The 330,330-nt window shown below is 69.5% G+C and carries 315 protein-coding genes, 4 tRNA genes, 3 pseudogenes and 1 riboswitch; of the genes and pseudogenes, 155 read left to right on the forward strand and 167 right to left on the reverse strand.

All coding sequences use genetic code 11. The annotated features are described in order from the left end of the window. The first annotated feature begins 531 nt into the window (after nt 1-531). From IF64_RS28200 to IF64_RS0108485, 3 genes are all read left to right on the forward strand, one after another. Nucleotides 532-1,278 (forward strand): HNH endonuclease, encoded by a 747-nt coding sequence (locus IF64_RS28200; protein WP_084705736.1) that lies wholly within the window; start codon nt 532-534, stop codon nt 1,276-1,278. A gap of 437 nt (nt 1,279-1,715) precedes the next feature. Beyond that, nucleotides 1,716-1,982 carry a hypothetical protein gene (locus IF64_RS27080; RefSeq protein ID WP_145600473.1) on the forward strand — a complete coding sequence of 89 codons (267 nt, stop codon included), beginning with the start codon at nt 1,716-1,718 and terminating at the stop codon, nt 1,980-1,982. 1,518 nt (nt 1,983-3,500) lie between these two features. Then, the gene (locus IF64_RS0108485) at nt 3,501-4,235 is read left to right on the forward strand and encodes a hypothetical protein (RefSeq protein ID WP_030531483.1); all 735 of its coding nucleotides are present in this window, start codon (nt 3,501-3,503) and stop codon (nt 4,233-4,235) included. Between the two features lie 39 nt (nt 4,236-4,274). On the opposite strand, the gene IF64_RS26500 is transcribed toward IF64_RS0108485, so the two are convergent. The 3 genes from IF64_RS26500 to IF64_RS26505 are packed head-to-tail and all read right to left on the reverse strand — an operon-like array spanning nt 4,275 to nt 6,850. Beyond that, nucleotides 4,275-4,823 carry a DUF3558 family protein gene (locus IF64_RS26500; RefSeq protein ID WP_084705737.1) on the reverse strand — a complete coding sequence of 183 codons (549 nt, stop codon included), beginning with the start codon at nt 4,821-4,823 and terminating at the stop codon, nt 4,275-4,277. 11 nt (nt 4,824-4,834) lie between these two features. Further along, nucleotides 4,835-5,296, reverse strand: a complete 462-nt coding sequence (locus IF64_RS0108495) for a hypothetical protein (RefSeq protein WP_051757581.1) — start codon at nt 5,294-5,296, stop codon at nt 4,835-4,837. Nucleotides 5,297-5,338: 42 nt separating this feature from the next. After that, on the reverse strand, nt 5,339-6,850 hold the full coding sequence (locus IF64_RS26505; protein ID WP_084705738.1) for a recombinase family protein: 1,512 nt from the start codon (nt 6,848-6,850) through the stop codon (nt 5,339-5,341). Between the two features lie 35 nt (nt 6,851-6,885). Here IF64_RS26505 and IF64_RS0108505 point away from each other — a divergent pair. From IF64_RS0108505 to IF64_RS0108515, 3 genes and pseudogenes are all read left to right on the forward strand, one after another. Then, nucleotides 6,886-8,037 (forward strand): annotated as a pseudogene (locus tag IF64_RS0108505) (APC family permease); the annotation flags it as partial. A gap of 153 nt (nt 8,038-8,190) precedes the next feature. After that, nucleotides 8,191-9,108: an aldose 1-epimerase family protein gene (locus IF64_RS0108510; protein ID WP_030531488.1), complete on the forward strand. Its 918-nt coding sequence runs from the start codon at nt 8,191-8,193 to the stop codon at nt 9,106-9,108. 6 nt (nt 9,109-9,114) lie between these two features. Then, nucleotides 9,115-10,320, forward strand: a complete 1,206-nt coding sequence (locus IF64_RS0108515) for an amidohydrolase (RefSeq protein WP_030531489.1) — start codon at nt 9,115-9,117, stop codon at nt 10,318-10,320. 343 nt (nt 10,321-10,663) lie between these two features. On the opposite strand, the gene IF64_RS0108520 is transcribed toward IF64_RS0108515, so the two are convergent. Next, nucleotides 10,664-11,818 carry an acyl-CoA dehydrogenase family protein gene (locus IF64_RS0108520; protein ID WP_030531490.1) on the reverse strand — a complete coding sequence of 385 codons (1,155 nt, stop codon included), beginning with the start codon at nt 11,816-11,818 and terminating at the stop codon, nt 10,664-10,666. Nucleotides 11,819-11,951: 133 nt separating this feature from the next. On the opposite strand from IF64_RS0108520, the pseudogene IF64_RS0108525 reads away from it, so the two are divergent. From IF64_RS0108525 to IF64_RS0108535, 3 genes and pseudogenes are all read left to right on the forward strand, one after another. Next, a pseudogene (locus tag IF64_RS0108525) lies at nt 11,952-12,536 on the forward strand (TetR family transcriptional regulator); the annotation flags it as partial. A 119-nt stretch (nt 12,537-12,655) separates the two neighbouring features. Further along, nucleotides 12,656-13,588: a carbohydrate kinase family protein gene (locus tag IF64_RS0108530; RefSeq protein WP_030531492.1), complete on the forward strand. Its 933-nt coding sequence runs from the start codon at nt 12,656-12,658 to the stop codon at nt 13,586-13,588. 191 nt (nt 13,589-13,779) lie between these two features. Then, a complete protein-coding gene (locus IF64_RS0108535) occupies nt 13,780-15,093 on the forward strand; it encodes a citrate synthase (RefSeq protein ID WP_051757658.1) in 1,314 nt (437 codons plus the stop codon). 126 nt (nt 15,094-15,219) lie between these two features. On the opposite strand, the gene IF64_RS0108540 is transcribed toward IF64_RS0108535, so the two are convergent. Together IF64_RS0108540 and IF64_RS0108545 are read right to left on the reverse strand one after the other, a co-directional pair. Further along, the gene (locus IF64_RS0108540) at nt 15,220-16,761 is read right to left on the reverse strand and encodes a glycerol-3-phosphate dehydrogenase/oxidase (RefSeq protein ID WP_030531494.1); all 1,542 of its coding nucleotides are present in this window, start codon (nt 16,759-16,761) and stop codon (nt 15,220-15,222) included. Continuing rightward, nucleotides 16,758-17,375, reverse strand: a complete 618-nt coding sequence (locus IF64_RS0108545) for a TetR/AcrR family transcriptional regulator (RefSeq protein WP_030531495.1) — start codon at nt 17,373-17,375, stop codon at nt 16,758-16,760. The genes IF64_RS0108540 and IF64_RS0108545 overlap by 4 nt, the downstream gene beginning before the upstream one ends. 16 nt (nt 17,376-17,391) lie before the next feature. Between IF64_RS0108545 and IF64_RS0108550 the strand changes: the two genes are divergently transcribed. Continuing rightward, a complete protein-coding gene (locus IF64_RS0108550; protein ID WP_030531496.1) occupies nt 17,392-19,011 on the forward strand; it encodes an FAD-binding oxidoreductase in 1,620 nt (539 codons plus the stop codon). Here the strand turns inward: IF64_RS0108550 and IF64_RS0108555 are convergent. The 3 genes from IF64_RS0108555 to IF64_RS0108565 form a co-directional block, all read right to left on the reverse strand. Next, entirely contained in the window at nt 19,001-19,645 is a 645-nt protein-coding gene (locus tag IF64_RS0108555) for a hypothetical protein (protein ID WP_030531497.1), read from the reverse strand. The genes IF64_RS0108550 and IF64_RS0108555 overlap by 11 nt on opposite strands. Further along, nucleotides 19,646-20,905 carry a peptidase C39 family protein gene (locus IF64_RS0108560; protein ID WP_030531498.1) on the reverse strand — a complete coding sequence of 420 codons (1,260 nt, stop codon included), beginning with the start codon at nt 20,903-20,905 and terminating at the stop codon, nt 19,646-19,648. Between the two features lie 191 nt (nt 20,906-21,096). Further along, entirely contained in the window at nt 21,097-22,719 is a 1,623-nt protein-coding gene (locus tag IF64_RS0108565) for a long-chain fatty acid--CoA ligase (protein WP_030531499.1), read from the reverse strand. A 391-nt stretch (nt 22,720-23,110) separates the two neighbouring features. Here IF64_RS0108565 and mihF point away from each other — a divergent pair, with 391 nt between their 5' ends. Beyond that, on the forward strand, nt 23,111-23,422 hold the full coding sequence (mihF, locus tag IF64_RS0108570; protein ID WP_030531500.1) for an integration host factor, actinobacterial type: 312 nt from the start codon (nt 23,111-23,113) through the stop codon (nt 23,420-23,422). Between the two features lie 124 nt (nt 23,423-23,546). Here the strand turns inward: mihF and IF64_RS0108575 are convergent, their stop codons facing one another. From IF64_RS0108575 to IF64_RS0108585, 3 genes are all read right to left on the reverse strand, one after another. Beyond that, on the reverse strand, nt 23,547-24,716 hold the full coding sequence (locus tag IF64_RS0108575; RefSeq protein WP_030531501.1) for an isochorismate synthase: 1,170 nt from the start codon (nt 24,714-24,716) through the stop codon (nt 23,547-23,549). A 4-nt stretch (nt 24,717-24,720) separates the two neighbouring features. After that, nucleotides 24,721-25,425: a 4'-phosphopantetheinyl transferase family protein gene (locus IF64_RS0108580; protein WP_030531502.1), complete on the reverse strand. Its 705-nt coding sequence runs from the start codon at nt 25,423-25,425 to the stop codon at nt 24,721-24,723. A gap of 148 nt (nt 25,426-25,573) precedes the next feature. Further along, nucleotides 25,574-26,164, reverse strand: coding sequence for a helix-turn-helix domain-containing protein (locus tag IF64_RS0108585; RefSeq protein WP_030531503.1), 591 nt, complete (start codon nt 26,162-26,164; stop codon nt 25,574-25,576). Nucleotides 26,165-26,282: 118 nt separating this feature from the next. Here IF64_RS0108585 and IF64_RS0108590 point away from each other — a divergent pair, with 118 nt between their 5' ends. Further along, nucleotides 26,283-27,311, forward strand: coding sequence for an NAD(P)/FAD-dependent oxidoreductase (locus tag IF64_RS0108590; protein ID WP_030531504.1), 1,029 nt, complete (start codon nt 26,283-26,285; stop codon nt 27,309-27,311). Nucleotides 27,312-27,522: 211 nt separating this feature from the next. Here the strand turns inward: IF64_RS0108590 and IF64_RS0108595 are convergent, their stop codons facing one another. From IF64_RS0108595 to IF64_RS0108610, 4 genes are read right to left on the reverse strand one after another with little or no spacing between them, the layout of a single operon-like run. Continuing rightward, entirely contained in the window at nt 27,523-27,849 is a 327-nt protein-coding gene (locus tag IF64_RS0108595; RefSeq protein ID WP_030531505.1) for a hypothetical protein, read from the reverse strand. A 58-nt stretch (nt 27,850-27,907) separates the two neighbouring features. After that, nucleotides 27,908-28,513: a TetR/AcrR family transcriptional regulator gene (locus IF64_RS0108600; RefSeq protein ID WP_246134784.1), complete on the reverse strand. Its 606-nt coding sequence runs from the start codon at nt 28,511-28,513 to the stop codon at nt 27,908-27,910. Further along, nucleotides 28,504-30,027 carry an AMP-binding protein gene (locus IF64_RS0108605; protein WP_030531507.1) on the reverse strand — a complete coding sequence of 508 codons (1,524 nt, stop codon included), beginning with the start codon at nt 30,025-30,027 and terminating at the stop codon, nt 28,504-28,506. The genes IF64_RS0108600 and IF64_RS0108605 overlap by 10 nt, the downstream gene beginning before the upstream one ends. After that, complete coding sequence (locus tag IF64_RS0108610; protein ID WP_030531508.1) at nt 30,024-30,782, reverse strand: enoyl-CoA hydratase/isomerase family protein; 759 nt, start codon at nt 30,780-30,782, stop codon at nt 30,024-30,026. The genes IF64_RS0108605 and IF64_RS0108610 overlap by 4 nt, the downstream gene beginning before the upstream one ends. Nucleotides 30,783-30,867: 85 nt before the next feature. Between IF64_RS0108610 and IF64_RS0108615 the strand changes: the two genes are divergently transcribed. Continuing rightward, the gene (locus IF64_RS0108615; protein ID WP_030531509.1) at nt 30,868-31,308 is read left to right on the forward strand and encodes a GNAT family N-acetyltransferase; all 441 of its coding nucleotides are present in this window, start codon (nt 30,868-30,870) and stop codon (nt 31,306-31,308) included. A 113-nt stretch (nt 31,309-31,421) separates the two neighbouring features. Further along, nucleotides 31,422-32,105: a metal-dependent transcriptional regulator gene (locus tag IF64_RS0108620; protein WP_030531510.1), complete on the forward strand. Its 684-nt coding sequence runs from the start codon at nt 31,422-31,424 to the stop codon at nt 32,103-32,105. Here the strand turns inward: IF64_RS0108620 and IF64_RS0108625 are convergent. From IF64_RS0108625 to IF64_RS0108645, 5 genes are all read right to left on the reverse strand, one after another. Beyond that, nucleotides 32,102-32,470: a DoxX family protein gene (locus IF64_RS0108625; protein ID WP_030531511.1), complete on the reverse strand. Its 369-nt coding sequence runs from the start codon at nt 32,468-32,470 to the stop codon at nt 32,102-32,104. The two genes, IF64_RS0108620 and IF64_RS0108625, sit on opposite strands and share 4 nt — an antisense overlap. A gap of 133 nt (nt 32,471-32,603) precedes the next feature. Further along, the gene (locus tag IF64_RS0108630) at nt 32,604-33,737 is read right to left on the reverse strand and encodes a sulfotransferase family protein (RefSeq protein ID WP_030531512.1); all 1,134 of its coding nucleotides are present in this window, start codon (nt 33,735-33,737) and stop codon (nt 32,604-32,606) included. Between the two features lie 12 nt (nt 33,738-33,749). Continuing rightward, a complete protein-coding gene (locus IF64_RS0108635; protein ID WP_030531513.1) occupies nt 33,750-34,526 on the reverse strand; it encodes an SDR family oxidoreductase in 777 nt (258 codons plus the stop codon). Continuing rightward, the gene (locus tag IF64_RS0108640; RefSeq protein WP_030531514.1) at nt 34,526-35,692 is read right to left on the reverse strand and encodes a hypothetical protein; all 1,167 of its coding nucleotides are present in this window, start codon (nt 35,690-35,692) and stop codon (nt 34,526-34,528) included. Before IF64_RS0108640 ends, IF64_RS0108635 begins: the two co-directional genes overlap by 1 nt. A gap of 25 nt (nt 35,693-35,717) precedes the next feature. Then, entirely contained in the window at nt 35,718-36,212 is a 495-nt protein-coding gene (locus IF64_RS0108645) for a nuclear transport factor 2 family protein (protein WP_030531515.1), read from the reverse strand. A gap of 97 nt (nt 36,213-36,309) precedes the next feature. On the opposite strand from IF64_RS0108645, the gene IF64_RS0108650 reads away from it, so the two are divergent. Beyond that, nucleotides 36,310-37,047, forward strand: a complete 738-nt coding sequence (locus IF64_RS0108650; RefSeq protein WP_030531516.1) for a 3'(2'),5'-bisphosphate nucleotidase CysQ — start codon at nt 36,310-36,312, stop codon at nt 37,045-37,047. Between the two features lie 118 nt (nt 37,048-37,165). Here IF64_RS0108650 and IF64_RS27085 read toward each other — a convergent pair whose 3' ends face one another. Together IF64_RS27085 and recQ are read right to left on the reverse strand one after the other, a co-directional pair. After that, entirely contained in the window at nt 37,166-37,333 is a 168-nt protein-coding gene (locus tag IF64_RS27085) for a hypothetical protein (protein ID WP_157575507.1), read from the reverse strand. A 78-nt stretch (nt 37,334-37,411) separates the two neighbouring features. Then, nucleotides 37,412-39,226, reverse strand: a complete 1,815-nt coding sequence (recQ, locus tag IF64_RS0108660) for a DNA helicase RecQ (RefSeq protein ID WP_030531517.1) — start codon at nt 39,224-39,226, stop codon at nt 37,412-37,414. A 327-nt stretch (nt 39,227-39,553) separates the two neighbouring features. Between recQ and IF64_RS27900 the strand changes: the two genes are divergently transcribed. Beyond that, nucleotides 39,554-39,778, forward strand: coding sequence for a hypothetical protein (locus IF64_RS27900; protein ID WP_051757585.1), 225 nt, complete (start codon nt 39,554-39,556; stop codon nt 39,776-39,778). A gap of 158 nt (nt 39,779-39,936) precedes the next feature. Here the strand turns inward: IF64_RS27900 and IF64_RS0108670 are convergent, their stop codons facing one another. Then, the gene (locus IF64_RS0108670; RefSeq protein ID WP_030531518.1) at nt 39,937-40,797 is read right to left on the reverse strand and encodes a Vgb family protein; all 861 of its coding nucleotides are present in this window, start codon (nt 40,795-40,797) and stop codon (nt 39,937-39,939) included. Between the two features lie 156 nt (nt 40,798-40,953). Between IF64_RS0108670 and IF64_RS25975 the strand changes: the two genes are divergently transcribed. Next, entirely contained in the window at nt 40,954-41,865 is a 912-nt protein-coding gene (locus tag IF64_RS25975; protein WP_051757586.1) for a lipase family alpha/beta hydrolase, read from the forward strand. Here IF64_RS25975 and IF64_RS0108680 read toward each other — a convergent pair. Together IF64_RS0108680 and IF64_RS0108685 are read right to left on the reverse strand one after the other, a co-directional pair. After that, the gene (locus tag IF64_RS0108680; RefSeq protein ID WP_030531520.1) at nt 41,862-42,617 is read right to left on the reverse strand and encodes a hypothetical protein; all 756 of its coding nucleotides are present in this window, start codon (nt 42,615-42,617) and stop codon (nt 41,862-41,864) included. The genes IF64_RS25975 and IF64_RS0108680 overlap by 4 nt on opposite strands. A gap of 118 nt (nt 42,618-42,735) precedes the next feature. Then, the gene (locus tag IF64_RS0108685) at nt 42,736-43,284 is read right to left on the reverse strand and encodes an NADPH-dependent FMN reductase (RefSeq protein WP_030531521.1); all 549 of its coding nucleotides are present in this window, start codon (nt 43,282-43,284) and stop codon (nt 42,736-42,738) included. 181 nt (nt 43,285-43,465) lie between these two features. On the opposite strand from IF64_RS0108685, the gene IF64_RS0108690 reads away from it, so the two are divergent. Together IF64_RS0108690 and IF64_RS0108695 are read left to right on the forward strand one after the other, a co-directional pair. Continuing rightward, nucleotides 43,466-44,071, forward strand: coding sequence for a TetR/AcrR family transcriptional regulator (locus IF64_RS0108690; RefSeq protein ID WP_030531522.1), 606 nt, complete (start codon nt 43,466-43,468; stop codon nt 44,069-44,071). A 206-nt stretch (nt 44,072-44,277) separates the two neighbouring features. Further along, on the forward strand, nt 44,278-45,879 hold the full coding sequence (locus tag IF64_RS0108695) for an alkaline phosphatase D family protein (RefSeq protein ID WP_030531523.1): 1,602 nt from the start codon (nt 44,278-44,280) through the stop codon (nt 45,877-45,879). Between the two features lie 105 nt (nt 45,880-45,984). On the opposite strand, the gene IF64_RS0108700 is transcribed toward IF64_RS0108695, so the two are convergent. Beyond that, entirely contained in the window at nt 45,985-46,668 is a 684-nt protein-coding gene (locus IF64_RS0108700) for an ArsR/SmtB family transcription factor (protein WP_051757587.1), read from the reverse strand. Nucleotides 46,669-46,967: 299 nt separating this feature from the next. On the opposite strand from IF64_RS0108700, the gene IF64_RS0108705 reads away from it, so the two are divergent. Both IF64_RS0108705 and IF64_RS0108710 read left to right on the forward strand, forming a co-directional pair. After that, the gene (locus tag IF64_RS0108705) at nt 46,968-47,543 is read left to right on the forward strand and encodes a CGNR zinc finger domain-containing protein (RefSeq protein ID WP_030531525.1); all 576 of its coding nucleotides are present in this window, start codon (nt 46,968-46,970) and stop codon (nt 47,541-47,543) included. Between the two features lie 85 nt (nt 47,544-47,628). Continuing rightward, nucleotides 47,629-48,504, forward strand: a complete 876-nt coding sequence (locus IF64_RS0108710) for an LLM class F420-dependent oxidoreductase (protein WP_030531526.1) — start codon at nt 47,629-47,631, stop codon at nt 48,502-48,504. Between the two features lie 3 nt (nt 48,505-48,507). On the opposite strand, the gene IF64_RS25980 is transcribed toward IF64_RS0108710, so the two are convergent. The 5 genes from IF64_RS25980 to IF64_RS0108735 form a co-directional block, all read right to left on the reverse strand. Then, nucleotides 48,508-49,557 carry a helix-turn-helix domain-containing protein gene (locus IF64_RS25980; RefSeq protein WP_145600471.1) on the reverse strand — a complete coding sequence of 350 codons (1,050 nt, stop codon included), beginning with the start codon at nt 49,555-49,557 and terminating at the stop codon, nt 48,508-48,510. An 88-nt stretch (nt 49,558-49,645) separates the two neighbouring features. Continuing rightward, nucleotides 49,646-50,293 (reverse strand): response regulator, encoded by a 648-nt coding sequence (locus tag IF64_RS0108720; protein ID WP_030531528.1) that lies wholly within the window; start codon nt 50,291-50,293, stop codon nt 49,646-49,648. Continuing rightward, the gene (locus tag IF64_RS0108725; RefSeq protein ID WP_145600469.1) at nt 50,278-51,384 is read right to left on the reverse strand and encodes a hypothetical protein; all 1,107 of its coding nucleotides are present in this window, start codon (nt 51,382-51,384) and stop codon (nt 50,278-50,280) included. Before IF64_RS0108725 ends, IF64_RS0108720 begins: the two co-directional genes overlap by 16 nt. Continuing rightward, nucleotides 51,377-52,513: a sensor histidine kinase gene (locus IF64_RS25985; protein WP_051757593.1), complete on the reverse strand. Its 1,137-nt coding sequence runs from the start codon at nt 52,511-52,513 to the stop codon at nt 51,377-51,379. Before IF64_RS25985 ends, IF64_RS0108725 begins: the two co-directional genes overlap by 8 nt. A 70-nt stretch (nt 52,514-52,583) precedes the next feature. Next, complete coding sequence (locus IF64_RS0108735) at nt 52,584-53,690, reverse strand: NAD-dependent epimerase/dehydratase family protein (RefSeq protein ID WP_036876090.1); 1,107 nt, start codon at nt 53,688-53,690, stop codon at nt 52,584-52,586. A gap of 234 nt (nt 53,691-53,924) precedes the next feature. On the opposite strand from IF64_RS0108735, the gene IF64_RS0108740 reads away from it, so the two are divergent. After that, complete coding sequence (locus tag IF64_RS0108740; RefSeq protein ID WP_030531532.1) at nt 53,925-54,806, forward strand: manganese catalase; 882 nt, start codon at nt 53,925-53,927, stop codon at nt 54,804-54,806. A gap of 120 nt (nt 54,807-54,926) precedes the next feature. On the opposite strand, the gene IF64_RS0108745 is transcribed toward IF64_RS0108740, so the two are convergent. Continuing rightward, on the reverse strand, nt 54,927-55,949 hold the full coding sequence (locus IF64_RS0108745) for an iron-containing redox enzyme family protein (RefSeq protein WP_051757595.1): 1,023 nt from the start codon (nt 55,947-55,949) through the stop codon (nt 54,927-54,929). A gap of 179 nt (nt 55,950-56,128) precedes the next feature. Here IF64_RS0108745 and IF64_RS0108750 point away from each other — a divergent pair, with 179 nt between their 5' ends. Both IF64_RS0108750 and IF64_RS0108755 read left to right on the forward strand, forming a co-directional pair. After that, nucleotides 56,129-56,785 carry a HemK2/MTQ2 family protein methyltransferase gene (locus IF64_RS0108750; protein WP_030531534.1) on the forward strand — a complete coding sequence of 219 codons (657 nt, stop codon included), beginning with the start codon at nt 56,129-56,131 and terminating at the stop codon, nt 56,783-56,785. Next, nucleotides 56,766-56,981 carry a CDGSH iron-sulfur domain-containing protein gene (locus tag IF64_RS0108755; protein ID WP_030531535.1) on the forward strand — a complete coding sequence of 72 codons (216 nt, stop codon included), beginning with the start codon at nt 56,766-56,768 and terminating at the stop codon, nt 56,979-56,981. Before IF64_RS0108750 ends, IF64_RS0108755 begins: the two co-directional genes overlap by 20 nt. 15 nt (nt 56,982-56,996) lie before the next feature. On the opposite strand, the gene lexA is transcribed toward IF64_RS0108755, so the two are convergent. Then, the gene (gene lexA, locus IF64_RS0108760; RefSeq protein ID WP_428829417.1) at nt 56,997-57,602 is read right to left on the reverse strand and encodes a transcriptional repressor LexA; all 606 of its coding nucleotides are present in this window, start codon (nt 57,600-57,602) and stop codon (nt 56,997-56,999) included. A 596-nt stretch (nt 57,603-58,198) separates the two neighbouring features. Between lexA and IF64_RS25990 the strand changes: the two genes are divergently transcribed. After that, nucleotides 58,199-59,122 (forward strand): DUF6292 family protein, encoded by a 924-nt coding sequence (locus tag IF64_RS25990; RefSeq protein ID WP_084705742.1) that lies wholly within the window; start codon nt 58,199-58,201, stop codon nt 59,120-59,122. A gap of 84 nt (nt 59,123-59,206) precedes the next feature. Here IF64_RS25990 and IF64_RS0108770 read toward each other — a convergent pair whose 3' ends face one another. The 3 genes from IF64_RS0108770 to IF64_RS0108780 form a co-directional block, all read right to left on the reverse strand. Then, on the reverse strand, nt 59,207-60,169 hold the full coding sequence (locus IF64_RS0108770) for a 3-hydroxyacyl-CoA dehydrogenase family protein (protein ID WP_211252548.1): 963 nt from the start codon (nt 60,167-60,169) through the stop codon (nt 59,207-59,209). Nucleotides 60,170-60,252: 83 nt separating this feature from the next. After that, a complete protein-coding gene (gene fgd, locus IF64_RS0108775) occupies nt 60,253-61,257 on the reverse strand; it encodes a glucose-6-phosphate dehydrogenase (coenzyme-F420) (protein ID WP_030531539.1) in 1,005 nt (334 codons plus the stop codon). A 103-nt stretch (nt 61,258-61,360) separates the two neighbouring features. Next, a complete protein-coding gene (locus tag IF64_RS0108780; protein ID WP_030531540.1) occupies nt 61,361-62,218 on the reverse strand; it encodes a helix-turn-helix transcriptional regulator in 858 nt (285 codons plus the stop codon). 146 nt (nt 62,219-62,364) lie between these two features. Here IF64_RS0108780 and IF64_RS0108785 point away from each other — a divergent pair, with 146 nt between their 5' ends. After that, nucleotides 62,365-64,017: an AMP-binding protein gene (locus IF64_RS0108785; protein ID WP_051757665.1), complete on the forward strand. Its 1,653-nt coding sequence runs from the start codon at nt 62,365-62,367 to the stop codon at nt 64,015-64,017. Nucleotides 64,018-64,125: 108 nt separating this feature from the next. Further along, entirely contained in the window at nt 64,126-64,785 is a 660-nt protein-coding gene (locus IF64_RS0108790; protein WP_030531542.1) for a DedA family protein, read from the forward strand. A 9-nt stretch (nt 64,786-64,794) separates the two neighbouring features. Here IF64_RS0108790 and IF64_RS0108795 read toward each other — a convergent pair whose 3' ends face one another. The 3 genes from IF64_RS0108795 to IF64_RS0108805 form a co-directional block, all read right to left on the reverse strand. Further along, nucleotides 64,795-66,276, reverse strand: a complete 1,482-nt coding sequence (locus IF64_RS0108795) for an amidase (protein ID WP_030531543.1) — start codon at nt 66,274-66,276, stop codon at nt 64,795-64,797. Between the two features lie 134 nt (nt 66,277-66,410). Then, nucleotides 66,411-66,950 carry a hemerythrin domain-containing protein gene (locus IF64_RS0108800; RefSeq protein WP_246134907.1) on the reverse strand — a complete coding sequence of 180 codons (540 nt, stop codon included), beginning with the start codon at nt 66,948-66,950 and terminating at the stop codon, nt 66,411-66,413. 163 nt (nt 66,951-67,113) lie between these two features. Continuing rightward, complete coding sequence (locus IF64_RS0108805; RefSeq protein WP_211252549.1) at nt 67,114-67,728, reverse strand: MerR family transcriptional regulator; 615 nt, start codon at nt 67,726-67,728, stop codon at nt 67,114-67,116. Nucleotides 67,729-67,814: 86 nt separating this feature from the next. On the opposite strand from IF64_RS0108805, the gene IF64_RS0108810 reads away from it, so the two are divergent. Continuing rightward, on the forward strand, nt 67,815-68,324 hold the full coding sequence (locus IF64_RS0108810) for a DUF4188 domain-containing protein (RefSeq protein WP_030531546.1): 510 nt from the start codon (nt 67,815-67,817) through the stop codon (nt 68,322-68,324). Between the two features lie 16 nt (nt 68,325-68,340). Here IF64_RS0108810 and IF64_RS0108815 read toward each other — a convergent pair whose 3' ends face one another. From IF64_RS0108815 to IF64_RS0108825, 3 genes are all read right to left on the reverse strand, one after another. After that, complete coding sequence (locus IF64_RS0108815; RefSeq protein WP_051757667.1) at nt 68,341-69,036, reverse strand: YdcF family protein; 696 nt, start codon at nt 69,034-69,036, stop codon at nt 68,341-68,343. Between the two features lie 65 nt (nt 69,037-69,101). Further along, nucleotides 69,102-70,388, reverse strand: coding sequence for an MFS transporter (locus tag IF64_RS0108820; protein ID WP_030531548.1), 1,287 nt, complete (start codon nt 70,386-70,388; stop codon nt 69,102-69,104). A gap of 25 nt (nt 70,389-70,413) precedes the next feature. Beyond that, nucleotides 70,414-72,729 (reverse strand): beta-xylosidase/alpha-l-arabinosidase, encoded by a 2,316-nt coding sequence (locus tag IF64_RS0108825; protein ID WP_030531549.1) that lies wholly within the window; start codon nt 72,727-72,729, stop codon nt 70,414-70,416. 254 nt (nt 72,730-72,983) lie between these two features. Between IF64_RS0108825 and IF64_RS0108830 the strand changes: the two genes are divergently transcribed. Further along, nucleotides 72,984-74,267, forward strand: a complete 1,284-nt coding sequence (locus IF64_RS0108830) for an ROK family transcriptional regulator (RefSeq protein WP_051757600.1) — start codon at nt 72,984-72,986, stop codon at nt 74,265-74,267. Between the two features lie 81 nt (nt 74,268-74,348). Here the strand turns inward: IF64_RS0108830 and IF64_RS0108835 are convergent. After that, nucleotides 74,349-74,421, reverse strand: a tRNA-Arg gene (locus IF64_RS0108835). 159 nt (nt 74,422-74,580) lie between these two features. Here IF64_RS0108835 and IF64_RS0108840 point away from each other — a divergent pair. From IF64_RS0108840 to IF64_RS25340, 8 genes are all read left to right on the forward strand, one after another. Then, on the forward strand, nt 74,581-75,231 hold the full coding sequence (locus IF64_RS0108840; RefSeq protein WP_030531551.1) for a response regulator: 651 nt from the start codon (nt 74,581-74,583) through the stop codon (nt 75,229-75,231). A gap of 104 nt (nt 75,232-75,335) precedes the next feature. Beyond that, nucleotides 75,336-76,025 (forward strand): response regulator transcription factor, encoded by a 690-nt coding sequence (locus tag IF64_RS0108845; protein ID WP_030531552.1) that lies wholly within the window; start codon nt 75,336-75,338, stop codon nt 76,023-76,025. Next, complete coding sequence (locus IF64_RS0108850) at nt 76,022-77,437, forward strand: sensor histidine kinase (RefSeq protein WP_030531553.1); 1,416 nt, start codon at nt 76,022-76,024, stop codon at nt 77,435-77,437. Before IF64_RS0108845 ends, IF64_RS0108850 begins: the two co-directional genes overlap by 4 nt. 125 nt (nt 77,438-77,562) lie before the next feature. Next, nucleotides 77,563-78,360 carry a DeoR/GlpR family DNA-binding transcription regulator gene (locus tag IF64_RS0108855; RefSeq protein WP_030531554.1) on the forward strand — a complete coding sequence of 266 codons (798 nt, stop codon included), beginning with the start codon at nt 77,563-77,565 and terminating at the stop codon, nt 78,358-78,360. Further along, the gene (galT, locus tag IF64_RS0108860) at nt 78,357-79,469 is read left to right on the forward strand and encodes a galactose-1-phosphate uridylyltransferase (protein WP_425468440.1); all 1,113 of its coding nucleotides are present in this window, start codon (nt 78,357-78,359) and stop codon (nt 79,467-79,469) included. Before IF64_RS0108855 ends, galT begins: the two co-directional genes overlap by 4 nt. A 117-nt stretch (nt 79,470-79,586) precedes the next feature. After that, the gene (locus IF64_RS0108865) at nt 79,587-81,191 is read left to right on the forward strand and encodes a S1C family serine protease (protein ID WP_084705745.1); all 1,605 of its coding nucleotides are present in this window, start codon (nt 79,587-79,589) and stop codon (nt 81,189-81,191) included. Between the two features lie 202 nt (nt 81,192-81,393). Continuing rightward, entirely contained in the window at nt 81,394-81,894 is a 501-nt protein-coding gene (locus IF64_RS0108870) for a MogA/MoaB family molybdenum cofactor biosynthesis protein (protein ID WP_030531557.1), read from the forward strand. Between the two features lie 19 nt (nt 81,895-81,913). Continuing rightward, a complete protein-coding gene (locus tag IF64_RS25340; protein WP_036876097.1) occupies nt 81,914-82,129 on the forward strand; it encodes a hypothetical protein in 216 nt (71 codons plus the stop codon). A 9-nt stretch (nt 82,130-82,138) separates the two neighbouring features. Here IF64_RS25340 and mscL read toward each other — a convergent pair whose 3' ends face one another. Beyond that, nucleotides 82,139-82,543 carry a large-conductance mechanosensitive channel protein MscL gene (gene mscL / locus IF64_RS0108880; protein WP_030531558.1) on the reverse strand — a complete coding sequence of 135 codons (405 nt, stop codon included), beginning with the start codon at nt 82,541-82,543 and terminating at the stop codon, nt 82,139-82,141. A 32-nt stretch (nt 82,544-82,575) separates the two neighbouring features. Further along, nucleotides 82,576-83,232, reverse strand: a complete 657-nt coding sequence (locus tag IF64_RS0108885; protein WP_051757604.1) for an SAF domain-containing protein — start codon at nt 83,230-83,232, stop codon at nt 82,576-82,578. 118 nt (nt 83,233-83,350) lie between these two features. Here IF64_RS0108885 and IF64_RS28125 point away from each other — a divergent pair, with 118 nt between their 5' ends. Beyond that, nucleotides 83,351-83,581: a hypothetical protein gene (locus IF64_RS28125; protein ID WP_342779971.1), complete on the forward strand. Its 231-nt coding sequence runs from the start codon at nt 83,351-83,353 to the stop codon at nt 83,579-83,581. 14 nt (nt 83,582-83,595) lie between these two features. Here the strand turns inward: IF64_RS28125 and IF64_RS28130 are convergent. Together IF64_RS28130 and IF64_RS0108895 are read right to left on the reverse strand one after the other, a co-directional pair. Beyond that, nucleotides 83,596-83,796: pseudogene (locus tag IF64_RS28130) on the reverse strand (FmdB family zinc ribbon protein); the annotation flags it as partial. 76 nt (nt 83,797-83,872) lie between these two features. Further along, nucleotides 83,873-84,502 carry a 5-formyltetrahydrofolate cyclo-ligase gene (locus IF64_RS0108895; protein WP_051757605.1) on the reverse strand — a complete coding sequence of 210 codons (630 nt, stop codon included), beginning with the start codon at nt 84,500-84,502 and terminating at the stop codon, nt 83,873-83,875. A 165-nt stretch (nt 84,503-84,667) separates the two neighbouring features. On the opposite strand from IF64_RS0108895, the gene IF64_RS0108900 reads away from it, so the two are divergent. From IF64_RS0108900 to IF64_RS0108930, 7 genes are all read left to right on the forward strand, one after another. Then, nucleotides 84,668-85,570 carry a UTP--glucose-1-phosphate uridylyltransferase gene (locus IF64_RS0108900; RefSeq protein ID WP_030531562.1) on the forward strand — a complete coding sequence of 301 codons (903 nt, stop codon included), beginning with the start codon at nt 84,668-84,670 and terminating at the stop codon, nt 85,568-85,570. Then, complete coding sequence (gene glp, locus IF64_RS0108905) at nt 85,570-86,853, forward strand: molybdotransferase-like divisome protein Glp (RefSeq protein ID WP_030531563.1); 1,284 nt, start codon at nt 85,570-85,572, stop codon at nt 86,851-86,853. Before IF64_RS0108900 ends, glp begins: the two co-directional genes overlap by 1 nt. Before the next feature lie 16 nt (nt 86,854-86,869). Beyond that, nucleotides 86,870-87,547, forward strand: coding sequence for a GNAT family N-acetyltransferase (locus tag IF64_RS0108910; RefSeq protein WP_051757608.1), 678 nt, complete (start codon nt 86,870-86,872; stop codon nt 87,545-87,547). A 202-nt stretch (nt 87,548-87,749) separates the two neighbouring features. Next, a complete protein-coding gene (sepX, locus tag IF64_RS0108915; RefSeq protein WP_030531565.1) occupies nt 87,750-88,739 on the forward strand; it encodes a divisome protein SepX/GlpR in 990 nt (329 codons plus the stop codon). A gap of 72 nt (nt 88,740-88,811) precedes the next feature. Continuing rightward, nucleotides 88,812-88,884 (forward strand) — tRNA-Ala (locus IF64_RS0108920). Between the two features lie 368 nt (nt 88,885-89,252). Next, the gene (locus tag IF64_RS0108925) at nt 89,253-89,579 is read left to right on the forward strand and encodes a hypothetical protein (RefSeq protein WP_030531566.1); all 327 of its coding nucleotides are present in this window, start codon (nt 89,253-89,255) and stop codon (nt 89,577-89,579) included. Between the two features lie 35 nt (nt 89,580-89,614). Beyond that, a complete protein-coding gene (locus tag IF64_RS0108930) occupies nt 89,615-90,853 on the forward strand; it encodes a peptidoglycan-binding protein (protein ID WP_051757611.1) in 1,239 nt (412 codons plus the stop codon). Nucleotides 90,854-90,957: 104 nt separating this feature from the next. On the opposite strand, the gene IF64_RS0108935 is transcribed toward IF64_RS0108930, so the two are convergent. Then, nucleotides 90,958-91,362 (reverse strand): hypothetical protein, encoded by a 405-nt coding sequence (locus IF64_RS0108935; RefSeq protein ID WP_030531568.1) that lies wholly within the window; start codon nt 91,360-91,362, stop codon nt 90,958-90,960. A gap of 165 nt (nt 91,363-91,527) precedes the next feature. Here IF64_RS0108935 and IF64_RS25995 point away from each other — a divergent pair, with 165 nt between their 5' ends. Further along, nucleotides 91,528-92,097: a GNAT family N-acetyltransferase gene (locus IF64_RS25995; RefSeq protein ID WP_084705747.1), complete on the forward strand. Its 570-nt coding sequence runs from the start codon at nt 91,528-91,530 to the stop codon at nt 92,095-92,097. Nucleotides 92,098-92,293: 196 nt separating this feature from the next. On the opposite strand, the gene IF64_RS0108945 is transcribed toward IF64_RS25995, so the two are convergent. Beyond that, nucleotides 92,294-93,037 (reverse strand): TetR/AcrR family transcriptional regulator, encoded by a 744-nt coding sequence (locus IF64_RS0108945; protein ID WP_084705748.1) that lies wholly within the window; start codon nt 93,035-93,037, stop codon nt 92,294-92,296. 81 nt (nt 93,038-93,118) lie between these two features. Between IF64_RS0108945 and IF64_RS27660 the strand changes: the two genes are divergently transcribed. Further along, a complete protein-coding gene (locus IF64_RS27660) occupies nt 93,119-95,365 on the forward strand; it encodes an alpha/beta fold hydrolase (protein WP_211252550.1) in 2,247 nt (748 codons plus the stop codon). Between the two features lie 99 nt (nt 95,366-95,464). Here the strand turns inward: IF64_RS27660 and IF64_RS0108960 are convergent, their stop codons facing one another. The 8 genes from IF64_RS0108960 to IF64_RS0108995 form a co-directional block, all read right to left on the reverse strand. Further along, nucleotides 95,465-96,973, reverse strand: a complete 1,509-nt coding sequence (locus IF64_RS0108960; protein WP_030531571.1) for an SLC13 family permease — start codon at nt 96,971-96,973, stop codon at nt 95,465-95,467. 395 nt (nt 96,974-97,368) lie between these two features. Further along, nucleotides 97,369-98,097, reverse strand: a complete 729-nt coding sequence (locus IF64_RS0108965; RefSeq protein ID WP_030531572.1) for an MIP/aquaporin family protein — start codon at nt 98,095-98,097, stop codon at nt 97,369-97,371. Between the two features lie 121 nt (nt 98,098-98,218). Continuing rightward, nucleotides 98,219-98,971, reverse strand: coding sequence for an SDR family NAD(P)-dependent oxidoreductase (locus IF64_RS0108970; RefSeq protein ID WP_030531573.1), 753 nt, complete (start codon nt 98,969-98,971; stop codon nt 98,219-98,221). After that, nucleotides 98,968-99,729, reverse strand: coding sequence for a ribose-5-phosphate isomerase RpiA (gene rpiA, locus IF64_RS0108975; RefSeq protein WP_030531574.1), 762 nt, complete (start codon nt 99,727-99,729; stop codon nt 98,968-98,970). The genes IF64_RS0108970 and rpiA overlap by 4 nt, the downstream gene beginning before the upstream one ends. A gap of 24 nt (nt 99,730-99,753) precedes the next feature. Beyond that, entirely contained in the window at nt 99,754-100,389 is a 636-nt protein-coding gene (locus IF64_RS0108980) for an HAD family hydrolase (RefSeq protein WP_030531575.1), read from the reverse strand. Then, on the reverse strand, nt 100,389-101,891 hold the full coding sequence (gene xylB / locus IF64_RS0108985) for a xylulokinase (protein WP_030531576.1): 1,503 nt from the start codon (nt 101,889-101,891) through the stop codon (nt 100,389-100,391). The genes IF64_RS0108980 and xylB overlap by 1 nt, the downstream gene beginning before the upstream one ends. Before the next feature lie 22 nt (nt 101,892-101,913). Then, the gene (locus tag IF64_RS0108990; protein ID WP_030531577.1) at nt 101,914-103,365 is read right to left on the reverse strand and encodes an aldehyde dehydrogenase family protein; all 1,452 of its coding nucleotides are present in this window, start codon (nt 103,363-103,365) and stop codon (nt 101,914-101,916) included. 151 nt (nt 103,366-103,516) lie between these two features. Next, nucleotides 103,517-104,242, reverse strand: a complete 726-nt coding sequence (locus IF64_RS0108995) for a FadR/GntR family transcriptional regulator (RefSeq protein ID WP_246134783.1) — start codon at nt 104,240-104,242, stop codon at nt 103,517-103,519. A gap of 191 nt (nt 104,243-104,433) precedes the next feature. Between IF64_RS0108995 and IF64_RS0109000 the strand changes: the two genes are divergently transcribed. The 5 genes from IF64_RS0109000 (at nt 104,434) to IF64_RS0109020 (ending at nt 111,268) form a co-directional block, all read left to right on the forward strand. Beyond that, entirely contained in the window at nt 104,434-105,633 is a 1,200-nt protein-coding gene (locus IF64_RS0109000; RefSeq protein WP_030531579.1) for a fumarylacetoacetate hydrolase family protein, read from the forward strand. Next, a complete protein-coding gene (locus tag IF64_RS0109005) occupies nt 105,630-106,583 on the forward strand; it encodes a C-terminal binding protein (RefSeq protein ID WP_030531580.1) in 954 nt (317 codons plus the stop codon). Before IF64_RS0109000 ends, IF64_RS0109005 begins: the two co-directional genes overlap by 4 nt. 70 nt (nt 106,584-106,653) lie before the next feature. Next, the gene (locus IF64_RS0109010; protein WP_030531581.1) at nt 106,654-108,162 is read left to right on the forward strand and encodes an aldehyde dehydrogenase (NADP(+)); all 1,509 of its coding nucleotides are present in this window, start codon (nt 106,654-106,656) and stop codon (nt 108,160-108,162) included. Nucleotides 108,163-108,242: 80 nt separating this feature from the next. Next, nucleotides 108,243-109,238, forward strand: coding sequence for a BTB/POZ domain-containing protein (locus IF64_RS0109015; RefSeq protein WP_145600464.1), 996 nt, complete (start codon nt 108,243-108,245; stop codon nt 109,236-109,238). A gap of 170 nt (nt 109,239-109,408) precedes the next feature. Continuing rightward, nucleotides 109,409-111,268: a calcineurin-like phosphoesterase C-terminal domain-containing protein gene (locus IF64_RS0109020; protein ID WP_084705749.1), complete on the forward strand. Its 1,860-nt coding sequence runs from the start codon at nt 109,409-109,411 to the stop codon at nt 111,266-111,268. Between the two features lie 7 nt (nt 111,269-111,275). Here the strand turns inward: IF64_RS0109020 and IF64_RS0109025 are convergent, their stop codons facing one another. Continuing rightward, nucleotides 111,276-112,271 carry a GHMP family kinase ATP-binding protein gene (locus IF64_RS0109025; RefSeq protein WP_084705750.1) on the reverse strand — a complete coding sequence of 332 codons (996 nt, stop codon included), beginning with the start codon at nt 112,269-112,271 and terminating at the stop codon, nt 111,276-111,278. 83 nt (nt 112,272-112,354) lie between these two features. On the opposite strand from IF64_RS0109025, the gene ykgO reads away from it, so the two are divergent. Further along, entirely contained in the window at nt 112,355-112,477 is a 123-nt protein-coding gene (ykgO, locus tag IF64_RS0109030) for a type B 50S ribosomal protein L36 (RefSeq protein WP_030531585.1), read from the forward strand. Between the two features lie 78 nt (nt 112,478-112,555). Here the strand turns inward: ykgO and rpmF are convergent, their stop codons facing one another. Both rpmF and mrf read right to left on the reverse strand, forming a co-directional pair. After that, nucleotides 112,556-112,717, reverse strand: coding sequence for a 50S ribosomal protein L32 (gene rpmF / locus IF64_RS0109035; RefSeq protein WP_030531586.1), 162 nt, complete (start codon nt 112,715-112,717; stop codon nt 112,556-112,558). A gap of 19 nt (nt 112,718-112,736) precedes the next feature. Further along, entirely contained in the window at nt 112,737-113,984 is a 1,248-nt protein-coding gene (gene mrf / locus IF64_RS0109040; RefSeq protein WP_030531587.1) for a ribosome hibernation factor-recruiting GTPase MRF, read from the reverse strand. 369 nt (nt 113,985-114,353) lie between these two features. Between mrf and IF64_RS0109045 the strand changes: the two genes are divergently transcribed. Further along, complete coding sequence (locus tag IF64_RS0109045) at nt 114,354-114,779, forward strand: nitroreductase family deazaflavin-dependent oxidoreductase (protein ID WP_030531588.1); 426 nt, start codon at nt 114,354-114,356, stop codon at nt 114,777-114,779. 25 nt (nt 114,780-114,804) lie between these two features. Here IF64_RS0109045 and IF64_RS25350 read toward each other — a convergent pair whose 3' ends face one another. Then, complete coding sequence (locus tag IF64_RS25350) at nt 114,805-115,296, reverse strand: MFS transporter (RefSeq protein ID WP_051757613.1); 492 nt, start codon at nt 115,294-115,296, stop codon at nt 114,805-114,807. A gap of 699 nt (nt 115,297-115,995) precedes the next feature. Between IF64_RS25350 and IF64_RS0109055 the strand changes: the two genes are divergently transcribed. Then, nucleotides 115,996-117,027: a fatty acid desaturase family protein gene (locus tag IF64_RS0109055; RefSeq protein WP_030531589.1), complete on the forward strand. Its 1,032-nt coding sequence runs from the start codon at nt 115,996-115,998 to the stop codon at nt 117,025-117,027. A gap of 39 nt (nt 117,028-117,066) precedes the next feature. On the opposite strand, the gene IF64_RS0109060 is transcribed toward IF64_RS0109055, so the two are convergent. Continuing rightward, nucleotides 117,067-117,480 (reverse strand): DUF6292 family protein, encoded by a 414-nt coding sequence (locus IF64_RS0109060; RefSeq protein WP_030531590.1) that lies wholly within the window; start codon nt 117,478-117,480, stop codon nt 117,067-117,069. Between the two features lie 352 nt (nt 117,481-117,832). Here IF64_RS0109060 and IF64_RS0109065 point away from each other — a divergent pair, with 352 nt between their 5' ends. Then, complete coding sequence (locus IF64_RS0109065) at nt 117,833-118,288, forward strand: DUF5994 family protein (protein WP_246134782.1); 456 nt, start codon at nt 117,833-117,835, stop codon at nt 118,286-118,288. A gap of 36 nt (nt 118,289-118,324) precedes the next feature. Then, nucleotides 118,325-118,864 carry a hypothetical protein gene (locus tag IF64_RS0109070; RefSeq protein WP_030531592.1) on the forward strand — a complete coding sequence of 180 codons (540 nt, stop codon included), beginning with the start codon at nt 118,325-118,327 and terminating at the stop codon, nt 118,862-118,864. On the opposite strand, the gene IF64_RS0109075 is transcribed toward IF64_RS0109070, so the two are convergent. Genes IF64_RS0109075 through paaI form a run of 3 tightly spaced genes read right to left on the reverse strand, consistent with a single transcriptional unit; the run spans nt 118,854 to nt 121,285 of the window. Beyond that, entirely contained in the window at nt 118,854-119,477 is a 624-nt protein-coding gene (locus tag IF64_RS0109075; protein WP_030531593.1) for a TetR/AcrR family transcriptional regulator, read from the reverse strand. The two genes, IF64_RS0109070 and IF64_RS0109075, sit on opposite strands and share 11 nt — an antisense overlap. 22 nt (nt 119,478-119,499) lie before the next feature. Beyond that, complete coding sequence (gene paaK / locus IF64_RS0109080; protein ID WP_030531594.1) at nt 119,500-120,870, reverse strand: phenylacetate--CoA ligase PaaK; 1,371 nt, start codon at nt 120,868-120,870, stop codon at nt 119,500-119,502. A gap of 25 nt (nt 120,871-120,895) precedes the next feature. After that, on the reverse strand, nt 120,896-121,285 hold the full coding sequence (gene paaI, locus IF64_RS0109085; protein ID WP_030531595.1) for a hydroxyphenylacetyl-CoA thioesterase PaaI: 390 nt from the start codon (nt 121,283-121,285) through the stop codon (nt 120,896-120,898). Nucleotides 121,286-121,644: 359 nt separating this feature from the next. Between paaI and paaZ the strand changes: the two genes are divergently transcribed. From paaZ to IF64_RS0109125, 8 genes are all read left to right on the forward strand, one after another. Next, nucleotides 121,645-123,669 carry a phenylacetic acid degradation bifunctional protein PaaZ gene (gene paaZ, locus IF64_RS0109090; RefSeq protein WP_030531596.1) on the forward strand — a complete coding sequence of 675 codons (2,025 nt, stop codon included), beginning with the start codon at nt 121,645-121,647 and terminating at the stop codon, nt 123,667-123,669. 5 nt (nt 123,670-123,674) lie between these two features. Continuing rightward, on the forward strand, nt 123,675-124,649 hold the full coding sequence (paaA, locus tag IF64_RS0109095; RefSeq protein ID WP_030531597.1) for a 1,2-phenylacetyl-CoA epoxidase subunit PaaA: 975 nt from the start codon (nt 123,675-123,677) through the stop codon (nt 124,647-124,649). Further along, nucleotides 124,646-124,930 (forward strand): 1,2-phenylacetyl-CoA epoxidase subunit PaaB, encoded by a 285-nt coding sequence (gene paaB, locus IF64_RS0109100; RefSeq protein ID WP_030531598.1) that lies wholly within the window; start codon nt 124,646-124,648, stop codon nt 124,928-124,930. Before paaA ends, paaB begins: the two co-directional genes overlap by 4 nt. Before the next feature lie 30 nt (nt 124,931-124,960). Further along, nucleotides 124,961-125,836, forward strand: coding sequence for a 1,2-phenylacetyl-CoA epoxidase subunit PaaC (gene paaC / locus IF64_RS0109105; protein WP_030531599.1), 876 nt, complete (start codon nt 124,961-124,963; stop codon nt 125,834-125,836). Continuing rightward, entirely contained in the window at nt 125,830-126,348 is a 519-nt protein-coding gene (paaD, locus tag IF64_RS0109110; RefSeq protein WP_030531600.1) for a 1,2-phenylacetyl-CoA epoxidase subunit PaaD, read from the forward strand. Before paaC ends, paaD begins: the two co-directional genes overlap by 7 nt. Beyond that, a complete protein-coding gene (gene paaE / locus IF64_RS0109115; protein ID WP_084705751.1) occupies nt 126,349-127,470 on the forward strand; it encodes a 1,2-phenylacetyl-CoA epoxidase subunit PaaE in 1,122 nt (373 codons plus the stop codon). A gap of 117 nt (nt 127,471-127,587) precedes the next feature. Continuing rightward, a complete protein-coding gene (locus tag IF64_RS0109120) occupies nt 127,588-128,271 on the forward strand; it encodes a sulfotransferase family protein (protein WP_246134781.1) in 684 nt (227 codons plus the stop codon). A gap of 122 nt (nt 128,272-128,393) precedes the next feature. Beyond that, the gene (locus tag IF64_RS0109125; RefSeq protein WP_036876155.1) at nt 128,394-129,827 is read left to right on the forward strand and encodes an arylsulfotransferase family protein; all 1,434 of its coding nucleotides are present in this window, start codon (nt 128,394-128,396) and stop codon (nt 129,825-129,827) included. 60 nt (nt 129,828-129,887) lie between these two features. Here the strand turns inward: IF64_RS0109125 and IF64_RS0109130 are convergent, their stop codons facing one another. The 10 genes from IF64_RS0109130 to IF64_RS0109180 form a co-directional block, all read right to left on the reverse strand. Next, the gene (locus IF64_RS0109130; protein WP_030531604.1) at nt 129,888-131,759 is read right to left on the reverse strand and encodes a serine/threonine-protein kinase; all 1,872 of its coding nucleotides are present in this window, start codon (nt 131,757-131,759) and stop codon (nt 129,888-129,890) included. Further along, a complete protein-coding gene (locus IF64_RS0109135; RefSeq protein ID WP_030531605.1) occupies nt 131,756-133,618 on the reverse strand; it encodes a serine/threonine-protein kinase in 1,863 nt (620 codons plus the stop codon). Before IF64_RS0109135 ends, IF64_RS0109130 begins: the two co-directional genes overlap by 4 nt. Then, nucleotides 133,618-134,664: a tryptophan--tRNA ligase gene (locus IF64_RS0109140; protein ID WP_030531606.1), complete on the reverse strand. Its 1,047-nt coding sequence runs from the start codon at nt 134,662-134,664 to the stop codon at nt 133,618-133,620. Before IF64_RS0109140 ends, IF64_RS0109135 begins: the two co-directional genes overlap by 1 nt. 101 nt (nt 134,665-134,765) lie before the next feature. After that, nucleotides 134,766-135,578: an SGNH/GDSL hydrolase family protein gene (locus IF64_RS0109145; RefSeq protein WP_030531607.1), complete on the reverse strand. Its 813-nt coding sequence runs from the start codon at nt 135,576-135,578 to the stop codon at nt 134,766-134,768. Between the two features lie 160 nt (nt 135,579-135,738). Beyond that, nucleotides 135,739-136,341, reverse strand: a complete 603-nt coding sequence (locus IF64_RS0109150; RefSeq protein ID WP_145600462.1) for a hypothetical protein — start codon at nt 136,339-136,341, stop codon at nt 135,739-135,741. Nucleotides 136,342-136,507: 166 nt separating this feature from the next. Beyond that, nucleotides 136,508-136,879 carry a hypothetical protein gene (locus tag IF64_RS0109155; RefSeq protein ID WP_030531609.1) on the reverse strand — a complete coding sequence of 124 codons (372 nt, stop codon included), beginning with the start codon at nt 136,877-136,879 and terminating at the stop codon, nt 136,508-136,510. Between the two features lie 182 nt (nt 136,880-137,061). Beyond that, nucleotides 137,062-137,640 (reverse strand): hypothetical protein, encoded by a 579-nt coding sequence (locus IF64_RS0109165; protein WP_030531610.1) that lies wholly within the window; start codon nt 137,638-137,640, stop codon nt 137,062-137,064. After that, on the reverse strand, nt 137,640-142,085 hold the full coding sequence (locus IF64_RS0109170; protein WP_051757618.1) for a polymorphic toxin type 28 domain-containing protein: 4,446 nt from the start codon (nt 142,083-142,085) through the stop codon (nt 137,640-137,642). The genes IF64_RS0109165 and IF64_RS0109170 overlap by 1 nt, the downstream gene beginning before the upstream one ends. Further along, complete coding sequence (locus tag IF64_RS0109175) at nt 142,085-142,441, reverse strand: hypothetical protein (protein ID WP_030531612.1); 357 nt, start codon at nt 142,439-142,441, stop codon at nt 142,085-142,087. The genes IF64_RS0109170 and IF64_RS0109175 overlap by 1 nt, the downstream gene beginning before the upstream one ends. Before the next feature lie 254 nt (nt 142,442-142,695). Beyond that, entirely contained in the window at nt 142,696-144,633 is a 1,938-nt protein-coding gene (locus IF64_RS0109180; RefSeq protein ID WP_084705752.1) for a propionyl-CoA synthetase, read from the reverse strand. Between the two features lie 128 nt (nt 144,634-144,761). Between IF64_RS0109180 and IF64_RS0109185 the strand changes: the two genes are divergently transcribed. Next, on the forward strand, nt 144,762-146,438 hold the full coding sequence (locus tag IF64_RS0109185) for a serine/threonine-protein kinase (protein WP_030531614.1): 1,677 nt from the start codon (nt 144,762-144,764) through the stop codon (nt 146,436-146,438). Continuing rightward, nucleotides 146,435-147,109 (forward strand): lysoplasmalogenase family protein, encoded by a 675-nt coding sequence (locus tag IF64_RS0109190; protein ID WP_030531615.1) that lies wholly within the window; start codon nt 146,435-146,437, stop codon nt 147,107-147,109. Before IF64_RS0109185 ends, IF64_RS0109190 begins: the two co-directional genes overlap by 4 nt. Nucleotides 147,110-147,146: 37 nt before the next feature. On the opposite strand, the gene IF64_RS0109195 is transcribed toward IF64_RS0109190, so the two are convergent. Beyond that, on the reverse strand, nt 147,147-148,712 hold the full coding sequence (locus IF64_RS0109195; protein WP_030531616.1) for a dolichyl-phosphate-mannose--protein mannosyltransferase: 1,566 nt from the start codon (nt 148,710-148,712) through the stop codon (nt 147,147-147,149). 104 nt (nt 148,713-148,816) lie between these two features. Here IF64_RS0109195 and rsmI point away from each other — a divergent pair, with 104 nt between their 5' ends. Continuing rightward, the gene (rsmI, locus tag IF64_RS0109200; protein ID WP_030531617.1) at nt 148,817-149,644 is read left to right on the forward strand and encodes a 16S rRNA (cytidine(1402)-2'-O)-methyltransferase; all 828 of its coding nucleotides are present in this window, start codon (nt 148,817-148,819) and stop codon (nt 149,642-149,644) included. Here the strand turns inward: rsmI and IF64_RS0109205 are convergent. The 5 genes from IF64_RS0109205 to IF64_RS0109225 form a co-directional block, all read right to left on the reverse strand. Beyond that, nucleotides 149,611-151,005, reverse strand: coding sequence for a chorismate-binding protein (locus IF64_RS0109205; protein WP_036876163.1), 1,395 nt, complete (start codon nt 151,003-151,005; stop codon nt 149,611-149,613). The two genes, rsmI and IF64_RS0109205, sit on opposite strands and share 34 nt — an antisense overlap. 69 nt (nt 151,006-151,074) lie before the next feature. Beyond that, nucleotides 151,075-151,881, reverse strand: coding sequence for an ABC transporter permease (locus IF64_RS0109210; protein ID WP_048808555.1), 807 nt, complete (start codon nt 151,879-151,881; stop codon nt 151,075-151,077). Continuing rightward, nucleotides 151,874-152,710, reverse strand: coding sequence for an ABC transporter ATP-binding protein (locus IF64_RS0109215; RefSeq protein WP_048808556.1), 837 nt, complete (start codon nt 152,708-152,710; stop codon nt 151,874-151,876). Before IF64_RS0109215 ends, IF64_RS0109210 begins: the two co-directional genes overlap by 8 nt. 20 nt (nt 152,711-152,730) lie before the next feature. Beyond that, nucleotides 152,731-153,762 carry an ABC transporter substrate-binding protein gene (locus IF64_RS0109220; protein ID WP_036876101.1) on the reverse strand — a complete coding sequence of 344 codons (1,032 nt, stop codon included), beginning with the start codon at nt 153,760-153,762 and terminating at the stop codon, nt 152,731-152,733. 112 nt (nt 153,763-153,874) lie between these two features. Continuing rightward, a complete protein-coding gene (locus IF64_RS0109225) occupies nt 153,875-154,789 on the reverse strand; it encodes a TauD/TfdA dioxygenase family protein (RefSeq protein WP_030531622.1) in 915 nt (304 codons plus the stop codon). 363 nt (nt 154,790-155,152) lie between these two features. Between IF64_RS0109225 and IF64_RS0109230 the strand changes: the two genes are divergently transcribed. Beyond that, a complete protein-coding gene (locus IF64_RS0109230; protein ID WP_030531623.1) occupies nt 155,153-156,139 on the forward strand; it encodes a glycoside hydrolase family 183 protein in 987 nt (328 codons plus the stop codon). 114 nt (nt 156,140-156,253) lie between these two features. Next, entirely contained in the window at nt 156,254-157,315 is a 1,062-nt protein-coding gene (locus IF64_RS0109235; protein ID WP_051757621.1) for a DUF2855 family protein, read from the forward strand. Nucleotides 157,316-157,339: 24 nt separating this feature from the next. Here the strand turns inward: IF64_RS0109235 and IF64_RS0109240 are convergent, their stop codons facing one another. From IF64_RS0109240 to IF64_RS0109260, 5 genes are all read right to left on the reverse strand, one after another. After that, nucleotides 157,340-157,957 carry a TetR/AcrR family transcriptional regulator gene (locus IF64_RS0109240; protein ID WP_030531625.1) on the reverse strand — a complete coding sequence of 206 codons (618 nt, stop codon included), beginning with the start codon at nt 157,955-157,957 and terminating at the stop codon, nt 157,340-157,342. A 26-nt stretch (nt 157,958-157,983) separates the two neighbouring features. Beyond that, complete coding sequence (locus IF64_RS0109245; RefSeq protein ID WP_030531626.1) at nt 157,984-158,577, reverse strand: GH25 family lysozyme; 594 nt, start codon at nt 158,575-158,577, stop codon at nt 157,984-157,986. A 105-nt stretch (nt 158,578-158,682) separates the two neighbouring features. Then, nucleotides 158,683-159,450, reverse strand: a complete 768-nt coding sequence (locus tag IF64_RS0109250) for an ABC transporter permease (protein ID WP_030531627.1) — start codon at nt 159,448-159,450, stop codon at nt 158,683-158,685. Beyond that, nucleotides 159,440-160,438, reverse strand: a complete 999-nt coding sequence (locus IF64_RS0109255) for an ATP-binding cassette domain-containing protein (RefSeq protein ID WP_030531628.1) — start codon at nt 160,436-160,438, stop codon at nt 159,440-159,442. Before IF64_RS0109255 ends, IF64_RS0109250 begins: the two co-directional genes overlap by 11 nt. A 196-nt stretch (nt 160,439-160,634) precedes the next feature. Beyond that, nucleotides 160,635-161,231 (reverse strand): PadR family transcriptional regulator, encoded by a 597-nt coding sequence (locus IF64_RS0109260; protein WP_030531629.1) that lies wholly within the window; start codon nt 161,229-161,231, stop codon nt 160,635-160,637. Nucleotides 161,232-161,378: 147 nt separating this feature from the next. Here IF64_RS0109260 and metG point away from each other — a divergent pair, with 147 nt between their 5' ends. The 9 genes from metG to IF64_RS0109305 all read left to right on the forward strand — a co-directional run bounded on the left by metG (nt 161,379) and on the right by IF64_RS0109305 (nt 173,233). After that, the gene (metG, locus tag IF64_RS0109265; RefSeq protein ID WP_030531630.1) at nt 161,379-163,172 is read left to right on the forward strand and encodes a methionine--tRNA ligase; all 1,794 of its coding nucleotides are present in this window, start codon (nt 161,379-161,381) and stop codon (nt 163,170-163,172) included. A 103-nt stretch (nt 163,173-163,275) separates the two neighbouring features. Continuing rightward, the gene (locus IF64_RS0109270; RefSeq protein ID WP_030531631.1) at nt 163,276-164,127 is read left to right on the forward strand and encodes a TatD family hydrolase; all 852 of its coding nucleotides are present in this window, start codon (nt 163,276-163,278) and stop codon (nt 164,125-164,127) included. Nucleotides 164,128-164,459: 332 nt separating this feature from the next. After that, nucleotides 164,460-165,836: a resuscitation-promoting factor gene (locus IF64_RS0109275; protein WP_030531632.1), complete on the forward strand. Its 1,377-nt coding sequence runs from the start codon at nt 164,460-164,462 to the stop codon at nt 165,834-165,836. Nucleotides 165,837-165,914: 78 nt separating this feature from the next. After that, nucleotides 165,915-166,787, forward strand: a complete 873-nt coding sequence (rsmA, locus tag IF64_RS0109280; protein WP_030531633.1) for a 16S rRNA (adenine(1518)-N(6)/adenine(1519)-N(6))-dimethyltransferase RsmA — start codon at nt 165,915-165,917, stop codon at nt 166,785-166,787. Nucleotides 166,788-166,863: 76 nt separating this feature from the next. After that, a riboswitch (SAM riboswitch) is annotated at nt 166,864-166,951 on the forward strand. A 195-nt stretch (nt 166,952-167,146) separates the two neighbouring features. Continuing rightward, nucleotides 167,147-168,169 (forward strand): methionine ABC transporter ATP-binding protein, encoded by a 1,023-nt coding sequence (locus IF64_RS0109285; RefSeq protein WP_030531634.1) that lies wholly within the window; start codon nt 167,147-167,149, stop codon nt 168,167-168,169. Nucleotides 168,170-168,301: 132 nt separating this feature from the next. Beyond that, nucleotides 168,302-169,285: a 4-(cytidine 5'-diphospho)-2-C-methyl-D-erythritol kinase gene (locus IF64_RS0109290; RefSeq protein WP_030531635.1), complete on the forward strand. Its 984-nt coding sequence runs from the start codon at nt 168,302-168,304 to the stop codon at nt 169,283-169,285. Beyond that, nucleotides 169,282-169,686 (forward strand): ASCH domain-containing protein, encoded by a 405-nt coding sequence (locus IF64_RS0109295; RefSeq protein WP_030531636.1) that lies wholly within the window; start codon nt 169,282-169,284, stop codon nt 169,684-169,686. The genes IF64_RS0109290 and IF64_RS0109295 overlap by 4 nt, the downstream gene beginning before the upstream one ends. A 3-nt stretch (nt 169,687-169,689) precedes the next feature. Beyond that, nucleotides 169,690-171,498 carry an ABC-F family ATP-binding cassette domain-containing protein gene (locus IF64_RS0109300; RefSeq protein WP_030531637.1) on the forward strand — a complete coding sequence of 603 codons (1,809 nt, stop codon included), beginning with the start codon at nt 169,690-169,692 and terminating at the stop codon, nt 171,496-171,498. Between the two features lie 52 nt (nt 171,499-171,550). Beyond that, the gene (locus tag IF64_RS0109305) at nt 171,551-173,233 is read left to right on the forward strand and encodes a fatty acyl-AMP ligase (RefSeq protein ID WP_030531638.1); all 1,683 of its coding nucleotides are present in this window, start codon (nt 171,551-171,553) and stop codon (nt 173,231-173,233) included. Between the two features lie 6 nt (nt 173,234-173,239). Here IF64_RS0109305 and IF64_RS0109310 read toward each other — a convergent pair whose 3' ends face one another. From IF64_RS0109310 to IF64_RS0109340, 7 genes are all read right to left on the reverse strand, one after another. After that, a complete protein-coding gene (locus IF64_RS0109310) occupies nt 173,240-173,629 on the reverse strand; it encodes a DivIVA domain-containing protein (protein ID WP_030531639.1) in 390 nt (129 codons plus the stop codon). A gap of 194 nt (nt 173,630-173,823) precedes the next feature. Further along, nucleotides 173,824-174,417, reverse strand: a complete 594-nt coding sequence (pth, locus tag IF64_RS0109315) for an aminoacyl-tRNA hydrolase (protein WP_030531640.1) — start codon at nt 174,415-174,417, stop codon at nt 173,824-173,826. Nucleotides 174,418-174,441: 24 nt separating this feature from the next. Then, nucleotides 174,442-175,086: a 50S ribosomal protein L25/general stress protein Ctc gene (locus tag IF64_RS0109320; protein ID WP_030531641.1), complete on the reverse strand. Its 645-nt coding sequence runs from the start codon at nt 175,084-175,086 to the stop codon at nt 174,442-174,444. 342 nt (nt 175,087-175,428) lie between these two features. After that, complete coding sequence (locus IF64_RS0109325; RefSeq protein WP_030531642.1) at nt 175,429-176,409, reverse strand: ribose-phosphate diphosphokinase; 981 nt, start codon at nt 176,407-176,409, stop codon at nt 175,429-175,431. Next, nucleotides 176,406-177,878, reverse strand: coding sequence for a bifunctional UDP-N-acetylglucosamine diphosphorylase/glucosamine-1-phosphate N-acetyltransferase GlmU (gene glmU / locus IF64_RS0109330; RefSeq protein ID WP_030531643.1), 1,473 nt, complete (start codon nt 177,876-177,878; stop codon nt 176,406-176,408). The genes IF64_RS0109325 and glmU overlap by 4 nt, the downstream gene beginning before the upstream one ends. Before the next feature lie 47 nt (nt 177,879-177,925). Further along, on the reverse strand, nt 177,926-179,641 hold the full coding sequence (locus IF64_RS0109335; protein WP_030531644.1) for a GGDEF domain-containing protein: 1,716 nt from the start codon (nt 179,639-179,641) through the stop codon (nt 177,926-177,928). A 68-nt stretch (nt 179,642-179,709) separates the two neighbouring features. Next, nucleotides 179,710-179,781 (reverse strand) — tRNA-Gln (locus tag IF64_RS0109340). 192 nt (nt 179,782-179,973) lie between these two features. On the opposite strand from IF64_RS0109340, the gene IF64_RS0109345 reads away from it, so the two are divergent. From IF64_RS0109345 to mfd, 3 genes are all read left to right on the forward strand, one after another. After that, entirely contained in the window at nt 179,974-180,918 is a 945-nt protein-coding gene (locus tag IF64_RS0109345) for an acyl-CoA desaturase (RefSeq protein ID WP_030531645.1), read from the forward strand. 111 nt (nt 180,919-181,029) lie between these two features. Further along, nucleotides 181,030-181,626, forward strand: coding sequence for a TetR/AcrR family transcriptional regulator (locus tag IF64_RS0109350; RefSeq protein ID WP_030531646.1), 597 nt, complete (start codon nt 181,030-181,032; stop codon nt 181,624-181,626). 204 nt (nt 181,627-181,830) lie between these two features. Continuing rightward, nucleotides 181,831-185,397 carry a transcription-repair coupling factor gene (mfd, locus tag IF64_RS0109355; protein WP_030531647.1) on the forward strand — a complete coding sequence of 1,189 codons (3,567 nt, stop codon included), beginning with the start codon at nt 181,831-181,833 and terminating at the stop codon, nt 185,395-185,397. 286 nt (nt 185,398-185,683) lie between these two features. Here the strand turns inward: mfd and IF64_RS0109360 are convergent, their stop codons facing one another. Next, entirely contained in the window at nt 185,684-185,917 is a 234-nt protein-coding gene (locus tag IF64_RS0109360) for a hypothetical protein (RefSeq protein WP_048808564.1), read from the reverse strand. Nucleotides 185,918-186,026: 109 nt separating this feature from the next. Between IF64_RS0109360 and IF64_RS0109365 the strand changes: the two genes are divergently transcribed. The 4 genes from IF64_RS0109365 to IF64_RS25355 are packed head-to-tail and all read left to right on the forward strand — an operon-like array spanning nt 186,027 to nt 189,534. Then, entirely contained in the window at nt 186,027-186,629 is a 603-nt protein-coding gene (locus tag IF64_RS0109365; protein WP_051757625.1) for a TetR/AcrR family transcriptional regulator, read from the forward strand. A gap of 53 nt (nt 186,630-186,682) precedes the next feature. Next, nucleotides 186,683-187,630, forward strand: coding sequence for a hypothetical protein (locus IF64_RS0109370; RefSeq protein WP_030531650.1), 948 nt, complete (start codon nt 186,683-186,685; stop codon nt 187,628-187,630). Next, a complete protein-coding gene (locus tag IF64_RS0109375; RefSeq protein ID WP_030531651.1) occupies nt 187,627-188,592 on the forward strand; it encodes a nucleoside triphosphate pyrophosphohydrolase in 966 nt (321 codons plus the stop codon). Before IF64_RS0109370 ends, IF64_RS0109375 begins: the two co-directional genes overlap by 4 nt. 9 nt (nt 188,593-188,601) lie before the next feature. Next, the gene (locus IF64_RS25355) at nt 188,602-189,534 is read left to right on the forward strand and encodes a lysozyme family protein (protein WP_063493041.1); all 933 of its coding nucleotides are present in this window, start codon (nt 188,602-188,604) and stop codon (nt 189,532-189,534) included. A gap of 6 nt (nt 189,535-189,540) precedes the next feature. On the opposite strand, the gene IF64_RS0109385 is transcribed toward IF64_RS25355, so the two are convergent. Beyond that, on the reverse strand, nt 189,541-189,987 hold the full coding sequence (locus IF64_RS0109385) for a tetratricopeptide repeat protein (protein WP_048808568.1): 447 nt from the start codon (nt 189,985-189,987) through the stop codon (nt 189,541-189,543). Nucleotides 189,988-190,133: 146 nt separating this feature from the next. On the opposite strand from IF64_RS0109385, the gene IF64_RS0109390 reads away from it, so the two are divergent. From IF64_RS0109390 to IF64_RS0109415, 6 genes are all read left to right on the forward strand, one after another. Further along, nucleotides 190,134-190,715, forward strand: coding sequence for a VOC family protein (locus IF64_RS0109390; protein WP_084705766.1), 582 nt, complete (start codon nt 190,134-190,136; stop codon nt 190,713-190,715). A gap of 159 nt (nt 190,716-190,874) precedes the next feature. Further along, nucleotides 190,875-192,161, forward strand: a complete 1,287-nt coding sequence (gene eno / locus IF64_RS0109395; protein WP_030531655.1) for a phosphopyruvate hydratase — start codon at nt 190,875-190,877, stop codon at nt 192,159-192,161. Between the two features lie 7 nt (nt 192,162-192,168). Continuing rightward, a complete protein-coding gene (locus IF64_RS0109400) occupies nt 192,169-192,708 on the forward strand; it encodes an FtsB family cell division protein (protein ID WP_030531656.1) in 540 nt (179 codons plus the stop codon). Further along, nucleotides 192,701-193,249: a DUF501 domain-containing protein gene (locus IF64_RS0109405; protein WP_051757627.1), complete on the forward strand. Its 549-nt coding sequence runs from the start codon at nt 192,701-192,703 to the stop codon at nt 193,247-193,249. Before IF64_RS0109400 ends, IF64_RS0109405 begins: the two co-directional genes overlap by 8 nt. A gap of 106 nt (nt 193,250-193,355) precedes the next feature. Continuing rightward, a complete protein-coding gene (locus tag IF64_RS27905; protein WP_051757629.1) occupies nt 193,356-194,906 on the forward strand; it encodes a lytic transglycosylase domain-containing protein in 1,551 nt (516 codons plus the stop codon). Between the two features lie 21 nt (nt 194,907-194,927). Then, complete coding sequence (locus tag IF64_RS0109415; protein ID WP_030531659.1) at nt 194,928-195,881, forward strand: Ppx/GppA phosphatase family protein; 954 nt, start codon at nt 194,928-194,930, stop codon at nt 195,879-195,881. A gap of 58 nt (nt 195,882-195,939) precedes the next feature. Here the strand turns inward: IF64_RS0109415 and IF64_RS0109420 are convergent, their stop codons facing one another. Both IF64_RS0109420 and IF64_RS0109425 read right to left on the reverse strand, forming a co-directional pair. Further along, on the reverse strand, nt 195,940-196,302 hold the full coding sequence (locus tag IF64_RS0109420; protein ID WP_030531660.1) for a hypothetical protein: 363 nt from the start codon (nt 196,300-196,302) through the stop codon (nt 195,940-195,942). A gap of 68 nt (nt 196,303-196,370) precedes the next feature. Continuing rightward, nucleotides 196,371-196,724, reverse strand: a complete 354-nt coding sequence (locus tag IF64_RS0109425) for a hypothetical protein (protein WP_030531661.1) — start codon at nt 196,722-196,724, stop codon at nt 196,371-196,373. Nucleotides 196,725-196,990: 266 nt separating this feature from the next. Between IF64_RS0109425 and IF64_RS0109430 the strand changes: the two genes are divergently transcribed. Continuing rightward, nucleotides 196,991-197,752, forward strand: coding sequence for an ArsR/SmtB family transcription factor (locus IF64_RS0109430; protein ID WP_030531662.1), 762 nt, complete (start codon nt 196,991-196,993; stop codon nt 197,750-197,752). Nucleotides 197,753-197,863: 111 nt separating this feature from the next. Here the strand turns inward: IF64_RS0109430 and IF64_RS0109435 are convergent, their stop codons facing one another. Further along, nucleotides 197,864-199,345: a S10 family peptidase gene (locus IF64_RS0109435; RefSeq protein ID WP_030531663.1), complete on the reverse strand. Its 1,482-nt coding sequence runs from the start codon at nt 199,343-199,345 to the stop codon at nt 197,864-197,866. Between the two features lie 58 nt (nt 199,346-199,403). Here IF64_RS0109435 and IF64_RS0109440 point away from each other — a divergent pair, with 58 nt between their 5' ends. The 11 genes from IF64_RS0109440 (at nt 199,404) to IF64_RS0109490 (ending at nt 207,174) form a co-directional block, all read left to right on the forward strand. Continuing rightward, nucleotides 199,404-200,618, forward strand: a complete 1,215-nt coding sequence (locus IF64_RS0109440) for a macrolide family glycosyltransferase (RefSeq protein WP_342779930.1) — start codon at nt 199,404-199,406, stop codon at nt 200,616-200,618. After that, complete coding sequence (locus tag IF64_RS0109445; protein ID WP_030531665.1) at nt 200,590-201,300, forward strand: uracil-DNA glycosylase; 711 nt, start codon at nt 200,590-200,592, stop codon at nt 201,298-201,300. The genes IF64_RS0109440 and IF64_RS0109445 overlap by 29 nt, the downstream gene beginning before the upstream one ends. Further along, a complete protein-coding gene (locus IF64_RS27095) occupies nt 201,297-201,467 on the forward strand; it encodes a hypothetical protein (protein ID WP_157575508.1) in 171 nt (56 codons plus the stop codon). The genes IF64_RS0109445 and IF64_RS27095 overlap by 4 nt, the downstream gene beginning before the upstream one ends. After that, nucleotides 201,464-201,616 (forward strand): hypothetical protein, encoded by a 153-nt coding sequence (locus tag IF64_RS27470; protein ID WP_169741932.1) that lies wholly within the window; start codon nt 201,464-201,466, stop codon nt 201,614-201,616. Before IF64_RS27095 ends, IF64_RS27470 begins: the two co-directional genes overlap by 4 nt. Before the next feature lie 81 nt (nt 201,617-201,697). Continuing rightward, a complete protein-coding gene (locus tag IF64_RS0109460) occupies nt 201,698-202,054 on the forward strand; it encodes a hypothetical protein (RefSeq protein WP_048808576.1) in 357 nt (118 codons plus the stop codon). Between the two features lie 204 nt (nt 202,055-202,258). Next, nucleotides 202,259-203,581, forward strand: a complete 1,323-nt coding sequence (locus IF64_RS0109465; protein WP_030531667.1) for an NAD(P)/FAD-dependent oxidoreductase — start codon at nt 202,259-202,261, stop codon at nt 203,579-203,581. Nucleotides 203,582-203,722: 141 nt separating this feature from the next. Beyond that, nucleotides 203,723-203,796: transfer RNA gene (locus IF64_RS0109470), tRNA-Leu, on the forward strand. A 223-nt stretch (nt 203,797-204,019) separates the two neighbouring features. Beyond that, nucleotides 204,020-204,376 carry a WXG100 family type VII secretion target gene (locus IF64_RS0109475; RefSeq protein ID WP_248700053.1) on the forward strand — a complete coding sequence of 119 codons (357 nt, stop codon included), beginning with the start codon at nt 204,020-204,022 and terminating at the stop codon, nt 204,374-204,376. A gap of 83 nt (nt 204,377-204,459) precedes the next feature. Beyond that, on the forward strand, nt 204,460-205,266 hold the full coding sequence (locus IF64_RS26000) for a putative T7SS-secreted protein (RefSeq protein WP_030531669.1): 807 nt from the start codon (nt 204,460-204,462) through the stop codon (nt 205,264-205,266). A gap of 236 nt (nt 205,267-205,502) precedes the next feature. Beyond that, the gene (locus IF64_RS27100) at nt 205,503-205,928 is read left to right on the forward strand and encodes a hypothetical protein (RefSeq protein ID WP_145600458.1); all 426 of its coding nucleotides are present in this window, start codon (nt 205,503-205,505) and stop codon (nt 205,926-205,928) included. Nucleotides 205,929-206,334: 406 nt separating this feature from the next. Further along, entirely contained in the window at nt 206,335-207,174 is an 840-nt protein-coding gene (locus IF64_RS0109490) for an aldo/keto reductase (protein ID WP_030531671.1), read from the forward strand. 49 nt (nt 207,175-207,223) lie between these two features. On the opposite strand, the gene IF64_RS0109495 is transcribed toward IF64_RS0109490, so the two are convergent. Next, the gene (locus IF64_RS0109495; protein ID WP_030531672.1) at nt 207,224-207,865 is read right to left on the reverse strand and encodes a TetR/AcrR family transcriptional regulator; all 642 of its coding nucleotides are present in this window, start codon (nt 207,863-207,865) and stop codon (nt 207,224-207,226) included. A gap of 106 nt (nt 207,866-207,971) precedes the next feature. On the opposite strand from IF64_RS0109495, the gene IF64_RS0109500 reads away from it, so the two are divergent. From IF64_RS0109500 to IF64_RS0109510, 3 genes are read left to right on the forward strand one after another with little or no spacing between them, the layout of a single operon-like run. Next, a complete protein-coding gene (locus IF64_RS0109500) occupies nt 207,972-208,460 on the forward strand; it encodes a 2Fe-2S iron-sulfur cluster-binding protein (RefSeq protein ID WP_030531673.1) in 489 nt (162 codons plus the stop codon). Next, complete coding sequence (locus IF64_RS0109505; RefSeq protein WP_030531674.1) at nt 208,457-209,461, forward strand: FAD binding domain-containing protein; 1,005 nt, start codon at nt 208,457-208,459, stop codon at nt 209,459-209,461. The genes IF64_RS0109500 and IF64_RS0109505 overlap by 4 nt, the downstream gene beginning before the upstream one ends. Next, nucleotides 209,458-211,671, forward strand: coding sequence for a xanthine dehydrogenase family protein molybdopterin-binding subunit (locus IF64_RS0109510; RefSeq protein ID WP_030531675.1), 2,214 nt, complete (start codon nt 209,458-209,460; stop codon nt 211,669-211,671). The genes IF64_RS0109505 and IF64_RS0109510 overlap by 4 nt, the downstream gene beginning before the upstream one ends. Nucleotides 211,672-211,684: 13 nt before the next feature. Here the strand turns inward: IF64_RS0109510 and IF64_RS0109515 are convergent, their stop codons facing one another. After that, the gene (locus tag IF64_RS0109515; RefSeq protein WP_030531676.1) at nt 211,685-212,518 is read right to left on the reverse strand and encodes a helix-turn-helix transcriptional regulator; all 834 of its coding nucleotides are present in this window, start codon (nt 212,516-212,518) and stop codon (nt 211,685-211,687) included. Nucleotides 212,519-212,666: 148 nt separating this feature from the next. Between IF64_RS0109515 and IF64_RS0109520 the strand changes: the two genes are divergently transcribed. Further along, nucleotides 212,667-213,407 (forward strand): SDR family oxidoreductase, encoded by a 741-nt coding sequence (locus tag IF64_RS0109520; protein WP_030531677.1) that lies wholly within the window; start codon nt 212,667-212,669, stop codon nt 213,405-213,407. Between the two features lie 15 nt (nt 213,408-213,422). On the opposite strand, the gene IF64_RS0109525 is transcribed toward IF64_RS0109520, so the two are convergent. The 3 genes from IF64_RS0109525 to IF64_RS0109535 all read right to left on the reverse strand — a co-directional run bounded on the left by IF64_RS0109525 (nt 213,423) and on the right by IF64_RS0109535 (nt 216,484). Continuing rightward, a complete protein-coding gene (locus IF64_RS0109525) occupies nt 213,423-214,247 on the reverse strand; it encodes a DUF72 domain-containing protein (RefSeq protein WP_030531678.1) in 825 nt (274 codons plus the stop codon). A 67-nt stretch (nt 214,248-214,314) separates the two neighbouring features. Beyond that, complete coding sequence (locus IF64_RS0109530; RefSeq protein WP_030531679.1) at nt 214,315-215,337, reverse strand: LLM class flavin-dependent oxidoreductase; 1,023 nt, start codon at nt 215,335-215,337, stop codon at nt 214,315-214,317. Nucleotides 215,338-215,383: 46 nt separating this feature from the next. After that, entirely contained in the window at nt 215,384-216,484 is a 1,101-nt protein-coding gene (locus IF64_RS0109535; RefSeq protein ID WP_051757677.1) for a saccharopine dehydrogenase family protein, read from the reverse strand. Nucleotides 216,485-216,569: 85 nt separating this feature from the next. Here IF64_RS0109535 and IF64_RS0109540 point away from each other — a divergent pair, with 85 nt between their 5' ends. After that, on the forward strand, nt 216,570-217,160 hold the full coding sequence (locus tag IF64_RS0109540) for a TetR family transcriptional regulator (protein WP_030531681.1): 591 nt from the start codon (nt 216,570-216,572) through the stop codon (nt 217,158-217,160). Here the strand turns inward: IF64_RS0109540 and IF64_RS27105 are convergent. From IF64_RS27105 to IF64_RS0109560, 4 genes are all read right to left on the reverse strand, one after another. Next, nucleotides 217,157-217,315, reverse strand: coding sequence for a hypothetical protein (locus tag IF64_RS27105; RefSeq protein WP_211252551.1), 159 nt, complete (start codon nt 217,313-217,315; stop codon nt 217,157-217,159). The genes IF64_RS0109540 and IF64_RS27105 overlap by 4 nt on opposite strands. Before the next feature lie 56 nt (nt 217,316-217,371). Continuing rightward, the gene (pip, locus tag IF64_RS0109550; protein WP_030531682.1) at nt 217,372-218,340 is read right to left on the reverse strand and encodes a prolyl aminopeptidase; all 969 of its coding nucleotides are present in this window, start codon (nt 218,338-218,340) and stop codon (nt 217,372-217,374) included. Between the two features lie 93 nt (nt 218,341-218,433). After that, nucleotides 218,434-219,189, reverse strand: coding sequence for a multidrug ABC transporter permease (locus IF64_RS0109555; protein ID WP_246134779.1), 756 nt, complete (start codon nt 219,187-219,189; stop codon nt 218,434-218,436). 29 nt (nt 219,190-219,218) lie between these two features. Next, on the reverse strand, nt 219,219-220,142 hold the full coding sequence (locus IF64_RS0109560; protein WP_030531684.1) for an ABC transporter ATP-binding protein: 924 nt from the start codon (nt 220,140-220,142) through the stop codon (nt 219,219-219,221). Nucleotides 220,143-220,300: 158 nt separating this feature from the next. Between IF64_RS0109560 and IF64_RS0109565 the strand changes: the two genes are divergently transcribed. From IF64_RS0109565 to IF64_RS0109580, 4 genes are all read left to right on the forward strand, one after another. Next, nucleotides 220,301-221,515: a sensor histidine kinase gene (locus IF64_RS0109565; protein ID WP_030531685.1), complete on the forward strand. Its 1,215-nt coding sequence runs from the start codon at nt 220,301-220,303 to the stop codon at nt 221,513-221,515. Beyond that, on the forward strand, nt 221,512-222,114 hold the full coding sequence (locus tag IF64_RS0109570; protein WP_030531686.1) for a response regulator transcription factor: 603 nt from the start codon (nt 221,512-221,514) through the stop codon (nt 222,112-222,114). Before IF64_RS0109565 ends, IF64_RS0109570 begins: the two co-directional genes overlap by 4 nt. Before the next feature lie 93 nt (nt 222,115-222,207). After that, a complete protein-coding gene (locus IF64_RS0109575) occupies nt 222,208-222,651 on the forward strand; it encodes a sugar 3,4-ketoisomerase (protein WP_030531687.1) in 444 nt (147 codons plus the stop codon). Continuing rightward, entirely contained in the window at nt 222,648-223,757 is a 1,110-nt protein-coding gene (locus IF64_RS0109580) for a DegT/DnrJ/EryC1/StrS family aminotransferase (protein WP_030531688.1), read from the forward strand. Before IF64_RS0109575 ends, IF64_RS0109580 begins: the two co-directional genes overlap by 4 nt. Here IF64_RS0109580 and IF64_RS0109585 read toward each other — a convergent pair. Genes IF64_RS0109585 through IF64_RS0109620 form a run of 8 tightly spaced genes read right to left on the reverse strand, consistent with a single transcriptional unit; the run spans nt 223,738 to nt 231,243 of the window. Beyond that, nucleotides 223,738-224,457, reverse strand: a complete 720-nt coding sequence (locus IF64_RS0109585; protein ID WP_030531689.1) for a class I SAM-dependent methyltransferase — start codon at nt 224,455-224,457, stop codon at nt 223,738-223,740. The genes IF64_RS0109580 and IF64_RS0109585 overlap by 20 nt on opposite strands. After that, nucleotides 224,454-225,740: an activator-dependent family glycosyltransferase gene (locus IF64_RS0109590; protein ID WP_281292243.1), complete on the reverse strand. Its 1,287-nt coding sequence runs from the start codon at nt 225,738-225,740 to the stop codon at nt 224,454-224,456. The genes IF64_RS0109585 and IF64_RS0109590 overlap by 4 nt, the downstream gene beginning before the upstream one ends. Then, a complete protein-coding gene (locus tag IF64_RS0109595) occupies nt 225,737-226,780 on the reverse strand; it encodes a cytochrome P450 family protein (RefSeq protein ID WP_030531691.1) in 1,044 nt (347 codons plus the stop codon). Before IF64_RS0109595 ends, IF64_RS0109590 begins: the two co-directional genes overlap by 4 nt. Beyond that, the gene (locus IF64_RS0109600; RefSeq protein ID WP_030531692.1) at nt 226,768-228,054 is read right to left on the reverse strand and encodes a glycosyltransferase; all 1,287 of its coding nucleotides are present in this window, start codon (nt 228,052-228,054) and stop codon (nt 226,768-226,770) included. Before IF64_RS0109600 ends, IF64_RS0109595 begins: the two co-directional genes overlap by 13 nt. A 3-nt stretch (nt 228,055-228,057) precedes the next feature. Beyond that, the gene (locus IF64_RS0109605) at nt 228,058-228,798 is read right to left on the reverse strand and encodes a class I SAM-dependent methyltransferase (protein WP_051757635.1); all 741 of its coding nucleotides are present in this window, start codon (nt 228,796-228,798) and stop codon (nt 228,058-228,060) included. Beyond that, nucleotides 228,783-229,394 (reverse strand): hypothetical protein, encoded by a 612-nt coding sequence (locus tag IF64_RS0109610; RefSeq protein WP_246134778.1) that lies wholly within the window; start codon nt 229,392-229,394, stop codon nt 228,783-228,785. Before IF64_RS0109610 ends, IF64_RS0109605 begins: the two co-directional genes overlap by 16 nt. Then, nucleotides 229,391-230,380, reverse strand: coding sequence for an alpha/beta fold hydrolase (locus tag IF64_RS0109615; protein ID WP_084705756.1), 990 nt, complete (start codon nt 230,378-230,380; stop codon nt 229,391-229,393). Before IF64_RS0109615 ends, IF64_RS0109610 begins: the two co-directional genes overlap by 4 nt. Next, nucleotides 230,377-231,243, reverse strand: a complete 867-nt coding sequence (locus IF64_RS0109620; protein ID WP_030531696.1) for a hypothetical protein — start codon at nt 231,241-231,243, stop codon at nt 230,377-230,379. Before IF64_RS0109620 ends, IF64_RS0109615 begins: the two co-directional genes overlap by 4 nt. Nucleotides 231,244-231,651: 408 nt before the next feature. On the opposite strand from IF64_RS0109620, the gene IF64_RS26005 reads away from it, so the two are divergent. Together IF64_RS26005 and IF64_RS0109630 are read left to right on the forward strand one after the other, a co-directional pair. Next, complete coding sequence (locus IF64_RS26005) at nt 231,652-232,350, forward strand: response regulator transcription factor (protein ID WP_145600453.1); 699 nt, start codon at nt 231,652-231,654, stop codon at nt 232,348-232,350. Next, nucleotides 232,340-232,723, forward strand: a complete 384-nt coding sequence (locus tag IF64_RS0109630) for a thiol-disulfide oxidoreductase DCC family protein (RefSeq protein ID WP_030531698.1) — start codon at nt 232,340-232,342, stop codon at nt 232,721-232,723. Before IF64_RS26005 ends, IF64_RS0109630 begins: the two co-directional genes overlap by 11 nt. A gap of 52 nt (nt 232,724-232,775) precedes the next feature. Here IF64_RS0109630 and IF64_RS0109635 read toward each other — a convergent pair whose 3' ends face one another. Continuing rightward, on the reverse strand, nt 232,776-233,423 hold the full coding sequence (locus IF64_RS0109635) for a GOLPH3/VPS74 family protein (RefSeq protein WP_030531699.1): 648 nt from the start codon (nt 233,421-233,423) through the stop codon (nt 232,776-232,778). 187 nt (nt 233,424-233,610) lie between these two features. On the opposite strand from IF64_RS0109635, the gene IF64_RS0109640 reads away from it, so the two are divergent. Continuing rightward, nucleotides 233,611-233,868, forward strand: coding sequence for a hypothetical protein (locus IF64_RS0109640; RefSeq protein WP_030531700.1), 258 nt, complete (start codon nt 233,611-233,613; stop codon nt 233,866-233,868). Between the two features lie 55 nt (nt 233,869-233,923). Here the strand turns inward: IF64_RS0109640 and IF64_RS0109645 are convergent, their stop codons facing one another. The 10 genes from IF64_RS0109645 to IF64_RS0109690 all read right to left on the reverse strand — a co-directional run bounded on the left by IF64_RS0109645 (nt 233,924) and on the right by IF64_RS0109690 (nt 243,879). Then, nucleotides 233,924-235,057 (reverse strand): FAD-dependent oxidoreductase, encoded by a 1,134-nt coding sequence (locus IF64_RS0109645; protein WP_030531701.1) that lies wholly within the window; start codon nt 235,055-235,057, stop codon nt 233,924-233,926. Beyond that, nucleotides 235,050-235,643: a DUF5819 family protein gene (locus tag IF64_RS0109650; RefSeq protein WP_246134777.1), complete on the reverse strand. Its 594-nt coding sequence runs from the start codon at nt 235,641-235,643 to the stop codon at nt 235,050-235,052. The genes IF64_RS0109645 and IF64_RS0109650 overlap by 8 nt, the downstream gene beginning before the upstream one ends. Further along, complete coding sequence (locus tag IF64_RS0109655) at nt 235,633-236,610, reverse strand: alpha/beta fold hydrolase (RefSeq protein WP_084705758.1); 978 nt, start codon at nt 236,608-236,610, stop codon at nt 235,633-235,635. The genes IF64_RS0109650 and IF64_RS0109655 overlap by 11 nt, the downstream gene beginning before the upstream one ends. Further along, nucleotides 236,607-238,424, reverse strand: a complete 1,818-nt coding sequence (locus tag IF64_RS0109660; RefSeq protein ID WP_051757684.1) for an ABC transporter ATP-binding protein — start codon at nt 238,422-238,424, stop codon at nt 236,607-236,609. Before IF64_RS0109660 ends, IF64_RS0109655 begins: the two co-directional genes overlap by 4 nt. 4 nt (nt 238,425-238,428) lie before the next feature. Further along, nucleotides 238,429-239,301 carry a hypothetical protein gene (locus tag IF64_RS0109665; RefSeq protein ID WP_030531705.1) on the reverse strand — a complete coding sequence of 291 codons (873 nt, stop codon included), beginning with the start codon at nt 239,299-239,301 and terminating at the stop codon, nt 238,429-238,431. 80 nt (nt 239,302-239,381) lie between these two features. After that, a complete protein-coding gene (locus IF64_RS0109670) occupies nt 239,382-239,642 on the reverse strand; it encodes a hypothetical protein (RefSeq protein WP_030531706.1) in 261 nt (86 codons plus the stop codon). A gap of 120 nt (nt 239,643-239,762) precedes the next feature. Further along, on the reverse strand, nt 239,763-240,746 hold the full coding sequence (locus IF64_RS0109675) for an acyl-CoA dehydrogenase family protein (protein WP_030531707.1): 984 nt from the start codon (nt 240,744-240,746) through the stop codon (nt 239,763-239,765). Next, nucleotides 240,743-242,257: an acyl-CoA dehydrogenase family protein gene (locus IF64_RS26010; RefSeq protein WP_145600451.1), complete on the reverse strand. Its 1,515-nt coding sequence runs from the start codon at nt 242,255-242,257 to the stop codon at nt 240,743-240,745. The genes IF64_RS0109675 and IF64_RS26010 overlap by 4 nt, the downstream gene beginning before the upstream one ends. 40 nt (nt 242,258-242,297) lie before the next feature. Then, nucleotides 242,298-243,536 (reverse strand): cytochrome P450, encoded by a 1,239-nt coding sequence (locus tag IF64_RS0109685; protein ID WP_145600449.1) that lies wholly within the window; start codon nt 243,534-243,536, stop codon nt 242,298-242,300. Between the two features lie 70 nt (nt 243,537-243,606). Then, nucleotides 243,607-243,879, reverse strand: a complete 273-nt coding sequence (locus tag IF64_RS0109690) for a hypothetical protein (RefSeq protein ID WP_030531710.1) — start codon at nt 243,877-243,879, stop codon at nt 243,607-243,609. A 193-nt stretch (nt 243,880-244,072) separates the two neighbouring features. Between IF64_RS0109690 and IF64_RS0109700 the strand changes: the two genes are divergently transcribed. Beyond that, nucleotides 244,073-246,964, forward strand: coding sequence for a glycosyl hydrolase (locus tag IF64_RS0109700; RefSeq protein WP_145600447.1), 2,892 nt, complete (start codon nt 244,073-244,075; stop codon nt 246,962-246,964). Between the two features lie 27 nt (nt 246,965-246,991). Here the strand turns inward: IF64_RS0109700 and IF64_RS0109705 are convergent, their stop codons facing one another. Together IF64_RS0109705 and IF64_RS0109710 are read right to left on the reverse strand one after the other, a co-directional pair. Beyond that, a complete protein-coding gene (locus IF64_RS0109705; protein ID WP_145600445.1) occupies nt 246,992-247,318 on the reverse strand; it encodes a hypothetical protein in 327 nt (108 codons plus the stop codon). Between the two features lie 156 nt (nt 247,319-247,474). Continuing rightward, nucleotides 247,475-247,906 (reverse strand): ATP-binding protein, encoded by a 432-nt coding sequence (locus IF64_RS0109710; protein ID WP_051757640.1) that lies wholly within the window; start codon nt 247,904-247,906, stop codon nt 247,475-247,477. 207 nt (nt 247,907-248,113) lie between these two features. Between IF64_RS0109710 and IF64_RS0109715 the strand changes: the two genes are divergently transcribed. Further along, entirely contained in the window at nt 248,114-249,568 is a 1,455-nt protein-coding gene (locus IF64_RS0109715; protein WP_246134776.1) for a PP2C family protein-serine/threonine phosphatase, read from the forward strand. A gap of 83 nt (nt 249,569-249,651) precedes the next feature. Beyond that, nucleotides 249,652-250,656 carry an ABC transporter substrate-binding protein gene (locus IF64_RS0109720; RefSeq protein ID WP_030531715.1) on the forward strand — a complete coding sequence of 335 codons (1,005 nt, stop codon included), beginning with the start codon at nt 249,652-249,654 and terminating at the stop codon, nt 250,654-250,656. A gap of 72 nt (nt 250,657-250,728) precedes the next feature. Here the strand turns inward: IF64_RS0109720 and IF64_RS0109725 are convergent, their stop codons facing one another. From IF64_RS0109725 to IF64_RS0109735, 3 genes are all read right to left on the reverse strand, one after another. Further along, nucleotides 250,729-251,994, reverse strand: a complete 1,266-nt coding sequence (locus tag IF64_RS0109725; RefSeq protein ID WP_342779929.1) for a cell division protein DivIVA — start codon at nt 251,992-251,994, stop codon at nt 250,729-250,731. 149 nt (nt 251,995-252,143) lie between these two features. Then, nucleotides 252,144-252,857 (reverse strand): class F sortase, encoded by a 714-nt coding sequence (locus tag IF64_RS0109730; RefSeq protein WP_030531717.1) that lies wholly within the window; start codon nt 252,855-252,857, stop codon nt 252,144-252,146. Nucleotide 252,858: 1 nt separating this feature from the next. Next, nucleotides 252,859-254,238 carry an MSCRAMM family protein gene (locus tag IF64_RS0109735; protein WP_030531718.1) on the reverse strand — a complete coding sequence of 460 codons (1,380 nt, stop codon included), beginning with the start codon at nt 254,236-254,238 and terminating at the stop codon, nt 252,859-252,861. Between the two features lie 460 nt (nt 254,239-254,698). Between IF64_RS0109735 and IF64_RS0109740 the strand changes: the two genes are divergently transcribed. Next, nucleotides 254,699-255,517: a Bax inhibitor-1/YccA family protein gene (locus IF64_RS0109740; protein ID WP_030531719.1), complete on the forward strand. Its 819-nt coding sequence runs from the start codon at nt 254,699-254,701 to the stop codon at nt 255,515-255,517. Nucleotides 255,518-255,659: 142 nt separating this feature from the next. Here IF64_RS0109740 and IF64_RS0109745 read toward each other — a convergent pair whose 3' ends face one another. From IF64_RS0109745 to IF64_RS0109770, 6 genes are all read right to left on the reverse strand, one after another. Beyond that, entirely contained in the window at nt 255,660-256,673 is a 1,014-nt protein-coding gene (locus IF64_RS0109745) for a C40 family peptidase (RefSeq protein WP_030531720.1), read from the reverse strand. Next, nucleotides 256,670-257,770 carry a dipeptide epimerase gene (locus IF64_RS0109750; protein WP_211252552.1) on the reverse strand — a complete coding sequence of 367 codons (1,101 nt, stop codon included), beginning with the start codon at nt 257,768-257,770 and terminating at the stop codon, nt 256,670-256,672. Before IF64_RS0109750 ends, IF64_RS0109745 begins: the two co-directional genes overlap by 4 nt. A gap of 1 nt (nt 257,771) precedes the next feature. After that, nucleotides 257,772-258,917, reverse strand: coding sequence for a DUF819 family protein (locus tag IF64_RS0109755; RefSeq protein WP_030531722.1), 1,146 nt, complete (start codon nt 258,915-258,917; stop codon nt 257,772-257,774). Between the two features lie 136 nt (nt 258,918-259,053). Beyond that, nucleotides 259,054-259,374 carry a DUF3870 domain-containing protein gene (locus IF64_RS0109760; protein ID WP_030531723.1) on the reverse strand — a complete coding sequence of 107 codons (321 nt, stop codon included), beginning with the start codon at nt 259,372-259,374 and terminating at the stop codon, nt 259,054-259,056. Nucleotides 259,375-259,573: 199 nt separating this feature from the next. Beyond that, nucleotides 259,574-260,794: an acetyl-CoA C-acetyltransferase gene (locus IF64_RS0109765; RefSeq protein ID WP_030531724.1), complete on the reverse strand. Its 1,221-nt coding sequence runs from the start codon at nt 260,792-260,794 to the stop codon at nt 259,574-259,576. Nucleotides 260,795-261,013: 219 nt separating this feature from the next. Further along, complete coding sequence (locus IF64_RS0109770; protein WP_246134775.1) at nt 261,014-262,894, reverse strand: bifunctional metallophosphatase/5'-nucleotidase; 1,881 nt, start codon at nt 262,892-262,894, stop codon at nt 261,014-261,016. A gap of 125 nt (nt 262,895-263,019) precedes the next feature. On the opposite strand from IF64_RS0109770, the gene IF64_RS0109775 reads away from it, so the two are divergent. From IF64_RS0109775 to IF64_RS0109785, 3 genes are all read left to right on the forward strand, one after another. After that, the gene (locus tag IF64_RS0109775; protein ID WP_030531726.1) at nt 263,020-264,393 is read left to right on the forward strand and encodes a cystathionine beta-synthase; all 1,374 of its coding nucleotides are present in this window, start codon (nt 263,020-263,022) and stop codon (nt 264,391-264,393) included. 118 nt (nt 264,394-264,511) lie between these two features. Further along, complete coding sequence (locus tag IF64_RS0109780; RefSeq protein ID WP_030531727.1) at nt 264,512-266,026, forward strand: DUF4064 domain-containing protein; 1,515 nt, start codon at nt 264,512-264,514, stop codon at nt 266,024-266,026. Between the two features lie 146 nt (nt 266,027-266,172). Next, a complete protein-coding gene (locus tag IF64_RS0109785) occupies nt 266,173-267,330 on the forward strand; it encodes a cystathionine gamma-synthase (protein WP_030531728.1) in 1,158 nt (385 codons plus the stop codon). Between the two features lie 19 nt (nt 267,331-267,349). On the opposite strand, the gene IF64_RS0109790 is transcribed toward IF64_RS0109785, so the two are convergent. Further along, a complete protein-coding gene (locus IF64_RS0109790) occupies nt 267,350-267,622 on the reverse strand; it encodes a hypothetical protein (protein WP_030531729.1) in 273 nt (90 codons plus the stop codon). Nucleotides 267,623-267,732: 110 nt separating this feature from the next. Here IF64_RS0109790 and ilvA point away from each other — a divergent pair, with 110 nt between their 5' ends. Then, nucleotides 267,733-268,956, forward strand: a complete 1,224-nt coding sequence (gene ilvA, locus IF64_RS0109795; RefSeq protein ID WP_030531730.1) for a threonine ammonia-lyase — start codon at nt 267,733-267,735, stop codon at nt 268,954-268,956. An 87-nt stretch (nt 268,957-269,043) separates the two neighbouring features. On the opposite strand, the gene hppD is transcribed toward ilvA, so the two are convergent. Next, a complete protein-coding gene (gene hppD / locus IF64_RS0109800) occupies nt 269,044-270,228 on the reverse strand; it encodes a 4-hydroxyphenylpyruvate dioxygenase (protein ID WP_030531731.1) in 1,185 nt (394 codons plus the stop codon). A 121-nt stretch (nt 270,229-270,349) separates the two neighbouring features. Between hppD and IF64_RS0109805 the strand changes: the two genes are divergently transcribed. Next, nucleotides 270,350-270,823, forward strand: a complete 474-nt coding sequence (locus tag IF64_RS0109805) for an Lrp/AsnC family transcriptional regulator (protein WP_030531732.1) — start codon at nt 270,350-270,352, stop codon at nt 270,821-270,823. Nucleotides 270,824-270,827: 4 nt separating this feature from the next. Here the strand turns inward: IF64_RS0109805 and IF64_RS0109810 are convergent, their stop codons facing one another. The 3 genes from IF64_RS0109810 to IF64_RS27910 form a co-directional block, all read right to left on the reverse strand. After that, nucleotides 270,828-271,634 (reverse strand): MBL fold metallo-hydrolase, encoded by an 807-nt coding sequence (locus tag IF64_RS0109810; protein WP_030531733.1) that lies wholly within the window; start codon nt 271,632-271,634, stop codon nt 270,828-270,830. 118 nt (nt 271,635-271,752) lie between these two features. Then, nucleotides 271,753-272,250 (reverse strand): transcription elongation factor GreA, encoded by a 498-nt coding sequence (gene greA, locus IF64_RS0109815; RefSeq protein ID WP_030531734.1) that lies wholly within the window; start codon nt 272,248-272,250, stop codon nt 271,753-271,755. A 190-nt stretch (nt 272,251-272,440) separates the two neighbouring features. Continuing rightward, nucleotides 272,441-272,902: a DUF4307 domain-containing protein gene (locus IF64_RS27910; RefSeq protein ID WP_030531735.1), complete on the reverse strand. Its 462-nt coding sequence runs from the start codon at nt 272,900-272,902 to the stop codon at nt 272,441-272,443. A 255-nt stretch (nt 272,903-273,157) separates the two neighbouring features. On the opposite strand from IF64_RS27910, the gene mca reads away from it, so the two are divergent. Both mca and IF64_RS0109830 read left to right on the forward strand, forming a co-directional pair. Then, on the forward strand, nt 273,158-274,075 hold the full coding sequence (gene mca / locus IF64_RS0109825) for a mycothiol conjugate amidase Mca (protein ID WP_030531736.1): 918 nt from the start codon (nt 273,158-273,160) through the stop codon (nt 274,073-274,075). Continuing rightward, nucleotides 274,072-274,443: a hypothetical protein gene (locus IF64_RS0109830; RefSeq protein ID WP_030531737.1), complete on the forward strand. Its 372-nt coding sequence runs from the start codon at nt 274,072-274,074 to the stop codon at nt 274,441-274,443. The genes mca and IF64_RS0109830 overlap by 4 nt, the downstream gene beginning before the upstream one ends. Nucleotides 274,444-274,450: 7 nt before the next feature. On the opposite strand, the gene IF64_RS0109835 is transcribed toward IF64_RS0109830, so the two are convergent. Continuing rightward, entirely contained in the window at nt 274,451-275,083 is a 633-nt protein-coding gene (locus IF64_RS0109835) for a VOC family protein (protein WP_145600443.1), read from the reverse strand. 172 nt (nt 275,084-275,255) lie between these two features. On the opposite strand from IF64_RS0109835, the gene IF64_RS0109845 reads away from it, so the two are divergent. Then, complete coding sequence (locus tag IF64_RS0109845; RefSeq protein ID WP_030531739.1) at nt 275,256-277,262, forward strand: thioredoxin domain-containing protein; 2,007 nt, start codon at nt 275,256-275,258, stop codon at nt 277,260-277,262. 112 nt (nt 277,263-277,374) lie between these two features. Beyond that, nucleotides 277,375-279,261 carry an acyl-CoA dehydrogenase family protein gene (locus tag IF64_RS0109850; protein ID WP_030531740.1) on the forward strand — a complete coding sequence of 629 codons (1,887 nt, stop codon included), beginning with the start codon at nt 277,375-277,377 and terminating at the stop codon, nt 279,259-279,261. Nucleotides 279,262-279,283: 22 nt separating this feature from the next. Here the strand turns inward: IF64_RS0109850 and IF64_RS0109855 are convergent, their stop codons facing one another. After that, a complete protein-coding gene (locus tag IF64_RS0109855) occupies nt 279,284-280,219 on the reverse strand; it encodes an AraC family transcriptional regulator (RefSeq protein ID WP_030531741.1) in 936 nt (311 codons plus the stop codon). Nucleotides 280,220-280,359: 140 nt separating this feature from the next. Here IF64_RS0109855 and IF64_RS0109860 point away from each other — a divergent pair, with 140 nt between their 5' ends. The 3 genes from IF64_RS0109860 (at nt 280,360) to IF64_RS0109875 (ending at nt 283,456) form a co-directional block, all read left to right on the forward strand. Next, on the forward strand, nt 280,360-281,583 hold the full coding sequence (locus IF64_RS0109860) for a cytochrome P450 (RefSeq protein ID WP_030531742.1): 1,224 nt from the start codon (nt 280,360-280,362) through the stop codon (nt 281,581-281,583). A gap of 1 nt (nt 281,584) precedes the next feature. Beyond that, nucleotides 281,585-282,595: a 2Fe-2S iron-sulfur cluster-binding protein gene (locus tag IF64_RS0109865; protein WP_030531743.1), complete on the forward strand. Its 1,011-nt coding sequence runs from the start codon at nt 281,585-281,587 to the stop codon at nt 282,593-282,595. Between the two features lie 345 nt (nt 282,596-282,940). Beyond that, nucleotides 282,941-283,456, forward strand: coding sequence for a hypothetical protein (locus tag IF64_RS0109875; RefSeq protein ID WP_030531744.1), 516 nt, complete (start codon nt 282,941-282,943; stop codon nt 283,454-283,456). Here the strand turns inward: IF64_RS0109875 and IF64_RS0109880 are convergent. After that, nucleotides 283,453-283,905, reverse strand: coding sequence for an anthrone oxygenase family protein (locus IF64_RS0109880; protein ID WP_030531745.1), 453 nt, complete (start codon nt 283,903-283,905; stop codon nt 283,453-283,455). The genes IF64_RS0109875 and IF64_RS0109880 overlap by 4 nt on opposite strands. A 127-nt stretch (nt 283,906-284,032) precedes the next feature. Between IF64_RS0109880 and IF64_RS0109885 the strand changes: the two genes are divergently transcribed. Beyond that, nucleotides 284,033-284,593: a TetR/AcrR family transcriptional regulator gene (locus tag IF64_RS0109885; RefSeq protein ID WP_030531746.1), complete on the forward strand. Its 561-nt coding sequence runs from the start codon at nt 284,033-284,035 to the stop codon at nt 284,591-284,593. Between the two features lie 43 nt (nt 284,594-284,636). On the opposite strand, the gene IF64_RS0109890 is transcribed toward IF64_RS0109885, so the two are convergent. Beyond that, a complete protein-coding gene (locus IF64_RS0109890; RefSeq protein WP_048808614.1) occupies nt 284,637-285,092 on the reverse strand; it encodes an NUDIX domain-containing protein in 456 nt (151 codons plus the stop codon). A gap of 53 nt (nt 285,093-285,145) precedes the next feature. Further along, on the reverse strand, nt 285,146-285,820 hold the full coding sequence (gene trhA, locus IF64_RS0109895; RefSeq protein ID WP_036876110.1) for a PAQR family membrane homeostasis protein TrhA: 675 nt from the start codon (nt 285,818-285,820) through the stop codon (nt 285,146-285,148). Between the two features lie 119 nt (nt 285,821-285,939). On the opposite strand from trhA, the gene IF64_RS0109900 reads away from it, so the two are divergent. Both IF64_RS0109900 and phoH2 read left to right on the forward strand, forming a co-directional pair. Continuing rightward, a complete protein-coding gene (locus IF64_RS0109900) occupies nt 285,940-286,719 on the forward strand; it encodes an isoprenyl transferase (RefSeq protein WP_030531749.1) in 780 nt (259 codons plus the stop codon). A gap of 547 nt (nt 286,720-287,266) precedes the next feature. Further along, nucleotides 287,267-288,661 (forward strand): RNA 5'-3' helicase PhoH2, encoded by a 1,395-nt coding sequence (phoH2, locus tag IF64_RS0109905; RefSeq protein WP_030531750.1) that lies wholly within the window; start codon nt 287,267-287,269, stop codon nt 288,659-288,661. Nucleotides 288,662-288,787: 126 nt separating this feature from the next. On the opposite strand, the gene guaB1 is transcribed toward phoH2, so the two are convergent. After that, nucleotides 288,788-290,236, reverse strand: a complete 1,449-nt coding sequence (guaB1, locus tag IF64_RS0109910; protein ID WP_030531751.1) for a GMP reductase — start codon at nt 290,234-290,236, stop codon at nt 288,788-288,790. 49 nt (nt 290,237-290,285) lie between these two features. Further along, nucleotides 290,286-291,248 (reverse strand): helix-turn-helix transcriptional regulator, encoded by a 963-nt coding sequence (locus tag IF64_RS0109915; RefSeq protein WP_030531752.1) that lies wholly within the window; start codon nt 291,246-291,248, stop codon nt 290,286-290,288. A gap of 62 nt (nt 291,249-291,310) precedes the next feature. On the opposite strand from IF64_RS0109915, the gene IF64_RS0109920 reads away from it, so the two are divergent. The 4 genes from IF64_RS0109920 to IF64_RS0109935 all read left to right on the forward strand — a co-directional run bounded on the left by IF64_RS0109920 (nt 291,311) and on the right by IF64_RS0109935 (nt 294,346). Continuing rightward, a complete protein-coding gene (locus IF64_RS0109920) occupies nt 291,311-291,865 on the forward strand; it encodes a DinB family protein (protein ID WP_030531753.1) in 555 nt (184 codons plus the stop codon). Then, nucleotides 291,862-292,302 carry a VOC family protein gene (locus IF64_RS0109925; protein WP_030531754.1) on the forward strand — a complete coding sequence of 147 codons (441 nt, stop codon included), beginning with the start codon at nt 291,862-291,864 and terminating at the stop codon, nt 292,300-292,302. Before IF64_RS0109920 ends, IF64_RS0109925 begins: the two co-directional genes overlap by 4 nt. A 214-nt stretch (nt 292,303-292,516) precedes the next feature. Next, nucleotides 292,517-293,515, forward strand: a complete 999-nt coding sequence (locus tag IF64_RS0109930) for an acetamidase/formamidase family protein (protein WP_030531755.1) — start codon at nt 292,517-292,519, stop codon at nt 293,513-293,515. A gap of 69 nt (nt 293,516-293,584) precedes the next feature. Further along, a complete protein-coding gene (locus tag IF64_RS0109935) occupies nt 293,585-294,346 on the forward strand; it encodes an SDR family NAD(P)-dependent oxidoreductase (protein ID WP_030531756.1) in 762 nt (253 codons plus the stop codon). Between the two features lie 34 nt (nt 294,347-294,380). Here IF64_RS0109935 and IF64_RS0109940 read toward each other — a convergent pair whose 3' ends face one another. Both IF64_RS0109940 and IF64_RS26525 read right to left on the reverse strand, forming a co-directional pair. After that, on the reverse strand, nt 294,381-295,856 hold the full coding sequence (locus IF64_RS0109940; protein ID WP_246134905.1) for an ATP-dependent DNA ligase: 1,476 nt from the start codon (nt 295,854-295,856) through the stop codon (nt 294,381-294,383). Beyond that, nucleotides 295,757-296,866: a DMT family transporter gene (locus IF64_RS26525; RefSeq protein WP_246134774.1), complete on the reverse strand. Its 1,110-nt coding sequence runs from the start codon at nt 296,864-296,866 to the stop codon at nt 295,757-295,759. The genes IF64_RS0109940 and IF64_RS26525 overlap by 100 nt, the downstream gene beginning before the upstream one ends. A 102-nt stretch (nt 296,867-296,968) precedes the next feature. On the opposite strand from IF64_RS26525, the gene IF64_RS0109950 reads away from it, so the two are divergent. Continuing rightward, nucleotides 296,969-297,547 (forward strand): TetR/AcrR family transcriptional regulator, encoded by a 579-nt coding sequence (locus IF64_RS0109950; protein ID WP_030531759.1) that lies wholly within the window; start codon nt 296,969-296,971, stop codon nt 297,545-297,547. Nucleotides 297,548-297,612: 65 nt separating this feature from the next. Here the strand turns inward: IF64_RS0109950 and IF64_RS0109955 are convergent, their stop codons facing one another. Continuing rightward, nucleotides 297,613-298,359 carry a TetR/AcrR family transcriptional regulator gene (locus IF64_RS0109955; protein WP_030531760.1) on the reverse strand — a complete coding sequence of 249 codons (747 nt, stop codon included), beginning with the start codon at nt 298,357-298,359 and terminating at the stop codon, nt 297,613-297,615. Nucleotides 298,360-298,454: 95 nt separating this feature from the next. Here IF64_RS0109955 and IF64_RS0109960 point away from each other — a divergent pair, with 95 nt between their 5' ends. Both IF64_RS0109960 and IF64_RS0109965 read left to right on the forward strand, forming a co-directional pair. Next, nucleotides 298,455-299,486, forward strand: coding sequence for a daunorubicin resistance protein DrrA family ABC transporter ATP-binding protein (locus IF64_RS0109960; RefSeq protein WP_030531761.1), 1,032 nt, complete (start codon nt 298,455-298,457; stop codon nt 299,484-299,486). Continuing rightward, on the forward strand, nt 299,483-300,343 hold the full coding sequence (locus tag IF64_RS0109965; protein WP_246134773.1) for an ABC transporter permease: 861 nt from the start codon (nt 299,483-299,485) through the stop codon (nt 300,341-300,343). Before IF64_RS0109960 ends, IF64_RS0109965 begins: the two co-directional genes overlap by 4 nt. 204 nt (nt 300,344-300,547) lie before the next feature. Here the strand turns inward: IF64_RS0109965 and IF64_RS0109970 are convergent, their stop codons facing one another. Together IF64_RS0109970 and tcuA are read right to left on the reverse strand one after the other, a co-directional pair. Then, on the reverse strand, nt 300,548-301,165 hold the full coding sequence (locus IF64_RS0109970) for a GntR family transcriptional regulator (protein WP_030531763.1): 618 nt from the start codon (nt 301,163-301,165) through the stop codon (nt 300,548-300,550). After that, nucleotides 301,162-302,634 carry an FAD-dependent tricarballylate dehydrogenase TcuA gene (tcuA, locus tag IF64_RS0109975; protein WP_030531764.1) on the reverse strand — a complete coding sequence of 491 codons (1,473 nt, stop codon included), beginning with the start codon at nt 302,632-302,634 and terminating at the stop codon, nt 301,162-301,164. Before tcuA ends, IF64_RS0109970 begins: the two co-directional genes overlap by 4 nt. 35 nt (nt 302,635-302,669) lie before the next feature. On the opposite strand from tcuA, the gene IF64_RS0109980 reads away from it, so the two are divergent. Together IF64_RS0109980 and IF64_RS0109985 are read left to right on the forward strand one after the other, a co-directional pair. Then, entirely contained in the window at nt 302,670-303,272 is a 603-nt protein-coding gene (locus tag IF64_RS0109980; protein WP_084705759.1) for an AbrB family transcriptional regulator, read from the forward strand. Then, nucleotides 303,272-303,811: an AbrB family transcriptional regulator gene (locus IF64_RS0109985; RefSeq protein ID WP_030531766.1), complete on the forward strand. Its 540-nt coding sequence runs from the start codon at nt 303,272-303,274 to the stop codon at nt 303,809-303,811. The genes IF64_RS0109980 and IF64_RS0109985 overlap by 1 nt, the downstream gene beginning before the upstream one ends. Here the strand turns inward: IF64_RS0109985 and IF64_RS0109990 are convergent. Next, on the reverse strand, nt 303,799-304,764 hold the full coding sequence (locus tag IF64_RS0109990; protein WP_084705760.1) for a LysR family transcriptional regulator: 966 nt from the start codon (nt 304,762-304,764) through the stop codon (nt 303,799-303,801). The two genes, IF64_RS0109985 and IF64_RS0109990, sit on opposite strands and share 13 nt — an antisense overlap. 224 nt (nt 304,765-304,988) lie before the next feature. Here IF64_RS0109990 and IF64_RS0109995 point away from each other — a divergent pair, with 224 nt between their 5' ends. The 3 genes from IF64_RS0109995 (at nt 304,989) to IF64_RS0110005 (ending at nt 309,298) form a co-directional block, all read left to right on the forward strand. Beyond that, nucleotides 304,989-306,083: a PrpF domain-containing protein gene (locus IF64_RS0109995; protein WP_030531768.1), complete on the forward strand. Its 1,095-nt coding sequence runs from the start codon at nt 304,989-304,991 to the stop codon at nt 306,081-306,083. A 37-nt stretch (nt 306,084-306,120) separates the two neighbouring features. Continuing rightward, nucleotides 306,121-307,221, forward strand: coding sequence for a twin-arginine translocation signal domain-containing protein (locus tag IF64_RS0110000; protein ID WP_051757648.1), 1,101 nt, complete (start codon nt 306,121-306,123; stop codon nt 307,219-307,221). 94 nt (nt 307,222-307,315) lie between these two features. Beyond that, entirely contained in the window at nt 307,316-309,298 is a 1,983-nt protein-coding gene (locus IF64_RS0110005; protein ID WP_030531770.1) for a tripartite tricarboxylate transporter permease, read from the forward strand. Nucleotides 309,299-309,368: 70 nt separating this feature from the next. On the opposite strand, the gene IF64_RS0110010 is transcribed toward IF64_RS0110005, so the two are convergent. Continuing rightward, nucleotides 309,369-310,766, reverse strand: a complete 1,398-nt coding sequence (locus tag IF64_RS0110010) for a class II fumarate hydratase (protein WP_030531771.1) — start codon at nt 310,764-310,766, stop codon at nt 309,369-309,371. A 156-nt stretch (nt 310,767-310,922) separates the two neighbouring features. On the opposite strand from IF64_RS0110010, the gene IF64_RS0110015 reads away from it, so the two are divergent. Next, complete coding sequence (locus tag IF64_RS0110015; protein ID WP_030531772.1) at nt 310,923-311,930, forward strand: NAD(P)/FAD-dependent oxidoreductase; 1,008 nt, start codon at nt 310,923-310,925, stop codon at nt 311,928-311,930. 21 nt (nt 311,931-311,951) lie between these two features. Here the strand turns inward: IF64_RS0110015 and IF64_RS0110020 are convergent, their stop codons facing one another. The 6 genes from IF64_RS0110020 to IF64_RS0110045 form a co-directional block, all read right to left on the reverse strand. Beyond that, nucleotides 311,952-312,794, reverse strand: coding sequence for an aminoglycoside phosphotransferase family protein (locus IF64_RS0110020; RefSeq protein ID WP_084705761.1), 843 nt, complete (start codon nt 312,792-312,794; stop codon nt 311,952-311,954). A gap of 26 nt (nt 312,795-312,820) precedes the next feature. Continuing rightward, entirely contained in the window at nt 312,821-313,591 is a 771-nt protein-coding gene (locus tag IF64_RS0110025; RefSeq protein WP_084705762.1) for a S1 family peptidase, read from the reverse strand. Further along, nucleotides 313,591-314,637 carry a class II fructose-bisphosphatase gene (gene glpX / locus IF64_RS0110030; protein ID WP_030531775.1) on the reverse strand — a complete coding sequence of 349 codons (1,047 nt, stop codon included), beginning with the start codon at nt 314,635-314,637 and terminating at the stop codon, nt 313,591-313,593. The genes IF64_RS0110025 and glpX overlap by 1 nt, the downstream gene beginning before the upstream one ends. A gap of 108 nt (nt 314,638-314,745) precedes the next feature. Further along, on the reverse strand, nt 314,746-315,057 hold the full coding sequence (locus IF64_RS0110035) for an exodeoxyribonuclease VII small subunit (protein WP_030531776.1): 312 nt from the start codon (nt 315,055-315,057) through the stop codon (nt 314,746-314,748). Between the two features lie 45 nt (nt 315,058-315,102). Next, nucleotides 315,103-316,359, reverse strand: a complete 1,257-nt coding sequence (gene xseA, locus IF64_RS0110040) for an exodeoxyribonuclease VII large subunit (protein WP_030531777.1) — start codon at nt 316,357-316,359, stop codon at nt 315,103-315,105. Further along, nucleotides 316,356-317,144 (reverse strand): lipid droplet-associated protein, encoded by a 789-nt coding sequence (locus IF64_RS0110045; RefSeq protein WP_051757651.1) that lies wholly within the window; start codon nt 317,142-317,144, stop codon nt 316,356-316,358. The genes xseA and IF64_RS0110045 overlap by 4 nt, the downstream gene beginning before the upstream one ends. A 123-nt stretch (nt 317,145-317,267) precedes the next feature. On the opposite strand from IF64_RS0110045, the gene IF64_RS0110050 reads away from it, so the two are divergent. Further along, nucleotides 317,268-318,260 (forward strand): 4-hydroxy-3-methylbut-2-enyl diphosphate reductase, encoded by a 993-nt coding sequence (locus IF64_RS0110050; protein WP_030531779.1) that lies wholly within the window; start codon nt 317,268-317,270, stop codon nt 318,258-318,260. Between the two features lie 91 nt (nt 318,261-318,351). Here the strand turns inward: IF64_RS0110050 and IF64_RS0110055 are convergent, their stop codons facing one another. After that, nucleotides 318,352-319,470: an FUSC family protein gene (locus tag IF64_RS0110055; RefSeq protein WP_030531780.1), complete on the reverse strand. Its 1,119-nt coding sequence runs from the start codon at nt 319,468-319,470 to the stop codon at nt 318,352-318,354. 135 nt (nt 319,471-319,605) lie between these two features. Next, the gene (gene rmuC / locus IF64_RS0110060; protein WP_030531781.1) at nt 319,606-320,523 is read right to left on the reverse strand and encodes a DNA recombination protein RmuC; all 918 of its coding nucleotides are present in this window, start codon (nt 320,521-320,523) and stop codon (nt 319,606-319,608) included. A gap of 165 nt (nt 320,524-320,688) precedes the next feature. Between rmuC and IF64_RS0110065 the strand changes: the two genes are divergently transcribed. The 3 genes from IF64_RS0110065 to IF64_RS0110075 all read left to right on the forward strand — a co-directional run bounded on the left by IF64_RS0110065 (nt 320,689) and on the right by IF64_RS0110075 (nt 325,561). Then, entirely contained in the window at nt 320,689-321,858 is a 1,170-nt protein-coding gene (locus IF64_RS0110065; RefSeq protein WP_030531782.1) for an exonuclease SbcCD subunit D, read from the forward strand. Then, entirely contained in the window at nt 321,855-324,860 is a 3,006-nt protein-coding gene (locus IF64_RS0110070; RefSeq protein WP_030531783.1) for an AAA family ATPase, read from the forward strand. Before IF64_RS0110065 ends, IF64_RS0110070 begins: the two co-directional genes overlap by 4 nt. A 62-nt stretch (nt 324,861-324,922) precedes the next feature. Further along, the gene (locus IF64_RS0110075) at nt 324,923-325,561 is read left to right on the forward strand and encodes a hypothetical protein (protein ID WP_036876115.1); all 639 of its coding nucleotides are present in this window, start codon (nt 324,923-324,925) and stop codon (nt 325,559-325,561) included. A gap of 12 nt (nt 325,562-325,573) precedes the next feature. Here the strand turns inward: IF64_RS0110075 and IF64_RS0110080 are convergent, their stop codons facing one another. Together IF64_RS0110080 and IF64_RS0110085 are read right to left on the reverse strand one after the other, a co-directional pair. After that, nucleotides 325,574-326,077 (reverse strand): methylated-DNA--[protein]-cysteine S-methyltransferase, encoded by a 504-nt coding sequence (locus IF64_RS0110080; protein ID WP_030531785.1) that lies wholly within the window; start codon nt 326,075-326,077, stop codon nt 325,574-325,576. Further along, on the reverse strand, nt 326,074-327,618 hold the full coding sequence (locus IF64_RS0110085) for a DNA-3-methyladenine glycosylase 2 family protein (protein ID WP_051757653.1): 1,545 nt from the start codon (nt 327,616-327,618) through the stop codon (nt 326,074-326,076). The genes IF64_RS0110080 and IF64_RS0110085 overlap by 4 nt, the downstream gene beginning before the upstream one ends. 114 nt (nt 327,619-327,732) lie before the next feature. On the opposite strand from IF64_RS0110085, the gene ychF reads away from it, so the two are divergent. The 3 genes from ychF to IF64_RS0110100 all read left to right on the forward strand — a co-directional run bounded on the left by ychF (nt 327,733) and on the right by IF64_RS0110100 (nt 330,010). Continuing rightward, entirely contained in the window at nt 327,733-328,815 is a 1,083-nt protein-coding gene (gene ychF / locus IF64_RS0110090) for a redox-regulated ATPase YchF (RefSeq protein ID WP_030531787.1), read from the forward strand. 242 nt (nt 328,816-329,057) lie between these two features. Beyond that, nucleotides 329,058-329,375 (forward strand): hypothetical protein, encoded by a 318-nt coding sequence (locus IF64_RS0110095; protein ID WP_051757655.1) that lies wholly within the window; start codon nt 329,058-329,060, stop codon nt 329,373-329,375. Further along, entirely contained in the window at nt 329,375-330,010 is a 636-nt protein-coding gene (locus IF64_RS0110100) for a DUF3558 domain-containing protein (RefSeq protein ID WP_030531789.1), read from the forward strand. The genes IF64_RS0110095 and IF64_RS0110100 overlap by 1 nt, the downstream gene beginning before the upstream one ends. Nucleotides 330,011-330,330: the final 320 nt, after the last annotated feature.

Raw genomic sequence — 330,330 nt, forward strand, 5'->3', positions numbered from 1 at the left:
GCCTGGCGCAGACAGCATCAATACCGAGCCCGGCAGGCCCACTACCAGCAACAATCCACCAGAGAACCATGACCATCACGATCTACGGCTGGAGTACTAGGCGACAACCTTGGTTGTCATACGCGCCGCCCAGTTTCGACGGTATTGTGTCCTTTCAAGGTGGCTCTTGTTTTCGTGAGACCCCACCCTCCCCTGGGGGGTGACCCCCGTTTGCCCTGGTCAGGACCGGTGTTCATAGCATCCGTGGTTGGCCACGATAGCGTTCCGGGTTTTTCAGAAACTATGGGCGACTAAACGGCAGCGATTTGCAGTTCGCCCAGCGTACGAGGGCGGTACTTCGGGCTACCCTTGGGCCTTTACAGATACCCCGGTCGTGTAAAGGCCCCTAATGTGGCACCGGGTGCCGCTAAGTGAGGACTAAAGGCGCCCTGAATTGCGGGGATGAAGAAGGAGATCTCGGACCTTCGAGAAGGAGATCACGGACCTTCGTCTGGCGTCTAGGAGGGCACTATAGCCCACTAGTCGAAGGGGATGACGAAAACCGTGGACAAGCCATTGAGAACCTGTCGGGATTGTGCGCTCAAAGCGCACACGGATGCCGACCTGGAGCGTTTCACGGCCGCCAAAGCTGCCCGTTACGGCCGTGAAAACCGGTGCAAACCTTGTACCGCCGCACGAACCCGTAGATACGCCGAGAAGAACCGGGAAGCCATCCGTGAGCGGCAACGAGCGGCTACCGCCGCTCGGGCCGCAGAGCGCCGGGCAGCAGCCCCTCCGAAGCCTCTTCGCGCCTGTTCCCGGTGCGGGCTCGAAGCATGGGAGTCGGATGGGCTGTCGCAGTTTGCGAAGGATAAGAACAACTCGACCGGTTACCGGAACCTCTGCCGAGAGTGCAACAGCGCAAACACCACGAAGTGGTGCGCTGAAAACAAAGACCACCGGAAGAATTACCGCGAGGCAAGCCCTGCCCGCCAGTCCGTCAATCGTGCCAACCAAAAGGCGCGAGAGTACGGCCTGACGGACCGCCTGGACCTGGACGAGGTGATAACGGCGTTCGGTCCGACGCCGTGGACGTGCACTTATTGCCTAGCGCCGTGTACCGGGCTTGATCACTTCGAGGCGTTCGCCAGGGGCGGCCGAAACACGCTGCGGAACGTCACCCCGTGCTGCCCAAGCTGTAACTATCGCAAGCGGGAGTTCGTCCGTAACGGCCTGCTTCGGTATCCCAACGGGTTCGCCGAGATGGTGAACGTGTTGAAGCCCGACGTCGACACTTAAGCCCCGGCTCCGGAGGGGGTCCTCCCGGACATTCTGGGCGTCCGCTCGGCCCCCTCGAAGTTTCAACGAGATCACGAACGAGGTGTTACCCAGTAGATACACCTTCTCGGGTGAACTTTAGGCGCTTTATGCCGCCGGGTACCCCGTGGCGGCACATACACGAAGGTGTAGGGGAAAACGAGAGCGCCCTTTGCGGCTTCGAAGACAACAGCCTATGCCCATAGGGGCCGCATGGGTGAACTTCAGCCGACCATGCCCCAAAGAAGACTCATTTCGCGGCCAGTTAAAGACGTAGGGGTAAAAGCCACCGGCGTTCGAGCGCGCCCCCTTTCCGCGCTCCGCCGGTTTAGGCGACCTAGCGCTGACTATCGGACGGCTCCCACGTCGGCGCTAGGTCGCCCCCGTTATGTGAAAGGGAACCAGAAAGGGAAACATACATGCCACGAGACAACCGCCTGCGCAGCTTGGTTCACCACGCGGTCGCTACAGGGAACCCGCCGTCCGCCGAGGAAATCGGGGATCTGGGTCTTCGCCCGGAAGACCGGCACCGCCTAAAGAAGGCCTTCAGCTCGCTAGCCCCCAGCGGCCACGAGCGAGCCGAGGGCGGACAGGCGATCCTCGCAACCTTCGAGGACCGCGTGCCGCCAATCGACGATCCGGATGAGCCGGTAGCGGATATTCTCGACCGGATCCCCCGAGTTTGACGGTGGTTAGGGGCGGCCTTGAGCCGGGCCGGTCTCCAAGGCTCTAGCCACCGTCATCTATTTGTCTTCCTGATTCAGCGCCCAGGAAGACCGGGCAGCATGTCAGCTACGCCCACGACGCCCCCGCTTCGCGGCGGGGGTGTCTCTTTTTGGCCACTCCCCGTATCGAGATGGAAAGGAGGTGCCGTTATGTACTGTCGCAACAAGCGTCACGACACCACGATAACCGGCCGAGATGCCGACGGGTCTTGCTCGGAATGCAGGCGCGATCGGGTACGACGTGGCCGCGATAAGACGGCTAATGCCGTTAAGGCCGCGAAGGGCCGTTGGGTCGACTTTGACGTTCCAACATCCGTATGGGTCGACAACAGTTTCCCTAATGTCCAGCAGCGAGAACACCGGATTGCTAAAGCCCTGCGGCTTGGCCGTAAGGCCGAAGCCGCGGGAGATCAACGGCTCGCGTGGAACTACTTTGTGTTTGCCGAAGCCGTCGGTCGCGGCGTGTTTATCCCAGACGAAGACCGCGTCTTAGCGGTTTTTGGGCACGCTATTTGAGCGTCTCCGTATCGCCCAGTACGCGTCCTGGTGTGATGAGCCGGACCCCCATTTCCGTATCACTCGGCCTGTTCTAGGCCGTCGGAAAAGGCGTGGTCAGACGCTCGACCTAACCGTCCTGTCCAATCTGACGGCCGGATTTTCTGAGTTGGCCCGTGATGGCCCACGTCGAACCCATCGGCCCAAGAAAGAGACTGAATGATTACCCTACCGCTGCTAGAGCTTCCCTCCGAAACGACGGCACGTCTACAGCGCGTCGCTAACGCCCACGGGATGACCGTGGAGGCCCTGCTCGCCGAGATCATCAAGGAATACGTCGAGGCGGGGTGGACACGCTGAAACTCGTCGTCTGCGAGGCCTGCCGTTTAACCCGTGCCGTTGATCCCCCAGACGGCTGGACCCGGCTTGAGGCCGGGTCCATCCACGACGCTACCGATCACACCGTCTACCCACACCTGGCGGCCTACCTAGCCGCCCTTGGACGCCCGGTTGACCATCTACGGCGGCCAGGATGGCCCTCGGAGGGTTAATGCCGTACATCCACCGAAACTGCCCTAGAGAACACCCGCACCCTTTTATTCTACGGTGTTCTGGGGCGACGTACAACGGTCAACGCATCACGGCGCCGCATGACATCAACGCCAACGCCTTTAGGCACCACGGCCGCGAATGCCGCCGTGGGCGGCCTCGGTGCCTACGGCGGGTGTGTGAGCACTGCCGCCTTTGGCACCGCGCCGCTCGTGAGCGGCACTACGAGGCGATTAACGCCACCCGGTCGGCCGCTGAAATCCGAAGGGCCACCCCTCGGAAGCAGTGCACCCAATGCTTTCAACGGCGGCCGTCCGCCGCTTTTCCGATTAACCCCCACACCAGTAGCGGCCTTAGCAGCCGTTGTTACTTCTGTCTACGAAGAAAGGGAAACTCATGACGAACTGCCGCCCCGCAGCCGACCCGGAACAGGCCGTGAGGCTGATCGTGAACACCTGGAGTCGCACCCCGGGTATTACTACGCCAGACGTGGTGACCCAGGCCGCCCAGGACTACCACGCTGCTGTCGAAACGGCGAGGAACATCCCCACGCCTGTCCCGACTGGCACAAGCGTTCTTGAGCGTGCCGAGCACGCGCTTAACGCCGAAGGCCTCCGCCAGGAAGCTAGGAAAATCGCCGAGGCCGACCTTAAAGCTACCTGCCGGGAGATTCGTGATCGCCTACAAGCCGCCGGGCTTGAGATCGAGCGGTACTTGGTCGATTTGATCAACGAACTGTTCGCCCAGGCCGACAAGGTTGAGCTGCCTACGCCGCTACCGGACGACACGCTGTCCAACGGGTGGAACCGGGCGGTACAGGTATACCTTCGCGGGGTGTCCCGCAAGACCCTAGGCGAACTGCACGACCTAAACGCCAGGATCACCGCCGCCCACCAGCTTCGCGGCCGCCTCGCGGCCGCCGGGGCGCACCCGTGCAACAGCGACCCTGGCGGCATCGGCGGGGGTTACCAAGGTTGGCCGCTTATCGCCGCACCAGGCGTGCCGCCCATGCCGTCTGGAGACGGCCGGAGGATGCCCGAAGCGCTTGGTCTTGTAGGACACCGCATCACCTACGGACCTGAGGCAATTCGAGCCGTCACGACGGCGGAGGCGGCCCAGGAACGGCCGGGTGAGCTGGTCCCGCCGTTCTACCCCAGGTGGGGCGGGTAACACGGCTAAGACGCCGGGCCTAACGGCCCGGCGTCGCGCTCAACCCTGCGGGATGCGCGGCTCGGCCACCTCGACCAACGCGTTCGCCATATCGCATGCCTTCAGGTCGTCGATACCGCTCACCTGGATGTCAACGCGGGATGACTTGGTAACGCTAATGGCGATCGTGCAGCCACCGTTGCCCGCTGATTGGGCGTACTCTCGGCCGTTCTCGCTGGAGCGCTGGACGCCGCGACCAAAGTCGGTCATTTGGTCCACACCGCCGTTTTCACGAACAGCCACCGCCGTACTGGGAACGTCCTTGGTGCTGTGCCCAGGGTCACCGTCCCATGAGCACACCTGCGCCGTTCCAATGGTTTCGCGTGTGGGGCCACCTTTGACGGCGCCATGCTTGGCCACCTCTTCGGTAGTGAGGGCCGAACAGGGGTCGAACCCAGACAACGGACTCTCATCGGCGGCGGGTTGCGATACCGCCGAAGTCGGTCCGCCCTCGGCCTCTGGGGTGCCGTTTTCACCCTGAGAACAGGCGCCAAGAACGAACGCGGACGCGGTGGCAAGTACGACCAGGGGCGCGCGTGAGGACCGCACCGTGTTAACTCCTAGTTCCCGTTGAAGGTGCTTTGCTGCTCTGCCTCGGTCTCGCGGTAGTTGTCCATCGCGATCTTGAGGGCTTGCTCTGACTTCTGAAGGATGCCCTTTAACTGTTCCAAGACCGGCAAGATGCCCTGCGGGCCGTCGGCGCTTTGTCGGACGTGGTTAGCTACCTGCTGCGCGTAAGGCCCCGTACCGAGCTGCGGCTCCGCCGCGAGGACGCGGGCTTCTTTGAGAATCCCAAGGACGTCGTCGTAAGCCTCGATGAGGGCGTCTCTGATCGGCTTCGCTGCGTTCTCGCTCACACGGAACCCACCGCCTTTGGCGGATTCCAGCAACTGGCTGCTCTGGTTCTCAGCGTGAGCCATCTGCTTCGAGTCGAGAGGGTTTAGGTTGCCTAGCATCTTGCCGACCTGCGCCGTCTCGGCTGAACCGCCTCCGACGGGCTTTGGTGCGTCGAACTCGGGCATATGGTCCTCCCCCTGGTGACGTTGCGTCAGTGGGCCGTAACTCTAACGTGAGACGCGCTCGTCGCGGTCGCGGTTCCAACGCTGCTCGGAGGTCCGGAGGGCGGCCTGTGTATCCATGCTCACCATCGAGGCATACAGAACGTTGGATCGGGGCTCGCTGCCCACGCGTAGACGTAGCCCAGCATCGCTTACTAGCTGCGCCCGCTGCGCCCAGTCGGACCGCTGCCACGCCTCGGCGTACGTCTCCCCAGCCGGTTCCAACACCCACCCGGAGGGTCGCTGAGGCAGCTCTGACAGGCGCTCTCGTTCCGCTAGCAAGGCCTCCATCATACGGTCGTACTCGGCGACATCGTCGGCCGTGGTGAACTCAGCCCGTTGGTAACGGGCCGTTCGGAGATCGGTAATGCTGGCCTTCACCCGTTCCAGTTCGGCGGTGTGGTCCTCCCCGGGTATGAACCGGCGAATTTTGCGTTCAAGGCCCCCCGCGACATCAAGAAACTGCCACTCCAGTAGGGATTTCACGGTGTCTTCGTCGACCGAACCCCCACAGTTGGGCGGCCCGTCGGTTCGGGGTTTGCACCGATAGGTGACGTAGGTCTTCGGTCCGCTGGCAAGTCGGCGGGTCGCGGCATGGCGGTACGCCGGGCGGCCACAGTGCCAACACTCGACAACACCTACCAGCGGGTCGCCCTCGTGTGTTCGGCGCCGAGAGCCCGCCCGTGCCGCGATGGCGGCTTTTAGCTGTTGGTGCGTGTCGTGGTCAATCAGCGGCGGGGCGACCACCAATGGCAACCCATCGTCACCACGGACGGGGCGCCCCTTGTGGATCTTCTGCCCGAGTATTGCGGGAGATCTCAGAATGCCCGCAACAACCTCTCGACCCCAGTACCGAGGTGTTCCGTCTTTGGCGGTCGCACCCCGTGGGGGTGCGACCCCCTGGGCGTTCAGCTCACGGGCTATGGCGCCCATTGACGCACCCTCGATAGCTCTAGCAACCATCTGACGGACGATCGCCGAGGTATCCGGGTCGACCGCCAATACACGTCCTCGGCCGTCGGGGTTGTCTACGGTGCGGTACCCGTACGGGGCATATCCACTAGCCCGCCGGTTGGTCGACCGTAAGTAGCTCTGCGCCGACGTAACCCGCTCGGAGATACGCACCGATTCTAGGTGGGCGAACACGGCCGAGATGTAGGCCATAGCTTCACCGGTTGGGGTGTCGAGGTCTAAGGCATCCTCAGCGAACACCAGGCCTTTGCGATTGTCCTTTGCCCACCGGATTAGCTCGGATAGGTCGCTAGCAGACCGGACGGCCCGGTCGAGCTTCCAAAAGACCACCGCGTCGAACTCATCGGATCGACGTTGTAACCAGTCGCCTAGTTCCGGGCGCGCCATCGGCCCGTACGTCGTCGCGGAAACGTCCAGGTCCTCCGCCCAGCCGATGATCTCGTCCTGGCGGAACGCCGCCCAGCGCGTAATGATCTCCCGTTGCCGTTCCGGGGAGGTGGTCGCCTCGGTCATGCTAGATAGCCGTATTGCGCCAAGTAGTCGCATGGGGTTAGCCTAATGCAGACAACGTCAGGCTTTGCTATCTGGAACTCGTCGGGAAGTACCCGAGGGCTGCCGGTGCGGCGCTGTACACGCACAAGGCGTTCAACGTTCGCATCCTGACGTTCCTGGTCGCCTTCGCCGTGATGTGCTCGGGAATCACGTCGGCCTCGTCGGCCGCGGTGGCCTTCGGCGACACCTATCTCGCCGAGTTCATCACCTCACCGATGCCGCTCATGGCGATTCTGTTCATCGCGCTGCTCGGCGTCATCAATTTCCGTGGCGTCCGCGAGTCGGTGACCACCAACGTCGTGTTGACGTGCATCGAGATCGGCGGTCTGCTGATCATCATCGGCGTCGGCGCCTGGGCGGTCCTGAACGGCGCGGGTGAGCCGAGTCGCCTGGTCGAGTTCAACACCCAGGACCAGACCATGCTCGTGGCGATCACGTCCGCCACCTCGCTGGCATTCTTCTCGATGGTCGGCTTCGAGGACTCGGTCAACATGGCCGAGGAGACCAAGGACCCGGCACGCGTGTTCCCCAAGGCGATGCTCTGGGGCATGGTCATCGCCGCGACCATCTACATCTTCGTGTCGGTCACCTCGTCGCTGCTCGTGCCCGCAGGTGATCTCGAAGCCGCCGAGAGCGGAGCCCTGCTGAAGGTCATCGACATCGGCGCACCCGGCATGCCGCGGGAGATCTTCTCGGCCATCGGGCTGTTCGCCGTCATCAACTCCGCGCTGATCAACATGCTCATGGCCAGCAGGCTCGTCTACGGCATGGCGAACGAGCGCATCATCCCGAAGGTGTTCGGCACGGTGCACCCGTTCCGGCGCAGCCCGTGGGTCGCGATCGTGTTCACCAGCGTCATCGCGATGGTCCTGGTGTCCACGGTCGACATCGACGTGCTCGGCGGCACGACCGCGTTGCTGCTGCTGGTCGTGTTCGCGGTGGTCAACGTCGCGGTGCTGGCGCTGCGCCGCGACCCCGTGCCGCACAAGCACTTCCGCGCGCCGACGATCATCCCGGTGTTCGCCGCGATCTTCTGCCTGTACCTGGCCAGTCCGCTGTCGGGACGCCCCGCACGCGACTACGTCGTCGCGGCGATCCTGCTCGTCGTCGGCCTGGTCCTGTGGGGCGTCAACCACCTCGCCATGCGCAGGTCCAGCGAGGCCGCCACCGCCGACGAGTAGTGCCCGGGCGGCCCACGGAAGGTCGCCGAAAGCGGTGGCGACACCGCCTGCGGCGTCACCGCCGTCGGATCGAGTACGTCGCGGCATCGCAGCCGTCCACACCGACGGCCTGCACTGTCATGCCTGTCACCGTAGGCGACTACGGTGACAGGCATGGCCAATCCGACCGGGGAACAGTTCGAACTCGTCCGAGGAAACGCCCGCGCCGTCGTCACCGAGATCGGTGCCGGGTTGCGCTCGCTGACCATCGGCGGCAAACCGTTGGTCGAGACCTTCGCCGAGGACGAGAAACCGCCGAAGGGCGCCGGCCAGATCCTGGTGCCGTGGCCCAACCGCACCGCCGGCGCGCGGTGGACGTTCGACGGACAGGAACAGGAACTCGAGGTCACCGAACCCGCACGCGGCAACGCCATCCACGGCCTGGCCCGCCGCAAGGAGTGGGAACTCGTCGAGCACGCCGAATCGTCGATCACCTTCGGCTGCGACATCGGCGCCGACAAGGGCTGGCCCGTGCCGCTGCGCACCGGCGTCGTCTACGACCTCGCACCCCGCGGCCTCACGGTCACCCACACGATCAGCAACGAGGGCGACAAGGCCATCGGCGTCGGTGTCGGCACACACCCCTACTTCCGCATCGGCGACGTGCCCACCGACGAACTCACGCTCACCCTGCCCGCGAGCCGCGTGTGGCCGTTCGACGATGAGCGGCAGCTGCCGTTCGCCGACGAACAGGACGTCGACGGCACCGAGTACGACCTGCGCGGCGGCCGGATCGTCGGTGGACTGGACCTCGACACGGCGTTCACCGGTCTTGAGGCAGGCGACGACGGCAGGCACCACGTGTGGCTGAGCCACCACGACACACACCTGGACATCTGGTCCGACCCCGACTTCCGCTGGGCCCAGGTGTTCACCCCGTCCGACTTCCCCGGACGCGGCCGGGCCATCGCGATCGAACCGATGACGTGCCCGGCCGACGCGCTGAACTCGGGCATCGACCTCATCGCGCTCGAACCTCGCGAGTCGTGGAGCGGTTCGTGGGGCGTGCGGGTCGAAGGTTCGTTAGCGTAGCGAACTATGACTATCGCGATCACGAACGGATATGTGGTTCCCGTCGACGGCGACCCGATCGACGGTGGCACGGTGCTGCTGGACGGCGCCACGATCGCCGCCGTGGGCGCCGACGTCGACGTTCCGGCCGACGCCGAGATCGTCGACGCCGCCGGCGGGTGGGTGCTGCCCGGCTTCATCGACGCGCACGCCCACCTCGGCGTGCACGAGGACGGCGAGGGCTGGTCCGGCAACGACACCAACGAGATGACCGATCCGAACGGCGCACGTTTCCGCGCACTCGACGGCATCGACCCGTACGAGGTCGGCTTCGACGACGCGCTGTCCGGTGGAGTGACGAGCGTCGTGGTCAAGCCCGGCTCGGGCAACCCGATTGGCGGGCGCACCGTCGGCGTCAAGACGTGGGGCCGCACCGTCGTCGACATGACGTTCGCCGAGGACGTCAGCGTCAAGAGCGCACTCGGCGAGAACCCCAAGCGCGTCTACGGCGAGAAGGACAAGACGCCCTCGACCCGTCTCGGCGTCGCGGCGACGCTGCGCGAGGCGTTCACCAAGGCGCGCAACTACGCCGCACAGCGCGAGCACGCACGCAGCGAGGGCATGCCGTTCGACGTCGACCTGACGATGGAGACGCTCGTCGACGTCCTCGACGGCAAGCTGTACTGGGACCAGCACACGCACCGCGCCGACGACATCGTCACCGCCGTGCGGCTGGCCGAGGAGTTCGGGTACAAGCTCGTGGTCAACCACGGCACCGAGGGCCACCTGATCGCGGACTTCCTTGCCGAGCGCGACGTTCCGGTGATCCTCGGTCCGCTGTTCACCTCGCGGTCCAAAGTGGAGTTGCGCAACCGGTCGATGCGCACGGCGGGCGTTCTCGCGCGGGCGGGCGTCAAGCTCGCGCTGACCACCGACCACCCCGTGGTGCCGATCCACTTCCTCATCTATCAGGCGGCACTGGCGGTCAAGGACGGATTGGACCGGGACACCGCGCTGCGCGCCCTGACGGTGAACCCCGCCGAGATGCTCGGACTCGGTGATCGCATCGGTGCACTGAAGCCGGGTATGGACGCCGACGTCGCGGTGTGGTCGGGCGACCCGCTCGACGTCATGAACCGCGCGCGGCGGGTGTTCGTCCGCGGCCGCGACGTGTACCGCTTCGACGACACCACGGGCGAAGGCGTGGTGGCCGACCGCCGCTACCGCGAGTAGCCCCGCGGCCCGGCAGGCCGCGTGTTGCGTCCCCAGGGGCGCGTGTTGCGTCCTGGAGTGGCCGTGTTGCGGATTCGGGAGCCCGTGTTGTGGATTCGTGGGAGAGTGTTGCGGTTTCGGCGATCGTGTTTCCGATTCGCGTCATCGCCCGCGCCGACCGTCTCGCGTTGCATGGATGACGACGGTCTGCGCGGAGCACGGAGGTCGGTGGGCCATCCCCGGGCTGCAACACGGCGCCCGGAGTCCGCAACACGCGCCCCTGAAGGCGCAACACGGCGCCCCGAATTCGCAACACGCGCCCCGGAAGGCGCAACACGCGCCCCCGAAGGCGCAACACGGCTGGTTACGCCTGTTTCAGGGCACGGGCGATGACCATACGCTGGATCTGGTTCGTGCCCTCGAAGATCTGGGGGACCTTCGCCTCGCGCATGTATCGCTCCACGGGGAAGTCGCGCGTATAACCCGCGCCGCCCAGCACCTGCACCGCGTCCGTGGTCACCTTCATGGCGGCGTCCGTCGCGACGAGTTTCGCCACCGACGCCTGGCGCTGGAACGGCATCCCGCGGTCACGCCTGCGCGCCGCGTCGAGATACGTCGCCCGCGACGACTCGACGGCCGCCGCCATGTCGGCCAGCAGGAACTCCAGCCCCTGGTGCTCGATGATCGGCTTGCCGAACTGGGTGCGGGTCTTGGCGTAGGCGACCGCCTCGTCGAGTGCGGCCTGCGCCAACCCGACCGAACACGCCGCGATCCCGAGCCGACCGGACGCCAACGAGTCGAGCGCGATCCTCAGGCCCGCACCCTCCTCGCCGATCAGCCGTTCGGCGGGTACGGGCGCGTCCGCGAAGGTCATCTGCGCGGTCGTCGACCCGGTCAGTCCCATCTTGCGTTCCGGGGCGCCTGCGCTCAGTCCCGGCGTCGAGGCGTCCACCAGCAGGCAGCTGACGCCCTTGCCGCCGGAGGTCGGGTCGTCGGACGTGCGCACCATCGTCGTGTAGAAGTCGGCCTGCCCACCCGCGGTGATCCACGCCTTCGTGCCGTTGACGACGTACCGGTCGCCGTCGAGTCGTGCCCGCGTGGACAGCGCAGCGGCGTCGGAGCCGGCGTGCGACTCCGACAGCGCGTACGCGCCGAGCAGTTCGCCGCCGAGCATCGCGGGCAGCCACCGGTCCCGCTGCTCGTCGGTGCCGTAGTGGGCGAGCGCGAAGCACGACATCGTGTGCACCGACAGCCCCACGCCCACCGACATCCAGGCCGATGCGATCTCCTCGAGCGCCTGAAGATATGTCTCGTACGGCACCTCGCCGCCGCCCCAGCGCTCCGCATACGGCAGGCCCAGCAGGCCGGACTTGCCGAGCAGGCGGAACTGCTCGCGAGGGAACCGCTCGGCCTCCTCGTACTCGGCCGCGACCGGCGCGAGTTCCTCACGGGCGATCTCGCGGGCGAGTGCGACCAGGTCCTCGGACTCGGTGTCCGGCAGCAGGCGTTCGGCTGGCATGACGACTCCATCGACGAGCTCCCAAGGGCCCGATGGTTGCGTTCAACGCAACTATGGGGCCCTCGGGAGCCCTTGAACCAGTACCAGAAACAGTACTGTGGTGGCTTTGGCAGTACCATCATAGGCTCTGAGGATGGCCCCGAACCAGACCCGGCGACGAAACCGGCAACCGACCGCTCGTCAGCAGGCGTTGCTCGGCGAACTTGAGGAGCTGTTCCTCGCGAAGGGGTTTCTCGACTACACCCTCGACGACCTCGCCACGCACCTTCGCTGCTCCAAGTCCACGCTGTACGCGCTGGCCTCGAGCAAGGAGCAGCTCGCGGTCAGGGTGGTCACGCACTTCTTCCGCGGCGCCGCCGATCGCATCGAGGAGCGGGTCGCCGCGGCCGCCGACGCGCCGGCGATGATCAGGGAGTACCTCGCCGGGGTCGCCGAGGAGCTGGGCCGAGCCTCCGAGCGGTTCATCGCCGACGTCGACGCCTTCGAGCCCACGCGCGAGACCTACGAGTTCAACTCACGGGCGGCGGCGGGCCGGATCCGCGGGTTCATCGACACCGGGGCACGGGACGGTGTCTTCCGCGACGTCCACGGACCCTTGGTCGCCGAGTTCGCGGAGCTGCTCATCGAGCAGATTCAGAACGGAACGGTCCGCGAACGCAGTGGGTACTCCGATGCCGACGCCTTCGCGGCGCTGTCGGACCTGCTGCTGCGAGGATTGCGCGCGAGCTCGGACGTCGGCGACCCACCGGCAAAGAGCGGCCAACCGGGGAAGAGCGACCAACCGGCAAAGAGCGATCAAGTGGCGAAGATTGACGAACCGGGGAAGGGAGTCCGGCGATGATCGTGTCCGGTGGCGAGGCGCTGGTCGACCTCGTGCCCGCCGACGTGGACAAGGCGCTGCTCGCGCCGCGGCTCGGCGGTGGTCCGTACAACGTGGCACTCGCCGCGGGCAGGCTCGACGTGCCGACGGCGTTTCTGTCCCGAATGTCCAACGACCGCTTCGGGGACGCGCTGCTGCAGCGGCTGGAGGATTCCGGTGTGGACACCTCGCTGGTGCAGCGCGGCGACGAGCCGACGACTCTGGCCGTGGTGGCCCTCGACGACTCGGGTGCGGCGCGGTACAGCTTCTACACCGAGGGAACGGCCGACCGGCTCGTCGCCGACCCAGGGCTGCTGCCCGGGTCCACGACGATCCTCTCGCTCGGCACGCTGGGCATGGTGCTCGAACCGGGGGCGAGCGTCTACGAGGCGATGCTGCACCGCGAGGCGGCGAGGGGCGTGCTCACCGCACTCGACCCGAACATTCGCGCCGACATGATCGCCGACCCGGACGCGTATCGGGAGCGGTTCGCGTCGTGGTTGCCGAGCGTGCGGCTGCTGAAGGTCTCCGACGACGACGCCGAGTGGCTCGCCGGCGGGGTGGACGCCGAGCAGGCCGCCGCGAGTTGGCTCGACGCCGGGGTGGACGCCGTCGTGCTGACGCGCGGTGGCGACGGCCTGTCGGTGTTCACGGCCGACGGGGAGGTGGCGACCGCGCCTGCCGTGGACGTGCCGGTCGCCGACACCATCGGCGCGGGCGACACCGTGCACGGTGCGTTGTTGGCCTGGCTGGCGCGCAGGAACGTGGCGCAGCTGCCGGATCTGACCCCGGACGACTGGACGCAAGCGCTTGCGTTCGCGGCGCGCGCGGCGGGGGTGACGGTGTCGCGCAGCGGCGCCGAGCCGCCTACCTCGAACGAGTTAACGCCACGTCAAAACGCCAGCGTGTGAACCTTGTCGCAACGGGTCGCTGTGGGTAACGCCACGGCTGCGTAAATGCCCTTATCTGGACTAGCGTAAGGGAGCATTCGTACCCCAGCGGGGCGGTGCGACGAGGCTGAAGTGCCTGTCGCGTACACGCGGTGACCAGCAGAACCTGCGGTCGCCACCGACCGGCCCGTGTGACCGTGAGAGGCATGTGCATGTCCGACGCGACTGCGGCGCAGTCCGAGGGCGAGAAGGCCGTGCTCCGCCTTCCTGATGGCGAGCACGACTTCAAGGTTGTCCGCCCTGTCGAAGGCGCCCCCGGCATCCAGCTCGGGAAACTGCTGGCCCAGACCGGCTACATCACCTATGACCCGGGTTTCGTGAACACCGGGGCCGCGTCTTCCGCCATCACCTACATCGACGGTGACGCGGGGATCCTGCGCTATCGGGGATATCCGATCGAGCAGCTCGCCGAGCGCTCGACGTTCGTCGAGGTGTCCTACCTGCTGATCCACGGCGAGCTGCCGAACAAGCAGCAGCTGGAGGAATTCACCTCGAAGATCAACCGGCACACGCTGCTGCACGAGGACCTGAAGCGCTTCTTCGACGGTTTCCCGCGGGACGCCCACCCGATGCCGGTGCTGTCCAGCGCCGTCTCGGCTCTGTCCACGTTCTACCAGGACGCGCTCGACCCGTTCGACAAGTCGAACGTCGAGCTCTCGACCGTCCGTCTGCTGGCGAAGGTCCCCACGATCGCGGCCTACGCCTACAAGAAGTCCATCGGCCAGCCGTTCCTGTACCCGGACAACTCGCTGGGCCTGGTGGAGAACTTCCTCCGCATGACGTTCGGCCTGCCCGCCGAGCCGTACGAGATCGACCCGGTCATGGCCAAGGCCCTCGACCAGCTGTTCATCCTGCACGCCGACCACGAGCAGAACTGCTCCACGTCGACCGTGCGGCTCGTCGGCTCCTCCGAGGCGAACCTGTTCGCCAGCATCTCGGCCGGCATCATGGCCCTGTTCGGCCCGCTGCACGGCGGCGCCAACAGCGCGGTGCTCGACATGCTCGAGGCGATCAAGGCCGACGGCGGCAACGTCGACAAGTTCGTCGAGCGCGTCAAGAACAAGGAGCCCGGCGTTCGCCTGATGGGCTTCGGCCACCGGGTCTACAAGAACTACGACCCGCGCGCGAAGATCATCAAGAAGACCGCCGACGAGATCCTGTCGAAGATCGGCGGCAACGACGAGCTGCTCGACATCGCCAAGCGGCTCGAGGAGCGCGCGCTCTCGGACGACTACTTCATCGAGCGCAAGCTCTACCCGAACGTCGACTTCTACACGGGTCTGATCTACCGGGCCATGGGCTTCCCGACCCAGTTCTTCACGGTGCTGTTCGCGCTGGGCCGGCTGCCGGGCTGGATCGCGCACTGGCGCGAGATGATCGAGGACCCGGAGACGAAGATCGGCCGCCCGCGCCAGATCTACACGGGCGAGAAGGAGCGCGACTACAAGCCGCTCTCGGAGCGCTGAACCGCCTCGTCCAGTGCCCCCAAGGGCCCCTTAGTTGCTCCCACCCGTCGCCCACCGCCACCCGAACGGACACGCTCCGCGTGGCAGTGCTCGACAAAGCAACCAAGGGGCCCTCGGGGGCACTTTTCATGTCAGGCCGGCGGTTGTTCTGCTCACCAGGTCGGCGACCCGCTCACGGGCGGCGTCGGCGTCGGCGGTGACGAGGCCGAGCCGGGTGCGCCGGTGCAGGACGTCGTCGGCGTCGATCGCGCCCTCGTGTCGCACGGCCCATACGACCTCGGCGGCGGTGACGTCGGTGCCGTCGAACAGGGGCCTGCCGAGTTCGGGGTCGACCTCGCCCAGCGCGGCGACGCGGGGTGCCTCGGTGCCGTACTTGGCGACCAGTCGTGGCGGTGCGTCCACGGCGCCCAGCTGCGGTCTGCTCGCGGCGCCGAGCAGCGGAAGTCGCGCGGTGCGCGAGCGACCGGCCGGCAGGCCCGCCGTCCGGATCGCCGCGGTGACGGCGTCCTCGGCCATGCGCCGGTAGGTGGTGAGTTTGCCGCCCACCACCGTCAGCACGCCGCGGTCGGGATCCGTGAGGACGGCGTGTTTGCGGGACAGGTCCGCGGTGCTGCCGTCGGCCTCCAGCAGCGGTCGCAATCCCGCGAACGCGCCCAGTACGTCGTCGCGGGTCAGCGATCGTTCGAGCACCGAGGAGGCGACCGTCAACAGGAAGTCCACATCGGAGTCCGGAACGGCGGGGACGTCGTCGGGTGTTCCGTCGAGCGGCTCATCGGTCAGGCCCAGGTACACTCGCCCTCCGGGTTGGGGCAGCATCAGTACGAAGCGGTTGAGCTCGCCGGGAACGGGGACCATCACGGACGTCTCGCCGAGGCCGGTGCGTCGTGCGTCGAGTACGAGGTGCGTGCCGCGGGACGGCCGCAACCGCACCGACGGCAGCAGGGAACCCGCCCACACCCCCGTGGCGTTCACGACCTGCCGGGCGCGCAGTTCCACTGTGGACCCGCTGAGCCGGTCACGGGCGACGACGCGGTCGCCGTGCAGTTCGGTCGCCTGCAGCTTGGTCAGGATGCGCCCGCCGTGGGCCGCCGCCGTGCGCGCGATCGCGACGACGAGACGCGCGTCGTCGGTGAGGGCGCCGTCGAAGGCGAGCAGCCCGCCGCGCAGGCCCTGTCTGCGCAGCCCCGGCGCGAGCGCCAGTGCCTCGGCCGGCGGCACCGCGCGGGGTCGCGGCAGCAGGGACGACGGTGTGCGGGCGATCCTGCGCAGCGCGTCGCCCGCGTGCAGTCCGCCGCGCGTGAGCAGGCTCGACGCGCGGGAGTTCGCGCCGTAGGCCGGGAAGACCTGCGCCGTGGATCTGGTCAGGTGCGGCGCGGTGCGGGTCATGAGGATGTCGCGCTCGACCGCGCTCTCGTGGGCGAGGCCGAACTCGCCGTGTGCCAGATAGCGCAGGCCGCCGTGCACGAGCTTGCTCGACCACCGCGAGGTGCCGAACGCCAGGTCGTGTGCTTCGACGAGGGCCACCGACAATCCGCGGGACGCGGCGTCGAGCGCACATCCGACGCCGGTGACGCCGCCGCCCACGACGAGGACGTCGACCCGTTCGCCGGATGCGAGCTCGTCGAGTTCGCGCGTGCGTCTGCGGGCGGTGAGCGAAGCCGTGATCATGGTTTCAGAGCTCCTTCGAGCAGCTGGGCCAGTTCGCCGAGGAGCGCGGCAGCGTCCACGGCGGAGGCGCGTGGGGAGTCGGACACGGCGGGCCTGCGGGAGAGCACGAACGACTGCAGCACCAGCAGCAGCGCCCGCGCCTGCGCCGCGGGCTCGCCCGCACGGATCGAACCGTCGGCGTGGCCCTGTTCGACGAACGCGCGCAGGCCGTCCTCGGCGACACGCTGTGTCGCGCCGAGCCGTTCGGTGATGTAGGGCAGCAGGAGGTCGGCGTCGAGGTCGAGCACGGTGCGCAGCAACGGGTCGGTGCCGAGGCGCTGCACCGCGGTGACCGCGTGCTCGACGAGCCGGGAACGCGCGCTGCCGCCGGGGCCCGCATCGTCGGCGACGCCCTGGAGCAGTGCGCTGAACTCCCTCGTCATCAGGGCGGCGAGCACGCTGCGGACGTCGGGGAAGCGCCGGTAGACGGTCATGCGCGACACGCCCGCGGCCTTGGCGATGCCGGTCAGGGTGGTGCGCCGGACACCGTCGGTGAGGACGCACGCCCTGGCGGCGTCGAGGAGTGTGTCGTCGGAGACACGACTTCCGCCACGGGTGTGACGTTCTGGATCCATGTGTCACACTCTAGCGGTGACCGACAGCCTTGACCACCGACTCCGCGGGGCGTGGACGCCCGAAGGGGCCGACGCCGCACACCTCACCGACCGCGAGCTGCGCTGGCTCAGCCGCAGGATCGGTGACCTGACGCCGAGTGATCCCGTCGCGCCCGACTCGGCCATCGCCGTGCCGCCGTCCGGACTTCCCGGCGAGGCGCGTGCGCGGCTGGCCGAGGTCGTCGGACCGCGGCACGTCCTCGACGAGCCGCGCGACCGTCTCGAACGCAGCGGCGGGCTGTCCTATCTGGACCTACTGCGCAGGCGGAATCCGGCGTCCGGGATGCCGGTGCCGGACGCGGTCGTGCTGCCGGCCGATCCCGACCAGGTCCAGCGCGTGCTCGAGGTGTGCGTCGCCCACGACGTCGGCGTCGTGCCGTTCGGTGGGGGAACCTCGGTCGTCGGCGGTGTGACGGCGTTGAAGGGCGACAAGGACTCCGTCGTCGTGCTCGACCTCGAACGGCTCAACCGGCTCGTGTCCGTCGACCCGGTGTCGCACATCGCCGTCCTGCAGGCAGGAGTGCGCGCACCGGACGCCGAACGCATGCTGTCGGCCCACGGCTTCACGCTCGGCCACGTCCCGCAGTCGTACGAGCGCGCGACCATCGGCGGATTCGCGGCGACCCGCTCGGCCGGGCAGGCCTCGTCCGGGTACGGGCGGTTCGAGGACATGGTGTCGGGGGTGCGGCTGGCCACGCCGCGCGGCGAGTGGCGACTCGGCGTGGCGCCGGCCTCGGCCGCGGGGCCGGATCTGCGGCACCTGGCCATCGGCAGCGAGGGTGCGCTCGGGGTGATCACCGAGGTGGCCGTCCGTGTGCGCCCCGTCCCGGAGACCGAACACTACGAGGCCTTCGCGGTCGACGGTTGGGAACGCGGATGCGGCCTCGTGCGGCAGTTGGCGCAGCGCGGCCTCCTCGCCGACATCACCAGGCTGTCCGATGTGGATGAAACGCGGGTGTCCCTGCACCTGGCCGGCAGCTGGAAGACCGGCGTGCTGCGGCGCTACCTCGGTGTCCGCGGGGTCGGTGAGCCGTGCCTGCTCGTGCTGGGCTGGCACGGCGAATCGGCGAAACGCCGCAAGGACGCGATGCGGCTGCTGCGCTCGGGCGGCGCGGTCTGGCTCTCACCGGCACCCGCGCACGCGTGGCTGAGGGGGCGGTTCGGCGGGCCGCGTCAGCGGGACGCGCTGCTGGACGCCGGGGTGTGTGTCGAGACGCTCGAGACCGCGACACACTGGTCGAAGATCGGAACGCTCTACGACCGGGTGCGTACCGCGTTGCGCGGCGAACTTGGGGACCCGCTGATCATGTGCCACGTCTCCCATGCCTACGAGACCGGCGCGTCGCTGTACTTCACGGTGTTGACGCCACGTTCGACGCGCGACCCGGTCGGCCAGTGGCAGCGGGCGAAAACCGCCGCGTGCGAGGCCATTTCGGACGATCGCGTCGGCACGATCTCGCATCACCACGCGGTGGGTGTCGATCACGCGCCGTATCTCGAGGCCGAGATCGGACAGCTCGGCGGCGAGGTGCTCGCGGCAGCCAAACGTGCGGTCGACCCGACCGGGATCCTCAACCCCGGCAAGCTCATCCGCTGAAGGACGACGCGGGAAGCACCGTGACGTCGAGTCCGTGGCCCGGAGCAGGCGTCCCGGTCAGTGCGAGGGCCTTACGCTGTGGAAGTTCGCTCATCCGCACCGGTTCGCCGCCGACGAGCAGCGGCATCCGCCCCTCGGAACGACCGACGTAGGCGTACACCTCGTCGAGCACAGAGCCGTCCTCGAGGTGGATGCCTCCGCCGTGCAGCCGAGCCAGGTCGTAGGCCGATCCGCGTGCCTCGCACACGTCGAGCACGGCGACCTGCTCGGGCGTCGCGAACCACACGGCGTGCCATTCGGTGACGCCGGGGGCCGCCGCGAGCGTCGCGGGGCGTTGGCCGTCCCGCCCGCGCAGGCCGGCCGACCCTACCGCGGCCACGTCGCGGCACTCGGCCCTGGCGACGACGGCGGGCCCGGTCAGCCCGAGCGTGTCCCGCAGCCACGTGATCTTCGAAGGGCAGACGTTGGAACCGTAGGCGAGCACGGGAATCCGCGTCCCGCGTACGGCGGCGAGGGTCTCGGCAGTGAGTGCGTATCCGGTGCCGTCGTGGTGGACGTACGAGGTGGACGGCCGAGCACCCGGATACGGGTCCTCGGGATACTCGGCGTCGGTGAACAGCGGGTCGCGGGGCAATCAGCGCTCGCCCTCGATGATGTAGGCGACACCTCCGGATCCGCCCGCGACGTCGCCGTTCTCGTCGTGGCGCAGGGTGCGCTGCCAGATCGTCTCGAACTGGGCGCGGTCGTAGACGCGGCGTACCTGGTCGTTCGACGAGGACGCCGGGTCGTTGGCGATCACGTCGCCCTCGTCGGTGAAGCCGACGACCACCATGAGATGTCCCGCTGTTCCGTAGCCCGCTCCGTCCAGTTCGGACTCCAGGAACGACTGCGACGTGATGACCGGAATGCCGCGCGCGATGTAGCTCTCCAGCTCGGCCAGCGAGTGCAGCCGCGTGATGTGGCCCTTGAGGCCGTACTCGGACGCGTACGCGGTGTTGAACGGCCAGTTGCCCGTGCCCTCGTAGGCGTAGTCGTAGGTGTGCCTGGCGGCGTGGGCGACGCTCTTGTCCGGGTAGTCCGCCGGCAGCCACGACAGCTGTTCGTCGGTCGGCTTCGCACCCCAGTACTCGGCGACCATCGTCGTCGCCGTCGGGCTGCACCACGCCTCACCGCCACCGCCGTACTCCGGGTAGTTGCCCGCGTGGACGTTCTGCGCGTAGGCGGGCACGTCGAGTTCGACACCCCTGGCCTCGCCGGGCTCGGTGAGGGCCGGTTCGAACCGGTCGGGTACGTCCGAGGTCATCGCGCCGACCCGGTCGACGACCGGAGTGGCGTCGCTGCCCTCGGCGCGCAGCAGCGTGACCCGCAGTTGGTACGAGCGGAACGCGACCCCGTCCTTGGCGATCAGCGTGTCGGTGGAGACGGAGGCGTGCTCGTCGGCCTGGTTCTCGACACTGGTGCGCTCGATGTCCTCGTCGCCGTAGGCCCACTTGCCGAGCGTGAACCACTGGGTGTCCGCTCCGGAGTCGGTCGTGGCCTTGGCCTCCACCTCGATCCACGTGCCGCGCGGTGTGTGGGCGTTCCACGAGGCGATGAGCTCGGAGGCGTCGAACCCGGGTTCGTACGCCGGCGAGGTCCAGCTGCCGACCTCGTGGCCGTCGCGGCCGCTCTGCGGGTCGGCGAGGCGGAGGCCGTTCGCGTCGGCCCGCACACCGCTGCGGGTGCCGGTGGCGAACTCGTCGGCGGTCTCCCACGCGTGGTAGTCGATGGCTTCGTCCTCCGCGGACTTCCCTGGGCCGGCGGACGCGGCGGGGGAGCCTGCGGTGGCCGCCGGTTGCAGGATGGTCGATGCCGTGACGGCCGCCAGGAGCACCGTGAAGAGTCGTCCGCGCATGTCGGGGGATTGTTATGCCTCCACAGCGACCTGTAAACCGCGTTGCGCCATTCAGATCACACCGGACGATCCCGCCCCTCACCCGCAGTGACGCCCCCCGCACGTAAAAGCTCCCGAGGGCCCCATGGTTGCGTTCAACGCAACCATGGGGCCCTCGGGGGCTTGAAACCGTTGGGCTGGTCGGGGGTCGCCTAGAAGTGGCTGATGTCGAGCTTGCCCTCGGCGTGTGCGGCGCGAATGCGCTTCTTGTCGAACTTGCCGACGCTCGTCTTCGGCACCTCAGGCACGAACGTCCAGTGCTCGGGAAGCTGCCACTTGGCGACCTTGCCGCGCAGGAACTCGCGCAGCTCCTCGGCCGTGACCGACTGGCCCTCCTTGACGACGACCGCGACGAGGGGACGCTCGTCCCACTTCTCGTCCGGCACACCCACCACCGCGGCCTCCGTGACCGCCTCGTGCGCCATCACCTGGTTCTCCAGGTCGACCGACGAGATCCACTCGCCACCGGACTTGATGACGTCCTTCGACCGGTCGGTCAGCGTCAGGTAACCGTTCGGCGTGATCTTGCCGACGTCGCCCGTGCGCAGCCAGCCGTCGCGGAACTTCTCCGGGTCGGAGTCCTTGTGGTAGGCACCCGCGATCCACGGGCCCGACACCTCGAGCTCGCCCACGCTCTCGCCGTCCCACGGGACCTCGTTGCCGTCGTCGTCGATGAGCCTGGCCCGCACCGCGGCGGGGAACCGACCCTGGGTGTAGCGGTAACCCCACGCCTCCTCGCCGGTCGTGCCGCGCGGCGGACGGGCCACGCTGCCCAGCGGCGACGTCTCCGTCATGCCCCAGGCGTGCAGCACCGGAACGTCGTGGCGCTCCTCGAAGGCGTGCATCATCGACGGCGGGGCCGCCGAGCCGCCCACCACGACCTCGCGCAGGTGCGAGATGTCCTGCGGGTTGTCCTCCAGGTGCAGCAGCAGGCCCTGCCAGATGGCGGGCACCGCGGCCGCGTGGGTCGGCTTCTCGGCGGCGAGGATCTCGGCGATCGGCCCGGGCTGCAGGAACCGGTCCGGCATCACCAGCGAGGCGCCCACCATGAACGCGGCGTACGGCACGCCCCACGACATCGCGTGGAACTGCGGGACGATGACCAGCGTCGTGTCGGTGTCGGACAGGCGCATGCTGTCGGACATGCACACCTGCATGGAGTGCAGCCAGATCGACCGGTGCGAGTACGCGACGCCCTTCGGATCACCCGTCGTGCCCGAGGTGTAACACATCGCGGCCGCCGACCGTTCGTCGATCTCGGGCCAGTCGAACTCCGTGGGCTGCCCGGCGAGCAGCTCCTCGTAGGAGTGCACCTGGACGCCCTCGGGCGCCTCGACGGCGGCCGGATCGCCACCGGAGACCACCACGTGCCGGACCGTCTTCAACTCCGCCAGCGGCTTGTTCAGCAGCGGCACCAGCGAACCGTCGACGATGATGACGTGGTCCTCGCCGTGGTTGGCCACGTACACCAGCTGCTCGGGGAACAGCCGGATGTTCAGCGTGTGGAGCACCGCGCCCATGGACGGGATTGCCAGGTAGGCCTCGAGATGCTCGGCGTTGTTCCACATGAACGTGCCGACGCGTTGGTCGCCGGTCACTCCCAGGCCGCGCAGGGCGTGCGCCAGCTGCGCCGCACGTTTGCCCACCTCGCCGTAGCTGCGCCGGCGGGGTTCCGAACCGGTCCACGTGACGACCTCCCTGTCGGCATGGAGCCTCGATCCATGCTTGAGGAGGTCGGCGATGGAAAGGGGGGCGTCCTGCATCGTGCTCAACATTGAGACTCCCGGGGTCCGTCCTGAACTGGGCTTGGCGCGAGCCTAGCCGCCGATCTCGGCTCGGAGCAGTACCCGCGGGCGATATTCGTCGGTGCCTGCCGTGCGCGAGACCCGACCCAGCGGCACGCGAGCACATTCGGCAGGAACGTCCGAAACCGGGAAAAACGGCCATGCATAGCGGTCACGCCCAGTGGTCACCCTGGGGTGTGGGCTTTGACCTGCATGCCTCGGACGGGGGGTCATCGCGTGTCGATTTCGCGGACGCGGGGGTCTTGGCGTTTACTGGGCCCGTGGTAAGAGACGGCCTGGCCAGCGCTTGCTCGGGCAAGCACCTGGGGACCCGGGTTGTCGCCGCTGCACAAGCGGCACCCGAGAAGAAAGGAAAGGTACGTTGGCTCTGCCTACGTTGACTCCGGAACAGCGGCAGGAAGCCCTGGCCAAGGCGGCCGAGGCTCGCAAGGCGCGCTCGGAGCTGCTTGCGTCGATCAAGGACGGTTCGGAGAGCATCGAGAAGGTGCTGAACCGCGCGAAGGACGACAAGACGGTTGGGAAGACGAAGGTCACCCAGCTGCTCAAGGCCGTCCCCGGGCTCGGCGCCGTGAAGGTGGCCGCGCTTCTGGAGCAGGCGGGCATCGACCCTGACCGTCGGGCCGCCGGCCTCGGCGACCGTCAGCGCGAAGCCCTCATCAACGCTCTCAAGTGATGCGTGCGTCCGTGGGCGGCGCGCGCTGACGCGCCGTCCACGGACGGTCCTTCGACATCTGCACGCGCGCGTGCGACCGATCTCCGGAAGTTCTCCCGGAGCTGATCGGTGATTCGGCGCGTGCTCATTCGCTCGTGTCGAGTCCCATGGCACGGGCCAGCGTCGCGAATTTCGCCGACGTCTCGTCCAGTTCGGCGCGGGGATCCGAGTCCGGCACGATGCCGCCGCCCGCGTACATCCGCAGGTGCTTCGCGCCCGTGTCGGCGCAGCGGATCGACACCGCCCATTCGCCGTCGCCGTCGGCGTTCACCCAGCCCACCGTGCCCGCGTAGTAGCCGCGGTCGAACGGTTCGAGTTCGCGCACCAGTTCCCTCGCCGACGACGTCGGTGTCCCGCAGATCGCGGGCGTGGGATGCAGGGCCGCGGCCAGTCGCAGTGCCGTGACGTCGGGGTCGGCGAGTTCGCCGGTGATCCGCGTGCCCAGGTGCCACATGGTGGGCGTGCGTTCGAGTCGCGGTTCGTCGGGCACGTCGAGCCTGCTGCAGAACGGTCGCAGCGTCTCGGCGACCGCTTCGGTCAGCACCGCATGCTCCACGCGGTCCTTCTTCGAGCTCAGCAGCCGGCGGGCGTTCGCGGCGTCCACCTCGGGGTCGGCCGAACGCGGCATCGACCCGGCGTGCGGGTGCGAGACCACCTGCCTTCCATGACGGGAGACGAGCAGTTCGGGGCTCGCGCCGACCAGCACCCGCTCGCCGGGCAGGCCTGCCGCGAACACGTAGCCGTGCCGGTTGTCGCGCACGAGGTTGCCCGCGATCGCCTCGGTGGGCACCGGTTCGGTGAACTCGACGTCGAGCGCCCTGGCCAGCACCACCTTCCGCAGGTCACGCACGGCGAGCTCGGTGACGGCCGTGGCCACGGCGCTCATGTGGGCGTCCTCGGACGGCACGGCGCGGATGGCGGAGGGGGTGGGCACGTCGAGACGTTCGAGGCGGCCTGCGCCGGGGTGCGGCGGCCCTGCGCTGCGGAGCGTGGCCGGAACGACCATGCGGGCCGGCGTGCTCGATGCGGCGTCGAACGGCAGGACGCCGACCGCGGTGCGGATATCGGCCTCGTCGTCGGTGCTCGGGCCGCGGTGGTCGCGGTCGCGGAGGATGCGGGTCACGCGGTCGGTGAGGGCGTCCTCGTCGGTGTCGACGATCTCGGCCCCGATTCCCGAGGCGAGGAGGGTGCTCGTGTCGGTGGCGAGGAGAAAGTCCCCGTGCCGGAAGTCCTCGACCAGCCGCGCGGCGTCCATTTCGCTAGTGTCCCAGCGCCGCGGGGCTCCACCAGTTCTCTGTGACGTCCAGCTCCTCGCCGGTCAGCACGGCCACCGAGGCGTCGTAGCCCTCGCCGGGGGACAACGCGGCGAGCCGGGCGGTGTCCGGTGCGAGGGCGGGGTCCTCGGAGGACACGAGCCGGGGCGGCATGCCCGGCGCGGACAGCGTCAGGCTGGTGAGCGGGATGCGCAGGCCCTTGCCCGTGGCCTTCATGAGCGCTTCCTTGCCGGTCCAGTAACGGAAGAACTCCCGGGCACGGTCGGCGCCAGCCAGGCCGGAGACGGCGGAGCGTTCGGCGGGGCTGAGGGCGTATTCGAGGAGGCCGTCGTCGGCGCGGCGGGTCGTGGCCTCCACGTCGAGGCCCACCTTCGCGCCGGGCGTGAGGGCCAGGCCGATGCGTTCGCCGGAGTGGGAGATCGACAGTTCGAGGTCACTGCCCGGAACGCGGGGCGGGCCGTGCTGCTTGTCGCAGTCGTCGCAACTCGCGTCGAACACGACGTCGCGGGCGGGCCGGCCCAGGTGCCGCGCGACGACGGTCTTGGCCAGTACGCGCCCGGTGAGGAAACGCCTGCGGTCCGCGGGTTTGACGTACGCACCGAACCGGTCGAGCTCGACGTCGGTCAGCAGCTCGCGGTGTGCGGCGGTGTCGTCCACCGGGGTTGCCCACCACACGGAGCAGGTGATCATGCCCAAGAGAATAGCGGCGCGGAGCGCCTCGTTGGGGGGTTGGTGGCCGGGCGACGGGTGGGCATAGCGGCGCGGAGCGCCTCGGTGGGGGTTGGTGGCCGGGTGACGGGTGGGCTTAGCGGCGCGGAGCGCCTCGTTGGGGCCGTCCTCAGATGTCCTTGCCTTTCGGGGCTGCGCGGAGGTGGGCGCGTTCGCCCTGCTTGCCGAACAGGCTGAGGAATTCGACGGGTTCGCAGTCCGCCGAACCGAACCAGTGGGGCACGCGGGTGTCGAATTCCGCGGCCTCGCCGGGGGTGAGGGCCAGATCGTGTTCGCCGAGCACGAGCCGCAGTCTGCCGTTGAGGACGTAGAGCCACTCGTAGCCCTCGTGGGTCTGCGGGTCGGGTTCGGGTGGGGTGTCGCAGCCGGGCAGGACCATCTTGTACGCCTGGATCCCTCCCGGACGCCGCGTGAGCGGCAACAGCGTCATCCCGTGTCTGGTCACCGGGCGCAGGTGGACGCGTGGATCGCCGGTGGGTGGCGCGTCGACCAGCTCGTCGAGTGCGACGCCGTGCGCCTTGGCCAGCGGGAAGAGCAGTTCGAGGGTCGGCCGGCGGGTGCCGGATTCCAGGCGCGAGAGTGTGCTGACCGAGATGCCCGTCCGCTCGGACAGTTCCGAGAGCGTCAGCTGTTGCTGTGTTCGCAACGCCCGCAACCGCGGTCCGACGGCGTCGAGGGCCTGGCCCAGTTCCTCGTCCATACGCGCGAGTTTGCCACCTCGGCAAAGAACTTTGCCACCTTCTGTGGGGTTGGTGCACAGTCGCCGGTGGGAGCGATCCGCAGGCGAATGCGCCGGAAGGGACACGGAGGAGAGGGCAATGACAGCGCGAGGGGAAGACCGGAACGGGCTCTACGACGTCGTGGTGATCGGGGGCGGGGCGGCCGGGCTCAACGCAGCCCTGATGTTGGCCCGCGCGCGTCGCAGCGTGGTCGTGCTCGACGCGGGGCAGCCCCGCAACGCACCCGCCCACGCCGTGCACGGACTGCTCGGCAGGGAGGGCATGTCGCCGGCCGCGTTGCTCGAGCGCGGCCGCGAGGAGGTGCGTTCCTACGGCGGCGAGGTGGTGACGGCCGAGGTCACCGACGTGTCGGCGGGTGAGGACGGCCGGTTCACGGTGTCGGCCTCGGACGGGCTCGTCCACCGGGCGCGACGGGTGCTCGTGACGACCGGCCTCGTCGACGAGCTGCCGGACGTCGAAGGGCTGCGCGAGCGCTGGGGGCGGGACGTCGTGCACTGCCCGTACTGCCACGGCTGGGAGGTCCGCGACCGGGCCATCGGCGTTCTGGCCAACGGCCCGATGGCGTTGCACCAGGCGTCGTTGTTCCGCCAGTGGAGCGACGACGTCGTGTTCTTCACGCGCGGCACTGCGGTCCCGGACGAGCAGCGTGAGCAGCTGCTCGCCAGGGGTGTGCGGCTCGTGGAGGGCGAGGTCGAGGCGATCACGGTGGACGACGATCGCATCACAGGGGTGCGCATGGCCGGCGGCTCGACGGTCGCGCGGGACGTCGTCGCGGTGGGCACGCGGATGCTGGCGCGGGCGGGATTCCTCGCGGGGCTCGGCCTGCGCGCGCGGGAACACCCGTCGGGCGCGGGTGACCACCTGCCGGTCGACGCACGAGGACAGACGGACGTGCCAGGAGTGTGGGCGGCAGGCAACGTGACGGACCCGTCGGCGCAGGTCGGTGGTGCCGCGGCGGCCGGCGCGTTCACGGCCGCGCAGATCAATGGGGACCTCGTGCAGGAGGACACGCGGATCGCGGTGGCCGCCTACCGCGACCCGTTCTCGGCGGACGCCGAATCGCAGGTCGCCGAACTGGTCGCGGGCGACGCCCGGCACGGCCTCTGAGGACGGGCCCGGCCCCTCGGCACGGCTCGGCGTCTCGGCACGGCCCGGCCGCTGAGCAGGCCTGCTGGGCACACGAAGCCCCCAGGGCCCCGGTCTCCGGAGGTTCCGGTGTCGTCAGGACGCCGGAACACGGCCGGGTGTGACCGGGGTGCCCTGGGGGCACTGTGAAACCGGGCCGCGCGAGGCGGCGATGTACTGCTGGGCCGTGCGGTCAGGCCTTGGTGCTTTCCCTGATGGCTAGGGGCACACCTGCCAGGTCCTCCTCGTTGCAGAGGATCTTCAGGTTGTAGTACGGGTAGCCGTCCCGATCGTCGTAGTCGAGGTGGACCGCGATGACGTCCGCGGGTTCACCGAGCCACTGCTGTGCCTGCCGAAGCCATGCCGCGCCGCGCTCCAGAGCGGCGGGGAGATCGTCGTCTCGGAACTCGACGGGCCGGTAGGGCACATCGTGGATGTGATCCCGCGGATCGGCGGGCGTGGGAAGCCCGGGAGCGACTCCCGCGTCGTTGAGTTCCAGGTGGATTGTCTGTTCACTCACCCCACGAGCGTCCCTTAGCATCGCCTCCGGGGCAAGCGCCACCCCCGTCACGCTGCTGTTACCGCTGTCGCGGAGGCCCACCGAGCATGCCCCGTGCCAGGTCCGCGTAGTGCTCGGCCAACGCGGCGGCCGGCAGCGGACCGCGTGGCGAGAACCACCTGGCGACGCCGTTGCACATGTCCAGCAGCGCGAGCCTGGTCGCCGTGGGCTCACCGGTGGTGAACGTCCCGTTCCGCAGGCCGTCGTCGATCGCGTCGGCCCACAGCTTCTCGTACGCATCGCGGATACCGACGACGCCTCGTCTCGAGGCCGCCGAGAGCGCGTCGACCTCGTTGTCGACCACGCGTGTGCGTTGCGGTTCGCGGGCGTGCCTGGTGACGTGCAGCACCACGAGGCGGTCGAGTCGTTCGGCCGGATCGTCCACCCCGTCGAGCGTGGCGTGGGCGGCATCGAGCAGGCTCTGCAGCGAGTCCCGCATGATCTCGGCGAGCAGCTGCTCCTTCGTCGGCATGTAGTGGTACAGACTCGCCGACGACAGTTGCGCGGCCTCGGCCAGATCGCGGATGCCGGTGCCGTGGAATCCCTTGGTGGCGAACAGTTTGACCGCCGCGCGGTGCACGCGTTCCCTGCTGGTTCGCCCGGACGTCGCCTTGGTCACAGCCACGCCCCCTCCCTGCGGTCGTAGGCACCCGCGCGTTGGTCTCCCTCGCGCAGCCTGCCCTTCGCGACGCGTTCCGACGGAGTGCGCGGAAGACTATCCACAATGGACCAGTACCGGGGAACCTTGAATCGCGCGAGTTTCGTCTCGCAGAACGTGGCCAGTTCCTCGGGGGAACGGGACGCGGCGAGGACGACGTAGGCCTTGACCTCCTCACCCCTGAGTTCGTCCGGAACCGCGACGACCGCGGCCGATTCGACGTCGGGGTGCAGCAGCAGGGCCCGTTCCACCTCGTCGGCCGCGATGTTCTCGCCGCTGCGGCGGATCATGTCCTTGGTGCGGCCGACGTAGAACACGCGGCCCTGCTCGTCCATGCGCGCGATGTCGCCGGTGTGGAACCAGCCGCCGCGGAACGCCTCGGCAGTCGCGTCCGGGTCGTCGTGGTAGCGGTGCATCAGGCCGGTGCCGCGGATGAGCAGTTCGCCGTCGGTGCCGCGCGGGACGGGTACTCCGTGCTCGTCGGCGATCACGACCTCGCGATGGGCGGCCGGTCGTCCGATGCAGCCGCTGCCCACGAGTTCGTCGTGGTCGCCGGGATACATGCGGATGTCGCCGCCGGTCTCGGTCATGCCGAACGCCTCGTACCACGGCACTCCCCAGCGCTGTTCGAGTTCGGCGTGCAGCTCGGGGGGAATGGCCGAGGCCGTGATCGCCCGGACCCGGTGCTCGCGGTCCTCGGGGCAGGCCGGCATGCGCAACAACAGCGTCGGCATGAGGCCGAGACAGTAGAACCACGTCACTCCGTGGTCGCGCACCTTCTGCCAGAACGTCGAAGGGTGGAACCGGTCGAGCACGACGAGGGTCGCGCCAGAGCGCAGGCCCAACGCGACGTTCCACTGTGGATCGATGTAGTGGAACGGCTGCGCGGTGAGCAGCACGTCGTCGGACGTGATCGCGGGGAACGCCGTCGCCAGGTCGTCGGCGAGCGTCGTCCAGTAGCGGTGCGGAAGGACGCAGCCCTTGGGAGCGCCTGTGGTGCCCGACGTGTACTGGATGTTGGTCGGCGTCTCCGGGGTCGGGGTGAACGGATCCGGCGGCGGAGCCGGCGCGACCGCCGCGAGCTCGTCGGTGGTCACCACTGCACGCAGGGACGTGGCGGGTGCCACCGACCGCAGGACGTCGGCGAACTCCGGCGAGGCCACCGCGAGCGTCGCGCCGGAGTGGGCCACGACGTGCCCGCCGTCCAGCTCGCGGTATCCGGTGTTGACGGGGACGAGCGCCGCACCGAGCCGGGCGAGTGCCAGCCACAGCAACGGAAATTCCGGACGGTTGGCGACCATGACGGCCACCCGGTCGCCCGGCCGCACCCCGTGGGCGGCCAACGCGGCGGCGACCTCGTGGGTGCGGCGCTCGACGTCGGCGAACGTCAGCCGCTCGCCCGTGTGGTCGAAGATCCACGCGTCCTTGCCGGGCCAGCGCGCGGCGGCCGTGTCGACGAGTTCGACGAGGTGCTGACTCATCGCGACCGGAACTCCTCCTCGCTGCGGGTGACCTCGGGGGTGTGCTCGGTGAGCAGAGCGTGGGTGACCTCCAGCTCCAGCACGGTGTCGAGCGCCGAGTCGATGCCGTGGTCGAGTGCCCGCTTCGCCAGCGCCACCGAGCGGGGCGGTTTGGCGGCGAGCGTGGTCGCCAGTTCGATGGCCCGGTGGTGCAGCTCCGCGCGCGGTACGACCTCGTTGACCAGTCCGAGGCTCGCGGCCCTCGCGGCGTCGACGCGCTCGCCCAGCAGCATCAACTCCTTGGCCCTGAGCGGTCCGACCAGCAGTGGAAGCAGGCGCGAGGCCGCGCCGGTGACGCTCAGCCCCAGGCCTGCCTCGGGGAAGGCGAAGACCGCGTCGTCGGCCGCCACGACCAGATCGCAGCCGAGGGCGAACTCGGCGCCCGCGCCGATCGCGTAACCGTGGACCGCGGCGATCACCGGCTGGCGCAGGCCGCGCAGCCGCCTGGTCACGTCCTGGAGACGCTCCAGCCGGGCGCGGGAATCGCCCTCCGGGGCAGGCTCCTTGAGGTCGTGCCCCGCGCAGAACGCCCTGCCCGCGCCCGTGAGCACGACCGCGTGCGTGTCCTGCGAGGCGGCGATCTCGTCCAGCGCGGCGAGCAGGTCGTCGACGAGCTGCGGTGCGACCGCGTTGAGGCGGTCGGGGCGATTGAGACGGACGACGGCGACACCGGCGACGCCGTCGTCGGTGTCGAGTTCCACGGCTGGGGTCGGCATGGCCTCAACGGTAGCTCAGCCGATCAATCGATCGATAGACCCGAAGGGTGGCGGATGCCGGCTGACCTGTGCTGAACTGCATGTCATGCCGGTACGCGATGCAACGGTCGACGACGTCGAGGACATCTGCCTGCTCATCGAGGAACACGCCCGCTACGAGGGCAAGGACGATCTCGAGCTCGACCGCGGGGACATGGCCCAGTACCTGTTCGGCCCCGAGCCCAAGGCCTGGGTGGTGATCGCCGAGGTCGACGGGGTCACCGCGGGCATGGCCCTGTGCACCTGGACGTTCCCGAGCTGGGACGCCAGGCCCGGGGTGTTTCTCGACGACCTGTTCGTCAAGCCCGAGTTCCGCAGGCACGGTCTCGGCAGGGAGCTGATGGCAGAGCTCGGCAAGCGCACCAGCGGCCGCGTCGAATGGGACATGCAGGAGGGCAACGACAAGGCCGAGGCCTTCTACGCCTCGCTCGGCGGCAGGCCCGTCGAAGGCTGGATCAAGTACCGGTGGTGGCCCGAGGGTCGGTGAGCCCCGGACCGACGCGCGGGCCGGCCCTGCGTGCGGGGCCGGGTCCGCTGGGTGGGACGGGTGGCCGGAGGCGAATGGTCCTCGACCTGAGGATGCGCCGTATCTTGGTATGCATGGGTGACGATTCGAGTCGGCATTCGTCCTCGATCGAGGACTACATGCGCGCGATCTACGGCCTCGTCGAGCGCGGCGAGCCGGTGACGAACGCGTCCCTGGCCGGTCGGCTCGAGGTGAGCCCGTCGTCGGCGTCCGGCATGGTGACCAAGCTCGCGCAGCAGGGCCTCGTCGAGCACGTGCCGTACCGCGGTATCGACCTCACGTCCGACGGGATGCAGCTGGCCAGGTCGGTGCTGCGCAGGCACCGGCTCATCGAGACCTACCTGGTCTCCGAGCTCGGCTACACCTGGGACGAGGTCCACGAGGAGGCCGACCGTCTCGAACACGTGCTCTCGGACCGACTGGTGGAGCGCATCGCGGGCAAGCTCGGCAACCCCGTGCGCGATCCGCACGGTGACCCGATCCCCGGCGCCGACGGAAGCATCGAGGAGGAGCCGACCCGGCTGCTCGACGAGCTGCCCGCGGGCGCGGTCGGCCAGATCGCGCGGGTGTGGGACACCGATCCCGAACTGTTGCGGTTCCTCGCGGAGCGGTCGATCACCATCGGCGACCGGGTCGAGGTGCTGGAACGGCAGCCCTTCGGCGGTCCCGTCGTGGTGAAGATCGGGCCGCCCGCCGAGGCGGCGACCCATGCGCTGGGCACGACGATCGCCCAGGCCCTGTCGGTGACGGTCCACTAGCTTCCCCCGAAGTGGAAGGCCGAGGCCACGGCCAACGCCAGGAAGAGCACCGGGAACGCGATGTTGTGCAGTACGCGCATCTGGACGTGTACCGCGGTCGCGACCACGAAGAAGCCGATCAGTCCGAGGGATGCGAGCAGGCCGATGGGCGGTGCTCCGGCCAGGCCGACGATCAGCCCCACGACACCGGCACCCTCGACGGCCGCGAGGTGCGGCAACCACTTCCGGTCGATACCCACGGCGGCGCAGTTCTGCTGGACGAACCGCGCCCGCAGCAGCTTGGCGATCACCTCGACCGCGTTCGCGACGATGCAGACGATCGTCGCCACGAGCAGGCCGACGTCGAACGCGGCGGACAAGCCCATCGTGTTCCTCCCGGGGTGTGGTGCACTGGATCTGCCGTGCACGGTCGACTATCACCCCTCTTGACGTCACACCCGGGTGAAAGGTGACGCCGCTGGTGGAACTCGCCGAGCGCCGGAGCGTCCGGCAGCGCCGTCACCGCGCGGCGAGAGCGCCGAACCGCCTGCGCACGTCGGCCGTGGTGAGGCCGAAGTCGGCCAGCGAGTAGCGGTGCGACGGTTTCGCGGCTCCGGTCGTGGTGTCGGTGTGGAGCGCACGCATCGCCCCGCGCGCCTCGTCGGACAGCGGCAGCCCGAAGTGCCGGTAGGCGTCCTCGACGACGGCCAGCGGATCGGTGACGAAGTCGTCGTACCGCACGTCGAAGAAGCGTGCCTGATCGTGCCGCGAACGTTCGGTGGTGAACCGTTCGAGCGCGCGGGCCCACAGCTCGAGCTGGTCCCTGCCGATCGTCTCGCCGGTGAACGTCTCGGACCAGCCCGCGCTCGCCTGCGCGTTGAGGCTGCACACCGAGGCGATGGCGGTCTCCGGCTCACGATGGGTCTGGATCACCAGCGCGTCCGGGTACACGCGCAGCAACGCGTCGAGTGCCACGAGGTGGCTCGGGTTCTTCAGCACCCAGCGTCTGCCGGTGTCGGCCAGTCCGATGAGTTGCAGGTTCGCCCGGTGTCGCCGATACGCACCGGTCCAGTCCTGTTCGGACAGCCACTGCGAGTAGGACGGCACGTGTGCCAGACATTCGTACGACACCGAGCGCATCGACTGGCGCAACAGCTGCCAGCATTCCTCGACCTGATCGGCGGACATCGCGTGCACGCCCAGGAACTCCGGGTTGTCCACGTGGTACTGCTCGTAACCCGCCTGGATGCGCTGGAAGACCGGGTCGTCGGCCCACGTCGAACGCGGCGGACGCGGCTGCGGCACCTCGGTCAGCCAGACCTCGAGGCCCTGGTTCGCGGGATCGGCGGTCAGCAACCGGTGCAGTGCCGTCGTGCCGGTGCGGGGCAGCCCGGTGACGAAGATCGGCCGCTCGACGGGGACGTCGGCGTGTTCGGGGTGCCGCTTCCACGCCGCCTCGCTCAGCAGTCGTGCCATGAGTGCGCCGCGGAGGAACGCCCGTTTCACCTTGCGCCCCACCGCGGTCAGCGACGCCTCGCGGTCGTAGGCGTCGAGCAGCACGGCGAGTCCGTCGGTGTAGTCGTCGGTGCCGAAGTCGTCGAGCCCGGTGATGCGGCTCGCGGACTCGTGCAGCTCGTCGATGGTCGCGACCATGACAGCGCCTCCTCAGTGGTGGAACTCGCCCGCGTTGACGTCGAGACACTGACCGGTGATCGCGCGTGCCAGTGGCGACGCGAGGAACACCGCCGCATCGGCGATCTCCTCGGGTTCGGGAAGCCTGCGCAGGTCGGTGGCGGCGGCTGTCTCGTCGTAGATCTGCTGCGGGTCGACGCCGCGTTCACCTGCGAGGTGGGCGAAATAGGCGCGCAGCAGATCGGCCCAGATGTACCCGGGGGCCACCGAGTTGACGCGGACGCCCGAAGGGCCGAGCTCGCTCGCCAGGCTCTGCGACACCGACAACAGTGCGGATTTGGCCATCTTGTACGGACCGTAGAGGCTGCGCGCATGCCGCAGCACCGCGGAGTTGATCATCACCACGGCGCCGGAGCGCTCGGCGAGGCGCGGGGCGCACAGCCGGGTCAGGCGCAGTGCCGCGATCACGTTCACGTCCAGTGCGCGGCCGAGCGCGGAGACGTCGACGTCGCACAGATCCGCCATCGGCGGCATCGAGAAGGCGTTGTTCACCAACGCGTCGATCCTGCCGAACTCGTCCACAGCGGACTGGACGGCACCGGTGCAGGCGTCGTCGTCGGTGATGTCGGCCGCCGCGACGAGTGCACGCCTGCCGAGTGCGCGCACCTGCTCGGCGACCGCCTCCAGTCGCTGCTTGTCGCGCGCGAGGAGCACGACGTCGGCTCCGGCGTGTGCGCTCTGCACCGCGATCGCCCTGCCGAGCCCGGGGCCGACCCCCGAGACCAGCACGACCTTGCCGCTCAGGATCATCAGCCGAGCATCCTCGTCGCGAACTCGGTCTGCCTCCGCGCGATTCGCTCCGACCACTCGTCCGCGGTCACGCGAGCGCTGTCGTGGAAGGGAAGCCGAGCGGGCAGTTCGTCCACATCGACCACCTCGACGTCCGGTCCGTCGGCCGAGGTGAGGTCACGGTCGAGTCGCTGCCAGCGGATCTGGACGTAACCGCGCTCGTGTCCCAGCCGTTCCAGCCAGTTGGCGACGCCGGGGTCGCGCTCGCTGACGACGAACCGGATCCTGCCGTCGGGGTCCACGCGGGCCTGGTCGGCGGTCAGGCTCGTCTGGTGGTTGACGTAGTCCAGCGAGACGTACCACATGCTGCCCAGCTGGATGCCCTGGTACGGCGCTTCGGACCGGGGGACGGTGACGATCAACGCCTGGTCGTCGGAGAGCTCGTAGTGGCCTGCCGAGGAGAACTGGGTGGCGAGTCCGCCGGGCGTGCGCCGGGGCTCGGTCATCGTGTTCACGGGCAGGTTCAGGTAGAACCACTCGGGGAAGGCCAGGAAGGTCCGGAGCCTGCCGAGCAGCAGTTTTCCTGCCACCCCGTACCGCTTGGCGACCGTGTCGCGATCCAGTGGGGCAGGGGCCGTACCGAGGGTGTCGGCGCGGTGGATCCGCAACGTGCCGCGCTGCTCGCGCCAGTCGCCGTAGACCTCGCGCACGACGAGCATGGCCGCGTTCTCGGGGAGCACGACGTAACCGCGGCCGGCCTTGGCGGCGTCGGGGCCGAATCGGACCTCGAACGAGCCGTCGGCGGCGACGTCGAGCGCTCGATCGTCGAAGGCCGTGAGGCTGTCGGGCACCTCGACCGGCGTGTAGTCACCGGCCAGGACCTGGAAGCTCAGGTCACGCGTGGTGCCGCGGGTGCCGGTGACGACGTACTCGGCGTCGGGCCGGATGTAGGCGTGGAAGTACAGCGCGTCCGGGTTGTCGAGGCCCATCTTGGTGTAGGGCCCCGTCGACTGGACGAAGAACGGATGATCCCGCTGGTAGGCGCGCGCCAGGTGCAGACACGCCTGAATACTCCCGGCGAGGTAGTCGTACCCCTCGACGAGGTCGGCCTCGCCGCGCACGTGCGGCGCATCGGTGATGATCTTCTCGGCTTCGGCGATGGCATCGGCGAACGGCTGGGTGATCACCGCCACACTGTAGAACGTGTTCTACCTACTGGTCAATGTGTGTCCCGGAGGGATCGGCCCAGCGATTCGCCGTGAGTGTCAGGCTGGGCACGTCCTCGGTGGACACGCTCATCTCGTACAGCCGCAGGTATCCGGTGTGGCAGATTCGCCAGGTGCCGTCCGCGTCGCGCCGGTAGCGATCCCGGTAGAACGCGGACCCCTTGATGATCGTCGAGTACTCGGGTGCGATGACCGTGTCCTCGAACGACCACGTTCCGGTGGCCGCGTCGCCGTCGATGTCGATCTCGGGCTGACCGGCGGAGTGTGTCGTGATGATGGTGCCGCCGAGGTGGGTGCGGAGGAAGTCCAGGATCTCCGTGCGGCCGGTGAAGCTGAGCGAGGTGCCGAGTGCCGGCGTTCCGTACTCGGCGGTCGCGTCGGCGGTGAGCGCGTCGGCCAGTTCGTCCCACAGCTTCAGGTCGACGCAGCGGAGGTAGCGGTACTTGGCGCGCTTGACGTGTTCGAGTGCGACGAGGTCCATGGGGGCAGCTTCGCCTCTCGGCCCTTGTCCTGGCAAGAACATGTTCTCGGGTGGACCCCGTTGGCGGCTACCGGACCGGGCTTGCTTTGCTGGAACGATGACGACAGACGCACGATTCGCCGCGCAGCTCGCGGAGGCCGCGGGAAAACTGCTGCTCGAGGTGCGCGAGACGGGCGCCGACCTGGACCCGAAGGAGCTCGGCAAACGCGGTGACCAGCGGTCCAACGCGCTGCTGCTCGAGCGGTTGGCAGCCGAGCGCCCCGGCGATGCTGTGCTGTCGGAGGAATCCGCCGACGACGGCGCCCGGCTCGAGGCCGACCGCGTGTGGATCATCGACCCGTTGGACGGTACGCGCGAGTTCTCCAAGCCCGGCCGCACCGACTGGGCGGTGCACGTCGCGCTGTGGCAACGCGGTCGCGGCATCACCGACGCCGCGGTGGCGCAGCCGGAGTTGGATCTCGTGTACGCGACCGACGAGGCCCGCCTCGCCGACCGTGCGGGTGCGGGCAAGCTGCTGGTCAGTGAGAGCAGGCCGCCGTCGTTCGCCGCGGGCGTCGCCGCCGACGTGGGAGGCGTGTTGACCCCCATGGGTTCGGCGGGTGCGAAGGCCATGGCCGTGCTGCGTGGCGAGGCGGACGCCTATCTGCATGCGGGTGGCCAGTGGGAGTGGGATTCGGCGGCGCCCGCCGGCGTCGTCGAGGCGGCAGGCCTGCATGCGTCGCGTGTGGACGGTTCCCCGCTCGAGTACAACGCGGCCCACCCGTATCTGCCGGATCTGGTCATCTGCCGGCCCGAGCTGGCCGACGAGATCCTGGAGTCGATCGCCAGGCACTAGAACGGCGGCGGTGGCCCGTCCGGATCAGGCGTGTTGCGGCTTCGGGGGCCCGTGTTGCGGCCACCGGGGCCCGTGTTGCGGATTCCGGGGGCTCGCACTCAGCGGGCGGCGGCCCGGTTCAGTGTGCGTCCTTCGCGCCGATGATCTCGAGCGCGGCACGTTCCAGGGCGTAGTCGGGGTCGGCGGCCGCGCCCTTGACCTTCGCCACCTTAAACGCCAACACAACGCCGCCTGCTGCCAACACGGCGACGCGAAGTGCCAACACGGCGACGCGAAGCGCTAACACGCGCGCGCAGGATGCCAACACGGCGACGCAGGACGCCAACACGGCGACGCGGCGCCGGCCAACACGGTGTGCGGCCGGCTAGCTCAGGGCTCCCAGCTGCTCGAGGATCTGCTCGCCGTACTTGCCGAGCTTGTTCTCCCCGACGCCGTTGACGCTGCCCAGTTCGTCCATTGTGGACGGTCGGTCCATCGCGATCTGGCGCAGCGTCGCGTCGTGGAAGATGACATAGGCCGGTACGCCCTGTTCCTTGGCCTCGGTGGCACGCCAGGCGCGGAGGCGTTCGAACAACGGCTTGGCCTCGTCGGACAGATCCGCGTCGCGCGCGGTGGCCTTGCTCTTCTCGCGTGTCGTCGCTCGTTTCGGCTCGGTGCGCAGGCGCACCGTTCGCCCCTGGTACAGCACCTCGTCGCTGGCGGGCGTGGTGACCAGCGTGCCGTACTCGCCTTCCGCGGTGAGCAGTCCGCTCGCCAGCAACTGGCGGATCACGCCGCGCCACTCGGCGTCACCGAGGTCCGCGCCGACGCCGAACACGCTCAGCTCGTCGTGCCGGTGCTGGGTGACCTTCGGCGTCGTCTTGCCCCGCAGGATGTCGATGATCTGGCCCGCGCCGAACTTCTGGTTCCGTTCCCGCTTCAATCGCACCACAGTGGACAGCAGCTTCTGGGCGGCGACCGTGCCGTCCCACGACTCCGGCGGCGTCAGGCACGTGTCGCAGTTGCCGCAGGGCGTCGAGTCCTGGCCGAAGTAGGCCAGCAGCTGGACGCGCCGGCATTCGACGGTTTCGCACAGCGCCAGCATCGCGTCGAGATGGGTGGCCAGCTTGCGCCGGTGTGCCTGATCGCCCTCGGAGGAGTCGATCATCTTGCGTTGCTGCATGACGTCCTGCAGCCCGTAGGCCAGCCACGCCGTCGACGGCAGTCCGTCGCGGCCTGCTCGCCCGGTCTCCTGGTAGTAGCCCTCGACGGACTTGGGCAGGTCCAGATGCGCAACGAACCGGACGTCGGGTTTGTCGATGCCCATGCCGAACGCGATCGTGGCGACCACGACGAGGCCGTCCTCCCGGAGGAAACGGGCCTGGTGGCGTTCGCGGGTCGCCGCGTCGAGACCCGCGTGGTACGGCACCGCGTCGATCCCGTTGCGGACCAGGAATTCCGCGGTCTCCTCGACCGACTTGCGGGACAGGCAGTACACGATGCCCGCGTCGCCCCGGTGCTCGTCGCGAAGCAGTTGCAGCAGCTGTTTGCGCGGTTCGTTCTTCGGTGCGATGCGGTACTGGATGTTCGGCCGGTCGAAACTGGCGACGTGGTGCAGCGCGCCGTCCAGGCCCAGCCGCGACGAGATCTCCGCGTGCGTGGCCTTCGTCGCCGTCGCGGTGAGCGCGATGCGCGGGACGTCGGGCCAGCGTTCGTGCAGCTCGGACAGCGCGAGGTAGTCGGGCCGGAAGTCGTGGCCCCACTGGGACACGCAGTGTGCCTCGTCGATCGCGAACAGCGCGACCGAACCGCGGTCCAGCAGGTGTCGCGTGGAGTCCAGGTTGAGGCGTTCCGGGGCGAGGTAGAGCAGATCGAGCTCGCCGCCGAGGAACTCGGCCTCGGTGAGTCTGCGTTCGTCGGGGTCCTGGGTCGAGTTCAGGAAGCCCGCCCTCACCCCGAGTGCACGCAGGGCGTCGACCTGATCCTGCATGAGCGCGATGAGCGGGGAGATCACCACACCTGTTCCCGGACGCGCGAGCGCGGGGATCTGGTAGCACAGCGACTTGCCGCCACCGGTCGGCATCAGCACGAGTGCGTCGCCGCCCGCGGTGACGTGGTCGACGATCTTTTGCTGTCCGGGGCGGAACTCTGCGTAGCCGAACACGCGGTTCAGCACGTCGAGCGGGTCGCGGGAGGTCACCCGCGCGATCCTACGGAATCGTCCCGACAGGGCCCGACGACCCGACGTGGTCCTGATGCGTTCCCTTGAGGTGGTCTGCCGTTCCGATGTCGGTGGCAGCTATATCGCGTGCTCGGCAGATGATCCGCGAACTCACGCTTCCAGGTCAGCGACGCGTTCACTTCGCCAAGGAAAGCGACGCTCGTCGCAAACAGGTGCTTGACGTGGTCGACCTGGTGGCGCCGGAGGTCGTGATCTACGACAGCTCTCTCTGTGCGCGACGCCGGCAGCGTGAGGCGTGCCTGGAACACGTGGTCCGGGACTTGGCGAAGTACGGGTGCGAGCCTGTTGGTGATCGAATCCGACGAGTCGGTCGTGGCGCTTGACCGGAAGCTGCTGTTCCGATATGTGCGGCAGCTCGACTGCGACACGCTGGAGTATCGGCACTTGCGGGCGCGTGAGGAGCCACTGCTCGCCGTTCCGGATGCGCTGGCCTGGTGTTGGCACCGAGGCGGGCACTGGAGGAAGAGGGTGGCGTCGCTGGTGTCGGACGTGCAGCGGATCACCGAATAACGCGGCTCCGGCCATGGAAACGCGAAACCCGGCCCACCCACCGTCCGGAAGGCTGCCGGGTTCACTTCCCGAGCCTAGTGGCTCGCGCACCACGAATACTACGCAAGCAGGGCTCGATCGTCCAGCTGCCGCCGTTCCTCCGACGACCCGACGTGGGCTCACCCGAGCCGTACGAGTGCCCCGGTCTGCATGGCCGTCCACACCGCGCCGTCGGCGCCGATCGTGATCCCGTGCGGTTCGCCGCCGGGCAGCTCGTGGTGGGTGAACCGGCCGTCGCCGTCGACGTGCCCGAGGCGGCAGGCGGCCCATTCGGTGAACCAGCAGCCGCCTGCCGGGTCGGCGGCCACCGCGTGCGGGCGGGCATCCCGGTCGGGCAGGACGAACTCGGTGACGGCACCGTCGCCGGTCATCCGCCCCACCGCGCCCGCGCCGATCTCGGCGAACCACAGCTGCCCCGCACCTGCGTCGATGCCCACCGGCGCGGCACCGCCGGTCGGCAGGGGGTGGACGGTGACGTCACCGTCCACCGTCACCCGTGCGACGGCGTCGGCCTGGTTCAGAGGGCACCACAGTGCGCCGTCCGGGCCGGTAGTGACGTATGCGGGCATCGCGCCGGACGTGCCCAGCGGGAACGTGGTCAGGCTGCCGTCGGTGGCGATGCGCATCAGCGCGTCGGCACGCATGGCGGCGAACCACAGCGCTCCGTCCGGGCCGGTCGTGATTCCGTACGGCATGACGTCGCCGACCGGGAATCGCGTGACCGCGCCGTCGACGGTGACCCGTGCGATCGCGTTCGCCTGCCCGAGCGTGCACCAGAGTGCGCCGTCCGGGCCCGTCGTGATGCTCGTCGGCTGCGCGGACGTCTCGCCGACCGAGAACGTGACCTGCTGCCCCGAGGCCGACATCCTGCCCACCGCGCCGGCGCCTGCCATGGTGAACCACACCGCGCCGTCCGGGCCGGTCGTCACGCCGTACGGTCCGGAATCCGGGTCGGGCACGGGGAACTCGGTGATCTCCACGGTGTCGACGTTAGAGAAGGCGGCAACTCGTTTTCTCCTTCGGCGCGCCGTTCATCCAGGAGTGGGGCGATGTTTGCGCTGCGCCGAAAACTCCTGGGATCGTGCTCGGGGCCGGCGCAGGGGTCGGCCGCGATGTCCACGACGGGGGAGTGCCAGATGAGACGGTCGACTCGTACGATCCTCGCCGCCGCGGCGGCGGCCATGCTGCTCGGCGGGCTCGCGCCTGCCGCGCACGCCGCACCCACACCCCAGGACGAGCCCCAGCTGCTGCTGGTCCACGGACACGGCCGGCCCGACGAGGGCACGAACTGCAACGGCACGGGCGGCACCTGGGCGGATGCGCTGAACTACTTCGAGGGTGCGGGCGGTCTCGACCGCGACCGGATGACGACCGTCGCCTATTACGAGGGCAACGCCGCGGGCGGTCCCAACGAGGGCAACTGCGACGTCACGGTGTCCGAGGCGACCGCCGACACCAAGATCCAGGACATCGCGAAGGACCTCGCCAACTACGTCCACGACACCTACACGAGCAAGGGACGCTCGGTGAACATCGCAGCGCACTCGATGGGCGGCCTGGTCACCAGGGTGGCGCTGCTGGGCACGGCGGAGGGCTGGGACGGCTTTCCGTCGTCGATGAAGGTGGACAACGTCGCGACCGCGGGCACGCCGCACCAGGGTGTGGTGGAGGAGCGCGACGACGACACCGCGCAGTGGGACCAGATGGAACCGGGATCGGACTTCCTGAAGGCACTGCACGGCGAGGGACGGGAGCTCGGCGACGAGTGGACCGACGGCACCGACTGGACCGTCATCGGCTCGGACGCCGACGACGTGGTGAGCTACGACTCGGCCATCGACAAGGGCAACGCCACCGACCAGAAGTTCGGCTACGTCGACAACGGCAGCGCCATCGGCCACTCGGGCCTGCGCACGATCTCCGGCCCGCCGCACGACTACAACCTGAACTACTGGAACTCCTCCGGCCAGCACCACACCACGAACGGCTGGGCGCCGTTGAAGACGCTGTTCAAGGCCGCCACCGAGGACGGCGACGGACTGCCCTAGAGACCGCTGGCTCGCAGGTGCGGGGTCTGCGCGGCGAGGGTGTCGAGCTGCGCGCGGACGGCTTCGAATCCGGTGTCCTTGCGCAGGTCGAGTGCGATCGCGGCGGCGCGGTCGGCCGTCTGCGCGAACGACCGCTCCGCCGAGGTGAGCAGATCGGCGATGCGGCGCGGCGTTCCGGCGATCGCGTGGCCGTCCGGAGCGAGCCCGTCCCCGAGCTTGGCCAGGCGCAACGCCTCGCGTAGCTCGTCGTCGAGTGTGCTGCCGACGTCGGTGAGCCAGTTCCTGCCCGGTCCGTCCGGCAGGGTCGTGACGACGGTGTGGAACGACCGCAACGACGCGGCGCAACGTTCGTAGGACTGGGCCCAGCGCCCGCCCGCGAGTAGTCCGTCGTCGGTGTAGGGAGACGCGGGGCGTTGCGCGGCCCTGGCGGTGTCACGTTCGGCCGCGGTCGGCGTACGCAGCCACGATCGCGCGGCGTACTGGACGGCCACGCCGATCAGCCCGAAGACGACGGCACCGAACGGGACGCCGAGGATGAAAGCGCCCATGAAGTTCGCCGCGGGGCCGTTGTCGGTGGCCTCTTCGCTGGGGTTGATGGCCCACACCATGGCCACGACGGTCATCACCACCACGCCGACCACCGCGAGGACCGCCCAGCCCGCGCGTGCGACGGCATGGGTCAGCGGCCCGCCGCGCACGGCCATGCGGGCACGCCAGTCGTCGAAGCGTCCTGCCTGGTGTCTCGTCATCATCCGCCCCCGGTGTCCTGTCCTTGGACTGTAGAACTCCGGCTGCGGTTCCGGCACCGCGACGACGAACGCTCGTGCGGGACACGCGTGTCCTCGGACCCGCGTGTCCCGCCGGTGGTCGTCAGGCGGCGGCGTTCTTCAGCATGTCGAGGACCTTGGTCAGGCGCTCGGTGACCTCGGCGTCGGTGTAGGGGTGCGCCTCGGCGAAGCGGTTCGCCGAGCCCGGGATGTCGAGCGTGACGTCGTCGACCACCGTGCCGCCTGCGATCTTGGCCGACTTGCGCGCCTCGTCGTGGGCCCACACGCCGCCGTACTGACCGAGTGCCGTGCCGACGACCGCCACCGGCTTGCCCAGCATCGCCCCCGCCTGCCACGGGCGGGAGAGCCAGTCGATGGCGTTCTTCAGCACCGCGGGCATGGTGCCGTTGTACTCGGGCGTGACCAGCAGGAACGCGTTGGCGCGTTCCGCGGCGGCGCGCAGCTGGGCAGCGGATTCGGGCAGCGTCTCGTCGGTGTCGATGTCCTCGTTGTAGAACGGCACCTCGCCGAGGCCCTCGAACAGGGTCAGCGTGACGTCCGCGGGCGCGAGCTTGAGTGCGGCTTCCGCGAGCTGCCGGTTGTGCGAACCGGCGCGCAGGCTGCCGACGAGGGTGAGGATCTCAGCGGACATGGTGGGGCCTCCCGACGATGCGTTCCGTACGGAGTCGTACTGACGAGTCGGGATCATGTCATTCGGCGCGCACGCTAAACGGACCAGGGTCCACGTAGAGTGGTCCACGCAACCGTGCGTCGTGGGCCGAGGCGGGGAACGCCTGCGCAGAGCCGTCGACGGGACGTTATCGTCAACGGCTGTGCCCGAGCGACGAGTGCTGCCGCTGACGCCGATCGGCGAGGAACCGCGACTGCGCGCGGACGCCGTTCGCAACCGCGCCAGACTGCTCGCCGCGGCGGCGCGACTGGCCGAGGAACACGGCATCGAGCAGCTGACCATGGACGCCGTCGCCAACGCCGCCGCGGTCGGCAAGGGCACCGTCTTCCGCCGGTTCGGCGACCGCGTCGGACTGCTGCAGGCACTGCTCGATCACGTGGAAGTGCGGTTCCAGTCCGGATTCCTCCAGGGTGATCCGCCGTTGGGTCCGGGGGCTGCCCCGAGGGACCGCCTCGTCGCCTTCGGTGCCGAGGCGCTGCGGCACGACCAGGCCCACCTCGAGCTGTACCTCGCGGCGGAGGGGAAACCGGAACGTCGCTACCTCACGCCGTCGATCCGGGTGCGGCACACGCACCTCACGATGCTGTTGCGTGAGTCGGGCACGTCCGGTGACCCCGAGCTGCTGGGGCACACGTTGCTCGGCTATCTCGACAGCGCACTCGTGCGGCATCTCGTCGCCCAGCGCGGCATGTCGCTCGAGCGACTCGAGTCCGGGTGGGTGGACCTCGTCGACCGCGTCCTGAACTGACGACGGCCGCCGGCCCGCAGTCCGCGCCATCTCGGCCACGGATCCCGCGCCACAGGGCGGGATTCCGACCTCTATGTGTCGTTTGTCCGGTGTGGAGGGCGCCTGCGCCGCAGCGTTCACCCGGTACTTCCGCACGGCCACATTCCGTTCACGGCGCGCTGCTTGCCTGGCCGACGCACCCGACCACCCTGTTCCCAGGAGGTTCGATGTTCCCGCCACACGATGCCAACCCCACGTCCGGATCGGTGTCCCGCCGCGGTTTCCTCGGCGGTCTCGCCGGTGTCGGCGCGGGCGCGGTGCTGCTCGGCGCGTCCGGTTCGGTGTCGCCCGCGCTCGCGGCGCCGTCGCGGAAGCTGTCCGACCCCTTCACCCTCGGTGTCGCATCCGGCGACCCGCTGCCCGACGCCGTCGTGCTGTGGACGCGGCTGGCCCCGAAGCCGCTCGACCACGACGGCGGCATGCCCGGCCGGGTCGTCCCGGTGGAATGGGAGATCGCGCTCGACGAGAAGTTCTCGAAGGTCGTCAAGCGCGGCACCGAGCGGGCGATTCCGGAGGAGGCGCACACGGTGCACGCCGACGTGCGCGGCCTCGAACCGCACCGGGAGTACTACTACCGGTTCCGCGCCGGCGGTGAGCTCTCCCCGGCCGCCCGCACCCGCACCGCGCCCGCCCCGGGAAGCTCGCCGGAGGTGCACTTCGCCTTCGCCTCGTGCTCCAACTGGGAACAGGGCTACTTCACGGCCTACCGGCACATGGCGGCCGAGCGTCCGGACGTGGTCTTCCATCTCGGCGACTACCTGTACGAGTACGCCGCGGGCGAGAACGGCGACGTGCGCACCCACGCGGGCGACGAGATGAACGAGCTCGGCGAGTACCGCCAGCGCCACGCCCAGTACAAGACCGACGCCGACCTGCAGCTCGTGCACGCGGTGTCGCCGTTCATCGTCACGTGGGACGACCACGAGACCGACAACAACTACGCGAACCTGACGCCGGAGAACACCGACCCCGGCCAGGGCAACGGCAGCGAGGAGGAGTTCGCCAAGCGCAGGGCGGCGGCCTACCAGGCGTACTGGGAGCACATGCCGCTGCGCCGGTTCCGCAAGCCGGTCGACACGCACCTGCCGCTGTACCGCCGGTTCACCTACGGTTCCACGGCCACGTTCAGCGTGCTCGACTCGCGTCAGTACCGCGACGACCAGCCGTACGACGACGAGTCGCAGGTGTCCGGTCCGGACCAATGGAAGACGAACATGCTCGGCGACGAGCAGCACGAATGGCTCGAGAAGGGCCTGTCGGAATCGCGGTCGACGTGGAACGTCGTGCCGCAGCAGATCTACTTCGCCAGCATGGACGAGGTCGAGGGTGCGGACCCGGGCGGCTACAACGACGGCTGGGACGGCTACCGCGCCTCGCGTGACCGCATCCTCGGATACGTCGAGGAGAAGGGCATCGACAACGTCGTGGTGCTCACCGGCGACGTGCACAAGCACTGGGTCAACGACCTGCGCCGCGACTTCGAGAAGCCCGAAACCCCCGTGTTGGCAACGGAATTCGTGACGACGTCGATCACGTCGAACGGCGACGGCACGGGCACCAACGACCCGGGCGATGTCATCACCGCCGAGAACCCGCACACGAAGTACCACTGCGACCGCCGTGGTTACGTGTCCTGCCGGGTCGGCAAGGACACCTTCGCCGCCGACTACCAGGTGGTGGACTGGGTCGAGAAGGACGACAAGGCGCCGCTGCGCACCGACGCCTCGTTCGTCGTCGAGTCCGGAAAGCCCGGTGTGCAGAAGCGCTGAACGGTAAGCACGCAAACGCAGGACGGCTCGCCGCCGTGGTCCGGCCTTCCGGTCGGGCCACGGCGGCTGCCGTCGTCCCGGGTAGAGGTCCGTGCCGGGTGGTGGTTACTGCTCCGGCGCGAGTCGGCCGGCGACGACCGCCTCGCCGAGAGCGCTGATGCGGTGCAGCACGGTGTTGCCTTGGCGTTCGCTGACGACCAGGCCGGATTCCCGAAGCGTCGCCGTCTGCTTGCTGGCGCTGCCCACCGAGATGCCGACGCGTTCGGCCAGTCCGCTCGTGGAGTACTGCCTGCGAAGGGCGAGTAGACACGCCGCACGGTTCGGGCCGAGCAGCGACTCGAGCCGCCGCGGGTCGACCTCCACCGTCTGGCCCGTGGCCGGCGTCGCCGACGATTCCGCCGGATACACGAGTGTCGGCGGAAGTTCCGGGTCGATGAAGCTGATCGGATTCGGCCAGCAGAAGTGGCTCGGTACGAACGTGATGCCGCGTCCACCGAGGTGCAGGGTCTTGTCCACCGCGTAGCGCACCCGCAGCACCTCGCCGTCCCAGCCGACAACACCGGGAAGGGACGTCAGTGCCTCGCCGACGCCACCCCAGGCGAGCATGCGCTGTCTGCGGGCGCGCTCGGCCACGACATCCTCCCGCACGTGTGGCCACTGTGGACGGACGAGGAGTTCGTAGGCGCCGTGCAGTGCCGCCGCCAGATCGGCCAGTGCGCGCCGGTCGCCTCTTGCGAGTTCGCGGACCCACGGCGGAGCGGGGCGCCGGGCGAACACTCTCTGTGCCATGTCGCATAGTGCGGCGCCGGAACGCGTTCCTGGACCTGGTGGAGACTCTGCACGAGTTCCCACATGAGGTCGGGTTGGTCGGCGATGCGCACGCGCTGCAGATCCTCGCGCGTGAACACGACGCGTAACGTCATGCCAGTCTACCCCTTGAGTGCGGCATGCACGAGATGACGCCCGGCGCGCCACTCCGATGCGCGGCCGCTGTCTGCCTCCCCCTGCACGGCAGACAGCGGCGGGCGACGGATTCACGTTAGCGTTGCGGCATTAATGGGTCAATGTTTGGATTTACCATTAACCACATGGCCGAGCTGGGACCGCTGGTGGGGGAGCCTCTCGCGCTCGATCTGGTGAACACTCGAGCGCGACTCCCCGGGCAGGACCTCGACTTCTTGTCCGATCTGGCCGGTTTGCGTCGTTGGCTGGACTGCGAACGGGATCGGTTGCCCACGTTGCCGCCCTCGCTGATCGACGCGCCGACGAAGAAGGATCTGGCCGCGGTGCGTGAGCTCAGGGACCACGCGTCCGCGCTCATCGCCCGGGCTCGCGAGGGCAGGCGCCCCGCCGGGGCCGACCTGGCCGCGCTCAACGAGGCGATGCGGGCCGCGCCGGTCCGCCACGAGCTCTCCGCGGACCGGACGCTGCGGTCGGTCAGGGACGGCGGTCCCGGTACGAGGATCGTCGCCGAACTCGCGGAAGCGGTCGCCGGCATGGTGGCCGATCCGGCCGTGACCAGGATCCGCAACTGTGCCGCCGACTTCTGCATCCTGATCTTCCTGCCCTCGCATCCGAATCGGCGCTGGTGCAATCCGGCGGTCTGCGGGAACCGGATGCGGGTGGCCCGGTTCCACGAGCGCAGGAAGGCGGCGCTCGGCTGAGTCGTTCGTGCCAGGTGCGCACGGGGATTTCGGCGTAGGGTGGACCCGGCCGTACACCTCGGATCCGCGACGACAGAGGGCATTCATGGAGCTGGGTTTTCATCTTCCGATCTTCGACATCGACGGCGGTACGGAGGCCATCGCGGGCGAACTCGCCAGGGTGGGTCCGGCAGCCGAGGAAGCCGGGGCCACCTGGCTGTCCTTTATGGACCACTTCTTCCAGATCGAGCCGACCGGACTGCCCGCCGAGGCCAACATGCTCGAGGGATACACCAGTCTCGGTTTCATGGCGGCGAACACGACGACCATCAACCTCGGGCTGCTCGTGACCGGCGTGACCTACCGGCACCCCGGCCTGCTGGCGAAGACCGTCTCGACCCTCGACGTGCTCTCCGGAGGACGCGCGGTGCTCGGGATCGGTGCGGCCTGGTACGAACGCGAACACCACGGCCTCGGCGTGCCGTACCCGCCGGTGGCCGAACGGTTCGAGCGCCTGGAGGAGACCCTCCGGATCTGCAAGCAGATGTGGGACGCCGAGAACAACGGCGCGTTCGAGGGCAAGCACTTCCAGCTCGCCGAGACGCTGTGCATGCCGCAGCCGATCCGCACGCCCCCGGTCCTGATCGGTGGTGGCGGCGAGCGCAAGACGTTGCGGCTCGTCGCGCAGTACGCGGACGCCTGCAACCTGTTCGCCTCCTCGCCGGACGACGTGGCGCACAAGCTCGGCGTGCTGCGCAGGCACTGCGACGACGTCGGCAGGGACTACGACGAGATCCGCAAGACCGTGCTCGCCGGTTCGCCCGAGGCCACGCAGACCGGCCGGGACGAGTTCGTGCGCAGCATGTACCCGTACGTCGAGCTGGGCGTGCACGCGACGTACATCATGCCGCCCGCGGGCAAGCCCGCTCAGTGGATCGACGACATCGCGCCCGTCGTCCCGCAATTGGCCGACCTCGGGTGATCCTCACCCGGTGAGGGTCCGGGGCCGCCGAATCTCCGGGCGCCGGTGCGCTCGGGTGCGCAGCGTGGGGGATTCGGCGGCCCGGCCGGCGAGCAACGCGGCCAGGTAGCCCGTGATGGTTCGGGACGGCTCGTCGCGCAGCCTGGCCACGGCGGTGCGGATCGCGAGTGGCGCACCGTCCAGCGCGGCGATGAGCGCGCTCGTCGCCGCGGGCTCGGCCGCGACGCGTGCCGTGCCGAGTCCTGCGCACAGTGCGTCGCGGGTTGCGGTGTCGGGGACCGGGCCGATCCGCATCTCGGCAGCTCCGTCGCGGACCACCAGGTCGGGCATGCGGTGCCGGCTCGTCACCAGCACCGCGCACGTGCCCCCACCCGGCAGCAGGGGACGCACCTGGTCGGCGTCGGCCGCGTCGTCGAGCACCACGAGCAGCCGGCGTCCCGCCGTCAGCGAGCGGTACATCGCGAGTGCCTCGTCCGGGTCCTCGGGGATCGACCCGGTCCCGACGCCGACCCCACGCAACAGGCGGACGTGCGCGGCCTGCACCGACAGCGGGCCTGCGGTGCTGCCCCGCAGATCGAGATACAGCTGCCCGTCGGGGAACACATCCGCACTCGAATGTCCGAAGTAGACGGCGAGGGCGGTCTTGCCCGCGTCGGGGTCGCCGGTGAGGACGCGGCATCGCAGCTCCGGACCACGCGGCTCGGCGCGGGCCCACTCCGTCAGCGCGGAGAGCTCGGTGTCCCGGCCGAAGAAACCGGACGGGGCGTGTGGCAGCTGTGCAGGCACCACCGTGTCCGGGTGGGCGACCGGCCTTCGCCTGCGGGGAAGGCGCTTGGCCAGGTCCGCGATGGGCGGGGAGATGCCCAGCACGCGGTCGCAGGCGACGGCGAGTTCCACGGACGGGATCTTGGCGCCGTTCTCCACCTTGGACAGATAACCGGGGGAGAAATGCACCGCACGTGCGAGTTGACGCAACGACATGCCCTGCGCCGATCTCGCCTGTCGCAGCGCACTGCCGATGACGTTGTCCATCTCGTCCCCTGCTCTCCCCATGATCCGCAGCACGGAGAGTAGGCGAACATCGGACGAATCGGTGACGTGCGAACAACCCTCACCACTCACGGTGAGCAGCAGGTGACGATCAGAGTTCTCCGAGGTCGACGATGCCGTCCTGCACCGCGCGGGCGAGCAACGCGGCCTTCGTGGGTGCGGGTCTGCCCACGTTGGCGTATTTGAGCCGCACCCGGTCCAGATACGTGCCCACGGTCCGCGGCGTGATGTTCATGCGGTCGGCCACGAGCTGTTTCGACTCCGACTGGAACCACAGTTCGAGCACCTCGCGCTCGCGTTCCGACAGCTGAGGGCGCAGCGGCTCCCGGTTGGCCGCGATGGCGCCGGCGAGCGCGGGCGGCAGGTACGGGCGGTTCTCGGCCGCCGCGACGGTGGCCGCGACGAGGTGCTCGTGGCCCTCGGCCTTGGTCACGAACGCCGCGACACCGAGGTCCAGACACGACATCGCCACGTCCTGGCCGTCGCGCATCGTGTAGACGATCACGCGCCTGCCCGCGTCGACGAGCCGTCGCACGGTGTGCTGGTACGACGAGGCGGTGCCGTCGAGGTTGAGGTCGAGCACCACGACGTCGGCGGTGTCGCCGGGCGGGGACCACGCGACGTCGGGGGTGGTGCCTTCGGCGACGACCTCGATCGCGGGCGTGGCCTGGGCGTACCAGGCGCGGATGCCTGCCGTGATCGCCGGATGGTCGTCGATCACCACTACCGAGATTGCCATGACGTCTCCAACCAGAGTTGTCCGCCGCTCGTCGATTCGACGACCTCGACCTCGCCGGACCCGTCGCGGGGCAGCTGCAGGCCGGGTGCGTCGCAGCGCACGGCGACCCGCACGTGGTCCGGGGCGTGCAGGACGGTCACCTTGGCGTCCCCGTCCGCGGTGACGAGCGCCTCGGAGATCGGTCCCAGCAGGCCCGCTCGCACGTTGTCGGGCAGCGCTGTCGGGGCTCCACGCACGGTGAGATGCACCGAGACGCCGTGCCGTTCCGCGACGTCGATGATCCCTCCGAGTTCGTGGACGAGCCGGTCGCCGCTATCGGCGTGCTCGGCGAACAGCCTGCGCATTCGGGCCGCTTCGACCGCGCACCGTTGCCGGACGACGGGATCACGCGGGTCGAGCTCACCGTCGGCGAGCCCGCGCAGCAGCGGGATGGTCGCCTCGCGCAGGTCGGCGTAGCGGCGTTCGTGGTTGGCGGCCACGGCCGCGGCGGTCTCCTCCTCGATCCGCACCTGTTGTTCCTCGTCGGCGGTGGCCTGAGCCCGGCGCGCGATGCCGGCGAGCAGGTGCGACCCCAGCGCCACCGCGAACTGCAGGCCCAGTACCGATCCGAGGCCGACCCCGAGGTTCGCCAGTCCCGTCGTCGTGGGGTTCTCGGCAACGACCGGCACCGTGTAGAGCACCCCGACGGCGCCGAGCAGCAGGCCCGCCCACCGGGGCGGCAGGCCGAACAGCAGCACCAGTCCGTACCAGCCGATCAGTCCGAGCGACCAGTGCCCGGCACGCAATGCTCCCTCTGGCGGCAGATCGGCCGAGAGCGCACCCGCGCACGCGAGCAGCACGACGCACCCTCCGGCCGCGTACCAACGGGGTATCGACCGGCGCAGGGTGAGCGCGGCGGCCGCGCCGGCCCCCACGATCCCGAGCGCGACGTAGCCGCCGAGTTCGACCGGCGACATCGGGGTGGTGCCGACCAGCAGCGCGGCGTTGCTGCCGAACTGCACGACGAGCGCCACCGCCAGCAGCATCCAGCGAGCCGCGGCGACGAGCCTGCGCCGGACGTACACGGCGCTGCGCATTCCGAGGTCAGTCACGTGACCACGTCCATGTCACGCTGGTGCCCGCACCGATCGCGGAACGCACCTCGGCCCGCAGTCCGGCGTCCGCCGCGCGAGCACGGATCGACGAGGACAGACCCTGCCGGTGTGCGGGCACCGTCGCCGGGTCGAATCCACACCCGCGGTCGACGAGCTCCACCAGCACCGTGCCGTCCTGTTCGCGTGCCGACAGCCGGGGCCGGGTGTCACCGGAGTGGCGTCGCACGTTGGTCAGTCCCTCGCGCGCCCCGTGGAGGATGGCCAACGCCGGGCGGGCGGGCAGCACCAGCCGGTCGGGGGCCACGACGTCGACCTGGAGGCCGTGCTGTCCGCGGAGCGAGCGCAGCAGCGTGGCGAGGTCGACGTCGTGATCGGACGCCGCGGTCTGCGGCGCCAGCAGGTCCAGATCGCGTGCGGCCTGGGCGCGGAGCCAGGGGAACTCGTCGCCGGATTCGGTCGACACCATGAGGAACGTGGTGCTGGCGGTGTCGTGCAGCATCGCCAGGTGGGCGCGGTCGGCGGCGTGCCGTGCCTTGGCCGCCGCGGCCGTCGCCCGCCGCTGCGCGACGTGGTCGATGAGTGCGTCGCACAACCGGGCGGCACGCCGCAGCAACGACATCGCCACCCACGCCAGGACGGTCTGCGCCATCAGGTGCACTGTCTCGGGCATCGGCGCCGAGCCCTCGGCGATGACCGCCGCGGCCAGATACGACGTGATCGCGGCCGCGGCGATACCGACACTCGCGAGTGGCCGGTCCGGCCGTTCGAACCGGCACGCCGCGGCGGTGATCGACACCGCGGCCAGCACCCAGCCGCCTGCGACCTGCTCGTACGGCTGCGTCAGCTCGGCCAGGCCGAGTCCCACGGCCACGAGCACGTCGGCCGCGACGAACGTGCGGGGTGCGCGGTCGCGGTGCCAGGCCTGCACGAGAGGTACCGCGGTGGCCGCGGCGATCAGCGGCACGAGCACCTCACCGGCGTGACCGTGGGTGGCGATCAGGCCGAACGTTCCGCACACGCCGATGATCGCCGCCCGCAGCAGCGAGGCACCGCGGCGGAAGGCCGCCAGCAGATGGCGCTCACACGGACCGGGCTGATGCGCCTGCCCGAGCCCGTCTCCTCGCACGGAAAGAAGCTACCAAGGCGGCGTTTCCCAGGCGTCCTTTCCGCACGGGGCGGAGGTGAGCGTCACGGCGTCACGGGGTGCCGCCCACTCCGGTGGCGAACTCGCGGAGGCGGCCACCGGGGATGCGGGAGCGCAGCCGTGGCGTGTTGCGCCGGTGCTCGTCGGATCCGTCCCGCAGCCCCTCGAAGAACTCCGACAGCGCTTCGGACGCGCTGAACCGTGGTTGCCAGCCGAGTTCGCGCTCGGCGCGGGTGACGTCCATGAGCGGCAGGCGGATCACCGTGTCGAACAGCTCGGGCGAGGCCGGAACCGCGTGCAGGCGCCACGCCGCCGCGACCGCACCCCGTACGACCGACGCGGGAATCCGCACGGTGGAGGCGCCCAGCAGCTCGGCGAGCACGGTCGCATCGACCGGAGGTTGTGCGGCGACGTTGAACGCACCCGACACCGGGTTGTGGAGGGCGAGCCGGAACGCCTCGGCGACGTCGTCGGCGTGCACGGCCTGCACCCGAAGGCCCGGGATGTCGGGGACCACCGGAATCAACTCGGGCCGCACCAGACGTCCCGGCAGCAGCGGCCCCGCGAAGATCCGCCGCTGTTCGGCCGACGCGGCGCGCTGGAAGACGAACGCGGGCCTGATCCGCACCACGCGCAGTTCGGGACGGCGACATTCGAGGTCGTCGAGTACCCGTTCCAGGTAGGCCTTCTCCCGCGGATAGGCCGCCGACGGCCAGCCGTGGGTCGGCCAGGACTCGTCGACCGGTTCGTCCTTCGGCCCCGGCGAATAGGCACCCACCGAGGACGCGTGGACGAGCACCGGCACTTCGCACCGCGCGACCGACTCGAACACCCGCATCGCCCCGAGCACGTTGATGCGCCACGTGGTGGCCGGGTCGCGGGTCGGCTGGAAGGACCACGCCAGATGGACCACGGCGTCGGCCTCGGCGAGCACCGAGTCGAGCTGCGCGTCGTCTGCCGTCGCCAGGTCGAGTGGCACGAGGTCGAACTTCGGCACCGCGTAATCGGTCTCCCTGCGTGCGATACCCGTGATTGACGTGATGTCGGGATCGGCAGCCAGTTTTTCTACGACGCTCGTGCCGAGATTGCCCGTCGCGCCGGTTACGACGACGCGCCTCGGCGGGTTCTTCGCGGGTTGGTTCTTCGCGGGTTGGTTCATTGCGGCGAGCCTTCCGCGTAGACGTCGTGTTCGCGTGGGCGGAGGGTTCCCGATCGAGCGCTCCTCAATCGGTTACCGCAGAAACGGATTACGGCGAACCTCCCGCGGTCACCGCGGTCGTTTCGCGGCGTGCACGGACGGGCATACCGGCGTCACCGGTCCGTCACGAGTGGACAGCACGACCGGACGGCACGAGCGGGCGCAGTCCCCAACATCAGACGAGTGGGCAGAAGTATGTTCTTTCACAAGCAGGAATTGCATTTCCATGCCACACCCGACCAACCGGACGCGGTGTACGCCCGGAAACTGCAGGAGGTGCTCGGCGGGCAGTACGGCGAGATCACGGTGGCGATGCAGTACATGTTCCAGGGGTGGAACATGCACACGCCCGGCAAGTACCGGGATCTCGTCTTCGGCATCGGGTCCGAGGAGTTCGGCCACGTCGAGATGCTCGCGACGATGATTGCCCAGCTGCTGGAGAAGGCTCCCGTCGGCGTGACCGAGGAGGCCGTGCAGTCCGATCCGACGGTTGCGGCCGTGATCGGGGGAACCGACCTGCAACACGCGATCGTCGCCGGCGCCGGCGCACGTCCCGTGGACAGCATGGGCAATCCGTGGCAGGGCACCTACATCACCGCGAGCGGAAACCTGCTCGCCGATTTCACCGCGAACGCGAATGCGGAAATGCAGGGGCGAACCCAGGTGGCCCGGCTTTATCACATGACCGACGACGCGGGAGTGCGGGACATGATCTCGTTCCTTCTCGCCCGCGACACCATGCATCAAAACCAGTGGTTGGCCGCGGCCGCGGAGTTGCGTGACGAGGGCACCGAGAAGCTGCCCGTGCCCAGCAATTTCCCGCAGTCGAAGGAACACACACCGGTCTCGTACCAGTACCAGAACTTCAGCGACGGCCAGCGTGCGTCCGAAGGGTCGTGGGCATCGGGCGCGACTCCGGACGGCAACGGCGAGTTCAGCTATCACGACGGCCCGACGACCAGCGCCGAGATGCCGCCGCCGACGCATCCGGACGCACGGTTCTACGGCACCACCGAACTGCCCAACAGCGTCGAGAAGATGGCGGGCACCGCGCAGGACGCGATGAAGCGCGAGTGAGCGTGCCGTCCCGGTGTCCGTGGGGCGCAGTGGCCGGGCGCCCCACGGACACCGGGCCCCGGAAACTGGGTGACCGTCAGTACTCCACGGGCCAGTACTCCCGGGTGAGTGCTTCCGCGGTCAGTACTCCACGGGCACCAGGGAGGTGCGGCCGTCGCGCCAGGCGCCGAGCAGCCGGTCGGCGAGTCTGCCCTCCAGCAGGCCGGTGGCCTCGATCCCGAAGGCCACATCGGCCGCGAGGTCCGGTTCGTCCCGCAACAGCCCACCGACGACGTCCCTGCGCATGATCTGCTCGTGTACCGCGTCGGCCTCCACGTGCTCGGCGAAGAAGTGCACGCACGGTTCGGGTGCCTCGTGCCGTCGCAGAGCCGTGACCAGCCGCGCCGCGCTCGGAGCCGTGGTGATCTCCGCGGCCGCGAAGTGGCCGACGAGCGCTCCGCGCAGCCGCCGGTGCAGGCCGAACATCGACATCAGGTTGACGATCGCGAGCTGCTCCGCGGCGGCGACGTCGAGATAGTGCAGGTACTCCGACGACAGGCCCGCCGCGTCGAGCAGGTCGGCGAACAGGCGGGAGTGCACCCGGTCGCCGTGGCCACCGCCGTACTCGTCGAACTCGACCGCCACGAACGCGGCCTTCGCGTGGCCACGGAGCCTCGGCACCGCCCAGACGTGCGGATCGGCCTCCTTGAGGTGGTAGATCGAGCGGTGCACGAAGTACTCACGCAGCTGCTCCCACGTTCCCTCCCTGGACAGGTGGTGGGAAACACCGTCGCCCGGGACCTCCTCGACGAGCAGCTCCTCCAGCAACCCGTAGACGTCGTCGGTGCCGGACGTCGCCTCGCGTAGTGCGTCCAGGAAGACCGCTTCGAGCTCGGCGCGGAAGGCCAGCAACTCCGGATTCCACTCCCAGTCGGGCGAGACTCCGCGGAACCCCCGGTAGTGCAGCTCGTAGCACGTGTGCAGCGCCATGGCGAGATCGTCGCCGAACGGGTCGGCCTTCCGGGCCGACCCGGACGCCAGCGCGCGCGTGCCCGCGCCCGACAGCGTGTCGACGACGGCGGCCGACAGCGGGCCACGCGGACGCGGCAGGGTCGCGGACAGGGCGTCGGGCTCGGTGGCGGGCTCGGTGGCGGTCGGCTGCATACGGCTCCCGTTCGTCGGCTGCACGGCAGGACTGGTTTCTCGTGGCAGATCCTTCGGGGCTGCCACGGTGCACCTCGAGACTGTTGCCGTTTCCGCACCGGCCGAAACGCGATGTGGGCGAAACTCACGTGGGCGAGGTGATCCGTTTCGCGGCGCGGCGTCGGGAAATCCCTGGTGTCATGCGGATTCTGCGAGTTCCGGGCGTCTACCGCCCGCAAGGTGACACGTGGCTGCTCAGACGTGCGTTGCGCGACGCCCGCCTTTCGGAGTCCCGGCGCGTACTCGACATCGGCACCGGAACGGGTGCGCTCGCCGTGGCCGCCGCGGCGGAGCGAGCGCGCCACGTGACGGCCGTCGACGTCTCCCGGCAGGCCCGGTTGAACGCCCGGATCAACGCGCGGCTGCGCGGACTTCCCGTGCGCGTGGTCGGTGGTGACGCACTGGAGTGCGCCTACGAGCAGCCGTTCGACCTGGTGCTGGCCAACCCGCCCTACGTGCCGTCGTCCTCGGAGCGGGTTCCCGAGCGCGGCCTCGCCCGTGCGTGGGATGCCGGTGGGGACGGGCGCGCGATCATCGACCGGCTGTGCGACCGGTGTCCACATCTGCTGACGCCACGTGGGTCGTTGCTGATGGTGCAGTCCGAACTGTCCGATGTGGATGCCACGTTGCTGCGGCTCCGCGGCCTCGGCATGAAGGCCGCGGTGGTCGACAGGGAGACGTTGCCGTTCGGTCCGGTGTTGCGCGCGCGTGCCGACATGCTGCAACGTAAGGGTTTTCTCGCGCCGGGACAGCGGGACGAGGAGTTGGTGGTGATCCGTGCCGACCGAACCGAATGAACACCGGGCTCAGGACCGCAGAGCGGTGACGGCCGTCCGGGACGGTCCGCTGCTCGTGGAGGGGCCGGTCCGGATGACTCTCGAGGACGGCACCGTCGTCGACTCCGACCGGTTCGTGGTGGCGATCTGCGCGTGCCGCCGCAGCCGCAGGTATCCGTTCTGCGACACCAGTCACCGCCGCCGCGTGCGGCGCTGACCCGCGGCGTGGTCGTCACACGTTGCGCAGCACCGAGACGACCACGCCGAGGATGACGGCCTCGTCGCCGTCGATGACGTCGTAGTCGGGATTGCGGGGCTCGAGCAGCACGTGCCCACCCCGTTTGCGGTAGACCTTCACCGTCGCCTCGTCGTCGATCATGGCGGCGACGATCTGGCCGGAGTGTGCCTCGGGCTGGCGGCGGACCACGACGATGTCGCCGTCGCAGATCGCCGCGTCGATCATCGACTCTCCGCGCACCCGCAGCCCGAACACGGTGCCGCGGCCCGTGAGTTCGCGCGGCAGGGAGAGGGTGTCGTCGGCGTGCTCCTCGGCGGTGATCGGCGTACCCGCGGCGATGTCCCCGACGACGGGCACCGGCACCGATTCGTCCTGGGATTCCTGGTCGGCGGTGCCGCGCAGGAAGGTGCGGACGTCGACCGCGCGGGAGACCGAAGGGCTCCGCCGCAGGAATCCCTTCTCCTCCAACGCCGCGAGGTGCCGGGACACCGAGGACGCGGACCGCAGTCCGACTGCGTCGCCGATCTCGCGCGTGCTCGGTGCATAGCCGTAGCGGACCACCCAGTCGCGGATCGTCGCCAGGATGCGCTGTTGCCGCATGGGCAACGCGTTCGCGTCGAGGTCGCCGAAGAGGTCGTGATCGTCGTGGATGGTCACGCGCCGCATCGTAACCGCCGCTGATCACGAAGCGTGGCCTGCCCGGAGGAGGCCGGTTCGTCCGTGCCGCCCGGACGTTCCCTGTCCGGCCCTCCGCACCCACACGCGGGTGGCGCTCGTATGAGCGATGAAACGCCTTCCTGGTTCGAGGTTCGACGCCTGGCGAGATGTGTGTTCAACCGACTCCGTAGAGTTACCGATCGTTTATCAACTATGCGTATCGCTGAAAAACCAAACGCCGGCATTTGCATTCTTGCGTGCGGTTCCTGGTGGGTTCGACGCGCGGGGCGGTGGCATTAACGCCGCGGTCATGTTGGTGAATTTTCGACGTCCACGAGCGATCAAGGAATGCTGCTCACCTGCGAAAACTACTCGTGAGGTACGTCCGAAAGAGTGATGCGAAGTCCGGTCTGTCGGGCTACCTTGATGGAGGCGCGGTCAAGAAGGTGCCGCCGTTCTGTAGTGATCGATCCGTTCGGGGTTCCGGATCCGGGTGAGGTATCCAGGGCACCTTTGTCCACGGGGGAGAAAATCAATCTATGAGTCATGAGATCGTTGTCGGCTCCGGCGGTTCGGAGAGTGAATCTTCCGCACAGTACGCGCGTTTCCGCCGTATTCGTCATGGGCGCAACATCGAGATCTGCGAGGTGAGTGGAGAACTCGATCTGCTCACCGCCCCGCTGTTGAGCCGGGAACTGGCCGCGGCGGCCGAACGCCGGGTTCCGCATCTCGTGATCGACATGTCGGGTGTCGAGTTCTGCGCTGTCGCTGGAGTCGAGGCGGTGCTGCACGCGTGCAGGAGGGCGCAGGCCGAGGAGCGTCGTGTGCTGGTCGTCGGGAACCGGCAGGTGCGGCGGATCATGGGCCTGGTGGCGCCGGTCAACGCGGTGTCCTGGTACGACTCCGTGTGTGACGCGGTGCAGGCCGCCAACGGTGCGGGACGGGAGGTCGCGGCCGGAGGGCTCGCGTCGATGGACCTGGACAGCGCGCAGCGGGGACTGCGCCGCTACGTCGAGGCGGTTGCCGCGGGTTTGGGCGTCGAAGCGGCGTCCACCTGGTCGGACGTGGACGACGTGACCGCGACCGCCTACATCGCGCTCGACGGCCGGTTACCGGGTCTGCCCGAGCGAGAGGTGGCGCTCGTCTGGGACGGGCGCACCGGCTGGGCGCTCGGCGCGGAGACGCATTCCGGCGAGGACCTGCTCATTCGTGCCTGGTTCGGTACCGAGCCGCTGCCGGACCCGTCCGCGGTGGTGCGGTTCGTCGAGGCGTTGCGAGCAGGGAAGTCGGTGGGGCTCGACCGCCCCGCCGAGCCGAGCGCGAACCCGCACGCGGCCCGCATCATCCGCGCCCGGTTGCAGGCGGGCGCGTGGGCGCGCAGCGAACCGCGGCTCCACGACGTCGAGGTGCCGGAACAGCCGGACGTGCGGACCTCGGCGCTCAGGCCTGAGGGAGTCGGCTGAGCCGGCCCATCCGGGAAGGGGACGACGTCGGCTCGCAGGGTTCTTCGGCCCTGCGGGCCGGCGCCGCGTCGGCAGACGGCGGCCTCATGCCTCGCCGAGCTTGTTGCCCTCCGAGTCGTAGCGGTACCAGCCCTGTCCGGTCTTGCGGCCGAGATGGCCTGCCTCGACGCGTTCGGCCAGGCTGCGTTGTGGCTGGTCGGCCGGGTCGCCGGACTCGGCGTACCGGCCCTGTTTGACGGCGTGGCCGATGTCCAGGCCGGTCATGTCCTGCAGCTCGAACGGGCCCATGGGATGGCCGAGTGCCGTGCGGCAGGCCTTGTCGATGTCGCTGACGGAGGCGTATCCGCCTTCCAGGAGTGCGACCGCCTCGTCGCGCAGCGCGCCGAGGATGCGGTTGGCGACGAAGCCGTTGATCTCCTTGTTGAGCACCACGGCTTCCTTGCCGAGCCGTTCGACGAGTGCGACGGCCGCATCCATCGTCGCGTCGGACGTGTCCGGCGAACGCACCACCTCGACGCACTTCATCACCAGCGCAGGGTTGAAGAAGTGGAGGTTGCACACGCGGTCGGGCCGTTCGGTGCGTGCGCCGATCGCGGAGGGCACGAAGCTCGACGAGTTGGACGCGAGGATCGTGTGCGAGGGGCACAACGTGTCCAGCCGGGCGAACAGGTCCTGCTTGACCTCGAGCTTCTCGACCGCGGCCTCGATGACGACGTCGGCGTCGACGGCGGCGCCGTCCAGGTCGGTGGTCGATTCGAGTCGGGCGAACGCCGCATCGGACTCGGCCTGCGAGAGCCGACCCTTGGCGACCCTGCGTTCCATGACGCCGGTCAGGTTCGCGCGCGCCTTCTCCAGGCTCTCCTCGGCGATGTCGTGCAGGCGCACCCGGTATCCGGCCAGGGCGCACGCCATCGCGATCTGTGACCCCATCGCTCCCGCGCCCACCACCAGGATCCTGCCGTCGGTGGGCGTGTCGGCCGCGTTGTTCTCCACGTCAGTCAGCTCCTCGTCCGGGCGTGCCGCGCCCGCGGCGTCGTCGCCATCCAAGATCGACGCTAACACAACCCGGGGAGTCCATTATGGACAAACCGGGTGGCTCCCACCCGCCGTGGGAGCCACCCGGGGGAGCGTCAGGCGAGACCGCGCAGCCGGGGCAGCACGTCCTCGGTGAACTGGCCGAGGTAACGGCGCTGGTCGTGCCCGGGTCCGTGGAACACCAGGTGGTTGAAGCCGGCGTCGAGGTAGGGCTGGATCTGCTCCATCGCCTCGTCGGCGCTGGAGGCCACGATCCACCGCTTGGCCACCTGCTCGATGGGCAGCTCGTCGGCCAGCCGTTCCATCTCCTCCGAGGAGGTCACCGAGTGCTTCTGCTCGGGGGTGAGCGACAGCGGCGCCCAGAACCGGCAGTTCTCCAGTGCGCGTTCGGGGTCGCGGTCGTAGGACATCTTGATCTCGATCATCCGGTCGATGCCCGCGGCGTCCCGCTCGGCCGCGGCGGCGCCCTCGGCGACGGCGGGCTGCAGCTTGTCGGTGTAGAGCTCCATGCCCTTGCCGGAGGTGCAGATGAATCCGTCACCCGCGCGGCCCGCGTACTTGGCCACCACCGGCCCGCCCGCGGCGATGTACACCGGGACCGGGGTGTCGGGACGGTCGTAGATCTTCGCGTCGACCAGCGTGTAGTAGTCGCCCTCGAACGAGACGTTGTCACTCGTCCACAGCTCACGCATGAGCCGGACCGACTCGCGCAACCGGGCGAAGCGTTCCTTGAACTCCGGCCATTCGCGGCCCGAGACCGCGATCTCGTTGAGCGCCTCGCCGGTGCCCACGCCCAGGATCACCCGGCCGCCCGACAGCAACGACATGGTGGCGAACGCCTGCGCGATCACCGCGGGGTTGTAGCGGAACGTCGGGGTCAGCACGCTGGTGCCGATCTGCACCCGGTGCGTCCGTTCGGCGACCGCCGACATCCACGACAGTGCGAACGGCGCGTGGCCGCCCTCGTGCCGCCAGGGCAGGAAGTGGTCCGACACCATGACCGAGTCGAGTCCCTGCTCTTCAGCGTGCACCGCGAACTCGACCAGGTCGCGCGGCCCGAACTGCTCCGCCGACGCCTTGTAACCGACCTTCAGATCCATCGAGAGCCTTTCCCACCTAGACAACCGGCTGGCACAGCCCAACCTAATCGCCTCGCGGAGATCATGCGGGCCGTGCTCGTCGCCGGAGTTGCCGCGGCGTTGCTCACAGCAGCCCCGCGTCGCGGGCGAGGCGGACGGCGTGCGTGCGGTTGGCGGCTCCGAGCTTGCGGGACACGCTGCGCAGGTAGGCCTTGACGGTGTTCGGGGTCAGCCCGAGGTCTCGGGCGATGTCGTTGTTCGCGGCGCCGGTCGCGACGAGCCGCAGCACGTCGAGCTCCCGCGCGGACAGCACGCCGGCGCCCACTCCCGCCGGTTCGGCATGTCCGTGGGCGAGCCGGCGCAGACGGTCGGACAGCTGCTGCAGGCGTTGCCGTGCGGCCGGGTCGTCGACGCGGCCGATGGTGTCGTCCAGCTCCCTGCGCACGTCGGCCAGTACCCGCCCGTCACGTGCCACGGCGTCGTCGTAGGCGGCCATCCGCCTGCGGACCTCGATGCCCACGGCGAGATCCTGTTCGAGGCGGCGGACGTGTTCCACGGCGCGGTGCACGATCCGGTCGCCGAGGGCGACGTCGGCGCGCTGGGCGAGATACAGCAGGCCCGCAACGGCCCCGCCCGCCCTGATCGGCACGGCGAACGCGGTCTCGATGCGTTCGGGGGCGACGGCACCGTCGTAGGTGTGCACGATGTGCGCGGCGTTGAAGTAGTCGCGCACGACGACCGGCCTGCCGAGGGCCAGCGCCTTCCCTCCGACCCCGCAGCCGGTGCGGACCCGCAGGTCACGCAGGCTGTGGCCGAGGTGGCCGTCGAGATGCCGGATGGTGATCGCGTCGGCCGAGCCGGCCTCGGTACGCCCGCCGAACGTCAGGTCCACCCCGCACGAGGCGCGGAGCGTGCGCATGCTCGGGGCCAGTAGCCGGTCGAGCTCGTCGAGTGCGTCGGCCGGCGCGGCTGCGGAGGACACGGCCACCACCACCTCTCGTCGTCGAGATCGTCCCGTGCCCGTCGCCGGAGCCCGGGAACCGCGTTACCCACGGAAGAACGTAGCCGGAGCGTGGTGGGGTGGAGAAGCTCGGCGGGGAGCAGACATGCGACGAAGGAGTCGAGAACATGGTCAATCCGGGTCAGGCGGTGCAGGACGGCGGACAGGCTGAGTACGGGCAGGTCGAGTACGGGCGAGCGGAGTATCGCGCCGAGGACGCGTGCGCGGCCGAACTGCTGTGTGATCGGCATCCGGGCGAGGCCGTGGCGTTCCGGATCGTCGGCGACGACCTCAGCACACGGGAGTTGACGTTCGGCGAGCTGACGACCCGGTCCACGCGGATCGCGGCCGTGTTGGCCGAGCGCGGGGTCCGGCGAGGCGACGCCGTGGGCGTGCTGATGGGCAAGTCGGCGGAGCTGCCCGCGGTGCTGCTCGGCATCTGGCGACTCGGTGCCGTGCACATCCCGCTGTTCACGGCGTTCGCCAGGCCCGCGATCGAGATGCGGCTCGACGGCGGCGACGCCCGCGTGGTGGTCGCCGACGCCGACCAGGTCGACAAGCTCGACGCCGACGCGGGCAGGCGGGTGCTCCAGGTCGGCGGAGCGGTGCCGACGACCCCGGGACGGGAGCGCCTTGACGACGCGCTCGCGGCCGCGGACGACGCCCCGGCGGCGGAACCGGTTCGCGTCGGCGGGGACGGAACGCTCGTGCTGCTGTTCACCAGCGGCACGACCGGCACGCCCAAGGGCGTGCCCGTGCCCGTGCGGGCACTCGCCTCGATGGAGCGTTACCTGCTGGACGCCTTGGATGTGCGGCCCGACGACGTGTTCTGGAACGCCGCCGACCCGGGCTGGGCGTACGGGCTGTACTACGGCATCCTCGCGCCGCTGGCCCTCGGCAGGACGAGCATCCTGCTGCACGCCGGGTTCTCCCCGGCGTTGACGTGGCGGGTGCTGGAGACCTTCGGGGTCACCAACTTCGCCGCCGCTCCGACGATCTACCGCGCCCTTCGCGGTGAGCAGTCGGAGGCGGGCACGTCGGTGCGGCTGCGGTGCGCGTCGTCGGCGGGCGAGCCGCTGACGCCCGAGGTGGTCGGCTGGTCGTCGGACGCGCTCGGGGCCGAGGTGCGCGATCACTACGGCCAGACCGAGCACGGCATGGTCGTCGGCAACCTGTGGAAGCCGGAGCTCAAGGCCGATGTGGTGCCCGGGTCGATGGGGTTCGCCCTGCCGGGATGGTCGTGTGCGGTCCTCGCCGACGACGCCGACGAACCCGTTCGGCCGGGCACGGTCGGTCGCCTGGCGATCGATGTCGAGGGCAGCCCGATGATGTGGTTCGGCGGTTACGCGGGTGCCCCGGAGCGCACCGCGGAGCGGTTCACCGCCGACGGCCGCTGGTATCTCACGGGCGACACGGCCTACCAGGACGAGGACGGAAGGCTGTACTTCTCCTCGCGGGACGACGACGTGATCATCATGGCCGGTTACCGCATCGGCCCGTTCGACGTCGAGAGCGTGCTCGTCGGGCACGAGGCCGTGCTGGAGGCCGCGGTGATCGGCGCACCGGACGAGCTGCGGGGCGAGGTCCTCGAGGCCTACGTCGTGTTGCGCCAGGACGCGGAGCCGACGCCCGAGCTCGAGTCCGAGCTGCAACAGCAGGTCAAGCGGGAGTTCGCCGCGCACGCCTACCCACGGCGCGTGCACGTCGTGGAGACCCTGCCGAAGACACCCAGCGGCAAGATCCAGCGGTTCAAACTGCGCGAGCAGCACGCGGCGGAATGAGGGCGGGCCCCGCGGCGCGCTGTCGTCGCGGGGCGTCACCCGGCGCCGTGTGATCTCGGTCTCGGGAGGAGACTCGGGGTGATCACCGACCGATGCTGAGGGGCGCGTATGCACATCGACGACTGGCTGCAGGTCATCCCGCCGCTGGCGGTGTACGTGATGGTGGGTCTGGTCGTCGGTGTGGAGAGTCTCGGCGTGCCGATTCCCGGCGAGATCGTGCTCGTCAGCGCGGCGCTGTTGTCCTCGCGGTCCGAACTGGACGTGTCGTGGGAGATGATCGCGCTGTTCGGCGTGGTCGGCGCGGTCGTCGGCGACTCGATCGGGTACGCACTCGGCAGGCGGTTCGGCAACCGGTTGTTCGGCTGGATGGGCCGCCGGTTCCCGCGGCATTTCGGCCCGGATCACGTGGCCTACGCCGAACACGTCTTCGGGAAGTGGGGGCCGCTGGCGGTCTACTTCGGCAGGTGGGTGGCGATCCTGCGGATCTTCGCGGGGCCGATCGCGGGAGCGCTGCGGATGCGGTACCCGGTGTTCCTCACGGCGAACGTGCTGGGCGGGATCACGTGGGCCGCCGGAACGACCGCGGCGATCTACTACCTCGGCCAGGCCGCGGAGACGTTCCTCAAGCAGTTCTCGTACGTCGCGCTCGGTGTGGCCGTCCTGTTCGGACTGACCGTCGGCCTGGTGCTGAAACGCCGGATGAACACGCTCGTCGAACGCCACGCGGCCACGCGGCGCGCGGAGCAGGCGGGCGAGGAACCCGCCTGACCGTGGTCGTCACCGCATGCGTGGCAGGTGCTGCTCCCACGGTGCGGCCGTCTCGAGCTGCCTGCCCAACCGCAGCAGCAGGCCCTCGCTCGACAACCTGCCCACGAACTGGACGCCCATCGGCAGGCCGTCCGGCGTGCGGTGCAGCGGCAGGCTGATCGCGGGCCGCCCCGTGACGTTGGCCAGCTGCGTGTACGGGACCCAGCCGAGGTTGCGCTGGACCATCTGCTCGACGATGCCGGTGCGGCGCAGCAGGCTGATGCCCTTGACCCGCAGCAGGCCCTCGGCCGCCCACTGCATCGGCGCGGGCATGTTCAGCGAGCCGATGCGGATCGGTGGTTCCCCGAGCGTCGGGGTGAGCAGCAGATCGTGGTCGGCGTGGAAGCGGGCCAGCGCGGCGACGTAGTTCTTGCGGCGTTCCTGCGCGCCCTCCAGGTCGACGGCGGAGAACGACCGGCCGAGCTCGGCCATCACGCGCGTGTCCTGTTCGAACTTGTCGTCGCTCGCCCCGGTCTCGCGTTTGATGCGCGCGATCTCGGAGGCCTGGTGGACGAACCACACGGTGAGGAAGTCCTGGCCGAGCTGCCGGTCGTCGTGCGGCGGGTCGACCTCCTCGACGTGGTGTCCGAGCTCGGTGAGCAGTTCCGCGGCGTGTTCCACCGCCCGGACGGCCTCCGGATGCGGCTGCTCCCGCAGCGCGCATCGGGTCGTGTAGCCGATGCGCAGGGGCCCCGGCGCCTCGTCGAGTTGCTGCGCGAGCGGCCGGTCGGGCAGTGCGGGGGCGTAGGGGCTCATCTCGTCGGTCCCGGCCAGCAGGTCCAGCATGGCGGCGCTGTCACGCACCGTCCTGGAGATCACGCCCTGGGTGGCCAGACCGCCGAGCGGTTCGCTCTCGTCGGGGCCGGACGGCACGAGCCCGCGACCCGGTTTCAACCCCACCAGGCCGGTGCATGCGGCCGGGATGCGGATCGAGCCGCCGCCGTCGCTGGCACCCGCGACCGGCACGATGCCTGCGGCAACGGCCGCCGCCGACCCACCGGAGGAGCCGCCCGGGGTGCGGTCGAGTGCCCACGGATTACGGGTCGGACCGAACAGCGCCGGTTCGGTGACGCCCTTCGACCCGAACTCGGGGGTGTTGGTCTTGCCGAAGACGACGAGGCCCGCGTCCAGCCACCGCTGCACGACCGTGCCGGTGCGGTCGGCTTTCATGCCTGCGAGCGCGCGCGACCCGTCGGACGTGGGCTGACCCGCCAACTGCTGGTGCAGGTCCTTCAGTAGGAAGGGGACACCGGCGAACGGGCCGGTGAGCCGTTCGGTGACGCGCTGGTCGGCGTAGTCGTCGAGCCACGTGCAGATCGCGCCGATGCGCGGGTTCACCGCGCGGGCGCGGGCCCTGGCCGCGGCGAGCAGTTCGTCGGCCCTGACCTCACCGGAGTCGACGAGCTCGGCGAGGCCCAGTCCGTCGTATGCGAGGTAGTCCTGCTCGTCCACGTCTCACTCCGTTCGCATCGCCGGCCACCGTGCGCCCGGCAGCGTCGTCACAGTAGCGCTGCGGCAGGACACAGTAGCGCTGCGGCAGGACACGGCCGCACGGCAGTGTCCCGGCGGCCGTGTCGATGCGCGGCCTACTCGTCGTCGAGGTGCCCGTCGCGTTTGGCCTGGTCGACCAGCCGGCGCACGTTGTCGACGTCGCCGCAGTCCTGGTCGAGCAGCTCGGTGCGACGCGCCGCCCACTTCGCGCCGAGCTCCCTGCGGGTGCGCTCGGCGACCTCGGTGCGGGCCGGGCCGAGGATGCTCAGTTCTTCCTCGGCGAGGTGGTGCGCGACGAGGTTGCTGAGCTTCTCCACGGCTTCGACGAAGGTGGGCGTGTCGGTGCCCTTCAGCTCCAGTACGCGCAGCAGCGCCTGGTTGCCTTCGGCGTGTTCCTCCTCGCCGTGCTCTACCTCGTGCTGGCCGACGTCGTCGGCCTTGCGGCGCAGCACGGGGTAGACGAGTTCCTCCTCGGCGACGCTGTGCGCCACGTGGACCGCGGCGAACGCCCGCCGCGCCTCGTCCCGGTCGACGTCGCCCATGCGCAGCGCGCGCAGGATCTCTTCGAAGCGCCGATGGTCGTCGATGATGAGGTCGACGACGTCGCCGTGGGTCGGCCTGCCCAGATCGATCATGCTCACGGCGTCCTTCATACCGCGCGAGCGGCCGCCATGCACGCAGGTTCGCACCGACGTCGCTGTGAACCGACGGCGCCGTGCGGTCGACGGCTCGTGCGGTCGACGGGATTGTGCCAATGACGCTGTGCGGCCGCGTGGCGGCCCGCGGGTCCGTTCGGCTTCAGCCGCCGGTCGAGAACCGTTCGGCCGTCGCCGCCTGTTGTGCGACTCGGCGAAGTGCCAGCAACAGGGGCTCGGCCAACGCGGTTCCGAGCACGACGTAGCGGACCGCTTCCTCCGAACCCTCGGCGGGAACGTCGGCCACTTCGGCGGTCGCGATGTCCTTGATGCTCCTGAGATACGTCGACATCACGGCAGGCGGTACCTCGAAGCCCGCGTCGCGCAGGATCTCCAGTGCACGTGACACGTCGGCCAGGCGTTCCTGATCGCACGTCGCCACCGGAAGTCCGAGCCGTTCCACGAGTTCTTCGGCCTCAGCGCTGACCGGACTGCTGACCGGACTGTCGTAGGACGGCGTCACCGCCGCGTGGGCGGCGCCCAGCAGCGTGGGGGCATCCGGCGGCGGGTCGTCCAGCGTGTCGAGCACCTTGCGCGCACCGGTGATGCCGACGCCCGCGTCGATCAGCGCGCGGATCACCCGCAACCGCCGCACGTGGTCGCGGCCGTAGGACGCCTGCGTCCGCGACGTCCGTTCTCCCTGCGGGAGCAGTCCTTCCCGCAGGTAGTACTTGATCGTCGGGACGGGAACGCCGCTCTCTGCGGACAACTCGGCCATGCGCATCTCGTCACCCCTTGCTCTGGATAGTAGCACTGTCTAGTATTGGATACTGCTGCTATCCAATAGGCTGAGGGGAGTGGGTCATGGGAAAGGTTGCCAAGGGAAAGATCTCGCCGGGCCGGGTGACGCACGCGTACAGCGAGGAACTCGTGGTGTTCCACATCGGAATGACCCTCAATCGCTGGTGGCGACCGGACGTGTGGATGCCGGTCTTCCGGGCGTTCCGGCCCATGCTGCAAGAACTGTCCGCGGACGCGGATTCGGGGCTGCTGAGCTACGAGCTCCTCGTCGGGAGAAGGGGACCCTACGCGGTGCAGTACTGGTCTTCGATCGACAAGCTCTACGACTACGCGTCCGCGACCGACATGCGGCATCGTCCAGCCTGGTCACGGTTCAACGCGATGGCGAGGAAGGTTCCCGGAGCCGTCGGCATCTGGCACGAGACCTTCCTGGTGGAACGAGCCGAGAGCATGTACGTCGACACGCCGGTTTTCGGTCTGCCGGGGGCGACGGAGGTGGTGCCCGTGCAGACGCGGCACCGCCGGGCGCGCACGCGACTCGACGATGGCGCCACCGGGGTGAAGGACGGCTGACAGAATCCCCGGGGCGTCAGCGCTGAGCGTCGGTGCGCGGTGTGATGAGGCGCCCGGTGTAGCCGGCGTCGATGAGGCGTTGGTAGGCGGCGTGGACGTCGGCGGGGATCTGTTGGGGTGCGATTTCGCCGGAACGGCCCTGCAGGTCGAGGCGTTGGGTGTCGCCGACGAGCATGGTGGCCACACGGTCGGGTTCGCCGATGTGTTGGACGTAGGTGGCCAGGTCTTGTGGGGCGCCGGTGCAGAGGATGTCGACGCCAGGCCAGCGGTGGGCGGCGATGGCCTGGGCGCGGCGCTGTTGGTAGGGCCGGGAGACGATCAGCACGCTGCGGGGAGTGATGCCCTCTGCGGCCAGGAGTGTCCGGGTGTGGTCGATGTTCTGCACGGTGTTGGTGGCGCGGGTTTCGATGCGGATGGCCTCGTCGGGCACGCCGTGTTCGAGGGCGATCTCCCGGAAGTGCACGGCTTCGCCGCGGGGGAACCGTTCGACGGTGGTGGGCGCGTTGGCGCCGGTGAACACGACGAGTGGGAACAGGCCGCGGTGGTACAGCTCGGCGGTGTGGACGGCCACCCCGCCGTCGTGGCTGCCGAGCCCGACGGCGACGTCGACCGGACGCAGCTCGTCGTCGATGCGGTGGAAGCGCCAGAGCGTCTCCACGTCCGCTCGCACCGCGGAGGACCATTCGGTGGCACCGGAGAAGGCCACGGCCACCTCGCACTGATCGGGAACGGCTTCGAGGCACGCACCGGTGACCGTGCGTGCCTCGAAGCCTGTGGTCACCGGACCTGTCTGACGGGCAGGATAGCCAGGGCGCCGATCACGCACAGTACGGCCGCACCGCCGAGTAACAGCGGATAGTTGTTGCCCCCACCGGTGTTGACCAGTACTGCCCCGATCGCGGGAGCGATCACCTGAGGACCGGACATGGCGATGTTGAACACGCCCAAGTCCTTCGAGGAGTCCTCCGGATTGGGCAGCACGTCGATCACCAGCGCCAGGTCCACTCCCATGTAGACGCCGAAGCCCAGGCCGAGCACCGCCTCGGCGAAGTAGAAGTCCCCGACCGAGCTACTCCAGATCAGCAGCAGCATCCCCACTCCGAAGACCAAAGTGGACACCGCGATGAACACCTTGCGACGGCGCAGTTTGTCGGACAACCACCCGGCGCTCTGGGCTCCGAACATCACGGCGATGGTGTAGATGAGCACACCCGTGGCCATCACTTCGGTCGCTTCGGCGGCCGACAACGACAGTTCGTGTTGCAGGTACAGCAGCCGGAATGTCGTGAACATGTAGGAGGCGAGGGTCAGCAGGAACCGCGAGATCCACGCCCAGGCGAAATCCGGGTGTCGACGCGGGCTGACCCAGAACGTCATCAGGAACATCTTCCAGCCGGCCTCGCGGGCGGGCCGTTTCGGCAGCGGCCGGTCCGGCAACACGATCACCAGTACCGTCACCAGTGCGAACCCGACGACACCGGGGATCATGAACAGCATCAGCATGTCGTCGGTGAACATCCGGGCGACGTAGGTGCCCAGCATCGGCGCGACGTTCTGCATGATGCCGATCAGGCCGCTGACCCTGCCCCGCTGGAACATGGGCACGTGATCGGCGACCGTCGCCACGAATGCGGCCAGCGCGGCGTTGGCGAAGATCGACGCCAGGAAGAAGCCGACGGTCACCGTGGCGACGTTCTGGCCGAGGGCGATGATCAGCAGACTCGCCACGAGTCCGAGCATCCCCACCACCAGCCACGGACGGCGCCTGCCGAAGCGGCTGGTGGTGCGGTCGCTGATCCGGCCGAAGATCGGATTGGCCAGCATCGCGGCCACGGAACCGATGCTGGTGACGATGCCGAGCGCGGTGACCTGACGGTCGGCAGGAACGATGGTCTGGACCTTGATGGCCAGACTCACCATGATCGGCGTCATCAACGCCAGGAACAGGCCGAGCTGGGCGATGGCCATGGCACCGACCAGCAACGGGCGGGCCTTCTGGGTGGGTGGCTCGACCAGGACTTCACCCGGTTCGGCCCGAGGCAGCTTTCTCGCAGTGAGTGGCATGAGGTCTCCCTGTGCTGCCGAGTGGTTACGCCACTCGGGCCGGTGTGCTGAGCCGGCGGTCGATGCCGACGCGCCTGGTGTCTCCGGTGAGCTGGATGCTGCAACGCAGCCGGACGTCGGCGCTCGAGGCCCCGACCATCAGGCGGATCTCGCCCGGTTCGACGATGCGGTCGCCGGAGCGGCCGGTGTAGGAGGTGCGGTCGGCGTGCAGGCGGAACGTCACACGTTTCGTCTGTCCCGGTTCCAGCCGCACGGGGGTGAATCCGACGAGCTGGGTGACGGGCCTGGCGACCTGGGCCACCGGATCGTCGAGATACAGCTGGACGATCTCGGTTCCGGTGCGGTCACCGGCGTTGCGCACGGAGCACGCGATCTCGACCTCACCGTCCGTCGGAACGGTCTCGGCGCTGACGGTCAGCTCGTCGTAGGCGAACTCCGTGTACGACAGGCCGTGTCCGAACGGGAACAGCGGAGTGGTGTCCAGGTTGCTGATGCCCTCGCTGGAACCGCCGAGCGGCGGGTGCAGATAGGTGTTCGGTTGCGCGCCGGCGTCCGCGGGAATCTGGACGGGCAGTTTGCCCGCGGGCGTGATCCGTCCGGAAAGGACACCGGCGATCGCGGCGCCGCCCTCCTCGCCTGGCATGAACGCCTGCACGACCGCCGCCGATCGCGACGCAGCCCCGCCGAGTGCGTACGGGCGACCCGAGACCACGACGAGCACGACCGGAGTACCCACGGCCTGCACGGCCTCGGCCAATTCCGCCTGTACCCCGGGAAGTTCGAGATCGGGTGCGTCGCAGCCCTCTCCCGACGTCCCGCCGCCGAACATGCCCGCCCGGTCACCGACCACGAGCACGGCCAGGTCGGCCTCCTGCGCCGCAGCGGTCGCGGCCGCGAAGCCACTTCGGTCCTGCCCGGTGATCGCGCAGCCCTGCTCGTGTCCGATCGACACATCGGGAAGTTCCCTGCGCATCGACTCGACCAGCGACGGCACCTCGATGCCGAGCCCGAGGTCGGGATAGCGCGGAAGGACGTGATTCGGATAGGAGTAGCAGCCCAGAAAGGTCCGCGGGTCGTCGGCACACGGCCCGATGACCGCGATCGACCCGACGTCGGAGGCCAGCGGCAACGCGCCGGAGTCGTTGGCCAGCAACACCACCGAACGCTCCGCAACGCGCCGTGCGAGGGACCGGTTGGTGTCGGAGTCCAACGCGATCTCGTCGGTTCGGTGTTGCTCGGCGTCCGGTGGCTCGGGCGACCATCCGTCGTCGAGCAGTCCGAGCTCGAGCTTCTGCCGCAGTACCCGCCGGACGGATCGGTCGACGAGCTCCTCGGCGACGCGGCCGTCGCGGACCAACTCGTGCAGGGCGTCGCCGTAGCAGCGGGTGTCGGGCAGTTCGACGTCGATGCCCGCGGCCAGCGCCAGGGATCCGGCCTGCGGGGGGTTCTCGGCGACGCGGTGCATCGTCTCGAGGAAGCTCACCGACCAGTAGTCCGAGACCACGACGCCGTCGAATCCCCATTCGTCGCGGAGCACACCGGTCAGCAACGTCTCGTCGGAGCCGACCGGCACCCCGTCGACGTCGGTGTAGGAGTTCATCACCGAGCCGGCACCGCCCTCGCGTAGCGCCATCTCGAACGGCGGCAGGATCACGTCGGCCAGCTCGCGCGGGCCGATGGAGACCGGCGCGTGATTGCGGGCCCCGCGCGAGGCGGAGTATCCGGCGAAGTGCTTCAACGTGGCGACCACGCCCGCCGACTGCAGGCCGCGGACGTACGCGGTGCCGACGGCACCCACCAGGTACGGGTCTTCGCCCATCGTCTCCTCGACGCGGCCCCACCGGTAGTCCCGCACGACGTCGAGCACCGGGGACAGTCCCTGGTGGACGCCGACGGCGGCCATGTCCCTCCCGATCGCGGCCGCCATCTCCTCGATCAGCTCCGGGTCGAAGGTGGCGGCCCAGGCCAGCGACGTCGGATAAACACTCGCCCCGAACGTGGTGAACCCGGTCAGGCACTCCTCGTGTGCGATCGCCGGGACGCCCAGCCGGGTGTTCTCGATCAGGTGCCGCTGGCGTTCGGCGAGGATCCTGCGGCCCTCGGCAGCCGTGACCGGTTCGGTTCCGAAAACCCGGGTCAGATGGCCGATGCCGTGTTGGAGGGAGGCCTGCTCGTCGGTGCCACCCGCGAACACGTCCTGCATCGGCGCGACGTCGCCGCCGGTGTCCGCGCCGATCCACGCCGCGCCCAGCTGCGCGATCTTCTCCCGTAGCGTCATTGCGGCCATGAGTTCCTTGACCCGCTCGTCCGCGCTGCGGGTCGGGTCACGCCAGGGATGCATGCGACTTCTTTGTCGAAGAGGCCTGGGTGGGTTCCGATCGGACGGAACCACGCTTATTAGTTCAGTGGATGTACTAATTAAGTGAGAGGAGAGTCACAGAGCGAGGTTCGGCTGTCAATACATCGGGTGAGAAATCCCAGCTAAATCTGGCCCTGCGGGTAGGTCGTGGAGCAACTCCGGTGTCTGGGTCGCTCACGGTCTCCGATGGTCGATCGAGTTAGTTTGATATTCATCCTTATTCGAGAGGGGAAGCGGTGGGCGAGGCCAACGGGGCTCCGAAGGAGCGCGGGCCCAGTGCTGTCGGCGGCGATCAGGCTGCCGTGCGACGTGGCAACCTGGCCCGGGTGCTCGGGGAGATCCGGCAGCCGGGCACGCACTCCCGCGCGGCCGTCGCGGCACGGACCGGGCTGACGAAGGCGACGGTCTCCAGCCTGGTCACCGAGCTCATCGAGCGACGCCTCGTGCGGGAGAGCGGCAGGCAACAGGCGGGCAACGTCGGGCGGCCGGGACGGCTCCTGGAACTGGACGGCGGGTCGGTGGCGGCCCTCGGCCTGGAGGTCAACGCGAACTACCTCGCCGTCCGCGGGGTCGACCTGGCCGAACGTGTGCTGGTGGAGCGTCGGGTCGCCTTCGACGGGGCGGCGACGGATGCCTCGGAGCCCGTGGGGGAGTTGGCCCGGCTCGCCGAGGACGCGATCGCGCAGGTGCGGGGAGCAGGCGCGCTGCTCGCCGGTGTCGGGGTTGCCGTGCCGGGCCTGGTCGACGTGCCGACCGGCACGGTGCGCTACGCGCCGAACCTGTTGTGGCAGGACGTGCCGATCGCCGAGTGGCTTCGCCGTCGTCTCGACCTCGGCGCCGACGTCACGGTCGCCGTCGACAACGAGGCCAACCTTGCGGCGGTGGCCGAGTTCGGCAGCGAGGCCAACACCGCGTCCAACCTCGTCTACCTCACCGGCGAGACCGGCGTCGGTGCCGGTCTGATCAGCGACGGCCGTCTCCTGCGTGGATCGGACGGATTCAGCGGGGAGATCGGGCACATCCCGGTCGACCCGTCGGGGGCACGGTGCGGATGCGGGCAGGTCGGCTGCCTGGAGACCAGGATCGGCCTGGTCGCCGCCGTGCGGACGGCGGCGCCGGACCTGGCGGGGACCGCTCTCGACCCGGAGGAACTCGCGCAGGCGCTGCTGGAGCGGGCGGAGGCTGGTGAGCCGCGGGCGCTGGCCGGACTCGACGAGATCGGCCGTTGGCTCGGGGTCGGGATCTCCATCGCGGTCAACCTGCTCAACCCGGAGAAGGTCGTGCTCGGCGGCTACTTCGCGACGGTCTCGCCCTACGTCGTACCGACCGCGATGCGGGAGCTCCGCAGCCGTGCCGTGGCGGGACAGGCCGCGATCTGCCCCATCACCGCGTCCGCATTCGGGTTCACCGCGGCCGCACGTGGGGGTACCGGCGTGATCGCCGAGGAGGTGTTCCGCGACCCCTGGCGGGCTCCCCTCGGGGCCGAGGTCTCTCCGGCGCGTTCCGAGGACACCGCCTGATCGAACTCCCGGCGGGTGGCGACTCGTGCGGCCCGAGCTTTCCGGCAATCACCGGAATACTGTCGTGGCCTGGAAAAACTGCGCCCCCGGCAGGATTCGAACCTGCGACACCGGCTTTAGGAGAGCCGTGCTCTATCCCCTGAGCTACGAGGGCCTTCGCGACGGAGTCTAACCGTAGCCGGGTGAATGTTCGTAAGTGGACCATACACACGCGAACGATCACTTACTCTTGTCCGAACTACCCCCCGGTAGCACCTGTCTCCGACGGCGTAGAACCTTGTCCATCCCGTTCCCCCCTCCGGGAGGCAAACCGTTGATCACAGTCATGCTGGCCGACGACGAGGAGCTCGTGCGCCAAGGCCTGCGCGCGATGCTGTCCGCGGCGCCCGACATCGAGGTCGTCGGCGAGGCCGCCGACGGAAGATCGGCGGTCGAGACGGCGAGACGTCTGCGGCCCCAGGTCGCCCTGCTCGACATCAAGATGCGCCAGCCGGACGACGGCATCCGTGCGCTCCGCGCGATGCAGGGGCTGCCCGAACCTCCCCGCATGGCCATGCTCACCACCTTCGACGTCGACGAGTACGTGAGCCTCGCCCTGCGCTTCGGCGCCAACGGATTCCTGCTCAAGGACATCGAACCCGGCGTGCTCGTCCGTGCCGTGCGTGACCTCTCCCGTGGCGGTGCGGTCCTCGACCCCAGCGTGGCCGCCCGCATGGTCAACGCCCAGCGCGACGAGGCTCGCGCCGCCGCGCCGGCCCGCCGGCTGCTCGCCTCCCTGTCGGAACGCGAACGCGAGGTCGTCACGCTGATCGGCCAGGGCATGTCGAACGCCGAGATCGGCAGCAAACTGCACCTGTCCGAGGCCACCGTGAAGGGCTACGTGTCCGCCGTGCTCTCGAAGATCGGTGCCGCCAACCGCGTGCAGGCCGCACTCCTGGCCTACCGCGGCGGGCTCGTGGACTGAGGAGAGCCGCGCCTGCGTGACCGGCCCGCGACGTGACCGGGCCGACACCCGCGTGGGCACGGTCGTTCAGGTGTGTCTCAGGCATACCCGACACACTGGTTGCCATGCGCATACTCGTTGTCGACGACGACCGGGCCGTGCGGGAGTCGCTCCGGCGTTCCCTCGAGTTCAACGGCTATCAGGTCGACGTGGCCGGCGACGGTGCTCAGGCGCTCGACATGGTCGCCGCCGACCGCCCGGACGCGATGGTCCTCGACGTCATGATGCCCAGACTCGACGGACTCGAGGTCGCGCGCCGACTGCGCAGCACCGGCGACGACCTGCCCATCCTCGTGCTCACCGCGCGGGACGCCGTGTCCGACCGGGTCTCCGGGCTCGACGCGGGCGCCGACGACTACCTGCCCAAGCCCTTCGCGCTGGAGGAGCTGCTCGCCAGGCTGCGGGCGCTCCTCCGGCGAGCGGCCGCCGAGGCCGACCCCCAGGGCGCCGGTGCGCTCGTCTTCGCCGATCTCACCCTCGACCCCGACACGCGCGAGGTGCGGCGAGGTGAGCGCGACATCAGCCTGACGCGCACCGAGTTCACCCTCCTCGAACTGTTCATGACGTACCCGAAGCACGTGCTGACCCGCACTCGCATCCTCGAGGAGGTGTGGGGCTTCGACTTCCCCACCTCGGGCAACGCGCTCGAGGTGTACGTCGGTTACCTGCGCCGCAAGACCGAGGCCGAGGGCGAGCCGCGCCTGATCCACACGGTCCGCGGGGTGGGTTACGTCCTCAGGGAGACTCCGCCGTGACCGGACCCGTCCTCACCGGCGGATCCACCGACACCGGCACCGACCGTCCACCCCGGCGGATCTCGCTGCGCACCCGCGTCGTGCTGCTGGCCGCACTGTGCGTCGGCGGCACCGTCGCGCTCGTCTCGCTCGTCACCTACCTGACCGTGCGCGACAACATCTACGAGCAGTTCGACACCTCGCTCACCCAACGCGCCCACGCGGCCGCCGAGAGCGTGCCCGTCGTCTCCCGGTTCCAGAACCTCCCTTCGGCCATGCTCGCCAGCGGCGACATCCAGATCGGCCTGCTCGAATCCGGCGGTGGCATGGTCCTGCCGCAAGGCGGTCAGGAGCCGCCGTCGGGCAGGCCCGAAGCCGCGGTCGCGCAGGGCCAGGCCGAATGGTCGTTGCGCACCGACGAGGCGACCCACATGCGCGTCATCGCCGTCAGCTCGGGAGCAGGGCAGGCGCTCGTGCTGGCGCAATCGCTTGCCCAGACCGACCGAACCCTGCACGACCTCTCCCTGGTGCTGCTGTTCTTCGGCGGTATCGGGGTCGTCGTCGCGGTCGGTGCGGCCACCGCGGTCGCCCGCACCGCGCTCCGGCCCGTGCAACGGCTGACGTCCGCGACCGAACGGGTCGCGAGCACGATGGACCTGCGCCCGATTCCCGTCACCGGCGACGACGAACTGTCGCGGATGACCCAGAGCTTCAACACCATGCTCGCCGCGGTCGCCGAGTCGCAGGCGCAACAGAGCCAGCTGGTCGCCGACGCCGGGCACGAGCTGCGTACCCCGTTGACGTCGCTGCGGACCAACCTCGAGCTGCTGCTGTCGGCCAACAAGCGCGACGCACCGCCGCTCGACGAGCACGTACGCGCCGAGATCGAAAGCGACATCCGCGGCCAGCTCGACGAGCTCACCCAGCTCATCGGGGACCTGGTCGAACTGGCCAGGGATAGCGGTCCGCAGGAGATCGAGCGCGTCGAGCTCGTCGACGTGGTCGAACGCGCCCTCGACCGTGCCCGCCGCCGAGCGGGGGAGACCGAGTTCGCCGTGCACCTGGAGCCCTGGGAACTCACCGGCGACCCCGGCGTCCTGGAACGAGCCGTGCTCAATCTGCTCGACAACGCCGTGAAGTTCTCGCCACCCGGGTCGATCGTCGACGTGGCCCTTCGTCCGCTGGGAGACGGCACCGCCGTCGTCGAGGTCGCCGACCGTGGGCCCGGCATCGACCAGGAGGACCTGCCCAAGGTCTTCGATCGGTTCTACCGTTCGGCGGAGGCGAGGACCCTGCCCGGGTCCGGACTCGGCCTGGCGATCGTGCGGCAAGCGGCGCAACGGCACGGAGGCATCGCCTTCGCAGCGGCCCGAGAGGGTGGCGGCACCGTGATCACGATGCGCCTTCCCGGGACGGCGCCCGAACCGGGCTGACGTGGCGCTGACGTGGTGGTCCACGCGCGGGACGACCCCCGGGTTGTTCGATAATGTAGAATTTTGTGCAGTTAGGTTGATTTCCTGGGTATCGGCTCGCCCGGTGCCGGACGGCGGGAGACGAAGTGCTGGCGCGGCAGCGACAAGCGATCATCCTCGAGGAGGCGCGGCGTACCGGCGCGGTCCGAGTCAGTGACCTGGTCGAGCGACTCGGCGTCTCCGACATGACGATCCGCCGTGACCTCGACGTCCTCGCGGGCCGTGGCCTCGTCGAGAAGGTGTACGGCGGTGCGACGACGATCGGCGACCGCAGCACCGACGAACCGGGTTTCGAGGCGAAGTCCGTCCAGCAGCAGGAACACAAGGAAGCCATCGCCGCCCGAGCCGCCGAGCTCGTCAAACCCGGCAGCGCGATCGGCCTGTCGGCGGGCACGACCACCTGGACGTTCGCCCGCGCGCTCGCAGGGGTCGCCGACCTGACGGTGGTGACGAACTCGGTGCGCGTCGCCGACGTCCTGCACGAATCGCCGCAGCCCAATCGGACGGTGATCCTCACCGGTGGCGTGCGGACGCCCTCGGACGCGCTCGTCGGGCCGGTGGCCGTGCAGAGCCTGCGGAGTCTGCACCTGGACATGGTGTTCATGGGCGTGCACGGCATGGCCGACGGCCCCGGGTTCACGACGCCGAACCTCACCGAGGGGGAAACGGACCGCGCGCTCGTCGACGCCGCACGCAAGCTCGTCGTGTTGGCCGACCACACGAAGTGGGGCACGGTCGGGATCTCCACGATCGCCGATCTCGCCGACGCCAGCGTCGTCGTCTCCGACGACGAGCTTCCTGCCGATGCCCGCAGGACGCTGTCCGAGCACGTGGGCGGCCTGATGATCGCGGAGGTCCCGGCCCGCCGGGAGGAAGGCGAGTGAACAGTACGGTGCGCAAGACCTCGAATCGACTCGCGGACGGCCGGGAGATCGTCTACTTCGACGAGAACCCCGACGCTCCGGAACGCACGGCGCAGGACACGCGGGATCTTCCGCAGGTCTCGGCCGCCTCGGAGATCCGCCGCGACCCGCTCACCGGGGAATGGGTGGCGATGGCCGCCCACCGGCAGACCCGCACCTACAAACCGCCGGCAGACCTCTGCCCGCTGTGCCCGAGCGCACCCGGCAAACCCAGCGAGGTTCCGGAGAGCGACTACGACGTGGTCGTGTTCGAGAACCGCTTCCCCTCGTTCGCGCAGGGCGTTCCGGACGCGCCACCCGCGACGATCGACGAGGCGGGGATCGTGCCCGTCGCGCCGGGCAAGGGCCGCTGCGAGGTCGTCTGCTTCACCAGCGACCACGGCGGTTCGTTCGGGCAGCTCAGCCCCACGCGCGTGCGCACGGTCGTCGACGCGTGGGCCGACCGGACCGCGGCGCTGTCGGCTACCGACGGCGTGCGCCAGGTGTTCCCGTTCGAGAACCGCGGCGAGGAGATCGGGGTGACCCTGTCGCACCCGCACGGTCAGATCTACGGCTACCCGTTCGTCACGCCGCGCACCGAGCGCATGCTGCAGACCGCAGCCGCCTACCGGGAGCAGCACGGCAGGCACGTACTGGGTGACGTCCTCGCCGCCGAACGCGCTTCGGGCGAGCGGGTCGTCGCCGAGGGCGAGCACTGGACGGCGTTCGTGCCGCCCGCAGCCCGGTGGCCCGTGCAGGTGCAGGTCGTGCCGCACCGGCAGGTCGCGGACCTGACCGAGCTCACCGACGCCGAACGGGACGACTTCGCACGCGTCTACCTGACGGTGCTCGGCCAGTGCGACGCGCTCTACGACCGGCCGCTGCCCTACGTCGCCGGCTGGTACCAGGCGCCGTCGGACACCGACCGCGAGCTGTCCTGGTTGCACCTGGAGCTGCTGTCGGTGCTGCGCTCGGCCGACAAGCTGAAGTACCTGGCCGGCTCGGAATCGGGCATGGCGGTGTGGATCAACGACTCCACCCCCGAGCAGATCGCCGAGCGTCTGCGCACATCCGGTCGACAGGCGGTGTGAGCTGCGACGATCCCGGCTTTCGGCCGGCCGCGCACGCTGGGAACTCTGCGGGGAATCACATGTCTTCCCACAGGTGCGTTTCAGCGAGTTCTCAGGCCCATGGCTCATCATGAGGACATGAGCGAGAACGACCCCACCTTCGCGGACAACTCCCAGACTCCGTCGTCGGGCTTTCCCGCCCAGAACAGACCGGAGCAGGAGCAGGGCGCGTCCGGTGCGGCGCCCAGCCCGTGGTCGGCGGAGGGCGCCGCGCAAGCGCAGCAGCCCGCGCAGACCTTCGAGGGCGGGCACGCTCAGGACCCGGCGCAGGCCCATGACGCTGCGCAAGCGCATGATCCTGCGCAGCAGGGCGGCGCGCAGTCGCAGGCGAGTGGACAGGTCCCGCAGGATGATCAGCAACAACCCGCGCAGGCCTACGCGGCGCAGTCCCACGCCGGTCATTCCGGGGCTCCATCGCACTCGGAGCAAGCGCAGTACGGCAGTGGGTATGCGGGGCAAACGGGCCATCCTCAGCACGGCGAGCAGGGAACCAACCCGTACGCCGCACCCGGTCAGCAGACCTACCCCGGTGGTTACGGGACCCTCGGCGGACAACCGGGCGGTCAGATGGCCCCGGTCCAGGAGGGCCCGGCCCCGCGGAACGGGCGCGGTGGCGCCTCCAAGCTCATGGTGGGAGTGGCGGTACTGGCCCTGCTCGTGGGCGGCGGTGCCGGCGCGGTCGGGGGTTACCTCGCCGCGGACAGTTCGACCGGGACCACCGTCAACTCGCTCGACCAGGAACGGCCCGCCAGGCAGACCGGCAACGCCGAGGACGGCACCGCCGAGGCGGTCGCACAGAAGGTCAGCCCGAGCGTGGTCCAGCTCAAGACCGTCAGCAGCCAGGGGGCCGGCGAGGGATCCGGCTTCATCATCAGCGATGACGGCTACGTGCTGACCAACAACCACGTGATCGCGGGCGCCGCCGAGGGCGGTCAGATCCAGGTGGTGTTCAACGACGGTCAGACGGCCAATGCGTCGGTCGTCGGCCGCGACCCGACGACCGACATCGCGGTCGTGAAGGCCGAAGGCGCGAGCAATCTGCCCGCCGTCGAACTCGGCCGGTCCGACGACCTCCGGGTCGGACAGCAGGTCGTGGCGATCGGCTCGCCGTACGAGCTGGCCGGCACGGTGACCTCCGGCATCGTCAGCTCGCTGCACCGGCCGGTGTCGGCAGGCGGCGGTGGCGACCAGACCACCGTGATGGACGCGATCCAGACCGACGCCGCCATCAACCCGGGTAACTCGGGTGGTCCGCTCGTGAACATGAAGGGCCAGATCATCGGGATCAACTCGGCGATCTACAGCCCGTCCTCGGGGATGAGCCAGCAGGAGGCCGGCAACGTCGGTATCGGCTTCGCGATCCCGATCGACCAGGCGCGGCGCACGGCCGACGACATCATCGAGGACGGCCATGCGACACAGACCTTCATCGGTGCCACGGTCGGCAACGCCAGGCAGGGCGGCGCGGCCATCGCCGACGTCGAGGCCGACAGCCCGGCCGACAAGGCGGGTCTCAAGGGGGGCGACGTCGTGGTCAAGATCGGCGACCGCAACGTCGACGACTCGGACACGCTGGTCGCGGCGATCCGCACCAGGGCTCCGGGGGAGAAGGTCACGTTGACGCTCGAAGGCGGGCGCACCGTCGATGTGACGCTCGGCGGCCAGCCGGTCGATCCGAACTGATGACGCTCGGCCGCGGATCGCGGCCGAGACCAACCACCGCTCGAGGCGGCACGTGCCGTGCCGCGGAGGGTGTGGGACCACGCGCGAGCCGGTTTCCTCTTCCGTCCGGCTCGCGCGTGGTCGTGTGACGGCCCGCAGACGCAGCCGGAACGCGGAGTGAGGCTTACGCGGATCCGGCGAACCGACCACTACGGTAGGAGTCATGGAACGGAGTGCACAGCGGCTGGGCCGCGCTCTCGTGGTCGTGGTCGACGACCGCACCGCCCAAGGCGAGACCGACGACTCGATCGGCCCGCTCGTCACCGAACTGCTCGAGGAGGCCGGATTCATCGTCGACGGCTCGGTCGTCGTCCGTGCCGACATCGTCGAGATCCGCAATGCGCTCAACACCGCCGTGATCGGTGGTGTGGACCTCGTGCTGACGGTCGGGGGAACGGGCGTGTCGCCACGCGACGTGACGCCCGACGCCACCTCCGGCGTGCTCGATCGGCCGGTGCCGGGCATCGCCGAGGCGCTCCGGTCCTCGGGGCTGGCGGCGGGGGCCGTCGACGCAGGCGTGTCCCGTGGCCTCGTGGGCCTGTCCGGCAGCACGCTCGTGGTGAACCTCGCGGGCTCGCGGCCCGCGGTGCGCGACGGCATGGCGACGTTGTCGACCCTGCTGCCGTACGTGATCGGTGAGCTGTCCGGCCTGGACGGCGACTGAGACCGGTGGGCCGGCTGCGATGACCGAACCGGACGGGCGCGAAGGTGCCGACCAGGAATCAGGCGGTGCAGAACACCGGCGCGCTGCGCCGTCGCCTGCGCTTCGGCGCAAACTCGCCGAGGTGTTCGGTGACGTGCTTCCCGAGACCACGTCGGACGAGTGGGACCCGCGTCGCGGTTCCGGCTCGTCCGACGACTGGTACCGGGAGAACCGGCCGCCGCATCACGACCGGTGAAGCGCAGGATCAGCTGCGGTCGCCGACCTGACGCTCCCGAAGCAGGTCGCGGATCTCCGTGAGCAGCTCGGTGTCGGTGGGAGCCACTTCCTCCTCCTGACCGCGCTTGCGACGTTCCTGGAGCTTCTGGAACGGCAGCACCACCAGGAAGTAGACGACAGCCGCGATGATCACGAAATTGACCGCGGCGTTGATGACACTTCCGAAGTCGAGGAACGTGCTTCCGTTCTCCGACAGAACCCGGAAGCCCAGTCCCTGAGCCGCGTCGCTCCCGCCGATCGCGTTGATCAACGGCTGGATCAGACTTTCGGTGAACGCCGTGACAATCGCGGTGAAGGCGGTACCGATGACGACTGCGACGGCAAGCTCGACGATGTTGCCGCGCATCAGGAATTCCTTGAAACCCTTCAGCACGCTCCGCTCCCTTCCACATTGGACTTGAATGGCTACCGGAGCGTAACCGTCACGGGGCGGGACAACGACATCGCGGCGAGGTGTGCCGCGGGGCCCGGTTTCGCGGCGACGAGCACGAGTGGGCCCGCGCCGTTCGCCGTCCTCGCGGCGCCTTCTCCGGAGTCGGACGCGATGACCGACAACACGGGAACGTCGCTGGCCAGGACCTGTTCACCGCCGTGATCGGACGCATCCGGGCCGAGAGCGACGATGTCCACTCGGGACCCCGAATGCAACAGGGGAGCGATGTCCGCATCGCCCAGTCGGACCGGGACCGTGACCGTTCCCGCAGGCGTCGGCGCGAGGTCGGCGAGGCGGGAATCCGTGACAGGTTCACCCTGCCGAGCGACACCCACAAGGCGCTGGCCAGCGATTTTGTCCGGTTCCGCGATGGCGCCGTGCGGGCGGGCGGACGCGGGGAGTTCGACCGTGCGCACGTCGGCCGCCTTGAGCGTCGTGCCGAGTGCGACGTCTCGCGCGAATACCAGAGTCGGGCGGGTGGCGCCGTCCCCTGCGGTGGCGGGGTGGGCGGCCAGGACGGCCGCGAGGAGAAGAAGTGCGACGGCGACCAGTCTGCGCAGCGCCGGAAGTGGCCGCGCTCGAAGGGCCGCCGCCCATCGCGTCCCTATGCGCGTGACGTTCGTGGTCATCCACGCCCCCAGGTTCGTATCGGGCCGGGGCGGGTTCGCCTCGGCCCGATCGAAGCTAGGAGGTCGTCAACGCGGTCGGAAAGACCCGATTCGCGAGCCTGTGGACAACCGGGTCGTTGTGGACAACTCGGCTCAGCTGGCCGCCGGCGTCGACGCGGACGTGGAGGATGAGGAGGACGAACTCGACGAGTTCGACGACGACGTCGACGCGCTCGAGGAAGAGCTGGACGAATCCGAGCTGGAGGAGGTGCCCGATGACGAGTCGGAGCCGGACGAACCGCTGGACGACGCCGACGTGGTCGACGAGCTGCTCGAGCCGTTGCTCCCGGAACGGGAGTCGGTGCGGTAGAAGCCGCTCCCCTTGAAGATCACACCCACGGCTCCGTACAGCTTGCGCAGAACGCCCTGGCATTCGGGGCATTCGGTCAAGCTGTCGTCGGAGAACGACTGGACCACCTCGAACTGGTGGCTGCACTGCTTGCAGGCGTACTGATAGGTCGGCACAGGTGCTCCTTCAGGCGTTGGCACTCGACTCCTAAGAGTGCTAACGAGATTGTGCGGCATGACATTCCGCGGAGGCAATCAGGCCCAGGTCACACCGGAGACAGCCGACCGCGAAGCCCTCAAGTCACAGGCGTCGTCAGGCTGTGCCTGCGAGGGGAACCACGCCGTTTCCGGGGGTCAGCGCCGCCGACATGCGCACGTCGTGCGGCTCGGCGGGCAGGCGCTCCACGAGTTCGTCGTCCCGTACCACGGCGATCAGCCTGGCGTCATCACGGGCGAACACCAGCGATCGGTCGTAGTACCCGGCGCCTCTGCCGAGGCGGGCGCCGTGCCGGTCGACGGCGAGCGCGGGCACGAAGACGATCGCCGCGTCGCCGATCGCCTCGGCGCCGAGTCGCGGGCCACCGGGTTCGAGCACGCCGCGGTACGGCCCGGGAACGAGGCTCGACGTCCCGGTGTACTCGGACCAGTCCAGTGGTGCGCGTTCGTCCGGGATGACCGGCAGGAGCACGCGGGCGCCGGCCTCGCGCAGCACGTCGAGCACGCCGATCGAGCCGGGTTCGGTGCCGAACGGTACGTAGCAGCAGACCGTCGGCGCGTTCAGGTCGCCGACGAGCTCCCGGACGCTCGTGGTCAGCGCGTTCGCCTCGCTGACCTGCTGCTGGGCCGACACCGCCGCGCGTCCGGCCCCGATCCGCCGTCGCCACGCGGCCTTGTTGAGGTCGTCGGTCGAGCCGGAGCCGGTGTGCGGGTGCGATGCGTTCACGGCCGTCCTTTCCCAGGGCAGGTCCGGTATCGGTGCGGATGCCGGACTCGGCGGCGGTCGAGCGTCACGCGTACGGGAGTCTCACGCGAACGTCCGGTTGCCACCCGTCGTTATCAGCCTGTCATTGTCGGCCTGAATCGCTCGTTCAGGCTAGAGTTTGCGGCCATGACGGGTCCCATGAGTAACACCGCGTTCCGCACGGCCATCGTTCCCGCCGCGGGCCTCGGGACCAGATTCCTGCCGGCGACCAAGGCCGTCCCGAAGGAACTGCTGCCCGTGGTGGACACGCCGGGTATCGAGTTGGTCGCAGGTGAAGCGGCCGAATCCGGTGCCCAGCGCATGATCGTCGTGACCTCGCCGGACAAGCAGGCGGTGGTCGACTACTTCCGTTCCCGCCCCGAGCTCGAGCAGACCCTCGAGGCCAAGGGCAAGACCGCGTTGCTGGAGAAGGTGCGTAGGGCGCCGGGGCTGCTCGACGTCGAGGTCGCGATCCAGGAGGAGGCCCTCGGCCTCGGCCACGCGGTCGCGCAGGCGGCTCCGGCGCTGACCGATGACGACGACGCCGTGGCAGTGTTGTTGCCCGACGACCTCGTGTTGCCTTCGGGCGTGCTCAGCAAGATGGCAGAGGTGCGCGCCCGGTTCGGTGGAAGCGTGCTCTGTGCCTTCGACATCCCGAAGGAGCAGATCTCGCCGTACGGCGTGTTCGACGTGACCGACACCGACGACGGCGACGTCAAGCGGGTGCACGGCATGGTCGAGAAGCCGGCGCCGGAGGACGCGCCCTCGACCTACGCGGCGGCCGGTCGCTACCTGCTCGACCGAGCCATCTTCGACGCGCTCGACCGCATCGGCCCGGGCAGCGGGGGTGAGTTGCAGCTCACCGACGCGGTCGCCCTGCTGATCGAGGAAGGGCACCCTGTGCACATCGTGGTGCACCGCGGTGGCAGGCACGACCTGGGCAATCCGGGTGGCTTCCTGCGTGCCGCGGTGGACTTCGCCCTGCAGGACGCCGACTATGGCCCTGCGCTGCGTGACTGGCTGAAGGAACGAATCGAGACCGTCGACTGATGAGCGAACCCGAGCCGACCACCACGGTGACCGCCGTGCCGGACGTCCCTGCCGAGGAGTTCGTGCCGGTCGCCGAGCAGCTGAACCGGGTTCTGCACGCCGCAGTGCGGCCGAACCCGGTGCGTGTCGCGATCTCCGAGGCGCAGGGCCTGCCGTGTGCCGAGGAAGTGGTGGCCGAACAGGCCCTGCCCGGCTTCGACCAGGCCGCCGTCGACGGCTACGCCGTGCGGAGCGTCGACGTGCGTACCGCGGGCGAGGAACCCGTGCAGCTGCCGGTGGTCGGCGAGATCCAGGCCGGGTCCCGGCAGCCGCGGAGGCTGCAACCGGGCCAGGCCGTGCGGGTGGCCACGGGCGCCCCGCTGCCGACGCTGGCCGATGCGGTCGTGCCGACCGCGTTCACCGACGGCCACCAGGCGAAGGTGACGGTCCAGCGGTCCGTGCCGTCGGCCGGGTACGTGCGGCGGACGGGTGAGGACGTCCAGATCGGGGACGTCGCCGTGCGTGAGGGCGACACGATCGGCTCCGCTCAGGTTGGTCTGCTCGCGGCCGTGGGCAGGTCGAAGGTGCTCGTGTACCCGCGGCCGAGGGTGTCGATCATCTCGGTGGGTGACGAGCTGGTGGACGTCGACCGCACGCCGTCGGTCGGTCAGGTCTACGACGTCAACTCCTACGCGCTGGCCGCTGCGGCCAGGGACGCGGGAGCCGAGGTCAGCAGGGTCGGCATCGTCCCGCTCGACCCGCGGCGCCTGCGCGAGACGGTCGAGGGCAGGCTGCTGATGTCCGAGGTGGTCGTCGTCGCGGGCGGTGCCGGCGGTTCCACGGGTGCCGAGGTGCAGGCGGCGCTGTCGGACCTCGGTGAGCTCGACGTGCGCCGCATCGCCATGCATCCCGGATCGGTGCAGGGTTTCGGCAGGCTGGGCCCCGACGCCGTGCCGACCTTCCTGCTGCCAGCGAATCCGATGAGCGCGCTGGTCGTGTTCGAGGTGATGATCCGGCCCCTGATCCGCGCGGCGCGGGGCACGAAGAACCCGCACCGCAGGGCGGTCGACGCGCGCCTGCTGTCCCCGTTGGCCTCGACGTCGGGACGGGTCGGCTATCTGCGTGGCCGGCTGCTGCGCGACGAGACCAACGGCGAGTACCTGGTGCAGCCGCTCGGGACGTCGGGCGCTCACCTGCTCGCATCGTTGGCCGAGGCGAACTGCCTGATCAACGTCGACGAGCACGTCACCGAACTGCCGGCAGGTGAGCAGGTGAAGGTCACCTTCCTGGCCCAGCGCGCCTGACCGGATCGTCGGGTCGATGTCGCAGCGGCGCTGGGAATCGGACGGCGGCGGTGCGCAGCACCCGGGTTGGCCCGCGCGGCCCGATCCGCTGCGGGTCGACGGTTCCGTCGTGGCGCTGCGTCCGGTGCGGTGGCGCGACGCGGGCGCGTGGAGCCGCATCCGGCTACGGGACCGTGACTACCTCGAACGGTGGGAACCGACGTCGTCGGGCACCTGGGAGGAGCGCAACTCCGCGTGGGCATGGCCGTCGCAATGCCTGTCCCTGCGGTCGCTGGCCAGGCGTGGGCAGTGTCTGCCGTTCGTGATCACCGTCGACGGTGCGTTGGCGGGGCAGATCACCGTCGGCAACATCGTTCGGGCGGCGTTGCGTTCGGCCTGGGTCGGGTACTGGGTCGCCTCCGACCTCACGGGCCGCGGTGTCGCGACGGCGGCACTCGCGATGATCACCGACCACGCTTTCGGGCCGGGACAGTTGCATCGGCTCGAGGCGACCGTACGGCCGGAGAACACGGCCAGCATCCGCGTGCTCACGAAGGCCGGTTTCCGCCGGGAGGGCCTGTTCGAGCGATATCTCAACGTCGCAGGTTCCTGGCGGGATCACGTGGCGTTCGCCGTGACCGCCGAGGAAACCGGCCCCGGCCTCGTGGAACGACTCGTTTCCGCAGGTGCCGCGGCATACCTCCATTCGAGTTAGCCGAGCGCACTGCTGCTACCTGATCCGGTGACAGCAATCAAAGTTCGGTACGGCGCGTCTCCAGGTTTTCTGTTACTCGTGTGACTAACGTGGTGATTTGTCAGCGTGGAGACATAGAGCTTCGCGGGCGCCGGGAGTGGGGCGGCTCGAGGGCCGCTGCGGGGCAACGCGGACGACCAGCAGGTCGGGGAGGTGACGGGAGATGCCAAGCTCGTTGATCATTATCGGGCTCGCCGCGGCGTGGCTTGTCGTTCTCGTTCCCATGGTGGCGCGCAAGCGTCAGGAGGTCACACAGACCAGCGATTCCGCGTTGGCGGGTCGAATCGTGCGGAGCGGTACGCGAGGCAACGGGCGGAGGGATGTCGCCGTGTCCGGAGATGCGAACACACGTGAGGGCCGCGTCGAGGACGCCGACGCTCGCGACGACTACGACTACGACTACGACATGGACGACATGGACCCGGACATGGACGCCGACTACGAGGCCGACTACGCCGACGACCGTGTCGACCACCGTGTCGACCAGGCCGAGGCCGATTACGACGACGCCGGTGACGTGGCCGACGGTGCTCCTGTCGACGACCGCGACGTCCGCGACGACCGAGACGTCGACGACGCCGAACCGGTCCAGCGTCGCTACCGACCCGGCCGCGGTGGTTTCGACCCGGAGGCCGCGGAGATCACCGCGCGGGCCAAGTACGCCTACCGCCAGCGTGTCGTGTTGATCCTGCTCATCGCGGCCGTGGCGAGCGCGATCGTCGCCGCCGTCGTGGCGCCGATGCTGTGGTGGCTGCACGGTGCCGTCGACGTGGCGCTCGTCGGGTACCTCGGCTACCTGCGTCGTCAGGTGCGCATCGAGGAGGAGATTCGTCAGCGCAGGATGGCGCGGTACGCCGGGGGCGGGCGTCGGCCACGGCGTGCTCCCGAGCCCGAGCGGTACGCCGACTCCGAGTACGACCTCGACGACGAGTACGCCTACGACGAGCGCTTCCATGACGAGGACTCCGCGGTGGACCCTCGACCGGCGCGCAGGCCCGGACAGTCCGGCCCGCAGCTGGTGAGCGTCGAGCACCGCCGCGCACCGCGGCCGCCGCGCAACACGGTCGTCGTCGACATCGACGACGAGGACCCCGCGTTCCACGAACTCGGCGATCCTGGCGAACTGCCGTACCGCCGAGCCGTCGGCGAGTAGGGACCCCCCTGCTCCATGGGCTCAGCGGCCTTGCTAAGCTCATGGAGCTTCCTTAAAGGGGAGGCACCCTCCGGGGCTGTAGCGCAGTTGGTAGCGCGTCTCGTTCGCATCGAGAAGGTCAGGGGTTCGATTCCCCTCAGCTCCACGTACAGACGGCGAGTGCTCGTTAAGGGCACTCGCCGTTTTGCGTTCCGCAGGGATGTCGCAACACCCGGCGAATCCACGGCGGTCCTCTTTCGGCCGGGAGTGGTCTCGTCGACCCTGCAAGCCCTGGGCCCGCCGCCCTGCTCCAAAGGACCGGACCTCTCGCCGATCGGCGGTCGGGGACCAGGTCGCTGTCCCTCATCACCCGGACGGTGCGGGAACCGGCCAGGTCCCGGGCGCGTCCGAGTGGTGTTCCGGAGCCATTTTCGCGGAAACGGGCATGCGGACGTCCGCGAGAACGGAAACTGGAGCGCGGGAACCGCTAATCTGCAACAGCAGGGCGCCTGGATCGACGCTGAGGGGAAACAGATGAGCCGCCAATTCGACCCGGATCACATCGACGAACTGGCCAAGAAGGTCACGCAGCTCAAAGACGTCTGCATCGGCGCGCGTGGCGAACTGGGCGAGGGCGACTCCGACTCCGACTCCGGCGGCGCGTTCGGCTCCCTCAAGAACGCCGCCAGCGCAGGCGAGACGATCAACGGGTTCTACGGCAAAGTCAACGCCGAGCTGAAGGCCGCCGAGAACCTCGTCGACTCGGCCTCGCTCGCGCTGACCGAGGCGGCGCTGCGCATGCGCAACGACGAGGCCGAGGGCGTGCGCACCTTCGGTGGCGGCAGCCCCGAGCAGGCTTGATCGGAATTCGTGACGGAAGCCCAGGGGAACAACCGATGCCAACCGTAGAGAACCCGTCGACACTCGACGACCCTTCGCTCGACCGGCCGAAGGCCATGGACGACATCGACCGGCACGCGGAGCAGGCGAAACAGCTCAAATCCGGTGCCGTGAACCAACAGGCCAAGAAGATCGGCGGTGCGGGCGCCACCGCAGGCAACGTCGGCGACGATCTCAAGGCCTTCCGCGAGGACGTCCTGCGCGGCTGGGACGGCAAGGACGCCGAAGCCGTCGCCGAACACCTCAGCCAGCTCAGCAAGGCCAGTTACAAGGTCAGCGACAAGGCCGAGGCCGCGAGGAAGGCGCTCGCCGGCGTGTCCGAGATCCTCGCGGACGTCAAGCGCAAGGTCGCCCAGCTCGCTCAGGAGGCGGGGGAGAAGGACGCGGAGAACCGCAAGCTCATCTCCGCCGCCCGCGACCGCAAGAACAGCTCCGACGACGAGAACGACATCTCGTCGGCCGCCGAGGAGATCGAACGGCTCCGGAACCTCAACGAGCGGGACGCCAACGGCAAGAAGGAAGACATCAAACGGCTGCTCGACAACGCCGAGTCCGAGATCGACGAGCTCCTCAAACCGCTGGGCCTCGAGATCGAGGGCGGGTTCGTCGAACTCCTGCCCGCCGACTCCGGCGCGGCGTCCACGTCGGCCTCGAACGCCTCACCCGCACCGATCAACATGGCCGGCGGCGACGCACCCGCGGTGAGCAGCGGCGGAGGCGGCGGCAGTGCCGGTGGCGGCGGTGGAGCCGACTACGCCGCGTCCGGTGTCGCGCCGGGTGGGGGAACGCCGGGCAAGGTCAACGTCACCGGCGACAACCCGGCCGCGATCGCCGAGAGCGTCATGGGCAAGTCGGCCGCGCAGCTCATCGCCAGCGGCGAGCTGCCGATGAACAACGTGCCGACCAACGTGTGCTGCGCCAACTTCGTCACGGCCTGTCTGGAGAAGGCAGGCTGGATCGACTGGCACAGCGACAGCGTGTCCGACATGGCCGCCAAGCTGAAGGCGGACGGCTGGCAGTCGGTGCCGGTGTCCGAGGCGCCACCGGGCAGTGTCGTCATCTCCAACGACGGTGGACACACCGTGATGGTCGGCGACGGCGACCCGCCGTTCATCGGCTCCAACAACATCAACCCGGACGGTTCGCAGAGCATCAGCGCGGGCGGCGAGAGCGGCATGGTCGAGGTGCTCGCGCCGCCACCGGGACTGGTGGAACAGACGATGGGTAAGAACTAACCCGGTTCGCGACGCCCGGGTGCGGCCCACGCCGCGCCCGGGCACTGTCGTGTCGGCGGGCAGGTCGTGTCGGCGGACAGGTCGCGTCGGTGGGCAGGCGCGAGTCAGCCGGCTGAGGAGCCGAACAGCTCAGGCGGCACGGAGTGCTCCGCGGCCCAGTTCGCCCAGGCGACGTCGGTGGGCCCGATCGCACACTCGCGCAGCTCCCAGCCAGAGTTCTGCCCGTCCGGCGCCTTGACCAGCGCCACGTAGAGGTCGGACAGCTGGCCGTTCGCCGCCTGCCGCTCGAAGGCGGTGCCCGCGAAGTCCGGGCGGCCACCGTCGGGGTCGCGCATCGTGCCGAACAGCACGATCCACTGGCCGAGGCGGTCGAGCCGATCGACCGCCACCTCGACGCGATCGCCGACAGCCTGCTCCAGCGGAGCGACCGCGGTCCGGAGCGCCGGGACGCGGGCCGGGCTGTCGAGGCCGAGCGGGCGCGGGCCGGATTCTGTGGGCGGTGTGGTCATCGAACTGCCTTCCGACTGCCGGCCGCCGTTTCGGCCGACTTCTGACGCCGATCATGCTACCGCGGCGGCCCCGCCGCGTCCTGACTTCGCGCAACCCGCCGGACACGCCCCTGGCGTGAGGTGCCGGTCGCCGGTGCCGCGGAGGGCGGCGCATAGGGTCGAGCCATGGCTATGTCGGTGCGTGTCGCGGCCACGGAGGACCGGCCTGCGATCCTGTCGCTGTTGCGGTCCTCGCACGAGGACGCCGTTGCCGAGCAGGACCGCGGTGAACAGGGTTTCGTCGAAGGCGACTGGGACGAGTCGGCACTCGCCGAGTTGTCCGGCGGGCCGGGGATCTTCCTGGCCGAGGACGACGACACCGTCGTGGCGGCCGTGCTCACCGTCGACGGCGGCGACCCGGAGCGCTTCACGGGCCCAGCCCGTCGCGCCCTGGCCATGACCAAGAGCCTCGAGGGGCCCGTGCTGCTCTACGGACCCGTCGTCGTCGACCCGGGTTTCCGCGGTCGCGGCATCATCCGGACCCTGCTGTCGGGCATGGCGTTGATGCTCGGTGACCGCTACCCGACCGCGGCACTCTTCGTCGACAACACCAACGAACGCGCACTGCAGGTCCACCGTGGACTCGGCATGCGTAAGCACGGACGCTTCACACTCGACGACCGCTCCTACACGGTGTTCACCTTCGCACCGTCGGACTTCCACCCGAGACCGGCGAAGAAGCCGAAGAAGAAGTGATCCGGCGGTTGCGGATCTCCGGGGTGCTGGGCGAGTAGTCGCCACACGGGCCCCGAATCCGCAACACGAGCCCCTGGGGCCGCAACACGCGCACCTGGGGCCGCAACACGCGCACCTGAGCGCGCAACACGGGCTCCCGGGGGCGCAACACGCGCACCTGAGCGCGCAACACGGGCTCCCGGGGGCGCAACACGGGTCACGTCCGGGGACGTGGTCTGCGTCCGCGGCGGACGTCGATGGGCCGGTGGGTGTCCGCTGCGAGGGCGGGCATGGGTGCGGCGTCGGCGCGACTCGCGGCCCACTCGAGGATTCTCCGCGTCGCCTCCCGGGCCTTCTCCGGATCGTCGCCGAGTCCGATCAGGAGGTTCTCCGCGTGCGGGGCGAGGACCGTGGTGACCCCGTGGCCTTCCGTGCCGAAGAAGCCCGACATCTCCAACAGCACGAAACCGTGGATCGTGCTCCAGAACTGTCCGGCGATGGCGGTGGCGTCGTCCCCGTGGATGCGTCCGGCGTCGAGGGCGCGCTGCACGGCCTCCCGCAGCTGATCGAACGTCGCCGTCGCCTCGGCGAGGCCGCTGGGCGCGCCACCCGCGGTGAGGTCCTGTGCCACCAGGGCGCCGCTACCGAGGCCGGTCACGCCGAACATCAGGCGGTACCGCTGCGGGCTCGCCAGCGCGAACTCCCGGTAGGCGACGCCGAGCGCGAGCAGGTCGACCACGGGGTCGTCGGTGCGTTCCACCGCCGTCAGTGCCTCGCCGAACCGGATGAACGTCTGCCGCACGAGCGCCTCGTACAGACCGGCCATCCCGCCGAAATGCGTGTAGACGGTCGTCGTCGAGGCGCCGATCTCGGCCGCGAGCTTGCGCGCGTTGAGCGCCTCGGCCCCCTCCGTCTCGATCACCCGGAGTCCGGCTTCGATCAACCGTTCTTTCGTGCTCATGGTGGCCAAGTCTGTCGTAACTATGTTACACCTAGCAATGTAACAATGTTACGCACGTCGTGACCAGCAAGGAGGCTTGTCATGCGGACCCACGGTGAACACGCGGTCGTCCTCGGCGCCGGAATGGGCGGACTGCTCGTGGCCCGGGTGCTGTCGGAGCACTACGCGGCGGTGACGGTGCTCGATCGGGACGAGCTACCCGGCGAAGTGCACCCGCGACGCGGCGTCCCCCAGGGCGCGCACGGGCACACGCTGCTGCCCAGGGGTGGACAACTGATCGACCGGTTCTTCCCGGGGCTGCTCGCCGACCTCACCCGGCGCGGCGTACCCGTGGTCCGGGACTACCCCGACGAGATCCGGTTCGAGGTGGTGGGACATCACCTCCGCGGTGTCGCGCCGGGGCCAGGGGCGGAGATCCACGTTCCCAGCCGTCCGATGCTGGAGCAGCGCGTGCGCGAACACCTGACGCGACTGTCCAACGTGGAGGTCGTCGACCGTTGTGCCGTGGACGGACTCCGGTTCGACCGGGGACGCGTGACGGGGGTGCGGGCGACGTCGGCCGACGGCCAGTTGCACCTCGACGCCGACCTCGTCGTGGACGCACTGGGCCGTGGGGCGCGCACCCCGGCGTGGCTGGCGGAACTCGGCTATGCGCGGCCGGATGAGGACACGATCAAGGTCCGGGGCGCCTACACGAGCCTGCAGATGCGGATCGATCCCGGCGCGCTGACCGAGAAGATGGTGCTCATCAGCGCCACGCCGGCGCGGCCGAAGGGCATGGCGTTGTTCCGGCACGAGGACGCGATGTGGGACGTCTCGGTGTTCGGTGTGGGCGGGCGGAAACCGCCGTCGGAGCTCGCGGGAATGCTCGAGTTCGTCGCCGACGTCGCTCCGCCGCACGTGCTCGATGCGCTCACCGCGGGGGAGCCGTTGAGCGAGCCGGAATCGCGGACGTTTCCGACCAGCCGCTGGCGTCGCTACGACCGCATGCGCACCTTCCCCGAAGGACTGCTCGTGCTGGGCGATGCGGTGTGCAGCCTCAATCCGACGTACGGACAGGGCATGACGGTGGCCGCGATGCAGGCCGATGCGCTCGCCGCCACGCTGCGCGAGGGGACACACGACCTGCCGCGCCGATACTTCCGTGCGGCCGCCGGGCCGATCCGGGACACCTGGAACCTTGCCGCCGTGGCCGATCGCGCGATCCTCGGGAAGCAGACCGGGCCGCTCCCGTTGGCGATCCGTACGCTGGCCCCGTTCGGCGACACGTTCTTCGGTGCGGTCTCGCGCGACATCGCACTGCAAGCCAGGTTCCTGGAGGTATTCACGCTGTCCGCGCCACCGACGTCGTTGCTCACTCCGGGCACGGCGTTGCGGATGGTGCGTCCGCTGGTCCGGAACGGCAGAAGCCGCACCGAGGTGCCGTCCGACGAGGGGATCGCACCGCCCGACATCCCCGGTGTGCGGCGGCGGTTCGTCACAGCACGTGGGGTGCGGTTCCACGTCACCGAATCCGGTTCCGGAGTACCGGTGCTCGCCCTGCACGGGTGGCCGCAGCACCACTACGCCTACCGCGACCTGCTGGCGCACCCACCGCCCGGAATGCGCATCATCGCGCCTGATCTTCCGGGCTACGGCTGGTCGGGTCCCGCGCCGCACCGCTGGGCCAAGGAGGATGTCGCACGCGATGTGCTCGCGTTGCTCGACGAGCTCGGCATCGACCGGGTACTGCTGGCCGGGCATGACTGGGGTGGCTGGATCGGCCACCTGCTGACACTGCTTGCTCCCGAACGGGTGGCCGGGTTCCTGGCGTTGAACATCGCGCATCCCTGGCAGTCGCCGTCCGGCATGCGCAGGCACCTGTGGCGGTTCGCGTACCAGCCGGTGGTCGCCTTCGGTGGGGTACTTCTCCACCGTCGCACGGCGTTCGTCCGTACGTTGCTGCGGCGCGCCGGGGTGCCCGCGGCGGCGGCACGGGTCTACGCCGACGGACTTCGCGGTTTGGACAACGCCCGTGCCGCGGTCGACACGTACCGCACGTTCCTGCTACGCGAGGTGCCCGCCATGGCGCGGCGTCCGGAGCGGCGGAGGGCCACGGTGCCGATCCGTGCGCTGTTCGGCATCGACGATCCGGCGATCCACCCGTCGTTGGCCTCCGCCGCGACGGCCCGTGCCGACGACTACACCCTCGAACGCGTTGCCCACTGTGGTCACTTCATCACCGACGAACGTCCGGACCTGGTTCGCGCACGACTGCTCGACCTGGCGGCCGTAGTTCGAGGCCACCGCGGAGGCCGGGTGACGACTCCCGGTCCACCGGCGTGGTGATGTCCGCAGTCGTCTCCGTGGGGCCGTGCGGCCGGGGCCCATCGCACGGGGCCATCGCACAGGCCACCGTACGGGGCCGCACGGCCCCACGGAGCGCGATCAGAGGCTGATGCCGAGGACCCAGCCGCCGAGGGTGTAGACCCCCAGCGTCACGAGCACGATGGCGACGACGTTCAGCCAGAACCCGCCCCTGATCATCTGCCCCATGGTGACGTGGCCGGAGCCGAAGACGATGGCGTTCGGGGGAGTCGCCACCGGCAGCATGAACGCACACGTCGCGGCAAGCGCTGCCGGTACGACCAGCAGCATGATGTCCATGCCGAGGCCTGCGGCCACCGCCCCGAAGATGGGGACGAAGATGCTGGCCATCGCGGTGTTGCTCGCCAGCTCCGTCAGCAACAGCACGATCAGCACGGCGACGGCGACGAACAGGATCGTCGGGAGTACGTCGAGGTTCGTGACCTGTTCACCGAGCCACCCGGCGAATCCCGTTTCCTCGAACTGCTTCGACAACGCGAGACCGCCGCCGAACAACAGCAGGATGCCCCACGGCAGTTGCTTGGCGGTGTCCCAATCCATCGTTCGCACGCCCTTGCGGGCGGGGAGGATGAACAGCAGCACCGAGATCAGCATCGCGATCACGCTGTCCTGGGCGTAGGCGAGCCAGCCGATGGCGGCGTCGCCCATGATCTCCTCGTCGGCGAGCAACGGCGGGACGATCCACGCCACCGCGGCGCCGATGAACACGCCGAGGGCGTTCTTCTCACCGCGGGACATCGGGCCGAGTTCGTCCAGCTGCTGGCGGATGAGTTCGCGGCCACCCGGCAGCTCGGTGAGCTTCGGCCGGAAGATCACCTTGGCCAGCAACACCCAGGCGATCACCAGGAACACGATCGCGATGGGCAGGCCGAACAACATCCACTCGCCGAACCCGATGTTGATGCCCTGTTCGCTGAGGTAGCCGACGAGCACGGCGTTCGGCGGGGTGCCGATGATCGTGCTCAGCGAACCGATCGAGGCGGAGTAGGCGATACCCAGCATCAGCGCTGTTGCGAAGTTCGGGTCCCCTTTGCCGTTGCCCAGTTGCAGCACCAGGCCCAGCACCGACACTCCGACCGGCAGCATCATCACCGCGGTCGCGGTGTTGCTGACCCACATGCTCAGGAACGCGGTGGCGATCATGAAGCCCGCGATCAGCCGCACCGGGCTGGTGCCCACCAACAACACCGTGCGCAACGCGAACCGCTTGTGCAGGCCCCACCGCTGCATGGCCAGTCCGAGAATGAACCCGCCCATGAACAGGAAGATGATGTCGCTCGCGTACGGCGCGGTCACGTCGCCGATCTCCGCGACCCCGAACAACGGGAACAGCACCAGCGGCAACAGTGCGGTCGCCGCGAGCGGGATCGCCTCGGTGACCCACCAGGTCGCCATCACGATCGCGATTGCCGCTGCCGCTTTGCCGTCCGCAGACAACGTGTTCGGCAGCAGGACGTACAGCAGCGCGGCGAGTACCGGGCCGAGTCCCAGTCCGATCCAGCGCCTTCTGCTGGTGCCGGCGTCCGTTTCGCCGGTAGCGGCCGTGGCTTCACTGCCAACCTGTGACATCACACACCTCCTGAGTCGGTGCGCGAATCTACCGTGGAGTGCAACCTTTATGTCCCATTGCTGCCACTTTGATGTGGACGACCCGGTGTGCACCAGTCACATGCCCGCCGACGACGCACTCTGTTCTCGAGGCGTCACTCATGGTTGTGGTCGCATCGGCCGGTGCGCAGACCGTCGACGTCACCCCGGGCGCGTACCGCAGAACCTTCCGTCCGTGTCCGTGTCCGTGTCCGTGTCCGTGTCCGTGTCCGTGACCGTGACCGTACGGCCGGCGCTACCGCGGTGGTGCCACGCCGTTGTGCCGGAAGCGGCGCGCCCGGACGCGGCAGGCCGGGCACGCGAACGAGCCCGCCGTCGGCGGGCTCGGGACAGCGGAGCCGCAGGGCGTCTGGGTCCTAGGTGACGACGGGCGTGACGTGGAACAGGAGGCCCGCCATGGCACCGCCGATCAGCGGTCCGACGACCGGAATCCAGCTGTACGACCAGTCCGCGCCCTGACGGCGTCCCATCGGCAGCAACGCATAGACGATGCGCGGCCCGAGGTCACGTGCCGGATTGATGGCGTAACCGGTCGGGCCGCCGAGCGATGCGCCGATTCCGACGACCAGCAACGCGACCGCCAGCGGGCCGAGACCCGTCGGGGTGTTGCCGAACACCAGCACCACGTACACGAGGACGAACGTGCCGATGGCCTCGGTCACCACGTTCCAGTTCGGCGTGCGCAGCGCGGGACCGGTGGCGAACACGCCCAAAGTGCCCGAGTGGTCCTCCTCCGCGTCGAAGTGCTTCTTGTACGCCAGATACACCAGCACGGCTCCGAGCATGGCGCCCAGCAGCTGCCCGGCGACGTACACCAGCGCGTGCCACGGCGTTGCTGCGATGCCCGGCGCGAACTCGTTGCCCGCGATCCAGATGCCGGCCGTCACCGCGGGGTTGAGGTGTCCACCGGAGTACGCCGCGGCGTACACACCGGCGAACACCGCCAGACCCCAACCGAAGTTGATCAGCAGCCATCCGCCGCCGTAGCCCTTCGTCGTGGCGAGGCCGACATTCGCACCGACACCGCAACCCAGGAGGACGAGCAGTGCCGTCCCCATGGTCTCGGAAAAGAGGACACTCCCCATTGAGACTCCTTCAAGCCGGAAAAGAGCGCGCGACACCGCCGCGCATCGGGTGCCGATGCGCGTGCCGGGCGCTGTGGAAAGGAAAGTCAGGCGGCAGGAACGCGCGCCAGGGAAAGCGGGATCACCAGACGGTGTAGCCGCCGTCGACGACGAGATCGGTTCCGGTGCAGAAACTGCTGGCGTCCGAGGCCAGGAACGTCACGGCCGGGGCGATCTCCCGCGGTTCCGCCACGCGGCCCATCGGCGTGCCCTCGATCCACGCCGTACGCCATTCCTCGTTGTTCATACCGCGTTTGGTCAGTTCGGTGCCGACATATCCCGGTGAGACCGAGTTGACCCGGACGCCGCGATGCGACCATTCGCCGGCAAGCGATTTGGTCAGATGAACCACGGCAGCCTTCGCCGCGTTGTACGCCGACTGCGGCTGCGGGCGGTTGGCGATGTGCCCGCTCATGCTTCCGGTGTTGATGATGCTGCCGGATCCCTGCGCCAACATGCGCCTGCCTTCGGCGCGGCACGAGTAGAACACGCCGTCGAGGTTCACCGACATGACGCGGCGCCAGTCCTCGTCGCTCAGGTCCTCGCTCGGGTGGTTGTGCACGATGCCCGCGTTGTTGACCGCGACGTCGAGCGAACCGGCGGTGGCGACGACGTGCTCGACGGCGGCGTCGATGCTGGCCGAATCGGTCACGTCGGCCGCGACGAACTCCGCGCCCAGGTCCTTGGCGGTGGCCTCACCGATCTCGGCGTTGCGGTCACACACGAACACGCGGGCCCCGGCCTCGACGAGCCCCTGCGCGATCGCGGCGCCGATTCCCTGCGCGCCACCGGTCACCAGTGCGGTCCTGCCCTCGAGCGTGTACGGGTTCGTCATTTCGCCTCCCTGTTGATCGTCGACGGGCGCGCCGACGGTGCGGTGCTGACATCGCGGATCTCGTGCTCGCCGGACGAGAAGCCGATCACCATCTCGTCGGCGATTCCGGTGAACAGGCCGTTCTCCACGACTCCCGGGATCCAGTTGAGCTGCCCGTCCAACGCGACGGGGTCGAGGATCTTCTGCAGGTGCGCGTCGATGATGTAGTTGCCGCTGTCGGTCACCACCGGCTCGTCGCCGCGGGTGCGCAGCGGAAGCTCCGGATCCCGGTAACCGAGCTTGTCGAGCAGCCGGGCGACCGACCGCCGCGTCGATTCCCACGAGAACGGCACGACCTCGATGGGGAGTGGGAACGCGCCCAGCGTGTCGACCACTTTGGACTCATCGACGACGGCGACCATCCGGTCCGAGGCATCCGCGACGATCCGCTCCCACAGCAGGCACGCGCCGCCGCCCTTGATCATCGCTCCGTCGTGGTCGATCTCGTCCGCGCCGTCGATGGTCAGGTCGAGTCGTTCGACGTCGGCCAACGTCGTCAACGGCACACCCACCTCGAGGGCCAGATCCTTGGTCGACGTCGACGTCGGCACGCCGACGACGTCCAGCCCGTCGGAGACGGCCTCACCCAGCTTGCGGACGAACCAATGCGACGTCGTGCCCGAACCGAGGCCGAGCCTCATGCCGTCGGAGACGTAGGCGTCGATGGCGGCCGTGCCCGAGACCACCTTGGCAACGTCCTGGGAAGTACGTGGTTCCATGGAATTCCTGTCTACTCCGGACTGTCAGATTCGTGGGACCAGTTCGGCGAACCGTTCGATGACCGACTCGCCGACGCCGTGATGGCCCCATGCGACGTGTACGTAGTCCACGCCCGTGCGCCGAGCTGCCTCCGCGTCGATCGCCGTGTCGCCGACGTACAGCGCGTCGGCGGGGGACACCGAGAGCCGGTCGAGTGCGGCCTGCAGATGCTGCGGATCGGGCTTGCCCGCCGCCACCTCGTCGATGCCTACGACGGTGTCGACGTGCGTGCCGAGACCGGTGGACTCGAGGACCCGATGCGCGAGCCGGGACCGTTTGTTGGTGCACACGCCGATCGCAACGCCCTCGGCACGCAGCGCTGCCACCGCGTCGAGCGCATCGCGGTACACCGTGGTCTCGGCGACCGGGTCGACCGTGTAGGCAGCGGTGTAGTCGGCGAGGACATCATCCACAGCGGACTCCGGGCCCCTGACGAGTCCGACTGCCCTGGCGACCAGGCTTCGCGCGCCCTCACCGAGGATCCCGCGCACCTCGTCGGCCGTCACCGGTGGCAGGGACCGCCGGGACAGCGCGACGTTCAGTGCCCTGGCGATGTCCGGTGCACTGTCGACGAGAGTGCCGTCGAGGTCGAACACCGCCGCCTTGTACGTCCGCGTCATCACGCGTCCGCGGTGGCGTAGAGCGGACGGAGCCCGTCGTACAGCGCGCGGTGCCGCGCGAAGACGGCGTCGTAGGTGCGGGTGGCGTCGTCGTCCGGGACGAAGGTGCGCTCCACGCGGACGCCGGACACGGCCTCGTCCAAGCTGCTCCAGTATCCGACGCCGACCCCGGTCGCGAGTGCCGCGCCGTACGCGCCGCCCTCGGCCGCACCGGTGACGGTGACGGTCTCCCTGCCGAGGATGTCGGCGAGCATCTGGAGCCACAGGGTCTCGCTCGTCGCGCCGCCGGAGGCGACGATACGGTCGCACTCCAGGCCCGCCTGCCTGCAGACCTCGAGGATCTCCCTCATGTTCAGCAGCACGCCTTCCAGCACGCTGCGCGAGAAATGCCCGAGGTGGTGCATGGGCGTGAGGCCGATCCAGCTCGCCGACGCGTCGGGCGCCAGATTGGGCGAACGCTCGCCGAGCAGGTACGGCAGGAACAACAGCCCCTCGGCACCCGGTTCGATGTCCTTGGCGAGGGCGACGAGTTTCTCGAACGACACGGGGTCGGCGGTCGTGACCGGGGCAAGCGCGTCGCGCAGCCACTGGAACGCGCCTCCCGCGCTGAGGGACACACCCATGACGTGCCACCTGCCCGGTCCGTTGCCGCAGGAGACCTGAACCCGGCCGCTCGGGATGTTCGGGCAGTTCGCAGCCCCGCCCGCGACGATGCCCGCGGTGCCGATGGTGAAACCCACCGGGCCCGGATCGATCAGCCCCATCGCGGTGGTCTGGATGACCGCGTCACCGCCGCCGCCGTACACCTGCACGCCCTCTGGGATGTTCCAGCGCCGCGCCAACTCGGGACGCAACGCTCCCGTGGCGTCGATGGACTCGACCGCGTCCGGCAGCAACCCACGATCGATGTCGAGCAGTGCGAGCAGCTCGTCCGACCAGACCCGCTCGGCGACGTCGAACAGTCCCGTTCCGGAGGCGTCCGACACGTCCGTGACGTAGTTGCCCGTCATCTTCAGGCGCAGGTAGTCCTTCGGATTGAGCACGTGCGCGGTCCGCGCGAAGAGCTCGGGTTCGTTGTCCCGGAACCAGACGATCTTCGGCGCGGTGAAGCCGGGCAGCATCCGGTTGCGCGTCATGCGGATGAGCTCGTCGAGCCCGCCGGCACGGTCGGTGATCCAGTCGCACTGCGCGGCCGCTCGCTGGTCGTTCCACAGAATGGCGTGCCGCAGGGGCTCCCCGTCGGAGTCGAGCGCGGTCAGGCCGTGCATCTGCCCGCACAGGCCGATGCCGGCCACCTCCTGTCCCTGCCGGGGCAACGAGGCGGTCACCGCGGCGATCGCCTCGTCGGTCGCGCGCCACCAGTTGGCTGGATCCTGTTCCGCCCACCCCGGGCGGAGGTTGTGCACCGGGTAGTTCCGCGAGTGCTTGGCGACCACCTCACCCGATTCGGATACGGCGATGACCTTGCACGACGACGTGCCCAGATCGATGCCTATCAGCATGGTTCGACCGTCCTTTCGCGCCTCACTGCGCGTTGTGGCGAAGCCGGATGTGCTTGAGTTGCAGGTAGTTCTCGAGTCCTTCGGGACCGTGTTCGGAGCCGAAGCCGCTTTCGCGCCTGCCCCCGTAGGGCGCGTTGATGATTCCGGCGTCGACGTTGTTCACCGCGACGTTGCCGAAATCGAGGTCGCCGGCGAGCGTGAACGTCTCCGTCGTGTCGGTGGTGTAGGCGTAGGCGGCCAGGCCGCCGGGCGCGCCGTTGGCGCGGGTGATGGCGTCGCCGAGCTCGGTGAACCGCGCGACCCCCACCAGCGGGCCGAACGTCTCCTCGTGCATGACCAGTGCCTCGTCCGGGGCGTCGGCCACGACGGTCGGACGGAGGAACAGTCCGGGGGAGTCCGACTGTGGCGGCTCACCGCCCGCGACGACTCGCGCCCCCTGCGCGCGGGCGTCAGCGATGTGGTCGAGGGTGCGCCGGTAGGTCTCGGACATCGTCATCGCGCCGACGTCGGCGTCCGGCTCCGCGAGCCCGTCGGCGACGGTCAGGGCGTCGGCGGCTTTCGCCAGTCCCGCGACGAACTCGTCGTACACCCCGTCCTGCACGTAGATCCGGTTGATCGCGATGCAGATCTGCCCCGCGTTGCGGAAGGATCGCCGGGTGGCGCCCGTGATCGCGGCGTCGACGTCGGCCCGGTCGGTGACGATCATCGGGCAGCTTCCGCCCAGTTCGAGCGACAGCCCGGTGATGCCGCTGACGGAACGGTAGATCGCCTGCCCCGTGCGCATCGACCCGGTGAACGCGATCTTCGCGATGTCCGGGTGTTCGGCCAGTGCCTGTCCGGTCTCGCCGTCGCCGTACACGATGTTGACGACACCCGGCGGCATCGCCTCGGCGACACACTCCGACAACAGCTGGGCCGATCCTGGCGTGTACTCCGACGGCTTCAGCACGATCGTGCAGCCCGCGGCGGTTGCGCCGGCGAGTTTCCAGCCGGTGAGCTCGATCGGGTAGTTCCACGGCACGATGCCCGCGACCGGCCCGACCGGTTCTTTCTGCACGATGCTGAGGAAACCGGCCGTGTCGTTGGGGATCGTGCGGCCGGAGACGCGCTCGGCCTCCTCCGCGTAGTAGTGCAGCGCCGACACGAACTTGGTGACCTCGCCGCGCGCCTCGTTGCGTGGTTTGCCCTGCTCGCGCGTGATCGAGACGGCGAGCTCGTCGACGCGGGTCGCGCAGACCTCGGCCAGTCGGTGCAGGTGGCGGGCACGTTCGGCGGGAAGCGTCTTGCGCCACGTCGCGAACGCCCGGACCGCGGACCGTACGGCTGCGTCCACGTCGCGGGAGGGGGACCGCGGAGCCACGGCGGCCAGGTCTCCGGTCGCGGGATTGTGGCGATCGATCGGGTCGCCGCCGGCGTCCCGCCAGTCTCCGTCGACGAAGTTCCGGCAGGTGATCACGTCGGTGTGATGGTGCATGGTGCTGTGCCCGCTCTCATGGACGGCGGATCCGGGTGCGCTCACGGTGTCGGCTGACGTCGTGCGGAGCGCGGGGGATCCGTCGATTTGTATGATGATCGGACTTTAGCTGTGGCCACGCATCGGCCGCAACCCATTCGGGGGTAGTGGCTCAGGCGGGCTCGTCGCCTGTTCGGCCGGGCGCGAGGCGGTCGGCGTGGCGCATGATCCGCCGGAGGTGGTTCTCCGTCGCGAACCGCGCGCGGGACGGGTCACCTGCGGCGATGGCCTCGGCGATCTCGGCGTGCTCGCGCACGGTGTCGGTAGCCTCGGACGGATACGCGGGCCCCGAGGAGTACGTCTCGCGCAGGAAGCCGTTGATCGGCTTGATCATTAGCGAGAAGAACGGGTTTCCGCTGGCCTTGGCCAGGATCTCGTGGAACGACAGGTCGGCGTCGAGGAACTTCTCGCGCACGTCGACGTTGGCGGCGAGGCGGTCGTTCTCCGCGTGCATCGCTTCGAGGTCGGCCTCGTTCCGGCGCGCAGCCGCCAGTACCGCCATCTCGACCTCGAGCACGAGTCGCAGCTCCAGCAGTTGCTCGAAACTGCCTTCACTGAGTCGCAGCAGGAGTGAGTACTGGTCGGCGATCAAGCGGCCGTCGAACTCGGAGACGACCATGCCGCGGCCCGGCTTCACCGTGACGAGTCCTCGCTGGACCAGCAGTCGGGCCGTCTCGCGCACCACCGTGCGGCTCACGTCGAACCGTTCGGCGAGTTCGGCCTCCGTGGGCAGCCGCTCGCCGACGGGCAACCGCAGGATCTCGTCCTGGAGTGTGTCGGCGAGGGTTTCCGGAAGTCGCCGCCGGACGCCGTGATCGAAGCTCATAGCACGGTTCATAGCACAATTGTATGGCGAGCGTGTCATCGGTCGTCGTCTGTATGACGCCGTGTGTGCCCAGGTCGCCGTGCGAAAGGGGGACGCCCCTGGCGCGTCGGCCGGAATCCGTGAGCGGTCGGCGTCTGGTGTGGACGAGCATTTGTATGACAAACTGACCTTTGCTGGATCGACACGGCAGGGAAGGCACGCCTGTGAAGCTCACCGACTACGCCAGTACCGTCCTCCCGGACGACGCCGACAGTGCAACCCTCGTGGCGCGGGTGCACGATCCCGGAAGCGGGGGACCGTGCGTCGCCGCGGTGCGTGGCGACACGCTCGTCGACCTGACCGAGGTCACCCCGACCGTCGCGGACCTGTTGGATCGGCCGGACGCCGTCGACGTGGTGCGCACCGCGCAGGGTGCGCGCACCTGGTCGCTCGCCGACGTACTGGATGCGACCTTCGACGGTGACCGCACCCGCGCGCACCTGCTGGCGCCCGTGGATCTGCAGGTGCTCAAGGCCGCGGGCGTGACGTTCGCCCGCAGCATGATCGAGCGGGTCATCGAGGAGCGGGCGGCAGGGGACCTGCACCGCGCCGAGGAGATCCGCGGCAAGCTCGGCCAGTTGGTGGCAGGCCACATCTCGCAGGTCGTGCCCGGCTCCGCCGAGGCGGCGCGGGCGAAGGAACTGCTGGTCGCCGAAGGACTGTGGTCCCAGTACCTCGAGGTCGGCATCGGCCCTGACCCGGAGATCTTCACCAAGGCGCCGGTGCTGTCCGCGGTCGGTACCGGCGCGCAGATCGGCGTCCTGGAACGCTCGACGTGGAACAACCCCGAGCCCGAGCTGGCCGTCGTGGCGGATTCGCGCGGCGCGCCGATCGCCGCCACGTTGGGCAACGACGTCAATCTGCGCGATTTCGAGGGGCGCAGCGCACTGTTGCTGACCGAGGCCAAGGACAACAACGCCTCCTGCGCACTGGGCCCGTTCCTGCGGTTGTTCGACGACGGCTTCGGTCTCGACGACGCGAGCACGATCGACGTCGAACTGGAGATCACCGGCCGCGACGGGTTCACGCTCGGCGGCGTCAACCCGGTCAGGGAGATGAGCAGGGACATCCGCACCCTGCTCGAACACGCGCACGGCCGGCACCACCGGTACCCGGACGGTTTCGTGCTGCTGACCGGCACGATGTTCGCCCCGACCGAGGATCGCGACGTCCCGGGGCAGGGCTTCACGCACAAGATCGGTGACATCGTCCGGATCTCGTCCCCGCGGCTGGGCGCCCTGGTCAACGAAGTCAACACCGCCGAGGACGCACCGGACTGGACGTTCGGAATCCGGGCCCTGTACGGCAATCTCGCCGCACGCGGCCTGCTGTCCGGCGCGAGGGAACAGGAGGTTCCGGCATGACACGTGTCGTCGTCACCGATCACGCCTTCGGCGATGTGAGCGACGAGGCTGCGGTCGCCGAGCGGCACGGCGCCGAGTTCGCGGTGCACCAGTGCCGGACCGAGGAGGAGACCGTCGAGGCGGTGCGGGGCGCGGACGTCGCGTTCGTCAACTTCGCGCCGGCGACCAGGGCCGTCCTGTCCGCGATGGCCGACGGTGCGGCAGTGATCCGGTACGGCATCGGCTACGACAACGTCGACGTCGCCGCAGCGGCCGAACTCGGGATCACCGTGGCGAACGTGCCGGACTACGGCGTCGACACGGTCGCCGACCACACCGTCGCGTGCCTGCTGACGCTGTTGCGCAGGCTGCCCCGGTTCGACCGGGCCGTGCATCGGGACGGCTGGTGTGCTCCTCGCGACCTCGGGTCGGTGCCCGGGTTCGCCAGCACCACGATCGGCCTCGTCGGACTCGGGCAGATCGGGTTGGCGGTCGCCAAGCGGCTGGCGCCGTTCGGGTTCACCGTGCTGGCCCACGACCCCTACGCCGACCTCGATGCGGCCGCCGCCCACGGCGTACGACTGTCCGAGTTGGACGAGCTGCTCGGTGGGGCGGACGCGGTGTCGTTGCATGCGCCGTTGACCGCCGAGACCAGCAAGCTCCTCGACGCGGCGGCCTTCGAGCGGATGCGCGAGGGTGCGTTCCTCGTGAACACCTCCCGCGGCGGTCTCGTCGACCAGGAAGCGCTCGCCGACGCCGTCGAGTCCGGGAGGATCGCCGGTGCCGCGCTCGACGTGTTCGATCCCGAACCGCTCGCGACGGACTCGCGGTTGCGGGAATTTCCCGAGGTGTTGCTGACCCCGCATGCGGCGTTCTTCTCGGACAGTTCCCTCGCCGCGCTGCAGCGACTGGCGGCCGAGGAGGCCGACCGTGCGCTGTCGGGTAAACCGCTGCGGTGTCCGGTGCGGTGACCGACACTGTCCCGGCGGCCCCGGCCGCACAGTCGAACTGTTCCCATCGGCACGTCCCGACGGAAAGGTGATGTCGTTGAACCAGGGAGTCGATCCACGCACCGGACAGCCGGTCGGTGATCCGATCCCGGACACCGGTCCCGAGCAGGTGCGCAGCGCGGTGCGGCGCGCGGCCGACTGCGCCCCGCGGCTGGCCGGTATGCCCTACGCCGATCGGGGCCGGTTGTTGAACGCACTGGCCACGGCGTTGCGGCAGCATGACGACGAGCTGATCGAGCTCGCCGATCGCGAGACTGCTCTCGGCAGGCCGCGGCTTCCCGGGGAACTGGCCCGCACCGCGGCGCAGCTCGACATGTTCGCCGACGTGCTGAGGGACGGCGCCTTCTGCGAAGCGGTCATCGACCGGCCTGACGCGAACGCGGTGCCTCCGCACGGGGATCTGCGCCGCATGCTCGTGCCGCTCGGCCCGGTCGCGGTGTTCGCGGCGAGCAACTTCCCGTTCGCGTTCTCGGTGCTCGGTGGCGACACCGCGAGTGCACTGGCCGCCGGATGTCCCGTCGTGGTGAAGGCTCATCCCGGACACCCCGGTCTGTCCCAGCGGGTCGCGGACCTCGCGACGGAGGCCCTGGCGGAGGCGGGCGCTCCCGACGGAACGTTGAGCGTCGTGCACGGCTACGAGGCGGGGCCTGCGTTGGTGACCGATCCGTCGATCAGGGCGGTCGGCTTCACCGGGTCGACCGGTGGCGGTCGGGCGCTGTACGACCTGGCCGTCGGACGGGATGACCCGATCCCGTTCTACGGGGAGCTCGGAAGTGTCAACCCGGTTGTCGTCACCGAGGCCGCGGTCGAGGCGCGGGGCCGTGAGATCGCCGAGGGCCTGGCGGGTTCGTTCCGGTTGGGGACCGGCCAGTTCTGCACGAAACCCGGTGTGGTTCTCGTGCCGGCCGATTCCGGTTTCGATGCGCAGGTCGCCGACGTCGTGCGGCCGTCGGAACCCACCCCGATGCTCACCGCGCGGATGCGGGACGCCTACCAGGCCGGTCTCGCCGCCTTCACGGATGTGCCCGGCGTGCGTGCGGTGGTGGCCGCAGAGCCGCTGGACGCCGACGGCCACGACGTTCTCCCTGCGGTGCTGGCCGTGGACGCCGAGACCTTCGCCGCTCACGCCGACGTGTTGGCCGGCGAATGCTTCGGCCCGGTCACGGTGCTCGTGGAGTACCGCGACCGCGATTCGCTGCACCGGGCCCTCCGCGCCGTACCGGGCAGTCTCACGGGAAGCCTGCACGCCGAACCCGGTGACCCGGCGGCGGCCGACGTCGTCGCGACCCTGCGGGACGGCGTCGGGCGGATCATCGTCAACGGCTGGCCGACCGGCGTGGCCGTGACGTGGTCGCAGCACCACGGCGGCCCGTGGCCTGCGACCACCGATCCGCTCCACACCTCCGTGGGGGCCACGGCGATCCGGAGGTTCCTGCGCCCGGTGTCCTATCAGGACGTTCCGGACGAGCTGCTTCCCGCGGAGTTGCAGGACGCCAACCCGCTCGGTCTTCCGCGACGTGTCGACGGTGCCCTGACCTGACGAGGGCGGCCGCCTCCCCGTGCGCGTCTTGACACGTCGGCGAAGATGTGACGACGCCGGGACACGCGGAGGTGGCTGCGGTGTGGCGACGACGACGCGCGATCAGGGCCGCCGCGGCTGCTGCCGGGTTCGGTCGCGTGCTGCGCATCCACCGTGAGCGCAACGACAGCGGCGCCGCGCTCGGGCTGTGGATTGTCGCCTGCCTCGCCGTCGTGCCTGCCGCGATCGCCTCGATCGTCATGGCCACCGAGGAATCGGCGCTCTGGCAGTGGCCGCTGTTGGCCGCGTTCCTGGGGCTGCTGGCCGCATTCGGATGGTCGCATCTCGGTCCCGTGCACGGCGGAAGACGCTGGGTGGCGGTGGCAGAGGGCGGCGTCGTCGTGTGGGAACCGGAGGGGGTGACGACCCTCGAATGGCACCGGGTCGGCGACGTGCCCACCGCCACGTTCTCGGGCTCGATGGACCTGGCGACCGCGGTCGATCTCCGTGCCCCGGTCCCGGCGTGGACGTGGCGGAGGGTCGCCGGGCTCGGCGCGGCGTGCCTCGTGGCGGTCGCCGCCGTCGGGTTCACCGCGGTGCCCGTGCTGCGGTACGTCCTCGGGGTCCAGGCGCCGAGCGAGATCCACCACCTCGCGCGGATCTGCGACGGCGGGCCCGGATTCGACGTTCCCGCGTACGCGGGCCCTGGGCCGCATCCGGTGGTGGTGTTCGAGGGCGGTGCCGCCGAGTACACCTCGAGCGACGACCGGCCCGAGGCGGTGCAGCTCGTCGCGTGCGCCCGGCGTATTTCCGCGGAACCCGCCGCCACGGTGGAGCGTTGCGAGTACTACGGCGGGTTCGTACGCGAGCTGCGGGAGGCGCGCTATCGCGTGGAGGTCTACACCGCCCGGGACGGCGAGCGGGTGACCTCGAGGGTGCTCCGCGGTGATTCGCCGCGCGGGTGCGCCGACATGATCCACACCGGGCCGGACGAGAAGCCGGGCAGCCGGCCCGAGTACCGGGAACCGAGCCCGGAACGGTACCGCGAGCAGCTCGCCGGACTCGTCGGCAACCGGGCTGATATGTCCGGAAAGTGAACATCGGGCGTACCGGTCCGCGAGCGTGGTCCAGACCTCCTCGCTCCCGGTTCCGACTTTCTTTCGTGTTCGCCGTTTATGTGGGGTCTGTTCAGCTCTGTCCGGAAAGGTGGCACGTCGCCGGCCGACCGGCCGGCCACGTGGTCCCCGAGTCATCGGAGAGCAAACCCATGCGAGAGCGCAGAACCGTGCAGGCGGTGGTCGCGGCGTGTTCGGCCGTGGCGATCGCCGCGACGTCGGCGGCGATCCTCACCCCCGCCGCAGGCGCGCAGCAGGAGCAGGCCGACGACGGCGTCTACCGCGGCGAGGTCGAGGTCGTGCGCACCCCGTCCGGTGCCGCCGACGACAACGTCCTCACCGGCAAGGTGTTCCTCGACGAGAACCAGGACTCCAGCACCGACGGCAGCGAGCGCGGTGTCGAGGGTGTCGTGGTGTCCAACGGACGCGACGTCGTCACCACCGACAGCGAGGGCCGGTACCGGCTGCCGGCGTTCGACAACATGACCGTGTTCATCACCCAGCCCGACGGCTACCAGGTGCCGGTCGACGAGTACAACGTCCCGCAGTTCCACTACAACCACCTGCCCGAGGGGTCGCCGGACCTCGAGTACGGCGGCATCGCGCCCACCGGGCCGCTGCCGTCCGCGGTCAACTTCCCCCTCGTCGAGAGCGACGAGACCGCGGCCAAGGACCAGAGCTGCATCATCGCGGGCGACCTGCAGACCTACGACCGCACCGAGGTCGAGTACGCGCGCAAGGGCGCGATCAACGACATGGCGCAGCGCGACGACTACGCCAGCTGCGGTTCGCTGTTCATCGGCGACGTCGTCGGTGACGACCTGTCGCTGTACCCGGAGGTCAAGGAGCTCACGAAGCTCACCAACGGCCCGGCGCGGTTCCTGCCCGGCAACCACGACCTCGACTTCGACGCCGCGACGCCGGAGCATTCGTTCGACACCTACCGGTCCGAGCTGGCGCCGACGTACTACTCCTACGACGTCGGCGACATGCACTTCGTCGCGCTCAACACCGTCGAGTACCCGTGCAGCCCCAACGAGGACAACCTCGACGGGCTCGAGCCGCACTGCGACGACCCCGAAGGCGACCCGAGCTACAACGGCTCCATCGACGAGCAGCAGCTCGCGTGGCTGGAGCGCGACCTGGACCAGGTCGACCGGGACAAGCTGATCGTCGTCGCCTCGCACATCGGCCTGATCAACTACAACGACCAGGACAGCCCCGTGCACCAGGTCGACCAGGCCGACGAGGTGTACGAGCTGCTCAAGGGCCGCAAGGCCGTCGCCGTGTCCGGCCACAGCCACACGACGGAGAACATGAAGGCCGGTGACGCCGCCCAGGGTTGGAGCGACGTCCAGGGTCTCGACAAGCTGCCGTTCCCGCACATCACGGCGGGTGCCATCTCGGGTGACTGGTACTCCGGTGAGGTCACCGACGACGGCTATCCGACCGCCATCGGCAAGGACGGCGGCCGTCCCGGGCTGCTCACGCTCGACGTGAACGGCAACAAGTTCCAGGAGCGCTACACCGTCACCGGTGGTGACGAGCAGGTGCAGACGCAGCTCGGCATCAACAGCCCGACGTTCCGCGACTGGGCCGAGGAGCGCGAGGAGTGGAACGAGAACCCCGAGGGTGAGGCTCCCGAGCTGGACGAGCCGCTCGTGGTCGACTCCGACGACCTGGCGGGCACCTCGTGGCTGACCACCAACTTCTGGATGGGCGCCACCGGTTCGAAGGTCGACGTCAGCATCGACGGCGGGCCGGCGAAGAAGGCCACGCGCACGCAGGAGATGAAGGGCGAGGCGAAGAACGCGGGCCCCGAGTGGGCGGACCCGTACGCCGTCGCGCAGCAGCTCGTGCACGGCGGCAGTGTCGCCGACTCGTCGATGCACCTGTGGCGCTACGAGCTGCCCGCCGACCTCGAGGCGGGCGAGCACACCGCGGAGATCACGGCCACCGACTCGTACGGCCGTGAGTTCACCGACTCGCTGACCTTCGAGGTCGTCGAGTAAGCGGGCATCACACCGAACGCGAGCGGTCCCCGGCGGGAAGTGGATCCCGGCCGGGGACCGCTTGTGTGCACGGGTCGAGCACCGTGGACGACGCGCCGACGTGCCGGGTGGGCCGGAAGGTGCCGGTGACCGGGATGCCCTCGTCGTGCAGCAGCCGGGTCGCGCGGCGGATCCGTGCGTCGGTGTCGCCGCCGGTGTCGGCGAACACGAGGCCCGCGACGTTGCCGCTGTGGGCGATCTGCACGCCGGCGGCACCGCTTCGACGGGCGATGCGTTCCAGCGCCGGCAGTTCCGGCTTCGGCAGGATCCGCTGATTGTGGCGGGCGCTGGCGGTGCAGACCCTGCCCAGTCGCTCGACGTCGGATTCGGCCAGTGCGACGCGCAGCTCGGCGCGGAGCCGCTCGAACTCGTCGACATCTGCCGGGAGCGGCCCGCTGCCCAGTGCGAGCGTGTCGACGGGTGCTCCGGACCCGGTCACGCATCCGAGCACGGCCAGTGGCGGCAGCGCCGCCGCGAGTTCCTCCAGGGTCTCCGCCTCGCGCTGGGCGAACAGCCGCGGGCGCTGGTCGAACATCACGGGATCGCATGCGCCTTCGGCCAGCACCGCGAGCTCACCGATCCGCTTCGCGGGGAGCCGCAGCCCCAGGCAGGCCGACACCGCCCGGATCGCCGCCACGACGTCACTCGTCGACGAACCCATGCCGATGCCGATCGGGACGTCGCTCTCGATCCGCAGCCGCCCTCCGACGAGTGCCGACTCGCCTGCGTGTATCGCGACGGTCATCCGCGCCGCACGCAGCGCTTTGGTCCGGTCGGCGGGGTTGACCGTGAATCCGCCCCCGCGTTCGAGCCGGAACTCCGCGTGGACCCTGCGGTGCGGCACGGGCAACGTCACGAGGGCGCTGCGGGCGCGGCCGCGGTCGTCGAGGAAGACGCCCTGCAGCAGCTCACCGTGGTGGCAGCGAGCACTCGCCCGTGCGGCGGGCCGGTGGAGGTCGGACACGACGGGATCCTAATCGACGGGTCCAGTTAAAATGAAAACCATTTTCGACTAGGATGTGGGTCGACCCGGCAAGAGGAGTGACGATGAAGGTTCGCAAGTCCCTGCGCTCGCTGAAGCAGAAGCCTGGTGCCCAGGTCGTGCGCAGGCACGGCAAGGTGTTCGTGATCAACAAGAAGAACCCGCGGTACAAGGCCCGTCAGGGTTGAGTGCCGCAGCACAAGGGGCGGGGGTGCGGTCGCCGCGACCGCACCCCCGCCCCTTGTCACCGGGTCTGTTTGTTCGTCCTATTCGTCGCCGTAGCGGTGGTAGTAGGCCACCAGCCTGCGGGGGACGAGCTTGCGCTCGCCGCGCACCACGATCGGCACCAGGTCCGGGGCCTTCGCCTTCCACTGCGAACGGCGCGCCCTCGTGTTGGCACGCGACTTCTTGCGCTTGGGTACTGCCATTGCTCGGATCCTCTCGACTTCAGGTCTCGTTGCGTCCGTTGTAGACGGAGTCGGTATCGGACAGTTCGAGTTCGGTCTCGTCGCAGGGCTCTTCGTGCCACGTGCCGAACGGGTCGGGATACCGCGCCCACTCCTCGCGGCCCGCGGCGAGTTCGGCGTCGGTGAGCAGGGCGGCGCGCAGGGTGGCCTCGACGGTCTGCGGGTCGGCCTCGTGGGAGATGACGACGATCTCCTGGTCCCGGTCTCCGAAGAGCGGATCCCACCGCAGTGACGCGAGGGTGCGGCGCTCGGCGGACACGTCGTTCCAGTCGGGACCCTCCGGGGAATCCAGCCACGGCCCGAGGTGTCCGACGCCGAGGCCTCCGCCCGCGGACTCCAGCCACAGCGCGATGTCGGGCTGGCTCGCGATCCACACGCGCCCTCGTGCCCGCAGTACTCCGTCGAGCAGGACGTCGACGGCCTCGTGCAGGCGTTCCGGGTGGAAGGGCCTGCGTGCGGAGAACACCGTGACGGTCATGCCGCAGTCACTGTGCAACGGAGGCTGGCCCCGCAGGAGCGATCCGTGCGGGTCGTCGCCGGTGCCACGGCGGGCATGGGCGGGCACGGTCGCCAGCAGCGTGTCGAGGTCGGTCACGGCGAGGTCGAGGACGGGAGCCGAAGGGGCCACGCGTTCGAGGATCGCGTTCGTCCTGGCCGCCGACCACGCGTCGGCAGGCCTGCCCGCACACACGAGCACGTCGGCGAACTCGGCCTGGGCCAGCGCCACGTGGGCGACCGTGCGTTCGTCGTCCGGCGATCCGTGCAGGCCACGCTCGGCCATGGTGTCGTCGCCGGTGACGTCGTCGACGAACGTGGAAGCGTCGATGGCGGCGGTCACGGCCGTGATCTCGACGTCGTCGCCCACGGTGCGGTCGCCGACCACGACGTGCTCGATGGCCAGGCACACCTGCTCCGGGTCCATCGCCTCGTCCAGTTGCAGCACGACGCGTTCGACGCCGGTATCCGCGGCGAGGCGGCGCAACAGGGGCAGGAGATCCTCCCGCACGGTGCAGGCGACGCAGCCGTGGGCCAGTTCGAGCGTCGTGGTCGTTTCCTCGATGCCGCGTCGCACGGTGCGCAGCACGACGCCGGACGACACCTGGCGCAGGTCGTGATGGACAAGGGCGGTCGCCGGTTCGCCGCCGGCCAGGCGCAGCGCGACGTCGCGGTCGGCGCCGGGCGAGACGCCGCTGACGACGATCACGGGGGTTCGGTGCTGGGCGGTCACGACACCACACCCTAAACGATAGTGAAAACCGTTTCCAATAAGGGTAGGGTGGCTCTCGACATCACCGGATCCCGCTTCGGCTCGGTCGGGGGCCGCACCCAGGTGCCAGGTCGCACGCCGATTCGAGATCTGCACCCAGAAGCTCGAGGTCGCAGGCGGACTCGAAGTCCGCCTTCACGTGTGCGAGGTCGCGCCCCAGGTGTCCGGGCTGCACGCGGGCCCGAGGCCTGCACCGGAGGGTCTCATCAAGGGCCACGCACCTCGAGGAGGTTCTTCCGCCGTCTGCCGTGCGACGCGTCGGGCGAGCGGAATCGGCCGCTCTGCGTGAGGGTGGAGCTACGCACTCCCGTCAGCGGAAGGACACTGAGCATGACCAGCCCCTCGGATTTCAACCAGCGCACGATCGAGGAGTTCCGCGAGAACCACGGTAAGGTGGGCGGCCCGTTCGAGGGAGCGCCACTCCTGCTGCTGCACACGCTCGGAGCGCGCAGTGGTCAGCACCGCGTCCACCCGGTGATGTACCTGGCCGACGGCGACCGATACCTGGTGTTCGCGTCGAAAGCAGGCGCCGACACGCACCCCGCCTGGTACTGGAACCTGCGCGCGAACCCGCACGTGAAGATCGAGGTCGGCGACCTGACATTGGACGTCGAGGCGAGCGAGCTGGCCGAGCCGGAGCGCACCGAGAAGTATCGCGTTCAGGCGGAGCGGTATTCGGGGTTCGCCGACTACGAGCGCAAGACCGACCGGGTCATTCCGGTGGTCGCACTCGACCCCATCGAGCAGACCCCGTAGGACCTCGATCCGCGGGGTGCGGGGGTCAGGTGCGGTGCGGGGCACGGATCGCGACGAGCGCCGCCGCGGCCAGGGCGAGGCTGTAGGTGAGGTAGGTGGCCACGAGGCCGCCGGTGGTGGCCGTCGAGGTGAGCACGCCGCCGGCTGCACGGCCGAGCAGTCCGCCGATGGCCTCCGCCGTGATGACCGCGGTGGCCAGTTCGGTGGCGGTGAAACCGCTCGACCCGGCCGTGCTGGCCATGAGATACAGACTGGGATACGCCAGTCCGACGCCGATTCCGGCCACCGCCCACGCCACGACAGCGATCGGTACCGAGGGACCCGTCACCAGCACACTCGTCAACACGATCGTGCCCGCGGCCGCCAAGGTCAGACCCACCACGGGGAACCGTTGGCCGCTCCAGCGCCTGCGCAACGCGGTCGCGCACAGGCTCGTCACGCCCCAGGCCAGCGGTGCCGCGCTGAGCACGATCGTGGCGTGCCCGAGCCCTGCGGCGTATCCGTCGGTGAGCAGCACGGTGATGAGGCGGCCGGGCCGACAAGTGCGGGCAGAATCCACATGGCCGCGGACGCCGCGACCACGCGCTCGCGAACACGACTCGTGACGGCTGCGCCGAACTCCAGCGCGACGATACCGACGGCCAGCGCGACAGTCCGGCGAAGCGCCATGGAGGGCAAACTAACAGCGTCGCGCGGCCCTGTGGGGGAGTCGGCTGCCCGCGAGGCTCGCCCACAGGGCCGCGAGGCTCAGCCGCTGCCCGCGAGGCTCAACCACGGCCGTGAGACTCAGCCACCGATGTGCCGGACACTATCCAGCGGCTGGCATGGACGTGTAGGCTCGGAAACGGCGGGCCCTCCGCGCGCAGCCACATGCTGCGATCCACGTCGCATCTGACCGACGCCGCCGATCTCGTGGCCCGCTTCGGGCCTACTGATCCGAACCGACCTTGCGCTGCGGCGCGAATGGGCGAGTTCGCACATCTCGTACGCATGCGCGTACATCCATCGATCCGGTTGTCGTCAGACGCACCGGAGCTGAGGAGTTTCCATGTTCACTGACCACATTTCCGTTCGCATCTCAGGATCCGTAGTGACGCCGGTGAAATTCAGCCATCCGCCGGTTCCGGTGACGACGACAACGGGTACCCGAACCGACCGGGTACGCCCGGTTGTGTTCTCTTCAGGGACCCCCGCGCGAAAGAGGTGAACCGGTCCGATGACCGAACAGGCCGAAGCTTCGACCAGATCCGGAGAGTACGCCGCTCTGCTGAACGAGGTGAGGGACGCGGGTTTGCTCCGCCGTCGTTACCGGTACTACGCCTGGCGGATTGCGGCCAATCTGGCGGTGTTCGCGGGTGCGTGGGTGGCGTTCGCATTCCTCGGTGACAGCTGGTGGCAGCTCGGTATCGCCGCGGTGCTGGCTGTCGTCTTCGCGCAACTGGCCTTCATCGGCCATGACGCGGGACACAAGCAGATTTTCCGGACACGTAAACCCAACGACGTTGTCGGCACCGCCCACGGCGGACTGGTCGGCATGAGTTATCGCTGGTGGGTGAGCGGGCACAACCGCCACCACGCGAATCCGAACCACGAGGAACACGACCCGGACCTCGACATTCCCGCACTCGCGTTCACGAGCAAGCAGGCCCGCCTGAAACAGGGTTTCCTGCGGTGGATGGCCAAACATCAGGCCGTACTGTTCTTTCCGCTCCTTGCGCTGGAGGGGCTGAACCTGCACATCAACGGCATGAAGGCCGTGTGGCAGGGAAAGACCAAGGGCCGAAAGATCGAGGGAGCGCTGCTGACGGCCCACGTCGTCGCCTATCTGACCGCCGTGTTCCTGGTGCTCTCCCCGGGGATCGCCGTCCTGTTCATCGTCGTGCACCAGGTGCTGTGGGGAATCTACATGGGATGTTCCTTCGCGCCCAACCACAAGGGAATGCCGACCATGACGGGACAATCGGTCGACTTCCTGCGCAAGCAGGTGTTGACATCCCGGAACATCCGCGGCGGGTGGTTCACCGATTTCCTGCTCGGTGGCTTGAACTACCAGATCGAACATCATCTGTTCCCGAACATGCCGCGCCCGAACCTGCGGCTGGCCCAGCCGATCGTGCGGCGGTTCTGCGCCGAGCACGGAATCTCCTACAGCCAGACGGGTCTGCTGCGCTCCTACGGGTACGTACTGCAACACCTGCACGAGATGGGTGCACCGTTGCGCGCCGCCGACCGCGCCCGCGCGGCGTGACGTGGCTGTGTGGCGGGGCGGCGTGACCGGGTGGTTCGGTCAGCCGGACGTGTAGACGGCGAGGCGGTCGGCGAGCGCGTGCCGGTCGACCGCTGTCGCCGACCTCTGGCGCGGCACGGTTTCGTCGTGTCCGGACAGTGTTTCGGCGACCCACCGCGACACCACACTCGGAGCCGGGACGACATCGCGGGGCAGCTCGGCGATGACGATTCCGCGTTCGGCAGGTGTGGTTTCGACGGCGAGCGACCACCCGGTGCGCTCGTCCCAGATCAGCATCAGGTCGTTGCCAGGCAGGGACGGCCAGCGTGTGGACAGTCCGATGTATGCCGTGGCGGTGTCGCTGATCTCGAAACTCGTGCTCTCGGCCGGAATGTCCAGCTCGCGGGCCACAGCGCGCACATAGCCGTCCAAACCGCGGCGTAGAGCCGGGGTGCTGTCGGTATCGGTTTCCATAGCCGCTGCCTCGATCCTTCGGGGGTCGGCACACGAATGCGGCCGAGCCGCGCCTTTCCGGCCCCGAATGTCCCACGTTACGCCCCGCGATGGCGGATCGCATCGATGCGTTCAGGCGGTCGCGATGCGGTGACCCGGTGGATTCGCCGGGCCTAACGGCGGTACTGCTTTCCTGTGTACCGTTGAGGGTGTCGACGGCATTTCGCACGTGAGTGTCCAAGCCCGCGTCGTCCTCGACAGAGCTGTATGCGGCTGCGGCCGCGAGACTAGGAGCGTCGACATGATGTCGAGCCCGCGCACACCGACCATCTACCAACCGGCACGGGATGTCGCGTGGGTACCGAGTCGGGACGTGCGTTTGCGGATGAAGCAGGAGGCGCGCCCGACCGGGCACGTCGACGGTGCGTGGTGGCCTCGTTCCCGGGACCTCTCGGCCGAGCTTCCGGCGTTGTTGGCCGCGGTGAGCCGGCAGTGGGGCGTGTGCGAGCGATTCACCTACAACATGACGATGTGGGAAAAGGCCGCTCGCAATCTGATCGTCGACGGTGTTCGCGTCCGGTTGGACGCGTTCCGGGTCCAGCCGGCCGACATCGTCACGGTGGTCAGCGGCAGGAACAGATCTCGTTTGACCTTGCTCGTCGTTCCGCCCGAGTCCACACCGGCGGCGGCGCATGCGGCTCTGACGGCCGCTTCGCAACCGGGAAACACCGACAGCGTCGACGTTCTGCTGGGCCGATCGGAACTGTCCGACACGACATCGTCGACCGAGCGCTGGGAACAGGAAGGCGGACGAGTCCCCACCGACTAGGCTCCGCTCCGGATCCGCATGGTGAAGGAGGGACCGGTGCCGGGCGCCCGCGAGCGAATCACGCTGCCGGCTGATGTCGTGGGTCGAGCGGGGAATCTGCCTCCGCACTGCACGCGACACGGCCGGCCCGCCTCGCGCCGGAAAGACTTCGCGCTGCAGTCCACCGTGCGGCTGCGGGGCAACCGGTTGCTGTCCGGGAACGTGTTGTCCCAGGCCGACCGGTTGGCACAGCACGGCAGCAAGGTCAAGGTCACCGACGTCAAGGGGTGGCCACTGTGTCCGCTATGCGTGCGCACCCGGGCGGTTTGGATGACGCTGGCGTCGGCGCTGCTGTTCGGCGGCCTACTCGCGTTTCTCGGGGCGCTCGTCGTCGGTGCGTTCACCGAGGGTGCCTCGTGGTTGGCTGCGGTGGCGGCGATCGGGTTCGTCCTGTTGCCGGTGTCGGCGCTGCCGCTGTCCCGAGGTGCCATGAGCCGGGTCATCGGTGCGCGGACCTCACCCGACGGCCAGTCGGTGATCGTCGACAAGCCCAGCGCGGCGTTCGTTGCAGATCTGCCGCAGCCGCCTACCGGGTGACCGCGCTCCGGCGGACGCGCAGCCCGTCGAACGCGACGGTGGCCACGGTGTCGGCGAGGGTCTCGGCATCCACACCGCCACGAGGCCGGTACCACTCGACGAGCGAGTTGACCATGCCGAACAGCAGGCGCGCCGAGGTGGCCGGGTCGACGTCCGGGCGCAGGTCCCCGTCGGCGGCGGCCTTGCTGACCAGGTCGGTCACGATGTGGTCGAACTCCCGGCGGCGCGCCAACGCCGCCTTCTCCACCTTCGTGTTCCCTCGGATCCGCAGCAGCAGGGTCACGAACGGCAACCGCTCCACCAGCACGACCACACTCGCGCGCACGAGACGTTCGAGCTTGTCGATCGCCGGTCCGTCGACGTTGTCGAGCCGATCGGCCTCGGCGAACAACCCGTCCAGTGCGCGGTTGACCGCCAGCTGCAGCAGGTCGTCCTTGCTGCGCACGTGGTGGTAGATCGCCGACTTGGTGATGCCGAGCTTGCGCGACAGGTCCTCCATGCTGGTGCCGTCGTAGCCGCGCTCGTTGAACAGCTTGACCGCGACCGACAGCAGGGATTCGAGGTCGTAACCCGGTCTCCCGCGTCGAGGACGGCTCCGCTGTGCTTCGGTCATGATCGCATTGTCGCAGGTGAGATCACTGCGCCGGCCGCTGGTCGAGCACCCGGCGCAGTTTGCCGACCGACCGCTCCAACGACTCCGGATCGACCACGTCCACCCCCACGCTCACCCCGACGACGTCCTTGACGCGCGCGGCGACCTCCGCGGCCGCCGCGCTCCTGCGGTCCCGCGGAGTGTCGGGGTGCGACTCGACCAGCACCGTCAGATGGTCCATCCGGTCCTCGCGCGTGAGCCGCAACTGGAAATGCGGTGCGAGGCCGTCGGTGGCCAGCACGACCTCCTCGATCTGCGTGGGGAAGACGTTCACGCCACGCAGGATGATCATGTCGTCGCTGCGCCCGGTCACCTTGTCCATCCGCCGATACGCGGGACGTGCCGTTCCCGGCCGCAGTGCCGTCAGATCGCGCGTGCGGTAGCGAATGATCGGCAAGGCCTGCTTCGTCAGCGAGGTGAACACGAGTTCGCCGGTGACGCCGTCGTCGCAGACGTCGTCCTCGAGCGGGTCGACCACCTCGGGGTAGAAGTGGTCCTCCCAGATGTGCAGGCCGTCCTTCGTCTCGACACATTCCTGGGCCACGCCGGGACCCATCACTTCGGACAGCCCGTAGATGTCGACCGCGTGCAGATCGAGGCGTTCCTCGATCTCTTGCCGCATCTGTTCGGTCCACGGTTCCGCGCCGAAGATGCCCACCTGCAGCGAACTCGTGCGGGGATCGATGCCCTGCCGCTCGAACTCGTCGAGCAACGTGAGCATGTACGACGGCGTCACCATGATGACCTCGGGTCGGAAGTCGGTGATGAGCTGCACCTGGCGTGCGGTCATCCCACCCGATGCGGGGACGACCGTGCAGCCGAGCTTCTCGGCGCCGTAGTGCGCGCCGAGCCCGCCGGTGAACAGGCCGTACCCGTACGAGACGTGCACCTTGTGCCCCGGCCGTCCACCCGCGGCGAAGATCGAGCGCGCCATCACCGTCGACCAGTTGTCCACATCGGAGGCCGTGTAACCGACGACGGTGGGCTTTCCCGTCGTTCCGCTGGAGGCGTGGATGCGGCTCACCTGTTGTTCGGGAACCGCGAACATGCCGAACGGGTAGTTCTCGCGCAGGTCCTGTTTGGTGGTGAACGGGAACTTGGCGAGGTCGGCCGGCTCGCGGCAGTCGTCGGGGTGCACGCCGGCCGCGTCGAACTTCGCGCGGTAGAAGGGAACGTTGTCGTAGGCGTGCCGGAGGGTCCAGCGCAGGCGTTCGAGTTGAAGGGAGCGCAACTCGTCGATGCTCAGCCGTTCGGCCGCCGACAGGTCGTCGACCGCGGGGGCGGCACCACGTCGGCCGGCGGAGGCCGCGTGAACGTCGGGCACGTCGGGCACGTCGCTGTGCATGGCAGTCATGGGCGGGGTCTCCTCGGTGTGACGCTCAGTCTCGGATGCGGCCGACCGTCCGGCTTCGCCCGCGGAACTCGGCGACGACCTCGAGGCCGCCGGGGGTTTCGCGGTGCACGGTGACGTCGTAGATGCCGTTGCGGCCGTAGCGAGTGCGTTCCTCGGCCGTGGCGACGAGTTCGTCGCCCAGTCGCGCACTGGTGACGAAGGAGATCTCGGCGCCGGAGGCCACGGTGACGGGGCCGTGGCTGTTGCAGGCTGCGGCGAACGTGGTGTCGGCGAACAGAAACAGATAGCCACCGTGTGCGATGTCGTGCCCGTTCACCATCGGCGCGGTCACGGTCATCCGCGCCGTCGCGTGCCCGTGCTCGGCGCGGGTGACCTCGATGCCCAGCGCCGTCGACGCGGCGTCCGACTCGAGCATCGTGCGCGCCGATTCGGCGAGTTGCGCGGGCTGGGACACGAGGCTTCACCGCCTGTCGTACGCCCGGCGTCGTCGCCGGGAGCGCTGTCACGAGAGCCGGCCGCGGACGGCCGGAAGGGCACACGTCGTTACCGACCGAATGGACGGTAATGCCGGTGGCCTCCGAGTAAAGACGCGGGGCGATGCGGTGTCAAGAGCCGGTTCCGACGTGCGATCCGGAGTGGTCGGCGGGTTTCGCTCCCGCCGGGTAGCCGCTACGATCGGTTTTCCGACCGTTCGGTCGGTAAAGGTCGTTCGGTGGACCTGCTCGCACGGGACGGCTCGACGCATCGCTCAAGGACGAGGGAGCTGAGGTCCGCATGAGGATCCTGCGCAGTTACGTCGGCGGCCGCTGGCAGCAGGGCGACGGCGAAGGGACACCCGTGCACGACGCGGTGACCGGAGCCGAGATCGCCCGGGTGTCCTCGGCCGGGATCGACATGGCCGCCGCGCTGGAGTACGGCCGGCGCACCGGTGGTCCCTCCCTTCGCGAACTCACCTTCCACCAGCGCGCCGCGTTGCTGAAGGCGCTCGGTTCGTATCTGCGTGAACATCGGGACGAGCTCTACGCACTCTCGGCCCGCGCCGGCGCGACGCGCGGCGACGCGAAGTTCGACGTCGACGGCGGCATCGGCGTGCTGTTGGCCTACGCGAGCAAGGGCAAGCGGGAACTGCCCAACGACACCGTGTACGTCGAGGGCGACGTCGAACCGCTGAGCAAGGGTGGCGGCTTCGTCGCCCGGCACGTCGCGACGCCGCTGCGGGGCGTCGCGGTGCAGATCAACGCGTTCAACTTCCCGGTCTGGGGGCCGCTCGAGAAGTTGGCCCCCGCGTTCCTCGCCGGAATGCCGAGTCTGATCAAACCTGCCGGGCAGACGGCCTACCTCACCGAGAAGCTCGTCGAGCTCGTCGTCGGGTCCGGGATGCTGCCCGAGGGCTCGGTCCAGCTGGTGTGCGGAGATGCGGGCGACCTGCTCGACCACGTCACGGAGCAGGACGTCGTGTCGTTCACCGGCTCGGCCGACACGGCGCGAAAACTGCGTGCGCACCCGGCGATCGTCCGGGGCGCGGTGCGGTTCAACGCCGAGGCCGACTCGCTCAACTGCTCGATCCTCGGACCGGACGCGAAGCCGGGCACGGCCGAGTTCGACCTGTACGTCACACAGCTGGTCACGGAGATGACCGTGAAGGCGGGGCAGAAGTGCACCGCGATCCGGAGGGCGTTCGTACCGGCGGACCTGCTCGACGACGTCGCCGCGGCGGCGGCCGAGAAGCTGTCGTCGATCACCGTGGGCGATCCGGCCACCGCGGACATGGGAGCACTCGCCAGCCTCGAACAGCGTGAGGAGGTGCGGCGGTCGCTCAAGGCGTTGTGTGCCGCGGCGACCGTCGTGTTCGGCGATCCCGACCACGTGGACGTCACCGGAGCGGACGCCGAGCGCGGCGCGTTCCTCTCGCCGATCCTGCTCTCCGGCGATCCGGAACGCAGCGAACCGCACGAGGTGGAGGCGTTCGGGCCGGTGGCGACGTTGCTGCCCTACACCTCCACCGAACAGGTCGTCGACTTCGCCGCCCGTGGCCGCGGCAGCCTCGCGGGGTCGGTCGTGACCGGCGACGCCGCCTTCGCGCGCGAGGTCGTGCTCGGGGCAGCTGCGTGGCACGGCAGGCTGCTCGTGCTCGACACCGACGATGCGAGGGAGTCGACCGGCCACGGTTCGCCCATGCCGCAGCTCGTCCACGGCGGCCCCGGCAGGGCAGGTGGTGGCGAGGAGATGGGCGGCATCCGCGGCGTGCTGCACCACATGCAGCGCACCGCGGTCCAGGCGAGCCCCGCCGTGCTCACCGCGATCACCGGCCGGTGGACGCCCGGTGCGCCCCGCGTGGTGGACGAGGTGCACCCCTTCCGGAAATCGCTGGCCGAACTGCGGGTCGGCGACGCGGTCGTGGCGGGTCCGCGCACCGTGACGAGGGAGGACGTCGACCACTTCGCCGAGTTCACCGGCGACACGTTCTACGCCCACACCGACGAGGCCGCCGCACGCGAGAACCCGTTGTTCGGCGGCATCGTGGCGCACGGCTACCTCGTCGTGTCGCTCGCGGCCGGACTGTTCGTCTCGCCGGAACCGGGGCCCGTACTGGCCAACTACGGGCTCGAGAACCTGCGGTTCCTCACCCCCGTCAAGCCGGGTGACGCGTTGACGGTGACCTTGACCTGCAAGCAGATCACCCCGCGCGAGGGCGCCGACTACGGCGAGGTGCGCTGGGACGCCGACGTGACCAACGCCGACGGCGATTCGGTCGCCAAGTACGACGTCCTCACGCTGGTGGCGAAGGAGACGCGATGACCGTCATGGAATCGGCACCGTCCGAATCGGACCTCGAACGGCACTTCGAGGAGACGATCGGCAGGGACCAGCGGATCGAACCGCGGGACTGGCTGCCGGAGGGCTACCGGAAGACGATGATCCGGCAGATCGCCCAGCACGCCCACTCCGAGATCATCGGTATGCAGCCGGAGGGGAACTGGATCACCCGGGCGCCCTCGTTGCGCCGCAAGGCGATCCTGCTCGCGAAGGTGCAGGACGAGGCGGGACACGGGTTGTACCTGTACTCCGCGGCCGAGACCTTGGGCGCGGACCGGGACGAACTCACCGAGAAGCTGATCAGCGGACGGCAGAAGTACTCGTCGATCTTCAACTATCCGACGTTGACCTTCGCCGACGTCGGGGTGATCGGCTGGCTCGTGGACGGTGCGGCGATCTGCAACCAGGTTCCGTTGTGCCGCAGCAGTTACGGGCCGTACGCGCGCGCGATGATCCGCATCTGCAAGGAGGAGTCGTTCCATCAACGGCAGGGTTACGAACTGCTGATGACGATGATGAACGGCACCCAGCAGCAGCGGGACATGGTGCAGGACGCGACGAACCGGTTCTGGTGGCCGTCGCTGATGATGTTCGGTCCGCCCGACGACGATTCGCCCAACACGGCGCAGTCGATGGCGTGGAAGATCAAGCGGCACACCAACGACGAACTGCGGCAGCGCTTCGTCGACATGACGGTGCCGCAGGCCGAGGCGCTCGGGGTGACGTTGCCGGATCCGGATCTGGCGTGGAACGCCGAACGCGGGCACTACGACTTCGGCCGCATCGACTGGGCCGAGCTGAAACAGGTCATCTCCGGCGGCGGTCCGTGCAACGCCGAGCGGATGGCCAGGCGCAGGCAGGCCCACGAGGACGGCGCGTGGGTGCGTGAGGCGGCCGCCGAACACGCACGGAAGCAGCGCGAACGAGCGGTGGCGGCGGCAACGGAGGAGGTCGGCGCATGAGTGGGGACTGGCCGCTGTATGAGGTGTTCGTGCGGGGCAAGCGCGGGCTCAACCACGTCCACGTCGGCTCGCTGCGCGCCGCCGACGACGACATGGCGCTGCATCACGCTCGCGATCTCTACACCCGCCGCAACGAGGGCGTCAGCATCTGGGTCGTCAAGGCCGGCGACATCGCCGCGTCCAGCCCGGACGAGAAGGACCCGTTCTTCGCTCCGTCCGCGGACAAGGTCTACCGGCATCCGACGTTCTACGACATCCCCTCCGACGTCCCGCACATGTAGGACGGGCGAGCAGACAGGAGAGGCACGCTCATGGCCTTCGACAACGCCTACGAGGCGCTGGCCGACGCCCACGACGACTCCCGCTGGGCGTTCGGCACCGGGTTCGAGGACCCGCTCTCCGGTGTGGACACCGGTCTTCCCTCCGGAGTGGACGGTCCCGATCTGGCGCAGTACTGCCTGATGCTGGGGGACGACGCGCTCGTGCTGTCGCACCGGCTGCAGGAATGGTGTACCCGCGCGCCCGAGCTGGAGGACGAGGTCGCGATCGCCAACATCGGCCTGGACCTGCTCGGGCAGGCGCGGCTGCTCCTGGCGCGGGCAGGCAGGGCCGAGAACGGACCGGGGGAGGACGGCTACGCCTTCTTCCGCGCCGAGCACGAGTTCCGCAACGTCCGGCTCGTCGAGGCAGGCCGCGGTGACTTCGCCAGGCTCGTCGCCGTCCTGTTCGTCATGTCGACATGGCGACTCGCGGTGTTCCAGCGGTTGCGGACCTCTGCTGATCCGGTGCTCGCCGCGATCGCGGGCAAGGGCGTCAACGAGCTGGCCTACCACCGCGACTACGCCGCGGGGTGGCTGGTGCGGCTCGGCGACGGGACGGACGTCTCCCGCGAGCGCATGCAGACCGCGCTGGAGGAGGTGTGGCCGTTCGTCCCCGAACTGTTCGACACGCACGAGGTCGAACGGCGACTGGCCGGGGTGGCGATCGATCCCGCGGACACGCGCGCCGAGTTCGACGACGTCGTCTCCCACGTGTTCGGTGCCGCCACCGTGGCGGTGCCGGACGTGCCGCCCAAGGCGGGCGTGGCGGGCGGAAAGGGGCGCGACGGCAGGCACACCGAGGCGATGGGCTACCTGCTCGCCGAGTTGCAGAGCGTCGCCAGGGCTCATCCGGAGGCGACATGGTGACCTCGGACGCCGCGAAGGCGGCACCCACCGCACGGGCGGTCGCGGAGACGGTGACCGACCCGGAACTGCCCATGCTCACGTTGGCCGACCTGGGCGTGCTGCGCGAGGTCACCGAGTCCGCGGACGGGGTCACGGTGTCGATCACGCCGACGTACACCGGCTGCCCCGCCATGGACACCATGCGCGACGACCTGGTGCACGCGCTCCGGCGAGCCGGGTACGAGCGAGTGGATGTGCGCACCGTCCTGCATCCACCCTGGACCACCGACTGGATCACCGAGCGCGGCCGCGCCAAGCTCGCCGAGGCGGGCATCGCTCCGCCCGGCCCGGCTCCCCGGAGGCAGGCGGGTCCGGTGCCGATCCGTCTGCACCCGCCCGAGCGCAGGGTGGCCTGTCCGCGATGCGGCGCGGCCGACACGGACGCGGTGTCGGAGTTCGGGCCCACGGCCTGCAAGGCCGTCCGCCGCTGCCGCACGTGCGGCGAACCGTTCGAGCACGTCAAGGAGATCTGAGTGACCGCTTCACCGACTCCACCGGCCGCACCGCCGCAGCTCTCGGCGACGCCGGTTCGCTCCCGGTTGCGTGGCGAGTTCCACACGTTGACCGTGGCCGACGTCGACCGGCTGTGCTCCGACGCCGTCGCGGTGACCTTCGCCGTTCCGCCCGAGCTGGCCGCGGCGTACGAGTTCCGCGCCGGTCAGTCGCTGACCCTGCGCCGCACCGTCGACGGCAGGGAGGAGCGCCGGTCGTACTCGATCTGCGCCGCCGAGGGCGACGCGCTGCGCATCGGTGTCCGCGAGGTACCGGGCGGGCTGTTCTCGACGTGGCTGGTGCGCGAGGTGCGGCCGGGTGACGAGATCGAGGTCTCCGCGCCGACCGGCACGTTCAGTCCCGGCACCCGCGCGGGCAGGCACGTGCTGATCGGTGCCGGGTCTGGCATCACGCCGCTGCTGTCCATCGCCGCGACCGTCCTCGAAGATCCAGCTGCCACGGTGACCCTGCTGTACGGCAATCGCCGCAGTGACACCGTCATGTTCACCGACGAGCTCGCCGATCTGAAGGACCGCTACCCGCAACGTCTCGAGCTCGTCCACGTGCTCTCCCGTGAGCCGAGGGAGGCCGAGCTGTTCACCGGCAGGCTCGAACCGGACAAGCTGCGCGCGTTGCTGGCACTCGTACCCGAACCCGGCGAGGTCGACCACTGGTGGCTGTGCGGGCCCTACGGCCTGGTCACCGGCGCGGGCACGTTGCTCGGCGAGCACGGCGTGGCAGGCGAGCGCATCCACCGCGAACTGTTCTATGTGGACGACGTTCCGCCCACACCGGTGCGGCATCCCGACGAGGCGGCCACGGAGGACGGCTGCGAGGTCACGGTGGTGCTCGACGGACGGCGCACCACGACCACGCTGGCCCGTGACGTCCCCGTGCTCGACGGTGCCCAGCGCGCACGCCCGGACCTGCCGTTCGCCTGCAAGGGCGGCGTGTGCGGGACGTGCCGTGCTCGGGTGACCGACGGTGAGGTGACGATGCGGCGCAACTTCGCACTCGAGGACTCCGAGGTCGAAGCGGGGTTCGTGCTGACGTGTCAGTCGCTGCCGGTCTCGGCCGAGGTGACTGTCGACTTCGACGTCTGATACGCCCTTTTCTCCACTCGTTCGGTCTACGTCGGACGGCCCGTGTCGCTGAATCGCGCCGTCGACCCTCGTGCGTGAGCGGTTATCGGCGTTAGTTTCTGGTCGAAACGATGTCGAATGGGTGAGGGGTTGACCCGGATGCAGATCATCGGAGCCGGATTCGGACGAACCGGTACCGCGTCCATGAAAGCGGCATTGGAGCACCTCGGCTTCGGCCCGTGCTACCACATGTTCGACGTACTCCCGAGTCCGCAGCGCACCGAGGACTGGCGTCGGGTGGTCGACGGCGAGGACCGGGACTGGGAACGCATCTTCGCCGGCTTCGGCTCCACAGTGGACTGGCCGGGGTGCACGTACTGGCGGGAACTCGCCGACACCTTCCCCGACGCCAAGATTCTGCTGACCACCCGCGACCCGCAGCGGTGGTACGACAGCGTGTACAAGACGATCTACGGCTACTACACGGCCGACGTCGACCCCGCGATGCCCGAGGAACTGTCGGCGAAGTTCAAACCGGTCGTGGGCAAGCTGATCTGGGAGGGCACGTTCGGCGGCCGGTTCGAGGACCGCGATCACGCGATCGAGGTGTTCGAGCGGCACAACGCCGAGGTTCGGCGTAGCGTGCCCGCCGACCGGCTGCTCGAGTACGAGGTCGGTTCCGGATGGCGACCGCTGTGCGAGTTCCTGGGCGTCGACGTGCCGGACGAGGAGTTTCCGCACGTCAACGACACCGGGTCGATGCCCGACCTGGTCGGGCGGATCACCCGCGATGGCGCGATGCCCTCGCCGTTCGGCGGCTGACGAGGCGGAGGTTCGTGGTGACGGTGACCCCGACGACCCAGACGATCCCGACGACCCATACGACCCGGACGACCCGCACGGTGGCGAGGCGGCGGACGGCAGCACCGGCCGCACTGGCGGCCATGCTGATCACAGCGGCCGGTCTGGTCGCACCACCGGCGTACGCGCAGGACGAGGCGGACTCGCGGCAGAGCGCGTGGCGGTTCCACACCGAGCCGGACCTGACCCCGCCGCGCATCAACACTGTCACGCAGGCGAACGGCACCGCGCCGGGCGAGATCTTCCTGGCACCGTTGCCCAAACAGGACGCGGCGGGTCAACCGGGCAAGCTCATCGTCGACGACCGGGGCGATCCCGTCTGGTTCGCACCCAACGAACCGGGCGTGGCGACCCAGGACTTCAAGATGCAGACCTACCGCGGCGATCCCGTGCTGACCTACTGGGAGGGCAACGTCGTCGCGCCGCCCGGGTACGGCGAGGGCGAAGCCGTGATCATGGACAGCTCGTACCGTGAGATCGCGCGGCTGCAACTCGGTGGCGGGCTCCAGGCCGATCTGCACGACGTCGTGCTCACCGAGCGGGGCACGGCGCTGCTGCTCGGCTACGAGAAGGTGGCGAGGGACCTCACGCCGGTCGGTGGCCCCGCCGACGGGTCGGTGTTCGAGGGCGTCGTCCAGGAGGTCGACATCGACAGTGGTGAGGTGCTGTTCGAGTGGCGCAGTCTCGCCGACGTCGGTCTCGACGAGTCCTTCCTGCCCCTGCCAGAGGATCCCTCGTCCACATGGGACTACTTCCACGTCAATTCCGTGCAGGAGGACGGAAACGACGGTCTGCTGATCTCCGCCCGCAACACGCACGCCGTGTACCGCCTGGACAAGAACACCGGGAAGGTCGACTGGCGGCTCGGTGGCAAGCGCAGCGACTTCCGGATGGGCGAGGGCACCACGTTCGAGTGGGCGCACGACGCGCGCAGGCGGCCGAACGGCACGATCACGCTGTTCGACAACGGTGCGCCGCCGAAGGATCGTTCCCGGGCGATCACGCTCGACGTCGACGAGAACGCCGGAACCGCCTCGCTTGCGGGATCGCTCGAGCGGCCGAAGGCCGCGCTGAGCCCGAACATGGGCAACTACCAGGCGATGCCGGGTGGGAAGGCGTTCGTCGGCTGGGGCGGATCGTCGGGTTACACCGAGTACCACGCCGACGGCTCGGTGGCGTTGGACGCCGAGATCGCCGACGGGATGAACTCCTACCGTTCGTTCCGCAAGGAGTGGACGGGCACGCCCACCGACGACCCGGAGGTCGCGGGCGTGGTCGGCCAGGACGGCCCCACCGGCGTCTACGCCAGCTGGAACGGTGCGACCGAGGTCGCGTCGTGGCGTTTCCTCGCCGGGGACGACCGCGGCAGCCTCGAGCCCGCGGGCGAGGTACCGCGAACGGGTTTCGAGACGAAACTCGACCTGCCCGCCGACGCCGATCCGGCGTACGTCGCCGTCGAGGCACTCGACAGTGACGGCCGCGTGCTCGGCAGGTCGCCCGCCGAACCCGTGGAGTGATCGCCCGCCGGGCGGGAGTGCGGCCTCGTCCCGCTGCGCTCCCGCTCGGCGGTGGATCGCTCACTTGCCCGGGGGCGGGAAATCCTGGATCGTCGCTCCGGCCGCCTGCTGGAGCTGTTTGCAGGCGTTGCCGTTGGTGTTGAGGCTGTAGGTCATGCGGATCGTCTCGACGGTCGCGAGCATGTCGGACTCGTCGCCCTGGAAGTCGCGGTGCTTCCACTCGATGCTGCACATGCTGCCGCCCGAATCACGGGTGTAGGCGGTGACGTCGCCGATCCGCACCGGCTTGAGGTCGTTGTAGCTGTTCTCGCCGAACGCGCTCGCCGGTGAGAGTCCCACGGTGATGGTGCCGCTGCCCTTCACGGCTTCCCAGCTGCACGAGTCCAGCCCGTCGGCGGCCGTGGACTGCACGACGCCCGCCGTCTTGGCCAGCGTGTCGCCGTCGACGAGCGAACACACGTCGACGAGGGCCGCGCTCTCGTCGGGCAGATCCCGTACCGGCGGATCGAGTCGCAGCTTGTCGACCGCGATGTCGAGGCCCGTGCTCAGCTGGTCGCACCAGCCGTTGTCGTCGCTGCCGTAGAGCTGCAGCTGGATGCCCTGCTGGGGCGCCGACGGCAGGGCGACGTACTCGGTGCAGCCGCCGCTGCTGTGTTCCTTCAGCACGTCGAGGCCGCCGACCTTCTCGCCGGTCCCGGACGCGCGGGACCGGTCGATCGTCGCGCCGAGATTGAGCGTGAGTGATCCACCGCCGATTCCGCCCTCGCCGTAGCGGCACTGGTGCAGATTCGTCGAGTAGGGCGACGGCTGGAGTGTCGAATCACCGAGCTGTGCGCCCTCGAGGACCTTGCAGGGATCGATGGTCCGCAGCCGGTCGACGCTGAGTGCCTGCGCCGCGGGTTCGCGCTGTTCGGGCTCGATCGCGATGCCCTCCACCGGTGCGAGCCCCTGCACCAGTGACAGCGCGATGACGCCGGCGAGGGCGACGAGCATGCCGGTCACCGCGGGCCAACGGCGTTTCGCGGGCGGGGGCGGCGGTTCGGGTGGCGGCAGGGCCAGGACGTGGCGGACCTCCGCCTCCTGCGCGTCGATGAGCTGCTGGACCGGCATCGGCCACGTCGGGCCGTCGTGGTCGATGGGACCGACCATGTCCAGCAGCTGCTCGGGCGTCGGGCGGGCGTCCGGGTCGCGGGCCAGACATGCCTCGATCACCGGCAGGATCTCGGGAGGAACCCCGTCGACCTGTGGCGGCTCGTGGACGACGTTGTACAGCGTCTGCGCGGCGGTGGAGCCGGTGAACGGGCCCTGCCCGGTGGCCGCCATGACCAGGAGTGCACCGAGGGAGAACATGTCGCTGGCTGCGGTGAGGTCCTTGCCCTCCGCCTGCTCGGGCGACATGTAGGCGGGCGATCCGACCACTGTGCCGGTGCTGGTGAACTCCGCACCCTCCGCGGCCCGCGCGATGCCGAAGTCGATCACCCGGGGCCCGTCGGAGGTCAGCAGCACGTTGCCCGGCTTGAGGTCCCGGTGGATCAGCCCCGCCCTGTGCACGTCGGACAGCGCGACGGCCAGGCCTGCGATGAGCCTGCGCATCGAGGGCACGGGCAGGGGACCCGCGGCGTCGATGGCGTCGCGCAGCGAGGGGCCCGCCACGTAGACCGACGCGAGCCACGGCGCCTCGGCCTCCGCGTCGGCATCCATGACCGCCGCCGTGTAGGCACCCGACACCCGGCGCGACGCCTCCACCTCGTGGGTGAAGCGCGTCCGGAACCCCTCGTCGCGCGAGAAACTCGGGTGGATCCGCTTGACCGCCGCGACCCTGCCGTCCTGGCCGAGGCACAGGAACACCTGGCCCATCGCGCCCTCGCCGAGCAGTGCCAGCGGGCGGTAGTGGCCGATGGGGTGTGCCTGTTCGGGCTTCAGTGGCTTCATGGTGTCGGCAGTCCTTCACGGACGCGTTCCGCGAGCGTGCGGGTCCGTTCGCAGGCCTGCTCGCTCGTGGTCTCCTCGTCGCCGGACGGCGGGCTGTACTCGACCGTGACGACCTGGGCGTAGTGCTCGGCGGACTCGCCGTGTGCGGGCGCCTGCGCCCACTCGATGGTGCAGTTGTTCAGGCCGGAGGAGCCGGGCCGTTCGTAGGCGTCCTTGCCGCCCACGGTGATCTTGCGCTCGTCGTTGTCGGCGGGGTCGCCCTGCACGCGCAGGCCGACCGAAGCCCTGCCACCCGCGTTGTACTGGCACTCGTGGAGGTTGTAGGTCTCCGTGGAGGGAACCTGCCCGAAGACCTCCTGCGCCTGTTCCGGCGCGAGCACGGTGCACGGGTCGACCTCGGCGAGCTCGGCGTACCCGGCCTCCCACGTGTCCTTGCCGTCGCGAGCCTTGCCGATGACCGTGCCCATGTGCTTCTTGGCCACCTGGCACGGTTTGAATCCGCCGGGCTTGTCGGTGAGCTTGCTGGCACGGATCTCGATGCCGTTGGTCGGCTGGTCCGGCAGCAGCGCCGTGACGGTGCACGTCGTCGGGTCGCTCTTGCGGCTGAGCGCCGTGAGCCCGGCGATCTCCTCGGTGGCGGAGTCGCCGCTCGACATCGCCTTGTTGCCGAGGTCGAGGCTGATCAACGTCTCGTCCCCGGCGCGGAAGGTGCATCCGGAGTAGTACGAGTCGCTGGAGATCTCGAGACCGGGCAGCAGCTTGCACGGGTCGAGTTTGCGCAGGGAGACCGGCGCCAGCGGGCCCGTCGGCTGTTCGGAGGTGGGCGTCGTTGCCGAGGCGGTGGCCGCGACCGTGGTCGCCGTGCCTGCCTCGGGTTTCGTCACGCCGATCAGCGCCGTCGCACCCAGTGCGGCGATCATGACGAGCGCGGCGACGGCGACCACGAGACCGCCTCGAGAGCGGGACAGGTCGGCGCCGGACATGACGGCGTCCACGTCGGCCTCGCACCGGGCGATCTCCTGCTGCACCCGTGGCGGCCACGGGTTGTTCGTGGGCGGCAGGCTGCCGATGAGCCCGCGCAGCTGGTCCGGCGTCGGCCGCTGCGCCGGGTCGCGGGCCAGGCACGGCGCGATGATCGGCATCAGCTCCGGTGGCACCTTGCTGAGGTCTGGCTCGCCGTGCACGACGTTGTAGAGCGTCTGCGGGGTCGTCTTGCCCGCGTAGGGACTCTCCCCGGTCGCGGCCATCACCAGCAGCGTGCCCAGGGAGAACACGTCGCTGGCCGTCGTCAGCGTGCGGCCTTCGGCCTGTTCGGGCGAGGTGAACCCGGCCGAGCCGACCACCGATCCGGTGCTGGTGAGCTCGGAGCTGCCCTCCACGGCGCGGGCGATGCCGAAGTCGATGACCCTCGGCCCGTCTGCGGCCAGCAGTACGTTGCTCGGCTTGAGGTCGCGGTGCACGAGGCCGGCGCGGTGGATGTCGGCGAGTGCGGACACCAGTCCGGCGGCGAGGTGGCGCACCGCGGTCGGATCCATCGGGCCCGCCTTGTCGACCGCGTCCTGCAGCGACGGCCCCGGGACGTACACCGACGCGAGCCACTGCTGCTCGGCGTCGGTGTCGGCGTCCATCACGGCCGCGGTGAACGCGCCCGACACCCTGCGGGAGGTGTCGACCTCCCTGCGGAACCGTTCGCGGAAGCCCTGGTCGTGGGAGAACGCGGGGTGGATGCGTTTGAGAGCGGCAGGCCTGCCGTCGGGTGCGACGGCGAGGTACACGCGGCCCATGCCGCCTTCGCCGAGCATGGCCAGTAGGCGATAGCGGCCCGCGTACTCCTGTTCGCCTTCCCCCAGGACCTTCATTACCGCGCCACGCCCGTCAGGCCGATCGCCTCACGCACCGACGACAGCACCCGTTGCGCGCGCTCGCGGGCCTGGTGCGCGCCCTCGGTGAGGACGGTGTCGAGTTCGCTGCCCGGTTCCATCAGTGCCTCGTACCGCTCGCGCAGCGGTGCCAGCTCGGCGTTGAGGACCTCGAACAGCACGTTCTTCAGCTCGCCCCAGCCCATACCGCCTGCCTCGAGGCGTTTGCGCGTGTCGGCGACGACGTCGGCGTGGGCCTCGGAGGCGAACTGTTCGAGGATCTGGAACGGAGCCGAGCTGTTCGGGTCCTTCGGTTCCTCGACGGGGGTGCTGTCGGTGGGGATCCGCCGCACCAGCTTGAGAAGCTTCTTCTCCGGCAGGAAGAGCGGGATCGTGTTGTCGTACGACTTGCTCATCTTGCGGCCGTCGAGCCCCGGCAGCGTCTGGCTGTTGCCGTCGTCGGGGATGATCGCCTCGGGGATCTTGAACGAGTAGCGCTTGCCGTACACGTGGTTGAAGCTGCCCGCGATGTCGGCGGCGTACTCGACGTGCTGCAGCTGGTCCCTGCCGACCGGCACGACGTCCGACTCCATGATCAGGATGTCGACGGCCATGAGGATCGGGTAGTTGTACAGGCCCATGTTCACGCCCGCGTCCGGGTCCTCGCCCGCTTCGACGTTGCGGTCGCGCGCGGCCTTGTAGGCGTGGGCCCTGTTCATGAGGCCTTTGCCGGTCATGCAGGACAGCACCCAGTTGAGCTCGAAGATCTCGGGCACGTCGGACTGCACGTAGAACGTCGTGCGTTTCGGGTCGAGGCCCGCGGCCAGCCACGTCGCGGCGACCGAGCGGGTGTACTGCCGAAGTTCCTCGGGGTCCCGCACGCTCGTCAGGGCGTGGTAGTCGGCGATGAAGTACACCGAGTCGTAGTCCTCGGCCAGTCTCAGCGCAGGCCGGATGGCGCCGATCAGGTTGCCGAGGTGGGGTTCACCGGTCGGCTTGATACCGGTCAAGGAGACCTTGGCTCCGCTGGTTACGGCCTGTGACATGGCTGCCATCCTACTGACCGGGGCGGTCGTGATCGTCGGAAGGCGTCAACTCGTGTGACGCTTCACCGACGGTCGTGGGTCGTGCGCGGCTGGTGGCGGCGTCAGGCCGGTTTCGGCGTGTCGCGGTCGCCGGTCAACAGATCGCCGAGGACGGGCAGAAGCTGCGGCCGTTTGGGCGTGAAGCCGTCGCCGGAGCAGCGTCCGGTGAGGTAGTTGACGACGCGGGTGCGTGCCGAGGGCAGGACCGATTCCCACACCCACCGGGCGTGGGCGAGCATGCCGGGGGAGTCGGGTTCGCCGGGGAGCGGTTCGAGCCAGCTCTTGTCGTACGGCAGCCCGAGCGCGTCGAGCGTGTGGCCTGCGACGCGGCGGTGTCCGTGTTCGCTGAGGTGCAGCCGGTCGCGGCCGAAGTAGCGCAGGTCGTGCACGGATTCGTCGGGCCACAGGTCGACCAGGCGTGCGCCGTAGGTGTCGGCGGCTTCGCGCATGACGTCGTTGAACGCCTCGATGCGGGAGCCCATCCAGCGCACGGCGGGGATGCGGTGGGAGACGTCGCTGAGGGTGAAGACGACGACGTCGGGTGCGATGTCGGTGAGCAGGCGCACCGCGGCGCGGACGCGTTTCGTCACGACCTCGGCCCGGTAGCCACGGGTGGTCATGAGGTCGTTGGCGCCGCCGAACAGGGCGACGAGGTCGGGTTCCAGGTCGGCGGCCGCGGGGAACTGTTCGACGACGATCTGGTCGAGGCGCCTGCCCCGGACGCCCAGGTTGGCGTAGCGCAGGGTGGGTTCGTCGGCGGCCAGTCGTTCGGCGACCAGGTCGGCCCACCCGCGGTAGACGGGGCGGCCGGGATACAGGTCGTCGAGACCTTCGGTCAGGCTGTCGCCGAGCGCGACGAAACGCTGGTACGTCATCTTCCGCTCACACCCCGTTTCTCTTCTCGACACCGTGGCAACCCAGTGTTCCAGTGTGGTTCGCGTTCTGCCGGGGTGTCGGCTGCGAGGGCGCGGGCGTTAGCGAGGTGTGACCTGAGCGGCCCCTGATCTGCGCGGGTCCCTGTGCGGTCGGCGCGGGTCAGCGGAAGACGGAACCTCCGAAGTAGTCGTCGTCGTCCGGTTCGTCGGTGTCGGCGGATGTGCGCGGTGGACGCCTGGTGTCGCGTTCGGGGCCGCGGTCTTCCGGGGTGGAGCCGGTGCCCGTGTTGGTGCCGGTCGAGGTGTTGGTGGCGGGGTCGTCGCGCGTGTCGTCGGTGTCGTCGGCGTCTTCGCGGGGTGTCGACGCGGAGCCGGGGACGGCCGGTCCGCCCGCTTCGATGATCTCGTCGAAGTCCTGGCCTTCCTGGATCATCGTGTAGGCGGCGCGCATGCCGTCGACGCCGTGTTCGAGTGCGGCGCGGACCTGTGGGTCGTCGAGGAATCGGCCTGCGGAGATGTCGTTCCAGGACAGGTCGCCGCGGTCGATGCGCTGCTGGAGTTCGCGGAGTTCGCGCGGGGCGGCGGAGCTGCGGGCGTGCTGTTCGATCTGCTGGATGTCCTCGGCGGACAGGCCGCCCTGGGAGGTGTTGCGGGACAGTTCCTTGGCGCCTGCGATTCTCTGGTCGAGGCCGACCTCGGCTTCTTCGAGCTGGGCCAGTGCTTCGCGGATCTGCGGGGTCTGCCAGGCGTTCGGGTCGGTCATGCGCTGCTCCCTTCCGGTTCGGGCGATTATGTCGGGGTTCGCGGTGACACGACAAAGGAGGCGGGCCGCGCGTGGCCGCGGTGTACGCAGTTGGGAGTCGGCTGGGCTCAGAACAGTGGCGGTTCGCCGGGTGGGCGCGGGGTGGGGACCGGCTGTCGTCGGCCGATCACCTGGCGCTATCCGTGTCGTCGGCCGACAGTCGTCGATGCTCGGCGTCCTCAGCGGTCCGATACAGCTCGCCCCAGGCGACGACCCGGACATCGTCGGTGTTGATCTGGGAAACGTCGGTGACGTCGATCAGTGGGCGGGCGATGAAAACGAAACAGGGGAAGGCGTCGATGGGGTCGACGGTGGCGCCTTCGAAGCGGGCGGCGAGGATCAGTTGGTCGACGTCATCGTGGGCGGCTGAGCGGAGTGTGGCGTCGACGAGAAGGCATTGTTTTCCCGTCGGGAAATGCAGGGTGCGGCGATAACGGCATTCGCGGACGGGTTGAAAGGTCCGGCTCTCGAGCGAGCTGAGATAGAGGGTCGCGGTCATGGTGGAGCTCCTGGGCTGTCCGTGTCAGAGATTCGGCATGGTGTGGTCGAGTCGGCCGGCGTTGTCGACGATCGCTCGGCCGCGCTGGCCGGTCGGGTTCAGTGAGAGTCCGGCGCGGGTGGTCATGACGATCGAGGGCTCCGGGCCCGGCTCCCCACGGCGATCGCATTGGCGGCGAGTGTTCAGTGTTCGCCCTCGCCGAGGTACTCCCAGGAGGCGAGGATGACGCGGTCGAACTCGGATGTTCCGGGCATCGGCCGTCCGTTCTCGTCGGGCGACGGGGGCATGACGTTCCGCAGGCACACCGCGGCGTGCATGCGCTGTGTGGGCAGGCGCAGCTCGTCGAGGGCCACATCGATGATCGCGGTGAAGATCTGCCGGTCGGTCGCGTCCCATTCGGGGGTGCCGTGCAAATAGCGGGCGGCGGAGTTGAGTGCTTGCGTGGTCGCATGGCCGGCTTCGTCCCCGGGGATGCCGCGGAGCAGGCGGAGCATGGCGTCGCGGTGGTCGCGCGCGCGGCCCCACACGTCGCTCAGTACGTGGAGCGCCTGAGCGGCCACCGTGGGGTCACGGTCGTCGAGATACCGCGCCACGACGTCGGTGTTCCGCGCCGGCGCCGCGACCATGCCGACGATCATCAACGCCCGGTACGCGTCGCTGCCCGAGAGCCCCTCTGCGAGCGACTCCTCGACGAGACCGATCTCGCGAGGAGTCAGCTCGCCGGCCTTCGCCTGCTGCAGTAACTGCTCGAGGTCCAGCATCAGGAGATTCTCGCCTTGCGTTCCTCGTGCGGCACCCACTGTTCCGTGTAATCGAGGAACCGGCTGTACCGGCTCAACCGGTCGGTGGTGTCGACACGGGTTTGTTCCTCGAGCCCCGGGTGCCCCAGTTTCCGCTCCATCGCCTGGATCTCGTTGACCACACCCTGCTGCGAGTTCGCCACTTCGGTGATGTGGTCGTACGGGGTGCCATCGGCCTTGCGTGCGACCACCTCGCCGCCGATCTCCCTACGTGCGGCGTCCAGATGACGGTCATCGAGCGCTTCGCCCAGGTTCCCGAGTTCGCTGCGCGTGGATTCGTGGCACTGCGGTGCCAACCCCAGTGGGTCGAGCAGCCGGTACGGGTTCGCCACGTAGCGGTGCTGATTCGGCCCGCCTTCCAGTCCCAACGGGTCGGCGGCGGTGTAATGACCCGCTGCCGGGTCGTAGTAGCGGAAGAAGTTGTAGTTGTCGCCGGTTTCCTCGTCGTGGTACTGGCCGGGGAAGCGGAGCGGGCAGGACGGTCCGGTCGTGAGCCGGGAGACGGCCTGACCCCACACGGTCGTCTGGTTGCGCCACGCGAGGTCGCCGTCCGGGGCGACCATCTCCATCGGGGTGCCGACGAGGTCGGTGACCAGGGCGTAGAACTGGCGATCCACCCACTCCTGCGACGCCGTCGCGGCCATCTCGGGCCGGCCCCGTTCGCGCTGCGTGATCGGACGGAACGAACCGGGGGCGAAGTCCCACGTCGTCACACCGTCCGCGGCGCCGCTGCCACGCACGGCCTGCTCGGCCACCGTGACACCGTCCCATGCGAACTCGACCGACTCGACCACATCGTCCGCATCGGACAGCCGGTGTTTGGCGATGCGCCTGCCGATCGGGTCGTAGACGTACCTCCACCTCGAACCGTCCGGAGTGGACACTGCGACGAGGTGGTCCTCGGCGTTCCACGTGAACGTCCACGTCTGCTGACGTCCGGACAGCGTGCGGCGGCTGCGCTGCACGACCCGGCCCTGCGCGTCGTGCCGGTAGACGGTGCCGCCCGCCCTGCGCACGATCGTCCCGGTGTACTCCCGCGGACCCTGCGACTCCGGGTTGCCCGCACCGTCCGGCGTCGCGGGCCACGTGCCGTGCGTGACGTTGCCCGCCGCGTCGTAGGCGTACTGCTCGGTCCAACCCTGGCCACGCACCGCCGTGATCCGGCCCGCGGCGTCCAGCTCGAATCGCCGCGAACCGCCGAGGTGGTCGTCGATCACCGCCAGGTAGCCGTCCTGGTGGTAGCGGTAGGCCCGCTGCTGCACCACGCGGGCGGCCCCGGTCGCGCGGTGCGGATCCACCGCCGTGATGGTCTGCGAGGCCAGCCGGTGGTTGGCGTCCCAGCCCTGTGCGATCGCCGCGCCGGCGTCGAGCTGCCGCCGGACCTCCCTGCCCGCGGCGTCGTAGGCGAAACTCATGGTGTTGCCGCCGCTGGTCAACGTGCGCGGTCGGCCGTCGGCGTCGTAGGCCCACGTCGACTCGGCGCCGCTCGGCGTGGTGCGGGAGATGCGGCGCCCCAGCACGTCGTAGACCGACCGCACCGCGGAGCCGTTGACCGTCTCGGTGAGCACCCGGCCGACCGCGTCACGTTCGTACCGCAGCTCGGCATCCGGCGACGCGGCCGACAGCAGCCGACCGGCCGCGTCGAACTCGTACGTCGTCACGGTGTCGCCGGCACGCTTCTCGACGACGTTGCCGAGCGCGTCCCTGGTGAACTCCACGCGCTCGCCCGCACCGTTGACCCTGGCGATCAGCTGTCCCGCCTCGTCGTGCTCGTAGCGCAGTTCGCGGCCGTTGAAGTCGACCTCCGACGTCAGCCTGCCCGCGGCGTCGTAGGTGTAGCGCCACACGAGGCCCTGCGGGTTGCGCACCGCGACCAGCCGCAGCGCGGCGTCGTGCGTGAACTCGAGTCGCGCGCCGTCCGGTGCGGTCTGCGCGACGGGCAGGTCGAAATGCCCGTACTGGGTGCGCGTCCGCTTCCCCACGGGGTCGACGTGTTCGACGACGTTGCCCTCGCCGTCGTAACGCCACCGCTCCGTCGAACCGTCGGGCAGCGTGCGGGACAGCAATCGGCCCTCGATCGTCCACGACATCCGTGTCGTGGCGCCGGACGGGTCGACAATGGACGACACCCGCCCGAAGACGTCCCGGACGTACCGGGTAGTCCCGCCCGCTGCGTCGACGACGTTCACCGGAAGGCCCGCCGCGTCGGTCTCCACCCTCCGCGTGTTGCCGAGGGCATCGGTGACGGACGTCAGAGCGCCCTTGCCGTCGTAGGTGTATCGCGTGATCGCGCCGGTGGGGTCGGCGAACGAGACGAGGTTGCCCGCGTCGTCGTAGAACCGCTGCCAGGTCGCCCCGTCCGGTTCGACGATCCGGGTCGGCAGGCCGAACGCGTTGTACTCGGCCGTCACCTCCGACCCGTCGGCCTGCGTCACCCGCGTGACGTTGCCGCGCTCGTCGATCTCGCGCCGGACCGTGCGTCCCAGCGGGTCGGTCACGGACAGCAGGTCGTTGTAGCTCGTCCACTGCCTCGTCGTGGTGGCACCGAGCGGATCGGTCTCGGTGACGAGCTGCCAGCGCTCGTTGAAGCCGTACGTCGTGGTCGCGCCCACCGCGTCGGTGTATCGGCGGATGCGGTGGGTGTCGTCGTATTCCCAGCTGCCCGTGAGCGCATCACCCGAACCGGAACTGGACGTGACGCGGCCCTCCGCGTCGTAGTGGTAGCGGTACCACTCGCCGTTACGGTCCGTCCACTGCGTGATCCGGCCTTCTGCGTCGTAGTCGAACCGCATGGCCTGCGACGACGAGTTGTACACCGCGACGAGCTGTCTGCGGTCGTTGTAGTCGTAACTGGCGACGGTGATCGGCGGGCCGGAAGGATTGGCCAGCCACAGGCGCGTGACGAGACCGTCGCTCGAGTCGAGACCGAGCCGGTAGCCGGCCGAATGCACGAGCTCGGCCGGAACGTCGCCGTCGTACCGGACGTCGATCCGGTTGCCGTTGCGGTCCTGAACGGACGCCAGCTGCTGGACGCGAGTGCCGGGCAGGAAGGTGAGTGTGCGCCCCGTCTTCGGCTGCTCGATGCGGTACAGGCCTTCCGCGGTGCACGACAGCGGCCACATCGAGCCCGCCGACGGCAGCACCGACGCCCCGCCCGGTTCGGGCCGCGGGTACTTCAGCCGCGCACCGTCCGGAGCGGCGAAGTACACCGCGTCGGGCTCCACCTCGATGCGCTGATCCACAGTGGACGCCCAGCTCCTGCCGAAGAACCGGCCGACGCGGTAACCCGAGAAGTGGGTGCGCTCGAAGACCAGGGTCAGCAGGCCGGGAAGTTCCAGATCCCGCTGGGTCATGAACATCTGGCCGGTCGCGAGGTCGACCGGGTCGCCGGAACCGGGAACGCAGTCGCCGGGCCGGGACTCGCTGTTCTCGTCGCCCGCATTGGCGGCCATGGAGTCCTGGGTTCCGGAATCGGAGGGCCTGCTTCCCGCCGGCGCACCGCCGGAGTCGGGTGCGCCCGTGGTGCCGCTGCCGGAGGTGCCGTCCTGCCTGGCGTTCGACCGCTCCTCGGCGAGACCGCGTGCGTTGTCCCGTGCACTGTCCCTGGCGTCCGCGTAATCGCCCGCGGCGCTGGACACCGACGTCGCACCGCTGCGGACATCGTCGACCCCGCCCTTGATGTCGAACGCACCCTGCACACCGGTGTTGCCTGCGTTGATGACGTCGTTGAGGTTGTTCGCCTCGCCCAGCTGTCCCAGTGCCGAACCGACGGACTGCACACCCTCGAGGACCGCCTTCGCGCCCTCGATGATCTTCTGGATCCCGTCGATGAGATCCATGATCGCGTTGTAGATCTGGATGCCGTCGTAGACGATCTTGACGGCTCGGGCCCAGCCGACCACCGGGATCGGCAGCATCGCCGCCGCCTCGATCAGCTTGTTGACGAGTTTCTCGATCAGTTCCAGCGCCTGATCGCACGCCCGCTTCGAGCCATCGGCCACTTTGGACAGTGCGATGCCGATGGTCTTGGCGACCTGGGCGTCCGCCTCGATGCCCGTGGTCCACAGGATGCCGATCTCGCGGTGGAAGCTGGTGGCGGCCGGTCCCTGCCACGCGGGCTGGAGCTCGGTGAGTCCGTTGTTGAGGTTGTTCCGGACGGCCTGCAGCGCGTCGCGAACGTTGTTCCACTGCGCGGCGCCCTGCGCGATCTTCTCGAAGTCGCCGGTGATGGGCGTGATGATCGACGAGACGAGGTCCTCGCCGACGACCTTCTCCCACACCCAGTTGACGGCCTGCACCTGGAACCCGGCGTCGGCGATGGCGTCCTCGACGGAGGAGCCGCCCTCGAGGCCGGGGTCGCGCTGCAGGAGGTCGCCGGGGGACTCGATGTCGGCGTAATCGCCCATCAGGCACCACCCGGGGTCGGCGGCGGTGTCGCGGAGTCGACCTTGTTGCCGATCGTGAGGATCTCCGACTGCGACTCCTGCTCATTGGTCTCGTACCGCTTGGCGGTGTCCTCGAGCTTGGCGCCGACCTCGTCCATCTTCTTCGAGGCGAACTTCAGCGTCTCGCCGTACAGCTCGACCACGCCCGTCACCGCGGGAGCGAGCAGCGCGAGCAGGCCGGTGTAACCGCTCGTGTCGCCGCCCTTCTCCCTCGCGTGTGCGGCGATGGTCTTGAAGTGCTGTGCCTGTCGCTCGGCGAGGTCGCGGTATCCCCGGATCTCACCGGGTTCGACCTCGTGGCCTCCCCCTGCCGTCATTGGCTCCCCACCCCAGTCGTGTGCCGAGTAGTTCGTCCGCTTCGACGGCCCATCCTCTCGCACGGTTCCTCGGGTGGGAAGCCGGATCCGCGGGTGGAACGCCGGCGTGCGCAGGTGGAGTGAACCTCCGCCCACCCGAACAGGTAGGGACCACGCGCGAGCGCCGGGCGAGACGCGAGCGTCGTGACCGGCTACTGAGGACGGTCACCGACGGCCAACGCCCGCCCGGCCTCGACCGCCGGGCAGGCCCCGGCCTACCGGGGACGCAGCACCTCGGTCAGCGCCGTCAGCACGTTCGGATCCTCGATGGTCGAGGGCACCGGTTCGTCCCGGCCGTCGGCGATGCCGCGCATGGTCTTGCGCAGGACCTTGCCGGAGCGTGTCTTGGGCAGTGCCTCGACGACCGACACGTCGCGGAACGCAGCAACGGGACCGATGTCGCGGCGCACCGCGGCGACCAGTTCGTCCCGCAGCTGCTGCTCCGGGATGTCGACGCCCGCCTTCAACACCACGAACCCGCGCGGCAGCTGTCCCTTGAGCTGATCGGCCACGCCGATCACCGCGCACTCGGCGACGGCGGGATGCGCGGCGAGCACCGCCTCCATCGAACCGGTCGACAGGCGGTGGCCCGCGACGTTGATGACGTCGTCGGTGCGGCCCATGACGAACAGATAGCCGTCGGAGTCGACGTACCCCGAGTCGCCGGTGAGGTAGTAACCCTCGTAGCGCGAGAGGTACGCGTCCTTGAACCGCTCGTCGTCGCCCCACAGCGTCGGCAGCGCACCGGGAGGAAGGGGCAGCTCGATGGCGATCGCGCCCTCCTGGCCCGCGGGCAGCCGCTCGCCCGACTGGTCGAGGATCTGCACGTTCCAGCCGGGCACGGGCATCGTCGCCGATCCCGGTTTCACCGGCATGGGCTCGAGTCCGCGCAGGTTGGCCGCGATGGGCCAGCCGGTCTCGGTCTGCCACCAGTGGTCCACGACGGGGACGCCGAGCTTGTCGTGCGCCCAGTGGTAGGTCTCCGGGTCGAGGCGCTCACCCGCCATGAACAGCGTCGTGAACCCGCTCAGGTCGTACTTGGCCAGCTCGGCGGCGTCCGGGTCGACACGTTTCACGGCTCGCAGCGCGGTCGGCGCGGTGAACAGCGCCGTGACCCCGTGCTGCGAGATCACCCTCCAGAACGCACCGGCATCCGGCGTGCCGACCGGTTTGCCCTCGTACAGCACCGTCGTCGCCCCGATGAGCAGCGGTGCGTAGACGATGTAGGAGTGGCCGACCACCCAGCCGACGTCCGAGGCCGTCCACCACACGTCACCGGGGTGGATGTCGTAGACGGCACCCATGGACCAGGTCAGCGCGACGGCATGGCCACCGCAGTCGCGGACGACGCCCTTGGGCTTGCCGGTCGTGCCGGAGGTGTAGAGCACGTACAGCGGGTCGGTCGCCGCCACCGGCACCGGGTCGGCGGGCGTCGCGGTCGCCATCAGGTCGTTCCAGTCCACGTCCCGGCCGGTGAGCTCGCACCGGCTCGCCTCCCGCTGCAGGACGACCACCCGATCGGGCTGGTGTTCGGTGGTGGCCAGCGCCTCCTCGATGATGGGTTTGTACTCGACCACCCTGCCCGGTTCGATGCCGCAGGAGGCCGCGACGATCGCCGTCGGCCGGGCGTCCTCGATGCGCGCGGCCAGCTCCTTCGGCGCGAACCCGCCGAACACCACCGAGTGCACTGCGCCGATGCGTGCGCACGCCAGCATCGCCACGACCGCCTCGGGCACCATCGGCATGTAGATGATCACCCGGTCGCCCTTGCCCACACCGAGCGAGGCGAGGCCACCGGCGAACCGGGCGACCTCCTCGGTCAGCGCCGCATAGGTGTACGTGCGCTGCGACGACGTCACCGGCGAATCCCAGATCAACGCGGGCTGGTCGCCGCGGCCGGCCTCGACGTGCCGGTCGAGCGCGTTGTAGGCGGTGTTCAGCTCGCCGTCGGGAAACCACCGGTACAGCGGTGCCCTGGAGTCGTCCAGTGCCTTCGAGGGCGCCTTCGTCCAGCTCACGCCGCGGGCGGCTTCGAGCCAGAAACCCTCCGGGTCATTGATGCTGCGCTCGTAGGTGTCGGCGTACGCGCCCATCGCGGCTCTCCTTAGTGCTCTGCGCTGAGTCCGGTGATTGTCGACCGTAGGACGTTGCATGTGCGCTGCACCAGAGCAACGCCGGGCGAGGTGCATGCGTCTATGTCTGGGGCGGCCGACATACTGTGTGCACCGGCACGGCCCGAACGCCGGGGACGTCATCAGCGACACGCACGAAGGAGCGAGAGGTGGAATCGATCGCTAGCTCGTTGCTGTCGCTGGCGTACCGGATCTTCCAGCCCGGGTTCTGCCCCGGCGACTGGGTGTGGGCCACGAGCATGGCGGGTCTGCTGATCGGGCTGTGGCCCGTGGCGGGCGCGTTCGTCATCGCCGTCGTGCGCAAGTTCACCGGCAACCGCTACGGCGGTGCGCCGCTGATCGCCATCGGCGCCATCGCCGTGGTCAGCGTCTTCGTGATGCCGTGGCTGCTCGCCAGCGGCGTCTCGAGCAGCTACCGGGACATCTTCGGCGGCGGCACCGGCGGGCTGACCCAGACCGACGTGGCCAACATGTCCAGGGAGTTCTGCTTCGTCGGGACGCAGACCGAGTACCTCGGCGGAGGGCAGAACGTCTACGAGACGCTGTTCTACCCGTCCGACAGCGCCCTGGCCTACGGCTACTACCTGGCCGGACTGGTCGGCCTGCCGATCCTCACGCTGCTGGCGATCATGCTGCTCGGCCGCGTGGCGCTGCGCCGGGGGCCGAAGTGGCCCGGCCGGTTCATCTGGGGCTCCTACGTCGCGTTCGTCCTGCTCTCGGCGGGTGTCGAGGCCAACACGGCCATCCACTTGTGGATCGGGTTCCTGCCCGCGGTCATCCTCGGCGTCATCCCGGTGGCGATCATCGGCCCGCCGAGCTGGTCGACCATCCAGAACTCCGACCGGCCACCGGAGCCGCGTCCGCAGCCGAGGCCCGAACCACGGCCCGAACCGGAGCCGGCCCCGCCGCAGCGGCAGTACGCGCCGACCGCGGTCGCGCCCTCGCCGCCCCCGGTCGCGGCGGCCGCGGTCCCGCCGGCCGCATCCACGGCGGGTGACGGCCGGTTCGAACGGATCCGGCGTCTCGGCCAGGGCGGTTTCGGCACCGTGTGGCAGGCCAGGGACACCCAGCTCGGCCGCATCGTCGCGCTGAAGATCGCCCACGTCACCGATCCGGACACCGAGGAGCGGATGCGCCGCGAGGCGCGGGCACTGGCGATGCTGTCGCACCCGAACTGCGTGCGCGTCTACGACCTGGTCGAGGAACACGACGGCCTGGCGCTCGTGATGGAGTACCTGGAGGGCAGGTCGCTTGCCGACATGGTCGACACCGGCGGTGCGCTGGACGACCAGGCGGCGGGCAGGCTGTGGGCCACGCTCGCGGGTGCCCTCTCGGCCGCCCACGAGAAGGGCGTGCTGCACCGCGACATGAAGCCGTCGAACGTGATCGTCGACCCGCAGGGTCTGCCGCACCTCATCGACTTCGGCATCGCCCGCAGCAAGAACGACGCCAAGCTGACGGCCACCGGCATGATGATCGGCACGCCCGACTACACCGCGCCGGAGACCGCCGAGGGCAAGGAGGCCACCCCGGCCTCGGACGCCTGGCAGCTCGCCGCGACCGTCAGTTTCGCCCTGTCCGGCCATCCGCCGCGGGGCACACGGGAGACCCCCATGGCCGCGTTGATGGCCGCCGCGCGCGCCGAACCGGCCAGCCATCTGCCCGCCCAGAGCGTGCACGCACGCCTGCTGCGCGCGTCGCTGGACCCGCAGCCGCGCAACCGCCCCACGCTGGCCGCGGTGGAGCGGGAGGTCCAGGGCTGGCTCTCGCGCATCGGCTCGTCCGCGGACGGCCCGGTGACGCGGATCGTGCCGCGCTCGCAGTGACCGCCCATCCGGCGAGGGTCCTGCTGGGCGCCTACACGGTCGTGTCGGCAGGACACCTGGTCGTGCAGCTCGCCGGGCCTGCGTGGTTGTCGCGGCCCACCCAGATGCTGCTCATGCCGTTGCTCGCCGCGTGGCTGTGGTGGGCCGCCCCGGCGCGTACCCGGCTCGTACGGCTCGCGACGGCGGCACTGGCGTTGTCGTGGCTCGGGGACTCGCTGCCCGCAGCCTTCACCGGTGATACGGCGTTCCTGGCGATGGTCGGCGGCTTCCTGCTGGCCCAGCTGGCGTACGCGGCCGCGTTCTGGCCGTATCGCCGGGAGTCGGCGGCAGGCACCCCGTTGGCCGCGGGCTACGTCGTCGCATTCGGGGTGTTGTTCGTGCTGTGCGCCCCGGGTGCGGGCGCGTTGGTGGTGCCCGTCGCCGTCTACGGCGGCTGTCTGACGCTGATGGCCGTGCTCGCCACGGGTGCCGACCGGCTGGCGGGAATCGGCGGGGCGGTGTTCTTCTGCTCCGACGCGCTCATCGCACTGGGTGCCTTCGCCGACTGGTACGACCCGCCGGTCGAGGGGTTCTGGGTGATGCTCACCTACCTGACCGGCCAGGCCCTGCTGGCCGCAGGCGTGCTGCGTCGCGTGCGGTCGGAGGCCGCCACCGGGTGCGCTGTCGGGTGACCCGAGTGGGCTGTCGGGCCACGCGGCCGCGACGCGGTCAGCGCCAGGACGGCAGCCAGAGCTCAGCGTTCCACCGGTCCGGCGTGATGGAGTCGCCGACGAGGATCGGCCAGAGCCACACGAAGTTCGCCACGACCAGTCCGGTGTAGAGCGCGACCACGAGCAGCCCCGTGCCGCGTCTCTCGAACCCGGCCTTCGCCCTGCCCAGCAGATGGCCCAGCACCAGCGTGAGGCCCAGTACCAGGAACGGTGCCATGGGCGTGGCGTAGAAGAAGTACATCTGCCGGTCGAGGTTGACGAACCACGGCAGCAGGCCCGCGCCGTAGCCGACCAGCACCGCGGCGTACCGCCAGTCGGCGCGGAAGATCATCCGCCACAGTCCCCAGCCGAGCACCGGAAGGGCGAGCCACCACATGGCGGGCGTGCCGATGAGCATCGTCGCCTGGACGCAGTCGCTCTGCCCGCAGCCGCCGACGTCGCCGCCCGCGTCGTGGTAGTAGAGCATCGGCCGCAGCCCCATCGGCCACGTCCACGGCTTCGACTCCCACGGATGCGGATCGCCCTGCGGCGTCGACAGGCTGCTGTGAAAGTCCAGCACGTTGAACGTGTAGAGCAGCAGGTTCTGCAGCGGCGCGGGCAGGAAACCGAACGAGTCGTCGCCGTTGATCTCGGCGTAGTGCCGGTCGGTGGCCGTCTCGCTCGCCAGCCAGGCCCACCACGTGCTCAGGTACACCAGCACCGAGATGATGCCGATGCTCCACACGGCCGGCGCCAGGTCGCGGCGCAGCATGCCCATCCACGGGCGGGCCACGCCTGCCGCGCGCCGGGCAGCGACGTCGAACGCGATCGTCAGCAGCCCGAAGGCGAGCACCCAGTACATGCCCGACCACTTGATGGCGGTCGCCAGACCCAGCAGGACGCCCGCCCCGAACCGCCACCAGCGAAAGCCCAGCCGGGGGCCGAAGGGCGTCTCGGCGACCCACCCTTCCCGGACGGCCACGGCCAGCCGTTCGCGCACCTGGTCGCGGTCGACGAGCACGCAGCCGAACGCCGCGACGACGAATGCCGCCTGGAAGATGTCCAGCATCCCCATCCGCGACTGCAGGTGCAGCACCCCGTCGCAGATGACCAGGATCCCGGCGACGGCGCCGAGCAGGGTCGAGCGCGTCAGCCGCCGTGCGATGCGGATGACCAGCAGGATGATGATCGTGCCCGCGATCGCGGCGGTGAACCGCCAGCCCCAGCCGTTGTAACCGAACAGCCACTCGCCGATGGCGGTCAGTTGTTTCGCCAGTGGTGGATGCACCACCAGCTCGTAGCCGTAGTTGTCCTCGTAACCACCGTTGCGCAGCATCTGCCACGCCTGCGGGACGTAGTGCTTCTCGTCGAAGACCGGCGACCCGCCGTCGGTCGGGTGGCCGAGGTTCCACAGGCGCAGGACGCCGCCGATGGTGGTGATGACGAGCGTGACCCAGAGCGCGCGCATCCGGTCGGCAGGCATGGGCGTGCCGAGCAGTGCGGCCTCACGGTCCGACGGCGGCGCCGCGTCCGCACCGCTGCCGTCGCCCATACCAGGGCGGGGACGGGTCAGAAGGGCGGTCACGATGGCCGATCCTACGGGCGGCGATGTGAAACGCCGTGTAGGCCGTGGCACGGGTGCGCTCGACGCGACGATCGTCGCCCTCGCCGGCCCGATAGCCTCGGTTCATGCCCCTGATCCTCGCCGGAACCCCACTCGGTGACCGTGCAGACGCCAGTCCCCGGCTCGCCGAGGCGTTGCGGGAGGCCGATGTCATCGCCGCCGAGGACACGCGCAGGCTGCGCGCGTTGGCCACGGCCCTCGAGGTGGCGACGACGGCCAGGATCGTCAGCTTCTACGAGGACGTCGAAGCGGAAAGGCTGCCGAAGCTGCTCGAGTCGGTCCGGGCAGGCGAGTCCGTGGTGCTCGTGACCGACGCCGGAATGCCGAGCGTGTCCGATCCGGGTTTCCGGCTCGTGGCCGCGTGTGCCGACGAGGACCTGCCCGTCACGTGTGTGCCCGGCCCTTCGGCCGTCACGACCGCCCTCGCGCTGTCCGGTATCGCGCCGGACCGGTTCTGCTTCGACGGCTTCGCCCCACGCAAACCGGGTGAACGGGCGAAATGGCTCGCCGAACTGGCCGAGGAGAAACGCACCACGGTGTTCTTCGAATCGCCCCACCGCCTCGCCTCGACGTTGGCCGACGCGGCGGAGGCACTCGGCTCGGACCGCAGGGCCGCGGTGTGCCGCGAGCTGACCAAGACCTACGAGCAGGTGCGGCGCGGCGGTCTCGGCGAGCTCGCCGAGTGGGCGGCCGACGGCGTGCGGGGCGAGATCACGGTCGTCCTCGCCGGGGCGGCGCCCCGCGAGGTGCGGGTCGAGGACCTGGTCGCCGACGTCGCCAGGCGGGTCGAGGCGGGCGAACGGCTCAAGGCCGTGGCCGCGGAGGTAGCCAAGGAGACCGGGGTGTCGAAGAAGGAGCTCTACGACGCCGTGGTGGCCGCGCGCGCGGACTGAGCGTCCGGCGTCGCCAGGAGCCGTTCGAGCGGGGCGGCCTTGTCGAGGCATTCGCGCCATTCGGCCTCGGGGTCCGAATCGGCCGTGATGCCGCCGCCCACGCCCAGTTCGACGGTGTCGCCGTGGATCTCGAACGTGCGGATCGCCACGTTCAGCTCCAGGCCCGCGACGGGGGAGACGAGTCCCATCGCGCCCGTGTACAGCCCGCGCGGGTGCTGTTCGAGGTCGGCGATGAGGTCGAGGGCGCGGATCTTCGGCGCCCCGGTGACGGAGCCGGGCGGGAACGTGGCGTGCAGCAGTGCCGCATCGCCGGTGCCACCGCTGCCATCGTCGGCGCTGGTGTCGCTGTTGCCGCTGCTGCCGTCGTTGGCGCCGTCGACGCCGCCGCGCCCGGCCGCGCCTCGGGCCAGGGTGCCGACGACGGTCGAGTCGAGGTGCCACACCCCGGGCGCAGGCCGCACGGCCAGCAGCTCCGGGACCCGCACGCTGCCGACCTCGCAGACGCGGCCGAGGTCGTTGCGTACGAGATCGGTGATCATCACGTTCTCGGCGACGTCCTTGACCGAGGCGCGCAGCTCGGCGGCGCCCGTGTCGTCCTGGGGCCCGCGGCGTGGGCGGGTGCCCTTGATCGGGGTCGAGCGCACCTCGGTGCCGTGCCGGGAGACGAACAACTCCGGCGACATGGACACCGCGCACCCCCACGGGCCGGACAGATACGCACCCCGCGCGGGGCTCAGCCTGCGCACGCCCTCGGCGAACAACGCCGCGGGGTCGCCGTCGAACCGGCCCGCGAACCGGGTGCACACGTTCGCCTGGAACAGCTCGCCCGCCTCGATGGCGTGGACGCACTCCTTCACCGCACCGCGGTGGATGTCGGCCTCTGGCCGGTGCAGCGTCGTGGCGCGCCATGTGCCGGGCGTGGCGGGGCGGGTAAGCAGGTCCTCGAACTCGGCGACCTCGGCTTCGCCGTGCGGGCGCAGCGATTCGAACCACCACCGGCCCGTCGCGTCGAGCCGCAGGACGTGATCGGCCCAGCCCCACACCGCGCGGGGCAGGGCGCCGCGACGGCCGGACGGGTCGGTCAGGTCGTAGGACAGGTACCCGAACCATCCGCCGCCGACGGCGCCCGCTGGCGTGCCGTCGGGCAGGTCCGCGTGGCCCGCCGACACGGCGAGCGCCTCGGCGGTGTCGTCGACCGGCTCCAGGCGGACCGACGGGGCGAGCACGGCGAGGGAACCGAACCAGTCGCCGGTGAGCGCGGCCGGTGGGGCGAGCCCGAGCGCGGCGGCGCGGCGATCCAGCGACGTCAGCACCTGGTCGGGCCGCAGTCGCGAGGTGAGTGCCGTTCGCTCGAGCCGCATGGCGGGCATTGTCACCCGGCCGGGTGCGGCCGTGCCCGGCAAAGGTGGCCAACGCGACCCACGTGGTCCCTACGCCCGCCACCGGGACAGCCGGCGCTCGGTGAGCACCAGGACCTGGTTGAGGGCCACGCCGAGCAGCGAGATCGTCACGATGCCCGCGTACATCTCGGGGACGAGGAAGCTGTACTGCGAGGCGTTGATCAGATAGCCGAGTCCGGCCTCCGCCCCGACCATCTCCGCGGCGATCAGCACCAGGATCGAACTTGCGCCCGCCAGCCGGATTCCGGTGAAGATCGTCGGCACCGACGCGGGAAGCACCACCTTGACGAACAGGGCCAGCGGGGAGAACCCCAGCGACCGCGCCGACTTGATCAGCAGGGGGTCGACGGTGCGCACCGCGCTCACCGTGTTGAGCAGGATCGGCCACGTGCAGGCGAACACCACGAGCGAGACCTTCGACAGTTCGCCGAGGCCCAGCAGAAGGACGAACACCGGCAGCAAGGCCAGCGCCGCCGTGTTCCGGAACAACTCGAGCAGCGGGTTGAGTGCCGCGTGGACGGGTCGGTACCAGCCGATGAGGATGCCCAGCGGAACCGCGATGACCGCGGCGACGACGAACCCGGTCAGCGAACGAGCCAGGCTGGCGCCGAAGTGCTCCCACAACTCGCCGGTTCCCGCGAGCTCGACGAGCGCCTGTCCGACCCGGGTGACCGGCGGCAGGAAGATGCTGTCGACGAGACCGAGCCGCGGTGCCAACTCCCACAGGAGCAGGAACGCCACGATCCCGGCCGAGCCGACGAGCGTCTGCCGAACGCGGCCGGTCGGGGCCTGCCGAGCCGAACCCGCATGCTTCGGACGCGTGATGACCTCAGCCAACGGGGACGACCTCCCCGGAGTTCTTCGCGTGCGCGGTGGCCGACTGTGTATCGCCGTGGGCGTTCTCCCCGCCACGCAGCAGGCTCCAGATCTCGTGCCGGTGGTGGGCGAACTGCGGTGTCGACCGGACGTCCGTGCCCGACGAACGGTCCGGCAGGTCGACGTCGACGACGGCCCGCACGGTGCCGGGGCGCGCGCTGAGCACCGCCACGCGGCTGCCCAGGAACACCGCCTCCTCGATGCTGTGGGTGATGAACACGATCGTCTTGCGCGTGCGCTCCCAGATGCGCAGCAGCTCCTCCTGCAGCACGTCCCTGGTCTGGGCATCGAGCGCGGCGAACGGTTCGTCCATCAGCAACACGTCCGGGTCGTAGGCGAGGCTGCGGGCGATGGCGACCCGCTGTTTCATCCCACCGGAGAGTTGGTCGGGATAGTGCTGTTCGAACCCGCCGAGTCCCACCAGGTCGAGGTAGTGCCGCGCGCGTTCGGCGCGTTCGCGGGCGGGCACCCGCTTGGCCTCGAGTCCGAACTCGACGTTGCCCTGCGCGCTGCGCCACGGCAACAGCGCGTACTGCTGGAACACCACACCGCGGTCGAGGCCGGGACCGGTGACGGGCCTGCCGCCGATGCGGATCTCCCCCGACGTCGGACGGTCGAGCCCGGCAAGCAGGTCCAGCATCGTCGACTTCCCCGAACCGCTCGGGCCGGCGACCACCGTGAGCTGTTCGGCCTCGATCCGCAGGTCGATCCCGCTCAGTGCGGTGACCTCCTCGCCGCTGCCTCGGGGATGGAAGGTCTTCGTCACGTCGTCGAACTCGATGGCGTTCATCGGTTCCTCCAGACCCCGGTTCAGGTCCGTGTGGACCGGTACGGGTTGAGTTCGTTGGTGTAGAGGCGGGTTGTCGGGATGTCGCGCAGGGTGGGCCGGGTCTCGGCGGCGCGTTCCTTCCAGAGGTCGAATTCGCGGTCGGCGATCACGCCTCCCGGTCCGGCGACGCCGGTCGACCGCCAGTACCGGATGGCCGTGGCGTCCTCGTTGCGATCGCGCCGGGCGATGATGCGGGCGAACCGGGCGACGACCTCGTCGCGGGGCCGGGTCTGCGCCCACCGCACCGCCCTCGCCGTGCCCGCGACGACGGCGCGCGCGGTGTCGGGCCGGGTCCGCAGGTAGTCGTCGCGCATCACGTAACAACCCGCACTGAACGAGCCGAGCAGGTCGTAATCGCTGAACACGGCCCGGATTCCGCCGCGGGCGAGTGCCTTCTCCCGGTGGATGTCGGTCAGCACGGCCACGTCCAGCTGCCCCGAGCGCAGGGCCTGTTCGGCGCTGACCGGTGGCACCACGACCAGTTGCACCGAGTCGATCTCCTCGGCGGTCAGGCCGGCGCGTTCGAGGTAGACGGCCAGCACGTCCTCGTGGTGCGCGCCGAGCGTGTTGACCCCGACCTTCTTGCCGATGAAGTCCCGTGGCCCTCGAACGGGACTGCCGGTGGGCACGAAGTATCCCGCCTCGGTGCGCGCATCGGCGCCGTAGTATCCGATCACCGACGTAATGGGGGCCCCGGCGGCGACGAGCCGGAGGATCGCGCCGTTGAAGGCCCCGCCGATGTCGATGTCACCGGTCACGACGGATTGGATGTCCTGGGGGCCGCTGGTGGTGTTGCCGATCCACTGAAGCCGGGTGTCGCCGAGGAAGCCGAGGTCCTCGGCGAGTTCGAAGTAGAGGACCTTGCCCGCCCATCCCTGGTAACGCACGGTGTTGGCACCCGCGGTCTCGGCACCGGCGGCGCAGCCGCCCACCGCGGCCGCGGCCGCCGCCGATGCGGCACCCGCGGCGTAGCGGAGTGCGGCGCGTCTGCTGAAGGGCCGGTGGCTGCTCACGATCGTCGCTTTCTCCGGTGCCGCGAGCGTGCAGTGTCCGGTATGGACGCTCTGCCCACTCGCGGCACGCGGGGTCGGTGGCTGGGTCGCCGGAAGGCGATCCGGGAGGGATTCAGGCCGGGGTGTAGGCCGATGCGTCGCCCTGGAGGGGCACGCTCGACCTGCCGTCGACGCTGACCGGGACGTCCCCGGCGACGGTCACCCGGTGCAGCCTTCGCGGGGTGTCGCCGAAGTCGGACACCGCGTAGTGCTGGGTGAGTCGGTTGTCCCAGATCGCGATGTCCCCGGGCGCCCAGCGCCACCGCACCGTGTTCTCCAGGCGCGACACGTGGTTCTGCAGGATCTCGAACAGGTGCCGCGAGTCGCTTCCGTTGTAGCCGGCGAACTTCTGGGCGAAGTGCCCGAGCAGCAACGTCTTCTCCCCGGTCTCGGGGTGGATGCGCACCACGGGGTGTTCGGTCCGGTAGACGGTCGAGGTGAACTGCTCGCGGTACCGCTTGGCCTGCTCGGTGACCGCCGCGACGGCGTGGGAGGCGCTGTAGTCGTAGTCGTTCGTGTGCACCGCCCACAGCTGCTCGGCCAGCTGTTTGAGCGAGTCGGGAAGGCTCTCGTAAGCCGACACGGTGTTGGCCCACGCCGTGTCTCCGCCGTACGGCGGCAACACGATGGCGCGCAGCAGCGAGAACGACGGTGGCGCCTGGACGAACGTGACGTCGTGGTGCCAGCTGTTGGCGCGGTTGCCGCGTTCGGCGTCGACGGGCAGCACGTTGGTGTTGGATTCGGCACCGGGCACGGTCGGATGCGCCGTGGTCAGCTCTCCGAGCCTGCGGGCGAATCCGGCCTGGAGGTCGTCGTCGAGGTGGTCCTGCCCGCGCACGAACACCACCTTGTGTTCCAGGATCGCCTGGCGTACCAGCGCGACGACGTCGTCGCTCGAATCCGGACGCAGTTCGACGCCCGTGATCTCGGCACCGAGTGATCCGGCCACCGGCTGAATGTCGATCACGTTGGTCTGGCTCGCGGTCATCGCTACTCCTTCTGGGGTTTCGGTGCGGGATTTCTCGTCCGTGCCGTGACGCGTGGTTCACCCGGCTGATCCACGATGTCGGAGGTGCCGGCTTTTCGATACACGTCGACCCGGAAAACGGGAAAATGGTTCGGCGAATACGGTTCGGTGAACGGGAAACCCTGTCGTCGTCGACAGGTGTGAAGGCGCCTGAACTCAGGGTGGCGACATCGAGAGTGCGGCGTCAACCGTTTCTCCCGGTTCCCATCAATTGGACGAGGAATCCTGGTTTCGCACAAATAAATGCGCCGAATTAATAACCGGCTGAAATTCCGTCGCCGGTGTCGGTGGGCGCGTGTCCGGCGGTGCGGTTACGTTCGGGGAATGGAGATCAGGGCGGTCGAGACCGAACGCATCGAGCAGGTGACCGGCGCGGGCACGGCGAATCGGACCGACGAGCGGTTCGCCGTCACCGCCACCGACCTCGGCATCCTGTGGGACGCTGGTGGTGGTCGCGTGTTCGCGCTCTTCGGCGACACCTTCGGAGCCGGCTGGGGCGGCCGGGGAGCAGGTCCCGGCAGCGCCGACTGGCGCAGCAACGTGCTCGCCTGGTCGACCGCGCGGGACCTGTCCGGCGGTCTGCCGTTCGACGGCGTCGTCGAACGGCCGGAGGGTGGCGCCGCCCAGGTCCTCCCGTCCGGCCGCAGGGAGGTCACGGTGATTCCCAACAGTGCGATCACCGTGGACGGCACGCACTACGTGCACTACATGTCGGTGCGGGAATGGGGACGGCCCGGCCATTGGCGGACGAACCACGCGGGGATCGCCGTCTCGACCGACGACGGGCGGACGTGGGACAAACCCCGATCGGCGCGCTGGAAGAACCGGGACGGGCGGAGTCGGTTCCAGATCGGCGCGTTCGCCCGCGACGCCGGCGCGGTCCATCTGTTCGGCACCACGAACGGCAGGCACGACGTGCCCTACCTGGCCCGCGTCGAACCGGCACGGCTTCTGCACGCCGATGCGTGGGAGTACTGGGACGGCCGCGACTGGCGGGACGACGAGCGGCACGCCGCGCCGGTGTTCGACGGCTCGGTGGGGGAGATGTCGGTCGGGTACCACTCGGGCTTCGGGTTGTGGCTGATGATGCACCTCGACGAACCGCGCAAGGGCATCGTGCTGCGCAGTGCTCCCTCGCTCACGGGACCGTGGAGCGAGGGAGAGGTCGTCGTGTCGGGCGAGGAGTACCCCGCGATCTACGGCGGCTTCCTGCACCCCTGGTCGCTCGAAGGACCGGAGCTGTACTACCTCGTCTCCCAGTGGGAGCCCTACAACGTCTTCCTCACCAGGACCCGGCTCGACGTCGGCTGACCGGGAGACGAGTACATCCGCCGGCAATGGTGGCGCAGGTGTACGATACTTGCTATGCAACCAACAAGTAAGATAGAGGACTGGGACTTGCTCGTTCGGCGGAGTGAGGGTGGGATGGCACCGCGGGCGCCGGAGCTGTCGGTGGCCTCTCGGCCGCGAGCCGAGCTCGCGGTGGGCGAGGTGCGGCTGACCGTCGAGCGCTTCCTGTTGACCGCGAACAACCGCACCTACGTCACGCTCGGCGACAGCGCTGGGTACTGGACGCCGTTCCCCGCGCCCGAGGGGTACGGGCGGGTGCCGGCGTGGGGATTCGCCGTGGTCTCGGAGTCGGCCCATCCCGACATCGCCGTCGGTAGCCGGTACTTCGGCCTCCTGCCGATGTCGACCGACCTCGTCGTGTCGCCCGAGGTGGTTCCTGGCGGATTCCGTGACGCGTCCCCGCATCGCGACCGTCTCGACGAGTACTACCGGCAGTACCGCTCGGCCGATACCAACGGCGGCGAAGGTGGTGAGCCGAACGTCGAGGCCTCCCTGCGCGTCCTGGCGTGGACGGTCTACCCGTCGAGTCTCGTGCTCGCCCACGAACTGCGCACCTTCGGTGCGGCTGCCGTCGTACTGTCCAGCGCGTCGAGCAAAACCGCCCTCGGAATCGCGGAACGGTTGCGGCGCTTCGGAATCCGTACCCACGGCATGACCTCGCTCGCGAACGTGGACTTCGTGCGCGGGTTCGGCGTTTACGACTCCGTTTCCACCTACGACGATCCGGCGGGCGTCGGTGATCCCGACGGGCCCGTCGACACCGTTTTCGTGGACATCACCCGGAACGTCGATGTGATCGCCGCCGTCCATCACCGGCTGGGAGGCCGCCTGCTGCGGTCGGTTCTGTTCGGCGGCACTCACGGGGGCGGTTCGGCTGCGCCCGGCACGTTGCCGGGTCCGACCCCGGAGCCGCTGTTCGTCCCCGAACGCCGGGCCGTGCTCAGGCAGCGGATCGGGGAAGAGGCCTACACACGGGAACTCGCCGAGGGGCAAGAACTGTTCCTCGCTCTCGCGGCGCGGAGCATGCGGGTCGACGACCGGGTCGGACCGGACGCCGCACGGGACGCGTTGAGCGAGGTGTTGGCAGGGCCGCAGGCTCCGGACGTCGTCACCGTGGTGCGTCCACAGCCGTCCTGAAACCGGTGTGTCGGCCCGAGTCGATCAGGACGTGATGCCGAGTGCACGGCGCCAGTAACCGCTGACGGACTCGCGCAGGTGGTCCGGGTCGACGGCGTCGGGATCGAGGAAGTACTGCAATGCAATGCCTCTGAGCTGTCCGGCCACGCCCACCGCGACGTCGGTCGGGTCGAGGTCGGCGCGTACCGCGCCCTCGGCGATGGCTGCCTCGACGTCGGCCCGCAGATCGGCGCGGAAGGCCGCGTCGCGCTCCCGGAAGATCGGCGTGAGCTCCGGCGTCGTCGCGGATTCCGCCCACAGTACGAGGAAAGCGCGGTTCATCACCGCGATGTCCGCCAACTGGCCGAGGTAGCCGTCGATGATGCGCAGCAGGCGGTCAGCTCCGGGAGGAACGTCTGTCAGTCCGGGGACGAAACCCGCCTGGGACGCGTGTGCGAGCGCCCTCAGCATGGCGCCCTTGGTACCGAACTGGTGGGTGACGATGCCGCGGCTGTAGCCGGCACGCTCGGCGACGTTCGCCAGCGTGACGGCCAGGACTCCCCGTTCCACGACGAGTTCGGCAGCGGCGGTCAGCAGCGCCGATTCGGTGTGCTCGCGTCGTTCTCGCTGGGTTCGCCGCGTCGGCGGAGAAGCGGGGCCCATGTCGGTAGACCATAGCCGCACGGGGTTCAGAGCAGCACGTCGGCCAACGTGAAGGGGTAGACGAGCGCCGACTCCGGTGCGAGCGTGCGGCTGCTGTGCTGATGGAGCCCGAGCCTGCTGTGGAACCAGCCGGGACGGCCGGGGATGCCGTTGCGGCGCACCAGCCACAGCACCACGTCGGAGTCGGCCCACTTGTCGGGATGGAACCGGTGCTGCCAGTCCTCGAACTCGGCCTGCACCAGCACGCGGCGGATGCCCGCCTCCCCGCGAAGTGTCTTGATCCACGTCTTGACGAACCGGTCGTCGATACCCGCCGCGCGCGCGTCCAGCGTGGGCGCGAGGACCCCGGGAGCGAAGGCGCCCAGGGGCGCGCCCGCGCGCACGACGTGCCTGGCCTGGTCGACGGCCCCACCCTGGCGCGCCAGATGCCGGATTCCCGCGTGCACTCCGGCATCCAGCGCGTGGGCGAGTTGCTCGGCACAGCCGTCGTCGACCCAGTTGAGGCTCTCGGTCACGGTGATCGACGCGAACGTGATCGCCCTGCCGCGCAGCGCCGCCCAGTCGGGCACCGACTCGCGCAGCGACAGGCTCACGCCCGTCGGTCCTGCCGGCTCCGTCACGGGGCACCCCATCCGCCTGCTGCACTGACGACGGCCCACTCTACGTGCGCAGATGCACGCCGGTCGGCCTTCGCGGGTGGCGTGTCGAGGCGCCCCGCAGCGGGGTCAGGCGTTCTCGCGGCGGAACGTCCGGGCGCCCCAGAACACGCACAGCGACATCAGCACGACGAGCACCACCGAACCGGTCAGCAGCGCATCGACCGAGAAGTCACCGCGGAATCCGGCACGGCCCGCGTCGACGATGTGCGTGAACGGGTTGATGCGCGAGATCGTGTACAGCCACTGAGGGGCCAGGCCGGTCGTGATGGGCACGAGAATTCCCGACAGCAACAGCACCGGCATCATCACCGCGTTGACGAGTGCGGGGAACGACTGCTCGTTCCGCAGGGTCAGTGCCACCGCGTAGGAGGCCGAGGCCAGCGTCACCGACAGCATCGCCACGATCAGCAGCGTCAACAGAATGCCGCCGAACGGTGCGGACAGGTCGAACACCAGGAACGCCAGCCCCGTGATGATGAGCGCCTGCACGACGGTGGTCAGCCCGTTGGTGAGGACCTTGCCCAGTAGCAGCGCCATCCGGCTGGCCGGCGTCACCCTGAGCCGTTCGACCACGCCGTTCCGCAGGTCGGCCAACAGCCCGAAGCCCGCGGTGGTGGCGCTGAACAGGGCGAGCTGGATGATCAGCGCCGGGGTGAGGATCGTCCAGCTGCTGCCGGGAGGGAACCCGGGTGTGTTGGTGACGATCCGTTCCATCAGCGGTCCGAACAGCACCAGATAGAGCACCGGCTGCATGACGCCGATCGCCAGCCACGCCGGATTGCGCAGCAGCAGCGTCGCGTCCCGCCGGAAGATCAGCCAGGTGTCACGCAGCATGGGTCTGCGCCTCCTTGTCGGTGTCGGCGGGCTGCGGCGTCTCGGCGTCGCGGAGGCTGCGGCCGGTGAGGGTCAGGAAGACGTCGTCCAGCGTCGGACGCTGCACCTGCATCGACTGCGTCGTGATGCCGGCGGCGTCGAACGCCCTGAGTAGTGCAGGCAGTGCGGTGTCGCCGCGTGGAACCCGGAACCGCACCTCACCGTGGGCGGCCGTCAGGTCGTGGGCGCCCTCGATGTCGCCGACGATCTCCGCGGCGCGGCCCATGTCGTCCTCGTCGACCCCGAGCACGACGCTGTCGCCGGAGACCCGTGCCTTCAGCGCGTCCGGCGTGCCCTCGGCGACGATCTCGCCGCCGTCGATGACCAGGATCCGATCGCACAACGCGTCGGCCTCTTCGAGGTAGTGCGTCGTGAGGAACAGCGTCACACCCTGGTCCGAACGCAGAGTGCGGATGTGTTCCCACAGGTTCGCCCTGCTCTGCGGATCGAGACCGGTGGTCGGTTCGTCGAAGAACACGAGTCCGGGCCGGTGGATGAGTCCGAGCGCGATGTCGAGCCTGCGCCGCTGGCCACCGGAGAGCGTCTTCGTCATCCGTTGGTCCAACCCGGACAGATCGAGCTGCTCGGTCAGCTCCGCGCCACGCGCGATCGCCTCGGCCTTGCTCAGCCCGTAGAGCCTGCCCTGCAGTTCGATCTCCTCGGCGACCTTGCACTCCGGTCCGGTGCCGCCGCCCTGGGCGACGTATCCGATGCGCTTGCGCACGCCGAGCGGATCGCTCAGCAGGTCGCATCCGGCGACCTGCGCCTCACCCGCGGTCGGCGTCAGCAGCGTCGTCAACATGCGCAGCGTCGTCGTCTTGCCCGCGCCGTTCGGGCCGAGGAAGCCGACGAGTTCGCCCTCGTCGACGTCGATGTCCACACCTTTCACCGCGTCCACCGTGCGGCCGCGGGACGTGAAGCGGCGTTGCAGGCCGCGTGCCTTGATCACAGAAACCCCTTGTTCACAAATGACCCCCATTGAAGAGATGCGCCGGCCAGTACGTGGCGCGCACGGCGTCGACTCTCCTCCTTCGGCCACGACTCGTCAAATTTGATTAGTTGGGTCGAAGTCGGTATAATGAGGAGTGTGAGCGCGGGTGCGTTCTGCTCGACAGCGAATTTCGCCGTCCGGGTGGCAGCCGCGGTCAGGACGGGTGCGCGGCGCCGAACTCGTGCGCCGGGTCGTCGGCCATCACGTACTCGCCCGCGCCGAGCCTTCCGATGAGCTCCCGGGTCCACTCCAGATCGGCGTCGCAGTGCGCGAGCCACAACCGGTAGAGCTCATTGACGTGCGCGGGCTGGCCCCACTCGCTGCCCTTGTCGAGCACGGCCGCCACGTTCGCGCGTTGTCCCTCCAACTGGGTGAGGCGGTACTCGAGCAACTCGACCGCCAGCCCGCGGGGCAGCGCCGTGATGAAGACCAGGGCCGCGGAGAATCCGAACGCGTTGCTCGAGGAGCCCTCGACGTTCGTGATCCGCTGCCGTAGGTCCCGCTGGAACTCCTGTTCGCCCTCGCCGGTCAGCGTGTAGGCGAGCCGGTCGGGGCCCTTGCCCTGCTCGATCTCGACCTGCTCCAGCAGGCCCTCGGCAGCCAACCGCTTCAGTGCGTGATAGATCGAGCCCGGCTGCACGTTGGCCCACTGGTCGGCCGACCAGGACAACAGCTCCCTGCGTACCTGGTAGCCGTGGGCACGGCCGTACATCCGCACCACCCCGAGCACGAGCAACCGCGTCGCCGACACCGCTACCGGCCTCCCCTTCTTTCAGCCCCGACTGTCGCGGCGGGCCGCCCGCCCCAGGGGCGCTCCGCGCCACGGTGTTCGCCCACCCGTCGCCCGACCAACCGCCCCCCAACGTGGCGCTACGCGCCGCAGTGTTCAATTTCTAGTATGAGCACCTCTGTGTTGACCGCGGTGGCCTGGCCTTACGCCAACGGTCCCCGCCACATCGGTCATGTGTCCGGCTTCGGCGTCCCCTCCGACGTCTTCTCGCGCTACCAGCGAATGGCCGGCAACCGGGTGCTCATGGTGTCCGGGACCGACGAACACGGCACCCCCATCCTCGTGCAGGCCGACAAGGAAGGCCTCACCCCGCAGGAGACCGCCGACAAGTACACCCGGCAGATCAGCCAGGACCTGCGTGGCCTCGGCCTGTCCTACGACCTGTTCACCCGAACCACCACCGGCAACCACGCCGAGGTGGTGCAGCAGATCTTCCTCGCGCTGCACCGCAACGGCTACGTCGTGCCGAAGACCACCACCGGTGCGGTCAGCCCGTCCACCGGGCGCACCCTGCCCGACCGCTACATCGAGGGCACCTGCCCGATCTGCGGCTACGACGGCGCGCGCGGCGACCAGTGCGACAACTGCGGCAACCAGCTCGACGCCGCCGAGCTGAAGAACCCGCGCTCGCGCATCAACGGTGAGACGCCGAAATTCGTCGAGACCGAGCACCTGTTCCTCGACCTGCCCGCCTTCACCGAGTCGCTCGGCGCGTGGCTGTCGACGAAGACCGACTGGCGGTCCAACGTCCTCAACTTCACGAAGAACCTCGTCGACGACATGCGCCCGCGGCCGATCACGCGCGACCTCGACTGGGGCGTGAAGGTGCCGCTCGACGGCTGGCGCGACCAGCCGCTCAAGCGGTTCTACGTGTGGTTCGACGCCGTCATCGGATACTTCTCGGCCAGCGTCGAATGGGCACGCCGCAGTGGTGACCCGGATGCGTGGATGCCGTTCTGGACCGACCCGGATGCGCAGTCCTTCTACTTCATGGGCAAGGACAACATCACCTTCCACGCCCAGCTGTGGCCCGCGTTCCTGCTCGGCCACAACGGTCGCGGCGACAAGGGCGGCGAGGTCGGTCCGTACGGGGCGCTGAACCTGCCCGGCGAGATCGTCTCGAGCGAGTTCCTCACCATGAGCGGCTCGAAGTTCTCGACCTCGCGCGGCACCGTCATCTACGTGGAGGACTTCCTCCGCGAGTTCGGTCCCGACACGCTGCGCTACTTCATCAGTGTCGCTGGCCCCGAGACGCAGGACACCGACTTCACGTGGGACGAGTTCGTGCGCCGCACCAACTTCGAACTCGCCAACGAATGGGGCAACCTCGTCAACCGCGCCATCTCGATGGCGCACAAGAACAACGGCGGCGTGCCCGCGCCGACCGCACCCGCGCAGGCCGACGAGGAACTCAAGGCACTGGCGCGCGGCGCGTTCGACACCGTGGGAGAGCACCTGCGCCGGTCGCGGTTCAAGCAGGCGGCGGGCGAGGCCATGCGCGTCGTGTCGGCGGCCAACAAGTACCTGTCCGACCAGGAGCCGTGGAAGCTCAAGGAGGACCCGGACCGCAGGGACGCGGTGCTGCACACGGCCCTGCAGGTCGTCTCCGACGCCAACGCGCTCCTGACGCCGTTCCTGCCGCACGCGGCGCAGAAGGTCCACGAGGCGCTCGGCGGCACGGGTGTGTGGGCGGCGCAGCCGGAACTGCACGACGTCGAGGACCTGGACATCCCCGGCCGGACCAATCCCATCCTCACCGGTGACTACTCGGCCGAGCAGGCCGTGTGGGAGTCGAAGCCGATCGAGGTGGGCCGTCCGCTGTCGAAGCCGTCGCCGCTGTTCGCCAAGCTCGACGCGAAGCTGGGCGAGACGGGTCCGGAGTGGGCACCGGTACAGAGCTGACGTCGACGCCACCACGTTGAATGCAACCGAGGGCCCCATGGCTGCGCTCAACGCGACCATGGGGCCCTCGGGAGCATGCACCCGGGTGCATTCAGGAGGGGTTATGAGCCGGAAGAAGGACCGTGACACCCCGCCGCCGGTGCCGGAGCGATTGCCGGCGTCCGTGGTGGACGCGCACACCCATCTCGATGCTTGCGGGGCGGACACCGCGGCCGACGTCGCCGCGATCCTCGACCGTGCGGCGGCGGCCGGTGTCGAACGGGTCGTGACGGTCGCCGACGACCTCACAGCGGCGCGCTGGGCCGCCGACGCGGCCACGTGGGACGAACGCGTGTACGCCGCGGTGGCGATCCACCCGACGCGGACCGCCGACTTCGGCGACCAGGAGAAGGCCGAGATCGAACGGCTCGCCGCAGGCGACCGCGTCGTCGCCGTCGGCGAGACCGGCCTCGACTACTACTGGGACTACTCACCGCCGGCAGCACAGCAGGACGCGTTCCGGTGGCACATCGACCTCGCCAAGCGCGTGGGCAAACCGCTGATGATCCACGACCGCGAGGCGCACGAGGACATCCTGCGCATCCTCGAGGAGGAAGGGGCGCCCGAGACGGTCGTCTTCCACTGCTTCTCGGGAGACGCCGACATGGCGCGCCGATGCGTCGACGCGGGCTACGTGCTCTCGTTCGCGGGCACGGTGACCTTCCGCAACGCGGCGGATCTTCAGGCCGCGGCCAAGCTCGTGCCGCCGGAGCAGTATCTGGTCGAGACCGACGCGCCGTTCCTGACGCCCCACCCGCACCGGGGACGCCCGAACGAGCCGTTCTGCGCCGCTTACACCGTCCACGGACTCGCCGAGCTGCGTGGTGAGCCGGTCGCCGTCGTCGCCGACGCCGTTCGGAGCAATGCCGAGCGTGTCTTCGGTCTCCCGTCGTCGCCGACAGTCACATCGGCGTGAACGGACTGCGACAAAGGTGCGCCCCCGAACGTCGTTCGAACCAGTGAGGCAGGTCACAAGATTGCGTGGCGTGTTTGCGCAACCCCCCGGCACCCGTTACGGTCCCGTGACCGTGCCGGTTGAGATCGACTGTCTCCGATCGGCATGCCCACAGTCACGTCGGTGTTCGTCGGGGACGACGCGACTCGCGCGGCAGCAGTCGTGCGGGATGCGTCAGGGGACGACGCTGACTGCGGGTGTCCTGGCCATGCGTGAAAGGGATAGACCCTGTGACTGGTAGCTACGGGCGCGCGGACGCGAGCTCGTCGTCGGCTTCGGCCGGCTCGACGGCTCTGCTCGACCGACCGAGCGATCCGGAGTTCTCGTCCGACCCCCGGATCACCCGGGAGGACATCCTCGCCGTTCTCGGCCCCGACGCCGACGCGATGATGGCCGAGGCCAATGTCGGTGTGGACGAACTCATCCAGCTGATCAACGCCGAGACCACGATGCTCCCGCCGATCGTGGACACCGGTGCCGCCACCGCGGCCACCGCTTCCGCGGACGCGGGCAGCGACGACACGGACGACAGCCTCGGCAGCGCCGTCAGGACCTGGAAGAAGCGCTTCCTCAAGGGGTCCGTTCTCGCCATGCTGATCACGCTCACCGGTGGCGGTGCGGCGGCGCTGGCGATGAACAAGAGCGTCACCCTCGACGTCGACGGCGAACAGCAGACCATCCGCAGCTACGGCGACACCGTCGGCGAGATCCTCGACGACGCGGACATCAACGTCGGCAAGCACGACGCGCTGTCCCCGTCGCCGCAGGCGGCCGTGGGTGACGGCGGCGTCATCAAGCTCGAGCGCGGACGCCACCTGACCGTGAAGGTCGACGGCGAGGAGCGGCAGCACTGGGTGCGTGCCACCAACGTCGGCGAGGCGCTCAACCAGCTCGGACTGGCCGACCTGCAGGAGAAGGGCGCCAAGCTCTCGGCTCCGCTCGGCAGTGACGTGCCGCTCAAGGGCATGACCCTCGAGGTCAAGACCCAGAAGAACGTCACCGTCTACGACGGCGGCAAGAAGCCGCAGAAGGTCACGACCAACGCGGTCACGGCCGAGGAACTGCTCGACGAGCTCGGCCTGCAGCTCGGGCCGAAGGACAAGGTCGAGAGCGGCCTGCAGATGAAGCTGACGGACGACGCCGAGGTCTACGTGGCCCGCACCGGCGTGTCCGTGGTGAACGAGAAGGAGCCCATCGAGCCCGAGGTCCGCACCATCGAGGACCCGGAGCTCGAGCAGGGCAAGGAGATCGTCGAGGACGAGGGCAAGGCCGGCGAGAAGCTCGTCACCTACCGCGTCACCAAGGAGAACGGCGAGGAGATCTCCCGCAAGGAGATCGACTCCAAGATCCTCAAGAAGGCCAAGGACAAGGTCGTTCGCGTCGGCACCAAGGAGCCGCCGCAGCCGCAGATCGCCGACGGCGCCGTGTGGGACCAGCTCGCCGAGTGCGAGTCCGGCGGCGACTGGTCGATCGACACGGGCAACGGCTACTACGGCGGCCTGCAGTTCGACAAGAGCACCTGGGACGCCTACGGCGGCGACCAGTACGCGGCCTACCCGAACGAGGCGAGCCGCGAGCAGCAGATCGCCATCGCCACGAAGGTGCGCGACGCCCGCGGTGGCAGCTACAGCGCCTGGCCTGCCTGCTCGTCGAAGCTCGGCCTGCCGTAACGAGGCACCGAAAGCACTCCTGCGCCGCCCGGTACCCCTCGCGGGGTGCCGGGCGGCGCTTGTGCTGAACTCGTCATCGTGACCGCTGAACCACCGGGCCTGCTCGGGCCCGCCGAGATCCGGGAGCTCGCGGGCGAGCTCGACGTCCGCCCGACCAAGAAGCTCGGGCAGAACTTCGTGCACGATGCCAACACGGTGCGCCGGATCGTCGAGCTGGCCGGTGTCGACTCCGGGGACGCCGTGTTGGAGGTCGGCCCCGGCCTCGGTTCGCTCACCCTGGGACTGCTCGGCACGGGTGCCGACGTGGTCGCCGTGGAGATCGACCCCGTCCTCGCCGGGAGGCTCGAACGCACCGCGCGGGCGCACGCGCCGGATGTGGTCTCCCGGCTCACCGTCATCACCGCCGACGCCCTGCGCATCGGCCCCGATCAGGTCGGTGCACCCGACTCGCTCGTGGCCAACCTGCCGTACAACGTCGCGGTGCCTGTGGTGTTGCACCTGCTGGCGCAGCTGCCCTCGCTGCGGAGGGTGCTCGTGATGGTTCAGACCGAGGTGGCCGACCGGATGGCGGCGGGCCCCGGCAGCCGGGTCTACGGGGTGCCCAGTGTCAAGCTCGCCTGGTACGGGACGGCGAAGAAGGTCGCTGCCGTGCCCCGCGCGGTGTTCTGGCCGGTGCCCAACGTCGACTCGTCCCTCATCGCCTTCGACCGGGGCCCCGAGCGGACAGGGGTGGACCGGGACGCGGTGTTCGCCGCCGTCGACGCCGCGTTCGCCCAGCGCCGCAAGACACTGCGCTCGGCGCTCGCCTCGTGGGCGGGATCGGCCGAGCGGGCGGGCGAGATCCTCACCGCCGCCGGCATCGATCCGCGCACCCGTGGCGAGCAGCTGGGCATCGACGCCTACGTCGCCATCGCCGCCGCGAGCGCAGGGAGCACTGGGACAGACCGGTGACGTCGGTGCGGCCGGCGGTGTGATCTACGCCCAGCAGCTTGCTATCACGTCGCCACATCATGTCTACTATGTGGGAATTCCATCCCGAGCGACCGAGAGACCTGGCTCGTCGACGTCGCAGCAACCTCCCTCGAGGACGGTGCTAACGCCAGGAGCGATGGAGGATCCACGATGTTCATCTCCGAGCTGCTCACTCAGCGCCGGGTAGTCGATCAGGGCCGCCGCACGGTATCCGCGTGTCGTCGCTGCCACTTCATGGCCTGACGGCCACCGCCTGACCGACCTTCCCCTTCCTCCCGACACACGGCGAGCCCGATCGCCGCGTGTGCCGGTGAGCCCTGAGCTGCTTTGGAGCTGTCTTGATCACCGTCGAGAACGTCAGCAAGTCGTTCCCCGCCTCCGCGTCCGACGCCGCATCCGCCGCGCCCGTGCAGGCCCTGCGGGAGGTGAACCTGGACGTCGACGCGGGTGCGCTGTTCGGCGTCGTCGGTGCCTCCGGTTCGGGCAAGTCGACGCTCGCCAGGTGCGTCGCGCTGCGGGAGCGGCCCGACCGCGGCGCCGTGCGCTACGACGGGCTCAACACCACGACGCTGGACGGCCGGAAGCTGCGCGAGGCGCAGAGTCAGGTCGCGGTCGTCGACTCGCGGCTGCGCCCCGAGCGGACTGTGGCCGGCAACATCGCCGCACCGCTCGAGCGGGTCGGCGTGGACGGCGCGCGGCGTCGGCAGCGCGTCGGCACGCTGCTGGACGTCATCGGACTGACCCGCGCGGCCGCGCAGGTGCCCGCGGACCTCACGCCGGGTCAGCAGCGGCGCGTCGCGGTGGCGCGTGCATTGGCCGGTGGTCCCGCCGTGTTGCTGGCCGACGACCCGACCGCCGGTATCGACGTCGAGGAGACCGGCGCCGTGCTGTCGGTGCTCGACCGCGCGCGCTCCGAACTGGGCGCGACCGTGCTGCTGATGACGCCGGACACGTCGGTGGTGCGCAGGGTGTGCGACGACGTCGCCCTGCTCGACCACGGATCGGTCGTCGAGAGCGGCAACCTGCTCGGCCTCGCGGGCAAGCGGGGCAGCCGGATCGCCGACGAGCTGCTGCCCGCGGTCGAGACGTCTCCTGGCGAGGCGGCCCGGTTCGACGTGGTGGTCGACGTCGTGCTGGTCGGCTTCGCGTCGGTGGGCGCGTTGCTGCCGGAGGCGGCGAGTCGGTTCGACGTCGAGATCGGCACGATCGGTGGCGGGCTGACCCGCTTCGGCGACACGCCCGTCGCGCGGTTCCGGATCGGCGTCCGTGGCCAGCGTGCCGACGCGGCGCTGGCGTGGATCGCCGAGCGCGGCGCCCACGTCACCCACACCCTGTACGGCCTGCGGGGCGTCGCGGCCTGACCCAGGGGTCGCACAGGGCCCGGCGCCGGGCCCTGTCACGTGGGGTAGCGGTCAGGTCGCGTACGGCGCGGGTGCGGAGCGATTCGCCGCGCGCCTGACAGCGTCGGCGCGGGGCGCAAGTACCCTGGGCACGTGCTTGCCGTCGTACCGACTCCCGTGACCGTCACGGTGCCGTCCAAGATCAACGTGCACCTGTCGGTGGGCCCCGTGCGCGACGACGGTTACCACGAGCTGACGACGATCTTCCAGGCGTTGTCCCTGACCGACAGCGTCACCGTGTCGGCCGCGGAAACGCCGTCCCTGCACGTCACGGGCGAGGGCTCGAAGATCGTGCCGCGCGACGAACGCAACCTCGCGTGGCGCGCCGTGGACGTGTTGGCCGAACACACCGGCCGCTCCGCGGAGGAGCTGGGCAGCGTCAGTATCACCCTGGACAAGGGCATTCCCGTCGCGGGCGGCATGGCCGGTGGCAGTGCCGACGCGGCGGGCGCGCTGCTCGCGCTGGCGACGCTGTGGAAGCTGGATCTGTCCCGCGAGGAGCTCACGAGCCTGGCCGCACAGCTGGGCAGCGACGTTCCGTTCGCGCTGCACGGCGGGACGGCGCTCGGCACGGGACGCGGCGAGGAGCTCGTGCCGGTGCTGTCCCGGCACACGTTCCACTGGGTGCTGGCGTTCGCGCAGCGGGGACTGTCGACGCCGCGGGTGTATCGCGAACTGGACCGGCTCCGCGAGGTCGGCGATCCGCCGCCGGTGGGCGACCACGCGCCGCTGGTCGAGGCGATGGCGTGGGGTGATCCGCACCGTCTCGCGGAGCTGCTCGGCAACGACCTGCAGGCCGCCGCGGTGTCGCTGCGCCCGAACCTGCGGCGGACGCTGCGTGCCGGCGTCGAGGCCGGTGCTCTGGCCGGGATCGTCTCCGGTTCGGGACCGACGTGCGCGTTCCTGTGCGCGGACGGCGACGCGGCGGTGCAGGTCTCGGCGCGGCTGTCGGGTGCGGGCGTGTGCCGCACGGTGCGCGTCGCCAGCGGGCCGGTGCCGGGCGCGCGGGTCGTCGACCCGGACGACGGGGGCGACGACTCCCCGTGGCATCCGAGTCCCCCGCAGGCACACGCATGAGGATCGCCGAGTTCGCGTTCCCGGGGCCGCTGAGGGACGCGCTCGTGGCAGCCGTGCTCAGTGGCAGGAAGACGACCACCACGGCACTGCTCGAGGAATACCGCGTCGAGGGTGAGGCGTTGCCCCGACGCGGTGAGCGGCAGCGGGTCGTCGACTCGGACGGTGCGGTGGTCGCGGTGATCGAGACGACCGACGTGCGGGTCCTTCCGCTGTCGGAGGTCGATGATCGGCACGCCGTCGACGAGGGCGAGGGGCACGCGGACGTCGCCGAGTGGCGCGCCGCCCACGAGCAGTTCTGGAACAGCGACGAGCTGCGTGCCGCGCTGGGGCGTCCTGTCACCATCGACGACGCGACCCCCGTGGTCGCCGAACGGTTCCACGTCGTGGAGAGGTTTGTCTGACGCATGGCCAATCTGGTCAATCTCGAATCGGTGAGCAAGTCCTACGGCGTCCGGCCGCTCCTGGACGAGGTGTCCCTGGGCGTCGGTGAAGGCCAGCGCATCGGCGTGGTCGGCCTCAACGGCGGAGGCAAGACGACGCTGCTCGAGGTGCTCGCCGGGATCACCGAGCCCGACTCGGGGCGCGTGAGCCGCGTGCGCGACCTGCGCATGGGCGTGGTCACGCAGCGAACCGACCTGCCGGAGGGAAGCACGGTCGGGGACGTCGTGCTCGCCGGGTTCGAGGCCGAGCACGAATGGGCCTCCGACGCCCGCGTGCGTTCCATTGTGGACGGACTGGGGATCGCCGCCATCGGACTCGACACGGCCACGGCCAACCTGTCCGGCGGGGAACGCAGGCGGGTCGCGCTCGCCGCGACGCTCGTCGGCGAACTGGACCTGCTGGTGCTCGACGAGCCCACGAACCACCTCGACGTCGAAGGTGTGCGGTGGTTGGCCGACCACCTGCTGGCGCGCAGGTCGGCGCTCGTGGTCGTCACGCACGACCGGTGGTTCCTCGACACCGTGTGCGGGCGCACCTGGGAGGTCACCGGCGGCCGGGTCGAACAGTACGAGGGTGGCTACGCCGACTGGGTGTACGCCCGTGCGGAACGGGCCCGGCTGGCGCAGGCGGCCGAGGAGAAGCGGCAGAACCTCGCGCGCAAGGAGCTGGCGTGGTTGCAGCGTGGCGCCAAGGCGCGCACGTCCAAGCCGCGCTACCGCATCGAGGCCGCCGAGGCGCTGATCGCCGACGTGCCGCCCCCGCGCGACACCGTCGAGCTGATGAGTTTCGCCAAACGCCGCCTCGGCAAGACCGTGCTCGAACTCGAGGACGTCTCGCTCAGCGTGGGCGACCGGGTGCTGCTCGACCACGTCACCTGGCGCATCGGACCCGGTGATCGCATCGGCCTCGTCGGTGTCAACGGTTCGGGCAAGACGACGTTGCTGAAGCTGCTCGCCGGCGAACGCGAACCCGAGACGGGCAGGCGGATCGAGGGCAAGACCGTCCACTTGGCACACCTGAAGCAGGAACTGGACGACCTTCCTGCCGACCTGCGGGTGCTGCAGGCCGTCGAACGGGTGGCCGCGCGGGTGCAGCTCGGCAAGCACGAACTGTCGGCCTCGCAGCTGGCGGAGAAGCTCGGGTTCCCTCCGAAACGCCAGTGGACGCCGGTCGGTGATCTGTCCGGCGGGGAGCGCCGCAGGCTGCAGCTGGTGCGGTTGCTGATGGCCGAGCCGAACGTGCTGCTGCTCGACGAGCCGACCAACGACCTGGACATCGACACCCTCCAACAGCTCGAGGACCTCCTCGACGGCTGGCCGGGCACGCTGATCGTCGTCTCCCACGACCGGTATCTCACCGAGCGGGTGTGCGACACGGTCGTGGCCCTGTTCGGTGACGTCGGCATCACCGACCTGCCCGGCGGCATCGACGAGTACCTCCAGCGCAGGCAGAGCATCGCGTCGGCGCGTCCCGCAGCCGAGCCCGCCGGTCGCCCCGCCACGGGGGAGCGAGCCGAGGCCGCGTCGTCGGGAACGGCGGAGGCTCCGAAGCTGTCCAACGCCGAGTGGCGGGCCATCACGAAGGAGCTGGGCAAACTCGAACGCAAACTCGACACCCTCGCCGAGAAGGAGTCGACGTTGCACGCCGAGCTCGCCGAGGCCGCGACCGAACCGGACCGCCTGGTGGAGCTCACGGCCAGGTTGAAGGAGCTGCAGGCCGAGAAGGACGAACTCGAGCAGAAGTGGCTCGAGGCCTCCGAGGCGGTCGAGTGAACCGCGACGGCCGGTTCCCCCTCGGGTGTGACCCGCGGTTACAGTCACTGGCATGAGCCGGTTCGTGGACACGATGGTCGCCACCGCCGAAGCCGGTGGGCGGCAGCGGGGCATGGTCACGGGTGAGCCTTCGGAGCCCGTGCGCAGGACGTGGGCGGAGGTGCACGAGCGTGCGCGGTGCCTCGCGGGAGGACTCGCCGGAGGCGGGTTCCGTGCCGGCGGGGCGGTGGCCGTGCTCGCCGCGGCGCCGGAGCTGATCGCACCGACCGTGCAGGGCGTGTGGCTGGCTGGTGGCAGCGTGACGATGCTGCACCAGCCGACGCCGCGAACGGACCTGGCTCGGTGGGCCGAGGACACGTTGCAGGTGCTGCGGATGATCGGTTCCGACCTGGTACTGCTCGGCGAGCCGTTCGGCCAGTTGGCGCCCGTGCTCGAGCAGAACGGCATCCAGTACCGGACGATCGAGGACCTTCTGGATTCGGAGCCGATCGCCGAACCGGTCGCCGTCGACGAGGACGCGATGGCGTTGCTGCAGCTCACCAGTGGTTCCACGGCCGAGCCGAAGGCCGTTCGCATCACGCACGGCAACCTGTACACCAACATCAGCGCCATGGCGCGGCGGTCGAACCTCGACCCCGACAGCGACGTGATGGTGTCGTGGCTGCCGACCTTCCACGACATGGGCATGGTCGGGTTCCTCACCGTGCCCATGACCTTCGGGGTGGAACTGGTGAAGGTCACGCCGGTCGAGTTCCTGAGCTCGCCGCTGCTGTGGCCGGACCTGATCACGCGCTACCGCGGCACGATCACCGCCGCGCCGAACTTCGCCTACGCCATCGTGGGCCGCAGGCTGGCCAGAGTGGACGACGACGAGGCCTACGACCTGTCGACGATGCGGATCGCGCTGAACGGCGCCGAGCCGATCGACGAGACGGCGGTGCGGACGTTCACCGACGCGGGCGCACGGTTCGGCATGCCCGCCGAGTGCGTGTTCCCCGCCTACGGTCTCGCGGAGGCGACGCTGGCGGTGTCGTTCGCGCCGTTGTTCTCGGGGTTGACGGTCGACGTCGTCGAGGCCGACCCGCTGGAGAGCGAGAACCGGGCGGTGCCGGTGCCCGAGGGCGACGAGCGCCGCGGTACCGAGCAGGTGCGCGGATTCGCCGTGTTGGGCAGGCCGCTCGACGGTATCGAGGCGCGCATCGTCGGCGAGGGCGGTGCGGTGCTGGCCGAGCGCGAGGTCGGCGAGATCCAGCTGCGCGGTGAGGCGATCACGCCGGGGTACCTGACGGTCGATGGGCCGCTCGACACCCAGGACGCCGAGGGCTGGTTCGCCACGGGCGACATCGGCTACCTGGTCGACGGGCAGATCATCATCTGCGGCCGGAGCAAGGACGTCATCATCCTCGGTGGGCGCAACGTCTACCCGACCGATGTCGAGCGGGCCGCGGGAGCGGTCGAGGGCGTGCGCGCAGGCAACGCCGTGGCCGTGCGGATCGACGCGGGCACGCGCAGGGAGCGGTTCGCCGTCGTGCTGGAATCCAAGTCGGCGGGCGACGAGGCCGAGGAGGCCCGCATCGTCAAGGAGGTGACGGCCCGCGTGCGCGACGCGGTCGACGCGCGTCCCTACGCCGTCGTCGTCCTGCCGACGGGAAGTCTGCCGAAGACGCCCTCCGGCAAGGTCCAGCGCGCCGCCACGGCCGAGCAGTACCGCGACCGCATGGACGCACAGGCGTAGGCGACGTCAGCTGCGCTCGGCCCGCTGCGGCATCTCCGTGTCGGCTGGCCGGGTGTCGGCTGCCTCCGCGACGGCTGCGTCGGTGACTGCAGGGGACGTCTCGCGGGCCGCCGGTACCTCGTGCGCACCCCTGGTGACGCCGGTGCGGGTCAGCAGTGTGTCCTCGACCTTGTCGAGGAAGTCGTCGACATGCTTCTCGTCGTACCCGCGCTTGCCGATCGGCGGCCGTCCGAACTGGACGTGATGCACCTCCGCGGCCGTCAGGTCGTCCTCGTCGGACAGTGTGCGGACCACTCGGTCGAGCAGCGCGTCGACCTCGTGCTTGGCGTAGCCGCGCCTGCCGAATCCCGAGTCCGGGAACTCGGCGCCTCGCACGTCGTCTGCCGTGATCGCCATGACCTGCACCTCCACGTCGGTGTCCCTCGCGGCTATCCGTGATAGCCGGGGCGGCGACGTGGGGGAAGCGTCCCGACCGGATGCGACTCGATCAGGCGTATCCATCCGACCCCGTCGGGGGAGTGTCGGTGGTCGTAGTGACGCTGTGTGTGCAGCGAAGGCGGGGTGCGCGCAGGGGGTGCCGCTTGCGCGCGTCAGGATGCGTGAAACGTGTTCTGCGCGGCGGTCAGACCGCTTGCCAGCAGCTCCTCGACCGCGTCGGCGCAACGGTCGACGTTCAGTGCCAGCTCGCGGCGCTCGGTCGTGGCGAAATCCTTGAGGACGAAGTCGGCCGCGTCCATTCGGCCGGGCGGTCTGCCGACACCGAACCGCACGCGGTAGTAGTCCTTGGTGCCGAACGACTTCGTGATGGATCGCAGTCCATTGTGGCCGTTGTCGCCACCGCCGAGTTTCAACCGCAACGACCCGTACGGCACGTCCAACTCGTCGTGGACGACCACCAGGCCGCTCGCGTCGATCTTGTAGAACCGCGCCGCCGCGACGAGCGGACCGCCGGAGAGATTCATGTACGAGCGGGGTTTCGCGAGCACGACCTTGCGCCCGCCGATCCGTCCTTCCAGGACTTCCGCACCGCTCTTGTGGGCCTTGAACTTGCCGCCCACGCGGGACGCCAGTTCGTCGAGGACCATGAAGCCCACGTTGTGCCGGTTGCCCGCGTACCGGGGCCCGGGATTGCCGAGGCCGGCGAGCAGCACCTGCTCGCCGGCCCCGGGAAACTCGTTCGCCATGTCGTATCCGGACGACTCAGCGGGTCAGCTCTCGTCGCCACCCTCGGCGGAGTCCGACTCCTCCTCGACCACACCGGCGCCCTCGGCGTCGACCTCGGCCTCCATGGCCTCCTCGGTCGGCGCCTCGTTCACGGCGACGACCAGGGCCTCCGGGTCGGTGGTCAGCTCGGCGCCACGCGGCAGCGTGATCTGCGAGGCCTGAACCGAGTGGCCGGCCTCGGCGCCGTCGATGTCCACCTCGACCTGCTCCGGGATGTGGGTGGCCTCGACCTCGACCTGCACGGTGTCGAGGTCCTGGGTGACCAGCGTGCCGGGCGCGGCCGTACCGGTGACGACGACCGGGATGTCGACCGTGACCTTCTCGCCGCGACGCACGACCAGCAGGTCGACGTGCTCGATGTAGTTCTTCAGCGGGTGGACCGTGATGGTCTTCGTCAGCGCCAGGTCGGTCGACTTGGTGGTCGTGCCGGCGATGTCCAGCGTGATGACGGCGTTCTGGCCGTTGTCGCGCACGACGCGGGCGAAGTCCACGGCCGGCAGCGCCAGGTGCTTCGGGTCCTCGCCGTGGCCGTACAGCACCGCGGGGATCTTGCCGGCGCGGCGGGTGCGGCGAGCCGCTCCCTTGCCGAACTCGGTACGGGGTTCGACGGTCAGGCGTACCTCGGACACGGTGATGCACTCCTCGCGGTGGGGCCCTGGTGGAATGGGGCGTTCTTCTGGTCGAGCATTGCTGGCGGACCAGCGTTGGTCTCTTGTGGCTGTCCGGCGGCGAGTACCACGACGTGCGCACACGGGTGGCCTTCTCAAGCCGCCGCGTCGATCACGTCGGGCGCCGAAGAGTCCCTTCGGCCCCGCCTCGCCGAGACAACTCGCCCAGTGTAATGCAGCCGGATAGCGAGCTCTTGACCCCCTGCCCGGTCTGTGCAAGATGCCGGCCGCGAACGCGGAAGGGCCCCGCGAACAGCGGTCGTCGCCGTCGCGGGGCCCTCCTGTCGTCGGGTCAGGCAGGCGTCACGCGCTGCCGTCGAACAGGCTCGTCACCGAGCCGTCCTCGAAGACCTCCTGGATCGCCCGTGCCAGCAGCGGAGCGATCGACAGCACGGTCATCGTCGGGAAGCGCTTCTCCTCCGGGATCGGCAGCGTGTTGGTGACGATCACCTCGCGCGCCTTGGAGTTGGACAGCCGCTCGGTCGCCGGGTCCGAAAGGATGCCGTGGGTCGTGGCGATCACGACGTCCGACGCGCCCTGGTCGAGCAGCGCGTCGACGGCCTTGGTGATCGTGCCGCCCGTGTCGATCATGTCGTCGATCAGCACGCACAGCCTGCCCTTGACGTCACCCACGACGCGGTTGGCGACCGCCTGGTTCGGCTTGTCCGGGTCCCGCGTCTTGTGGATGAACGCGATCGGACGGTCACCGAGCTGCTGGGCCCACTTCTCCGCGAGCCGCACCCGGCCGGAATCCGGCGAGACGACCGTGATGTTGTGGTCGCTGTAGTGCTCGTTGATGTAGTCGGCGAGCACGTTCTGCCCGTGCAGGTGGTCGACGGGGCCGTCGAAGAAGCCCTGGATCTGCGCCGTGTGCAGGTCGACGGTCAGGATGCGGTCGGCACCGGCCGTCTTGAGCAGGTCCGCCACCAGGCGCGCGGAGATCGGCTCGCGTCCCTTGTGCTTCTTGTCCTGCCGCGAGTACGGGTAGAACGGGACGATGGCGGTGATCCGCTTCGCGCTGCCCCGCTTGAGTGCGTCGATCATGATCAGCTGTTCCATCAGCCATTCGTTGATCGGCGGCGAGAAGCTCTGGATGACGAAGGCGTCGGTCCCGCGAACGGACTCCTCGTACCGGACGTAGATCTCACCGTTCGCGAACGTGTGCACCGTCTGCGGGGTGATCGTCACGTTGAGGCTCTTCGCGACCTCTTCGGCGAGCTCGACGTGTGAACGCCCCGAGAAGAGCATCAGATTCTTCTTGGGTGTTCCGGACTTCGGACTCATGCTGGCGACTCCCCGTCGGTGTCGGTTTTCTCCTGGTCGGCGAGGGCCTGCTCGGCGGCCTTCGCCGCTGGGGTACCCGGCCTACGCCGTGGCACCCAGCCTTCGATGTTGCGCTGCGGAGCCCCCGACACCGCCAGCGCACCCGGGGGCACGTCCTCCCTGATCACCGTGCCCGCACCGCTGTACGCACCGTCCCCCACGTTCACCGGCGCGACGAACATCGTGTCCGACCCCGTGCGCACGTGCGAACCGATCGTGGTGTGGTGCTTGGCGATGCCGTCGTAGTTGACGAACACGCTCGACGCGCCGATGTTGCTCTGCTCGCCGATCGTCGCGTCACCGACGTAGGTCAGGTGCGGCACCTTCGTCCCGCGGCCGATGTCGGCCTTCTTCGTCTCGACGAACGTGCCGATCTTGCCCGCCTCGCCGAGTTTCGTCCCCGGCCGCAGATAGGCGAACGGCCCGACCGACGCGTCGTCTCCGACGACCGACTCGCTCCCGTGGGTGCGCACGACGCTCGCCCGCTCGCCGACCCGGACGTCGGTCAACGTCGTGTCCGGCCCGATCCGCGCCCCGGCGCCGACGACCGTCGCGCCGTAGAGCTGCACGCCCGGCTCGATGACCACGTCGCGGGAGAGCGTGACGTCGAGGTCGATCCGCGTGGAGGCCGGGTCCACGACCGTGACGCCCTCGCGCTGCCACCCGGTCACGATCCGCCGGTTCAGCTCCGTGCCCAACGTCGACAACTGCACCCGGTCGTTGACGCCCTCGGTCAGCCACGGGTCCGACACCGGCAGGCCGCCGACCGCACGTCCGTCGCCACGGGCGATGCCGAGAATGTCGGTCAGGTACAGCTCGCCCTGGGAGTTGTCGGTGGACAGGCGGGAGAGACCGTTGGCGAGCACCGCGGCGTCGAAGGCGTAGACACCCGAGTTGATCTCGGTGATGGCCCGCTGGGTCTCGTCGGCGTCCTTGTGCTCGACGATGCCGGTGACGGCGCCCCCGGCGTCGCGCACGATGCGGCCGTAACCGGTCGGGTCGTCGACCACCGAGGTGAGCACCGTGACGGCGTTGCCCTCGCGCTCGTGCTCGGCGAGGAACTCCGCGAGCGTCGCGGTGTCGAGGAGCGGCACGTCGCCGTAGGTGACCAGGACCGTGCCGGAGTCGCCTGCGGGCAGTGCCTCGAGCGCGCACTGCACCGCGTGGCCGGTGCCGCGGCGTTCGGACTGGACGGCCGTCTTCACGGTGCGCCCGATGGCGTCGGCCACGCCGTCGAGATGCGCGCCGACCGCCTCCCTGCCGTGTCCGACGACGACCACGAGTTCGTCCGGATCCAGGCCCGCCGCGGCGCGGACCGCGTGCTCGACGAGCGGCCGTCCCGCCAGGGTGTGCAGCACCTTGGGAAGGTCCGAACGCATACGGGTGCCCTCGCCGGCGGCGAGTATCACTGTGCTCAGCGGCCCGGTCACGGCACTCCTTGGATTCACCGGGGATTAATCTCGACCGGTCAACGATCCTACGTCGGTTCGTCGGCGTCCGACGTGGGGTCGTTCTTGGGTTCGGTTTGTGCCTCGTCACCGATTTGGGCGGATGTGGCGATCTGGTTTCCGCCACGGCGTTTCGCCTGGTACATCGAGGCGTCGGCGCGGGAGAGGACCTCCTCGGCACGCTCTCCGGCCCGCAGCGCGACGAGTCCGACGGACAGGGTGACCCCGTGTGACAGATGTCGCGGTAGTTCGTCGACCGCCGTTACCGCACGGTTCATCGCCTGGGTCGCGGCGTGCAGCGGAGCGCCGGGCAGGAGTGCGACGAACTCGTCGCCTCCGTAGCGGGCCACGATGTCGTCGCCGCGGAGCGAATCGCGCAGCGTGCTCGCCACGATCCGTAGCACGTCGTCCCCGTCCGCGTGGGAGCGCTGGTCGTTGACGCCCTTGAAGCCGTCCAGGTCGATGAGTGCCACCGCGAGTGGCTCGCTCGCCGAGGACGTGGCGTACCCGCGCAGTCGCTCGTCGAGTGCGCGGCGGTTCGGCAACCCAGTGAGCGGGTCCTGCAAGGCCTGCTGGGTGATCGCACCGTGCATCGCCGACAGGCGTTCGTGCTCGCGGCGGGTGTCGAGTGCGGCACTCTGCGACTCCCGCATGGACCACAGCTCCGCCTCGAGGGCTCCGGCGTAGTCGGCGAGCTGGGCCCGCGGGTCTCCGAGGTCGTAGCGGTCGGCGAAGCGGGCCAGCTCGTGGATGATGCCGATGCGCATCGACGGCTGGGGGTACTCCTCGGGAAAGTGCTCACGGTCCTCGAGGAGCAGCTCGAACGCTTCCTCCTGTTTGCCCACCGACTCCAGACACCGCGCCAGCGCGATGGACAGCAGCGGATTGTCGAAGGGGAACAACGGTGTCGCGCGCAACCGGCGCAGCCGATCGATGTGCGCCTCGCTGGGCGCGGCGAGGGCGAGCGCCGCGGCCAGCGACGCGACCTGTTCCACGGCCGCGACACCCGCCTTGCGGGGAAAGAGCGACTCGGCGAACGGTGCCTCGACCGCGATGGCCATCGATGCCGCGGTGCGGAACTTCTCGCTCGCCTCGTCGCTGCGTCCGATGCGCTCGAGCCGCAGACCCCAGCCGAGCAGCATCTTGACGCGGTTCATGAGCTGCATCGTGATCTCGTGGGGACCCGCGCTGTCGCGGACGGCCTGGTGAGCGCGAGTGATGACCTCTTCGGCGGCCTCGTAGACGCCGATCTGGTTCAACACGATCCAGCAGTCGTTGAGTGCGGTGGACAGCAGACGGTCCCATGCACGCCTGCCCAGTCCGAGTTCCTGCGACGGCGGGTCGTCGAGGAGCGCCAGGGCGCGGGCGATCTCGGTGAGTGCGGCGTCCTCGTGGCCTGCGAGGACGAGCCTGCGGCCGCGCAGGGCGTGGGCATCGGCCCTGAGCAGCGTGGCGCCGTGCCTGCGGGTGTGCGCCAGCATCTCGTCGAGCTGCTGCTCGGCCTCGTCGGTCTTGCTTGCCGTGATGAGCCGGGACAGGGCGGACGCACGCAGCATCTGCGCCACCAGAATCGGTTCCCCGCGCCGCTGTGTCTCCTCGAGCAGACTGTCGAGCGTCCGGATGATCTCGACCTGTTCGGGCTTACCGCTCCGTTGGACGCTGGCGATCAGTTCGCGAGCGCGTCCGAGCAGCCAGGCGTCGGACTTGTCGCCGAGTGCCGGGTCGGATATCTCGTGCTCCGTCACCCTCCCGGCGTGGAGCTCTTCGCCGTGCAGCGGACACACACCCCCTGGGCTGCTGGAATCCCGCTCTGCTCCGCCGCCAGGGCTCGAACCTGGACTGTCAGAACCAAAATCTGAAGTGCTGCCAATTACACTACGGCGGATCGCGCCTGGTCAGGATATCCACTGCAGGTTGCAGTTCGCGGGCAGGTCCGTCACGGGGGTTTTCGACTCTCCCCAGAGGGGAAACCTTCCTGTACCGTAACTTACGGTCTCGTAGGTGAGGTGACCCTTTGGGCGCGTTCGCCGTCCATGGCGTGCGGCGCCGGGGGTCCTCGTGGAAAGAAGTGACGTGCATGACGGCAACCCTGGATACGGACGAGACGCCAAGATCCGGTCGTAAACCCGTGCTCGACGGGCAGCGGACAGCCGGCGTCCAGTTCGCGGTCTACCTCGGTGTCCTGGCCCCGTTGGTGGCCTTGATCGCCGCGGTCCCCTTCGCGTGGGGCTGGGGCCTGTCCTGGGTCGACGTGGGCCTGTTCGTGGTGTTCTACGCCTTCTCCGGGCTCGGCATCACCGTCGGTTTCCACCGCTACTTCACGCACGGTTCGTTCAAGGCGAAGCCGTGGCTGCGCGTGCTGCTGGCCATCGCGGGCAGCTCGGCGGTCCAAGGTCCGGTGATCACCTGGGTCGCCGACCACCGCAGGCACCACGCCTTCTCCGACCGTGAGGGAGACCCGCACTCGCCGTGGCTGTTCGGCACCACACCGCTCGCGGTGGCGAAGGGCTTCTGGCACGCCCACATGGGCTGGCTGTTCGAACGGGACAAGAGCAATCACGAACGGTTCGCTCCCGACCTGCTCAAGGACAAGGCCATCAGCAAGGTCGACCAGCTGTTCTGGTTGTGGACGCTGTTGAGCCTGGTGGTGCCGGGCATCGTCGGTGGGCTGCTGACCTGGTCCCTGTGGGGCTTCGTCACCGCCTTCTTCTGGGCGGGTCTGGTGCGTGTCTGCGTGCTGCACCACGTGACGTGGTCGGTCAACTCGATCTGTCACATGCTCGGTGAGCGTCCGTTCAGTGCCCGCGACAAGTCGGCCAACTTCTGGCCGCTGGCGATCGCCTCGTTCGGCGAGTCCTGGCACAACCTGCACCATGCGGACCCGACGTCGGCCCGGCACGGCGTGAAGCGCGGTCAGATCGACATCTCGGCCCGGGTGATCTGGGCTTTCGAGAAGCTCGGATGGGCGCACAAGGTCCGGTGGCCAACGGCCAAGCGGCTGGAGAAGCTCTCGGCCGCGTGAGCGTGGACGGGTGCCTGTACGGTTCGGCGAATGGCAGGTCGACGGCGCGCTAAGCGGGAAGCGGCTGCCGCGGGGGCCCAGGCTGACGCCTCCGCGGTGCCGCGCGTGAGGATGACGGGAACGGAACGCAGGCAGCAGCTGCTGAACGTGGCCCGCACCCTCTTCGCGGAGAAGGGCTACGACGGCACGTCGGTGGAGGAGATCGCCCGGCGGGCGAACGTGTCGAAGCCGGTCGTGTACGAGCACTTCGGCGGCAAAGAAGGCGTGTACGCCGTCGTGGTCGACCGTGAGGCCCAGACGATCCTCGACCGGATGGTCTCCAGCCTCCACGGCGGCCATCCGCGGGTGATGCTCGAACAGGCCGCGATCGCGTTGCTCAGTTACGTCGACGAATCGCACGAGGGTTTTCGCATCCTTGTGCGCGATTCGCCGGTGGCGAGCTCGACGGGCACCTTCTCCACCCTGCTCAACGACATCGCCAGTCAGGTGGAGCACATCTTCGGCGAGGAGTTCTCCGCGCGCGGCTACGACGGGAAGCTGGCTCCGCTGTACGCCCAGGCGCTCGTCGGCATGGTGGCGCTGACCGGGCAGTGGTGGCTCGACGCCCACAAACCCAAGCGCGACGAGGTCGCCGCGCATCTGGTCAATCTGGCGTGGAACGGCCTGTCCCACCTCGAGCACAAGCCGAAACTGCGCGTCGCCGAATGACGCCGCGCGGCCCGTGCCGTCGCCGCCGAGGTGGCGGCGGATGCGGGCAACCGCGCTGACGCTCCCGGCGCCGACGACACCGCGTCTCCGAGCACGACGTAGGCTGGTCGGGAGAACCCAAGAGCCTGAGAACCCAACACCCTGTGCTCCACTTTTCGTGGGCACAGGTGTGTCCGCGTGTTCGCGTACAGGGGGAGTCTTTCCGTGTCCCAGCCGACGTTGGCCGGTCTCCTGTCGGCCGTCCTGCCCGATCCTGCGCTGCGTTCGGTCGTGGAGCGTGCGGGAGCACCGTTCGTCGACCTCGACGGCGCCCCGGCGACCCGGCAACTCGTACTCGCCGCGTTGGCCTCCGACCAGGGTGCGGGAAGACCGGTCCTCGCGGTCACCGCAACGGGGCGTGAGGCCGAGGAGCTGACGGCCGCGCTCGGCAGCCTCATCGGTGACGACGCAGTGGCGGATTTCCCTTCGTGGGAGACCCTGCCGCACGAACGGTTGTCCCCGCGCGCCGACACCGTCGGCAAACGGCTCGCGGTGTTGCACCGGCTCTCGCAGCCCGGTCAGGGCGGCCTGCGGGTCGTCGTGTCGACGGTGCGGAGCCTGATCCAGCCGATGGCTCCCGGGCTCGGCGACCTCGCGCCGATCGATCTGCGGGTCGGCGAGGAGCTGGACTTCGAGGGAGTGCTCGAGCGGCTTGTCGAACTCGCGTACACGCGCGTGGACATGGTCGAGAAGCGTGGCGAGTTCGCCGTGCGCGGCGGCATCCTCGACGTCTTCGCCCCGACGGACGAACATCCCCACCGCGTCGAGTTCTGGGGCGACGAGGTCAGCGAGATCCGCGCGTTCTCGGTCTCGGACCAGCGTTCGCTTCCCGGCGAGATCCCCGAGATCGTCGCACCGCCGTGCCGCGAGCTGCTGTTGACCGACGACGTCAAGGCCTGCGCCGCCGAACTCGCCGAAGAACACGCCGCGGACGCACAGCTGGCCGAGATCCTCACCAAGCTCTCCGACGGCATTCCCTCCGAGGGAATGGAAGCGCTGATCCCGGTGCTGTGCGACGGCGAGTTGGAACTGCTCACCGACGCAATGCCCGAGGGCACGCACGTCGTACTCAGCGATCCGGAGAAGATCCGTGCGCGGGCCGCCGACCTCGTGCGCACCGGTCAGGAGTTCCTGGAGGCGTCGTGGACCTCGGCCGCGGACGGCGGGCGCGCCCCGATCGATCTCGGTGCCTCGGCGTATCGCGCACTCGGTGAGGTGCGCACGCACGCGACCGACTCCGGCCGCTGCTGGTGGACCCTGTCCCAGCTGACGAGCGAAGACGACGTGGTGCACATCGGGATCGACAGTGCGCCCGGCTACCACGGGGAGATTGAACGGGTCGTCACCGATCTGCGCGCGCACACCGCGTCGGGTGGCGCCGCGGTCGTCGTCGTCGCGGGAAGCGGTACGGCCCAGCGTGCCGTCGAGCAGTTGTCGTCGGGCGACGTGCCCGCGACCCACGCGGAGACCCTCGACGAGCAGCCGAAGCCCGGTGTCGTCACGGTCACCTGCGGCGCGGTCACCGACGGCTTCGTCGCTCCCGACAGCGCCCTCGTGGTCCTCAGCGAGTCGGACATCACGGGGCGCGGCGCGACCGTCGCGCGATCGGGACGCGACCTGAACACCAAGATGCCCTCGCGGCGCAGGAATGCCGTCGACCCGCTGGCGCTGAAGGCCGGCGACTACGTGGTGCACGACCAGCACGGCATCGGCAAGTTCGTCGAGATGGTGCAGCGCACCATCGGCGGCGCCACCCGCGAGTACCTCGTTCTCGAGTACGCCGCGTCGAAGCGTGGCCACCCGGGCGACCGGCTTTTCGTGCCGACCGACCAGCTCGACGAGGTCTCCCGGTACGTCGGCGGTGAGCTGCCCACGCTGAACAAGCTCGGCGGATCCGACTGGAAGAACACGAAGGCCAAGGCGCGCAAGGCCGTCAAGGAGATCGCCGCCGAGCTGGTTCAGCTCTACGCCGCCCGCCAGGCCGCGCCCGGACACGCCTTCGGCCCGGACACCCCGTGGCAGCGAGAGCTGGAGGACGCCTTCCCGTTCGTGGAGACGAACGATCAGCTCGCCGCGATCGACGAGGTCAAGGCCGACATGGAGCGCAGCGTTCCCATGGACCGCGTGATCTGCGGCGACGTCGGTTACGGCAAGACGGAGATCGCCGTGCGCGCCGCGTTCAAGGCCGTCCAGGACGGCAAACAGGTCGTGGTGCTCGTTCCCACCACGCTGTTGGCGCAGCAGCACCTGAACACCTTCACCGAGCGGATGAGCACCTTCCCGGTGACGATCCGCGGCATGTCGCGGTTCACCGAGCAGGCCGACGCGGACAAGACCTTGGAGGAGCTGGCCGCGGGCGAGGTCGACATCGTGATCGGCACCCACCGCCTGCTGCAGACCGGTGTTCGGTACAAGGACCTGGGCCTGGTGATCGTCGACGAGGAGCAACGGTTCGGCGTCGAGCACAAGGAGCACATCAAGGCGCTCCGCACCCACGTCGACGTGTTGACGATGTCCGCTACGCCGATTCCGCGCACGCTCGAGATGAGCATGGCGGGAATCCGCGAGATGTCGACGATCCTGACCCCGCCCGAGGACCGGCATCCCATCCTCACCTACGTCGGCGCCTACGAGGACAAGCAGGTCGCCGCTGCGATTCGCCGTGAGTTGCTGCGGGACGGGCAGGTCTTCTTCGTCCACAACCGGGTGTCGTCGATCGAGAAGGCGGCCAAGCGGTTGCGGGAGCTCGTGCCGGAGGCGCGGGTCGTCACGGCACACGGGCAGATGCCCGAGCACCGGCTCGAGCAGATCATCGAGGGCTTCTGGCGGCGGGACTTCGACGTCCTGGTGTGCACGACGATCGTCGAGACCGGTCTGGACATCTCGAACGCCAACACCCTGATCGTGGAACGCGGCGACATGCTCGGCCTGGCACAGCTGCACCAGCTGCGCGGGCGTGTCGGACGTGGTCGGGAACGCGGCTATGCCTACTTCCTCTATCCGCCGGAGAAACCGCTGACGGAGACGGCTCACGACCGCCTCGCCACCATTGCCCAGAACACCGAACTCGGTGCCGGTATGGCGGTGGCGATGAAGGACCTGGAGATCCGCGGAGCAGGCAACATCCTCGGTGCGGAACAGTCCGGGCACATCGCGGGCGTCGGTTTCGACCTGTACGTCCGACTGGTGGGCGAGGCCGTCGACGTCTTCCGCCGGAGCGCAGGGGCCGAGCCCGTCGAGGACGAGGCGCCGACAGAGGTGCGGGTGGACCTTCCCGTCGATGCGCACCTCCCGCACGACTACGTGCCGGGGGAGCGGCTGCGACTGGAGGCGTATCGCAAGATCGCGGCGGCGACGGACCAGTCCGAACTGGACGGCGTGCTGGACGAGCTCGTGGACCGCTACGGCCAACCGCCGGAACCGGTTCGACGGTTGCTCGCCGTCGCCGCGTTCCGGCAGACGTGCCGCAAGGCGGGCGTGACGGAGGTGACCGTGCAGGGCAACACGATCCGGTTCACGCCGCTTCCGCTGTCGGATTCGCAGATGGTCCGCCTCAAGCGGCTTTACCCCAAGGCGACGTACAAGGCGGTCACGCACACGGTCTCGGTGCCGAAGCCGACCGAAGGACCCGCCGGTGGCCGTATCGGCGCGCCGCCGCTGCGGGACGAGGCACTGATCGACTGGTGCGCAAACCTCCTGACGTCGATGACCCAGCAGCCCGCAGCGGTCTGAGGCTGCGCGCGGCCCTCGTGCACCCGCACGGGGGCCGCGTGTCGTTCGAGGTGGCAACGTTTCGAACGTGTGCGCAGGGCGTGTGCTCGATTCGGTTCCGGCCATGAATCGACCCTAGCTGGCAATAGGTCAGGAAAAATCGCTACATGTGGGGACCCGATCGCGTTGCGAATGGACCGTTCGCACCGGGTTCGCTCACCACTCCCCAAGGTCTCAATGGCCCGGAAACCGTTGTGTACCAACAGGTTCCGCATGAACGTCGATTGTCAACACAGGGTCTCGGGTGTCATTTCAACCCTTTCTTCGCGACTTCCAGGGCTGCGATGATGAGGACTGCGCCCGCTATCACCGCGATCGGAGCCACGTAGGCGGCAGGAGTCTGCAGGTCTCCGAAAATGAGCCGGAACGGCCCGTTGTGGCGCCCGGCGATGATCCAGCCGGCCAGTGGAACCACCCCGAGGAGGATTCCCATGAACGCGACAAGTCCCTGTGCTCCGTCGAGCATCCGCGAGCGTGTCAACGCGGCCTCCTCGAGTCGGTACTGAAGTACAATGCAGACGCATTGTAAGGGGAGTGCGCGAGCCGTGGCAATGCGCTTGCATTGCTACGGTGGAGGCGTGCCGAGGAGAGTGGACGCCGAGTCCCAGAGAGCCGACATCGCCGCGGCGGTGCTCAGGCTGGTTGCGCGATCCGGCGTGGAGGCCGTAAGCCTGCGCGAGGTGGCGTCCGAGGCCGGCGTGTCGATGGGCCGTGTGCAGCACTACTTCCGTTCCAAGCAGGAGATGCTGTTGCACGGCATCCGCCTCGCGATGGGACGGATGGAGGAGCGGATCGCCGAGCGGCTCCGAGGCGTGCCCACGGGGGTGCCTGCGGAGCAGGCTCTTCGGGCTGCGATAGCGGAGGTGCTCGGCGACGACCCCGAGACGCGGCAGGTGATCAGGGCTTCGGTGGCGTACTACGCGCGGGCCCAGGAGGACGCGGAGGTAGCGGAGGTCATCTTCGGCGACGACCCCGAGTTGCGCCGCTTCGCCGAGCTCGCCATCGGGCAGGCGCAACAGGAGGGGCGGGCCGCGGCCGAGGTCGATCCGGCTCTTGAAGCAGAGATCCTCTGGTCGCTGGCCGACTCGCTCGGAACCAAAGTCGCTTTCGGGCAACTAGACGCGGAACAGGCCCGCGCCACGATGGATTACCACCTGCACCGTTTGTTCGGCCGAGCTCCGGACGAGGCGTGATACGCGTGTTCATGCTTGCGGAAGGTGCCAGGGTGTGTGCGAAGGTACGGCCTGTGATCCGGATCATGCGCCGTCCTGCCGCGTTGTTCACCGCCGCTGCTGCCCTCCTCGTTCTCGCCGGCTGCGGCTCGGGGCCCAGTCAAGTCACCTCCGCTGCGATCGTCGGACAGCGCTCGGTGCCGCTCGACGGGGTTCAGCAGGAGGTCCACTGGCTGCTCGACAACGTGCCGCAGATGAGGGAGGCGCAGAAGCAGCGCAAGCTCGACCTGTACGCGCGTGAGGTGGTTCGTGGGCGGGTCGTGCACGAGCTCGCCGAGATGGCGGCCGAGCGGGAGAACGTCCGGCCGGAGCAGGGTGAGGTCGACAGGCTCGTCCGCGGGAGTGGAGGCTCGGCCGAGGTCGCGCGTTCCGCGGGAGTCGCGCCCGATCGGGTTCGCGATCTGGCCTACGACCAGGTCGTGCTCCAGAAGTTGGCGGAGAAGTACATCGGCAGGCTCTCGGTCGAGATCACCGGCACCGTGATCACGCAGAGCGAGCCGGGCAACAGCGCCAAGGAACAGGCCACGGCGCTGGGGGAGCGCATCGCACAACAGCCGCAGCGCGCACAGGCGGTCGTCCGTCAGGGCGGTCATCAGCTGGTGAGCGAGAAGCTGGACTTCGCCGAAGCCCTCCAGAACGATCCGGAGCTCGCCACGACCGCGGTGTTCGGGGCGAAGGAGGGGACGGTCGTCGTCATCCAGCCGAGCAGGCAGCAAGCCGGTTGGCTCGTCGGTCTGGTGTCGGAGCGGCGTACCGACGGCACGGCACAACCGCTTCAGGGTCAGGTGAATCCCGAGTATCTGTACTTCGCCGGACTCCGAATGCTGCAGCCGATTGCGGAGGACGTCGGAGTGCGCATCAACCCGCGCTACGGGGTGTGGGACGAGGCAGCGCTGTCGCCGGCTCCGAACGAGGACGAGCTGACGGGAAGGCTGTTGCGGTCACGTACCGTGCAGTCATGACCTGGCGATCCGCAACGGTGGTGCTGTGCAGTCCGGCACTGCCGGACTTCCTTCCGGCCGCAGCGTTGGGCGTCGTGCGTGCTGCCGAGACCGTCTACGCGGCGGCAGGTCTGCCGGACTCCCTCCGCGTGGCGCTGGATGCCAAGCCCGCACCACACCCGGAGGAGCTGACGAAACAGAGCGGCGTGGTTCTCGTTGCGCCGGCCGCGCATGAGCCGGGCGCCACCGCACTGATCGAGGCGGGGGCCACGGTGATCGAGGCTCCGGCGCCTCCGCTCGTCAGGGCCGTCGAGGTGATGGATCGTCTCCGCTCACCCGGCGGGTGCCCCTGGGACGGGGCACAGACGCACGACTCGCTCCGTCGTTACCTCATCGAGGAGACCTACGAGCTTCTCGAAGCCATCGAGGAGCAGGACCGCTCCGCCATGCGCGAGGAACTCGGTGACGTGCTGCTGCAGGTCCTGTTCCACGCGAGGGTGGCCGCCGAGCACGAGAGCGACGCCTTCGACATCGACGACGTCGCCAAACACCTTGTCGACAAGATGGTGGGACGGCACCAGTACCTGTTCGCGGGTGTCGACCGCGTCGACTCCGCCGACCAGCAACAGGTCCGCTGGGAGGAGCTGAAACAACGCGAGAAACAGCGCGAGTCGCTTGTGGACGGAGTCGCGCTGGGCCAGCCCGCAGCGGCGCTGGCGGGCAAGCTCGGGCAGCGCACGGGCCGAGCAGGAGTTCCGTTCGATCTGCTGCCGGCTGAGGACGACGAGGGCGCGCGGTTGTTCCGGATCGCGGCCGCGGCCTCCCGTTCGGGTGTGGACCCCGAGGGGGCCCTGCGGGCCGTTGCGAAGGACTTCGCCGAGCGCCTGCGGGCGGCCGAGCAGGCCGCGCGCAGTGCGGGCAGGGATCCGGCAGAACTCGATGCCGACGGATGGCGGGAGTTCTGGCCGACCTCGCCCACGTAACCTGACCGAGTGAGCGAACGCCCTCCGTCGTCTACCCGGGGTGCCGGTGGTGAGCCGTCGTGGTCGTTGCCGGGACCCGCGCGATCTCGGCTGGCCCTCACGCTCGCGCTCGTCGCCACCGGCCTGATCCTCGTGTTCACCGTGGGCATGGAACGCGACGAGGAACCGTCCGCGGGCACGCCCGCCCCTCGACCCGCGCCCGAGTCGCGTCCGGAGTTCCGGAAGACCGTGCCGGCGGCTGCCACGGCCGCACCGGTGGACCGCCCGCAGGTGTCCGACGAGCAGGAGCTCGACACCTGGTCGAGAAAGGTCGAGAGTGCCACCGGCGTACCCGCCCGTGCCGCGGCCGCTTACGGCCGCGCCGAGATGTGGCTCCGTGGCGGAGAACCGGACTGTCACCTGTCGTGGAGCACACTGGCTGCCATCGGATACGTGGAGACCCGGCACGGAGAGGGCGGATCCGGCACGCCCATCCGTGCGGACGGCCGTCCCGTCGAACCGATCGTCGGGCCTCCGCTCGACGGGACTCAGGGACGCAGGAAGATCGCCGACACCGACAACGGCAGGCTCGACGGCGACGCGACGTGGGACCGCGAACTCGGGCCCCTGGGCTTCCTGCCCGAACACTGGGAGCGGTGGGCCGACCGCGCCACCAAGGACGGCCGCGCACCCGACCCGCAGGACATCGACGACGCGGCCCTCACCGCCGCACGTGTCCTGTGCGCTCAGGACCGCGATCTCGCGACGGACGAGGGCTGGTGGCGTGCCGTGCGGGCGTACCACGGCGCCGACGGTGCGGCCGGTCAGCGCAACCCAGGCGCTCCCGGCGACGGCCGCGACGGCTCCGGCGACCGCAACCCCGACGGGCGGGCCGATGACTACGTGCGTGAGGTCGCGACGCGCGCCGACACCTACGCACACCAGCTGCCCGCCGACCGCTGAGCCGGCTCAGGTGCCGCCCAACGTCAGTCGTGCCGACACTTCGCCGACCGCGTCCTGGTACTCGGCCTGGGGGTGCATGGCCGAGGCCATCCGCAGTTGGCCGAGCGCCTCGGCGAGCCTGCCCAGCCGCTGCAGCGTCTTGCCGAGCACGAACCGCGCGTAGTGGTCGGACGGGTCGTGCTCGATCACCTTGCTCAGCGCGTGCTCGGCCCTCCGCAGCTGCGCCGAATGGAAGTACGCACGCCCGGCGAGCAACTGCACGCTGGGTTTGTCCGGTTCGGCCTCGAGCACGGGTTGGAGTGCCTGGAGCGCGTCGAGTGGACGACGGCGTTTGACGAGGGCCTCCGCTTGGCGGAAGGCGTGGACACGGGATTCGCCGGCCTCGGCCGCCTGCTGGTCCGAAGGACGCAAAGGCCCTGCCGGAGGTGGATTCGATGGCGTCGAGTCACCCATGGTTCAACGACGGTACCCGCGTGCTGGGTGCTTATCGAGACCTTGACGCCGGCCTCGTTCGATGATCAACCTGGTGGCCCAGTGCGGGGGCGCGACAAGCGGCGATCATTCGTGTGGTGGACTAGCCCGCCATGAGCGACCCCGCGATGAAAGGCGAAGACCCGAGGTACCTCGGCATCGCGCCGTACCTCTACTACACGGACGCCACCGAGGCGGTGGAGTGGCTCACGCGCGTCTTCGGGTTCACCGAGAAGGTTCGCTACGTCGATGCGGCCGGTGAGGTGTTCCAGGCGACGTTGAGCGCGGGTGGGTCCGACATCCACCTCGCAGGCGTCGGCGACGAGTACTGGCCCGCGAAGGGCGTCGACGGACCGGTCGGCCAGCTGAACGTCGTGTACGTCGACGACGTCGACGTGCAGTTCGAGCGGGTGGCCGAGGCCGTGGGCGACTCGGTCGAGGTGTCCCGCCCCCAGGACCAGCCCTACGGGGCGCGGCTGTTCACGGTGCAGGACATCGGCGGCAACAGCTGGACGTTCTGGCAGCACATCTCCGACACCGTCGAACTGCCGGCCGGCTGGCAGCAGATCCGAGGGGACGAGTCCGCCGACGACGACACCGGCCCCGAATCCGGCGAGCAGCCTCCGGAGCAGTCGGCCCAGGTGAACGGTGCGGAGGGCACGCCTTCCGAGCCCGGCGACGCAGGCCCCGGCAGTCGCAACGAGGGCTGACACCCCAGCTGAGACGTACGCCACGTGCGGTCGGAAAAGGTATCTCCGCACGTCGGCACGCGCGTGCCTCCAACGGGTGATCCAGAACGCCCGATACGCTGCCCCCTAGGCGACTACGTTGAGTGCCGTCATGTCGGCACAACCGGGTGAGGAGCAAGTGTGGCCGTGATCGAGCAGGTAGGCGCGCGCGAGATTCTCGACTCTCGCGGCAACCCGACCGTCGAGGTGGAGGTGGCCCTCGACGACGGCACGTTGGCGCGGGCCGCGGTCCCGTCGGGTGCGTCGACCGGTGAGCACGAAGCCGTGGAGCTGCGCGACGGCGACACCAAGCGCTACGGCGGCAAGGGCGTCGAGCGCGCCGTGGCCGCGGTGCTGGACGAGATCGGCCCCGACCTGTCGGGTGTCGACGCCGTCGACCAGCGCATCGTCGACCAGAAGCTGTTGGACCTCGACGGCACGCCGGACAAGTCTCGGCTCGGTGCGAACGCCATCCTGGGTGTGTCGCTGGCCGTCGCGAAGGCCGCGGCCGACTCGGCCGACCTGGAGCTGTTCCGCTACCTGGGCGGCCCGAACGCGCACGTGCTGCCGGTTCCGATGATGAACATCCTCAACGGTGGTGCCCACGCCGACACCGACGTGGACATCCAGGAGTTCATGATCGCCCCGATCGGCGCCGAGTCGTTCCGCGAGGCGCTGCGCTGGGGCACGGAGACCTACCACGCGCTCAAGTCGGTGCTGAAGTCCCGCGGCCTGTCCACCGGCCTCGGCGACGAGGGCGGCTTCGCGCCGAGCCTGTCGAACAACCGTGAAGCGCTGGACATCATCGTCGAGGCGATCGGCAAGGCGGGCTACAAGCCGGGCCGTGACATCGCACTGGCCCTCGACGTCGCGGCGACCGAGTTCCACGCCGACGGCGTCTACAACTTCGAGGGTTCCAAGCGCAGCGCCGAGGACATGAGCGCCTACTACGCCGAGCTGGCCGACGCCTATCCGCTGGTGTCGATCGAGGACCCGCTGTCCGAGGACGACTGGGACGGCTGGGTCACGCTCACCGAGCAGCTCGGCGACAAGCTGCAGCTCGTGGGCGACGACCTGTTCGTCACGAACCCGGACCGGCTCGAGGAGGGCATCTCCCGTCGCGCCGCGAACGCGCTGCTGGTCAAGGTGAACCAGATCGGCACGTTGTCGGAGACGCTCGACGCGGTGGCGCTGGCGACCTCGTACGGCTACAAGTCGATGATGAGCCACCGTTCCGGCGAGACCGAGGACACGACCATCGCCGACCTGGCCGTCGCCACCGGCGTGGGCCAGATCAAGACCGGCGCTCCCGCCCGCAGCGAGCGAGTGGCCAAGTACAACCAGCTGCTCCGCATCGAGGAGACCCTCGGGGACGCGGCCCGCTACTCGGGCGACCTGGCGTTCCCGCGGTTCACCCCGGAGGACTGAGCCGACAGTGGCCGAACGGGGGAGAGCGCGCACACGACGCGGTGGGGGACGAGCACGCGGCTCGGCTCCCCGCGACCTGCGGTCGCCGCAACGCACCAGGCGTGGTGGTGACCGCAGGTCGGCTCTGCGCCGTTCGGCCGCGGCGCGGCACACGGCGGGTGCCGCGAAGGTGCTCGGCATGTCGACGACCCGGCGGGCCGCGGTCGTCGCGATCGTGGTGTGCGCGCTCGCGTTCACCATCGCCGTGCCGCTGCGGACGTACCTGTCCCAGCGGGCTGAGGTCTCCGAGCAGGAGGCCCGGCAGAAGCAGCTTCAGGAGCAGGTCGAGCGGCTCGAACAGCGGCAGGCCGAATTGTCCGACCCGGCACAGGTCGAGGCCGAGGCCAAGCGCAGACTGCGGTACGTGATGCCCGGCGAGACGCCTTACATCGTCCAGTTGCCCGGCGACAGGGGCGACGAGGCGCAGCCGGTGCGTGGCGAGGACGAGCCGAAGCGGAACACGGCGTGGTACGAGAACTTGTGGAATGGCGTGACCGAGGGTGAATAAGACCGAGTTCGAGCCCGTGACCGAGGCGGACAAGGCGATCATCGCCGAGCAGTTGGGCCGCCCGCCCCGGGCTCTGCGTGCGGTCGCGGCGCGGTGCCCGAGTGGGCATCCGAGCGTCGTCCAGACCAACCCGCGGCTGGAGGACGGCACGCCGTTCCCGACGCTGTACTACTTGACGTGTTCGCATCTCGCGTCGCTCGTGGGCGGCCTCGAGGCTCGCGGCGTGATGCGGGAGATGACCGCACGTCTGGACGAGGACGCCGAGCTCGCGGCGGCCTACCAGCGCGCACACGAGTCCTACCTGGCCGAACGCGACGCTCTCGACCCGCTCGGCCACGAGGTCAGCGCGGGCGGCATGCCGCGCAGGGTCAAGTGTCTCCACGTCCATCTGGCACACACGTTGGCGCGCGGTCCGGGTGTGAACCCGTTCGGTGACGAGACGTTGGAGCTGCTGCACGACCTCGGCTGGCCGAACGGACCGTGCGGGGAAGCTCCCGCCGGCGACGGCACCGACACCGACGATCGGACTGCGGCGGGGTAGCCCGTCCGGATCAACCTCGCGAGTAGGTTCGCGTTCGAGTGTGCGCACCGAGTGAACCGGGCATTCTGGCTGCGACATGTGCGTCGCCAGGTCGCGAGGAGGAAGCGTGGACAGACCACGCAGAGTCCGGTTCCGGGACAAGGCCGCATCGCTCGTGTTGGCGGCGTCCCTCGCGGTCGTGCCGGCGGCCGTGATGGTGGGCGATCGGTCCGAACACGGCTACAACACGTGGACCGCGACTGCCGACGAACCGCGTGATTCGGGTGGCGCGAACACCGAGGGCAGGGTGGGTGTCGACGGCAGCCTGCCGTCGCCGCCCCAGCTCGAGGAGCTGGTTGTCGAAATGCCCTCCGCAGGTCCGCTGGGGATTCCCGGCTCGATGCTCAAGGCGTACCGGCAGGCTGCCGACCGTCTTTCGGGAGAGTCGTCCGGCTGCGGTATCGACTGGGCATTGCTGGCCAGCATCGGCCGCTCGGAGTCCAACCATGCGCGCGGCGGTTACGTCGACTCGCAGGGGGCGACCCGTGAGCCCATCCTCGGCCCGGTCCTCAACGGTGGCCCCGGGGTGGCCGGGATCCGGGACACCGACGGTGGTGAGCTCGACGGGGACACCACGTGGGATCGCGCTGTCGGCCCCATGCAGTTCATCCCCTCGACCTGGCGGAAGTTCGGCATTGATGCCACGGGAAGCGGTACGGCCGATCCCAACAACGTCCACGACGCCACGCTGGCCGCAGGCCGATACCTGTGCGCCGGTGGTCCGGACCTGCAGGACGATCAGCAGTTGCGGGCCGCGCTGCACCGTTACAACAACTCCCGGTCGTATGTCGAGACCGTGATCCGGTGGGCGCAGGCCTACCGCGACGGCGTGCTGCCCGTCCCGGACAGCGACGTCCCACTCGGCGTGCCGCCGGAGATCGTCGCAGCCGCACCTCGTCCGGAACCGCCGCAGACATCGACGCCGGACTCCACGCCGAAACCGGGGTCGGAATCCGACGTCGTCGCGGCACCCGGTCAAGGCTCTCCGAACGGCGACCGGCCAGGCGGAGGCGGCGACCAGTCTCGGCCGGGTGGAGGCTCTCCCGGAGACGGGGGCCCCGGCGATGGCCACGGACAGCCGGGCCCCGGCAACGGCAACGAACCCGGCAGCGGTAGCGGGAACGGAACCCGACCACCCGGGGGCGGTGACGGAAACGGCGATGGCAACGGTGACGGTTCAGGCAACCCGCCGACGTCGTCTCCCGGCGAGACGACACCTCCGGAGACACCGAGCCCGACCGACCCGCCGGACAGCACGACACCACCGCCTTCGGACGGCAATCCCACGCCGCCGCCTCCGTCGGACGGGAACCCGACCCCGCCTCCGCCGGATGGCAACCCGACACCGCCTCCGTCAGAAGGCCAGCCGACACCTCCGTCGACCAGTCCGGAGGAGCCACCGGAGTGCGTGAAACCCGGCGAGGAGCAGGCGGAACCGACCGAACCGACCGGGACCGAGGCCCCGAAACCCCCGCCGTGCCGGTGTCCGGAGGATGCCGACGACGCGGAGGCAGGCGAGACGGTCGACGACCCCGCGGAGTGCTGGGACGAGACGTCGACCCCTGGGGAGAGCCGGCCCACGTCCTCGACCCCGTCGGGGCGGCCCGCGGTGAGCTGACGGTCGATTAGTGTTGGCGCCATGCCTCGCGTAGCCGCCATCGACTGTGGGACCAACTCGATCCGCCTGCTCGTCGCCGAGCTGACCCGTCGCCACGACGGCAGTGTCGACCTGCGTGACCTGCACCGGGAGATGCGTGTCGTGCGACTCGGCCAGGGCGTCGACGCCACCGGCAGGCTCGCGCCGGAGGCGCTCGAACGCACCAGGGAGGCGCTCGCGGCCTACACGATCGCCGCTCGCCGCAAGGGAGCGGAGAAGGTGCGCATGGTGGCCACGTCGGCCACGCGGGACGCCGCGAACCGGGACGAGTTCTTCGCGATGACCCGTGAGGTGCTCGGCGTGGAAGCCGAGGTGATCACCGGGGACGAGGAGGCGCGGCTGTCGTTCACCGGCGCGGTCGGCGAGCAGGACCCCGACGACGGGCCGTTCCTGGTGGCCGACGTCGGTGGCGGGTCGACCGAACTGGTGCTGGGCACGTGGGACGGAGCGCAGGCGGAGATCCTCGGCGCGAAGTCGGTGGACATCGGATGTGTGCGCATCACCGAGCGCGCGCTGCCGAACGACCCGCCGACCGAGGAGGACGTCGAGGCGGCGCGCGGGGTCGCACGCGACGTGCTGGCCGAGGCGTTCGACGTCGTCGACGTCGCCAAGGCGCAGACGTGGATCGGCGTCGCGGGCACGGTCACGACGCTGTCGGCGCTCGCGCAGGACCTGCCCGAGTACGACTCGCAGGCCACGCACCTGTCGACGATGTCGCGCGCGACGATCGACCGCGTGACCGCCGAGCTGCTCGCAGCCGACCACGACGCGCGCGCCGCCAAGCCCGTCATCCACCCGGGCCGGGTCGACGTGATCGGTGGCGGCGCACTGGTGGTGCAGACGCTCGCCGACGAGCTCGGCAAGCGCGGCGGCCCGGACCGCCTGGTCGTGAGCGAGAAGGACATCCTCGACGGCATCGCGCTCTCGTTGGCCTGAGCCGGTCTGACGGCGACGTCAGGCATCAGGCCATCGTCAGACCATTGTCAAGTCGTCGTCACGGTGCCGTCAGGGTGTCGTCGTCGAACTCGGCAGGTGGCAGGTCGGCCACCGCCACCCAGCCCGAGGCGATGATCGCCGCCAGCGGGTCGTTCCAGAATTCCGGCCGTTCGTCGCCGGCCAGGTCGTCGGGGCGGATGGCGCAGACACGGCCGCTTCCCGGGCGATACATCACCAGCACCACGGGCGCGTCGTAGAGTCTCGCTCGTTCGATCGCGGAGCCGTAGGTCTCGGTGTCGAGGCACACCACGATCGTCGGCGGCGTCGTCTCCTGGTGAATACTCGCGAGCGCGTCGGCGCTGGCCGGTGTGCGGCACAGGTCCCTGATCGTCTGCACAGCGGCCTGGTAGTCGGGGTTCACGGTTCTCCTCACGCCTGCGCTGTCGGCGGCATGGTCGGTTCGGGGACGGGCCGGATCGCTGGCGGCGCTCAGCGCCGGGAGCGACGGCGCCCGGGCGGGACACGGTGGCCGGAGGTCGCGGTGCATGTGCGGACGAGGCGCGCGGTCACTGTCGGGCCGCTGCGCACGAACCGCCCGGTTCGCGTCCATCCGGCATCGGCCAGGACCGCGTCGACGGCTCGGCCCCACTCGTCCCACGTCGATCCGTCGGGCACGGTGAACCATTCGATCGGCGCCCGCGAGGCGTCGCCGACCGGCACGATCCACCCGGTGTCGGCGTGCGGTCCGTCCGTGTCGATCTGGAGCGTCGCCACGCACGCGGCGGTGCCTGCGGCGGAGACCGCGGCATCCGGCACGCCGACGAGCGTGTCACGGCTGCGCACAGTGAGGTTCTTTCCGGTGTTCGACGCGTAGGCGTGGAATTACAACCCATTCGATCCGGCGAATTCAATAACCTGTGACGTGAACTGTCAATGATGACGCTTTAATCTACGAACAAAGAATCTTCTGTGGAAACAATTTCGGCGTGCGATTGATTCGGCAGAAGTGGGCCTGCGGCTGCCGGAGACTCCATGGCTTGACGGGCAACCATAAGGTTGCCTAGCCTGCCCATAGGCAACCTTGTGATTGCGCATGGATGGAGGTGGGCATGGACGCGTTCAAGGCGCTGGCCGACCCCAGTCGCAGGCGGCTGCTGGACCGGCTGAACGCTCAGAACGGACAGAGCCTCCGCGAGCTCGGCGACGGCCTCGGCATGACGCGGCAGGCGGTCACGAAACATCTCGCTGTCCTCATCGAGGCGAATCTCGTGACGATCGTGCGCCATGGCCGAGAACGATTGCATTACCTGAATCCCGCGCCCATCAACGAGATCGCCGGCCGCTGGATCGGCAAGTACGACCGCGAACGACTCGACGCGCTCGAGGATCTGAAACGAGCACTGGAGGAGCCAGCGATGAGCAAGCCCACGTTCGTCTACGTCACCTACATCAAGACAACGCCCGAGAAGCTCTGGCAGGCGCTGACCGATCCCGCATTCATTCGGCGCTGGTTCGGCGGGATGAGTATGGAGTCCGATTGGAAGCCGGGATCGCCCATCATCGCTGTCGACCCGGACGGCACCCGCGTCGAAACCGGCGAGGTCGTGCTCGAATCCGAACCGGGTAAGCGGTTGTCCTACACGTTCAAGGTCACGGCCGAGGCGGGCAGTGCGTATGCCGAACTGGCCGAGGAGCCACCGTCGCGGGTCACGTTCGAGCTGGAACAGGACGGCGACACCGTCAAGCTCACGCTCGTCCACGACGATTTCGTCGGGCCCGAGAGCAAGGTGCTCGAATCGGTGCGGCAGGGGTGGCCGGCGTTCATGTCGAGTCTGAAGTCGTTGCTGGAGACCGGCGAACCACTGCCGTGAGGTGGTGCGATTCCGCGTGAGGGCAGTCGTCCGGCGCCGCAGCGTGTGGCCACGGCGCCGGACGGTGCGGTGCACGAGGTGAGCCCTGCGTGACGAGGACTCGCCACCGGGTCAGCGGTTGGACGCCGACTTCACGAACGCACCGAGGTCCTTGCCCTGCTGGATCCTCGACGGTTCGTGCACGTACATCATGTGGCCTGCCGGGTAGTACGCCGTCTCCACATTGGACCGCAGCTCGTCGGGGATCCGGAGCTGGGCGAGGACGTGCTCGGCCGCGTAGTACGGGGTGGCACCGTCGTAGTGGCCGAGCGCGACATGCACCTTCAGGTGCGGGTTCTCGCGCATCGCGCCGCTGAGCGACTCCACCACGGACACGGCCCTGCCCTCGAAGTCCGAGTACGACCAGGCCTTGTTGACGTCGGTCGAGAGGATCTCGTACGGCAGGTCGCTGACATAGTCGAGTTCGGCGCGGACGTAGTGGTTGAACGCGGCCGAGTAGGCGCCGATGATGCGCGACACCGAGGCGTCGTCGCTCATGTGCTCCCTGCCGCCGTCGGGCTCCCAGGTGGTGAACCGCCCGTCCATCCGGCCGGTCACCAGCCCCTCGTCCCGCAGCAGCTCGGTGAAGAAGCGCACGTGCTCGATGCGCAGGTTGACCCGGTCGACGTAGGACTCGGACAGGCCGGTCAGTTCGGCCAGCTTGGCGACGATCTCGGCGCGCTCCTCGCCGTCGAGGCGGGCGCCGCGTTGCAGGGCCCAGAGCAGGTCCCTCGACGCGAACTCCTCGGCCTCGGCCAGGACGTCGTCGAGTTCCCGGTCACCGTGTTTGCCGTGGTAGTGGGCGATCGCGGCGTAGGTGGGCACGAACAGCGTGTAGGGCAGGTCGTTGCCCTCGGTGAACCGGATCGTGCCCATGTCGAGCACCGACGAGATCAGCAGCAGTCCGTTCAGGTACAGGCCGTGGCGGCTCTGCAGATGTGCGGCGAGCGCGGCGGCCCGCAGCGTCCCGTACGACTCACCCGCGACGAACTTCGGCGAGAGCCAGCGCTGGTTGCGGGAGGTCCACAGGCGGATCACCTCGCCGACGGATTCCACGTCCGGCGTGAACCCGTGGTAGTCCGCGGGCTTCTCACCGCTGGCCGCGCGCGAGTACCCGGTCGACACCGGGTCGATGAACACGAGGTCGCTGTGTGCCAGCAGCGTGTCGGCGTTGTCGACGATTCGGTACGGCGGCGGTTCCGGGTCGTCGACGTCGCCCGAGACCACGCGCCGCGGTCCGAGGACACCCATGTGCAGCCAGATGCTCGACGAGCCGGGGCCGCCGTTGAACGCGAACGTGACCGGCCGGGTCGTGGGGTCGGCACCGTCCAACGTGTAGGCCGTCACGTACACCTCGGCCTTCGGCTTGTGGCCGTCGAACGCGCCGTCGGTGAGGACCTCCTTGCGCAGCACGACCCTGCCGGTCTGCGCCGTGTACGCGAGCTTGCGGCGTTTGACGGTGATCGAGTGCTGGGTGGTGACGAGGTCGTCGGTCGGCTCCGTGGCGCCCTCGGTCTCGGGTTTGCTGTCGGCTGTGTCTTGCGTGTCTGGCATGGGTACAACCTATGCCGATCGGTGCCTGCTCGTCCGGAGATCCACGGCCGGTTCACGCGTGGCGGAAAAACGCTCGGCCGTGCGCCGCGGTGACTGGGACGATGCGGCCATGCGCTTCGTCATGGCGGGCGTGACCGCGCCCAGTCACGTGTATCCGGGTTTGGGGCTGATCGCCGAACTCGTCGCCCGTGGTCACCGGGTCACGTACGTCGTCGGCGACCGACTGGCCGAGCTCGTGGCCGCGACCGGCGCGGAGGTGGTCACGCACGACTCCGTCATGCCGGGGGCCGACGAGCACTGGCCCGACGACGTCGGCGAGGCGATGCAGGTGTTCCTCGACGACGCCATGACCGTGCTGCCCGTCGTGCTGGGCATCGACCGGCCGGACGCGGTCCTCTACGACATCGGCGGGTTCGCGGGCCGGGTCGCCGCACACCGGTGGAACGTGCCCGCCGTGCAGCTGTCCACCGCCTACGTCGCGTGGGAGGGCATGGCCGAGGAGATGGCGGAGTTCGACGAACAGGTGAAGGCGTCGCCGTCGGGTGCTCGGTACTACGCGACCGTGCGCGCGTGGCTCGACGAGAACGGCCTCGGCCTCGACGCCGACGAGTTCCTCGGATCGCCGCCGGCGTGCGTGGTGCTGATCCCGCGGGTCCTGCAGCCCAACGCCGACCGGGTCGCCGACCGCTACGTGTTCGCCGGACCGTGCATCGATCCGGCCCGGCGCACCGGCTGGACGCCCGACCCGGGAGACGACCGCACGCTCGTCTACGTCGCGCTGGGCACGTCGTACACCCAGCGACCGGACATCTATCGGGCCTGCATCGACGGCCTGGCCGGCGACTACCGTGTCGTGCTCGCCACGGGGAAGGTCGACCCGGCGGAGCTCGGCCCGCTGCCCGACGGGGTGACCGCGGCGCGCAGCCGGCCACAGCTGGACGTGCTGGAGCACGCGTCGGTGTTCGTCAGCCACGCGGGGATGGGCAGCGCCGCCGAGTCACTGTGGTTCGGAGTGCCGACCGTGCTCGTCCCGCAGGCCGTCGACCAGTCGACCAACGCCGACATGCTCGTGTCGGTCGGCACCGGGGTGCGTCCCGCCGAGCCGTGGACGGCCGGCAGCCTGCGGGCGGCCGTCGACGAGGCGGCCGCCAAGGCAGGCCGTGCGGCGCAGGTGCGTGCCGAGGTACGTCGCAACGGCGGGGTGGCCCGTGCCGCCGACGCCGTGGAACGGCTGTCCGGCGAGAATGGCGTGCGTGGTGCGGACACTCGCTGACCTCGACCGAGAGCTGATCGACTGCCGCGCGTGCCCGCGGCTTGTGGAATGGCGCGAGCACGTCGCGGTGACGAAACGTGCTGCCTTCGCCGACGAGACGTACTGGGGCAGGCCGGTGCCCGGGTTCGGGCCTGCCGACGCGCGACTGGTGATCGTCGGCCTCGCGCCCGCCGCGCACGGCGCCAACCGCACGGGACGGATGTTCACCGGCGACCGTTCCGGCGACGTGCTGTACCAGGCCCTGTACGACGTCGGCCTCGCGTCGCAGCCGACGGCGAGCCACGTCGGGGACGGCCTCGAGCTGTACGGAACGCGGATCACCTCACCGGTGCACTGCGCGCCGCCCGCCAACAAACCCACGCCCGCCGAACGCGACACGTGCGGTGGCTGGCTCGCCGACGAGCTCGACCTCCTCGCGCCCACGATGCGCGCGATCGTCGTGCTCGGCGGATTCGGATGGCAGGCGCTGCTGCCGATCCTCGCGCGGGCCGGCTGGCAGGTGCCGCGCCCGCGTCCGGTGTTCGGCCACGCGGCGCACGTCGAGCTCGCCGGACCGGCGCCACTGCACCTCGTCGGCTGCTACCACGTCAGCCAGCAGAACACCTTCACCGGACGGCTCACCCCGGAGATGCTCCGCGGCGTGCTCGAGCAGGCGAAGACGCTCGCCGGGCTCGGCGGTTGACTCGACCGGAACTGGTCAAGGACGCGCTTGCGCGCGAGGCCTGGGAACGAGGGCAGTCGCTGCAGGCCTTCCTACTGGGCGTGTTGCAACGGCAGGCCGCGTTCAGTGGTAATCGGCAGCTGTTCGCGGAGATCGAACGGGATCTGACCGCGGGTGGCGCCGCGTGATCCGGATGTGGCAGTTGCGCGACGCCATCAGCGGATACGACGCGGCGTACGCCGCGTTGGCGCAGGCGCGTGGCATTCCGCTCGTGACCGCCGATGCGCGGCGTGCGCGCGCGGCCACCGGCCAGTGTCGCGTGGAACTGGTCGCGTAGCGTGGACGTGTGCCGGTGCGGCATCGAGCCCTGTGTGTCGAGCGCCCCGGTGGTCGGTTTCGTGGCCGTAAGGTGCCGGTCATGGCTGGATCGCGGGAGAGTCTTGCCGAGTCCGCTGTGTCACGACGACGCCGGGTCGTGGTCGTGGGGCTCACGCTCGTGGCGGCCGCATGCGCCGGCGTCGCGCTGTGGGGCATGCACGACCTGGTTATCGCGAAGCGTTGCTTGGACGGTGCTCTGTACCGCGACAGGTTCAACGGCGCGGCCATCACCCCGGACGCCTGTGTCATCGCCACCACGACGGGTTCGCCGATCCGGGTCGCGTTGAACGGGCCGTCGTTTGTGGGGACGCTGCTCGCGACGGTAGGAACGGTCGCCGCCGCCGTCGCGACGTTCGTCGCCGTCCGCCGTGTCCGCCGTGCCCACCGGGGAGCGTGATGGTTCGGCGGGCTCGTGTCGTGCTGGCCGAGTTGCTGACCGTGGTTCGTGGACGTCCGCCGCGGGTCGGCCGCGACCCTTGCGAGACCCCTTAGGTCCGTGTAAAGGTCCTGTCAACTGAATCGTTTGCGAGAAGTTGGCGACACCGGTCACACCTGGCCAACCCGGTGAGTGTGGGTTGCCGGCGAGTGGGAAACTGAACTCATGGCAGTCAAGTCGGAACCGACGAGGATCCTCATCCTCGGCGGCGGATACGTCGGCCTCTACACGGCGCTGGGCCTCCAGAAGAAGCTGCGCGCCAACGAGGCGTCCGTGACGATCGTCGATCCGCAGCCGCACATGACCTACCAGCCCTTCCTTCCGGAGGCGGCTGCCGGGTCCATCGAACCCCGGCACGTGGTGGTGCCGTTGCGCCGGGTTCTCCGACGCTGCCACGTGCTCACCGCCCGGGTGAACAAGGTCGAGCACGAGCGTAAGACCGTGACGGTCGAGGCGGCCGACGGGCACATCGAGCAGCTGGGCTACGACGTCCTCGTCGTGGCGCTCGGCTCGGTGCCGCGGCTGCTGCCGATCCCCGGTCTGGCCGAGCAGGGTATCGGCATCAAGACGGTCGGCGAGGCCATTTACCTGCGCAACCACGTGCTCACCAAGCTCGACGAGGCGTCCAGCACGCTGGACCCCGACCTGCGCAAGCGCTTGCTGACGTTCACGGTCGTCGGCGGTGGCTTCGCTGGGATCGAGGCGCTCGCCGAGCTCGAGGACATGACCCGCTTCGCGACGCGCTACTACTCGAACATCGAGCCGGAGGACGTCCGGTGGGTGCTTGTCGAGGCCGCGGGCCGCATCCTGCCCGAGGTGCGCGACACGCTCGGCGTGTGGACGGTCGAGCAGCTCGAGAAGCGCGGCATCGAGGTCTACCTGTCGACGGCGGCGAAGTCGTTCGAGAACGGCCACGTGGTGCTCTCGGACGGCACCGAGTTCGACAGCGACACCATCATCTGGACCGCGGGCGTCAAGGCGAACCCGGTCGTGGCCGGTTCCGACCTGCCCACCGACAAGCGGGGGCGGCTCGAGGCCACGGCGGCGCTGAACGTCGTCGGTCACTCGGACGTCTGGACCGCGGGTGACGTCGCCGCGGTGCCGGACCTGTCGCGCACGGAGGACGACCCGACGGCGACGTGCCCGCCGAACGCCCAGCACGCCGTGCGGCAGGCCAGGCACCTGTCGAAGAACATCATCGCGTCGCTGCGGGGCGGCAAGCCGACGGACTACTACCACAAGAACCTCGGCGCGGTCGCCGGTCTCGGCCTGCACAAGGGCGTGGCCGACGCGATGAAGATGAAGATCAAGGGCTTTCCCGCGTGGCTGTTCCACCGCGCGTACCACGTGCACGCGATGCCGACCTTCAACCGCAAGGTGCGCATCCTGCTCGACTGGGCGCTCGGTGGTCTGTTCCGCCGCGAGACGATCTCCCTCGGCCAGATCAACAACCCGAAGGAAGAGTTCACCCGCGCGTCGAAGTCCTGACCGCGCAGGCGTGAACCGCCTCACCGAAACCGGTCCCGGGAAGCTGTCCCGGGGCCGGTTTTCGTTTTCGTAACCTCCGTACCAGCGGTTTCGTTATCGGGCCCGCCGCGCGTGCGACGGCACGGGGCATAAGCTGCAAGAGCCCCCGTAGCCCAACCGGCAGAGGCAGTCGACTTAAAATCGATCAAGTGCGGGTTCGAATCCCGTCGGGGGCACTCCAAGGATGGCAACAGCTGAGGCGCTTCCGGCGTTGTCGTAGCGCAGTTCGAGGCGGAGGGCTTCGAACAGTCGTCGGGCGAGGTCGGCTGGCAGATCCTCGATGGCGTACAACCCGCGGTAGCCGGCGAGGACCCGCAATCGGGCCGGGAGCTGCTGAGTCCCCGCGTCACGTCGACATACGCGACAAGTATCCGCGGGGTTGACCTCGACCTCGTGTGGATGGCTACCCTGCTCGCACGAGTGACCACAGGGGTAGATGTGGACGGACCGGGCTATCACGTCGATGTCGACACGCTCGATCAAGCTGGAACCGCGATCCAGAAGGCCGTCGACGCGCAAGATAACTTCGAGTTGCGTAGTTTGACCGGTGAGCCGGAAATGTACGGTGATGAGCCGTTGCGCAATGCGCTGATGGATGTGTGCGTGCGCTGGAGTGACCGGATCGACGATCTTGTCGACGACGCCGACGAGATTGGCCGCGCGTTGAAGGCGTCGGCTCAGGCATACCGCGAGGCTGAACGTCAGGCCAAGGGGGCGCTGCCGGACGATCCGGCTGTGGATGTCGCCGATGGCTGAACTCGGTGAGACTGAGGATCCGCGGGCGCTGATCCAGGGCAACCCCGAGGCGATCGACAAGAACGTCACGGTCCTGAACAACCGTGGCACAGCAGGCCGTGAACGCCGCGATCGGTCTGCGCGCGATCGACACCGGCGCCTGGACCGGTCCGGCGGCCAACGCCTTCCGAGACGAGTTCTCCTACGAACCCACCAAGTGGTACGAAGCCGGCGACGCACTTACCTACGCAGGAGAGGTCCTCGGTCTTTACGCCGGAACTCTGCGCTGGGCACAAGGTCAGGCTCGCGAAGCCATCGAGCTGTGGAAACAGGCACAAGGGCAAACCGCAAGAGCGCAACGGGAGCACGATCAGGCCGTGGCCGAGGCCACGCGCCAGAACCAGGCCAACGCTGCGGCCGGTGACCCGACCTGTGTGACCGTCGAACCGTTCGCCGACCCCGGCGAATCCACCCGCCAGGCGGCTCGCGACACCCTGAATCGGGCACGGCAGCAGCTCAAGCAGGTCGCCGACGAAACGGCCCAAGCGCTTCGCGACATCACTCCGGCCGAAGAGGAAACCACTCTCAGCAAGCTCGGCCACGGCGCACTCGACATCGCCGGACTTATCCCAGGCGTCGGCGAACTCGCCGACGGCACCAACGCCGCCTGGTACGCAGGACAGGGCCGCTACACAGAGGCCGCCATCTCCGGCGCCGCTGCTATCCCGTTCGCCGGATGGGCCGCAACTGGCGGCAAAGCCGTCGACCGCGCCACCGACATCGCCAAAGCTGCCGGGCACGCGCCCGCGAAGTTCGGCCACGCCACCCACACCAACTACCGCAAGACATTCTTCGAGAAACACCCTGACCTCGAAGGTAAAGTCGTCGTCCACCACGCCGTCGAACAGTAGGCGAAACGCAACTACCCCGACTCGGGAATCACCGCAGCGGAGATGCACTCCTATGAGAATCTGCGCGGAATCCCAAAGGACGAGAACGCGACCCTGCACCTGAGTGAGATACGGAAAGAGTGGAACAGGTTCTACAAGCACAACCCTAACGCTTCCACGGAAAACCTTCTGGACTTCGCGACTCACATCGACAACAAGTACGGCGGGCGTTTCAACCCGCCGGTAAGGTGATCTTGATGGCCTACTACTCCCTGGAACCAGCCGCGCCTGGCGAACTTGGCGAGCGTGTAGTCATGGACGCGTCGGTCCACCCGCCACGCGTGACGCATGCCCACCTGCATCTCGACGGTTGGCTCAACGATGACCTGATCGAGGCGTACCCCTGCTACTTCGTCTCTGAGGCGCTGGCTGCTGCTATCCAGAACAGTGACCTTGGCGGCTACGAACTCCGCGACGTCGAGGTAACTGTCTCCGAGGACGCGCCCGACAGCGAGCGTGCTGTCATCCCCGGTATTCGCTGGCTCGTCGTCAGGGGTACAGCTGGCGTCGATGACCTCGGCGTCACTGCCATCGGCCAACTCGTCGTGTCTGATCGTGGGCTTGCCGTTCTGCAGCAGGGAAACCTCGACCATTGCGACGTCGAGGACTACACCACGGCCTGACGCCGAACCGACAGCTATCCAGTGCTTCGTGCCGCGCCTGTTGCGAGGCCGCTGAAGGGGTACGAAATACCTCGATGGGATCAACGTGCTCGCGTGAATGCGGGTAACCGAATCCCACACGGCGAGGTACGAGACGTGACGGGCCCGTGCTCGAGAATCGCGGCGCCTCGGGTCGTTGACCTGACTTTCTTCGTCGTGTTTGTACCGGTTCGATCGTTTGGCGTGGTCGATGGGCACGATGACGGCGTCTCTCGCGGCGCCGCCGGCAGAGTGCGGCGAGGATTGTGGGCGTCCACAAAGGTCGCCGTGTGTGTCCTGCGCGCGAAGGTTCCCGAGATGGGGTGCGATGTGATCAAGCCCCGTTGCTCACGCGAATACACGGGGCCGGACACGCGTTGTACCGGGCATGGCACCAACGAACGTACCCACGATCGCACTGAACAACGGCGTAGCGATGCCGCAGGTCGGTTTCGGCGTCTTCAAAGTCGGCGCCGACGAGACGGTGGCAGCTGTCACCTCCGCGCTCGAGGCCGGCTACCGCAGCATCGACACCGCTGCCGCATACGGCAACGAGGGCGAGGTCGGCAAGGCCATCGCCGACTCGGACGTCGCGCGCGAGGACATCTTCCTCACCACGAAGCTGTGGAACGCCGACCAGGGCTACGACGAGACGCTCAAGGCGTTCGACACCAGCCTCGAGAAGCTCGGCACCGACTACGTCGACCTGTACCTGATCCACTGGCCGATGCCGGACGTCGACCGCTATGTGGACACGTGGCGCGCGTTCGAGAAGATCCACGCCGAGGGTCGCGCGAAGGCGATCGGCGTGTCGAACTTCCAGCCCGAACACCTCGACCGCCTCGCCCAGGCGTCGGACATCGTCCCAGCGGTCAACCAGGTCGAGCTGCACCCGTACCTGCAACAGCCGGAGCTGCGCAAGTACCACTCCGAGCACGGCATCGCCACCGAGGCGTGGGGCCCGCTCGCGCAGGGCGGCGACGTCCTCACCGACCCGACCGTGACCGCGCTCGCCGAGAAGTACGGCAAGACGCCCGCACAGGTGGTGCTGCGTTGGCATCTGCAGCTCGGCAACGTGATCATCCCGAAGTCGGTCACGCCGTCGCGCATCAAGGCCAACCTCGAGCTGTTCGACTTCGAGCTCGACCGCGACGACCTCGGCACACTCAAGGGCCTCGACCGCGGCGAACGCGTCGGCGCACACCCCGACACCTTCCACGTTCGCTGACGACGCGCAGACACCGATCGATCCGGCTCCTTCGCGGGTATTCCGGCGTTCACCGCAACGTCGGAATACCCGCGAGGAGCGCGGCTACCGCCCGCTTCGTCGCGGGCACGAACTCCACCTGCATGGCGGCCAGCTCGGGATGGCGGTCGTAGGCCTCGCGCAGTGTCGGCGGTGGGTTCGCGGCCGGGTAGAACGCCATCGCGCACGCGGCCGCCGCCGTGACCACCTCGCTCGCCTCGGCTTCGGTGAGCTCGGCGGAGCACTCCGCGATCGCCACCGCCAGCTCGACGATCAGCCCGTGCATGGTGCGTTTGAACTCCGCCGCCGCCTCCACCCCGACGTTGTGCTCGAGCGAGGTGCCGCCCTGGCTGATCAGGTCGCACAGCAGCGGTCTTTCGCCGAGCGACTCGACGAGCGCGTCGACGATCCCCTCGCGCGGCAGCCGCAGCTTGACCTCGTCGACCCACTGCCGTCCGTGGACCAGTGAGAGCTCGAGGTAGATCTCCTCACGGGTGCCGAAGTAACGCACCACGTTCGACTTCGCGAAGCCCACCCGTTTGGCGATGTCGCCGAGGCTGACGTTGCGCACCCCGCGTTCGAGCGCGAGCTCCTCCGCCGCCGCGAGGATCGCCTCGCGGCGCTGCTGTTTCTGTTCCGGGCGCCTTGCCCGTACGAATGTTTCCTGATCCATGTCTCAGCGGAGTATAGGTAACCGGTTAAAGGAACGCTGTTCTCTTGTTAGCGGTACGGCGTTCTGTTAACTTTGCGGTACATCCACCACGACGAAGGAGACCGCGATGGCCGAGGTGCGCTTGCGCGTCAACGGGGCCGACCGACGGCTCGACATCCCCCCGCAGGTCAGCCTGCTCGACGCGCTGCGCGAGCACCTCGGGCTGCCCGGCACGAAGAAGGGGTGCGACCAGGGCGCGTGCGGCGCGTGCACGGTGCTCGCCGACGGCGAGCGGATCAACGCCTGCCTCGCGCTCGCCGTGCAGTACGCCGACCGCGAGATCACGACCATCGAAGGCGTCGATCACCCGCTGCAGGAGGCCTTCGTCCGCCACGACGGGTTCCAGTGCGGCTACTGCACCTCCGGCCAGATCTGCTCGGCGATCGGGATGCTCGCCGAGCACAAGGACGGCATGCCCAGCGCCGTCAGCGAGGACCAGCCGGCCGAGGGCGAGGAGCTGACCGACGAGGAGATCCGGGAACGCATGAGCGGCAACATCTGCCGCTGCGGCGCCTACAACGGGGTCGTCGAGGCGGTCGCGGAGGTCGTGCGATGAGAGCGTTCGACTACGTGACGGCCACGGACGTCACCACCGCGCTGCGCACAGTCGCCGAGAGGCCGGGCGCGAAGTTCCTCGGCGGCGGCACGAATCTCGTCGACCTCATGCGGGAGAACGTCGAGCGGCCCGACGTGGTCGTCGACGTCACCCGGCTGCCCCTGACCGGCATCGACGAGTTGCCCGGCGGCGGTGTCCGCGTCGGAGCCGGCGTGCGCAACAGCGCGCTCGCCGCGCACCCGCTCGTTCGTACGCGCTACCCCGTGCTCTCGCAGGCAGTGCTCAACGGCGCGTCGGCGCAGCTGCGCAACATGGCGACCGTCGGCGGGAACCTGTTGCAGCGCACGCGATGTCCGTACTTCTACGACACCGCGTCGCCGTGCGCGAAGCGCGAGCCGGGCAGCGGCTGCGGCGCGCTCGGCGGCATCACGCGTGACGCGGCGATCCTCGGGGTGAGCGAACACTGCGTCGCGACGCACCCCTCGGACATGGCGGTTGCGCTCGCGGCGCTCGACGCCGTCGTCGAGGTGGAAAGCATCCGGGGTACGCGCCGCGTTCCCGTGCTGGAGCTGTACCGGCCGCCGGGCGACACACCGCATGTCGAGACCGTGCTCGAGCGCGACGAGCTGATCACCGCCGTCGAGCTGCCCGCTACCGATGCGGCCCCGCGGTCCCGTTACCGCAAGGTGCGCGACCGGGCTTCGTACGCGTTCGCGCTCGTCTCCGTGGCGGCCGCGCTGCGCCTCGACGGTGACACGATCGGCGACGCACGCGTCGCGCTGGGCGGCGTGGCGCCGCTCCCGTGGCGTGCCGCCGAGGCCGAACGACTGCTCGTCGGCGCACCCGCCACCGAGGAGACCTTCGCCCGCGCCGCCGACGCCGAGCTCGCCGCGGCCACCCCACAACACGACAACGCGTTCAAGGTCGAGCTCGCACGCCGCACGATCGTGGCGACCCTGCGCGAACTCCGGGAATACGCCGCAGACGGGAGCGCCGCATGACCAGCACTCACCACACCACCCGTGAGCCCGTCGTCGGCGCACCGGTCGATCGCGTCGACGGGCCGGCGAAGACTACCGGCGCGGCGCGCTTCGCGGCCGAACACGATCTTGCCGGCCTCACCCACGCGGCACTGGTGACCGCGACCGCCAGCCGTGGCCGGATCACCGGCATCGACACCTCCGCCGCCGAGGCGCTTCCCGGAGTGGTGGCGGTGCTGACGCACCACAAGGCGCCGAAGCTCAACCCGCCGAAGCGCGTCTCCCCCGTCAACATGAGCACGATGGTCTCCGGTACGCAGGTCAACTACCTCAACACCGACGAGGTGCACTGGGACGGCCAGCCGGTCGCCGTCGTCGTGGCCGAGCATTCCCACGCCGCACGCGAGGCGGCCGCGCTCGTCGAGGTGACCTACGAGCGTCTTCCCGCCACCGTGGACTTCGCCGCGGAGCTGCCGAACGCCGTGCTGGACAAGGGAAACATGCTCATGCCCACCGGTGCGAAGAAGGGCGACGCCGACGCGGCACTCGCGGCGGCACCGGTCGTCGTCGACTCGGCGTACTCGACGCCGCAGCACCACCACAACGCGATCGAGCCGCATGCGACGACCGCCGTGTGGCACGGCGACGTGCTCACCGTCCACGACGCGACACAGAACATGGCGTGGCTGCGCGCGCATCTCGCGCTCCGGTTCGGGGTGCCGGAGGCCAAGGTGCGGGTGCTGGCGCCGTTCGTCGGCGGCGGTTTCGGCGGCAAGGGCTTCGCGTGGCCTGGTGTGATCCTCGCGGTGCTCGCCGCGCGGGCGACGGGCCGCCCGGTCCGGCTGTCGCTCACCCGCGAGGACGTCTACCGCACGGTCGGCGCGCGGACACCGTCGACTCAGCGCGTGGCGCTCGGCGCCGGTCGGGACGGGAAGCTCACCGCACTCGTACACACCGCGGTCACCAGGAAGAGCCCGGTCGGCGGTCAGCCGGAACCCGCCGTCACACCCGCGAACCACCTCTACGACGCCGCCAACATCCGTACGGGGCAGAGCTCGGTGACGCTCGACTGGATTCCGAACACGGCCGTGCGCGCACCCGGCGACGCGATCGGGTCGTTCGCGCTCGAGTCGGCGATCGACGAGCTCGCGCATGAGCTGGGTGCCGACCCGATCGAGCTGCGCATGCGTAACGAGCCCGAGCGAAATCCCATCGACGGCAAAAAGTTCTCGCATCGGATGCTGCGTGAGGCCTACGAGCTGGGCGCGCATCGCTTCGGCTGGGCCGACCGATCGCCGGAGCCCGGCACGACACGCGACGGCCGTTGGCTCGTCGGCACGGGCGTGGCGACGGCGTACCACCCGCAACTGCGTCTCACCGCGAACGTGACGGTACGGCTCGCCGCCGACGGCACCGTGACCGTCCGCAGTGGACTACACGAGATCGGCGTCGGCGCGGCGACCGTGCAGGCGCAGATCGCGGCCGACGCGCTCGGCGTGCCGTTCGACGCGGTGCACGTCGAGCACGGCGACTCGGCGCTGCCCGAGGGCGCGATGGCGGGCGGCTCGATGCAGACCTCGAGTGTCGCGGCCAGCGTGCTCGCGGCGTGCCGGAAGCTCACGCGGCGGCTCGACGCGCTGGCGCGGCGTTCGGGCACAGCGGGCCGGACGCCGGCCGAGGTCGTCGCCGCCGCGAAGGCGCCCTACATTGAGGCGGCGGTCGGTTCGGACACCAGGATCGGCAAGGCGGCGGGCCAGGCGCGGTTCATGGCGAGGACGGTGCGCGACATGCGCAGGTGGCAGAAGGCCGCATGTGGCGCGCACTTCTGCGAGGTCCGAGTCGATGCCGACACCGGCGAGGTGCGCGTCTCCCGGTGGACAGGTGCGTTCGACGTCGGCCGTGTCATGAACCGCAAGACCGCGGTCAGCCAGCTCCGTGGCGGGATCGTCATGGGCATTGGGATGGCGCTCACCGAAGAGGCACACGTGGACCCGCGCAGCGGCCGGATCATGAACCCGAGCCTGTCGGGCTACCACGTGCCCGTCCACGCCGACATCCCGCCGATCGACATTGCCTACCTCGACGAGCCGGACCCGACCATGCCGCTGGGTTTGCTCGGCATCGGCGAGGTGGGCATCACCGGTGTCGCGGCGGCGGTCGCCAACGCCATCCACAACGCGACGGGCAAACGCCTCCGCGACCTGCCCATCACCCCGGCCAAGCTCCTGTGAGGCGGCGCTCGTCTCAGGTGGGTGACTGCCGACGGGTCGCGGCCATGGTTCCGAGTAGCGCCATTGCTGTCGCGCTCGGTGTTCCGGGCTCGGCGTGGTAGACGACGAGTTCCTGGCCGGGGGACGAGCGGACGTCGAAGGTCTGCATGGACAGCGTGATCGTTCCGACGTCCGGATGCTCGAAGGTCTTGGTTTCGGCTGCCTTGCCCCTCGCGTCGTGCCGCGCCCACAGGTCGCGGAACTCCGCGCTCTGCTCGAGCAGCGTGGTGAGCACCGACCGGATCCTCGGATCGTCGGGCGCTGCTGCGTGGTTCAGCCGGAAACCCGCGACCGAGTTGGCCGCCACCCGGGGCCAGTCCACATAGAACTGCCGCGCACGGGGCGAGAGGAAGACGAGCAGCATCAGGTTGTGCTCGGGACCGAAATCCTGGAAGAGCGCGTCGGCGATCTCGTTGCTGGCGAGCACGTCGTAGGCCCGGTTGTAGATCAGCGCCGCGTTGTCGGGCCAGTTGTCCATCAGCCGTAACAGCGAGGGCTCGACCCGGTCGATCACGGCACGCGGAACCGCCGTGGGAGCAAGCCCGGCCAACCGGAAGAGGTGCGCCCTGCCGTCGTCGCCGAGGCGGAGCGCGACGCTGAGTGCCTCGAGGACCTGCGCGGAAGGGGTTCGTTCGCGTCCCTGCTCGAGCCGTACGTAGTAGTCGGCGCTGATCCCGGCCAGCGCGGCGACCTCCTCCCTGCGAAGACCGGGCACGCGGCGGTGACCGGTCACCGGCAGGTTCGCCTCGGCAGGCGTGACCCTGGCGCGACGGGTGCTGAGGTAGTCCCCGAGAGCGGAGCTGGCCATGAGGCCACGGTAGCCGCGGCGGCGCCGTCGGTCCTGGGTGTGTTGGTCCCATGATGATCGCGGCCTCCCACCCGGCCCGCTGCCGGCCGACGCTGGACCAGGTCAGCCGGTCACACGCGAACCGGCACACACGAACAAGGGAGCACCGTTGTCGACACCGGAACGGGACAGCAAGGTCGTAGTCGTCACCGGGGCGAGCAGTGGCATCGGCTCAGCGGTCGCCGAACGCCTCGCCACCGAGGGGCACCACGTCGTCGCCGTCGCTCGTCGCGCCGAGCGGTTGGACGAGCTGTCGGTCCGCATCGGGGACACCGCGGGCGGCCTCACCACCATGCGCGCCGACGTGACCGATCGCGTGGCCATGGAAAACGTGGTCGAGAAGACGCTCGCCGCGCACGGTCGTCTCGACGTCGTCGTCAACAACGCGGGGGTCATGCCGCTGTCGCCGTTGCGGGCCGGGCACGTGCACGAATGGGACCGGATGATCGACGTCAACGTGCGCGGCCTGCTGCACGGTATCGCTGCGGCCCTGCCCGTGTTCGAGAACCAGGGCGCGGGACATTTCGTCACCGTCGCGAGCGTGGGCGCGCACGAGGTCTCACCGACGGCCGCCGTGTACTGCGGAACCAAGTACGCCGCATGGGCGATCACCGAGGGGCTGCGTCTCGAAACGGACCCCGGAATCCGGGTCACCACGATCTCGCCGGGCGTCGTCGAGTCCGAACTCGCCGACACGATCACTGACTCGGAAGCGGCAGCGGCGATGCGGACCTACCGCGCACACACAATTCCGGCTGACGCCATCGCGCGTGCGGTGTCCTACGCGCTCGACCAGCCGTCCGACGTCGACGTGAACGAGATCGTGGTCCGGCCCGCTCAGCAACGTTGAGCGAAGGGGGTGGTGTCAGAACAGGGTCGCCGGCTCGACCGGCTCCGGTTCGGGCAGTGGGTCGAGGTCGGGCACCAAGGTGCGGACGTCGTCGTGGAAGCGGCGGGCCAACATGGGTGCGTCGCGGTTGTCCGGGGTGTGCAGGAAGACCGTCGGCGAGCGGCCCTCCCGCAGCCAGTCGGCGACGACGGTGGTCCACGGCTGCCAGCCCGCGGCCGTCTCGTCGACCGAGTCCCTGCCGAGGTAGCGCACGATGGGCCGGTCGGTCAGCGCGCGCGTTCGCCGGGGCAGGCGAGGTTTCTGTTGCCAGGCCTCGTGTTCCGCTTCGCTGGTGGGTGGGGCGGCGAACAGTAGCGTCGTGTCGAACGGCACCCATTCGGCGTTCGCGCCCGCGAGCGTGGTCTCGAGCCGGGACGCTGCACTGGCGTCGGTGAAGAACACCGGGTCGCGCACCTCCACCGCACGTGGAATGTCGGGCGGGAGCCTGCGCAGGAACCGGCCGAGCGCGTCAAGTGCGGGCGGGCCGAACGAGCGCGGCAGTTGCGTCCACAGCACTGCGCGTTCGGCGATCGGTTCGATCGCGTCGAGGAATGCGCGCATCTCGGTCTCAACGCCGACGAACCGGCGCTCGTGCGTGGCGCTCCTCGGCAGTTTCAGGACGAACCGGAAGTTGGGATCGGTCTGTGCCGCCCAGCCCGCGACGGTCGCACGCGTGGGTGTGGCGTAGAAGGTCGTGTTGCCCTCGACGGCGTTGCACAAGCGGGCGTAGGCACCCAGGCGCCTGCCGGCAGGCAGTGCGGACGGCAGGAAGCGTCCCTGCCACGCCTGATGTGTCCACATTGCACACCCGACATGAAGCCGTGGCACCCTCAGCTCCTTTCGGCCGCCCTTCGCGTGTCCCCGGTTCTCAACGCCAGCCGAGTTCCGGCGCCACGTGGGTGAGGACGCTCTCGAGGATATGCGCGTTGTAGTCGACGCCGAGCTGGTTGGGCACGGTCAGCAGTAGCGTGTCGGCGGCGGCGATGGCCTCGTCCTCGGCCAGCCGCTTGACGAGGACGTCGGGCTCGCCTGCGTACGAGCGCCCGAAGACGGCGCGGGTGTTCGCGTCGAGGTACCCGACCTTGTCCTCGGAGTCGCCCGCGTCGCCGAAGTACATGTCGTCGAGGTCGCTGACGATGGGGAAGATGCTGCGGCTGACCGAGACGCGCGGTGAGCGCTGGTGTCCTGCGGCTCGCCACGCCTCGCGGTAGGCCTCGATCTGTTTGCGCTGCTGGACGTGCAGCGGCTCGCCGCTCTCGTCATCCTTGAGCGTCGAGCTCTGCAGGTTCATGCCGAGCCGCGCCGCCCACTGCGCCGTGGCGTCGGAGCCCGAGCCCCACCAGATGCGCTCGCGCAGGCCCTCCGAATGCGGCTCGACGCGCAGCAGGCCGGGCGGGTTGGGGAACATGGGGCGCGGGTGTGGCCGCGCGAAGCCCTCGCCCTCGAGAGTCGCGAGCAGCGTTTCGGTGTGTTCGCGGGCCATGTCCGCGTCGGTCGTGCCCTCCCGCGGCTCGAACCCGAAGTAGCGCCAGCCGTCGACGACCTGTTCGGGCGAGCCGCGGCTGATCCCGAGCTGCAGCCGCCGGCCCGCGATGAGGTCGGCGGCCCCGGCGTCCTCGGCCGTGTAGAGCGGGTTCTCGTAGCGCATGTCGATCACGCCGGTGCCGATCTCGATACGGCTCGTGCGCGCGCCGATCGCGGCCAGCAGCGGAAACGGCGACGAGTGCTGCTGCGCGAAGTGGTGCACGCGGAAGTAGGCGCCGTCGGCCCCGAGCTCCTCCGCCGCGACGGCGAGCTCGATCGCCTGCAGCAATGCGTCCGAGGCCGAGCGTGTCTGCGAGTACGGCGCGTCGGACCAGTGGCCGAAGGACAAGAACCCGATCTTCTTCACTCCCCGTGCAACGCCCAGCGACGAGATGTTTGTTCCGCCGCACTCGTCAGGGCGACGGCGTCTCCGCCGGTCGGTCGCCGATCACGTACTCGCCACCGCACGCCTCGACCAGCGACGGCCCGAAGAGGGCAGCCGGAGTGTGGGCTCCCGGCCGGCCTTTGCCTGTCAGCAGGCGATGCGCGACCTCGGCGGCGACAGCTCCGGTGAAGATCTGGGCATCGCCCAGGCGCAGCCAGCTCTCACGGGTGGTGCCGTCCGGCCAGCGGACGTGAGCGTGTCCCCAGGAGTGCTCACGAGGTCGTTCACGAGCCCGCAGCCGTACCTGCGCGAACCGCCGCGTGGCGAAGGCCCGCAGGGCCGGGATCCTCAACAGCGCCGTGCCCAGGGGCAGCAACGCGCGGACGGGCAACGACGTCGGGGCCTCGCTCGACGCGGAGATCACCGAAGGGGCTCCGCTGGCGCGGCGGGCTGCGACGAACTCGCCGAGCGGCATGCTCGCGGTCCGCACCCGGGCGCCGTCGGGGAGCGTGAGCGACCGGACCGCACTGCCGAGCCGGGCCGGTCGCGCATCCTCACAGCGGCCACGGCGAACGCCTGCCACTCCGTCGACGAGCGTTGCGGCGAGAGCCTCGCCGACCGTGCCCTGTTCAATGCCGATGGAGGGCACCATGTCCACGCGCACGGAGGCGGCGGGAGGGCGCTGCCGGCACAGCCGGACGACGATGCTCTCCGTAGCGGCAACGCCGAAGCCCGCGCCGCTCACCAGCGTCCGACCGGTGCCCGCGGCTTCGCCGTCGACCTCGAGCAATGCCGAGATGGCCGAGATGTCATTGGCGAGGTCGACGTAATGCGTCGTGGGCAGGCACGCACGAGCGAGCGGCATTGCGGTCGCAGCGAACGGCCCGACCGTGTTGATCACGACCGCGGGCTGCCTGCGACGGATCTGCTCGGCGGCCTCGTCAAGGGAGGCGGAGACCAGCGTCGTGGCGTTGCCGACCTGCGCTGCGACGTCGGCGAGACGTGCGGAGTCGCGGCCGACCAGCACCGGCGATATTCCCCGCCGAACCAACTGTGCGGCGACCTCCCGCCCGCTGCGTCCGGTGCTGCCCAGCACCCATACCTCGTTACCCACAGCATGTGTTGCCACAGCGTGCTCCGATCGGTCGGTGATGACATGACGTGTCATCACCATACGCGGTGATGACACGTCATGTCATGAGTACGCTGTGCGCGTGAGCAGATGGGAGCCTGGTGCGCGGGAGCGCCTGGAGAGCGCTGCGCTCGAGCTGTTCGAGGAGCAGGGCTTCGCGGCGACGACGGTCCCGCAGATCACCGCGCGCGCCGGGCTCACGACGCGGACGTTCTTCCGCTATTTCACCGACAAGCGCGAGGTGCTGTTCGGTGACGCCGACGTCGCGGAGCTCGCCGCCGCGTACGTGGCGGAGGCGCCGGCTTCCCTGGCTGCCGCAGAGCTGGTCGTGCACTGTCTGGAGCGGCTGACGCAGGAGCGTTTCGAGGGGCGCAAGGAAGACCTTCGGCGGCGGCGCGACATCGTTCGTTCCGACGAGGGTCTGCGGGAGCGCAACCTGCACAAGCGTGCCGCGGCAAGCGATGCCCTTGCGCGGGAGTTGGCCGGGCGCGGTTTCGGCACCGCCGAGGCGACGTTGTGTGCCGAGGTCGGTGCGCTCGCCCTGTTCACGGCGATCGACCAGTGGCTCGAATCCGGCGACGACCGCACGCTCTTCACGCTCGTCCTCGGGGTCCTGGAATCGCTGGGTGTCGTCGTGGCCGGTTTCGGGGCCGTGCGCACGCGCCGGAGCTAGACCCCGACGGTCGGTGCGATCCAGTCGCCGGACAGGTCGATGTGGTCGGCGCGGCTGGTGTCGAAGTACCGCATGATCCGCTCGCGGAACAGGATGACGTGGCGGGTGGAGACGTCCTCGGCCGTTGCGGTGTCGCGGTCGCGGTATGCCCGCACGATCTCCGAGCGGGATGCTCCACCGGGCGACCTGAGGCGGCGACGACATCGGCTGGTCAGCGGTGGCCCCCGGCGAAGCGGTCGGTGGCGGCGATGATCGCCTCGGTCATGCTTCCGCCGCGGTGGCCGGTGTCGTCGAGGACGACGAGTTCGCTGCCCGGCCACGCGCGATGGAAGGCCCACGCCGTGTCGAGTGGGCCGCTCACGTCGTAGCGTCCGTGAATCAGCACGGCGGGTATGTCGTGCACGCGTTCGATGTTGCGCAGCAGCTGTCCGTCCTCGAGGAAACTCCCGTGCGACCAGTAGTGCGTCACGAGCCGGGCGAAGGCCAGTTGGAACGCCGGGTTGGCGACCGACAGGTACGGCTCGGCGTCCGGCGCCAGCGACATGTGCGTGTCCTCCCACTCGCACCACCGCTGCGCGGCCGCTGCCCGCACGTCGGGGTCGGCGTCGTGGAGCAATCGGTTGTAGGCCGCCGACAGATCGCCGTCGCGGTCGCCCTCGCGCACGCCGTCGCGGAAACGTTCCCATTCGCGCGGGAAGATCCGTCCCATGTCGCGCGTGATCCAGTCGTGCCGATCCCCGTCGGTCACGGCCGACAGGACCATGGCCGACACGCGCTCGGCGTGGCTCTGGGCGTAGGCCATGGCGAGCGTGACTCCCCAGGACGCGCCCCACACCAGCCAGCGCGAGATGCCCAGGTGCGTCCGCAGGGTCTCCATGTCGGAGACGAGGTGCTGGGTGGTGTTGGCCGACAGGTTGACGACCGGATCGGCCGCCGAGGGCGTGCTGCGGCCGGAGTTGCGCTGGTCGAACAGCACGATGCGATACCGATCCGGATCGAACAGGCCCCGCATGCCCGGCGCGCTGCCCGTACCCGGACCGCCGTGCAGGCCGACGGCCGGCGTGCCGTCGGGGTTTCCCGAGACCTCCCAGTACAGCGAATGTCCGTCGCCGACCTCCAGCATTCCTGTCGCATGCGGCTCGATCGGTGGGTAACGCCCGGCGCCGGATGTACTGCCCATGTCGCCATCATCGCGTGCCGGTAGGCCAGTGCAGAAGCCTCGGTGCACGGCACGTGGACCGCCGACGGGTCCGGCTCGAAGTCCCCCCTAACCTCACACGCGGCGATCCCATCGGAACAGCCGGGTCGCTGCGACGGCTCCCAGGGCGGTCCAGCCTGCCAGGACGCCGAATGCCGGCAGCGACGCCGACAGCGCGCCCCATCCGATCGCCGGGTCGTAGGCGAGACGGACGAGATCCATCAGCGCACCTCCCGGCGTCAGCAGTTGCACCACGTCGGGGCCGTCGGCCCCGCCCATGCCGCCCCAGATGACCGTGCCGAGCAGGAACAGGAAGAACGGCATCGCGGCCATGTCGGCCTGTTGGATCGTCGACACCAGTCCGGTCGTGGCGATGGCGGCCACTGTCGACATGGCGACCAGCAGCAAAATGGCGAGCACGAGGATGAGCGGGTTGTGGGGAACCGCCGGTCCGAACACCCAGACGATGCCGACGATGAGCAGGCACTGCAGGATGCCGAGCAACACCACCGGCGACGCCAGCCCGAGGATGATCGTGCTGTCGGCACATTCACTGGTGCGCAGCCGCTTCAGGTAGAGGTCCTCCCTGCGGGCGGTCAGGGTCAACGTGGTGGTGATGTACACGGTCATGCCGGCCATGAGTGCGATCTGCAGGGCGATCGGCAACGCCCAGCCGAGTGCGCCGAGCGTGTCCCGGCCGAAGACCACCAGCAACACGGCCATACCGATGGGAAACACCGTGGCGGTCCCGGCGACGGTCGCGTTCCGGCCGATCAACTTGGCCTCGGCGAGAAACAGTGCGGTCAGGCGAGTGCGGGCCAGAGCCATCATTGCGCTCCTGTGGGTTCGAGGTGGTCAGGTCAGCGCCGCTCGGCGTCGCCGTCGCGATCGACCACGCGGTGGAAGATCTCGTCGAGTGAGGCGTGATGGGCGCGGAACCGGCGCAACGACACCTCGTGGGCGCTGCGCCACTGCACGACCGCGGTCAGGTCCCGTTCGAGATCCGGTGTGCGCAGCCGAAATTGCCCCGCGTGGAGTTGTTCGACGTCCACCTCGCCCGCGAACGAGGGCAACGAACCGAGCGCGACGCCGGAAGGGAAATCGAACGAGATGTGCGCGCGTTCCGAAGAGAGCACGTCCACCAGACTCCCGGACACGGCGAGCTCGCCTTCGTGCATGATCGCGAGCCGGTGCGCCAGACTTTCCGCCTCGTGCAGGTAGTGCGTCGTGAGCAGCATGGTGACGCCGTCGGCCAACAGATCGCGGACGACCTGCCAGGCCGCCTCGCGGGACTCCGGGTCGAGCCCCGTCGTCGGCTCGTCGAGGAAGAGCAGCTCGGGCTTGGTCAACACCGCCAACAGCAGATCCAGCCGCCGGCGTTCGCCACCGGAGAGCTGCTTGACCCGCACGTCGCGGCGGTGGGCGAGACCGAGCCGTTCCATGGCCGAGTCCGCGTCCGAGGGCCTGCTGCTCAGCCGCTGCCAGAGTCGCACCGTCTCGGCGACGGTCAGGTCACCGGCGAATCCGCTCTCCTGCAGCATGATCCCGGCCCGGCGGTGCAGCTGCTTGCGGTCCTCGTACGGATCCATCCCGAGCACCCGAACCGTGCCCGCGGACGGTTTCCGTAGCCCCTCGAGTGTCTCCAGGGTCGTGGTCTTGCCCGCGCCGTTCGTGCCGAGAAGGGCGAAGAGCTCGCCGGTGCGCACATGGAAGTCGACGCCGCGGACGGCTTCGAACGTGCCGTACGAGCAACGCAGGTCGCGTACATCGATTGCCGTGTTCACGTCGTCGACGTTCGCAGCGGCGGACCGGTCCGCACCAGGGTCGTCGATCACCGATCCGCGTGCGTTTCGACGGGCGCGGTGATGACAGATGTCATGTCGGCGGGTCGTTTCCGCCAGGGACGGAAGCGCTGTCCCGTGTCGATGTGCCACTGTGAGCCATGCGAGATTCGCCGTCGCCGGAGGTGCCGAGCCCCGGCTGGATGCGCTGGATGCGTCGCTACACGTGGGGGACCTTGGGCGCGGCAGGCGCCGTGGTGGCGGTGATCCTGGCGCGCGACCTGGCCACCGCCCCGTTCGGTACGGCCAACCGGATCGCGCTGGGCGCGTTGATCGTGGGTCTGGTCGTGCAGCGTGCGCGGTTCGTCGGCTACGCGGCCCGAGGGGTCGACTTCGCAGCTCGCAAGCCGGTGGAGCAGATCCTCACGTGCAGCGTCGCCGTGGTCGCCTGGGCGCATGCCGCGCGGTACACGGACATGCCCGCGGTGTGGGCACTGCTGCCCGCCGCCGTCGGCGGGGCGAGCATTGTCAGCGCTCCGCACGAGTACCGCCGCAATCTCGGCGTGGGCCTGCTCGCGGCCACCGTTGTCACCGGTTCGCTCGCCCTGTCGTGGCGTCACCATCCGGAGGTCGAGTCGGCGTCGTTCTCGATCGTGCTGGCTGCGGTCGTGGTCGGAGCGTTCTTCGTCATCGACGTGGTGTCGGTGCGGTTCTGGGAGCTCGTGCTGGAACTGGACAAGGCTCGGGCCCTCGCGGCCGACCTCGCCACCGCGCGGGAGCGGCTACGGTTCGCCGCCGACCTGCACGACATCCAGGGCCATTCGCTCCAGGCAATCGTTCTGAAGGGCCAGCTGGCCGAACGGCTCGTGGGAACCGACGACGAGGCGGCGCGCAGGCATGCCGCCGAGCTGACCGAACTGGCGCGATCGGCCATCGAGGACACGCGCACGCTCGCCCAGGGGTACCGCGACATCGGCCTCGAGACCGAACTGCACAACGCCGTCGAGCTGATGACCGCCGCAGGTATCGACGTCGACGTCCGTGGCGATCCGGCGTCGATCCCGCCGCCCCTGCAGCGGGCCTTCGCGGCGCTCGTCCGGGAAGGGACGACGAACATACTGCGGCACAGTCGTGCGGCCCGGTGCACGCTGGAGATCGGGCACGCGGACCGGATGGTCCGCATGGCGCTCGGCAACGACGGAGTGCGGCACCACGGCGATGCGGACACGGGAGACACGGGCGACGGCGGAGGAAGTGGCGTGAGCGGACTGAGGGAACGGTTCGCGACGGTCGGCGGCGACGCCACGGCCGGGCGGACGGAGCACGATTGGTTCGAACTGAGCGGTTGGGCACCGGAACCGGAGGGCAGGCGATGATCAGAGTGGTGCTCGTCGACGACGAGGACCTCGTCCGGGGCGCGCTGGCAAACCTGCTCGAACTCGAGGCGGACATCGAGGTCGTGGCACAGGCCGGAGACGGAGCCTCGGGCGTGCGACTGGTCGAGGAGTGCACGCCCGACCTCGTACTCCTCGATCTCGAGATGCCCGGCATGGACGGCCTGACCGCCGCCGAGGCGATCACCACCCGGTTCGGCGTCCCGGTCGTGATGGTGACCAGACACGCCAAGCACGGGGTCCTGAAGCGTGCACTCAACGCCGGCGTCCGGGCGTTCGTGCCGAAGGTGACTCCGGCGGGGAAACTCTCGGAGATCCTCCGCGATGTGCACGCGGGTGGACGCTACGTCGACCCTGGCCTCGCGGCGTCGGCGCTGGCGGCCGACGTGTGCCCGCTCAGCGTCCGTGAGCTGGAGTTGTTGCGGCTCAGTCTCGACGGGTTGACCGTGGGCGCCATGGCCGAGGCGACCCACCTGGCCCCCGGAACGGTGCGCAACTACCTGTCGTCGGCGATGTCGAAGTTGGACGCCGACACGCGCTATGCGGCTGCGCGGAAAGCCTGGGAGGAAGGCTGGATCTGAACGCGGACGCATCCGCGGTGTGACGGATGCGCGCGCCGTAGATGCGCACGTTGATGGAGGCGATCGGCGACGGGGCCGGGCTACCGTCGGGCGATGACCGTGGAGCTGTCGCCGCCGGGTCCCGGCCGGATCAGCGCGTGCCGCATGGTTCAGCTCGCCGAACACGCCGATCCGCGAGGAAGCCTGTCCGTGGTCGAGGTCGGAGCGGACATCGACTTCGAGGTTCGGCGTGTCTATTACCTGTACCACCTGCCCGTCGCCACGGTACGCGGCGCACACGGACACCGTGATCTGCGCCAGCTGGTGGTCGCGGTGCACGGCGAGTTCGAGATCACCGTCGACGACGGCTTCGACCGGTGCCGGTATCGGCTCGACCATCCGAGCCGCGGTCTGTACATCGGGCCGATGGTGTGGCGGAACCTGATCAACTTCTCGCCGGGCGCCGTCGGTCTCGTACTGGCCTCGGCACATTACGACGAATCGGACTACTTCCGCGACTACGACGAGTTCGTCCGTGCGGCGAGGCGGCTGCGGTGACCGTCCCGTTCCTCGACCTCACCGGTGGCTACAACGAGCTGCGTACCGAGATCGACGCCGCGGTCGCCGGGGTGCTGCAGTCCGGCCGGTACCTGTCCGGACCACAGGTCGAGGGCTTCGAAAACGAGTTCGCCGCGTTCTGCGGCGCGGAGCACTGCGTGACCGTCGGCAGCGGCCACGCCGCGCTGGAACTCGCGCTGCGCGCGATGGGCGTCGGACCAGGGGACGAGGTCGTCGTTCCCTCGCACACGTTCATCGCGACGTGGATGGCCGTGTCGGCGACCGGAGCACTGCCGGTGCCGGTCGAACCGGACGCGTCGACGGCCACGATGGACCCGGCGCGGATCGACGCGGCCCTCACGGCGCGCACGGCGGCGATCGTGCCCGTGCATTTGTACGGGCACCCGGCCGACCTCGATGCCATCGACGCCATCGCACAGCGCCGAGGCGTGGCGGTGTTGGAGGACGCGGCTCAGGCGCATGGTGCTCGCTACCGGGGACGACGGATCGGCTCCGGCGGGAACGCTGCGGCCTTCTCGTTCTATCCCGGCAAGAACCTCGGTGCCTTCGGCGACGGCGGGGCCGTCGTCACCGATGACCCGCAGCTCGCGCGGCGCGTGCGCCTGCTGAGCAACTACGGCTCCGCGGTGAAGTACCGCCACGACGTACGCGGCACGAACTCCCGCCTCGACGAAGTGCGTGCCGCCGTCCTGCGCGTGAAGCTGCCGCACCTGGAGTCCTGGAACGCGCGCCGTGGCCGGATCGCCGCCCGCTATCTGCGGGAACTGGACGGCGCTCTCGCGCTGCCGGCCGTGGCCGGGTGGGCGGATCCGGTGTGGCATCTGTTCGTGGTCCGCACGCAGTTGCGCGAACGGCTGCGGCAGGTCCTGTCGGACCGCGGTGTGGACACCCAGATCCACTACCCGGTGCCCCCGCACCGCAGCGCTGCCTACGCGGATCATCCGGCGGCGTCAGCGCACCTTCCGGTCGCGGACGGCTTTGCGTGCGAGGCGCTGAGCCTGCCGATCGGGCCGCACCTGACCGATGACAACGTCACCGTCGTCGTCGAGGCGGTGACCGACGCGGTCACGGCCTCGTGCCGATGAACAGACCACGCCCGGACGGCCCTGAGGCGAGGTAGTCGACCGCACACCCAGCTGTTCGGAACGCGGTTTCGTACTCCTCACGCGTGAACAACGTGATGTGGTGTACGTCGACGAACGACGCGATCCCGTCCGGGCCGGCCACCACGTAGTGCACCTCGACGCGGCTGATGCGACCCTCCACAGTGGAGTGGGAGACGCGTGCGATGGTGCGCCCGTCCGACTCGACGACGTCACCGGCGACGTAGCCGGGAAGGAACGTGTCGGGAAACCACCACGGCTCGATCACCAGCGTTCCGCCGCTGGACAGATGTTCGGCCATGGCGCCGATCCCTGCGTTGAGCTCGGCGGTGTCGGCCAGATGCCCGATCGAGCTGAACATGCAGGTGACGACGTCGAATCGGGAGCCGAGAGAGAAATCGCGCATGTCCCCGTGGTGCAGCGGTACGTTCGGCAACGTTCTGCGGGCCACGGCGAGCATGTCCGCCGACAGCTCGAGGCCCTCGACGTGCGGGCAGAACTGCGCGAAGCGCCGTAGGTGTGCACCCGTTCCGCACGCGACGTCGAGCAGCGAACCGGCGCTGCCTCCGCGCCGGCGAACGAGCTCGATCACCGACGCCGCCTCCGCCGAGTGATCCTTGCCCCTGCTCGCGTAGAACCCGTCGTAAATCTCCGCCAACTCGACCGGGTAACCGCTCGTCATGCCGACCTCCCTGACCGAAGGACGAGTCGTTGCAGCTCGGCCGCGAGCTCGGCAGGGCCCGGCTGGTCCTCCATCTCGGCGCGGAGCCGGCGTGCGGCTTCGCTGAACTCCGGTTCGGTCAGCACTCTGCGCACGGCCTCACGGAGTGACTCGGTGGTGAGACCGCCGACCGGTTCGGTGAGTCCCGCACCGGTGTCGGCGAGCATGCGTGCCTTCAATGGCGCATCCCAGATCTCCGGGACGATGACCTGCGGGACGGCGTAGTGGAGCGCGGTTCCCCAGGTTCCCGCCCCACCGTGATGCACGATCGCGTCACAGTGGGGAAGCAGTGCGTGGAGTGGTACACGGTCGACCACGCGGACGCTGTCCGGAAGCCGGCCGAGCGTCTCCGCCTGCTCGGCGGTGAGTGTCGCCACGACCTCCACGCCCAGATCCGCCACCGCGTGGAGGAGCTCACCGGGTGGGACGGAGTGGACGCCCGCCTTGCCGTCGCGCGCCGAGACGCCGAGGGTGACGCACACCCGCGGAACGTCGGGAGGGTTCCGCAACCAGTCAGGTACCCGGGAAGGCCCGTTGTAGGGCACATAGCGGGTCGACAGCACGTGCTCGTCGGTCGGCAGCCGCAGGCTCGGCGGCTCCACCTCGATGGTCCAGTGTCCGAACGCGACGTCCTCGTCGAACGTGCACCCGTATCGGTGCAGCGTCCAGCCGAGCCACTCGCCGAGCGGGTCGTCGTGGTGTTCGGGCGGCATTCGATCGAGTGCCCCGAGCAGTGCGCGGCGCGAACGGCCGAGGACGTCGGCGCCCCACAGCAGGCGCGCGTGCCGCGCCCCGCACACCGTCGCGGCCACGCCACCCGCGTAGGTGAATGGTTCCCACAGCACCAGGTCCGGTTTCCAGTGTTGGGCGTACTCGGTGAGTTCGTCCACGAAGAGGTCGTTGAGCGGCGCGAACACCGTGGGGGTCAGGATCGTCCACAGCCCCAGGAGGTCCGCGAAATCCGGGGCGCCGTCGAGCAGATCGGTGAAGTCGATCCGCGGTGCGTTCCCCGGTTGTCCCGCCAACGCGGCTTGGTGCTCCCACACGGTGTGGTCCGAACCCAGCGGAACGGCTGTCAGCCCGGCGCCGGTGATCGTCTCGGCCAGACCGGGCTGTGCGGCCACACGCACCTCGTGGCCGGCAAGGCGCATCGCCCAGGCGAGCGGCACCATGCTGTGGAAATGGGTCGTGTGGTCGATGCAGGTGAACAGCACCCGCATCGGTCGCCCGGAGCTGTGCGTCACGCGACCTCCCATCGGGCGATGCGAGCTGCGACGGGGGAACGCCGATGCCACAACGGCTGCCTCAGCGCCAGATCCGGCCATCGCCGGCGCAGGGCGGTCACCCCGACGACCGCTGTGCGTTCGACCAGCGGAACGACGGTCTCGTAGGCGGGCTCGGCCGTGACGATCTCGCTCCCGTCCCGGACCGCTGCGGCGTCGACGACGACGTGATCACCGGCCGATATGCGTTGTCCGCCCAGCTCCACGTCGTCGTGCGCCACCCGGTTGAGCAGCCGCAGCGGCGGATGTTCCCGCATCGACTCCTGGACCGCGTCGCCGGGATCGGCGTCCGCCCGGTGAACCGCGTGTGCGATCAGCGTCGGGGTGGTGGCGAGGTACAGCACGAGCGCGCTGATCCGGCCCGCGACGTCGTCGGAGGACAGTGTCGGCGTCCACCGGGAGCCGAGTTCGCGTAGCGCCTGCGTCGCAGCCAGCGCGGTCTCCAGATGCGCCGGGGTGGACAGGGCGTCCGGAACCGCCGCCAAGGCACCACGATGTCCGTCCACCGGGCCGGTGCCGAAGATCTCGGCGGCCACGCGTGCGGCCAGCGGCTCGGCGAAGTCGGCCATCAGTTCACGCGGTGGGCCTTCGGCACCGTCGAGGAGTGCGTCGACGTGCCTGCGAATCACCTCGTCGCTGTCGGCCACGGCGCCGTCGCCGATGAGCAGACGGACGGCGGCGGCAGCTCGGGCGCGGGCGCTGCCTTCCAGCTGCAGGTAGGCCTCGTCGAACGGCATGACCTGCAGGTGCGATTTCGAACCGTCGGCACGCCGGACACCGAACGTCGCCGCACCGAGGACGCGGTCGGCGAGCTTGCGATCGGTACACAGCCAGGCGCCGATCCTGCTGCGGGACAATCCCTCGGCGGTGACGGTGCGCGGTCCGGAATGGGACCCCACGAGGATGCTCGCGTACTCGTCACCTGCCAACGACTCCTGCCACAGCAGGCTGCGGACGAGTTGCAACCGGTGGCCGAGTTGCGCTGCGGTCAGCGTGCCCATGTTCCGTTTCCGGCACGATCTCCCACCCACGACTCCAACAGCGCACAGGCCTCGTCGAGGCCGCGTTCGGCTTCGATCCGCGGTCCGATCCAGCGAGCACGGTCGCGGATCCGGTGATCCCCGAGCGTTCTGATCAGCGCGTCGTGCACGCGAGTGGTGGACAGCCTCGGTGCGGGGATCGGAGCGGGAGCCACGCCCAGTGCGGCCATGCGAGCAGCCCAGAACGGGTGATCGACGAAGATCGGCACCACGACCTGGGGGACACCCGCCCTGAGCACGGCGGAGCCGGTGCCGAATCCACCGTGATGGATGACCGTCGCCGCGCGAGGGAACAGCCAGGAGTAGTCGGCGTCGTGGATCCGGAGTACATCGTCGGGAAGTTCTTCCTGCGAGGGGCCGTCGACGACGATCAGCCGATGTCCGGTGCGCCGTACGGCGTCGGCCACCATGTGGAGGCTTCCGGGTGGATAGGCGGGCCACAGGCTGCCGAACGAGAGCACGATCGGTTCGGGCTTGCGCTCGACCGCCTCCACGAGCTCCGGACCAGGTGTCCAATCAGGACGATCCCAGTACCAGTAGCCCGCGAGCATGTGCCCGCGTGGCCAGTCGGCAGGAGCCGGCAGTACGTCGGGGCTCTGCAGATACAGGAACGCGCCCCGCCGTTCCAACTCGGCGAACGGCGTGCCGGTGCCCAAGGGCCGGAGGCCGAGGTCGTCACGGTAGGCGTTGACGATCGGGCGGGTCATGCGCCACTCCATCGCCCGCGAGATGCGGTGGGTGAGGCGGTTGTACCAGCCTCCGAGCGGCAGAGACGGTGCTCCCATGGCGGGGAACGCCGACGTGGGGGTACTCGGATACCAGGACACCATCGCCCACGGTGTCTCCGGCTCCGCGGCGAGGAAGATGTTCCGGTTGAAGCTCGAGCCGACGACGAGGTCGGCCCCCTCGTAGGCGGAACTGAGCCGGCTCTGCAACTGAGCCAGGCCCGCGGCAGCGGCCTTCGCGTCGGCGTTGGGCGGCCTGCGGAGCGAACGCAACAGGCGCGTCGCCGGAGACCGGTACCGCAGGGACTCGATGACCTCCGGCGACTCGAAGTAGTGCCTGGGGCTGCCGGGAACAGGATGGAATTCGAGTCCCGCCTCGGCCGTGAGCTCACGGAAGTCGGCGTGCGTTGCAAGGCGCACCTCGTGCCCTCGTTCGCGCATGGCCGAACCCAGCGCGAGGAAGGGCTGCACGTCGCCTCGGGAGCCCACGACGGCCATCGCGATGCGCACGATCTAATCGGCCTTCCGGTACACCGTGATGTAGCGTTCGGCACCCGGCCGGAGCGGCGATCGGTCCCAGTCGGCGAATCTGTCGACTTTGGTCAGACCGGCGAGGCGCGCCATGAGGTCCAGTTCGTTCGGCCACGCGTATCGGCTGGCCTCGGTGAAAGTGGACACCGACCCGGAGCCGATCACGGCGTGCACCTCGTAGAGCATCTGGTTGACGCTGTCGACCATGATCGTGTCGAGCATCAGTTTGTCCGGGGCGAGGTGCCGGGTTTGCAGCGTCGGTTTCGTGAGCTGGTGGAAGTAGGACGGTTCGGCGGCCTCGATGACGACCCGCCCGCCGGGCACGAGATGTGCCGCGGCGTTCCTGAGCGTTTCGATCTGCTGCTCACTGTCCAGAATCATGAACAGCGTGTTGCACACGATGTAGCACAGATCGAAGTTGCCGTCGATGAGGTGCTCGGAGAAGTCGCCCTGGACGGCCTTCACCGTCGACTCCGGGTCCCGCTCCCTCAGTTTCTCGATCATGCGCGCCGACGCCTCGATGCCGTGCACGGAGAAACCCTCCTGTGCCAGCGGAAGTGCGACGCGGCCCGTTCCGGGACCGAACTCGACGACGCGACCTCCCTCCGGAACGAGGGAGCCGAGGAACGACACCGTGTCCGCGGTCTCGTGGTGCGGGTACATGAAGTCGTAGACGTCGGCGAGTGCGTCGCCGTAGGCACCCGGGTTCATCGGGCCGGACATGACTCTTCGTCCTCCTGGTGAGTCGTTGCCGCGGGCGTGCGGATCCGGCCATGACCACCGCCGTCGACGGCGTGGAAGTCCGACAGGAACAGCATGCGTGGTTCGACGGTCCTGTCGTGCCCGGCGGACTGGGCGATGAGGAACTGCACCTGTACGGCACGGGGGTGATGGACCACCTGGTTGGTCGCGAAGTTCAGCAGAGCCAGGTAGGGGACCGTGAGCTGGATTCGCTCGGGTTCGGGGACCTGTTCGGTGGCCTTGAGCAGTTCGGATGCGACGTCGAAGAGAGCCTTCTCCATGCGACGTCCGGGATGCCACACCATCTGCAACAGCGTGCGGTTGATGACGACCTCCTGCTCCCGCCACGGCGTGAGCGTCCCGTCGTCGAGTTTGTCCCGGTAGAGCACGTTGAAGTCGTGCCGTGCGGGTGTCGGGGCGAAGAAGCGCCAGTTGGGGATCGCCATCGCGGTCGGGTCGATGCGCGTACCGAGCGCCAGCGGGCGGTCGGCCTGCTGCGCCACGGTCAGCGCGAACCATCCGGCGAGCGTCCCGTACAAGCCCCAGCGGCACGCGGTTCTCGTGATCGGTTTGCTCATGGTCGTCCATCTCCCCGTCTGGTTCCGGTCAGGGCAGGTTCGGTATGCGTGTCGCGCACCCAGTCGACGACCTCGGTCACCGACCGGGCGAAGCGCTCGTGCATGACCAGCGAGTCGTGTTTGGCGTCGGTGACGATCTCGTGGCGATGTACGTCCGAGAGCGTGGCCAGCTCCGCCTGCATCCGGCCGTGTTCCAGATCGGACGTCGCCTGCTGGCCCGCGGTGACCACGCCGAGCGGCATCGAGGACGGCATGACCGCGGCAGACGTCTCCTCGGCCCAGGACCTCTGCCACAGTGCGAACTCCCGGCGTGCTGCTTGCCACGGTCCCGGATGCCGCATGATCGCCGCGCTGACGTTGCGGACCGACTCGGGAAGCTCGGCGATGCTGCCGAAGCCGTTGTCGTCGAGTCGGCCGAGCACGGCACGCCGGTATGAGTTGGCGATGTTCTGCCTGACGAGCGGCATTCCCTCGCGCTGCATCGCCGAACGGGCGAGCTGGTCGGGATGGGAGGAATCGACCAGTACGAGTCCGGCGGTGTCCTCGGGGTATCGCGCGGCGAACGTCCGCACGAGCAGCCCGCCGACCGAATGGCCGACCAGGAGGTAGGGGCCGGGCAGCTCCAGGGCGTGAAGCAAGCGCATCGTGAGTTCGTTGAGCTCTGCGGCCGTGCGGGGTGGGGCGTGCTGGGTGCTCCAGCCGTTGCCCGGACGGTCGTAGGCGACGTAGGGCACGCGTCCGTCCAGTTCGGCCGTCAGCCACGCCCACTCGGTGCACGGGCAGCAGAGCGCGCTTTCGAAGACAACGGTCGGACCGGATCCGGTTCTGCTCACCAGCGCATGGAGCGTCTCGCGGCCCACGTCGACGAGTTCTCCGGGAGCCGGCGGCAGCTCGCGCGGAGCGCGTTCGCGCAGCACGCCGGCGATCGCCGTGGCTGCCCCTGCGGCCGCAGCGGCACCGAGCAGCGCGCGCCCGGCCCTGTTCATCCTGGCTCTCCGGCCGTCACGTGCTTGCGCTGGGCCACTCCGAGGGACCGGGAGAAATAGGCGACGGCGGGGTAGGTCGCCACGAACGACCAGAAGAACCTGTTCAGGCCCATGAACCGGGCGTTGCCGAGGTGGAAGGCCATGCCGCTGAGCAGGATGGCGCGGGCCACCGGCTTCGGTGCCACGAGTACCAGCGGGAACAGCGCTTCGGCGACCATCACGCCCCACGCGACCGCCTGTGCCACGAGCTTGCGGTCCTTGACGATGTCGTGGGCGAACTTGTCGCCGTAGGTCGTCGTCCGGAACACGCCGGTGATGGCCTCGCCACTGCGCCAGACCGGCGAGGTCATCTTGACCGAGCCCGACGTGAAATAGGACAGACAACTCTGCGCCGCGATGAAGGCCAGCGCTGCCTCACGTGCCCGCCGATCGTTGGGGTAGAGCTTCTCCAGCAGGGACACCGCGAAGTTGATGAACGCGAGGTGGTCCGAGCCGTCCATCCCGTAGTTGCTGCGCAGATTGAGGGCTGCGCCGCTGGCCGTCATGCCGGCAAGCGCGGCACCACGCCTTCGCCGGTTCGATCCGGGCACCAGAAGCCCGAGTCCGGACAGCAAGCGGGTCTGCACGACACCGACGACCTGGGGATACTTGAGTACCTTGCCGAGCTGTTTGCCGAGGCCGCGATTCAGCCCGAGCATGCGGGTGCGGGTGATCGGCCAGCCGAAGAGGCCCTTGTCGTCCAACGTGTTCGCGGTCGAGAGGAGCTCGGCGGAGCTGATGGTCGCACCGACCGCCGTCAACCATTCGACCTTCCGGAACGCGGCATCCACCTCGTCGACCGGAGGACGGCTACGCAGTCTCAAGATTTCCTCCGAAGATCCGCGGGCCTCCCTTGCGCAAAGAGCCCGGAGCTGCGCTCGACCATAGGGCGCGCCCGGGCAGGTCGGCGTCCTTCATACGGCTGGCATTGCGGTCGGGACGCTTCCTCCAGATGACTGAGGCCCACGACGATCGCGCCGGGGACGCGAGATTCCTACGAAGGATGCAAACCGTTCAAATCGCCCGTTGGGTCCGGCGCGTACCGCGCGTTGTACTGCGAAGACATCCGGCGGCGCGACCGTGCATGACTGTGGGCATCGAGCCCGGTACGCAGCGTTTCCACCGTTCGACCGAAGAACACGAGTACGACGTGCGTAGTTCGGCTACTGTGGGCGCTTCACGCAGAAGTCCTGCGTACGTCTTGTCAAGTGTTCGACCGAAAGTGAGGTCGCGTGATTGGTCTGGGGGTCATCGAAGATCGACCTGCGGGGGCGATAGAAACCGTATTCTCCTGGCTGCACGTCATGGATCTCGACCGCTTCAGAATTGCGATCAGGCAGGTGTCGCCGACAATCGACGACGCCATGCGTGCCGCGTCGCGGGAACGTCCTGACGTGTGGTTGCTCCGGGTGAAGGGCGGCATCAACGGCGCAGCGCTCCACGAGCTCTGCGGTGGCTCGGCGACGAAATCGATGCTCAAGCAGGTCGCCGTCGTGTGCGACAGTTCGTACGACGATTTCGGCAGTATTTTCTCGCACGGAGTTTCCGCGGTAGCTCTGATCGACGATTCGCCGTGGGAGATCGTCAGCGCCGTGCACGCCGCGGCGTCGCGGAAATTCTTTCTATCGGCGCGAATTCTGGACAAGTACCGGGATCAGCTGATCGGGTTCGCCACGGCACCGTCGTCGCGGCGACTGGATATCCTGACCAACCGCGAGCACGAGGTACTCGTGGCCTTGGCCGGTGGAAAGTCCAATTCGGAGATCGCCCGCGCGCTGTGCATCAGCCGAGCGACCGTGGGCTCGCACGTATTGAGCATCCTGCGCAAACTCGACGTCGCCAATCGCACGGAGGCGGCGGCCCTCGCGCACAAGCTCGGCCTGATGGACGAACCCAAAGCAGGCGAACCGGAGGTGAGTCGTGTCTCCTGACGGAGTCGCGCCGCGACTGCTGTTCGACGGTGACTGTGGATTCTGCACCAAGTCGGTGGCCTGGCTGGACCGCCGCGGGTTGCTCGGGTATCCGGCGGTGCCGTGGCAGAGCGTTCCCGCCGATGAACTACCGGTGCCCGAGGAACGGCTCACGACCGAGGTCGTTCTCGACCGCCCCGGCGGAGTTCTGGGAGGTGCCGATGCACTGGCCGCCACCGTGCGTGCGTCCGAGTCACGGCTCCGGATCGCCGGGACGCTGGTCGCCTTGCCCGGAGTACGCGCGCTCGCCCGAGCTGTCTATCGCGTAATCGCCCGGAACCGGTACCGGATGCCTGGCGCAGCCGCGGCGTGTGCGGTCACCAGGCCGAAGTGAGACGTTCGGCCGGGTAGTCGGACGAACGTCGCCCGGCTACCCGGCTACCCGGCTACTGGTCGAACCCCGGCATCACCATGATCGCCATGGCTCCGACGAGTACGGCCATCGTCTCCGCGGTCTGGGCGCTCACCGCCCCGCCCAATGCGTTGTCGTCGGCAATCTCCGCGAGTCGGCGCCGTTGGGCGTCGGTCAGGTCGAGTTTCTTGGCGAGTCCGCTGGCGTGGGTGATCGCGATGAGCAGGGCCGTTCGATCGTCCGGGGCCGCGGTGCCGTCGGCGGTATCCCGGATCCGGCTCATCGAACGCTCGCGCTGCGCCTCGTCGGGGTAGTGGTAGTCGAACGACAGGAATCCGAGTTTCTTCTCGGTCTCCTTGCGAAGCAGGCCGGTCTCGAGCAGGTGGGCCCGATGGTCGGAGAACGTGCTGAGCTGTAGTGTCAACCACGACGAGAGCTTCTGCCCCGGCCGCGTTTCCAACTCGGTGAGCAACTCGTCCATCCAGCCGATTCCGGTGGTGGAGGAGTCGGTGATGTACACCTTGCCGTCGTCGAGGCGAGCCCGGTCGCGGCAGGTGAGTTCCGCGATGCGTGCGACGGCGGTCGCGGTCGTCGCTGCGGTGTCGTAATGCGTTCCATCGCCCTTGTGCAGCAACAGGACGAATTCGTCCGCGAGCGTCACGGTGTGGTTGTCGGACGGCATGGCTCAGCTTCCTCGCCTAGGGAGTCGCGTGGTCGTACGCCGACGAACATACCGCAGTAGGCAGTGAATCGAGTGGTGTGCAACGAAAAATGGGCTACATCGTGGATGTTGCCACCGAAGTCATTAGTTACGTTCATGGTCGCGGAATCGGTTCCGTGTTATCGAGATAAGTGCGAGGAGTGATGTCATGAATCCGATCGAACAGGCCGCCGGCGCGGCGACGTCTGGCGAGGGCGGTCTGCGTCCGCTCGAGCGGGTCGAGCACTGTGCACCGGTACTCGGCACCCCGGCGTGGGTCACCGCGGCCGGCGTGCTCTACGTCGCGGGCAACATGGTGACGGACCTGATCGGCCAGGAGTCCCGTGTGGATGGCCAGGGCCAGGACCTCACCGGAAAGTCCGGCGCCGAGTTGCTCGACATCCGTCGCAGCGGCATGCGCGCCTGAATGCCGGTTCACGCGGGGCCCGCCGGACAACGGCGGGCCCCGTCCGCGCTGGCGGTCAGCGAACCTGCAGCGACGCGATGAGCGGGCCTTCCGGGCAGTGCACGTCGAACAGCGAGGTGTGTCCTGCCACGGCACGCATGGTCCTGGAGAGGACGGCACCGGAACCCGCGGTGCCGACGAGCTCGGACAGCCCGTACGCCAGGCGTTCGGTTCCCTCGCGCTGTCGTGCGGGGTCGAGGCAGAAGCGTGCGAACTCGCCCGCGGCATCGAGGACACCGGTGTAACAGTCGTGGTAGTTGGCGGCGATCCGTGGTGCGTCCTGCGCGGCGCTCCCGAACGCCAGGTCGGCGACGACGGGTACCGCCGCCTGGGCCGCGAGCAGCGTGATCGTGGCGGGGTCGAGGAACATCGGATCCTGGCGGCCGGCCGCGTCGCCGACGCTCAGCCAGCCGGCTCCCACCAGGGCGGGGCATCGGTATGCGGCCCAGCGCTCGGCGGCCACGTCGACGTGGCGGTGTGGCCGCAACGTCGCGGTGGACGTCCCGTCGGCGCGGGGAACGGCGCACTGCCACTGTCCCGGATCGGGGAGCTTGCGCACGTGATGTTCACCGGGAACGTGGCCCGGCGGTTCGTGGCTTCGGTCCAGGCGATACGGCTCGCCGATCGGGTCGGCTTCGGACAGACTGCTGGAGACCGCGCGTGCCGGGCCGGTCGCGTCCACGACGAAGGCAGCAGGTAGTGCGCGGGTGCCTTGCCCGTCGCGAACCTCGATGCCGGAGACGACGCCGTCGGCGTCCCGGATCGGACCGAGCACGTGCGTGTCCCGTCGTACCGTGGCACCGCACTCCTGTGCCCGCGTGAGCAGAAGCGCGACGAACGCGTCGTGGTCGACGTGGTAGCCGAACGGAAAATGCGCGTCGTCGGCGAGAGCCTGTCGCCATGCGGGTTCGCCGTTTCCCCAGTCCATTACCGACACTCGCGCGGGTGGGAATGCCGCGGCTCGCGCGGTGAGCCCGAGTTCGGCGAGCACGTGATGCACGCCGGGCGCCAGTACCTCGGCACCGGCCGAACCAGGGTTCGGCTGTGTGTCCACGACGACGACGGGGACCCCCCTGGACGCCAGACCCGCCGCGACGGTTGCACCGGCGATCCCCGCCCCGGCCACGACGACGGGTCGGTCGTCACGCACCGACGTTCGCCACCGATCGAGTCCGTCCCAGTGCGTGCAATTCGGACAGGAACACCATGGCCGGTTCGTCCTGTTCGTCGTAGCCGCCTGACATCGCGATCAGGAACTGGGTCCGTTCCGCGTCCGGGTGGTGCTGGCGCGAAGTGACGTGCGCCAGCAGCGTCAGGTAGGGAATCGAGAGCTGAAGCGTGGGATCGGGTTTGCCGTCGAGTCGATGCTGGTGCTCCTCGTCGTCGATGTTGCGCAACAGTTCGGCCGAGGCGTCGAACACCGTCTTCTCGGCGCGTCGGTGCGGATGCCACAGCGCATGCAGCAGGGTGCGCTCCTCGACGTGGCTGATCTCCTGCCACGGCGTGAGCGTGCCGTCGGTGAGCTGATCGCGCATGAGCAGGTGCTGGTCGTGCACGCCCGGGTTCGGTGCGAAGAACCGCCAGTCGGGGATGACCAGGCAGAGCTTGTCCCATGCGCTGCGCCTTCGGGGGTCGCGGTAGAGCTTCTGACCGACGACCGTGAGCCCGAACCAGGTGGCGAAGAGCCCGTACAGAGCCTTGCGGCCCAAGTTCGGCGGGAGTGTTCTACGGTGCAACGTTCGATCCTTCCGTGCTGGCCTCATGGACGTTGGCCCCTGCGGCGTCGGTCCGTGCGATGCCGGAGCCTGCGGGGGCGGACGCGTGCCTGTCCGCCAGCCGGTCCAGAACGCGGGACACGGCTTCGGTGACGACCGTCGACTGCTTCCGGTCCAGGACGAGTTCGAAGTGGTCGGCGTCCGCGGCGGTAGCGGCGAAGGCATCGGACGAGAGGGTGAGCAGCTCTTCCTGCAGTTTGCGATGCGTGATGTCGTTGCGCAGGGAACGTCCGGACACGACGACGCCCACCGGCACGTCCGGTGGGAAGGCTTCGGTGGCGACCTGCGCCGGATCGGCGTTCTTCCAAGCGACCAACTCGGCGGCCGCCGCGCGGTAGACGCCGGGCAGGTGCAGCCTCGCCCGTGCGTGTGCTGCGTCGGCGGTGGGCAGTTCCGTGAACTGGTCGTCGAGTTCGCGGCGGCCGAGGCGCAGGAACGCCTGCAACGCGGAGAGTTTGAGCGACTGCTCGAGCCAGGCCATGCCCCGGCGCTGCATCGACGACCGGCGCAACTCCTCGGCGTGCAGCGAGTCCGCGAAGACGACACCCGCGACGTGCTGCGGGTGACTCCCTGCGAAGCAGCGCACGACGAGTCCACCGAACGAATGGCCGACGAGGACCACCGGGCCGGTCACCTCCAGCGCGGTGAGCAAGGCTCGGAGTTCCTCGGCGAGGCGAGGAACGGAACGGGGCGCCGGGCCCGGCTCGCTCCACCCCGTGCCGGCACGCTCGTAGCTGATCGTCCGCGTCCGCGCCGCGAGGTCGCCCTGTACCCAGCTCCAGGATTGCAGTGGGGACACGAGTCCGCTCTCGAACACGACGGTCGGCAGGTCGCCCGCCGTCCCACGGTCGAGGGCATGCAACCGGTGCCGGCCGATCGGAATCATGCGCCCCGCCGGTGCGGAGGTGTTCGGTGCACGTCGAGTCATGGGTTCTCCCGTCCACGTCCGGCCGCGGGGCCTTGCTGGATGGCGTTCAGTCGTTGATACAGCGGACTACCGGCGAGCAACTCGCGATGTGTGCCCAGTGCTCGGACACCGCCGGCTTCCATGACCACGATCCGATCGGCGTCGACCACGGTCGACATCCGATGCGCAACGCTGATCACCGTGCATTCGGCGGAGATCCTGCGCAGGGAGTTGCGCAGAACGAGTTCGGACTCGGAGTCCAGATTGGACGTCGCCTCGTCCAGCAGCAGAACCGCGGGTCTGCGGACGAGCATTCGCGCGATGGCCAGGCGTTGACGCTGACCACCGGACAGGCCGACGCCGCTCTCGCCGAGCTCGGTGTCCAGGCCGCGGGGGAGGGCGCGGATCACGTCGGTGAGACCGGACAACCACAGCGCGCGCTCGATCTCCGTCGACGTCGCGTGGTTCTCGCCGTACACGAGGTTCTCCCCGATGGTGCCGCGCAGTGTGGTGCTCTCCTGCTGCACGTAGCCGACCAGGCCGCGCACGATGTTGACCGGGATCGCGTTGATGTTCTCGCCGTTGATGAGGATCCGCCCGCCCTGCACGGGGTAGAAGCGCATCAGCAGTTGCAGCAGCGTGGTCTTGCCCGAACCGGAGGGGCCCACGATCGCCGTGAGGCCGCGTGCGGGGACCGAGAACGACACGCCGCGCAGCACGGGTTCGTCGGGCTCGTACGCGAACCGGACTCGTTGGAACTCGACACCGAAGTGGTTGTAAATGACCGTGTCGCGGGACGCGAGCACGTCGTCGGGGTGCCGTGCCGTTGCCCCGGCGGGCGTGTGGGGGAGCAGAACGGACGGCTCCTGCGGAATGGAGGCGAGCTCGTTGATCCTGCCGATGGCCGCTCGGCCCTGCTGCAGCTGGCCGATCCCGATGAACAGGGTCATCAACGGCGACACCAGATAGAACAGGTACATGATGAACGCCGTCACGTCCGCGGCACTGATGGCGCCCGTCGCCGCGCGGCCCATTCCCGTGATGATCACCGCGGCGAGCGAGGCCTGCAGGCCGATGCTCATCACCGGCGACAACATCGCGTTGAGCGCGCTGACCTTGATTCCCGAACTCCGAGCGGCGAAGGCGACCCCGCCAATGCGGTTGCCCTCCAGCTCCTCGGCCCGGCAGGCCTTGACCGTGCTGAACGCACCGATCGCCCGTTGGAGATCGGAACCGAGGTCGCCGACGATCGCGCGGTTGTGCTGGGCCACGGTGCGGAGCCTGCGTGCGAGCAGGAGCGACACGGCGCTGGCGATGCCGAGCCCACCTGCCGTGACCCCGAGCAGCAGTGGGTCGATCAAGAACATGAGCACGATGCCGCCGACCACCATGGCGCTGTCGATGAAGATGCTGGGCAGGCTCTGCGCCAGTGCGATCTTCAACAGCGACGTGTCGGTGACGACCCGCGCCTGCACGTCACCGTGCCGCAGTTTGCCGAACGCGGTCACGTCGGCGTGCAACAGCTTGTCCAGCAGTGCGACGCGGGTGTCGTAGACGATCCGTTCGCCCGTCCTGCCCATGCTGTAGGCCTGCACGGCGGTCAGTGCCGCCTCGCCGAGGAACAACCCGACGACGACGATGATGGGGACGAACAACCCGGCGTCCGTGCCGACCACACCGATCAGCTGGCCGATCAGGGCCGGTTGGGCGAGCCCTGCGGCCGCGGCACCGAGTCCGAGCACGATGGCACCGCAGATCTTCGGAAGGTGTCGTCGCGTGATCTCGCCGACCCAGTCGTGCGGGGTCGGCGACTCGGAGTGGGCCGTGCGGAACATGATTTCAGTCCGACCGGCTGCGGTCGGTCCGGCCGAGACCGCGGGCACAGTACGCGATGGCGGGATAAGTCCCGAGGAACGCCCACACGAACCGGTTCAGGCCCATGAACACGGCGTTGCTTCCGTGGAAGCCGGCACCGACCGCCAGCAGCGCGCGTGCCACCGGCCCGGGAGCCACGAGTACGAGCGGGAAGAGCGTCTCGCCCACGATGGTCACGTGACCGAGGGCGCGGGACAGTCGCGGGCGGTCGCGCAGGAAGTCGAAGGCGAAGCGGTGGCCGAACATCCGGGTGCGGAAGATGTCCCGCACCGCGGTGCCGTCGCGCCACACCGGTGAGATGGCCTTCGCCACGCCCGCGATGCCGTAGGACAAACAGGACTGTGCTGCGATGAACCACAGGCACGCCTGCCTCGCGCGCGGGTCGGAGGCGAACGCCTTCGACAGTGCGAGAGTTGTGAGCGAGATCGTCAACACGGTCTCGGACCCGTCCGAGCCGTACGGGCTGCGCGCGTGTACCGCGAAGTTGGTGGCAGCCAGGTAGGTCGCCGCCGTGTTCTTGCTCGTCGCCGAGGCCTTCGGGTTCATCAGCGTGGCCGCGGCGAGTACCCGGAGACCGAACAGTCCTTGGATGCCGGGCTTGTCGAAGAACACGCCGAGCACCTTCTCGGCACGACCCGTCATCCACCGGTAGCGCGTACGCGCGGTCTCCCAGCTCAGGAGCTCACCGCGGTCGAAATCTTTCGAGGAAGCCAGGTACTCCAGTGAGGACACGGCGGCGCCGAGCCCGGTGAGGGCCTCGACCTGCCGCAGTGCACGGTCCTGACGATCCCGGTCGATGTGGGCCCGGCGGGCGGGGAACAGGGCGGCTTTCGTCACGGTGGCTCGCTTCGGTAGGTCAGATTCGTTGTGACGCCGCGGAAAAACGGCACTTCTCCGCGGCGTCACGACTGCCGTACTCAGTTGATGCTGGAGACCCGCATGTCGAGCAGGTCGCCGACCGAGCCGTAGTTGGGGACCGGGCCGGTGGGCGTGACCTTGTCGGATCCGTGGTGCTCGACGGCGTCCGAGATGAGGCCGGCGGTGAAGACAGCCGCGGCGGCCGCCGTGTAGCCGGCGTACGCGGGCGTGGCCAGCACGGGACCGACGGCCGAGGTGACCTCGAGCGGGCTCAGCACGTTGTCGGCGTGCTGGTTCGCGAACGCTTCCACGTTGCTCATGGTTGCTCCTTAGACGCATGGATTGCACTTGCGCTGGAGAAGCTACGGAAACGCGTTGACGGCGGGCATCCATCGAAGTAAGGATCTATCGGAGCCGTGGAGAAGGTCGGCCCACGTTGATCAGATCAGGCCCGGCTGCGGACGGCCACCGAGCTGTGCATGTGCCACGGCCCGCTCGGCCCGCGGCGATACGAGGAACTCCCGCGCCAGCGTCTCGGCGTCGCGCCAGCATTCCTGCAGTGCGTGTCCGTTGTAGAGCGCCGAACCACCGGCTTTGCCGAAGGAGAAACGGATGGTTTCGATCGCGGTCTGGTATGTGTGCAGGGCAGCGGCGGCGAACGTGACACGGCGTGCGGTCGTCAGTGTGGTTCCGGATGCGCTGTCGGGAAGACGTGCGAGTTCGGTGTGGAAAAGTGCGCGTGCGGCTCGGAAATCCTGCACGGTTCGGTTCAGCTCGGTCTGGAGCAACGGTTCCTCCGCCATTCGGTGCACCGAGCCGAGTCGGGATCTGTGGCGCGCGGTACGCGTGATCTCGGTGAGCGCGCGGCGGGCGAGTCCGAGAAGTACGGAGGTTTCGGCGCACCGGGCCGTCACCGGAAGCAGGTGTCCCGTTCCGGGCGCGAACGCGTCGTGGACGGCATTCTCAGGCACGGCAAGCCCGGTTACCGACACGGTGCGCGGGTGCACGGAGAGCAGCCCGGCGGGCCGGTTCGTTCCGATGTGGACAGCGCCGCGTGGGACGAGTACCAGGACCGGTTCGGTCCCGATTCCGGCGATCGAATCGCGTTGTGCCACGAGCCCGAACCTGGACGCCGTTTCGGCACCGGGCACGCCCGGCCACTCCCCGTCGAGCACGTAGCCGCGCGGAGTGCGGACGAGTGTTCCGCCGGGGCGAAGGCATCCGGTCAGGGGGCCGTCGGACGTCGCGGGCCCGCCGACGACCGTTGCGAGCGTCGCCGATCTGGCCAGCAGCAGTCCGTTGCCCGCGTCGATACCGCCCGCCTCCTCGCAGGCGCGGTGCAGTTCCTCCCACGTGCATGCCGCGGCAGGACCCGGTTCGCCGGTGTCGTTCGCGGCTGGTCCCGTCGCCAGGAGGTCCGTCACGGGCGATCACCGCCGATGAACCGGACCGCGTTGCGCCGGACGACGTCGTCGCTGACGGCGAGATGCTGACCTGCGGCGACGATGTCTCGTTGGCAGCGCTCGAGTGCGGGGTTAGCCGCATGCGCCCCGAGGAGGTTGGCCTCGCCCACGATGCGTTTGGCCGTGTCGGTGACGTGGCGGAGCGCGAGTGCCAGGCGCGGATCGTCACGGCTCGGCGGGTTGGCGTCGTCGCCGAACCGTTCACAGTAATCGTCCACTGTGTGCAGTGCCAGAGCTCGGGCGGCGGCGAGGTCCGTCTCGAGCCGGGCGAGTTCGACGGCGACGTCGACGTCGTCAAGGAGTGGTGCGTTCCCGGCAAGGGCGGCGATCTCGTCGAGTGCGCGCCGGGCGATCCCCAGTGGCAGGCCGATCATCAGCACGCCCTGGATGTTGTAGGGGCTGAGCCGGTGTAGTCGTCCGCCACAGCGTGCTGTCGCGGAGAACAGCGGCGCAAGCCGTCGCGCCGGGACTTCGCAATCGGTGAGCACCAGGTCGTGACTGCCGGTACCGGCCAGCCCGGCGACGTGCCAGGTGTCGACGATCTCGGCACTGCGGCGGGGGACGACGGCCAGCATGGGTTCGGCGCCTCCTTCGGTCGGTACGGTGACGCCACCCATCAGCCAGTCGGCATGGAGGCAGCCGCTGTTGAACCGCCAGCGTCCGCTCACCCGGTAGGTGTCGGTTCCGGACGGCTCTGCCTGACCGGAGATCGCCGTCGAACCGGCCAGGATCACACCGCCGTCGCCGCCCGCGAACTCCTTCGCCACCGGCTCGTCGAACCAGGCGAGGTAGGCCGACTGATTCCCGATGAAGGTGCACCATCCGGCGGCGGCGTCGGCAGCGGAGAGCTCGGCAACGGTGTCGACGACGGTACGGAAGTCGTAGTCGCGTCCACCGAGGACGTCGGGGGCACCGAGCCGGAAGAGTCCGCCCGCACGGATCGCCGCGACACATCCCGCGTCGAGGGTCGCCGCTGCCGCGGAGTGCTCCGCACGGTCACGGAGGAACGGAGCCAACGCGCGGGCGACGGCCGCGGGGTCCCCGGCGTCGGCAATCGCGCGCATTCTCGTCATCACAGCGGCCCAGCGCACGAGCGCGGTGTCCGCGTCGGCCACTGCACGCCACACCGAATCCACGGCGGCTGGCAGCTCCCCGGTGACCTGCCAGCGCAGAATGCCGGTGCCGTCGTCCGCCTCGTCGACCCGCCAGCGCAGTGCGGGCGCTTCGGCGTCGTCCGGGGTCAGCGTTGCGACCCGGTCACGTGCGTCGGTCGCGACGGTGACCTCGGCACTCGCCTCCGGTGTGGTCAGCCGGTAGCGTGCGCGTTCCCACGTACCGTCGCCTCTCCTGCCCGCGAAGTCCACGGTGAACGCGCCGGCGAGGCCCGTCCAGCTCTGCGGTGAGGACAGCAGCAGCCAGGCCGATGCCGCGGGGGCGGCGATCGGGCGTTGCGACGTCGTGCAGCTGTCCATCGGCACGGAGACTAGGGCGTCGCGGACCCGTGTGCCTCAGTCATCCGAATGAGTTCCGGCCGGACGAGGATGGGGCCACCGCCGCGCACTCGCGGAGTCGGACCGGCAGGGCCTGCACCGACCGCAGGGTCTCCGACGGTTGCCAGCGGACCTTGTCGGCGGGGATGGCGAGTTCCAGGTCGGGGAACCGGTGAAGGAGGGCTTCGAGACCGGCGGTCAATGCCGCCCGGGCATGGTGGGCGGCCGGGCAGTGGTGCCGGCCTGCACCGAACGCGAGGTGCCTGCGCGGAGAGCGGTCTAGGTCGAAACGATGGGGACAGGGGTGGACGGCCGGGTCGTGGTTGGCGGCGCCGAGGGCGAACGCCACGAGATCGCCCCTGGCGATGCGCTGACCGCCGAGTTCGAGGTCCTCGGTGGCACACCGTTGGGCGCTGATGTTGTGCGGTCCGGTGAGCCGAAGCAGTTCCTCGAGCGCGGTGGTGATCTGTTCGGGATCGTCGTGCAGCGACCGCAACTGCGCGGGGTTGGTCAGCAGCAGGTACGTCGCGGTGGCGAGGAAGCTGTAGACGGTTTCGCTGCTGATCATGAGGAAGATCAGCAGAGCGCGGTTGAGCGAGTCCAGGTCGCCGACCCCGATCCGTGCGACGAGCGCGGACACGACGTCGTCGGCGGGGTCGTCCTGCCGAGCCACAGCTGTCGCTCGGAAGTGCGCGTTCAGTTCGGTCACGGCCGCCTCGCGGCCCGCGTCGTCCCGTGCGGACAGCCAGGCGTGTACGGCGCGGTGGAAGCGCTCCGGTTCGGTCACCCCGAGGAGATGACTGGACACCCGGATCGAGTAGGGCAACGTGTAGTGCTGCACGAGGTCGACCGGAACGTCGGTGTCGTCTATGCCGCCGAGCACGTCGGCGGCAATGGCACCGAAGGCACCCGCCTGCCGCGCCGCGTGGTCGGCCGACAGCGTGTCGCGTACGACCGAGGTCACGTCCCCCGTGAACGAGCGCAGGAACAGAGTCACCTCGTCCAGTTCATACTCGGCGGCCGGGGTGATCGTTCCGCGTTCCGAGAGCTGGCGGGTGCGCGCCGAGGCGATGAGGTCGGGATCCTTCGACAGCCGCCGATCCAGGAGACCCGAGGTGATCTCCGTGGAGCCTACGACGAGCCAGAACCGCGACCCGTCCCGCGCGTGCAACACGTGCACCGGACCGGAGTCCCGCAGCCGGTCGAAGAACGGGAACGGATCGCGGAAGAAGTCCTCGTCGACGGGCAGCAACGCGGTCACGGGCGGTTCCTCCTCGCAGTAGGTGACCACAGGGCGGCGGTCCGTGCCGCGCCGCTGCGGACGGTCCTCGTCAGTCGGTGAGAACGCCGGCGCGCGCGGCCGTCAGTTCGGTGACGGACGCGTGTTCGTGGATCTCGATCGCGGCGATGTGCGAGGTGCCGCCGGCGGAACCGCCCGCGGCGTCGACGATGGCCTGGTACGTGGTCGCGGTGAGAACGCCGGTGGTCACCTGTGCGATGTCGATCTGGGCGGGCGCTGCGCTCGAGATCGCGCCCGGCTCCACGTGGTCGGAGGCGTTGGCGGCGAGCGCGGCCGGTGTCGCGGTCGGCGTGGGGGTGGGCATGAGCGGCTCCGTTCGGTCACAGGACTCGGACATGGGGCTGCCGGGTTCGACGGCCCGTCCGAAGAGTACGAACGCCGTCGACGGCCCGGCATCCGTCGTGTTGCGGATTCCGATGCTCGTGCCAGGCGGTCGGTGATCGTCGTATTGACTATGCGGTTCGTCACCGTCTAACTTCCGTTGAAACGTTTCAACGGTGAGGCGGGTGCACATGCTCAATCGCAGGCAGTTCATCTACGGCGGAGCGTTGACGGGGCTCGCGGTGGTCGGCGGCATGGCCGTGCCGGCGCAGGCCGCGACGTCGGGCGGTGGTGTGAACCCACTGCGCTGGCCCGCCGCCGACCGGGAAACGCGGCCGTGGACCCGCTGGTGGTGGCTGGGCAGTGCCGTCACCGAGGACGGGCTGGCCCACGAGCTCGACCAGCTCGCCGACCACGGATTCGGCGGTGTCGAGATCCAGCCGATCTACGAGGCGCAAGGACAAGAGGATCGCATTCGCCGGTACCTGAGCCGCGAATGGTTCATCGCGCTCGACACGACACTCCGCCATGCGGCCGACCGCGACTTGGGCGTCGACCTGACGTCGGGATCGGGCTGGACGTTCGGTGGCCCGTGGATCGACGTCGAACAGAGCGCGGGCCGGGCGCTCGTCGAACACTGGGAGCTGCGCGGAGGTCAGCGGCTCGACGATCCGGTAAAAACGATTCATCCGCCCCATCCCGATCTGGTCGACGAGGAGAAGCTCTCCCGCCCCGACCTCCGGCCTCCGATGGCGCCGATTCCCGAACCCGAACTGGCCGCGCTCGTGGCTCGCGAGGTCGACAGCGGGGACACCGTCGACCTCACCGACCGGGTGGACGGCGATCGACGCCTGGACTGGACCGCACCACCCGGGCGTTGGCGGCTCACCGGCGTGTTCAGCGGCTGGGTCCTCAAACGCGTCGAACGCGCGGGGCCCGGCGGCAAGGGCCTCATGGCCGACTACTTCGACGCGTCCGCGATCCGTAGACACCTCGACCACTTCGGCGATGCCATCGGTGGCAGGCGGGGAATCCGCGCCCTGTTTCACGACTCCTTCGAACTCGAAGCCACCGACTGGACACCCGCCGCGCTCGACCAGTTCGCGCGGCTGCGCGGTTACGAGCTCACCCCGCACCTGCCCGAACTCTTCGACCAGCAGGCCGAGTCCGACACCCGGACCCGGGTGCTGTCGGATGTGCGCGAGACCTTCTCCGACCTGTTCCTCGAGTGCTTCGCCCGCCCGTTCACCGAGTTCAGCGGAGACCGGAACTGGCTCACCCGCAACCAGGCACACGGTTCGCCTGCGAACCTGCTCGACGTCTACGGCGCGGCCGACATTCCGGAGACCGAGTACACCGGCGGCGAGATCATCCCCGTCCCCGGACTGCGCCACGGTGCCGAGCCGCGCCCGCCCGTTCCCCTGGTGTGGCGCATGGCCTCGTCGGCGGCGCACCTGTACGGCAGGAAACTCGTCGGGGCCGAGACGATCACCTGGCGCGACGAGCACTACCACGTCTCGCTGTCCCAGGCGAAACCCGCCGTCGACATCCTCTTCGCCGCGGGCATCAACCACATCGTCTTCCACGGCACGACCTATTCGCCGCAGGACGCCCCGTGGCCGGGCGTCAACTTCTACGCGGCGACGCAGGTGCGGCCGGCGAATCCGTGGTGGCGGTACGTGTCCGAGCTGACCGAGTACATCACGCGCTGCCAGTCGATCCTGCAACACGGCAGGCACGGCAACGACGTGCTCGTGTACTGGCCGCAGCACGACGTGTGGGCCACCCCGACCGGTGGCGGCATGCAGGAACAGGACGGTGAGCTCGCCCCGGACTACCACTGGGAGGGCAGCGGCTGGATGTATCCGCATCCCAGTGGTGCCGACGAGGTCGTGGGCGGGCTGGAGCGCAGGGGCTGGCAGTTCGACTGGGCCTCCGACCGCCAACTCGCGGAGTTCCGGGGAAGTCACTCCGGTGTCTCGAATGGACAGTCGCGGTACGCGGCGGTGGTCGTTCCCGGTGCCGAACTGATGCCGGTCGACACGCTCGCCAAGCTCGTCGAGTTCGCGGCGGCGGGTGCGACGGTGGTGTTCGTCGGCTCGTTGCCCTCCGACGTTCCCGGGCTGGCGAAGCTCGAGGAACGCAGGCGGACATTGCGCGACCTGACCGGCAGGCTGACCGGCGCGGCCGGCGGCGGCACGCAGCGGGTCGGCAGCGGCCGGGTCGTGGTCACCGGCCGCGACGGTGTCGACGAGGCGTTGGCCGCCGCAGGGGCGGTCCGCGAACCGCTCGCGGACACGGGCCTGCACGTGCTGCGCCGTTACCACGACGAGGGCGCCGACTACTTCGTGGCCAACCTGACCGACGGGCCGGTCGAGGGCTGGCATCCGGTCGGTACGCCCGCCTCCTCGGTCGCGGCTCTCGACCCGCTGCGCGACGAACGCGGCAGTGCGCCGCACCGCCACAGGGGAGGGGAGAGCCAGGTGCACGTGTCACTGGCTCCCGGCGAGAGCGTCGTACTGCGCGCGCTGGAACGGCAGCGGATCAGCGCCCCGGAGTACCGCACACTCACGCCCACGGGCAGGCGGCACGACGTGCGCGGCGGCTGGAAGGTCGAATTCCTCGACGGTGGCCCGGAGGTGCCCGGACCCCGCACCATCGACGAACTCGTCTCCTGGACCGAACTGGGCGCGGCGGAGGCGGCGTTCTCGGGAACCGCCCGCTACACGGCGACGTTCCGCCTGGCGCCGGAGGAGGCGGGCAGGGAGTGGGCGCTCGATCTCGGCACGGTGCGCGAGACCGCGCGGGTCACCGTGAACGGCGCCGAACTCGGCGTTGCGTGGGCCATCCCGTTCCGCCTCCCGCTCGACGACGCGCTCCGCCCCGGCGACAACGTGCTGGAGATCGAGGTCACCAACCTCGCGGCGAACCGGGTCCGGGCCATGGCGCGCAACGGGACGCTGCCCGACAACTACTACATGAGCTGGCGGACGACACCGCCCGCCGAATGGGACGTGCAACCGTCCGGGCTGCTGGGCCCGGTGCGGCTCGTCGAGGTCGACCGGTAGCGCCCGACCTGCAGCGCCCGACCTGCCTCAGCACTTCTCCTTCGGGATGTAGCCCTGTTCGCAGGCGTACTCGAGCTGGGCCTCCCCGGCGGTGTCCTCGCGTCCGGCACCGCCGGGGTCGAGGTAACCCTGGTACTCCTTGCAGTCCGGGTTGAACTCGCCCTTGTCGAGTGCGCGCTGGCCGCAGCCCTGACCGCTGTCGGCACCGCCCCGCGGTTCCGGGGCGGACGGGGCCGACGAGGGCGCCTGCGACGTCGTCGGCTTCGGCGCGGGTTCGGTGCTCGGCTCGTCTGCGCACGCGGCCGTGGCGGCCAGCAACGCGACCGCCGCGGCGATCCTCACCCAAGTCCTCATCCGCCCATTGTGAACACGGCACGCGGCGCGATCACAGGCCCGGTCCCCGTGGCCGTGCGTACCGTCGTGCTGCGCACCCTTCGTGGTCGTGGTCATCGTCCACCTCGTCGACGGTTGCTCCGTCGGTTCGATGCGGCCCCGCAGACCGTGAACCCCTCAGGCGGGGGAGGCGTCTGCGCGCAGACGTGCGTACGACAGCTCCGCCCACACGGTCTTGCCGCCCGCCGACCGTGGTTCGACACCCCAGTCGTCGGCCAGGGCCGACACGAGCAGGAGGCCACGTCCGTGATCGAGCTCCGGCCCCGGACGCATCAGCACCGGGCGCCGCGGGTCGCAGTCCGACACCTCGATCCGCATCCGTCCTGCGGCGGCGTGCACGCGTAGCCGGCACGGCGGGCTGCCGTGCACGACCGCGTTCGTGACCAGCTCGGTCACCAGCAACAACGTGTTCTGGCGGGTCGACTCGTCGACCTCGGGCAGCGTGGCATCGACCGCGTGGCGGGCGTCGGTCGGACTCTGGACGCCCGTGTCCAGCGCGATGTCGATCAGGAGGGCGTCCGCCGCGACGCGGCTCTGCTCAATCATCATCGTCGGCCCCGTCGGCTCGATGCGGCCGTGAGCACGGCCGCGGATTGTTCACAATCCCGGTGTGCCCTGTGGCGGGCGTCGGTACACGCCCCGGGCCCGAACTTCTGCGACTACGACGGTTGAGTGACCCCCAGAAGGCTGGTTGCGAGACATCACCGCTGGCAGCGGGCATAGTGGAGGCCCGGCGAGGGGTGGAGGTGGTACGTGGTGAGCGTCGAGCGTGAGCTGAGCGGTCCGCTCAGTGCCGAGCTCGCCAAGGCCGTGCGGGCAGGCCAGCTACCCGTGAGTGCGTGGACGGCCGTCGCGGAGGTACTCGAGAGTCTTGACCCGAGCGTGCCGGTCGGCGACGTGGTCGCGTCGTTGGCCGACATACTGCCCGGGGACCTGGGTGAGGACTTCCCCGACGCGGACGAGGCGACCCGCGGGCGGCGCCCGCGGTATCACGGCGGCGCCGACCTCGAGGACGAACTGCCCTGGCAACGAGCCGTGCGGTCGCGAGCCAGTCCGTGGCACGCCGACATCGATCGCACGGCCTTCCTCGACGAGATCAGCAGAGCGTCCGCGACCTCACTGAACAGCGCGGAGATGCTCGCGCAGATCTGCGCCCTGGTGCACTCGCACCGGCTCGCCGACCGCACGACCGTCTGGCGTGCCACCGACGACGGGCTGCGCCGCACCTCTCCGCCGCGCGAGGACGGCGAGGCGGACCGGCCCGACGTCACGGCCCAGCAGGCACTCATCACCCGGCGGTCGGTGCGCACCGGAGGACACCGGCTCAGCGTGCCGTTGCTCGCGGGCAGGCTCGTGCTCGGCGTACTCGACCTCTCGCGGGAGCGGCGCGAGTTCACCGCCGACGACATCTCGCTGGCCCACGCCGTCGCAGGGCGCACCGCGCTCGGGCTGCGCAACGCCTACGAGTACGAACGCGAACACGAGCTCGCGCAGCGACTGCAGTACGCGATGCTGCCCACGCTGGCCACGCTCGACGAGGTCGACATCGCGGCCCGGTACCGCTCGTCCACCCGCGGCGTGCACATCGGCGGGGACTGGTACGACGCGTTCGCGCGGTCGGACGGCACCGTGGTCCTGACGGTCGGCGACGTCACCGGGCACGGTCTCGACGCGGCGATCGTCATGGGACAGCTGCAGAACGCGTTGCGCGCCTACGCACTGGAGGGGCACGGCCCGTCCTCGTCGCTCCGTCTCGTGCACGAGCTGCTGAGGGAAGGGCGCGGCTCGCTGTACGCCACGGCCGTCGTCGTCGAGATCCAGCTCCGCACGGGTGCCATCCGATGGGCGAGTGCGGGGCATCCTCCGCCGTTGGTGCAGGACCCCTCCGGCGAGGTCACGTATCTCGACGCCGACCACGGGCCGATGCTCGGCGTGGATCCGCGGTGCCGGATCCCCGAACACCAGCGGTCACTGGTCGCCGGCTCGTCGGTCGCGCTGTACACCGACGGCCTGATCGAACGGCGCACCAGCGACATCGACGCGGGCATGGCGCGGCTGGCGACGGTGTTCGAGCGCTGCGGCGCTGGCAAACCCGCCGAGCGCACCGAGAACGTGCTCCACCAGATGCTCGGCGCCACCGACCACGACGATGACGTCTGCCTGTTGTTGTGCCGGTGGAGCGGTCCGGCCGACCAGCGCCGAGCCGGTTAGATGAGCGGGCCGCGACGTGGTTCGCGGTCGGACTGCGTCACACGGGCTAGGTTTTTAGCTTAGGCTTGCCTATTTTGGTGGCCATGTCTTCAACGATGTCCCGCCGGAGCCTGCTCAGCGGTGCCGCTGCGCTCGCCGCGACCGGCTTCCTGTCGGCCTGTGGCCCCAATACCTCCGACGACGAGAAGGGCGGCGGCGGAAAGTCCGGGTGGTCGTTCACCGACGACCGCGGCGAGAAGATCAGCCTCGATCGCACGCCCACCCGCATCGCAGGCCTCAACGACGCGATCGCCTCACTGTGGAACTACGGCATCGTCCCGGTCGCCTCGTTCGGCTACACCGGCCTCGACGCGGACGTGAACTTCAAGGGCAAGGACACCTCGAAGGTCACCGAGGTCGGCACGACGTACGGCGAGATCAACCTCGTGCGTCTGCAGGCCCAGAAGCCGGACCTGATCGTCACGCATGCCTACCCCGAGGACGAGTCGGGCGAGGTCGACCCGGACAAGCCGCTGTACGGGTTCAAGGACATCAAGCAGCAGCAGGACGCCGCGAAGATCGCGCCCATCGTCGCCCTGTCCATGACCGGCTCGGCCGACAAGGTCGTGCAGCGCACCACGGAGTTCGCCACGTCGCTCGGGGTCGAGCGGGCGCTGCTCGACGAGAAGAAGGCCGACTACGACGCCGCGCGGGAACGCCTGAAGAAGGCCGCCTCGTCCGGGCTCACCGTGATGGCCGTGGCCGCCTACGAGACCGACGGCGTGCACATCGCGAAGGCCGAGGACGATCCAGCTCTGCGCAGCTACACCGAGCTGGGCGTGAAGTACCCCGACCCGGGCGGGGACCAGTACTACTGGCGGCAGGTGGCGTGGGAGAACATCACGTCGTTCCGCACCGACGTCGTCCTGTACTCGCTGCGGGCGATGAGCGGCGACGACATGCTCAAGCAGCCGACATTCGCGCAACTGCCCGCCGCGAAGGCGGGCCAGCTGTACCCGTGGGAGTTCAGCGCGATGGACTACGTCGCGCAGGCCGCCACCATCAACCGTCTCGCCGAGAACCTCGAGGGCGCGCGCAGGGTCGTGTGACGGCGCCCGAGCCCGGCGGCGTGAGTTCGCTTCGTGGACGGCCCGCCGGGGAGCCGTCCACGAAGCACACGGTCACTGCGAGGTGGTGTCCTTCGGCGAGGGCGAAGGAAGCGGGCCACCGGACTTACCCGTGTCGTCCGCACCCGAGCCCGACGTGGATGCGGCGTCGCCGCTGCCTCCGGTGGCCTTGCCGTCCTGGGCGGCAGGCCCGCCGGTCGCCGGCTTGACCGGCTGCACGGCCGGCCTCGTCGCCTCCGGGTCCGATGCCGCTGCCGAGCCGGTTGCCGCTGCCGAGCCGGATGCCGCCGAGTCGGATGCCGACGCCGAGCCGCCGGCCGGGGACGCCTCGGAGGCCTTGCCCGCGGATCCGTTCGTCTTGGCGGCCTGCGTGGCCCGCGCGGTCTTCGAGGCGTCGTACGAGCTCGTCAGCGATTCGGGCAGCTGGTCGAGTTCGGAGTCCTCGTCGTCGACGGGTTCGAGCGCCGACTCGCCCGCGTGCAGCGCCTCTTCGGCGGCCTTGAGCCGGGCCCGTGCATCGTTGCGGATCTTGGTGAGCCGCTCGACCACGCTGGTCGCCTCGCTCGTGCGCCGCTCGGCATCGGCGGTGGCGTCGTCGACGAGCTTCTTCGCCTTGGCGGTGGCCTCGTCCACGAGCCGCTTCGCCTCGGCGGTCGCCTCGGCGATGCGCCGCTCGGCCGCGTTCTTGCTGGCTTCCTTCGTGTCGGCCACGTGCTTTTCCAGCGCGGCCTTCTCGGCGGCCATCTTCTGGTCGAACTCGCGCTCGATCGTGCGGCGCTTCTGCTCGGCCTCGGTGTCGAGCCGCTCCTGACGCTTCGCCGCCTCCGCCGTCATGCGTTCGACGTCGGCCTTCGTGGCCGCGAGGGCGTCGGTGTGCTCGCGCTGCAACGCCTCCGCGTGGTTGTCGAGGGTCTCGACCAGCTTCATGTACCGCTCGTGGAGCTTCTTCGAGACCTCGCCGCTCTCGGCCCACGTCTTGGTGGCGGCCTCCTCGGCGCGGCTGACGATCTCCGCGGCGCGCGTGTTGGCCAGGTCGATCGAACGCTGCATGCGCTCGTCGAGGTCCTCGGGGCGCTCCGGCGGCTTCTTCAGCTCCTCGACCCGGTTCTGCAGGCGCGTCACCTCACGGCGCGCGTTCTCCAGTTCGCGTGATGCCGTCGTGAGCCGGGCATGCGCGTTGTCGCGGTCGGCGACGATCCGCTGGATCTGAGCCTCGAGGTGTTCGACGTACTGCAACACCTGAGTGCGATCGAATCCGTGCCACGCCTGGTTGAATTCCCGCCGCAGCGGCAGCAGCCGGTTGTCGTGCTCGGAAGCCATACCCAGACCGTACCCGCGAGCGGCCCGTGTGTGGTGACAGGACCAGGAGTGAACCGGCCGACATCGATCACCGGCGGCTGCCGTCACGGTCCGACGTGGACGGACGCGGTCGACCCGCTGGGCAAAACGGGCACGTTCGATCGGCAGGCTCAGACCGGTTCGGCGACGACGACCCGGTTCTCCTCGTATCCCGTCGCCCCGCCTTCCCAACGTCCGCCGCAGGTCACGAGCACGGCGCGGTGCCGTCCGCTCTGCCCGAACAGTTCGCTCGAGCGCGCGGGCACCTCGTTCTTGTGCAGGGTCAAGATCTGCGAGACCTCGTAGTGCCATTTCGTGCCGTCGGCGTCGGCCACGGAGACCCGATCGCCCACCCGCACGTGCCACAGCTCGGCGAACGGGCCCTCGCTGCCCTGCCAGTTCACGTGCCCCGCGAACACGCTCGCCCCGCTGGGCGCGTCGAGCCCCGCACCCCACCAGGTTGCCTCGTTGAGGTTCTCCGGCACCGGCAGGACGGCGTTCGGCTCGAGTTCCTTCCGCACGAGTGTGGCCGAGCCGCCGTCGGGCAGCCGGATCGTGCCGGGCTGCTGGCCGCTGGGTGCGGTCCGGACACGCTTCTGCCGTGGTTGTTCGGCGGGCTCGCTCCGCGGCGCACGCTCGGTCGTCGCGGGGCCCGGCGACGGTTCGCTCGGCCGGTCTGCTTGAGGCTGCTGGGTGACCTGCCGAGCCTGTTCGGTGGGCTCGGCACTGCCGGCGACGGCGTCGGTGGGCGGCATCAGCACCGCCGCACCCACCAACGCCTGCGCCGCCAGCACCGTGGCCGCACCGAACAGGTAGGCCTTCAACCGGACGCGCCTGTCGCTCATGTCAGCGCTCGGACTGACGGCGGTGCACGAGCACGCCCGCGGCCACGGCGACCAGCACGGCGAGCCCGCCCAGCCCGGCGAGCGCACCGACCGGTGTCGACGTGGTCGTCGCACTCTGGGCCACCGGCGGTCCCTGCTCACCTGCGGGGATCACCTTCGGCACCTCGTCGGGCTTGTTGTCGATCGTCAACGTCAGCGTCTCGCCGGGGCTGACCTCGCCGCACGCCGACGGCGGGTTGTCGGGATCGAACGCGTCCACGTAGCCGTTCGGCGGGCTGACCTCGACGACGCAGATCTTCTGCGGCGCCTGCAGGTCGTCGATCTTCGCCACGCCCGCCTCGCCCTCGGTGGTCACCACAGCGGGCTTGCCGTCCTGGCCCTTCAGCGGTTCGCCGTCGTCACCGACCGCGGGTGCCTTCTCGTCCTCGCCGGTGATGCGCAGCGGCACCCCGGCGATGCCCTTGCCGGACTCGGCGTCGACCTTCGTGACCTTCACCGATCCCGGGGCGTTCTTCGCGGTGCCGCTCGCGCTCGCGGTGAGCTCCTGCTCGCCTCCGGTGGAGACGACACGCTGGGTGTCGGCGGTGACGGGGTCCTGCACGTACGGCCGCGGCGCCGGGGCCGACAGCGACGCCGTCACCGACGGCTCCTCGGCGGTCGGCGTGACGGCGAAGGTCGCGGTCCCGTCCTCACCGGTCGTCACCGACGCGCGCTCGTCGCCGACCTCGGCGCCCTCGGCCGACAGCGAGATCGGGACGTTCGGCACGCCCTTGCCCGCCGCGTTCGTGACCGACACCGTCCAGTCGCCCGCCTCGCCGATCGTCTGCTGCTCCTCCGGCGCGGTGACCTCGGCCGTCCACGGGCCGCGGTTGGCGTTCGCGTCGGTGCGCAGGCGTTCCACGGCATCCTTCGCACCCGCGGGCAGCTTGCCGAACTGCATGTCGACGTCGTAGCCGATCTGGTCGAACGGCAGGTCGCGGTCGAGGTCGGCCGGCGTGCGCGGCGCGGCGGTCCACGAGTGCAGCAGGTGTGCGAGCGCGGCGGCCTCGTCGGCGTCCTGGGTGTCGCCGTAACGCAGCAGCAGGTACGAGATGTTGGCTGCGGTGTCCTCGGGGATCTTGCCGCCCCACTTGGTCAGCAGTTCGTCACCGGGCCGGTACTGCTCGCCGGAGTCGGGCGCCTTCAGCGCGAACGACACGCAGAACACCTGCTTGCCGCCGACGAGGTAGGAGCCGACCCAGTCGTGGTCGCGGTCCTGCCCGCCGTACGGCTGGCCCGGGGTGGTGCGGTGGCCGGTGCCTTCCTGCACCTCGGCCGAGGCCGCCGGGGTGACGACGACCAGCGACAACGCGGCCAGAACGACGGCCAGGCACAGGCGCAGCGCGACCGTGCCCGCCGATGCGGGCCGAGTGCGGGTGTCTGTGTTGCCTGTCGTGTCTGCGGTGACGGCGGCGCGCGTCGGCGACGAGGACGACGCGCGCGGGTTCGGAGCAGCGCTCGGGGTAGGCGCCACGGGAGTCCCCCTATGGTCTCGAACCCGCGAGAGTCGGGGTGTGCCGCGCCCCCAGAGGCGATCGCATGTCCACATGTCGGTGCCGACACCGCGACTCGCACGCGTTCGGTAATGGATCGGATACGGCTCGTGATCCTCGCGTGCGCGCCCGTGACCGGCAATCGGCCACTTGAGTGGACATCGGTTGCGACCCGCGATGAAATGTGCGTGGACCCAGCCACCCGTCACGGGGATACGTCGGTAAAGTCGACTTTACCGACCTACGGGAACCGGCCGGCGCGTGCGGTCGTTACACCCATTGCAAGGCCAGTAGATCCAGGAGGATCAGGTGCGAACCTCAAGTAACCCCGCCTTCCGCAACCTGCCGCAGGGTGCGGCGGCGCAGGCGCCGTATGCGGGCTTCGAACAGCCCCAGGGCGGCGTCCCCGGCTACGGGACTCCCCAGGCTCCCTCGGGCGCGGCCGACCGTCCGATGACCGTCGACGACGTGGTGATGAAGACCGGCGCCAGCCTCGGTGTGACGCTGCTCGTCGGCATCATCACCGCGATCTGGGCCCAGTCGCAGATCGCGGCCGACTCGATGGGCGCGGTCACCGGCGCCATGATCGGCGGCATGCTGGTCGGGCTGGTTCTCTCGCTCGTCATCATCTTCAAGCAGATGACCAGCGCCCCGATGACGCTCGCCTACTCGGCGGCCGAGGGTGTGTTCCTCGGTGCGATCACCGGCGTGTTCGAGATGATCTACCCGGGTATCGCGATGCAGGCCGTGCTGGGCACTGCCGCGGTGTTCGTGGTGATGCTGGTCGTCTACAAGACCGGGGCCGTGAAGGTCACGCCGAAGTTCCAGAAGTGGATGATCGGCGCCATCGGCGGCGTCGCCATCCTGATGCTGCTGAACCTGGTGATGTCGCTGTTCGGCGTCAACATCGGCCTGCGCGACGGCAGCACGCTCGCGATCATCTTCAGCATCGTCTGCATCGGTATCGCCGCGTTCAGCTTCCTGCTGGACTTCGACATGGCCGACCAGGCCATCCGCCAGGGTGTTCCCGCCAAGTTCGCGTGGTACGTGGCCTTCGGCCTCATGACCACGCTGGTCTGGCTGTACCTGGAGATCCTGCGCCTGCTGTCGTACCTGCAGAGCGAGTAGGCACTCTCCCGCGTCCTCCTGCGAAAGCCGCTCGGCCCGTGACGGCCGGGCGGCTTTCGTATGCGCGCCTCGCGTGGGGCGGACGCACGGGCGGCGGTCGTCGGCACGTCGCCCGGACGGACACCGACGACCGCCGCGCGCGTCAGAGCATGCGCTTGGCGCCCGAGAACTCCTCGTCCACGTCCCAGTCCTGCCAGTCGACGATCGACACCGACTCGGCCGCGTTCGGCGCGTGGATCATCTTGCCGTCGCCGATGTACATGCCCACGTGGTGCACGTTGCCGACACCGCCGGGCTGGGCGAAGAACAGCAGGTCACCCGGCTGCAGGTCGGCGACGTCGACGTCCTGGCCGACCTCGGCCTGCGCGGAGGCGTCCCGGGGGATCGACACCCCGTGCGCGCGGTGGATGCTGTAGGTGAAGCCGGAACAGTCGAAGCCGTACGAGGACACGCCCGCCCACAGGTAGCGCAGCCCGAGGAACTGCTTGCCGGTCTCGACGAGGTCCGCACCGATCGGGGCGGGCGGCTGCCCGCCCTGGTCGTAGACGTCGACCGCGTCCTGGTCGAGCCACGCCGCCGACCCGTCGGGCAGCGCCACCCGCACCGCGCCCGGCGTCTCGGCGAGCACCGGAAGACGCGTGTTGAAGCTGATCTCCGACAGTGGGCGCGCGCCCGTCGGCGAGCCCGTCAGCCACGTCCGGTCGTCGGTGACCTGCGCCCACGGCCGGGTGTCGGTCAGCGTGTCGAACCGGTCGCTCTCCACGAGCTGCTCCACCGGAACCCAGCCCGGGTAGCCGCGGTCGTCGCGGGGAGTGTCCTGCTCGGCGACCACGACGTGCGCCCAGTCGCCGGAGACCTCGGTGACCTCGACCTCGGATCCGAGGACGGCCTGCGTCTCGAGCTTGCCGGTCAGCCAACGCCGCGGCTCGGTGTCGGCCAGGTTGCGGTTCCACCGGTCGAGGTCGACCGGGTTCGTCAGCGCCGGTGCGTCGATCGGCCGGTCCAGTCCGGGCTCGACCCACAGGGTCGCCGCGGTGACGTCGACGAACGCGTGGTCGCCCGGCTCGAGGCCGTCGGGAGCCGCGGTCGCGGTCCCCGCACTCGCGCACAGCAGCGCGGCGCCGAGCAGGGCCACGGTCGTTCTGCGGAGCGTCATTCGTGTTCTCCTTTCACCCAGGGAGCAAAACCGATGCCGGGGCCGCGATGCAGCTGCATGTCGGCGCCGTGGAGGGTGTAGCCGCCGGTCAGGTGGGGGTCGTCGATCCACTCGGCCGAATCGAGATCGACGAGCGTCACCGCGGGGTGCGCGGCGGCGACGTGAGCCGCCGCCGCGATGGAGATCCGCGGCTCCATCATCGCGCCGACCATGCAGTCCATCCCCGCTGCTCGGGCGATGTCGGCGACGGCCATCGCCGGTCCGATGCCGCCGCACTTGGCGAGCTTGATGTTGAGCAGGTCGGCGGCCCGACGCTGCACGATCTCCAACGCGCTGCGGGGAGTGGACACCGATTCGTCGGCCATCACCGGCACGTCGACGGCAGCCGTCACGGCGGCCATGCCCAGCAGGTCGTGCTTGGCGACGGGCTGTTCCACGAGCTCCAACGGGATCCCGGCGTCCTCGATCGCCCTGATGACGCGGACCGCCGACTTCACGTCCCAGCCCTGGTTGGCGTCGAGGCGGAACCGCACGTCCGGCGCCGCCTCCCGCACCACCCGCAGTCGCTCGAGGTCGGCGCGCCAGTCGTTGCCGAGCTTGATCTTGAGGACGTCGAAGCCGTCGGCCACCGCGTCGGCGGCCGCCTTCGCCATCCGGTCCGGGGTGTCGAGGCTGACCGTCATGTCGGTGCGCAGCACGGTCTCGGCGCTGCCACCGAGGGCTTCGGCCAGGGGGACGCCGAGTGCGGTGGCCCAGGCGTCGTGGAGCGCGACGTTCGCCGCGGCCTTCGCGGCGGCATTGCCCACGCACGAGTCGGCGATCGCGTCCTCGTGGTCGCGCAGCCCGTGCAGCTCGCCCGCCGGCGCGGTGAGCGCCTGCTTCACCGGGCCGGCGAGAACCGCAAGCACCGACTCGACCGATTCGCCCGTGACGCCGAAGGATTCGCCGGCCGAACCGTGTCCGACCGTGCCGTCGGCCAACTCGATCTCCACCAGGACGCCCAGCATGGTGTCGACACGTCGACGGGCCGTGATGAACGGGCGGGCCAGCGGGGCCGAGTAGCGCCGCGCCCGCAGGTCCATGACAGCGGCCGGCACGTCAGATCACCCCCAGGACGTTCACGGTCGCCAGGCCGATGAACGTGCCGGAGAACGCACCGATGAGGGCGAACAGCACACCCACGGGCACCATCTGCCGGTGGAAGGCGCTCGCGACGACGGGAGCCGACGCCATGCCGCCGAGGTTGGCGGTGCTGGCGACGGCGAGGTTCGACAGCTCGACCTTCGCCAGCTTGGCGTACACCGCCAGCACCGCCGCGTGCACGACGAGTACGACGATTCCGATCAGCAGGTACAGCGGCGCTTCGGCCAGCGAGGAGAAGTCCGAACCGGAGGCGATGATGCCGACGATGACGTACAGCATCACCATCGCGAGTTCCGACGATCCCGCGGTGCGGCCGAACCGGGTGGAGGCGATGACGAGTCCGAGCACGCTGACGATGAGGATCGTCCACGTCGTACCCGTGACGACGTCGCCGAGTTCGGGCAGCAGACCGCCGACCCACGTGGCGACGGCCGAGGTGAGCAGGCTGAAGCCGATCAACGTCATCAGCGACGTCAGGTCGATCTGCCGTTCGTGCTCCTCGACGGCGTGCTCGTCGAAGGCGACGGTCCTTGCCTTCGTCCAGCGGTTGAACCGTTCGGCGAAGCCGACCGAGCCGAACATCAGCAGCAGCCACACCGAGTACAGCACCGTGTCGACGATGAGCACGTAGCCGACCAGCGACTGCGGCGCATCCACAATGGACTGGACGGCGACGAGGTTCGCCGACCCTCCGGTCCACGACGCGGCGAGTGCGCCCAGTGCCTTGTAGGCCTCGGAGTCCAGCGCCGCCTGGAACACGGCGAACGCCACGACGAAACCGAGCGCGATGCTCAGCGCGGCGACGACGAACGTGAGCAGCAGTTTCGGGCCGAGCTTGATGATCTTGCGCAGATCGCACTTGAACAGCAGCAGCAGAATCATCGCGGGCAGGAGCGCGTCCTGGACTGCGCCGCCGGTGGTCTCGATCGACTCCGACTCGCCGAACACGCCCACCGTGTTCAGCAGTGCCGCGCCCAGGTACAGGAGCACGAATCCGGGTACGTACTTGAGCCATCGGTACTGCCTGCGCTGGGTGACCCAGACGATGACCGCGGCCAGGCCGAGCAGTACACCGAGGTAGAGGAATCCGTCCGTAATCATCGTCGCGCCGTCGTCGTCCTTTCCATGTCACACACAAAAAAAGTCGGAAACACGTGCGGCCATTGCTGGTCGCATGTGTTTCCGACTGGGTCCGGCCCGGTCAAGGGCCAGGCAATCGCTGGGTGCTACGGAGTGGTCAGCCCGCGGCGAGTCCGACGGCGCTGCGGTACTTGGTCGCTGCGTGGTGGAACGCCGCGATCAACGCCCGCTGCGACGAACCGTGGTACCGCGCAGCGATCCGCTCCGTGAGCAGACCTTCGTCCGTGATGCGCTCTTCGGCGAACAAGCTCCTGACGAACCGGTTCGTCAGTGCCAACGTCGCCGAGCACTCGGCATCAAGGATTCGGTGGGTGTCCGGCTCGATCTCGAAGGCGATGAAGAACAACCCGTACTGGCTGGTGATCGGATTGTTCGAGGGAGCTTTGGCCTCGCCCGTGACGAAGACCGATGAGGACATGGCGAGACATTAAGACAGGGCCGCGGGTTCCCGGTAGCCCCTTCAGGTACCGCCGGGCAGACGTTATCCAACCGTCACCTGCCCCCGCAGGCACGTGATCACGCACCGTGCGCGCAGGAGTTGGCTCGGGATGTCGTCGAGGGAGGCCGGGTCGGAAGTGCCGAAGTCACTCCCGACCCGGCCGCGAACCGTGGAGACGTCAGCTGAGGCGTTCGAGGACCATGGCCATGCCCTGACCGCCGCCGACGCACATGGTCTCGAGGCCGAACTGCTTGTCGTGGTGCTGCAGCGAGTTGATGAGCGTCGAGGTGATGCGGGCGCCGGTCATGCCGAACGGGTGGCCGACGGCGATGGCACCACCGTTGACGTTCAGCTTGTCGAGGTCGATGCCCAGGTCGCGGTAGGACGGGATCACCTGCGCGGCGAACGCCTCGTTGATCTCGACGAGGTCGATGTCGCCGATGGACATGCCCGCGCGCGCGAGTGCCTGCTGCGAGGCCTCGACGGGGCCGTAGCCCATGATCTCCGGCGAAAGGCCGGACACACCGGTCGAGACCACGCGTGCCAGCGGCGTGATGCCGAGCTGCTTCGCCTTGGTGTCGCTCATGATCACCAGTGCGGCGGCGCCGTCGTTGAGCGGGCAGCAGTTGGCGGCCGTGACCCGGCCGTCGGGGCGGAACACCGGCTTCAGTCCGGACACGCCCTCGAGGGTCACGCCCGCGCGGGGGCCGTCGTCGGAGTCGACGACGGTGCCGTCGGGCAGCGTCACCGGCGTGATGTCCTTGGCCCAGAACCCGTCGGCGATGGCCTTCTCGGCGAGGTTCTGCGAGCGCACGCCGAACTCGTCCATCTCCTCGCGGCTGACGCCCTTGACTCGTGCCAGGTTCTCGGCGGTCTGGCCCATGGCGATGTAGACGTCGGGCAGCTGGCCGTTCTCGCGCGGGTCGGTCCAGCTGTCGGTCTCCTTCTCCGCGGTCGCGGCGGTGCGCGCCTCGGCGTCGGTGAACAGCGGGTTGTGCGTGTCCGGCAGCGAGTCGGAGTTGCCCTTGGCGAACCGCGAGACGGTCTCGACGCCCGCCGAGATGAAGACGTCGCCCTCGCCGGCCTTGATGGCGTGCATGGCCATGCGGGTGGTCTGCAGGCTGGAGGAGCAGTAGCGGGTGATGGTGCATCCGGGCAGATGGTCGTAGCCGAGCAGGGTCGCGACCACGCGGCCCATGTTGAACCCCGACTCGCCGCCCGGCAGACCGCAGCCGAGCATCAGGTCGTCGATGTCGGCGGGGTCGAGCTGGGGCACCTTGTCGAGTGCGGCCCGCACCATCGCCGCGGTGAGGTCGTCGGGCCGCATGTCCACCAGCGAGCCCTTGCCGGCCCTGCCGATGGGGGACCGGGCGGCGGAGACGATCACGGCTTCGGGCATGGCGGACACTCCTTCGGATCGACCTAAGCGGATGCTCATGCACATCCTGCCTCGCCGAGGGGCCCCTGGCCAGCGGTGCCGAGGCACATCACGTCACCGGCACCCACAGGCAGCGCCGTGGTGATGCGCAGCGCCGGTGGGGGCGGCGCCGGTGGGGGCGGGGCCGGGACGACGGGCGGCGCGGGAAACCGGTACGGCCCCGCGCCACCCGTCGCCGGGTCAGCCCGCCGGGGTGATGCGGCCGTCGCCGCCCTCGGGGTACTGCTCAGCGGTGATCCGGCCGTCCAGGCCGTCGGTGAGGTAGCCCTCCACGGCCTGCTGGTAGGTGGTCTCGACGGAGGTGAAGTCGAGGTCACCGAAGGGGTAGCCGTCGCCGCCACGGGCGGAGAAGTCGTTCGTGGCGACGGACACGGGGGCGCCTTCCACGACCTCGCCGTCGGAGACGATCGTCGTGCCGTCCTCGAGCGTGACGTCCTGCACGCGTTCGCCCGGCTCGATGATCTCGCCGGTGTTCTCGTCGACGACCTGCGCCTTCGCGTTCTCGTCGTAGGTGAAGCTCAGGCCGGCGACCTGCATGAACGCACCCGACGCGCTGGGCAGGGCGGCCACGCCGCGTTCGAGCAGCTGGCGCAGCGTCTCCCTCGGCACCTCGGGCACCACCGCCACGAAGTTCGAGAACGGTGCCACCTCGTAGGTGTTCAGTGCGCTGACGTCGCCTGCGGGCAACGTGGAGTCGTTGCGGATGCCGCCGCCGTTCTGAATGCCCACCTGCGGTGCCGCGACGCCGAACTCCTCCGCCTTCTGCCTGCCCGCCCAGAGCAGGCCGTCGGCGACGAGGTTGCCCAGGTTCGTCTCCCTGGAGCGGACGTTGTTGCGGACCCCGTCCAGCGGCACCTCGCTGGTGGCGACCGTCGTGGTCGACAGTTCCTCCAGGTGCTGCGCCACCGGCTCCTCGACCTCGGCGCGGATCTTCTCGTCCCCGTGCACGGCGTCCGGCCCGACACCCGACACGCGCACCGGCCCGGTCTCGTCCTCGTCGACACCGATGACGTCACCGCGCCAGTTGAAGTTGAGCACCAGCCTGCCGACGTACTTGTAGTCGCCGGTGGTGGTGACGACCGGGACGCGCTTGCCGTCGGCGTCGTCGGCGTACAGCGGGAAGTCCCGCTCGGCCTCGTCGCCGGGAATCAACCGGTCGTGCTCGCCGGCGAGGATCTCCCCTCCGCCGGCACCGACGACCGCGTCGACGCCCTTGAGCTGGGGAACGAGCTCGAGCTCGTTGTCGATGTCCTGCAGGTGCGACACGAGCAACACCTTGTTGATCCCGCGGTCGGCGTAGTCCTCGGCGAGCGCGTTGGTCAGCTTCGCCATCTCGGGGTCGACCTCGACCTCGCGCGGACTCGACAGGGACGGCAGCTCGGGCGTCGTCAGGCCGATCAGGCCGATGCGCTGGCCGTGGGTGCGCAGCACCTTGCTCTTGACGATCGTGCCGTCCTCGGCGTGCGCGGCCAGCGACGGTTCACCGGAGACGTCGACGTTGGTGCTCACGTGGTCGAGCGAACCGTCGAACTCCGAGATGAAGTCGGCGAACACCTCGGGACCGAAGTCGAACTCGTGGTTGCCGATCGTCGTGGCGTCGAAGCCGATGCCCTCGACGGCGCGGGCGTCGTAGAACGGCGCGCCCTCCTCCTGGCTGGCCGAGAACTCCGGGCCGGCGAGGAAGTTGTCGCCGCCGGACAGCGACACCTCACCGCGCCACAACGCCTGGCCGCGCGACGGCCAGCCGGTGACGGCCTCCTTGCGCAGGTTGTCCATCACGGTCGCCATGCGGGACGCGCTGCCGTACGGGTACTGGCCTCCGTCGACGATCTCGCCCTCGTCGGTGCCGTCGCCGTCGGTGCCCAGCAGTGCCGACTCGAGGTCGTTGCTGAACAGCACGTTGAGGGTGAACGTGGGGACGTCGTCGATCAGACCGGCGCGCGGGCTCGGTGCGGCGCCCGCGACGCCGCCGGACACCAGCAGGGCTCCGGTCAGCGCGGTCGCGGTGGCCGCCTGCGCGGCCCTGGCACTGCGGCGCGACCGTCTCGGCAAGGCTTTCACGGCGGGGACTCCTCGAGATTCACATAGTGGTCGAAAACGACTCGAGCCAATCACAGTGGTCCTTTTCGGACAATGAAATCCCGACGAACGATGTGGAACAGGTGCTCGCTGGCTACTCTGACGGCATGGAATTCGCCGAACACGTCATCGACCTCGTGGGCAACACCCCGTTGGTCAAGTTGAACTCCGTGACCGACGGAGCAGGCCCGCTGGTGCTCGCCAAGGTCGAGTACGTCAACCCCGGCGGCAGCGTGAAGGACCGGATCGCGCTGCGCATGGTGGAGGCCGCGGAGGAATCCGGTGAGCTCAAGCCGGGCGGCACGATCGTGGAGCCCACGTCCGGCAACACCGGGATCGGGCTCGCGATGGTCGCGCAGCGCAAGGGCTACCAGTGCGTGTTCGTCTGCCCGGACAAGGTCAGCGAGGACAAGCGCAACGTGCTCGAGGCCTACGGCGCGCGCGTGGTCGTCTGCCCGACCGCCGTGCCGCCCGAGCACCCCGAGTCGTACTACAGCGTCTCCGACCGGCTCGTCACCGAGATCGACGGCGCATGGAAGCCCAACCAGTACGCCAACCCCCACAACCCGGAGAGCCACTACCACTCGACGGGCCCCGAACTGTGGCGTCAGACCGAGGGGCGCATCACCCACTTCGTGGCGGGGGTGGGCACCGGCGGGACGATCTCCGGCACGGGCCGCTACCTCAAAGAGATCTCCGAGGGCCGGGTCAAGGTGGTCGGCGCCGACCCGGAGGGTTCGGTCTACTCGGGCGGCAGCGGACGTCCCTACCTTGTCGAGGGCGTCGGTGAGGACTTCTGGCCCGAGACCTACGACCGCGACATCGCCGACGAGATCATCGACGTCTCCGACGCCGACTCGTTCATCATGACGCGCAGGCTGGCCGCCGAGGAGGGCCTGCTCGTGGGCGGCTCGTGCGGCATGGCCGTGGCCGCCGCGGTGCGGCTCGCCGAGCGGTGCGACCCCGACGACGTCATCGTCGTGCTGCTGCCCGACGGGGGTCGCGGCTACCTCGGCAAGGTGTTCAACGACTCGTGGATGGCCTCGTACGGGTTCCTTCCCCCGGACTCGACCGACGCGACCGTCGGCGACGTGCTGCGCCGCAAGGACGGCACCCTTCCCGACCTCGTGCACACCCACCCGCACGAGACGGTCGCCGAGGCCGTGGCGATCATGCGCGAGTTCGGCGTCAGCCAGATGCCGGTCGTCAGCGCCGAACCGCCCGTGATGGCCGCGGAGGTCGTCGGCGCGGTCAACGAACGCGACCTGCTGGACAAGCTGTTCGGTGGCAAGGTGGCGTTGGCCGACATGCTGCAGGACCACATGTCGGCGCCGCTTCCCACGATCGGCGCGGGCATGTCCATCACGGCCGCCATCGAGGCGCTGACCTCGGCCGATGGTGCTCTGGTGTTGGAAGGTGGCAAGCCGGCGGGCGTGGTCACGCGGCAGGACCTGCTGGCGTTCATCTCGGGCCGGGAATGACCGCGCACCACTGTGGCGCACCGCTGGCCGGGGCGTTCCCATCCACGACGGGCCGCATCCGCTAGCGTGTGCGCGAGCTAGAGACAAGAAGGTCCTCGTCAAGGGGGTTCAAGCCCACATGAGTGCTCCGCAGCCACCGAACCAGCCCGGGGGTGGCGAGCAGCAGCCGCCCCAGGGGCCGCCGAGTGGTTCCCAGCCTGCCCAGGACGGCCCGTTCGAGTCGGCAGAGCCGACCCAGGTCGTGCAGCCAGGACAGCCGGACCAGGGTGGTCAGCAGCAGCAGCCGACCGACCAGCCCGCCGACCCGGGTGGCGAGGCGACCCAGGTCGTCCAGCCCGGTCAGGCACCGCAGCAGCCTGCCGACCCGGGTGGCGAGGCGACGCAGGTCGTCCAGCCTGCTCAGCCCGGCCAGCAGCCGCAGCAGCAGGGGCCGGGTGCGGAGTCGACGCAGCTGGTTCCGCCGGACCAGCAGCCGCAGGCTTCCATCCCGTACGCCCCGCCGCCGAGCGCCGCGGACAACCCTGGCGCGGTGAACCCCCAGGGCTACGGTGCTCCGCAGGGGCAGCAGGGCTTCGACCCCAACCAGGGTCAGCAGGGCTTCGGTGCACCGGGGCAGCAGCCGGGTGGTTTCGACCCGAACCAGGGCCAGCAGGGCCTCGGCGCTCCCGGGCAGCCCGGTGGATTCGACCCGGCTCAGGGCCAGCCGCCGCAGGGTGGTTTCGGTCAGCCTCAGCAGGGCTTCGGCCCGCCCCCGGGGCAGCCGGGCGGCTTCGGTGGACCGCCTCAGGGCCAGTTCGGCCAGCCCCAGCCGGGCGGCCAGCAGGGTGGCGGTAACCCGATCATGGCTTGGATCGCCGGAGGCGTCGCGGCGCTGTTCGGCTTGATCGCATTGATCCTGACGTTCATCGATCTCGGCGATGTCAGCGATCTGTCGGACATGGTTGGCGAGAATGTCGACGCCTTCACCGAGCAGTCCGGTATGTCCTCTCCGGGGACCTTGACGTTCTACCTCATCATGATCTTGCTCGGCGCGCTCGTCGGTATTGCGGGTGGTGCGCTGCTGGGCTTGGCTGCGATGAAGCGTGGAATCCTGAAGATGATCGCGCCGATCTCTCTCGCCGCAGGCGGCTTCCTGATCCTGCTGTTCACCATCCTGCTGTGGATCGGTGCAACACCGAAGGGCGAGATCGTTGAGCGGGCTGAAGCACAAGGTATCGAGGTCGACACCATCAGTGGTGGCGCGATCCTGTATCTGCTTGCCGGCTTGCTCCTGCTCGGTCTGGGCGGTGCGTTGTTCGTACCCGCCATCGCGAAGTTGCTCGGGCTTGGCGGGGACAGCGATCCCGGTCAGCCCGGCGGTTTCGGTGGACCCGGGGGCTTCGGTCAGCCTCCGCAGCAGCACGGCCAGCCCGGCGGTTTCGGTCAGCCCGGTGGGTTCGGCCAGCCGCAGCAGCCCGGTCAGCCGGGTGGGTACGGTCCGCCGTCCGGTGGGTTCGCCCAGCCCGGTGGCCCGAACCCCCAGTCCGGCGGTTTCGGTGCTCCCGGCCAGCCTCCGCAGCAGCCGGGTCAGCCCGGTGGCTACGGCGGTCCGCCGCCGCAGGGCCCGCCTCCCGGCCAGCCGCCCCAGTGGTGAGCCGAGCCTGAGTCACGTCAACTCCTCAAACGACACGATCCCCGCAACTCCCTGAAGAACAGGGTGTTGCGGGGATCGCTAGAACCCGCCACCTGCGGCCGGGGCGTCGGCGTGTCCGCGGCAGGCCACGGCCATAAGGTGGGCTCATGTCTCAGGAACCCGCACCCACCGGCTTCTCCACGCGTGCCATCCACGCAGGCCAGGAGCCCGATCCGCGCACCGGATCGGTCATCGTGCCGATCTACCAGACCTCGACGTACGCCCAGGACGGCGTCGGCGGCACGCGCGAGGGCGACTACGAGTACTCCCGCACGGCCAACCCGACGCGGACGGCGCTCGAGGAAGCACTCGCCGCGCTCGAGAACGCGCGGCACGCGCTGGCGTTCGGCTCGGGCATGGCCGCGAGCGACGCCGTGCTCCGCACCGCTCTCCGCCCCGGCGACCACCTCGTGCTGGGCAACGACGTCTACGGCGGCACGTTCCGCCTCATCGACAAGGTGCTCACCGGCTGGGGCGTCACCTACAGCGTCGCCCACCTGTCCGATGTGGACGCGGTGCGGGCGGCGATGCGCCCGGAGACGAAGCTCATCTGGTGCGAGTCGCCCACCAACCCGCTGCTCGGCATCTCCGACATCACCACGCTCGCCGAGATCGCCCACGAGGGCGGCGCGAAGCTCGTCGTCGACAACACCTTCGCCACGCCGTACCTGCAGACCCCGCTCGACCTCGGCGCCGACGTCGTCGTGCACTCGACGACCAAGTACCTCGGCGGGCACTCCGACGTCGTCGGCGGTGCCGTCGTCACCGGCGACGACGAGCTGCGGGACCAACTGTTCTTCCTGCGCAACTCGGCCGGTGCGGTGCCGGGTGCCTTCGACGCGTGGCTGACCCTGCGCGGACTCAAGACGCTGTCGGTGCGCATGGAACGGCACTGCGACAACGCCGAGCGGATCGCCGCGATGCTGCAGAGCCACCCGAAGGTCTCGCGCGTGTACTACCCGGGGTTGTCCGAGCACCCCGGCCACGACGTCGCGGCGAAGCAGATGCGCCGATTCGGCGGCATGGTGTCGTTCGACCACGCCGACGGGGAGCAGGCAGCGCTGGACGCCGCCGCGGGCACCCGGCTGTTTGTGCTGGCCGAGTCGCTGGGCGGGGTCGAATCGCTGATCGAGCACCCCGGCCGCATGACCCACGCGTCCGTCGCCGGTTCGCTTCTGCAGGTGCCGGCCGAACTGGTGCGCCTGTCGGTCGGTATCGAGGACGCCGAGGACCTCGTCGACGATCTGCGGCAGGCGCTCGGTTAGTCAGGCGACCCCGGTGGGGTCACGGCCGGTAGTTGCGCGGCTCTTCGCTGTGCTCGGTCGGGCCCTGCCGGTCGCCTGGCCGCACGCTCGGCAGGTCGTCGCCGTGCACGCAGCCGCCGATGAACTCGATGTGGTCGGCGTGGCGGATGTACTGGCCCTGGTCGCCGCACGAGGCCTGGCCGACGGTGAACACCGCGGCGCCGGTGAGCGCCAGCGCCGACACGACGCCCGCGAGCAGCGGGGTGACACGGCCCTGCGAGCGAGCGCCTCGCGATGCCGTCGGCCGTGCCATGCTGTTCCTCCGCTGAGTGGAATCGTCCCCCTGGTGCAAGCGCCAGGATACCCAATCCTCACGCGGCACATACACGCAAGCTCCGAAGTCGAAAGGGAGACCCCCACCGCATGTCCGCCACGCGGCTCGTCGACGTCGATCGCATCCTGCAGGCACGGGACCTGCTCGCCGGAATCGTGCGGACCACACCGATGGAACACGCACGCGAGTTCTCCGACGCGTTCGGCGGTCCGGTCCACCTCAAGTGCGAGAACCTGCAGCGCACAGGCTCGTTCAAGGTGCGGGGTGCGTACACGCGCATTCACGGGCTCTCGGCCGAGGAACGCGAGCGCGGTGTCGTGGCGGCCAGTGCGGGCAACCACGCCCAGGGTGTGGCGCTCGCCGCATCGCTGGTGGGCACGGCCTCGACGGTGTTCATGTCGCGCAAGGCGCCGCTGCCCAAGGTGGCGGCCACCCGCGGCTACGGCGCCGACGTACACCTTGTCGGTGCGGCGCTGGAGGAGGCGTTCACCGCGGCCATCGAGTTCGCCGAACGCACCGGAGCGGTGTTCATCCACCCCTTCGACCACCCGGACATCATCGCCGGACAGGGCACCGTCGGACTGGAGATCCTCGAGCAGGTTCCCGACGTGCGCACGGTACTGGTGTCCACCGGGGGCGGCGGACTCGTGGCGGGCGTGGCCAGTGCCGTCAAGGCACGCAGGCCGGACGTGCGGCTGGTCGGCGTGCAGGCCGATTCGGCCGCGTCGTTCCCGCCCTCCCTGTCCGCGGGCGAGCCGGTCGCGCTCGAGGCCACCCAGACCCTCGCCGACGGGATCGCCGTGGCGAAACCGGGGGAGCTGACGTTCCGGCACGTGACGTCGCTCGTCGACGACGTCGTCACGGTGACCGAGGAAGGCCTGTCCAGGGCGGTGCTGAACTGCCTCGAGCGCAGGAAACTCGTCGTCGAACCGGCGGGCGCCGCGCCCGTCGCGGCGCTGTTGGAGCACGTGGGAGCGTTCGAACCGCCCGTCGTGGCCGTGCTGTCCGGCGGGAACGTCGACCCGCTGCTGTTGATGCAGATCATCCAGCACGGCATGACCGCGGCGGCGCGCTACCTGTACGTGCGGCTGTGGGTGCCCGACCGGCCCGGTTCGCTCGCGGGTGTCGTCACGCGGCTGAGTGAACTCGGCGCGAACATCGTCGACATCGAGCACTCCCGCATCTCCGGGCGACTCGGCGTTGGCGAGGTGGAGGTGGCGCTGAAACTGGAGACGCGAGGCCCGCAGCACTGCCAGGACGTCATCGCCGAACTCCAGCGTGCCGGCTACACGGTCGACGCGGCCGACCACTGACCGGAGGGTGAGCGCCCCGGCGGCGCCGCGCTCGGTGGGAGCGGACACCGCCGGGGCCTTCCCCTCCCCAGCCCCCGTGGAAGCGGGCTACAGGTTGCCCCTGCGCTCCTGTTCCCGCTCGATGGCCTCGAACAGTGCCTTGAAGTTGCCCTTGCCGAAGCCGAGCGAACCGTGGCGTTCGATGAGTTCGTAGAACACCGTCGGGCGGTCGCCGATCGGCTTGGTGAAGATCTGCAGCAGGTAGCCGTCCTCGTCGCGGTCGACGAGGATGCCGTGTTCCTTGAGCGTCCCGATCGGCACGCGTACCTCGCCGATGCGGGTCCGCAGCTCGGGGTCGTCGTAGTACGAGTCGGGCGTCGACAGGAACTCCACGCCCGCCGCGCGCATCTCGGTCACCGTGGTGATGATGTCGTTGCACGCCAGCGCGATGTGCTGGCATCCGGGGCCGCCGTAGAACTCCAGGTACTCGTCGATCTGCGAACGCTTCTTGCCGACCGCGGGCTCGTTGAGCGGGAACTTGACCCGGTGGTTGCCGTTCGACACGACCTTGCTCATCAGCGCCGAGTACTCGGTGGCGATGTCGTCGCCGACGAACTCCGCCATGTTCACGAAGCCCATCACGCGGTGGTACCAGTCGACCCAGTGGTCCATCTCGCCCAGCTCGACGTTGCCCACGCAGTGATCGACGGCCTGGAACAGTCGCTTCGGCGCCCCCTCGCGCCGAGTGACCGTGGGCTCCTTCGCCACGTATCCGGGCAGGTACGGCCCGTGGTAGCGGGACCGGTCGACGAGCGAGTGCCGCGTGTCGCCGTAGGTCGCGATCGCAGCCGTGCGCACCGTTCCGTGTTCGTCCGAGACGTCGTGGGGTTCGGACAGCACGATGGCTCCCTGCGCGCGGGCGTGTGCCACGCAGCGGTCCACATCGGACACCTCGAGTGCGAGGTCGGTGACGCCGTCGCCGTGCTTGCGGTGATGGTCGAGCAGTGGCGAGTCGGGACGCACGCCGCCGTTGATCACGAAGCGGGTCGACCCGGAGGTGAGGACGAACGACTTGCGCTCGGTGTCGCCGGTCTCCGGGCCGGAGTACGCGACGAGGCGCATGCCGAACGCGCTCTGATAGAACCACGCCGTCTGGGTCGCGTTGCCGACCGTGAACACGACGGCGTCCATCGCCTTCACCGGGAACGGGTCGGCCGAGTCGTCGTGGTCCACCAGGCCCACGAGCTGGCGCAACTGGTCGTAGCTGGTGTCGTCGAGCGCTGGATTCGTCATGACGAGAAGCATGAGTGCGCGCGGTCAGAGTGGACAACAGTTCGCCGCAGCACTGGACAACATGCGCACCGGCCTCGACAGTTGATCGGTCAGAGTGAACAGAATGCCCAGGAGGTCGGCGGTGGAACTGGACGCACTCGACGCCCGGTTGCTGTTGCTGCTCACCGACGCGCCGCGGATCGGGGTGCTCGAATGCGCGCGCAGACTCGGCGTCGCGCGCGGCACGGTGCAGGCCCGCCTCGACCGCATGTCCGCGAGCGGCGTGCTCACCGGGTTCCCGCCCGAGCTGCAGCTCGACGCCGTCGGCTACGGGCTGACGGCGTTCGCCGTGCTGGAGATCGCGCAGGGCAGACGCGGGGAGGTGGCCCAGGCCCTCGCCGCGATCGACGAGGTGTGCGAGGTCCACGCGACCACGGGACAGGGTGACCTGTTCGTCCGCATGGTCGCCCGCTCCAACGACGACCTGCAGCGCGTGATCGACGACGTCGTCGGCGTTCCGGGCGTCCTGCGGACGTCGACGTCCATCGCGCTGTCCACGCCCGTCGCGCCCCGCGTCCGGCCGCTGCTCGAACGCATCGCCCGCGGCGAGCGGTGAGCGCTCACCCGGCGATCTGCTCCAGATAGCGCGCCGCCGACCGCTCGACGACCCGCTTCGCCTCGCCGAGGACCACCGCGTCCCACCACGCGCCGTAGATGTGGTCGAACTCGACGTCGGCCAGCAGCTCGGCCGCGCGGCGCACCACGCTCGGCCGCTCCGGGATGTGGTTGGGATAGCTGTACATGAACGCGACCAGTTCGCGATTCGGTACGACCTGCACGATGTCGCCCGTGCACAGCGCACCGCGGCCGCCCGCACCGTCGCGCCAGTGCAGCACGGTGCCGCCGTCGAAGTGCACACCCAGGTTCAGCAGTGTCAGGTCGTCCGCCAGCCGGAGCGTGTCGCCGTTCCAGAAGCGGATGCGCTCGCTCGGTCTGCCGACCCAGTGGCGATCCCGTTCGTGCAGGTAGATCGGGACGTCGAACTTCTCGGCCCAGTCGACCATGGTCGTGTAGTAGTGCGGGTGACTGATGGCGATCGCCGTGATCCCGCCCAGTTCGTCGACGTGCCGGACGAGGTCGTCGTCCAGGTAGGCCACGCAGTCCCACAGCACGTTGCCGGACGCCGCAGGCACGACGAGTGCACGCTGGCCGATCGCGAATCGTTCGCGGGTTCCGACGCCGTACACGCCTGGCGCCTGCTCGCGGGTCTCCACCGTGTAGCCGTCCTCGCGCAGTTGCCGCAGGCTCGTCCACTGCTGGCCGGACGGCGGCACGTACTGGCGTTCGTCCTCGCAGATCGGACAGTCGCTACGGGGGCTCGCGTACTGGGTCCCACAGGTGACACACAGCGGCAGGTCGGCGCTCATGGCTCCAGCGTCGCAGAAACCGAACGCCGGCTCTCCGCGAAGACCGCCAGGGACGACGAAACGGCGCGCCCTGGCCGAAGCCGGGCGCGCCGTTTCGTGGTCACAGAATCGCGAGTGCTCAGCTCGCGCTGTAGGGCACCGCCTTGAGCAGCTTGACCTTCTCGGTCTTGCCGTTGGGCAGCGGGTACTCCCGCGTCTCGCCCTCCTTGGCACCGAGCAGGGCGGCTCCGAGCGGCGAGTCCGGCGAGTAGACCTCGAGGTCGCCTCCGCCGCCTTCCTCGCGCGTTGCGAGCAGGAACGTCTCGGAGTCGTCATCGCCGTCGTACTGGATGGTCAGCACCATGCCGGGCTCGGCGACCCCGTTGTTGGTCGGGGCCTCGCCGACTTTCGCGTTGCGCAGGAGCTCCTGCAGGTGACGGATGCGAGCTTCCTGCTGGCCCTGTTCCTCACGGGCGGCGTGGTAACCACCGTTCTCCTTGAGGTCGCCTTCCTCGCGGCTGTCGTTGATCCTCGCGGCGATGACCGGACGATTCTCGATCAACTCATCGAGCTCGTTCTTGAGCCTGTCGTAGGCATCCTGGGTCAGCCAGGTCACCTTGGTGTCGCTCACGGTCACCATCTCCTCCTAGCCTGCCGAACCTGGGTATACAGGACGGCCGCCACGCACCGGGCGTGGTTCGAAATAAAGGAAAGACACGGCCCCTCCAGGACCGTGCCGATGGTGCAGGCTACCACGAAACGGCGCGCGGATGCTGCCGAACGCAATTGCGCCCGGGCATTCGGCGCCTCGTTCACTCCGTTGGCCGCTAGGGGCTTGACAGGTACTCGGGAATATCGTAGCTGCAGCCGTAGACGTCGGCGGTCACGGGTCGGCCGATGCTCTGGATCACCGTCGACATCCGCCCTTGCTCGGGTGGGACGAGGATCTCTTTTCGTCCGCTTTCCTGGCCGGACAGGTTCCTCGCTCGTACAATGCACACCGCTTCGCGCGCCGGGTCGTCCCTGGTGACGTCGACCGTGATCTCCACGGCGTTGTTCGGCCGCTCCTCGTATCCGATGCGCTGCGCCTCGATCGGCGCACCCGCGAGGTTCTGATACCCGATGTAGGCCGCGACGCCGCTCGCCACCAGTGCGACCGCGGTGAACGTCCACGCCTGCCAGCGCTTCAGCTTGGTCCTCGGCTTCTTCCTGGCGCGGCCGTACCGGTCGGCGATCCGGTCAGTGCCGGACTCCGTGCCGGTCTCGGCGGAAGTGGGCTCCTCGGGCAAAACGGAGGCCTCCCGGTAGGGACTGTCGTGGGTACCAGGAAGATGGACGTCATCCCCGGCGTTACGAGTATCGGGGGACCGCTCACGCGCGGGAGCTCCGGGGTCGGAGAGCGCGGGGCCGGTGGGCCTGGCCGGGTCCGGTGTACGGCGCGGTGCACACGGGGACCGGTGAGCGTGAGCCCCCGGCGAGCAGTAGCGCAGGCGAGCAATGGTGACGGTGACGGCACAACTGGTGCGAGAGGGGTCTGGTCGGGCATGACTGGATCGGACAGAGCGGAAACGATCGACGCCGCGAGCAAGGGCCTGCGGCTCATGGCCGTGCACGCCCATCCCGACGACGAGTCGAGCAAGGGTGCGGCGACCATGGCCAGGTACGTGGCCGAAGGCGCCGAGGTGATGGTCGTGACCTGCACCGGAGGTGAGGCCGGCGACGTGCTGAACCCCGCGATGGACCGTCCGGAGGTGCACGAGCACATGGACGAGATCCGCCGCGAGGAGATGGCCAAGGCCGCCAAGATCCTGGGTGTGCAGCACCGTTGGCTCGGTTTCGTCGACTCGGGACTGCCCGAGGGTGACCCGCTTCCCCCGCTGCCGGAGGGTTGCTTCGCGCGCGTGCCGCTCGAGGAATCCACCGAGGCGCTGGTGCGCGTGATGCGGGAGTTCCGCCCGCACGTCGTCATCACCTACGACGAGAACGGCGGCTACCCGCACCCGGACCACATCCGTACCCACGAGGTGTCGATGGCCGCGTTCGAGGCCGCCGCCGATCCCGAGCGCTTCCCCGAGGCGGGGGACCCGTGGCAGGTGCTCAAGGTCTACTACGTGCACGGCTTCTCGCGGGCGCGCATCACGGCCTTCCACGAGGCCCTGCTCGAGGCGGGGCAGGAGTCGCCGTGGGCCGAGTGGCTCGAGCGGTGGGACCCCGACAAGCCCGACGTCATGGAGCGCGTCACCACGCAGGTGCCCTGCGCCGACTACTTCGAGCAGCGGGACGACGCCCTGCGCGCGCACGCCACGCAGATCGACCCGAACAGCCGCTGGTTCGCCGTCCCGCTGGAGATCCAGCGGGAGCTGTGGCCGACCGAGGAGTACGAGCTGGCACGATCGTTGGTGGACAGCACGGTTCCGGAGGACGACCTGTTCGCGGGCGTCCGGGAGAAGGTGAGCTCATGACGTTGTCCGCGGCGATGGCGACCCCGGCGATGGCGGCGACCTCCGTGCTCGCGCAGCAGCAGGACACCGGTGGTCAGGGTGAGGACTTCGGCAAGTCGTCCCCGGTCGGCCTGCTGTTGATGATCGTCTTCCTGATCGCGGTCGTCTTCCTCGTCCGCTCCATGACCAAGCACCTCAAGCGGGTCCCCGCGAGCTTCGACACCGAGGAGGCCACGGACTCCGGTGACGCCGGCGAGGGTGCCGACGTCGCCGGGGGCGCGGACGCCTCCGACGGCTCGGAGGCTTCCGGCGGCGAAGGGCAGACCTCTGCGCAGCGCACGGCCGTCTCGACGGCACAGGCGGACAAGCCCAAGGCCGAGGATTCCTGACCGCACGTCAGGCGAACAGGAAGGCGTGGCCGGACGGCAGGCGCACGGGGGTCAGTGCCGTCGGCGCGCGCTCGGACATCCGGATGACGGTCGTCCATCCGGGAGGGCCTGCGCCCTTCGCGCGGAACGTCGCCCACGACAGCGCCACGCCGAGGTACTCGCGGTAGAACCGGGCGGCGGCGCTCGGCGTGGTCGACGTGTGCAGCATCCTGCCCGGCGTGCCCGGGCTGCCCGGCGGATGTGACCAGCCGGCGAACCTCCCCGGCTGCCAGAAGGACACGGCGGCGCCGAACGGATCGACGACGGTGGCCAGCTCGCCCAGGTCCGCGATGCTCGAGGGTGGGACCACGGATGCCGCTCCGGCGGCCACGGCGCGCCGGTGGGTCTCACGGGTGTCGTGGACTTGCAGGTAGTAGCTCACGTGCGGTGGCGTGCCGTCGGGGTGAACCTCGCCGTCGAGCGCGCTCAGGCCGGCCACCCAGTGTCCGGAGAAGCGAGCCTTGCGTGCGGTGGCCGCGTCGCGGTGGTCGTCCGGGTCGGGCAGGCATTCCCAGTCGAGAGCGGCGCCGAGTTCGCGCCCGGTCGTGTCGAGATCGGGCGTCTTGATGTCCATCCAGCAGAACTCGCCTGCGCCCCGCATACCTCAGCATGACGTGTCCGATTCGCTCCAATCAACCGGAATGGTGCGTTCGTGCCGGGCGTGGACCGGGGCTACCACAGCGTCAAGGTCGACGCGTGCCTCGACCTCGCGGAGGCAGAGCTGGCGGTCGCTCGGGTGGAGGCGGTCGGGGAGAGGTGAGACCCTGTCGACCATGGCCAACCGTCTCGCCCACGCGACGTCCCCGTACCTGCAACAGCACGCGGACAACCCGGTCGACTGGTGGCCCTGGTGTCCGGAGGCTCTGGCCGAGGCGGCCGAGCGGGACGTGCCCATCCTCCTGTCGGTCGGCTACGCCGCGTGCCACTGGTGTCACGTCATGGCCCACGAATCGTTCGAGGACGACGAGATCGCGGCGGTGATGAACGCCAACTTCGTCAACATCAAGGTCGACCGCGAGGAACGGCCCGACATCGACGCGGTGTACATGTCGGCCACGCAGGCGATGACCGGCCAGGGCGGCTGGCCGATGACGTGTTTTCTCACCCCGGACGGGAAACCGTTCCACTGCGGCACCTATTACCCGCCCGCTCCCGTGCACGGCATGCCCGCGTTCCGGCAGGTGCTGGACGCGGTCGCGCAGGCGTGGTCCGACCGGCGGGACGAGCTCGCCGAGGGGGCGGGCAAGATCGTCGCGCACATCGCCGAGCAGTCCGGCCCGTTGCGTGAGCAGACGATCGACGAGGAGGCACTGACCGCGGCGGTCGGGAAACTGCGCCAGGAGACCGATCCCGGTTACGGCGGATTCGGTGGGGCGCCGAAGTTTCCGCCGTCGATGGTGCTGGAGTTCCTGATCCGGCACTACGAACGGACCGCGAACCCGGCCGCCTTGTCCATTGTGGAACTGACCGCCGAGGGGATGGCCCGCGGCGGACTCTACGACCAGCTCGCGGGTGGCTTCGCGCGGTACTCGGTGGACGGACGCTGGATCGTCCCGCACTTCGAGAAGATGTTGTACGACAACGCGTTGCTGTTGCGCGTCTACACCCACCTGGCCCGGCGCACCGGGCACGAGGGCGCGACGAGGGTGGCCACGGAGACCGCCGAGTTCCTGATGCGCGAGTTGCGCACCCCGGAGGGCGGCTTCGCGGCCTCGCTCGACGCCGACACCGACGGGGTCGAGGGGCTGACGTACGTCTGGACGCCCGCGCAGCTGGCCGAGGTTCTCGGGGACGAGGAAGGGGCGTGGGCGGCCGAGACGTTCGCCGTCACCGAGGAGGGCACGTTCGAGGAGGGCGCCTCCACCCTGCAGCTGCCCGCCGACCCGGACGACACCGAACGTTGGCAGCGTGTGCGCGAGACACTGCTGCGTGCCCGGGACCGCCGTCCGCAGCCCGCGCGCGACGACAAGGTCGTCGCCGCGTGGAACGGGCTGGCGATCACGGCACTGGCCGAGGCCGGGGTCGCGCTCGCCCGCCGGGAGTGGGTGGACGCCGCCGCCGAGGCGGCACGACTGCTGCTCGACGTCCACGACGTCGACGGCAGGCTCCGGCGCAGTTCGCGCGACGGCACGGTCGGCGACGCGGGTGGAGTGCTGGAGGACTACGCGTGCACCGCGGAGGGGCTGCTCGCGTTGCATCAGGCGACCGGCGACCCGGAGTGGCTGACCGAGGCGACCCGCCTGATCGACGACGCCGTGGACCGCTTCGCCGCCGACGCGCCAGGAGCGTTCCACGACACGGCCGACGACGCCGAGGAACTGATCAACCGGCCGTCCGACCCGACGGACAACGCGACGCCGTCCGGCGCCTCGGCGTTGGCGAGTGCCCTGCTCACGGCGTCCGCGCTGGCCGGACCCGACCGGGCCACGCGCTACCGCTCGTTGTGCGAGAAGGCGGTCGCCCGCGCCGGTGCGCTCGTGATGCAGGTGCCGCGGTTCGCGGGCAACTGGGCCGCCGTGGCCGAGGCGATGCTGAGCGGCCCGTTGCAGGTCGCCGTCGTCGGCGACGGGGAGGGGCGCGACGACCTGCTGGCCACCGCGGCCCGGCGGGTGCCAGGCGGTTCGGTGGTCCTCGCGGGAACGCCCGAGGACGGCGACGTCCCGTTGCTGGCCGACCGGCCGCTCGTCGACGGGGCCGCGGCGGCCTACGTGTGCCGGGGCTACGTGTGCGAACGCCCCGTCACCACGAGCGAGGACCTCGTCCGAGCCCTGGCGCGCTGACCGGAGCAGCCGCGGTGACCGGGCGGCGCGGGATGTCTACTGTGGAGCGACCATCCGGTGCGGGTCCGCATGTCACAGTGCATTCGGCGGGTTCCTCGGGCAGGCTGGCGACATGAATCCCCTGACAGAGGTCCTCGACGGCAGGTGGGCTGAGGTACGTCGTGACGTGCGCGCCCAGATGGAGAACTCGGCCCAGCCGCAGGACTACGGCCTCGACCGCGAGCAGCACCGCGCGCAGGTGCTCGACCAGCTGCACGAACTGGCGCAGACCGGGCGTCCGCAGCTCGGCTTCCCCGCCGAGTACGGCGGCAAGGGCGACATCGGCGGATCGATCGTCGCCTTCGAGATGCTGGCGCTGGGTGACCTGTCGGTGATGGTCAAGGCCGGCGTCCAATGGGGCCTGTTCGGCGGTGCCGTCGAGCTGCTGGGCACGCGCCGGCACCACGAGCGCTACCTGCGGCAGATCATGGATCTCGAGCTGCCGGGCTGCTTCGCGATGACCGAGTACGGCCACGGCTCGGACGTGCAGAACCTGCGCACCACCGCGACCTACGATCCGGCCACGCAGGAGTTCGTGGTGCACACGCCCGACGTGTCGGCGCGTAAGGAGTACATCGGCAACGCCGCGAGGGACGGCCGCATGGCTGCCGTGTTCGCGCAGCTCATCACCGGTGGGGAAAGCCGTGGTGTGCACGCGTTCCTCGTCCCGATCCGCGACGAGGACGGTGGTGCACTGCCGGGAGTGACGATCGAGGACTGCGGGCACAAGGCGGGCCTGAACGGGGTCGACAACGGCAGGCTGACCTTCGACCAAGTGCGGATTCCGCGCACGGCGCTGCTCAACCGGTACGGCGACGTCGCAGAGGACGGCACGTACTCGAGCCCGATCGAGAGCGACGGCAGGCGGTTCTTCACGATGCTGGGCACGCTCGTGCGCGGCCGCATCAGTGTCGCGGGCAGTGCGGGCAGCGCGACGAAGCGCGCGCTGGCCATCGCGGTGCGCTACGGCGACCGGCGCAGGCAGTTCGAGAAGCCCGGGACCGACGACGAGGTCGTCGTGCTCGACTACCTGGGTCATCAGCGCAAACTGCTGCCCGCGCTGGCCACGACGTACGCGCTGCACTTCGCGCAGGAGGAACTGGTCGCCGCGCTCGACGAGCTTCAGAACACGGCCGAACCCGACGAACGCGCGCGCAGGGAGCTCGAGTCGCACGCCGCGGGGGTCAAGGCCGTGGCGACGTGGCACGCGACCTCGACCATTCAGGCCGCGCGCGAGGCGTGCGGCGGCGCCGGATACCTCGCCGAGAACATCCTGCCGCAACTGAAGGCCGACACCGACGTGTTCACCACGTTCGAGGGCGACAACACGGTGTTGCTGCAGCTCGTGGCGAAGGGCCTGCTCACCAGTTACAAGCAGGAGGTGCAGGACCTGCGCCCCATCGAGACGGTCCGGTTCCTCGCCGAGCAGGTCGTCGACGTGGTGATCGAACGGACCTCGGCGCGCAAGGTCATCGAACGCATCATGGACGCGTCCCCGCGACGCGACGACGAGGACTCGCTGTACGACCGGGCCTGGCAGATCAGCATGTTCGAGGACCGCGAGGAGCACGTGCTCGACAGCCTGGTCAAGCGGTTGCGGCGGGCAGGCAGGGACAACGGTTTCGAGGTGTTCAACAGCGCGCAGGACCACGTGTTGCGTGCCGGGAGGGTCCACGTCGACCGGATCGTGCTCGAGGCGTTCGTGGGCGCGATCGACCGGTGCACCGACCCCGACACGAAGGCCCTGTTGGAGCGGGTGTGCGATCTGTACGCGCTGGCGAACATCGAGGCCGACCGCGCCTGGTTCCTCGAACACGGGCGGTTCACGGCCCAGCGCGGGAAGGCCGTCGTCGCCGCGGTCAACGAACTGTGCGCCGAGCTGCGTCCGCGTGCCCGTGAACTCGTCGACGCGTTCGCCGTGCCCGAGCGGTTCCTGCGGGCGCCGATCCTCGCCGACTGATCACGTCCGGTTCGCCGCGCCGTCAGTCGCGGGCCTGTGACGGCGGGATGCCGTACAGCCGGCGGTAGGCCGCGGCGAACCGGCTCGCACTCGAAAAACCCCACCGGGCGGCGACCTCGCTCACCGTGGCCGACGGCGCGGTGACGAGGTCGGCGTGGGCTCTGCGGAGCCGGATCTCGGTGAGGTAGGCCGTCGGGCTCGAGCCGACCCATCGGCGGAAGCCCTCCTGGAGCCTGCGCACGCTCGTGCCCGCGACGGCGGCCATCTCGCCCGCCGTCCAGGCGCGGGCCGGGTCGTCGTGGAGCTGGTCCAGCAGCCGCCGGATCGCGGGCGGCCGCGCCGGAGGTCCCGTCCCGCCTTCCGGCACGGCGGCGAGCAGGAATCCCGCGGCGACCGCGCCGGCCAGCTGTTCGCGGACCGGGCCGACCGAGAACGCGGCCGGGTCGTGCAGGTTCGCCGCGAGACTGCCGATGAGCTGATGCCACGACCGCGGCGTGCCCGCGGCGACGTTCAGCTGGTCGGGCAGCTCCGCGCGCAGGCCCGTGCGGTCGCCGCCCAGCACGCGTTCGGCCTCCCGATCGAGCCACCGGCTGTCGAACTTGACGCCGAGGACCGTGCACGTCGCGTCCCAGTGGCTGATCAACGAGGGTGTGTCGGAGCGGAACACCGTGCCCTGGCCGGGCACGGACGTCAGCGTTCCGTGTCGGCCGCGGCTCTCCAGATGCCCGGTCATGGGCAGGTTGATCTCGTAGGCGCCGGGATAGTCGCATTCGATGCTGACGTCCGAGCCCCAGCCGACGTGGCCGATCAGCACCGGCCCGAGGTCGAGTGTGTGCAGCGTGAGGCGCGGCTCGCGGCCGCCGCCGAGGGGCCGGAGCTCGTGAGGGAAGTACGCCTCCGCGACCTGCTGGGACGCGGTGTCCCAGTCCCGCGGTGCGCGACCACGCCGTACGCGCATGGGCGCTGAGGGTACTTGAGGCACGCGTCACCGACCAGCCGCGCAATCGGTGTCGTGTCCGTGCGAAACGTGTCGTCGGGGCGCTGCGGACCGCCTTACGGTCGGCGCCATCCCGAACAACGACGTGGGAGGAAGCGGCGATGACGACCACCGAACGGCCCGACCTGTCCTGGCTGGACGACGTCACGATGACCGATCTCGAACGCAATCCGTACGCGACGTACGAGCGGCTGCGCGCCGAGGCGCCGCTGGCGTACGTGCCCGTACTGGGTTCGTACGTCGCCTCGACCGTGGACGTGTGCCGCGAGATCGCGACCAGCCCCGACTTCGAGGCGGTCATCACGCCCGCGGGCGGCCGCACGTTCGGCCATCCCGCGGTGATCGGCGTCAACGGAGAGGTGCACCGCGACCTGCGCTCGATGGTCGACCCCGCACTGCAGCCCGCCGAGGTCGACCGCTGGATCGACGACCTCGTGCGGCCCATCGCGCGGGGATTCCTCGAACAGTTCGAGAACGACGGGCAGGCTGAGCTGGTGTCGCAGTACTGCGAACCCGTCAGCGTGCGGTCGCTCGGCGATCTGCTGGGGCTGCAGGACGTGTCGTCCGACAAGCTCAGGGAGTGGTTCGCCAAGCTGAACCGGTCGTTCACCAACGCGGCCGTCGACGAGAACGGCGAGTTCGCCAACCCCGACGGCTTCCGCGAGGGTGACGAGGCCAAGGAGGAGATCCGTTCGATCGTCGACCCGTTGATCGACCGGTGGATCCAGCACCCCGACGACAGCGCCATCTCGCACTGGCTGCACGACGGGATGCCTCCCGGGCAGACGCGCGACCGCGAGTACATCTACCCGACGATCTACGTGTACCTGCTGGGCGCGATGCAGGAACCGGGCCACGGCATGGCCTCCACCCTCGTGGGCCTGTTCAGCCGTCCCGAGCAGTTGGAGGAGGTCGTCGACGACCCGACGCTGGTGCCGAGGGCCATCGCCGAGGGTGTGCGGTGGACCTCGCCGATCTGGTCGGCCACGGCGCGGATCTCGACGAAACCGGTGACCGTCGCGGGCGTCGATCTGCCCGAGGGCACGCCGGTGATGATGTCGTACGGCTCGGCCAACCACGACACCGGCCAGTACGAGGCACCCACGACCTACGACCTGCACCGGCCGCCGTTGCCGCACCTCGCGTTCGGCGCAGGCGACCACGCGTGCGCGGGCATCTACTTCGCCAACCACGTCATGCGGATCGCGCTCGAGGAACTGTTCGAGGCGATCCCGAACCTCGAACGCGACACCCGCGAGGGCGTGGAGTTCTGGGGTTGGGGTTTCCGCGGACCGACGAGTCTGCACGTGACGTGGGAGGTGTGACGTGACGTTCGCGGTCACCGTCGGCGGGCGCAGCGTCGAGTGTGCCGGTGATCAGGCGTTGCTCGACGCGTGCCTGCGGGCGGGCGTGTGGATGCCCAACTCGTGCAACCAGGGCACGTGCGGCACCTGCAAACTGCACGTGGTCTCGGGCGAGGTCGACCACGGCGACTCCCCGGAGGAGACGCTCACCGCGGACGAACGTGCCGCGGGGATGACGCTGGCCTGTCAGGCGCGGCCGCGGGGCGACGTCGAACTGCGGCCGCAGGGTTCGGCCGCGGCGAAGGCGGTGAACCCGTTGCGCGACCTGACCGCCACGGTCCTCGAGGTGAGCGACATCGCGCGGGACACACGGCGGATCGTGCTCGGACTCGACGAGCCGTTGGCCTTCGACGCGGGGCAGTACGTCGAGCTCACCGTGCCCGGTTCGGGCGTGCGCAGGCAGTACTCGCTGGCCAACACGGCCGACGAGGACAAGGCACTGGAACTGCACGTCAAGCTGGTTCCGGGTGGTGCGGCGACGGAAGGGTGGCTGTTCTCGGGGCTCGCCGCGGGCGAGGCGGTCGAGGTGTCGGGGCCACTCGGCGATTTCCGCCTGCCGGACGAGGCGGACGACGTCGGGGCACCGATGGTGCTGATCGGCGGAGGCACCGGTCTCGCGCCGCTGATCGGTATCGCGCGAACGGCGCTGCGCCGACACCCGGATCGGGACGTGGTGCTGTACCACGGGGTTCGCGGTGAGTCCGAACTGTACGACCTGGCTCGTCTGTCCGATCTGGAGCGAGATTACGCGAACTTCCGGTTCGTGCCGGTGCTGTCGCACGAGCCGGCGGACGGATATCGCGAGGGGTTCCCGACCGACGCGTTCGTCGAGGACATCCCGAGCGCCCGCGGATGGTCCGGCTGGCTGTGCGGACCGCCCGCGATGGTCGAGGCGGGTGTGAAGGCGTTCAAACGACGTCGCATGGCTCCGCGGAACATCCACCGGGAGAAGTTCACGCCCGCCGACGCGTAGCCGGTGTCGGGCACTCGTCGTGTCGGGATCAGCGAGTGCTGCGGAAGTTGTCCGCGGAGACCTGGATGGAGTTGCCGTCGGCGAAGTCGACGGCAACTCCATCGGGCTCCCACCGGACGTGCTGGACCCGTGGTTCGGAGTCCCCGAACTGCACTTCGACCGGGTAGTAGTACGTGTCCGCGTCGGGGCCGGAACATGCCGGAACCTGCTGCGGTCACGCCGGTGATCGTTCCACGGCAGCCGGTCGGCGGCCCCCGGGGTCGCGGGCGCCCGCGACCAGCGGGCGGCGCGACGTTCCCGGGGAAGTGGTGCACGGTCGTGGGGTCTTCGTGCCAAGATCCGGGCATGCGCACGCGTGCCGACAAGAACCATCCGTCCCCGGTACTCACCGGTGAGCAGGTTCGCGCCATCCTCATCGAGCGCAACGCCGAGCTGGGCGGCGCAGGCGGTGCGCTCGGCGGCCAGGCGGGCGGCGGGCCCGCGGGGCGTCGTGGTGGTGCTTCCGGCGGTCGCATGGGCGGACGGCTGGGCGCACGGCTGTTCACGCGCCTCACCGGCCTGACCAGTGCGCTCGCGGTGCCGTGCCGCGACGATGCGGTCGCGCGGGTGCGTGAGGTGCTCCGGCCGCTGCCGTACCCGTACGCATCCGCGTTGCCGGAATCGACGTCACCGCGCGTGCTCGGCGGGCTGGTCGGCGCGGGCGCCTTCGGCATGAACACGGCGGTGGTACAGGTCGTCTGGTACCCGGGCAGGGCCGAGGTCACGGCGCACGCCCTCGAAGGGATCGTCGATCAGCGTACGGCCGCGGGTGCCATCACCACGCTCGACGACGCACTCGCCCCGTTCCGCCGCATCGGTTAACGCCCGGTCGCGGCGACCACGACGAGCACGAACGCCGCGGTGAGCACGGCGACCCTGACGTGGTGCAGGCGGTCCCATCTGCGGTGTTGTTCCCGCCAGTCGGGTGGGTAGTTCTCGGCCGTCCACGTCCTCGACCTGTTGTTGATCGGGACGAGCAACGTCACCGACATGACGACGCTCGCGGCCAGGAGCACGACGGCGGCTGCGGCCACCACGGACGAGGTCGATCCCCAGGTGGCGACGCAGAGCGCGGCGGTCGAGAGCAGCGCTCCGACGTACCAGAACGGCATGGTGCGACCCAGCAGGCGGCCGCTGTCGGCGCGCGCCGCGAGCGCTGCGTCCGGGGGCAGGCGCAGCAGGACCGGATTGACGACGACCGCGACGGCGAGTTCGACCCCGACCATCAGGCCGACGACGGTCGCGGTCACCACGGCGAGTGTCGGAGTCACGGCAACCCCTTCGGTGAGCCTCTGCCTGGGTCGAGTTCCGCCTCAGTCGAGCTCGATCGGTTAGCAGTGCTAGGAAATCTAGCACTGCTAGACTAGGCCTGCCCGTCGTCCACCGCAAGGAGGGCCGATGCCCGACAGCGTGACCCGGCGCCGTCGCGCCGACGAACGGCGACGCCAGATCCTGGACGCCGCACGTGCGAGGGCCGACGCCGAAGGGTGGGCGGCGGTCACGACGCGACACCTGGCCGACTCGATCGGCTACTCCCAGCCGGTGCTCTACGGCCACTTTCCCGGCGGTAAGGCCGAGATCATGCGTGCGGTCGCGTTGGAGGGGTTCACCGAGCTGGCCGAGCTCTGTCACGCCGCCGTGGGGCGCAGGACGGGCAGGTCCGCGGTCGAGGCGGCGGCTATGGCATACCTGGACTTCGCCGCGGAGCACCCTGCGCTGTACGAGGCGATGTTCCAGCTGCCCATCGACGCGCGGTTCGCCCGCGACGACGCCGAGGCCGAGCTGCGTGCCGGCTTCTCCGCGCTCGCCGACGTCATCGGCGACGACGGGGACGGCACCGCCACCGAGGTGCTGTGGGGTGCGCTCCACGGCATGAGCCTGCTCGAGCGGGCGGGAAGGCTGCGCGACGGGCAGCGCCGCGAGCGGGTCGCCGATCTGGCCGCCCGCTTCTGCCCGTGACGGTCCACGGCCGACACCGGCGCCGCCGGTGTCGGCCGGCTTCTCAACCGGCCCCGGCCGGTGCGGTTCTGCTCAGCCGGTAGGACACACCGTCGCTCGCCGCGTCGTCGGCGAGGAACTCGAGTGCCTGGCGGGTCGCCGGAAACAGCGCCTCGGGGACCTCGGATGCGGGAAACCATTGCCAGGTGCGGAAAACGTGCGGTTCGAGCACCTGCGGCTCGCCGCGCGTGGCATCCGCGACAGCCACCGCTGTGGCCGTGACGTCCTCGCCGGGAGCCAACACGAGGCCGACGACCTCGGCCGATTTGGCGGTCAGGCCCGTCTCCTCGGCCAGTTCGCGCACGGCCGCCTGCTCGAAGCTCTCGCCGGGATCGACGGCGCCGCCTGGCAGGCACCACACGACCGGCTCACCGTGCTTGGCGCGCAGTCCGAGCAGCACGCGCCGCTGCTCGTCCCGTACGACGACGCCGACTCCGACCGTGCCGTTCCCGCTCGCCATGCGCGCAGGCTACCGCGCCCGATCACGGGCGGGCCGCCGCGGACGAGTCGCGATCAGTACAGGACGAGCCAGATCGCGATGTAGTGGCAGATCGCCGCCAGCACCGTGCAGGCGTGGAAGAACTCGTGGTAGCCGAACGTGCGTGGCCAGAAGTTCGGCCACCGCGTGGCGTAGAAGATCGAACCGACGGTGTAGAGCGCGCCGCCGACCAGAAGCAGCACCAGCGCGGCGACACCGCCGTTGACGGCGAGCTCGGGCAGGACGAACACCGCGACCCAGCCGAGCGCCACGTAGATCGGCACCCCGAGCCATCGGGGCGCCTTCGGCCACAGCATCTTCAGTGCCACGCCTGCCACCGCCCCCGTCCACACCACGGTGAGGACGACGTACCCGGTGGGTTGCGACATCGCCAGCAACGTGAACGGGGTGTAGGTCCCCGCGATGAACAGGAAGATCATCGAGTGGTCGGCGCGCTTCATCCACTGGTAGCCGCGAGGGCTCCAGATGTGGCGGTGGTACAGCGCGCTCACGCCAAACAGACCGAGCACCGTGGCGCCGTAGACCGACGTCGCCAGTGCGGCGAGGCCGGACACGGTCGACGCGGCGAGCGCGATCAGCGTTGCGCCCGCGGCGACGGCCCCGAAGAAGCTCCAGAAATGGAGGTGGCCGCGGAGCCGTGGGCGGTCTTCGACGGACTTCGACGGACGCGGTTCGGTCAGGGTGCTCACCCTTTCAAGGTTACGGATCCGTAGGTGGCGTCTGCATCCTCGAGCAGTGAACGTCACGTGGCGGCCCCGCCACCCGATCCACGTACGCCGTGATCCGGGCAGGCGTACGCTGCCTGGACGTGAGTCTTCGGTCGTTCGCCTCCAAGGTCGTGTACCGCCTCTACTCGTGGCGGCTGCAGCAGCAGTCCGCGGGGAAGCATCCCCGCCACATCGGCATCATTCTCGACGGTAACCGCAGGTGGGCCCGTGAAGCGGGCTTCACCGACGTCAACGGTGGTCACCGCGTCGGCGCCAAGCGCATCGAGAACTTCCTGACGTGGTGCAGGGAGGCGGGCGTCGAGGTCGTCACGCTGTTCCTGCTCTCCACCGACAACGTCCGCAACCGTGCGAACGAAGAGGTGCAGGCGCTGCTGCAGATCATCCCGGACGTGGTCGACGAGCTGGCCGCGCCGGGCAATCCGTGGCGGCTGTCGATCGTCGGCTCGCAGGAGATGTTGCCCGCGGAGGTCGCGACCAGGCTCACCGCGGCGGCTCAGCGCACCGACGGCAGGAAGGGCATGGTCGTCAACGTCGCGGTCGGCTACGGGGGACGGCAGGAGATCGCGGACGCCGTCCGCAAGCTGCTCCGCCAGCACGCCGACGAGGGCACGTCCATCCGGGAGCTCGCCAAGATTCTGGATGTCGACCATATCTCCGAACATTTGTATACTTCGGGGCAGCCGGACCCGGATCTCATCATTCGGACGTCCGGAGAACAGCGCTTGTCCGGTTTTCTGCTGTGGCAATCGGCGCACTCCGAATTCTGGTTCACCGAGGCTTATTGGCCGGCATTTCGCCGGGTCGACTTCCTGCGCGCGTTGCGGGACTACGCGGTGCGGAATCGACGATACGGAGGCTGACCGGGCGAGGGGCGGACCGTCGGTCGATGACGCGCCGATTGTGGGTCTTGACCTGCGTCGATGGTGAGTGCTAGGCGGCTGTGGATCACCGCCGAGGGGCATGGATCTTGTCCTCGCGAGGCCGGAACTGGTATAGCGCGATCGCGTTCGTAATGGCGACGAAACCGTTGGGCTTTCCCGGTGAAGAAAACGACGTCAAGTCCCGGTCCCGGTGACTTTCGGTATCGATCACCGGGTCTCGATGTCCCCGCACCGGCGTTCACATGACAAATCGGTGAATCACCTGCCTGGCTGCCTGCATTCGACGGCGTGCGGCGGTAGCTTCGCGGGTGACGGACCACGAACCGATGTGGTTCGTCACGGGAGGCCCTGGTCGTGGCAGTGGAACAGCGAACGGCGAAGCCGTTCAAGCGCACGAGGGGGCCGGCACCGGGCCCTCGTGGGCGCGTGACCTGACGTTCCGGCGTCGGATCAGCGACCAGCCAGGGCAGTGCCCGGCCCAGCGAAGTGCGGGCGTGGTGCCAACGCCCCTGAGGGAGATGCCGTCGTGACTGCGCAGCGTTTGCCCCGAGATGCCTCCGGCCCCGCTACGACCGGCGCCCCGGGTTTCGAACCCGACGCCGCAGGATCCCCAGGTCAGCCCAGGACTTTCGTACTCGACACGTCCGTGTTGCTGTCCGACCCGTGGGCGATGACCAGATTCGCCGAACACCCGGTGGTCCTGCCGATCGTGGTGATCAACGAGCTGGAAGGTAAGCGGCACCACCCCGAGCTGGGCTGGTTCGCGCGGGAAGCCCTCCGGCTGCTCGACGACCTGCGCCGTACCCACGGGCGCCTCGACGCGCCCGTGCCGATCGGTGACGCGGGCGGAACGATCCACGTCGAGCTCAACCACTCGGATCCGACGGTCCTGCCGCCCGGGTTCCGCACCGAGGCCAACGACCACCGCATCCTGGCGTGCTCGCTGAACCTGGCGAAGGAGCGCGAAGGCGCGGTCACGCTGGTCACCAAGGACATTCCGTTGCGGGTCAAGGCCGGTGCGGTCGGCCTGACCGCCGACGAGTACCGCGCCGAGGAGGTCACGCCGTCCGGGTGGACCGGCACGGCCGACCTCGACGTGCCGCAGGAGGCCATCGACGAGATGTTCTCCTCCGGTTCGGCCGACCTGTCCGACTTCGGCGTGCCGGACGCGGCCGAACTGCCGTGCCACACGGGTCTGCGACTGCTCGCGGGCACGACCAGTGCGCTGGGCCGCGTGACGCAGGACAAGCAGGTCAAGCTCGTCCGCGGCGACCGCGAGGCCTTCGGCCTGCACGGGCGTTCGGCCGAACAGCGCATCGCGCTCGACCTGTTGCTCGACCAGGAGGTCGGCATCGTCTCGCTCGGCGGCAGGGCGGGCACCGGTAAGTCGGCGCTGGCGCTGTGCGCGGGACTCGAAGCGGTGCTGGAACGCGGGATGCACCGCAAGGTCGTCGTGTTCCGCCCGGTCTACGCGGTCGGCGGGCAGGATCTCGGCTACCTGCCGGGGTCCGAGAACGAGAAGATGCAGCCCTGGGCGCAGGCGGTGTTCGACACGCTCGGCGCGCTGGTGAGTCAGGAGGTCGTCGACGAGGTCCTCGACCGCGGCATGCTCGAGGTGCTGCCGTTGACCCACATCCGCGGCCGGTCGCTGCACGACTCGTTCGTGATCGTCGACGAGGCGCAGTCCCTCGAGCGCAACGTGCTGCTCACGGTGCTGTCCCGCCTCGGTGCGGCCTCGCGGGTGGTGCTCACCCACGACGTCGCGCAGCGGGACAACCTGCGCGTCGGTAGGCACGACGGGGTCTCGGCGGTGATCGAGAAGCTCAAGGGGCATCCGCTGTTCGCCCACGTCACGCTGACGCGCTCGGAGCGTTCCCCGATCGCCGCCCTGGTGACCGAGATGCTGGAGTACCACGGCTGACCCCGGCTTTACGGCTCCCGAGGGCCCCATGGTTGCACTCAACGCAACTAATCTTCCCTTCGCGTGGAACGACCCGCGAAGGGAAGAAAAGTTGCACTCAACGCGACCATGGGGCCCTCGGGTGCATTACCAGCCCGTGGGCAGGGGGCGTCCCTCGGCGAAACCGGCCGCGGACTGGACACCGACGACGGCGCGCTCGTGGAACTGCTCCAGTGTCGTCGCGCCCGCGTAGGTGCACGCCGACCGCACACCCGCGGTGATCGAGTCGATGAGGTCCTCGACGCCGGGCCGTGTCGGGTCGAGGGCCATCCGCGACGACGAGATGCCCTCCTCGAACAGGCTCTTGCGCGCCCGCTCGTACCCGTTGTCGGTGCGGGTACGGGCGCTGACCGCGCGCTTCGAGGCCATGCCGAAGGACTCCTTGTACGGGCGGCCCTGCTCGTCGTAGCGCAGATCGCCTGGCGACTCGTAGGTGCCCGCGAACCACGAACCGACCATCGCCGCCGACGCGCCGGCGGCCAGTGCCAGGGCCACGTCGCGCGGGTGCCGCACGCCGCCGTCGGCCCACACGTGCTTGCCCAGCGCCCTCGCTGCCTCGGCGCACTCGCGCACGGCGGAGAACTGCGGACGGCCGACACCGGTGGCCATCCGGGTCGTGCACATCGCACCGGGGCCCACTCCCACCTTCACGACGTCGGCGCCCGCGTCGATGAGGTCCCGCGTGCCCTGGGCGGTCACCACGTTGCCGGCCACGACCGGCACGCCGGAATCGGTCGGGAGCACCGAACGGACGGCCTTCAGCGCACTGAGCATCTTCTCCTGGTGGCCGTGCGCGGTGTCGACGACGAGCACGTCGACACCGGCCTTCACCAGCGCCTCGGCCTTCGCCGCGACGTCGCCGTTCACACCGATCGCCGCGGCGATGCGCAGCTGCCCTTCGGCGTCGGTCGCGGGCCGGTAGATGCCCGCGCGCAGCGCAGCGACCTGTGTGAGCACGCCGGTGAGCCGGCCGTCGGCGTCGACGCCCAGCGCCAGCCTGCCGCCGTGTTCCTGCAACTTCTCGAACACCTCACGCGGCGGGGTGTCCATGGGGCAGGTCAGCACGTTCGGCTCGAGGATCTCGCCGAGGCGTGCGAACCGGTCGACCCCGGTGCACGCCTGTTCGTCGACGATGCCGACCGGCTTGCCGTCCGCGTCGACCACGGCGACCGCGTGGTGGGCACGCTTGCCGACCAGGTTCAGGGCGTCGGCCACCGCGTCGCCGGGCGTGAGCACCAGCGGGGTGTCCCACACCGTGTCCCTGCTCTTCACCCATGCGGTGATGTCGGCGACGGCCGTGGGGTCGACGTCCTGCGGCAGGACCACCAGGCCGCCGCGCCGGGCGACCGTTTCGGCCATGCGGCGACCGGCGACCGCGGTCATGTTGGCGACGACGAGGGGGATCGACGTTCCCGTGCCGTCGACCGTCGAGAGGTCGACGTCGAAGCGGGACTCGACCGCCGACCGGCTCGGCGCCAGGAAGACGTCGTCGTAGGTCAGGTCGTGAGCGGGCCTGTGGCCATCGAGAAACTGCACGAGACTTCAGCGTACTGGACGAGCCGGGAGAAAGCGGGTGCCGCACTCGTCAGGCGCGTTCGCGAGCCATGGCCGACAGTCTGCCTGCCAGGCGTTCGGCGGCCTCGCGCAGCTCGGGAGGGTCGAGGATCTCGCAGTCGAACGGCAGGCGGGCGATGTGCAGGGCGACCCAGTCCAGGTCGTCGCCACCCGAGACCAGCAGGCACCGTCCGGGCGATTCGGGCGTGAGCTGGGCGGCCTGCGGCGGCACGTGTTCGGCCACCCGGTCGACGTCGGCGTGGACGAGCACCCGTGCGACGTGCCGGTACGGCGACGACGTGACCGACCGCTGGACGAACGCAACCGGATCCGGGTGCTCCCGCGGCCGGAACCGCCACGTGGTCGCTTCGACGTCGCGCATCCGGTCGAGCCGGAAGGTGCGCCAGTCCTGCCTGTCGACGTCCCACGCCATGAGGTACCAGCGCCGGCTCGTGGCCACCATGCGGACGGGTTCGACGGTGCGGGCGCGCTCCTGGCCGCGCATCGTGGTGTAGCCGAACCGGGCGCGGACGCTGTCCCGGCAGGCTCTCGCGATGGTCAGCAGGACGTCTGCGTCGACCTGGGTGCCCGGAGCGACGAGCGTGTCGGTGGCGGCGTGCACGGCGCGCACCTCGCTGCGCAGCCGGGGCGGCATCACCTGGTCGAGCTTGGCCAGCACCCGCACCGCTGCCTCGCCGGTGCCTGCGACGGTGCCGCCGGAGGCCACGCGCAGCGACACCGCGGTGGCGATGGCCTCGCCGTCGTCGAGCAGCAGCGGCGGCAGGCGGGTGCCCGCGCCGAGCTGGTAGCCGCCTCCGACGCCCGCCGTGGCGTGCACCGGGTAGCCCAGGGTGCGCAGCCGTTCGACGTCGCGGCGCACGCTGCGCTGCGTGACGCCCAGCTCCTCCGCCAGCTGCGAGGCCGTCCACGTCGGCCTGCGTTGCAGCAGTTCCAGCAGCCGCAGCACCCGCTGGGTCGTCGCCTCGACGGTCATGGGTCCGATCGTGGCACAGAATGCGGACCGAATCTGTCCGCATTCACTGTCAGAGTGCTCGTATGACCGACAACGCGCTCCTGCTCGACCAGATCACCTGGCACTGGGACAACCAGGCCCGCACACGGTTGGAGGGACTCACCGACGACGAATACCTCTGGGAACCGGCGCCCGGCGCCTGGAACGTGCGCCCGCGTGGCACGAGTACCGCGCCCATCCAGGGCGGCTCGGGTGCGATGACGATCGACTTCGCCGTCCCCACACCCGATCCGCCGCCGGTGACGACGATCGCGTGGCGACTGGGACACGTGATCGTCGGCGTGCTGGCGATGCGCAACGCCGCCCACTTCGGACGTTCCGCCACCGACTACAACGCGTTCGAGTACGCCGCGACGGCCGGCGAGGCGCTCGCCCAGCTCGACGCCGAGTACGCCACCCGGATTGCGGGCGTCGAGGCGTTGGGCGAGGACGGGCTCGCGCGCCCGTGCGGTCCGGCCGAGGGCGAGTTCGCCGACAGTTCGATGGCCCGCCTCGTCCTGCACATCCACCGCGAGCTCATCCACCACCTCGCCGAGGTCGCCCTGCTGCGCGACCTGTACCTCCGGAGAACCGCATGACCGCCCGAACCCTGCAGATCACGATCGACGCCGCCGATCCCGAAGCGCTCGGCACGTTCTGGGCCGAGGTGCTCGGCTACCGGCAGATGGACCCGCCCGGCGGTCATGCCACCTGGGACGAGGCACTCGCCGCGATGGGTGTTCCGGAGGAGCGGTGGAACGACGCCAACGCGATCGTCGATCCCGAGGGCCACGGCCCGCGAATCTTCCTGCAACGTGTCGACGACGCGAAGACGGCCAAGAACCGCCTGCACATCGACGTCCGTGCCGCCGAAGGGCTCGAGGGCGACGCGCGGATGGACGCGCTGGAGGCCGAGGCGGCGCGGCTCGTGACGCTCGGCGCGAAGCGACTCGAACGGTTCGAGCCGGCACCGCCGCTGGGTGCGGGATGGATCGTCATGGCGGATCCGGAGGACAACGAGTTCTGCCTCGACTGAGGGCGACGGTCGGCGACGTGGTCCACGGATCCACCCGGAAGCGGGCTCCGTGTGGACCCGCTGCGCAGCAGGGACGCTCGGGGCGTGACAGCGGCGTTGCCGGCTGGTTTCCGCTCGTCGCTCGCCGCGCTCGACGTCTGGCCTCGGCGCGGGTTGTGCGTTAGGAAGGCAGACGGAACCCGCGCGGAAGGGCGGTTCGACCGAAGGAGGCCTCGTGGACGTCGTCGACTACACCCCGACCCCGGAGCAGTACGCGTGGACGTTCGGGGGTGTCGCACCGTCGCACCGGATCAAGCCGGGAACGCTTCTGCGACTGTGGACCGACGACGCCTTCTGCGGCCGCCTGCGCGACGTCACTGACCTGCCCAGCGCGTCGCTGAACATGCCGTACGTCAACCCGCAGACCGGACCGTTCCATGTGGAGGGTGCCGAGCCGGGGGACACGCTGGCACTGCACATCGTCGACCTCACGCCCGCACGCGGGTGGGGCGCCTCCACGACGATCCCCCTGTTCGGTGGTCTCACGGGTACGGACCGCACGGCGCTGCTGCAGGACCCGCTGCCCGAGCAGACGTGGATCTACGAGGTCAACAGCGACCGTGGCACGGTGGAGTTCGCCGCGCAGTCGACGGACCTGACACTCGAACTGCCGATCGCCCCGATGCTCGGCACGGTCGGCGTGGCACCCGCGGCGGGGGAGGCGCGGTCGTCGCTCGTGCCCGACGTCTTCGGCGGAAACATGGACACTCCGGAGATGAAACCCGGCGTGACGTGCTACCTCGGGGTCAATGTGGACGGAGCGCTGTTCTCCGTCGGTGACGGGCACTACCGCCAGGGCGAGGGCGAATCCTGCGGTACGGCCGTGGAAGGCGCCATGCACGTGACCCTGCTGGTCGACCTGATCAAGGGCGGTGGTCCGGCGTGGCCGCGCATCGAATCGGACGAGTACCTCACCGTCATCGGCTCGAGCAGACCGCTCGAGGACGCGTGGCGGGCGAGCCAGGTGGACATGATCCGCTGGCTCGGCGAGCTGTACGGCCTCGACGCCATGGACGGCTACCAACTCGTCACGCAGATCAGCGAGTCGCCGCTGGCGAACGTGTGCGACGCCAACTACAGCGCCGCCACGAAACTCCCCAAGACTCTGCTGCCCGCCGCAGACCCCTACGACGCCATGCACCGCAGCCTGCGGGAGCAGGCCGCGGCACTGTGACTTTCGGTGGCACTGTGATTCCGATGGTGCTGTGAGGCCCGGACACACCGACGATACGGAGGAGAACGCATGGACCTGGGACTCGAAGGGCTGAAGGCGCTCGTCACCGGTGGCACCAAGGGAATCGGCGGCGCGATCGTGCGCACGTTGGCCGGCGAGGGCGCATCGGTGTCGCTGTGTGCCCGCACGGAGTCCGATGTGGACGCCGCGGTCGCGGAGCTGCGGGGCAAGGGATGCACCGTCACCGGCGGCGCGGTGGACGTGGCCGACGCCGACAGCATCACCCGGTGGGTCACCTCGAGCGCGGAGGAACTCGGCGGGGTCGACATCGTGGTGGCCAACGTCAGCGCGCTCGCCATCCCGGACAGCGAGGAGAACTGGAACACCAGCTTCCAGGTCGACCTGATGCACACGGTGCGGACCGTCAACGCCGCCATGCCGCATCTCGAGCGCAGCAGCGCCGGCTCGATCGTCACGATCTCGAGTGTGTCCGGCCGCGAGGTCGACTTCGCCGCCGGTCCGTACGGCACGTTCAAGGCGGCGATCGTCCACTACACGCAGGGCCTGGCCCACCAGCTGGCCGGCAAGCCGATCAGGGCGAACAGCGTTTCTCCCGGCAACACGTACTTTCCGGGCGGCATCTGGGCGAGCAACGAGGAGAACAACCCCGAGTTCTTCGAACACGCGTTGTCGCTGAACCCGACCGGCCGCATGGGCACACCGCAGGAGGTCGCCAACGCCGTGGCGTTCCTGGCCAGCCCCGCGGCGAGCTTCATCACCGGCACCAACCTCGTCGTCGACGGCGCGCTCACCCGCGGCGTGCAGCTCTGACGTCGCGGGTCCGGGGTGCGGGTCGGGTGACCGGTCAGCCGCGGAGCATGGCGCGGACGGCGTCGATGGTGTCGGCCTCGCCGGCCTCCTTGTCGGGGCGGTAGCGCACGACGCGGGCGAAGCGCAGCGCCACGCCGCCGGGGTAGCGCGTGCTCGTCTGCACCCCGTCGAGTTCGATCTCGACGACGAGTTCCGGACGCAGATAGACGGTCCAGTCGTCGCGAGACCGTTGCAGCTCGGGGAAGTGCTCGGTCTGCCAGGCGAGCAGTTCGTCGGTGAGGCCCTTGAACGTCTTGCCCACCATGATCGGTTCGCCGCCGTCCGGGTCGCGGGCGCCCAGGTGCAGATTGGACAGATAACCGGTGCGCCTGCCATGTCCCCATTCCGCGGCGAGGACGGCGAGGTCCAGCGTGTGGGAGGGCTTCACCTTCAGCCACGCGCGCCCGCGCCTTCCCGCGGCGTAGGGCGAATCGGGGTCCTTGACCATCACGCCTTCGTGTCCTGCCGCCAGCGCCGCGTCGAGCAGCGTCGCCGGATCGTCGGGGGCAACCTCGCCGGGGATCACGTGCTCCCCGGCGACCTCGTGCAGCGCAGCGCGGCGCTCCCGCAGCGGTGCATCCAGCAGGTCGTTGCCGTCCACGTGCAGGCAGTCGAAGAAGTACGGGCGCAGGAGGAGCTCGCGGACCTGCTCGTCGGCGGTGCTGCCGAAGCGGCCCATCGTCTCCTGGAACGGCCGCGGCCGCCCGTCGTCGGTGAGCGCCAACGTCTCGCCGTCGAGGACCACGCGCTCGCACGGCAGGGATCGGACGAGGTCGGCGAGTTCGCCCACCGAGCGGGTGATCTCCCGCAGCGTCCTGGTGTACACGCGCACCTCGTCGCCGTCGCGGTGGACCTGGATGCGGGCACCGTCCATCTTGTACTCGACGATCGGTTCGCCGAGCCGGGTGACGGCGTCGTCGAGCGACTCGGCCGGTGAGGCGAGCATGGGACGCACGGGCCTGCCGACCTCGAGGCGGAACCGTTCGAGCGCGTCCGTCCCGCCGGAGGCTGCTGCCGAGGCCGTCACCGCGAGGTCGCCCGAGAGCATCACCGCACGCCGCACCAGGTCTGCGGGTGCCTCCGTGGCCGCTGCGATCGCCTCGATCATCACGCCTTCGAGTGCACCCTGGCGCAGCTCGCCGGTGAGGAGCCGGACGAGGAAGTCCTGTTCCTCGGTCGTGGCGCGGGCCAGCAGGTCGTGCAGTAGCCGGGTGCGCCGGGACGTCGAGCCGCTTCCGCTGGTCGAGGCGATCTCGCCGAGCGTCCGGTCGACCTCGGCGACCGTCAGCGAGGCCGACGGCGCGGGCGCGCGACGGAGCTGGGCCAGGGTGCGCCAGCCGACCCCGATGCGGCCCTGGGTTGGCCTGCCGGTCAGGAACGCGACGGCGGCGGAGAGTTCGTCGGCGGGTGCGTCTCCGAGGAGCCGCGAGAGCGCCGCGGTCTTGGCGTTGCGCGACCGCGTCGCGGCCAACTCGGCCGAGGTGTCGACGACGTCGTGGAGCTGCATGCCGACATCATCGCGCGCGAGCCGGTCCCCGCGCTTGCCGTCGCGTCCCCGGCAGGGGCCTCCGTCGTGGTCTGCGATGGGGCCTGCGGTGCGGTCTGGGCCGCGGCTGTGCGAGGCGGGCGCAGGGCCAGTGGTACCGCGGCGAAGCAGACGAGCAGGCCGGCCAGACCCGTCACGGTCACCGGCTCCCCGAACATCACCAGTGCCGCGACCATCGTGGTGGGCGGGGTCAGGTACAGCAGGGTGGACACTCGGGTCACCGATCCGCGGCGGACGTTGAGCCAGTAGAACCCGTAGCCGCCGAACGTCGACAGCACCACGAGCCACGCGATGACCGGCCAGAAGCCGGCGGCCGTGGGCAGGGCGGTCGATCCTGTCGCGGCCGCGATGCCGGCGAAGCAGACCGTCGACGTGGCCGACTGGATCAGCAGTGACTCACCGAGGGGCAGCGTCGAGGGGAGCTTGCGTTCGGCGAACGTGCCCGCGACGAGGCTGAGCATCGCCAGTAGGGGCAGTGCGTACGCCAGTGGCGTCGCTCCGCCGCCGAGATCGCCCGACACGACCAGTGCCACCCCACCGAGGCCGATCGCCAGCCCGAGCCACTGCCGCGGCGTGGTGTGCTGCCCGAGCAGCGGCCCCGACAGGGCCGCGGCGACCAGCGGCTGGAGCGCGGCGATCAGCGCCGACGTGCCCGCCGGTACGCCGAGCTCGGCGGCGAACACCACCCCCGAGAGGTAGCCGGCCTGCGACAACAACCCGAGCACCGCGTGCACGCCGAGGTCCCGAACGGTGATCCGGGTGCGCCGCACGAGTAGCCACCACAGCGCGAGCAGACCGGTGACCACGAGGAACCGCCAGAACAGCAGCGTCGTGCTGCCGGTGATCTCGGTGCCCATGGTCGCGCCGACGAAGCCGGAACTCCACATCAGCACGAACCCCGCTGCGAGTCCGACGTCGGTTCCCGTCACACGCACGAACGCCTCCCAAGTAAACAGACCGGTATATCTACCTGTACTAGACAGATCGGTATACCGTCAATCGGAGAAGTCGGAGACAGGATGGAGTAGGGTTGGCTCATGACGGAGCAGGTGACGTTGACGCCGGCGGCGGAGCGGGTGCTCGAGGTCGTGGAGAAGTTGTTCTACGACAACGGGATCCACGCCGTGGGGGTGGACATGATCGCCGCGGAGGCGGGTGTCACGAAGAAGACGCTCTACGACCGGTTCGGGTCGAAGGACGCCATCGTGCGGCTGTATCTGCAGCGCAGGGACGCCCGCTGGCGCGAGCACGTCACCGCGGTCGTCGAGCGGCCCGGGCGGTTGGGCCCGAAGCGCCGCATCCTGCTGATGTTCGACGCGCTCGAGTCGTGGATGGCCGCGGAGAACCCCCGCGGTTGCGCGTTCGTCAACGCGCTGGCCGAACTGCCCGACCCGGCGCACCCCGCACGCGAGGCCATCGACGACGAGAAACGGTGGGTGCTGGACTACTTCCGCACGCTCGTGCGCGACGCGGGGGTGCGGAACCCGCACAAGCTCGCCGCGTCGCTGTTCCTGCTCTACGACGGCGCGATCGTGTCCGCCTCCTACGGTGTGCTGCCCGACGCGGTCTCCCACGCCAGGGACGCCGCCGCCCAGCTGCTCGACAGTGCCCTGTGACCACTGCCCTGTGACCACGGGGCACCCCGAAGACTGGCGCCGTGACGACGCGGGTCGGTGCGGATTCAGCCGAGGCGGGCCTGCACGCCGTCGAGGATGACCTCGAGGCCGAACGCGAAGATGTGCTCGGGATTGGCCGGAGCCTGGAACTCCTGGCCGACCGTGCTGCCGACGCGGTCGGAGACCGGCAGGTGTTCGTCGCCCATCACCTGCTCCAGCACGGGCGCCACGGTGTGCCACCATTCGGCGTCGGACATCCCGGAGCGGTTGGCCCTGACGTGTTGCACGTGGGTTCGCGCGTTGTCGGCGACGTGGCCGAGGATGAGGGTCAGCACGCTGTCGATCTCCACATCGGACAGTCCGATGCCGTCCAGTGGGCGCAACTCCGTCTCGTACTTGCGCATGACACCGGGGCCCAGGTCCGGGCGCGGTGATCGCACCTCGAGCAGCCACGGGTGCCGGGTGTAGAGCTCCCAGTTCCTGCGGGCCACGAACCGCATCGCCTCGCGCCAGTCGCCCGCCCGTGCCGCTTCGTCCAGGTCGGCGTACATCTCGGCGTAGACGGAGTCGGTCATGAGTGTTGTCAGGTCGTCCTTGCCGGGCACATAGCCGTACAGCGACATCGCTCCCACGCCGAGGTGTTCGGCAACCTTGCGCATCGAGACCGCCTCGAGTCCGTGCGCGTCGGCCAGTTCGATGCCGGCATCGACGATCGCGGGCACGGTGAGGCCGGAACGGCCCGGCTTGGGGTGGTGGCCCCAGAGCAGATAGATGCTGCGGGCCAGGTCGGCGACGGGGGTCCCTCGTGCCACGTGCGGTTCCTTCCCATGGCGTTTGCGCTTGGCCGAACGCTACCGTACGGTGTTACGTACGCCGTACGGTAAAGCGTACGGAACGGGAGGAGATCATGTCAGCGACGACCACGAGCGGTGCGTACGCCATCGACTGCACCGGCGTGCGGAAGACCTACCGCGGCAGCGGGGAGCCCGCCCTCGACGGCTTCACGCTGGCCGTGCCGCGGGGCTCGGTGCACGGACTGCTGGGCCACAACGGTGCGGGCAAGACGACGGCGGTCAGGGTGATGAGCACACTGACGCGGTGCGAAGAGGGATCGGTGCGCGTCGCGGGCCACGACGTCGGCGCCGATCCGTCGCGGGTGCGCCGCAGGATCGGTCTGGTGGGCCAGTACGCGGCCCTCGACGAGGACCTGACCGGCAGGCAGAACCTGGTGTTGTTCGGCAGGCTCGCCCGGCTGCGGCGCGCGGCCGCGGAGGCCAGGGCGGGTGAACTGCTCGACCGCTTCGGTCTTGTAGGCGCGGCCGACCGGCGCATCGCGACCTACTCGGGTGGCATGCGCAGGCGGCTGGACCTCGCGGTTGCGCTGATCGTCGCTCCTGAGGTGTTGTTCGTCGACGAACCGACCACCGGCCTCGATCCCGCCGCCCGGCGTGAGGTGTGGGAGGCCGTCCGCGGCCTGGCCGAGGCGGGGACGACCGTGCTGCTCACCACGCAGTACCTCGACGAGGCCGACCGGCTCGCCGACCGCATCTCCCTGATGGCCCACGGCCGCGTCGTCGCCGACGGGACACCGGACGAGCTCAAGGCACGCATCGGCGACGACGTCATCGACCTGGCGGTGTCGGATGCCGGCGACCTCGATCGGCTCGTCGAGCTGGCGGCACCGTGGTCGAGCGGCGACGTGCACGTCACCGGGACGACGGTGAGCGTTCCGGTGCTCGACCGTGCCGACGCGCTGCTCGGTATCGCCGCGGCCGCGTCGCGAGACGGCATCGCACTCGGCGACCTCGCGGTGCGCACGCCGACGTTGGACGACGCGTTCCTGGAACTGACGGGTGCGGCCGTGGAGGGCTCGCACGACGACGGGGATCGGACCGGTGCGCAGACCCGGGAAACGGTGGGAAAGGAGGTGTCGGCATGACCGTGCACGTGATGGACAGGGGCACGCGGCCGGAGGGATGGGTGGCCGGCATCGGTGACGTGCTGACGATGACGGCGCGCGAGTTGCAGCACTGGCGCAACCGGCCGGGTGTCGTCGTGTTCGGGTGGCTGTTTCCCGTGTTGATGCTGGCCATGTTCGTGGGCCTGCTCGGCGGCGCGCTCGGCATGTCCACCGGCGGCTCCTATGTGGACTACCTGATGCCGGGCGTGCTGGCGATGACGATGTTCTTCGGTCTCGAATCGACGATGACGGCGGTGTCGCTCGACGCCTCGCGCGGGGTGACCGAGCGGCTCCGGTCGCTGCCGATGTCGGGAGCCTCCGTCCTGGCTGGACGGTGTGTCGTCGACGTGCTCAACTCGCTCGTGGGGCTGGCGATCGTCGTCGCCGCGGGACTGGCCTTCGGCTGGCGGCCCGATGCGGGCGTCGGCGCGTGGTGCGGCGCGCTCGGGCTGCTGGTGTTGCTCCGCGTGGCGGTCCTGTGGATCGGAGCGTTCATCGGCCTGCGCGTGCGCAACCAGGAGTCGGTGAGTGCGGTGCAGGTGGCGGTGTGGCCGGTGCTGTTCCTGTCCGGGGTGTTCGTCGACACGTCGACGATGCCGGCGTGGCTCGGTGCGGTCGCCGAGGCCAATCCGCTCACCGCGACCGTCGTCGCGGTGCGGGAGCTGCTCGGTTCCGGCGTGGCAGCGACGGGAGCGTCGGATGCCGGAGCTTCGGGTGCCGGAGCGGCGTCGTGGGTGGTCGAACTCGCACCGTGGCCGGCACTCGGCTGGCCGGTGTTGCTGATCGCGGTGTTCCTGCCACTGTCGGCCCGCACGTGGCGCAGCCTCGGCGGCTGAGGGTCGCGCGCACTGTGCTCGCGGGCTCGGGAAATTGGGCCCTGGTTCGAGAGGTGCAATCTTGGAGCGTAGTCGGAATGCAATTCGGGCAGTGCAATTGTTGGGATGAATCGGCCTCTGAGAAATTTCCGATCGTGTCACGGAACGGTCTGGCTGCGCCGAAACATCCAACCCTTCACGAATTCGCCCCGTTGTTTGGGACCGTCAACGCCGTCTGAACGCTGATTCGAGGTGGTGGTGCATCAACGCCGCGGCCTCGGCGGCCTCGTGCCGGCTGATGTGTTCCACGAGCTGCTCGTGCTCGTCCAGGGCTGTCTTCCATCGCTCGTCGTGGCGCAGCGTGGTTGGGGCGATGCACATCGACTGCACGCCGTACTTCCGGTTGGTCTCGAGCAGGAAGGGGTTGCCGCTGGCCTGCCAGATCTGCTCGTGGAACTCGTAATTGATGTTGCGACGGGTGACCGGGGAGGGGTCGTCCAGGTTTCGCTGCTCGGTCACCGAGGCCTGGAGCCGCATCACCACGCTCTCGCTGCGGCGCATCGCGGCCAGCCGGGAGGCCTCGGACTCGAGGACCGCGCGCATCTCGTAGAGCTGGCCGGTCTTCTCCTCGTCCCACACGGTCACCCTGGTGCGCCGGCCGTGGCGTTCGGCCAGTCCGTCGACCACCAGCCGGGCGACCGCCTCCCGGACCGGGGTCCGGGAGGTGCCGACCAGCTCAGCCACTGCTCGCTCGTGGAGGTCGTACCCCTGTTCGAGCGAGCCGTCGAGGATTTTCGAGCGCAGCTGTTCGTAGACCACGTCGACCTGGGGGCGGAACGTCACGCAGCCGCGCTCCGTCCGGCGATCCGGCCGAAGACGATCCCGGCTGCCAGGCCGGATCCGCCGGGGTAGTTCTCGCTGAAGAGGCCACCGAGCGCCTCGCCACAGGCGAAGAGCCCAGGGATCGGCGAGCCGTCCTCCTTCAGCACCCGGGCCTGGGAGTCGCCCTTGAGTCCGCCGAAGGTGAAGGTGATTCCGCAGGTGACCGGGTAGGCGTAGAAGGGCGGTTCGGCGATCCGGTTGGCCCAGTTCGACTTCGGCGGTTCGGTGCGTGCCGCCCGACCGTCCTTCACATTGGGGTCGAACTCGGCGGAGGTGTCGATGGAGGCGTTGAAGGACTCCACCGTCTCGGCCAGACCGGCCGGGTCGATGCCGGCCTCCTCGGCGAGCTCCTGCAGGGAGTCGGCCACGTGCTCGCCCACCCCGGGTACTTCGTACTCCTGAGGTCGCAGCATGGGGCGCAAAGGTGCGTCGAAGATCTGCCAGGCGATGGCACCGGGCTGCATCAGCACCTCCTTGCCGTACTTGGCGTAGGTCAGGTTCCGGAAGTCCGCACCCTCGTCGAGGAATCGCTTCCCGTGGCGGTCGACGATGATACCCAGCGGATAGCTTTGCCGGGTGAGGCGGTTGGTGACCTCGTAGTTGGACTCGTTGTCCTCGTAGCCGGCATCCCACTGGGTTGCGTGACAGGAGGACCAGTCTCCGCCCTTGGCTGCGCCGAGTCGCAGGGCTTCCCGCAGCATGGTGCCGGTGTTGAAGGGGCTACCACGGGTGACGGCGTGGTGCCATTCGGCGCCCATGTGCTCGGCGCGCATCTCCTTGTTGGCCTCGAACCCACCGCTGCCGAGGACGGTCGCTTCGGCGCGGACGATGTGCTCCTCGCCGTCGCGTTCGAAGGCCACGCCGGTGACGGTTCCGTCCTCCACGAGGAGCTTCACCGCTCGGGCCTCGTAGAGGATCTCGATGCCGGTGGCCTCCGCGATGCGGAGATGGTCGCGAATGAGGCCCTCACCCCCGTCGACGTTGCCGACGTGCAGCCCGCCCCAGAACAGGTACCCACCGCCGGGGGTCTCGTAGGCCTGCCGCTCGTACATCAGGCGGTACCGCATCCCCTTCGCCTTGAGCCACCGCATATCGGCCGAGATGTTCGAGGTGAGGATCTCGGTCATGTCCGGGTCGTTGCGTCCCAGGGTGACCTTCTTCAGGTCCGCCGCGTAGTCCTCCTTGGGGTAGGGCGGCACCTCGCTGCGGCCGTGCCGCTCGTCGGGTTCCACCAGGTCCTTGAGGCTCTCCAGTCCCTCATGGGTCATCCGGGTGGCCCCGGCGGTGAAGTAGCTGTTGCCGCCTGCTTGGGACTTCGGGGCTGCTTCCAGCATCAACACCTGCCTGCCGGCCTCCCTGGCTGCGTGTGCTGCGCACATTGCCGCGTTTCCCGCGCCGACGACGAGGACGTCAGTGGTGTAGGTAGACATTTACACTCCCTTGGTATGCCAAAAGCCTGTTCAGCATGCCAACGTTTGGACTGGAACTCAACAGGCACGTATGTCCCTGCAGGGCAGGGAGTGAGGGGAGAGGGTTGATCTCCGAACCGGAACGCCCGCGCGATCGGCAGTGGGTTGGGGTGGCGCGGCTCCTTGTGGGAGCAGTCGTGGTGGGCGGTCTCTTCGAGTACCTGGGGATTCCGGCGGGGATGCTCCTCGGCAGCGCGATCGGCGCGGCCCTGGTCAATCAGCCCGGTATGCCGCGCATGCGTCCGGTGGCCTTCCCCCGTGCGCTGCGCCAGACGGGTCTCGTCGCCATCGGTGTGGTGAGCGGGGTGATGCTCACCGTGGACTCTCTGGCGAGTACCGCTGCCGTCGCGCTACCCGTGGCGGGGGCCTATCTCGCCCTGGGCGTCGTCAATCTGGTCTTCATCACGCTGCTGATGTCTCGCTACAGCGTCGATCCCGCCACGGCCGTGCTGACTGTCACTCCCGGTGGGCTGAGCGAGGTCAGCTCGCTGGCCATCGACAAGGGCGCCCGGCTCGGGGTCGTGCTCACCGTCCACGCGGTGCGTCTGTTCGCCCTCGTCTTCCTGGTGCTCCCGGTCCTGCTGGCGGTGCTCACCTGATGGGGCTGGTTTCCCTGCTCGCCGTCTTGGCCGGTTCACTGGGAGCGGCGCTGGCCTTCCGCTGGGCTCGCGTTCCGCTGTGGGCGCTGACCGGAGGGCTCGTCGGTGCGGCCGCCGTCAACCTGGGCCTGGGTCTGGAGGTGGAGGCCCCCAACCTGCTCGTGTTGGGGGCGAAACTCCTGATCGGCACCGCCATCGGGGCCAGTCTGAGTCCCGACGTCTTCCGCCAGTTCATGCGCTTCTTCGGACCGGGGGTGCTGGCTGTGACCACCGTTCTCGCGGTCGGAGTCCTCTTCGGCTGGGGCTTCGCCGCGTGGGGTCTGATGGAGCCGGGGGAGTCCATGTTCGGGCTGGTGCCGGGTGGCGTCGGGGAGATGGTGGCAACTGCGGCGTCTCTGGGGCTCGACGGTGCCGTGGTCACCGGCGCCCATATGGTCCGGCTGTTCACCGTCGTGCTGAGTCTCCCCTTGATCCTCCGGGCTGCCGAGGCCATCCACCGGCGACGGATCGCCGGCACGGGCAGCGATCAGGCGGAGTGAGGCCCGGTCCTCGCGCCTGGGGACGAACGCGTCTCTGATGGGACAGAAGGCGTGAAGTCCTGCCGGACCAGTTCCATCAGCACCGAGCGGAAGGCCACCTCGGCCGGGGAATAGACGCGCTCCTCCCGTTGGGCGAGCAGCACATTGCGTACCGGGGCTTCGTCCCCCAGCGCCAACACCCGGATGTCCGGGTGTTGGATCGCGATGGCGCTGCGCGGGGCCATCGCCACTCCGATTCCCACGCTCACCATCGCTTGAGCTTCCTGGTAGTTGTTGGCGTAGAGAGCGATCGACGGCCGGAAGCCCGCCTTCTCCGCCGCCCGCTCCAGGACCTCCACCACGGGGTGGCGGTTGGCGCGCACGATCCACGACTCGTCGCGCAGCTGTGCGAGGTTGATCTGGTCCTGGTCGGCCAAGGGATGGCGCTTCGAAACCAGGATCACGGAGTCCTCCCGAAACAGCTCCTGAAGACGCAGTCCTTCGATGTTGATCGGCTGCCACGGGTACTCCCACAGGAAGCACAGGTGGGAACGCCCCCGTTCGAGATCTTCCAGGAGTTCGTCGAAGCGTCCGCTGGAGACCGTGAGATCGATGGCCGGATAGCGCGACTTGAACGTCTCCAGCACCCGCGGCAGGAACGAGGCGGCCATCGTGGGAAAGGCCCCCACGATCAGCGAGCCTCGGTTGCCTTCGGCCAGATCGCGAAGGTCCGCTGCTGCCGCATCCAGTTGCCGTAGCACCTTGCGTGCGTGACTGACGAGGATGTGCCCCGCATCGGTGGGGATGATGCCGCGAGGGCGACGGCGTACCAGCGGGTGCCCGGCCTCTCGCTCGAGCTTCTTGAGCTGTTGGGACACCGCGGAAGGGGTGTAGCCGAGCTCGTCGGCAGCCGCGGTGATGGAGCCGGTCTCTGCAACACGCACGAGAACTTCGAGCCGTTGTGGGTTCAGCATGACACTCCACTTAAGTGGACATTCACGGAGCTTCCCCTTTTGTAAATCTGCTTTATCTGACTGCTCAGAGGCTATGTGCAGGGTCCGAGCGGACGCAAGGAACGTGGACTTCACCACTGCCGGGTGAAGCATCGCTTAAGCATCCATCAAATACTCAACATTGTTTTAATTCGCGGGTCCTGTGAGGCTGTGCGGCGATACCGGACATTGTGGAAAGGCACCTGATGCAGATCTCGGCAAGCTGGGTCCGAGGGGGGACCAGCAAATGTTGGGTGTTCGAGAAGGAGCACATCGAAAGAACCGGTTTGTCGGCCGATGAGCTGCTCCCGCGCGTCTACGGAAGTCCGGACCTACGGCAGATCGACGGAGTCGGAGGGGCCACGTCGACCACGAGCAAGGCGGTGATCCTTGAACCGTCCGCCGATGACGACCTCGACGTGGTGTACACGTTCGCCCAGGTCGGCATCGAGGAGTTCAAGGTGGACTGGGGCAGCAACTGCGGAAACTGCTCGGCTACCGCGGGTCTGTACGCACTGGAGCGTGGCTGGGTACAGCCCGCCGAGGATGTGACATACGTCCGGACGTTCAACACCAACAGTGGTCAGAAAGTGGTTCAGCGGATCCCTACCCCGGGGGGCGCCCTGCCCGCCGAACCGAGCGCCATCATCCCCGGCACGGTCTACCCCGGCCACGAGGTCGGTCTGGGCTTCGTCGAACCGGGAGGGAAGACCACCGGCAAGCTTCTGCCGACCGGGGCCGGCACTGATGTGCTCACCGTCGATGGCGTCGACTACCCCGTCTCGATCGTCGACGCGGGGGCTCCGGCCGTCATTCTGTCGCCGGAGACTGCCGGTCTCGCCGGGCTGCCGCATGCCGAGTGGGCCGGGACGGCGATCACCGAGAAACTCTCCGTGCTGGACAAGATCCGCCGAGCCGGTGCCGTCGCCATGGGGCTTGCTCTCACCCCGGAAGCGGCCGAGCGCGCTGTCCCCAAGCTCGGAATCGCAGGCCCTGCCGAGGATGCGGACGCCGATATCGAGGTCCTGATGCTCTCGATGGGGAAGCCCCACCCGGCCATGCCCATCACCGGCAGCGTGGCAATGACGATGGCGGCCTTCACCGAAGGAACGTTCCTCCACCGGGCAGCGATGTTGGGCCGTACGAACGGAAAACTGCGCTTTCGTACCCCGGCCGGGATCATCGTCACCTTTGCCGACGACTTCGGCGGCGAGCTCGTCGTCGGTGCCGACCGCACCGCCCGCACCCTGGCCGACGCCACTCTGTACATTCCCGACCCCCCGCTGGAGCACGTCGCGTAGGTGCGGCGTACTTCGCTGATACGAACCAGGAGATGCAATGGTGCATCCGATCTCCCGACGGAACTTCCTCATCGGTGGCGCACTCGGCGTCGCCGCGGCCGGCCTCGCCGGATGCGCCCCGCCGCAGGCCGCTTTCAAGGCTTCTGGGCCCGGGGTAGTGGATGTCGTCATTCCCTACGCCGCCGGTGGTGGAACGGACACGTGGGCTCGCTTCGTCACCCCGTACTTCGCCGAACTGCAGAAGAACGTCTCCCGGTACCAGTTCGAGAACATCGCCGGCGGTGAATCCGTCACGGGCACCAATGCCTATGTCGAGGCGGGGGTGAACGACGGCCGGCACATCCTCGTCAGCTCCGGAACCACGTACCTGCAGGGGATGTTGGAGCACGGGAACGTCGAGTTCGACTTCCGGAAGATGGTGCCGCTGGTGCTGCACGGCACAGGAGGGATCCTCTACTCCAACGCCGCCAGCGGTATCCGCTCCATGGAAGACCTCCTCGAAGCAGGCAGCCGTGTCAAGATCGGCGGAATCTCAGCCTCCGGCCTGGACCTCGTCCCGCTGCTGGCACTCGAGGTCCTGGGCGCCACGGTCACCGGAGTCTTCGGGTTCGAGGGCAGAGGACCGTCGCGCCTGGCACTGGAACGCGGCGAGACCGACATCGACTTCCAGACCACCTCCACCTGGCTGGGTCCGCTCTCGTCGATGGCCGAGTCCGGCGACATCCACCCGTTGTTCTCGGTGGGTGTGCTCAAGGACGGCAAGGTCGTCCGTGACCCGAACATGCCGGATGTGCCGACCCTCGAGGAGATCTACCGCGATCTCCACGGTGAGGCTCCCAGCGGTCTGGCCTATGAGGCCTATCAATCCTTCGTCACCCCGGCGTTCTATTACCAGAAGGGATTCTGGTCGAACGCGGGAACGAGCGACGAGCTCGTCGACGCATATGCGGAGATGGTCGGGAAGCTCAACCGGAACCAGAAGTTCCTGGACGAGGCGGCAGGAGCCCTGGGTGGCTACGAACTGCAGCCGGGCCATGGCAACGCCGAGATCTTCCGCAAGGCACTGGACATCAGGCCGGCAGCTCTCCGCCATGCCAAGAGGTTCCTCACCAACGAGTACGGAGCGGTCCTGGGCTGAGCCCGCTGCCGCGCACCGATCACGCGGCTGCTCGACCGCTCGTCATTCGTACCAGCTGTCACGCCGCAACCCGTTAGTACTTTAAGGACAACAGATGTTAGAGGCAGCCACTGCGGCCTTGTCCAGCTTCGCCGATCCGGCGATGCTGCTGTACCTGGTCGTCGGCGTCGTCGTCGGACTGGTCATCGGCGTCATTCCCGGCCTGGGGGGTACGGGAGCCGTCGCGGTCCTGATGCCCTTCGTGTTCGTGCTCGAGCCGAACCAGGCGATCGCCATGATCATCGGTGCCGTCGCGGTGGTGCACACGTCCGACGTCATCACATCGGTGGTGCTGGGCATCCCCGGTTCCGCGTCGGCGGCGGTGTTCCTGCTGGACGGCCACACGATGGCCAAGGAGGGCGAGGGCGGCCGCGCGCTCTCGGCCAGCTTCATCGCATCCACAATCGGCGGCATCATCGGCATCATCGGACTCACCCTGGTCGTCCCCGTGGCGCAGCCGGTGGTCACGGCATTCGGATCTCCCGAGATCTTCATGCTGATCGTGCTGGGCATCTTCCTCACCGCCATGTTGTCCAAGGGCAACGTCGTCAAGGGACTGGTGGTCGCCGCCTTCGGCATGCTCCTGGGCATCGTGGGAATGTCCCCGATCTCGGCGGAATACCGCTACACCTTCGGCTCGGAGTATCTGACCGAGGGCATCGGCCTGGTCGCGGCCGCACTGGGGATCTTCGGCGTCGCCGAGATCATCCAGCTGGTCGCCAAGCGCAGCTCGGTCGCGGACCGGAACGTCAGCCTCGGCAAGGGCTGGGGCCGGGGCGCCCGCGACGTCGTCAAGTACAAGGGCGACGTGCTCCGTGGGTCGGGCGTCGGTGTCGGCGTCGGTATCCTGCCCGGCGTCGGAGCGACGGCCGGGGCGTGGCTGGCCTACGGGCAGGCCCAGGCGATCGGAAGCCGCCGCAAGGGCGCGCGTTTCGGCCAGGGCGACCCCCGTGGGGTCATCGCTCCTTCGGCGGCGAGCAACAGTATCGAGTCCGGTGGTCTGATCCCGACCCTGCTGTTCGGCGTGCCCGGCGCCGCGCCCTTCGCGCTGCTGCTCGGCGTGCTGCTGATGTTCGGCATCCAGCCGGGGCCCGACCTGATCGAACAGGACCTCGACCTCGTCTACTTCATCGTCTGGTCCTTCGCCATCGCGTCGCTCATCGGGGCGGTCCTCGCGTTCTTCATGGCCCGGCCGCTCGCCCGGCTCAGCTTCGTCAGCTTCCCGGTGCTGGCCGCCGCCCTGATCCCGCTGCTGTTCATGAGCGGGTTCCAGGAGCCGCTGAACCTGGGCGTCTTCTACACCATGTTGCTCCTGGGCATCATCGGCTGGCTCTGCAAGGTCTGCGACATTCCGCGGGCCCCGTTCCTGATCGCCTACGTGCTCGCGATCCCGTTGGAGCGGTACTACTACATCACCGTGTCGGCCTTCGAACCCACGGAATGGATGACCCGGCCGTTCGTCGTGATCGTCGCGCTGTTGCTCGTCGTCACCGTCTGTGTGGTGGCCTACCGCAACATCAAGGCCAAGAAGTCGTCGTCGGACGAGGACGAGGACGAGGACCCGGCGGCCACCACCAATGAGGACGGCATCCATGTCCCGCCCTTCGTGGGCGTGGCCGTGACCGTCGGTGCGCTGTTGTTCTTCGTCGCCGCCTTCATCCTGGCGGCCGACTTCACGCCGAACGCCCAACTCTTCCCGTATGCGGCCAGCATCCTGGGCCTCGGACTCGGCGCGATAGCGCTCGTCAACGACATCCGGCAGATGCGCAGGGAGGGCGGTCCCGGGCGGATCGAAGGAGCGTTCAAGGCCCAGCTGCGAGTCGTCGGAATCTCGATTCTGTGGCTGTTGGCCTTCGTGTGGCTGGTGTTCCTGGTCGGCATGTACGTCGGCACGGCCGTGTTCGCGCTGGCCTTCCTCCTCGTGGTGGCTCGGATGAAGCCGTATCTCGCGGTGATCTATGTGGCCGCGATCGTCGGGGCGCTCTATGTCCTGGAGGAGTTTGCCGAGCTGATGGCCCCGGTCGGCTGGCTCATGTAGGAAAGGCCGCCGGAGTCCTGTGTGGACTCGCGGTATCGGGGGCCGCCCGCGCGGGCGGCCCCCGGCCGGTTCACTTCCCGCCGCGGGCCATGCGCAGCACGTCGAGGGCCTCGTCGAGCTGCGCCTCGGTGAGTTTGCCCTGCTCGATGTAGCCACGCTCCACGACGACCTGCCGGATCGTCTTGAGCTCGGCCAGCGCCTGCTTCGCGACGGCCGCCGCCTCCTCGTAGCCGATGTAGGCGTTGAGCGGCGTCACGATCGACGGCGAACCCTCGGCGTAGGCCTGCGTGCGTTCGGTGTTGACGGTCACGCCCGCGAACACCTTGTCCGCCAGCAGCCGCGACACCGCCGCGAGCAGCCGCGCCGACTCCAGGACGTTGCGCGCGATCACCGGCAGGTTCACGTTGAGCTGGAAGTTGCCCTGTGAGCCGGCGAACGCGACGGCCGCGTCGTTGCCGATGACCTGCGCGACCACCTGCAGGGTCGCCTCCGGGATTACCGGGTTCACCTTGCCGGGCATGATCGACGACCCTGGCTGCAGATCGGGCAGCGCCAGTTCGGACAGGCCGGTGCGCGGACCCGAACCGAGCCAACGCAGGTCGTTCGCGATCTTGTTCAGCGACACGGCGACGGTGCGCAGGTGACCCGAGGTCTCGACCACGCCGTCCTGGGACGCCTGCGCCTCGAAGTGGTCGCGGGCCTCCACGAGGGGAAGGTCGGTGACCTTCGCCAGCTCGTCGGCGACGGCGGAACCGAAACCGTCCGGTGCGTTGAGACCCGAGCCGACGGCCGTGCCACCGATGGGCAGTTCACCGAGCCGCGGCAGGCCGCTGCGCAGCCGCTCGATGCCGAACCGCACCTGTGCCGCCCAGGCGCCGGCCTCCTGGCCGAGCGTGATCGGCACGGCGTCCATCAGGTGGGTGCGGCCGGACTTGACGACGTCGGCCCACTCGGCCGCCCGCTGCTCGATGGTGGTGGCCAGGTGCTCGAGCGCGGGGATCACGTCGGTCAGCACCGCTTCGGTTGCGGCGACGTGGATCGTCGTGGGGAACGTGTCGTTCGACGACTGCGAGGCGTTGACGTGGTCGTTGGGATGCACGTCGCGGCCCAGCGCGCGCGAGGCCAGCGTGGCGATGACCTCGTTGGCGTTCATGTTCGACGACGTGCCCGAGCCGGTCTGGAACACGTCGATGGGGAAGTGCTCGTCGTGCTTGCCCTCGGCGACCTCGTCGGCCGCGCTCGCGATCGCCGCGGCCAGGTCCGCCTCCAGCACGCCGAGCCGGGCGTTCACGCGCGCGGCGGCCGCCTTCAGCAGGCCGAGCGCGCGAATCTGAGCCCGTTCGAGCGTCCTGCCGGAGATGGGGAAGTTCTCCACGGCGCGCTGCGTCTGCGCGCGGTACAGGGCGTCGGCGGGGACCCGCACCTCGCCCATCGTGTCGTGTTCGATCCGGAATTCCTGCTCTGCCATGTCCCCAGTCTGCTCCTGCGACGGCCGTGCGCGCCCGGTGTCCTCGCGCACGTTCGGGTGGGCGGGCCCGCGATGTTTCGACGGCCGCACAGGGGCGCCGTGGGTACTACGATCATGGGCGCGGCACCCACCAACGGCGGAAAGGGCGGTGAGCCCATGGGGACGCCTTCGGACGGTATCGACGTCGACGTGCTGATCGTCGGCGCGGGACCGACGGGCCTGTTCGCGGCCTACTACGCCGGCTTCCGCGGGCTGTCGGCGGCGGTCGTCGACTCGTTGCCCGAGACCGGCGGTCAGGTCACCGCGATGTATCCCGAGAAGATGATCTACGACGTCGCCGGTTTCCCCGCGGTGCGTGGACGCGACCTCGTCGACGGGCTCGTGAAGCAGGCGTCGCAGTGGAACCCGCACTACCTGTTGGGACGCAAGGCCGAGACACTCACCGAGAGCGGCGACCGGTTCGTCATGACGCTCGCCGGTGGCGAGGCCGAGGAGACCGTGCGGGCGCGGGCGGTGCTGATCACCGCGGGGATCGGCGAGTTCACCCCGCGCCCGCTGCCTGCGGGGGACGGGTGGCTCGGCAACGGGATGGTCCACTTCGTACCGGTCCTCGACGAGCATGCGGGCAAGGACGTCGTGGTCGTCGGGGGTGGCGACTCGGCCTTCGACTGGGTGCTGGCGCTGCACCCGATCGCGCGCAGCGTGACGCTCGTGCACCGCAGGGCGAAGTTCCGTGCCGCGGAGTCGATCGTCAACGAGGCACGCGAGGCGGGCGTCCGCATCATCACCGACGCCGAGGTCACCGAACTGCGTGGCGACGAGCACGGGCTCGCCGACGTGACGGTGGAGATCAAGGACCCCGAGACCAAGGAGGTCCGCCAGGAGGTGCTGCCCGCCCAGACGGTCGTGGCGGCGCTGGGCTTCACCGCCGACCTCGGTCCGATCGAGAACTGGGGGCTCGAAATCCACCAGCGGTCGATCTCCGTGGACTCGACCATGGCGACGGCGCGCAAGGGCATCTACGCGGCGGGCGACGTCGCGGCCTATCCGGGCAAGGTGAAGCTCATCGCGACCGGGTTCGGCGAGGCCGCCACGGCCGTCAACAACATCGCCGTGGAGATCGATCCCGGCGCCCACCTGTTCCCCGGCCACTCGAGCGGCTGAGCCAGGACGCCGCATGGCAGGTCAGCTCTCCAGCAGCTCCGCCCACCGCTTGAGCCTGGTGGCCCACGCGTGGTCGCCGTCGGCGCCGGCGAGTGCTTCGGCGCGCGCACGCAGGTGGACCCACTCGGCCGCGCGGTCGGGGTCGAGGTTCGCCGCGGCGGCGTAGCGCTCGACCCACGCACGTGCCGTGGCGGCCTCGGGCGGTGCCGGTGCGAGCGGATCGATCAGCGCCCACACGTCGGCGTGGCGGTCCCCGCGCACGGCGTGCGGGTCGATCACCCGCCATCGAGAGCCGTGGCGCACGGCGTTGGCGCCGTGGAGATCGGCGTGGAGCACGACGTCATCGTCCGCCGGTTCCAGCAGGGGTGACGGACCGAGCAGCCGTCGCCAGTCCCGGGAGTAGCCGCCGCCGATGTGCGGGACGGACGCCGGAGCGGGTCCGGACGCCGCGTGCAGGCGGCCGGCCAGTTCGCCGAGCACGTCGAGTCGCTGCTGCCACGTCAGATCGACCGCATCCAGCGGGGTCCCCGGTCGCAGCCGTTCCAGTAGGAGCGTGAACCCGTCGTCGCGGATGTCGAGCAGGTCGGCCGCTGCCCCCGAACGGCGCCACGCCGTCAACGCCGCGGCCTCGGCGGCGAGGTGCACGTCATCGGGGTGGCCGCGCGGGTGGACCTTGAGCACGACGTCGCCGGAGGCCAGGACCAGCGCGATGTGCCCACCGGTCAGCGGTGTCGCGTCCCGCAGGCCCCACGCCGCGATCGCCGCCTCGGCGCGCGTGCGGACGTCGTCGGCCATGGCCTGCACGTCCGCGTCGGGCCAGTAGCGTCGCCACCGCAGCCGCAATGCATCCACGACATCCGTCATCGCCGGTCAGGCGGGACTGGGCGCGATCACGCGGCGATCGTCTCGTCGATCCACGTCCGGTGAGCAGGGGCGGAGGTGTAGATCGACGGTGCCGTGCCGCACACCGCGTCGTCGTTGCCCGCGCGGCTCGACATGCCGATCAGCCGCCAGCGATCGCCGTCGCGCACGATCTGCGGCCCACCCGAATCGCCGTAGCAGGCGCCGCCCCCGTCGGGGTTGCCCGTGCACACCTCGGACCGTGCGGTGAATCCCGCGGCACATCGATCGTCCTGGACGACCCGGGTGTCCAGCTGCTGCAACATCACCGGGGACTCGCCGCAGCCGTCCTGCGCGCAGGTGCGACCCCAGCCGAGCAGCCTCGTCGCGGTGCCCGGCTCCGCGGACTCGGCGATGTCGATCGGTGTCGCCGTGACCGGCTCGGCCAGACGTACCAGCGCCAGGTCGTTCGGCGAACCGGGTGCCGTGTACGAGGGGTGCACGACGAGCTCCGCAGGCTGGGCGACCTCGCCGCCCTCGGTGCGGTCCGCGCTGCCGATCCTCGCCGTCAGCGTGTCCGCAGCGACCCCGTCGACGCAGTGCGCGGCGGTCACGAGCCAGTTCGACCGGATCAGTGACGCGCCGCAGAAATGGCCGTCCCCGTCGGCCAGCGACGTCATGAACGGATAGGTCTCGTCGGTGGGCGTGCCACCCACGACGTCGGGCTGCACCGACGCCTGCGCCGAGTTCGACACCGCGGGTGCGCACGCGAGGACGAAGGCCGCCGCGACCGCGGCGGCCTTCCCGAACAGCCCGCGCATCAGGGCAGCGGAGCCGACACGTCTTCGCCCTCGTCCGAACCGTCGAAGTCGACCGACGAGTACGAGCGCAGCTTGTTCAACCGGTGGTAGCCGTCGATGAGCCGCACGGTGCCTGACTTCGAGCGCATGACGATCGACTGCGTCGTCGCGCCGCCCGCGCGGTAGTGCACGCCACGCAGCAGGTCACCGTCGGTGATGCCGGTGGCGCAGAAGAACACGTTGTCGCCGCGTACGAGGTCGTCGGTCGTCAGGACCTGGTCGAGGTCGTGCCCGGCGTCGACCGCCCGCTGCCGCTCCTCCTCGTCCTTCGGCCACAGCTTGCCCTGCAGCTCACCACCGAGGCACTTGAGTGCCGCGGCGGTGATGATGCCCTCCGGCGTGCCGCCGATGCCCAGCAACATGTCGACACCCGTCGTCGCGCGGGCGGCCGCGATGGCACCGGCGACGTCACCGTCGCTGATGAACCGGATGCGCGCACCGGCCTCGCGGACCTCCTTGACGAGCGCCTCGTGCCGCGGGCGGTCCAGGATGCACACCGTCACGTCCGAGACGCTGCTCTGCTTCGCCTTCGCCACGCGGCGGATGTTCTCCTCGATCGGCGCCGAGATGTCCACGACCCCGGCGGCCTCCGGCCCGACGGCCAGCTTCTCCATGTAGAACACGGCGGACGGGTCGAACATCGCCCCGCGCTCGGCCACCGCCAGCACGGCCAGCGCGTTCGGCATGCCCTTGCTCATGAGCGTCGTGCCGTCGATCGGGTCGACCGCGACGTCACACTCGGGGCCCTCGCCGTTGCCGACCTCCTCGCCGTTGAACAGCATGGGCGCTTCGTCCTTCTCGCCCTCGCCGATCACGACGACGCCCCGCATGGTCACGGTGCCGATCAGCTGGCGCATCGCGTCGACGGCTGCGCCGTCCCCGCCGTTCTTGTCGCCCTTGCCGACCCAGCGGCCCGCCGCCATCGACGCCGCCTCGGTGACCCGGACGAGCTCCATGGCGAGGTTGCGGTCGGGCGCCTCGCCCCGTCTCGGCGTGCTGGTGGTCATGCTGCCTCCCGGGGTGGGTGTCGCGGAGATGCGCGGATCGGGCGATGATCGGCGCATCGAACTGCTTACAGTCTGCGCGAGCCTGCGTTCATGGAGTTGTCACGGACGTCACTGAGCACTCACTCCGGAGTGTCCCGCCTGCCCGCCCGGCTCCTCGGCGTCCGCGTCGGCGGTGTCGTCCGTGTCGTCCGTGTCGTCCTCAACGGTAGCCAGCGCGGCCTCGATCCGCTCCCGCGCGCCCGCCAGGTGGGTCTCGCACAGCCGCGCGAGACGCTCGCCACGTTCCCAGAGCGCGAGCGACTCCTCGAGCGAAAGGCCGCCCGCCTCGAGTTCGCGCACGACCTCCACCAGCTGGTCCCTGGCCTGCTCGTAGCCGAGGCCTGCCAGGTCGTCGGGGGTGTCGCCACCGGATTCGCTCACGTCGCGCTTCGCCTCACGTCTCGATGCACACGGCCGGGGCCGACACTATCGCGTGGTCGCCGAGACGGCGCCGTCGGTGACCCGGACCCGCAGTTCGGTGCCCGGCCGCACCTGGTCGACCGAACGCAGCACCTTCAGCTCGCCGTCGTCGTCGGTGTACTGGACCACGGCGTACCCACGCTCCAGCGTCGCCGACGGTCCCAGCGCCGTGAGCCGGGCGCGCGACGAGGCGAGGGCGCTCTGCTCGTGGGTCAGCGTCGTCATGATCGCCCTGCGCGCGCGTTCGACGTGCAGTTCGACGTCGGCGGCTCGCCGCTCGACCGGACCGTGCGGATCGGCCAGGCACGGACGGCTGCGCAACTGGTCGAGCTGCCTGCGCTGGCCGTCGACCCAGCCGTGCAGCGCGCGGCGTGCCCGGTCGCGCAGCTGGTGCACGCGTGCCGTCTCCTCCTGCACGTCGGGCACGACGGCCTTCGCCGCGCCCGTCGGCGTCGAACACCGCAGGTCGGCGACGTGATCCAGCAGCGGCGAATCGGGTTCGTGCCCGATGGCGCTCACGACCGGAGTTCCCGCGGCGGCCACCGCGCGGCACAGTGTTTCGTCGGAGAACGGCAGCAGGTCCTCGACGCTGCCCCCGCCACGGGCGATGACGATGACGTCGATCTCCGGGTCCGCATCCAGAGTGGACAGTGCACGCACGATCTGCGGCACCGCGCGTGCCCCTTGGACGGCCGTGTTGACCACCTGGAACTTCACCGCGGGCCAACGGTTCTGGGCGTTCACGAGCACGTCGTGTTCGGCGGCTGACGCCCGCCCGGTGATCAGGCCGACGCCACGGGGCAGGAACGGCGGGCGGCGCTTGCGCTCGGGTGCGAACAGTCCCTCGGCGGCGAGCAGCTTGCGCAACCGCTCGACCCTGGCAAGGAGTTCGCCGATCCCGACGGGCCTGATCTCGCTCGCACGCAGGCTCAACGTGCCGCGGCCCAGCCAGAACGACGGCCGCGCGTGCACGACCACGCTCGCGCCCTCGCGCAGCGGCGGGTCGATCGAACGCAGCATGCGCTGCTGGCAGGTGACCGACATGGAGACGTCGGCGGCGGGATCGCGCAGCGTGAGGAAAGCCGTCTGCGTGCCGGGCCGTGCCGAGATCTGCGTGATCTGCCCTTCGACCCACACCGAGCCGAGCCGGTGGATCCAGTCGGCGATCTTCCTGGCGACCGTTCGCACCGGCCACGGATTCTCGGCCGTCGACGGCCCCGACGAGTCCGAGCGGCCGTCGGAGGGGCGTGCGTCGGTGCTCACGACGTGCCTGCCTCCGAGGAGCCGGTGCCGCCGGTGGACTGCGAGCCGTTCTCCTCGGCGGCCGACTCGGCCCGCACGTTGGCGATCCGGCGCGTCAGCATCCCCGTGAACGAGGGGCGGTTCTCGTGGTCGCGTTCGTAGCCGAGCAGTTCCTCGAGCTCGTCGGCGGAGAACGAGCGCAGACGTGAGCGCAGCTGCGGCAGGCTCAGGTCGTCGTAGTTCGCCACGCCGGCGGGGCCCGTCCCCGAGGTGCCGCCGCCTCGCGCGTCCGTGGCGTCTCGGGCGTCGGTGGCCCTCGGTGTCTGCGTGCCGCCGCCGGTCACGTCGCTGGCAGAGGCGGCCGTGGCAGGCGTGGTCGTGGCAGGGGTCGTGGTGGCCGCGTCGCCGGCGTCCGGGACCTCGGCGCTGTCGAACTCGCCGTCCGGGTGCTCCTGGCCGAGTGCCTGCGACTCGGCGTCCCACGGGTCGTCGAACGTCGCCTCCGCGCCCGGCTCCGATCCCGCGGCGCCGGGCGCGGCCTCGACGCCGGACCCGGGCACGTCGTCGTCCTCGTCGAACGTGGCCCAGTTGGGCTCGTCCTCGACCCCACGGAACGCCGCCAGCGCGTCGTCACCCTTGATGGCCAGCTCCGTCACGTGCTGCTGAACCCTCATCGACGTCTGCAGCACCTGGCTGGCGACCGTCACCGGCAGTTCGGTGAGGTGTTTCGGCAGGTCGCGCACCGTGTCGGCGGTGGCGGCCGCGAGTCCGGCCGCCACGCGCACCGGGAACGGGAAATGCTTCATGGGGCAAGCCTGCCGCACATGACCCCTCCTGCACAGCCCCGCCCCGCCCGTGTGCGTGTCGCTCGTCCCAGCACGGCCGCGCACGGTGTCGACGGCACGCCGACGGTCCGTACCCTGAACGGTATGAGTGCAGCCAGCCCCAGCGGTGACCAGAACGGCAAGCGTGTGCTGCTCGCGAAGCCGCGCGGGTACTGCGCCGGTGTCGACCGTGCGGTGATCACGGTCGAGAAGGCGCTCGAGATGTACGGCCCGCCCGTGTACGTGCGGAAGGAGATCGTCCACAACCGCCATGTCGTGGACACCCTGCGCGAACGGGGCGTGATCTTCGTCGACGAGACCACCGAGGTGCCGGAGGGCGCGCTCGTCGTGTTCTCGGCCCACGGAGTCTCGCCCGCGGTGCACGAGGAGGCCGAGAAGCGGAACCTGCGCACCATCGACGCCACGTGCCCGCTGGTGACGAAGGTGCACAAGGAGGTCAACCGGTTCGCCAGGGACGACTACGACATCATGCTCATCGGCCACCACGGCCACGAGGAGGTCGAGGGCACGTCCGGCGAGGCGCCCGAGCACGTGCAGCTCGTCGACACCCCGGAGGACGTCGCCCAGGTGCAGGTGCGCGACCCGTCCAAGGTCGTGTGGCTGTCGCAGACGACCCTCAGCGTCGACGAGACCATGCAGCGGGTCGACCAGCTCCGGGAACGGTTCCCCGAGATCGCCGACCCGCCGAGTGACGACATCTGCTACGCCACGTCGAACCGCCAGGTCGCGGTCAAGGCGATGGCGGCCGAGTGCGACCTCGTCCTGGTCGTCGGCTCGCGGAACTCCTCCAACTCGCAGCGGCTCGTCGAGGTCGCGTTGCAGGCGGGTGCCAGCGACGCGCACCTGATCGACTACGCCAGCGAGGTCGATCCCACCTGGCTGGACGGCGTGGAGACCGTGGGCGTGACCAGCGGTGCGTCCGTCCCGGACGTGCTCGTCATGGAGCTGCTGGACTACCTGGCCGGCCGCGGCTGGGAGGACGTGCAGGAAGTGACGACCGCCAACGAGAAGATCTCGTTCGCACTGCCCAGGGAGCTGCGCACCGGGCGTGAGGACAAGCGCAGCAGCGTGCGCTGACCTCCGGCGCCTTCTCGCGCCGAACGCGCCCGCCGCGAACAGCAACGAGCCCGCCCGCCCCACGACGGGGCAGGCGGGCTCGTGTCGCCTGTCAGGCTTCGTCGTCCCAGGGACGCCGGGGCGGCTGGCCGCGCCGCGGCGGACGTTCGCCGGGCGGCGGCTGCTCCCCGCGAGGCCGCTGCGGGCGTTGCGGACGCTGCGGCCGGGCAGGGCGTTTGGGGCCGGGGATCGAGTCGGGCCACTCCTCGACGCGCCGCTTGCGCTCGGCGGCATCCGGTGGCGTTCGCGGCCTGCGGCCCTCCCGCGGCGGCGCCTCGCGTCCGGGCGGAGGAGCGTCGGCAGGACGTGGCCTGCGTGGCGGGGGACCGTCCTCGGGGCCACGGGGGCGCCGCGCCGGTGGTTCGCCCGCGGGACGCTTCCTGCGGGTCGGCTCACCCCGTCCGGCGGGGCCCTCGGGCTGGTCCTCCGGAGGACGTGGCCTGCGGGGACGGTCCGCCGGAGCGTCCTTGCCGCCGCGTTCGTCGGGGGTGAGCGCTCCCGCTGCCGCGGCACCAGCGACACCTGCCGCGCCCGCCGCGGCCGCACCCTTCACGGCCTTGTCGCGGCTCCCGGAGTCCGACGTGGACCTGCCCTTGCCGGACCTGGCCTTGTCTGCTGTGGCCTTGTCGGACTTGCCCTTGGCAGATCCCTTGTCTCCCTTGTCACTGCCCTTGGTGCCGCGCTTGTCGTTCTTGCTCGGAAGGTCGGGGTCGCGCTCGCGATAGATGCGATACACCCCGAGCGCCACCGTCAACGCGGTCGCGATGGCCATCACGGGGAAGCTGTTGATCAGCGGCGTGCTCACGGCGAAGACGTTCGCCAGCGTGTCGTTGCTCTCCGGCAGGGACGACACGGTCAGCACGATCACCGGCACCGTCACGGCCATGACCAGCGGTGGCTGGACCATCGGGCCGAACAGGTTGCGCCGCTGCACCGTCGCGACGGCTGCCAGGCAGCCGACCAGGTAGATCAGCTGGAACGGCAGGCCGAGCCCGTCGGTCAGCAACGTGGCCAGCACGGCGCCGACGACAGCCGTGCCCAGGGCGAGCAGAACGGCTCCCCACCAAGGCAGACCGCGCCGGGCGCCGATGACCGGACGCTCTTCCCAGGTGATGGGCGCGTCCTCGTTCGCGGCGTCAGGATCGCTTCGGCGATCTCGTGTGGCGGTCACAGCGCAACACCGTAGCTTGTGGATGCGGTAAAGCTGTTACGGATCCTCAACCTTGTCCGCATCGAGGACCGAGCGGGTGAGATCTCCCACATGCAGCGCTTCGGTGTGAAAGCGGTATGAACCAGAGTCCTCGGTTCAGCCCGTGGCCGTCTCGTCGCTGTTGCGGATCGCCGGAACGGGAGCGGGGCTCGCTGCCGTCTCGGTGAGTGGGGACACGGCCGTGCGGAAGTTCTCGAGCGCCTCGAGTTCTCGTTTCCGGGCGGACAGGAACCGCTGCAGATGCGTGCTGGACAGGTTCACGGCATCGACGGCGCCCGTCGCGGCCCGGTGGGCCGACGCCGCGGAGGCGCGGACCTGTTCCACGTCGTCGAGCAGCGTCCGCTCGGTCGCCGCGAACATCGCGGCCGAGGCCACCACGGCGAATCCGGTGGGGCCGCAGAGGAACACGCGTCGGTCGAGCATCCAGCGCAACAGTTCCGGATCGGTGTCGAGCGCCGCGACGACCGCGGCGTCGGACGGCACGAACATCACCGTGCCGTAGATCGCGTCCGCCCACCGCTGGTAGCCCTTGCCGGCCAGCTCGGTCGCCCGGGAACGCAGGTTGCGCACATGCACGCGCAGGGCGTCGATGCGTTCGTCGGGGTCGTCGGTCTCGACCGCCTCGGCCCAGATCGCCAGGCTCGCCTTCGCGTCGACGGGAACGGTGCGGTCGCCGCCGACCCGCAGCACCATGTCCGGCTTGGCCGCACCGCCTCCCGCGAGGTCGGTCTGGAGCGTGTAGTGCAGGCCCTCCCGTAGTCCGAGCGCTCGTGCGGTCTCGACCAGCACGTGCTCGCCCAGTTCGCCCCTGCCGCTGATCGAGGCGAACGCCACCTCGTACCGGCGCAGCGCCGCCTGCTGCCGGTCCAGCTTCGCCCGTTCGGCATCGACCTGCCTGGCCGCGGCGTCGGCCCTGCGCATGCCGTCCTGGTACAGCCGCCACAGCACGGCGACCGCACCTGCCAGCAGCAGTGCGGTGATCGTGGCAACCGCGGCGAACACCGTCGAAGCCAAGGCGCATGCTCCCGTCTCGTTCTCGTGCTTGCGGGCGTCGTGCGGAAAAGGATGGCGCACACCCCTGACAGAAACCGTCCGAGCACGATATGCGAACGCACGTTCGAGTGACACGCCGGGTGGGCGTGCGGGGTTCTGTCGGCCACGGGTCCTAGCGTTGATCGCGTGCGCATGCTCCATACCTCCGACTGGCACGTGGGACGGACGTTCCACGGCGCGGACCTGCTCGCCGAGCAGGGGGCGATCCTGGGCCACCTCGCGGACCTCGTGACCGCGGAGGCGGTCGACGTCGTGCTCGTGTCCGGTGACATCTACGACCGGGCCGTGCCGTCGGCCGAAGCGGTGCGGGTCGCGACGAAGGGGCTGCGGCGGATCAGGGACGCGGGCGCGCGGTTGGTGCTGACCTCGGGCAACCACGATTCCGCGGCACGGCTCGGCGCGTTCGCCGAGTTCGCGGCCGCAGGCGGACTCCACCTGCGCACGACCGTCTCCGGTATCGCCGACCCGGTGCTGCTGCCCGAGGAGGCCTCCGAACCTGCCGTGGCCGTGTACGGCATTCCTTATCTGGAGCCGGAAACCGCGCGGCACGCACTGGGCATCGAGGGACGCGGGCACACCGCGGTGCTGACCGAGGCGATGCGCCGCGTCCGCGAGGACCTGGCGACGCGGCCGAGTGGGACGCGATCGATCGTGCTCGCCCACGCGTTCGTCACCGGGGGCATGGGGTGCGATTCGGAACGCACCATCGCCGTCGGCGGGGTCGAGCAGGTGCCCGGTTCGGTGTTCGAGGGGATCGACTACGTCGCGCTCGGCCATCTGCACGGTGCTCAGGTGCTCGACGAGCGGCTGCGGTACTCGGGAAGCCCGCTGGCGTACTCGTTCTCCGAGATGTCACAACGCAAATCGGTGTTTCTGTTCGATGTGGACGAAAGTGGCGTCAGCGGGATCGAGCGGAGGTATCTGCCGGTCCCGCGGCGACTCGCGACGCTGCGCGGCACACTCGAGGAGCTGCTCACCTCGGCCGAGCACGACGACGTGACCGACTGTTTCGTGTCGGCGACGCTGATCGACCGCGTGCGTCCCGTCGACGCGATGCGCAGGCTCCGTGAGCGGTTCCCGTACGCCGTGCACCTCGACTGGGAACCGGAGGGGCGGAAGGAACCCGTGCTGAGGTACGCCGAGGCAGTTCGCGGCCGATCCGATGTGGACATCGCGAGGGGCTTTCTCGACGACTGCCGCGGCGCCCCGCCCAGCGAACGGGAGGACGCGTGGCTCGTGGCCGCGCTCGAGGCTGCGGGCAAACACGATCCGGGTCAGGACGGTGAGCCGGCATGAGGTTGCACAGACTGGAGGTCTCGGCGTTCGGCCCGTACGCGGCCCGCGAGGTCGTCGACTTCGACGCGCTCGGTGCCGACGGGCTCTTCCTGCTCCACGGCGATACGGGAGCGGGCAAGACGACACTGCTCGACGCCGTCGCGTTCGCGCTCTTCGGCGAGGTTCCCGGGGCGCGCGCGGAGGTGAAGCGGTTCCGCTGCGACGTGGCCGACCAGGCGACGCCGACCGAGGTGGTCCTCGAGCTGACCGTGCAGGGGCACCGGTTCCGGATCGCGCGCAGTCCCGAGTACGAACGGCCGAAGCGGCGCGGCGAGGGCACCACGAAACAGCCGGCGAAGGCGTCGTTGAAGTGGGTCGACGAGCCGCCGGGCGGGCACTCGGCGGACGGCGTGACCCGTATCGACGAGGTTGCGCGGGTCGTCACCGACCTGCTCGGCATGACGGCGCAGCAGTTCTTCCAGCTCGTGTTGTTGCCGCAGGGCGAGTTCGCGCGCTTCCTGCGTGCCAGGAACGAGGACAGGGAGGAGCTGCTGGGCAAGCTGTTCGGCACCGAACGGTTCGGTGCGGTCGAACAGTGGTTCGTGGAACGCAAGCGCAGCAGGCGCCGTGAGCTGGACGAGCGCAGGCAGTCGGTGCGGGAGTGGCTCGCGCGGATCGGTCAGGTCGCGCGCGAGGACCCGCCCGAGGACGACGACACGGGGCCCGGAGCGTGGGTCGACTGGGTCGACGAGGTCCGCAAGCGCGCGGCCGAAGCGGTCGTGGAGGCGAGGGCTGCGGCCGACGCGTCGGCGAGGGCCCGCGAGGACGCGGCCGCGGTGCTCGACCGGCGCAGGGTCGTGGCCGAGCGGGTGCGCAGGGTCCGAGCGGCGCACGAGAGCCTGGCCGGTCTCGAGAAGGAGGCCGACCTGCGCGGCGAATGGCGCGCCGAGCTGGCAGCCGCGCGCCGGGCGGCATCGGTCGTCGAACTGGCCGCCGAGGTCGACCGGCAACGCACCCGGGTCGAGCGCGCCGAGGACACGGACGCCGCCGCTCAGCGGGCGCTGGCCACGCTCGGCGTGACCGACGCCGAACTCCCCGAGGTCACGTCGTTGCGGGCACGTGCGGGTGAGGTCCGCGAGGAAGCGGGCGCGCTGGCCGGGCTCGTCGACGAGGCGCAGCAGCAGGAACGCGATCGGGCCCGGCTGCAGGACCTCGTCGAGACGGCGACCAGGGCCACGGCGCAGGCCGCCGCGTTGGGTGAGCAGCTGGAGGGCCTGCCCGACCGGACCCGCAGGCTTCGCGCCGAACTCGACGCGGCGAGCGAGGCATCGGTACGTCTCGACACCGTGCGGGCCCGCGAGTCCGATCTCGCGGAGCTGCTCGCGGAAGCCGAACGGCTGCCAGGGCTCGAACAGGAGGCGGCCAGGACGCGGGAGGCCGAGCAGGCCGCCGTCGACGCCCACCAGAGTGCCCGCGAGACCGTGCTGGACCTGCGGGCGCGGCGGCTCGCGGGCATGGCCGCGGAGCTGGCCGGCGAACTCACCGACGGCGCGCCCTGCGCGGTCTGCGGGTCCACGACGCATCCCGATCCGGCGACGGCGGGTCATCCGGTCGGCGAGGCGGAGGAACAGGCCGCCACGGACGCGGAACACCAGGCCGAACAGCGCAGGCACGCCGCGGCCGCCGCGCGCCACGAGGCTGAGGCGTCGCTGGCCGCGGTGCGGGAACGGCTGGGTGAGCACACCGCCGAGTCGCTGCGTTCCGAACTCACCGGTGTCCGTGAGGAACTGGTCGCGGCCTCGGAGTCGGCCGCGCGCAAGGAGGAACTGGAGGCCGCGGTCCGTGCCGCGGAGTCCGAGCACGAGGACCTGACGGCACGCCGCACCGAGGCCGAGAAGCGTGCCACCGCGGCGGAGGAACAGCGTCGCGCGCTCGCTGAGCAGGTCGAGCAGCGCACCGCACGTCTCGAGGAGGCCGCGGCAGGCTTCGCCGACGTCGGCGCGCGGCGGGGGCACCTGACCGAACTGGCCTCCGCCCTCGAGGCGCTCGCCGACGCGCGCAGCGAACTGCACGCCGCTCGCGTCCGCCTGCAGGAGCAGGAGGAGGCCGCGGTCGCCGCGGCCCGCAAGGCGGAGTTCGCCGACGTCGACGAGGCCCGCGCGGCCGCGCGCTCCGGGGAGCGGATCGCCGAACTGGAACGGCTCCTCGCCGAAGCGGAACAGGCCGAGGCCGCCGCGCGGGCGGTGCTGGCCGAACCGGAACTGGCCGACGTCCGTCCGGACGACGTGGTCGACGTCGAATCCGCACGCCAGGCTGCCGAGGAGGCGCGCGCCGCGGCGGAACGCGACGCGGCGACGCTCCAGGCGTGCACCCAGCGGGCAGGGGATCTCGACGCGCTGGGCGAGCAGCTCGGCCAGGCCCTGCGCGAGCTGGCTCCCGTGGAGGAGGAGTACGCGGAGCTGGAGGCGCTCGCCGACGTCGTCAACGGCCGCGGGCAGAACACCCGCCGCATGTCGCTGCGGTCCTACGTGCTGGCCGCGCGGTTGGAGGAGGTGGCACTCGCCGCGACCGCGAGGTTGCGGTCGATGAGCCACGGTCGCTACTCGTTCGTGCACTCCGACGACCCGGGCAGGCGCAACACGCGCGGTGGACTGGGGCTCGACGTGCTGGACGACTACTCCGGACTCGTGCGGTCGGCGAAGACGTTGTCCGGAGGGGAGTCCTTCCTCGCGTCGTTGTCGCTCGCGCTCGGGCTGGCTGACGTCGTGGCGGCCGAGACCGGCGGTGCGCTGCTCGACACGCTGTTCGTCGACGAGGGTTTCGGCACGCTCGACGGCGAGACCCTCGACGTGGTCATGGACGTGCTGGACGACCTGCGTGCGGGTGGGCGTGTCGTCGGCCTGGTGTCGCATGTGGAGGAACTGCGTCAGCGCATCCCCACCCGGCTCCGGGTGCGCAAGGGCAGGGGCGGCTCGACGCTGCTGCTCGAAGGTGGCCTCGACGGCGACATCGGCGTGGCCTGACTCGCGCCTGCGAGGCGATACTTCACTGGAGTATCAGGTCCGAGCGCGTAGGTTCCCCGGCAATGAATTCTGACGGCACCGAACAGACGAACGCGACCGTGGCCACCGACCCCGAGGACGCCCAGGGCACCGGCCAGGACGGCGAGCAGATTCGGGAGGGCAATTCGGAGCACGGCGGTGACCGGGACGTCGCCCCGGAGGGCACGCCGCAGGAGCCGGACTCGGAGTGGCTGCTTCAGCCCGCCGCGACGGTTCCGCCGACGGCGGCTGCGGGATCCGGCAAGGGTTCCGGCTCGGGCGTGCTCGGCGGCATCGCCGTGGTGAGCACCGGACTCGGACTGAGCTCGCTCATCGGCAACCCGCTGAGCGAGATGCTGCGCGCCCGCCAGGAGATCATGGGCCAGATCGAGGCCGGTATGGGTGGCGCAGGCAGTGACCAGATCGAGTCGTTCTACGGCGCGCCGTGGCACACCACCGCGTTGGTCAACGGGGTCATCGCCCTCGTCGCGGCCGTGATCGGGGCCGTCGTGCTCCTCGTCCACACGCGACGTTCCGACGCACGTCCCTGGGTCACGGCACTGGCCGTGGGCGGGCTGGTGCTCGGCCTGATCGGGCTGGTGCTCGCGGGCGGCATGTATCTCGACCTGTTCGCCTCGCAGCCCGAGCTGCCCGCCGCGCCTCCGATGGCCCCCGGCGGCTGATCGGCCGGACGCTCACCCGTCGCTCTCGTGGTCGAGCAGCCAGCGTTTGACGTCGACGCCCCAACGGAAGCCGCCCATCGCGCCGCTGATCCGCAGCACGCGGTGACACGGCACGAACAGGGCGCAGGCGTTGCGTGCGCAGGCCGACGCGGCCGCGCGGACCGCGTCGGGCCTGCCCGCGAGCGCGGCCAACTCGGTGTAGGTGACCGGCTTGCCCGCGGGCACGCTGCGCAGCACGTCCCAGGCGTGGGCGAGGAACTCGCCGGCGCGCTGACGCACCGGGATCGGATCGACGGCGTCGAACTCGCCCGCGTGGTATCGGCGGACCGCGGTGGTGACCTCGCCGAGATCGCGCGTCCGGCGGAGCTGCCCTGCGCGCAGCGAGGGGGACACGATGCTGTGCAGGCTGTCCACATCGGAGGTCCAGCCGGAGGCGAGGACCGCGCCGTCTGCGGCCACGATCGCCGTGAACGGTCCGATTCGGGTGTCCAGAGTGGACCAGTGGGCGGTGGTCATCGGGCTCGCTCCTCCTGGATGACGGTGTCGGTTGCAATGGCCGGAGTTGCAGTGGCCGCAGTTGCGTCGGCGGCTCGCCACAGGTGCATTCCTGCGTAGGAACGCCACGGACGCCAGGCCGCCGCACGGTCGGCGAGGGTGGTGACGTCGATTCCGGCTGCCGCGGCGCCGCGGCGCAGCACGAGGTCACCCTCGAGCAGCACGTCGGGGTGGCCGAGCGCGCGCATGAGCACGTAGTCCGCGGTCCACGGGCCGATTCCGGGCTGGGCGAGCAGGTCGGCGCGCAGTCGTGCGGGGTCCCGCCCGGCGTGGACGTCGAGGTCGCCGGAGGCGAGTGCACCCGCGACGGTGCGGATCGCCTCGACCCTGCGCCGTGGTCCGCGCAGCGCGTCTCCCTCGTGGCCGGCAATCACTTCTGCGGTGGGAAACAATCGGGACGGGCCGTCGCCGGGCAGCGGCTCGCCGAGCCGGGCCACGAGCCGTCCCGCGGCGGTGCGTGCGGCCGCGACGGACACCTGCTGGCCGAGCATGGCGCGGATCAGCAGCTCCGGGCCGTCGACCGCGCCGGGCACGCGCAGTCCCGGTGCCGCCTCGACCAGCGGAGCGAGTGCCGGGTCGCGGGCCAGCGCCGTGTTGACGGCGAGCGGGTCGGCGTCGAGGTCGAGCAGTCTGCGCACGCGGGCCACGGCGCCGGACAGGTCGCGCACGTCGGTGAGCCACACGCGGCAGTGGACGTGGGTGTCGTGGGGCGAGAGCGTCACGCGGCCGGGTCCGTGGGGCAGGCGCAGCGTGCGGCTGTAGGTCGTCGGGGTGAGCTGTTCGACGCCGTCGACGGCACGGGCGGCGAGGAACGCCAGCAGGCCCTCGCCGTCGAACGGGGGCCGCAGCGGAAGACGCAGCGTGAGCGTCGTGCCGACCTCATCGGCCCCGTTGGGCTCCGGTTCGCCGCGTCGGGGTGTGGCTCGGGCGCGCAGGTCGGACGGTGTCATGGCGAAGACCTCACGGATGGTGTCGTTGAACTGGCGCACGCTCGCGAATCCGGCGGCGAAGGCGACGTCGGTGAGCGGCATGGTGGACCGTTCGATCAGCAGTCGCGCCGCGTGGGCCCGGTGGGCGCGGGCGAGGGCGAGCGGTCCGGCACCGAGTTCGGCGCTGAGCACTCGCCCGAGCTGCCGTTCCGAGTAACCGAGCCTGCGGGCCAGCCCGGGCACGCCCTCGCGTTCGACGGTGCCGTCGGCGATGAGCCGCATGGCCCTGGCGGCGAGGTCGGCGCGGACGTTCCACTCGGGCGAGCCGGGAACGGCGTCGGGCAGACAGCGGCGGCAGGCGCGGAAGCCGCGGGACTGGGCGGCCGCGGCGGTGGGGAAGAACTCGACGTTTCCGCGCTTCGGCGTGATAGCGGGGCACGACGGACGGCAGTAGATGCCCGTGGTGCGCACGCCCGTGATGAACTGGCCGTCGAACCGGGCGTCGCGGGACGTGACGGCCGCGTAGCAGCGGTCGCCGTCGCGCCAGATCGCGGTGATGCCGGTGTCGGTCATGACGTCGATCCTGCCACCAGGTCACAGGAGTGACTCGCGGAAATCGGACGCGGCGACGCGGGCTCGTCCCCGGCATGCCGAGCCGCTGTGGGGCGGCACGTACACTCACGAGTCGTGAGTTTGACCCTCGGCATCGTCGGCCTGCCCAACGTCGGCAAGTCCACCCTGTTCAACGCCCTGACCCGCAACGACGTGCTCGCGGCGAACTACCCGTTCGCGACGATCGAGCCCAACGTCGGTGTCGTGCCGCTGCCGGACGCGCGGCTCGACAAGCTGGCGGAGATGTTCGGCTCGGCGAAGACGGTGCCCGCGACGGTGTCGTTCGTCGACATCGCAGGCATCGTCAAGGGCGCGTCGGAGGGTGCGGGACTCGGCAACAAGTTCCTGGCCAACATCCGTGAGGCCAACGCGATCTGCCAGGTCATCCGCGTGTTCGACGACCCGGACGTGACGCACGTCGACGGCACGATCGACCCGACGTCCGACATCGAGACGATCAACACCGAGCTCATTCTCGCCGACCTGCAGACGCTCGAGAAGGCGCTGACACGGATGGAGAAGGAGGCGCGCACCAAGAAGGAGGCGCGCCCAGCCTTCGAGAACGCGAAGAAGGCCAAGGAGATCCTCGACTCCGGGCGGACGTTGTTCGCGGCGCAGAAGGAGGTCGACTTCGAGCTGCTGCGCGAGCTGAGCCTGCTGACGACGAAGCCGTTCCTGTACGTGTTCAACGCCGACGAGGGCGTTCTCACCGACGAGGCGAAGCGTGCTGAGCTGGCCGAGACGGTCGCGCCCGCCGACGCGGTGTTTCTCGACGCGAAGGTCGAGGCCGAACTCCTCGAACTCGACGACGAGGAGGCGGTGGCCGAGCTGCTGGAGTCGGTCGGCCAGGACGAGCCGGGGCTGAACGCGCTCGCCCGCGCCGGATTCCACACCCTGGGTCTGCAGACGTACCTCACGGCGGGCCCGAAGGAAGCGCGCGCGTGGACGATCCCGCAGGGCGCGACGGCGCCGCAGGCGGCGGGCGTCATCCACACGGACTTCGAGCGTGGCTTCATCAAGGCCGAGGTCGTGTCCTACGACGACCTCATGGCTGCCGGCTCCATGGCCGATGCCCGCGCGGCAGGCAAGGTCCGCATGGAGGGCAAGGAGTACGTCATGCACGACGGCGATGTGGTCGAGTTCCGGTTCAACGTGTGAGCTGAATCGGTCAGCTATCTACCCGAAACCTGTCCTGGCCGTGTCAGCAGGCCGTTACGCTAGGCTTCCGTTGGCCTACCACGTGATGGGGAGCACTGGGGCATGACAGACAACGCGGGTGACACTGCAGCCACGGGTGCCAACCCCTGGGACAAGTCACGTTCGCGGTCAAGGGCGACAAGGGCACTGCGACAGCGGACGGCTGGGTCAACGAGGCAGCCGGACCCGTCGGGGGCTTCCTCATGGACCTGGAGACCGCCGAAGGCCTGGTGGCTAAGGCGGACTGGATCGTCGATCAGCTTGAAGAGCAGGCGACGATTGCCCGAGAGCTGACCTCCACGCAACCACCGGCTGAAGACCCTGGAAGCGTGCACTTCAACAACGTTGCGGTCCGGATGTTTGAACTGGGAGCGGACAACGTGAAGGCGCAGTGGGAGCACGCCCGGGCGATTGCCGAGAAGCTTCGGAAGGCCCTGAACGTCTACAAGGAGTCCGACGAGCAAGCGGGTACGGACGTGAAGAACGCCGGCGGCGGCGACGGAGGGGGGCTGTACAACTGATGAAGCGGGTACTTGTAACCCTGGCGGTTGGATCGCTGGCGGTACTGGCCACGGCCTGTTCAACCGAGGACGGCCAGGCAGAGCCCCAAGGCTCCCCTACTGCTGAGGCTTCATCTGCGCCCGCTAGCAGTGGTGCACCCTCTGAGCTTCCGCACAGCGGTGCACCTGCGGTCCACAACCCGTTGCCTGAGTCGGTCGTATCCGGCGACCCGTGCCAAGCGCTAACGCCAGAGCAGGTCAAGACAGCTCTAGGTGACGGAGTGTCGCAAGGTCAGCGCAGTGACGTAGAGGAACTGGGCGCCCGCTGTCGGTGGAGTCATAGCTCCAATCAGTCGGCCATCACTGTTGGGTTCCAAACGGAAACCGGGCAGGGACTCAGTGCCGTCTATGCCAACACTCAGCCCCGTATGCCGGTCTTCAACGAGATTGACCCAATCGAGGGCTACCCCGCCGTGGAGTTCAAGGAGAGCGACACGGACCCGATGTGCACCACCATGGTGGGCATTGCGGATGAGTACGCGATCTCCGTCAGTGGCACGCTCGGCGCGGATGCCGAGCAAGAGGGCAAGGACTCCTGTAAACCGGGTCAGCAGGTCGCTAGCTGGGTGGTTGCCAACCTGAAAGCTCAGTCCTAGGTGTACCCGGCCATCACGTTGGTTGCAGGCGGCTGGTTGGGGGTTGGTCTGCGAGTGAGGTGTGGGGGCGAAACGTCTACAAGGAGTCCGACGAGCAAGCCGGTGCGGATGTGAAGAACGCCGGGGGCGGCGACGGAGGGGGCTGTTCAACTGATGAAGCGTGTACTCACGGTGTTGGCGGTCGGTTCGCTGGCGGTACTGGCCACGGCCTGTTCTGCCGAGGGGGCTGCTGAAGGGGTGTGTGACATCTGAGTTCGCTTGCCGAGAGGTGGGCGTGGAAGGATGTTGTTGTGCCCAAGCCGTATCCCCGTGAGTTCCGT

Origin of the sequence: Prauserella rugosa (genome assembly GCF_000719975.1) — a bacterium.
Lineage (GTDB): Bacteria > Actinomycetota > Actinomycetes > Mycobacteriales > Pseudonocardiaceae > Prauserella > Prauserella rugosa.

Excerpts from the sequence above, each read along its gene's own strand:
- IF64_RS0108930 (WP_051757611.1), top strand. The coding sequence starts at position 89,615 with ATGCCAACCGTAGAGAACCCGTCGACACTCGACGACCCTTCGCTCGAC.
- IF64_RS0108635 (WP_030531513.1), bottom strand. The coding sequence starts at position 34,526 with ATGATCCTGAGCGGCAAGGTCGTGCTGGTCTCGGGGGTCGGCCCCGGG.
- glpX (WP_030531775.1), bottom strand. The coding sequence starts at position 314,637 with ATGACCACCAGCACGCCGAGACGGGGCGAGGCGCCCGACCGCAACCTC.
- IF64_RS0110000 (WP_051757648.1), top strand. The coding sequence starts at position 306,121 with ATGGTGCATCCGATCTCCCGACGGAACTTCCTCATCGGTGGCGCACTC.
- IF64_RS0108845 (WP_030531552.1), top strand. The coding sequence starts at position 75,336 with ATGCGCATACTCGTTGTCGACGACGACCGGGCCGTGCGGGAGTCGCTC.
- xylB (WP_030531576.1), bottom strand. The coding sequence starts at position 101,891 with ATGCTGATAGGCATCGATCTGGGCACGTCGTCGTGCAAGGTCATCGCC.
- fgd (WP_030531539.1), bottom strand. The coding sequence starts at position 61,257 with ATGGATCTGAAGGTCGGTTACAAGGCGTCGGCGGAGCAGTTCGGGCCG.
- IF64_RS0109055 (WP_030531589.1), top strand. The coding sequence starts at position 115,996 with ATGACCGAACAGGCCGAAGCTTCGACCAGATCCGGAGAGTACGCCGCT.
- IF64_RS25980 (WP_145600471.1), bottom strand. The coding sequence starts at position 49,557 with ATGGGGAGAGCAGGGGACGAGATGGACAACGTCATCGGCAGTGCGCTG.
- IF64_RS27100 (WP_145600458.1), top strand. The coding sequence starts at position 205,503 with ATGGCCTACTACTCCCTGGAACCAGCCGCGCCTGGCGAACTTGGCGAG.
- IF64_RS0108580 (WP_030531502.1), bottom strand. The coding sequence starts at position 25,425 with ATGATCACCTGCTCCGTGTGGTGGGCAACCCCGGTGGACGACACCGCC.
- IF64_RS0108685 (WP_030531521.1), bottom strand. The coding sequence starts at position 43,284 with ATGTCCGCTGAGATCCTCACCCTCGTCGGCAGCCTGCGCGCCGGTTCG.
- IF64_RS0108785 (WP_051757665.1), top strand. The coding sequence starts at position 62,365 with ATGGTCAATCCGGGTCAGGCGGTGCAGGACGGCGGACAGGCTGAGTAC.
- IF64_RS0108630 (WP_030531512.1), bottom strand. The coding sequence starts at position 33,737 with ATGGTCGCGACCATCGACGAGCTGCACGAGTCCGCGAGCCGCATCACC.
- rsmI (WP_030531617.1), top strand. The coding sequence starts at position 148,817 with ATGCCCCTGATCCTCGCCGGAACCCCACTCGGTGACCGTGCAGACGCC.
- IF64_RS0109180 (WP_084705752.1), bottom strand. The coding sequence starts at position 144,633 with ATGCAACGTCCTACGGTCGACAATCACCGGACTCAGCGCAGAGCACTA.
- paaZ (WP_030531596.1), top strand. The coding sequence starts at position 121,645 with ATGAGGATCCTGCGCAGTTACGTCGGCGGCCGCTGGCAGCAGGGCGAC.
- IF64_RS0109705 (WP_145600445.1), bottom strand. The coding sequence starts at position 247,318 with ATGAGGACTTGGGTGAGGATCGCCGCGGCGGTCGCGTTGCTGGCCGCC.
- mca (WP_030531736.1), top strand. The coding sequence starts at position 273,158 with ATGACTGGATCGGACAGAGCGGAAACGATCGACGCCGCGAGCAAGGGC.
- IF64_RS0108560 (WP_030531498.1), bottom strand. The coding sequence starts at position 20,905 with ATGCGCGGACGACTCTTCACGGTGCTCCTGGCGGCCGTCACGGCATCG.
- IF64_RS0108535 (WP_051757658.1), top strand. The coding sequence starts at position 13,780 with ATGTCCGACGCGACTGCGGCGCAGTCCGAGGGCGAGAAGGCCGTGCTC.
- IF64_RS0109730 (WP_030531717.1), bottom strand. The coding sequence starts at position 252,857 with ATGAGCGACAGGCGCGTCCGGTTGAAGGCCTACCTGTTCGGTGCGGCC.
- IF64_RS0109020 (WP_084705749.1), top strand. The coding sequence starts at position 109,409 with ATGCGAGAGCGCAGAACCGTGCAGGCGGTGGTCGCGGCGTGTTCGGCC.
- IF64_RS0109875 (WP_030531744.1), top strand. The coding sequence starts at position 282,941 with ATGCGCACGCGTGCCGACAAGAACCATCCGTCCCCGGTACTCACCGGT.
- IF64_RS0108945 (WP_084705748.1), bottom strand. The coding sequence starts at position 93,037 with ATGAGCACGAAAGAACGGTTGATCGAAGCCGGACTCCGGGTGATCGAG.
- IF64_RS0109145 (WP_030531607.1), bottom strand. The coding sequence starts at position 135,578 with ATGACGTACCAGCGTTTCGTCGCGCTCGGCGACAGCCTGACCGAAGGT.
- IF64_RS0108745 (WP_051757595.1), bottom strand. The coding sequence starts at position 55,949 with ATGCAGCCGACCGCCACCGAGCCCGCCACCGAGCCCGACGCCCTGTCC.
- IF64_RS0109790 (WP_030531729.1), bottom strand. The coding sequence starts at position 267,622 with ATGGCACGGCCGACGGCATCGCGAGGCGCTCGCTCGCAGGGCCGTGTC.
- IF64_RS0109515 (WP_030531676.1), bottom strand. The coding sequence starts at position 212,518 with ATGGCCAGCTCCGCTCTCGGGGACTACCTCAGCACCCGTCGCGCCAGG.
- IF64_RS0109765 (WP_030531724.1), bottom strand. The coding sequence starts at position 260,794 with ATGCCCGAAGCCGTGATCGTCTCCGCCGCCCGGTCCCCCATCGGCAGG.
- IF64_RS0109205 (WP_036876163.1), bottom strand. The coding sequence starts at position 151,005 with ATGCGGCTCGAGCGAACGGCACTCACCTCGCGACTGCGGCCCGACCAG.
- IF64_RS0109835 (WP_145600443.1), bottom strand. The coding sequence starts at position 275,083 with ATGCGGGGCGCAGGCGAGTTCTGCTGGATGGACATCAAGACGCCCGAT.
- IF64_RS0109505 (WP_030531674.1), top strand. The coding sequence starts at position 208,457 with ATGAGAGCGTTCGACTACGTGACGGCCACGGACGTCACCACCGCGCTG.
- IF64_RS0109435 (WP_030531663.1), bottom strand. The coding sequence starts at position 199,345 with ATGCCAGACACGCAAGACACAGCCGACAGCAAACCCGAGACCGAGGGC.
- IF64_RS0109555 (WP_246134779.1), bottom strand. The coding sequence starts at position 219,189 with ATGATGGCTCTGGCCCGCACTCGCCTGACCGCACTGTTTCTCGCCGAG.
- IF64_RS0109725 (WP_342779929.1), bottom strand. The coding sequence starts at position 251,994 with ATGGCTTCCGAGCACGACAACCGGCTGCTGCCGCTGCGGCGGGAATTC.
- IF64_RS0108705 (WP_030531525.1), top strand. The coding sequence starts at position 46,968 with ATGGCCGAGCTGGGACCGCTGGTGGGGGAGCCTCTCGCGCTCGATCTG.
- IF64_RS0108925 (WP_030531566.1), top strand. The coding sequence starts at position 89,253 with ATGAGCCGCCAATTCGACCCGGATCACATCGACGAACTGGCCAAGAAG.
- IF64_RS0110025 (WP_084705762.1), bottom strand. The coding sequence starts at position 313,591 with ATGCGCGGGCTGTTCGGGAAGGCCGCCGCGGTCGCGGCGGCCTTCGTC.
- IF64_RS0109810 (WP_030531733.1), bottom strand. The coding sequence starts at position 271,634 with ATGAGCGCCGACCTGCCGCTGTGTGTCACCTGTGGGACCCAGTACGCG.
- IF64_RS0108865 (WP_084705745.1), top strand. The coding sequence starts at position 79,587 with ATGAGCGAGAACGACCCCACCTTCGCGGACAACTCCCAGACTCCGTCG.
- IF64_RS0109225 (WP_030531622.1), bottom strand. The coding sequence starts at position 154,789 with ATGACCGCGAGCCAGACCAACGTGATCGACATTCAGCCGGTGGCCGGA.
- IF64_RS0109525 (WP_030531678.1), bottom strand. The coding sequence starts at position 214,247 with ATGTGGACACATCAGGCGTGGCAGGGACGCTTCCTGCCGTCCGCACTG.
- paaI (WP_030531595.1), bottom strand. The coding sequence starts at position 121,285 with ATGCTCGAGTCGGACGCCGCGTCGACGGCGCTGGGCATCGAGGTCACC.
- IF64_RS0110050 (WP_030531779.1), top strand. The coding sequence starts at position 317,268 with ATGAGTGCAGCCAGCCCCAGCGGTGACCAGAACGGCAAGCGTGTGCTG.
- IF64_RS0108980 (WP_030531575.1), bottom strand. The coding sequence starts at position 100,389 with ATGACGCGGACGTACAAGGCGGCGGTGTTCGACCTCGACGGCACTCTC.
- IF64_RS0108710 (WP_030531526.1), top strand. The coding sequence starts at position 47,629 with ATGGAGCTGGGTTTTCATCTTCCGATCTTCGACATCGACGGCGGTACG.
- IF64_RS25995 (WP_084705747.1), top strand. The coding sequence starts at position 91,528 with ATGGCTATGTCGGTGCGTGTCGCGGCCACGGAGGACCGGCCTGCGATC.
- IF64_RS0108820 (WP_030531548.1), bottom strand. The coding sequence starts at position 70,388 with ATGCCACTCACTGCGAGAAAGCTGCCTCGGGCCGAACCGGGTGAAGTC.
- pip (WP_030531682.1), bottom strand. The coding sequence starts at position 218,340 with ATGGGCAGTACATCCGGCGCCGGGCGTTACCCACCGATCGAGCCGCAT.
- IF64_RS0109045 (WP_030531588.1), top strand. The coding sequence starts at position 114,354 with ATGACCAGCCCCTCGGATTTCAACCAGCGCACGATCGAGGAGTTCCGC.
- IF64_RS0109215 (WP_048808556.1), bottom strand. The coding sequence starts at position 152,710 with ATGAACGCCATCGAGTTCGACGACGTGACGAAGACCTTCCATCCCCGA.
- IF64_RS0108605 (WP_030531507.1), bottom strand. The coding sequence starts at position 30,027 with ATGAGTCAGCACCTCGTCGAACTCGTCGACACGGCCGCCGCGCGCTGG.
- hppD (WP_030531731.1), bottom strand. The coding sequence starts at position 270,228 with ATGACGAATCCAGCGCTCGACGACACCAGCTACGACCAGTTGCGCCAG.
- IF64_RS0109965 (WP_246134773.1), top strand. The coding sequence starts at position 299,483 with ATGACCGTGCACGTGATGGACAGGGGCACGCGGCCGGAGGGATGGGTG.
- IF64_RS0108615 (WP_030531509.1), top strand. The coding sequence starts at position 30,868 with ATGCCGGTACGCGATGCAACGGTCGACGACGTCGAGGACATCTGCCTG.
- IF64_RS0108805 (WP_211252549.1), bottom strand. The coding sequence starts at position 67,728 with ATGGCCGAGTTGTCCGCAGAGAGCGGCGTTCCCGTCCCGACGATCAAG.
- IF64_RS0109935 (WP_030531756.1), top strand. The coding sequence starts at position 293,585 with ATGGACCTGGGACTCGAAGGGCTGAAGGCGCTCGTCACCGGTGGCACC.
- IF64_RS0109855 (WP_030531741.1), bottom strand. The coding sequence starts at position 280,219 with ATGCGCGTACGGCGTGGTCGCGCACCGCGGGACTGGGACACCGCGTCC.
- IF64_RS0110100 (WP_030531789.1), top strand. The coding sequence starts at position 329,375 with ATGAAGCGGGTACTTGTAACCCTGGCGGTTGGATCGCTGGCGGTACTG.
- IF64_RS27080 (WP_145600473.1), top strand. The coding sequence starts at position 1,716 with ATGCCACGAGACAACCGCCTGCGCAGCTTGGTTCACCACGCGGTCGCT.
- paaC (WP_030531599.1), top strand. The coding sequence starts at position 124,961 with ATGGCCTTCGACAACGCCTACGAGGCGCTGGCCGACGCCCACGACGAC.
- glp (WP_030531563.1), top strand. The coding sequence starts at position 85,570 with ATGAGCGAACCCGAGCCGACCACCACGGTGACCGCCGTGCCGGACGTC.
- IF64_RS0108750 (WP_030531534.1), top strand. The coding sequence starts at position 56,129 with ATGCGGATTCTGCGAGTTCCGGGCGTCTACCGCCCGCAAGGTGACACG.
- IF64_RS26505 (WP_084705738.1), bottom strand. The coding sequence starts at position 6,850 with ATGCGACTACTTGGCGCAATACGGCTATCTAGCATGACCGAGGCGACC.
- IF64_RS0109135 (WP_030531605.1), bottom strand. The coding sequence starts at position 133,618 with ATGAAGGTCCTGGGGGAAGGCGAACAGGAGTACGCGGGCCGCTATCGC.
- IF64_RS0109565 (WP_030531685.1), top strand. The coding sequence starts at position 220,301 with ATGCGAGATTCGCCGTCGCCGGAGGTGCCGAGCCCCGGCTGGATGCGC.
- IF64_RS0109490 (WP_030531671.1), top strand. The coding sequence starts at position 206,335 with ATGGCACCAACGAACGTACCCACGATCGCACTGAACAACGGCGTAGCG.
- IF64_RS0109375 (WP_030531651.1), top strand. The coding sequence starts at position 187,627 with ATGACCTGGCGATCCGCAACGGTGGTGCTGTGCAGTCCGGCACTGCCG.
- metG (WP_030531630.1), top strand. The coding sequence starts at position 161,379 with ATGAGCACCTCTGTGTTGACCGCGGTGGCCTGGCCTTACGCCAACGGT.
- IF64_RS0109155 (WP_030531609.1), bottom strand. The coding sequence starts at position 136,879 with ATGACCGCGACCCTCTATCTCAGCTCGCTCGAGAGCCGGACCTTTCAA.
- IF64_RS0108735 (WP_036876090.1), bottom strand. The coding sequence starts at position 53,690 with ATGAACCAACCCGCGAAGAACCAACCCGCGAAGAACCCGCCGAGGCGC.
- IF64_RS0108995 (WP_246134783.1), bottom strand. The coding sequence starts at position 104,242 with ATGAACCGTGCTATGAGCTTCGATCACGGCGTCCGGCGGCGACTTCCG.
- IF64_RS0109745 (WP_030531720.1), bottom strand. The coding sequence starts at position 256,673 with ATGACGCTCCGCAGAACGACCGTGGCCCTGCTCGGCGCCGCGCTGCTG.
- IF64_RS0109635 (WP_030531699.1), bottom strand. The coding sequence starts at position 233,423 with ATGCCGTCCGACAACCACACCGTGACGCTCGCGGACGAATTCGTCCTG.
- IF64_RS0109120 (WP_246134781.1), top strand. The coding sequence starts at position 127,588 with ATGGGTGAGGGGTTGACCCGGATGCAGATCATCGGAGCCGGATTCGGA.
- IF64_RS26010 (WP_145600451.1), bottom strand. The coding sequence starts at position 242,257 with ATGGACAGCTGCACGACGTCGCAACGCCCGATCGCCGCCCCCGCGGCA.
- IF64_RS0110005 (WP_030531770.1), top strand. The coding sequence starts at position 307,316 with ATGTTAGAGGCAGCCACTGCGGCCTTGTCCAGCTTCGCCGATCCGGCG.
- IF64_RS0109130 (WP_030531604.1), bottom strand. The coding sequence starts at position 131,759 with ATGAAGCCACTGAAGCCCGAACAGGCACACCCCATCGGCCACTACCGC.
- IF64_RS0109390 (WP_084705766.1), top strand. The coding sequence starts at position 190,134 with ATGAAAGGCGAAGACCCGAGGTACCTCGGCATCGCGCCGTACCTCTAC.
- IF64_RS0108650 (WP_030531516.1), top strand. The coding sequence starts at position 36,310 with ATGACGACAGACGCACGATTCGCCGCGCAGCTCGCGGAGGCCGCGGGA.
- IF64_RS0109925 (WP_030531754.1), top strand. The coding sequence starts at position 291,862 with ATGACCGCCCGAACCCTGCAGATCACGATCGACGCCGCCGATCCCGAA.
- IF64_RS0109345 (WP_030531645.1), top strand. The coding sequence starts at position 179,974 with ATGACGGCAACCCTGGATACGGACGAGACGCCAAGATCCGGTCGTAAA.
- IF64_RS0109830 (WP_030531737.1), top strand. The coding sequence starts at position 274,072 with ATGACGTTGTCCGCGGCGATGGCGACCCCGGCGATGGCGGCGACCTCC.
- IF64_RS0108680 (WP_030531520.1), bottom strand. The coding sequence starts at position 42,617 with ATGATGACGAGACACCAGGCAGGACGCTTCGACGACTGGCGTGCCCGC.
- IF64_RS0109325 (WP_030531642.1), bottom strand. The coding sequence starts at position 176,409 with ATGAGTCCGAAGTCCGGAACACCCAAGAAGAATCTGATGCTCTTCTCG.
- IF64_RS0109720 (WP_030531715.1), top strand. The coding sequence starts at position 249,652 with ATGTCTTCAACGATGTCCCGCCGGAGCCTGCTCAGCGGTGCCGCTGCG.
- IF64_RS0108960 (WP_030531571.1), bottom strand. The coding sequence starts at position 96,973 with ATGTCACAGGTTGGCAGTGAAGCCACGGCCGCTACCGGCGAAACGGAC.
- paaD (WP_030531600.1), top strand. The coding sequence starts at position 125,830 with ATGGTGACCTCGGACGCCGCGAAGGCGGCACCCACCGCACGGGCGGTC.
- IF64_RS0109595 (WP_030531691.1), bottom strand. The coding sequence starts at position 226,780 with ATGGGCACGCTGACCGCAGCGCAACTCGGCCACCGGTTGCAACTCGTC.
- IF64_RS0108610 (WP_030531508.1), bottom strand. The coding sequence starts at position 30,782 with ATGCCGACCCCAGCCGTGGAACTCGACACCGACGACGGCGTCGCCGGT.
- IF64_RS0109755 (WP_030531722.1), bottom strand. The coding sequence starts at position 258,917 with ATGATTACGGACGGATTCCTCTACCTCGGTGTACTGCTCGGCCTGGCC.
- rpiA (WP_030531574.1), bottom strand. The coding sequence starts at position 99,729 with ATGGAACCACGTACTTCCCAGGACGTTGCCAAGGTGGTCTCGGGCACG.
- IF64_RS0109690 (WP_030531710.1), bottom strand. The coding sequence starts at position 243,879 with ATGCCCACCCCCACGCCGACCGCGACACCGGCCGCGCTCGCCGCCAAC.
- IF64_RS0108520 (WP_030531490.1), bottom strand. The coding sequence starts at position 11,818 with ATGCCAGCCGAACGCCTGCTGCCGGACACCGAGTCCGAGGACCTGGTC.
- IF64_RS0109445 (WP_030531665.1), top strand. The coding sequence starts at position 200,590 with ATGGCGTGCGTGGTGCGGACACTCGCTGACCTCGACCGAGAGCTGATC.
- IF64_RS0109920 (WP_030531753.1), top strand. The coding sequence starts at position 291,311 with ATGACCGACAACGCGCTCCTGCTCGACCAGATCACCTGGCACTGGGAC.
- IF64_RS0109990 (WP_084705760.1), bottom strand. The coding sequence starts at position 304,764 with ATGCTGAACCCACAACGGCTCGAAGTTCTCGTGCGTGTTGCAGAGACC.
- pth (WP_030531640.1), bottom strand. The coding sequence starts at position 174,417 with ATGGCGAACGAGTTTCCCGGGGCCGGCGAGCAGGTGCTGCTCGCCGGC.
- IF64_RS28200 (WP_084705736.1), top strand. The coding sequence starts at position 532 with ATGACGAAAACCGTGGACAAGCCATTGAGAACCTGTCGGGATTGTGCG.
- paaB (WP_030531598.1), top strand. The coding sequence starts at position 124,646 with ATGAGTGGGGACTGGCCGCTGTATGAGGTGTTCGTGCGGGGCAAGCGC.
- IF64_RS0109585 (WP_030531689.1), bottom strand. The coding sequence starts at position 224,457 with ATGACGAGCGGTTACCCGGTCGAGTTGGCGGAGATTTACGACGGGTTC.
- IF64_RS0109140 (WP_030531606.1), bottom strand. The coding sequence starts at position 134,664 with ATGTCACAGGCCGTAACCAGCGGAGCCAAGGTCTCCTTGACCGGTATC.
- IF64_RS0109845 (WP_030531739.1), top strand. The coding sequence starts at position 275,256 with ATGGCCAACCGTCTCGCCCACGCGACGTCCCCGTACCTGCAACAGCAC.
- IF64_RS0108810 (WP_030531546.1), top strand. The coding sequence starts at position 67,815 with ATGGGAAAGGTTGCCAAGGGAAAGATCTCGCCGGGCCGGGTGACGCAC.
- IF64_RS0110085 (WP_051757653.1), bottom strand. The coding sequence starts at position 327,618 with ATGACCGACACCGGCATCACCGCGATCTGGCGCGACGGCGACCGCTGC.
- IF64_RS0110070 (WP_030531783.1), top strand. The coding sequence starts at position 321,855 with ATGAGGTTGCACAGACTGGAGGTCTCGGCGTTCGGCCCGTACGCGGCC.
- IF64_RS0109125 (WP_036876155.1), top strand. The coding sequence starts at position 128,394 with ATGCTGATCACAGCGGCCGGTCTGGTCGCACCACCGGCGTACGCGCAG.
- IF64_RS0108530 (WP_030531492.1), top strand. The coding sequence starts at position 12,656 with ATGATCGTGTCCGGTGGCGAGGCGCTGGTCGACCTCGTGCCCGCCGAC.
- IF64_RS0109305 (WP_030531638.1), top strand. The coding sequence starts at position 171,551 with ATGAGCCGGTTCGTGGACACGATGGTCGCCACCGCCGAAGCCGGTGGG.
- IF64_RS0108620 (WP_030531510.1), top strand. The coding sequence starts at position 31,422 with ATGGGTGACGATTCGAGTCGGCATTCGTCCTCGATCGAGGACTACATG.
- IF64_RS0109710 (WP_051757640.1), bottom strand. The coding sequence starts at position 247,906 with ATGATGATTGAGCAGAGCCGCGTCGCGGCGGACGCCCTCCTGATCGAC.
- tcuA (WP_030531764.1), bottom strand. The coding sequence starts at position 302,634 with ATGTCTACCTACACCACTGACGTCCTCGTCGTCGGCGCGGGAAACGCG.
- IF64_RS25975 (WP_051757586.1), top strand. The coding sequence starts at position 40,954 with ATGAGACGGTCGACTCGTACGATCCTCGCCGCCGCGGCGGCGGCCATG.
- IF64_RS0109860 (WP_030531742.1), top strand. The coding sequence starts at position 280,360 with ATGACGACCACCGAACGGCCCGACCTGTCCTGGCTGGACGACGTCACG.
- IF64_RS0110075 (WP_036876115.1), top strand. The coding sequence starts at position 324,923 with ATGAATTCTGACGGCACCGAACAGACGAACGCGACCGTGGCCACCGAC.
- IF64_RS0109610 (WP_246134778.1), bottom strand. The coding sequence starts at position 229,394 with ATGAGCAAACCGATCACGAGAACCGCGTGCCGCTGGGGCTTGTACGGG.
- IF64_RS27660 (WP_211252550.1), top strand. The coding sequence starts at position 93,119 with ATGCGGACCCACGGTGAACACGCGGTCGTCCTCGGCGCCGGAATGGGC.
- IF64_RS0108540 (WP_030531494.1), bottom strand. The coding sequence starts at position 16,761 with ATGATCACGGCTTCGCTCACCGCCCGCAGACGCACGCGCGAACTCGAC.
- IF64_RS0109150 (WP_145600462.1), bottom strand. The coding sequence starts at position 136,341 with ATGACCGACCCGAACGCCTGGCAGACCCCGCAGATCCGCGAAGCACTG.
- IF64_RS0108870 (WP_030531557.1), top strand. The coding sequence starts at position 81,394 with ATGGAACGGAGTGCACAGCGGCTGGGCCGCGCTCTCGTGGTCGTGGTC.
- IF64_RS0109250 (WP_030531627.1), bottom strand. The coding sequence starts at position 159,450 with ATGCTGCGTGACACCTGGCTGATCTTCCGGCGGGACGCGACGCTGCTG.
- IF64_RS0109010 (WP_030531581.1), top strand. The coding sequence starts at position 106,654 with ATGTCGTTGAACCAGGGAGTCGATCCACGCACCGGACAGCCGGTCGGT.
- IF64_RS0109670 (WP_030531706.1), bottom strand. The coding sequence starts at position 239,642 with ATGAGCAACGTGGAAGCGTTCGCGAACCAGCACGCCGACAACGTGCTG.
- IF64_RS0108695 (WP_030531523.1), top strand. The coding sequence starts at position 44,278 with ATGTTCCCGCCACACGATGCCAACCCCACGTCCGGATCGGTGTCCCGC.
- IF64_RS0109235 (WP_051757621.1), top strand. The coding sequence starts at position 156,254 with ATGGCACCGCGGGCGCCGGAGCTGTCGGTGGCCTCTCGGCCGCGAGCC.
- IF64_RS0108900 (WP_030531562.1), top strand. The coding sequence starts at position 84,668 with ATGACGGGTCCCATGAGTAACACCGCGTTCCGCACGGCCATCGTTCCC.
- IF64_RS25990 (WP_084705742.1), top strand. The coding sequence starts at position 58,199 with ATGAGTCATGAGATCGTTGTCGGCTCCGGCGGTTCGGAGAGTGAATCT.
- IF64_RS0109170 (WP_051757618.1), bottom strand. The coding sequence starts at position 142,085 with ATGGGCGATTACGCCGACATCGAGTCCCCCGGCGACCTCCTGCAGCGC.
- rpmF (WP_030531586.1), bottom strand. The coding sequence starts at position 112,717 with ATGGCAGTACCCAAGCGCAAGAAGTCGCGTGCCAACACGAGGGCGCGC.
- IF64_RS0109915 (WP_030531752.1), bottom strand. The coding sequence starts at position 291,248 with ATGACCGTCGAGGCGACGACCCAGCGGGTGCTGCGGCTGCTGGAACTG.
- IF64_RS0109230 (WP_030531623.1), top strand. The coding sequence starts at position 155,153 with ATGGAGATCAGGGCGGTCGAGACCGAACGCATCGAGCAGGTGACCGGC.
- IF64_RS0109270 (WP_030531631.1), top strand. The coding sequence starts at position 163,276 with ATGAGCCGGAAGAAGGACCGTGACACCCCGCCGCCGGTGCCGGAGCGA.
- IF64_RS0110095 (WP_051757655.1), top strand. The coding sequence starts at position 329,058 with ATGGACCTGGAGACCGCCGAAGGCCTGGTGGCTAAGGCGGACTGGATC.
- IF64_RS0109890 (WP_048808614.1), bottom strand. The coding sequence starts at position 285,092 with ATGGCGAGCGGGAACGGCACGGTCGGAGTCGGCGTCGTCGTACGGGAC.
- IF64_RS0108585 (WP_030531503.1), bottom strand. The coding sequence starts at position 26,164 with ATGGACGAGGAACTGGGCCAGGCCCTCGACGCCGTCGGACCGCGGTTG.
- IF64_RS0109570 (WP_030531686.1), top strand. The coding sequence starts at position 221,512 with ATGATCAGAGTGGTGCTCGTCGACGACGAGGACCTCGTCCGGGGCGCG.
- IF64_RS0109980 (WP_084705759.1), top strand. The coding sequence starts at position 302,670 with ATGCCAACGTTTGGACTGGAACTCAACAGGCACGTATGTCCCTGCAGG.
- IF64_RS0109075 (WP_030531593.1), bottom strand. The coding sequence starts at position 119,477 with ATGACCGAAGCACAGCGGAGCCGTCCTCGACGCGGGAGACCGGGTTAC.
- IF64_RS0109060 (WP_030531590.1), bottom strand. The coding sequence starts at position 117,480 with ATGGAAACCGATACCGACAGCACCCCGGCTCTACGCCGCGGTTTGGAC.
- IF64_RS0109385 (WP_048808568.1), bottom strand. The coding sequence starts at position 189,987 with ATGGGTGACTCGACGCCATCGAATCCACCTCCGGCAGGGCCTTTGCGT.
- IF64_RS0110020 (WP_084705761.1), bottom strand. The coding sequence starts at position 312,794 with ATGACGGATGTCGTGGATGCATTGCGGCTGCGGTGGCGACGCTACTGG.
- IF64_RS0109175 (WP_030531612.1), bottom strand. The coding sequence starts at position 142,441 with ATGACGGCAGGGGGAGGCCACGAGGTCGAACCCGGTGAGATCCGGGGA.
- IF64_RS0108510 (WP_030531488.1), top strand. The coding sequence starts at position 8,191 with ATGGCCAATCCGACCGGGGAACAGTTCGAACTCGTCCGAGGAAACGCC.
- paaA (WP_030531597.1), top strand. The coding sequence starts at position 123,675 with ATGGAATCGGCACCGTCCGAATCGGACCTCGAACGGCACTTCGAGGAG.
- IF64_RS0108700 (WP_051757587.1), bottom strand. The coding sequence starts at position 46,668 with ATGGCACAGAGAGTGTTCGCCCGGCGCCCCGCTCCGCCGTGGGTCCGC.
- IF64_RS0109605 (WP_051757635.1), bottom strand. The coding sequence starts at position 228,798 with ATGTCCGGCCCGATGAACCCGGGTGCCTACGGCGACGCACTCGCCGAC.
- IF64_RS0108720 (WP_030531528.1), bottom strand. The coding sequence starts at position 50,293 with ATGGCAATCTCGGTAGTGGTGATCGACGACCATCCGGCGATCACGGCA.
- ilvA (WP_030531730.1), top strand. The coding sequence starts at position 267,733 with ATGTCCGCCACGCGGCTCGTCGACGTCGATCGCATCCTGCAGGCACGG.
- IF64_RS0109005 (WP_030531580.1), top strand. The coding sequence starts at position 105,630 with ATGACACGTGTCGTCGTCACCGATCACGCCTTCGGCGATGTGAGCGAC.
- IF64_RS0109240 (WP_030531625.1), bottom strand. The coding sequence starts at position 157,957 with ATGGGCCCCGCTTCTCCGCCGACGCGGCGAACCCAGCGAGAACGACGC.
- IF64_RS0109295 (WP_030531636.1), top strand. The coding sequence starts at position 169,282 with ATGAGGATCGCCGAGTTCGCGTTCCCGGGGCCGCTGAGGGACGCGCTC.
- IF64_RS0109780 (WP_030531727.1), top strand. The coding sequence starts at position 264,512 with ATGAGTGCTCCGCAGCCACCGAACCAGCCCGGGGGTGGCGAGCAGCAG.
- IF64_RS0109310 (WP_030531639.1), bottom strand. The coding sequence starts at position 173,629 with ATGGCGATCACGGCAGACGACGTGCGAGGCGCCGAGTTCCCGGACTCG.
- IF64_RS0108800 (WP_246134907.1), bottom strand. The coding sequence starts at position 66,950 with ATGATCGATCTGGGCAGGCCGACCCACGGCGACGTCGTCGACCTCATC.
- IF64_RS0108965 (WP_030531572.1), bottom strand. The coding sequence starts at position 98,097 with ATGGGGAGTGTCCTCTTTTCCGAGACCATGGGGACGGCACTGCTCGTC.
- IF64_RS0109475 (WP_248700053.1), top strand. The coding sequence starts at position 204,020 with ATGGCTACCCTGCTCGCACGAGTGACCACAGGGGTAGATGTGGACGGA.
- IF64_RS0108970 (WP_030531573.1), bottom strand. The coding sequence starts at position 98,971 with ATGACGAACCCGTACACGCTCGAGGGCAGGACCGCACTGGTGACCGGT.
- IF64_RS0109960 (WP_030531761.1), top strand. The coding sequence starts at position 298,455 with ATGTCAGCGACGACCACGAGCGGTGCGTACGCCATCGACTGCACCGGC.
- IF64_RS0109995 (WP_030531768.1), top strand. The coding sequence starts at position 304,989 with ATGCAGATCTCGGCAAGCTGGGTCCGAGGGGGGACCAGCAAATGTTGG.
- IF64_RS25340 (WP_036876097.1), top strand. The coding sequence starts at position 81,914 with ATGACCGAACCGGACGGGCGCGAAGGTGCCGACCAGGAATCAGGCGGT.
- IF64_RS0109300 (WP_030531637.1), top strand. The coding sequence starts at position 169,690 with ATGGCCAATCTGGTCAATCTCGAATCGGTGAGCAAGTCCTACGGCGTC.
- ykgO (WP_030531585.1), top strand. The coding sequence starts at position 112,355 with ATGAAGGTTCGCAAGTCCCTGCGCTCGCTGAAGCAGAAGCCTGGTGCC.
- IF64_RS0108625 (WP_030531511.1), bottom strand. The coding sequence starts at position 32,470 with ATGGGCTTGTCCGCCGCGTTCGACGTCGGCCTGCTCGTGGCGACGATC.
- IF64_RS0109350 (WP_030531646.1), top strand. The coding sequence starts at position 181,030 with ATGACGGGAACGGAACGCAGGCAGCAGCTGCTGAACGTGGCCCGCACC.
- IF64_RS0109500 (WP_030531673.1), top strand. The coding sequence starts at position 207,972 with ATGGCCGAGGTGCGCTTGCGCGTCAACGGGGCCGACCGACGGCTCGAC.
- sepX (WP_030531565.1), top strand. The coding sequence starts at position 87,750 with ATGCCAAGCTCGTTGATCATTATCGGGCTCGCCGCGGCGTGGCTTGTC.
- IF64_RS0108825 (WP_030531549.1), bottom strand. The coding sequence starts at position 72,729 with ATGCATCCCTGGCGTGACCCGACCCGCAGCGCGGACGAGCGGGTCAAG.
- IF64_RS0108790 (WP_030531542.1), top strand. The coding sequence starts at position 64,126 with ATGCACATCGACGACTGGCTGCAGGTCATCCCGCCGCTGGCGGTGTAC.
- IF64_RS0109465 (WP_030531667.1), top strand. The coding sequence starts at position 202,259 with ATGGCAGTCAAGTCGGAACCGACGAGGATCCTCATCCTCGGCGGCGGA.
- IF64_RS0109510 (WP_030531675.1), top strand. The coding sequence starts at position 209,458 with ATGACCAGCACTCACCACACCACCCGTGAGCCCGTCGTCGGCGCACCG.
- IF64_RS0109775 (WP_030531726.1), top strand. The coding sequence starts at position 263,020 with ATGGAATTCGCCGAACACGTCATCGACCTCGTGGGCAACACCCCGTTG.
- IF64_RS0109165 (WP_030531610.1), bottom strand. The coding sequence starts at position 137,640 with ATGCTGGACCTCGAGCAGTTACTGCAGCAGGCGAAGGCCGGCGAGCTG.
- IF64_RS0109430 (WP_030531662.1), top strand. The coding sequence starts at position 196,991 with ATGGACGCGTTCAAGGCGCTGGCCGACCCCAGTCGCAGGCGGCTGCTG.
- IF64_RS0109985 (WP_030531766.1), top strand. The coding sequence starts at position 303,272 with ATGGGGCTGGTTTCCCTGCTCGCCGTCTTGGCCGGTTCACTGGGAGCG.
- IF64_RS0108575 (WP_030531501.1), bottom strand. The coding sequence starts at position 24,716 with ATGGACGCCGCGCGGCTGGTCGAGGACTTCCGGCACGGGGACTTTCTC.
- IF64_RS0108740 (WP_030531532.1), top strand. The coding sequence starts at position 53,925 with ATGTTCTTTCACAAGCAGGAATTGCATTTCCATGCCACACCCGACCAA.
- IF64_RS0110015 (WP_030531772.1), top strand. The coding sequence starts at position 310,923 with ATGGGGACGCCTTCGGACGGTATCGACGTCGACGTGCTGATCGTCGGC.
- IF64_RS0109660 (WP_051757684.1), bottom strand. The coding sequence starts at position 238,424 with ATGTTCCGCACGGCCCACTCCGAGTCGCCGACCCCGCACGACTGGGTC.
- IF64_RS0108565 (WP_030531499.1), bottom strand. The coding sequence starts at position 22,719 with ATGTTGAGCACGATGCAGGACGCCCCCCTTTCCATCGCCGACCTCCTC.
- IF64_RS0109575 (WP_030531687.1), top strand. The coding sequence starts at position 222,208 with ATGACCGTGGAGCTGTCGCCGCCGGGTCCCGGCCGGATCAGCGCGTGC.
- IF64_RS0108495 (WP_051757581.1), bottom strand. The coding sequence starts at position 5,296 with ATGCCCGAGTTCGACGCACCAAAGCCCGTCGGAGGCGGTTCAGCCGAG.
- IF64_RS0109760 (WP_030531723.1), bottom strand. The coding sequence starts at position 259,374 with ATGTCCTCATCGGTCTTCGTCACGGGCGAGGCCAAAGCTCCCTCGAAC.
- IF64_RS0110045 (WP_051757651.1), bottom strand. The coding sequence starts at position 317,144 with ATGAAGCATTTCCCGTTCCCGGTGCGCGTGGCGGCCGGACTCGCGGCC.
- IF64_RS0108910 (WP_051757608.1), top strand. The coding sequence starts at position 86,870 with ATGTCGCAGCGGCGCTGGGAATCGGACGGCGGCGGTGCGCAGCACCCG.
- IF64_RS0108545 (WP_030531495.1), bottom strand. The coding sequence starts at position 17,375 with ATGGATCCAGAACGTCACACCCGTGGCGGAAGTCGTGTCTCCGACGAC.
- IF64_RS0108990 (WP_030531577.1), bottom strand. The coding sequence starts at position 103,365 with ATGCACCATCACACCGACGTGATCACCTGCCGGAACTTCGTCGACGGA.
- IF64_RS0109785 (WP_030531728.1), top strand. The coding sequence starts at position 266,173 with ATGTCTCAGGAACCCGCACCCACCGGCTTCTCCACGCGTGCCATCCAC.
- IF64_RS0108885 (WP_051757604.1), bottom strand. The coding sequence starts at position 83,232 with ATGACCACGAACGTCACGCGCATAGGGACGCGATGGGCGGCGGCCCTT.
- IF64_RS0108515 (WP_030531489.1), top strand. The coding sequence starts at position 9,115 with ATGACTATCGCGATCACGAACGGATATGTGGTTCCCGTCGACGGCGAC.
- IF64_RS0108935 (WP_030531568.1), bottom strand. The coding sequence starts at position 91,362 with ATGACCACACCGCCCACAGAATCCGGCCCGCGCCCGCTCGGCCTCGAC.
- IF64_RS0109885 (WP_030531746.1), top strand. The coding sequence starts at position 284,033 with ATGCCCGACAGCGTGACCCGGCGCCGTCGCGCCGACGAACGGCGACGC.
- IF64_RS0109615 (WP_084705756.1), bottom strand. The coding sequence starts at position 230,380 with ATGAACAGGGCCGGGCGCGCGCTGCTCGGTGCCGCTGCGGCCGCAGGG.
- paaK (WP_030531594.1), bottom strand. The coding sequence starts at position 120,870 with ATGACTGCCATGCACAGCGACGTGCCCGACGTGCCCGACGTTCACGCG.
- IF64_RS0109640 (WP_030531700.1), top strand. The coding sequence starts at position 233,611 with ATGAATCCGATCGAACAGGCCGCCGGCGCGGCGACGTCTGGCGAGGGC.
- IF64_RS0109495 (WP_030531672.1), bottom strand. The coding sequence starts at position 207,865 with ATGGATCAGGAAACATTCGTACGGGCAAGGCGCCCGGAACAGAAACAG.
- IF64_RS0109950 (WP_030531759.1), top strand. The coding sequence starts at position 296,969 with ATGACGGAGCAGGTGACGTTGACGCCGGCGGCGGAGCGGGTGCTCGAG.
- lexA (WP_428829417.1), bottom strand. The coding sequence starts at position 57,602 with ATGCGGCAACAGCGCATCCTGGCGACGATCCGCGACTGGGTGGTCCGC.
- IF64_RS0108645 (WP_030531515.1), bottom strand. The coding sequence starts at position 36,212 with ATGGACCTCGTCGCACTCGAACACGTCAAGCGCGCCAAGTACCGCTAC.
- IF64_RS0110010 (WP_030531771.1), bottom strand. The coding sequence starts at position 310,766 with ATGGCAGAGCAGGAATTCCGGATCGAACACGACACGATGGGCGAGGTG.
- IF64_RS0108590 (WP_030531504.1), top strand. The coding sequence starts at position 26,283 with ATGACAGCGCGAGGGGAAGACCGGAACGGGCTCTACGACGTCGTGGTG.
- IF64_RS0109415 (WP_030531659.1), top strand. The coding sequence starts at position 194,928 with ATGCCTCGCGTAGCCGCCATCGACTGTGGGACCAACTCGATCCGCCTG.
- IF64_RS0109655 (WP_084705758.1), bottom strand. The coding sequence starts at position 236,610 with ATGACTCGACGTGCACCGAACACCTCCGCACCGGCGGGGCGCATGATT.
- IF64_RS0109460 (WP_048808576.1), top strand. The coding sequence starts at position 201,698 with ATGGCTGGATCGCGGGAGAGTCTTGCCGAGTCCGCTGTGTCACGACGA.
- IF64_RS0109850 (WP_030531740.1), top strand. The coding sequence starts at position 277,375 with ATGAATCCCCTGACAGAGGTCCTCGACGGCAGGTGGGCTGAGGTACGT.
- IF64_RS0110080 (WP_030531785.1), bottom strand. The coding sequence starts at position 326,077 with ATGACCACCGCCCACTGGTCCACTCTGGACACCCGAATCGGACCGTTC.